The sequence below is a fragment of the Marinobacterium sp. NO-S09 genome (genome assembly GCF_059179545.1).
In genome coordinates, this window is sequence record NZ_CP168954.1 from 2,820,794 (window position 1) to 3,282,166 (window position 461,373).

The window sequence follows — 461,373 nt, forward strand, 5'->3', positions numbered from 1 at the left end:
CCTGTTCCAGAAGCGCACTTCTAGCAGAGCGTTGCGCTGCGATGGCCGCATCACGCTGAGCATCAACGATCTGGTCCCAGGTGCTGTGAACCTGCTCCTGCAGGGAGGGTGGCAGACTGGCCCAGAAACGGGCATTGATCATCGGCACATATTGAGCGAAGTACTCCATATCCTCGAAGCTGGCGTTGATGCCATTACGCCATAGTTTGGCACTGCGAATCGTCTCATGCGTTGTCAAAACACCCGTAACCTGGTTACGGGAAAGTGCATCCGGGAGGTCCGGCCAGGCCACCACAACCGGGTCAGCGCCAAAGGACTTCAACCGCCCTCTGTTGGCAATACCTCCGGGAATGCGAATTTTAACGCCTGCCAGATCGTCATGAGATTGAACATCGGACCGGGTGAAATACAGATGAGCGTGGCCTAAATCGAGCCAACGGCCGGGCACAGCAACGCCCAGATCCCTGGCAATACGCTGGCTGACAAGGGCACCGATTTCGCCATCACGAACCCGATAATTTTCTTCGGCTGTACGACCGTAAAAAAGGGGCAGCATATATAGTCCGACATCAGGCACGTACCGGTCCAGCTGCCACATGCCCGGCACAGCCATCTCGACCTTGCCGCTGGACAGCGCAGCAATTACATCCCGATCCCGAAACAGCTGGGCACTGTGATAAAACTCCACATCAATGCGCCCTTCCGTCACCCTTTCCAGTTCCTCAGCGAAACGCTCAACCGCCTGGGTCTGGACATGGGCTCGGGTATTTTCCGTAGATATACGCAACCGATACTCGGCCTGCCCCACCGCGCCAGCCGGGAGCCCGACTAGCAGTGCTACACCCAGTACAGCCTTGATCAGCGTGGCACAAACTCCTGTTCCAACTTGCATTGTCCGCTTATCTCCTTCTGCAAGCCTGATTAAAAACCCTGGCTATGTGCAGCTGGTTAATGCGCATAGTGTCGCACTCAAGTTACAGGAATTCATTGACCTGAGTAGAGGCATGAACACTGTAAACCGTTGTGTCTTCTACAGACTAGGCCAGCACCACGCAAATTGCGCCTGCCACAATCAATACCAGCCCCAGCAGGTCACGAAAGGTAAGACGCTCCTTTAACCAACCGGCTGAAATCATCAGGGTGAACAACACTTCAACCTGGCCCAGCGTTTTGACCAGCGCGGCTGTTTCCTGGCTCATGGCGGTAAACCAGCCCAATGAGCCCAAACAGCTGAACACGGAAATGGTCAAAACACGACCCTTGCGCAACTGCAACGCCTGCCATGTCTGCGGTTCACGCAAGAGCACCCAGGCACCAAAAAGGACGCCCTGACACAGCAATACCAGAAACAGTACCCAAGCAGCACTGTAGGGGAAGGGTAAGCCTAATTCCAGGCTAGCTTCACGCACCCAAAGTGTCGTCAGAGCAAATGCCAAACCACTACCAAGCCCAACCATCAGGGTGTCCCAGGACATGTCGCGCAATTTCCTCGGATTGGTCATCAGCCAAAAGGCCAATGCGCCCACCAGGACACCGAACCATGCCAGCCCTGTCAAAGGCGCACTGAAAAACAGCGCCCCCAGAATGGCGGCCAGCACGGCTTCACTTTTTACCATCCCGACACCGACGGCATAATTGCGCTTGCGAAATAATACGACCATTAAGGCTGTCGCTATCACCTGAGCCAGAGCCGCTGACAGGATATAGAGCGTAAAAGAGCCCGAAAACACCGGCAGTGCAACCGGTTCATAGGCATAAAGGGCCAACAGGTAACAGCCGGCGACCGGTGCTGCATACAGAAACCGCGCCAGGGTGACGCCCGCGGTGCTGACCTCACGGCTCAGCTGGTTTTGAAAGGCATTACGCCAGGCCTGCATAAAGGCAGCAAACAGGGTAAAAGGAATCCATAGCATGGAAACGTGAAGCTCCAAGAAGGGGTTGAACCGGTCATTCTATCAGCCTGAGCACCCCCTTCGCCTTTCAGACTTAAACAACAAAGGCAGGATGGAAACCTGAACATCAGTGGGATACTCTTGATGTCAGGGACAGTAGACCCGCAAGATCAAGGTTTGATGGGCACTCCGCGCCCACTGCCAGCTGACGTCAAAACAGGGATGGCCCAGTGACCGATATTTTACGCATCTTTTTTGCTTTTGCCTGTTGTCTGTTACTTGTCACAAGGACTGCTGCAGCAGACGTCGAGCTCACACCCGTCGAACAAGCGCTGACCGAGCAAGGCAAGGTGATCGAAGTTGCAGTCATGTATGACTTCGTTCCTTTTTCCTATGTTGAAGATGGCCAGCTTACGGGGTTCGTGGCTGATCTGTTGAAACTGATTGAAACCAAGACCGGCGCCAGACTCCAGCCCCGCATCAGTGAGTGGAGCGACAGCCTTCAGCGCTTGAAAAACAAACAGATCGACGCGGTTGCCAATATATCCTTCAAGCCTGAACGCACTTCCTACACGCTATACACCACCCCTTACTACGAAATTCCAACCGTGGTGTTCACGGATAAGCAATTTGGTAACTACGAGAGCCTGGCAGACCTCTCCGGCAAGCATGTAGGCGTCTTGAAGGATATCTTTTACCTCAAGGAGCTGAGTACCCGGGAAGATATTCGCATCAGTACCTATGATGACTACGGCAAACTGACGCGCGCCCTCGCCTTTGGGGAAATAGACGCTGCCATCCAGAACCTCACTTCCGGCTATCACTACGCAACCAAAAATGCCTACACGAATATCAAGGTTGCCGGAGAATTCACCCTGGATACCGTCGGCCGAGAAGACCTGCGTTTCGGCGTTCGCTCTGACCGACCCGCCATTCAGTCTCTGCTACAAAAGGGTCTGGATAACATCAGTGATGAGGAATGGAACCAGCTAATAAACCGCTGGGTTGGCGTCAGTTCAAGTGACTTTACCGAACGCCGCAAGACCATCGCGCTCACACCCGAAGAGCGTGAGTTCGTGAAAAATAATCCGGTAATCCGGGTTCACAACGAAAGCAATTTTGAGCCCTACAACTTTTTTGAAGATGGACTGCCCCAGGGCCACTCCATCGATTTTATGCGAATGCTGGCAAAACGTGCCGGCCTCGAGGTCAAGTTCATCAGCGGACGTAGCTGGAACGATTATCTTAAAATGATGCGCCGTGGCGAGCTGGATGTGATGACCAACATCGTTTACAGCGATGAGCGCTCTCAATACATGCTATTTACCAAGCCTTATCTACGCCTGGCGCAGGGCATTTTTCGCCGCCAGGGCACCGAAGATCTGGACTCGATTGAAAAGCTGAAGGCCAGCAGACTGGCCTTGCCGGAAGGCTTTTTCACCTACCAGAAACTGAGCCAGGAAAGCGGCTACAACCTGATTCCCGCTCGTGACCCGCTGGATGCATTGATGCGCATCAGCACAAATGAAGCCGATGCAACGATCGAGATCATGAGTGTGGCCGAGCACCTCATGCGCAAATATGCCGTTCCCGGTATCGTAGGTTCAAACCCGCACCAGGTTATGGCGTCAGAACCCCTGTCACTCAGGCTGGCTGTCACTACAGACAAGCCCATACTGCGCCATATTTTGCAGAAAGCGATGGATAGCCTGAGCGAGCAGGAGAAACGCCAGCTACAGTCCAAGTGGACCGGCAGCGGTGCTTTGGACAGTAACTACTTGCACCTGAGTGGTGCGGAGTTAGCCTGGATGGAGTCGCACGCTGCGGCCCGAATCTGCACCAGCCGATCCCGCCTGCCCTTCGAAAAGACAACAGAAAAAGGCGACCATATCGGTGCATTCGCCGATCTGCTGGATGTTATCCGTCACAATGCGGGCCTGAGTGTGCGCCTTGTGCCCGTAGATAATTTCAGCCAGGCACTTGCCTACCTTAAGGAAGGAGCCTGTGACCTGGTTTCACGTGCCCCTCCCTCACTTGAAAGCACCGGTATCAGCCTCAGCCACCCTCTCTTGCAGGAGTCTCTGGTCATTGCTACCGGGCTGGATGAGATCTATGTACATGACATGTCCCAAGTGCGTAATCAGACGCTTGCCGTCCTTGAGGGCAGCCATGTTCAGCACCACCTGGAGATCGTTCATCCTGAACTGAATCTGAGGCTTTACCCCGATTTGAGCCATGCCATGGATGCAATCGCCAGCGGACAGGTGTTCGGACTTATTGATACCCTGCCCAGCCTCAGCCGTGCCATCGTCACCGAGCACCGCTCCGACATCAAGATATCAGGCGAACTGGCAGACACCTATCCGGCCACACTTGCCACTCGCAGCTCCGATAAAACGCTGCTGCAAATCGTTAACAAGGCGATCCAATCCATCCGGCCAGAGCAATACGAAACCATCAATAACCGCTGGCTGCAGGCACCGGTCACTGCCGAGCCGCCTGATTACCGCTTGATTATTCAGGCCGCCCTTGCGACAACACTGCTGGTGCTACTGATGCTGGTCTGGAACCGTAAACTGGCGCGCCTCAATGCCAATATTCGCGATAGCCGCAACCAGCTGATGCAGGCCCACGAAGAGCTCAAAGTTAAAAACCGTATGCTTGAGCAACTCTCCACCACTGACCGACTGACCCGGCTCTACAACCGGCTCTATCTGGAGAAGGCATTCGAGGAGCAGCTAGCACGGGCTGAAAATGTCAACGGCTACAGTTTCAGCCTGTTGCTGGTCGATATCGACCACTTCAAACAGATCAATGATCGCTATGGCCATGACCGAGGGGACGCTGTCCTAACTGATTTCGCCGCAGTCCTTAAGGGAAGCTGCCGTGAACAGGACATCATTGCACGCTGGGGCGGTGAAGAGTTCATGCTGGTCTGCCCTGACACCCGTTTGGGCGATGCCATGGCACAGGCCAAAAGTCTGCTGTACTCGATCCAGCAGCATCGCTTTGCCCATGTTGGCCACTGTACTGCCAGTATTGGTGTGGCGAGCTGGCAACCGGGCGATAGCTATCAAAGCCTGTGCCGTCGTGCCGACCAGGCGCTCTACCAGGCCAAAGGACAGGGTCGAAACCGCGTATGCCGTGAAGATGAAACATCGAGTGGCCGCTGATCAGCTGAATCATGCCACCAGTTACTCTATGCAACGGGAATATGCATACTACAAACCGAATATAATTTCAGATGTATATAGGCTGTAGATACATTTTGTTTTACTCTGGCAGCAGAAGTTATGGCTGGAGACGGTTTAATGAGTAGCAAGAAGAAGGGCAAGGCTAAAAACAGCCAGCTCCTAATCCGCATCAACAAGGAGGAGCGCGACAGCTTTGTCGAGCTCTGTGATGAAATGGATACCAGTGCCGCTCGCGAGATCCGTCACTTTATCCGCCGCTTTCTGGCAGAGCACCAGCCGGACACCAATGAGAAGGAGTGAACGCCTGGCCTTTGAGGGTTAAACGGGCAGCTAGTGCTTGCGCTGCTCACGCAACAATGCCGTTATCACCCCTGCCGGTACCGGCTTGCTGAACAGGTAGCCCTGAGCCACATCGCATCCATATCCCGCCAGAATTCTCAACTGCTCTCTGGTTTCAACACCTTCGGCCACGACTTTCAAGCCCAGCCCCTGAGCCATGGCAATGGCTGCACAGACCAACTCACGATCTGCCGGATCATCGGCTATATCATTGACGAAGCTGCGGTCTATCTTGAGTACGTGAAACGGATAACGGCGCAGATAACTCAGGGAGGAGTAGCCGGTACCGAAGTCATCCATGGCGATGGTAATCCCCATGGCCGTCAAGGCAGCCAGAGTGTCATCCACCAGTGCCTGGCCACTCATGAGGACACCTTCGGTAATTTCCAACTCCAGGCTGTTGCCGCTCAGTCCGGCAATAGCTAATGCCTGTTCAACCTCTGACGCCAGAGTAGGCGACCTGAACTGGACGGGCGACAGGTTTACCGCCATCGTAAGGTCGCTCAGCCCCAAGGATTGCCACTGTTGTAGCTGCCGCAAAGATTGTTCCAGAACAAAATGACCCAGCGCCAGAATCAGGCCCGTTTGCTCCGCAACCGGAATAAACACCATCGGTGAAACCGAGCCCAGCACCGGATTATGCCAACGCAGCAGCGCTTCGACACCAGTGATGCACTCACTGGCCACATCAACCTTGGGCTGATAGAAGACTTCAAACTCGCCCCTGTCCAGCGCTCCGTGCATCTGTTCTTCCAGCTGTAAACGGCGTGTTGCCTCCTGATTCATGGAGTCGGTAAAAAACGAATAGGTATTACGCCCTCGTTTTTTGGCATGGAAAAGTGCCGAGTCAGCGTTTTTCATGAGTTCAGCAGCGCTTTCGCCATCCCCGGGGGAAAGTGCAATACCAAAACTGGCCGTAAGCCGAAACTCACGACCGGAACAATGGAACAACTCCCTGAAGCGCTCAAGTAACTGTTCAACTACGCTTTGTACATCGTTGCTGGACGTAATGCCGTCCATAAGCACAACAAACTCATCACCGCCAAAGCGACCGACGGTATCACCGCGTCGAATGCCTCCTTGCAAGCGATAAGCAGCCAAACGAAGCAACTCATCGCCCTCCTCGTGCCCAAGGGAGTCGTTAACCTTCTTGAAGTCATCCAGATCAATGAACAGCACCGCAACACGCTGCTGATTTCGCTTGGCGTCGACCAGACATTGCTCCAGTCGGTTCAATACCAACGCCCGGTTGGGAAGCCCCGTCAGCAGGTCATAAAAGGCATGCTGTTGCAGCTGTGCTTCCTGCTCCTTTTGGTAGGTGATATCCATTTGAATCGCCAGATAGTGCTCAACTTCTCCCTGCTCATCCAGCACCGGTGCAATATGGAGGTACTGCCAGTACAACGCCCCATCCTTGCGTCGATTCTGCAGTTCACCCTGCCAGGATTGCTTGCCGGTGAGCGACTGCCACATGTCGCGATACCGGCCAGCAAGCGTATTGCCTGACTGCAAAATGCTGGGGTTCTGGCCCATCACTTCGTCGGCAGTGAAGCCTGTAATCTCTTCGAATGCCGGATTAACATATTCAATGCGCGCCTTGGCATCCGTGATAATCACTGAAACAGGGCTTTGCTGAACGGCTTGAGACAGTAGCTGTATTTCGCGGCGCGCCTGGGCAGATTCCTGGCTGCGGGCATATATGTCGTTGAGGCTAAGCTGAATGCTGTCACGGAAGCGAGCGATGAGTTTACGATAGGTTTCGTTGTAACTGTTTTCCTTGCTATCCAGAACGCAGATGGTCCCAAACACATCGCCACTGGGCCAGGTTAAGGGCAAGCCACAATAGGAGATCATTCCCAACTCGATATCGGGATTCTGATCCCAATCCGGGTCTTCAAGCGCATTGGCAACCAGTAACTCACGCTGAGTGTCCATTACGGTTTCGCAGTAAAGCCCGGTATTCAAAGGCGCTCGCTCACCCGCTTCATAGACATTGTCATCATTGCTGCTTTTGACAAAGACTTCGATTTCCCCGGAATGCACACGCATGATCAAGGCAGCCGGTACCTGAATAATGTCTGCAATCAAATTGATGCTTTCCTGCCAGTTCGCCAGGATATTCGGGGAAATGGCCAGATTGTCGAGGATTGGATACTTGGAAGCCACGCTAAGCCAACCATGAAAAGGAGTTAGTGACTGTGTCAGTATAGGAATACAGAGCCGATATGTGCACTGACTCCAACGTGCTATCCAAATTGACAGCGGCCAAAAGAAAGTCTCTTTTTAACAACAATCTGTATTTTAGACACGAATTTCCCCTGCGTCAGGCTACTGGCGCTTGACCACTACCGATACGCTCGCTAGGCTATGCTTTGTATATACAATAAAGACCATCAGGAAAAGGAGTGCCACCATGGCCAAGCTGAAGAACAAAGAAGTAAAAAAACTGATCAAAGCTCGCAAAGCGAAGATTGCCAAGCACGAGAGCAAAGTTAAGAAGCTGAAGAAGCTGCTGAAAAAATCCAAGTAAGCATTTCATGTAGAAGGGCCTGGCTCTGATACGTAAAAAGCCGGACACCCTGGGGTATCCGGCTTTTTTGTATGCTCACAACGGCAAGCATGCTTTACTCCAGCGAGAGAGTTACACGCGTATATCGATATTCTGACCCAGTGAACTGGTAGGGTCAGGGGCCGCGACAGGCGCAGCACTCTGAATCAGCTGCAACGCCATTTCGCCATTTTGCTCAATCTGATCCTTCACCATACTGGTGACCTTCACGGCATGATCCGTTTGGGTCTGGTACTGGCTCATGCTGGTACCCAGTGCTGCTACATCCATCGTGGGCTCCTGTTATATCCTGGTTACTGTCAGCTTACGCCGACAGCAACCGGATGTCATATCAAATTATTCACGTACAAGAATCACGCGAATCGCATCCAGCCTCAGCTCGGCACTGGACAGAGATTCCCGCATGAGCCCGGTTTCCGCTTGAAATGCTTCGAGCTCTTCCGGTTTCACCAGCGGGTTGCGTTCCGCTAACGCCACGAGTCGCATGTACTCCTGTTCACGTTGCGCATCCAGATTGGCAATGGCCTGCTCACGCAACTGTACGAGGGTTTTATCGGCCGCAGACTGGCTAACCTTAAGCTGATCCACAATCTGTTCACGTGCCAGACGAACCATCTTCTGACCGGTTGCACGGCTGACGGTTTGCAGCAGCTTGTTCAAGGGCTCATGCCCCAGTGCCGCGCCCAGATCACGCCCTTCCGGATCCAATAGCTGACGCACGCTGCCCGATGGCAGGTAGCGTTCAAGCTGTAGATAGCGCGGTGCCGCACAACTAAGCTCATAGATCAGCTCCAGCAGCAGAGTGCCCGCCTGCAACGGCGGCAGTTTCAGGGTACAGACCGTGCAATTGCCCAGTTCGCCACGGCTGATGATATCCAGCGTATCGGTTAACAGCGGGTGCTCCCAGCTCATAAACTGTATATCTTCCCGCGACAGGGCCCGTTCGCGATTGAACGTAAGGGTAAGACCTTCTTCTGGCAACCCCGGCAACTGGCATAACATATGATCACCTGGGTGCAGCACCAGGCCATCCGGACCATGCGGCTGGGTATCTACGCCAAAACGATCAAACAGTTTCTCGGCAAATGCCTGCAGCTGCTCGCTGCTTTCTGTCGATGACACCTCTTCCAGCAATTGCTGGGCACGCTGAGGATCACAGCTGCTGATTTCCAGCAAGCGGTCACGGCCGCGCGACAGGTCCAGTTCCAGGTTCTCACGTGCCTGACGGGTTTCCGTGATCAAGGCATCCAGCGCTTCAGTATCTTCAGGTGCTTGCAGGCATTTCAGCAATTGCGGCGCAAAGCGACGGTAAAGCGCATCACCGACAGCACAGACACGCCCGAAGGCATTGAGGCCTTCGTCATACCAGCGCAGCAGCGCTTCCGCCGTGCCGCCCTCATAGACAGGCACATGAATCTGGATATCTTCGCGCTGGCCGATACGATCCAGTCGGCCAATACGCTGTTCAAGCAGGTCCGGCGTCAACGGCAGGTCAAACAACACCAGATGGTGGGCAAACTGGAAGTTACGGCCCTCGCTGCCGATTTCAGAGCAGACCAGAACCTGGGCGCCAAGCTCTTCTTCAGCGAAGTAGGCAGCCGCACGGTCTCGGTTCACCAGACTCATACCCTCATGAAAAACAGCTGAGCGCATGCCTTCACGAAGGTTCAGGTGATCTTCCAGGGCAACCGCAGTATCGGCATGGGCACAGATGACCAGAACCTTCTCGTTACGGTTCTGCTTCAGCCAGTCCACCAGCCATTCAACGCGGGTGTCGGCATCAACCCAATCTTCGCCAATGATTTTTTCCGGGTGTAGCCAGGCTTCCGGTGACACCTCTTCATCAAAGAGCGCCAGCTCAGGCGGCATGTCCAGCATCTCGGCCTGCAGCTGACGTTGCGGGAAACCGGCAACGGTATCACGGGTATTACGGAACAGGACACGACCGGTACCCTGCAGGTCGATCAGCTGGCGAATGAGGGCTTCCAGGGCTGCGGGCTGGTCGTCCTGATCCAGCTTGAGCCAGCTGGCCAGGGCCTCATCTCCCAAACGCTCAGCCAGTGCAGACTGAAGGTTTTGATCACCCCGAAGCACCTCAGCACCCTGCTCGCCCAGCAAAGGTTCGATCAGACTGTTGAGCTGGAAGTAGGCATGTTCTTCATCAAGAAACTTTTGCAGATCCGGGTAGCGGGCCGAATCCAACAGGCGCAGACGAGCAAAGTGGCCCTCAGGCCCCAACTGCTCCGGTGTAGCCGTCAACAGCAGCACACCTGGCGTTTTCTGCGCCAGCGCTTCAATGCACAGATAGGCGTGGCTGGGCGCTTCTTCACTCCAGCCCAGATGGTGGGCTTCATCCACCACCAGAATATCCCAGCCGGCCGCTTCCGCTTGCGCCTGGCGGGCTTCGGAACGGGTCAGCAGCGACAGCGGACAGATCACCAGCTGACTGCTTTCAAAGGGGTTGTCCTGACCACTGATTTCGATGTCACTGCAGCGCGCTTCGTCCAGCAGAGTAAAACGCAAATTAAAGCGGCGCAGCATCTCTACCAGCCACTGGTGAACCAGTGTATCCGGCACGACGACCATCACGCGGCTGGCACGGCCGCTGATCAGGCGCTGGTGCAGCACAAGACCGGCCTCAATCGTTTTACCCAGGCCCACTTCATCAGCCAACAGGGCACGCGGGGCCATGCGGCCACTCAGCTCACCGGCAATGTAGAACTGGTGCGGCAAAAGCTGAACACGGGCGCCCAGCAAACCATAGGCTTCAGAGGCATGCAGTCGGTGCTGATGTTCCAGCCCTGCCACACGCAGCTTGAACAGGCCGTTGCGGTCCAACTGGCCGGCGAACAAACGTTCCTGAGGCTTGCTGAAATGCACGGCACTGTCCAGTTCCAGCTCCGGCAGCACCTGCTCTTCACCTTCGTCATCGAGGCCGCGATAGATGTAGCACTGGTTGTGCTCCATGCGTTCAACCACTTCGATCTCGTCACCGAACAGGTTGCTGATTCGGTCACCGGGCTCATACGCCACCCGGCTCAACGGTGCATTATCAGCAGCATAGGTTCGGGTCTCTTCAGCCGCTGGAAAACGGATTTCGACTCGCCGATTGGCATACTCAACCACGATGCCAAGGCCAAGCTCGGCTTCACTGTTACTGATCCAACGTTGTCCGGGTACAAATGGCGCTTGTGACAAAATATGACTCCCCTTGATTCAGGGCGGCAATTTTAGGCGTTCAGCCTCTAAGACTCAAAGGCTTAGGCCGTTTATGACAAATTTTCGGCACGAAACTGTTCCACACGCTGTTGCAGGCAGGGCACCAGCTCCTTCTCAAACCAGGGATTGCGTCTCAGCCAAAGATTATTGCGTGGACTTGGGTGCGGGATGGGCACGTACTCTGGCCAGACATCACGCCAATTACTGACTCTATCGGTCAGATTCACTGCCTTGCCCAAATGCCACTCCTGCGCATAACGCCCCGCCAAAACTGTCAGTTCGATATTGGGCAGCTGTTCCAGCAACCGCTGACGCCAGGCTGGTGCACATTCTGGCCTTGGCGGGTTATCGCCTGAACGCCCTCGCCCCGGATAGCAAAACCCCATGGGTAATATAGCCACCTGCTTCGGATCGTAAAACTCCTCAGGGGTCATCCCCAGCCAGTCGCGCAGGCGCTCACCACTAGGATCATTAAAGGGGATGCCGGTTTCATGCACTTTCAGCCCCGGTGCCTGACCTACAATCAGGATACGTGCGCTGGCATCAGCCTGTACCACCGGTCGCGGCCCCAGCGGCAGCCGGGCTTCACAGATCCGGCAGGCACGTACTTCGGCAAGTAGCTCCTGCAACGCCATCAAAGCGCACCGGCATCCTGTAAGGCTTGATGAACCCCCTGTGCCAGGGCGCGATAGCCTTGCTCGTTAAGATGAACAGCATCCGATTTCATGCTCGACTCCCGCAATAGATCCGCCAGCAGGTCTTCAATAAAGACCAGATCATGACGTTCCGCCAGCTCTGAATACAAGGGTGCGGCATCCGAGAACAGTCTTTTTTCCGGCACTCCCAGCAGCACGACGGGAATATCCTTTGATTGCGCCAGAATAATCATCGCCTCAAGGTTTTGCTCCAGCGTCTGGGCAGATCCATTGCGTAAAATGTCATTGCCACCATGCAGCAAAATCAGCAGATCAGGACGTACCCGCTCCAATTCACCCGGCAGACGCTGCAGGCCCTGTGAAGACACTTCACCGGACACACCCGACGCGACTACCTGACGCCCAGTGAGCCGGGATAAAACCGTCGGATAATTGTGCTGCTCGGACGCCCCCACGCCTACTGTCAGGCTATCGCCGAACGCCAGTATGACTGCGTTGCGTCCTAGCGGATCCAGCTCATCACTGCTGCAGCCTGTCAACAGGCTCAAACTCAGCAAGACCAATGCTACGAATCGTTTCATACTGTACTCCTTTACAGAAAATCAAATACAAAGGCGGCGATAGTGAGGGCAAAAATGATAAATGAAAGGGTCTTGAAAAGGGCAGGCAGCCACATCACCCATACTGGTGGCGTCCGACGGTTCAGCTTATAACTGTCCGGGTCGGTGCGTGTTTCAATACCGATCTTGTCCCTTAGCTGTTGCAGCAACTGATCTGCTTCATGCTGTCCTTCTATTCCATCACCCAGACGCACGCGCATACCATCCTTCAGGTAGGCATCAACTGCGTACTCCAGTTCCGATTCCACGCCCTGCCCCACCCGCCCGATGACGCGTTCTGCCAGGCCCTCTATATCGTCAACCGCCAGGTGACGCTGTTTGCTGAAGCCGATGAAACGCCGGGTCGTGACCAGTTCACCAGGCCGGACTTCCAGTTGCAGACGGTTAAGACGCATATAAATGCCACCCAGCAACAACGGAGGTCCAAACAGGCTGAAGCCGAACAGAATCATCCCCTGCACCATCAGCGCAAAGTAGCTGGTATTGGCTGAACTCAACTCCTGTGCAACGTTGTAGCCCATAAACCCGGCAACGGCGGTAAATACCAGCCCCACCAGTGTCAGAATGCCTGCGGCCTTGCCGCTGCGACCCGCCGGGAATTCAATATTCAAGCCATCGCCCGGCAGCGCTTCCTGCTGCCAGGAACGTACAGGCTCTCGACCGGCTTCAGCTGCCTGTTGGCGTTCTCGTTCAGTGAAGCGGAATTCGGACGTGGTCTTCCGTGCATTTTCACTGACTGGCACAGGGAAGACCGCATCAAAGCCGCTCACCTCTTCTTCCACATGCACCGCCCACCAGACTTCCCGTTTACCCTCTTCAAATGAGGTTACCGGCTGCTGGCCAGAAAGCTCCGCAACAAACTCGATGCGTGTACCCTTAATGGAGCGCATTTGCCGCGTGACGGCGGGCGCTCGCCAAAGCAGCCTGTCCTGCACACTGGAATTCTTGCCCTTGGTCACCACACGTCGCATACAGCTAAGCGTCACGCGCACTTTGTGCTGATCAGTCAGATGCAGGGGAATCGTAATGCGGCCACCCAGTTCACCATCCGGTGAGGCTGGGACAGGGTCAATATGCAGTACCAGGCCACGTTGCCGGCGCCAGCGAACGAATTCCTTGAGCACACCGGGAATCCCGAAAAGCCCCATCAACAACAGGCCGGGCAACATCAGAATCGGATCAAGGCTTGCCAGGTTAAGTGCCTGCAACCCGTATAATGCCGGCTCAATATCATCCCACTTGGCAATATTCAGAGCCAGGAAGACGCCCAAAAAAGTCAGCGTAAAACCGGCCAGCATGTAAAAACGAAGATTGACGTACTCCTGCCGACTCTGCCCCTTCTGCCAGTCTTTATTGGTTGGCCATTCTGGCTCTAGCATTGTTTTTCAGTCTCCTTGAATAACAGCTACCCGGCAGCAACTAGCTGGCAGGCACGCATAAAAAAGCCGCTGACCCGCAGCGGCTTTAATATCGATCAACCCTTGGCCGAAGCCTCAAGCAACCCATCCTTGCGAAACATCGCCTTGATGCCCCTGACCGCCTGGCGAATTCGATCCTTGTTCTCAATCAGCGCGAAACGCACATAGTCGTCGCCGTAGTCGCCGAAACCGATGCCAGGAGATACACACACCTTGGCGTCGGCCAACAACTTCTTGGAGAACTCCAGCGAGCCCATCTCCGCGTATTCATCCGGTATTTTGGCCCAAACATACATGGAGGCCTTGGGATTATCGACCATCCAGCCCGCTTCATGCAGGCCTTTTACCAGTACATTACGGCGCTGACGATACTGCTCGGCGATGTCACGAACACATTGCTGATCCCCTTCCAGTGCCGCTATGGCAGCCACCTGCAACGGGGTGAAGGTGCCGTAGTCGTGGTAGCTCTTGATCCGCGCCAGCGCATGCACCAGTTCTTTATTACCGACCATAAAGCCGATGCGCCAGCCCGCCATGTTGTAGCTCTTGGACAGCGTGAAAAATTCCACCGCCACGTCCTTGGCACCCGGCACCTGCATGATCGAGGGCGCAGTCCAGCCGTCATAAACAATATCGGCATAGGCCAGGTCATGCACGACGATGATGTCATGCTGCTTCGCCAACGCGACCACACGCTCGAAGAAATCCAGCTCCACGCACTGGGCCGTCGGGTTGGACGGGAACCCCAGAATGATCATCTTCGGTTTGGGGATGGATTCGCGGATCGCCCGTTCCAGCTCCACAAAGAAGTCGACGCCAGGTACCAGCGGCACCGAGCGAACCTGAGCGCCGGCAATCACGGCACCATAGATATGGATCGGGTAGCTGGGGTTGGGCACCAGAACGGTATCGCCGTGATCCAGGGTTGCCAGCATCAAATGCGCCAGGCCTTCCTTGGAACCGATGGTCACGATCGCTTCATCTTCCGGGTCGATCTCGACTTCATAACGTTTCTCGTACCAGCTGGAGATGGCCCGGCGCAAACGCGGGATACCTCGTGAAGTCGAGTAACCGTGGGTGTCATCACGCTGGGCAACGGCACAGAGTTTTTCCACGATATGCGGCGGGGTCGCGCCATCCGGGTTACCCATGCTGAAATCGATGATGTCCTCGCCACGGCGGCGTGCAGCCATCTTCAGCTCAGCTGTGATGTTGAATACGTAGGGGGGAAGACGATCAATACGTGAAAAGTGGCGTACGGATTGCACACCGGATTTGTCTGTCATGCTAGCCTCGATAGTACGTCAGCGCCCGGAACCGTCCGAGCGACGCCAGCCATGTGGTCATGGCTGTACAGATCAGCCTAACGGCAATCGACTCGAATCGCCAGATCCCCAGCCTGTTTTTTATGCCAATCTCTGTTTTGTACAACAGCAGTAAAACTGCCCCAATGCCGGGCCTGCCAAACTCCGACCTCCGTCACCTCCCTTTTGCAGACCTTTATCTTGTTATCTTGCACAGCACTATACTGAGCCAATAATGGGGCCTGTCACACACCAAAAGAGCGATTGACCCTGGTGCGCCTTTATATAAATATATTCTAATATTAATGACCGCCAAGGAACGTTTCCATGAGCTTCATCCGCGTACTGGCTCTGCTATGCCTGGCATTTATATCCACCTATCTCGCTGCGGCGCAGGACAGTCCGCAAATGCTCGTTGTGCAGCGGCAAACACTGGAAGAGCACCTGTTGCTGGATGGCATCATCGAAGCCGTGCAGCAGAGCACCGTCTCGGCCCAAACCAGCGGCCGTGTCACTTCTCTGCCCTTCGACGTGGACGATTCCGTCCCCGCCGGTGCTCTCATAGTGCAACTGGATGACAGCGAACAACAGGCACGCTTCAGTCAGGCACGGGCAGGTCTGGCAGAAGCCCAAGCCGGCCTGACGGATGCGCGTCAGCAGTTAAGTCGCACTCAGTCCCTGCATGAACGTAAGTTGGTGGCCAACCAGGCACTGGATCAGGCGCGCAACCAGCTCAACGCTTCCCAGGCACGCCTGGCCCGCGCCGAAGCGGCTATGGCCGAAGCGCAGCAGCAGCTCGATTACACCCGCATCACTGCCCCCTATGGCGGTATTCTGGTCGAACGTCATGTGGAGCTGGGTGAGAGCGTCAATCCCGGCCAACCACTGCTGACCGGACTGTCGCTGGAACATCTGCGTGTAGTGGTGGATCTGCCGCAGCAGTATGCCGGACTGGCCCGTGAGCAGCGCCGAGCATTGGTCAGCCTGACTGATGGCAGCGAGCTGGAAACCGGTGAGATGACCTTCTACCCCTATGCCGATCCAGCCACTCACACCTTCCGCCTGCGCATGCCGCTGGTCGAACCGGATGGCCAGCTGTATCCGGGCATGCTGGTCAAGGTCAGTGTCCCGGTGGCAACACGCGAAGCATTGTGGATTCCAGCTGATGCCATCCTGCACCGCAGTGAGCTTCGTGCCGTCTTCGTACTGGATGATCAGGACCAGCCCCGCCTGCGCCAGATTCGTACCGGTGTGCGTAACGATGACCAGGTCGAAGTGCTTGCAGGGCTAAAGGCAGGTGAACGTATAATCGCTCACCCGCTTGATCTCAGCGGTGCCGCCGAACTGCACCCGGCTGGGGAGACCGCCCAGTGAGCCAGTCCCTGCCACCCGTCGGCCCATCCGGCGCGATTGCCCGCATCTTCCAGGATTCCAAACTCACCCCGCTGCTGACGCTGATCGCCATCCTGCTTGGCATTCTGGTGCTGATCTTCACGCCCAAGGAGGAAGAGCCGCAGATCGATGTCACCCTGGCCGACATCATCGTTGCCCTGCCCGGCGCCAGCGTCACCGAGGTAGAGAGCGTCATCGCCACGCCTGCCGAACAGGTAATGAGCGAGATTGAAGGGGTCAAGCATGTCTATTCCGTCTCCCGCCAGGGTGTGGCGGTAGTCACGGTGCAGTTCAAGGTCGGCGTCACCCGGCAGGAAGCACTGGTTCGCCTGTACAACCAGGTCTATTCCAATCAGGACTGGCTGCCCACCGACCTTGGGGCCACCCAGCCGCTGATCAAGCCGCGCAGCATCGATGATGTACCGATCATGTCGCTGACCCTGTACGACCCTCAGCAACGCTACGCCGGCACCGAACTGACCCGGATGGCGCACATGCTGGAAGTGGCACTCAAACGTATCCCTGGCACTCGAGACATCTACACCATCGGCGGCGTGCCCGACCGCGTCGATATCCGCTTCGACCCTGCTCTTTTGGCGGGCTACGGCCTGACACTGGACGACATCTCAATGGCGCTGCAGGCGGCCAACGCCAGTTCCCAGGGCCTGCGCACGACACAAGACGGACTGTCGGTACCGGTGCAAGCGGGCCAGCTGCTGGAGCAGGTCGATCAGGTGCGTAATCTGGTGGTAGGCATGCACCAGGGCGCGGCGGTATTCATGCGCGATATTGCCCAGATCAGTCGCGGCGACACGGTACCGGACCAGAGTGTCATGCTCGGTTTCGGGCCCGGCAAAGCCGATCATCGTTCCGGTGAAGTTGGCCAGATCTACCCGGCAGTTACCCTCGCAATCGCCAAGCAGCCGGGCGAAAACGCGATCAATATCACCACCGCCATCGAGGAACGGCTGGAACTACTGCGCAACCGTGCCCTGCCGGAAGGCGTGGAACTGGTGATTACCCGTAACTACGGCGAGACTGCATCAGCAAAGGCGAAAAAGCTGATCACCGACCTGATTTCTGCCACCGTCTGTGTGGTGCTGCTGGTACTGGCCGCCATGGGCTGGCGTCAGGCGACCATTGTGGGTGTTGCCGTGCTGGTCACCCTGCTGCTGACACTGGTGTTCTCCTGGGCATGGGGCTTTACCCTGAACCGGGTCTCCCTGTTCGCACTGATCTTCTCCATTGGCATTCTGGTCGATGACGGCATCGTCATCACCGAGAACATCAACCGCCGAATCCAGAACTCTACCCACCGCATCCGCGACATCATTCCCGTGGCCGTGGACGAGGTTGGCACCCCCACCATCATGGCCAGCCTGACTATCATGGCCGCCCTGTTGCCGATGGCGTTCGTCACCGGACTGATGGGGCCCTATATGAGCCCGATACCGATCAACGCGTCTGCCGGAATGGTGCTGTCGCAGATTGTGGCTTTCGTGGTGGCACCCTGGCTGGCGATGCGGTTGCTTCGCCATCGCACTGGTGAAGTAAAGGAAACCGGCAGCTCCGCCGATGGTGTCAGCCCGATATCGCTGAAAATTTTCCGTTTTGTCCTGACACCTTTCCTTGGCGACCACGGCTGGCGCCGCCGTTTGCTCAGTCTCGGCGTCATCGGCCTGATGCTACTGTCGATGGCCCTGCCGGTGTACCAGTATGTGATCCTCAAGATGCTGCCGTTCGACAACAAGTCCGAGCTGCAAGTGGTGGTCGACATGCCGGAATCGACCCCGATGGAAGAAACCCAACGCCTGCTGCTGACGCTCAGTGCCTATCTGGAGAATGTGCCGGAAGTGGCCAACTGGCAGAGCTATGCCGGCACCGCCTCGCCGATCAACTTCAACGGACTGGTACGCCAGTACTACATGCGTGGCGACCCATGGCATGGCGACCTGCAGGTCAATCTGGTGGCCGATACCGACCGTGAGCAGCAATCACACGACATTGCTTCTTCGCTGCGTGCACCGCTGCAGGCGATTGCCCAGCCCTTCGGCGCCTCGGTGAAAATCGTCGAGATTCCGCCCGGCCCGCCGGTACTCTCGCCACTGGTGGCCGAGATCTATGCTGCTGACGAGCCTCGCCGCACAGCCCTTGCAAAGCAGGTAGCTGCGCAGATGCAGCAGGTGGAAGGACTGGTCGATATCGACACCACACTGGAAGCGCCTGTTGAACAGTGGCATGTGGTGGTCGACCGCGCCCGCGCCGCCCGTTACGGCGTCGCTCAAGGCCAAGTGGTAAAGGCGCTGCAGACCGCGCTGGGCGGCAGCACCCAGAGTTACCTGCATGACGAGCATGCCAAATATCCGGTGCCAATCCGGGTGATCCTGAACGAGGGCGACAAGGCACAGGCGTCAGCTCTACTGTCATTACAGGTCCGCAACCGTGAGGGGCAGCTGGTCCCCCTGGCCAGTATCGCCCGCATCGAACCGAGCGATTGGCCCGGAGCCCGCTACCACAAGGACCTCCTGCCGGTGACCTATGTTACCGCCGATATGGCCGGTGCCATCGATTCGCCACTGTACGGCATGTTCGCTATGGTTGACCGGCTGGATCAGCTTGAAGGCGCCCCGGAACAGTTCTTCATCCAGCAACCGCCTCTGCCGGAGCTGGGCACCCTGAAATGGGATGGCGAGTGGCAGATCACCTATGAAACGTTCAGAGATATGGGCATGGCCTACAGCGTCGGTGTGTTCATGATTTTTCTGCTGCTGGTGGCCCAGTTCCGCTCCTATGTGCTGCCGCTGGTAATCATGGCCCCCATTCCACTGACATTGATCGGCATTCTGCCGGGCCACGCCCTGCTGGGACGGGAATTCACCGCCACCAGCATGATCGGCATGATCGCGCTGGCGGGGATCATCGTGCGCAACTCCATCCTGTTGGTGGTATTTATCCGCCAGCTGCTGGACGAAGGGACAGCGCTGGAAGAAGCTGTCGTACTCGCGGGCGCTGTAAGGGTGAAACCGATCGCCCTGACGGCCATCTCGGCAATGGTCGGGGCCTACTTCATTCTTAACGACCCGATTTTCAGCGGCCTGGCAATATCACTGGTGTTTGGATTGGCCATGTCCACGTTGCTGACCATCATTGTGGTGCCGCTGCTCTACTACACCCTGGCACGCTGTCGCTGGCTGTAATTAATCGCTCAGGCTTTCGGTTTAACCGCACTGCCGCAATCGTTAAGATGTTAAGACTGGAACACGCCATAACCCAACACAATAACAAGGGCACTTCATGGATACCCGCACCGAAGACAAACTTTACCTGGATGACATGGAACCCGGCATGTCGTTTACGACCGGCACACTGACCGTCAGTGCTGACGAGATCAAAACCTTTGCTGACCAGTTCGACCCTCAGCCCTTCCACCTGGACGAAGCAGCGGCTGAACAAAGCCTCTTTGGAGGGCTGGCCGCTAGCGGCTGGCACACCGCCTCCATGACGATGCGCCTGATGGTCACCAGCGGTATCCCTTTCGGTGGCGGCATGATCGGTGCCGGAGTAGAGGTCAACTGGCCCAATCCGACACGTCCCGGTGATGAAATCCATGTCGTCATGGAAGTGCAGGAAGTGATTCCTTCCCGCTCCAAGCCAGACCGGGGTATCGTGGTTGTTCGCAATGAAACACGCAATCAGAACAACCAGGTACTGCAGGTGATGACGGCCAAAATGCTCGCTTTCCGTCGCCCTTCCTGACCTATTTCACCTTATTTTATGGACTTGAAATGAGAGCTGTATTTCTCGATACCCAAAGCCTTGATGACCTTGACCTGAGCCCCATTGCCGACTGTGTCGAAGAACTGGTCTGTTATCCCACAACTGTGCCCGAGCAAGTGGCCGAGCGTATCGCCGGTTTTGACCTGGTGATCATCAACAAGGTCGTCCTGGACGCCAGTACAATCAAGGCCGCGGACAGCCTGAAACTGATCTGCGTAGTGGCCACCGGCGTCAATAATGTCGACCTGACGGCAGCATCGGCCCGCGGCATAACCGTGTGCAACTCTCAGGGCTACGGAGTGAATGCGGTTGCTCAACATGTGTTGGGCCTGATGCTGGCATTGCATACCCGCCTGCTGGACTACGACCGTGCCGTCAAGAACGGCGACTGGAACCGCTCCAGCCAGTTCTGCCTGCTTGACTTCCCCATTCTGGAATTGAACGGACGCACCCTGGGGATCATCGGCTACGGGGCCCTGGGACAGGAGGTGGCACGACTGGCCGGCTGTTTCGGCATGAAGGTGCTGGTTGCCGCTCGACCAGGCAGTGAACAGGTTCCCGCTGGCCGGATCTCTTTCGATGAGTTGCTGGAAACTGCGGATGTAATCAGCCTGCACTGCCCACTGACGGAACAAACCAGGGACCTGATCGATGCAGACGCGCTGGCAAAAATGAAGCCCCGCAGTTTTGTTATCAATGCAGCTCGTGGCGGCGTCGTTAATGAGGCTGCCCTTAAGGATGCCCTATGCTCAGGCCACCTGGGGGGTGCTGCATCCGACGTGCTTACCGAAGAGCCGCCACGCAAGGGTAACCTGCTGCTGGACGCGACCATTCCCAACCTGATTATCACCCCACACTCAGCCTGGGGCAGTATTCAGGCGCGGACCACAATCATTGCTCAAACCCGTGACAACATAAGAGGCTATCTAAACGGCCAGCCAGTACGCTGTGTAAATACCTAGGCTGTTTACGGTTTCAAAACAGCACTGACTAGCCATCAACCTTATGGCTAGTCTCCCACTTCTGATGCCAGGCTGGCATTGCTTCGGCAGGCATGGGCCGAGCAATGGCATAGCCCTGTCCCAGGTCACAACCCAGCGCCAGCAACTCGCGGAAATGGGCTTCCGTCTCAACCCCTTCAGCAATGACTTCTCGACGGAAAGCACTGGCGAGCTGAATAACCCCTTTCAGGATGGCCAGATCGTCCGGATCCACCAGCATGTCACGGACAAAACTGCGGTCAATTTTAAGTAACTGCGCAGGCAAACGCTTGAGATAGGTCAGAGATGAATACCCTGTCCCGAAGTCGTCCAGCGCAAACCCAACCCCCAGCTGGCTACACTCTTCAATAATGGTCGATACGTGCTCTACATCTTCCAGCGCCGTCGTCTCCAGAATTTCCAACTCAAGATCGCCGGCACGAATATCGGGGCGTTCAGCCAAGACAGCTCGCAGGGAGTCAACAAAGTCTGAACGCTGCAGGTGGATGGCATCGATATTCACACTGACCGGTATTTCCAGACCCTGCTCCCGCCAAGCCAGAATTTGATCCAGCGCATTTTCAAGCACCCACTGACCCACATCAACCGATAGGGGATGGTTCTCGATAGCAGGCAGGAAGCTGGCCGGAGGCAGCAGCCCCTGCTCGGGATGCTGCCAACGAATCAGCGCTTCACAGCCAACGACCTGTCCAGTGCGCATGTTGACCTTAGGCTGGTAATGCAACACCAGTTCAGACTGTTCCAGCGCCAAACGGAAACGTTCAAGGTTGTCATTCTGTGACCGTAAAGCAAGGTCCCGCTCAACATCAAACAGCTGATAACGGTTTTTACCCGCCTGTTTAGCCTGATACATGGCCTGATCCGCCTGTCGCAAAAGCTGATCGGCATCCAGGTTTTCCCGTTGCGGGTAAAACGCAACACCCACACTGGCCGACACTTTCAGCTCCAGCTCTTTGATGTGAATCGGGTCAGCCACTGAGGTCAGCAAACGCCTGATAACCGGCAGGCTATCTTCGGTTTGTTCAAGATTCATCAACACGGCAACAAATTCATCGCCACCAATACGAGCCAGGGTATCTTCATCACGCATGACTTTTTTCATGCGATTGGAAACCTGCACCAGCAGCTCATCACCAACCGAATGACTATGGGTATCATTCACGGCCTTGAAGCCATCAAGGTCGATAAACAGAATCGCAATCTGGGTGTGGTTTCGGTTAGCCAACGCGATCGCCTGCTGCATGCGATCTGCCAGCAAGGTGCGGTTGGGCAAGCCGGTCAGAGCATCGAAATGGGCAATACGTTCCAGCTGATGCTGCTGGTTTTTCAGTGTCGTGATATCCGACATCAGAGATACGTAGCCCTGAAGCTCACCTTCCTCGTCATGGAAGGCATTGATCTTCTGCAACACCGCATAGCGTTCACCTTCCCTATGGCGGTTCCAGACTTCCCCTTTCCAGGCACCATAGGCGCGTAAGCGCTGCCACATCTGTTTCATGAATCCGGGCTCCGTGTGGTGCACATTCATGAAGATGGGGTCGAGCCCTCTCACTTCCTCTTCGCTGTATCCAGTGGTGCGCGTAAAGGCTTCATTAACGCGGATAATCCTGCACTCGGTATCTGTAATCATGATGCTTTCGTCAGCGTTATCAAACACGCTGGCTGATAAGCGCAACTGCCCTTCGGCATGACGACGTTTACGAATATTGGTCAACAGGGCAGCAAAAAGCCTAAGGAGCTGTATGGTTTCCTCAGTGAACGCTTGCTTTTCATGGGAAGAAGACACCCCTACGAAGCCAATACACTCCCCGCTGTTCATCAAAGGCTCGTCTATGAAGCTTTTAATACCTCGCTGCTTGACGATATCGGCAACAAAGGTTTCCTCCATATGGTCAACATCCGGAATCGAGATGGTTTCACCTCTGCGATGACGTTCTACCCAAGAGGGCATGTTGACGATGGGCAGATTCTGTAATCGATCCCGCCAACTGCGCATGCTGCCGTTGCACCACTCATGTGTCATCGAGAAAGTACCCGCCAGAAAGTCGTACTCAAACAGGTAACAATTATCAGATCCTATGAACTCACCAATTTCCTGCAGCGCCTGGCTAATGGCCTGGTCAACTTCGGGCAAGCTCAGATTGATAAACCGGTTTGAAAAGCGCAGAACAATTTCGCGGTAAGCATCAATTTTTTCAATCTGCTGTTCAGCCAGTGAACGCTGCATCTCGGCACACACACGGTCCACAAAAACTTTCAGCAACTCCTGCGCCAGTACCTCCTGCTTAAGCGGCTTACAGCCCAGCCCCACCAGAATCCCGATGGGTTGGCCCTGTTTGTCCAAAAGAGAGCTGCCGATATAGGACTCGATCGACATATCCTGCAGCAGTGCATCCTCGGGGTAACTGGCCTGAATACCGCACGCATGCACTGAATGGGCACTTTTCATAACATTACTGCAAGGTGTGCCATTCAGGCTGTATTTGAAGCCCCGCATGTCACCCTCGGGTGTACAGCCGGTAATCACTTCTACTGCCTGCTGGTTGGGCATAAGACGGCCCACAAAGACATACTCAAGCCCCAGCGCTGCTGACAGATGCTGACAAACCGCTCGATAAAAATCCTCACCGGACAGCGGCGCATATTCAGTTGCCAATGCAGTCAATGCATGGGTAACCGCATGCTGGCGTGTCACATCCTGTACCGTCCCCATCAGCACCACATCCTCAGAGGTATCCATGCACTCCCCTCTGACATGAATATGCTTGACCAGCCCATTCTCCATCAACAACCGGTGTTCAATCTCATACTCACCCTGTTCGGCTATCGCCTTGTCCATCTGTTGGCGCACCAGCTCAACGTCATCCGGGTGAACACGTAACCAGGCCTGGTTGTAAATTCGCTGCGGATCATCCGTATCGAGTTCCAGGATATCCAACATCTGAGTTGAACAGACCATGGTCTGATGTTGCTGGCTCAATTGCCAACTGCCCACACGAGCAATACGCTGGGCCGCTTCCAGCTGAAGCCTGTTTTCTTCCAGCGCACGGTTGATTTTTCTGGTTTGCCGTTCCAGGGCTCGACGGTGACGAATATTCCGGAACAGAATCAGAATTACGGCCGCCTGTATCAGTAAGCCAATCGCCAGGTACATGAACTGCTGCTGACGAGACTGTTCTATCTCCCGCACCTGGGCATCCACCATCTGTTCCAAGCGCTCTTGATAGTGCCAGAGTTCGGCTTGCTGATAGCGTCCGGGCGTAATGTCATTAATAATGGAATACAGCAGTGGCTTGCCGCCAAAGCGATAGGGACGAGAGTGGACTTCAACGGTTTTGATATCACCATTGGCCAGGCGGTGACGGAAAATAAAGAAGTTACGCCCTTCCGATGCCGCAAGCGCACGCTCTTCCTTGACCTGTTGTGGAGTAAAGGTGTTGATCTGCTGAATGCTCATCGATTGCAGTTCACTACGACTATAACCGTAGAAACGCTCCGCAGCCGCATTCGCCTCAGCAATTGAGCCCGCTTCCGGGTCAATCAACAGCATAGGCAAGTCAGCATCATGAAAAACCTGAGAAAACTCAGGCCCTTGGCTGGAATAGTGATCTGCCAACGCCAACGAAGGCATACTCAGCAGCAGTGTAAGCAGTGCCAGGCAACTGTTCAGCAGTTTCCTCGGGGCCAGTCGCCTGCCGAGTGCGGAGAAATACAAGTCCTGAGCTCCACAACCAATGTATTATGGGTCATCAAGCTACAGAATTAGATGCCAAGACTCAAGAAATCTCGACTGTCGCACTCAGGTAACATAGTTCGCCTTGACGATTATCAGTTATCGCTCCGTTGACAGGCCATTTCCGCAGACGAAAAACCCCAGCGAATAAGGGCTTCGCCCTGATGTTCCCAGAACACCTCATTACGCCCTTCATAGCGGGCACCGCTGGCGGCTGGCGTTGCAAACATCAGCGCATAATTATTGCCATATTGCACAACGGCGGTTGACGGCTCGGTGTCGAAAAAACGAACCTCTGCAAGCTCTGAAGAATCTGGACCACAGCGATAGAGCACCGGCCCGGTGAATGACACCAGACGGTAACGTGCCTGCAGGGTTGCGATACGTCGCTGGTAGGCGTCGGCGATACAGGTACGTGCATCAGATGCCTTCCAGCACTCATCCCGCCCCTTAAGCCAGCCACGCTGCTCGGCCTTTAAAAGCGCACCAGCTGACTCGGACTTCACTCTACTCTGGGCTTCTTCATATACCTGAGCCAGTGTCAGATCCAACCGGGTCAACTCGGCATCACCACACACATGTTGCTCGGCAGATGATAATGCCTCTGCTGCGCTGCAGTTAAAAGACGGGCTTAAACCGCTTGCTTGTTGAAACGGTTCGAGCTGCTCCTCGATAAAATGACACCAGCGATCAGTACCGGCCTCAGGTACACCGCTCTGCCCCCTCAGGCCAAGACGGAACTCTACAACGGAAAACCATTCCTGACTGCCAATATCAGGCCCATGCCCCTGACCGTCACCTGTGCCCAGACGCGCCTCAACGGACTCAAACCAGTCGGTCGTACAGGCCGGATTGTTTGCGATAGGCGGTTCCGGCTGCTCTTGACGGGCACAGCCAGCGAGAGCCGAAAAAGACAGAACGATCAAAAATAGTGAACGCATGGGGGCATCCTTGAAATAAAACGGGGTGCGGTCAGTCTGACAGCACCCCGGCAAAGTTGAAATATGCGCTTGAACAACACTGGGTTGCTCCGGCCTGTTTCAAAGACTACTCAACGGCCCAGTTGTTCCTCAACCCGTTCAAGGATGTGGGCACCGATGGGAATCGCCGAGGTAGCCGCCGGTGAAGGCGCATTGCATACCACCAATGCACGCCTGGAGTTAACGAACAGGAAGTCATCCACCAGTGATCCATCCCTGGCAACCGCCTGAGCTCGAACACCCGCCGGATAGGCCTGCAGATCCTCCAGCGTCAGCTGAGGACAGTACTTTCGCACCTGCTCCAGATAGCCACTGCGAAACAGGCTGTTCTTCATCTCCATAAGACCGGGTTTGAGATTACGCGCCAGCATCTTCAGCAGCCCCGGATAGGTCAGCATTTCAGACATGTCCTTGAGGCTGAAGTCAGATTTGCGGTAGCCCTCACGCTTGAAGGCCAGTACCGCATTGGGCCCAACGGTGACCGTGCCGTCGATCATCCGCGTCAGGTGTACTCCCAGGAACGGCAGATCGGGGTCCGGTATCGGATAAATCAGGTGATTCACGATCTGATTATGCTCCGGCGGCAGCAGGAAGTACTCACCGCGAAACGGAATGATCTTGAACTCCGGCTCCTGCCCAAGCATACGAACAATACGGTCGGACATCAGGCCGGCACAGGCCACCAGAAAACCACCCTGAAAGCGGGCTTTATTTGTGGTGACTTCAACCTGATCGGTACCTTCCTGAATCTCACGCACTTCCGAGTTGAAATGGACTTCGCCACCATCAGCGACCACAAGCTCCGCCATTTTCTCGCAAATGCGGGTATAGCTCACAATCCCCGTGGAAGGCACGAAAACGCCTCCAACACCGGTGATATTAGGCTCTCGCGCTTTAAGCTGCTCGGCATTGAGCACTTCAATCGGCAGCTCGTTTTCCGCACAGCGCCCGATCAACCCCTGCATGCGCTCCAGCTCAATTTCGTTGGTTGCGACCAGCAGCTTGCCGCATTCGTCAAAGGGAATATCGTGCTCACGACAAAAGGCTTTGGTAGCCACATTGCCCTCTTTACAGAATTTGGCCTTCAGGCTACCCGGCTTATAGTAAACCCCGGCGTGAATCACGCCGGAATTGTGACCGGTCTGGTGCTGAGCCGGACTACTCTCCTTTTCAAGCACCAGTACCTTTTGACCCGGGAAGCGCTGCTGTAGCTGGCGGGCGGTGGAAAGCCCCAGTATGCCACCACCTATCACAATAAAATCAAATTGCTTGTTCATGGGTTATGCAGTCGCCTCCACAGCAGGCGCCAGGCGACGGCTGTACATGAACAGGGCAATGAACACCGCAGCAGCAATCAGATCGAATACCAGCTGACCATGCGGCCAGAGCAGACCCACGGCACAGGCACCACTGAGCACACGCAGTGCGATATTCAACGGCCCTTCCAGATAGCCTTCCATCAGGCCGACAAAAGCATAGAGGCCCAAAATACCGAACACGAAAATGGTCAGGACTTCATCGATACTGCCGCCAATAAACCCGGTGTAGGCAAACAGCAGCGGTACAATGTACAGGCCTTTGGCGATCTTCCAGGCGGTGAAACCGGTCATCATCGGCGGAGTACGCGCGATGGCCGCAGCTGCAAAGGCTGTCAGGCAGACCGGTGGCGTAACGTTGGAGTCCTGTGACAGCCAGAAGATAATCATGTGCGCAGCCAGAAGAATCATCGCCAGCTTATCGGCATTAATAGCCTGATCCAGCAACTGGCCCTTGAAGTCAGGTGGCACCTGTTCCAGCAAGGCTACGGCCTGGGCTTCACTCATGGGCGCAGCCAACGCGGTCAGGCTGTTTGGATCCACCAGCATGAAGATGGCTCTGGCGGTTTCCGGCAGGTTGCCATTCACGATCAGCTCGATCAGCTCACGCTCGGCCATCAGGCTGTACAGCGCTGGAGCAGACAGAGTCGCCAACACGATGTAAGCCGCTGTTACCGGCAAACCCATACCCAGTACCAGAGACGCCAAAGCGACCAGCACCAGAGTAATCAGCAGACTGCCACCGGCCCAATCGGTCACCATCAAGGAGAAGGTGTTACCAATACCGGTCATCGCAACCACATTGACCACCAGACCCACGGCCACCAACAGCATGGCGGTTGTTGCCATGTTGCGGGAGCCCTGTGCCAGTGCATCCAGAATGTCACGCAGGCCCATTTTCTTGGGTGAGATCCAGGATGACAGCACAACGGAGATGATGGAGATACCCGCAGCATAGGTCGGCGTGAAGCCGTAGATCAACAGCGCCACCAGTACTACCAGCGGCAGCAGGCAGTGCCAGCCCTCTTTCAAAACTTCTTTAACCGGACGCACGTCCATTTCAACGGCATTGGCGTGGCTGCGGCGCGCTTCCACACGCACATAGAAACCCACGGACAAGAAGTACAGTAGCGCCGGCAGCGCCGCGATCGCGATAATTTCCACATAGGGAATCTGGGTGTAGGACGCCATGATAAAGGCGCCAGCCCCCATTACGGGCGGCATCAGCTGACCACCGGTTGAGGCAGCCGCTTCCACGCCAGCCGCAAAGCGCGCCGGGAAGCCTGCCTTACGCATCAACGGGATGGTGATCACACCGGTAGAGACGGTGTTGGCTACGGATGAACCGGAAACCGAGCCCATTAGGCCGGAACCCAGCACGGCAACGAAACCTGGACCACCAATCATACGGCCAGCGGCACAGCGAGACAGCTCGATAATGAAGTCGCCGGCACCGGATTTCACCAGGAAGGCGCCGAACAGGATAAACATGAACACATAGGTCCAGGAGATTCGGGCAATGGAGCCGAACATCCCCTCGGACGAGAAATAGCTGCGGTAGAGCACGGTTTCCAGGCTCAGGCCCGGAAAATTGAACATGCCATCCACATACTGCCCCCACCAGAACACATAGGTCAGGGCAAATACAATCAAACAGGGAATAAACCAGCCCGTGGTTCGGCGCGTCATTTCCAGTGCCACCAGTATCGCCACCACAGCAACGATCCAGTCACTGGTTATGAAATGCACGCCACGCTCATAGAGCGCATCTTCAAACAGAATCAGGTAGAACGTCGTTCCCACCGCAATGGCACCGATCAGCAGATCCAGGCCGATCACCCATCCGGCGTTGGCCCGTTTCTTTGACAGCGGCACCATCAGTGCACAGATCAGGGCGAAACCGGAGAAGTGGATAGCGGACACCCAGAGCTCGGACAGGGTCCCCAGTGTGTTGAAATAGATATGTGCCAACGCAAAGAGTACGCCAGCCCAGTATACAAAGCGCCCGGTGGCACCCTGCTCATCACGCTGGGTCAGCTCCATGGACTTGAGCTTTTCGGCGGTTTGCGTGTCGGTGTGTGAGGAAGCAGACATCACTTCATTCCTGATTGCAGCATTCAAAAGGAGGATCGGCCAAAAATGGCCGATCCTTGTGAGCAGGCTTATTCAGCGACCAGGTGGTCCGGAATAGAGATGCCCATTTCGGTGTAGTAGCGTGCAGCACCCGGGTGCAGCGGAACCGGCAGACCGGCAATCGCTTTTTCCAGTGCCATCGCTTTGGTGGCCTTGTGAATGCTGTTCAGGAACGGCAGGTTTTCATAGATGGTTTTGGTCAGCATGTAGACATCTTCTTCGCTGATATCATCACGAACAGCCAGGAAATTCGGCTGTGCCATGGTGTTGATGTCCTGAGTCTGACCCGGGTAAGTGTTGGCCGGGATCACGTAACGGGTCCACAGCTTGTAGTTACCATTGGCTTCAGCCATCTGCTCATCGGTGAAATCCAGTACACGAATATCATCGCCCATAGCCGCGTACGCACGGGTAATTGCGGAAGCCGGAACGCCCGCCGGAATATTCATGCCGTCGATGGTGCCGTTCTGCAGCGCATCAGCAGAGGCACCGTAACCCATGTGTGCCAGGTTAAAGCCGTCAACGTTTACACCCAGGTTACCCAGGATGGTGCGGCCTGAACCTTCAGTACCGGAGTTCTTTTTACCGATGGAGAACTTCTGACCTTCCAGACCCTTGAGGTCGGTGATGGTGCCCGTCTGAGCATACTGGCTGCGCACGACGAAATGTTCAACGTTCTGCCACAGCATGCTGACAGAGCGCAGACCTTCCTGCTTGCCAGAGGTTTCCATTGCGCCTTCGCCGCTCCAGGCCCAGGCACCATACAGGCCCTGCAGGATGGCGAACTGTGCTTCATTTTCACGCAGCAGTTTGATGTTTTCACCAGAACCCGCGGAGTTGATCGCAGACATGGAGATGCCCTGAGTCGGCTCCAATTTCACCTTGGTCAGCGTTGCCAGGGCTACACCCACCGGATAGTAGGTACCGCCGGTAGAAGCCGTCGCCAGAATGTAGGAACGCGAGTCAGCCGCCTGTGCCAGCGTAGCAGTACCTGCCAGCGCGCCAACGGTGAGAGAAAGCCCCAGTGCCTTGATCAGGGTGCGTTTGCCTTGGTTCATAGTATTTTCCTTAACTGTCGTTTTCGTTGTTGTATTGACATCAACATATATAGCAGAAAACGGGCCAACTTTAGGAAAACCACAAGACACTGATTTAAAAGGACTTTATTTAGATTGATTTATTAAATAAGCAATTTTTGGCCGATAGGCAGCCCAAAGCATAAGCAAAAAATGGCCTATTCGTCGGTAAAATCACTGCGATTCAGGCCATAGCGCAGCATTTTCTGATTCAGCGTCCGCCTGGGCAAATCAAGCTCCTCCATCACAGCCTTGATATTCCCCTTGTGACGCTCCAGGGAATCCCGGATCAGACGTGATTCATAATCGGCAACCTGTACCGCCAGCGGCAAGGTTGTACTGTTCATTACCGGCTTGAACATCTGCGGCTGCTGACGCGACAGCAGATCAACAAGACTGGTGCGGGAGTCGATGGCATAACGAATCGCGATATTCTTCAATTCACGCACATTGCCAGGCCAGGCATACGCCTGGAGCGCCTGGATATCATGGTCTGACAGTTCCCGCGGTTCCCGATTATGATCCAGCGCACCCCGGTGTACATAATGCGCGAACAGGAGCGGAACATCCTCCAGCCGCTCACGCAGTGGAGGAATATGCAACTCCGACATACTGAGACGGTAGAACAGATCTTCGCGGAAACCCGGGTCATCTCGCAGATCCACCTTGGCCGCCGCGATCACCCGCAGGTCGACCGGAATCGGTGCGTTAGCCCCCAGGCGTTCGATCTGGTGTTCCTGCAGCGCACGCAGCACCTTCACCTGAAGGTTCAAAGGCATGCTTTCAATTTCATCCAGAAACAGCGTACCGCCACTGGCATATTCAAACTTGCCGATACGGCGCTTGGCGGCATGGGTAAAGGCACCCGCCTCATGGCCAAACAACTCGCTCTCAATCAGATTTTCCGGAATGGCACCGCAGTTGATCGGCACAAAATTTCGCTTGTTGCGGCTACTGTATTGATGCAGACACTGGGCTACCAGCTCCTTGCCGGTACCGGTCTCGCCATAGATGATCACGTTGGTGTCGAGCTCGGCCAGCGCCAGGATTTCGCCACGCAGGCGCTGAATGGCCGGGGATATACCGATCAAACGGGCATCAATATCACTGCGGGTATTCAGATTCTGCTGCAGGCGCAGGTTTTCCAGCGTCAGTCTGCGCTTCTCGCAGGCCCGCTGCACCCTTTCAACCAGTCGATCCGGCACGTAGGGTTTTTCAATAAAATCATAGGCACCACCGCGCATGGCTTCGGTCGCCATATCAACATCGCCATGCGCTGTGAGCAGAATCACCGGCAGATCCGGCGCTCGATTCAACGCCTCTTGCATCAATGCCAAACCATCCATGCCCGGCATACGGACATCTGTCAGCAGAACAGCATCACACTGGCTGTCGATATGCGGCAGAACATTCTCCGCCGAACTGAAGGCCTCCACATTGAACCCGGACAACTCCAGCCACTGCCCGGTGGCCTCACGCACCATCGCTTCGTCATCAACCAGCAATACGCGGCCTTGAATGTTCATGTGTCTGCCTCTTCATGTTTGCAATCGATCGGGTCCCGAAACACGGGCATGGTGACCCTGAAGCAGGCGCCTTGCTCAGTGTCCACCACTTGAATCTCACCACCCAGGTCACGCAGGATACTGCTGACGATGGCCAACCCCAGGCCAAGCCCCTGGCCGACCTCCTTGGTGGTAAAAAAGGGCTCAAAAAGTTGCGGGCGATTCTCCGGAGCGATACCCGGCCCATTATCACGCACCTCCAGAACCACCAGCTGCTCCCTGATGCCCTGGATACCGATCCAAAGCCTGTGCTCACCCGACTGGCCGGCCATCGCATCGCAGGCATTTTTAATCAGGTTGATCATCACCTGTTCATAGCGGGCATTGTCACCTGCCACTCTCAGATCGGAACCGGGCGCCTGATACTCCAGTTGCAGCTCCAGCTCGTCAAAGCGGCCACGAAACATCTGCAGCACCTGTGTCATCACCTGGTGCAGGCTCACCGGCTCAATCCGTTCAGGCTTTTTATAAGCGAAGGTTTTGAGCTGGCCGGTAATCAGCGCCATGCGGTCCAGCAACTGTTCCTGCTGTTTCAAATTTCGAGTAAGCGCCTCGGGCTGTTCCAGCAGACGTTCAGCAATGGCCAAATACGTGCGCATTGCCGTCATGGGCTGGTTCAGCTCATGCACCACGGATGCTGACATCCGCCCCAGCGCCGCCAGCTTACCGGCCTGAACCAGCTCCGCCTGCGCCTCTTCCAGCGCGCGCGTTCGCTCGACCACTTTCTGCTCCAGCGATTCATTGGCTTCACGCAGCGCCTGCTCCAGTCGCTTGCGGCGGCTGATATCGATGATGGTGACGAGGTAGCCCAATTCAGGGTGCCTTGCCATCTGGCGAATTGAAATCATCATCGGGAAGGCACTGCCATCCGCACGCTGCCCCACCACCTCAAGGCCGGTTAATGGCTGGAAACGGTCAGTCCCCAGCGCATCAAGTGCGGCCCTTAGTGGACGAGCATCAAATCCCTTTTCCAGAAACTCCACCACCGGGCGATGACGGATCAACTCTACCGACACCCCGAAAATCTGCATGCCCATGGGGTTGATCAGCTCAATGCGGCCACTTCGGTCGATGTGTATCAAACCCACCTGAGCCGTATTGATGATATCGCGCTGCTGGGCTTCACTGCGGGCACGTTCGCGCATTCGCTCCTGCTGCAGCCGTTTCTTGTGACGTGTTTCACGCAAATACAACAGCAACAGCGCCAACGCGACGCCCACCGCCAGAATCGCGCCTACAAGTGTGCGCGACTGGGTAATAGCCGGTCGGATATCCGTCAGCACAGCCACCTGCCAGCCCAGATCATCCAGTTGAACCTGCTGCATGATCCACTGCTGCTGATCCAACGAGACCAATTGCAGTTCACGACCTTCGCCAAGCTGCAGCGGTGCTTGAGGCTCCAATGGCCAATCCGGCACGGTGCCGAATATCAATTCGCTTTGCTTGGATTGAACGACCAAGGGATAGTCAATTGACAGCTGTTTGCGCAGCTGGGGCATATCCAGACGCATCACGGCAACGCCGGCCAGACGGTCGGTATAAATCGGCGCCGACATGTACAGGCTGGCGATACCGGTTTCGGCATTGAAGCGCAGCTCCAGTCCCTGCTCACCGGCCAGCGCCTGAGCAAAATAGCGCGCATTGCGCTCGGGACTGCGGGGGTGGGCAAGGGGTTCGCGCCAGTTACTGTACGCCAGCGGCTGACCCTCGCGGTCTAGTACAAACAGTGCCGTTGATCCCGCCACCAGATTCACCTGCTCCAGCACACGGTTGACCGTCGCCTGGTTTTTGGCGTCGGGCTGCAGGAGACGGTGTACATCGGTGTTCTGTGCAACCAGAAAAGGCAGGTAATTGTATTGGCTCAGGACCAGCCGCATCTGACTGATACTGGAAAGGAGACGGTCAGCACCCTGCGCATGTAGCGAAGTCAGTGCCCAGTCACGGGAGAGCTTTCCGCCCCCCCAGGCCAACAGCAACACGAGCAGTGAATACAGGGTGACCGTCAACCAAAGCGGCAATTTGAGGGGACGCGGAAAGAATATTTTCACAATGATCGTCAGGCGCTTTCAAGCACAGGGGCAGTACCCGCCGTCACTTGGGCATTCCAGTCAGCCGGTGCCAACATTTCGCCAGACACACTATATTCCGGATATGCCAATCTGCGGCGGCGGCAGAACTCGGCAACCTTGGGATAGCGGGCTTCAAACATTTTGCGTGCAATCCATTCAATCGGCATGCGCGACTGGTCATACAGCCCTGCTCGCAGGCGCTGATCGATCACCTCGGCCAGAATAATCCCGGCAGCAGTCGATACATTCAGGGAGCTGACCACGCCCTGCATGGGAATAATGACGTGAGCATCCGCGAGCTCTGCTGCCCTTGGACTGATACCCTCTTTCTCCGCACCCATAATGATGGCACAGGGCTGGGTGTAATCCACTTCACGGTAGGGAATCGCCTCATCGGAGAAGTGTGCAGCGTATATTTTCATACCCTGGGCACGCACTTTTTCCACGGCATCATCCAGCGTCTCATGCAGCGCCGTATCCACCCAACGATCAGACCCGAGCGCCGTGCCCCTGTAATTGTGGTACCCCTCTTTGGGCTTAACCACCTGCACTTCAGGCACACCCGCCGCATCACAATTACGGATCAGAGCGGAAATGTTACGGGGTTTATGGACCTGTTCAGCAATCAGGGTCAGGTCAGGCTGACGACGCTGCAACACCGCCAGCAGCTTTTGTTCACGTTCAGGGGTCATAGGGGTTCCTCCAACGGCGTGCACACTAGCAAAATTGGATATTTTTTTCAGCTGATCGCTGGCTGTGACATAATGTCAGCTCCGTTTTTTCAGCCTATGTATGGACACCATGACCCAGAACACCATCATCGCCTACCAAGGCCACCAGGGCGCCTATTCTCATCTGGCCTGCCGTCGCGTTCACCCGGAACTGACACCCAAAGCCTGCGAGTCATTTGTAGAAGCGATGTTTATGGTCGAGCGCGGAGACGCTCACCTGGCCATGATTCCGCTGGAAAACTCCACTGCCGGTCGTGTAGAAGAGATCTACCGACTGATGCCGAAAACCCGCCTGCACGTGATTGGCGAGCATTTCGAGCCGGTCAATCACTGCCTGCTGGCCCTGCCGGGCACCAAACTGGAGGATATCAAAACCGTTTCCTCCCACCCCCAGGCGCTGGCGCAGTGTGCAGAGAACCTGCGTACCCTGGGCATAGAACCTATTGCCGCGCTGGATACGGCCGGCTCGGCTGCAGAGCTGGCTGAAACCCGTCAACCCGGTCATGCGGCCATCGCTTCCAGCCTTGCTGCTGAGCTATATGGCCTGGAGATCCTGAAAGAGAATTTTCAGGACAAGACCGGCAATACCACCCGCTTCATTATTCTGTCCAAGGACCAGATGATGCCTCAGCTGGACCAGAATATCCGCTACATGACGTCAATCATGTTCCGCGTACGCAACATGCCGGCGGCCCTGTATAAAGCGCTGGGCGGCTTTGCCACCAACGGGGTCAACATGGTCAAGCTGGAGAGCTACATGGCCTCTGAAACCATGCAGGTATCCAGCTTTCACCTGGATATCGAGGGGCATCCGCATGAGCAAAGCATGAAGTTCGCCATGCAGGAGCTGAACTTCTTTGCCGAGGAAGTACGCATTATTGGCACCTACGAAGCGCACCCGTTCCGCTTCAGCCGAATGAATCTTGAGCTGTAATAGGTATTCACCCTTATTCCGCATTGCACAAAAGTAGCAATATTTTAGGCAAAAACCGTCTAAAAGAAGCATTGTGCATTGCAGCAAAATGAACGATATTGAGGGTGTCCTGTCCAGCAGGACGCGAGAGAGATGGCTCTTGCTCTTCCTCGAACTCTCTCGCATCCCTTCCAACTCTGGCCGTTTTGAGTTGTTTGCACTTTGTTTGCCCCACTTCTTCGGAAGTGGGGCTTTTTTACGCAAACTGCGTCATTGAACACTCACCCCGAAGCGGATTCCGCATTGCAGCATAAACCTCTTCAGTCCCCAGGTTGCTTGCAAGCAGATGATTGAGCTTGGTAAATGTCGCTTCAGGCGTCATATCGCCACCCGGCAGCACGCCAATGTCATTGAGGCCGTACCCCGTTGCATAGGCTCCCTGGCTGACATTACCCCGATGACACTGGCTAATATTCACCACCGTAATACCCTGCTCCCTGGCATCAGCCAATACTTGCAACAGCCTTGTGTCAGCAGGCAAGTTACCGACACCATAGGTCGACAAAACCACCCCCCGAAGGCTCTCTTGCGACAGCAACGAGGCCAGCAGCTGTGATTCCATCCCCGGATAAACGCCCAGCATCGCCACCAGACCTCCACGGTGCTCAGGCACATCAAAACAGGTGGGCCGTGGAGCCAGTAGCAGCTCCCTTCTCAGTACCAGATCAATGCCCATCTGGCCCAAATGAGAAAAATTCGGCGAGTCGAAAGCATTCAGGGCTGTGCTGTCGACCTTGCGACTGCGATTCCCTCGCAAAATCAAGCCATTGAAACATACACAAACTTCTGCCAAGTCCTTCTCGGAGGCCAATAGCAAAGCAGAGGTCAGATTATCGACCGCGTCGTTGCGCACCTGACTTAAAGGGATTTGCGATCCCGTCATTACCACCGGCTTATCCTGCTGAGGCAACATGTAGGAAAGGGCCGAAGCGGTATACGACAATGTGTCAGTCCCGTGCAGAATCACAAATCCATCGTAGTCCTGCCAATGTCGCTGTAGCAGCTTACCAAGCCGACTCCAGTCGGCTGGCACCAGGCTCGCACTATCCAGAGGCTCGTCAAGTTCAAGGACCTCATATTCAGGCAGGCGCTGGTCTGCCAGACACTTTCTCAGGCGATCTGCAAAGCCTGGTTGAGGCACATACCCTTTTGCGGAAGGCACCATACCGATGGTCCCCCCGGTGTACAGAATAAGAACCCTGCTCATGACGATACCCTGGCGGGCGCCAGCATTGCGTGCGGGCTCAGGATTCGGTCAAGCTCATACGCGTCAATCAGCTGTTCTGCCAACACCAACTCGCGAACTGTTGAGCCAGTCTGAAGCGCCTTGGCCGCAATCCTCGTAGCATTGGCATAACCAATACGGGGAACCAGTGCCGTGATAATCCCGATACTTTGATCAACATGGTAGGCACATTGCTCTCGATTGGCCTGAATACCCACAATGCACCTCACCTCCAGCATGGAACACGCTGACGTCAACATTTTGATCGAGTTTAAAAGGTTATAAACGATCAAGGGCTCCATGGCGTTCAACTGCAGCTGACCGGCTTCAGCGGCCATTGTCACAGCGAGATCAGAAGCAATCACCTGGTAGGCTGTCTGGTTCACGGCTTCAGGAATAACCGGATTGACCTTGCCGGGCATGATGGATGAGCCGGGCTGCATTGGCGGCAAATGAATCTCTGACAGGCCGGTACGTGGACCACTGGACAGGAGCCGCAAGTCATTGCACATTTTGCCCAGCTTGATGGCAAAACGTTTGAGAATCCCCGAAAACATGACAAAGGCTCCCATGTCGGAGCTTGCCTCAACCAGATTGCTGGCCGACACGATCGGTTTACCGGACAGCTCTGCAAGACGCTTCACAGCCAGCGCCTGATAACCTGCGGGCGCATTGATGCCGGTCCCGATCGCAGTACCGCCAAGGTTCACCTCACAGAGTAACTTTGAAGCCTCGTGAAGCCGTTCAATATCCTCTCGCAGATTGACAGCGAATGCCTCAAACTCCTGTCCGAGCGTCATGGGAACAGCATCCTGCATCTGGGTACGCCCCATCTTGACCACATCCGCAAACTCTTCCCCCTTCTGCTCGAGCCCATCGATAAGACTCAGAATGGCAGCCTCCAAAGGCTCGGCAGCAAACTGGATAGCCAGATTGACCGCCGTCGGATAGGCATCGTTGGTAGACTGTGAACAGTTAACATCATCATTGGGGTGCAGATGCGAGTAGGCACCCTTTTCATGACCCAACAAGTGCAATGCCAGATTAGCAATGACCTCATTGGCATTCATGTTGGTCGATGTGCCAGCCCCCCCCTGAATCAAGTCCACCACAAACTGATCATGCAGCTGTCCTTCACTGATTTTCTCGCACGCTGCAATAATGGCATCAGCCTTTTCAGGGGCGAGCACGCCCAGTTCGCGGTTAGCCCAGGCAGACGCAGACTTAACCATGACCAGCGCACGAACAAACGCCGGAAAATGACTGATTGGCACGCCCGTAATAGCAAAATTTTCCAGGGCTCGCTGGGTCTGGATGCCATACCAGGCCTCGGCTGGCACGGGCAGATCGCCCAGAAGATCATGTTCGATACGTGATTTCATCTCTTGATTGACCGCTAAAAGTGATTAAAAGGCCCGGTTGGGGAACCGGGCAAGGGTCGTACTGGTCTCAGGCCTGAGTGTCAGCAATGGCGTTCGCGCCACGAGTCTGAAGTTGCTTCAGATCTTCCGGTTCAATTTCCCATGCCTGCTTGTCAATCTCCATGTCAGGGAAACGCTTGGCATCAAATACAGGCTGATCAATGCCTTCGGCAATCTGGCTATCGAAGTCACGCATGATGCGTAACCCCGGCTTCATCAATCCGATCAAGGCAATCAGGTTGACCAACGCCAACAATCCCATGGTGACATCGGCAAAGCCGAAAACCGTACTCAAGTCAGTAGTTGCCCCCCAGCAAACCAGGCCAATAATCATCACCCGAAAGCCATTGAAGAGGTTCTGGTTCTCGTTACTGAAGAAATTGAGGCTGTTTTCACCCAGATAGTAGTTGTACAGAATGGTACTGAAGCCAAAGAGCAGCAGTGCAATACTGACAAACGCACGCCCCCATTCACCAATATGATCAGCAAGTGCAGACTGTGTTAGAGCGACCCCTTCCACCCCGGCACCGGATGCCGGATCATAGACACCACTCAGCAGGATGATGAATGCCGTAGCCGAGCAGATGATCAGAGTGTCAATAAATACGGAAAACGCCTGTACAATCCCCTGATTAGCAGGGTGAGGTACGTATGCAACGGCGGCAACATTGGGTGCGCTGCCGAGGCCCGCTTCATTTGAGAAAAGACCTCGTTTAACACCCATCAGAATCGCCGCACCGATACCGCCACCGACTGCCGGCTCCAGGCCAAATGCGCTGTTCACGATCAACATAATGACGTCAGGCACCTGCTGCAGGTTCAGGCCCAGCACCACAAAAGCAATTAACAGATAACTGCCCGCCATAACGGGAACCAGAATTTCGGCCACCCGCGCGATGCGTTTGACGCCGCCAAAGATAATCATGCCCACGATCATGGCCAGAGCGATACCGGTGTAATATACCGGCACACCAAAGGCGTCCCCGACAGAGGTTGCAACCGCATAAGACTGTAGCGCCGTAAAACCAAAACCAAAGGTAATAAGCAGCAGGATTGAATACAGGCCTGCCAGCCAAACCCAGCGCTTACCAAGGCCTCGCGAGATGTAATGTGCCGGACCACCACGGTAGGTACCATCGGGCTCTGCCTGCTTGTAAGTTTGTGCCAGCGTGCATTCCAGAAAGCTGGTTGCCATGCCCATCATGCCAACCACCCACATCCAGAAAATGGCGCCCGGCCCGCCCAGCGTTATGGCAACCGCAACCCCTGCGATATTTCCGCCTCCCACTCGGCCAGCCACCGATAGCAACAGGGCTTGAAATGAACTCAAGTGGCCATGCTTGTCTTTTTTGAACGCCTGACTGGCACTCAGGATTCTGAACATGCGCCCAAAATATCGAAACTGCACAAACCTTGAGGCCAACGTAAACCCAACGCCAACCACGATCAGCAAGGTAATCAGAACCTTGCCCCAAAGGAGGTTGCTGAGAAATTCCAACATCTGCTTTCTCCACTCTTGTTGTTGTATTCAGGCCGTACATTTAATCAACATCATTGGGCTGTTAGAATTTGGCACACTGACTACACACGGTCGCACTTTGGCGCACATAAAGCACCAGACAGCATCTGCTTCAGGTGGCGCATCTGACATCGGCATAACAAACATCGGGAGACAGTCTTTGAACGAAGATTTTGCGCACAACCTGAAATTGCTGTGCAGTTATCACAAATCCATTGCTGAAGTGTGCAGACAGCTGAATATCAATCGACCACAGTTCAATCGTTACCTGAGTGGACGCTTCAAACCGTCTTCGCACATACTCAGGCGCATCTGTGATTTCTTTGGTGTTGAGCCGCATGAAATACTGCTGCCACACAGTCAGTTCCAGCGACTGGTGCAGGTTCGCCCCCACCCCGAACGATCACTACCTGACCAGAAAGAAAGCCTGGTCCCTGAGCACGTCGAACACCTGGCCCGAACCGGGTGTTCGGGACTGGAACGCTATCTCGGCTATTACTTTGAATATTATCTATCGATGTCAAAACCGGGACAGTTGATCAGGACCCTGGTGTGCCTGGAGCGAAAAGAGGAGAAAGTGGTTTTTCAACGAACGGAGCGCATGCGTACAACCAATCGGCAGCCAGCTTGCCACAACCGCTACCAGGGCACCGCATTCCTGCTCAGTGACCGCTTATTTCTAGTCGACTATGAAACGCTGAACCGACACGAGGTGACTCAAACCATACTATTTCCCAGTTTCAGAAACCGGGTAACTCGACTGACAGGGCTGAAGATTGGTGTATCTGATAACAGCGAACGCATGCCGTGTTGCACTCGCGTTTTGTACGAATATCTGGGCACCGATGTGCACGTAAGAAAAGCCATGGCAATGTGCGGGCTGATTGCGCCCGATAACCCGGAACTGGACCCCAGTATTCTGGAAGCCGTAAGAAATGATATGGCGCCACACGAAATACATTTTCGTGCGCGCCACAATACACATGACTGAATCAGATCAGCCCAACAGTTAACTCATTTGCCGCTGCGCTGGCGCTGCGCCTCACGCTCGGCCAGTTTTTGCTGACGACGCTTTTCGATGGTGTCATTGGCATCGGCACCGATATGGATCTCGCCACGTGCCTTGGCCAACTGGGCCTGTTTTTCGCGCTGCTGAAAACGCTCACGCTGACGCTCGGTTAAACGATCATGGCAGTGCGGGCAGCTGACCCCCTGCTCATACTGGTCACTGGCTTTGTCCTCTTCCGTGATCGGCATGCGGCAGGCGTGGCACTGGTCGTACTGGCCCTTCTCCAGCTGATGATTCACGGACACACGGTTGTCGAACACGAAACACTCACCTTCCCAGAGTGACTCTTCTTCGGCCACTTCCTCCAGGTATTTGAGGATGCCGCCTTCCAGGTGATAGACCTCATCAAAGCCCTGCTCTTTCAGGTACGCCGTCGATTTTTCACAGCGGATACCACCCGTGCAGAACATGGCAACTTTCTTATGCTGCTGCGGGTCCAGCTGCTCTTTCACGTAGGCGGGAAACTCACGGAAGGTTTCGGTATCCGGGTTGAGCGCATTCTTGAAGGTGCCAATCTGCACTTCATAATCGTTACGTGTATCCACCAGCACCACGTCCGGGTCGGAGATCAACTCATTCCAGTCCTTGGGCTTCACGTAAGTGCCGACCACGCGCTTGGGGTCGATCCCCTCAACGCCCATGGTGACGATCTCTTTTTTCAGCTTCACCTTGGTGCGGTAGAAAGGATTACTCTCGTCGAAGGACTCCTTGTAATCCAGTTCAGCCAGGCGCGGGTCGGACTTGAGCCAGTTCAGCACCGCATCAATACCGGCACGGGAACCAGCGATGGTGCCATTAATCCCTTCCTTTGCCAGCAACAGCGTGCCACGCACGTCCTGCGCCAACATAAGATCCAGCAACGGCTGGCGCAGCTGCTCAAAATTATCGAGAGTTACAAACTTGTACAGAGCACAAACAACAGTGCTGTTGGACATGGTCTTTTTCCTGTCTTGCGGTCCGGAGCGTAAATCCGGAGCATGGATCGACGGGGCATTCACCCCGAGGTGAGAGGGCCGGTCAGAAACCAACCAGTCAAAGCGACTGCTCGCGGGCAGCACGCTCCAGCATTTTTTTCAGTACCCGAGACACGGCCACGAAGCCGAAGCTCGCGGTTACGGCTACTGCAGCGCCGAAACCACCGGCACAATCCAGTCGAGTACCGTTCTCCAGTGCCCCCTTCTGCTGGCAGACACTGCCATCCGGCTGAGGGTAGCGCAGCTGTTCTTCCGAGAAGACGCATTCGACCTGAAAACGACGACCACTACTGCTGAAGCGATAATGCCTGCGCAGGAAGGAACGCACCTTGGCCGCAAGGGGGTCAGTATGAGTACGGGTCAGATCCGCGACCTGAATACGAGTGGGGTCAATTTGGCCACCGGCGCCTCCGATCGTAATGACCGGCACCTTGCGCCGCTTGCACCAGGCAATAATGGCAGCCTTGTCCTTGACGCTGTCGATAGCGTCCACCACATAATCAAGGCTGTCGTGAAGAATTTCGTCCAGATTGTCACGCGAGGCAAAGGCTTCCACCTCATGCACCAGACAGTCCGGGTTGATATCGCGCAGCCGCTCGGCCATGACGGCAACCTTGGACTCGCCGATGGTACTACTGCAGGCGTGAAGCTGGCGGTTGGTGTTGGTCACACAGACATCATCCAGATCAATCAGTGTGATTTCGCCGATACCCGAGCGCACCAGTCCTTCTGCCACCCAGGAGCCCACACCACCGATGCCGATAACGGCCACCTGGGAACGCTGAAACAGCGCCAGGCCATCCTGACCATAAAGACGCGCCACACCGCCGAAGCGCTGATCAACAGCCTCACTCATCGTCAAAATCATCCTCGGTCAGTTCAGTCAGCACCGGCTCGCCACACTGGCAACAGCGGCCTTCAATAAAGATCATGCCGAACAGTTCATATTCCTCGGGCTCTCGCATGCCCAGTCCAAGCTGCTGGCAGTGGTCGCACCAGGTATCGGTCAGAAACAGCTGCTGTTCTTCTTCAGAACGTGCGAAGAAATCACGTGGCACACGCTGATTGTCTGTTTTTTGATCAGTAGTCATAGGGCGCGCATCATAATGCAGAAGTGAGACTTAAGCCAGCAAGCGGAACCAGTGCAGCCACAGGACTTACCAGTTCATCACCTGCTTGACGAAGGGGACGGTGATTCGGCGCTGGGCGCTCAATGAGGCTACATCAAGCTTATCGAGGGTAACCAGCAGATGTGCCATGTTGCGGCTGCCATGATGCATCAGGTAACGCACCACCTCATCACTGAGTTTAAGACCACGGGCCTGGGCACGTGATTTAAGGGCGATTTCCTTTGTTTCATCATCAAGCGCCTGGAGCTGGAACACCATGCCCCAGTTAAGGCGTGATTCCAGATCAGCCAGTTGAATGCCCAGCTTGGCAGGCGGTTTGTTGGCCGCAATGATCAGCACATGACCGTTGGCGCGCATTCGGTTATATAGATGGAACAGGGCTTCTTCCCAGGCGGCATCGCCGGCTACCTGTTCCAGGTTGTCGATGCAGACAAGGTCGAGCTGGTCGAAGTCTTCCAGAATGCGAGGCCCATACTCCTTGAGTTCGGCCAGCGGCAAATAGACGGCACGGCGACGCACCGGGTCGGACGCATGGCAGCAGGACTGCAACAGATGCGAACAGCCGGTGCCGGCATGTCCCCAGAGGTATAGATACTGTTCACCCGCACCACTGGTGGCCTTCTCGAGGGCATCACATACCAACCCATTGCGACCTCGCACGAAGTTCTCGAAACGAGCGTCATCTCTGAGGCCGATTCCCAACGGAAGCTGCATGGGGGCGGTTGAACTGCTTGTTTGTTTCTGAATCACTACTGCGTCTATTGGGCTCAACAATGGACCGAATGCTGTCAGACCGACAATTGAAGCGCGTAACTCTAACACAGAGCGCACGCAACCTGATAAACTAGCGCAATAATTTTTTTCTCGACTATCTACCGCTTTACAAGGTTGACTCACCCATGTCTACAGGTTCTGAAAAAACTTCCCTGAGCTACAAGGATGCCGGCGTTGATATCGATGCAGGTAACGCCCTGGTCGAACGCATCAAAGGTGTCGCCAAACGCACTGCCCGTCCTGAGGTTATGGGTGGACTGGGTGGCTTTGGTGCACTGTGCGAACTGCCGAGCGGCTATAAAAAGCCTGTTCTGGTCACCGGTACCGACGGTGTCGGCACCAAGCTGCGCCTGGCCATGGAACTGAACAAACACGATACCATCGGTATCGACCTGGTAGCCATGTGTGTCAACGACCTGGTAGTAGCGGGCGCCGAGCCCCTGCTGTTCCTGGACTACTACGCTACCGGCAGCCTGAATGTTGATATGGCCGCTGACGTAGTAACCGGTATCGGCGCAGGCTGTGAACTGGCCGGTGCGGCTCTGGTCGGCGGTGAAACCGCTGAAATGCCGGGCATGTACGAAGGTGACGATTACGACCTGGCCGGCTTCTGTGTCGGTGTTGTCGAAAAAGACGAAATCATCGACGGCAGCCAGGTTCAGGTGGGCGATACCCTGATCGGTCTGGCCGCCTCTGGTCCGCACTCCAACGGCTACTCCCTGATCCGCAAGATCATTGAAGTCTCCTATGCCGACCTGCAACAGCCCATGGGTGACAAGACCCTGGCCGACGCCCTGCTGGAGCCGACCCGCATTTACGTGAAGCCGCTGCTGAAGCTGATCAAGGAATCCCAGGTTAACGCCCTGTCCCACATCACCGGTGGCGGCTTGCTGGAAAACATCCCGCGCGTACTGCCGGAATCTGCCAAGGCGGTTATCGACGTTAACTCCTGGCAGCTGCCTGACGTCTTCAAGTGGCTGCAGGCCGAAGGCAATGTCGACGCACGTGAAATGTACCGCACCTTCAACTGCGGCGTCGGCATGGTGATCGCCGTACCGGCTGACAAAGCTGAAGCGGCCATTGCCCTGCTGCAGCAGGAAGGCGAAAACGCCTGGGTTGTTGGCCAGATCGAAGCCGCCACAGCAGGCGAAGAACAGGTTGAGCTGCGCGGCCTGGAGGCCTGAGATGTCGCCAAAACGGATTGTAGTACTGATATCCGGTAGCGGCTCCAACCTGCAGGCGATCCTTGATCAAACACTGGACGGCAGCATCAACGGTCAGATTGCGGCCGTTATCAGCAACCGTCCGGATGCTTTTGGCCTGACACGCGCCCAACGGGCGGGTGTCGAGGCTCGCCTGCTGGACCACAAGGCGTTTGAGTCCCGTGAAACCTTTGATCAGGCCATGATCGAGTTGATCGACAGCTACTCACCTGATCTGGTGGTGCTGGCGGGCTTCATGCGTATACTGACCCCGGAATTTGTGCGTCACTATCAGGGACGTCTGTTCAACATCCATCCCTCTCTGCTGCCCAAATACAAAGGGCTGCACACGCATCAGCGTGCACTGGAGGCCGGTGACAACGAGCACGGCTGCACCGTGCATTTCGTTACCGAGGAACTGGACGGCGGTCCACTGGTCGTACAGGCACGAACCGATATCAGTGCCGAGGATACCGCGGATAGTCTGCAACAGCGGGTTCATGCACTGGAACACCTGATATACCCACTGGCGGTTGAGTGGTTCTGTGCCAACCGTCTGAAACTCACTGCGGAGGGTGTGTTACTGGATGGCGAGAGCGTTGGTGCTCAAGGCTATCCGTTCACCGCACCCTGAGGGGAAGCACCATGCGTTTGGGCGTCACGACTCTGCTGGCCGGCTGGCTGCTGGCAATCTCGCCAGCCCAGGCTGATACTGGTAACGCACAACCGGGCATACCACTGAACAGTTTCAAGGCGGTCTACACCACCGCCTTTGATATGGGTGTATCCCTCAACGGCGAAGCCATTCGCGTGCTGAAGCCCCTCGACAACGGTGGCTGGAGCTTCTCTTCCGAGGCTTCAGCCCTGATGGCAGGCATCAGCGAAAAAACCCGGTTCACCTACCAGCCTTCCGAACACATCAAACCTCTTAGCTACCGCTACCATCGCAAGGTTCTTGGCAAGAGCCGCAAGGCCAGCGTCGACTTTGACTGGGACAGCAACCGCGTCACCACCGTGGTGAAAGATACGCCCTGGAAGATGAGCGTACCCGAGGCTACTCAGGACAAGCTGAGTTATCAGCTGCAACTGCGACTGGACCTTATGGCCGGCAAGACCGAAATGACCTACTCGGTGGCTGATGGTGGCAAGCTGAAAGAATACCGCTTCAAAGTGACCGGGGAAGAATCCATAGAGACCCCCTTTGGCACCTATAACGCGGTACGCGTGATGCGGGATCGGGGTGAAAACGCCGACCGTGAAACGCTGATCTGGTTTGCCCCCGAACTGGACTACCTGATTGTCCGTCTGGAACAGACCGAATCCGACGGTAAAACCTATGCCCTGCTTTTGAAAAACCTGGAGACCCCATGAGCGAAAGCCTGATCGACCTGACTGAACGCCGTTTGCTGGAGCGCGAACAGGCTGCCCTTGATAACCCGGACGAGCTTTTCTACTGCAGTTATTTGATCAGTCATCTCAATCTGGTTGCGGCGGAAGAACCTGAAAGCGACACCCTGTTCGCACAGGGCGTGGAGGACAGCCTGAATAGCGCCTTTGCGGTAGATCAGCTCAGCGATCAAGACAAATCCGGTATCCAGTCTCTGTGGCAAGCCATTACCGCGGCCTGATACAGCCCCCCCCTGCCCCATCACAATCATGGCCTGACCAGAACAGGAGCATCCGGGGCTGTCTCCCTTTAGCCCCGGATGCTCCTGTCACAGCCGTAGTTTAACCGCAGCAGACGCATAATCCCCACATTCACTGCTGGCAGATAGAGGTTCGGCATCACGACATATCCGGCATCAGGTCACTGTGAAAGGATGTCTGCGGTGAAACACCGGCATCACCGCTCATCTGGTCAACCACATCGACCACAAGCACACGGTCCTCATCCAGGGCCAGCGTGAGGGTAAAGCAGCGCTGACCACCACTGATGTCCATATAAGGTGGAGATCTCAGAATACGACGGGAATAGTCTTCGGCTGCAACCAACTGGTAGAACCAGGGGCGCCAGCTCCAGTTATGGCCAATGACACTGCTGTCAGCCAGCCACTGTCCATCAAGGTAGTCGAAGTTGGGCGAAACCTGATGACCTTCACGGTCACAGATAAAGCAGCGCAGGATGGCCAGGTCCGGGCAATACTGGCTCAGTGCATTTTCACCTTCGCCATCGTGCGCCAGCAACAGTTCACGCATGGCCAGCAACTGGCTATGCAGCCCTTCAAGGTGCCACTGGCGGCGGGCAGACTGTTCGACCATTCGCTCGAGATAGCCCTGCAACAACTGGTTCACCTCAGTTTGCTTGGCATCGACCGGCAGAAAGTCAGCCAACGCCGGCTCGAACAGATAGCCCTGGATGTAGCTGGCATTGCACTGCAGCGCCAGACGAAACTCTTCCGGCGTCTCCACGCCTTCAAAAATCAGCTTACAGCCCAAACGGGACGCCATGTCACCCAAGGTATGAAGCAATGCACTTTCCTGGTGCCCTACTGCACCATTTTGGAACATCCTCATATCCACTTTCAGCAGGTCAGGGGTGAAGGCCAAAAGCCGGTCCAACTGCTGAAAGCCGGTACCGAAATCATCCAGTGCTACACGGACGCCCGCGCTGCGATAGCGCGCAGCCAACGCTCGAATGTGCTCAATACAGCCACCGTGTTCGGTGATCTCGATAATGACGCGGGATGGGTCAACGCCCAGCTCTTCCATCATCTGCAGTGTAACCAGTGGATCCTCTTCAGTCCGCTCGCTTAGCCACTGCGGGGAAATATTGAGGCTTAGACAGGTGCCCTCCGGGGCCTGAGCCAGTGCAGTGAGCGCCTGACGGCGAACGCTTCTGTCCAGTTCAAGACGGGTCTCCCTGTCGAGGTTCGGATCGGAAAAGACACCACCGGCCGACTGAATTTCACCCGATGCATCACGCTGCCGTGCCAGGGCTTCATAGCCCAGCACCTGGCCTGTCGCAATTTCAATGATCGGCTGGAACCAGGGAAAGACTGACTGCTGCATTTCACACTCTCACGCAGATGGAACAAAATAGTGCACTTTTAATGCAAGGCTCGGGCCAAAATGGGTCACGAGCCTTACCTTTCGGCCAAGTTTCTCAGCCGTGAAAGCCATCGCGGGTCAGGTTTTCATGCCCATCGGCACGTACACAGAGGTTATCCTCAATGCGAATACCACCGTAGGGCAGCAACTGCTCTACACGCGCCCAGTTTACCGACTGGGCACCGGGCCCCGCCTTGAGTTCCTCCAGCAGCTGCGGAATAAAGTAAAGACCGGGCTCAACGGTAATCACGTAGCCAGCTTCAAGTGTACGCGTCAGGCGCAGGAAGGGATGATCCTGCGGCGGCTGTTTCAGCGTCCCCTGAGCATCCTGCTGCCAGCCGCCCACATCGTGGACCTGAAGACCCAGCAGATGGCCCAGGCCGTGTGGCAGAAAGCAGCGCGTAATACCCTGCTCCAACTGCTGCTCGGCACTGGCATTGACGATATCAAACCGCTGTAGCAGGTCGGCCAACAGCAGGTGCATATGATGCTGCAGTGAAACGAAATCAGCCCCAGCCCTGACCTGTGCACAGAGTTGCTGCTGCAGGCGGTCCATCGCTTCAAGCAACTCGGTGAACAGACCGGTGCCATCACTGTGAGTACGGGTGATATCGGCCGCATAGCCATTGAAACGGGCACCGGCATCGATCAGTAACGTACGATGCTCTGCCGGGCGCTCACGCTGCTGGAACTGGTAGTGAAGCACTGCAGCATGTTCATTCAGGCCGACGATATTGTCATAGGGCAGATCGGATTCGTTATGTTCAATCGCCTGCAGGTAGGCCTGGTGAATTTCATATTCACTGTGACCGGACTCAAAACCATGCTGAGCGGCGCAATGCCCTTTTACAGCCAGGTAGTTGGCCTGACGCAGACAGTGCTGTTCCCACTCGGTTTTCACCGCACGGTCGAAGTTGATCGCCTGGATCAAAGCATCCGGGTTTTGGCTCAGATTGTCGCCTTCAACACCCTTTTCACTGATAACCGCCGTTTTACTGTTACCCAGCTGGGCGCGAACAGCGGCAAAATCATCATAGGCTTGCCATTCAAACCCCTTCGCCCAGTCGTCTGCAGGCAGGCCGGGGGTGAGGTGCCAGAAGTCCTTGGGCGTATAGTAGAACAGCTGCGGTTTCTGGCTCGGGCGAACCAACAACCAGCAGTCCGGATGCTGTGTCAAAAAACATGCCCAATGCACAAAGTGAGGGTTGGGACGGAACGGATAGCGGGTGTCATCCAGAAAATGGGTGTGCAGCGAGCCGGAACCGATCAACAGTTGATCATAGCCTTGAGCGGCCAGCAGCGCCTCGGTCTGCGTCTGAAGCTGTGACAAATGGGAAAAATACGCTGAAGTCATGACATAAGCCTTGTACTAATGCGGTGAAAAACCGCCATGAAATCGGATGGTGAGACAGCCATCACACTTTGAGCGTGGCTGCGTGCAGCGCCTGCTCCAGCAACGACCAGAACTCTTTCAGACTGGTCTGAACATTCTGTCGGTTGCGGTACAAACGCACCTCAAGCGGGATCTGCCAATGGCGCCCACCCGCGAGGCTAAGGCTTCCGTGCTCCAGACTTTTACTGGCCAATCGCCTTGGCAACCAGCCCAGACCAAAGCCTTCTTTGATCATCGCCTTCACACTGACGGAATGGACGTTTTCATTCATGGTCACCAGTTGTGGTGACTGGGCATGCCGCTGAATAAAGTGATCCAGCACCGGGCGCATAAAAGCATTTTCGTAATAACCGATGTAGGGCAACGGCTGCCCTTTCTTGCCGGGCAAGGTATACAGTGGCTGGCCTGCATCATCATTGGCAGTGACGGGCACCAGCATTTCCTGAGCCACTACAAGGCTTTCAAAACGCTCGTCATCCAGTTCTTCAGCCACCCGCATGTGCGGATGCCAGAAGCAGAGCACCAGATCACACTCGCCCTGTGCCAACGCATTAACGAAATCAGCCCCCACCCAGGAGGTGGACTTGAGGTTGAGATCGATCGGGATGTCATGCTCTTCCGAGAATGGCAACAGGGTAGCGCGATAGAGGCTCAGGTAGAGCGTCTGGGTCGTCGCCAACGTCAGCCGGTTGCTTTGCTGCTCCCGGATCTCATTGCAGTTCGCCTTGGTTTCACGCGCAATGCGACTCATCTGCTCGGCACCAGCCAGAAACACTTCTCCCGCCGGTGTCAGCGACAGCGGCAAGCTGTTGCGGTCGATCAGGGTCGTGCCCATCTCTTCCTCCAACAGCTTGATGCGCCGGCTCAGGGTTGGCTGGGTGACATTACGCTCCTCCGCCGCCCGCGAAAAATGTCGGGTACGCGCTAACGCGATGAAGTCATCGAGCCATCTAACTTCCATAACACTCCTTCACTGGCAAAGCCTGTCGGAACATTAAACCTGCTTGCCAAGCGCCCAGTGATAGAGCGGATGCAAAAGGGACTCACCCAGCTTGATCGACCGTTCAGGCGACCAGCCACAGTCGGCATCCGGACGCAGGTCATAATCCTTGAACGGCATTTCCAGCGTCATGGATGGGCAATTGAACTCTCGCCCCACCCAGAATGCGGCAATGGTGAAGGTTTCCGGCCCGAACTTGCCGGGCGGGTAGCCGCGCTCCAGCTGGAAATCCGGGTTTGCCATCAGCAGGTCTTGTTTAAACCGGTTTTCCTGCTCCAGTATAGAGTCGGAAAGACCCGGGGCGCCTTCCTGCCCGGCAATAAAGTTACACGGCAGGGCTTCATCCCCATGCAGATCCAGGAACAGATCCACACCGGTTTGCTGCATCAGGGTTCTCACTGCAAGCACTTCAGGGCTGCGTGCCGCCGTTGGCGTTTGCCATTCGCGGTTCAGGTTGGCGCCACAGGCATTGGTACGCAGGTGCCCCCGTATGGATCCATCCGGATTCATATTTGGGACCACGAAGAAATCCGCCTGTTCCAGCAACGCCTGACTCAAGGCATCATCCTGATCCAGCAGACGACCGATCAAGCCCTCGGCACACCATTCGGCCATGGTTTCACCCGGGTGCTGACGTGCCGTGACCCAGACCTGCAGCTTTTTGTCAGCCCCTGCAGCAGAACGGATCTGCAGCAGGTTGAGGTCATGCCCATCAAGGGTGGTGCCGATATCAAATACCTGGCACAAGGGTGACTGCTGGGCCGCAGCCACCAGATCCAGATGCTGCTCCCAGCTGTAGGGGGCGAAATAGGCAAAGTAGATACTGTTCTGCGCCGGGGTGTGCTGAATCACCAGCTCTCCCTGCTCATAGCTGGTATCGACACGGAACCAGGTTTCACGATCATAGGAAGCCACGGCCCGGTAGTCGGGCCAGCCATCCAGATACGCCGCCTGATCAGCGTTTACAATGCGCAGGTTCAGAGGCTGGTTGTCGGCCCCCTGCACACGAAAGTGAAACCACTGAAAGAACTCTGACTGGTTATCCTTGCGGATGCTCAGCTGGATATCCTGAGGGTTGGCCATATCCAGCACTTCGATGTTGCCGGAATCAAACTGGCTGCTGATTTTCAGTGCTGATTGAATCTGTACGCTCATATTGACCTTAATTCGGTTAAGACACTTACAGGCGACCTTCTTCGACCCCGTGACAGGCAACCTGTCCACCTTCATCTGTGGTGATCAGTTTGGGGATCTCACTTTTGCAGCGTTCATTCGCGTACGGACAACGACCATGGAACACGCAACCTGAAGGCAAGTTAACCGGCGTCGGTACCTCACCCTGCAGTTTGATGTGCGGCGGGCGGTCATCTTCCAGACGCGGAATCGCTGACAGCAGTGCCTGAGTGTACGGGTGACGCGGCTTGTCGAACAGGGTCTTGGTCGGCGTCAGCTCACACAGAGAGCCCAGATACATGACGGCCACGCGGGTACCGAAATGTTCGACCACCGACAGGTCGTGGGTGATGAACAGATAAGTCAGATTGCGCTTTTCCTGCGCGTCCATCAGCAGGTTCAGCACCTGCGCCTGAATGGATACGTCCAGTGCCGAGATCGGCTCATCCGCTACGATAAATTCCGGGTCTACCGCCAGGGCACGGGCAATACTGATACGCTGACGCTGACCTCCGGAGAATTCGTGCGCGAAGCGCTCGCCCCAGCTGGGGTCAATCCCCACCGAGAACATCACTTCGTGTACCTTGTCACGCACCTGCTGTTGGGTCCAGTCCGGGTTGTGCAGGCGCACCGGCTCTTCCAGCGTCTGCGCAATGGTCATACGCGGATTCAATGACGCATAGGGGTTCTGGAAGATCATCTGCATCTTCTTGCGATACGGCAGCAGCGCCTTGTCATCCAGGTCGTCAATACGCTCGCCACGATAGCTGATGGAACCCTGAGAAGGTGTCAGCAGACCCATAACCGTCCGCGCGACGGTAGATTTACCGCAGCCGGACTCCCCGACTACGCAGAGGGCTTCACCCTTCTTTATATCCAGGTCGACACCATTGATGGCATGCACGAACTCCTGTTCGCGCACGATTTTGCCACCCTTGAACTTCAACTGATCAAGGAAGTCGCCGGAGATGTTGAACTTCTTGTACAGATCGCGGATCTGCACCAGTGATTCTGCCTGATTGTTTGCTTGTGCAGTCATCGCTTAAACCTCTTCTGACGCCTGTGCGTTCTTCTTCATCTCCGCCACCATATGGCAGGCAACCTGACAATTGCCGGATGCGGTGTAGCCCGGCAACTGGCGATGACAGATATCCATCACGTAGTCGCAACGCGGATTAAAGGCACAGCCCGTCGGAATTTTCTGCAAACCGGGCATGGAACCACGAATCTGGTTCAAGCGCTGGCCCGGAATGGCCATCTGCGGCAAGGCGTTCATCAACCCCTGGGTGTAGGGGTGCTGGGCGTCGTTAATGATCTCGCGTGTGGGCCCCTGCTCGATAACACGACCGGCGTACATCACGATCGCCTTCTGCGTCACCTGAGATACAACACCCAGATCATGGGTAATCAGGATCAAGGCCACATTATTGCGTTCACAGAGTTCGACCATCAGCTCCATGATTTCCGCCTGAATGGTCACATCCAGTGCGGTAGTCGGTTCATCGGCGATGATGATATCCGGATCCATCAGCAGGCCGATGGCGATAACAACACGCTGACGCATACCGCCCGAGAGCTCATGCGGGTACTGATCGATGCGGGTTTCCGGTGACGGAATCTGCACCTGTTTCAACTTCTGTACCGCGATGGTGCGAGCATTGTCTCGGCTGATTTTACGGTGCGCCATCAGACACTCGACCATCTGCTGGCCGATGGTCAGTACCGGGTTCAGCGTCATCATCGGATCCTGGAAGATCATCGAAATGCGGTTGCCACGAATGGAGCGCAGATCACGATCTGACATGGACGCAAGGTTCTGGCCCTCAAACAGAATCTCGCCGCCGGTGATTCGGCCCGGCTTGGCAATCAGGTTGAGGATGGAGAAACCCAGCACGGATTTACCGGCACCGGACTCCCCCACCAACCCCAGACGCTCGCCGCGATCCAGAGTGAAGTTGATGTTGCGCAGAGCCTTAACAGCGCCGCTGCGCAGGCCGAAACTGACTTCGAGGTTTCTAACTTCAAGCAGTGCCATGATATTACCCCTTGTACAGTTTCGGGTTGAGAACGTCGCGCAGCCAGTCACCCAGCAGGTTCATCACCAGAACCAGCACAACCAGCACCAGCCCTGGAATGACGGTAATCCACCAGGTACCGGAGAAAATATATTCAAAGCCGCTGGAGATCAGCGAGCCTAGTGACGGCTGAGACACCGGCATCCCCAGACCCAGGAACGACAGCGAAGCCTCGGAAATAATGGCGTTTGCGACCTGCACGGTGGAGATAACCAGAATCGGTGACAGCGTATTGGGCAGAATGTGACGGAACATGATGCGGATCTGTCCAAGGCCCATCACGCGGGCGGCATCCACGTATTCCTTTTTCTTCTCGGCCAAAACGGAGGCACGGATGGTACGGGCGTACTGCGGCCATTCCGCGATACCGATCACCAGCACCAGCATTAACATCGCCAGATCCTGATACAGTTCGGTGCCGAAGCTGGCCTGGAAGACAGCCAGTACCACGATGGCCACCATCATGGTGGAGAATGACAGCTGCACATCGGCAAAGCGCATCAGAATGCTGTCGACACGGCCACCACGGTAGCCAGCGATCAGGCCGATGATGATGCCAATAGTCGCCTGCAGCAGTACCGCGCAGATACCGATGGTCAGCGAGATGCGGGTGCCGTAGAGAATGGTGGACCAGAGGTCACGCCCCTGGGCATCCGTCCCCAGCCAGAACTGGTCATCACCCATATCTTCATCCCAGCTCGGCGGCAGCTCGGAGTTCATGATGTCGATCTGGGTAGGATCGTAGGGATCAAAGGGTGCAATCACCGGCGCAAACAGCGCCATGATCACGTAGCCCATGAAGATGGTCAGGCTCAGCTGGGCCACGCGGTCGCGGGTAAAGCTGTGCCACACATGGCTGTCCTTGAAACGCTCCCACAGGGAGGGTGCTTTATCCATATCCGTGGCCACAGGATTGGGTGTAGGTGTTTGATTCGTAGTGCTCATACTGATACCGCCTTATTTCTTGCCAGCCAGATTGACCGTCGGATTCACCAATCCGTACACCAGGTCAACAATGGTGTTGGTAATCACGAAAATCGCCCCTACCACAATCAGGTAGGCCACTATCAGCGGTGTGTCTACGCGGTTGATCGCTTCCAGGAACAGGAAGCCCATGCCCGGCCACTGGAACACGGTTTCGGTCAGAATGGTGTACGCCACCATGGTGCCGATCTGCACACCGCCGACGGTAATGACGGGCAGCATGGTGTTTTTGAGGGCATGCAAAAAGTAAATACGGCGCGGGTTCAAACCCTTGGCCCAGGCAAATTTCACATATTCGGACTGCAGCACTTCCATCATTTCGGCACGGATCAAACGGATGAACAGCGGCAACATGATCGACGCCAGTGACACACAGGGTAGGATCAGATGTGCCAGACCATCGGCGGTAAAGAAGCCGGACTCCCAGCCCCAGAACATCTCGACGGTCTCGCCGCGTCCATAGGACGGCATCCAGTTCAATTCAATGGCAAATAGATAGATCAGGCCGATCGCGGTCAGGAATACCGGCACAGAGATGCCGACAATACTCAACCCCATAACGGTTTTGGAAAACAGACTCTGCGGGTTGATGGCGGAGTACACCCCCAACGGCACCGAGAGGAAAATAATGATCAAGGAGGCGCCGAACACCAGCTCCAGAGTCGCCGGCAACTTGGCCAGAATCACATCCAGCGCCGGTTCCTTGAAGAAGTAGGACGTACCCAGGTCACCCTGGAGCGCATTTTTTACAAAGCGGCCGTACTGCACCAGGAAGGGATCGTTCAGGCCCAGCTCGTCACGCAGCTGCTGTCGCTCGGCTTCCGATACCGACTGACCAACCATCTCACGAAGAGGGTCGCCCAGATTATCCTGAATTGAGAAGCTGATAATGCTGATGACGAACATCACCACTATCGCTTGAGCCAGTCGTTTTATAAAAAAAGCAATCATGGTCTCTCTGCCTTATATGAGGTCGCTATCCCTGCGCCTTGGTATTTCGTGTTTCAAATCGCTTTTCACAGGCACAGCAGGCCCGCTGCCCCAACGGCATTCAGCATTTTGAAACGTGCTTGGATCAGAAAAAGCCGACCTGGACCGTTGAGGGAACAGTCACAAGCCGGCTCCTGTTTCACTGTCGGATGTGGTTATTCTTCAATAACCAGGTCACCCAGGTACGGGAAGTTCATCACGTTGACCACCGGCTCAACATTGACGCCCTTGCGAGCGGCCCATGCCAGGTTCTGCCAGTGCAGCGGGATGTAGGCAGCGTCGTCGTACAACATCTGCTCGATCTTCTGCATGATGGCTGCACGTTTGGCCGGATCAGTTTCACTGTTGGCTTCGTGCATCATCTTGTCTGCTTCCGGGTTGCAGTAGTTACCGGAGTTGTACTGACCCAGGCCGCTGTCGGTATCCGGGCAAGCAGTGAGGAATTCGAAGAAGTTGTTGGAATCTTCGGTGTCCGCATGCCAGCCGATCATCATCATGTCAGCCGCACGCTCATCAAACTCACCCCAGTACTGAGCCTTGGGCATGGTTTTCAGATCAACGGTGATGTTGATCTTGGCCAGCATGGACGCCACCGCCTGAGCGATTTTTTCATCGTTCACGTAACGGTTGTTCGGTGCCATCATGGTGATGGTGAAACCGTCGGCGTAACCCGCTTCTTCCATCAGCTGCTTGGCTTTTTTCAGGTCATAACGCGGCTTCAGAGCTTCGTTGTAACCCAGATAGCCTTCAGGGCTCATCTGAGCGGCCGGGGTAGCGAAACCGCGCATGATTTTCTTGACGATACCTTCCTGGTTGATGGCGTAGGCAACAGCCTGACGTACACGGGCATCCTTGAAGGCTTCAACACGTTCCTGGTTCATCTGGAAAGTGATGATACGGGTACCACCCATGGTCACCAGATCAACCTTGTCGTTGCTGACGATACGCTTGTGATCAGTCGGCGGAACCGGCGCGATGAAATCAACATCGCCGGACAGCAGCGCAGCAACACGGGTCGGCGCTTCCTTGATCGGTGTCAGCACGATTTCATCAACGTTGCCCGGGGAGTTGGTGTCCCAGTAGTTGTCGAAACGGGTGAAGTCAACACGTACACCCTGCTGACGCTCACTCACCACATAGGGTCCAGTACCGGACAGCTGACGAGACGCGAAGGAGTTGCCGTGCTTCACCAGCTTGTCTTTGGGTTCGCCATTGGCATCGTTACCGGTGTAGAAGGCGCTGTCCATCGGGAACAGGTAGGTCACGTTGTTCAGGACCAGCGGGAAGGGCTTGTTCGTCACCAGGTCGATGGTGTAGTCATCGATCACTTTCAGTTCAGCGAACGGGGCGAAGATACCCTTGAAGTCCGGGGAGGTGCGCAGACGGTTGAAGGTGAACAGAACGTCCTTGGCGGTAAAGTCGTTACCGGAATGGAATTTAACGCCCTTGCGCAGATGGAAGCGCATGGTCAGGTCGTCAATACGTTCCCACTTTTCGGCCAGACGCGGTTCAAAACCCAGATTGCGATCCCAGCGAACCAGCGGGTCGAAGGTCATGTGCGCCAGCTGCATGGTACCGCCGGACAGCTGCTCGTGGGGGTCAAGGGAGACAGGGTCAGCGTCATAGGCCATTTTCAGGGTTGCGGCATTCGCGCCCGCCATGAGCCCCAGGCTCATCATGGCACCCGCCAGTAGGGATACAGTTTTGTTCATATTGGCTTCCTGTTGTTATTGCCCTGCAGCATCTCAAATTGGATGCAGCCTGTTGTCGTTGGAAAATGACTTTTAATTAATCCGTCATTAAAAAAAGTCTAATGGAAGCCAGCCCCCCTACCAATTTGAATAACGAAACAGGGGATACGTTATCTGTATAGCGCTATTTTTCCTTTTAAAACAAACAAGTTAGAAAAGTCAGAAATAGATGAAGCCGGTTAGGCCACCTGTTTTACGGGTAGGTTTTGAGCCGTTTCAGGTAAGAGGACAGCGAAAACCCCAGATGCTGGCCCAGTTCACGCGCCCGTTTTTCCAATTGCCCGGAACTCAGTCCGTGGTCCTCTGCCGCTGCAAAAACCACCCAGTTGCCACTCTGGGTATGACAACCGTAAAGCACACCAAAATGCTCCAGCAACAACTCCAGTGTCCGGCCTCCCACATGGTCGCGCCAGAGGTTCAACACCAGCCATCCTCCGGGCTTCAGTCGCTCTTCACAAAGAGCCAGATAGTCTTCACCCAGCTGTTTCTCATTAAGACCATCAGCGCCATAGATATCACTGAAGATAATGTCCGCCTTGCGGGTTTTAACGGATTGCAGAAACTCCAGGGCATCCAGGGTATGGATCTGCATGCGTTTGCCACGGGGCAGTTGAAAGAAACGATAGGCAACTTCGACCACTTCGGGACGCAGCTCCACAATTTGCTGCTTACAGCCGGCAAAGCGCCCGTGCAGGCAGGTATTGAGCGCCCCGGCACCCAGCCCGAGGCTGATCACCTGCTTGGGTTCGGCAAACAGCAACACCAGCAACATGGCGCGGACATATTCATGCTCGGGAATCATCGGCTCATGCTTCAGGCAACAGCTCTGTTCGTCCACATCACCAAAAGCAAGATAGCGCTTGTCACCGTCATCGAGAACACGCACCGCCCCATAGCTGTCGTGGCCTCGGTAAATTTCTTTTCCCGGTAATGACATCTGGATTCCTTGAGCTGCCGCAAAAGGCCGCCATTATGCCTGTGCCTGCCACTAAAGTCGTGCCGCCGGCGCTGACGTTTCCCTTTTGTATGGTGCACACTAGACTCAAAGATGCGTACTGGAATCACGTCACGAGGGAAGCGCCATGCCGGAAGTACTGGTTGTCGACGACGAGCCCAACATCCTGTTGTCACTTGAGTTTCTGATGCAGCAAGCGGGATACAAGGTGGTTACCGCGCCGGATGCCGAACAGGCTGCGGAGCTGATCGCCGGACACTGCCCGGATCTGGTCCTGCTCGATATCAGCCTGCCGGGCATGAGCGGGTTTGATCTGCTGGAGCAGCTGCGCCAACATCCGGACACTCAAACATTGCCTGTCATCATGCTGACCGCACATGGCCGTGAGGTTGAAAAGGAGAAAGGCCTGGCACTGGGCGCCAATGACTACATCACCAAGCCCTTCTCCACTCGAGATCTGGTCAGCCGTGTCGATGCCTTACTGAACTCGCCAACATAATCCTGGCAGGAGACCGAGTCATGCCCAACCGCCAGAACCTGATTGGTATTTGGCTCCTGCTCACCGGAGCCGCATTCGTAATCGGTATAGGCCTCGCAATTACGCTGATCAGCCAGCTTCAGCCCCCTGTTCCCATGGCGCTGATCTGGACGTTGGGGCTGTTGCCTGGCACGCTTTTGCTGGCTTTGGGACTGGTATTGGAATGGCGTCTGTTTGCGCCGCTGCGCCAATTGCAGGTATTGCTGGCACGCCTGCTGGCAAGCCCGGATGCCAAATCTGACTTCCCTCTGGCCGGCTGGCTGAACGGATTGCAGTCTGATCTTGATCAGGTCCGCAATGGCTGGCGTCAGGACCGACAACGCCTCAAGGATGCACGCACCGAAGGCTCACAGGAAGCGGCCAGCACCCAGCAGGAACTGGAAAGCCTGGTGCAATCGCTCAGTCTGCCGCTGCTCATCTGCGATAAACATCAGCGCCTGCTGCTGTTTAATCAGGCCGCCGTCGAGTTATTGGGCGAACACAGCCCGCTTGGTCTCGGGCGTCCACTCACACAGATCCTGCCCCACAGCAGCCTCAGGGATGCCCTTAATCATTTTGACGCCGACAGTGCACCCCATCCTTTATTATTACCCGGTGAGCAGCACTGGCTCAGATGTGAAATTCGCGCCCTGGCCGGCGCCAGCCAGCACCGGCTGATCACCCTGCAGGATTCCACCGCAGCCCTGCGCGCCGACCAGCAATGGCAACATAGCCTCAGCCAACTGCTGCCACGCCTGCGTGGCCATGCCGGCAGCCTGGGCAGTGCGACTGAAGCGCTGATCCAGAGCCGCGATAACCCGGATCTTTCACACCGCCTTGAACAGGCCATAGAACAGGACAGCGAAGGCCTGGCCCATACGCTGGATAGCCTGACCCGTTTGATCGAGTCTCATCAGCTGGGGCATGCCCGCCTGGAGGACACCTGGTCCAACGACCTCTGCCATGCACTTCAAGCCAAGCTCAAGCCAGCCAGTATCCAGATCACCCCCATCGGCATTCCCGCCTGGCTCAAGGTTGACGGGCCCAGCCTGCTGGCTCTGCTGGAGCATGTGTTGCGTAACCTGAAACAGGCCCAGAATATTGATCAGTTCGAACTGGAGTTGCTGCTGGGCAACCGCCGGGTCTATCTCGACCTCTGCTGGCAGGGAGAGGCAATCACGGAAACCCGGCTGGCGAGCTGGCGGGAACAAAGCCTGTTTGATGAACCCCTGTCGCCAAGGTTCAGCGATGTATTGAGCCAGCACGGTGCCGACCTTTGGTCACTCCCCAATGAACGCCCGCAGGATCCTGTACGTCTGCGCCTGCCATTGCCCGCATCCTCGCGCGGCCTGACCCCGGTTACCAAAGTGCGCTCACGCCCTGAGTTTCATGACTTCAGCATCGCCCAGCTGGCCCCGCCCGATGAGGACCTGGCCAGCCGACCTCTGGATCAGCTGGAATTGGTGGTGTTCGACACCGAAACCACCGGCCTGGACCTGCGCGGAGGTGATCGTATTATCAGCCTGGCGGGGTGCCGTATCCTGAATGGTCGCCTGCTGGCTGACGACAGCTTCGATCAACTGGTCAATCCGGACCGCCCCATCCCGCAGGAAAGTACAGCCATCCATGGTCTGACCGACGACGATGTCGCCCAGGCACCGCCGGTCGAGGTGGTATTACCGAATTTCCATCGTTATGCCGGTAACGCGGTGCTGGTGGCACATAATGCCGCCTTTGATGTACTGGCACTGAAGCTGGCGGGGCCCTCTATCGAGTTTACCAATCCGGTACTGGATACCCTGTTCCTGTCACGCGCACTGGACCCGACTCTGGACGGACACGGGCTCGACGCTCTGGCGGAGCGCTTTGAACTGCAGTTCCCCCCCGGCACCCGCCATACCGCACTGGGCGATGCCCGTGTAACCGCCGAGCTACTGCTGTGCCTGCTGCCTCGCCTGCAGGCACGGGGCGTACGCACACTGGGTGAAGCGCTGGCGCTGCAGGCAAAGGGAGAACACAGCTAATGAAAGCGCCCCTGCAAAGCCGACTGGTCGCCCTGAGCCTGTTGGCACTGGCACTCTTTTCACCGCCTCTGCTACTGCTGTTTGACCGCCCGGCCGCCTGGGGCTTCTCCAGCCTGCCGGTCATCATTTACCTGATCTGGGCACTGGTGATTCTATTGGCGGCACTGACACTGGAGCGCCCGGATGCAGACTAACTGGGTCGTGCTCATCATCGCCTTCAGCTATCTGGCGCTGTTGTTCGTTATCGCAGCCTGGGGGGATCGTCGTGCGGAACAGGGCCGATCCCTGGTCAACTCGCCGACCATTTATGCCCTGTCGATTGCCGTTTACTGCACCGCCTGGACGTTCTATGGCAGTGTCGGGCGCGCCGCAACCACTGGCCTCAGCTTCCTGCTGATCTACCTTGGCCCCACCCTGGCCATGCTCTGTGGCTGGCTGGTGCTGCGCAAAATGGTGCGTATTGCCCGCTCACAACGCATTACCTCTATTGCCGACTTTATCAGCGCCCGTTATGGCAAAAGCAGCGGCCTGGGGATGCTGGTGGCACTGATTGCCGTGGTCGCGATCATGCCTTACATCGCTCTGCAGCTGAAAGCGATCACCGTCAGCTATGGCGTACTCACGGAATACCCCAACCTTTCACCACCCGACCTGTCCCTGAGTGACTTCTGGAATGACAAGGCATTCTGGGTCGCACTGGTGCTGGCCGTTTTCATTATCCTGTTCGGTACCCGCCATCTGGATGCCAGCGAGCGCCACGAAGGCATGGTCACGGCCATCGCCTTCGAGTCACTGGTGAAACTGTTCGCCTTTATCGCAGTGGGCGTGTTTACCTGCTTTGTACTTTATCCCGGCCCTGCGACACTGCTATCTCAGGCCGGTGCGTTATTGCCGGAGATGGAGCGCCACTTCGGCCTCGACCAGATTCCCGGTGGCCCTCTGGGCTGGTTTGGCACCCTGGTACTGGCAGCGCTGGCGTTTATTACCCTGCCACGCCAGTTTCAGGTATTAGTGGTGGAAAATGTTAACGAGCAACACCTGCGCCGTGCCTGCTGGCTGTTTCCGCTTTACCTGCTATTGATCAACCTGTTCGTCATTCCCATCGCGCTGGCCGGTCTGCTGGGACTGCCGGGCACCGGCGAGCCGGACAGTTTCGTCCTGACCCTGCCGCTGGCAGCGGGATTGGACGCCCTGCCCCTGCTGGTATTTATCGGCGGCCTTTCGGCCGCGACCAGCATGATGATCGTGGAGACCATCGCCCTCTCGACCATGGTCAGCAACCAGCTGGTAATGCCCTTGCTGCTGCGCTGGCGGCGTCTGCACCTGGAAGAATCACACGACCTGTCCGGTTGGTTACTGGGTATCCGTCGCATTGCCATCATCGCCATCCTGATTCTGGGCTATCTCTACCATGCCCTCATTGGCGAAGCCTACAGTCTGGTTACCATTGGTTTGGTCTCCTTTGCTGCGGCAGCCCAGTTCGCCCCTGCACTTCTACTGGGACTCTACTGGCGCGGTGCCAGCCGCAATGGTGCTGCAGCCGGTCTGGTGGCCGGCATTCTGGTGTGGGCCTGGACGCTATTGATTCCAGGCTTTGCTCTGTCTGGCTGGATGCAGACCGACTTTATCGAGCAGGGGCCGATGGGCCTTGAGTGGCTCAAGCCCTATGCCCTGTTTGGTTTGGAAGGCTGGGATATCTATACCCATGCGCTGTTCTGGAGCATGCTGGCCAACCTGGGCCTGTTGATCGGCGTATCCCTGTTCAGTCGCCAGAGTCATATGGAGCAGACTCAGGCCGCACTCTTTACCAACGCCCTCAAGCCCGAAGCCGAGATGGCTGCCATCTGGCAGGGCCATGCCAGCCGCTATGAGCTGTTCAGGCTGGTGCAGCGCTACCTGGGTAAAACCGCCACTCAACGCCTGCTGGGTCCGGCGCCAACCGGCGATCAGATTGATGCTGCCGCGACGCCGGCCATGCTGGCAGCTGCCGAACAGGGGCTGACCGGCGCACTCGGCAGTGCGACGGCCCGTATTCTGATCAACTCGGTGGTACGCGGCGAGGCACTGGATATGGCATCCATTCTGAGCATTCTCGACACCACCTCGCAAACACTGGAATACAACCGACGCCTGGAACAGAAGTCCGACGAACTGGCCCGCATCGGCACTGAGCTGAAAGGCGCCAATGACCGCCTGCGCGAGCTGGACCGGCTCAAGGACGAGTTTCTGGCCATGGTCAGCCATGAGCTGCGCACGCCACTGACATCCATTCGTGCCTTCGCCGAAATTCTGAACGACAGCGAGCAAATGGCCCCCGAGCAGCGCCAGCATTTTCTGACCATTATCGTGCGAGAGAGCGAGCGCCTGTCGCGCCTGATTGAAGAGATTCTGGATATGGCGCGGCTGGAATCGGGGCGCATGACACTATCGCCGCAACGCTGCGATATGGCACAGCTTGGACATCAGGCCGTGGAAGCGGTGACACAGCTGTTTGAGCAGCGGCAGGTTCAGCTTGACGTTGAGCTGCCCGTTACACCCTGCCCCGTGATTGCCGACCCGGACCGCCTGCAGCAAGTGCTGATCAACCTGCTCGACAACGCCAGCAAGTTTGCCGACCCTGAAGCACCTCAGGTTCTGCTGCGTTTACAGCAGCACAAGCATAAGTTCAGCGTCAGCGTAGAGGACAACGGCCCCGGCATTGATGCAGCCGAGCGTGAGAAAGTGTTCGAGAAATTTCATCAGATTGAACACCAGCAGCAGGGCCAACAGGTTGCCACTCAACGGCCCAAAGGTACCGGGCTTGGCCTGCCCATCAGCCGGGGCATTATCAATCAGTTGGGTGGCCGGCTCTGGGTGGACGAGCCCGAGGTGTTAGCTGGTGCGTGCCTGCGACTGTCATTGCCACAGGCACAGGAGGAAGATCAGGAAGTCAGTTCATAAGCCAGATTAGCAAGACCGGCCAGCGGACCCTGGTCGGCGTTCAATTCACGTACCATACGACGAGTTTCACAGGCACACTTGCCACACTGGGTACCCAACTCGGTTTCCCGGCGGATATCTGCTAATGAAGTCGCCCCTTCATCCACCAGGCGGCGAATTTCTCGGTCACTGACACGTTTGCAGATACAGATGATCATGGCTGTTCGTCCATCACTATCATGAGAATAGGTTTTATTTATGCTTCGAATATAAATGAAACATATTCTCATTACAACCCTAATGATAACTGATCGCATTCAATTTCGTATCTGTCGTACGCGCCGCTGAAAACGGCGGATCTGTTGCAGATCCCATTGCAGCTCTCGCCTTTCACCATCACACAGGCTGCGCGGGTCCACCCAGTTATCTGGCACTGCACCGGCATGCCATGCCTGCAGCTGCGCATCGAGAAGCTGTGCCTGCAGATGCTCAAACGCCCGACTCAGACACCAGTGTTCATCGTCACTCAGCAGATCCTGCGCATGTAGCCACTGAAGACGCTCACGGGTACCGACTTCCGGGCAACCCTTGATCAGTGCCATCAGACGCAACGCCGCCGTGAGTGACAAAAGCCCCTGGCGCTTAAGGTTAATGGCATCAGGGTGTGGCGCCTCACGGCCATCCCCCTGTAGACGATCAAAACGGTCTAGCGCCACCGGTGCTTCATCGAAGAGTTCTGCCATTTCATGCATGAACAGCCCGGCTTCGGCGCGCTGCTCCAGAATGGCATCACGCAGCGCATCTGCCAGGACTTCATCACCATAGACGGGGGCAAAGTCGAACAGGATATTGCACAACTGCACCAGCTTGACCCGCCGCGTACTCATCCAGAGCCGCATCTGCTCTCGCCACTCGCTGATCGGTTTCCGCCAGAGCGGGCGCGAAGCCATGACATCACCACGACAGAAAGGAATGCCAGCCTGATCCAGGGTCGCGGTAAAGCGTTCGGCCAGATTGAGGAACCAGGTATCAATTTCGTTGTGGTGCTCGGGTGGGTAATCTTCGAGGATCAGACCGTTATCCTGATCCGGGTGCAGCAGGCTTTCATGGCGGCCACCGGAGCCCATCACGATCACACAGAACCTGACAGGTGGCGGTCCCCAGCCCTGGGCCTGCATCTGTTCCAGCGCCTGCTCGATGGCCTGACGGTAGCAGAGGTCATTGTGGTCACTGAGCAGAGCTGAAACCAGCCAGGCCGGCAGCGAGAAGTCCAGCAACTGCTGCGCCAGCGCAGGCTGATGATCCGGGCGGTGCTCCGGCCCCTGCTCCAGTGGTGCAAGATGGGGCTGCAACGGCTCCAGCAAGCGAGTCGCATTTGCAGCAGGTCTTGGCCCTTTAAACAGTTCACGCCAGTGGGTTTGCATCCTTCCCCTCCCTGTCCGATACACTCTTCAGCATAGAGGGGTTGGCAGGCAAATCCAGCCTGAACGGCTTATTCGCAGCGGCGACAGCCCGGGCCGGCAATCTGGCTGCGACCGCCACTTAACGGCTGCACTTCGATACGGGTAGAAATGCGCTCTTTCAGGGCCTGAACATGGGAGATCACACCGATCAGCTTGCCCTCCTGCTGCAAGCCAGAGAGCGTATCCAGTGCGGTTTCCAGTGCCTCTTCATCCAGGGTGCCAAACCCTTCATCGAGGAACAGTGAATCCACGCGTACATTGCGACTGGCCATCCCGGACAGGCCCAGCGCCAGCGACAGGCTGATCAGGAAGCTCTCGCCCCCAGACAGGTTCTTGGTGGAACGCACCTCTCCGGCCTGATAGTTGTCGATCACATTCAGCTCAAGTGGTTGCGCCTCATCCCTTACCAGCAGGTAGCGGTCTGACATTTTCTGCAGCTGGCGGTTGGCATGGCTTACCATCAGCTCAAAGGTCAGGCCCTGAGCGAAGTTGCGGAACTTCTTGCCATCGGCCGAACCAATGAGCGCATGCAACTGCTCCCAGCGGTCCAGCTCTCGCTGCTGGGCTGCTATGGCCTGCTGCTGCTCACCAAACTGCTGTTTTTTCGCTTCGTTATCTTTCAGGGTCTGCTGCAAGCTGCCGCGTTGCTCCAGCTGCTGTGCCTGAGTCGCTTTCAACTGCTGCAGATTGGCCAATAACTGTTGTGCCGGCTCTTCTGTCAGCGCCTGCTCCTGCAAAACGGCCAGAGCCTGCTCAGATCGGCTTTTAAGTGCGTTCAGGTGTGATCTGCGCTCTTGCAGAGCCTGTGCCATCTGTTGCAAATCCGCCATCTGTTCACGGGGCAAAAGAGCCGACTCGAGTGCAGCCTCATTGGCAAAGGAGCTCTGTGCCAGTGATTGAGTAAAGGCTGACTGCATCTGTTCCACTTCAGCCTCCAGCGCCTGAATACGGCCGTCGGCGTCCGTAATTTGCTGACGTCGCTGATTCAGGCTCTGCTCACTGCGGTTAAGGGCTTCACGGCATTGCTCGACCTGCTGGCGCGCCTGCGCAACAGCTTTCTCCAGTCGTTTGACCCAGGCTTCGGTATCCGTTTCCGGCGACATCTCGGCCCGCTGCTGCTGCAACTTGATCAGGGCCGCTTCGGCCGCGTCCACGTCCAGGCGTTGCTGCTGACGCTGCTGTGCCTGCTGTTGCTGTTTTTGCTCGGCTTCAAGACGGTCGATGCGGTCCAGACGCGCCTTTAGCTGCTTCCACTGCTCCCCGGCAGCCTGATAGGCCTGTTCCAGCCTGTCCGTATCCGGACATTCGGCCCAATCAAGCTGTTGCAGACAGGCATTGACCGGAGCATCCAGCGCAGCCAGTTTCTGCTCAACGACCTGCCCTCGCTTTTGCCCTGTCTGTAACCGGGTATTCAATTCGGCCTGTTTAATGTCCCACTGGCGCAGTTGGGCCTGGAGTTTCTCCAGCTGCTGTTCCACCAGCTGCAGGCGTTTGCGCTCTTCGCTTAGAGCCGGTGGCTTCTCAATGCGCCAGGGATGCTGCTCGGAGCCGCAGAGTGGACAGGGTTTGCCCGGTTCCAGCTCATGGCGTTGCTGTTCCAGATCGGCGATACGGTCTGCCAGACGCTGCATGGTGTGCAGATCCTGCTGTTCACGCTGCAACAGCTCCAACTGCTGGCGCCCCTGCTCCGCTTGTGCACTGACTTCAGCCTGCTGTGCCTGCAATGGAGTCTGATCGGCGATAAGGCCCTGTTGCTCCTGCTTCAGCTCGGCCTGTTGTCGCACCAGGTCACGCAACTCGCGCAGACTCTCACCACGGATACGCACCTGCTCCTGCTGATCCTTGAGCTGATCACGGCCGCCTTCACTGATCGCATCCTGCAAGTCTGCCTCGGTCTTCGCCATGGCGGCCTGCAGCGCAGCCGGATCGGGCACAGGCCCCTGCAACAGCTCCGCCGGCAGTTGCGCCTTGAGCTGCTGCCAGGCGTCGCGCTTGAGGCTGATGGCATAGTCTTGCTCACGAAGCTGCATAATCAGTGGCTGGTGTTGCGTGAGGTTAGCCTCTGCTGCTTGCTGGCGCTCTTGGGCCTGCTGCAAGGCAGTGCTGGCCGTCTGGTGCGCCTGCTCCAGCGTGGGCAGCTCCTGATGCAATTTCTCACCATCTTCCTTGGCCTTTTTTAAATCGGTGCGACGCTGAACCAGGGGCACATATTCAGGCCTGAGGCTCTCGGCTTTTTGCGCCTGTTCCAGACGCTGCTGCTGAGGTGCAAAGGCCTGACGTTCCTGCTCAAGTGTTTGCTGATCCTGCTGCAACTGTTTGAGCTGCTCGTTTTCCTGATCCAGCTGCTGACGCCAATGCACCAGCTTTTGCTGCTGATCGACCTGTTTCTGCTGTGCCTCAACCGCTTCATTCAAGCGGGCCAGCTCACGGCTCAGGGTTTCCGCCTCGTCCTCCTCCAGCAGCTTCAGACCGGCCTGGGCCGCGCGCAGATGCTCCAGCTGCTGGCGTTCCTGCCCGCGGCGCTCATGCACAGCCACGGAGATGTCGGAGTAGATGGATGTACCGGTAATCTGCTCCAGTATAGGAGCGCGCGCATCCGGGTCCGCCTGCAGGAAAGCGGCAAAACTGCCCTGCGCCAGCAGCATGGAGCGGGTAAAGCGCTCGAAATCCATCCCGCTCAGGCGCTCAATCAGCTCAGCCACATCCTTGATCTTGGTCGCGAGCAACTTGCCATTTTCTGCATCGGACACTTCATGACGCGGCGGCTGCAGGCTGCCATCAGCCTGCTTGCGGCTGCGGTGCTGACTCCAGTGACAGCGCCAGGCACCCTGCGGGGTTTCAAAGACCACCTCGGCAAAACACTCACCGGTCTGACGCGACATCACCTCGTTTTGTGCCTGGCTGATGCGAGGCTGTCGCGGGGTGCGCCCGTACAGCGCCAGACAAACCGCATCCAGCAATGTCGACTTGCCGGCACCGGTCGGCCCCGTAATCGCGAACAGGCCATCGCTGGTATAGGCCGGCCCCGTGAGATCAATCTCCCATTCGCCAGTCAGTGAGTTGAGGTTTTTGAAACGGATCTGGAGTATGCGCATGAGGGCCCGGTTCGGTTAATTAAGGCTTCTTTGATATACTGTTCTGTTTGCCGATTAGTGCTGCGAGGGAAAATGCTGCAACGGTTGCTACATCATACCCATACCCTGTCCCCGACGGAAAAAAGTATGGGAATCATTACCTTGGCCATGTTACTTATTCCCGGCCTGGATGCCATCGCCAAGTTGCTGACAGCGGACCTGTCACCCATTCAGATCGGCTGCGTTCGCTTTGGCCTGCAGGCCTCGTTGCTCGGCATCTTGCTGGTCCGCTCAGACAAGATCCTGCCTGCCAGGCACGTACTGCTGCGCCTGCTAATGGCGGGGTTCTGGATTGCCGGTTCCGCCGGCTTCCTGTTCTGGGGCCTCAGCTATCTCCCGCTCGCCAACAACACCGCCATCTTCTTTGTCGAGCCCCTGATACTGATGCTGATATCGGCAGCGCTGCTGGGCGAAAGCATTCAGCGATATCAGTATCTGGCCGTCATTGTGGGCCTGTTGGGCGCAATGGTGGTGATACGACCCAACTGGGAAGCCTACGGCGCTGCGGCACTCTTGCCGTTATTGGCCGCCACCTGTTTTGCCTCCCATGTGGCAACGTTGCGCCACCTGTCCAGCCACATCGGCAGCCTCGCCTCCCAGTTCTGGATTGGCCTGTTTGCCTGTATGTGGATGGCGCTGACAATACTGATCGGTGAACTGTTCGAGATCGAGTTCCTGCAATGGCGTGCCATGAATATGGAACAAAGTTCGCTGATGTTGCTGATGGCCGTCGTAGCGACACTGGCCTTTGGTTTGGTCAGTATCGCCCTGAAACGTGCCCCTGCCAGTTTGCTGGCACCTTTCCAGTATCTGGAAATCATCAGTGCTACTGCGCTCGGATATCTTATTTTCGGTGATTATCCGGATGCACTGACCTGGCTGGGTACCTGCATCATTCTCGGTTCGGGACTGTACCTGTTTTATCGCGAACGCAGGAACCAGCAGCTGTTGCGCTGATTATTCAGCGCGCTGGTCCTCTTCCGCCATGGATTGCATCAGGCCATGGAACAGCCGTGTCAGTTCGGACTGCTGTTCTGCGGGCACCTGATGCGCTTCCAGGGCACGGGCAAAAACGTCCGCCGGCTGCAATTCATCCAGCGTTTCCTGCTCGGTCTGGCGTGACAGCACCCGCTCAACCACACGGTTGTTTCGCACTCTCAAAATACGCAAGGCAGTATCGGCCACCTGCTGGTCCAGCCAGTCGCGCAGATCCGCTGCAACCTGCTCACCCTCGTACTGGATTTCAAGCCAGATCGGTTCCTTCTCCTGCGCCAGCCGTGTCAGTTCTTCTTCCAGTTTATTCTGGTCACCACTGAGCCGTTCCAGACGCTGGAACCTTGGGATATCGAGCAACTCCAGCTGATGTGCCCTGCCCTCAAACTGGAGCAAACACAGACTCTTCTGCTGTTTGGCCTCGCCAAACCCCATCGGCAGGGGCGAGCCGCTATAGCGGATATGCTCACAACCAGCGACCGCCTGAGGGACATGCAGGTGACCCAGTGCCACGTAGTCAAGGCAGTCCGGAAAGGCATCCACGCCCACCTGGGCAAGCGACCCCACATAAAGGTCACGTACGCCATCCCCATCCAGGGTCTTGCCACCCGCCGCAAACAGATGACCCATACCGATCATCGGGATCTCTGCCTGCAGCTCCGTTCGCAGCTGTTCGGCCGCTGTGCAGACCCGTGCATAGTGCTCACGGATGCCGGCTACCAGTTTACGATCCTTGTCTTCCAGACTCTCGCCCGCTTCAGCCTGACGGATATCGCGGTCGCGCAGGTATGGCACTGCACAGATAATCGCTTCAGGCTCGCCCTGGCTATCGCGCAGCAACACCACCTCATCGGCAGGTTCGTCGCAGGCGGCGCCAACAACATGGACATCCAGCGCCTTGAGCAGCTGCGCCGGTGCATCGAGAAAGCTGGGCGAGTCATGGTTGCCGCCGATAATGACCACATGCCGGCAGGGGGAGGCAGCAACGCCATTGAGAAAACGGTAATACAACGCCTGGGCGCGGTTACTGGGTGTGGTGGTATCAAACAGATCCCCTGCAATCAGCAACACATCAATTTGCTGTTGCTTCACCTGTTCCAACATCCAGTCCAGAAACGCCGCAAACTCCTCATAGCGCTTCTGGCCATAGAGCAAACGCCCCAGATGCCAGTCAGAACTGTGCAGCACACGCAAAGGCCGGCATGATTTGTCAGCACCAGGCGTTTGCACGTTTTCGGTGGCTGGTACAGCGTTCTCCGTCACCGGGTCCACTTCAGGCTCCGGCAGGTCAAACAGTGAAGGTTGTTCTGCCACGCTTATTCTCCCTGCAAAGTGGCCAGAATACGGCGGCTGCCGCCATGATCGCGGTGCTCGCCCAGATAAATGCCCTGCCAGGTACCCAGATTGAGCCGGCCATTGGTGACCGGCAGCATCAGGCTTACCCCCAGAATGCTGCTTTTAAAGTGGGCAGGCAGGTCGTCGGGCCCTTCATAGGTATGCTGGTAGTAAGGTTCATTCTCAGGCACCGCGCGATTGAAAAAGGCCTCAAAGTCAGAACGTACGGTGGGGTCAGCATTTTCATTCAAGGTAAGGCTGGCCGAGGTATGCTGCAGTAACAGGTGCAACAGGCCGGTTTTCACTTTCCTGAGTTCAGGCAATGCCTGCTCGATTTCATCGGTAACCAGATGAAAGCCGCGCTGACGGGCGCGCAGCTGAATGGTGTGCTGATGCCACATATCTCTCTCCTGCCAAGTGCGGGCAGTGTAACGTAAAACCTGCCGGGGCTGCAGATGGGCGAAAGTGAAGAAGCTAACGAGAGACCAACGGGATATGAAAAAGCCCGCCGGTTTTACCCGACGGGCCTGGTACTGGGTTGAACCCCGGAAGCTGTTACTTCTGTTCGATCATGAACACATCAAAAAACTTCGCCACCTCCTCATGTGCACTGACAGGCAAGATGGCAGCGATATGCTGGTCAGGCCTTACGATCACGACACAGCCCTGGGAGCGGTCAATACCGCGCAGGTCGTAGATGTCGTTTCCTTCTTCAGCATGGAAGACTTTTTCATAGTCACGCAGGCCGTACTTGCCTTTCGCAGGCCAGAGGTAATCCGGCAGGTCCTGCATCGACAAGTCCTGCTGCTGGAAAACGGCATAGGTATCGATAACCGAATCAATATCAGCGCCCTTCGGCGTGTATTTCAGTACCGGTGAAGACGCATCCTTGGCCAGGAAATCGATGAACTTGTAAGCCTCTGATGAGGTATCCGTCGGGGTTTGCTTGTCGCCAAACAGGAAGATGCGCCAGCGACCGTCGGCTTTCACCAGATGCCCAAGGTGCTGGACTCTTCCGTCAGCCACGCGTGTCGCTTCCGCCGAATGGAAACGCTGACCAATATGGTAGCCCGTCGCCAGATGCTGGTTTTCCTGTCCCGTGCAGATATAGGACGGGAAGTACTCGATGGATGTGCCGGCAACAAAACCACTTTGCCGCTTCATAAAGGCTTCGATTTTGGCCGTGTCGACTTTGGCCTGATCGGAATCCTCACCGGCGGTCGGTCGTGTGGCTACCAGTCTGGACAGTTCGCGGTCAGCGTCGATCAACTGCTGTGCCACCTTGCGTCGTTCCGGGCCATAGGTGCTCAGCAGTTTGGGATGACATTTACCCTGAAGCACAGAGGCCAGTTTCCAGCCCAGGTTAAAGGTATCCGGCAATGATGTGTTCAAGCCCCAGCCCCCTTTGGGACTGTGCGTGTGACAGGCATCACCGGCGACAAACCCGCGAGGTATATCCTCTTCTGGGCTGTCCACGGGGCGGTTATCGAAGCGTTCGGCAATACGCTGGCCAACCTCATAAATAGACCACCAGGCCACTTCTTTTACATCCAGGGTATAGGGATGGAAAATCTTCTGCGCCTTGGCTATCAGGTCTTTCTCGGTCAGTTTCACATCCGATGCACGCTTGTCCTTGCCAAGCAGATCCAGCTCCACATAGAACCGACACAGGTAGCCGCCTTCACGGGGAATGGTCATGACAGCACCGTGATTTTTTGACTGGATAAAGCTTTTGATGCGGATATCCGGGAAGTCTGTGTTCAGCAGAATGTCCATGACGCCCCAGGCCTTGTTGGCGGAATCGCCCTGCAGCGGGATCTCCATGCTCTTGCGAACCTTGCTTCTGGCGCCATCGGTGCCAACGACGAAACGCGCTTTCACGGTTTCGGTCTTGCCGGCACCTTCATCGTCACAGCGCTTGAACGTCGCTGTGATGGGATGAGCTTCAAGATCCTGCGTCAGATTGTCATCAATGGTCATCTCCACCAGCTCACGGCTGTAATGGGGGCGCAGGTGGGTCACGGATCTTTCCATGCCGTCCAGCAGGAGTTCATGCAGGCGCGCCTGGTTAACAATGCCGTGGGTAAACTCAGACAGTCCGGCTCGGGCATCGGGGATCTTGTGCGTGCGCTTGATGTTCTCTGGGTTAGACTCGTCTGGCTCCCAGAAGGTGTTCTGTTTGAGCTGGTAGGTTTCTTTCACCACCATTTCACTGCTGTTAAAGGCTTCCATGATCTCCATGGTGCGACAGGAAATGCCGTCCGCGCGCCCAAACAGCAAGGGGCCAGGTGCCATATCAACAATGCATGTCTTTATATCCGGGAACTCGGACAGCTGGCGCGCCATCGTTAAACCTGCAGGACCGGTGCCGACGATCAGGACATCTACTTCACCAGGCAGGTCCTCTATCGGTGGGTTGGGATAAGGCTCTCGAACCTCATCAGGAACCTCGTAATTGCCGGGTTTGAAACCATTCAGATGATATTGCATTACTCAATTTCCTCGCTTATGGCCCTGCTGTTACTGTAATAATTATTAGTTAACATCTTAATAGTTATTCCAGAGAATGCGATTCAATGCAACGGTGTATTCATGCAACCATTCTTTCCCTGACATCAGATCTACCCTGACATCAGCATTCAGCCAAGCCGGGCAAGAGACAGGAAGTTACTGAAAAGAATAGACGATATGACCTGTCCCGACACCTGACCCTGCGGATATAGAATCGCGCCGGGCAGCATCTTAACAACCTGTTAAAACGCCTTTCCTACGTAACCAGCACCCACATTGGTTCTATACCAGCACGCTTGCCAAGCGACGCACCGCTTCTCTCAGCGTATCCGGCGTCTCATGGCTGAAGTTGAGCCGTATGGCTGAAACCGGTGACTCAGCATGAGGAGAGTCTGCAGCGGGAAAAAACGCATTACCCGGCACGATGGCAACCCCCTTTGCCAGGGCCTCTTTGGCAACGGCGCGTGGGTCACGGCCTGGCAGTTGGAGCCAAACAAACATGCCACCCTCTACCGGTTCAACTATGGCCTCCTGCCCAAGATAATCCGACAGGGCAGATACCAATGCCTGATAGCGCTCTCGGTAGATTCCGCAAAGCTGCTGGAGATGCGCAGGAAATGATGGATGTGCGAGAAGACCCAACAACAAAGCCTGCATCGGTATGCTGGTGTGCAGATCCGATGCCTGTTTCACCTTTAGCAACGGCGCGAGCCAGTCTTCGGGGGCGCTGAGCACACCCAGACGCATACCGGGTGTCGCGATTTTCGAGAACGACCGCAATACCATCGCACTTTCGGGGCAAAAGGATACAACCAAAGGCAGCTGCTGACCGGCAAAACGCAACTCCCGATAAGGGGCATCTTCGATCAGTGCAACCTCATATTGACGACACAACGCTGCCACCTGCTTTCTAGCATCCAATGTCCAGCTCACCCCGGTCGGGTTATGAAAGTCAGGTACGGCATAGAACAGCTTCACCTTGCCGGATGCAAACAACGACTCCAACTGGCTGAGGTTTGGCCCGGTGGGGTTTTGCTTAACCGGATGAATAGACGCACCCGCCAGTGCAAATACCTGCAAGGCTCCCGGATAACAGGGCGCCTCCATTGCAACGCCATCACCCGGATTCAGAAACGCACGTGCGATAAGGTCGAGCCCTTGCTGGGAACCGCTGCACACCAGCATCTGATGGCCGGATGCTACTGTGTAATGCTCATCCAGATAGCCAAGCAGCGCTTTGTACCCCTGCGTCTCACCATATTGGAACAAAGCGGGCGTGTCCGACAGCCTTGCGAAGCCCTCTGCCATTAAGGACAAGGGGAAATGATCTGATGCAGGCAGGCCACCGGCCAGTGAAATAACGCCTTCGGTAGTAGCCGCCGCCAATATTTCGCGAATGTAAGATGGCTGAATCTGTTGTAAATGTCTGGCTGTTTGCATGGTAAACCCTCCTTGTCCAGCCATACTACTCAGGCCCAGCCAGCCAGGATTGTCCATATATAAGGCTTTGTTTGCCTGTTTATGCTTAACTGTTTGTCTATTTATGCTTTTTAAATAACGACTCATGGCCACCAAGCAGCAAATTGCCCGCATCAATGATGTTCTTTACGAGATACACAGGGATACGTCTGCCGAACTCTCCGGCCGCAGGCTGGCAAGAGTTGCGGCCTATTCCGAACAGCATTTTCACCGTGTTTTTCAGGAAGTGGTCGGTGAGTCTGTCCATCAATATGTCAGACGCACCCGGCTGGAACAGGCAGCGAACCAACTAATGTTTGATCGTAAACGTCCTGTTCTGGAAGTGGCCGAGCAGTGCGGTTTTGCATCCCTGTCTTCATTTAGCCGGGCGTTCAAAGCCACGTTCAGCGTCACCCCGGGGCAATGGAGAGCTGAGGAGCAGAGCAGCAAATCACGGCCTTATCTGACCGACGACGAGATCGCTACCGCTTATCAACGCCTACAGTCGGTCCAGTTGTCAACACCGAACCTCGTGGAACTGCCCGCCCAACCGGTGGCTTACGTACGCCACCAGGGGTACGGCCGCAGTATCCGTCAGGCCTGGCAAACATTGCAGGTATGGGCTGCCGCAGAAGGCCGGCCCTTTGATTTGCAGCTGGGGCTGCATCACTCCAACCCAACATGGGTGCCGCTGGATCGATGCCGCTACGTTGCCTGCCTGGGAATCAACAAGCCCGTTCTAAGAAGGGGAATCGTTAACAGCATGTACATTCCAGGTGGCCTGCATGCTGCATTTGATTTGACGGGTAAGTACGGGGAGTTACTGCCGTATCTCAGCAAGATACTTGATGACTGGCTGCCTTCTTCCGGTTTCAGAGCAAAAACGACACCCGCTTTTGTGCGCTACCGAAAGAATCATTTCCTGGCAGCCGATGAGCGCTTTGATTTGACGTTCTATCTGCCCATTTCACTCTGGTAGGTCATACAGCTTCACTCTGCTGCAAACAGAGATTAAGCCAGGCGTTGATACCCGCGCTGCGGTACTTCTGCTTGTGAATGATGAGATACAGCTGGCGGCTGAAGTCCCGGTCTGGCACCTGCAGGCGTTTCAGGCTGCCGCGGTTAAACGCGTCGGTCAGGGTAATCATCGACAGGCAACCGATACCCAGCTGCGCTTCAACCGCACGTTTGATGGCTTCGGTGTGTTGCAATTCGATAGCTATGGTCAGATCCGGCAGCAGCCCTGACATGGCCCGGTCGAAAGCCTGGCGGGTACCGGAACCGGCTTCACGCAGTATCCAGCGGGCCTGGCGCAGGTCATCATCGGAGGCTGTCGGCTGCTGCGCCAGGGGGTGATCCGGGTGGCAGAATACGGCCAGCTCATCCTGTCGCCAGGGCAGGATTTCCAGATCAGGATGGTTCAGCTCCCCCTCAATCAGGCCAACATCCAATTCAAAGTTAAGCACCCGCTCAACGATATTTCGGGTATTGGCAACATCCAGCTGCAGGCTGGCTTTCGGATACCGCTCCATATACTCAGCCATCAAGCCGACGGCCAGATAGTTGCCGATGGACAGGGTGGCACCTACATTGAGCGGACCGGCTTCGGCGTGCTGTAGCAAACTTTGCTCAAAATCACGTGCCTGCGCCAGCAGAGCTTCAGCCTGCGGCCTCAGTAACCGGCCCTGCTCGTTCAGCTGCAAGCGCTTGCCGATACGGTCAAACAGCTGAAGCCCGAACTGGCTTTCCAGCTCTTTGAGCGAGCTGCTGGCCGCACTCTGGGACATCGCCAATTCATCGGCGGCACGGGTCAGATTCTGCTGGTGAGCGATGGCGACAAACACTTCAAGCTGCCGTAATGAGTAACGCATGAGGAGCCCTTTTCGAAAAAATCGAATACGGATATTGAAACAACCTGATTTATCGATATTTTGGAGGGCGTTAGTATTGTCTGCAAGGTCAATTTATACAGGAAAGCAGCAAGACGATGAGTAACCTGATCCGCGAAACCGTAACAAGTGTGCACCACTGGAATGACACCCTGTTCAGCTTCACTACCACACGGAACCAGGGTCTGCGTTTTAAGAATGGCCACTTCACCATGATTGGTCTGGAAGTGGACAACAAGCCATTGCTGCGTGCCTACAGTATCGCCAGCGCCAACTATGAAGACGAGATGGAATTCTTTTCCATCAAGGTTCAGGACGGCCCACTGACCTCACACCTGCAGAACCTCACCGTTGGTGATGAGCTGCTGGTCAGCAAAAAACCGGTGGGCACTCTGGTAACCGACAGCCTGCTGCCAGGTAAAAACCTGTACCTGCTCAGCACCGGAACGGGTTTGGCACCTTTTATGAGCATCATCAAGGATCTGGATGTATACGACGAGTACGACAACGTGATCCTCACACACGGCGTACGTTATGTATCCGAACTGGCCTACCAGGACCGCATTGAGAACGAACTGCCGAATAACGAATACTTCGGCGATATCGTGCGCGAAAAACTGATCTATTACCCGACCGTGACCCGTGAGCCCTTCCGTAACCAGGGCCGACTGACCGATGCCATTACTAGCGGAAAACTGACGCGGGATATTGGCCTGCCGGAGCTGAACCCGGAAACAGACCGCTTCATGCTGTGCGGTAGCCCGGCGATGTTGAAGGATTTGACGGAAATTCTGGATGCCAAAGGCTTTAAGGAAGCGCGTGCGGGAGAAGCCGGCCACTATGTCATTGAGCGCGCATTTGTCGAAAAGTAAGCAGTCCTGCCTGATTTGATTGATCTATGGACTGCGGCGGTGACCTAGCCAATTTCCTGACAGACCCCGGCCGGCTTGGCCGGGGTTAGGTTTTGCTGAGACTGCAGCTTGCTGTTGAAGGGAGTTTACTTTTTGCCATCCATTTGCCTCCCGTAGGCTGAAACAACCGTTATTTAATCGGCGATCAACTACGCCAGAGCTTTCTCAGGCTTCCCAGCATCTCCTGTACCACCTTGCGTCGAGCACGAATCCGATCCCGTCTCAGTTGTTCGAAGTTGATACCGTCTTTGCCATCCCGATATCTATGCGGGATGGATTCGGAGATTGAATCACCAACAGCGCTTTTCTGTCTGTCATCGCTTTTTGCGTGGATTAATGCCTCACACGACTGAGGGTGATAATTACCTCTTACGTACATCATGTCTTTGTCCTCCAATACGTTGTCCCTGAAAACAGGGGCATTTGCTATCTGATGATTTCGGGCACATGCTAGGCGTGTTCTTCATTGCAAGAAATTCCAAAAACATGAGAACTGACTTTGCAAAAACGAACAGCAAAAAAGGACGAGACCGGCACTCTTACCTCAGATAAAACGCGAGGTCATCTTGCGTGGAATGACTTTGAGACGATTCTTGCCATCGCGACCGAAGGCTCCTTGTCTGGCGCCTCTCGTGCACTGGGAGTGAGTCATGCCACCATCTTTCGACGCCTGGGTGAAATCGAAAAGTGCCTGGGCGTAACCCTTTTTAAAAGAAGCCGCACCGGGTACAGGCCGACGCCTGCAGGTGAGGAACTTGCCGAAACGGCCAAGCTAATGGACGAGGCAGCCCTCGATGCCCAGCGGAGAGTGGCCGGTCGTGACCTTGAGCCCAGTGGCGAAATCTGGGCGACCACCACAGACTCCTTGCTAATGGGCCTGCTTGCACCGCTGTTCACGCAATTCCGGCACGAATATCCCGGTATCCTGCTCGATATTGCCATCTCAAACCAGCTGTTCAACCTGACACGCAGGGAAGCGGATGTTGCCATTCGTCCTTCCAACCAGCCTCCTGAAAACCTTATCGGTCGACCGCTGACCAAGATTGGTCAAGCGATATACGGACACCGAAGCCTCGGCTTGACCCCGGGGGAGCCGATCCATGCCTACGCCAGCCAACCCTGGATTGGTGCCGGACCCAGGCTTCAGGACGCAGAGCTGGAACACTGGATGGAGAACAACGGGCTAAAATCTGCCTGTGTCCACCGTGTTGATACGCTCGTAGGCATACTCAGTGCGGCTCGCGCTTGCATGGGGCTTGCAGTACTGCCCTGCTATCTGGCGGACCGGGACCCGGACATTGTCCAACTCAGCGACCCCATTCCCGAGATGGAATACGGCCTCTGGTTTCTAACCCACCCAGACCTGCGCGGTGTGGTGAAGATTCATGTATTGATGGAGTTTCTGACGGATGCGGTCAGAGCACAAACGCAACGTCTGGCCGGGCTGCCACTGAAATAACATTCATGGACACAAGAAGGGAATCAAATGACTTATCACAAGGGCTCCTGTTTATGTGGCACGGTCAAATTTGAAGTAAGCGGAGACTTCGATAGTTTTTACCTTTGCCACTGCAAGTATTGTCAAAAAGATACGGGATCTGCCCATGCAGCAAACCTGTTCTCCAAGACCGCTCAGTTTACCTGGTTGACGGGTAAAGAGGCCGTAACCTCCTTCACCCTGCCGGGCACCCGCCACAGCAAGAGCTTTTGTAAGCTGTGTGGATCAGCATTACCCAACATTCAAGCTGAAGGCGTGCTCATCGTCCCCGCAGGATGTCTGGATACTGAATACTCTGTTGCGCCCACTGCACGCATTTTCACATCGAGGAAAGCAGCCTGGGATCGGGCACTGAATGAGGTGCCAGAGTTCGAAAACCTTCCGGAGTAGTCTCGGGACACCTGACCTGTAGCGAGATGACACTTCTTCGCACTTCCAGCGATCACGTATAATAGGCTGAAAATAGCTACAGCATCCCTGCCGACATTCCCCGGGAGTCAGGAGTTATATGACTGGTGAACATGAATCTGACTTTTCACCTGAGCCGCTGACAAGCCTTCGCTTTCATAATCTGGCTTGCCTTACGCTCTGGATTATTTGTTTTAGCACTGTAACCTGGGTATTCAAATCAGGCGCATTTGCTGCCTGGGACAGGCATGTAAACTTCGGCCCAAACCCCGATGGACTGGGATGGCTGGCAAGTATTGGTCTGGGTATAGTTGTCGGAACACTGGCCTTTGGGGCTCTGTATGCGCAGGCCATGTTGAGTTATGTACGCTGGCAGCTCAAACGTCACAAGGAAAAGAATGATTGAGCTGGTTATCAAAAATGACAGCTTGGCGCACATTGCAGACACTAGCTAGCCTTTCCTTGCACCACGGATGGCAATGCTCATTTGTAGCTGGTAACAGATGACAAAATCATTCATTATCAGGTAACAATGGACTGGCCGTTGCAGGAATTGCGTACGGCAAAGCAGCAGAACCCGCACGCTTGTTTTCATCGGAAGAGAATAGCTGTGATATCTCGATTTATCCTACCTTTTCGAAATGCTTCGAGCGGCTCTCACTCTCTTTGGCCGAGGGCAAGTGTACGCATGCGTAATGCAATACCACAGGTGACAAGATGATCTTCTCGAAGAAGCCATATCTATTGCTTTTATGGCTCTGGTTAAGCTTGAGTTTAAGCGGCTGTGGCGCCGATTCAACAGGTGGTGTTATTGGGAGTATCCAGGATTCTGTTAGAAAGCTTTCTGGTACAACTCACTACGGATATGTGGGCGGCCAGCGGTATGAAGCCACTGTTACAAGCGGTGATGTGAGCTCAGGTGCTACCCTGGTGTCTGCCATGCCTCCAGCTGAAGCTGCTAGTCTTGCTGCTGAAGCGTTGCGGGTAACAACAATACCCAGTTGGAAGTTTCGTGTATGTAGCATCAACCTGATGAGCTATAACGAGGAAAACAGCTACTACTATCTTGTGTCGTACTGCCAGAAGACCCAAAGAATGAGTGTCGGCTTTCGCGTGCCAGTACTCTTATCGGGAGAGGTAATATGGCCCAAAATTTCTGACGACTAACTAGCAGTAGGGGGACACTAAATAGTTCAGCGAAGCATGGACTGCTTCGCGCACTAAGCGGACTTTAATGGGCGATAGCTAGTCGTTTATAGCTCATATAGAGGGCTTCGAGTTCCGGCAAAGAACGAAAGCACAGGTTCATGTCTTGTCTTTAGACTCGATTCTCGGTTTGAAAGGAAAATAGCAAGACCTGACCCCATGCCTTGAAGCTGACATTAGGTGTGCCGTAGCCCAAGGGAGCTAACCGCAATATAGCCGACACTAGAATGTTACTCCGGCCCGAATATACTAGAAATAACACTTATATAGGCGGCGTCTTCAAATATGACCTAAGTACCTCATGAATCATCCAGTTGGTGTGATAGTCTTTACAGATCAAGTATCTATTGTCAGACATAAGGATGTGCCGCCATGGCCAGCATTACCGCGCCGACGGAACTCAACGCCCTGCTACTCGCTAACCTGCCAAACCCACAAGTTGACTCCGATGCCGTTGAAGCCTTTATTGATCGCTGGAAAGATGGCGGCGGCAGCGAACGGGCCAACTACCAGCTGTTCCTGAATGAACTGTGCGAGGTGCTGGGGTTGATCAAGCCGGAGCCTGCCCGTGATGACCTGCGCGACAACGCCTATGTTTTTGAACGCCGTGTAACAGAAGAATTTGCCGAAGGTGGTAACACCAAGCGCTTTATCGACCTCTACAAGCGGGACTGTTTTGTATGTGAAGCCAAACAGTCTGGGCTGACACTGGAGTCCGGGCGCTGGGACAAAGCCATGCGCAAGGCTTTTAACCAGGCCGAAGGCTATGTGCGGGCATTGCCTGCGGAAGAAGGTAGGCCGCCGTTTATCATCGTCACCGATGTGGGCCGCCATCTGGAACTGTATTCCGAATTCAGCCGCAGCGGCGGTAACTACACTGCTTACCCGGATGCCAATAGCCACAAAATCAAACTCGAAGACCTACGCAAGCCCGAGATTCAGCAGCGCCTGGTTGCGGTCTGGAACAACCCGATGGAGTTGGATCCAAGCCGGGTGTCGGCAAGGGTTACCCGCGAAATTGCCGACAAGCTGGCGAAATTGGCCAAGTCGCTGGAAGCCGATGGTCACTCGCCTGAGCAAACCTCCGGCTTTTTGATGCGCTGTCTGTTCACCATGTTTGCCGAAGACGTCGGCCTGTTACCGCTGCGCAGTTTTACTGAACTGCTGATGGAGCTGGAACAAGACGACTCCTTTAAGGAGATGCTGGAGAACCTCTGGCAAACGATGAACACAGGTGGGTTTTCGCCGATCTTGCGCACCAAATTACTGAAGTTTAACGGCGGTCTGTTTGCTGATGCCGAAGCCATCGAGCTGGACCACGAGCAGCGGTTGTTATTGATTGAAGCCGCGAAGTCCGACTGGCGCTACGTCGAACCGGCGATTTTCGGCACCTTGCTGGAACGGGCGTTAGATCCGCGTGAACGGCATAAACTCGGTGCCCACTACACCCCGCGCAGTTACGTTGAACGGCTGGTGATGCCCACCATCATCGCCCCCTTACGGGAAGAATGGGAAAACGTGCAAGCAGCCGCCGTGGCGCTGGAAAGCAAGGGCAAACACAAAGATGCCGTAGCCGAGATTCGTGCCTTCCACCATCGCCTGTGCCAGATTCGCGTACTCGACCCGGCCTGTGGCAGTGGTAACTTTTTGTACGTGACGCTGGAACACATGAAGCGTCTGGAGGGCGACGTACTGAACCTGCTTCACGAACTGGGCGAAAGCCAGGGCCTTCTGGATATGGAAGGCGTGACGGTCGACCCGCACCAGTTCCTCGGTATTGAAATCAACCCGCGCGCCGCCAAGGTGGCCGAAATGGTGCTGTGGATCGGCTACCTGCAATGGCACTTCCGCACCTATGGCAACAGCAACCCGCCACAACCCGTGCTGCGCGACTTCCACAACATCGAAAACCGCGACGCCCTGATCGACTACGACAGCTGTAGCGAACAACTCGATGAGAACGGCAAGCCGGTGACGATCTGGGACGGCCTGAGCATGAAAAACAGCCCGGTCACCGGCGAACTGATCCCCGACGAAAGCGCTCGCACTCCGGTATTCCAGTATCACAACCCCAAACAAGCTGACTGGCCACAGACTGATTTTATCATCGGCAATCCGCCGTTTATTGGGGAAAAGCGAATGCGGCAAGCCTTAGGCGATGGATACGTCGGCGCTCTGCGCGACACATACTCTTCGCTGCCCGCCTGTGATCTCGTAATGTACTGGTGGCATATCGCCGCGGAAAGAACGCTTACCGGAAGCAGCAAGCGCTTCGGTTTCATCACTACCAACAGCATCACTCAATTGAAAAACCGACAAGTAGTTGAACCGCATCTGTCAGCCAATTTGGGTATCACATTCGCTGTCCCAGACCATCCGTGGATCGATGCTGGAGATGGGGCAGCCGTCCGTATTGCCATGACCGTAGCCGCTGTAAAGGCCGAAAGCGGATCTCTACTCCTGGTGGCAGAGGAAAGTGACTCCGGGGACGACGCTAAGAATATTCACTTCAACCAACAGTCCGGACAAATTCACGCCAACCTTCGTGTAGGCGCCGCACTCTCGCAAGCTGTCGCTCTGACAAGTAATTCATCAATCGTATTTCAGGGCGTAAAGCTTGTAGGGAATGGTTTCGTCCTCGATGAGGCAAAGCGCAATAGCTGGATTTCAGCCACCCCACTCTGGGAACGTTATTTGCCCCGCCTGATTGGCGGCACCGATCTTACCAAAGGTAGGGAGGCACGCTATTGCATTGATTTCTTTGGACTGACCTGTGAACAGGCTGCGGCTGCCTGTCCTCCGGCCTATCAGCAGGTCTTGACCGAAGTTAAGCCTATGCGTGATAGCAACAACGACCGTTTCTTCCGGGAATACTGGTGGCTATTTGGTCGTGCTCGTGGGGATATGCGAGCAGCATTAACAGGGCTTGATCGCTATATCATTACCAGTGAAGTCTCCAAGCACCGTTTTTTTGCATTCGCCTCCACGCTGGGAACTATTTCCGATGGCTCGCTAGCTGTAGTTGCATCCGAAAGCGCAAGTTTCTTGGGGATACTGAGCAGCAGAGTGCACTCCCTTTGGGCATTGAATCAGGGCGGAAGAATGGGTATGGGGAATGATGCTCGCTGGCAAAACGGTCCTTGTTTTGAGAACTACCCCTTCCCCGACGCCAATCTCGAGCAACAGCAGACCATCCGCGTCCTAGCTGAGCGCCTCGACGCCCACCGCATACGCCAGCAAGCCCAACACTCCGAACTGACCCTGACCGGTATGTACAACGTACTGGAAAAGCTGCGCCGCGAAGAGACGTTGACCGCAAAGGAAAAAACCATTTACGACGACGGCCTGGTGGGCATTCTGCGGGAACTCCACGACGAGCTGGATCGTGCCGTGTTCGAGGCCTACGGCTGGAGCGACCTGGCCGACCAGCTGGTCGGCCTACCCGGTGCCACAACGCCCTACCCGGAAAAATCCGAATCTCAGGCCGAAGCGGAAGAAGAACTACTCAAACGGCTGGTAGCACTCAACCATCAACGCGCTGCCGAAGAAGCCAAAGGCCAGATCCGCTGGTTACGGCCAGATTATCAGGATCCGAATTACGGCACAGACAGCGCTTCCACTGATGAGTTGACTGCTCAAACCGAAGCCGACGTGCCCGTTGCGACAGCCGCTGCCAAAGCCAAAAAACTTACTTGGCCAAAAGCCATGCTGGAACAAATCTCCAGCGTTAAAAACGCACTGCAAAAAGGTCACAGCACCGCCGAAGCTATTACGGCTTTATATAAAAGTCCGAAAACAACCTTACCTAAAGTGCAGGAAGCTCTGGAATCTCTTGAATCCTTGGGTCTTGTGAATCACAACGGCGACCAATATCAGTTGGTTGGTTAATGAAGAGAAGTTGGGGGACAGAGCCCAAATTAATACAATCTCTCCTGAGCTTTCATATTGAACCATGCCGATTGCTGATTGCTGATTGCTGATTGCTGATTCCAGTGAGAGTCGAATGATCGTTTGGGGTCGATAGCGAATCCGCCCCGATTCCCAATCGTCGGCAATGTACCGTGGGAGGCCTGCGGTATCGACTGTCAAAGGCTCCGGGTCAGATATCGACCCTGAGCAGCTACTGACAGAAGGTCATGCTCATTAGCCATAGGTAAATTGGGGCGAGCAAGCGCTATTGACACGCCGTATATTAAAAGAAAGATGCAGGGCTAAAACAGAGAGAATGATATGTCTGATGTGAACTATCAAAAACAAGCGCAGGACTTTTACGGCAAGGCGCCTGTCATCATTTTGGGCAGTGGAGCCTCTGCTGCACACGGTATGTCTGGAATGTGGGCGCTAGCGAAGCATCTGATCGAAAATACTGATATTTCAGGGCTAAAAGACGCTGAAGTCGATGCATGGGAAAAATTCTGCCAACTGTTGAAGGATAATGTCGATCTGGAAGCCGCCCTACATCAAGTAACAGCTTCTGAAGAACTGACATCCAGAATAGTCAAATCCACTTGGGTCCTGATTAACTCTGAAGATAACGAAATCTTTCAGAAGAGCCTTCAAAATAATACGATGTTTCCATTGAGCCGCCTTCTTGAGCATATGTTCAAAAGTAGTCTTAAAACAATAAACATCGTCACTACAAACTATGATCGTCTTGCGGAGTATGCCTGCGATCACGGGCGTATCCACCATTATACCGGATTCACCCACGGCTTATTCCGACAGCTCGCAGCTCCTACAGAAGTCACATCTGGGCGCAGGGCTAATATTTGGAAGGTCCATGGATCTTTGGATTGGTTCCAGTCCCCTCTGGAAGATACTGTTGCCCTATCGAATATCCAAGACATACCGGATAACTATCAACCACAGATTGTGACCCCTGGAACACAAAAATACCAAAAGACGCATCTTGAGCCGTTCCGTTCCATTATTAATAACGCTGATCAGGCTCTCAATGAAGCCGGTTCTTACCTTTGTATTGGTTACGGCTTTAATGACGAGCATATCCAGCCGAAACTGATGGTGAAGTGCCTTCGCCAGAAAGCACCTATAACTATTATCACCTATGCTCTTTCCGACTCTGCCAAAAAGCTTATTCTTGATGGAAAAGCACAGAACTACCTGGCAATAGAACGTGGTGAAACAGACGATCAATCCATCGTCTATTCCTCTCTGGATAAGAATCCGTTGAAGGTGGAAATGAATATCTGGAGTCTTGAAGGTTACCTGTCACTCATCATGTAGGAAGAAAATATGCCAATTTTTAACTTTAAGGACGAAGAAGCACTTGGGAAAGTTACCTCCGTAGATACAACAAATGTGATCGTCGAGGTGGAGAATATCGACCAGCTCAAAAGGTTGCAGGTTAACCACCTTGCTGTCCTTCAAAGCAGCAGGCCGGGACAGCACCTCATCGGCCTGATTACGCAGGTGACCCGTAAGCGCGGTATCGAAGAGATTATAAATGACGGTATCAATGACCACTCTTCAGAGTTAAATCTGTGCCGTATTGCTCTGATTGGCACCATGATGGACCGTGATGGCGAAAAGGAGAATGTGTTCCGTCGTACTCTCGAAAGCGTTCCTGAAATTGACGCGAACTGCTTCTCGCTGGAGGGTGAAAACCTCACAGGATTCATGCGTACCCTCTCCAGCGTCTCAGCCGATGGGAATGCCCTGACTCTCGGCAAATACACGCTGGATGAACACGCCGTTGCGTACCTCAACGGCAATAAACTTTTCCAGCGCCACGCCTTTATTGGCGGCAGCACTGGTTCAGGTAAGTCCTGGACGACTGCCAAGATCATCGAGCAGATGTCGGGGCTTTCTACAGCTAACGCCATCGTCTTCGATCTCCATGGAGAATACTCGCCGCTGGTGGGACAGGGCATCCAGCACTTTAAGATTGCCGGACCAGCAGACGTTGAGGCGAAGAAAACCATCGGCGATGGTGTCCTCTACCTGCCGTATTGGCTGCTTTCATATGAAGCGCTCGTGTCCATGTTCGTCGACCGTAGCGATCAGAATGCCCCCAACCAAGCCATGATTATGGCGCGTGAAATCAACCAGGCTAAGCAAAAATACCTAGAGGAAAACGGTCAGCACGATGTATTGAAGCATTTCACCGTCGATAGCCCAGTTCCATTTGATCTCGATGTCCTTATGCAACGATTGAATGAGATCAACGTTGAGATGGTTCCTGGGGCGAGGGCTGGCAGTGAAAAACAAGGTGAGTTTTTCGGGAAACTCGCCCGCATGATTTCCCGCCTTGAGAACAAAATCTCCGATAGACGCCTTGGTTTTATGTTCAACGTTGGTGGAGACGTGCTGGATTTTACCTGGCTTGAGAAATTTACCACTGCGGTACTCGGGAGCACAGATGAAAATGGCAAGGCTGGCATTAAAATCATTAACTTCTCGGAAGTGCCTTCGGACGTTCTGCCATTGATCGTATCTTTGGTTGCACGGGTCACGTTCTCAGTCCAACACTGGACTCCAGCGGAGTTGCGCCATCCTATTGCCCTATTGTGTGATGAGGCACATCTCTACATGCCTCAACGCAGCATGGCCGATTCTGCCGATGACATCTCGCTCGATATTTTCGAGCGCATTGCGAAGGAAGGTCGGAAATACGGTGTCAGCCTAGTCGTGATAAGTCAGCGTCCGTCTGAAGTAAATAAGACGATGCTCAGTCAGTGCAGCAACTTTGTATCCATGAGGTTGACCAACGCCGAGGATCAGGGCGTTATCAAACGTTTACTTCCTGATAGCCTCGGCGGATTCAGCGACATATTGCCGACCCTCGACACAGGTGAAGCGCTTGTTGTTGGTGATGCCAGTTTGCTACCAAGTCGGATCAGAATCGACGAGCCTAAACACAAACCAAATAGCGGTACGGTCGATTTTTGGGATGAATGGCAGAAACCAGTCAAAGATATGCGTTTATCAACTGCTGTTGATAACTGGCGTAAGCAGAGTATTCAATAGGAGCAAAAAGTTACCAAGCCCATTTCGCTATAACAGGAGCGTAAACACGGATGCCCAATTACACTACGCTTTATTGGGCTCCGGTTACACTGGGCGTTAATGTCAGCTTTGGGCCAACACCGGAAGTGAGGTTCTATTCAATCAGTCCTCACTTCAAGCACCGCAGCTCACCGGTCTGTAATACAACCATTGACTAACTTCAGCTTAGAAAATCAGATAGCTTGCTCACTCATATCAGGATTAGATCCGCTCTTTCAGGGCTCTAAGAAGGCTTCGCACCCCCTCCTCCAGCACCGGATGGTAGTACGGCATGGCAAGCAGTTCATCGACGCCAAGCTTTTGTTGCATGGCCCAGGCCAGAAGGTGCGCCAGATGCTCTGCCTCCGGCCCAAGAATTTCAGCGCCAAGCAACTGACCACTGCCCTTCTCGGCCCAGATTTTCATAAGGCCAAGGTCACGCGACATTACCTTGGCGCGGGCCTGGTCGGCAAAATCAAACGAGGCAACTGCAAAGGCATTGGCGAATGCCTGCTCAATCTGATCGGGTCGCATCCCCACCGTTGCAATCTGGGGGTCGGAAAACACAACCGCCAGCGGTACCGTTCTGTCTCCTGCCGCAACATCTGGCCATAGCGCGGCATTGCGTCCAGCAATGGCCCCCTCGTCAGAGGCTTCGTGCAGCAGTGGCAGATAATTATTGGCATCCCCGGCTATAAACATGTGCTCTGCAGAGCACTGGAGTGTGTTGGGATCGAACACCGGTACACCCCGTTCGTCCAACTCAAGGCTGGTATTTTCAAGCCCCAGCTGGTCCACATTGGGACGACGCCCCGTCGCTGCCAGCAGGTATTCAAACTCTTTGGTCAGAGTCTGGCCGTTCTCTGCCTCGAAACTGACCAACACACCTGACGATGTCTCTTTCACGTCTATCACTTGTGCATCAGGATCAAGCGGGAATTCGCTGCCGAAACAGTCCTGTGCAGCCTGGCGGATTTCATCGTCACCTATGGGGCCTATTGCACCTCCGACACCAAACATGCGCACTCGCACGCCCAGGCGGTGCAGTGCCTGCCCCAGTTCAAGGCCAATCACGCCCGGTCCAAATACGACGACGGACTCAGGCAGAGTATTCAGTTCAAACAGGTCGTCATTCACTAGCAGGCGCTTGCCAGCGGCATTTAAAAAGGTGGGTATTGCCGGTCGAGAGCCCGTTGCGATCACAATGCGGCCAGCTTCTATCAGCTCTCCGTCAGGGGTTTTCAGCAGGTGGTCTGTTTTGAAACGTACGGGCTTTTGCAGGATATCCTCTTCGGGGATGGACTCCATACCCTTGAGTACCTTGCCGACAAAACGATTTCGCATGCCCCGCACGCGCTGCATCACCTTTTCGCCATCAATCTGTATACCACTGGCACTCACGCCAAAGGTATCGGCATGATGCATGTGCCAGGCAGCATCGGCCGCAGCAATCAGCAGTTTACTTGGCATACAACCCACACGTGCGCAGGTTGTTCCCAGTGGGCCCGGGTCAATCAGCAAGACTGATTGATTATGCCGACGTGCCGTACGATAGGCCGTGAGGCCCGCGCTGCCGGCACCTATTACCGCTACATCTACCTTGCGCATAAAAACTCCTTGTCAGGTTGGCTGCCCGTAACCACAGGTTCAGAGCTTCAGGTTAATCCTTGGTTTTACCTGCTTGTCGCCCCGCAAGGCGCAAAACTCCTGTTTACGGCCATCAGGATAGTTGACCTGTACGTTAAACCCCATACCGGGGGCATGGTTAAGCACCAGTGTCCGGGCCTTGCCCGGCGGGATTCGAAACGCCTGAATACTGGATTGAGTATCAGCGCTACCAAAGTCCAGACTGATCGATTCAATCATGAGATCACCGGCGTTGTAGAAGGTCACTTCCAGCCCTGTAACCGGACTGGTAAAACGGCCCACTGCCCCGCCTACAAGTAGCGCCAGCAACACAGCGAAGAACAGTACGCGCCTAACTGAGGCCATTGCCAGTGAATCTGTAATTTTCATTTAACGGCATCTATCGCTACATTAACTAAATCTAATATAATGACATTTAATATGAATTGATAGCCGGTTTTAAGTACCACGCATCTTCACATAGAGTGCTGATGTCGTTCGTGCTGGCCAAGTCTACGACTGACCTGAGGGACTTATGTGGGATCAACGTTACAACTCTGACACTTACATGTACGGCGAAGCGCCGAATGATTTTTTGGCGCAACAGGCTCACTTGATACCTGAAGGACCTGTTCTCTGCCTTGCAGAAGGTGAAGGACGCAACGCTGTATATTTGGCTAGTCAGGGATACGAAGTGCATGCCGTAGACCAATCCGTGGTCGGGCGCGAAAAGGCACTGCAGCTGGCGTCAAAATCAGGTACCCGTATTCAGTACGGCATTGGTGATTTGGCACATCTGGAAGCCGGCCAGGACCAATGGAGTGGCATCGTTTCCATCTTCGCTCACACACCTTCAGCGTTAAGACGTGAACTCCATGCCAAGGTGGTTGCAGGCCTGAAACCCGGTGGCGTGCTGATTCTGGAAGCGTTCAGCCCAGATCAATTGAGCAGCCCTGGTTTAGGCGGCCCTCGCGACCTCGATATGCTGATGGCTTTGACAGACCTGAAGCAGGAATTTGAAGCACTGGACCTGCAGATAGCCAGAGAGGTTGTCAGGACGGTTGATGAAGGTGAGCTTCATCAGGGAGAGTGTAATGTGGTTCAGCTGGTTGGGGTTAAAAGGTCATCTTAGCGTCTGGCTTCCGGGGTTATTTCATTAAGCACTGTCAGCCAGCACGCCGTGATTTGATAAAAGACACGGCGAAGGCTGACACGGCCAGCAATTGGAACAACCAGAACAAGGGAATAAACCCGAAGGGCTCGACCAGAACCCCGTTTTCATCGATGTACGAGCCGATTGCCTTATAGGCTATTAAACAAGCAAATCCGCAGATGCTGAACAGAAATGCCAGTAGGTATCGCTTGATTACGCTCATTGCTGCCTCGTGACTCAGTATTCAAATCAGGAAATTTCAAGCCCAGCCCTTCGCTCAAGTCCGCCTGCAGAAAGTGCTCGCTTCTCACGGTACATTTTATGATCAGCTATCTTGAGCAACTCTGCTGGCATTTGGCCATCTTCAGGGAAAAGCGCGTATCCAAAGCTCGCACTGCTTTTCAGGCTCTGCTGTTCGATTGCAAAAGGCGGCTCAAGTTCTGTACTGATACGATCAATGAGTGTCTCGACACCTTCACGCCCTGTCACGCTGGGCATTAAAATCACAAACTCGTCTCCACCAATACGTGCCAGAGTGTCTGCGTCACGAACTTGCTGTTTAAGACGACCCGCTACTCCTTTGAGCAGCTCATCCCCCATGTGATGGCCGTAGGTATCGTTGATCTGCTTGAACCCGTTCAGGTCAATAAACATGACAGCCAAACGCTGCCCGGAACGATGTGCCTGAACGATTGAATACTCCAGCTTTTCCATAAACTGGTGCCGGTTGGGCAGTTTGGTCAAAGTATCGTGATGTGCCAGAAAGTGGACGGCCTCTTCCGCCGCTTTGCGATCACTTATGTCAGATACCACGTTCAGCGTTGCCGGCATGCCGCCCCAGCTTATCAATACACCTGTTATTTCGATTGGGTAGCTTGTGCCATCCCGCCTCAAAAACAGACTCTCGTACCGGCTTGGAGCACCCTGGCCAGCCACACGTCGCATGTAATTTCCCAACATCGTTTCCCGCGCCTCGGGCGCGATGAGCGGCAGAAATGTATCCAGAGCGAGCAGTGCCGGCTCATCATAGCCGGTCATCTCACACATGCGCTGGTTCACATAGACCAGGCGCTTGTTTTGCACGATGGCAATCCCGTCATGTGCATTATCGACCAGATAACGATAGGACTGTTCGCTTTCCTGCAGCTCAGCGCTTTGCTTACGCAGGCGAGTGTTCAGACGTCTATTTGCCAGGACAAGCAAAATAACCACGAACAGCAGTACCAGAATCAGGCTCAACAAAAGCCATGGCGGTAATAGCTGGCTGATCTCAAAGAAAAAATCAGGTGGTTCAGAAACATTCATGGTGACATCCAATGTGTAAGCCTAAATCGTCCTGATACCATTATTACTCAGTAGACGGGGTATTCAATACTGCTGACAGATAATAGCTACCCTCATCAGGGCCCTGCCATAAAGTGGATTGTTACTGCTGCACCCTGCGCTGAAGATCTGACCAGAGGCCAATTTTTGACGAGCTGCCGGCACGCTTACCTGTGCCTCGCTCTTTTGCCAGCCAGAGGCCATCACCATTGAAGCTGTAAACCGGTATCAGGTCTTTACGCTGGTTGGCAGGCAGAATTCTGGGGTTGAGGTTGTCGAGTACGAGAGGGATTGTACGGGGCTTGGGAAAGTAGGTCAGCACCATGTGGGCTTCCCCCCAGTTGATCGCTTTTACGTACATGATACGCAGGCGGTCATCGGGGACACCCAACTCACGCAGGGTGAAATACTTGGCGATTGAGTAGTCTTCACAATCACCACCATAGGTGGTCAGTTTCTCAAAGGGCGTAGCCCAATAGTCTTTTACCCTCCAATGCTGCAAATCGGTGTAATACGGCACACGGTTGAAAAAATCATTCACTATTTTGATCTTGTCATTTTCTGACAGGGACTGGTTACTTTCGACCAATTTTTTCAGCGCCTGTAGCCGGAGTACGGCTTCCTTGCCGAATTTGGCTTCAACCCGGCCCAACAGGGCCGGACTGAACTCAACCAGTCCCTTGGCGGAGACGAGCGGTGCCGCCAGGCACATTAGCACGCTTAGCAGGAGCACACCGAGCATACGTATGTATGCGGGCTGCCGGGGACGATAGCTGGTATTCATCGGCTGGCCGCTGTCAGTCCAATTTCGCGTACGGCTTGCAGGTCATTATCTGTTTCGACCGACTCTGCAAGAATATCGACGTTCAGCAGTTCACCCAGCTCTTTCATGGCTTCAACCAGACGCCGCTTCTCGGGATCATTGCCGATGTTCTCCGTATAGATACGCGCCAGACGGATATAGTCGAGACGGAACTGCTTGAGGTTGTCCATTGGGATAAAGCGGCTCTCAAAGCGTTTGAGCATCACTTTCGCACCCAGGCGGTGGGCAAAGTCAATAAAGCTGCTAAACGCCTTCAGGTCTCGTGTGGCACCATAGGCCGTAATACTGAACGTCAGATGCTGGGCAATATCCCGGTTCGCCTCCAGCACCGGGTATAGCTGACCACGAAACTCATTACTGGCCAGCGCCGTAAAGGAGATATTCACCGCCACATTGTGGCTGACCTGCTCATTACGGATATAATCCATCACCCGCGAGACGATGTTCAGATCAAATTCGACAATTCGATCCAGTGTTTCCGCAACGGAAATGAAGGTACCAATAGGCAGCGCTTCGCCCTGCTCATCAAATACCTTGGACATGGCCTCTTCCAGAACCAGCTGGTCAGCCTGACCATCAGCAAGACTGTAGGCTTTCATGCCGTAGTTCACATCAACTCGCTGATTATCCACCACATCGCCGACAAGCTGCTTCCACTCATCCATACTGCGAGTATTGGCGCTGTATTCGGTAATGGCGAAACTGTTTTGGCCGATCAGTCGTGCTTTTTCATAGGCTTCCGTCGCCGCCGAAATCAAGGCAGCCGTGGTGCCTTGAGGATCGAAAGCAACACCACCGATATGAGCCACACTGTCTTTATTGTATTCAGAGCCAAGCGCTTCGAGCCTTTTCAGAATGGCTTTGCAAAGAGACTCGGCACTGGCCTGATTCTGACAATCGGCAATCAAAATAAACTCGGCACCAACAATACGGTATAGAAAATCACCTGCCACCTCTTCGTCCTTGAGCCCGGCACGGGTCTCATTGACGAAGGACTTGATGAAGGTATCGACCTTGTCAGAACTGAGGGTTGCCGCCAGTTTACCCAATTCATCGATGCGCAGGATAAACAGGTACCCCTGCTCTCGGGACATGAACCGTTCTTTCATTTCGGTTTCAAATGTTGCCTTGGTTTCCAGCCCGGTGAGCTCATCGACATGCAATCGTTTGCCGGTTTCTTCAAGACGGTTATTCAGGTTAGTGATGACCTTCTCGATTTTGCCCGACATGAGGTTCATGGACTTGGCGACATTGCGTATTTCGGTGGTCCAGGGCAGTTTATCGATTCTGGCAAAGTCACCTTCGCCGATACTGAGCGCAAGCTGGTTGATTTTGTTCAGCGGCCTCAGCACCAGAAGCAACATGCAGAAAAGCAAAATGACAAAAACGGCCAGTACGATAGCTGCAAACATCAGAGAATCCTGGGCCTGTTGCCAGAGCTTCAAATAGCCAATCCCCGGATGGGTGGTGACATAAACTGTGCCACCTACAACCCAGCCCGCATCAATTTCCGATTTGGCTGTGGCCGTTGTCAGGGGGAACAGCTCGGTAAACCATTCGGGAACCTGCTCGAAACGTTTGGGGTTGGTGCGGCTTAGCAACTCCTCGCCATCAATGTTTTCCAGACGAATCTCCAGATAGTAGCCACGGTCAAAGATGGAGTTGACCATGGTGGAGAGAATAGTGTCGTCCTGATCAAGAATGTATGGGCTAAGCGAGAGCCCCAGAGACGTTGCCGTATCCTGAGCATGTACCTCAGATTCTTCCTGAAGATAGTCTCGGATATTATTCAGGCTGGTATAGAAGTTTATCGAGAAGATGGCCAGAAACATGGCCGAAATCAACAGCATCAACTGCTTGGAGAGCGTCATCGAAAGACTCCTTTTTCATGCAGCCCTGTCACACCACGGATAAGGGCCAGCAGCCGACACATCAGGGCGGCACTTGTATGTCGCAATGCAAAACGATTTTAGCTTAGTCTAGAGTTGCCGAATGTAAAACAAAGATGTCTGGTTACCGAATTCTTCATACTTCAGCCTTGAGATATCGCGAGTCTGGCACCAAAGCCAATAAACAGACCACCGGTAACCCGATCAAAACGCGCGATTACACGCGGGCTCTGCATCCATCGGCTGATCCTGCCTGCAACAAGAATCAATACAGTGAACCACAGCAGCGTCAGCAGTGAATGGACGCCAGCAAGGAAGAAGGAGTACAGCGAAACGCTCACCTCAGCCGGAATAAACTGAGGCAGGAAGGAGACATAGAAGATGCCGATTTTAGGGTTGAGCAAATTAGTCACCAGCCCCTGCCTGAACGCAGCCAGGGGCTGCAAAGCAGATCGGCTTTCATCAGTATCTACGGCGCTGCGAGGCCAAAACAGCAGGCTTGCACCCAACCAGATCAGGTACGTAGCTCCTGCCAGCTTTAATGCCAGATAGAGGAACTCTGAAGCCTGAAGCACAACGCCCAGACCCAGCGAGGCAGCCCCGCCCCATGCCAGGCACCCCAAAATAACACCGAATGCAGCACAGAAGGCAACTGGCTGACGGCTACCCACGGCAGCACGCAAAACCATCGCCGTATCCACGCCCGGTGTCAGCGTAAGGAGAGTTGCAGCAACGAGAAAGGCGATAAAGAGTGTCATGGGCTTAGTACCTCCTTGTTGTCTGCTAACACGACGCCGACAGCCCTTTCGGTGCAAGCGGTTATTCCCGCGCCTGTATTCCAGTGTCTAAAAAGTCTAGCTGTGACATGGGGTTGAAGCACATGACAATAGCCCTCAAATGAGCCTGAAGCTATGCCTTGCGATAGCTTCAGGCTGTATTGGCCCTACAGGGGCTTCAACTTGACGTAAATTTCCATCTCAACGTACCCATCGACGCGGGCATCATTCAGGTAATGCTCCATCATCGGGTAGTTATCCGGCTCAAACCCGCTATCCGGAAACCACTCGGCATAAAGGCCAAGCTGGGCCTGCAAAGTCTCTTCAGGTGTCCCTTTGAAATACAGAACCGCGTATTTTCCGGCGGGGATTTCCGACTTTACAAAGGGCTCCGCAACCGGCACCGACTCCGGGACTACGATTGCGGCGGTATAGCGGCACTTGTCGATTGGTGTAACCGTCGGGTTATCGTACGCAAGTGCAAAGCGAGTCTGTTTGGAGGCTGCTATGCCATTGTTTTCCGCCCAATCAATCAATTTGTCCCAGGTCGCATAGATGGATTCAGGGGAGTATCCCCCCTTGGATGCCAGAGTGCTCACAGACATCCCGGCCAATTCCTTGATTTCAACATTCATGGTTACATCCTTTTGCGGTTTGCTTTTTATCACCTCAGCAGTGATGGCATCAGGATATAAATCGAAGGGGTTAAAGACTTTTCCATACTTGCTTTGCAGTTTTCCAATCTTGCTGTTTGTAATCCTGGCGGGATTACGTATTTCACTGGGACTGAACCCGAAATGCAGACTGACAGCTTTGGAAAAATTCGCGCTTGATGAGTATCCGCTGTCCAGCGCGATTTGCGTGATGGGAGTATCAGGTTTGAAGATCAACCGGTTAACAGCACGTTCCAGCCGACGCCTGGCGATATAATCATTAACGGTTTCGCCCAGGACGGCTGTAAAAATACGATGAAAGTGATATTCCGAGAAATGGCTAACGGCGGCCACCTCAGACAATGACAGCTTTTCCGGCAGTCGTTCTTCGATATAGGCCAGCACCCGCTCAATTCGCGCTTTGTATTTTTTATCCATAACAATAATCGGTGTCCGTTTTATCGAGGCTGATCAAGCCAAGAGAATACGCACCGGCAGCAGCCTTGCATAGCTATACCAGCGGGAGTCAGAAAAGCATCACACGAGTGTAAGGGTAGTAAGCTCACTACGCCTCTGCCTGAAGCGCAGTGAAGCCTCAATACAACGGTAAGAAGCTGAATATTTAGAACGTACCGGGGTAGGCTCCGCCATCCAGCAAAAGGTTCTGGCCGGTGATGAAACCAGCCTGGGCACCGCAGATAAAGGCACACATGGCACCAAACTCGGCAGGATCACCAAAACGCTTGGCCGGGCAGGCTTCGATCTGCTGCTGGCGTACCTGGTCAGCGGTAACACCCAGTTTTTTGGCATAAGACTCGACCGTTGAGGTCAAACGATCAGTTTCAAAGGAGCCCGGCAACAGGTTGTTGATAGTGACGTTTTTGGCAACGGTTTCACGGGACAGGCCCGCGACAAAACCGGTCAGGCCCGTACGTGCACCATTGGACAGCCCCAGAATAGAGATAGGCGCTTTAACCGCTGAAGAAGTGATATTGACGATGCGGCCAAAGCCACGTTCCAGCATGCCATCAACCACCGCCTGTATCAGGAAAATCGGTGTCAGCATGTTGGCATCTACCGCGTCATGCCAGGATTTTTCATCCCAGTCGCGGAAATCTCCGGGAGGAGGACCACCGGCGTTGGTCACCAGAATATCGGGGGCTGGGCAGGCTGCCAGTACTTGAGCACGACCAGCCTCCGTTGTGATATCAGCCGCCACTGCTTGAATGCTGACACCGGTTTGCTCGCTGATTTCCTTAGCCGTTATTTCAAGCGCTTCCGGACTGCGTGCATTGATCACCAGATCAACGCCCTCTTCGGCCAGCGCCAGTGCGCAGGCACGTCCGAGCCCCTTGGATGCACCACAAACAATCGCCTTACGGCCTTTAATATTGAGATTCATAACCAAACCTTATTGATGCTGCTTGAGCATGAGAAGACCGAGATGCGCGCAACACCCTGCCGACCACCTCACTCACAGTGTTTTTGTCGTACTTAAAGCCCTTCCACCACAACGACACGGCCGTGACTGCACTCATCGCGAATCGATTTCAGGCTTTGATACAGGTCGCTGTAGTAAAATGCTTCTGCCTTTTCCATGGAGGGAAACTCAAACAACACAATGCGACGCGGCTCCCAGTCACCTTCCAGTACCTTGTGCTCTCCACCACGGGCCAGATATTTACCACCCGCTTCTTCAATCGCAGGCTTCGCCTTCATCATGAATTCCTGGTAGCGCTCAAGGTTGAAAATATCGATATCAAAAATAACGTACGCGGCCATCTTTAGTTCCTCTTATTGTGCTGCGATTACCTGCAAGCTCCGGCAGGACTGTCAAAACATACTAAGAGAGTCTGAAGGCACCTATTTGACTTAATGCGCAAGCAGGTTGATATGTTGCGATAATGAAGCGGGTAAATAGAACACGGCAATAGCGCTGTCTGTACAGACCAGCAACTAATCCTCAAACCCCGTATCGACAAAACGTCCCTGATAGATGCCCTGAGTTTGACCGCCTGTAATGGCTGGAATCAGCGTATTCAAAAACTGGGGAAACAGCTGTAGGTCACCAAGCTTGGCAACCGGCATCCACACCACATCCACCTGGTGTTTATCGGGCGCAGGGCCATTTTTCGGCTGGAAGTCATCGGGGAGAGAACAAAGAAACAGGAATTCAACCACATGACGCCAGGTGACTGGCTCGGTGTCGCGTTGTTTGATGAAATCCGTCACGGCTACCAGGCTGCCGACCTCGGCGCTGCTGCCGATTTCCTCCTGACACTCGCGCTTCAGGGCATCAGCCAGGGATTCACCGGCATCCTGGCCACCACCGGGCAGGGCATATCGCACGCCCCCGGTTTCATAGCCATCTTTTTTCAGTAGCAGAACCTTATCATTTTGGATTATCAGTCCCCGTACCGCGTTCCTTTTTTGAGGCTCAATTCCCGTCATGATCTGGCACCTGCTCAACACAACTGTTCATTCAGATTAGCAGTATTATTGCGCCAGAAGCCACCAAATGTTGGGTAAACCCGTAGTGCCAGACGCCTATTCGACGGTTCGGTAGCGGCGATGCAGAATGGCCACGCGCTTCACATAGGCCTGGGTTTCTGCATAAGGCGGCACGCCAGAGTACTCTCCAACAGCACCAGGACCAGCATTGTAGGCCGCTGTGGCAAGTCGGGTGTTGCCATCGTAGAGCTTCAACAATTTGGCCAGGTAGCGTACCCCGCCGGAGATATTCTGTTCGGCATCCAGCGGATTGGTAACGCCCAATTCCACTGAAGTGCCCGGCATGAGCTGCATCAGGCCCTGAGCCCCCACCCGTGACAAAGCAGCGGGATTAAAAGCGGATTCGGCATGAATAATCGCCCGGACCAGCGCAGGATCTACCCCGTGGGCATCGGCAAAACGGTTCACGAGATTGCGATAGGGTTCCAGAAACAGCGGTGTGGTTTCCCAGTTAACGGTTGAATTGACCTGACAGGCATAACAGTCGAAGCGCACCACTTCGTACTCGACACCGCTGGGCTTTTCATCCGTAAACGAAAGCACCCCGTTTTCCTTGCGGTATTTGTAATAGGTGCTTACCACGCCCGCTTTTTGCTGGGGGGCAATGTTGGTGTACTCCACACGGCCATCAGGGTGCACGATACGGCGCACCTCAGCCTGAGCCAGTGGTGACGCAAGCAGTACACCTGAAAGCAGAAATGTGAAACAGGATCGGGACATTGGAAACATGGCAGCAAATCAAACATAAACCGTTGAATGCTTCATTCTAGTGCTCTGCCACAAGAAATGCTGCCATCTCTAACAGCTTTGTCTATCCGGGTTGATCCTGTTCAACATCAGGGGGCCAATTGCCCCCTGTGCGACCAGTCCGTCAGTCAAACAGATCGCGGTGAATCACCCCGGACTGCTCCCAGCGCTGCAACTCCAGAGCGGCCTCTTCTGCATTCATGCCACGTGCCTGCAGTAATCCATGCAAGAGGTCATCGACGCCACGCCCCAGGGTAGATGCACGGCCGCAGATATACAGGGCTGCACCACGGTTTATCCAGTCCATCAGCTGGTCGCTGCGCTGCTGCAGACGCTCGGTAATATAGCGTTGTGAGCCGCCGTCTCGGGAAAACACCGTATCCAGGTCGGTAATGACATTCTGTTGTGCCAATGCCTCAATCTGATCCCGGTAGAGGAAATCACCTTCCTGATACCGGTTGCCGAACAGTAACCAGATCGGCCCTTTCCGCCCCGCCGCTGCCCGTGCTTCAAGGAAGCCGATAAAGGGAGCGATACCACAGCCAGTGGCGACCAGGATCAAAGGCTGTTCGCTATCCTCGGGCGGGTTGAAGCCGGGGTGTGAGACCAGATCAAGTTCACGCGACTCACCTACCGGCCAGTTCAGGCAAAGCTCGCTGCTGCCCAATCCCAGCACCTCTTCTCCCTGCTCATTTTCATAGCGCAGCAGGCCGACCGTTAAGCGAATACGCCCTGGGCTCACATCTGATGAAGAACCCACCGAGTAAGTTCGAGGCTCGGCACCGGGTACTGGCTGAATCTGGACCAGATCCCCAGGTGCAAAACGAGTCTGCTCCGGCACTTCCAGTATCAGGCCATAGCTGCTGGGGCTATCGGCATCCCGCGCCTCATCCAGACGAACACGCTCAATCAACTTCGCCTGACACGTTTGGCGCTGGCGTTCCAGGGTTTGCGACTGAAGGTACCAGCCGTTGTGCTCGGCAAGTTGTTGCATCCAGGCAGACCAGTCATCAGAGGGATCCCCATCCACTTCATGCAGCGGCATGAGTTCAACAGCGCCCGCATTTATCAGCGCTGCCTGTAGTTGATGGCCACCGGCACAAAAGTGTCTGTAACGACGATCCCCCAATGCCAGCAGACTGAAGCTGACATCCTTGAGCTGATCGCCTTTAAGTGCCTTAACCCAGCTTTTTGCCATGTCCGGCAACTGTCCCTCACCGGTCGTGGAACACACCACCAGCACCTGGTGGTAACGCTGCCAGTCTTCAGGCTTGAACGCTGGCAGTGCGCCCTGGTCAACCTGGATGCCGGCCTGCTCAAGCGCACCCGCTGTCGCATTTGCCAGCCCCTGCCCGGTACCGGTCTGGCTGGCAAAGAGCACCAGCACTTCAGCATTTCCACTGACTTGGCTGGAGCGGGCCAGACGCTGGCGGCGCAGCCAGTTAATCGCACCAGTCAGGGTAAGCCCCAGCACCAGACTGCCGGCAAGCACGTTAAACAGGCCGGAGAACCAGCCCGCCCAGAGGCCTTCATGCAGTTGTTTGGGCAGATTGGACTCAATATCGATGGGGGTTACCTGCCCACCACTGACAACCAATGTCTGGTCCGAGGTTTGAATCAGGACTGAGCCCGCCTTGAAACGGCTGGCACTCTGAATACTCGTAAGATCATAGCGCTCAGACGCCTGCTGAATCCCCTGTGCCAAATGCGTCGCGCCTGCCCCGCGTTGCAGGCCCAGGTCAGGCCGCCCTACATGCAAGGTCATCAGTATTGCCGTCAGCGGCAGCAGCAATGCCAGCGGGAGAAGCCAGACACCCAGCCACTGGTGCCAACCGATCAAGGACTGGCTGAACTTGGGCCAGCCCAGGAACACACCCGCCACCATAATCGCCAGCATGGCATAGGTGACCCACTCAACCAGCCAGCTGGCATCAATAAGCAGATCCTTGTGGAAATCCTTTACCCAGGCAAAGAAAGCGCCCGTTGCATCCTCGGCATCCCCCACTCGCTCGAAATCGCTCAAACGGTATTCGCCAATGCCAGGGGCACGCCACTGGCCATCAACATCACTGCGCTCGATAGAGCGGATATTGCCGTCAGAAGAGGCTGTAGACACCAATTGGGTCAGCTGTGAAATCACCACTTCACCCGTATAGGCGGAGGGCGCCAGATCCTCTACTACCGGCTTGAAGGCCAGCACGATGCCGGTCAAAGTAATGAGGATAAACAGAGGGGTGAGGCACAACGCCAGCCAGCGATGCACCTGCAACAGGTAAGCTCTCATGAAACAACCATCCTTAGAATTGATTGGCTTAATTCAGCAGTTGTTCGATTTTAACTTTCCCATGCTTAAACAAGGGTTAATTTAGCGTAAAGATATGTAAATAACCTGGCCGGATGTAGGTGCTATTAAACATACAAACAGAGATGTATAGATGTTTTTCAGGCCCCGTTACGGTAAACTTAACCCTATTCCCCGTACACGTATTTGGAGCTTTAACGCGATGGTAAGACGTACCAAAGCTGAAGCTGCGGCCACCCGTGAGGCGCTCATTGATGCCGCAGAAGAGATGTTTCTGGAGCACGGTGTTGCCCGTACTTCTCTGGAACAGGTCGCACGACACGCTGGCATGACTCGGGGTGCGCTTTACTGGCACTTCAAGAACAAGGCCGATCTGGTCAAGGCCATGCTACAGCGTGTCCACCTGCCCTTCCAGGATCTGTTTGACCAGGTCGATACGGTGTGCCCCCAAGCTTCGCCACTGGAGGCCATCCGTGCGGCCTGCATCCATGGCCTGGAACAACTGGAAACGCCGCAAAAAATCCGTGTGCACACCATTCTCACCTACCGTTGCGAACTCTTTGGCGATATCGACCCTCAGGAGATGGAACGGGAAATCACTGAAGAAATCTTCGAGGTACTGCAGCACTACTTCAAAATGGCAGAAGCCCAGGGTCAGCTGAAAAACATCTCGGCTGATGTCGCGACCGAAATGCTCTATGCGGTTTTATCCGGTCTTTTCCATACCTGGATTCGCCAGCCGGAAGACTACTCCATCTCGCAGCAGGGTCGCGTATTGCTGGACACGCTGCTGAACATGATGGGCGGCACGGATAGTTCTGACTGATTCCACATTAAGCGACATTAACGAACACAAGAAAGGGCGCCGAGGCGCCCTTTTCAGTATGTTGCTTGGCAGGATGGATTAGCTGGTCACTTCTCCAACCTTACCCTGCTCGCCCGACGATGAGCGTTTGCTCTGCAGCCACTCCGATACCGAAGCGATCATGGCGTAGAACGTCGGTACAAAGCAGCTGCCGATGATGGCAACAGACGCCATACCCACGGATACCGCGGTACCGATGTGGTGGCTGCTGGTATCACTGGCACCGGTAGCCATGGCCAGCGGGATAGTGCCCAGGATAAACGCCAGCGATGTCATGACGATGGGACGGAATCGCAGTTCCGCCGCTGTAATCGCTGCTTCCTGAATACTTTTACCCAGCTCACGACGTTGCAGTTCGGCAAATTCGACGATCAAGATCGCATTCTTCGCCGCCAGGCCCACAACCACCAGCAAGCCGATCTCCACATACACACTGACCTCCAGGCTGCGCATCATGATGCCGCCCACGGCACCGAAGAAGGCAAACGGCGTTGCTGTCAGTACCGCCAACGGCAGCGACCAGCTTTCATACTGAGCCGCCAGGATCAGAAACATCATCAGAATGCCGAAGCCCACGGCCAGTGCAGCTGTGTTGCCGACAGTAGTTTCCTGATAGGCGGTACCGGTCCAGCCCATACCCCAGTTATCGCCCAGTGTTTCCTGGACCACTTCCTCCATGGCAGCCACGGCCTGACCGGAGCTGTAACCGGCCGCCGGTCCACCCTGGAACTGGGCCCCCAGGTAGACACCAAAGCGCGAGACCACGGCCGGCGCCAGCTGACGCTCCAGTGTAACCAGCTCAGACAGGGGCAGACGCTCACCACTAATGCCGCTGCGGACAAAGATGGTGTTGAGGTCATCCGGCTGCTGACGGTAGGCATCTTCGTTCTGCAGGAACACCTGGAAGTTGCGGTTCTGGTAACTGAAGTAGTTCACAAAACCATTACCCAGAGTGTTGGACAGCGTAGCGTTAAGGTCTTCCAATGCTACGCCGTAGCTCAGCGCCTTCTGGCGATCAATTTCGGCCCGGTAGGACGGTACATTGACGTTGAAGGTGGTGAAGACACGGTTCAGCGCCGGATGTTGGTTGGCTGCTTGCATCACTTTCACTGAAGCCTGATACAACTCTTCAGGTGAGGCACCGCCGTAGGACTGCAGATAACCCGTGAAACCACCTGTGGTCGACAGTCCCATAATCGGCGGCATGTTGAAGGCAATCGCACTGCCGCCCGGTGTCATGGCCCCGATCTGCATAATCTGACCGATCAGCGGATCTACCTTCAGATCTCGGTCTTCCCAGGGCACCAGGCTCACAAACATGACACCACGCGCGCTGTTTACGGCGCTGGTAAGGATGTCGTAACCGGCCACAGCGGCAACGTGATCAACACCCGGAATTTCCTGAATCTGCTTGCTGACGTTATCCATGTAGTCGTTGGTACGATCCAGCGACGCCGCATCCGGCAACTGCACACTGACCAGCACGATGCCCTGGTCGGTTTGCGGCACCAGCGTCGTGGGCGTGTTGGCAAACATCCACCAGGAGGCGTAACTGAAACCGGCAGTCAGCACCAGCGCCACCAACCAACGTCGCACCAGGAAGGTCACAATGCGGGTAAACAGCGCGGTCACCGCACTGAAGCCTCGCTCAAACCAACGCAGGGGGGCATGGAACGCATGCATGAAGCCGCTTTCCTTCTCACCCGGCTTGTGGTGTTTGATAAACACCGCCGACAGCGCCGGCGTGAAGGTCAGCGCCATCAGGGCCGAGAAACCAACTGAAATGGCGACCGTAAGGGCAAACTGCTGGTAGATCTGGCCGGTAAAACCACCCAGGAAGGCGACCGGAATAAATACCGCCGCCATGATGAACGAGGTGGCAATAACCGGCCCACCCACTTCTTTCATGGCCAATACCGTGGCCTCACGCACGCTGATGTTTTCATCTTCCGCCAGCACACGTTCCACGTTTTCCACCACCAGGATGGCATCGTCCACCACTATGCCTATCGAAAGCACCAGTGCGAACAGCGTCAGCAGGTTCAACGAGAAATCAAACAGGTAGAAACCCGCAAAAGTGGCCACCACCGATACCGGCACCACCGACATGGCGATGATGGTAAAACGCCAGTTCTGCAGGAAGACATACAGGATGACACCCACAATCAGAAAGGCTTCGATGAAGGTTTGGATCACCGTATCCACGGAAGCGGAGATGAACAGTGTGGTGTCGTACGGCACCACATATTCCAGCCCCGGCGGGAAACGCTGAGACAGTTCCTCTACCTTCGCTTTCACCGCATCAGCCGTTTCCAGCGCGTTGGCACCCGGCTGCTGGTTGATAATGATCGGCGCCATGGTGGCGCTATCAAGGCGTGCTTCTACACCGTAGAAAGACGCACCCAGTTCAACCCGTGCCACATCTTTCAGCAGCAGTGCCGAGCCATCCGCGTTGGTACGCAGATAAATATTACGGAAGTCATCTGCACTGGACAGACGCCCGCCCGCATTGACGGTATAGGTATAGGCACGCGGCTCACTCTGCGGTGTACCTGCCAGATTACCTGCTGGTACCTCGGTGTTCTGGGCACGGATGGCCGCTGCCACCTCTGTTGGTGTCAGGTCGTACTGCGCCAGTTTCTGCGGATCCATCCACACACGCATCGCAAACTCACCACCACCCAGCACCTCGGCAGCCCCCACGCCCGGAATCTGGCGCAGTTCGTCGAGAATATTGAGGGTCGCATAGTTCTGCATGTAGACTTTGTCGTAGTCGCCTTCCGGCGAGATCAATGCCAACAGCAACAGGATAGAGTTGGAGCGTTGCTCAACTTTTACGCCCTGTGCCCGCACCGAGTCCGGCAACTGGGACAAGGCCCCCTGAACACGGTTGTTGACGTTTACAGTGTTCATGTCGCCATCGGTGCCGACGTTGAAGGATACCTCCATCGACATCAAGCCGTTATCGGCACTGGTGGAGGTCATGTAGATCATGTTCTCAACACCGTTGATGGCTTCAGCCAAGGGCGCGGCTACTGTCTGGGCGACTGTTTCGGCGTTGGCACCCGGGAAGGTAGCCTCCACCGACACACTCGGCGGTACCACACTCGGGTACTGCTCGATCGGCAACACGCGCAGGCTGACCACCCCGATCACTGTCAGGATGATCGCCAGTACGGTGGCGAAGATCGGCCGTTTTATGAAGAAGTTGGCGAAGTTCATGCATCGTCACCCTGGGCAGACGCCGCTTTGATCGGTGTGCCCGGTTTGATACCGGACGGATCACCCACAACCACCTTGTCGCCGGATTCCAGGCCGCTCACAACAATCTGCATTTCACCGGCCACTTCACCCAGTTCAATGGTGCGGGCACGGGCCTTGTTCTCATCATCAACCACGAATACCTGAGGTCCCATCAGGCCCTGGGTAACCGCAATCTCCGGCACCGCCAGCACGTTGTAGCGCTTGAGACCTTCGATGCTGACACGCACGAACTGACCAGGCAGCACCTTGGCACCCGGGTTGGCAAAGCTGGCAGACGCCTGAACTGTACTGGTTTTCTGATCAACACGAACACCCAGGAAGTCCAGCGTACCCTGCAGCTCGGTATCTGCCTGACCACTGCCACCGGCCACGCTCAGGCTGGCATGGATCTGGTTGAGATCGTCCAGTTCCAGCTGGCTGCGCAGTTCCAACGCATCCTTGAGCGGCATCTGGAAACGGACTTCCAGAGGGTCCAGCGGGGTGATGGTGACCAGCTCTGTGCCGGCGTTAACCAGGTTACCCAGATTGATCTGACTCAGACCGATACGACCGGAGACTGGCGCAGTCACACGGGTATAGCCCAGATCGATATTGGCGCTGGCCAAGGCGGCTTCAGCCTGAGCCACACGTGCTCGCGCAACCTGCTGTTCAGCCAGGGCCTGATCATATTGCTGACGGCTGACAGAACTGCGCTGCAGCAGGGACTTGTAACGCTCGGCATCGCGGCCCGCACGGGCCAGTTCAGCCTTGGCACTCTGCAGATCGGCTTCATGCTGCTTCACCATCGCCTCGTACTGCTCGGGCTCGATGGTGTAAAGCAGCTGGCCTTCACTGACCTGGTCACCCTGCTCAAACTGACGGGTCTCCAAGGTGCCATTTACACGTGCAACCATTGTTACTTCATGCTCACTGGTCAGCAGAGATGAGTAGGCTTTGTTCAGGGCAATATCCTGACGCTGGATGGTCGCTACTTCAGTCGTTACCGGCGGCATACTCTGTGCACCGGCGGTAGCCTGCTTCTGTTCTTCGCCACAGGCGCTCAGCAACAGCGTCGCGCCAGCGAGCAGGAGGACTCGCCACCTGGAAACGGATGTCATCATTACGTGGATTCCGAGAGTTGGTAGATAAAGTCAAATTTTACATTCATACATGTATGAATGTAAACAATACAGACTTGCTTCCTACCACTTTAGTCAACAGCCGATGACAGCACCAAGACAGCGCCAGGGGTGATGCTCACCCCTTCACGGCAGCACTCGGCCAGCCATCGGGTACCAGGAAGCAACGCTCACGTTCCTGCCACCCCAGCTCAGTCAGTTCCAGCCGTGCCAAAAGACAGGGCCAGTCATGTTCTCTGCACTCACGGACTCTGGCCTCTACGGCACTTGGCTCAGGACAGTCTGACTGCCAATAAGGCCCCAGCCAGTCAGGCTTATGCAGCGGCACCCAAATCCCGTCTGCCGTCGAAAACGTGCTTAACCGACGCCAGTGGCCGGTATCAAGATGTGCACCGACCTGCTCAGGCAACGGCAGGGCAGGCCCTTCAGGCTGGAACAGATAACCGGGCATGAACACTTTCGGCGTTACCGGCTCATCTAGCCCCAACTGCTGCAACAACTGCTGCCCTTCCTGTCGCAGCGCCATTTTCGATTGATGGGTCAGCAGCCGATCCGTTTTGAGATCAAGCCGATCCCGGCTGTTCGGCCCATACCAGAGAGGCGCTTCCCCTGCCTGACCGGGATACCCAAGGTAGAATTTCACAGCAATTTCATGATGCTCAAGACCACCGGTGTGATGGTTGTGCACGAGAAAATCCAGCTCACCCAATGTTTGACCATCCCTGATGATCTGTTGGTTCTGAGCCTCGATAGTCCACCCCAGCAGGTCTTCGATCAGAATCTGGTAGAGAATTTCAAAATAGGCCCCCAGGCGCCGCGGGGCCGGTGTCTGTAAACGCTTTGGGGCCTGATCTGGTTGCTGCTCCCACGCCAGTAAAGTCTGTTGCCAACCACTGGGCAGCCAGTCTTGGGGCATGAAGCTTTGCTTTCCCACATAAAGCTGGGGTGCCTGACATAGCCAGGCCAGGTGGCGTAAACGGGACGCTTGTAATCCCCTTAATGCGCCCTGCCCATCACTTTGCGTTTCAGCCGTCATTACTGACCTCCCTTAAAAAGATAATGTTTATCATTTACAATAATAGGCTTTTACGCGTTATCGCCCTTACCCGGAGTCTGGACGTGAACCCGGCTGCTGCACCTGCTGATACATCTTTTACCGCCAGTGACTTTCATGCGCTGGGCCGTAAATACGATATTCGATACTGCTTTCCAGAAGCGGGTCACAGTTCCTCACGCCCCGTGTTGCGAGGCCATGTGCGCGAACAGTCCCTGGCCTCGGGCTTTCAGCTTACCCTGTCAGATGTTCAGGTGTTGAGCCCCTATGAATCCCGTTCCACCGGAGCGTCCTCTCTGTTTATCTGCTCGGTACTCGAAGGTCAGCTCGATTTCAGTGTCGGCCACCAGTCCTTCGCCCTGCAACCGGGCATGGCGCTGAGTCTTTCCTTGCATCAGGCTCAACCGGTCACCGTGTATCACCGCGCCGAGCAACACCTGCGCACGCTGACACTGGCCCACCCTCAGAAACTGCCTGAAGGCTCACCGTTCAGCCATTTGCTCAACCAGGTAAGAGCATCCGATACCCCTCAGCTCTGGCGCCTGTCACCTGCTCTGCATCAACAGTTAAATGAGCAGATCTCGCACGCCCCACTGGGCACTGCCGACACACTGATACTGGAAGGCCTGGCTTTACAGTTGCTGGGGCAACATGGGCAACATGGGCAACAGCAAGAGCAACACCCACTGAAGGGAAACAGAAAGCTATCACCTGCCGAATCATCCCGCCTCCATGCACTGCATGCGCAAATCATTGCGGCACCCGAAGCGCCTTATGAACTGGCAACCCTGGCGCAACAGACCGCCATGAGTGGCAGCAGTCTGCGCAGCAAGTTCCGCGACCTGTTCGGTGAACCTTTGTTTGATTTCATTCGTCGCCAGCGCTTAACCAAGGCGCACGCCCTGCTCGCCAGTGGTCATGCCATTGAGCACACCGCCTATATCTGCGGCTATCGTCACGCCTCCAACTTTACTACCGCGTTCAAGCGGCAGTACGGATACTCGCCCGGCAGCCTTCTACGCCAATCCTGAACAGTTCTCATAATCATTCTGTCATATCGCATAACTGCGCATAACCATTAAATGGAATCATTCTCATTTTCAGTAAACGCAAATTGAGTAGAGACTAGAATGTTCAGATACAGCAAGCTGTCCGCAGCCATCACGCTGGCCACCGCAGGTGCAGCCTTCAGCGGCTTCTCATTCGCCGCGGAGACAGATAGCACCGAGCAGGACACCCTGGTCATCACCGCCACCGAAGGTGCCACCAAACTGGAAACCCCTTTGGTCGAGACTCCCCAGGCGGTTTCTGTCATCAGCCGAGATGAGTTTGAACGCCGTGGCGCACAGAGCGTGCAGCGGGCCGCCAACTATACGCCGGGCATCTTTACCAACCAGGTGGGCGCCTCCAATCGCTACGATTACCTCGTCCTGCGTGGTTTCTCGGACGGCAGCATCGGCAACACCTACCTGAATGGCCTCAAGCTGATGGGGGATACTAACTCCTACACCGCCACCGTAATCGATCCCTGGTTCCTGGACAGCATTGAAGTCGTACGCGGCCCGGCATCGGTTCTCTACGGCCGCGCCTCACCCGGCGGCTTGGTGGCACTGAAGAGTCGCAAACCTGAATTTATCTCTGGCGGCGAAGTACGTCTCAGCGCGGGCAATAACGCACACCGCAGTCTGGCATTTGATCTCACCGGCCCGGTCAGTGAAAGCAATGACCTTGCGTTCCGGCTGGGCGGCATTGTCAGTGCACAGGACACCCAGTTCGGTCCCGTGGAAGAGGAGCGTCGAGCCCTCAACGCCGCGCTGACCTGGCGGATGACGGATGCCACCACGCTGGATGTGATGGCCTATCTGCATGATGAACCCGAGGGCGGTTACCATTCCGGCCTTCCCTATGAAGGTACGGTCGTGGACTACAACGGCCGCCGCATCAGCAACAACTTTTTCGAGGGGGAAGAAGATTACGACAAGTTCGACCGCTCCCAGCAGCTGTTTGGCTATGCCCTTGAGCACCATTTCAATGACCGCTGGACCTTCCGCCAGAAAGCACGTCACCTGAGCTCTGAGGTAGAAAACCAGCAGGTATACGCCTACGACTGGGCCAACGAAAATGAACTCACCCGTTACTATTCCGGCGGTGAAGAAGACCTTTCAGCCTGGACCATCGATAACCAGGTGGAAGGTTTCCTCGCACACGGCAACACCGAACACCGTCTGCTGGTGGGGCTGGACTACCAGTACCGTAACAATGAAGTGAGCTGGCCGTCCGGCGCCTTCTCCAACATTAATCCCTTCGATCCGGTCTATGGCACTGAGCCAACATCGATGTGGCCCGCCACGGAAGAAGAGCATCGCCTGAAACAGACTGGCTTCTACCTGCAGGACCAGATCACTCAAGGCCAATGGCGTTTTGCCGTGGGCGGCCGTTATGACCAGGTAGAAATTCGCAACAAGGGGCTGAGCAGCGGCACCACCAGAGAACTGGATGAAGGCCAGTTCAGTGGACGCCTGGCAGCGCTCTACCTGATGGAAAATGGACTGGCGCCCTATGCCAGCTACTCCACCGGTTTCACTCCGACCAGCTTTGTCGATACCAACGGTGATCTGCTGCAACCGATGGAAGGTGAACAGTATGAGGTGGGTCTGAAATACGAGCCGGTCGGTAGCAATAGCAGCTATAACGCAGCTCTGTTCCATATTACCCAGAGCAATATCGCCACCAAGGAGCAGCCCACCGACCCTTACCGTGCCATTGGCGAGATCGAATCACAGGGTCTGGAGCTTGAAGCGCGTACACAGCTGACACCGGCAGTGGCACTGAATGCCAGCTACAGCTACACCGATGCCAAATACAGCAAGAGCGACGACGGCAATCAGGGCAATGACGTGATCTACTCGCCCAAACATCAGGCCAATCTCTGGCTGGATTATCGCCTCAACGCACTGACCTCATCTCTGGGCGTACGTCATTACCGGAATATTCAGGCTGACCGTGCCAATACGCATACCCTGCCAAGCTACACACTGGTGGATATGGCGTTGCATTATGAACTGGGCCGCATGGGCTCGGGTGATGCCTATGTTCAGTTGAACGTAAACAACCTGCTGGACAAGGAATACGTAGCATCCTGTAACTCGCTGGAGTTCTGCTACTTCGGTGGCGAGCGCAGTATCAAGGCGAGCTTCGGCTACCGCTTTTGACCCCCTTCACCCCTTCAACACTGCAGTGGCCTCCCGGCCACTGCCCTTATCAGCCTTGGCGCTGACGTTCGTAAACACTCAGGCTAACCGCCGTCCCCAAATTCAGTGATTCAATCAGACCGGCCCCCTGAATGGTGAACGCCTTTGCACCCAAACGATCCAGATGGTCACGGGGTACTCCCCGCGCTTCATTTCCGAACAGATAACAGTCACATGCTTTGAAAGCTCTGGAATGCAGCGGCTCGCCCTGCATATCCAGGCAGCCGATGTGCTCATATCGATCCGCCAGGCTATCCAGACTTACATCCAGCTCCATCGGGACATGAAAAATAGCCCCCATACTGGCGCGGATAACCTTGGGGTTGAACGGATCGACACTGCCGGGGCTGAGCAAGCAACGATAGCCGCCAAACCAGGCCAGAGTACGCAGGATCGTCCCCAGATTGCCCGGGTCCTGAATCTCATGGAAGTAGAGCGCGACTTCCTGCTGGGTCGACTTTGGCTGGATGGCAGACATGGGCACGACGGCAACTATGCCCTGAGGGCTTTTGGTCGCACTGATGGCTGACATCTGCTTGCTGTTAACCGGATGGACCTCGAGGTCGGTTTCCCACCCGGCATACTGATCTGTCAGATACAACTCAGCTGTTGCGAGACTTGGCTGTTGCTCGGCAGCCTTTTGTAGCTCAAGTACCAGGTGCTCCCCTTCAACCAGACAGTACCCGGTTTCAGTGCGAAATTTTTTCTGCTGCAGCTTTTTGATCAGATCCAGTTTCATCCAGCTCACCCGTTACAAGAGAAGGCACCGAAGGGTCCGGAGCCAGGCAAACGGCGCAGTATAGTGACTCATGCCACTAAAGTCAGTGTACGATGACCGTTGACATGTTTAATGCCTGCCTCTAATTTAGGTAGCGACCATTTAGTAGTAAAGCAGCGACGCTGTTTTTGACCCGCCAGGTCTGCCCCCACCAGACCCAAGCGATCTGACCGCGTCAGATACCCGTTTTACATCTGCCTGCTGTTTTGTGGCTCTATCGCTGCTTGTTCTGGCCGCTGTGGCCCAACGCAAACACAGACGAAACTGTCCCGATGATGAAAGCAGCTCCCGCGCGACATACAGGTACTCGACAGACAACCTCTGCGGACGGACCATGATCCATCGCAAGAGAGGGGCTGGTCTCACCGCCAAAACACTGGGCATTACGCTGATGATCCTGGCGTTGATTATTGGTGCCACCCTGACCATGAGCCGCTCCTTCGAGCAACTGCAGGAGCAGACCCAAACACTTGCAACCAGTGAAATGGAGAACCTGATGATCTCCGTGCGACTGGTACAGCAATCCGAATCGCTGGGCAGCCTGGGAGCACGCCTGGCATCTGCCGACACCCACAGCGTACGGCGCCGTGCCCTGATTGAACTCACCGACCGCCTTAACTGGGTTTCCCGGCTGACTCAACAGCTGGCCAACCTGAGCCTCAACACCGAGCTCATCAACCAGATGAAGACCACTCAGGGGCACCTGCAAGACAACATCGATGAGCTGAACACCTTGGTGTCCGAACATATTGATGGCAGCACGACCGTAGGCCTGCTGCGTCAGATCTCGGCCCTGTCGCACAACAACCAGGAATTGGCTGGACAACTATCCATTCTGGCAGGATATTTTTCTGCCACCATGCGTCAACAGATCGCCAACCAAAGCGAGCGCCTGGCCGGCGATATTCAAAGCCAGCAGCAGAACCTGTTGGCCGTTTGCGTGCTGGTACTGATTTTCACCCTGTTGGCTGGCCTGTATTTTGAGCTTAGGGTGGTACGCCGCATTCTTAGCCTGCAACGGCTGGTCAGCTCTCCTGTTGTGAACGTGGACAAATTCGATGCCCGTGGCGGGGATGAGATCGCCAGCCTCGCCAGTACGGTCCGCTCTTACGTGCAGCGCATTCAGTCACATGAAGCGCAGATGCAACAAGCGCACCAGGAAATGACCTATCTTGCCGAACACGACGCCCTGACAGGCCTGGCGAACCGCCGTCACTTCCAGGCCGCCGCCCGGCGCCTGCTGCGCCAAGGTACCCAGTCGTTCTGTGTGGCGATCGGCGATATTGACCACTTCAAACAAGTCAATGACCGCTTTGGTCATGCCATGGGAGATCAGGTACTCGTCAAATTGTCTGAGCAACTTTCCGCAGGGCTTAGAGAGTCTGACACCCTGGCCAGGTTCGGCGGCGAAGAGTTCGCCATAATCCTGCCCATCAGTTCACTGGAGGACGGTCAAGCCGTTCTCGACAAATTGCGTCATCAGATTAGTTTGCAACACCTGACGCCGGATACTCACACTGACCTGACCATGAGTTTCGGGATCGCCTTGATCGACAACAGCCAAATGGCATGTGACGCAAGCGATCACCAGATTGAAACACTACTCGACGCTGCTCTGTTAGCGGCCGATCAGGCGCTCTACACCGCCAAACGCAAAGGGCGCAACCAGGTGGTTGCAGCAGCGGAGACCGTGTATGCAAAAGCCATATAAAAGTTTCGGGTTACCACTGGGCGGTTCGCTTAAAAATCTTCTGGTGTTTGTTTTCCTCATGTTTGCACTGCCTCTTCATGCCAGTGAGCACGTCCGGCTTGGCATTCAACTGGAACCCCCGTCGCTGGACCCGACCCGAACTGCAGCCGCATCGGCCGGCGAAATCACCTGGTGTAATATTTTTGAAGGGCTCACAGTCGTAAACGGGGAGGGTCTGCTCAAGCCTCGCCTGGCAAAAGAGTGGAGCCTGTCAGAGGACGGCCTGACCTACACATTCAAACTGCACAAAGGTGTCATGTTTCACGACGGCACCGATTTTAATGCTCAGGTTGCCGCGTTTTCACTGCAGCGTATTCTCAATGCGGAAAACCAGAACCCGCAGCGCAAATGGTTCGAGCAGGTCGCCAGCATCACGGCCGAAGATGATTACACTCTGAAGATTCATCTGCACCGCCCGGATTCCATGCTGCCCTTTGCCCTGTCACTGCCGGCAGCGGTGATGGTCCACCCCGAATCAGCAGCCAACAATGGCGAACGCCCTGTTGGTACCGGTCCATACCTGCTGGGCCACTGGGACAAGGGCAACGATGTTCGCCTGGAACGCAACCCCGATTACTGGGGCAAACAACCCATTCTGGACAGCGCCAGCTTCATCTTCATGAAGACATCGGTGGGCACTGAAAATGCGTTGGCCGAAGGGCTGGTAGACGGCCTGTTGAGTGTCACCCGTGTGGGCAACCGCTTCGTGATTCGCCCCGACTACCGCATGAATGCGCGCAAACTGCAGAGCAAGATGATCCTGGCCATCAACAATGCTCAGCCGCCCTTCGATGACCTGCAGGTGCGTCGTGCCCTCTCTCATGCGATCGACCGCAAACGGGTCAGTCAACTTTATGGAGCCCAGTTTCAACCCGATTTGATCGGCAGCCACTTTCCACCCTCTCACCCCGCCTATGTCAATCTGGTTGACCGCTACCCCTACAACCCTGAAAAAGCACGCATCCTGTTGGCCGAAGGCGGTGTATCAGAGGGCAAGCCGGTCAGGCTCACCATCCCGCCCACGGATTATGGGCGCTATGGCGGTCTTATAATTGCTGAAGACCTGGAAAGGGTCGGGTTTAAGGTCGAACTTGAGCAAGTAGACTGGCCGACCTGGCTGGATAAGGTTTTTACTCAAAAAGATTACGAGCTCACCCTGATCATGCATGTTGAGCCCATGGACCTGAACATCTACGCCCGCGACAACTACTACTTCAATTACGATAATCAGGGCTTCAAGAAGATCTGGGAGCAGGTGCTGAACGCACGCAGCAACGATGAATTGAACCGCCTGCTTGGCGATGCCCAACGCAAAATCACAGAAGATGCCGTCAACGTTTTCCTGTTCATGCGGCCTGAGCAAAACCTGATGGACAAGCGCCTGGCCGGCATCTGGAACAAGACGCCCATCCCCTCTTTTGTGCTGGAGGATGTGCACTGGACGGAAGCCAGGTAAACCCCGCACCCGCTAGCAGGCGGGCGCCCTGCCACGTACAATACGCGATTCAGTCACAATGATGGTTTGCGAAACACTATGGCCCGTTCCAAAAGCAGCGCCCGATGGCTCAAAGAGCATGTCAACGACCCCTTCGTTAAACAGGCCCAGAAGGATGGCTACCGCTCCCGCGCCAGCTACAAACTCCTGGCTCTGAACGAGAAGGACAAGCTGATCAAACCCGGCATGCTGGTGATCGACCTGGGCTCCGCACCTGGCGGCTGGTCACAAATTGCATCCGAGCTGGCGGGCGAGAAAGGCAAGGTCATTGCATCGGATATCCTGCCCATGGATGCACTGCCCGATGTGGACTTCATCCAGGGTGACTTCACCGAAGAAAGCGTATTTGACGAGATCATGGGCGTGATCGCCGACCGCCCGGTGGACGTGGTGATTTCCGATATGGCCCCCAACCTGAGCGGCGTAGCCTCTGCCGACCAGGCCGGCTCCATCTACCTCATTGAACTGGCGCTGGATATGGCCCAGCAGGTGCTCAAACCCAAAGGCAGCTTCGTCGCCAAGGCGTTCCAGGGCGAGGGCTATGAAGAGTTCGTCAAGGAAGTGCGCAACCATTTTGACAGCGTCGTAATCCGCAAACCCGAAGCCTCACGGGCACGTTCGCGCGAAGTCTACGTGGTCGGTCGCGGCTTCAAGGGCTAACCGACTTAATGTCAGGCACTCCTCAGGGGTGCCTGTGCTTTAATGTATATCCCTTGATCCATGCCCTTCATTGATATCCCCGTTCAGATTTAAGCTCTGTTTAATCTTGGTCTGCTCATATAGCAAAGCGCGTTTTCAGGATGAATGGGGCTATTCATGTCAAATAACAGCTGTGCCGAGAACAGGCCAAAGCCTGGGTTTCGCCTGTCTCTCTCCCTTCGTTTTCTCGTATTTGGCGTAGGTGTATTGCTCATCAACGGACTGTTACTTTCTTCGAAGACGGACCAGATCATCGAAACCGCCTTTCTCAACCAGGCTGACCAGAAGATTCATCTTTATCTCGACCAGGTAAAACGCAGTCTGGAGACTGGCAGACTAACTCCTACGGATACCGCTTTTCAGAAAGAAGTTCAGTACCTGAACCAGCACCCTCTTTTCAGCTCCCAGTTACATGTCATTTCACTTTATTTGTTCAACCGGCAGGGCGACATCATTGCGCACAGCCACGGGCAGCATGCTCGCAAAGACATGTCGGCGGGCTCACCCTATTTCGCGGTACTCAACAACCTGCAACCATCCCTGGGACAGGAGCACGAGCTTAATACCGAAACAGGTGCTGTAAAGGGGGATTACCTTTTGCCGCTGACGCTCCCTGATGGCACTCAAGCAGGTATCGAAGTGGAGGTGGACATAACCGGACTTACAGAGGCAATCAGTAATTTTGACGCCCCGTTCGAGCAATCCATGTGGCTATCCGTGAGTCTCAGCAGTCTGCTAATGCTGGTTGTGCTGGGCGGGCTCATCTACCTGCGCCTGACAAAGCCCATTGAGCAACTTCATCTACTGATTGGAAAGCTTTCGGCTGGTGATTTAGACCAGAGGGTTACCCTCAAAACCCAAGATGAAGTCGGGCAACTGGGAGCAGGCATCAACCATCTTGCGGACAGCGTTCAATCCCTGCTCAAAGAGCAGGATGAAACCTACATGGCAGCATTGAGTTCACTGGCACAGGCGTTACAGGCCAAGGACCCTTATACGGCGGCGCATTCTGGCAGAGTGTCACGCTATGCCGTTCGACTCGGGAAACAGATAGGCCTTGAAGCCTCTGAACTTTCGCTGTTGAAGAAAGGGGCGCTGATGCATGATCTTGGCAAAATCGGTATACATGACAACATCCTTAATAAGCCTTCTGCCCTGACGGATGAAGAATATCAGGAGATGCAGAAACACCCGGCCATGACGGCCGACATCATGAAACCGCTCAAACGCTTTAAAGCGTTTGCCGAGATAGCGGCCTGGCATCATGAACGCTGGGATGGCAATGGCTATCCGGATGGACTCAAGGGAGAAGCAATCCCCCTGCTGGCACGGATTGTAGCGATTGCCGATACTTGGGATGCCATGACAGGCGACCGTGTTTATCGACCCGGTATGCCCACACAAAAAGCACTTTCCATTCTGGAAGCTGAGCAGGATTCCGGGCAGTTCGACCCGGAGTTGATTCGAACCTTCATTGCCATGGTTAAAGCTGAGCTGCCCGACGCACCGCAGGAGCAGGCGTCGGACGTATCATCGTTGGTTAACTGATACACACCCGTCAATCAAAGGGCTGCGGCTTGGGTGTTGCATCCACTGAAGGCGACAGAGGCCTTCCATCCCCGGCACATTCGCATCTTGCTCTCTACTTATGACTTGTACCTATCTCTAGGGACAGACAGCTTCAACGTCCGTTTCTAGTATGGATGGCCATGAACAATAACAACTGACGGAGAGCACAATGGCCCATCTAAGACCGCTGGAAAACCATGAAGTCGATCAGGAACTGCGTGAGATGTTTAAGCACTACGAGAACACCCGCGGCTTCTGTCCCAACAGTGTAAAAACCATGGCACGTCGCCCTAATATCTCGAAGACGTTCGGCAAACTGAATCAGGTAATCCTCTATGAAGGCACGGTACCCGAAGAGCTGAAGATGCTGGTTGCACTGGCCTCCAGTCTGGCGTCCGGCTGCCACTATTGCCAATCCCACATGACCAACCTTTCCAGTATCTATAAAGCATCCGACGAAAAAATTGCCGCCATCTGGGAGTTCGAAACCAGCGACCTGTTCAGTGCTGCCGAACGTGCTGCCATCAAGATCGGGCTGAAAGCCGGCACCCTGCCCAATGATGTTACTTCTGAAGATTTTGATGAGCTGAAACAGCATTTCGACGAGGGGCAAATCGTGGAAATTGTGGCCACCATCGCGCTGTTTGGCTACCTCAACCGCTGGAACGATACGATGGCAACACAGCTTGAAGCCGTGCCGGCACAGGTCACCGAACGTGCGGTTGGGCACACCAGCTGGGAAGTGGGCAAGCACAATTAAAGGAGACCTTTGATGGTTATTCAACAGGTTACAGACACGGATTTTGATTCCACCTTGGCATCTGCTGACCGCCCAGTTCTTCTGGATGTATGGGCGCCCTGGTGCGGGCCCTGCAAAATGGTAGGGCCTGCTATTGAGCGTCTGGCAGCCAAACAACCTGAGCGCTTTCAGGCGGCCATGGCCAATATGGAAACATTTGAGCAAACGGCCGCAGAACTGGAGATCAAGAGCACACCGACATTGGTGTTATTCAAGGACGGTGAAGAGATCGCACGTCGCACGGGAGCATTGATGGAAAGCCAGATAGCCAATTGGCTGGATCAATATATTTAACGCGAGAAAGCCCGGCTGATGATGCACCTGCCTGTACAGCCGGGCGGCCTTACACAACCGTGAGGCAAAGCCCAAACAGCTCATTCTGACTGGAGATACTCAAGCGGCTATAAGCACGCTTACGGTAGGTCAGTACACTCTGCAACTTGATCCCCAGATCCAGTGCAATACCATCGGAACTCATCCCCAGCAGCACACGGGCACAAACTTCTTTCTCTCGCTGACTTAATGAAGCATCGACTTTATTCAGGCGCATGATCAACATTTCAGTCTGGGCATCTCGTGTCATAAAACTGGATAAGGCTCCCGCCAGCCGCGCATGTTTAACCACCAGACTGGCCAGTAAGTGAGCCATCGCATCGAAGGTTTCAATACTCTCATCAGGGAAGGGCGTTTGATTGCGAAACAGGTTAAGGCAGTACAGCCCTTTATCAGCACGAACCAAAATCGAAAACCGGTCCACAATGCCCATTTTGTCATACCAGAGGCGGCGATAGCCCTGGTCGCTGATATCCTGCTGACGCAACCGGCGCGAGATGACCTGACCGTCATGGTCGAAAGCCTGCAGAAACTCTTTATTCGGATCCAGTCGATAGTAGATCGTCAGATAGAGCTGCTGCATTTCAGGCGTGATGTTGAGGGTTTCGTCATTGGCAGACAGAATGTAAGTCACCCTGTCCTGATCTTCCAGGTGAACGACCGACAGGTGATTCACTTCGCAGAGATCACCCAGTACCTGCAGCAGACTATCCGAGAAATGAGGTGCGCCCAGATCGAGGACCAACCGAGCAATCGCATCAGGACCAAGCAACCCAAGCACCCCTTGCTCTCACACCCTGCCTTCCAATCATGAGCCGCATGGCCAAGGTGAAATTCGCCACGTTAATACATCCGAATCAGTACAACGCCCGAGATTAGAAAGAGTACACCCAGAATGCGGCCCCAGTTAATGTCATGCTGCGGGAAAGTGGCCCAGCCGAAGTGGTCAAGAATCACAGACATGATCAACTGCCCTGCTACCAAAAGCGCAACCATTGTGGCAGCCCCGATGCGCGGGGCGAGAAAAGCGCCCGTCGCTACAAACAGGGCCCCCATAAAACCTCCGGTCCAGGCCCACCAGGGTGCCCTTTTCAATTCGGACGCCAATGGGAAGTCGTAGCGCATCGCCAGTACCACACACAGCAGTACGGCTGTCCCCACCGCAAAGGAAATAAGGGAAGCCCAAAGCGCACCGTTACTTTGCAGCGCCAAGGTGCTGTTTACTCCCGCCTGCATCGGCATCATCATGCCGGCAACAAACGCCAGCGACAGCCAGAAATAGAGCATCCTGCCTCCCTTCATGGTCAGTGGGTTCAACGACGGGTCAGGTAAACCCCACACTCCAGATGGTGTGTGTAAGGGAACTGGTCAAAGATCGCGAACCGTTCCAGTTTATGTGTTTTGCTGATCTGCTTGAGATTGTCCTGCAGCGTATCCGGATTACAGGAAATGTACAGGATATGCTCGTATTCGCAGATCTGTTCTACCGTGTGCTCATCCAGACCACAGCGCGGTGGATCGACCAGTACAGTGGTAAAGTTGCACTCTTCCAGCGCAAGCCCTTTCACCTTGCGGCTGGTTTTCTCACCTTTCAGGATCAGTGACAGATCTTCCGACGGCATGCGCAGCACATCGATATTGTCGATGCCGTTTTCCTGAATATTCCACTCGGCTGAACGGACCGATACCTTGGAGATCTCGGTCGCCACCGCACGGCGGAAGTTCTGCGCCAGCGGCAGCGTAAAGTTACCATTACCACAATAGAACTCGACCAGATCACCACCAGCATGCGATGAGGCATCGATAGCCCACTCGATCATTTTTTCGCAGACATGGCCATTGGGCTGGGTAAAGCCGTTTTCGGTCTGCTGGTAACGGTAGGTCTTGCCTTTGATATTGAGCTCTTCCACGACGAAATCACGGTCCAGCAGGATTTTCTGCTTACGGGCGCGGCCGATGATGTCGATGTTGAACTGTTCGCGCAGCGGCTTCACACGCTCCACCCATTCGTCATCCAGCTGACGGTGATACAACAGGCTCACCAGCAGCTCGCCGGACAGGGTGCTGAGAAAGTCTACCTGGAACAGTTTGAAGCGCAGCACGGGATCAGGGCGGATCACATCCAGCAGCTTGAACATCACATCATGGATGCGCTCGGACACCATGGGGCAGCTGTCGAGGCGGACCGGCGTGCGCTTGTCGCCATCGAACATTACATAGTACAGGTCATCTCCATCATGCCAGGTACGAAACTCCGCACGCAGGCGATAATGCTCGGGCTGCGAGGTAAACACCTCCACCTCGGGCAGATCGAATTCGGCAAACTGTGCCTCGATGCGAGCCTGTTTCTCGGCCAGCAGGGCGTCATACTGTTCAGGCTCCACACGGGGAAGGGGCATCGGCGACCTCTATACTTGATGTCATCTAACGGGAATGGGATTCAGGGCGGCGAATTCTAGCATAGCCTCCGTCAGCCTTCATTCGGGGATCAATCACGCGTAGAATGATCCCCTTTATTTTTCGTTCTTAACCGACTCAGAGCCAACGATGTCCGACAGCAAGCGCAAGATTCTCGTTACCAGTGCCCTGCCCTATGCCAATGGCCCCATTCACCTGGGCCATCTGGTCGAGTATATCCAGACCGATATCTGGGTTCGTTTTCAGAAACAGCGTGGTCATCAGTGCACCTACGTCTGTGCCGATGACGCCCATGGTACGCCGATCATGCTCAAGGCCGATCAGATGGGCAAAAGCCCGCAAGAACTGATCGACCAGGTCAGCGCCGAGCACCAGCGGGATTTTGCCGGCTTCATGGTCAACTTCGACAACTACTACTCCACGCACTCCGAGGAGAACCGTCAGTTCTCGGCGTTAATCTACGAACGTCTGCGTGATGCCGGCCATATCAACCGCCGCACCATCACCCAGGCCTACGACCCGGTTAAGAACATGTTCCTGCCGGACCGCTTCATCAAGGGCGACTGCCCTAAATGTGGCGCCAAGGACCAGTACGGCGACTCCTGTGAAGCCTGTGGTGCAACCTACCAGCCCACCGAGCTGAAAAACGCCTACTCCGCCATCTCCGGTGCTACCCCGATCGAGAAGGAGTCCGAGCACTACTTCTTCAAGCTGGGTGACTTCGAAGAGTTCCTGCGCAACTGGGTGAACGAGCACGTACAGAGCCAGATGATCCACAAACTCAACGAGTGGTTCGAATCCGGCCTGCAGGAGTGGGATATCTCCCGTGACGCACCTTACTGGGGTTTTGAGATCCCCGATGCACCTGGCAAATACTTCTACGTCTGGATGGACGCCCCGATCGGTTACATGGCCAGCTTCAAAAACTGGTGTGACAAGAACGGCGTCGACTTCGACGAATACTGGAAAGAAGGCTCCGATGCCGAGCTGTACCACTTCATCGGCAAGGATATCGCCTACTTCCACACCCTGTTCTGGCCCGCCGAGCTGAAAGGCGCAGGCTTCCGCACGCCCACCGGCGTGTTCTGCCACGGCTTCCTGACGGTCAATGGACAGAAGATGTCCAAGTCTCGCGGCACCTTCATCATGGCCGAGACTTACCTCAAGCACCTGCGTCCGGAATACCTGCGTTACTACTTCGCGGCCAAGCTGGGCTCCGGTATCGACGATATCGACCTGAGCCTGGAAGACTTCCGCTACCGTGTAAACGCCGACCTGGTGAACAAGGTCGTCAACATCGCCAGCCGTTGCGCCGGCTTCATCAAGAAGAAGTTTGATGGCCAGCTGGACAGCACCCTTGCCAACCCGGCCCTGTACCAGGAAGCGATTGAGTTGGCAGACGTCATCGCCGACGCGTACGAGAAACGCGAATACGGCCGCGCCATGCGTGAAATCATGCACCTGGCAGACAAGGCCAACCAGTACATCGATGCCGCCGAGCCCTGGGTACTGGCAAAACAGGAAGGCAAGGAAGCAGAGGTTCAGGCCTGCTGCAGCCTGGGCATCAACCTGTTCCGCGTCATCATAAGCTACCTGGCACCGGTACTGCCGGAAGTGGCCGAGAAAGCCTGCGAATTCCTCAACATCGACACCCTCGCCTGGGATGCAATCAAGGAACCGCTGCTTGACCACCAGATCAACAAGTTCAAGCCGCTGATGCAGCGCGTGGACGAAAAAGTGATCGAAGAGCTGATCGAAGACTCCAAGCAGAGCCTGGCGGCCCAGCCTCAGGTGCAGGCCGTTAAACCGGCGGCTGAAGAAACCGAGCTGAGCAAGGAACCGGTGGCCGACACCATCGAATTCCCCGACTTTGCCAAGGTAGACCTGCGCGTGGCCAAGATTGCCAAGGCCGAACACGTAGAAGGTGCTGACAAGCTGCTGCGCCTGACACTGGACCTGGGCGGTGAAACCCGCAACGTCTTCGCCGGCATCAAGTCCGCTTACAAGCCTGAAGACCTGGAAGGCAAGCTGACCGTCATGGTCGCCAACCTGGCACCGCGCAAGATGAAGTTCGGTGTTTCTGAAGGCATGGTACTGGCCGCAGGCCCGGGTGGTGAGGATCTGTGGATTCTGGAACCGCACGCTGGCGCCCAGCCGGGTATGCGTATTAAGTAAGCTGGTAACAGCTTATAGGAGGGTGGATTAGAAGATATGCCCTCTTCTCCCAATAGCCGGCCTTGTGCCGGCTATTTTGTTTTGAGACGGAGCGGGCCTTCATTTTTGGATAACTACACCCTGAATTGATCTTCAAGCCGTTAAAGGCTTTAGCTGGGCTCATAGAACTTCCGGTGTTGGCACAAAGCAGACTTTATGTACCAACCAACTTCATCCACTAGTGTAGTCTGGTCAAACCAGAAAGTACTGCCTTATACGCACGTGCAGTTATTGAACCGGAAACCACGGTGACGGATTACTTCTCAGATTTAAGAAAAGAACACCCTTTGGTGGTGAGCACAATGCTATAGAAGGTACGGAGTGTTAATACATCAACCTGAGCTTTTATCTCAATCAGCCCTTCCAGCTGCAAGGCTTTTAAATTATTAGTCAAATCGGAAACTCGAGTGCAGTGTTCAGCTGAGAACTTCTCTAGCTCTCGTCTTAGGCTATCATCCATTTGAACCCCCTCCATGAGGCTTAAGGTATAACGGCTCGATGAAGCGATAACCAATACCCGGCTCTGTCTCAATATAGGTAGGCCGGGCCGGGTCGTCCCCCAGTTTGCTGCGGATCTGGCGAATGAAAATGCGCAGATAGTGACTGTCTTCCAGATGGGATGGCCCCCAGAATTTTTTCAGCAGGTACTGTTGCGTCAATATCTGACCCGGATGCTGTACCAGCTCCAGCAGCAGGTCATATTCCCGTGGCGAGAAGTGCACCCGCTCACCGGCCAGCACCACCGTCCGCAAGTGGTAATCGATCCGCAGGCGGCCATCATCATAGGTCTTGGGCAGCACATCCTTGCCAGAGGCTGAGCGCAGCACAGCCCTGATCCGGGCCAGCAGTTCCTTGACGCCAAAGGGCTTCTCAACATAATCGTTGGCCCCGCTGTCCAGCGCCTGTACCTTTTCCTTTTCGCTGTTGCGGACCGATAGAACAATAACCGGCACGTCACTGAACCTGCGAAGATCCATCAGTACCTGCTGTCCGTCCACATCTGGCAATCCCAGATCCAGTATCACCAGTTCCGGTTGCTCCAGCGCCAGTTGTTCAAGCCCTCTGCGACCGGACTCCGCCTCGATAATCTGATACCCCTGCGACTCCAAACTGATGGTCAAAAGGCGCCGAATTTGTGGCTCGTCATCAATGATCAGGATACGCGTCATGCGGATAGCTCCTTGTGCGTCAGCTCAAGCGGTAGACGCAACCGAATACAACTGCCACGGTCCGGTGCGCTGGACAGAACATAGGCCTCCCCGCCATGCGCACCCAGTACACTCTGACAGATCGCCAAGCCAAGCCCGGTTCCACCGGTTTGTTGATCCCCTCGGGAAAGGGTAAAAAACATGTCAAAAATGCGCGGCCAGTGTTCAGCCGGAATACCGGGACCCGAATCGGTGATATCAATATTAATGTTGTCTCCGTCCACGGAAACATCGATGCGGATCGGCTCGCCAGACGGCGTAAAACGAACTGCATTTTCCAGCACATTGAAAATAGCCTGTTCAATCAAAGCCCCATGCAGATTGAAAAGTGGCAAGTCTGGCGGGCAGCAGATCTCTACGTGCTGCCCGCTTAGAAGGGGCTGCAAACGTCTCAGCGCCACGCTCAGTATTTCATCCACCCCGACCCAATCACGCTCCAGTTTCAATTCGTCCTGTCCGATCTTGGTCATGTCGAGCAGCTTCTGGATATAGCGATCAAGCCGCCTTGCTTCTGTCAGGGTGTTGTTTAGCAGTTCTTCCTTCTGCTCACGGGACAGGCTTCCTGGTAGGTCAATCAGCGTGCTGACCGAGCCAATCATGGTTGCCAAGGGTGTGCGCAAATCATGCGATATTGACGACAGCAACGCTGATCTGAGCTGCTCACGTTCCTTCTCCAGCGTTTCGCGCTGCAGCCTCTGAGCCAAGTGAATACGACTCCACGCCAGTTTGAACAGCTCAAGCGCTGAGTTGAGATGAAGCTTCAGTTCCGGCACTCGAGCAGCATCAAACAGAAACGCCAGCCCCTGCATGTGCGTATCCTGATCGCGAAGATAAAGACGGTACCCATTTTCCCGCTCTGTCAGCAGCAGTGACTCAGTATGCCCGTCAAACGCCCGCTGCACTTCAGTCTCGGTCAGCACCTTGATATGACAACGAGGGCTGAACCAGTCATCCAGGCGTTTGGTAAATTCTGACACCAGTGCAGACGGGGTCATGCAATCAGACAATGCCTGTGCCAACTCCATCTGATCACGATTCCAGCGGATACTGGCCTCAAGTGCATCCACTTTTTCACGCAACCGTGCCGCCAACTGTCCAGTCAGGAGTGCCACCAGCACCAGTACCAGCGCGGTGATAATATCTTCACGATGCAGAATGAACAGGGTAAAGTGGGGTTCGGTAAAGAAGAAGTTGTAGGTCAGGAATGACAACAGCGCTGACCAGAGCGCAGGACGGGTTGAGGTACCAATAGCCACGATTAACACACTGGCCAGATACAGCAGCGACAGGCTGGCACTGGGCAGCAGGCCCGCCAGGGGCCAACAAAGCAGCGTAGTCAAAAACGGTGCCGCCGATGCCAACAGCCACTGCTGCTGCGTACTGCCAGCCTTGTGTTCGAGCACGATTTAACCCCTCCAGAAAACGGGTGTCAGCAATACCATCACGGTCAGTAACTCAAGCCGCCCCAATATCATGGCAAAGCCCAGAATCCACTTCCCGCTGTCCGGCACCGCTGCAAAGTTGCCGGCCGGTCCGATTATATCACCGAGGCCCGGGCCCACGTTGGTCAATGCTGTCGCTGCCCCCGTAAGGGCCGTAATAAAATCCAGCCCCGTTTCCGCCAACGCGAGCGTCGTCATCGCCAGCACCAGAAAGAACAGGAATGAAAAGGCCACAGCCGATACCATAATATCGTCAGACACGGCCTTGCCGTTGTAGCGGATTGAAAATATACCCCGCGGGTGTACCAGCTTGTTCATCTGATCCCGCAAAAAGAGCCACGACAGCTGGAAGCGGAAAATCTTCATGCCTCCGCTGGTTGAGCCCGAGCAGCCACCGATAAACGTCACAATAAAGAAAAAGACGATACTGAAATAACCCCACTGGGTGTAATCGGACGACGCGTATCCAGTGGTCGTTATCACCGACACGATGTTAAACGCCGCATGGGTCAGAACTTCAAACGGCTCTCGATCAGAGGTGAGGAGTTGCTGCAGTGTCAACAGGCTGATCAAGCCAAATACCACCAGCAGAAATCCCTGTGCCTGCTGATCTCTGAACACATTCAGGTTGCGCTGACTCAAAAAACGGATATAGAGCATGAACGGCATGCCGCCAATCAGCATAAACAGCACCGCAATCCATAAAATGGTATCGCTGAAACGCCCCATGGAACTGTCGTCGGTGGCGTAGCCCCCCGTGGAAACAGTCGTCATGGCATGGTTGATGGCATCAAACAGGGTCATGCCTGCCGCCAGATACGACAGCGCACAGGCCAGGGTAATACCCAGATAGACCAGCAAAAGAGCACGGGCCATCTCATGAAAGCGTGGCAAGGATTTTTCAGACCAGTCGGAAGATTCAGTCTGGAACAGTCGCATGCCACCCACCTGCAGGAATGGCAGAATCGACACTGCCATACCGATCACTCCAAGCCCTCCGACCCACTGCAACATGGAACGCCACAGCAGTATGGAGTGCGGCAGGGCAGCAAGCTCGGACATCACGGTTGAGCCGGTGGTGGTAATGCCTGACACCGCTTCAAACACCGCATCGGTCAACGAAAGCGGGTGGTGGCTGAGCATCAGTGGCAAGGCGCCGTAAAAAGACAGGGACAACCAGCTCAGGCTGGTCAAAAGATACAGCTGTCGTGCCGTAAGCGTGAAGCGGTGGCCAAGGCCTGGCAGCATCAACAGTAACCCTGCCAGTGCAGCGAGACCGGATGACAGGAAGAAGGTACTGTACTCCTCGTCATCAGTCAGCAGTGCAAAAATCGCAGGTGCCAGCAACAGCCCCGCCATGATGAAGGCCAGCATACCGCACACATACAGGACCGGGCGAAAGAGTTTCATCCTGTTACCCCTTCAAAAGTAGCCAAGTCCGACCTGCAGCAGTTTTTCAATCTGCTTAAGGCTCTGCTTGCTAGTCATAAAGAAAATGAGATGGTCTTCACTTTCGATGCGCGTGTCTGCATGGCTCATGATGACCCGGTTGCCACGCACAATGGCACCGATACGTGTATCGGCCGGCAGTTTCAACTCACCCACCTGACGCCCCACGATACGAGAGGTCTTGCGATCACCGTGTACGACCGTTTCCAGTGCTTCTGCCTGTCCCTTGCGCAAGGCATGTACCCGCATCACATCTCCCTTGCGTATATAGGCCAGCAGACTGCCGATGGTAATCTGCTCGGGCGAAATGGCGTGGTCGATAATACTGCCATCCACCAGATCCACATACGCCGGGTTATTGATGATGGTCAGCACCCGACGCGCTCCGGCGCGTTTGGCCAGCATGGAGGACATCACATTGGCTTCATCATCATTGGTGAGGGCACAGAACAGATCCACTTCATCGATCCCCTCCCCGGTCAGAATATCCAGCTCCGACACACTGCCGTTAATCACCACCGCGGCGTCGAGCATATTCGCAATCTCTCGACAACGCTCGGGACGGGTTTCGATCACTTTGACATGAAAGCGAGCTTCAAGCCTTGCCGCTAGTGATGCACCGATATTACCGCCCCCGGCAATCATGATCTGGCGATAGCGTTGCCGGTTGCCTACAAACAGCTGAGTCACGGCTTCAAGATGGGCCGGGGTCGCGATCATGTAGACCTCATCCTCAGCAAGAAACTGAAGGTCGCCATGCAAAGGCACGTGAGAGTCATCCCGATAAAGGGCCACAATGCGCACTTCGACGCCAGGTAGCAGGCTGTCAAGTTCGGCAACGGAATGCCCGCGCAGGCCGGAACCGCCCCCCACGCGAAATACCGCCAGCTTGACCAGCCCATCCATGAAATCATGTACCTGCAGCGCACCGGGCCAGCGGGTCAACTGTTCGATATGCGCGGTCACCAGCTGCTCCGGACTGATCAGCACATCGACGGGTATCGCACCTGCTCTGAATAACCGCTCAGCACAACCGAGATAGCTGCTGCCTCGGATGCGCGCCACCTTACGCGGAATATTGAACAGCGACTGCGCCAGCTGACAGGCCACCATATTGACCTCGTCACTGTTGGTGACGGCCACCAGCATATCGGCGTCCGCACACCCTGCCTGAGCCAGCACCGAAGGAAACGACGCGCGCCCTTCTACCGTGCGAATATCAAGCCGGTCCTGCAGCGTGCGTAAACGGCCGGCATTGGCATCGACTACTGTGATGTCGTTGGACTCACCGGAAAGCTGTTCAGCCAGGGTGGCACCGACCTGACCGGCACCCAATATGACAATTCGCATCGTTTCGCCTGAGGCTCTTGTGTGGATGACAAGCAAATTGTCAGGCAGCGGAGCGTAAAGGTTCGAGAGAGGAAAACGACGGATGCTGTAAAAATTTCGTAAAGATAATTCGGCTGCTTCCGTTATCATCTTCACATGAATTGGCCCAAAGCGGACGTTAGCTATGATGTGCCCTAAATGTGACACTGGCACAATTTACAGGCTCACTTCTTGCGGAAAACCCCACGACAACTGGCTCGTGTTGGTATCTATTGTAACGCTGATAGTATCTTCCGCGGCGATTATTAGAATTGCCGGCAGCCCCTCACTATGCATCAGGTCCTTTAAGTACACGACCTGTTCTTGATCGGCAACACTAGGAGTTGCACTAAAGCCGTTTGGATGAGAGTGCCATTCGCCAATATGCCTTACTATTCGACCAGTTCTCCTTTCGCACTCGGTTAATATGTCTTCAACATTAGCTGTGCCACGACTGAAGCCTGTCTCCGATGCATCGCTATCCTTGGGGGCTGGTAAAGCCAACACCACGGATAGCGTTTTTAATTTTTGATCAACCATTCCGAGCACAACTCCACCGGTTTCATTAGGCAAGCCAGCTACTCTCATTTCTTGGAGTGACTGCTCTATTTGGGCATCCCACTCAACTTTCCAGTCGCCAACCGCTACCGAAACGGTCTGAGCGACTGGAACTGTGTGTGCGCTAACTCCACCACTGGTACTGTCGTATTCCCAAATGCATATCTTAGCTTGCTCTTGGGTTACAGATTTCCTTACCTGACGAGCAAGAATGCCAGCATGAAGGGTGATCAATTCATAAGAGATAGCAACTGAAATATCCCGGCACCCTGCGCCGACTAAATACCGGCTTTGGTTTTCGTTGAGGTGGTTAGCCCCCCACTCTGAGTTCATAATGATGGCACGGTAGTACTGAGCTTCAAGTGACAGGTATCTGATATTTCTCTCACTATCTTCCAACAACATCACCGAGGAAATGCCAGATGGGGTTAGGAAAATACTTGCTACTCGCGGGCTATCATCTAGCACAGAGAGATCACGTGGTACGCTGAGGGTAGTAGTTGCATCAACTACTAGGTCTTTATCTTGAATAAGTGATAGCGTCCATTCTCGATTTGCGCACATTTTCGTTTCATGGGCCGGTGGAGTCTTTTCTGGCTCTACGCTGAGATGTGACGCCGACCGGACACTCAATATCTGGGCCTTTGGAAAGCCTATATCTTGTGCATACGCTATATGGCGCGCTAGATTGTGCGGTTGTATATGATCATCATCGACGAATTCCCACTCCCCCCAACACTCGCGTGCCCAGAGGCTCCCCACAGCGCTGCCAAGCGCCCCTGCGCCAGCTAATACACCTTTAATCAATGCCCCTGCTTCACCTACTCCTGAGTAACCTCGCATATTCTGACGGGATGGCATAAATTTAACTTCTACTGGCACAATACTAATGTCTTCCAGCCGTTCTGGGTCAACATCAGGCAACGCCAATGGGTTTCTATACCATTCATCACTCTCTGGTAGATTACAAAGTGTATTTAGAGTTTCTCCAAAATGGCCAAAGTGGGTTGAGGTGACAAATCCATGCATTTGCGTCTTTTCGACTTGACCATCCCGTGCAAGTTGTACACAAACAAGCAATAGAACCATTTGCTCAGTTCCAGAGGGAATTCGTAGGCCTGTCGATGAAACGAAATCATTAATGGATTCCCGAAGAGGCCCGATCAACTCAGCACCTCTAGCTTCAACCTTGCTGACTAAATCGGCCAAAGTACGAGGGGTAGTTTCAATTATTCCATGTTCAATTGGCTGAAGGACAATTGGTAGAGTTATAACTAGCGGAAGTTCCTGATTATTTGCCTCTGCTGCACTGATGTAATGTGCAATGTAGGTTTTTCGGTTTCTAGACTGCCCCCCCGATGTAAAAACAAGACTCAGTTCATTATCCTGAATCTTGTCCATGTAATCCTCGGGTAACACAAAGGACTCATTGCAATTGAAAAAGAGTTGCTCAAGTGGTTGATCAACTCTATGCAGTGTTCCTTGAGCTGTTTCTCGTAACCACCAAAACATCTTTTGTAAGAGATCCTGCGGTGTCCAAGTACGCTCCACCGCCGCCCATTCTTCAGCATACAAACAAAGAGACGCTGGCTCTCCCGGATAGACCAAGTTTTGATGCATTGTCCGCGGAAAATCAGACCTTAACGCCCTGACTTCCCATGGAATGAGCCTATTTGGGTTATACCCGATTGCCAGACGCTCTACCCGCCGAATTCCAGCCTTATTGACACTGTCAAAGGTCCCATCAGCAGCATTGATAATAATCGCATGATGATTTTCCTCGATAACGCGTACTTCAATCAGATCGCAGTGAGGGTCCTCTTCGCATGCCTCAAGCATGCTTAAAAACGCACCTGGTAATGATTTCAGTTGCGATTGATCTATAACCTCTCCCCAAAATAAAAAATTAGAGGGCATAGCCCGCCCTCGGCGGTGTTGCTGAAGTAACAACTGTAGTGGTAGCTACAACTTTAAATCCAGATTGTGTTGTTTCAAAAACCATAGGTTTTGGGCTTTTGGTGTTCGGCACTTCTCCCGTGCACTTAAATATGCCACTCGAGCCTAAAATATCCTGGTATTCACGTTTCGCACGGGTACAAGGCGGATCACTATCGTTTGCTTTTACTGGCTTACTACTGGATACAATAAAGGCATCAGAATTGGCTTGAGCTAAGGCCGACCGTGCATTCTCAGAAACCTCTGCATCCTCCCCACAGTCTGACCAGCTGTCATGAGATAATGATCGCCACGAACAGTGATGTGGAGCCTGAAGTAGATCATATTGAAGCTGGTCATCTGAGTAATTATCCCGTATACGTTCCCAGATAGAGACGCCTGCATCACCACCTGTCAGGAATCGGCTTCTCTGTGTTGTATTTTCCTGAGAAGCGGCCATATCAAAGTTTATGATGACACTGGAGTCATTCCTTGAAAGCTCTTCTTCCTTCTCATCATCTTGTGGTGCCATTGGTGCCAACAAGTGACTGGTTAGAAAATCACTGCTCTGACCATTAATACCGTTGAAGGATTCACCCTCTTTGATAAGTATTGGGCCAAGACTATCGGTTTTGCCATCCTGGTCCTCACCTAAAATCAGAATCCGATCACCATCGAGAGCAGAACAGCCATTCTCCTGGTTCACTCTGACGCGCCTCCTGGCTTCTGCTTTAAAGACCTTTGCATCACTGCAAAGTGGCTCTTTCCTATTTGCCCGCCGAAAAACCATTGGTGAAGACCATATCTGGCGAATAATAATACGTTTTTCAGCTTGCTCCTTATCGTCATCGGCATAGTCAGATAAAGGCCCTACCCAAAAGTGCCTTTCAAATCCGGAGCAATGGTCTTTGTCAGGGTGACTCAAAAGCATTACATCAACATATGGGCGGCCATCACCGTCGACTTTCAGTCGCTCTCGAAGAGCTTTGGCAACATCGGGAGTGGAATCACTCTTATTGTCAGCAGCAACCCGGATATTACAGTCAATCAGGATGGTCGATCTTAACGGGTTACAGATCTGAATTAGTGTCATGTCGCCGTTGTCTACGGGAAAGAAGGTGATCTTTGAGGACATAAGGTTACTTCCTTGTATTTAGAGGGCTGCAGCGACAGCATTGACGACAAAACGGTTACCCATGTTACGAGCAGCAATCAGCACGATCAGAGAACATCCAGCAAGTGCTCCGTATACGAGTGGTTTGATTTCTCCTAGTAGAGAAGTGTTCCCCAAAGCGTCCCATAGGCCAATCAATAAAGTGATAGAAATTAGCCCTGACAATGTATCTCGGTAGAGCAGAAACCACCGATGAGATTGAAGTACAGAATCTACATCCTGCACAGGTTTATATATGTTTCTGTACCACATCGCATTACGCGCATCGGGCGGTGCGTCATCACTGAAGATCTCAGGCCATCTAGCAACTAAGTCGCTATAAACCAAACGAGAATCTTTGCGGCATAACCGATCGACCCTTGAACCAGGCATTTCATCCACCAAGCGTGTAAAGACAACCTTGTGTTTGGCGCTAGCGGGCAGAAGGTTAGTCAGAACCAAGGCGCAAGCAGCTATAACAGGGCTAAGAGTCCCAGTAATAAGCAGATCAGTCCACATCGTTAGAGTGTCCAATCCGGATTGGATCAAACCGCATACTATAATCACGGCCGATAGCAGCAAGAATATGCTTTTTTTATTGTCTTGTTTCAAATCAGTCGCCATAAGCTCCTCGCTGAAACATCACGCAGCCGTGCTAGCTTACGTGCTTTTGGATGGGGGCTAGCCGCCAAGCGGCAATGAAATAATCCAGAGCATAGGCCTGTAACTTCGATACCTGATCCTCAAGCATAAAGATCATATTGGGGTGATGGCACAAATTTACAACAGCAAAACATGCTTTTCTGTAAGGTTAATCAAAAATTGCCCCTGAGCTGCCCCAAACACAATCTAACGTCCGCTTTGTGCGCTAAGCAGCCGCTGAGTACATTGGCCTGTGAAACGGCTGATCGCTACTTGCCCCTCTCTCACCAGGATCATCCATTCAAACAAGGCTCAATCCAGCTCATGGCACGAGCAACATACGCTTCTTTCTCACCCACCGGAGCGACGTAGTGCAGAGCCTGTTCAGCCGCCTCGATACCATCCAAACGTGCGATCACCCAGGCCGCAAGGTATTGAGAGGCCATACAGCCGCCTGCGCTGGCTACGTTCTTATCGGCATAGATGGGTTGATCCAACACGTCTATCCCTTTATCCAACAACCAAGGCCTGGTCGTCAGGTCGCTGCATACCGGAGAAGATTCAAGCAGCCCCAATTGCGCCAGCAGCAATGAGCCTGAGCACTGGGCTCCCAGTAACTGGCGATTGGGGTCAACGGTTAGCTGCGACATGATAGATACGTCTTGAATGACCTCGCGGGTTTTGATTCCACTGCCGATCAGGATCGCGTCTGTTTGGCAGGCTTCCTGCAACGAGAGATGGGACTCTATAGCCACGCCATTCATCGACGTTACCTGCTTTGTGGGCGAAGCGATTGAAATGCGCCAGCCTTTGTCTTTCATACGATTGAGAATACCCAGGGCAATAAACGAGTCGAGTTCGTTAAAGCCTTCAAAGGTCAGAATTGAAACATGCATGTAGCTCAGCCTCTGTATCGGTTGTGAGGAGCTCAGCCTAAGGCCTAAAATCATGACAATAAAATTATTGTCATGGATACAATCCTCATGCCCCGTGTCCGTTACAAAAGCCTTGTTGATCGCTTTGCAGAGGAGATACGCTCCGGGGCCTTAGCACCCGGCACCCGGTTACCAACCCATCGTAAACTTTCTCAGCAATACGGTTTGGCGCTGGTCACCGCTTCAAGAGTTTATGCCGAGCTGGAGGCCATGGGACTGGTCAGTGGCGAAAAAGGACGCGGTACCTTTGTCAGAGAAACCAGCGTTCCAAGGGGCCATGGTATAGATCAAGCCCCTAACCCGGCAGGCACTCAGGATTTGAACTTCAACTCGCCTGCCCTGCCGGGCCAAGCCGACATACTAAGGGAAGGATTGCGTAACCTGGCAGCATCCGGTGATTTTGAAGCCTTATTGCATTATCAACCACACGCAGGGCGCCATCATGAGCGTGCGCTGGTAGCACAGTATCTGGAGTCGAGAGGGCTAAGCCCAGAAGCCGAACAGGTTGTCATTACATGCGGGGCTCAACAAGGATTAGCCACCAGCATCCTGGCACTGCTGAACCCCGGTGATGCAGTTCTGGCCGACGCGCTGATATATCCGGGCTTCAAGGCTGTCGCCGAGATGCACAAGCTGGAAATTCTTCCGGTTTCGCTGACAGAGTCGGGTCCCAATCTGGATGAAATGGAAGCTCTGTGTCAGCAGCGCAAGGTCCGAGCACTCTATGCCATGCCAACGCTGCATAACCCTTTGGGCTGGGTGCTGAGTCTTGAGCAGCGTCGCCGACTGGTGGATATTGCACGGAAGCATGAACTCATCATCATTGAAGATGCGGCCTATGCCTTTCATGCAGCAGAGCCACCGCCGCCTTTGGCTGCAATCGCGCCAGAGCGCACCCTGTATGTTTCTGGATTTTCAAAGAATATAGCGACAGGCTTGAGGGTTGGCTACATCCTGTCTCCAAAGCACTGGATTCCCAAGCTTGAACGTATTATCCGTGCAACAACCTGGAATACCCCTGCATTGATGACGGCACTTGTGTGCCGCTGGATTGAAGACGGAACCCTTGCCGAGCTGGAACAGGCCAAGCGACAAGACGCCTTCGCCAGGCAAACCCTTGCAAGAAGCATCTTTCATGATTGGCACTGCATCAGCCATGAAGCCTCGTCCTTCCTTTGGCTTCAGTTGCCTGAAGACGTGCGAGCAGAACAAGTCGTTTCCGCCTTGCTGAGCCGTCAGGTCGCCGTTGCGACCGCAGAGCCCTTTGCCACGACTACGCATCTTCCCAATGCCATTCGTATGGCGTTAGGCTCCATCGATTTTGAGCAACTCGACCCAACCCTTAAAACCGTAAGACAGGTCATCGATGACCTATCCGTGGGTGTTGTATAGGCTCACAAGCCCCGCTGAAGAACAGAGGAAGCCTTAAACGGAGGAGCTTTTCCTGTTCAGCAAACCGAACAATACCGGCAGTGCAAAGCACATGATCAACACCCGTAATAGCTGGTGTGTTGCGACAAACAGCGGGTCCACATCTGTGCTGAACGCAATGGCGATCATGACCTCCAGCCCGCCCGGCATATACGCTAAAACAGCCTGTAGCAGTGGCACATCAAAGCCGAAATGAAGCAACGCGGAAAAAGCTCCGCAAATCAGCAGCGATAGGGCCAGACCACCGGTCGCCCCCTTAAGGGTTTTCTTCAATAACGCCAGATCCAGCTTGGTCATACGTACCGCAATAGCGGTTCCCAATATGACCAGCACTACTCGGAACCAGTCCGGCGGGATGCTCAGTGCAAAGCCAAATCCCAGTTTCATCACCAGTGCAGCCAGCATACCGCCCACCAGCATACCGGCGGGTACTTTCAGCCGGCTTGCGCCCCAGCCGGCCATCGCGGCCAACAGGAACACGATGAGCAGGTCCAGGTAAGCGACGTCTGCCGTCATATCCGTTTCGGGGCGGTCCACAATGGGGAATAGCAGCGGCAAGGCCGAGACCAGGAAAAACAGGCGGACGCTGTGCACCAGCGCAATACGCTTGGGGTCCAGCCCGGCTTCGGAGGCGAAAATCAGCACCACGGCCAGGTTGCCGGGTACCGAGCAGAGCAAGGCATCGCTGCGACTCCAGCCACAGCGGTGGTGATAGAACAGGTATAACAGCCCCAACAACAGCGCCAGCATCGCACAGAGCAGCAATACCGCCGGGCGCCATTCAACCAGGTGATCAAAGAAATCGGGCTCGATACTGGAGGCGATGGAGACGCCCATAAACAGCGCTATCAGGGAGGTGGTTTTGCCCGGCATGTGCACGGGCAGGCGCAGCCCATGTGTGGCAAGCACACTCAGCATGGCGCCCAGCAGCCAGGGTGAAGGCAAGCCGATCATGCTGGCCAGTACCCCACCAGCAGCACCAACGGCTAACGTCCAGGGGATGGTTTTCAACATGGGATCAGTGCGCAGAGCCCGGTCGCAGTGTCAGCCAGCGCCCGACTTTGCGGCAATAGGCCGGATAAGTATCCGGGAACAGCTGTGCGAGGTGGCGCTCTTCAGAACGTATCTGTCGATGCAAAAACACCTGACCAATACACAGGCACAGCAATGAAAACAGCGATGGCAGGGCAAGAAAGAAGCCCAGCTGGGCCAGCGACACGCCCAGGAACATGGGATTGCGGGAATACTTGTAAAAACCGCCGGTCATGAGTGTGGCTGGGCCACCCGGATCGATACCGGAGCGCCAGCTCATATGCATGCTGAAGTGAACAACGAGCACATAGGCAAAACTCAGACTGAGCAGCACCACACCCGTGCCGATAACCACGGCAGACTGCAGGCCCGGCAACATCACCAAGGCCGTATCAAGGCCTGGAAACGGCACACGAAAGACGCAGACACCCCAAATCAGCACCCGAAACACGCGAAACGCCAGATGATTCCACCAGGTGTCGCTGCAGACGTTACCGGGGAACACAAAGTTGCGCTGTTCACGTTGCTTCAGGAACAGAATGCGGGCGGTATAAAACGCCGCCACGAAGGTGAAAAACAGTGCCAAATACACCCGCGTACACTCCAGGGCCTGGCTATCTGCATCGATCAAAGACATAGGAGTCCTGGTTAAGGGCCAGGCAGCAGGTGCTGAATGGCTCGAAAAAAGACCTGTTTTCGTCAAGCGAACAACTGATTAACCTGTTAATTATGCAGGCTTTTAGCAGATTTCACCATGACAAAACCGCCAGACAGATGTTTAGAGGGCTGATGCCCTGCACCCCGTTGCGCATAATTGTGTAATCGGTATTATCGTTCGTTCGAATAACGATAGAGCAATTGTGTACAAGCCGATACCGCTTTACAGCGTTTAAGCTTCCGCATCACTCACCCATGGAGACCAGCATGGCCAGCCCCCGCCCAGAGCTGCATCAGTTCGACCGCCAACTTGTCTGGGACGGTTTCAAGCAACTGGTGCCCATCTCCCTGTTTGTTGTCGCCTTTGGTATCGCCTTCGGACTGGCGGCCACCCAAACCGGACTGAGCGAACCCCTTACGGTAGCCATGAGCACGCTGGTGTTTGCCGGTGCATCCCAGTTTGCCGCCCTCGAACTCTGGGGCGCTCAGGTTCCGCTGTTAACGGTATTGCTGACGGTATTTGCCATCAATGCCCGCCACCTGCTGATGGGGGCTACCCTTTATCCCTGGCTGCAGCACCTTTCGACGGGTAAGCGATACGCCGTGATGATGGTCGCATCCGATGCCAATTGGGCCATGTCCATGCAGGCGTTCAGCCGTGGCAAACCGGGCCTGGGTTTGTTGTTTGGCGGCGGCCTGGCGCTCTGGTCGTTCTGGATACTGGGCACCTGGCTGGGTATCTACTTCGGCAGCGCCATTCAAGACCCGAAAAGCCTGGGCCTGGATATGGTGATGGGTTGTTTCCTGCTGGCCATGGTAGTGGGCGGCGAAAAGAACCTGCGCATGCTGGTGATCTGGGCTGTTGCCGCAGGCTCATCCCTGTTTGCTTACTGGTACCTGCCAGAGAACAGCCACGTTATTGTGGGTGCGCTGGCCGGCGGCATTCTGGGCGCATTCTGGATGGAGTCTGGCGATGAGCATTGAAACAGCAGGACTGGGCTCCGTTGCCATCGTGATTGCGATGGCACTGGTAACCATGGCAACACGCTGGGGCGGTGTGTTCGTGATGTCATACGTGCCGATCAGCTATCGAGTAAAGCAATTCATCAATGCCATGTCCGGCTCGGTGCTGGTCGCATTGATCACGCCCATGGCCGTGGCGGGCGATAACGGTGCCCGCTTGGCGCTGCTGACCTCGGCAATCATGATGCTGGTGGTGAAGAAACCCTTGCCGGCGATTGCCGCCGGCGTGCTGGCTGCCGCTTTATTCCGGCAGCTCTAGCACAACGAAGGCTCAGGAATAATCATCGTCCGGGTTGGCGAGCTTCACCTGCAGCGGCTCAGGCTTTTCACCTGACGGCATGCCGATCATCTCGTTGTAGGGGCTTTCGTGCACCAGCACCGTGTTCTGAATACCCAGGCCCTTGAAGGGCAGCTTGGCATCCAGCTGGCTGTGAAAACGCAGGATATCGCCCTTGTCATCGCAGACATTGAGCAGTTCTGTGCCCTGCTTCATCTGCACCTGAACCAGATACATGCTGCTTTCGAAGGCCCGTAGAAACAGCTTCTCGATCAGGCCGTACTGCTTTTTGACATCACTCAACAGGATTTTCATGTCGTATCCATCCATCGCTTCCTGATTGCATTAATGGATATACGCACGCCCACCCTGCCCGGTTTAATTTTCGCCGGATTTGAGTTAAAAACAGCTTCCTGCTGAATGGAGATACAGGATGAAGTTTCTCATTATCGGAGCCGGTGGCATCGGCTGTTACTACGGCGCCCAGCTGATTGAAGCCGGCCATCAGGTGACCTTTGTCGCTCGCGGTGCTCACCTGGAAGCGATGCAATCCAAAGGGCTGAAGGTCGAGCACGAAGCCCTCGAATTTAACGCTGCTGTCGACGCTCGCGCCATGCAAGCGGTGATGTCCGAACACGCCTGCAGTGAGTATGACCTGATCATGCTGGCGCTGAAATCCGGCGCAACCCGTGACTGGCTGGAAACGGCTGCGCCCTGGCTCAAAGAAGCCGAGACGCCTGTACTCTCATTGCAGAACGGTGTCGATAATGAACCTCTGATCGCTGACACCCTCGGCACCAGCCGCACTCTGGGCGGGCTGGCCGTTCGCATTGGCGGCCATATCATTGCCCCTGGCCATATTGAAGCCAAAGGCCCGGCGCAGGTGGTTATGGGGCGCTGGCCCAATGAAACCGAGACGGACCCGGCTCTGGAACAACTGGCCAAGGTGCTGAATGACGCCCAGATACCGACCCGCCTGACGGACAATATCCGTTATGAATTATGGAAGAAGCTGCTGATCAACAATGGCGTGAACCCGCTCAGCGCCCTCACCGGCCTGGATACCCGCAGCCTTACTGCCGACCCGACACTGGGCCAAACCGTCTATGCAATGATGCAGGAAACAGCTCTCGCCGCCCGTGCCGATGAGGTGGAGCTGACCCAGGCCGACGTGGACGAGATGTTTGCACTTATCAGTAACTTTGATGCCATCAAGACATCCATGCTGGTTGATCGTGAGAAAGGCCGCCCACTGGAGCTGGACGACATCAGCGGCGCGGTGATTCGTCGCTGCAAGGCATTGGGGGAAACAGCTCCCAACAGCGAATTGGTCCAGCGCCTGCTGCAGCTGGATATCAAACCCGAGCAGTGGCGTCTTTTGGGCTCTGAATAGGGCCCAAAGGACTTGATTGACCGTTCAGTAGCGTACTACTTGGTAACCTGCCCACCGCGCAGCTCAACAACCTCAATGGGCTGGGTGCAAGCTGATGCGGCATCCGACTTTACCTGGCAACTCCCTTTCTTGTTACTGCAAGAAGAGCAGGCCCCCTTGTTGCGCCAGAGTTTGCGGTACAGGTAGTAAACGGCCACGGCCACAACGACCAGTACCACGCCCACATCCACCATGGAAAAGGGCTGGTCTGCGCTCACGACCATGCCGGTATCAACGCTCAGCTGTTCTGTATTGGACTCATTCATCCTTTTAACTCCCTTGCCGCCAACGCCGGATCAAAGCCCGCCTGTTTCTCCCCGTCCCTGATGCCGATCAACAGCAACAATGCCAGTGCACCGATATACACGGTGCTCATTGCCTGGATGCCTGTGGCGCCCACTGCCGTGCCGATACTGAACACCAGGCTGGATACGCCAAGCCCCAGGAATGTCGGGAATACGATGGAGAACAGCATCCATTTGTAGGAGCCTGTCTGTACCTTCACCATCACCGTGGTAGCCAGGCATGGCGGGTAGAGTGCAAAAAACAGAATCATGGACACCGCCAGCAGCGAGGTGGCACCTCCTGCCATGGTTTCTGCGCCCATGCGTGTTTCCAGGGTGGCATTCTGGTCATCATCCTGCTGAAACAGCACACCCAGTGTGGCCACACTGCTTTCACGTGCGGCGAAAGAGGACAGCAAGGCCACATTGATCTTCCAGTCAAACCCGGCGAACTGGGTGACCGGCTCAAGGCTGCGCCCTATTCCACCCAGCAGCGAATTGGTGATGCGTTCCTCTTTCATTTCACGACGCAATGACTTGCTGGCCAATGCCAGTTTCTTCAGCGCTCGACCAGCATTGCGCGCGTCACGGTCACCCTTGGGTGCACGCACAAAAGGATAAAAATCCGCGTTGCGCTGCTGGAAATCCACATTCACCGCACTGGAGGCCTCGGCTCCGGTCGCATTCAACTTGGCTCGTTTGAAGTCATTGAAATAGTTCAACAGAGGAACAAGGTTCTCGCTGCGGGCAACCGATGCATAAGGGTTGCCGGCAATATCTTGCTGGAAGGCTTTCACCGCCTCCTGACCACCGGCCTCATAGTAGGCCTTGCGCTCATCCGGCAGCCCCGGGAACTGCAGCAGGGTAAACACCACCACGGCAACGGCCACAACAATGGACCCCACCTTCTTGATGTACACCCAGGTACGCTCGAACGAACGCTGGGCCACGCCGGTTACCGTGGGCATATGATATGCCGGCAGTTCCATGACAAAAGGAGCGGTCTCCTGTTTGCGCAGGATGGTTTTGGTGAGAAGTTTGGACACCAGCAGCGCAAAAATGATGGTCATGGTGGCGATGTAGAGCATCATCAAGGATTTGTGCTCAACAAAGAAAATTCCCAGCAACAGGGTATACAGCGGCACCTTGGCCAGGCAGTTCATGAACGGCACCGTCAGAATCGTGGCCATGCGGGCACGGTTATCCGGTATCCCCTTGGTCGCCATAACACCGGGAACGGCGCAACCACCGGCAAACACGCCGCCCAGTATCAGCGGCAGGGTGCTCTGACCGTGCATGCCGAAGCGATGCAGGATTTTGTCGAGAATGAATGCAATCCTGGCCATATAGCCGGAATCTTCAAGAATGGCGATCAGGGCAAACAGAATGATAAAGATCGGCACATAGTTAAGTAGCGTGTTGGCCGAATCCACCAGCCAAAGGCCGAGCGAGCGGGTGTAAGGGTCAACCAGAAACCCTGCCTCGGGCAGTAGCCCGGCAACCACCTCGCGAAAGCCCGCCAAAAATGGCCAGGTATAGGCCGTGAGCTCGTACCCCCAGACAATGGCGATCTGGTAGATAAGAAATACGGTGGCAATAAGAAACAGCGGTGCGCCCCAGCGGTTCAATACGACCCTGTCGATGCGATCCGTCAGTGTCGGGCGCTCGGAGTCATGGCCACTGATAACACCTTGCAGCAGCGAGCGCACCTTGCGTTCACGACAGGCCACCACATGGTCGGTTACATCCAGCTGCTGCGCTGCTTGAAATGCCCGGGCACGTTGTCGCGCCTGGGCAATCAGCGCCTCAGCCTGCTCGGCCCCAAGCTTTTGCTGCACCAGTACCTCTGCAGCACTGTCCTGTTCCAGCAATTTCAACGCCAGCCAACGAGCAGGTATCTGTTTGAGGGCTTCCAACGGCTCTAGTACCGACGCAAGCGCATCCAGATCCGCTTCCAGCTCGGCATAATCCAGCAGCCTGTGCGGCAGCTTGCCCCCTACAGAGCCCCGTATTGCCCGGCGCAACTCAGCCTTGCCCTCTCCTTTGCGCCCCACAGTCGCCACGGCGGGAAAACCAAGACGCAGACCGAGCTGCTCAACATCAATGTTCAGGCCCCGCCCTCTGGCGATATCCATCATATTGACCGCCAGCACCGTGGACAGCTCCATCTCCATGAGCTGAAGCGTGAGATGCAATGATCGACGCAGGTTGGAAGCATCCACCACGTTGACGACCACATCCGGTTTATCCGTCAGCAGGTAATCACGCGCCACACGCTCTTCCAATGAAAACGACGTGAGGCTATAGGTGCCTGGCAGGTCGATGGTCTCCACACTGCCCTGTTCATCCCGGTAGGCGCCGTATTTTTTATCGACAGTCACCCCGGGGTAATTGGCCACATGCTGACGTGCACCGGTCAGCATATTGAACAGCGTGGACTTGCCGGCATTCTGCTGTCCGGCCAGTGCAACCGAGATATTGGCTTTACTCATCATGATGGACCTCGATCGTACCGGCTTCTTTTCTGCGCAATGAGATGCTGCTGGCTTCCACCTTGAGTTCAACCGGATCATTGAGCGGGGCACTGCGCACCAGAGTTACCTCGACGCCAGGCATCAGCCCCAGGTCAAGCAGGCGCTGCCTTACGCCTCCCTCAGAACGATGCCGGCGAATACAGGCACGCTGGCCCGGTTTGAGATCATTAAGCGTGCGAAAGAGCTGTTCCATAGGGCTGCCTTCTGAGAGGTGTTCCGTAGAGGTCTACTAGATGAGATTGATACGCAAATAATAGTGATGCTATATTGTTTAATCAAGGATATAACGATATTCATTCTCATATTTATCACATAGCTTTCAATACCCTGCGACAACCGATCATAAGGACTGGAAACATGCGGCGAATCAAATACGGCCTGACAGCACTAACCCTGACAGCAATCATGGGCAGCAGCCAAGCCCTGGCTCACACCCCACTCTGCGCCTGTTATGACAACGGCGACGGTACGGTTTTGTGCGAAGGTGGCTTTTCGGATGGCTCCTCAGCGTCAGGCATTGAAGTCAGTGTGCTGGACGCCAATGGCAACGCGCTAATGGAAGGCAGCATGAATGAATACAGCGAATTCGAGTTCGACAAGCCCAAGGGGGAATACAGCGTGATGTTTAATGCCGGCCCGGGGCATGAAGTGGAAATCAGCAGCGCCGATATCGTCGAGTAACTGCTGGGGACTGACTCTGTGCAAAGCGATCCGGTGACGGCATAATGCCCCGCTTTGCAGATTGCCACATCAGATCGTTCAGAGGATACAGCGATGACACCAGAAGAATTTGCCAGCCGCATCGGCCAGGATGACAGCCTGGATTTTGAAGATACCCAGGCCGTAATCAGTGAATATTTCGATTACACCCCCTGCGCGTTCAGCAACGGTGAAGTCGCCAATGACGCCGGTCAGAACGAGGGTTCCTGCAAAATTTTTGCACTGGGCCAGCTACTTGAGCTTGACCAGGCTAAGACTCTGGCATGCTTTGGCCGCTTCTATCAGGACGTACTGAATACACCGGAAGGCACTGACCACGGCAACATCCGCAACTTTATGATCAGCGGCTGGGACGGTATCAAGTTCGAAGGTCAACCGCTGCAGCGCAAGGCCTGATCAAAACAGCGGGAGCTGCTCGGCTTCCGCGTTTTCTTCCTTCGCTCCCAGACGATAGCCCACCCCGATCAAACGCACGGCGCTGCGCTTTCGCATCCAGGCCTCTTCCAGCAAGCTGGCAAATATAGCCAGATCAGGCCCATCCACACGGCACTCTGCCGTGGTCTGCGTGAAATCGTTGAACTTCACCTTTACCACCGCGCCCAGAATTTGCCGTGAGTCGCGATGGCGCTCATATCGCCCTTCCAGGTCATCCATCAGCTTTTCCAGCTGATCCATGCAGCGTTCCAGATCCGGCAGGTCCTGGCTGAAGGTGTGCTCCACACTCACCGACTTGCGTTCACGGTGGGTTCTGACTTCGCGTTCATCTTCACCCCGCGCCAACTGCCAGAGCCGTTCGCCAAATTTGCCAAAGTGGTTCTTCAGCTCGATCAGTGACAATGACTGCAACTCGGCACAGGTTCCTACACCCAGCCCCATCAGTTTTTCCTGCGTACGCGGCCCCACACCCGGTATCTTCTTGACCGGCAGTTGCGACACAAACTCGGCCTGCTGCGCAGGTGCAATCACGCAAAGTCCATCCGGCTTGTTCCAGTCACTGGCCACCTTGGCCAAAAACTTGTTCTGCGCCACGCCGGCGGAAACGGTGATACCGGTTTCCTGCTTCACCTGGGTTCGAATCTCTTCAGCAATGCGCGTTGCACTGCCCCCAAGGGCGTCCGTATCGCTGACATCAAGGTAGGCTTCGTCAATCGACACCGGCTCGATAAGACCGGTGAAACGCCGGTAGATGGCAAAGATCTGCTCAGCCACTTCGCGGTAGCGTGCCATATTGCCGGATACCAGCTTGAGCTGCGGACACAGCTGCAGCGCACGGGCACTGGGCATGGCGGAATGAATGCCAAACTCGCGGGCAGGATAGTTGCAGGTGGAGATCACACCTCGGCGACTGGCGGAACCGCCAACAGCAAGGGGGATATCACGCCACTCAGGGTGCTCCAGCATTTCGACAGCGGCAAAAAAACAGTCGCAGTCCAGGTGGATAATTTTGCGCAGGGTCGGGGCTGTAAAAGCGGGGTCTTCTGATTTCATTGGTTTACACTGTACGTCTGAGCCCGCTATTCACGCATGAATCACGCGCAGGAGCAAGCCGATGTCAGAACAAGAACAATGGACAGGGCGCGAACGACGCAAAAATCCGGACCGCCGCCAGACACCCGACCGCCGCGAAGACATTCGTTTTGAGCCCGGCAAAAGCGACCGCAGGCAGAACCGTGGCCGGCGCAAGGATGAACAGGATCCCTGGATGAAAAACAGAGACAGTTAATCCCGCTGTCACAGAGCAGTCACCTGCCAGTCACCTCGGTGTCACCTGTTCGCCATAGTGTAGAGCGGCAAGTGAAAGAGGTGACTGAACATGCAGATCAATGTAGAACAGGTACTGGTCAACAAATACCCCGCCTTCGCACAAAAGCCTGCTCCCGTTAAACGCTCGACACTGTTTTGCCTTCGCCGTCTGGTTCGCGAAGACGAGATCAACCGTTTTCTGGATACTCATCAGGGTATTCAGGGCTTCGAGTTCATCGATGCCGTTCTCGACTACTTCAATTTCAGCTATTCCATCAGCCACAAGGAACAGATGAACATCCCCTCCAGCGGGCGTGTGGTGATCATCGCCAACCACCCTCTGGGTGCACTGGACGGCCTGGCCTTGCTGAAGCTGGTGGGTGAGGTGCGACGGGATGTACGCATTGTCGCCAATGATCTGCTGATGAACTTCGATGCCCTGCAGAACCTGTTTCTGCCGGTCGACAACCTGGGCAAAAGCACGCGCAAGCAAAACATCGCCCGTATCGTAGATGCCCTGCAAAATGACGAGGCGGTGGTGGTATTCCCTGCCGGGGAAGTGTCCCGCGCGGGCCTCACAGGCATTCGTGACGGCAAGTGGAACAGTGGTTTCCTGCATTTTGCGCGCAAGGCCAATGCGCCGATCCTGCCGGTCTACCTGGGCGGCCGCAACTCCTCTCTGTTCTATGGCCTGTCCTACCTGAACAAGTCTGCATCAACACTGATGCTGGCACACGAGATGTTCAACAAACGTTCCGTCACCCTACCCGTGCGTGTCGGTGAACCCATCGCGTTCAGCCAGCTGGATGCCCTGCCGGTCTCCAACCGTGACAAGGCAAAGTTGCTGAAAAAGCATCTGTATCGTATTGCCCGCAACAAGCAGCCGCTGTTTATCACCGAAAAAACCATCGCTCACCCGCAGGACCGCAAGGCCCTGAAAAAAGAGCTGAAACAGGCAGAGCTGCTGGGCGAAACCAATGACGGCAAGAAGATCTATCTGTTCGACTACCGCTCAGACTCCGTGGTCATGCGTGAAATTGGCCGTCTGCGTGAAGAAGCCTTCCGCACCGTAGGCGAAGGCACCGGTGAGAAACGTGACCTGGATCGCTACGACCAGTATTACCGCCACCTGATTTTATGGGATGAAGAAGATCTGGAAATTGCCGGTGCCTACCGTATCGGTGAGGGCCATGTCCGTGTCAAAACACCGGATCAACCGCTCTACAGTGAATCCCTGTTCAACTATAACGACTCAATGCAAGACGTCTTTGCTCAGGGCATAGAGCTGGGCCGCAGCTTTGTACAACCACGCTACTGGGGCAAGCGCTCACTGGATTACCTTTGGTACGGGATCGGTGCCTACCTGCGTCGTCACCCGGATGTGCGCTACATGTTTGGCCCCGTCAGCCTGAGTCACAGCTACCCGAAACGTGCCCGCGACCTGCTGGTCTGGTTTTACCGCCACTACTTCCCTGACCATGAAGCGCGTGCGCGTTCGTTCAGCCCCTACCAGCTCGATGCCGATGCTGAAGCCGTGGTAGAGTCGGTTTTTATAGGCAACGACTACCGTGAAGACTTCAGCCGCCTGCGCCAGCAGCTCGATTTTCTGGGGGTATCAGTCCCCACGCTGTACAAGCAGTACAGTGAACTCTGTGAGCCCGGCGGAGTCTCATTCCTCGACTTCGGTGTGGATGCCGACTTCAATTATTGTATCGACGGACTGGTTCTGGTGGACACCCACAAGGTGAAGCCCCGCAAGCGCGAGCGCTATATCGGCACGGATGGCTAAACACAGGGTGTTCCTGAACCGCTAATGCCGCGGCGACGGGAGACATGATGCACCCTTTGGGATTGGTACTTTTTGCAGTCATTGCGCTGGGCAGTTGGTACTGGTGGCAGAAGCAGCCACCGGAGCAGCGCCGTAGCGCCAGCTGGAAACTCGTGCTGCTGTTTCTGGTGATTGGCCTGCTGGCACTGGCCATCACCGGTCGAATGCACTGGCTGGGCGCACTTATTGCTTTGACCCTGCCCTTCCTTAAGCAGTTGCTGCCGCTGTTGTTACGCTTTCTGCCGGGCCTGGCCCGCTGGTGGCAGTCACAACAAAAAAAGAGACCGCAAGGCCAGCAGCGTTCTGGCAAGCATTCCGGCAAAAACACCTCTAGCGCGAACCGCATGAGCCGCGAGGAAGCGCTGGACGTGCTTGGCTTGAAGCCCGGTGCCAACCGGGAGGAGATACTGGCCGCCCACCGGCGTTTGATGCAGAAGGTACACCCTGACCGAGAAGGCAGCGCTTATCTGGCCGCCCAGATTAATGCTGCTCGGGACAGTCTTCTGGACTGATGCCTATTGCCACCAGTCCAGCTCACCGGAATTAAATCTCAACAGGCCCGCACTGGATTCAAACTCCAGATCCCGCCCGTAGGCCGGATGAAAGCCCTCAAGCTTGAGGGCTCCATCGTCTGCAACCCTGAATACCATGCCAGCGTCCGGCGCTTCCTGACCGTCCAACACCACCTGTATCAGACTGGGTGACAACCGGCGCCATCGCCCTTCATGCTCCAGTAACGGCTGGTCGTTCATGTAATCCTCACGCCAATGCAGCTGACCATCAGCCATCAGGCTCAAGTCAATGCGACGGGTCTGCACACTGTCGGGCGTTTGATAACGCTGGCGCAGGGGCCAGTGCACAAAGTCACCCAAACGCGCACAACCGCTGAAATAGCGGTTATTCAACTCGGCCTCCATGCTCAGGCCATACCAGTCGCCACGTTTACCCGTACAGGCTTCAGGGCGCACTTCAAGCAGTAAGGTATTCTGGCTTTCACCACTGCCTTGCATTGACTGCTCCCAACGACGGACCTCGCCCTCGACTTGCACTTCGGGGCGCTCAAATGCCAGCATTAGCAAGCGATCTATAAACTGTACGCGAATATACCGCTCGGTCAGATCGAAGATAACCTGCTCATCGGCCGAGACTGCACGCAGCTCCACATCAGGCAAATTGAAACGACAGGCACGCTGAGTACCGCCCGCCAGGAAACCCTGGGTCAACATGACGCCCTCTGCTTCCTGACGCCCCAGGCTTTCAACATAGACCGGCCACTCATCGCCAAGGCTTTGACTCTCATGACTGGCCTTAAGCGCGTCCGTCATTGCCAGAACCGGCCGGCGCTCACCACCCAGACAGCTTTCAAACCAGTATTTTTCTTCAGTTGCAATCAACGTCCCGCGCAGCATTTGATCCTGTGCACCGGGTTTCAGCATTGTCGTCTGACACCCACTCAACATCATGAGTGGAGCCGCCAATGCCGCTACAACCCAATTTCGACCTATCATGCTCGCTACCCTGCAGTTCCATCAGTCTTTTTATTATGTCTCCCCTTTTGCCTGGCAGCCAAACATTCAGACATAAAAACCTGTTCTACACTGAATGCAACCATTGAGAAGGAGCAAGCCATGTCTGACCACGTATACAAACTGATTGAGATTGCGGGCTCTTCCACCGAAAGTCATGACGACGCCATTCGCAAAGCCGTTGCAAAGGCTGCCGAGACCATTGAACATATCAACTGGTACGAGGTGAAGGAGATGCGCGGGCATATTGAAAATGGACATATTGCCCATTTTCAGGTGGTTTTGCGGATCGGCTTCAGGCTTGAGTAAAACAAGCTGACTCCCTGATATTCAAAGACTTGGCAGGGTTCAGTCTCGGTTCATCTGGTATTCATCCACCCAGATCTACAGTACTGTCCCTTGATGCTGACGCCTTCGCGCCAGCCGGTAACCGGAATACCACTCGCGGCACATGTTTTCCCTGCCCTGGCACACACATTCATTGAAGCAGCTGACCCTGTTTGCCTTTGTGCTGGCAGTTGTGCCCCTGGCTGTGCTCATGTACCAGTCAGGCAACGCCCTGGTTGACCAGTCCGAACGCGCCCGCACCCTCGCGCGCGAAATGCAGCAAAGCCGTCGCCAGACCGAGCAGCTGCTGACACAGGCTGAAGATATTGTCCGTTCCGCCCGCCAGTACGACATTGTCAACCGTGTTGAGCTGCGTGAGCGCCTGCTGAGTCAGGTCGATACCTTCGAGACCCTGCTGAACGGCAGTGCCCTGCCGGGCTTGCCGCAACAGCAGTCGGCCACTCTGAGCGACCACCTGAAGACTCTGAGCCAGCGCTCTTTGGAAGAAGAACCACCGCGGTTCGACCCCGCACTGCTGGAGCAGTTGATTACCGAAACCCAGCAGCTCAGCGTACAGCTCGATCAACACTTCGATGCCCGCCTGACTGAACTGGAAGCCCAAACCCTGGAAGAACAGCGCAAAAGCGGCTGGCAGGCGATGGCACTGGTATTGGCAACCGCCATTCTGATTCTCTTTTTCAGCGGTCGCATCAACCGCCCTGTACAGCAATTGATCCGTCGTATTCGCAGCCTGGGTGAAGGAGAGCGCAACCCAAAGCCCCTACTTAAGGGACCTGAAGAGCTGGTGGAAGTAAATCGTCAGCTCAACTGGCTGGCCGAGCGCCTTCAAGCACTGGAAGAGGACAAGGTACGCTTTCTGCGTCATATCTCTCATGAGCTGAAAACACCCCTGACGACCTTGCGCGAAGGCGCCGACCTGTTGTCTGAAGAGCTGGCAGGCCCGCTCAATGCAAAACAACACGAAATCGTCAGCCTTTTGCAACAAAACAGTATTAGCCTGCAGTCACTGATTGAGCAGCTACTGGATTACAACCGCCTGCAACAACCCAGCAGCCTGCAGCGCGACAAGATCTCCCTGCAGCCGATGCTGGAACGTCTGCTGGCACCGCACAGGCTGCAAATTGAACAAAAACAGTTACAGGTGAGCATTGGCCTTAATAATGTTGACCACTGGTTTACGGATTCTCAGATGTTGCAACGCATTCTCAGCAATCTGATATCCAACGCGGTACACTATGCGGACGAAGAAGGACGCATCGAGATTAAAGGCAGCCTGGATGAAGGTAAGCTGAAACTGGCTGTCGGCAACACCGGGCCTCTCATCCCGGAACAGGATTTATCGCGACTGTTCGAACCCTTTTATCAGGGCCAGAACAAACGCAAGGGACCGCTCAAGGGGTCAGGTATCGGACTGAGCATTGCTGCTCAAGCCTGCCAGACACTCAACGCCAACCTGGAAATCAGCCAGAATCATGATCGTTGGGTCGTCTTCACTATGGAACTGCCGAGCCTGGAGCCCTGAGCAATGCAACGCTTGCCCCTGTTATTCATTCCGTTAGTACTGTTGGCTGGCTGCCAGAGCCCGTTGTTGCCGATCAAAAGCACCAGCGAGCCTGTTAAAACACCAGCACCCAGCCATTGCCGTTTTGATACCGGTCAGTTGAGTGAATGGATAAAATATGAACATCGTTTTATTTCGTCTACAATTAGTGACAGGCAGGCGCTTTTGGGAGACGCTGAAAGACGACAGCATAGCGCACTTCATGCGCTACTTCTGAGTAGTCCCGGACAGTCGCAGGCACAACTGGAGCGTGCCGCCAAGCTGCTGGCCAGCATTTCATCTGATCCCAGTGATTTGTGCGCCGCCGAGCAGTACCTGGCTAACCGCCAGCACCAGCTCAATCTGCAGTTGGAGTCACTGCAACAGATCCACGATCTGGAGCAGCAGAAAATGGAACTTGAACGTCAGGTCGATGCCCTGACAGATTTGGAACGACAGATAACGCAACAGCGTGAGGAGCACTGACAGATGACATCAACCCCCCACATTCTTCTGGTTGATGATGATACCGCTCTGCTGAAGTTGCTGGAGATGCGCCTTGAGGCCTCCGGCTACACGGTCGATTGCGCCGAAAGCGGTGAAGAGGCTATTGGCCAGGTACGCCAGCAGCATTACGACCTGGTGTTGACCGACCTGAAAATGGACGGCATGGATGGTCTCACTCTTTTCACTCGCATCCAGCAGGAACAGCCTGATTTGCCGGTGATCATCATTACCGCACATGGTTCTATTCCCGAGGCCGTCGAAGCGACCCAGAAGGGTGTATTCGGCTTCCTGTCCAAGCCGATCGACAAGCAGCACCTGCTGGATACCGTCCGGGCAGCTCTGAACAGCTCTCAGCGCAGTCTGGATCACAGCTGGCGAGAGGGCATCATCAGCCACAGCGGCCCGATGGAGCAGGTTCTCGACCAGGCCCACCGTGTAGCAGCATCTGATGTCAGCGTACTGATTACCGGCCCCAGCGGCAGCGGTAAAGAACTGGTAGCGCGAGCCATTCATAAGGCAAGTGCGCGTGCCGACCAGCCGTTCGTAGCGATCAACTGCGGCGCCCTGCCCGAGCAGCTGCTGGAATCCGAACTTTTCGGTCATACCAAAGGTGCGTTCACCGGTGCCATCAACCAGCACTCCGGCCTGTTCCGTGCGGCCCAGGGCGGCACCCTGTTCCTGGACGAAATCGGCGACATGCCGCTGGCCCTGCAGGTAAAACTGCTGCGTGCACTGCAGGAGCGCGTTATTCGTCCGGTCGGTTCTACCGAATCGGTTGCGATTGATGTGCGCGTCATCTCGGCAACACACCGTGACCTGGAAACCGCCATGCTGAGCCAGGAGTTCCGCGAGGATCTCTACTACCGCCTCAACGTGGTTAATCTGGAACTGCCGCCGCTGCGCGAACGTCCCGAAGACATTCCACTGCTGGCACGTCACTTCCTGACACTGGCCTCGCAGAAGCATAACCGCAAGGTGAAAGGCATTTCTCCGGGCGCACTGCACCTGCTGGCTCAGGCCGCCTGGCCGGGTAACGTCCGCCAGCTGGAAAACGTGATGGAGCAGGTGGTCGCACTCAGCCCCTCACCGATCATTCCGGAAGGCCTGGTATCCAAAGCGCTGGCCAACCAGGAAAGGGTTATCCCCTCGTTCAATGAGGCCCGTGCCGACTTTGAACGTCGTTACCTGATCAAGGTGCTGCAGATCACTGAAGGGAACGTGACTCACGCCTCCCGCATCGCCCAGCGCAACCGTACCGACTTCTACAAGCTGCTGAACAAGCACCAGCTGGAAGCCGCTCAGTTCAAGGCCAATGCCAAAGCTGCCGTGGCAGCACAGAAAGAAGCGCTGAAGAAAACCCGCAAGACGCGTAAAGCCAGCTAAGGCTGAACCATACTTGCCAAACTGCCTGACCCGGAGTGACAGCTCACCGGGATCAGGCAGTTTTTCGTTACCCGCTCAACCACCCCACTCCTGCGCCAATACCTGCGCTAATACCTGCCAAGCACCCAGCACCCAAATTCGCTTTCAGGCTTGGACTTTTGCCACTGCTTTAATACCATGCGCCTGTTTTCCTGATTGAACGGATGGCTGCTCCATGTCTGCTCCCTCACTGAACGAAGCCCTGGCTTTAATGAACCAACAGGCTTTTCCGGCGGCTGCCGCCATCTGCCGTCAACATTTGGCTGTGCGTGCTGACGATTTCAACGCCCGTCACCTGCTCGGCCTGATCGAATTCAAGGCCGGTCAGCTACTCGCCGCCACCAAGGACTTGCATAAGGCCAGCCGCCTGCCTGTTGCCGCCCGCTTCAAAGCCCAGGCATTGAGCAATCTGGCACTGGTCCTTCAGGCGCGGGGCCGACTGGAGAGCGCCTGCGAGGCACTGCAACAGGCAATCGAATACCAGCCCAAGGAGCTGGCCTTTCACTTGAACCTACTGGGTGCACTGGAAAAGCGTAGTGACTGGTCCGCTATCATCGCGCACCTGAATAGCTTCACCAGCTTGCAGCAGCACCCCGAAGCCCGCCTGTCACTGGCTGTCGCACTTCGGCACACTGAACAGAATCAACAGGCGCTGGCGCTGCTCGAGCCAGCTCTGAACAGTCTTGATGCCGAGGCTGAATGGGCATTAAACGCGGCCATCCTCAACCAGATAAAGCCCGTTATCGAATACGGTCAACAGACGAACCAGGCCGCATACTGGCTGACACAGGTCGCAGACTATATGGCTGAAGAGGGGTTCGCCACTTTGGCCACACCTGTTTACCAGGCCGCACTGGAGCTGGACCCGAGCAATGTCAGCGTACGCCATATGCTCAGCGCTGCAGCGGGCGAGTGCACCGCCCAGGCCCCCGATGCTTACGTGGAAGGTCTCTATGATCAGCATGCTGATGCGTTCGAGGAACGTCTGACCGGGCGACTGGGCTATCAAGCACCCACCCTGCTGGCCGAGCGTCTTCCAGACCTCACCCACGGAGCAATCAACACCCTGCTGGACCTTGGCTGCGGCACAGGACTATGCGGGCAGGCATTGCAGCCCGTTCTTCAGCCTCGAAACCTGATTGGTTGCGACCTGTCCCAGCAGATGCTGTCACATGCGGCTGAAAAGTCCGTCTATACCGAGCTTTTGCATGCCGACCTCATGAGCACTCTTGGCAAGCCCTGGCAGGCGGACCTCATTACCGCGACAGATGTGCTTATCTATACCGGCGAGCTGTCTCCTGTGCTGCAAGCAGCCTTTAATGCGCTCACGCCAGGAGGATTATTTGCCTTCACACTGGAAACCTGCAGTCACCCCGAGGGGGTCATGCTGGATGCATCAGGCCGTTTCCGTCACGATGCCCAGAAACTGCTGACAAAAGCACAAGAGCAGGGCTATGAAGTCTGTGTTGCTGAGGCGTTTCCGCTGCGTCGCGAGCAGGGCAACATGCTGGAAGGGGCTCTGATTATTCTGCGTCGACCGTCTTAAGCAACACTTCACACAACTGACGCAATCGCTCCAACTGAGGCTTCTTACCGACTGGCTGAAGCTGTGCGGACTGCGCCTGCTGACGCAGAATACGCTGACACAGCAGTTGCTGGTCGGCAGTGGACAGTTCCAGCTGATGCCACAGAGGCAAACTTGCGTGCACCAGCCGGGTTAACGGCATCAGGCTGGACTCCAGCGTTCTGTTCGCTCGGGCGAAACCCAGCAAACGCTCACGTGCTGAAGCGTCCAGAGGCTCAGAATCCAGCCCTCGCATTAAGGCCGGCAGATAGACCGCTTCCAGATCAGCCAGCTGCCCAGTCAGGCGCAGCAATAGGCTTTGTCGATACCACTCACGCGCCTCGGCAAACCAGGCTGAGACGCTATCACTGAGCGGTTTCACCACCAGCAAGGCATGGCTGCCCGCCACCGGGTCGCGCTGCTCGCCCAGTCGCACAGGCCAATAATCCGATTGTTGCCAGAAGCTCAGCAATCCGGGCTCAGAGGCAAAGCTGGCCCCCATGTAATCAGCCCCTTCCGCCTTTGCGCTTCGCTCGATCGCCTGCAACAGCCTTTGGCCAAGTCCCTTTTGCTGGGCGGAGGGGTGTACAGCAATGCGCACCACGCGCCAGCCTTGCCATTGAGCCGCTTCGCGCCATCCTTCTTGTGCTACCAGTGTTTGCGGCAGCAAATGCCCCCGGGGTCGGCGACGACCCTCCCAGATCGCTTCGGTAAGCTCTGGAGCCAAAGGTCCTTCCCGTGCCACCAGTGCGCATGCGACTGGCTGCCCTTCCAGGCTCAAGGCAAAAACATCAATATTGGGACTGTCCAGAAGGATACGCAGATCACCCGGCGTGGTGCGGTAGTGCGCCAGCACCAGCAAACCGAAAATGGCACTCAAACGCTCAGAATCAGCAGCCAATTCAGCTCGGTCCACCTGTTCAAAAACGGTAGTGCCTGAAAGGCTCGGAGTGGGCGCATCGGCATCGAGCAATAACAGTCGATTACACAGTGCTTCCAGAGGATCTGGTGCCTGCCAGCGAACGGGGGCTTTGAGATGCAATTCCGTGAACCCCTGCCCCGTCTCACGCAGCCTTTTCAGGAACCTGAGAGCAAACCCCTGGCCGTTGCCTTCATATCCGTGCAGCGTGGTCGCAAACACCACGTGCGCGTACCGCCGCAGCAGCGCGGTCAGAACGGGGACAGGAATCGTAGCGGCTTCATCCACCAGCAGCACCTCAGCCACCGGCGCCTGGCGTAATATCTCATCCGGGCGCAGAAACACTAGCGCCTGCGAGCTCTCTGGTGCCGCCAACTCGACCTGAGTCATAAGCGACGCAATAGCGGCTTTATCCGGCGCCGTTACAAGAACACTTCGCCCCTGCTGCAACAATTCAGCCGCGGCAATGCCCAAAGCCGCACTCTTGCCGCGCCCACGATCAGCCGTGAGCACCAGCGGGTGGCGACGGCGCTGGCATGTTTGCAGAATCGCCTGCACGGCACCTGCCTGATCGCCGGTAAGACAAGGCCCCTCAGGCAGTGCCTCACTCTCAGGTTCTGGCCAGTGCTCTGGCAACACCAGGGTTTCGGGTGTCAGTTGAACCAGGTGGGCAGAAGCCTGCAGGCAACCCACCAGGTATTTAAGGAAGTGCCCCCGAATCAGCTCTGGCTGATAAGGTTCGACACAGAGCGAATGGTACTCGGGATCTGCGAATTCGCCCCACTCATTTGGTTCTGGCGTTATCAACACCAGAACGCCACCGCCCCGCAGGGTGCCACAGAGCTGACCAAAGGCGTTCGGGTTAAACCCGTCAAAGGCATCAAACAGCAGGTAATCAAGTGTCTGACCCAGAAAGCCCTGAGCCTGACGGGCCTCAATGGGATGAAGGAAGGACAGTGGCTGGCCGGATACCAGCAGTCCCTCGCCTTGAAGGAGTGGCAGCAGATCACGCTCAAGCCGATCACGCACCAGCTGACGCGGCCCCTGAGCCCAAATCAAAACGCGTTGTCGGGAGTGCTGCAGGCGCCGTAAAAAAGACGCCAGACTCATCCCTCGGAATACATCATATTATCGTCAGGGCTGGTGACATGCTCAGCTTCATAATAGACACCAGGCTCCTGCTCGCTCTGCATTCGGTTGCCCAGATATTCCAATACACGGGCAAGGTTCAGGCTGCCACGCGGCTGAAATGTTTGCGACACTAGCCAGAGATCAGAAGACTCTATGTCGGTGTGCTCAAGAATCTGCTCGTAACAGCGCTGAGCAAGCGCGCCCGCGTGCTCATTGGTGGCGGGAAGCACGGCGCCAACCTCATGCTCACCATCCCAGCCAATCAAGTCACCCGGGCGTGACAACTCTTCACTGAGCACTCGGATCAACTGCAACAGGTGTTCGCGCTTTACATTTTCACCCATGCTAATGCGCATAACCGTGAGCGGGCTGAATTCACGTACGGCACGCCGGCATTCAAGCGCCAGCATGTGGCGGTACCAGTGCTCGGTGGCGATACCGGTGTTTGGGTCAACCGCCAACATTGGCTCGTTGGCTTGGGTCACGGCACGGCTCATGCTTCTGTTGCGCAGCACCATGAACAGGACCAGGCTCACCACCAGTGCAAGCCCGGCCAGCAGCTTCAGCCCCATCGATGTCTCGCCACCTGCTGTCAGCGCCAGTACTAACGCATTGAGCACCATCAACAGGGTGACCAGATAACGACTGCGCTTTAGCTGTTCCACAAAAACCGAGTCCATGCCGGCATCCTCACCTTTATCCCTGTTCAGTAAAGCGGCTTTAACCGCTGAATTCAATACGCGACACTTGGGAAGCTATAGACTTATTCATAGCGTCCCTAACCACGCTTCTGGTGTTTTTCCCAGTTATGCTGGCGTGCCTGAGCATTCTTTCGCAGCATCAAATAGACCGCTGCCAACCCGCCCTGATGCGGTTGGGCCGAGTGAAAGGCCATCACCAGATCAAGCTGCTTGAGCCACTGGTCCAAATAGCTCTTGAGCTTATTGGCCGGGTCTTCAACGCTGCGTGCACGCCCAATCTGGACCAGCACCGTTCTGATACCCAACTCATGGCTTTGACGCACAAAGCTCACCAGTTCGTCACGGGCCTGAGCGGGTTCAAAATGCTGCAGGTTCAAGCTCGCATCACAACTGTAACGGCCAAGGCGCAGATTTCTGAAGACGCCTTCCTGCACACCATCACGCTTCCAGCTGATGGGATCAGCCGGGTGCAGCCATTCAACCTGGTCCAGCGACAACCCTTCAGGGGAGCCTTGAGCCAAACGACGTCGAATACTCTTGCCGGGGTCTGCTCTGAGTGAACGTGCAGCCGGTACCGCAGGGCCTGAGCCTGTGCCTTGCCGGATACGCTGCACACCTTCTGCCTGCATCAGTTCGGAAAAACTGTCATCGTGCCGAGATTGCATGGGCCTCTCCTCGTATCCGTATAGTACGTACTGTATTGTGACAGCAGTCTGTACGGAATTGAACGTTTTGCAGCGGTGGCATTCTCTATTAGAGTGTAAGCAAGCAACGGCAGAGGTAATCAACAGTCATGCAGCGCCTGATCATCGTCTTTACCCTCATTGTGTTTGTGGCCGCCGGCTACTTGTTCCTGCAACCCGCCTCCGAGCAAGCAGTTACCACCGACGACACTCCGCCTCCTGTCTCTGAACAGGCCAAACGCGATGCTCAGGAACATATTTCCAGCCTGACTCAGCAGGCAGCCGAGCAAACCCTGTCCATGAATGAAGCCGATCACTTTGTAAGGGGAGACCAGCTGCTGCAACTGCCCGCCAAGGCCCAGAACTCTGATAGCGCTATTTCACTGAATGAGACTGATACCAACAGCACGGCGGTGGCCTTTGCCGTTGATCGAGCCAGGGTAGGTACTAATAACACCGCAGGCAGCAATGCCGCTGTATTGGCGTCAATGGATAAACTGCGCCTGCAGGAACTGCTGAATAACCCGGACCAGGCACGCAGCGAAGTGTTCTATATTCACTCGGTTGATGGTGCCGATCGCCAGGGACTTTGGGGCATTATTCATCAGGGACTGATCGAAACCTTTACCCGAGGCATTCGCATTGATGACCGTTCCCGCTTGCTCAGCGTGACTATTCCCGAGGATGCAGACGAACCGCTCTCCGACCAGCGCAGTTCCTGGCTGGGGACTTTGCTGAAAAACAAGGTGGAGACTACCTGGGTCTATAACTACGAGCACGGTTTGCTGGGTCAAAACCCTGATGTCATCCATCCTGGTCAACAATTGATCATTGTTCGCTTTGATGAAGATGAGCTGATCAATATCTATAACCACTTCATCCAGCAACGCTAAATTGCCGGGCTTCAGAGCGAAGCCCGCGCCTCTCGCGCATTTCAGTGGACCTTATCGGGGCATTCGAGTATAATTTGCGCCTTATTCAAGGCAGCACCGCGCTTTTATCAAATCAGACACGCGCATCCCTGTTGCCTCCTCTAAAAAAGACCCAGGTGTAACTCACAGCATGTCCGACACTGATACCAGCCCCGCCAACTTTGGCGATTTGGGACTGTCTACTCCTATTCTTAACGCACTGGCCGATGTTGGCTACGAAACGCCTTCACCGATTCAGGCGCGGAGTATTCCGCCTCTGCTCGAGGGCCAGGATCTACTTGGCATGGCGCAAACCGGTACCGGTAAAACCGCTGCCTTTGCCCTGCCCCTGCTACAACGTATTGATACTACCGCTACTCACCCGCAACTGCTGGTATTGGCGCCGACTCGTGAACTGGCGCTCCAGGTTGCAACTGCCTGTGAAAAGTACTCCAAGCACCTCCCGGGCCTGCGCACTCTGTCTATTTACGGTGGCCAGGGCTATGACAGCCAGATCCGCGGCCTGCGCCGTGGCGCTCAGGTAATCATCGGTACACCGGGACGCGTCATGGACCATATCCGTCGTGGCACCCTTCAGCTGGACCGCCTGCAGGCACTGGTACTGGATGAAGCTGACGAAATGCTGCGCATGGGCTTCATCGACGACGTCGAATGGATCCTTCAGCATACTCCGGCCCAGCGTCAGATCGCCCTGTTCTCCGCCACCATGCCACAGGCGATCCGCCACATTGCAGACAATTACCTGCAGGAGCCGGCGGTCATCAAGATCAAGGCCCAGACCGCCACGGCCAGCACCATCCGTCAGCGTACCTGGACAGTTCGCGGCATGAGCAAGACTCAGGCCCTGACCCGTATTCTGGAGCTGCACGAGCATGAAGCTGCGCTGGTGTTCGTTCGTACCAAGACGGCTACCGAATCTCTGGCTGAAGAACTGAATCAGGCAGGCTTCCCGGCAGCAGCCCTGCACGGTGATATCGCTCAGGCACAGCGTGAGCGCATCGTCAGCAAGCTAAAGAAAGGCGAGCTGGACGTCGTAATCGCCACCGACGTTGTGGCACGCGGCCTGGACGTTGAGCGTATCAGTCACGTTATCAACTATGACATCCCCTACGACACCGAGTCGTATATCCACCGTATCGGCCGTACTGGCCGTGCCGGACGTGAAGGTGATGCCATCCTGTTCGTGACCAACCGCGAGCAGCGCCTGCTGAAGCAGATCGAGCGCGCCACTCGCCAGCCACTGGACAAACTGGAGCTGCCGACCGCCAAGCAGATCAACGCTCTGCGCGCCGAGCGCCTGCAGCAGAAGATTCTGGCTGCTGCCGAAAGCGCCAAGCTGGACGAATACATGCCGGTTATCAGCGCCCTGCAGGAGCAGTCCGAGCTGACCGCAGAGCAGCTTGTTGCGGCTACGCTGGCGTATATGCACAAGGATAAGCCCTTGTGGATGAACGAAAACGAACCTGATCCCAACCGTCCTGCGCCGCGTGAGCGTATGGACCGCGGTGATCGTGGTGATCGCGGCGACCGTCCGCGCCGCAACCAGCGCAACGAGCCGGTAGCTGACGGCATGGAGCGCTACTGGATTGGCGTTGGCCATCAGCACGGCGTGAAGCCGGGCAATATTGTCGGTGCCATCGCCAACGAAGCCGGTATCGAAAGCCGCCAGATCGGCCGCATCAACATCGCTGAAGAGTTCAGCTGCGTTGACCTGCCGTCAGGACTGGACAACCAGCAGATGCAGACACTGAAACGTGCCCGCGTGTGCGGCCAGCGCCTGGAAATCCGCCCCTGGCAGGATAAAGGCGGTGCGCCTCGCCGTCCGCGCAAAGGCGCTCCACGCCGCCCGGCTCGCGACTAAGCATGCCTGACGCTGCCACATCTCAGGATCTGAATGATCCGGGATGTGGCAGCATCTTCTTCCCCCTCCCTTCCTGACACGTTTCAGTCCGGATGCGTCAACTGCGCATGCTGGTCAAATGAATCCAGCTGTTTTTCCGCTTCAAAGACGACTGCGTCAGTCAGCGCTCGAATCAATCGAGACCCCAGATTCCACACATGCCAATACAATGGCACGGCCAGATAGCGCCCCGGCGTCATATCAACGGCCAGACCCTGCTCGATAAGCGGCTGCCCCTGCTGATCCGGCACCATGCCGCAGGCTAGACCACGCTCGATGACACCGCAGAACATCTGTGACGACGGAATACGGTGACGAGGATATTCATGCGCCCCCAGGCCAAAGTACTGCTGCAGGTACCGATTCTGCAGTTGATCCTTATGACTGAACTCCGCCACCGGGGCACGACGAAACCCCTCCGCCACAACACCATCCGGGAAGTAGCGCTGCAGATACTCCGGGCTTGCCAACGAACGATAGGGCATCACGCCCAAGGGCACACACTGACAGCCCGGTATCGCCTTGTCAGACGCCGTGATGCAGCCGACCACCTCACCATCCTTCAACAACTGCTGGGTCACATCCTGATCATCTACCTTGAGGTCCAGAAGCAGATGCTGCTCGTGCACCAGCTGAGCCACGGCATCGGGAAACCAGGTTTCCAGGCTGTCGGCATTAAGCCCGATCGAGAGAGTGGTAAAACCCTGCGCGTCCTGTTGGGACAAGTCCTGTAACAACTCATCTTCCAACAGACTGAGCTGGCGATAGTACCTTAGAATTTTTTGCCCTGTCTCTGTGGCCTGGACCGGAACCGTTCGTTTAACCAACACCTGGCCCAGACGCTGCTCCAGCTGCTTTATACGTTGCGAAACAGCCGACTGAGTGACATAAAGCCGCTGAGCAGCGCGCTCGAAACTCTGCTCCTCCACTACCGCGGCCAGAGCTGCCAATTGACGCATATCGAACATTATTAGCCACACTAATCATTAATTAAAAAGATTAGTTTTACTTACAATCGTTTCGCACGCAACATGGCCCGCCTGAACGCCAAACATGATTTTATGGACGAGAGATACACCGCCATGACCCCACTACTGACTGTTGAAATACTTGCCTGGAGCAAGGGCCTGGCCACAACGGCCGGATTAATCATGGCGATCGGTGCCCAAAATGCTTTTGTGCTTACACAGAGCCTGCGCCGTGAATTTCACTGGCCCATCGCCCTGACGTGCATGCTGTTTGATGTCATTCTGATTTCCGCGGGAGTAGTTGGTCTTGGCGTGCTGTTCAACCAATCGCCGCTGCTGCTGGAAGTTGCCCGCTGGGGAGGCGCCCTGTTCCTGTTCTGGTTTGGCCTGCAGGCAGCACGACGTGCTCTGGACAGCAAGAGCCTCACCACCGGAGGTGGCAATGTACGCAGTCTGCGCAGCGCCCTGCTGACGACAGCTGCCGTTACCCTGCTGAACCCGCACGCCTATATCGATACCATCGTTTTGATTGGCGGTATTGGCGGGCAATATGAACCTGAACTGCGCATCTGGTTTACCACCGGCGCCATCAGCTTCTCTGTCATCTGGTTCAGCAGTCTGTGCATTGGCGCTCGCTGGCTGGCCCCCCTGTTCCGCAAACCGGCTGCCTGGCGCGTACTGGATGGACTGATCTGTCTAATGATGTGGAGTATTGCGGTCAGCCTGCTGATCGTACTCTAAGCGGTAGCCCTATATCCTGACATAAAGCGGGCTGCCCAATACGGGCAGCCCGAGCAGGCCGCAAGTTTCCGGCCAAGGACCATACCTGGGGGTATGAGTCTTAAACCTGAGCACTAACCTTAAAACGACCTAAGTATAGTCGTCAGCGTTGGCCTTACGGCTGGTACGCGCCCTATAATGCGTGAAACTTTTTCAACAGGGAGCAGCGCATTCATGACCACTTTGGGCACACCATTATCAAGCACGGCCACACGTGTCCTCATGTGCGGAGGCGGTGAACTGGGCAAGGAAGTCGTTATCGAATTGCAACGCCTGGGCGTTGAAGTCATTGTGGTCGACCGCTATGCCAACAGCCCTGCCATGCAGGTTGCTCACCGCGCTCATGTGATCTCAATGCTGGATGGCGAAGCACTGCGCCAGGTCGTCGAGCAGGAGCAGCCTCACTATATCGTGCCGGAAATCGAAGCCATTGCCACTGACACTCTGGCCGAGCTGGAACAGGAAGGCTTCACGGTTATTCCAACCGCGCGTGCCACCCAGCTCACCATGAACCGTGAAGGCATTCGTCGACTGGCAGCAGAAGAGTTGGAGCTGACCACATCCGCCTATCAGTTTGCCGGTGATGAAGCCGAGTTTCGCCAGGCCGTCGCCGCTATTGGTTACCCCTGTATTGTTAAACCGATCATGAGCTCCTCTGGCAAAGGCCAAAGCACTTTGCGCAGCGATGACGATCTGGAGAAAGCCTGGCAGTATGCCCAGGAAGGCGGACGTGCCGGTGGCGGACGCGTCATCATCGAAGGCTTTGTCGATTTTGACTACGAAATCACACTGCTCACGGTTCGCCATATTGGCGGCACCAGCTTCTGTGATCCCATAGGCCATATTCAGGTTGATGGTGACTATCGCGAGTCCTGGCAACCTCAGGCCATGACTCCCAAGGCGCTGGAAAATGCGCGCCGCGTCGCCGAGAAAGTGACAACAGCTCTGGGTGGTCACGGCATCTTTGGCGTGGAGCTGTTTATCAAAGGGGATGAGGTGCTGTTCAGCGAAGTATCACCCCGCCCACATGATACCGGCCTGGTGACACTGATTTCCCAGAACCTGTCAGAATTTGCCCTGCATGCCCGCGCCATATTGAATCTGCCGATTCCGACGCTGCGTCAGTATGGCCCTTCTGCCTCTGCCGTTATTTTGCCGACCGGCGAATCAAGCCAGACCCGCTTTGGCAACCTGCAACAGGCCCTGGCCACACCCGACACGGAACTGCGCCTGTTCGGCAAACCCGAAATACATGGTCGCCGCCGCATGGGCGTTGCCTTGGCTCTGGGTGAAGATATTGATGACGCGCGCCAGAAAGCACGCGCCTGCGCACAGAATATAGACGTTAAGTTCTAATCAGCGGCGCGATTCGAACCAGGGAACCCGGCTGGTGCCGGCCGGGTGCCCATAGCCGGGATAAATCTTGTCTTCACGTTTCACAAACCAGGGAGCACCCGTAACACTGCTTTGAGCATGGCCGTTCAGCGGAATCAACTTATCCTGCTGTACAACAAATTCGGCGTCGGATGACTTGCCCTCGGGATGGCCGTAGCTGCGGTATACCTTACGCCCGACACGTTCGTACCAGGGCTGAAACCCCTTACCGTCGGGGTGGGTATGAGTAGGAAAATATTGCTCTTTATCCTCTGCGAACATAACGCGACATCACCGGATTAATGAATATGTCGCAATTATACCACATCGTCTTCAATGAGAGACACGTTTACCCTTGATGCAAAGCAAACGTTTCTCATTTCGACTTAACTGTTTCAGCTGATATTCTCGTTTGAGCGCACTGCTGCGATCATGACCAGCTTCATGCCACACCAACTCGACGGGGCGTCGCGCGCGAGTATAACGCGCTCCCTTTCCGGCACGTTCGCCATTATGTTCAGCCAGACGCCTGTCCAGATCGGTGGTGACGCCGGTATAAAAGCTGCTATCCGCACACTTCAGCATGTAGACCCACCATTGTTGCAATACTGACTTGGTACTGTGTTCCATTTTACTCTGTTTAACCTACCCTGACCGGCGTAAAATCCTGCCTCCACATAATTTTGGGGGCTCGGTTCTACCGATGCAAATACTATTACTGACGATTGCAGGGCTCGCCTTCCTGATGATCGTTCTGGAAGATGTGTTCCACATCAACAAGGCGAAAACCACCTTATTCCTCGGCACCCTAGCCTGGTTATTACTTTTTCTCTTCCCTCAACACGGCCTCAACAGCCAGGACATTCAAGAGCAACTCAACGAGAACATCCTCGAAATTGCCAGTTTATGGCTATTCTTGATGGCCGCCATGACGTTCGTTGCCTTTCTCAACCATCAGGGCCTGATCGAAACCATGATCTACAAGGTGTTGCCGCAACGTCTGAGTGAGCGCAAGCTCATGTTTCTTGTGGCCGGCTTCGCCTTTTTCTTCTCCTCCCTGTCTGACAACATCACCGCCACCCTGATCTCGATTGCGCTGGTATTGTCGCTGAAGCTGGATGCCCGCAAAACAAGGCGCTTCGCGGTACTGGTGGTATTTGCGGTTAACTCCGGAGGGGTTGCACTGATCACAGGCGATGTGACCACCCTGATGATATTCATGCAGGAAAAAGTCGCCATTGATGACCTGCTGTGGCTCAGTCTGCCTTCGCTGGTGAGCGTACTGCTGCTGGCCGGCATGCTGTCGATGCCACTGAAAGGAGAAGTGGTGATTCATCCGACGCCCAGACGGGATGACAAGGTCGGTATGGTGATCGGTCTTATCTTTTTGCTCACCATTTTGTCGACGATTGTGCTTAACGTGATTGCCGGTGTGCCGCCGCTGCTGACCTTCCTGTTTGGTCTTTCGATCATGTTCCTGGTGGGACGCCTGTGCTACAAGGATGACGAACGCGAAAACCTGTTGGATTATATCCGCGTCATCGAGTTCGACACCTTGCTGTTCTTCCTGGGCATTCTGCTGCTGGTAGGCATGCTGAAAGAGATCGGCGTATTGAATTCACTGGTACAAATTTACGAAGTCCTGCCCACGACCGGTGCCAATTTCGTCATGGGCCTGCTCTCGTCTCTGGTCGATAACGTGCCGCTGACAGCAGCACTGTTGAAGTCCAATATCGCTATGGATACAGCCAGCTGGCTGACACTGACTTACGCCGTTGGCGTGGGCGGCTCTCTGTTGGTGGTTGGCTCTGCAGCGGGCATCGTCGCCATGAGCAAGGTGAAGGAAATCACCTTCATCAGCTTCATGCGCTACTCACTGTACATTCTGATAGCCTACACTGTTGGCTTTGCCGGCAGCTATCTGGTGGGCCACACCCTTCACTAAGAAGACTGGCCCCCTGGTATCACACCAGAGGGGCCTTCTCACCAAACCAGGACAGATCCGACTGCAGGCTGACCACTTCACCCACAATCACAAGTGCAGGCGCCGGTAACTGGGCTTCATCCTGCAAATCCGGCAGTGTTGCCAGTGTTCCCACCAGCACCTGCTGATCCTCAGCCGTTCCCCTGGACACAATCGCAGCAGGCGTATCAGCCGGCTTACCATGAGCAATGAGACCCGCACAATTTTGCCGCAGGGTATGCAGCCCCATGTAAAAGACGATGGTCTGGTTGGGATGTACCAGTTCTGCGTAATTCAGTTCAGTGGTTCTGTGCTTGAGCTGACCGGTAATGAACTTGACTGACTGGGCATAGTCACGGTGCGTAAGCGGAATACCCGCGTAGGTCGAACAGGCACTGGCCGCCGTGATACCCGGTACCACCTGGAAAGGAACACCCGCCTTCTTAAGTTCGGCAATTTCCTCGCCACCACGGCCGAAAATAAAGGGATCACCACCCTTCAAACGAACAACCCGCTTGCCCTGCAAGGCATGATCCACCAGCAGCTTATTTATTCCTTCCTGAGGGACAGCGTGATTATCGCGCTGCTTGCCCACAAAAACCAGATCGGCATCGCGCCGGCACAGATCCAGAACCTCGGGCGAGACCAGACGGTCGTACAACACCACGTCTGCCTGCTGCATCAGGCGGAGTGCCTTGAACGTCAACAACTCAGGATCACCTGGGCCTGCACCTACCAGATAGACTTCACCCACCTGATGGCGGGCATTACCCTCTTCAATCTGGCGCTCCAACAAGGCTTCGGCAGACTCATCCTGGCCGGCAAATACGCGCTCGGCCACTTGCCCCTGCAGCACGGATTCCCAGAACACACGGCGCTCGTTCACACTGCCAAAACGGGCCTTCACCTTGTCACGGAAGCGGCCAACCAACTGCCCCAGACGGCTGTAGCCGGTAGGAATCCAGGTTTCCAGCTTGGCACGCAACAGGCGCGCCAGAACCGGCGATTGACCGCCAGAACTGATACCGATCACAATGGGGGAGCGATCTACAATCGCTGGAAATACGAAGGTACAGAGCGCCGGGCTGTCCACCACATTGACCGGCACATTGCGTGCTACGGCGTCATGGTGGATACGCTCATTGAGACCATCATCATCTGTTGCTGCCAGCACCAGCACTTTGCCGTCGATCAGCGCCGCGTGGTATTCACCGATAATCACCTGCCCCTGATGCAGATCCAGCATCTCATGCAGTTCCGGCAATACAGCATGGGCAACACAGGTCACCTGTGCACCGGCACGGGTCAGTAGACGCGCCTTGCGCAAGGCAACGTCACCGCCCCCGACCAGCAGCACGGGGCGTTGTTTCAGATCGAAAAAAAGCGGCAGATAATCCATGACTGAGGCTCCAGTACAGCATGTAGGATGCTCACACTATAGCCTCAAATAAGGTAATAAAAAATAATTTTTTTATAACTTATTTAGAATTTACCGCTCAGTGCGCGTCATCCAGCGGGAACCGCTTGTTCAGGAACGCCACGATATCGTCGGATTCATACATCCATTCCGTATGGCCATCCTGATGATCGATGCGCAGACAAGGCACTTTCATGCGGCCACCACCTTCGATCAGGTCCTGACGATGGCGGGCATCTCCTCGCACATCACGCAGCTCAAGCGGCAGGTTAAGGCGGCGCAGGGAGCGGCGCACCTTGACGCAGAAAGGACAGGTTGGCAGCTGGTACAGTGCGAAGCCTTGCAATGCTTCTTCCAACTGCTGCAGCTGTTGCGGCGAGCGCTTGCCGCGACGAGGAAGGGTTAAACCATGCAGGGCCATGACAATCAGGCCCAATACCCAGCGAACGACTTTCATTATGCTTTCAGCTTCCGTTAAAACGCGATGGCGCAGTGTACTACAATGACCGGGGTCAAAAAACCGTATCGACAGGGCCCTGCGCTGTCAGCCAACCCGGTATCCATGCTAAGGTAGAGCGCTTCTCTTTTAGCGAAAACTCACGCATTCACAGGCGTTTAGCGAGAATAGAACACCATGGCCGATGCCAAACACCAGGTAGCCACCGATAACGAATTCCAGTTCAAGAGCACCCGTGCGTCATTGAATGAGTTGATCCTGACCTGTGACGATATCCAGCGTCTGGAGCCCCAGCTTGAAGCGCACGCGGCCCGTGTACCCATGCTGTTCAGTCACATGCCGGTAATCCTGAACCTGCAGGCACTGGAAGAAACACCTGCTTTGGAGCAGGTTAAAGCCCTGCTGGACTTGTGCCGACGCCTGTCACTGGTGCCCGTCGGCCTCAAAGCTGATCAGAACAGTGCCCCGGAACTGTGCCGTGCCTTGCAGCTGGCCGACTTCAGTCAACAGCGCAGCCGACCTCAGGCACCGGATGTTCCGGCAGCAGATGCTGAACCCAAGGCCAAACCAGAGCCTCAGCCTGAACAAGAGCCTCAGCCTGAAGCGGCTGCCCAGCCGTCAGAACCCGTTGCCGCTCGTGTCGTCACGACCCCGGTGCGCTCCGGCCAGCAGATTTATGCCCGGGGCACAGATTTGATTGTGTTGTCTGCCGTCAGCGCCGGTGCCGAGATCATCGCCGATGGCCATATTCATGTCTACGGCCCCCTTCGAGGCCGTGCCATGGCAGGTGTAAACGGCAACACGGATGCCCGTATTTTCTGCCAGAGCATGGAAGCCGAACTGGTTTCCATTGCCGGCTATTTCAAAACCAGTGAAGACCTGCACAGCGAATGCTGGCAACAGCCCACACAGGCGTTGCTCAGAGGGTCTCGACTGGATACAGTTTCACTTTAATGAACCGCTTTTTCATCTTGATGGATATGCATGCATGGCTGAAATAATCGTAGTTACCTCAGGCAAGGGGGGCGTTGGCAAAACGACCAGTAGCGCCGCCATCGGCACCGGACTGGCCCTGCGCGGCTTCAAGACCGTTCTGATCGACTTTGACGTGGGCCTGCGTAACCTGGACCTGATCATGGGCTGTGAACGTCGCGTCGTGTACGACTTCGTCAACGTGATCAACCAGGAAGCCACGCTGAATCAGGCACTGATCAAGGACAAGCGTACAGACAACCTGTTCATCCTCCCGGCGTCACAGACTCGTGACAAGGATGCTCTCAGCGTTGAAGGCGTAGAGGCGGTCCTGAACGAACTCTCAGAGAGCTTTGACTATATTGTCTGCGACTCTCCGGCTGGCATTGAGAAAGGCGCCCACCTGGCCCTCTACTTTGCTGATACGGCAATTGTCGTTACCAACCCCGAGGTCAGCTCCGTACGTGACTCTGACCGTATTCTCGGTGTTTTGCAGAGCAAATCACGCAAGGCTGAACAGGGTGAAACCGTCAAGGAGCATCTGCTGCTGACCCGCTACAACCCCAGCCGTGTTGAAGCCGGTGAAATGTTGGGTGTGGAAGATGTCAAAGATATCCTGGCCATCCCTCTGCTGGGCGTGATCCCTGAGTCCCAGGCGGTTCTCAAGGCCTCCAACCAGGGTATTCCGGTCATCATGGATGACGACAGTGATGCCGGTCAGGCCTATGACGATGCCATCGCTCGCTTCCTGGGTGAAGATCGCGACCATCGCTTCCTGAACGTGGAACGCAAAGGGTTCCTCAGCCGAGTATTTGGACGGAAGGGCTAATGGGTATTCTGAGTTATTTCCGACAAAAAAAGCCGACCTCGGCCAGTGTCGCCAAGGAACGCTTGCAGGTGCTGGTTGCCTACGAGCGTAACCAGCGCACTCAACCTGAGTACCTGCCACAGATGCAGAAGGAAATTCTGGCTGTTATCGCCAAATACGTGGATGTATCCACGGATGATGTGCAGATCAACCTGGATGAAGACTGCTCCATTCTGGAGCTGAATGTCACCCTTCCAGAAAAAAACTGACACTCGCATAACGGGAGCCTACAGGCTCCCGTTTTCATTTCCCTTTGGTCAACCTCAGTTCCCCCCGATGCCTTTTTACCGGTTGTTCCCGCTGGTTAAACGGCCATTTACCGCCCCTCTCACCCCATCAAAGTTCCAAACTAGTCCAAATGGACCATGCGCCTTTATCCATGCAGCTCTACTGTCTTGATCAAGAGCCCTGAGGCTCAACCCTGACCGATAAAAATAAAAGGGGCTGCACATGAACATCAACCGACACATTCCGGCGGTGGCTGCCATGGCCATAGCCCTTGGAGTATTCCTGCTGTCTGGCCTGAACAACCAGGGACAGATCTCTCACAACTGCACAAACTGCTCCACGCCTCTACAGGAACAGGGCCAAGGGGACAGCCAGAGCGCATTTGATATGGCATATCAGCTGACCGAGCATGAAGCTCAGGCTCTGGCCCGACTGGGCTGGATCAACGCCACCTACTAAGTGCCAACTACGGCGCTGATAATCGAAGCCCCTACGATCACTCCTGAATGGTCGCAGGGGTCTGTCTGTGCTGAAACTGCAGGCCAATACACAGTAAATGAACTCACTTAATTTCCCTTCCTGAAGACGACTTCATTCAATTTACAGCCCATTCCCGTGCGACTGATTATCAACAGCGCTGCATCTTCAGGGTAAGTTGCAACTGTCCGCTAATAGCAGCATTACGGACGGCTCGACAAGAGACCCATAATTCCCTATAACTTGTGGTGATAGCGGTTGAATATGGATTATTCGGCCCAACTAGCCCGAGTGCGACTCTAATTTCACGCTGGAATGCCTGATTTTCTTCGCTTCCCCGACCAGGAACGGACGATGAAAAACCTGTCCATCCGCTTCAAACTGTTACTTGGTTCCGCCGTTGCCATTTTGGCTTCACTGGGCATCGTCATTGCCCTCGCCTTGAGCTCCTACCAGTCATCAATCGACACTGCTGTTGATGACACGACTGATTTGATCAGTAGCAGCGTGCTCCAAAAGCTCGAACTGACCAGTGATCAAATTGCCGTCAGTATCCGTCAACGTCTTGAAAGCGGTTTTGACTCATCCTCGGCGATCGCCGGATTTCTGGGCTCAACCGCCAAAACCGATACACTGATATCACGCTCGGCCGTAAAAGAGCTTGTCAGATCCAACCTGGAAGCCAATGGGAATGTGAGCTCGATGTATGCTCAATTTGAGCCCAATGGCTATGACAAGTTTGACAGCATCTACAAAGGGGAACTCGCCCACAGTTCCAATGAAGGCACCCTGGATATCTACTGGGTGCGAGAAAACGGCGGTCTTACTTTCTACGCGACGGAGTCTACAGAAAGTAAATACGATGAGACTATTAACGAGAGCGGCATTAGAGCATCAGAGTGGTACCTCTGCCCTCTTGAGACTGCTCAGAACTGTATGGTCGAGCCTTACCTGTATGAAATCAGTGAAGGCAACTCTATCCTGATGACCTCATTAACAGTCCCCATTATCAGCAATGGTAAGGTCGTTGGGGTTGCCGGTACAGATGTAAACCTGCCGGTGCTGCAAAAGATGACAGAAGCCATGGCTCAGGAGCTCTATCAGGGTCAGGCCAGCATCACACTGCTTAGTGAAAAAAACCGCGTGATTGCGTCCAGCCGTTTCAAGGATGCTGCTGGCCAACCGGTCGAATCCGTTTCGCGGGGCTTTCTAAACCGGGTCAACAGCCAGTCAGCAGACTCCGATAATTTTCTTCTCAACCAGGGCCTGTCCATCGCCAACGCCAACTGGCGCATCGTCATTGAAGTACCCAAGACCGTGGCTCTGGCTGAGCTACATCAGCTACAGACCAAAATGGAAGATAATCGCAGCAGTACTACCTGGGAACTGCTGACCATTGCCAGCGCGATTCTGCTGATCACGCTGATTGTAGTGAACCTGTTCATCTCCGGTATCACCAAGCCCCTGGCCAAACTGGGTGAGCGCATGCAGGCTCTGGGCGGTGCAGAAGGTGACCTGACACAGGAGCTGGAATCGTTCAGTCATAAAGAGTTGAATGCTGTTGCCGATGGCTTCAACAGCTTTACCCGCAAGATTCGTGATGTGATTCATGAGCTGATCTCATTGTCCGCGCAAATGCAGCAAAGTGCCGCATCACTCTCGGCCAATGCCCAGCAGACCCGCTCTTCCACCGAAGAGCAGCAACAACAGCTACAGAGTGTGGCGACTGCCGCCAACGAAATGTCGGCTACCGCGACCGAGGTCGCCAACCTGGCAGGCCAAACAGCTCAGGATGCCGGTGACTCTGACAATGAAGTCAATGAAACGCGCTCAACGTTGCGAGAAACCGTAAATGAAATCGGCAATATGTCCCAGGCACTGGATGGCGCCTCCGACAGCATCGGCAATGTAGCCAAACGCAGCGATGACATCTACACCATCATCGAAACCATTCGTAATATTGCTGACCAGACCAACCTGCTGGCACTGAACGCAGCGATTGAAGCCGCACGTGCCGGCGATCAGGGGCGTGGTTTTGCTGTCGTCGCCGATGAGGTTCGCAGCCTGGCCAGCCGTACTCAGGAGGCCACCGGTGAGATCGATAACCTGATTTCAGCCCTGAAACGGGACGTGGATGACAGTGTTGATCGCATGCAGCACTGCCGGGATCGTGCCTCCATGACGGTTGAAGAAAGCCGCGCCAGCTATGACCGGCTGGAAAGCGTATCTACCCGCATCAGCTCGATCTCTGAAAACACCACACAGGTCGCCACCGCAGCCGAAGAACAGAGCATGGTGAACGAAGAGATCAACCGCAACATCACTATGATTGGTGATGCCGCAGACATGCTTGCGCAAACCGCCGGCCAGGTGTCGGTACTGGGTGAAGAGGTATCCGACAGCGCAGCACGCCTGGATCAGCAACTGGGGCGTTTCAAGGTCTAGCCGGTAACAACACCGAGACTCAAGGGGCTGAATCAGCCCCTTTTTTCGTCAGGGCTGTACCGAATGAGCAGGTTTTCACAAGAAAGATGGGAAAAAGACGGAAAAAGCTTTGACTCCGGCCCCAATTCGTATACTCTGGAGAGGCTTAAGAGTAACACAAGCATTTATGCACCATTTCGACGTCCTACCTTGTAGTAAGTACCTCGTTCTGAACCATAAGTACCAACATTACCTAAGCACGACCCAACCCTGACGGCATTTTGCCAAGGGTTAAAATTTTTACTCAGATCGAGAGATTTATTATGTCTACTACTACTGGCACAGTTAAATGGTTCAACGAAACTAAAGGTTTTGGTTTCATCGCTCAGGAAAACGGTCCTGACGTATTCGCTCACTTCAGTGCCATCCAGGGCAGCGGTTTCAAAACTCTGGAAGAAGGCCAGAAGGTTGAGTTCACAGTGACTCAGGGCCAGAAAGGTCCTCAGGCTGAGAACATCGTCGCTATCTGATTCTGATCAGAAGCTGACAAGAAGACGACCCCTCGGGGTCGTTTTTTTTTGCGTATAATCTGCCTTCTACAGTCACCGATCACCTCCCCTCCCCTTCCTGATTGACAGGAATCATTGCTTTTTCAGGCATGACGGAATTTGAAACGGATCCGACTTTCGTCTATAAATGTCGCTTAATATATTCATTAACTTCCAGCACGTACTGCCCAACCATTTCTGCTAACCCAACACTACAGGTCCCCTGAATGAATTCGCTCTCAATCCGGTTCAAGCTGCTGCTTGGCTCAGCGGTTACCGTGATTCTGTCACTGGGTGTCATCATCTTCATGGCACTGCAATCCTATAAAACCTCCATCGATCATGTGATGGATGACACCCAGGCTCTGATCGAGAAACAGGTAAAGCAACAGCTTTACCTGACAGTCGACAACATCGCCCTGGCAGTCGAGATGCGTCTTAATCGCGGCTTTGATTCGGCACGAGCAGTGGCAGGTTACCTGGGCAACACGGCACAGGGCTCACTGAATATTTCTCGCGACTCCGCCAGCGAACTGGTCCGTTCAGCCCTGTCCATGAACACACAGATCGACACGCTCTATGCCATGTTCGAGCCTAACGCCTATGATGCGCTCGACTACATGTTCAATGACAGCCAGGGTCACAGCACTCAAACCGGCAACATTGCTATTTACTGGTTCTGGAATGAGGGCAATCTGGAGACGGCAGCAGTGCCCGACAATGCCGTAATGTACTCAGAAAGCCTCACCGATACCGGTATTCGTGAGTCCGAATGGTATTTGTGCCCGCTGGAATCCGGTCAGGAATGCCTGATCGAGCCCTACCTGTTCGAGGTCACCCCCGGCAATGAAGTGCTGATGACTTCACTGACCGTTCCGGTCGTGCACAACAACAAAACCATCGGCGTCGCCGGCGCAGACCTCAGCCTGCCCGCCATGCAAACACTGGTACGCTCACTCTCTGCAGAGCTTTACGATGGTCAGTCATCGATCAGCATTCTAAGTAGTCAGAACCGTATCATCGCGTCCAGCGAGTACACAGATGCACTGGGTAAAAGCGCCAGAAGTGCTGCGCCTTCACTGTTACAGCCGGTAGACCAGACTCATGCCATTCGCGTTGAACACAGACTGAAGATTGCCAACTCCAGCTGGCGTATTATGGTGGAAGTACCCTATTCGGCGGCACTGGCGGAACTGGAACAGCTCGGCAGCAAGGTAGACAAGAATCGCCAGTCCACCACCTGGGAACTCATCATCACCAGCCTGATTATTCTGGCCGTGACACTGGTCATCGTGAACCTGTTCATCCACGGAATTACCAAACCGATTCGTGTATTGGCCGAGCGCATGAAAGCACTGGGCGGCACCGATGGCGATTTGACGCATGAATTGGAAGCCTCCAGCCATGCCGAGCTGAATGACGTAGCCGACGGGTTCAACAGCTTTACCCGCAAAATACGGGGCCTTATCAGTGAATTGATGCAGCTATCAGCCGGCCTGCAGCACAGCGCAACCAGTCTGGCAGCCGCCGCCCAGCAGACGCGTGCATCCACTCATGACCAGCAACAACAACTGCAGAGCGTAGCGACGGCCGCCAACGAAATGTCGGCCACCGCAACCGAAGTCGCCAACCTGGCTGGCAGGACTGCGCAGGACTCAGCCGAAGCGGACTCGGAGGTAACCGGCACTCGCCAGACACTTGGCCAGACCGTGGACGAAGTTGGCAGCATGGCAGAGCAGCTGACCGAAACCTCACAGAGTATCGGCAGCGTCGCCAAACGCAGTGATGAGATCTATTCCATCATCGAAACCATTCGCGGTATCGCGGATCAGACCAACCTGCTGGCACTCAATGCTGCTATTGAAGCTGCGCGGGCTGGTGACCACGGACGTGGCTTCTCGGTCGTCGCTGATGAGGTTCGCACTCTGGCAGGGCGCACACAGGAAGCCACCGGCGATATCGACAACCTGATTTCCGCGCTCAAGCGTGATGTAGACAGTAGCGTTGAACAGATGCAAGCCTGTCGAGACCTGGCCTACCGCTCAGTCGACGACTGCCGCGGCAGCTTTGAACGACTCGATGGCACATCACAACGCATCTCTTCCATCTCGGAAAACACCACTCAAGTCGCGACTGCGGCCGAAGAGCAAAGCATGGTGAATGAAGAGATCAACCGTAACATCACCCAGATCGGTGATGCCGCCGATGCATTGGCGCAAGCTGCCAGTCAGGTGACATCATTGGGTGAAGAGGTCTCTGATAGCGCGGCCCGACTCGACCAGCAATTGGGTCGATTCAAAGTCTGAACAGACATATGAAAAAGCGGCCACCTGGGCCGCTTTTTTTACGTTCGGCAATTAGACAATCTGGCAGCGGTCGCGGCCGGCGTCAGTAAATACGGCAACCAGCGAATAGTTCATAAACGCTGTCGAGGTAGAGAGGTAATCCTTGATCCAGAACTGCAGTTTGCCAATAAAATCCTGGTAGGCATTTTCGCCGCCTTTCTGCAGCTGTTCATTCAAAGCCGCCAGGCGACAGGTCACCAGGTCCGGCGCATCCTTTGCCTTGTCCGCGTCGGTCACACTCAGGGTCAGCGCCCCCTCCCGCGGACTCCAGGTCACCATAAAAAACAGTGACGCGTTGGTAACGTTCCTGTCCAATAGTGTTTCAGCCTGCGCCAAAGCGGCTTCAACGACGTCCTTAACAGCTGATTCTTCTGTCGCGGATGACTCCGCCGCGTGATAGCGGTGCTCAGCCACTGTTTCGTTACTTGCAAATGGGTGTTGGTCTTCGTGTATCTGCCAGCTAAGCGTCATGAGGTCTTTACCTGCCCGTGAATAGAGGGGCCTGATTGTACCCAGAGCAGCGTCCGTACCCCAGCCCCTGTTCGTTGATTCAGACTCAGAGCATGATCAATTGGCTGTATGTAATATCAACCGCCACATACACCAGCAGCAACGCCATCAGAGCGTTCAGAGCACGAAAGAAAACAGCTGATTTGATCAAGCGCCCCATTCGGGCCCCCATGAGCACGTAACTGCCAGGTGCACCAAAGGCCAACACACCCAACAACAGGGACCACAACAGTATGCCAAAGCCCTCAATACCGGCTGCCGGGAACTGAACCGTTGTAATCGGCAGAACCGCCAACGGCGCTTTGGGGTTACACAGCTGCATGATAAGGCCTGATTTAAATGTGAACGTCGAACCGACATCTGTCTGTTTCGCCAGTGGTGTATCCATACTGGCCGACCGCCTTGCGAAACGGCCCACCTTCCAGGCCAGCCAAAGAATATACAGCGCTCCCAGCAGACTGATCACCCGTTGATATTCTGGCACTACCAGCCAGGCACCGGTGTAGCCAAACAGAGTAAACAAGATCAGCATTGCCAGCCCTACACCGGCGCAGAACCCTAACGTGCGCGGAGCTGAGCCATTCAGCCCTGCTCCCAAACTCAACAGGTTGACGGGGCCAGGCGTATACATGACCCCTACGGCATACAACAAAATTTCAAACATTGGAAAACTCCGGCAAGTGGTGAACAAACCTCAGCCGTTCAGTACCACCTGTTGATACTGGTGAGGCGTCATGCCGAAGACCGGCTTGAAGCGCCGGTTAAGATGACTCAGGTCGGAAAAGCCCGTCTCGTAGACTACATCCTGAAGCGGCCTGCCCGCTGCCAGCGCCTCACGGGCCCGGTTAAGCCGGTTATTGAGCACGTACTGATGAGGCGTCATGCCAAAATGCTGGCGAAACAGACGCAGAAAATGGTATTTGGACATGGCCGCCTGTTCGCTGATCTGCTCCAGAGATAACTCCTGGCGTACATTGTCGTGAATAAACTCCCGTGCCCTCAACAGCAGCCTGTCCACATGCCGGTTCCGACGTGCAGGCTCAAAACTACCCTGTAACTGCGCCAGCCTCTCCGCCACTGAATACAGCCCCTGCTCATGCTCCAGGCTGCCAGATGCGCCCTGTTCAATCAGGCCCGCCAACTGCAGAATCGCGCCCCTGAGATGCGCATCGTTCAATAAAGTCTCGGTGCTGCGGAAAAGTCCCGCATTACGCATGCCAGCCGCTTGCAGCATGGGTACGATTTGCTCGGGGTGGATATACACCATACGGTAGTAGAGGGAATCATCCGTACCCGGATGGCCATCATGTACTGCCCCCGGGTTGAACAGGATGATATTTCCCGGTGCACTGCTGTAAAAGCCGCCTTCAGACCAGAAATCCTGCCGACCCGCCAATGTCACACCAAGCGAAAACTCTTCGTGGGCATGGCGCCTGTAGGCGAAGTCGTGCATGCGGGCATGAAGCAGGGTGACACCGTCCAGGTGCTGGCTTTTACAGTACTGAAAGAGATTGTCCTGCATGGTCCTTACCTTCCCGCTCACGATTATCTGTCTCTACATGGGCACCAGAATACGGACCTTGGACTGAAACCGCTTGGACATTATTGCGAATTAACCCACAGCTCTGTCCTGATAACAATTGAGCCCTTAACCTCATGGCAGATCAAGGGCATATAACAGACGAGATCTAAAAGACAGGCAGGCATTTACACTTGAAACCGCAATTCAAGACTCACAAGCCTTTCGCGCCATTACTGATACCCTATTGCGACCCGCTTGCTTGGCGTAATAAAGATGCTGATCAGCCTCTTCCAGTAGAGATTTGGCACTGCTGTTGCGGCAACACTGGGCAATACCTGTGCTGAAGGTAACCTTGACCTGGTTTCCGGATACCTCGAAAGGATCAGCAGCGATGCGCGCTCTAAGATTATCCAGTACATGATGAGCGCTAACTGCATCTGTTTCGGGCAGCAACAGCAGAAATTCTTCGCCTCCAAGCCTTCCCATCACATCGGCGCTTCGTGTCATCCTGTCGATACGCTTACTAAACTCAATCAACACTGCATCACCGGCAGCATGGCCATAGGTGTCATTTATGCGCTTGAAGTGATCAATGTCCAGCATAGCAATACTGAAACAGCCATTGGCACGATGGAAACGCTCAACTTCATGCTGCAACAGAGACATCAATACAATGCGATTGGGCAACCCCGTCAAAGGATCGTGACTGGCACGGGTCTGCCACTCCTGACGCAGGCCCGACTCATGCCGCAGCATGCGCTGCTGAACACTAAGGACAATAACAGCAAAAGACACCGATATTGAAAAGGCCAGGACCTCCATCCATTCAGAACTGACAACCTCAAGATCATAGAACTTAACCGCCAAGGCGTTATACATCAGCAGCGCCAGCCCCATCGAGCAATAGGTATAAAGTGACTTGGAGCCAAATACGATAAAGACCAGTGCAGGTATGATCAGGAACAACAGCCAATGAGCTATAAAAAAGGACGCCAGAATTAGCCCAAAAGCTAGCAACGTAGCAATGACCCAGCCTGGCGAGAGCCCACCTGCCTCCTCCTTACGGCGGTCAAAAGCAACAAGTACAGGAATAACCAGCAGCACCCCGAGCATATCGGCAAGCCAAATAGACACGGCCGTAGACTGCGCACTGCCTGCCGTGAGGTAACCGCCCCACCAAAGCTGCCAGCCTATTATCGACCCCGTAAGCCCCGTTGGCAGCAGGCAACCCAACAAAAACGCCATAAACAATTGTCGCGGACGGTTGATCCCCTGGTTTAAATAATGGCGAGCAACCGCACCAGCCATAAATACAAACAGGGTATCCGCACTCGCACTGATACAGGTGTGAAGCAGATGCAACAACACCGAGCCCTGTACCAGACCACTATAGTTGGCGGTCAGACTGGCCAGAAAAACGGGTGCAAGCACCCCTGCACCATAACGATAGAAAAGATACGGTCCTAACCCGGCTGGCAACCACAGAAGCGCGATATTCGTGGGCTCGGCCGAAAATAGCAGCATGCTGACCTTGGCCAGAAGGAAATAGCTCCCGCCCCAGGCAATCCAACTCCTTGCTTTCTTCAGCCAAAGCATGCCGACAATCTCCAAAGGCGGGGGCGGCCTGTCCGTTACGTTCCTGACAAGTATAGGTTGCCATTCGGCAACAGGTGAATAGAGTAAACCACCTTATTGCTTTCCAGAGTCAGTCATGGCAATAAAGCCCGGCAACTGCGTGATGCGATGCAACCAGGCTTGAATGGAAGGATAGGTATTCAGGTCAAAGCCACCCTCATGAGCAACCTGCGTATAGGCATACAAGGATAAATCAGCCGTGGTGCATTGATTATCCGTCAGAAACAAGGTTTTGCTGAGCTGGTTCTCCATCACACGCAATGCCTTGTGGCCCCCTTCCTGCTTGGCAAGATATTCTTCGCGGCGCTCATCCGGCAACCCCAGGTACTTGTTGATGAAACGCGCTACCGCGATATAAGGCTCATGACTGTACTGCTCAAAAAACTGCCACTGCTGAATCCTGGCTTGCTGCAGGGCATCACCGGGATACAACTCCGTCCCCTGCGCCAGGTAATTGATAATGGCATTGGATTCGGCCAACTGCTCACCCTGCTCAAATTCAAGCAGAGGAATCTTGCCATTGGGGTTCATGCCGAGAAAAGCTGCCGTCTGGGTGTCACCGGCAAGAATATCAACATCGACCCAAATATGGTCGATGTTCAATAGTGCACAGGTCAACTGCACCTTGTAGCAGTTACCGGACTGCCTATCACCGTAAATTTTCATGCCACGCCCTCAACACGCAATCAATCAGATAGTGCAGTTAAGCAAATTCTGCCCGGGGCGTCATATTCAAAATAAAAGACGGTCATCTCTGATGACCGCCTTTATAGATTGTCTTAAGTCGTGTTAACAGGTTGGGCCTGCAGTACCGGCAAGGGTTTATTCAGGCCAAACCGCTTTCCATTGGGTAATACCCGGCACACCCGAGCTGGTGCCACCACCAATGTCAGCATCACCTAGTGCTTCGTCGTAATGCATACCGCCATTACCCGTCACATCAACCGTCCTTCCTCTGACAGAGCCGAACAATTCACCACTACCTGTAATATCAACATCTGATTTTGGCGCATACACTACAGACGTCATATCATCATTCGCACCAATTCTCACACCGGCCTTGCTGTTTTTATTGGCTTGGGATTGGTCATAGTTTGAATACAAGGAAAAGCGTGGATTCCCATTTGTATTCAGCGTTGAGCCATTCGCCACATCTACACTACCACCAAGATCAAAGGTGCCGGTTGTAATCACAGTCAAACTACTATCGTCATCAATTTTGATTTCATTACTGCCGCCGAGGTTGAAATCCCCATCGACAAAGATGACCACATCACCACCACTGATATGAAGCTCACCCTGGCCGTTTTTTAATGACATATCATCGACAACGAGTACAGGTCTCTCGGTACCCATTACATCCATATTAACCAGTGGCTTACTATCGTCGTTTACCCACTCTTTAACATCCCAGGTCTCGTCATAATAAGAGACTCCATCAGGCGTCAGCCTCCAGTCATTTTTGGGGTATGAGCCAACAGTGAAATCACCGGTGCTGGTCATGCCACTAAAGCTATCAACGATGCTGTCGACATCCAACGGGTCACAGGGTATGCCCGCAACTGAAGGATTCCCCGGACTCATACCGGGATTAACAGAACCTCCAACGTAATCTTCTACGGGTTTATTTTTGTTTTTACCTGCAATCGTCCCGCCCGCCTGAGCATTTCCACCAACGGAAGCACTGTAGTTATTGAACTCAATATCGCCATTAGCGTAAACATCCGCATGTGCGGTAGCACTACTTTCAAAAATCAGGTCATTACCACTATAAATGTCACCATAGAAGTTAACACCACCACCCTTGAGGCGTATGTCATTATCAGCACGGGTCTCACCATAGATCGGCGCGGACCCCTGGGAGTAAATATCTCCGGTAGAGAAAACGTCACCATATATCGGAGCATTACCTATCAGTTCAACATCAGCCCCCGGCTCAGTCGTGATAACGTCAGCATTACTTCCCGGTTTGGTAGAATCATATGGGGCAACGCGCGAATCAAAGCTGTCAATCTGGCCACTACCTTGAGTGCTAACACCCTCACAGCCGATAACTGCGTTCTCGAACGGCTTCACGGTTCCGGGAGACGCCGTAAGCTGAAGCCTGACATGGTAACGGGACAAGACAGTCAAAGGCGTTGTATTGGCTGTTGCCAAACCGGTGACGGTGGCTTCGACCACGGCTCCTGTCGTCAGTTGATCAAGATAATAATACCCATCACCCGAGCCCACTTGTTCCGCATTGGCAAGATCCTTGTGACCAAACTTGGTTTTCATCTGGTCCGCGGAGTCATCCGGGTCATAATTGGCCGCTAGCCAGACTGCAAAATCCGCAGCGCCGGCCTCTGCCGCCATCATTGCCGTGACATGGTTATTGGTGTTGGAGGTCATCATCTCCTGAATATTGCTGCTTTTAAGAGCACTAACGACCAAAGCCGTCACCAGAACCAGCATCACCATGCTTACAATTAAAACGGCACCCTCTTCCTTCTTCCTGTACATGCCTAAAAACCTCAAATCTGTGGTTTTACATAAATATCGAAGTGCCGTTCTTAACTGCCTGAACCGGCTTGCTCGACCACTTTTTCACGTATGGCCGTCGTAAAATGCGTACTCAAGCCCGTTTCCGTCTCGACGCTTACCTGTACGCTGGTAATATCGGACCAGTCCGATACATCGGCTGCTGCCTTGTATGATTCCACCCATTTATTGCTGCTGGGCGTGCCATAGGCGAAGGTGATGCTGCTGAGATTACGCACAAGCTCCACATTTCCATCGCCGTTGTCACACATGAGTTTGCCGCCTGCCAGGCTGAACGTATTGTTCACGGTGGCAGCACCTTTGTCGCCCTGACAGTCCGGGCGCTCGCTACCTCTGGACATCACAATTGTCAGGGAGTCGTCCGTGCTGGCAGCATCCACCGTTTCTGCGTTGCGAATAATCCGACCCAGGGTATTAGAGAGATAACGGAACGAGTCCTGAGCATCGTCAAGTTGGTTCTTGGTATTAACCGCCTGAATACTTGAGATGGTGACGGTGTAAACGCCTCCCATAATGATCAGCCCGACCACCAATGCAATCATCAACTCAACAAGCGATAGACCCTGCTGCTTCCGAATAGCATGCATACGGGCAGCCCTGTTCTTACCGGTTATAGTCAGCTGCATGGGAACTCCGGGATTGATATAACGTAACTGAAATTATAAGCATCGGCGCCGGTCCTCTCGAATCGATCATCCTCCCACTTGATATCAATCGTGTACCTGACCGGCGTAACTGAGGTATCGGGTGTCACACTGGCATCCCACTGGGCCATGCCCTCGGTCGTCTGATGTGATGTTTTCCATGCACTCACAATGGAGTTGAGCGAGGTATCCAGAGCACAGGCCCCAGCCCACATTCGTTCTGACAAGTCCACCGCCTGGCTGACTGCAACGCTGCGTTGATAGCTTGAGTGAGAATACTGGAGTGAACGAGTCAGCAGAGTTGCCACCGCCAACAACCCAACAGTCGTGACAACCAATGCAATAAGAGCCTCTACAAGACCAAAGCCAGCAGAGTATTTTGGAGCTTTTATTTCCGGCATTTTGTCACCTCAACAATCAGCTGCTTTGGTTACAGTAAATGACTTGCCACTGACCAGGGTGCAGACAAAGCGTGAACGGCCAGAAGACGTCAGGGTAAACAGGTTTTTCACACCAGCCTCCAGAGCACCCACCGAGTTGAAATCAAACGTCTTCACCGGCGTCGAGAGCCCAACACTGATGCTGTCGTTAAAATCCCCTTCAATTCGGATCACTTCTCCATCAGCATCTACAACCAGCCATCCCTGTGACCAGTCGGTAGAATCTGCACAGGTTGCAGAGCTGTCACGCCCTGACGAAGGACACAAGGAGACTGTTTTGGCGCGCTTGACGGCTTCACTTCGGGTCAACTGCAACATCGAGTGCAGATTTGTGCTTGCCCCCGATACCCGGTTGTTGTGAATGATGTTATTGAATTGAGGCACACCTATGCCGAGTACGATTGATAGCACCACCACAGTGACAAGTACTTCAACCAGCGTAAATCCAGAGTTATATGCACGAGTGTTCATACGTTAGTCCCAACAGTCGGCAGGAGACTGTATACCCAGATGATTAACAGTCATTGTCCCGCAGTGATCTGTGTTCTGGCCACCTTTAGCCTGGGGAACTGCCGTGAGGGTGTAGCCAGTTGCCGTTGCAGATATTGATATATTATAACGTTCAGTATTCTGAACACTCGATGTGCAGTCGCTGTGGTTATAAACGTTCTTTTCAGTGAAACAACGTTCCACTTTTTGCGATATATCGACCAAACGTGCCTGGGCATCAGAGCGATGCGATGACTGAACAACCTTGAGGTAGGAGGGATAAGCAATGCTGGCCAAAATGCCGACAATGACAACGACCACCATTATTTCGATAAGGGTAAATCCACGTGCGTGTCGCGACAGCATTTTTTCGATCCTTCATTGTGCTGAAATGACATTCAGATCTGCGATTCATCAATTTATGACAATAGTGTTGATGCGTTGTCAAAATGATACCAAAGTATAGTCTTAATTATCACTCGCGTATCATGACCTCGATCAAAGACCGCGTTATGCATATGGTTATTACAGAACAGCATTTTTACTACTGATCTTTTGACAATCCAGATAGCACAACATACCAAGACTACTTCATAATGCGAATCGATTTCAACACCATTTGACATTCTTGAATGGTAAAAATGATTCTTTCTTGCGACTTTTTTATTTACCGAAATGGGGTGTATTGCTTTGCGATGGCCTCAAACGCCTTCACATGCTGCCCAATCCTGCCAGCATCACAATTTTGACACAGCGAAGGCTTGCCCTTCCCTGTCAGCAGCATCATCGTTTGCTGACCACACTTCTTGCAGCGTATGTAACCAAGCGGGCCATCAGCCGGTATAAAAAGGTCACATTCGATATCCGGCCTACTACCCGCCAAGGCTGCCACATCTTCCATCTCGTACTTGTTGCTAAGAAACAGATACTTGAGTGCTCTTAACTGAGCCAGGGGCGCCACCCCACCCTGCTTAACTCTGACAACATTCAATGACAACCAGTACAGGTTTTGTAAGCTCAGAAGCGGTTCCAGGCTCTCTACATTAAGGTACTTTGGGCTATGGCCATCACCAGCCACCCTAAGCCCCTTCAGGCCGGTCAACCCAGACACGAATGAAAGGTCAGCAGAGGCACGTATATTTTCGAGCTCCAGCCATTCAAGCAAAGGGAGTTCAGCCAGTGGTGCCAGTGGCGTGATTGAGGGAGAACTGCCAATCGACAGGTATTTCAGTGTCTTTGCTTGCGCGACAGCCTCTATGGACTTGATCCCGCTCCACTTGATGCTCAACCCCTTAATCGACTTCATTTGGCACACAGCATCAAACAGCTGCTGGTTGGCCCTGGATGAAAACCAGATATATTTCACCTCATCCAGACTTGGCAGTGCCTCACACCAGGCCTGCACCAGCTTTTTCTGCTCGCCGGGTTTCAGCTCAGTCTGTGTACAGACGATATTGATGCGGTCGCCACCATCATATTCTTCCGGGTAACGAATGGACTTTGGCGGAAAATCACGTGTTGGGCGGTGATACCAAAAACTGTGCCAGGGTTGAATGTTTTCGCTTCGCTGCTCCATATCCTGGCGAAGCGTCTCCTTAAAATTATCCATCACCACCCTGGAAGACTTTGCCAAAGCCTTATCTCTGAAGCGCGTGAACTCATCCCGGTTATCCGACATCCCTACTTTCTCCATGCATTTCAGGCGCTCGCCACGGTGATCGGCTTGTTCACTTTCAGATTACGTCGTCCAAAAAACCAGTACACGCCCCGTAAGCGCCACAAGGGCAAGCTAGTGACATATTCAACCTGATACAGCATGGATTTCTCTATTTCAGCCATCAGGTCCTGCTTTGGCAAGGGCGAAATCCTCTCAGCCGCTTCAACACGGGAACAGGCTTCTTGGTGGCGGGCATAGAGTTCATCATTATCGAGCAGGGTAAAGGCTTGAGTGTAAGCAGTTGTCCGATTTGGCAACGTCATGGCGTCTTTTGTTGATGCCGTTGTAACGCCCAGAGTGTCGGAATAGCGAGTAACAAAATCGATGTTCACCAAACCGTTTGCGTAATACACCAGCGCCCAGGTGTTCTGGCTGTCCGACCACCAGGCGGCACATTTGATGGCATTGCCATCATTCAGGGTATGGGACAGGAAATTACACTCGAAGATAAACCCACTTGGCTCAGCCCAGGCAGTGAAAGCATCGCGAGCAGTCTGAAAGCCGGCATCATCAATCTCACTGACGACTTCCAACACCTCACTGGGCCGACGCATGGTTTCAATGGAGCCGACAACTGCGCGATTAATCAAAAACGCAATAGCCAAACCGGCCAAAACAATAAAGGTCAAACTGATAACCATAAGAATCCCTTCTGATTGTCATTTCATAATTCAACTTCAGTCAGAGGTATTGCAGATTTCCCGCTGACATTGAGGCTGAATCATACTGCCGCTGATCAGAGTTAACATACCGTTCAACAGCCACCTCAAAACACGCCCGAGGCAGGACTGAAAAATCCTCGACTAACAAGCATTATCCTGCGTTGCGCACACACGCCCTGTGCTCATTGGGACTGATTCCGCGCACGCGTTTGAAGGCTGCGCTGAATGCGTATGGGGAAGCATAACCTACCCTTTCAGCGACAGCACTCAGCGTTACATCGGGCTGGCATAACAGGTCGGCCGCCAATGCCATGCGCCAGTTCTTCAAAAACGTCATGGGGGCCTCTCCTACCAACTCCTGGAAGCGCCTTGCCAAAGAAGCTCGGGAAGCTCCAGCCTCTTGTGCCAACTGCTCAAGCGTCCAGGAGTGCTCAGGCTTGTCGTGCATTAACCTCAAAGCTTCGTCAACAACTCTATCACCCTGATAGCGCCACCAATCGGGACGACTCGCATCCTGCCGTGCAAACCAGGCCTTCAGAACTGCAGTCACCAGCAAATCAAGCAAACGATCAAGCACTGCAGCCTGTCCAGGCTCATCCTTTACCACCTCTTCACAAAGTAAGGTAACCAGTGGTGATTGCCAGTCAGCATGTAACAAGGACAAAACGGGCGGCAACGCCCTCAGCAACCGGTCGCTGATATCACTCAGATGCTCATATGCCCCGACCAGAAAAACCACTTCTCCCTCTGCCGAGTTACCCCAGGTTCTTACCCCGTGCGTCATTTCATGCAAAAGTGAACGCCCGTTGGCATCACAGCATTTCTGGCCGGGATGGACAAAAACCTGTGGTGGCGTGCAGGGGGAATCCGACACCGTGTAGTGAACCGGCGCACGTGTGATTGCAATATCCCCAGGCCCAATTTTGACAGGCTCACCGTCATCAGGCATCAGCCAAAGCGTCCCGGCCACCCCGATCATCAACGTCAATGGCGATTCCGCCAATATCCGTAACGACCAGGGCTCACGCATCACCGCGCGAAGCGCAAAGGCACCACGGGCGCGCGGTGCATCGAGTAATCCACCCAGAGTATCCATAGACTGATTATATACGCATTCATATGAATCTGATTCGTTTACGCATGGCTCGCTGGTGGCGCTCTGTTTACGCTTAAAACCTCACAAACCGGGCCAGCAAGAGGCCTATACACATCGAGGATTTCAAGATGCATAGCCACCAGACAGCACCCACAAGCCAAGGTACAACGCTCGTTTTGGGCGGCACGGGCAAAACCGGCCGCCGAATCGCTGAGCGCTTACACACCCTGGGTGTCGATACGCGCATCGGTTCACGCTCCGCAATCCCTTCCTTTGATTGGGGAGATGAAGAAAACTGGTACCAGCTGCTTGATGGCGTGACGCAAGCCTACATCAGTTTCGCACCCGATCTGGCTATACCCGGAGCGACAGAAACCATTCGACGTTTCGTCAACCAGGCAGTGCAACAGGGCGTGAAACGGCTGGTACTACTGTCCGGGCGTGGAGAAGCGGAAGCCCAGGCCTGTGAGCAGATTGTACAGGCGACGGACATTGAGTGGACGATCGTGCGCGCCAGCTGGTTTATGCAGAACTTTTCAGAAGGTGAATTTCTCGACATGATAAGGAACGGTGCCATAACGCTCCCGGCCGCTGACATTCCCGAACCTTTTGTCGATGTAAATGACATTGCCGACGTTGCTGTCGCCGCCCTGACCGAAGAAGGACACGCTTATGAAGTATACGAAGTCACTGGCCCACGACTGCTGACATTTACGCAGGTAGCCGACGAGATTTCAGGCTGCATAGGCCGAGAGATTCAGTACATCCAGGTACCTCAAGAAGCATTCAATCAAGCAATAAAGGCCTCAGGTGCACCTGAAGAGATCGCATGGTTACTCAATTACCTGTTCGAAACCGTGCTGGATGGCCGCAACGCCAGTCTGGGTGACGGGGTGCAGAAAGCTCTGGGGCGTGAGCCTGCAGACTTCAGAGACTTTGCCCAGCGTACTGCCACTCAGGGTTGCTGGCACCCTGCAAATACAGAGCAGGTTAGCTGAAGTCTTAAGCCGGCGCCTCGCACACCTCTCGGGACTGCTAACAGGTTGTTGAAAAACGTTATCGAGGCAGTCGAAGCCAGGCAAAAACAGGCGAAAAAGCGCAGTTTAGCGGACTAAATGAGCATTTTGAGACTGTTTTTAACGCAGTATTCGGCAACGCAGATAGATTTTCGACAGCCTGCTAAGCTTTGGACGAGTATCTAATCCTAACCAGGAGAAAAACCATGAACTATGAACATGTCCTGGTCACCGTGGACTTGTCTGAAACAAGCAAGGCACTGATCGATAAAGCCATCGAGCAAGCCAGGCCCGGCAACAGCAAGTTGTCGATCATGCATGTCGATGTAAACCACCTGAGGGATGACCCCAAGGAGACGCAACGTCTTGAAGCACAATTGAAAAGCCTCGCTGACGGGTGCGGATACCCTGTTACGGATACTGCGGTCGTTATTGGTGACCTGCATATGAAAGTGGCAGGGCTAGTTGAAACAAGTGATGTCGACCTGGTGATATGCGGTCATCACCATAGCCTGGTCAGCCGCATGTTCAGCTCGGTGCCTAAACTGGTAAACAATGTGAAAGCCGACCTGCTGGTGGTTTATCTTGATCAATAAAATACCATGAATGGTGGCCTGATCCAGTAGATCAGCTCCCAGCATCTTCAAGGCACAAAAAAGCCCGCAACCGCGGGCTTTGAACGACAACGAAGGGGTTTGTTACAACTGCGTGTGCAGACCGCACTCGCGGGTTTCGATTGCCTTGGTGGGATCGAAGTAGTCGTGTTCGTTGGGCAGGTTATGTTCCGCCAGGTAGGCGTCCATATCCGCTTCGGTCCAGTTGAACAGAGGCGCGACCTTGATGATGCCGTCCTTGCTCGCCGATACAATTTCCAGCGACTGACGGAACTCGGTCTGGTCCTTGCGGATGGCGTTCAGCCAGAGGTCAGGCTTCATCTCTGCCAATGCACGCTGGAACGGCTCCAGTTTGACCTGACGGGTGAACTCTTCGTGCTGAGGATCATCTACGTCCGGGATCCCCCCCATCAGAACGTTGCGACGTGCCGCGCTCATCTCGGGGATGAAGGTGCGGATATTCAGGTTCAGATCCTTGATCAGCTTTTCTGCAAAGCGGTAGGTCGCTGAGGTGTTGTAGCCTGAATCCACCCACAGTACTTCAATGTCAGGCTTGGCCTGTACCGCCATGTGCAGGATCACCGACTCGTAAGGACGGAAGTTGGTGGTTACCAGCGGCTTGTCGCTGTTGGCGATCGCCCAGGCGATAATTTCCTGCGGTGTTTTTCCTTCCAGTGCCGCGTTGGCAGCTGCCAGATCGATGCTCATTCCTGTTCTCCTTGTCAGCTCTGCGGGTAGGCCGGGCGGGTTACGGATGCACCGCCCTGGTAACGCACACTTACTTCATCAAAGGCGTTCAACACTTCATCTTTAAAGCGCTCTTCCGGTACGTCCAGTGCATCAAAGCCACAGCGTTCCAGATAGGCCAGGCGGTCACGGGTCACATCACCCACGGCACGCAACTGGCCCTGGTAGCCGGCACGACGCAGCAGACGCGCGATGCTTAAGCCTCGGCCATCAGTGAAGGCCGGGAATTCCACGGCGATCAGCTCCACCTGGCCATTCAGAGCCAGCACCTGCTCCAGATCATGTTCACCGTTCACCAGCACGCCAATTTCACGGCCAGCCAGAGCATCACGGTTTTCCAGCCACTGGGCCAGCGGCAGGATAACAGCCCCTTCGGCAGGGATTGCCTGCTCGTCTTCAAGAGTGATCCACGGGTCGTTTTCGACCGGGGTGCGATTAATTAGCAGCGGCATAAACGGCCTCCTTGAAGGGCTGTACTCCGACGCGACGAACCACTTCCAGGAAGCTTTCCGCTTCCGAGTCGCGCTGGTCAATGTAGGTCAGCAGAATTTTTTCGATGGTGTTGGCAACCTCATCAGCGGCAACCGCTTTGCCCAGCACCTTGCCCAGAGCCGCATCCGCTTCGGAGGAGCCGCCCAGGGTGAACTGGTACCAGTCTTCACCTTTTTTATCCACGCCGAGGATACCGATGTGACCCACGTGGTGGTGCGCACAGGCGTTGATGCAGCCGGACATGTTGAGACGGATCTCACCGATGTCGTGCATGTAGTCGACGTTTTCGAACTTTTCGTTGATCTGTTCGGCGATGTTCAGGGTCTTGGCGTTGGCCAGCCCACAGAAATCGAAACCGGGGCAGACGATCATATCGGTCAGGGTGCCGATGTTCGGGCGCGCCAGGTTGTTGGCGTTCAGAATCTTCCAGACTTCCAGCAGATCGCCCTGCTTCACATCCGCCAGCACCAGGTTCTGATGATGGGTGGCGCGCGCTTCGCCGAAGGAGAAGCGATCAGCCAGGTCAGCCACGGTTTCCAGCTGAATATCAGTGATATCGCCTGGCGCCTGCAGGTAAGGCTTCAGGGATACGACAACGATGCGGTAACCGGCCACTTTGTGCTGCACGGTGTTACGCTCGAACCAGACACGGAACTCTTCATTCTCGGTAAGCTGCGCGTGCAGGTCATTGTTGGCAGCATCCGCTTCATAGGCTGGCGGCGCAAACTGGACTTTAACCTTGTCGATCTCTTCCTGCGTCAGGCGCAGGTCGGATTCACGAATTTCAGCCCACTCGGCGTCAACCAATTCACGGAAAGCATCGATGCCCATGGCGTTTACCAGGATCTTGATACGTGCCTTGTACTTGTTGTCGCGACGACCATTAAGGTTGTACACACGGATGATCGCTTCCAGGTAGGACAGCAGATCTTTGGGCTCCAGGAAGTCGCGAATCTGCTTGCCGATGACCGGGGTACGACCCAGACCACCACCAACCAGCACTTCAAAGCCGACTTCACCCGCATCGTTTTTGACCAGGTGCAGACCGATATCGTGCACCTGAGACGCGGCACGGTCTTCAGGACCACCGGTGACGGCGATCTTGAATTTACGTGGCAGGTAAGCGAATTCCGGGTGCAGCGTTGACCACTGACGGATAATTTCACACCAGGGGCGTGGATCTTCCAGTTCGCTGGCAATTACGCCGGCGTAAGGGTCAGTAGTGGTGTTACGAATACAGTTACCTGACGTCTGAATGGCGTGCATCTGCACTTCAGCCAGCTCGGCCAGGATATCCGGTACTTCTTCCAGCTTGGGCCAGTTGTACTGAATATTGGTACGCGTAGTGAAATGGCCATAGCCCTTATCATAGGTACGGGCGATATGAGCCATCTTGCGCAGCTGGGTAGAGGACATCAGACCGTAAGGAATTGCGACGCGCAACATCGGCGCCTGACGCTGTATGTAGAGGCCGTTCATCAGGCGCAGGGCACGAAACTCCTCATCAGGCAGTTCGCCGGCCAGGAAACGTCGAGTCTGATCGCGGTATTGCGCTACCCGTTCGTCAACCAGTTTCTGGTCCACTTCGGTGTACTGGTACATGTCAGGTCAACCTTAGTTAATATAAGCGTCATTGAAACAGGCGGCCATGGTACCGAGGGCCCTTTATAACGTAAAATACTAATTGATAATTTTGTTATTTCATTTATGAATATGAAGCACCTATGCTCACCCCTGTCACTCTTAGACCTCTCTTGAATGACTCATATTCATTTAGAGCATATAAAAATTCATATTTATTCTTTTTTATTTTATAAACAGTTCGACATAATGCGCTCCAGTTATGAGCCCAATGTGCTCTCTGTGCGTTAATCAACCGAAAGAGTCATACGATGAATCAGTTGCCGGAACACCGCCTGACCCATTTGAAGCAGCTCGAAGCTGAAAGCATTCACATCATCCGCGAGGTGGCTGCCGAGTTCGATAATCCGGTCATGCTCTACTCCATAGGCAAGGACTCTTCCGTCATGCTGCACCTTGCCCGTAAAGCATTCTACCCGGGCAAACCACCCTTCCCGCTGCTGCACGTGGACACCACCTGGAAGTTCAAGGAGATGATCCAGTTCCGTGATCAGATGGCCAAGGAAGCCGGCATGGACCTGATCGTGCATATCAACCCCGAGGGCGTTGAGATGGGTATCAGCCCGTTCGAGCACGGTTCAGCCAAGCACACCGATATCATGAAAACCCAGGGCCTGAAGCAGGCACTGAACAAGTACCAGTTCGATGCGGCCTTTGGTGGCGCCCGTCGTGATGAAGAGAAGTCCCGCGCCAAGGAACGCGTATTCTCCTTCCGTGACAAGCACCACCGCTGGGACCCGAAAAACCAGCGTCCCGAACTGTGGAACACCTTCAACACCCGTGTCGACAAGGGTGAAAGCATTCGTGTTTTCCCGTTGTCGAACTGGACCGAGCTGGATATCTGGCAGTACATCCACCTGGAGCAGATCCCGCTGGTACCGCTGTACTTCTCGGCTGTTCGCCCGGTCGTAGAGCGCGACGGCATGCTGATCATGGTCGACGACGAGCGCCTGCCGCTGGCCGACGGTGAAGTCCCGATGATGAAGCCGATCCGCTTCCGTACTCTTGGCTGCTACCCGCTGACCGGTGCCGTGGAGTCCGAAGCCGATACCCTGCCTGAAATCATTCAGGAGATGCTGCTGACCACTACATCTGAGCGCCAGGGCCGTGCCATCGACCACGACAGCGCCGGCTCCATGGAGCAGAAGAAGATGGAAGGTTACTTCTGATCTGCAGCTTCGCAGGCCAACTGAAAAGACAGCATAGATGTGAGAGCTCACTCCGTGAGCGAATGGGAAACCATCTTGGGTATTCGCGCGCGGAGCGCGCGCTCACAACAGCAAGCATTTGGATATGTGGAAGCTCACTCTGTGAGCGATATGGGAAAGATGCCTTGGGAATTCGCGCACAGAGTGCGCCCCACAGTGCTCTCCCACAGAACCAGGCCTCAGGCGGCTTCCACATACAGACAGAACACGGGAAGAGATAACGATGTCACACCAATCAGATCTGATCGCAACTGATATTGATGCCTACCTGGATCAGCACGAGAACAAGGAACTGCTGCGCTTTCTGACCTGCGGCAGCGTAGACGATGGCAAATCCACTCTGATAGGCCGCCTGCTGCACGATTCCAAGATGATCTATGAAGATCAGTTGGCTGCGATCCAGAGCGACAGCAAGAAAGTCGGCACCACCGGTGAAGAACTGGACCTGGCCCTGCTGGTTGATGGCCTGCAGGCCGAACGTGAACAGGGCATCACCATCGATGTCGCTTACCGTTATTTCTCCACCGCCAAGCGCAAGTTCATCATTGCCGATACCCCGGGGCACGAGCAGTACACTCGCAACATGGCCACAGGTGCCTCCACCTGTGACCTGGCGATCATCCTGATCGATGCACGTCACGGCGTACAGGTACAGACCCGTCGTCACAGCTTCATCGTGTCTCTGCTGGGCATCAAGCACACCCTGGTCGCGGTTAACAAGATGGACCTGGTGGACTTCAGCGAAGAGCGATTCGAGCAGATCAAGAAAGACTACCTGGAATTTGCCAGCGGTCTGGGCCTGAAGGACATTCACTTCGCGCCGATCTCCGCTCTCAAGGGCGACAACGTGGTGAATCCGTCCGAGAGCATGCCCTGGTACAAGGGCGAGTCTCTGATGGAAACGCTGGAGAGCGTCGAGATTGCCGGCGATGCCAACTTTGACGAGTTGCGCTTCCCGGTCCAGTACGTTAACCGCCCCAACCTCAACTTCCGTGGTTACTGCGGTACCCTGAGCTCAGGCGTTGTACGCCCGGGTGACGAAGTTACCGTGCTGCCGTCCGGCAAGTCCAGCAAGGTCAAATCCATCGTTACCTTCGACGGTGAACTGGAGCAGGCGTTCGCGCCCATGGCCGTGACCCTGACCCTGGAAGACGAAATTGATATCTCCCGTGGTGATGTGATCGTTCACAGCAATCAGGTGCCGGAAACCTACAGCCGCTTCAATGCCAACCTGGTATGGATGTCCGAGCAGCCGCTGCAGGCGGGTCGCAACTATGAGATCAAGCTGTCCACGACACGCACCGCGGGCCGTGTCAGCGCCATCCATCACGCGATCGACGTCAACACCCTGCAGCAGTCACCGACCGCATCCCTGAACCTGAACGAAATTGCTCAGGTCGAGATCCAGATGGAAACCCCGGTGATTGCGGACGACTACAGCCGTCACAAGGGCACAGGTTCATTCATCATCGTTGACCGTCTTACCAATGCCACTGTTGCCGCCGGCATGGTGATCGGCGAGAACGCTGAAGGTGACTCCATCGAGCTGCACAACAGCTCTGCGCTGACCACCGAACTGCGCGCCCGTCGCTTCGGTCAGCAGGCTGCATTGGTCAGCCTGACCGGTACCGACAGCGCCACAGCCGACACGCTGCTCTATACGCTTGAGCAGCAGCTGTTTGCTCAAGGCCGTATGCCGCTGGTTGTGCGCGGTGAAACCCTGGCCCAGGCCAATACGCTGAAAGCGGCTGGTCTGCTGCTGCTCACCGATGCTGACGCCGCCAACGCCGATCTCAAGGTCAACCTGAGCGAACTGTCCGGCACGCCGACGGAACAAGTGCAGGCGCTGCTGGTCAAGATCAAGCAGGCTGAATTGATCTAACCGGCCCGTCACGACGGGGCTGTCACGCCAAACCAGCTGACCAGCCCCACCTCAGGGTTGCCCGGTATCAACACCTGGCCTATACCCTGAGGTTATTAATCCGGTAAAATTAAGCAGCATCTAATACTGCCCCGCACTTTGTGGGGCTCTGGCAGCGACAGGGGCTATGACCGATTTTCTGCTCATACTGATCAGCACCGTACTGGTAAACAACTTCGTCCTGGTTCAGTTTCTGGGACTTTGTCCGTTTATGGGCGTCTCCAATAAGCTGGAAACGGCCATGGGTATGTCGTTGGCCACCACATTTGTGCTGACGCTGTCATCGGTATGCAGTTATCTGGTCTATTCCACTCTGCTGAAACCTTTCGGGCTGGAATACCTGCAGACCATCGCCTTCATCCTGGTGATTGCCGTTGTTGTGCAGTTCACCGAAATGGTGGTGCACAAAACCAGCCCGCTGCTCTATAAGTTGCTGGGTATCTTCCTGCCACTGATCACCACCAACTGCGCCGTGCTGGGTGTGGCTCTGCTGAATATCAAAAAGCAGAACGGCTTTGTGGAGTCCATCGCCTATGGTTTTGGTGCAGCGGTCGGTTTTTCACTGGCGCTGGTGCTGTTTTCGGCCATTCGCGAGCGTATCGCGGTTGCCGATGTTCCCGTTCCTTTCCGTGGCGCCGCCATTGGCATGGTCACGGCGGGTCTGATGTCGCTGGCGTTCATGGGTTTTGCCGGCCTCGTGCAGTTCTGAGGCGGAGTAAGCAATGACCACTGTAATTAGCGCAATCCTTATTCTATTTGGTCTGGCTGTCGTATTCGGCATCATTCTGGGCTATGCCTCCGTGCGTTTCCGCGTTGAAGGCAACCCCATCGTCGACCAGATCGACGGTCTGCTGCCACAGACCCAGTGTGGCCAGTGTGGCTACCCGGGCTGCCGCCCCTACGCGGAAGCGATCGCCAATGGCGATGCCATCAACAAATGCCCGCCTGGTGGCCAGAGCACTATCGAAGCACTGGCGGACCTGCTGGACGTGGAAGCCATTCCGCTGGATGACGAACACGGCCAGGAACAGGCCAAAATGGTCGCCTACATCCGTGAAGACGAGTGCATCGGCTGCACCAAGTGCATCCAGGCCTGCCCGGTAGATGCCATCTTGGGCGCCGCCAAGCAGATGCATACCGTCATTACCGACGAGTGCACCGGCTGTGATCTCTGTGTTGAACCCTGCCCCGTGGACTGCATTGACATGATTCCGGTGGAAACCACTATCGCCAACTGGAAATGGCCCTCCCCGACCGAATCCCCCAGTCTGATTGCCACTGACCGCGGTCGTGGCCAGGTACAGCAGCAGGAGGCCGTCTGATGGGCAAGGTATTCGCATTCCACGGCGGCATTCATCCGCCGGAGAACAAGAAGCAATCTACGCGCCAGCCCATCGGCCGCGTGCCTCTGCCGCGTATGCTGTATGTCCCCCTGCAGCAACATATCGGTATGGCTGCAAGCCCGTTGGTTGAAGTGGGTGAAAAGGTCCTCAAGGGACAGCTGATCGCAGAGCCTGTAGGCCGCATCAGCGCGGCCCTGCATGCGCCCACATCCGGCACCATTCGTTCGATCGGTCCGCACCCGGTACCCCATGCATCCGGCCTGGATTCCGACTGCATCTGCATCGAAACCGATGGTGAGGATCACTGGGTTGAACACCAGGGTCTGGGTGACTACACCCAACTGGAACGCTCTCAGGTGATCGAGCATATCCGCCAATGCGGCATTGCCGGCATGGGCGGCGCAGGCTTCCCTACCGATGTGAAGCTGCATTTGGGTGACGACCATATCGTTAACACCCTGATCATCAACGCAGCCGAGTGTGAGCCCTACATCACCGCCGATGACATGCTGATGCGCGAACGCGCTGAAGAGATTCTGGGCGGTATCCGCGTGCTGAACTATCTGCTCAAGCCGAGCCACATCATGATTGGCATTGAGGACAATAAAGCGCACGCCATTCATACGCTGGAGAAGGTTCTCAAGGGCTGCGAGCTGAACCTGGATATTCGCGTCGTGCCGACCAAGTATCCGTCTGGCGGCGAGCGTCAGCTCATCAAGCTACTGACCGATATTGAAGTACCCAGCGGCAAGATCCCGGCGGATATCGGTATCGTGTGTCAAAACGTCGGAACCATGTCGGCTGTTTATCGCGCCGTCCATAGTGGCGAGCCGCTAATTTCACGTGTCGTTACAGTGACCGGCGATGCCGTAGCTCAACCGCAGAACTTTGACACCCTCATCGGTACTCCTTTCGCTGACCTGCTTGATGCAGCCCATGTGTACGAGAACAAGCTGTATCGTCTGGTCATGGGCGGCCCCATGATGGGTGTCACGGTGGAGCATGATCAGATACCGGTGATCAAAACCACCAACTGCATCATTGCCGCCAGCCAGGACGAGATGCCACCGGCCCAACAGGAACAACCCTGCATTCGCTGTGGCATGTGCGAACAGGTTTGCCCGGCAGAGCTGCTGCCGCAGCAGCTGTACTGGTTTGCCAAGGGCAAGGAGTTCGACAAGGCCAAGCATCACAACCTGTTTGATTGCATAGAGTGCGGTGCCTGCGCTTACGTCTGCCCCAGCAGCATCCCGCTGGTGCAGTATTACCGCTTTGCCAAGTCCGAAATTCGTACCGAAGAAGCGGAACAGCGCAAGGCCGACCACGCGCGCCAGCGTTTTGAAGCACGTCAGGCACGCCTGGAGCGCGAGAAAGAAGAGAAGGAAGCACGCCGCAAGGCGCGTGCCGAGGAAGCTGCCAAGGCGCAGAAGGCTCGCAAGACACCTGAAGCCGAAGCGACCGCGCAGGCCCCCGACCTGGCAAGCCTTAAAACCGCAGCGGCCGTTGCCCGTACCAAGCTGAAGAAAGCGCAGAAAGCCCTGGATGCCGCTCGTGAATCAGGCGAAGGCGATATCAGCGAATTGGAAGCTGCCGTTGCCACTGCACAAGCCAATGCAAATAAGGCACAGCAAGCACTGGAACAGGCAGATACCGCTGCAGGCAAACCGGCTGCCACAGAAGTGGATACCAAGCAGCTTAAAACTGCCGCTGCCGTAGCGCGCACCAAGCTGAAAAAGGCACAGAAAGCGCTGGATGCAGCTCGTGAATCCGGCGAAGGTGACCTTGCAACACTTGAAGCCGAGGTTAACAGGGCACAAGCCGCCGCCGACAAGGCTCAACAGACCCTGGATCAGGCTCAATCCGGCGCAGCACCCGCCGGTGGCGCAGACGTAAAACAGCTCAAAACCGCAGCTGCAGTGGCACGCACCAAGCTCAAGAAGGCCCGTGATGCCCTCAAAAACGCTGAATCCAAAGGCCTGGACGGACTGGATAAGCTGCGTGCAACCGTGGAAGCACTGGAAACCAAGGCCGATGCGGCTGACAAGACTTACCAGGATGCCGAGAAAGCGGCTGGAGGCAGTGCACCCGAAGAGCCCAAGGCAGCGCCCGTAGACATGAAAGCCCTGAAGCAGCAGGTTTCCATCATGCGAACCAAGCTGAAAAAAGCAGAAGCTGCACTCGAGGGACTGGAAGGTGAAGAATACACCCAGGCCGAACAGGCTCTTCAGGAACTGCGCCAGCGCCACGAAGAAGCTGACAAGGCTTTCAAGGCTGCCGAGCAGGCCCTGATTGATGCCGCTGCCGCCAAGGGCGTTGACCTCAAGCAGCTGAAAATTGATGCTGCCATGGCGCGTGCGGCTGTCACCAAGCTGGAGCGCTCGCTGAGCAAAACCGAAGAAGACGACGCCCGCGCCTCACTGGAAAGCGAACTGGTCGCTGCCAAGCGCAAGGCGGACGCACTGAACGAAACCCTGAAGCAGCACGAACCCGCCTGAGCCTTGGCTCGGCGGCCTGCTTAACCTAATGCCAACAGGATCGAATCCAAGATGTCCCTGATCCGGATGAGTTCACCTCATGTTTACAAGGCCAACAGCACGGCCAATGTGATGCGCCTGGTGATGCTGGCGATGCTGCCCGGCATTCTGGCCATGACCCTGTTTTTCGGCTGGGGCACGCTGATCCAGATCGCCTGGGCGGCGTTGCTCGCGCTGGGTTTTGAAGCCGCCATGCTCAAGCTGCGCAAGCGCCCGCTTGGCTTCTACCTGAGTGACTACAGCGCCATCGTCACCGCCATGCTGATTGCGGTTGCCTTGCCGCCTCTGGCGCCCTGGTGGCTCACCGGAGTCGGTGTCTTTGTTGCCATTGTGATCGCCAAACATTTATACGGCGGCCTTGGGCAGAACCCGTTCAACCCGGCCATGGTGGCCTATGCCCTGCTGCTGATCTCGTTCCCGGTGGAGATGACCCGCTGGAACCTGCCGTTTGTACTGACCGGTGAAGGCTGGTCCATTGCGCCCTTCTTCGACACCCTGGGAGTCATCTTTGGCGGTGCCGAGCCGGTCTTCTTTGACCAGTTTACCGGCGCCACGCCGCTGGATGAGATTCGCCATCGCGGCGGCCTGACAACAGAGGAAGCCTGGCGTCAGTCTGAAGTACTGGCACAGGGCATTGGCGCCTGGCATGCCGTGAGCGCCGCCTGGCTGATGGGCGGTATCTTCCTGCTCTATCGCAAGGTGATCACCTGGCATGCGCCGGTTGCCATGCTGGTTACTCTGGGCCTGATCAGCAGCATGTTCTTCGGCTTCGATCCGGACAACTATGCTGATCCGCTGTTCCACCTGACGACGGGTGCCACCATGCTGGCAGCCTTCTTTATCATCACCGACCCGGTTTCCAGCGCGACCAGCAACCGCGGCCGCCTGGTGTTCGGCGCCTGTATCGGCCTGCTGGTCTTTATTATTCGTACCTGGGGCAACTATCCAGACGGCTTTGCCTTTGCCGTACTGCTGATGAACCTGGCAGCACCCTTTATTGACTTGTATACCCAGCCACGCAGCTACGGCCACAGTCGAGCCAACAAGGGACGTGGAGGCAACTCATGAACGAACTGATCCAGGCAATCCGTGGCAACGCCATCGCCATCGGCCTGTTTGCCATTGTCACCTCTGCCGTCATCGCACTCACCCAGGTCGCTACCCGCGATGCCATAGTGCACAACAAGGAAGCCTTCCAGGCCCGCGCGCTCTATGAGATTGTGCCGCGCGAGTTGGACCCAGACCTGCTTGACCATACCCTGAGTATCAATGCACCTGAGCTCGGCCTCGATGAAGATGCCCTCATGTACCAGGCCATTCAGGATGGACAGGTGCGCGCTGTACTTATGCCCGTCATTGCCCCGGACGGCTACAGTGGTGATATCGAACTGCTGGTAGGCATTAATGCCGACAGCTCGGTGGCAGGCGTGCGCGTGCTCAGCCACAAGGAAACACCGGGACTGGGCGATAAAATCGAGCTAAGCAAATCAGACTGGATCCTCGACTTTACCGGCGCTGAAAAAACTATTGGCCGTGATGACAGCTGGGCCGTCCAAAAGGATGGCGGTCGCTTCGACCAGTTCACCGGTGCGACCATCACACCCCGCGCCATTGTCGGCGCGACTGCTCGAGCGATTGAGTTCTTCCGCGCCCATCGCGACCACCTGCTGACGCCGGTGACGAACACCACGCAGCCCCAAACTGCAGGAGTGACAGAATGAGTGTCGACTACCGCAAGATCACCATTGATGGCCTCTGGCACAACAACCCGGCTTTGGTACAGCTGCTTGGCCTCTGTCCGTTGCTGGCCGTGACCGCATCGGTCGTGAACGCACTGGGCCTCGGCCTGGCCAGTACCATTGTACTGGTCTGCTCCAACCTGACGGTTTCCATTTTTCGTAAACTGGTGCCAGAGACGGTTCGCCTGCCCATCTTCGTGATGATCATTGCCTCATTCGTAACCGCTATCGAATTGCTGATGCAGGCCTTTACCTATGAGCTGTATCTGATTCTCGGCATCTTCATTCCCCTGATCGTCACCAACTGCGCCATCATGGGCCGCGCCGATGCATTCGCGGTGAAAAACCCGGTGCGCGCTTCGGTCGTCGACGGCCTTATGATGGGTATCGGCTTCAGCGTTGTTCTGGTCCTGCTTGGCGGCATGCGTGAGCTACTGGGCACCGGCGCGCTCTTTGCCAACATGCACCTGCTGTTCGGTGAAGCCGCACGCAGCTGGCAACTGGTCATTTTCGATGACTATCGCGGCTTCCTGTTCGCACTTCTGCCGCCGGGTGCGTTTGTTGGCCTGGGCCTGATGATCGCGCTTAAAAACGTGATCGATGCGCGCCTGGAAGAAAAGCGCAAAGCGTCTGCACCCAAACCCGAGGATGCCCCACCCAGTAAACGGGTCCGTGTCACCGGCTAAACAGCCGGGAGGCTATAGACTTATTGATAGCCTCCCTTTAACCGAAATCATTGTGTCAAGTTGCTTCTCTAGGCTAGCATGTTCCTATTCACATGGACCTAGTGGGATGATTTGTGGGCAGCTCGATACCCGTTGTTATTTGTGACGATTCACGTCTTGCACGTCGCCAGATGGCACGCGCCTTGACACTCTGGAACGTTGATATCACCGAAACAACCAATGGCCTTGAAGCCCTCGAAGCGATTCGAGCCGGCAAGGGCGAGCTGTTGTTTCTTGACCTGAACATGCCGCTCATGGACGGCTACGAAGTTCTCTCCCGCATCCGCAGCAATGACCTGCCCACACTGACCATTGTCGTGTCCGGCGATATTCAGCCCGAAGCACGTGAGCGTGTCATGCAACAGGGCGCGCTGGACTTTATTCGCAAGCCCATCGATTTTCAGCAATTGAGTCAAACCCTGAAAAGCTTTGGCCTGCTGGAAGCACTTAATCAGTCAGAGCCACCTCCCCCCCCTTCCCCCGAGGAGACGCAGCCCTCACCAGCCGAACAGACGGATACTCAAACCGCGCTTGCGCTGCGTGACAGCTATCAGGAGCTTTCTAACGTTGCCATGGGTGAAGCTGCCAACCTGCTGGCCAAGCTGCTCGACACCTTCATTGAACTGCCGATTCCCCGTATTCAGCTGGTCGAACCCTGTGAGCTGGAAGCCACACTGGCGCAGGCATTTCAGGCCGACAGCCTGACCACTGTCTGCCAGGGCTTTATTGCACCAGGCATTTCAGGGGAAGCCTTGCTGACCATGTCCACGCGCAACGCCGATAACCTGGCCCAGCTGCTCAATCATGACGGCAAGCTGACCGAGCAGGTTGAACGCGAGCTGGTGATGGATATTGCCAATGTTCTGATTGGCGCCTTCCTCAACGGCCTGGGGACCCAGCTGGACCTGCGTTTCAGCCAGGGCTCTCCCCTGATGCTGCGCAAGGAGAACCTGGCGCAAACGGAGTGCTGCCACGGTTCCCGACAAACAACCCTGAGTATCGATATCGGTTATCGCATTGAAGGCCAGGAGATCAATTGCGACCTTCTCTTGCTGTTCACTGAAGACTCACTGGCCAAACTGAATGAACTCGTGAGGCACCTCTGATGATGAATCACCCCAACACTGCACTCAACATGGAAGAGCTGCACTGGCAACTGGGGCTGCTGCAGAACCTGGATGTGGGCCTTATCGTGCTGGATGCCGACTACCGCGTACATCTGTGGAACAGCTTTATGGCAAACCACTCCGGCATTCGCGACGCTGCTGCTCAGGGCAAACGCCTGGACGAGCTGTTCAAAGGGTTCCCGGCACGCTGGTTTCAACGCAAGCTGGAGAGTGTATTCCTGCTGCGCAGCCAGGCATTCATCACCTGGGAAGAACGTCCCTACCTGTTCAAGTTCAAGCCCTACCACCCGATTACAGGGCTGGCCGAGTTCATGTACCAGAATGTGACGCTGATTCCACTGACCTCACCCAGCGGCACCGTAACCCATGTCGGCATTATGGTATATGACATGACCAGTGCCGCCATGAGTCAGAAAGGGCTACACCAGGCCAATGAGGCACTTGCGCGCCTGAGCCGCACAGACCGCCTCAGCGGTCTTGCCAACCGTGGTCATTGGGAAAGTTGCCTGGAACAGGAATTCGAGCGCTTCATCCGCACACAGCGCCCCTCAAGCCTTGTCATGATGGACGTTGACCATTTCAAGCGCATCAATGACACCTACGGCCATCAGGCTGGCGATGAGGTCATCAAGGCGCTCTCCGCCATGCTGATGTCCCATGCCCGTACCACTGACTTGCCCGGCCGCTATGGTGGCGAAGAGTTTGGGGTTCTGTTGGTGGATACTACAAGCCAGAACGCTCTCAACTTTGCCGAGCGCTTGCGCCAAGCTGTTGAAGCCATGATCGTGCGCCACAACGGCAACACCATTCAATTTACGGTGAGCATCGGTGTTGAGGAGACGCGCAATGAACACCAGTCCCATGAGGGTTGGATGCGCGCCACCGACAGTGCGCTTTACCACTCCAAGGAGAGTGGCCGCAACCGTACCACCCTGGCCGAGGATCTGGAATAATGGCTGCTTTGTTTGCCCAATAGCGACCGTTTTTCCATGAATGCCGACAAGCGTTACCAGATCTTCAGCCGCCTGCAGGCGGAAAACCCCAATCCCGAAACCGAGCTGGAATATAACTCCCCGTTCGAACTGTTGATTGCCGTTCTGCTCTCGGCTCAGGCCACAGATGTCAGCGTCAACAAGGCCACCCGCAAGCTCTTCCCGGTTGCCAATACACCTAAAGCCATGCTGGCGCTGGGTGTCGATGGCGTGAAAGAACACATCAAAACCATCGGGCTGTTCAACACCAAGGCCGAAAATGTGATCAAGACCTGCCGCATGCTGGTTGAGCTGCACGACAGCGAAGTCCCCCAGGACCGCACTGCTCTGGAAAAGCTGCCCGGCGTAGGCCGCAAGACCGCCAACGTGGTCTTGAATACCGCTTTTGGTCAACCGACCATGGCCGTAGACACCCACATCTTCCGCGTCTCCAACCGCACCGGCATTGCCCCTGGTAAAACGGTACTGGACGTGGAAAAGAAGCTCCTGCGCCATGTTCCCAAACCCTTTCTCGTGGATGCTCACCACTGGCTCATTTTACATGGCCGTTATGTGTGTACGGCACGCAAACCCAAGTGCGGTTCTTGCCTGATTGAGGACCTCTGCGACTACAAGGAAAAGACCGAATTCTAGCCCTTCCGTTACTCACATTTTCTGTGGATAAAATAGTGGATAATGTTTGGAATAGCGGCCCCAGCCCAGCAATTTTAGGGCCTTCAGCGAATTGGTAATTTTTTGTTCAATTCGAAATAAAAACCAATAAAAACAATTAGTTATATATTACAAGACCGTTTCATATTTTTTTTTCGACGGTTATGCACCGGCTTCGTGCAAGGCCCGCCCTGCATGTGCACAATCCAAAAAATGCGCCCTGTCAAGGCGCATTTTTCTAAAATCACGGTGAATCATTGACCCACTTCAAGGTGTCCGGTTTCGCCTGTAAAAGGCTCAACTCAGTCCTCCGGCAACTCCAGCTCAATGTGGCTCACCGGCCGGCAGCTGCAGGTCAGAATTTCATCATCCTGAAGATCAACCAGGCTATCCTGAACATACTCGACTTCACCATCCAGCAGCCGTGCCTTGCAACAACCACAGTAGCCACCGCGACAACTGTAGGCTGCCGGAATGCTCTGGGCCTCCAGTGCATCCAGCAACGAGAACTCATACTGATAGAAGAAGGTATGGTAATTATTAACCTTGATCCTTGGTATGCCTGACATAACCCGCCCTATTACAGATCGAAGCCGTCAAAGTCGCCAGTATCGACATCGTTGTCGATCTGACCCACCAGATAAGAGCTGATCTCCGCTTCCTGCGGCGCAACCTGGACGTTGTCGCTGACCAGCCAGCCGTTCATCCAGGGCAGCGGGTTCTGGCGCGCCGGGAACAGCTCATTCAACCCCAGAGCTTTCATACGCACATTAGTGATGTACTCGACGTAGTCACCCAGAATGCGCGCATTCAGACCGATCATGGAGCCTTCGCTGAACAGGTATTCAGCCCAGTCCTTTTCCTGCTCGGCCGCTTCACGGAAGATGGCATACACCTGATCTTCACATTCAACGGCAATCTGTTTGAAGTCAGGATCATCAGCGCCTGAGGCCATCAGGTTCAGCATGTGCTGGGTACCGGTCAGGTGCAGCGCTTCATCACGTGCAATAAGCTTGATGATCTTGGCATTGCCTTCCATCAGGGCGCGCTCGGCAAAGGCAAAGGAGCAGGCAAAGCTGACATAGAAGCGAATGGCTTCCAGTACGTTGACCGACACGAGAGTCAGGTACAACTTCTTCTTCAGGTTGTAGAGGCTGACATCATAGGTCTCGCCCTCAATGCGATGGGTACCCTCACCGTGTACGCTGAAGACATTTACCAGCTGAATGAATTCGTCATACAGGCGCGTTACCGCTTCCGCACGCTTGATGATCTCCGGGTTAGTGACGATCTGGTCGAACACTTCCGAAGGCTCGGTGATGATGTTGCGGATAATGTGCGTGTACGAACGGCTGTGAATCGTCTCACTGAACGCCCAGGTCTCGAACCAGGTTTCCAGCTCGGGCAGAGATACAACTGGCAGGAAGGCCACGTTGGGCGAGCGGCCCTGCACAGAATCCAGCAGCGTCTGATATTTCAGGTTGCTGAGGAAGATGTGCTTCTCATGATCCGGCATGCCCATGAAGTCTTTGCGGTCGTTGGTCAGATCGACCTCTTCCGGGCGCCAGAAAAAGGACAGCTGCTTTTCGATCAGCTTTTCGAAGATCGGGTATTTCTGCTTGTCATAACGCGCCACGTTAACGGGACGGCCGAAGAACATGGGTTCACGGGTGGCATCGTGATTACTGGGACTGAACGTAGAATATGACATGAATGCCTTGTCCTGAAAAAACACTACTACCCCGGGCAGAACGCCCGGGGCAAAACGCGAATCGCTTGAGAAGGTGCTGCTTTACAGCTTGCAGGCGCCGCCTTCACAGCCATCATCGGCTTTATCGGAAGCACCGGCACCATCACGGGTGTTGTGATAGTAAAGCGTCTTCACACCAAACTTGTACGCAGTCAGCAGATCCTGGAGCAGCTGCTTCATGGGTACTTTTTCGCCGGTAAACTTGGTCGGGTCATAGTTGGTGTTGGCCGAGATGGACTGGTCAACAAACTTCTGCATGATACCGACCAACTGAAGATAGCCGGTATTGCTGGGGATATCCCACAGCAGCTCGTACTGGTCTTTCAGCTCCAGGTATTCCGGCACCACCTGCTTCATGATGCCGTCCTTGCTCGCCTTCACGGAGACAAAACCACGCGGCGGCTCGATACCGTTAGTGGAGTTGGTGATCTGTGAAGAGGTTTCACAGGGCATCAGCGCTGTCAGAGTACTGTTGCGCAGGCCAAACTCGCGGATATCTTCGCGCAGGGTTTCCCAGAAGTAGTGCAGCGGCTCTTCGCAGTAGCTGTCTATATCACGCTTGTAGGTATCGATCGGCAACAGGCCCTTGGCGTAGGTGGTCTCGTCAAATTTCGGACAAGAACCAAACTCCTTGGCCAGCTGGTTGGACGCCTTCAACAGGTAGTACTGAACGGCTTCGAATGTACGATGCACCAGGCCGTTGGCACTGCCGTCGGAGTAACGGACGCCATTCTTGGCCAGGTAGTAGGCAAAGTTGGTGACACCCACACCCAGGGTACGGCGCGCCATGGTAGCGTTGCGTGCCGCCGGGATCGGGTAGTCCTGGTAATCCAGCAGGCTGTCCAGTGCACGCACGATCAGATCGGCCAGACCTTCCAGCTCATCCAGATTCTCGAGCGCCCCCAGGTTAAAGGCCGACAGCGTACAGAGCGCAATCTCGCCTTCCGGATCGTTGACGTCGTTCAGCGGCTTGGTCGGCAGCGCAATTTCCAGACAAAGGTTGGACTGCTTGACCGGTGCGACCTGAGGGTCAAACGGGCTGTGCGTGTTGCAGTGGTCTACGTTCTGAATATAGATACGTCCCGTCGACGCACGCTCGGACATCATCAGACCGAACAACTCGACGGCCTTGATGCTCTTCTTGCGGATGCTCTCGTCCTGCTCATACTTCAGGTACAGGCGCTCAAACTCATCCTGATCGGCAAAGAAGGCGTCGTACAGACCCGGTACTTCGTGCGGGCTGAATAGAGTGATGCTTTCGCCCTTGATCAGGCGCTGATACATCAGCTTGTTGATCTGCACGCCGTAGTCGATATGACGTACGCGGTTTTCTTCAACACCACGGTTGTTCTTCAGAACCAGCAGGGATTCCACTTCCAGATGCCACATCGGGTAGAACAGGGTCGCTGCCCCGCCACGTACGCCGCCCTGCGAGCAGGACTTAACAGCAGTCTGGAAATGCTTGTAGAACGGGATACAACCTGTGTGAAAGGCCTCACCGTTACGAATCGGACTACCGATTGCACGGATACCACCGGCATTGATGCCGATACCCGCACGCTGGGATACATATTTAACAATCGCAGCAGCCGTCGCATTGATGGAATCCAGGCTGTCACCGGTCTCGATCAGCACACAGGAGCTGAACTGGCGTGTCGGCGTTCGCACACCGGCCATAATCGGCGTCGGCAGCGACAGCTTGAACTGGGACGTCGCATCGTAGAAGCGCTTCACGTAGTCCAGGCGCGTCTCACGAGGATAGTTGGCAAACAGGCAAGCTGCCACCAGCATATAGAGCTGCTGCGGACTTTCATAAATTTCACCGGTCACGCGGTTCTGGACCAGGTACTTGCCTTCGAGCTGTTTGACAGCCGCATAGCTGAAGTTCATATCACGGCTGTGATCGAGGTAAGCGTTCAGCTCATCAAAGTCTTCACGGCTGTAGTCGCTCAGCAGGTGCTGATCGTAACGTTTCTGCTCCACCATGCTGACAACATGGTCGTACAGGTGCGGCGGCTCAAAATCGTTAAAGGCACGCTTGCGCAGGTGGAATACGGCCAGGCGCGCCGCCAGATACTGGTAGTCTGGAGCGTCTTCGGAGATCAGGTCTGCGGCGGACTTGATCAGCGTCTCGTGGATATCCGAGGTTTTGATTCCCTCGTAGAACTGCAGATGGGCACTTAACTCAACCTGGGATACCGACACATTTTCGAGCCCCTCAGCGGCCCAGATAATGACACGATGGATCTTTTCAAGGTCAATCAGTTCACGCCGACCATCGCGTTTGGTAACCATCAGATCTTGCTGCATTCTGCACGCTCTTCCAGTTCAAATGTTTCTGATACACATGCCTCAGCGAGGCACCTTCCCTGCAACCGTCTCACCACATCCATGTTGAAGCATCACAGGCAACGGGAGGCTTAGTACAGCAAACACCCGAACCGGCCAGTTTCAGAGCAGAAACACAAGATGTAGTACAGCACCGCTTACAGGGCACTAAATATAGATTCTGACGCGAGGATTTCAATATTGATTTATCGGCCTATCACGTGTAACCGGACCGACCCCATGCGTCTGAAAGGCGCGGATTATGCGGCCTTAGCGAAGCTTTTTCCATGGCATTTTGAATAAGATTTTTTTTCATACCAACCACAGAAAACACGAAAACAGCGAATACAAAAATCAGGTCATTTTTCCCTTCAAGAGGGCTTTACAAAAGACGTTCGGATCAATAGAATGCGCTTCCGCTGGTGGGGTTCCCGAGTGGCCAAAGGGATCAGACTGTAAATCTGACGCGCAAGCTTCGGTGGTTCGAATCCACCTCCCACCACCATCGAATTTAACGAAAGAGCCTCGTCGATTGACGGGGCTTTTTTGTATCTGAGAAATCTGCAGGTGGATGAGAACCAGCGAAGGTGGTTCGAGCCGAGGCACTCTGTGCCGAGACGACGTTGCGGCGAAGACGCAACGGCCCGAAGGGGAACAATCCACCTCCCACCACCACTGATTTGAAACGAAAAAGCCTCGCCCACTGACGGGGCTTTTTTGTGCCTGGCGCTCGTTATTATTTCCGGGCTGCTTTCACCAGCCAGCGAAACAGACGCAGATGCGAAGGCATATACCAGAGATACTCCGGGTGCCACTGAACACCGATGATTGCATCCTTTTCAGACTCAAACCCCTGCACGATCTGGTCCAGATCCCGTCCAACAATACGAAGCCCTCGCCCGGCTGAACGCACAGCCTGGTGATGCAGGCTATTCACCCGCAGATGCTCTTTCTTGCAAATACAGGCCATGCGGCTGGGTGATTCCAGCTGTACCTGCTTGGTCGGCAATAGCCCTGGCCGGTTATAGGTGCGTTTACGCAAATCGCGCAGGTCCTGATGTAACTGACCACCGAGCATCACATTAATCAGCTGGGCACCACGACAGATCCCCAGCATCGGCAAGCCTGATTCCAGCGCATAGCCGATCCAGCGCATCTCCAGCTCATCGCGCTCAGGATCGGTACGTACAGGCGCTTCCAGATCACCGCCATAATGCTCAGGACTGATGTCATCGCCACCGCCAATGATCAGTGCATCAACAGAATGCTCCGGCACCTGATGACGCACACTGACCCGCACCGCCTCTGCACCGACCAGTGACAGTGCCAGGCGCGTACACCACCAGGATGGCGACCAGCGCCGACCGTTGCCGGTTACAGCCACCCTCGTTCGCGCAACCATAAACCCATATCCTTCACCCAATCTGAACGATTCACACCCAATAGTGGGCGCGACCTCTCCTGCCAACGTGCCGCCAGGCGCTTAATCGCCTCATCATCCGCAGCCAACTGCTCCACCATCCACCAGGTATTCCACTCCCTGGCAAGGTCCCAGCCGTCGCGTTCGATTTCACAATTGGGCAAACGATAGTGCAGCGCAGGACGCGCCTGGATACGGTCATCATCTACGGCCTCGCGTACACGGTCTGCATCGAGGTGCATCAGCAGCGGTAACAGGTCCAATGCCCTGTTGCGCGTGGCGTTATAGGTCAGATAAAGATCAAACAGCGCATCCTCATCATCCACCTCCTGACGCAGCAGCCTATCGATATATTCCTCCGGATAGAGATCAACATAGGGCGACATCTTGCGCGTCAGATTGACGTCGTGGGCATCCACCAGCCACCACTGCAGCAGACTGTAAGCCCGCAGATAGGACAAAATGGTGCGAGGCTCCAGATCCGGCATCTCGGCATTGATATGAACGCCCAACGCCGCAACCAGTGAGTCATCGGTGCCTTGAGCCCCGGCCTTGCGCAGGGTTTCAACCAGATCATCCAGGGAGTCCAGCTGGTCCAGCGGGATGGGCGGGCATACCAGCTCCACAGGCACCACCAGCGCAGCGGCACGACTGAGTCCATCCAGCCAGTCCGGCGTCACCTTTTCCTCGGCATATTCCTTGGCGACCTGCTTCAGCAGAGCCCAATCCAGCTCAAGCTGAAAACCTCCCTGCTCGGTCGCGATCGTCGTTTCAACGGGTGAGTGGACCTGCTCCTCACCTTGCAGCACATCACGAATGGCTGCGCGAGCCTGAGCAAATGTCAGCCCGGTGAATTCCAGCTCAAACCCCACACGTCGTGGGCGCCCGTCCGAGAGGGTCGCCCAGGTGGGCTGCCGGTAACTTTTCCTCATGCCCTACTCCTTAAGTTGCAGGTGTTCGAGTACATCCGAACCCCGCCAGGGTGAATCCGCATATTGCATCAAGGTCGTATGTCGTTACTATGCTCTAACCCGATAAAGCATGTTAGTCTTGCTTGAGAACACCTGTTCGACAGCCTTGTATGCATGAATAACGATAATAACGAATTGAAAATTGACCTGACACCTTACGGGTCCGGAACAGCCTCGGCCTCGAGCCTCCTTAATGAGCATCAGATCATTCTGGACAATGCCGGCGTAGGCATCTGTTTCGTTCTGGACCGTCGTATCCAACGCTGCAACCACCAGTTTGCACAGATTCACGGCTATGCATCAGCCGATGACATGCGCGGCATGACCAGTATCAGCCTCTACCCCGACGCTGCCAGCCACAAGGCCCTGGGCCAGGCGGCCTACCCCATACTGGCCCGCGGAGAGCGTTACCAGACGGAACGCCTGATGCGCCGTCAGGACGGCTCCCTGTTCTGGTGCCGCCTGACCGGAAAGATGGTGGAGCCCTCACAGCCTAAACAAGGCTCCATCTGGATCGTTGAAGATATCGACGAACAGCGCAAAGCCTCGGAAGAACTCAAAACCCTCAGCCACTACCAGCAGCTGATTCTCGATCACGCCATGGTCGGTATCGTGTTTCTGCAAAACCGTCATGTAACCAGCTGCAACCGGCGCTTTGCCGAAATGCTCGGTTACACCCCTCAGGAGCTGCAAGGTGTCAGCAGCCGGACCTGGTATCCCAACAAGGACCGTTGGGAAGAGATGGGCCAGTATTACGGCACGTTTCTCGCCAAGGGGCTCTCGTTTCGAACCGAGATCGAGCTGGTACGCAAGAACGGCAAACATATCTGGTGCGATGTCTGCAGCAAGGCTATTGAGCCGGAAGACCCCAGCCAGGGGTCCATCTGGATCATGCTGGATGTCACCGACCGTCATGCCAGTGAACAGGCTCTGCTGGACGCACACCAGGCACTGGAGCAGCGCGTCGAAGAGCGCACACAGAAGCTGGAGCAGGTTGTGTCAGACCTGCATCACGAAATTGAAGAACGCATCCTGGCTGAGGAGCGCATCCGCCACCTGGCCCAACATGACGGCCTCACCGGCCTGCCTAACCGGGACCTGTTCCAACAGCGCCTGGAAGACCACCTTGATCAGGCTCGCGCGCGTGGCGAACAACTTGCCGTCCTGTTTATCGACCTGGACCGCTTCAAGCACATCAATGACTCCCTTGGTCACCATGAAGGCGACATCCTGCTCAAGAGCATTGCCGAGCGCCTGCGCCAAGCCATAGATGGTGACAATACTGTCGCCCGCATCGGGGGTGACGAATTTGTGGTCATGTTGCCGAATATACGCTCGGACCGGGAGATCGAAAGCGCGGTCACCGCCTTGCAACTAGCCCTGCAGCCCACCCTGAATATCGGTCTGCATGAGTTGCGCATCTCCTGCAGTACCGGGATTGCAGTATTCCCTGCCGACGGAGCCACGCCACAAACCCTGATCCAGCATGCCGATACCGCCATGTACCGTGCCAAGGCCCAGGGACGCAACCGCTTCCAGTTTTACAACCACCAACTGGACCGCGAACAGCTGGAAAGGGTTGAGCTGGAAAACGCCCTGTTCCACGCCCTCAAACATGAAGAGTTCGAACTGTACTACCAGCCCCAGGTCGATATCAAAACCGGCCTGATCGATGGCGTTGAAGCCCTTATTCGATGGAACCGGCCCGGCCATGGCATGGTCTCACCCGGCAGTTTCATCCCGCTGGCGGAAGAGTGTGGCCTGATTAGCGATATTGGCGACTGGGTGCTTGAGCAGGCCTGCGCCCAGATGCACCACTGGCAGCAAAGTGGCATTCATCTTCAGGTCTCGGTCAACCTGTCCGCGTTACAGCTGGAAGACCCTGACTTTTGCGAAAATGTGGCCGACTGCCTGCAGCGCCATGGGCTGGAACCGGACCAACTGGAACTGGAACTGACCGAAAGCATTCTGATGAAACACGTGGACCAAACCACCAGCCTGCTGTCCCAACTGGATGCCATGGGCGTACATTTAAGCATTGATGATTTCGGCACCGGCTATTCAAGCCTCAGTTACCTGAAGCGATTCCCGCTGGACAAGCTCAAGATAGACCAGTCTTTCGTGCGAGAAATTTCCGTGGACCAGGATGATGCCGTCATCTGCCGCACCATCATCTCGATGGCCGAGAACCTGAATCTCAAAGTGACGGCTGAAGGAGTTGAAGAAGCGCAGCAACTGGCGTTGCTGGCCGAGTTCGGTTGCCACCAGTATCAGGGCTACCTGTTCAGCAAACCCTTGCCGGCCTCCGAGCTGCTGGCACTGTACCAGCAACAGCAGCGGGAAGCCGAACAGGTCTACGTGATCTGATTACTTGCTGAAGCCGCCCATGATGCCGCGGACAGCGGCCGGAATATCGCCCGGCAGCAACACCACCTTGGCATTATCGGCCTGCGCCATATCCTTGATGGAGTCGACATACTTGTCGCCCAGCAAGTACATGACCGGCAGCTCATTACCTTCAATGGCTGAAGTAACCTTCTCGATCGCAGACTGGGACGCTTCTGCCAGAACCACCTTGGCTTCGGCATCACGACGGGATGCTTCCAGTCGACCTTCTGCCTCAAGAATCGCGGCAGCTTTTTCACCGTCCGCACGGGTCACGGTTGCACGACGCTGACGCTCGGCAGCGGCCTGCTCCTCCATCGCCATCTGCATGGTCTGAGAGGGATTGATATCCTGAATTTCGACCGTCTTGAGCGTAATCCCCCAGTCGGCGATATCGTCGGAAATAGCCCCTTTCAGTTTCGCCTTGATCTGGTCACGGTTGGACAGGGCCTCATCCAGTTTCATCTCACCGATAATGGAACGCAGAGAGGTCTGCACCAGGTTCTGAATGGCCAGACTGTAATCCTCAACCCCGTACACCGCTTTTTCCGGTGAAACAATATTGATGTAGGCTACCGCATTGGCGATGATCACCGCATTATCCAGCGTGATCACTTCCTGAGAAGGGATATCAAGTACGATATCCTTGGTTGTTACCTTGTAGGCCACGGTGTCGATATAGGGGATAATCACATTCAGACCCGGCCCCAGGGTTTTGTGATACTTGCCCAGTCGCTGCACAACGTGTTTGCTGCCCTGCGGTACCGTACGTACCCCCAGGAACAGGGTAACGATGACCAGCACCAAAAAAACACCCGCCATCACCAATCCATCGATGGAAACCATATCCTTATCCTCCCGTTTGAGTTAATCGCTGCACATGCGTGCAGGTTAGGCTCGTTTTTTGACAATCAATGTATTACCGGAAATATCGACGATCATGACGCGATCGCCCGTTTCCACCTCTTCATTACAGATGAATTCCCACTCATCCGCACCCAGTACCGGGGTTGAAAAGCGTACCTGTCCGCGACGTGGCGACTGCGGAGCCAGAATCACCTGACCGGTTTCGCCCATGACGGCTTCACGCGCCACCCCTGCCTTGGTCCGGTCCACCATGCGCGGGCGCAGAAACTTGAACCAGGCCAGCGCAAAAGCACAGGAAACCAGTGCCCAGGCCACCATTTGAATGCTCAGACTCAAGTCCGGCAGAACCGCCAGCAAGGCCGCCAGTACCATGGCCCCCAGGCCAAACCAGAAGATAGTAAAACTGGGCACGACTATCTCGGCCATCATCAGCAGCATGCCGAACACGACCCAGTGCCAGTATTCAATTTGGAAAGTCATTGTGTGTCCCTGTGTCATTGTCACAGGCTTGATTATGGAGCAGTTCCACCCTGCGGTCGACTGCAGCTCACCCGACCTAAGACCCCCTACCAAAGAGCGGGTCAGATTGATACGCAGGTGCAGCATTTATTAATGGAATACCCGTACAAGCCTGTGATAAAGTTTTGCCCGTTCCGATACGGGCTGCAGGTTGATCGGCGCATGCTTTCCGATCGCGCCTGTTTCACCGCTTCACCTAGCCGCCTTGAGTTTTGGAAAGCTTCCAGCTCAGCGCCTCCCTCCGCCTGTATACGGAAATTCTTTTCTGTTGGCTGCTCCCTGCGTGGTCGCAGCAGTCATGGACACCGGTTTTGTTTAACCCGGCTGCTCCGGCGGTCAAACCGAGAAATCATAATGCCAACAACACAACTCGGTGCCTTTGCGCACAACTTCCTGGGGAATGCCCCCGGGTGGTACAAGCAGACCATCCTCATGTTCCTCCTGGTGAACCCCATCGCCCTCTGGATTCTTGGCCCCCAGGCCACCGGCTGGCTGCTGATTGGGGAGTTCATCTTTACCCTGGCCATGGCCCTCAAATGCTACCCGCTGCTTCCCGGCGGCCTGCTCGCCATTGAGGCACTGCTATTGGGTATGACCAGCCCCGAATCGCTCTACCATGAGGTAGAAGCCAACCTCCCGGTAATCCTGCTGCTGATGTTCATGGTGGCCGGCATCTATTTCATGAAAAGCCTGCTGCTGGTGACATTCACCAACATCTTGCTCAACGTGCGCTCCAAATACCTGCTGGCCCTGCTGTTCAGCATGACCGCCGCCCTGCTCTCAGCCTTCCTGGATGCACTGACGGTAACGGCTGTGATTATCAGCGTGACGGTCGGCTTTTACTCGGTATATCACAAAGTGGCATCCGGTAAGGGCCACCAGCACAAGGACCACAACCATGTTTCCGACCATGAAGTTGTTGACCTGCACCGTGAAGACCTGGAAGGTTTCCGTGCCTTTCTGCGCAGCCTGCTGATGCACAGCGCCGTGGGTACGGCACTGGGTGGCGTGTGCACACTGGTGGGCGAGCCACAGAACCTGCTGATTGCCAAGACGGCCGGCTGGAACTTCGGTGAGTTCTTCATGCTGATGGCCCCCGTTTCCATGCCGGTTCTGGCCGCTGGCCTGTTTACCTGCGTACTGCTTGAGAAGCTGCAGCTGTTCGGTTATGGCGCCAAGCTGCCACGCCCGGTACTGCGCGTACTGAATGAGTTTGCCGAAGCCGAGCGCGCCAAACGTACCCCCGCACAGAAATCCGCCCTGATTATTCAGGCGATCGCTGCCGTCGTACTGGTATTGGGCCTAGCATTCCACGTGGCTGAAGTGGGCTTGATCGGCCTGCTGGTAATCATCCTGATCACCTCCTTTAACGGCGTCACCGACGAGCACCAGATTGGCAAGGCGTTTGAAGAGGCCCTGCCCTTTACCGCGCTGCTGGTGGTGTTTTTTGCCATCGTTGCCGTGATCCACGAGCAACACCTGTTCAGCCCGATCATCAACTGGGTTCTGGCACTGCCGCCGGAACAGCAGCCAGGCATGTTCTTCCTCGCCAACGGCGTGTTGTCGATGATTTCAGATAACGTGTTTGTGGCAACGGTATATATCAGTGAGGTGAAGCAGGCGCTGGATGCCGGTGAGATTACCCGTGCACACTTCGATCAGCTGGCAATTGCCATTAACACCGGCACCAACCTGCCCAGCGTGGCCACCCCCAATGGTCAGGCGGCTTTCCTGTTCCTGCTGACCTCCGCCATCGCCCCACTGGTACGCCTGTCCTATGGTCGCATGGTGATCATGGCACTGCCGTACACACTGGTACTGGGTGGTGTGGGCCTGACCTCGGTAATTCTGTTTACCTGAGACGCTTACCTACCAGACAAGCATCCAACCGCTGCCAGCAACCCGGGTCTCCGGGTTACTGGCTCAGCGGCCAGCCCAGCAACAGCGTCGTCAGGGTCACCACTGCAACCAGCAGGTTCATCGGCACTCCTACCTTCAGAAAGTCAGTAAAGCGATAGCCACCCGGACCGTAGACCATCAGGTTGGTCTGATAACCCAGCGGTGTCGCAAAACTGGCGGATGCCGCAATCATGATGGCAAAAATGAAAGGCTCATGGCTTAGTTGCGCTTTCTCGGTAATCTCCAACACAATCGGCAGCATCAGCACGGCGGCAGCGTTGTTGGTAATGATTTCAGTGAGCACAGACACCGCAAGATAGGTCAAAATCAGCAGTAGCCAGGGCGTGCCGCTACTGAGCTCAACGATCCCTCCAGCCAGCCAGGTGGCAACCCCCGTTTTCTGCAAGGCTGCCCCCAATGCAAATGACGCAGCGATGGTCAGAATCACCGTCAGATCCAGGCTTTTTTCTGCCTGCATCACAGTGCAACAGCCGGTCATCACCATCAAACCGGCACCGATCAGGGCCGCATTGAGCATGCTGGTCAAGCCTGTGCCCGCAGCCAGTACCAGCGCAGCCAGAATTCCCCAAGCCAGCCAGGCACGCTCATGGCGCGGTTGAGTCTTGTCCAGATCGTTAATGAGGAGAAAATCCTTGTTGTAGCGCTGACGGCTGACGAAGGCGGGACGCGCCTCCAGTAGCAGGGTATCACCGGCCTCCAGGCGAATGCTGCCAAGGTTGCCCTGAATACGCTCGCCACTGCGCGCGACCGCCAGCACTACTGCACCATAACGGTCGCGGAAACGGGCATCACGGATGGCATGCCCTACCGCATCACAGTGCGGCGAGACCACTGCCTCTACCAGGCATCGCTCGGCTCGGTCTTGGTTCAGGGTATCGGAGTGACCATTTTCAGGTGACGGCACCACGCCATTAATGCGCAGCAAGTCGGAGATGGCCTCGGTATCACCGGCAAACACCAGGCGGTCACCACCTTGGAGCTTCTCTTCCGATGAAACCGCGGTCACGATATTGCCTCGGCGGTCGATTTCAACCAGGTACACACGGTCCAGACTACGCAGTCCCGCCTGCTCGACGGTCTGACCGACCAGCGGCCCGTCGGAGGCCACTGCGACTTCGAGGGTAAATTCACGCAGGTTGCCAAAGGCGCGCTTGTCGCTGCGGTCCGGCAGCAATCGAGGGAATACAACCCAGATGAACAACACACCGACGATAACAACCGGCAGAGCCACAGTGGTAATGGAGAACAGTGAAAAGCCTTCACCACCGGTCAGTTCCTGATACTGGCCGTTCACAACCAGGTTGGTGCTGGTCCCGATCAATGTCAGCGTACCGCCAAGAATTGCGCTGTAACTGAGGGGAATCATCAGCTTGGATGCAGGCACATTGATCTTGCGTGACCAGGCGTGAATCGCCGGAATCATGGTGGCGACCACCGGCGTATTATTGAGGAAGCCACTGAGCAGTACCACCGGCGCAAAGATACGCCCCATGGCACCGCGAACACCCTCAGGCCGGCCTAACACCTTGTTGACCAGCATATCTACGCCGCCCGAAGAATGGATGCCAGCCGCGATCACAAACATGCAGGCGACGGTGACCAAACCGGAGTTGGCAAACCCGGCCAGGGCCTCACTGGGCGTGAGCACACCACTGATGCTGAGCATTGCCAATACCGCCATCATAACGATATGCGGCCCTGTCCTGGTCAGGATCAGAGCCGCCAATGCAGCAACCATTAAACTCAGCGCGAACCAGCCTTGCCACTCCACAGCGTAAACCCATATCCGGTGAAAAGGCCCTAAGATACAGGGTTATTTTGATTCCATAAAAGAATAAATATTAACAAATTTATACTTTAATGAAATATAAGACCTATTCAGCCGACGCGGTTCTCACTTTATTGCTGGCCAGTGTGGGCAGCCCCAGGGAGATCAGAACAGTTAACACCAGCATCACTGCACTGATCCAGAGGCAGGCTTGTAAACCTGCACTACCCTGCCCCGCAATCTGAAACACCCAACCGGAAAGCAGCGTGCCGATCAAACGCCCCATGGCATTCGCCATGTAATAGAAACCCACATCCAGAGACACACCATCCTGACCGGCATAGCTGACAATCAGATAGCTGTGCAGCGAAGAGTTCACGGCAAACACAGCACCAAACGCCAACAAACCGCCTATCAAGGCCCAGGCAGGATCCATCCCCCACATCAGCCCAAGCGCGATCAATGCCGGCAAACCTGCCAACATTGCCGCCCAACCAGTCGCTGCTCGCCCATCGGGCACCTTCCCGGACGCCTTGCCAGTGATACGTGGCGCGACGGCCTGCACCATGCCATAACCGATCACCCAAAGGGCGAGAAAGCCGCCGGTCTGGCTATGATTCCAGCCCAGCGTTTGTGACAGAAACACGGGCAGCGCCACCACGAACCAGACATCCCGGGCACCGAACAGAAACATGCGCGCGGCGGACAGGATATTGATTGCGCGGCTCTTGGAGAAAATATCGCGGAACTTGGGTTTGCTCTTGGCCTTGCCCAGATCCTTTTTCAGCAGCACCAGACTGAGCAGCCACACCATTGCCAATGCAATCGCCATGGCAGCCACAGCACCGGCAAAGCCAAGCCACATCAGCAACGCGCCGCCCAGGAAGAAACCGGCACCCTTAAGGGCATTCTTGGAACCGGTCAGAATGGCCACCCATTTGTACAAGGTCCCCTGCGCATCTTCAGGGACCAGCAACTTGATTGAGCTTTTCGCGCTCATTTTGTTCAGATCCTTGGCGATACCAGACAGCGCCTGCGCCGCCATCACCCAGGGCACCGTAAGCCAGGCCGCAGGCACCAGCAGCATCGCCAATGCCACCACCTGCAGGCCCAGGCCGATGTTCATGGTGCTATTCAACCCCAAATGAGCACCGAGCCAACCGCCCACCAGGTTGGTGATGACCCCGAAGATCTCGTAGAACAGGAACAGCAGTGCGATCTCCAGCGGCGAGTACCCCAAGCCATGAAAATGCAGCACCACCAGCATACGCAAGGCACCGTCGGTCAGGGTGAACGCCCAGTAATTACCTGTCACCACCAGATACTGGCGAATAGCGGGAGAAAGCTGGCTCAGCATGGTTATTTCTCGTTTATTGATCCAGTCGCCCGACTTTCACCGCCAGTTCCGCCGTGCGGTTGGCATAGCCCCATTCGTTGTCGTACCAAAGGTACAACTTCACCTGAGTACCATTGACCACCATCGTGGACAGGGCATCGACCACGCTGGAGCGCGGGTCAGTACGGTAGTCGATGGACACCAGCGGGCGCTCTTCAAAACCGAGCACGCCGTCCAGCTCTCCCTCTGCAGCCTGCTTGAGTAGCGCATTGACCTCGTCAACAGAGGTTTCACGCTCAACCTCAAATACACAGTCGGTAATCGAGGCATTGGCCAGAGGCACGCGAATCGCGTGGCCGTTCAGCTTGCCCTTCAGCTCCGGGAAAATATGCGTAATCGCGGTTGCCGAGCCGGTAGTAGTCGGAATCAAACTCATGCCACAGGCACGGGCACGGCGCAGATCCTTGTGCGGCGCATCCAGGATAGTCTGGGTGTTGGTGATGTCGTGAATGGTGGTCATGGAGCCATGCTTGATGCCCAGCTGTTCGTGAACCACCTTCACCACCGGTGCCAGACAGTTGGTGGTGCAAGAAGCGGCAGTTACGATCGGGTATTGCTCAGGGTCGTAAAGGTCATCATTCACACCCATCACGATGTTCAAAACACCCTCTTCCTTCACCGGTGCCGTCACCACAACGCGTTTTACCCCCTGATCCAGATAAGCCTGCAGCAGCGCCTTGGTCTTCATCTTGCCAGAGGCTTCAATGACCAAATCACAACCGGACCAGTCGGTATCAGCAATAGCCTTGTTGGCCGTCACGGTAATAGACCGATCACCAACCTTCATGCCCTCGGCATTCGCTACCGCTTCGTGACACCAGCGCCCATGGACCGAATCAAAGTTGATCAGGTGCGCCAGCGTTGCCGCATCGCCGGCCGGGTCGTTGATCTGAACTATTTCAACATCAGGCTGATCGAAAATTGCCCGCATGGTCAGACGCCCCATACGCCCAAAGCCATTGATACCCACCTTGATTTTGGCCATAACCTCACTACTCGTATCCGATTAGGTTGTTCAAAATAACCAGCCGGCAAAAACCGACGTGTAAAAGAGACGACCGCAGCGACTTAACTCAGCCAGCCTCGAATAGCATCCTGCGCAGGGATGCTGCCGCTGTGCACGACCTGCTCATCAACCACCACTGCCGGCGTGCTCATCACGCCATAATTCATGATCGCTTCCGCATCCGTCTCTTTGATGACATTGACCTCAATACCCAGGTCGGATGCCACCTTGGCGATGATTTCGGCTGTTTTGACGCACTTGCTGCAGCCACTGCCCAATACCTTGACCTGTTTCATACCTACCCCTCTTGCCTTACATAAAAGGCGTCAGAAAATTGAAAATCCAGCCCACCAGCGTGAACGCTGCCAGAAGCACCGCAAACAGAATCGCCAACAGGCGCCACTGCATCACCTGTTTGAGCAGAATAAATTCGGGAAAGCTTGCTGCCACCGTACTCATGCAGAATGCCAGTGTAGTGCCGATGGGCAGGCCGTTTACGATCAGGCTCTCCATCACCGGAATCACCCCGGTGGCATTGGAGTAAAGAGGAATACCCAAGGCGACAGCCGCCGGTACCGACCACCACTGGCCATCACCCAGGTGCGCCTCAATCCAGCCATCCGGCACAAAGCCATGCAGAGCAGCCCCAAGGCCAACCCCGATGATGACCCACTTCCAGACCCGACCGAAGATTTCCCAGGTTTCACCTTTGGCAAATTGATGACGCTCGCTGAAACTCAATTTGGCCACAGGACCACTTTGCACACTCTGTTGCTGACGCCCGCGTTCCAGCGCCTTTTGCGCGAAAGACTGCAGCCAGCGCTCGGCACGAATCTGATCCAGAAACACACCGCCCAGAATGCCAACCGCCATGCCCACCAGCACATACAGCAGGGTGAACTTCCAGCCAAGCAAACTCATCAGCAATAACACCGCTACTTCGTTGATCAACGGTGAGGTGAGCAGAAATGACATGGTGATCCCCACCGGAATGCCGGCCGAGGTAAAGCCCAGAAAAACGGGAATACTGGAACAGGAACAGAAGGGGGTGATGGCGCCAAAACCTGAGCCCAGCACATAACCGACACCACGGTGTCGTCCCGCCAGGAAGTCACGCACCCGCTCCACGTTCAAGGATGCCCGCGCCAGGGCGATCACATAGATCATCACCACCAGCAGCACATAGATCTTGCTGACATCTTCGACAAAAAAGTGAACTGCATCACCCAGCTTGGTGTCAGGGGACAACCCCATCAGCTCATATACCAGCCAGTCGGCAAAACGTGTGAAGATCTCAAACATTGGCTCAGCTCCCGAACCAGTGGCGTGTACGGTTGGCAAAGGCCACCAGCGACAACATAACCGGCACTTCAACCAGCACACCGACAACGGTTGCCAGGGCAGCACCGGAGTGAAGGCCAAACAGCGAAATGGCAACCGCAACGGCCAGCTCGAAAAAGTTTGATGTGCCAATCATGCACGCCGGTGCAGCCACATTGTGCGGCAGACGCAACCAGTAGGCGCACATATAAGCAATGATAAAAATACCGTAGGTTTGAATCAGCAAGGGAATGGCGATCAGACCAATAGTCTGTGGCTGAGCAATAATGGTTTCGGCCTGAAAGCCGAACAGCAGCACCACGGTTGCCAGGAGTCCCAGGATAGACCAAGGCTTGAGCGTTTGCAGAAAACGCTCAAGACGCTGCCCGTCTTGTTCACGTTCCAGCTTATGCCGGGTCCAGGCGCCCGCCAACAGCGGCAATACAACATAGAGCACCACTGACAGCAGCAAGGTTTCCCAGGGCACATGAATATCACTGACACCCAGCAGGAAAGCCGCAATCGGGGCAAAGGCAAACACCATGATGATATCGTTCACCGATACCTGCACCAGCGTATAGTTGGGGTCGCCTTTAGTCAGCTGACTCCACACAAACACCATCGCCGTACAGGGCGCGACACCCAGCAGAATCATGCCGGCAATGTACTCGCCGGCACTTTGAGGATCCACCCAATCGGCGAAGAGTACCCGGAAGAACAACCAGCCAAGCGCCGCCATGGTGAACGGCTTGATCAGCCAGTTGACAACCAGCGTCAGCACCAGCCCTTTGGGCTTCTTGCCCACGTCTTTAATGGCGCTGAAATCGATCTGCACCATCATCGGATAGATCATCACCCAGATAAACAGCGCCACCACCAGATTGACGTGTGCCACTTCCAGCTGTGCAATGCCGGCAAAAGCACCGGGAATCATATTCCCCAGCAACACCCCGGCGAGAATGCACAGACCAACCCAGAGCGTCATGTAGCGTTCAAAAACTCCCATGCAAACCCCTTAATACCCTGTCAGCAACCAGAACCGCAGACATCACTGCCTGCCGATGGTCGAGAGTCCATTGCCTTGAGCCGTGAAAGCGGCACTTCCAGCTGGGCATCTGCATTAGCAGCAGCATGCGCCACCATGTCATTCATCCACTCAGGCAGTTCTGGATGAAGGCGATAAAACACCCACTGCCCCTGACGCCTGTCAGCCAGCAGCCCGAGGGAGCGCAGTTTGGCCAGATGCCGGGAAACCTTGGGCTGAGATTCCTGCAGGGCCTCCATCAGTTCACAGACACACAGCTCCCCTTCACGCTGGATTAGCAGCGTACTGACCAGCCGTGTTTCATCGGCCAGGGCCTTGAACAGCTCCAGAGGTGTCATGGAGATCTCCCGATCAAATATATATGAAAAATCATATATCTTTTTTTTCATATATTCAATCATGCTCAACTTACATTTTTGTTTCAGGCTGCATGAACAAGGCCTTTTCTGTATAATTTTGCGCCTTTATCGCTCCAGACACCCACGGGCGTCTGATCGCCGTGCATGATCCTGTCACCTGACAGCGATAGACTCTTTTCCGGCTCCGCCGCGTGCGAGCAGCCTCCGAACAATGTACAACTCAAGCAAGAGACTGTAGATGCTGCAACGAATGAAACAGGAGTGGTTCTCCAACGTCCGCAACGACCTGTTGTCCGGCACGGTGGTCGCCCTCGCCCTGATCCCCGAAGCAATCGCCTTCTCAATTATTGCAGGCGTGGACCCCAAAGTCGGTCTGTACGCCTCTTTCTGTATTGCCGTCATTATCGCGTTTGTCGGTGGCCGCCCGGGTATGATCTCCGCTGCGACCGGTGCGATGGCACTGTTGATGGTCACACTAGTCAAAGAGCACGGCCTCGAGTACCTATTGGCCGCAACGCTGCTGACCGGTGTGTTCCAGATAATCGCCGGTTTCCTCAAACTCGGGGATTTGATGCGTTTCGTGTCGCGCTCGGTGGTGACCGGCTTCGTCAACGCGCTGGCGATCCTGATCTTCATGGCCCAGCTGCCGGAGCTGACCAACGTCACCTGGCATGTCTACGCCATGACAGCCGCAGGCCTTGGCATCATCTACCTGTTCCCCTATATCCCGGTAGTTGGCAAAAGCCTGCCCTCGCCGCTGGTGTGCATCATCCTGCTCACCGCCGTGGCCATGGTAATGGGACTGGATATCCGCACCGTCGGCGATATGGGTGAACTGCCGGATACCCTGCCGGTCTTCCTGTGGCCGGATGTGCCGCTGAACCTGGAAACCCTGTTGATCATCCTGCCCTACTCTCTGGGTCTGGCTGTCGTAGGCCTGTTGGAATCCATGATGACAGCGTCCATCGTGGATGAGCTGACTGACACCACCAGCAACCGCAACCAGGAGTGCAAGGGCCAGGGTATTGCCAACATTGGTGCAGGCCTGCTGGGCGGCATGGCCGGTTGCGCCATGATCGGCCAGTCGGTGATCAACGTGAAATCCGGTGGCCGTGGTCGTCTGTCCGCTTTTGTGGCCGGCCTGTTCCTGATCATCCTGGTGGTATTCCTGGATGAGTGGATCAGCCAGATTCCGATGGCTGCACTGGTTGCTGTCATGATCATGGTATCCATTGGTACCTTCTCCTGGGAATCCATCCGCGACCTGCGCAAACACCCGCTGTCCACCAATATTGTCATGCTGGCAACGGTGGCCGTTGTGGTGATGACCCACAACCTGGCACTGGGTGTCTTCGTCGGCGTGCTGCTGGCTGCACTGTTCTTCGCCAACAAGGTGGGTCAGTACATGCGCATCAGCAGCACAAAAGACAGCGCCAGCGAGACCCGTACCTACACCATCACCGGGCAGGTGTTCTTCGCCTCCTGTGAAAAATTCAATGCTGCCTTTGATTTCAAGGAAGTGCTTGATAAGGTCGTAATTGACCTGAGTCAGGCCCATTTCTGGGATATCAGCGCGGTTTCGGCACTGGATAAGGTTGTAATCAAGTTCCGCCGCGAAGGGGTCGAGGTTGAAGTGATCGGCCTCAACGAAGCCAGCCGCACCATCGTCGACAAGCTGGCCGTGCATGACAAGCCGGAACAGGTCGACAAGATCATGGCCGGGCACTAAGGAGCGAAAAGATGAGCAAAATCGTCGCCTGTATCGATGGATCTCCCGCAGCACTGGCAGTCTGCGATGCCGCTGCCTGGGCCCAGCAACAGCTGAGCGCCCCGCTGCAGCTGCTGCACGTACTGGAAAAGACCGATTACCCGAGCGAAAGCGACATGAGCGGTAATATCGGCCTGGGCACTCGCGAGCACCTGCTGGAAGAGCTGGCCGAACTGGATAACCAGCGCAGCCGCCTGATGCTGGAGCAGGGTCGTTTCATGTTGCAGGAAGCACAAAAGCAGATCGAAGCCCGTGGGGTTGCCTCCGAGCAGATCGATCGCCTGCAGCGCCATGACAACCTGGTCGACAGCCTGCAGGACAATCAGGCCGATATCCGCCTGCTGATCATGGGTCGTCAGGGCGAGGCTCACGCCCGCGCAGCCAACGCCGTTGGCAGCCACCTGGAAAACGTGACCCGCACACTGCAGCAGCCGATCCTGATGGCGCTGGATGGCTTCACCGCCCCCAAGCGCTTTCTGATCGCCTATGACGGCAGCACTACAGCAAACAAGGCACTGAACATGGTGGCGCAAAGCCCGCTGCTTAAAGGCGTACCCTGCCACCTGGTCATGGCCGGCAAGCGTGTGGAGCGTCAACGCGAGCAACTGGCCAACGCCGAGAAAATGCTGCAGGGCAACGGCTTTGATGTCACCACTGCGACGCTCGAGCAGGACGAAGTCCGCCCAGCACTGCTGAACTACATCAAGGAAAACGAGATCGAGCTGATGGTCATGGGTGCCTGGGGCCATTCCCGCATCCGACAGCTGCTGGTAGGCAGCATGACCAACTGGATGCTGCATAACAGCCCGGTTCCTTTGCTGCTGCTGCGGTAACGCCTTACCGACCTGTACACGCAAGCAAGAGCCCGGCCCTTTGCCGGGCTCTTTCGTATACAATACCAAAATTCAAGTAAGCGCCTTTTTGCGCCAGAATACAGATTCGACTCTGGGCCGGCCCCGTCATTGATTCAAGTGGCCGGCAAGGGTGCCTGTATCATGGATGAGAGTAACGAGGGCCTAGATGCTCAGATTTAACGGTATCCCCCTGTTCAGTAGCGTTCATTCGCTCACCGAGCAGTTGGAACAACTCCACGATAACATCCTGGAAAGAGTACGCGGTATCGCGCGGATTGCCTGTGCACTGTATGACCCGGATACCGACCTGTTGAAAACCTTTATCAACAGCACCCACCAGGGACATGCCATCGTCAATTACGAATATCCTCTGTCTGACAGCACATCGCTTCTGACAATGTCACAGCAGCGCACCTGCCGTGTCATCGATGATATCCGTCGCGACATTCCACCTGGCAACCCCCACTCCGACTGGCTTATCGAGCAGGGCTATACCTCATCGTTTACAATGCCGATGTTCAACGGCCAGAATTTTCTCGGTTTTATATTCATCGACAGTACTCGCTCCAGCGTGTTTACCGACACTGTACAACGTGACCTGTTGATGCTGTGCAACAACATCAACCTGACCATTGCCGCCGAAGTAACCGCCGTTAATGCCTTGCTGGCGACCGCCCAGGCGGCACGTGATTTTGCCGATCTGCGCGATTTTGAAACCGGCAAGCATCTTACCCGCATGGCACAGTTTGCACGTCTGATCGCCAAGGGCGTTGCAGCACAATATGGGTTGAGTGATGAAAAAATCGAGCACATACACCTGTTCGCATCCCTGCACGATATCGGAAAAATCGGCATTCCGGACAAAATTCTGCTCAAACCCGCGCGCCTGAATGCGCAGGAACGCTCCGTGATGCAGGGCCATGTCGCCAAGGGTGTTCAGATCATCGAGAAGGTGCTGAAAGACTACCAGGTAGGCCACCTGGCTGATGCACAGGTTATGCTCAACATCGTTGCCTGCCACCATGAGTTTCTGGATGGCAGCGGTTACCCCAACGGCCTGACCGCCGAGGACATTCCGATTGAAGCCCGTATCGTCACCGTCGCCGACATCTTCGATGCCCTGACCAGTGAGCGTCCCTATAAAACGCCCTGGCCGGTGACTGACGCTCTTATAGAGCTGGAACGCATGGTGGAAGCGGGCAAGCTGGATGCAAATTGCGTGGCTTCACTGCGAAACCAGCAAACGGAAGCAAGCGAAATTGTCGCCCGCTTCCGTGACGATCAGCTCTAAAACACTCACAGCAGCGGTACCTTGCGCCCCGCTGCTGTAACTCGCCTCAGTTGGCCAGTTCTATCTTGCCAAAATCCAACTCATTATCACGCGGTGAGCCCTGGATGGCAGCAACTTCGGCACGCTTTTTCAGCAGGATATAGGCAAAGCAGCCGAAGTAGAGCGCGATGACCAGCGCCCCTACCCACTGAATGCGCAGGAAGTCCAGCTGGAACAGCAGTGTCAGACCACACATGGCAACCAGGTTACCCAGCAGGTAAGGCCACTGACCCAGTCGCTTTACGGTCAGATTAAGGTTGTCCGTGTACAGACGTATCAATGAATCCAGCGAGTTTACAACCATCAATACCCCTACCAGGATCATCGCCAGGTTAATAAAGCCCGCGATACTCAAACCTTCCGCATGGTAGTGATAAAGAATGGTAAACCAGACGCCGATTGCCAGCGAAGGAATCACCAGCATTGCCAGCAGCAGCTGCCAGGTGCGAATGCCACTGACGAAGCGTGCCGTGAACTGGCCGATCATGATGCTCCAGGAGAACCACCAGAACAGATAAAACGCGTGATAATCATTCAGCGGCAACATGAACTGGTGCAAATTGGTGAAGTACTCACCGATCAGCCCGGCTGTACCAAGGAAATCGGCCGGTGAACCATTATCCAGCATGAAGGCACGGAACCACATTACCGCGATCAGGGCGATAAACAACACGCTGGACCCTACGCTCAGCAGGCGCAGATATTTGATCTTGCTGCTGGAATACACCGCCAGACCGATTGACGCCAATACAATCAGGTAGAAGGTGGGGACCACCGACTCACCATCGCCAATCTGTGGCATGTACCAGGGCAGGTTCACCAACAACAGGTACGCCGTAAAGGCACAGGTACCGATGATCACGATATTGTTGACCCACTTGACCAGCGGAATATCAAAGAAGCCCACGCGCGGCTCAATGATGCAGAAATAAAAACAGGTCAGGAAATAGAAGCCCCAGATCAGAAAGGCCCAGTATCCGAACTCAATGGCCAGCGGGTTGGCAAAGCTGTATTCGGGGTTATCGGTCAGATTGCCGTAGCCGCCGAACTCGGTCAGCGGAAACATGATCAGACCCACATCGAGTCCCGAGGTAAACAGAATGGCGGTAAATGTCAGGGTACGCACGGGCGTAACACCGATACATTTGATATCCCACCACTTGTACAAAACGTACACCAGTGCGGCGAACGTAAAGATCAAGCCGGATGACAACCAGAGGTTCATGTGGCCTCCCGGTTAATCAGATTATTGCTGGCAAACAGCATGGGTGTTCCTCCTCTACTTTGAAGTTTAGTTGCAGCTCGGCCTCAGGCCGTGACTGAACACCTGATCATTCGAATCGGATACAAACCCCCGCGTTAGGATGTAGACGGGCCAGGACTTGCCTATCGGGCGCACAAAGACAGGGTCAAGAAGACCAGGCGTTGATAGGGAAATCCTGATGGTTTGCGACCCCGGCGCCTTGCGCGCCGGGGCGGAAGATGGCTACGCGGTGCTAGTGAAACACGCGCTTGGCCTCTCCCTGACGCTGACGCGCCTGCCAGTGCTCGTCCATGATGACAGGCGCATCAGAAGGCGGCAGGGGCTCCTTGCCCCGGATAAGATCAGCAGCACGCTCCGCGACCATAATGGTGGGCGCATTGAGGTTGCCATTGGGTATGATCGGGAAGATGGACGAGTCCACCACCCGCAACTTGTTGATGCCATGGACCCGCGTTTCCGGATCAACCACGGCAAGGGCGTCCGTACCCATCTTGCAGGAGCAGGATGGATGGTAGGCGCTCTCTACAGCCTGACGCACAAAGGCATCAATCTGCTCGTCGTCTTTGACAGCTTCACCGGGCTGGATCTCGGCGCCACGGTAGGCATCCATCGCCGGCTGATTAATGATTTCCCGCGTCAGGCGTACACAATCCCGGAAGCCTTCGCGATCAGCTTCATGCTCCAGGTAGTTGAAGCGAATACGCGGCGCCTGCTTCGGATCAGCGGAGGTTACATGAACAAAACCTCGGCTTTTCGGTTTGTTATGGCCGATATGCAGCTGGAAGCCATCACCGGAAAAGGCCTCGCGACCGTCATAACGCATGGCCGCCGGCAGGAAGTGGTACTGCAGATCCGGCCACTCCACTCCAGCCTTGGAGCGAATAAACCCACAGGACTCAAAATGGTTGGTGGCACCCAGACCATCTTTCTTCAGAATCCAGCGCACACCAATCTTGAGCTTGTTCCACCAGTCCAGTTTACGGTTGAGTGATACCGGTTTGTTACAGCGGAACTGGAAATAAAACTCCAGGTGGTCCTGCAGGTTTTCACCTACACCCGGCAGCGCATGCTTCACCTCGATGCCAGCCTGTTCCAGTACCTCAGGGTTACCAATGCCGGAGAGCTGCAACAAGTGAGGTGAGCCGATTGAGCCGGCGGACAGAACCACTTCCTGTGAAGCCTTGACCTCGTGTACCTTGCCCCCCTGCTCAAACCGGACACCGGTTGCGGTTTTTCCATCCAGCAGCACCTGGTGCACCAGTGCATGGGTTACCACTTTCAGGTTCGGGCGCTCCATGGCCGGGCGCAGATAGGCATTCGCGGTCGACCAGCGTCGACCATGTTTGACGGTCATATGCATGGGGCCGAAGCCTTCCTGCTGAGCGCCGTTGTAGTCAGCCGTTGTATAATAACCGGCATCCTGCCCCGCATCGATAAACGCCTGATACAGGGGGTTCTGCATGTTGTTACCGTTATTGACACCCAGAGGGCCGTCTTCGCCACGGTAAGCATCACCGCCAAAGGCCCAGGCTTCCGCCTTTTTGAAGTACGGCAGCACATTGGAATATTGCCAACCGGTGGCGCCTTCGCTGTCCCATTCATCAAAATCACGGGCATGGCCACGTACATACACCATGCCGTTGATGGATGAAGAACCACCCAACACCTTGCCCCGCGGGCAATGCATGCGACGGTTATCCAGGAAAGGCTCGGGCTCGGTTTCAAACTGCCACGCGTATTTTTCAGTATTCATCGGAATCGACAGTGCGGTCGGCATCTGGATAAAGATGCTTTTGTCACTGCCCCCGGTCTCCAGCAAAAGCACGCTGAAGCGGCCGTCTTCCGTTAAACGATTGGCCAGCACGCAACCTGCGGAACCAGCGCCCACAATGATGTAATCGTATTGTGTTTCTTTCATCTGGGGTCTCCGCTTTGAGTTGCTGGCTTAAAAGGGTGCGTCAATATCCTGCATGCCCACATACACCGCCTTGATCTGGGTGTAGTGGTCCAGGGTTACGCGTCCATTTTCACGGCCAATACCGGACAGCTTGTAGCCACCCACCGGCATTTCAGCGGGCGAGGCACCATAGCTGTTGATCCAGCAGATTCCTGCCTGGATACGATGAATAATACGATGCGCACGGCGCAGGTCATTGGTGAACACGGCTGCTGCCAGCCCGGTGTCCGTATCATTTGCGCGGGCAATCACTTCCTCTTCGTCATCGAAAGTCAGCACCGACATCACCGGGCCAAAGATCTCTTCCTTCACGATAGTCATGTCGTCAGAGCAGTCGGTGAAAATGGTAGGCTGCACGAAGTAGCCGCCTTTGCATGAGTCCGGCGAGAAGGCCTCACCACCACAGGCCAGGGTTGCCCCCTCTTCCAGGCCCTTGGCGATATAGTTCATCACCAGGTCACGGTGTTTTGCCGAAATCAGCGCGCCAAAGTTGGTGTCAGGGTCCATGGGGTCACCCGCCTTGATGTTGTTGGCGGTCCGCTCCAGTAGACGCTCCATGAACTGCGGGTAAATGGCCTTATGCACGAACACACGGGTACCGTTGGTGCAGATTTCGCCCTGGGTGTAGAAGTTGCCCACCATCGCGGCCGAAACGGCATTTTCCAGATCGGCATCATCAAACACGATCAGCGGGGATTTGCCGCCCAGCTCCATGGTGACATCTTTCAGGGAGGAAGCCGCCGCCGCCATCACTTTCTGACCGGTGCCCACTTCGCCCGTGAACGAAACCTTGGCAATCGCCGGCTCATGTGTCAGCCAGCTACCAACCTCGGCCGCGCCCTGCACGACGTTAAACACGCCTGCAGGCACACCCGCTTCAATGAAAATCTCCGCCAGTTTGACGGCACCCAGCGGCGTTTCTTCCGAGGGTTTGAAGATCATGGCATTACCGCAGGCCAGCGCCGGGGCCGATTTCCAGCAAGCAATCTGCAGCGGGTAGTTCCAGGCACCGATACCGGCACAAATACCCAGAGGCTCGCGGCGGGTGTAATAAAAATCGCCGCCCAGATCCTGCTGATTGCCTTCGATGGAGGGCGCCAGCCCGGCAAAAAACTCAATCGCATCCGCGCCGGTCACCACATCGACCGCTTCCGCTTCCTGCATCGGCTTGCCGGTATCACGCACTTCAATAGCCGCCAGCTCATCATTGCGCTCACGCAGCAGGGCCACCGCTTTCAATAGAATCCGACTGCGCTCCATGCCACTCATGGCAGACCACTGGGCAAAGCCTTCGCGAGCACTCTCAATCGCGGCCTGCTGAATTGATTCGCAGGCCACTTCGACTTCATAGATCACTTCAGCCGTTGCAGGGTTAACCACCGGGAAGGTCTGGCCGCTGGTGTTGGCCAGGAAACGGCCGTGAACAAAGTTCTGAATGCGTGGAAGCGTGTGGGACATAAAAAACCGTCAAACCTCAGATTAAGAATTTGTCTTGCTTGCCTGCGCCCGCGCCTGGGCCAGACTTTCCTGCACAAAGCGCTTACACAGGCGCTCACCTGCTTCAAAGTTTTCCTGCGGATCCAGGCTCAAGGCACTGCGCAGCCAGAAGCCGTCAATCATCGCAGCCGTTTGCCGCGCTGCAGCCGTTGCTTCATCAGGCGCCATCACCTGGGCAAATGAATAACGCAAATTGCTGTACAGACGCGCGTTGTTGATCTGCTGCAGCCGTTTCAAGCCCGGCTCATGCATTGCCCTGGCCCAGAAACTGAGCCAGGTTTTGGCCGCCAGCGCCGAACGCTGAAATTCGGAGAAATTGGACTCGATAATGCAGTTGAGTCGCTGCTCAGGCGTACCATCGTTGTTGGCCATGCGAACACGCAGCTCCTTGCCCAACTGATCCAGCAGGTGACGCAAGGCCGCTTCAATCAAACCCTGCTTGCCACCGAAGTAATGGCTAATTATGCCGGAGGACAGACCCGCCCTTTTGCTGATGCTGACGATGGTCGTGTTCTGCATTCCCAGCTCGGCAATCGATTCCATGGCGGCATCGATCAGTTGCTGTTTACGCGTATCCTTAACTCCGATTTTTGGCATGGCGAGGGCACCAATTTTTATTGATTGAACGTTCAATTAATAAAAATACTAACCAATCCCCGATCGGGTTTCAACACCTGACCCGAAAAGCGAGATGAGAGAAAAGAGTATAATTGGAGGGAAATCGCGATTTTTAGCCGCTAATTAGCGATTTATTATTTGCTGGAAAGATTCTTGCTCATCAGGCATCGCGGCAGACTTTGCCCACGTACCTGAACGACTTCACGCTTCACCACCTCAAAACCGAACCGTTTGAAAAAAGGTTCGGCTGTAAGGCTGACATGTGCATGCAGAGCGTTCAGTCCCAGGCGTTGCGCCTGGACTTCGATATGGGCCATCAAGCGCGTGCCCACACCCTTTCCCTGAGCCTGCCAATGGCAAAAGAAGTGATCAATGAGACCATCGGGCTGCAAATCTGCATACCCCAGGATGCGGCCCGACTGCGCGACGATGAAAGGACGGTTATGATCGAGAAGCGCCTGCCAATCCAGCGGATCTATTGCCTCGGGTGCCCAGGCTTCAACCTGAGCAGCCGAGTAGTCTCGCCGGTTCACCCAACGCACCGTATCAAAGAACAGTCGCCACAGGGCTGGTGCATCCTCGGGTTGGTAATCCCTGAGATGCACCTCCTCCTCAGTGAAAATCGACGTCACCATCAACGCTCGAATGTGTAGAGGATATCGCCACCGCTGCCCAGCTCGCTGCTTTGCGCTTCAACACGCCAGGTATCGGTCAGCGTATACTTGAGACTCAGAGTATTCACCGCATCCATAACGCCGATGCCATAGCGCAGGTAAAGTCGCGGCGACAGATATTTGCCGATGAAGAAGGACGAGCCATCCTCCTGGTCGTTACTGTCGAAGCCCAGTTCATCAAGGGTTAGTGACTCTCGCAAGTTTTCGGTAATGCGATTGCCACCGGCCATGCTCATCGACAAGGCCATGCGCGTCAGCATCTCCTGTTCGGAAGATGAGCTTTCGCCGGGCGCCTTACCCAACAACAGGTAAGACAGCACGCTGCTGTCAGGCATGGCCGGCTCGCCATAGAGCTCCATGCGCGGTTCTCTCAGCGTGCCATTTACATTGGCACCTACAATCACATTTTCAACTTCCCGGCCGATACGCAAATCCAGCCCCGGGTTATCGACAGGGCCACCGGTGAATACCAGGCTGCCGCGACGGATCTCCAGGTCCTGCGCATAGAGGCGGTACTGGCCACTTTCAACCTGGATACTGCCACTGGCTCGTGTCGCCTTGCCCGGCGACTCCAGCAGTTTCAGCTTACCCAGCAAGCGACCTTCAAAACCCAGGGCATCGACACGCACATCATCACCGAGAATCACATCCAGCTCAGCGTAAACGGGCACTACCGGTTCCGAAGTCAAAGGTTCGCCACCTTCGACAATCACTACATCCTTGTTTGGCGTAACTGCGCTTTCCCTGGATTCAGGGGTCGCAATCAACGCATGCGGGATCGTCAGCGAGCCCCCCAGACGAATAGCCTGAGGTGTCAGGCTGAGATTCAGATCAGGACTGATCTCAACCTTGGCCACATTGGTATTCATCGCTTCAAACTTATCACCGGCAAGAGTCAGCAGGCCTTCCTTTTGCGCCAGGTTGTAGCTGCCATCAAGCTTCAAATTTCCCTCACCGGAACCGAACAGGCCTGAAAATTCCAGCACTTCGCCGTTATTGACCGGGCGCACACTCAGTTCCAGCGGGCTCAGCAACAGCCCAGCGGCCGGCACCTCCACGTTGCCATCGGTAAAGGCCAGCTCACCGTTAACCACCGGAGCGGACAGGCTGCCAGACAGACCAAAATCGGCATTCAGCTGCCCTTGCATGTTTTGCACATCGGGCACGACCACTTCGACAAGGCTCAAATCCGTCGCCGACAGTGAGAGCTGCCCTTTCAGGGTCTGAGCACCACTGAGCCCGGTCACATCCACATTCAGTCCCAACTCGCCTTTCACCAGTGAGAGTTCGGTATTGGCTTCTACCCTGAGACGATCTTCGGCCAGTCGCGCCTGTACATGTATCGGCTCCAGCGGCAGAGACTGCTCACTGGCCGCCGGGGTCAGCTTGCCGGCAGTCGTAGTAAGTTCCGCATCCAGTTCCGGCTGGCCACCCGGAGACTGGTTGAAAGCGATCTGTGCAGATAAACGAGGTGTCAGCTCGGCCCCCTGCAAAAAGGGTTCAAGCAGGGACAGCGCCAACTCATCCAAACGGATATTGGCCTGGGTTTGTCCGGCAAAGGTACCGGCCGCATCGACACAGAGCCCGCCCCCCTCGGTTTGTTCATCAAGGCACAGGCGCTCCAGCTTGAAATCCTGCGCAGACAGAGACAAAGGTGCCGAGCCTGTTGAGCGCCAGTGGCTCAAAGACTCAGGCTTGGCATCCAGCAAACTGATCTGTCCCTGCCAGGATTGTTGCTCGGCCTGCCAGCCACCATCAAGCGCCAGTTCCAACTGGCCGGCGCTGGCATCCACATCCAGTCTGAGCTGATGCTGCTCCGGCTGCCCGGTCAGTTTGAGATTCAGGCTGGACACCAGTTGCCCGGCCGCTTCCAGCTGCTGCAAACGCAGATCGGCGCGCCAGTCCTTTTGCCCTGACAGGTCGATCTCAACCGGTCCCTGCAGTTGTTGCAGACTGAGTTGATCAGCATAGCGGACGCCCTGAACCTGTACCCTGGCACTGACAGACGGCGTTGTCAGCGGCCCGCTGACCTGTCCCTCCAGCTTGACGCTACCGGCAGCATCGGGCAGCAGCGCCGCCAGGTCCGGCGCATTGACACGCCAACCGAGATCGAGTGTCTGCAGACTAACCTGACCATCCGCTTCGGCATCAGCACCGGCATAATTCAGCTTGATGGCATCCAGCTGCCAGGACTCAAGATCGCCACTGACTTTGCCGCTCAGGCTCACCGGCTCATTGCGCAGCTGGCCATCAAGGCGCGCTATATCCAACACCAAATCAGTCGTGTCAGCCAGACTGACCTCACCGCTCAACGCCAGCCCCAACTGCCCGGGCCACTCGGGGTGTACCAGTGAAGGGTCGATACCACTGGCATCCAGTTGATACTGGACTTGCAAAACCTCAGCCAGACCCAGCTGGGCCGCAAGGTTGAGCCGAGTATCGGCTTGTTGCAGGCTCACATCCGCTGACGCAGTTCGCTCTGCGCCGACAAAATCTGCATTCAGATCCAGCTGGAAGGGTTTGCTTTCCTGCCAGTGACCAGGTGTCCACCAGTCCTCTATCTGACCGCTGACGCGCCCCTGCAGCTGACTGAGAAACTGTTGTGACGGATCGGTCCAACCCGACAGGGTAATTCGGCTCTCGGCCTGGTTGGCCTCAAGGCTGTCCAGCACAACACGATTGGCTTCCGAGTGAGCCTGCAGCGACAGGCTGACAGGTGCAGTCACCAATGAGCCATCCTGCAAAACAGCCACTTCCTCCAGCCTGAGCTGCTCAAGACGGAACTGCAGTGGCAACTCAAAACTGGGCAGTTCAGGCAGAACGGGGCCAGCACTAGATTCGGGCTGCGGTTGCTCACCGGCAGGTGCAGGCAGGTCCAGTTGAACGCGGCCAAGGCTGATTTCATCGACCTGAAGCTGTTTGTCCAGCAACGACCAGGGCTGCCAGGTAAACCTGAGCTGCTCCAGGGCAAGTGTCTGGCCCGGAAGCGTCAGATCAATCTGATCAATTTCCAGGCTATCGGTCAGCGTCCCCTCTATTCCCTGCAAGGATACCTGAGGCACAAAATCGTCCACCAGCCCAAGCGCAAAACGTGTTCCCGAGGGCAGGAACAAGATGGCGGCCACCATGAGTAGAACGGATAAAATTACAAACAGCATGCAGCCCAGGCCCCAGCGTATGATCGGTCGAATCATAGGTCAGGCCCCAGGGTGAAATGAAGACGCACACCCGAATCTTCCAGCGGTACGGCCAGATCCAAACGAATAGGTCCAATGGGCGACAACCAGCGCGCGCCTACACCAGCACCGGTTTTCAAGTCCACCTCCTTGTCATCAAAGGCATTACCGGCATCAAAAAATACAGCCACGCGCCATTTATCCTTCACCAGATAGTCAACTTCGACGCTGGCGGCAGCCAGGTAGCGGCCACCAATCACATCGCCGTCCTTCCCCTCAGGCCCGAGAGACTGATAATCATAACCCCGCACGCTGGAGTCACCGCCGGCATAGAAGCGCAGAGAAGCCGGCAAGTCATCAACGGCATCCACCAGAGTGATGCCCAGCTCGGCACGGGTCAGCAAGCGCCAGCGTTCGGCAAAGCTGTCAACCCGTTTGGTTCGCATATCGAACTGAATCAGGTCTGTATCCGACAGCAAGGCTTCGGATGCGGCCTGAACACCGAATTCCAGAGAGTACCCCTTGGACGTGTTCAGCAGATTATCGGCCCTGGTGCGACTGAAACGGGCACTTGGCAAAAGCAAGGTAGAGTCTCGCTGCTCGCCTTCAAAATCCCAATCTTCCTGCTGCCATTCCAGCCCCAACACGCGCTCCCAATTTGCGAACTGTTTTTGCCAACTGCCGCCAATGCCGACCGTGCGAGCATCGATGGTATCCGAGCTCTCATCTTCCAGTCTTAATGTCAGGGCAAAACGGTCGGTTACCGGGTTACTGCCTGGAATCAGGTAGGTGGTGTAAAACTCCTGCTTGATTTGGGACATGCGCAAACGGGTATCCAGGGAGTGTCCACGCGAGTTGAGCCAGCGACGATTCACCCCCAACTGAATCCGTGCCCCCGTATCGGTGCCATAACCTGCACCACCGCCGTAGAGCGTTTGCTTGCGTGGCCCCAGACCAATGTGGATGGGCACCATGCCGCCCTCACGCTGGTCCAGCAAGGGCCGAACTTCCACATCGCCGAAGTAATTACTGTCGATCAGATTGCGCTGTAGTGTGACCAGCTGGGCGGTATCGACCGGGTCACCCGACTCAAACGGCAAATAGCGGCGCAACAGCTTTTCAGACACCGGAGCTTCATCAAAGCGGATATCACCAATGCTGGCACGGCTGCCGGTGTGATAGACCAGCTCAATTTCGGCACGGTTGGTTTCGGGGGACACCTGAACACTGGAGGTTGTGAAATCCGCATCATAGTAGCCCCTCTCAGATGCGCGGGACTGTAACTGGGATTTGAGGGCACTGTAGTCCTGATGCAGGAAGGGGGCGCCTTCCTTAAGCGCACTGTCAGCCAACACGCGCTGCAACTCTTCATCACCCTGCCCGACGCCGTCCAGGGCAAGATGAAGCTTGCCAATGACCGTGCGGGGACCCGGGTTGACCTCATAGGCGGCGAACCAGCTTTCTTCCGGCCCTGTGACAGACAATTCAAGGTTCAGCTCAGGATTGTAGTAACCGAAGGGTTGCAGGGCCTGGCGAATTTCCGCTTCTGACTGCCGATGCAGATAGTTAAGCCGGCCAGGGCGTGGCAGGTTTTCTCTTTCCAGGGCATCGTCAATCGTGAGCATGGCACGCACGTTGGATGCCAGTGGGTCTTCAAGACCACTGAGGCGAAATTCAGCGGCTGATAATGCCGAGCTTCCCAGCAGTACAACCAACCCCGCGAGCAGCTCTTTTCCTTTGTGTTTCACGTACTCTTGTCCACTCCATTGCTGAAACCGCCAAAACACGGCCAGTGTAACCGATTGCAGGACCGGGTGTCCGTCCCGGGGGTTTCAATATTGCTGTTATAGAGTAACATTCAGAAAATTCTCCAGCTTGAGGCTTTACCATGAACGCTTTGCTGAAATCGCTTCCTTTGTTGCTTGCCACCAGCACTGCTCTGGCTGCGCCACACCAGCACGGCCAAGCTTATCTCGACATGGTACTGGAACCTCCGACGCTGCTCATCTCAATCAGTTCCCCACTGGCCAACCTCACAGGGTTTGAGTACCAGCCAGTGACAAAAGAGGAACAATCCCTCTGGGAGCAGGTCAAGCAGGATATGCAAACGCCTGATTCACTTATACGCTTGCCAGAGGCAGCAGATTGCTCACTGAGCAGAGTTTTACTGCAAAGCCCCTTTGCCACGGCCGAGCCCAATGACCATCACCACGGTGACCACCAGCATGCTGATCTGATGGCCGAATATCAGTATGTCTGTGCACGTGCCGAAGCCCTGCGCCAGCTGGAACTGCCCATCATGCAAAAATTTCCTGATATTGAACGCCTGAGGCTTCAATTCATCGCCCCGGATCGACTGCACCGCATCGACATCAATGCCGGCCAGGATCACGTGGAACTGCCATGAACTCGGTGCTGAGCCTTACCGATGTCCGCTTCGCCTGGCCAGAGGGCCCCCAATTAATAAACATAGATGCTCTGGAGCTCACAGCCGGCGAACACCTGTTTATACAAGGGCCTTCCGGCAGCGGTAAAAGCACCCTGCTCAACCTGCTCGGTGGCTTCCTGGCCGGGTATCAGGGCCAGATCCAGGTTGCCGGGCAGGTGATGGATGAGCTGTCGCGGCGCCAGCTTGACCAGCTAAGAGCAGATTGCTTGGGCATATTATTCCAACAGTTTAACCTGCTGCCCTATCTCGACCTGATCGAAAATGTCAGCCTGCCCTGTCGCTTTTCCAAAGCCCGCAGCCAGAGCGCCAAAACACGCAGTGGCTCGGTGCATCAAGAGGCAGAGCGGTTGTTGGAAAGACTGGGTCTGGATGTATTGGCGCTGAAGAAACGCCCAATCACCCAGCTATCCATTGGCCAGCAGCAGCGTGTGGCCGCAGCCCGTGCCCTGATTGGCTCACCGGCTCTAATCATAGCCGATGAACCCACCTCGGCACTGGACCCGCACAACCGTGATCTGTTTATCGAACTGCTGCTGGAGGAAAGCGCCCAGTGCGGCAGCTCCTTGGTATTGGTGAGTCACGACCCGGCCCTGGCTCCCTTCTTCAGCCATCATCTCAGCCTTAAGGCCCAGCCCTGATGCTTTTTTCACTGGCACTGAAAAGCCTGCTTAGCCGTCGCACCAGCCTGATTCTGACTCTACTCACTATTGCACTCAGTACCGCCCTGCTATTGGGCGTTCAGCAGGTACGCGAACAGAGTCGCGAAGCGTTTTTCAGCAGTGTTTCAGGTACTGACCTGATCGTAGGTGCTCGCTCGGGACCGGTTCAGCTGCTGTTGTACTCTGTATTCCATATTGGCAATGCTACCAGCAACATCCGCTGGTCCAGTCAGCAACAGCTGGCCGATGACCCGCGTGTTGCCTGGACCATTCCCCTGTCGCTGGGCGACTCCCACCGTGGCTACCGTGTTGTCGGCACCAGCAACGCCATGTTTGAGCATTTCCGCTATGGTCAGGCTCAACCTCTGGCGTTTGCAAAAGGCCAGGCGTTTACCGATCTGTTCGATGTAGTGGTCGGTGCCGAAGTGGCTGCGCGACTTGGCTACACCATCGACGATAAGATCGTAATCGCCCATGGCAGTGGCAATACCAGCTTTATGAAACATGACAACCTGCCTTTCTCGGTCAGCGGTGTCCTGACCCCCACGGGCACACCGCTGGACCGGGCCGTACTGGTTTCTCTGGAAGGCCTGGAAGCAGTGCACCTGGGCTGGCGTGCAGGTGTTCCCTTGCCCGGGCTGAAAATCACACCGGAGCAGGCACGACAACAGGAATTAACACCCAAAGAGGTCACTGCCGTTCTGGTCGGCCTCAAATCCAGACTGCAAACATTTCATCTCCAGCGCGCCCTGAACACGCGCAGTGAAGAGCCCTTGACGGCCGTGCTGCCGGGCATGGCACTGCAGGAGCTATGGCAGATCATCGGCGTCGCCGAAAAATCCCTGTTGGTGGTCGCCTCGGCCGCTTTGCTGACCGGCCTGATAGGGATGCTTGCATTGCTTCTGGTTGGCATGCAGCAAAGGCAACACGAGATTGCAGTGCTCCGGGCACTTGGCTGCCCCCCCTGGCGTGTAGCACTGCTGCTGGTTCTCGAGTCGACACTGCTAACAGCCGCCGGCACACTACTGGGTATTCTTTTGCTGCAGGTGATGCTGATGGCGATACGCGGCCCACTGCTGGATACCTTCGGCATCTATCTGCCACTGGCACCCCTGTCATCACAACAGTGGCTACAGTGCCTTGCCATCCTGATATTGGGTACACTGGCAGGTCTGGTTCCCGCACTTAAAGGCTGGCGCCAGGCGCGAGCCAACCACCTGATACGACACTATTGAGGAAACTGGATGAAACGCCTGCTGGCACTGCTATTTTGTCTGTACATACCACTCGGCTGGACCGAAGACAGCATTGTGATCAATGGTGAAACGGCCACTGAAATCGAGTGGGAGAGCCTGATGCCGCCCAGTTACATAGTCACCCTTGAAGACATGTACAGCAATCCGGACTACATCGACCTGGATGATTACAGTGACAAGGCGCAGCGCATGTTTGATGAGATGATGCAAACGCTGGCTTCGGCACCTGTGGTAGAGGACATGGACGGGCGCATGGTCAGTATTCCCGGGTTTGTGGTGCCACTGGAAGGCGTCGGCGATGTGGTGGATCGTTTCTTTCTGGTTCCCTATTTTGGCGCTTGCATTCACGTTCCTCCGCCACCTTCAAACCAGATTATCGATGTGCATTACGAGCCCGGCACCCGGGTGGAAAGCCTGTACGATGCAGTGCTTATCAGCGGTAGGCTGACCACCGAGGTTTACAGTCACGAGATGGGCACAGCCGGCTACCGGTTGGAAGCCTTCCGCATTCAGCCATACGAACTGCCGGACCCGCCGCCGCCCGAATAAGCAGCTTCAGGCCGTTTCACTCTCCAGGCAACCAACACACTGGTTACCAGCAGCGCCAACACTACCGTTGCGCCTGCTGGCCAGTCCAACTGCCAGGCCAACAGCAAACCAGCAAGATATCCGCATACGGCTCCCGCCAGTGCCCATCTCCTGCTTTGACTTAACTGAGCCACTAATGCAGGTGCGATCAGGGTAACAAATACCAGGTAAATCCCCAGCAATGGCACAGACAGACTAACCAGTAAAGCAAAAGCCGGATAGAAAACGGCATCTTTCTGGCCACCACCTCGCCACCAAAGCAACAGGAACACCGGGGTGATCAACGCCAGTGGCAGCATTTCCGACCAACTGACCCAGAGAATGTCGCCATTTAAGCTACTGGCCAGACGCTGGCCGCCATGAGGGTCGGCCGTCAGCACCAACAGGCATACAGAAGCCGCTGCCACATAGAGTAGTCCGATCAACGCTTCCCGATATTGCGAAAAACACTGCGCCAGTCGCCCCACGAGCAAAGCCCCCAATATGGCCAGCAGCATGCCGCAGAAAATCGACAGCATACTGCCTGCTCCCATCTGCTGCGCCAGCAGGCTTCCCAGTGCGGCGAGCTGGGCAATGGCCAGATCGATAAACAGAATGCCACGCGCCAGCACTTGCATGCCAAGCGGCAGATGGGTGCAGAGCACCAGAAGCCCCACAACCAGAGGAGGCAGAAGAAGTTCCAGTTCAACCAGCACGTTCAAGCTCCAGCAATTGCTGCAGCAGATGCTCAAACAGGTCCGCCGGTGTCACTAATCCCTCGTCGGGCGCCGTGGTTGATGGCAGCGACAGCACCGGCACACCGGTTCGCTCTGACAACCAGTTTGCACTCTGTGGGTCCTGATACCAACTGTGCACGATTGCCAGTGGCCTGTCCTGCTCCACCTGTTTGACCAGTGTAGACAAGTGTCCGGGTGTTGGCGGTACGCCCGGTTTAGGCTCCAGGTCGGCAACCACGTCCATACCCAGCCAGCGCCAGAGATAGTCAAAGGTCGTGTGCTGCACCACCAGCTTTTTACCTCGCAGCGGTTCGGCACGCTTCTTCCAATCAGCCAGTTTTTGGTCCCACTGCATGGACCAGCGCAAATAGCCTACCTTATAGGCATCTCGGCGCTCGGGATCCAACTGGGCCAAACGTTGACTAAGCACAGCGCCGGCCTGACGCATGCGTTCGGGGTCCAAATGCAGGTGCGGGTTGCCCTCGGGGTGCACATGCCCTGCCCCAAAGGACACAGATTCGAATTTATCGATGGTTTCCACCCAGTGGGCTACATAGAGCATGCCCGGTTGGCCAGGCTGTACATCCGGGTTGGCCGCACGTTGCTGCAGGGCCGGCAGCCAGCCGGCTTCCAGAGCCGCACCACTGCATACCGCAAGGTCTGCGCGACGCAAACGGGCAATCAGGCTGGGGCGCGCTTCTATGTAGTGCGGATCCTGGTACACATGGGTGGCACTGCTGATCTTTGCTTCGGGCGCTAGCACGCCTGCCAGCGAGGCCCATTCAGGCTCGCAGGCAAACAGATTCAACGCCTGTGCCGGCAGCGGCAATGCCGCCACCAGCGCCAGAGCACTCAGCTTAGAACGAATGTGCATCGTGGGCGCCAAAGCTGATGATGTACTGCAGGGTAACGGCATTATCCGCACCGGCGAAGGTTTCATCCCAGTCCTGTACTGCGTCCTGATGGGTATACTGCAAACGCAGGGTCTGGGTATGGGTCGGATTCCAGGCCAACATTGCAGTTGTTTCCTCAAGCTCGCCATCATGGAAATGATCACCATGTCCAAGCTTCAGCTTCACACGCCCCTGGCGCACGCCCACACTCCATTCCGGCGCAAAGCGGTAAACAGCTGAGCCATACCAGCCCTCATGGTAATCATCACTGGACGCGTATTCGTTGAGATCAGTGACACGCATATACTCGGCAGACAGTGTCAGCTGCTGGTCCCGGTTATTGCCACGGGGCGCCCACTTCCACACCAGATCCGCCATATAGAGGTGTTCGCCGGCATATTCGGCGCCATGACTGTGTCCGTGATGATCATCTTCATGGTGGTCATGATGATCGTGGTCATCATGCTCCTCTTCTGCGTGACCCAGCATGCGGTTACGCAAGTAGCTGACCCCGGCCTGCCAACTCTGGGAGTCGGAGATATCGCCCCCCAAAGTAGTAGAAAGCGCCCAGGTGCCTATGGTCGAATCACTTTCAAATTCGCCAAGCTCTTCACCATCAAAGGCTTCTGCACTGACACGCCAGTATAGATCAGTCGGCATGACCACACTGAGCCCTACGCCGTCATCGTAGTAATGTCCGCCCAGAAAGGCGCGGTACATCAGAGGCCGCTCGGTGAAGCTGTCTGCATGGGGATGCTGGCCGTTCAAATAGCCAACATCCGACAGGAAACGACCGCCACGCAGAGTCAGCCCCGCCGGCAGTGCCAATGTCTGCAGATAGGCCTCCTCGATCGAGAAATCCGTCTCTTCCTTATTGGATTCCGCCACAGCGGTGAGTTTACCCATCGCCAGGCTGCCAAACTGCTGACGCAGTGCCAATTCAGTGTGGCTCAGCCCCAGGTCCTCTACACGACCGCCCAGCGCTGTGTTGTCGGATTTGTGATAAGCGTCGACGGTGAGGCTGATGTCTGGCGCCTGCAGTTCCGCATGTGCCTGCGAACCGGCAATAAACGTGAGGGGGATCAGCCAGCGTGCCTTGTGAGAAAACATAATGCGATTACACCTTTAATGTTACAACGTAACAATAACGATACATTTGTTATAACATAACATCAACTAAATGATGATCACTATGAACCAGAAAACTGGCTATTTCCGCTTTAAATACAGGGATATAAAGGAGATACTCGGCAGATCAGCCAAGCTTTTTAAAGGCACCCTGGGAGATAACTTCCGGCGGTACCGGCTTGCCAAAAAGGTACCCCTGCGCCGAGTTACACTGGTGTTGGCGCAAAAAATCACATTGGGCGGCGGTTTCCACACCTTCAGCCAATACTTCAACACCAAGGCTGCGCCCCAGGGCAATAGCACTGATGATAACCGCTTCATCCTTCGGATTACGGCCAATATCACGGGTGAAGCTCTTGTCGATCTTGATTCGGTGCAGAGGAAGATATTTGATTCTGTCCAGCGAAGAGTAGCCTGTGCCAAAATCATCCAATGCCAGATGGTAGCCGGACAAACGCAACCGCTGTAACTGCTGAATGACAAAATCCGGGTCTTTCAGAATCATCGACTCGGTTATCTCCAGCTCCAGCAAGTGTCGCGGCAGACCATACTGATCCACCACCCCGTTGAGGCGCTGGATGAAGTCTGCCTGCAGCAGTTGCTGCGGCGAGATATTGATTGCGACCATGGGCACATCAATGCCGTCGCGCAGCCAGCGTTCTACTCGGCGGCACACGCTATCGATAATCTGCCAGCCCAACGGCACGATCAGCTGGGTTTCTTCCGCAACCGGGATGAACTTGTCCGGTCCCAGAAGGCCAAGCTCTGGGTGCTGCCAACGCACCAGCGCCTCATAACCACAGAGCTGTTCATCTTCCAGATTGAACTGCGGCTGATAGTGCAGTACAAACTGGTTCGACTTCAGCGCCTGCCGCAAGTCCTGCTCCACTTCCAGGTGATAACGTGCATCCGTGGTCAGTTCTTCGCTATACAGCTCATAGCGATTTTTCCCCAGCGATTTGGCGCGATACATGGCCGTATCCGCATGCTGGATGAGGCTTTCAAGATCATGGCCATGACTCGGAAACAGGCTGATACCGATACTGGCAGTCAGCTGAAGGCGATGTTCATCCACCGCATAGGTGCGCGCCGCTATCTCCAGCAAGGTTTCGGCCTCTGCCGTTGCCGCTTCTGCATCCCCCGGAACCAGCAAAATAAACTCATCACCGCCCATGCGGTATATTTCAGATTTCGGCCCAATACTCTGCAGAAAAACGGCTGACAGCCGCTGCAACAAATGATCACCGACCTGATGCCCCAGAGAGTCGTTTATCAGCTTGAAACGATCCAGATCCAGAAACAGCAGGCCAAACGGACTGGCATCCTCCACTCTGTTTACCAGAGATTCATGCAGCCCCTTTCGATTCTGCAGGCGCGTCAGATCATCATGGCGGGCCTGCCAGGACAGTTCCTGGGTTTTCTGCCGCACCCGTGCCTCCAGCAACTGCTCACGCGTGTGCATGGACAGCACCAGCAACGCTCCCAAACAGCTGATACCGACCAGCAGCACTTGCAGGTACATGGCCTGACTGATGGGATGTGCGGCCAGATAGTCGGCACCCGCAAAAGCTTCAAGCTCCCAGGTTTGCTGAGCCAACTGGATGCTGAAGTCGGCATTCAGATCCATGTTGGGCAAATTGATGCCTGCTTTCTGCGACTGGAAAAAAGGTGCCGCGCCGGGTTCAGACGCCCGGAGGTAAACGTTTTGCACACCGGAGTGCTGCATCGCGGCTTCCAGCAACTGGGATACTGTAAAGACGCCGACAATAAAGCCCTTGAGCTCGCGGCTACTGGCCAGCAAATCATTGCCGCCAACAAAACGATACACCGGCTGCAATAACAGCAGTCCGGGCTCATCCGGCGCCTGAGTCAGGTTAAGAATACCGGTGGCAACCGCTTGCCCCTGAGCTTGCGCCAGATGTACCCAGCGGCGCCTGTCTTCCCGAGAGTATAGATTGAAGCCCAATGCCGTCCGGTTGGCACGCAGGGGCTCAACGAACTGTACCGGAATCAGCATATCCTGCTGCTGTATCGGGCCACCGTAGATGGCGTACTCCGGCATTTCCAATAGTTGTGCCGTTTCCCGCTCAAATGCAGCGCGGTCTTCACCTTTTACCAGTGGATCCCAGGAATAGGCGCGCAACCCCGGGCTATTCTCAAGCGCCGGCCTGACCAGCTTGGCAAACTGTTGAGGGGTCAGGTCAGTGGTTTTGGTCAGCTCCTGACCCAGCTGCATCAGCGCACCAAGATTCTTTTGCACCAACGACTGGATACGCGCTTCTATCAGCTGCGCATCCTGTCGAAAGCTGGTTTGCAACAAGCCTGACAGGTGCACCAGATAGATCTGGTTGACGACCAAAGCTGCCAGCAGGATGCCGCTCAGTCTCAAGGGCAGCAGTCGTGCGCCTCTGCCCTGCTTCCTGTTGGCAAGGGAGAACAACGACAGAAACAGCGGCGTTCCCAGAATCACTCCGAAGCTGTCTCCAAGCCACCAGCTAAGCCAGTCGAGCAACAGGCCCAGGCTGCCGCTGGAGTCATTGATAAAGGTGACGGACAGTGTGCCCACGGTCGCATTGATTGTGCATGTCAGCAGACCGCCGTAGAGCAGGTAAAGCAGCATCCAACGCTCACGCTTTGGTGCCAATGGATTAACTTCAAAGCGGTTGATCAGATGAGCAGCCAGCGCCGTCTGCAACACGGCACCCGATGCAATCAGGGCGGCTGTTATTACATGAGGAAGTTCGGGAGTCGTGGATAGCGCGGGGATGAGAACATTGGCCGTTAGACTGCCCAGGCCAACGCCGGGCAAATAACGCAAACCGCCTTTCAGCACAGCTGCCAACCCCAACCCGGCCGGAAGCCAAAGGGGAACGATTTGCTCATGCAGCCCTGTGTTTAGCAAGGCAACGCCCAGCGCAGCATAGCCAAGGGCCAGAAGCAGATTCAATATCAGGGTGCGCAAGGTCGCACCATGGGCTACGGACAGGGTCACATTAATACTCGGATGCCACCAAATTCGGCTCGGTTATCCGATGCTACACAAATTGACGCTAACACACCACACTTACTCGACACGATAGCGACCGTTCGTACTACTTTTGTCGCAAATCAACACTTGTTCGAGATCAAAAAATCTTCAAGTTTATTGACTGGCAGGGGCTTACTGCGCAAATACCCCTGGAATTGATGACATCCAAGGCGCTCAAGCTCCTCTAGCTGATCACGGGTCTCGACCCCTTCAGCCAGCACTGTCAGGCCCAGTTTATGGCCCAGTACAATAATGGTTTCGACCACCGCACTGGCCTCACGACTGGTGAGCAGATCATCAGTGAAGGACTTGTCGATTTTAAGAACATCGATGGGGAAGCGCTTGAGGTAAGCCAGTGATGAGTAGCCGGTGCCAAAGTCATCAATGGCCATGCGTACACCCAGTTGCCGCAGCTCATGCAACATTTTCTCCGGGCTAACCGCCGCCGACATGAGCACGCCCTCGGTCAACTCAACCTCCAATAGCCTCGGAGGTATACCGGTTTCATCCAGAGCACCCGCAACAATCTCGACCAGGTCATGGTAGAGCAGCTGCTGGGCCGATACGTTGATGGCAACACGCGGCGTCATAATCCCCCGTCCACGCCAGTCGGCCAACTGGCGGCAGGCCTCAAGCACAACCCAGCGGCCAATACTGCCGATCAAATTGCTCTGTTCTGCGACGGGTATGAAGTCCGCAGGCGAAATGAGTCCTTCTTCCGGATCCTGCCAACGAATCAGGGCCTCCAACCCGGTCATGGCACCGGTTTCAATATCCCACTGTGGCTGGTAATAGAGGCTCAGCTCGCCATGCTCAAGGGCGTAGCGAAGACGGCGCTCCATATCGAGTCGGCGCCGGGCACTGCTGGTCAGATCGTCGCTGAAGAAACTCAGGCTGCCACGCTGCTCCTTGGCCTTGAACAGGGCCGCATCAGCCTGTTGCAGAACCTCTGCCGGACTGTCAGCGCTGCCATCAACCATGCTGATGCCAATACTCACACTGCTTCTGACTTCAACGCCATCCCCCAGTACAAACCCCGTATCCAGCTGACGCATCAAATCATCGGCCACCGCCGCAGCCTGCTCACTGGCACCAACATCCTCAAGCAGCACGGCAAATTCATCGCCGCCAAGCCGGAACAGGCTGTCCTCTTCCCTGATTCGTGTCTTGAAACGCTGAACCACCTGCACCAACAGCTTATCTCCTTCCAGGTGGCCCAGGCTGTCATTAATATCCTTGAAGTTGTCCAGGTCAGCCATCAACAGTGCAGAGCGGCGCTTGTGTCGACGGTTATACTGAATGCAGTTTCCCAAGCGGCTGAACAGCAAGTGGCGGTTGGGCAACTCGGTGAGACTGTCATAGTTACTCAGAAACTCGATCTGCGACTCGTTTTTCTTCAGCCGTGTCAGGTCTGTGTAGACGCCGACATAGTGGGTGATATCACCCTGGCTGTCTTTTACCAGGCTGATACTCAAAAGCGCCGGAAACGAATCCCCACCTTTGCGTCTCGAAATAATTTCGCCCTGCCAATGCCCTTCAACCTCGATCGTGCGCATAATTTCAGCATAGAAACTCGGTGCATGCAGGCCCGACCTGAGCACGCTGGGCGTCTGATTCAGAAGATCATCCTCAGTCCAGTCGAACATTTCCGTGAAAGCGGGGTTCACCTGAACAATTCTCTGATGCTCGTCCGTGATAATCACCCCTTCTCGGGTGCTGTTCACCACAGCCGCCGCCTGACGCAGGCGGCTCTCTTGCATCTGCCGCTCGGTCACATCAACCAGCACACCTTCAAACCCCACTACATCACCCTCTTCGTTGGTGATGATATGGGTATGATCATCTACCCAATGGACCTGCTGGTCAGGCAGAACCATACGATACAGTTGCGAGTACTCAAGCGCGCCATGCTCAAGGTGGTTTGCCACTTCGGCGGCGATACGTTCGCGATCTTCAGGGTGTATCAACTCTTCAAACACATTACTATCGTGAAGAATGTCCTCAGGATTGACACCCCAGCGACGGATATTGTCGGAGACGAACCTGATCGGCCAGCCTGGCGCATTATCCCAACGCACAAGAACAAAGGGACTGGAGTTGATCACCTGGTTGGCCACTTCCAGCGCTTTGTCACGCTGAATGGAATCCAGTGCAAACCCGATATCACTGACCATTTCTTCCAGAGTTTGCACCAAGCGCTCACCAAAGAACGCCGTTTCGCCGGAATAAAGCGTTAGATTGGCGAAAATCCTGCCATTTTTTCGAATCGGCAGCGCAATAGCTGACCGGCACTGAAAACGCTTGGTGAAATCCAGCCAGGGCGCATAATCAGGGCTGTTCAGGCTATCGTTCTCAACTACCGTTCGCTCTTCGACCAGCGCCTTCTCGCTGAGCCCCCGGCCAGGGTGACGCTGAAAGAGAGCGAACAGGTCATCAAATCCCTGATCAACATTACTTTTGCCGGCATGCGCCAGAACTGTTTGCAGATGACGCTGTTCATTACAGCTACCTACCCAGGCAAACGTAAGCGAATCCAGCGTGACCGCTATATCACAGGCGGACTGGAGCACCTCCTGCTCAGAACGGCTGTACAGTATCAACTGATTAATCTGTGACAGCATGTTGTACAGGCTGGTCTCACGACGTAGCAAACGCTGCTGATGATGCTCCTGCGTCAAATCCTGCACCATGCCGATAATAAACTCGGGAACACCCTCGCGGGAATTGATCAGCCGCACCGATATTCGAACAGGAATTGCATCCCCCGAGGCACTCATAAAGCGCTTTTCCAGCTGGTAGCTATCGATTTCGCCGTTCATGAGCTGTGCAAAAATGCCTTCATCATCGGCAAGGTCATCCGGATGGGTCAGTTCCTGCCAGCTAAGGGCATACAGCTGATCGGCGCTATACCCCAGCATGTGCAGCAATTGCTCGTTGACTCGAATCCAGCGGCCGGTGTTGGGGTCTGCCAACGCCATGCCCACAAACGGCAGCTCAAAGAAGTGCATCATCAAGTCTTCGCGTCGAGATACCTCCTGACTCAGGTGCTCATCGAAACGGGATGCGAGCTTTTGCCGGTAGACCGCCAGCAGAAATAAAACGATCCCTGCAGCTACAACACCTGCCAGAAGGAGTCCAACCCAATGAGGAACTAACAGTTTGTCAGCAAGAAAATGACTGAAGGGGCCGCCGAGCAATGGTGCTGAAAGGACCAGCAATAATCCTGACAGCAAAATGGGAAGGTCAAAACGACCGGTTTCCGAACTTGCCTGACCTGCTTTGCTTATCCGCAACAGCGCAAAATAGAAAAACAACGCCGTCACGACAATAAACAGGCTGCCCTTGATTCGGCTGATAGTCGCGAACAGATCAGCATTACTTCCGGTCAGATAGACAACCAGTGAATCTGATCCGTGAATCCAGAGCAGACCAAAGGCCACGTACAAGGCGACATACTCAAGCAATTTATACGGGCGCTGGCGCACTGTACTCCTTCACTTTGCACTCAGGGGGGACACCACTTGTCCTGTCGCGTTCAAGGCGGATTACCAGGGAATTTCTGCTCCTTGATAATCAAGAAAATTACCACTTTGGGCAGGCTGCAAATCGGCCAGCACCTCCCTCATACCACTGACGCTTTCTTCAACTGTAATCAACGCATTGGGCCCACCCATGTCAGTTTGCACCCAACCCGGATGCAATGCCACCACGTTGATGCCGGCACCCTCCAGGTCGATCGACAGACTTTTCACCGCCTGATTCAGCGCCGTCTTGGAACTGCGATAATAGTAACCGCCACCCGAGCCATTATCGGTAATGCTACCCACCTTACTGCTCAAGAAAGCGATCGTCTTATGCTTGCTGGCGGCAACACGTGGGTACAGGGCTTGCGCCAGCATCAAAGGGCTGAGGGTGTTGGTTTCCAGAACCTGACGCCAAAGCTCTCGCTCCAGGTTGCCAAAGGTAACGCCCTTGGGTCCGTAATACCCTGCATTGTTAATCAGCACATCCAGCGTGGTATCCCCCAAGACACGGTCAAGCGCTTTTATCTGACCATCTTTGGTGACGTCCAGCGTATGCAGGTCGACCTGTTCAGGAAAACGTGCCTCAAGTGCCAGCAAGTCTTCAGCGTGAGCCAGGTCACGACAACAGGCATGCACATGCCAACCATCCCGGGCGTACTGGTAGGCAAACTCAAGACCCAAACCACGGCCACAGCCGGTAATCAGCACTGTTCCAGACATCAACAGCCCTCCTCCATAGATACAGTCTTAGTCAAGCAGTGGATTACCCTTCTGACAAGTGGCATCCGCTTCTGGCACAATCCCTCACCCACCCGACACAGAGACTTCTGCATGCGCATCCTGTTGCTCTCGGCCTACGACGCAATGAGCCATCGTTACTGGCGTCAGGGGCTGGTACAAGCCTTTCCTGAACACCAGTGGACCGTTCTCAGCCTGCCGCCTCGTTACTTTGCCTGGCGCATCCGAGGCAACAGCCTAAGCTGGGCATTCAACGAGCGTGCAACGCTGGAGCAGCCCTATGATCTTATCGTTGCGACCTCCATGGTGGACCTGACCGGGCTCAAGGGTTTGGTGCCAGCCCTGGCAAATACCCCAACGCTGGTGTATTTCCACGAAAACCAGTTTGCCTACCCGGAGTCGGATCATGCTGTTAAAAGCGTAGAGCCACGGGTTCTGAATCTCTATAACGCCCTGGCCGCCGACCGGGTGGTGTTCAACTCGACATTCAATCGCCGGACTCTGCTTGAGGGTGCCCGCCAACTGCTACATAAGCTGCCAGACCAGGTGCCGCCCAACCTGGTGGCGTTAATCGAGCAAAAGACAGAGGTCATTCCTGTCCCCTTGCCTGCAGAGGTATTTTGCCCCTCCAAACCTTCAACAGGTCCTTTGCAGCTGGTGTGGAACCATCGTTGGGAATACGACAAAGGTCCGGAGCTTCTCAAGGCTGCCGTGGAACAAATGCTGTCGAACAATCTGGATTTCAAACTGCACCTGGTTGGTCAACAGTTCCGCCATACTCCAAAGGTTTTCGAGGACATAAAGCAACTGCTTGAACAGCACCAGAAGTTGGGTCGCTGGGGACATATTGAGTCCGTACAGGAGTACCGAGCCCTGCTACAAGGCAGCGATGCAGTGCTGTCCACGGCCCTGCACGATTTCCAGGGTATCGCCGTACTGGAAGGTGTGGCAGCAGGCTGTACGCCTGTAGTACCTGACCGTCTGGCCTACCGGGAGCTTTTCGCGGCAGAGTATCGATACCAGGAACAGGATGAAGCTTCGAGCCTGATGCACAAGCTTCAGCAACTTGAGGCATTGAAACAGGCAGGCCAGTCACTACCTTGCCCAAATATTGAGCACCTGAGCTGGGACGCACTGCGCCCCCAATATGCCAAAGCACTCAGCAAGAGCATCAGACAACCCGATGGTTAGAAAATATTCAGATCCACACTCTCGGTAAAGGGGGTAATATTCGTCAAGTGGTTACTCCGTTTCAACAGTTGAACCAGATGAGAACACCCTTGTAAGGACCGGAGGTCCGACCTGCCCCCCGTGCTGCCCCCTGCTATTGGCCCTAGAGGCGCGCTGAATCCTGCGCCCGAGGAGTGGTCGTTTCACTGTCTCCATCGAGGACATCCTCCGCCACAGCCCAGGGCTCGGCAGGCGACAATTTGATATCGCCCGGACGGGCTGCATAGCGCTCCGAGCGCAATCCCTTCATCAGCCCGGCGATCATGCCCAACACCACAATTGAGAAAGGAAGTGCGGCGGTAATAACGGCCGCCTGCAAGGTCTCCAGCCCCCCGGCAAGAAGCAACACTGCGGTCAGCAGGGCCAATAGAACTCCCCAGAGTATACGGTGCGTCGGTGGAGTATCTGTATCACCGCCGGACAGAATCGTGGTAATCACCAAGGTGCCAGCGTTGGCGGACGTGATCAGATAGGTGCCGATCAGCACGATCAGCAGCGTCGACACGACCGGGGTCATCTGTCCCAGTGACATACCCTCGATAGTCACGAACAGGGCCGATGAAATATCACGGTAGACAGCTTCGATGACACCGCCGTTCTGGAACAGCTCCTGGTATAGGGCTGTGCCGCCGAACAGACCGATCCACACGATGGTAATCAGCGTGGGTACCAGCAGGACCCCCATCACGAATTCACGAAAGGTGCGGCCACGGGAGATGCGCGCGATGAACATGCCGACAAAGGGACTCCAGGCCAGCCACCAGCCCCAGAAGAATACGGTCCAGGTGGCCTGCCACTCGCCACGATGGGTCGCATTGGTATGGAAGCTCATGCGCAGCAGGTTCTGGATATAGTCGCCAGTGGCCTCAACGGTGATAGCGACCAGATATTGAGTGGGGCCCAGCAATAGCATGAACAGGACCGCCGCAATACTGAGCCAGAAGTTGACTTCCGACAGCAGGCGCACACCCCTTGAAACGCCTGAAATGACGGATAGGGTAGCGATCAGCATGATGGTGCCAATGACGATTAATTGCAGTTGGGCGGACGCGGCAATGCCGAACACGCGCTCGAGCCCGGCGTTCATCTGCTGGACCCCCAGCCCCAGTGTGGTAGCAATGCCGAACACCGTGCCGAACACGGCCAGCAGGTCGACCAGGTGGCCCAGGGGGCCATACACACGGTCACCCAGCAGCGGACGCAGGGCAAAGCGGATAGTCAGTGGTTGCTGCTGGCGGAAGCTGAAATAGGCCAGTACCAGGCCAACAAAGGAGAAAATGGCCCAGCCGTTAATGCCCCAATGGAAGAATGAAAGGCGCATGGCGATGATGGCCGCGTCTGCATCGGCGCTGCCGAACTCGACAAAAGGGTTGTCTTGAAACTGCAAAATCGGCTGCGCGACCGACCAGAAAATGATACCCACCCCTGTGCCGGCTGCAAACAGCATGCTAACCCAGGAGAAAAAGGTGAATTCGGGCACTTCATCATCCGCACCCAGACGCACGTTCTTGTAGCGTCCCATGCCCAGCCAGATCATCAGGAAAAGCAGAAAGCCCACCAACAGCACATAGTACCATTCAAGAAACGGCGTCAGCCATTCACGGGTATGGTCCAATGCTGCAGAGGTTGCATCGGTATAAAGGCTGCCGGTGACAAGTGCCGCTGCCAGCATCACAATGGCGATACAGCTCATCCCCGTGTTCATGCCTTTGAAAAAGCCCGATTCAGCCTGCTTCAGCATGGAATCCTCCTTGTGTCCCGTGTATTGGCTGTTGCTGTCTGGCAACCATCATACAAAACCTGGGCACGGATAAAAGAGGACAGCACTAATGCCTGCTAATAATGGCGACCGGCGAAAATCCTGTTGACCAGATGAGTGATCCCGTCATCCGATATTCGCTAACACTCATCATCTTTACCATCCCGGGAACGGGCTGATGCCAGGTCGTGCAACACCTTGAACTGGGTGTTGCACTTGCGGCAATGCCGGCACATGAACAGATGCATGCGCAGGCTCATTTTCTCGCTGGCCGAAAGCTCTCTATCCAACTGTTGTGACATCAGTTCAGTGGCGCGCTTACAGGACTGCATTGTTATCCTCCTTACTGAACCAGCCGTTTTCCAGGCAGGCTCTAAGCTTCAGACGTGCACGATGCAGAATGACCCAGCAGTTCTGCTCGCTAATCGCCAGCGCGTCACAGATTTCACTGGTCTCAAGCCCCATCAGCTCACGCATGGAGAATACCCGCGCCGTGCTTTCCGGCAGGTGCAACACGCAAAAATCGAACACCTGCCAGAAACCATCCTGCATACAGGCCTGCTCGGGCTCGCTCCAGGCCTTGGGCCGTGCCGCTGGCAGCCAGTGCGCGCGCGGGTTGAACAAACCATCCACCTCGGGCATGTCATCCGGATCAAAACCGGTGGTTTGCTCACGGCTGCGATGGCGAATCTCATCGATCAACTTATGCTTGAGAATGCCAAATACCCAGGTTTCCAGTTGTGCCGAGCCGGTAAACCGGTCCAACCCTTCCCAGGCGGCAACCAGAGATTCCTGCACCAGGTCTTCCGCTTGCGCCTGATCGCCCAATTGCAGACGGGCAAACGCCAGTAAACGTGGACGCACCTCGGTCAGCCGGCGCTGGACCTCTTCTGTCTGTGACTCACTTACAGGTTCGGACCCCTTCCCCACTCTCCTGCCTCCAGCCATTTACTCTCGATAACAGGCAACAACAGCCTGACGTTTCACTCAAGTGTACCAACTCTTGCCCTCTATGCCTGCAACAGCGGGCCTTGCGGCAAGAGTCCGAGGCATGGCTCCAGAACCCTGTTACTGTCTGTCGCAGTAACTGCAAAATCCTTACAGGGTTTGCCCCCTTCACGCACACCTTTTAAGATGCCGCCTTGTTTGAGTATCAGGATTCCGGCATGCCAGCGCAAAGACCGCCAGCTTTCACATTGCGTGACTATCAGCAGGATGCGGTTACCGCCACTTTGAAGCACTTTCGCGCCAGTGATGACCCCGCCGTCATTGTGCTGCCAACCGGCGCCGGCAAAAGCCTGGTCATCGCTGAACTGGCACGGCTGGCACGACGCCGTATTCTGGTGATCACCCACGTCCGCGAACTGGTGGAACAGAACCACGCCAAATACGCGGCACTGGGACTGGAAGCCGGTATATTTTCTGCCGGGCTTGGCCGTAAGGAGTTCGGCCATCAGGTGACCTTTGCCAGCGTACAATCCATTTCACGCAACCTGACACACTTTGCCGATCAATTCTCGCTGCTGATCATCGATGAGTGCCACCGTGTCAGCGAGGATGAAAACAGCCAGTATCAGCAGGTTATTGCGCACCTGCGCGAGCACACCCCCGGACTCAAGGTACTGGGGTTAACGGCAACTCCTTACCGCCTCGGCTACGGCTGGATCTATCGCAGCCATTACCGCGGTTTTGTGCGCAGCGAAGACCCCCGCGTGTTCGACCAGTGCATCTTCGAACTGCCTCTGAGCCATATGATCCGCAACGGCTACCTGACACCACCTGAAGTGGTTGATGCCGCTATCGCCCATTATGATTTTTCTTCGCTCACACCATCTGACAGTGGCCACTACCCGGAGCGTGAGCTGAACAGCCTGCTGGCCAAGCACCCTCGCGTCACCCGCGCCATCTGCGAGCAGATCGAAGAACTGTCGCAAAACCGACAGGGTGTCATGGTGTTCGCAGCTACGGTCGAACATGCCCACGAGATCGGCAGCTACCTGCCCCCCGGGCAAACAGCCGTCATTACTGGCGAGACACCGGGGGATGAGCGTGAGCAGCTGATCAACCGGTTCAAGGCCCGCGAACTCAAGTTTCTGGTGAACGTGGCGGTACTCACCACCGGGTTTGATGCCCCGCACGTGGATCTGATTGCCATTCTGAGGCCCACTGCTTCAGTCAGTCTCTACCAGCAAATTGTCGGGCGCGGCCTGCGTCTGAGCGAAGGCAAGGAGAACTGCCTGGTCATCGACTATGCCGGCAACGGCTTTAACCTGCACCACCCCGAAGTAGGCACACCCAAGCCCTCTGCCGATTCCGAGCCGGTCCAGGTATTCTGCCCCGGCTGTGGTTTTGCCAATATTTTCTGGGGCAAAACCGATGACAACGGCCAGGTGATCGAACACTTCGGCCGCCGCTGTCAGGGCCTGCTGGAAATGGAGGGGGAAAAACCACAGCAGTGTGACTACCGTTTTCGCTTCAAGGAGTGCCCTCACTGCGGCGCGGAGAATGATATTGCCGCACGTTACTGCCAAACCTGTAACGAAGCGATTATTGACCCGGACGACCTGCTTAAGCGAGCACTCCAGCTCAAGGATGCGCGAGTGATCCGTTGTGCCGGCATCAGCGTCAGCGCCTCAGGTGAGTGCCTGACGCTGACGTACCACGAAGAACAGGGTGAAGAGCTGCGAGAGCGCTTCCACCTGGACCGACCCGCCCAGCGCGCCTTGTTCAACAAGCTCTTTGGTCGTCGCTGCGGCAACGGCGAGTCGCCTCGTCAGTTCAAAACCGCGCAGGAAGCCGTGAATGCCGAAGCACTGTTGCCCTCGCCGGACTTTGTTATTGCCCGGCAAGCAGGCAAGAAAGGCCGCCTGGGCGGCTATTGGCAAGTGCGTGAGCGCCTGTTTGATTACCAGGGCGCGTACCGCAAGGCCAATCAGATGTGAGTCAGTTTTTCCTTTGTGTTTTCAGACGCTCACTGAAACTGACAGAAGGCCCCAGCAAAATCGGCAGATAGCGCCAGGCGAAACACCCGAATGCAAACAGCCATAGCAAGCCGGATATTACAATCAGCGGCATCATGGCTGCCGGCACAACTGCTGCCCCAACCCTTACCAGTGCCGCCAGGTGCAAGGTTAGAAACGCCAGCGTCAACAGTGGACCGGCCTTGAGTTCCCGACCGGTATGACCCAAGGACGCGCGTGCTGCCACCGCCATAATCATCCCGCCCATGGCCCCGACCGTCAGCGCATGCACACCGGCACTGGCCAGCCAGAGCCCGGCACTGCTACCCGCCAGCAGTAAAAGACCCACTGCCAGCCAGCCGTAACCGAGGTGGAGTACCAGAAGCAGTGGCTCGGAACGGGTCAGCCAACCCCGCCAGCGAATCAGCCTGGTCAGCTGAGCCAGACCTGCACCAAGCAGCAACAATGCGGTCGGCCATTGCTGTGGCCAATATACCCAGACCACCCCGGCCAGCGGTGTCAAAACGGCCGCAGTGATATCCACTGGGCCAAACATCGTAGGCATGGGGCTTTCATCCCCGGATGTCCGCTTCAACCAGTTGCGGGTAAAGGCCGGCGTGATGCGCCCGCCAATCAGGGTGAGCAATATCAGGACAAGCACCAGTGACAGGTGCAGCACATCCAGTCCCGGCAGCCAGTGCAGATGAAAAGCCAGGCTCAATAGGGCAAACGCCCCGATAATCACCAGAACTTTCAGGTTCCGCAGGTTGTTGGCCAGTATCAGCTCCCGCCCGAACAGGAATGCCAACAGCAGCCAGTAGGCAACGGCTCCCAGAGCATTGACTGCTGGCGGCCAGCCACCTCCCCAAAACGCTACTACCCGAGCCAACAACCAGCATAGCGCCAACAAAACCAGGGGCACCCCGGATACAGGCTTCCGTCCCGTCCAGTTAGCCACGGCAGCCAAAAGAAACCCGCCAATCGCCGCTCCGACAAATCCGAATAGCATTTCATGGCCATGCCACAACAGGGGCTGCAACATCTGCTCAGGAATTGGCAACCAACCAGCCCAGAACCCCAGCCAGGCGCCCAAAGTCAGCAGCGCCTGAAGGCTGACAAGCACGAACATGGGCCGAAATCCGTTGCTGAAAATCCACTCAAAGCGACTCTCAGGCAACCGTTCCAGATTGATCACCATGGCTCGCCCCTATAAGATGTATTTAATATGCATTAATAAATCATCCCAAAGTCGGTGATCAAAATCTATAAAAATTAAAAAAAACAGCTCGATACAGGTTAAAATCTGGATATCGGTCGTCCAATCGATACACTTCACCCTATGAACTTGGTTATAGCCCTTACATGCAGGCCTGAATGAAACGCCTTTCAGCACGTGCGCTCAAACTGATGCTGGTACTCACCGGTTGTAACCTGGTGATTTTGCTGGTGTCCTTTACCAACTTGCTCGGAACTTCAGATAACAGCAACGCATCTGTTATAGAGTCCCGCGCCGTCGGCGTGACCATCATTTTTGTTCTCTTGTTGTTTGTCCTGCTGATGGGCGACCTGCTCAGACGCTTCATCCTGCTGCGTCAACAGTCCGAGTCTGCACGCGAACGCATGCATGACGCCGTCGAAAGCTTGCCTGAAGCCTTTGCGCTCTTTGCGCCGGGGGGCCGCATGCTGCTGTGTAACAGCCGCTGGCGTGAAGTGTACCCCTGGATGGACAACCTTGAAGTTGAGCGCTGGGATGCGTTTCAGGAACAACTGGCACCGCACATTCTTAAGCGAGAGTCGGTCGACAGCAACCGCCCCGGCTCCGAAACCAGCATTGAACACCTGGATAGCGGCCACGCGATCCTGGCCAACAACAGTCAGACCCGCGAAGGTGGCATGGCCTGCGTGCGTACCGATATCACCCACACCCAGCGAATCGAGCAGAAGTTGCGCAGCCTGGGCCGGGCCATGGAACAAAGCCCCGCTTCCGTGATGATCACGGATATCCGCGGCAACATTGAGTATGTAAACCCCAAATTCTGTCAGGTATCCGGTTACAGTCGTGATGAGGCTCTGGGCCAGAAGGCCGATCTGCTGCGCTCCGGCGAGATGCCCGAACAGGTCTATCGAGAGCTTTGGGCCACCCTTGAACGAGGCGAGGAGTGGCATGGCCAACTGTTGAACCGACGCAAGGATGGCTCCCTGTTCTGGGAATCCGCTTCCATTTCTGCTGTTCGGGATGAGCAAGGCTTTTGCCACAGCTATATCGCCGTAAAGGAAGACATCACCCAGCAGAAGGAAACCGAAGAACAGCTGAAGATGATCGAAGCGGTGTTCAACACCAGTAACGAAGCGATCATGGTAGCGGACGGTAATGGCCTGATTAAAACCATCAACCCGGCCTTTACCCGCATCACCGGCTACGAGCTGGACGATGTAAAGGGACAAAATCCCAGCATCCTCAGCTCCGGCCGACACGACGCCCATTTCTATGATGACATGTGGCAGGAGATCATTCGCCAGGGCTCCTGGAGCGGCGAGATCTGGAACCGTCGCAAGAACGGCAGTATATACCCGGAATGGCTATCCGTATCCGTGGTTCGCGACAGCGACGGCGAAATTCTCGAGTATGTTGCCGTTTTCTCAGATATCACCAAACGCAAGAACGACGAAGCTCAGATTGTCCGCCAAGCCTACTATGACGAACTCACTGAGCTGCCTAACCGTACACTGATGTCGGATCGACTCAACCTGGCGATTCTTACGGCCGACCGCGATGAGCAGTTGATCGCACTGTTGTTTATCGACCTTGACCGATTCAAATACGTTAATGACTCTCTGGGCCACGAATATGGTGACGACCTGCTGAAGCAGGTGTCTGCCCGCCTCAACGACTGTGTCCGGGATACCGATACCGTGGCCCGTTTCGGTGGTGATGAGTTCGTAGTGCTGCTGCATAACATCAAGTCCGAAGGCGATGCTGCACACGTTGCACAAAAGTTGATTGACCAGATAAGCACGCCATTCAACCTGTCCGGCCGTGAGATCATCATTGGCGCCAGTATCGGTATTGCCATGCACCCTGGCGATGCCGACACAGCCGAAGAACTGATTCGCAATGCTGACCTGGCCATGTACAAGGCGAAGCAGTCCGGTCGCAACCAGGCCCACTTCTTCACAGCCACCATGCAGGAGCATGCCAACCAGCGCATGACGCTGGAGCAGGATCTTCGCCATGCCCTGAGCCGGGATCAACTGGAAGTGCACTACCAGCCGATCATGGACGGACACAGCCGTCGTACTCAGGGCGTTGAAGCCCTGTTGCGCTGGCGCCACCCCGAGCGCGGCCTGATTCCTCCGGACCAGTTTATCCCGCTGGCCGAAGAGACCGGACTCATCGGAGAAATCGGGCGCTGGGTGCTGCAAACAGCCTGCGCCCAACTGACCGAATGGCGCAGCCAGGGCCATGCCCTTTATCTGTCGGTCAATATTTCCGAACGTCAGCGTGAACTGAGCCTGGATGCCCGGCAGGTTGAGCAGGTGCTACAGCAGCACAACCTGACCCCAGGCGATCTGATGCTGGAAATAACCGAAGGACTGCTATTGCAGGACAGCGAAGAAACCCTGCGCTGGCTGCAGGGCTTCAAAAAGCTGGGCGTGAGCCTGGCCATTGATGACTTCGGTACCGGCTACTCGTCTCTGAGTTATCTCAAGCGCTTCCCGGTGGATACGCTCAAGATCGACCGGGAATTCATTAACGACCTGGATTCTGATCGCTATGCCCAGTCACTGGTCAAGGCGATCATCTCGATGGCGGCCAGCCTGGACCTGCGCCTGGTCGCCGAAGGTGTGGAAACAGAACAGCAGTGCCAGATGTTGCTCGACCAGCAATGTGAATTGATGCAAGGCTTCCTGTTCTGCCGCCCGCTGCCGGCTGAAGCCCTCAGTGACTGGCTGCAGCAGGCGGAACCAGAGACTCCAGCGCTGCCGCCAGTGTCGGACTGAAGGTCAACACACCCTCTTTCGGTTGCACCCCGGCACGGCTCAAGGCCCTCAGGGGCTGGAACTGCAGGTCAGCGACGATGACGCAGGTCCCTCGCGCCTGACACTGGGCAACAAACTGCTCCAGCGCATTGAGCCCGCCGGCGTCCAGCAGGGGAACAGCATCCATATAGAGCACCACACCACGGGCCTCTGCACAGGCATCCGTCAGCTCCTCCAGCACCCTTTCAGCAGCGGCAAAAAACAGCGGCCCGCTCACCTTGAATACCTGCCAGCCTTGCGGCAACGCCTGGGGTACATGCTTGCGCTGCTCACTGATATCCGTGAAACGCGTCATTCCGGCCAAATCCCGCATGAACAGCAGTGACGCCAGCAAGATGCCGGCAAAAATGGCGATCACCATGTCGAATAGCACAGTAAGCAACAGGCAGGTCAGCAGCACCAGCACATCCCCGCGCGGTGCCCGCTTCAACAGATGCACTACTTTCGGAGCTTCACTCATATTCCAGGCCACCATCAGCAGCAGCGCAGCCATACTGGGCATCGGCAGCCAGGCCAGCATGGGCGCCAACACCAACAAGCCGGCCAGCACCACCAAAGCATGCACAGCACTGGCCAAAGGCGAACAGGCGCCCGCCCGATAGTTGGCCGCCGAGCGTGCCAGCGCAGCAGTTGCGGTAAACCCGCCAAAGAAAGGCGCCACCAGGTTACCCACTCCCTGCCCAAGCAGCTCGCCGTTGGCGTGGTGGCGTTTGCCAGTCATGCCATCCAGCACCACCGCACATAACAGGGACTCAATCGCGCCCAGCATGGCAATGGAAAACGCCGCCGGCAGCAGCTCTCTTACCAGCGACCAGGACCAGTCCAGAGGCACACCCTCAGGCCCCGGCTGCTGCCAGGGCCAGGTAAATTCGGGGAAGAAAGGCGGAATACCCTGCCCTTCAGTGCCATCCGGCAGCAGGTAGGAGAAACGGCTGCCGATGGTATCGACCTCCATACCGAAGGGTTGCAGCACCAGCATCAGCCCCACGCCCGCCAGCAGTGCCGGCAAATGACCAGGCATCGGCAGCCTCAAACGCGGCCAGAATACCAGCACGGCAAAGGTCACCGCCGCCACCGCAAATGCCGCGATATCCATGCTCGGCAAGCCCTGTAGCAACGCCCATACACGTGGCAACCAGGTTTCAGGCAGGGTCAGCGACAGTCCGAACAGATCCGGTACCTGCAGCGTCGCAATGACGATGGCAATACCCGAGGTAAACCCCAGTGTGACTGGCTCGGGAATATACTCGATCAGCCGCCCCAGCCGAGCAAAGGCCAATACCAGCAGAATCAGCGATGACATCAGCGTCGCCACCAGCAGCCCCGATAAACCGTACTGCTGAGCCACTGGGTAGAGGATCACCACAAAAGCGGCAGTAGGACCCGATACGCTGTAACGCGAACCGCCGGTCAGTGCAATCAAAAAGCCGGCAATAATGGCGGTGTATAGCCCATATTCAGGCCTTACGCCGCTGGCAATCGCCAGCGCCATGGACAGCGGTATGGCAATCACGCCAACACTCAGGCCGGCCATCACATCACGCCAAAGTTTGCCGCTGTCATAGCCCTCACGCCACACCTCACGCAGGGCACTGGACAACGACAGGGCATGAAGGCGTGTATGGCGTGACATCCGCGAGACCTCGAACATGAAATTGATTCAGTTACATTACATTTTGCTCAAATACTATTCAATGTTAATATGATTAACATACTTTCAAATTGAGCTGTCTGGATTGCTTCATGGAAAAACGTACTGCCCGCCTTACCCTTCTGATCGACCCGCAAAAAAAAGCCGTATTCGAACGCCTATGTAATGAGCAGGATGTGACGCCATCACAGATGGTGCGCAAATTCATCCGCGATTACATCGAAACGGAGCTGGGCCCGGAGTGGCAGGAGCAGGTGTTCGGCCCTGAATACCCCTGAGGTCCAATCTATCTCGTATCTGCCTGCAACAATCGTCTGCAAAGTTAGCGCTTATGTCGGGCGCCGCTATCCGGTATAATTTTTGCCCAAATTTTCGGGAGGTTCGCAATGCGTCTTGAGGAAATCGAAGCCATCATGCTCAATGTCGGACTGGTTGTATTTGCCGGTGCGATCTTCTTCATCATTTACGATCTGGCCAAGAAGTCCAATGCAGGGCGCTTTGGCACCATCATTCTGTTCTTCGCTCTGGGCCTTGGTCTGGCGGCATTTCTGGTCAAAACCATCGTCGTCGAACTGATGGAAGGCGGCGGCATCTAACGCAGCCGCGCCACGCCTTTCCCCCAAGTTCTGCCTGGTTTATAGTGATCCAAGGATTACTCAGGCAGGACTGCAAATGGATACTTCGCTGATCATTTTTCTCGCCATTATTGGCGTCGCCGCTTTCTACTTCATCTCCATCTACAACCATCTGGTTCGACTGAAACACGCCGTGTCCAAGGCCTGGGCCAATATCGATGTGTTGCTGAAACAGCGTCATGACGAGCTGCCAAAGCTGGTTGAAACCTGTAAGCAGCATATGGGTTATGAGCAGAAAACTCTCACCGCCGTCATGGAAGCACGCTCTGCAGTTGCCAGCGCCCGTGAACGCGAGGATGTTGGTGCGCTTGGGCAGGCCGAAACCCAGCTGCGACTCGGTCTGGGCAATCTCTTTGCCGTCGCCGAGGACTACCCAGAGCTGCGTGCCAGCGACAGCTTCATGCACCTGCACAGCCGCATCACAGGCCTTGAGTCCGGCATCGCCGACCGCCGAGAATACTACAACGACTCGGTCAACCACCTGAATGTGCGCATTGAACAGTTCCCGGATGTAGTCGTCGCGCGCAAGTTCGGCTTCAAAGCGGCTGAGCTACTGGAGTTCGACGAGGCCGAAAAGGCCGACGTAAACATGAAAAACCTGTTTGGTTAAGCCATGTTTCTGGATATTAGCCCGCTCGAACCCCTGGAAAAGACCATTTTCCTGTGCATTTTGGGTGTGCTCTGCCTGGGCGCACTCTGGTTTGTCTTCAGCCGCATGCAGCGCTATCGCATCATTGCAGATACGCCCACGGCACGCATCCGCTCGGCGCCCCAGGGGTATGTGGAAATCATCGGCCATGTCATTGCCGGTGAAGATGGCATGCTCAGCGCCCCGCTCTCCGGTAGGCCCTGTGTCTGGTACCAGTACAAGGTGGAAGAGCTGGATGATGTGAACGATAAAAAGCGCTGGCGCACGATTCGCAGCGGCATCTCAGAGCACTGGTTCCAAATCAATGACGGCACCGGAACCTGCCTGATCGACCCCGAAGGCGCGGAAGTCAGCACCAACCACAAACATACCTGGCAAGCCAGCGGCTCCTTTCCCGGCCTCGCATCCGGCCTTGGTTCTGAAGGCATCGCCTCGGTGATGACCTCAGTACTGGGAGGCGAACGCTACCGCTATACCGAACGCCTCATCTTTGAACACGAGCCCATTTATGCACTGGGTCGCTTCAACACGGTGGGCGGTGGCCGCGATCAGCTTGACCAGGCCAGTACGGCACGGGATCTGCTGCGCAGCTGGAAGCAGGACCCCGAAGGCCTTAAGGCACGCTTTGATGCCGACGGGGACGGCAACATCAGCATGGATGAATGGAAGGAAGCGCAAAAAGCGGCACGGCGGGAAGCGCGTGAGCAACAGGCCGACTTGCATGCCCTGCCCGACATGAATGTGTTGAACGATCCAGAAGACGGCAAACACCCGTACCTCTTATCAACACTGGATGAAGAACAACTGATAAAACGTTATCGCTGGATATCATTGGGATGTTTTGCGGGCAGCCTTACTACTTTCTGGCTGTTTTTGGAGGTTTTGCTGGCAAACTGAGCAAAAAGTGCTCAAGCTGCACTACAGGACGCCGACATTCATCCTATATTCATCTTATACGTGCGTTGTTCGAGGTCGATATAATGAGATGCCCAGAGCATTATCTGCAACACCCCGACCGGATCAAACTTGAACTGCTCCCGATCATACCCGCTCCGCAATGGAGTGACGCCTCACTGCCCCTGGGACTGTCACTCCTGAGTTTTCGTCTTTACACGCCCGGCAAGTGGCTCAGGATTACCGCACCCGGCGTCGATCCTGATCTGGGCATTAATGCCCTGGTTGTTGAATGCCTGCCTGTACCTGGCCAAGAAAGCCAGTATCGCCTTAAGCTGGCATTCCCTGACCAGGAACAGCTGTTCCGGGCCCGCATGCTGGAGCAACTTTGCCAGATCTGTATATCGCAGGAAGACGCCCCTGACGATGACGCCGAAAAGCTGGCACTGGAATGGATCGAGTCAGAGGCGGCACATTTTCCATCGGATGGCTTATAATCCCTCTTTTACGCGCCAGTAATGAGAGGAATCTATGCAACAGAAGGTTGTTACCGCAGGAGCCATCGAGATCAGCAACGAAAAGCCCATGGTGCTTTTCGGCGGCATGAACGTGCTGGAATCGCGGGATCTGGCGCTGCGCATTGCCGAACACTATGTCGAGGTCACCCAGAAGCTCGACATCCCTTACGTCTTCAAGGCCTCTTTCGATAAGGCGAACCGTTCCTCTCTCACCTCCTTCCGTGGTCCGGGTCTGGATGAAGGCCTCAAGATTCTTGAAGAGGTCAAGAAGACCTTCAATGTGCCCCTGATCACCGATGTGCATGAGCCCTACCAGGCCGCACCGGCTGCCGAAGTCTGCGATATCATCCAGTTGCCGGCCTTCCTGTCTCGCCAGACCGATCTGGTCAGTGCCATGGCCGCAACCGGTGCCGTGATCAATATCAAAAAGGCCCAGTTCCTGGCGCCCCAGGAAATGAAGCACATTCTGCACAAGTGCGAAGAAGCCGGTAACGACCGCCTCATTCTGTGTGAGCGCGGCAGCAGCTTTGGCTACAACAACCTGGTGGTTGATATGCTGGGCTTCAGCGTCATGAAAGAGTTTGGCTATCCGGTCATGTTTGATGCCACCCATGCACTGCAGATGCCGGGCGGTCGTGCCGACTCTGCTGATGGCCGCCGCGCACTGGTTGCGCAGCTGTCACGTGCAGGTCTGTCTCAGGGTATCGCCGGTCTCTTCCTTGAGTCTCACCCGAACCCCAATGAAGCCAAGTGTGACGGCCCCTGTGCACTGCCGCTGGACAAACTGGAACCCTATCTGCAGCAGATGAAAGCAGTCGACGAACTGGTTAAATCCTTCCCGCCTCTGGATACCAGCGCCTGATACCCGGCGGACACGGGGCTGACATTGGCCCCCTGTCCTGTTGTACTCTTGCTGTTGTTCTAAGGAAGGCTACAGCCGATGGCAAATACCCATGAAAAAGTGTTCAACGCGCTCAAGGAAGAGCTGGTCGTAGGACCTGATCACCACCGTTTTCAACTCACACGCAAGCAGCGTGATCATTTTGCAGGGCAAATCTGGGAAGCCGAGGATATCTCAACGGCAGCCCGGACTCAGGTCAGCCTGCTGTTTCTCTGGCCGGTTCTGGCTGCGCAGGCCAATGTCACCAAGAAAGTCCACCGCCTGGCCCAGCAGAACCGCTCTCTGACACACCCTCATATCCTGCGCACCTATGGCTATTTCAGTTGGCGCGGACTTGAGTTCCTGTCGCTGGAGCACCTGAACGGGCAAACTCTGTCCGACCTGTTGCAGAAAAAACAGGCAGCAAAACTGTCCGCAAAACAGAAGCAGGGGCTGCTGACCCAACTGACCAAGGCACTGGAGCGCTCACCCTCCCCCCATGACCTGCTGGCACCGGACTGCGTGTTTCTGAACACCGGCGGCGGCGTCAAACTCTTTGGTTTTGGCTGGCGCCCCGTCATTGCTCCACTGGCAGACAGCCTGCCGACAAAGCCGCACTACCATCGCTACCAGGCGCCTGAAGCCTTTCATGCTCACACACCAGCGCCGCAGAATGATGTCTACGCTCTGGCGGTCATGGCCTGGGAGCTCTACTCCGGTAAAACAGCGTTTCAAGACAAGGACGGCGAAAACACCCGTTACCAGCGTGAGTTCAAGCAACCCTCCGGGCTCGACAAGTCCCAGTCGCAGACACTTAACCAGGCACTTTTACCTGAAGCAGAACAACGCCCCGAGAGCGCCCTGACCCTTATAAAGGCCTTGTTTGCTGAGCCGGAAAAGGCTGAAGAGCCTGAACTGGATGCACAGGCCCTTGAAGCCGAAGAGGGTGAAAACAAACCGACTGAAGAAACAGATAGCGCACCCGAGCCTGAAGCTGTCGAAAGCACTACTGAACCTGAATTGACAGATACCAGCGATACAGACAATGCACCTGCCGCAGACGCTCCAGCCGAGGGTGTTGATGCGGAGCACGCGGAACCGCGTAAAAGGCCGAGTTTTGCCTTTCTGAAACCAGGGCCGGCAGCCCGGCGTTGGCTGGGGCTGGGCGCCGCCTACCTGTTCGGCATACTGACCGGCAGCTGGCTGGCCCTGATGTTCTTCGGCGGACAGCTGGATAACGTAGGCTCTCAAGCCGTTGCCATGATGAAGGACAACCGTGAGCTCAGAGCCGCGTTTGAATCCTCCGAACAGGAACGCCAACGCCTGCAGCAGGCATTGGCCGCCGCACAGGCCGAGTCCGCCGAGGCTGCCGCAGCCCCGGTAGAAAATGAAGACATCTTGCCTGCCGATGAAGTACGCGAATCCGGCCAGCCAACACCTCACCTGACCCTGTTTCAGGATGAACTCATGGACGGCAGTCGCGGCCCGCAGATGGTCGTGATTCCGGGAGGCCAATTCCGCATGGGCGACCTGCACGGCCAGGGCGATGACAATGAGTACCCGGTGCATGATGTTCAGATTCCGGTCAGCTTTGCACTGGCACGCTATGAAGTCACCTTTGAAGATTATGATCGCTTTGCCCAAGCGACCGGGCGTGATCTGCCTGAGGATGAAGACTGGGGACGAGGCAAGCGCCCGGTTGTCAATGTGAGCTGGCAGGATGCCGCAGCCTACGCACGCTGGCTGGCCGAACAGACCGGACAGCCCTATCGCCTGCCGACAGAAGCTGAATGGGAATACAGTGCCCGCGCAGGCACCCAAAGCGTCTACTGGTGGGGCGATGAGATGCTGGATGGCTATGCCGTCTGTGATGGTTGTGACACCCAGTGGGGTGGCAAACAAACCGCTCCCGTCGGCAGCGCAAAAGCGAACCCCTGGGGGTTGCATGATATGAGCGGCAACGTGGATGAGTGGGTATTGGACTGCTATCAGCCTGACTACAGCAACGCTCCGAGCGACGGCAACGCGGCCCAGATCACCGGCTGCAACCAGCGTGTGATGCGCGGTGGTTCCTGGTTCGATATTCCGCGCCTGACCCGCCCCGCCAGCCGCTACCGCCACCCGGCCAATACCTCCCGCAACAGCTGGGGTTTCCGGGTGGCACTGGATTTGAATGAAGCGAACAGTCAATAAACCGGAGCCCCCAATGACACCGAACCGACTTTTGCAGGCCATGGCACTGACCCTCTGCCTCCAGCCCCTGGCCGGACTCAGTGCAGCACCATTGCAACTGACCGAGGAAAGCCGTGAAAGCCTAAGCCTGACGCTGTATCAGCGTAACCTGGCACTGGTAGAAGAAACACGCACCACACCGGCTTTGCCCAGCGCCAGCCCGATCACCTTGACCGGTGTAAGCTCGCAAATGCTGCCGGAAACCCTGCAGGTCATCGGTGCCGGTACCATTCTTGAGCAGAACCTGGAAAGCAATACTCTGGACCTGAACCGCCTGCTGCAACAACAGATCGGCCAGGAGATCCGTCTGATGCGCTTTAACTCGGCGACCGGTGATGAACAGGCACGTAGCGTTCGACTGCTGCGCGCACAAGGCAATATGTTGATGGTGGAGAATGGCGAAGGCCGTATCGAAACTCTTACTCTTCACGACGGCCAGTGGCGCCTGTTGCTCGACAGCCCCGGGCAGTTCCAGCTCAAACCCAGCCTCTCTTTCCAGACCCAGGGCACTGATAAGCCTGGCCAGGCACAGCTGCGCTACCTGACCCGCGGCATCAGTTGGAGTATGGATTATGTGCTGAACCTGGAAGCCGACAGCCAGCACCTGAACCTGCAGGGCCTGGCCACGTTGAGCAACGACAGTGATATTGACTGGCCCGATGCCCGCATCAAACTGCTGGCCGGTGAGGTTAACGAGCCGCAACAGGCGTTCCGCATGGAAAGCAAGGCACTGGCTATGTCACCACGTGCGGACTCATCTGGCGGCGCAAGCCCCTCAAGCGTGCAGGACTACCACCTGTATAGTCTCGAACGCAGCCTGAGCCTGCAGGCCCAGCAGCAAAAACAGATCCCGCTGATCAGCCAGCAACAGCTACCCACGCAGATCGAATATCATCAGCAGATCCAGGTCGCGACCCATCAGCAACAGCCGGTAGAGGGCCTTAAACCGGACATCAAGCTGAGCTTCGAAGCACCCGCAGTTACTCAAGGGCGTACACCTCTACCAGCCGGCCAGGTACGTGTTTTCCGCCCGGATGAACAGGGGCAGCAGCAGTTTATTGGCGGCAGCCACATGCCCGCCACCGCACCAGGCGACCGCGCCGAAATCACCTTGGGTAAGGCCTTTGATCTGGAATCAGAATATCGCCAGACCAGCTTCACCAAGCTGTTTGACGGCTATGAGACGAGCTACACCCTCACGCTGAGCAACCGCTCTGAAGAGAGCAAACCCTTTGTAGTGACGGCACTGATGCCACGCCCGTTTGAACTGATCAAGGCAGATGCGGCGCCGGCAGAAACAGACGCCAGCAACCTGAAATGGACACTGAACCTGAAAGCCGGTGAAACCCGCGAACTGAGCTTCAGCGTCAAACTGCTTAGAATTTAAGCACCACTTCCTGCGAGTGGATGCTGACGCTTGCGCCAGCATTCCGCTCGCGCGGGGTCGATAGCGGCCCCTAGCACCCCCTCTTCATAGACCTCGACCATACGCCGCACAGCCAGCGGATGACGCTGCTCTCCCGCCATGCGGTAATAGGCCAGAGCCTTGGCCGGGTCGGGCCGAAAATAATGCTCAAACCCCTGCTCGTAGATACGCCCCATCTGGTACTGCGCCTTGGCATCACCCATATAAGCAGCACGTTCCAGATAAATACCACCCTGCACCCGGCTCGCCACATCCTCGCCCCGAAAATGCAGCAGATGCCCATAGGTCGACAGCGCCGCCCGACTGCCACTTTCAGCAGCGATACGGTAAAGCTTCATGGCAACTCGGTGCCGTCGTTTGGACCCCTTGAGCACCGGCAGATGAAACAGTCGTGCTGCCAACCAGTGAACCAAAGGCGCCATCGAGCGTCTTAACACACGCATCCTTATATCCTTGTGCACTTAAAGCAATTATTTTTATAACGATATGATAAAAATATCTGACATTCAGCCACATAGACCGTTACACTGAACTATACCTGTTGTCAGCCGACAGGCAGAAGCCTGTTTTGACACTAGACCGTTTCCGGATACGCCTGAAGCGTCACAACTGGTTTTTCAGGCGCAGCCAACCTAATCGAGCAGCAAGGGAGTTGATTCGCGAATGAACATCTACGAAGACAATGCATTGACGATCGGGAATACCCCACTGGTACGCCTCAAGCATCTGTGGCCGCAGGGCAACCTGCTGGCCAAGATTGAGTCGCGTAACCCGGCCGGCTCCGTCAAGTGCCGTATCGGCGCCAACATGATCTGGGCCGCCGAGCAGGAAGGCCGCCTCAAGCCCGGTATGACCCTGATTGAGCCGACCAGTGGCAATACCGGTATCGCGCTTGCCTTTGTTGCTGCCGCCAAGGGCTACAAGCTGGTGCTCACCATGCCCTCCTCCATGTCACTTGAGCGTCGCAAGCTGATGAAGGCGCTGGGCGCTGAAATCGAGTTGACAGAACCGGCCAAGGGCATGAAAGGCGCCATTGAAAAGGCACAGCAGCTGGTCGACGAAAATCCCGAGCAGTACCTGATGCTGCAGCAGTTCGAGAACCCGGCCAACCCGGCTATCCATGAGCAGACCACAGGCCCGGAAATCTGGCGTGATACCGATGGCCAGGTGGACATCTTCGTGGCAGGCGTGGGCACCGGCGGCACTCTGACAGGCGTATCCCGCTACATCAAGAATACCCAGGGCAAGGCGATCCGCAGTGTCGCGGTAGAACCGCTGGATTCTCCGGTGATCAGCCAGACACTGGCGGGTGATGAAGTTAAGCCTTCACCGCACAAGATTCAGGGTATCGGTGCCGGTTTCGTGCCCAAGAACCTGGATCTGGACCTGGTCGATCATGTGGAGCAGGTCAGCAACGAAGATGCCATGGCGACCGCCCGTGACCTGATGCAGAAGGAAGGTATTCTGTGCGGCATCTCCTGTGGCGCGGCCCTGACAGCGGCTCTGCGTGAAGCAGCCAAGCCGGAAAACGAAGACAAGCAGGTTGTGGTGATTCTGCCGGATTCTGGTGAGCGTTACCTCAGCTCTGCCCTGTTTGAAGGCATGTTCACTGATAACGAGAACGTACAGTAACCTTGTAGTAACAATACAACTTGTACAGCATGTAACCAAAAACAGCCGCATTAGCGGCTGTTTTCGTATGTGGTTGCAGCGATAATCCGATACAGGATTATCTCAGCAGCGGGTTCAGCTCATCAGGTCACGAACCTGCTGATGGCTGGGGAAGCTGCTCAAATCACGCACGCTGACGGTATCACCGCTGGTGCGTGTCAGGATGTAGGAGCTGGGCTTGCGCGCGCTGCCTTGATATACACCGCTGACTTCAAAGTTTTCACCATCAACACCCAGAATCGCAATGGTACGTTCTTGAGTGTTTGCATTCATGTCTACGCTTTTCATCTTTTCTCTGCCCCGATGCTTATTATGTAGTTTTATTACATAAAGCATAGCCTATTTTTCAAATTTAACAAGCAGATGACGGTTTTAAGGTCTTTCAATGACAACCTGCTAGGACCGTTTTATCGCGCCCAAACACGTTTCTGCCTTCTGGTATCCGAGGCTGATCATCTCGGCAGCACGGTTGAATTCAAGCATCTGACAGGCATTACGGGGCACTTCAATAATCTCGTCTGGCGGGTAGGCAGCCAACTTCTGGCGGGCGATGCTGCTCTGCATGCTATCGAATGCCTGGATCGCTACGCCATAGGCGCCCCAATCCCGTGGACGCGCTTCCGTCTTGTTTTGCTGTAGCCGCTGGATGAAACGGCCTATACGATCATGTATTAAAGGAGCGTCTTCCGTGTCGGTCTCGTCAGGATCTGCCACTGGGGCCGTCTGCTCAACCATCTGTCCGTTAAGGTTTACCGCTACAGTAATGTCGGTGTCATCATGAAAGGTGGGCGCAATGGGTACCGGGTTCAGTACACCGCCATCCACCAGCGTGAGGCCACGGTAGCGGAACGGGGTAAACAGCAGCGGAATGGCTATGGATGCCCGAATGGCATCAAACAGATTGCCACTGTTGATCCAGACCTCTTTCTGCCGTTCCAGATCGGTGGCCACCGCAGTAAAGGGCAGTTCCAGATCTTCGATGAGCACATTACCGACCAGGTTGGTCAGGGTGTCGATCAATCGATCCCCGCGTACCAGGCCACCCCTGTCCCAGGTCAGGTCCAGCAGCGCCATTATATCCATGCGGGTAATCGAGCGTACCCAGTGTTCATATTCGCTTAACTTGCCAGCCGCGTAGATGCCGCCAATCAGCGCCCCCATGGAGCAACCGGCAATAGAACGGATCTGATATCCATGCTCTTCAAGCCAGCGAATAACGCCGATATGAGCCAATCCGCGTGCACCACCACTGCCCAGCACCAGCGAGACGGTTGTACCGCTTCCGTGTTCCGTCATAGCCCCCACTCCTCTACAACCGGAAATCCGTATCCACATCGACACCCCCGGTGCCAATGTTCCTGTTTAAACCATAGACCCATATCCTGCCCACGGCAGGCCCGTAAATAAAAAGGTAAGTAAAATCAGAAAGGTAGAGCCGGAGTGACAATGCCACTCCGGCTGCAGGATCAGCTCAGCTGAGTGAGCCAATGACGGGTAGGAACGAAGAAAGCAGAGCCCGTCACGGCGCGGGTAAAGTCGAGAATACGGTCGGCATGGCCGCTGTCATCGCCTTCCACCATGCTCTTGAGAATGAGCTCGAAATGCTCGGGCGTGCGGCAGGTGCTGACAAACATCAGACCTTTTCGCTGGCTATCGCCGTAAGGCATGCTGTGTCGCAGGATCTCCATGGAGCTGCCGTCTTCACGCTTCAGCGAGGTACGCTTGGTGTGCGCGTGCGGTGACTTCTTGTCGCCCGGATACTCAATGTTCTCGTCCTTGGTGCGGCCATAGGCATCTTCCTGCTGTTTGACGCTTAGACGCTCCCAGGCACCCAGGTCGTGCTCATAGCGCTGCAGGTGCAGGTAACTGCCACCGGCAAACTCGGGGTCTTCATCACCCACAAGCGCAACGTCCAGGCGGTCATCACCTTCCGGGTTCTCGGTACCATCGACAAAACCGGTCAGGTCACGCATATCGCGATAACGGAAGCCATGGATCTCTTCCACCAGCTCGGCGGCATCGTCCAGGCTGCGGCTGATTGCGGCACCGAGTTCAAACACCGCATCGTGCTGATCCGCACGCACGATGAACAGCAAGTCCACCGGGGTAGAAGGCGCCACGCGCCCGCCCTGCTCCAGCGCCGGGAAGGCACGCAGCAAAGCTGGACGTTCTTCCGGGTTAAACTGGTCCCAGTAGCCGGAACCTACACCAACCGTCAGGTGAAGATCCGCTTCCGGATAACGGTTGCGAAAATCATCCAGCAGCGCCGGCATTGATGCCAGAGACGCACGCACCAACTCACGGGCGCCCTCCACATGGCTCTGGTTAAAGGTCAAAAACAGGGCATCCTTGCTGGATTCAGCAATCAGGCCCGACTGGTACGTGTCTCGCATTGCTCTCTCCCCTTACCGCCCGGCTTACAGCAGAGCGGACAACTCTTCAGTCAGCAGGTCCAGTTCATTCTGGGCTTTCTGACGGGCTTTCTTCTTGAGTGTTTCCACTTCAGCCGTTTTCTCTGCAACCAGTGCCTTGGCAGCTTCTGCCTTGTCTTCAGCCTGTTCCACGCGCTCCAGCAGCGGACGGATCTGCATCAGAATGGCACGACGGCGACCTTCTTCTGCACGTGCGATCTCTTCAGCTGACTTCTCCTTGTCCTTCACCTCTGCCTTCTTCTGCGCACTGCTGGTGTCGGTCAGGGAACGGATGCCCACAGCGTGGCGCACCTTATCGAGGAAAGGCGCGGAGTACTCACGGGCACGTTCGGCCCCCTTATGCAGTACCGCTTCCACTTCACCCAAATCATTCATCAGTTCATTGTAACGGGCACGCGGGGCAGACAGCTGGGCGTCCAGGTACTCGAACAGCTCTTTCTTGGCATCACCCCAGCCAATACCCTCAACAAAACGCTGACGCATGGCTTCGCTTTCTGCTTCGGTGGCGAAGCAGCGGTACAGATGCATCAAGGTATTGTCTGGATCTTTCGGCTCACCCGGCTCACGGGTATCGGTGACAATCTGGTTGATCAGCTTGCGCAGATCATCGGAAGAGCTGAACAACGGAATGGTGTTGTTATAGCTCTTGGACATCTTGCGACCATCCAGACCCGGAATCAGCTGGGTTTCTTCATCCACCTGGGCTTCCGGCAGCGTGAACAGGGACTCGAAGTTGTGGTTGAAACGGCCGGCAATATCACGCGCCATTTCAATATGCTGGATCTGGTCCTTGCCCACCGGAATGATGTCGGCGTTGAACATCAGGATGTCCGCAGCCATCAGGATGGGGTAGTTGAACAGGCCCATGGTGATGCCATCATCCAGATCTTCCTTGCCCGCATCGCGGTTGGCATCCACGGCCGCCTTGTAGGCGTGGGCACGGTTCATCAGGCCCTTGGAGGTCTGACAGGTCAGAATCCAGGTCAGCTCGGTGATTTCAGGAATGTCGGTTTGACGGTAGAAAGTCGCCTTGTCCGTATCCAGCCCCAACGCCAGCCAGGTTGCAGCAATCTCGCGGGTGGAACGGGCTACACGTTCCGGCTCCTGACACTTGATCAGTGCGTGGAAGTCGGCCAGAAAGAAGTAGCTGTTAAACGCGGGATTCTCGCTCGCGTCGATGGCTGGTTTAATGGCGCCGAGATAGTTGCCGATATGGGGGGTACCGGTGGTTGTAATACCGGTCAGAACGGTTTTCTTAGTCATCATTTACTCGTCAGTCGATTCATCCTGCCCGGGTCTGGGATGACCCTGCACTTCGCAAAAGGCTATGATACACAAGTTGCTGGTCATACGCCCCGTGTAATGGCCAACTGATACGGAGATATTCTGATTTATGGATGACTTGCTACCCTCGTTTATCACACTGGGCGGATTTGCACTGCCCGCGGCCTTTCTGCTTTATGTAACCCGCCCACTCAGCCCACCCACTATTGCCTATTTGTTGGTAGTGGCAGGCCTCTGCCTGCTCGGTGGACTGCTGTTTGCCGCCGGCACCATCACGGTGCTGAGCCTGAAAGCGCCACCGCTGGCCAACTCGCTATTGGTACTGGCCGGCGCCATGATAAGCCTGGTAATACGTCAACTTTGGCACCTGAGGCTAAAGACCCACTAATTTAGTCAACTTTTGACAAACGGCATGACTCAGCCATAATAGAAGCGGTCTAATCAGCCGACTGAATGAATCGGAGGCACGCATGGATACATCGACACATACCTTTTCAGCCCTGTTCGAGCAACTGGGCCTGGCAAGCGACACGGATTCCATTGAAAAATTTATCCGCACTCACCAGCTCACCAGCGATGAGTTACCACTGCATGAGGCATCCTTCTGGAACAGCTCACAAGCTTCTTTCCTGCGTGAGGCAATCGGCAGCGACTCCGATTGGGCCGAGGTCGTGGATGAGCTGAACGCCAGCCTGCACGCCTGATTTAGTCTTTTAACGGAGCGGGTGCCCTTGCCCGCTCCCTGTCTTTTATTTCCATTGAGGACATCGCCCAGATGCTGACACTGGTCTCTCCAGCCAAAACCCTGGATTACGACTCGCCCCTGGCCACCGAAACCCACACCCAGCCCCGCTTCACCGAACACTCGCAGATGCTGATCGAGACACTGCGCAAGCTGTCGGTGCAGGATGTGGCCGACCTGATGAAGCTCAGCGATAAGCTGGCCAGCCTGAACGTGGCCCGCTATGAAAGCTGGCAGCCCAAGCATACACAGGACAATGCACGCCAGGCGGTCCTCGCGTTTAAAGGCGATGTTTACACTGGCCTTGATGCTGCCAGCTTCAGCGAAGATGATTTCAGCTTTGCCCAGGATCACTTGCGCATTCTGTCAGGCCTCTATGGCGTACTGCGCCCGCTGGACCTGCTGGAGCCCTACCGACTGGAAATGGGCACTAAACTGACCAATGCCCGTGGCGATAATCTCTACCACTTCTGGGGCGACATCATCACCGAATCCCTCAACGATGAGCTGGCCGAAAGCAGCAGTGAAGTGGTGGTCAATCTGGCATCAAACGAGTACTTCAAGGCGGTCAAACCCAAGGCACTGCGCGCCCGTTTGATTACCCCGGTATTCAAGGATCTGAAAAACGGCCAGTACAAGATCATCAGCTTTTACGCCAAAAAGGCACGCGGACTGATGACCCGCTACATGATTCAGAACCGTATCGAAGAGCCGGAAACCCTGAAGAAATTCGACCTGGAAGGCTATTACTTCAGTGCCGAAGAGAGCAAAGGCGATACCTGGGTATTCCTGCGCGACGAGCCGCCGGCGAAGTAAAATAGCACGCCACAAGGTGACACAGCAGAGGGGCTTAAGGCCCCTTTTCTATTTTGGCGATAAATGCGCTCTGCACGATACTGAAACGGGCAAAGAGCACGGCTAAGCATGACTTCGACCCACTTGTAGGGAACTGGCATTCAGCCGAAATAGCTGAGCACACCTGGATTCATGTCAGTTAAGGCGGAAAATCCCCACTCCAAGCCTACCGGCGACACTTTATCTCTGTATGATCAATGGAGTCAGCAGATGGCGCTGCCTACTCCAGCAGACGGCACATCCGAAAGCAGACACTATAGTGATAAAAACGTTGGTTGTTGCGCATTAGCAAATGCGCTGTCACCTGCCGTTTAAACCTGGTTTCTGAGTGAACATGAAAAAAAGCCTGTTACTCCTGCCCCTGCCCTTCCTGTTAGCCTCATGTGCGACCACGCCACCTTCCAATGTGGAAAATGCCTGCCGCATATTCAGAGAGAAACCCGACTGGTTTGAAGCCTCACTGGATGTTGAGCGCAAATATGGATTACCCATACAGGTACAGCTGGCGATTATGCGGCAGGAGTCCAGCTTCAAGCATAATGCCGCCCCACCACGGGATACCCTCTTGGGCATTCCCATGTGGTGGCGCGTATCCAGCGCCTATGGCTATGCGCAGGTAAAAGACGGCACCTGGGACTGGTACAAGGACAAGACCGGTAACTGGGGCGCAGACCGCGATGAATATGACGATGCCGTTGATTTCATGGGCTGGTACGCCAGCGTCTCGCAACGCACACTCGGCATCTCGAAATGGGACGCCTACAACCAGTACCTCGCCTACCACGAAGGCCATACCGGCTGGCAGAGAAAGACCTTCAACAGCAAGGGCTGGCTGGTGCAGGTCGCCAGAAAAGTTGCTGCCAACGCGCGGATGTACGGCGAGCAGCTAAGAGGCTGCAGGGACAGTCTTGCTTCCTCATCCTGGTGGTGGCCGTTTTGAGAGTTTGATAGGAATTCAGATAAGGGCTTTGGGCGAGCGTTATGCATGTGCGTGGGTGGACTGTCTAGCTCACATAGCGGATGCTACAGGGCTCTGCCTCGGCCGTTGTTTCCGGCCCAAAGCGGTTTGTCACGTTAGAAATGTTACTCTGAACCCGATATCTCGACTTCCATCACCTGCGATATCAGAAGCCAGGCTTCTACCGAGGCCATGGTCGAAGAGGTCAAGAGCAGGTTCGGACGACTTGATGGTGTTTTCGCCAATACGGGTGTGCTGGATGGCTTCTCGCAGCTTGTCAATACTGACGTGTCCAGTTTGGAAGATTTGCTGCAAACAAACTTGATTGGTACTCCCCATGATACACACGCTGGCTTTGGAATTAGGGCCTCGAAACATTCGCGTGAACGCTATAAATCCCGGCATCATGCTGACACCGATGGTAGAGGACGCTTTGCCTGACGACCTGACAAAGCGCCTGGCAGCTCATACGCCACTGCGCCGAAATGGCACACCTGAAGATGTTTCAGGCCCCGTCGCCTGGTTACTGTCTGATGAAGCAGCATTTGTTACCGGCCTGCCTGCAGCCATCAATGCTCTAAAACACAGCTCTGGATTTATTCAGGTCGCTCGATCCAAATGAGAGCGAACATGCTAGCGGAGAACATCGAGCCGATATAAATGAAGTACTTTCTAACCACGAAATTACAGACAATCGTTAACTTCACTCAGTCACTTGGTTAAGCTAATCCAACAACAGCCAACAAGTGATACCCGGTACTCATGCAAGTCCGAGACATCAACCAGCAATTTTGGCGGCACGATGAACTGCCCTTTTTTGAGCTACGAAGCACGTTTTTAAGTTCACAACCGTACAAAGCTCATACTCACTCAGGACTATCCATTGGAGCCGTTGTTTCCGGTCAGACTCGACTGTCCATTAGCGGACAGGAGCAACGGGTAGAAACAGGCGATGTCGTTATTATTGAACCTGAAAAGGTTCATGCCTGTAACCCTGTCGATGGCATTCCTCGAAGCTATCACATGCTGTATGTCAATTCTCAGTGGTGCTTGAGCACGCTGTCGCGCCTCTATTCCAGTCCCATCACCCGCCTGTACTCTGATCAAGTACTGATTAAGGATTCTGGTTTATTTGAACAGTTCCTGAAATTTGTTAAGCAATTGGAGGAAGATAACCTGCCCCGTATACATTTGGCGTTTGAGCAGTTGGCATTTCAGGTGCTGTGTCACTGGTGTTCACCCTGCGATGAAGAATATGAGGAAGACGGTGTCGCACAGCACATAAGACGGCGATTGCTGAAGGACTTGACCCACCCTCCGTCACTGGCTGTGCTTGCGCAGGAATTGGGCCGTTCTCAGGAAGGTATCATCCGCCTGTTCAGCAAACAGTTTGGCATTACTCCCAAAGCCTTTGTAAATAATGCGCGCGTTGAAAAGGCGAAGCTTTACTTAAGACAAGGCCTACCCATTGTTGACGTGTCAGCAGCTGTCGGATTTTCAGACCAGAGCCAGTTTCACCGAGCGTTTGTGACCCACACGGCCTCGACTCCACGCCAATATCAGCAAACAGAGTCAATTTTCGACAATATTTAGCCATATTTTTGACCTAACGTGGAAGTCACTTTTATCCACGTAGGTAATCCACGGTGTCTTTGGAGACTTTCATTCCAGCTGCTTTTCCTGCCCTTGCCTTGGCACACTTCCTCGCCCTTGTAAGCCCTGGACAAGACTTCTTCCTGATCACAGGCCATGCGATTCGCTACAACCTGCACGGTAGTCGGTTTATCTGTCTGGGCGTCGCCTTGGGCAATGCCATTTACATTTCCATTACCATTATTGGCTGGACGGGTATTCGTGATATGCCACTCCTGTTCTCGATCATCGAATTAGCCGGAGCCTGTTACCTGCTATGGATAGGGTTTCAGCTACTTAAAAGCAAACCCGCTGATGTCATTATTGAAGCGACCAGAGGTTCTGCCCCCAGTCCTTTGCGACAACTCATGTTAGGACTTAACTCGGCGCTTCTGAACCCGAAAAACGCTTTGTTCTATATGAGTTTGATGGCGGTGATTCTGGGAAATAATGTAACGGTGGCTCAGCAGATCTTTTGTGGGTTTTGGATGGTCATGGCTGTACTCTGCTGGGATCTGTTCGTAGCCTCTGCCATTGGGCATAAAAGGCTACAGTCATTTCTTCATCGCAAGATTCACCTGATTGAGCGAGGGGCGGGCGCGATTTTACTAAGCTTCGGAATAGGCTTGATCTTCCAGGTGAGCAGCAAGCCGTGATCAGCGCCTGCTTTGGGCTATCTCCATAAGCCTCACTCAGAAAACAAAGAGGCCCAACCAGGGCCTCTTAAACGCTCACCATCTATACAATATTTGCCGCGTTACTTGCTAACCGAGCTCACCTCAAAAGCCCCCACCAACTGCTGCAGCTTGGCCGCGGTGCCTTTTACCTGATCAGAGCTCATCTGCAGCTCGCTGAAGGCAGTGTTCATACGGGTTGTGATATCCGCCACCGAGCGGGCGTGGCCGCCGTGTTGCTGGCTGTGTTCGTCGATGTGTTTGATGATATCGAACATCTGCGCCACGCTATCGTGCAGCTCGGAATTGTCTGAGGTGGACTGCTCGGCCAGAGTCAGGCTGCGGTCTACATCTTCTACGCCGGACTCCATGAAGCGGACAGCTTCGCTGCTCTCGGTCTGGATACGCTCGACACGGGTGCCTATTTCACGCGCAGCTTCATCGGTGCGTGCCGCCAGGCCGCGTACCTCGTCAGCGACTACCGAGAAGCCTCGGCCGTGTTCACCGGCACGGGCCGCTTCGATGGCCGCATTCAGAGCCAGCAGATTGGTCTGCGCGGTGATATCGGTGATCAGGGTGACGATCTCATCGATTTCGGTGGTACGGGCATTCAGGGCCTGTACGCGCTGGGCAGAGGTCTGGACAATGTCACGGATCGCCTGAGTTCCCGAACGTACGGATTCAAACTGCTCGCGGGCCTGGCGGACGACTTTTTCCATCGCATCCTTCATTACCTCAGCCGTTGAAGAAGCGCGGCTGATTTCAGCGAGCTGGGACTCAACCAGCGCCAGCATCTGTTCTGCCGCCTCATCGACGGAGCCTGCAGCTTCCAGTGCTACCTGGTTACGGGCCTGCATCTGTTCGCTGTTATCGCCTACATCGCCAGAGGCACGAATCACCTGGCCGACAATGCTGTCCAGGTTATCGACAAAACTGTTTACCCAGCGCGCCAGGTCTCCGGTTTCATCGGCAACGATGCCGTCACTGTCCAGACGCTGGCGCAGGTTGCCCTGCCCTTCAGCCAGGTTACGGATTACGGCGGTCATATCATCCAGACGCCGCGATACGGGCTTCAGCCCCAGGCGCCAGAACGTCAGTACCGAAAGCATGACAAAGGCAAAGTTACAGACCATGCCGGTCAGGTGCCCCAGATCCAGCCAGTATTGCACGCCATAGCTGGCCCCAAGGCCCAGCGCCAGCGATCCGGTCAGGTTGGCAAACATGCGCGTGCTGATGGAGCGACGACGGTAGACCTCTTCCAGGTCGGACTCGCACATCATGCCCCAGCGGTCACGGGAACCGGGCAAGGAGAAAGTCACACCCTTACCGATCACCGGAATATGGCGGTAGTCGGAATAGCCGGGATAGGTTACGAACAGGTTACTGCCCTTGCGAATGGTTTCGCGCACACCGGGGTGCAGCTTGCCGGTGGCCGGATCGGTAAAGCGTATTTCGAACTCGGTATGCTCACTGACTTTGACAGTGCCCCACTTGGTGTGAATCCCGCTTTTCAGGTTCTCACCGTGGGAGAAGGTATCGTCCTCAAAACGCGAGCGCGAGAGTGCTATGCCCTGCTCGATGCTGGGGTCAAAGCGCGATTCAACCATAAACAGGTAGTTGTCACCGGACTCCGGGTAGATATGCCCGGCTTCACGCTGGATCAGATCCCCCAGAACATCATTGGGGACACGGGCACAGAGCAGCCCCACCACCTGACCATTACGTGTCACCGGCTGATAGAACATCAGGGTAACGGCATCGTGGAAACGGGAGGAGCTGGGGCCAATCTGCCTGGTCACCGAATCACGATACGGTCCGTGCAGGAAGGGAGATTTGAGCCCTTCGCTGACTGCTGCCCGGTTAAGGTCTGTCGCGCCGATACGGCTGCTGACGCTGGAATACTGTACACGCCCATCGGTGCTGACCAGTGCCAGCTCGGACCAGTCCAGCGCCTGCTTCATTTTCAGACCGAACAACTGCTGGTTCTGCTGCGGCTGTTCCAAATCCACCTGATCGGCCAGCGCTGCCAACAGATCCCATTGCGCCTGTGTCCATTCAGTGAGCAGGCGAACCCTGATTTCAGCCACACTTTCAAAGGTCTGCTCAACCACGGGCAAGGTGCGCCGGTTCAGCCAACAGGACCAGCGCATCTTCAACTTGCCGGTACCCCCAAACCAGGGAAGCCAATGGCGTTCGGCGTTGGACAGTTGCATCTGGGCGCTTTTCAGTGGGGTCATACGGGGTTCTCCATGGGGGTATTACTCCCTAGGAGGTAGCAATTATTGCGCCAAATCAGTGCAAGCAACAAAAATGGTTATTTTAAGCGACAGATGCGTGGGAGAAGCGCCCCACAAAGAAGCACCAGAATGGCGCCCCGAAAGGATTTTGCACTAAAAAAGGGCAGCCAAATGAGGCTGCCCTTCCTGTTTTACGCCTGCTCGATACCGACAATTTTCCAGTCGGCATTGGTCTGCTGCATGTCGCGGTTCAGGTGCCAGATTTCGCTGAACTCGCTGGTAGGCTGGCCGGATTCGGCAATCCAGCCATAGAAGTGGATGCTGGCCACTACGTGATCGCCTTCATCGATGAAGTTGATCAGCTCTGCCATGACGGATTCCACATCGGTATGCAGCTCACCCGGCAGCTTGGCGCGTTCCTGCTGCAGCGCGGTGAACATCTCGTCAGACATGTAGTCGCGGATATCGCTCCAGTCCTGAGTATCCCAGGCTTTCTGCAGATGGATAAAGTGCTGCTTGGCTCCCTCTACAAACTGCTTTTCATTGAACCAGTCTGGCAGGTTCAGAGCAGCCGGTGCAGGGCTGGAGTTCAGTCCACCGAAGCGGGATGGGGCCGGTGCGGGCTGCGGCTGCGCCTGCTCACGGGCCATGGAGCCATCCGGCATGGCGTAGGCCGGCTGCTGTCGTTGCACTTTGCGCCCGGCAAAGAGCTTGAACAGGACAAAGCCGATCACGGCAATCAGCAGGATATCCATGAACTGGATACCTTCAAATGCGCCTCCCATGAACAGGGCCGCCAGCAGACCACCGGCCAGCAGGCCGCCCATCAGGCCGCCAAAACCTCTGGATTTGGTCGCGGCCGCACCCGTGGTATTGGTGGTACTTTTGGCTGCTGTCTGGTCCTTGCTTGGAGCCGGCGCCACTTTCTTGGGTGTGGTGTAAGACTTGCCAAAGCTTGAGCCGCCGCCCAGACGCTTGGCTTCTGCCACGTCCGGCACCATCATCAGGCTCAACACCAGCGCAAAGCAGGTTGTTATCAGGGTTCGCATTTCTTCTCCTCAGGTTGTTTCGCTATCCGGCGCAGTGCTTGCGCCAGAACCGCAATATAAAGACCGGTAAAGATCAGTATGATCCCGACCAGGTGGTAAAGCCCCAGGCGTTCGCCCAGAAAAACAGTTGCCAGCAGTAGTCCGAACATGGGCATCAGGTGAATAAACAACCCGGCCGTCGGTGCACCCAGCTTTTCGACCCCGAGGTTCCAGAACAGGAATGCCAGGATCGATGCAAAAACTGCCATATAGAGCACAGTGAGCAGGAAAGGTTCCCCACCGGGAATCGAAAATTGACCACCCTGCTCCCACAGCATCAATGGCAGCAACACAACCACGCCGACCAGCACGGTAATACCGAAGAAACTGAGCCCGTCCATGGCGGCGGGACGCCAGCGCAAGGTGATGGTGTAGAAGGACCAGCTTAGCATGGCCATGAAGATCCACAGATCGCCCTGATTGAAGGCAAAGCCGGTAATGGTCTCCAGCTGACCACGACTCACCAGCACAACAACACCGGCCAGTGACAGCATGACCCCCAGCCACTGGCGCCCGGAAGCACGCTCACCAAAGAACAGCGCACCCAGCAGCAGAATCATCAGGGGGACGGCGGACTGCATCAGCATGGCATTGGTTGCCTGGGTATATTGCACACCCATATAGACCAGGGTGTTAAAGCAGGCCACGCCCAAAAACCCCTGCAGACAGAGCATGGGCAGGTTGGCACGCACGGTGTCACGCAGGCGCCAGATACGCGGCAGCCACCAGGGCAGAATCAGAACAAGGGCAACGCCCCAGCGCAGGAAGGCCAGGGTGAACGGTTGCATATCCAGATGGATGGCACGCGCCAAAACGAAGTTTCCGGCCCAGAACAGGGTCGTCATGATTAACAGCAGGTAAGGCATCAGGCTTTCTCTTGGTCGTGTCGACGCAGCATCCGCGCCAGCAGACTATAGGGGGGATCTTCACCAGTCAGCAGGTAATAGAGCACGTTGTAATTATTGATACTCCATTCCATATCGCGCTTGGCGCTGACCAGGCCGCAGAACAGAATTTCATCACCCTGTTGAAGCTCCTGCAGCTCGCCGGGCAACAACTTCACGTCATCACCCCGCTTGAACAAAAGCGGGAAGCAGGCCAGCTGACGGCCACGCTCACCCGGGTCTTTATTGAGATGGCGCAGACTGACACTGCGCTCTTCCAGCATGGTCAGGATGGCCGGCGCTTCGGTTTCGGTCACCGAGATGGACCAACTATCCAGCTCTCGATCACCCACCACACTACTCATGCGATTTACCAGCGTATGCGCCCAGACATCATCACAACTCTGCAACTGCTGCAGGAACAGTGGCAGCAGCGGCGTTTTCAGCTGGGCCAGAATCCGGTTGGCGATGATACGCCCCGGCTCCATGATGAAGTCACAGCGACTGTTGCGGAACACCAGCTTGTTCTGATGCAGGTTCTGGCGCACCACGGTGGTTAGCTTCGGGTTCAGTTCTCGTGCCGTCATGATGATGGACAGGTTGTCAGCATCGTTATCAGTGCCGGCAATTACCCCCACGGCAGTTTCCACGCCCGCTTCACGCAGGGTATGCGCTTCAGTCCCCACACCCACTACGGCATGGCGAACGGCAGCCAGATTGCCGGGGCTGGGATCAATGACGGTGATATCGGTTTCCTCAACGGAGAAGGCATTGGACAGCGCGCGGCCAAAACGGCCAAAGCCACAGATAATCCAGCGGCCCGGCGCATGCTTGTAGGCGCTGGACAGGGTGCGGTGATGCGGGTTCATCAGCCAGTCATAGGCCAGTAGTTTGTGCGGCGAACGCGCGGCCAGTGCCATGTAATCGGCGTAGGCACGGAAAGGGTCGACAATCATGTCGGTGCCGAAAGACGCCATATTGGCTGTGGTCACTTCGGCATTGGTGCGAGTAATGACCTGTCGTTTGGGGGCCAGCAGCTTGCTGGCAATGGCGATCGACAGGTTGACGTTGTCATTGTTGGTCAGCGCCAGCACACCGATACACTGGGGATGCTGCAGGCCGGCATGATCCAGCACATCCGGCAGGGAGGCATCACCACAGAGCGAGGGCACCGGAATCACCAGATTATCCAGCTCCAGGGCATCGATACGGTCCTGATCGATATCCACCACCACGGCACGCACGCCACGGCTGATCAAACGTCGCACCACGATACTGCCGGTAACACCATAGCCACAGACAAGGAAGAAAGGCTCTCTCAGGTTGCGGACATGGTTGCGAAAGCCACGCAGGCGCATGAGGCGGCCAAACATGGGCTCCTGCAGCACCGCCAGCGTCTGCCCTATGCCGTACAGCCAACTGATGACGGTGGCATAAATGGACAGCGTCACCCACATGCGCTGGGCATCGGTGAATTCATAGGGGACTTCACCAAAACCGATGGTCGTCCCCATAAAGGAGACGAAATAAAAGGCATGGAAGAAGTCCATGTACCAGATATTGCCATCGGCATCGCGCCCCGGAATCAGCGTCATGCCAAATACGGAAATGGCATAGACGGTAATCAGGGTAATAAGCGGCGCGCGCAGGCGCCGCATGAACAGGAACACCAGGTTATTCATGGTGTTAACGCCGTATCAGAGCGGTTTCTACCACCAGAAGAATCACGGAGATCAGGTTGGCCACCAGCGCACCGGCAGCAAAGGACACCACACTGGCCATCATTTTGGCGGTCATGCCGGTGGCCGCCACCTGCTCGCCATAGCCCCAGAACACGGCCGCCAGAATCAGCTGCAGGTCTGCCACCAGACTGGTGGCCAGCATCAGCGCGCCCAGATGAGTACGATCCCCGAACTTCAGCACGGTACAGATCAGGCTGACCACAAGGGCTGCAAACAGCTCAAATACATCGTGATGTTCAGTGTTGTCGATCTCGCCCAGCACGAACCCGAAGTTCAGCGTCAGTGCCAGCACGATGAAAAACGCAAAGATCACCTTTTCCCGGTTCATTGTCCCCTTCCCTATCCTGTAGACTTGGAACGATTGTATAGACTGTCCGACCAGTTCGCACCCACCGCAAGTGGGGAACTCAAGCCTTATCCATCTGTCTTTTGTAGTTCCGTGACAGTGCCTGCCCAAGTGAGGAAAGATGTTCCAGCTACAACGTGCCCTTTTCATGACCAGCCTGCTGCTTCTGGCCCTGCTGTCGCTGCCGGCCCGAGCAGAAATTATCACCAGTCCTCTGGATACCCGCGAGTTCAAGCCCGTTACGCTGGATAATGGCCTGCGCGCCGTCGTGGTATCAGACCCGCGCAGCGATAAGGCCGCAGTGTCCCTCAATGTGGATGTTGGGTCCAACGCCAACCCGGATGATCGTCCCGGTCTGGCTCATTTCCTTGAGCACATGCTGTTCCTGGGTACCGAAAAGTACCCGGAAGCCGACAGCTATCAGCAGTTCATCAGCTCCCACGGCGGCAGCCACAACGCCTTTACCGCCTACGAGAACACCAACTATTTCTTTGATGTGGATGCCCAGGCGCTGCCCGAAGCACTGGATCGATTCTCCCAGTTCTTCATCGCCCCCCTCTTTACGCCGGCGTATGTGGACCGTGAACGCCATGCCGTGCATTCGGAGTATCAGGCCAAACTGCGTGATGACGGCCGCCGTCTACACGAAGTCGCCAAGCAGGTGATGAATCCTGAGCATCACTACAGCCGTTTTATGGTCGGCAGCCTGGACACCCTGTCCAACGGTGACGACAGCCAGATCCGTGACGAACTGATCAAGTTTTACGAGCGTTATTACTCCGCCAACCTGATGACGCTGGCCGTGGTTGGCCCGCAGCCGGTGGACGAACTGGAAGCGCTGGTACGGGAGCGTTTCAGCGCCGTGGAAAACCGCGATGCCGAGCCATACGTGGACACCGCTGTTCTCTACCCCGAAGAGCAGCTGCCGGCTCAGCTCAATATCCAGACATTGCGCGAAACCCGCAGCCTGAGCCTGAGTTTCCCGGTAGACGCGACCCGTGACCATTGGCAGCAGAAGCCGCTGTACTACATCGCCAGCCTGATCGGCTATGAAGGCGAAGGCAGCCTGCTCGCGTTCCTGAAAGACAAGGGACTGGCCCGTGCACTGGGCGCCTATCCGACGCTGGACCTGCCGGGGCAGGCCATGTTCCGTATCGATATCGAGCTGACCGAAGCCGGCTGGCAAGAGATCAATGCCATCACCGCCTGGACCTTCGGTTTCATCAAAAACCTGCGTGAACAGGGTGTCGACCCGGAGCTCTACGAAGAAGAGCGCAAACTGGCCGAAATCCAGTTCCGTTTCGCCCAGCCCGGCCAGGCAACCCATCTGGCCATGCGCCTGTCTCAGGCACTGAACCGCTATGATGAGGCTTATCTGCTGAAAGCGGATTACCATTTGGGCGAGTTTGATGCCAATTTGATTCAGCACTATCTGGACCAGCTGACGCCGGACAACCTGCTGCTGACGCTGGCAGGCCAGGATGTGGCCACTGACCAGATCGAGCCCCGCTACGAAACGCCTTACAGCGTCGCGGCCATTGCGCCCGAACGTCTCTATTTCTGGCAGTACCCGCCACTGGAGAGCGCGCTGCACATCCGCAGCAGCAATCCCTTTATTCCCGAACAACTGGAGCTGGTCGAAGCTGAGCCTCAGGATGCGCCTATCGCGGCCTGGTCAAAGCCCGGCGCGGTTCTCTGGTATCTCTCCGATACCGAGTTCAAACGGCCCAAGGCTGATTTCTACTTCACCCTGTTGTCACCCACCGCCAACCAGTCAGCTCGCCATTCTCTGCTGGCCGAGCTGTATACACGCATGGTGAACGATCAGCTTAACGCCACCCTGTACGATGCCGGGCTGGCAAGCCTGTCGGTGGATCTGTACACCCACCTGCGCGGCATCAGCCTGAAGCTCTCCGGTTTCAGTGACAAGCAGCCGGCGCTACTGAACACGGTTCTCGAAAGCCTGAATAATCCGGCTCTGGACGAGGCTCGTTTCCAGCGCATCAAGACACAGCTGCGCGAGCAGATTGAAAACAGCTTCCAGGAGAGACCGTCCAACCGTGCCTTTGCCCATCTGTATCAGCACCTGCTGGGTGTCTGGTCACCGGAGCAGAAACTGGCCGCACTGGAGACACTGACGCTGGAAGACCTGGCCAATACCTATCAGGAATTCTTGCAGCCGGCTGAACTGCGCCTCTTTGCGCACGGTAATCTGGAGCGGGAAACGGCTATCAGCATGGCGGCCCAGGTACGCGAGACACTGCAGCCTACCGCGCTGGGCTGGCAAGCGGAGGAGCCTCATGTACTGCGCCTGCCCGCTGATGAGCCCATGATCGACAGCTTCGCAACGGACCACAGCGATGCTTCTGTCTTGCTGTATCTGCAGGGCTCAAGCGATAGCCTGCGCACCCGCGCTGCGGTCGCCCTGTTGAGCGAAATTGCCTCCACTCCGTTTTACTCGCAGCTGCGCACCGAGAAACAGTTCGGCTATATCGTCTTCGCCCAGTTCCTGCCGGTACGTGAGCGTCCGGGCATGGTGATGGTGGTGCAATCCCCCAACACTGACCCATTCACCCTGGCCGGCGAGTACAGCCGCTTCCTGGAGGATTTCCGCGCCCAGGTAGCCACCATGGACGAAGAAACGCTGAACCGCTTCAAACAGAGCCTGCTGGCCCGTATCAACGAACGTGATACCAGCCTGAGTGATCGCACCGGGCGCTTCTGGCGTGAACTGGATCGGGGTAATTTCGACTTCGATACGCGCGAACGCCTGAGCCAGCATACGCTCGCATTCGACTCCGAGGATCTGGTACAGCAGCTGGACCTGCTGCTGTCCCGTCAGCTGTTGATTCGCAACTTCGGCAACACGGTTGAAGCCGAGGTAAAACAGCAGGCGCTGAGTGATGACGACAGTCGTCTTGAGTTGTTGAAACAGGACCAGCTGGGCATTCCCTCCAGCTGATCCCGATAGTCACTGATCAGGGCGTCGGGGCGGGCTCTTCCACAAAGACGCGTCCCGGCCGCTGCGGGTTGTCACTCGACGGAGCAGAAGGCTGGGTATCCTGGGTGCTGGCGGGCCCTTCCGTAAGTACTTCCAAGCCGCTATCCGCACCGCCCTGCTGCCAGGTGTCATCTCCTTCCTGCTCATCACCGAAATAGACACCGGGAATTTTCTTCACTTCTTCGCTACAGACATTGCGCAGAATGCACTTGGCGATTTCCACGTCGATACGGATTTGTTCAAAAATCTTGTGTTCACCGAACAGCTCGGGCTCAGGGTCGGGACGGACCACCACTTCGTGCACCGGCGGCGGATCTGAATAGGCGACCACCTGAACCGGTGGCAATGAGGCGTTGTGATCACGGGGCGCCACTTCCCGCATGGGCTCGAAGTCGATATCGCCCCGCTCCATACCCTCATAGGCGGTACGGCCGTGCTTGAGCCCGGATGAGAACTGGCCTACGGCTGTAACATCGTAGGGGTTAAGCTCCTGCGCCGCTGCCGGCAGTGCCAGCAGACAGCACAGGCTCAAGGCAGCAGGATTAGAAATACTCACCCGGATAGATCGACTCGGCATAGAGTGCCAGTTCCTCCAGAATGTGACGGTCCCGATCCGACAAATCAGGCTTCTGCGCCATCTCGTTCAGCTCCTGCGATAATTGCGGGAAGCTATAGCACCCCGCCTCTCCCTGTAACAGCTTACGGCTGCGATATTCTTCCCAGCGCTGAATCTCATCTTCACTCAGCGTATGAGGGAAGTTACGCGCCTTGTATCTGAGTAACATTTCTTCCAGACGCGGGTCCTGAAATGCCAGCTCCAGCTCGAACAACCCCTCGGGTTCAGTGTTGCGCACCTGTTCAATCAAGGCACGATCATGGTCCGAGAAAAAGCCGCCGCTGTAGAGCATATGATCAGGGTCGCCATCGGATTCAAAACCCTTATCACTGAAGATATCGGCCACTTTGGCCGCCAGTCCAGTCTCATTTCGCAATAACTGCAAATGCTGGCGACAGATATCACCGTCAATCTTAAGTCGGTCCGCTTCAACCTTGGTCAGCATGCCAGCCGGCGCAATGATGGGGCACTTATTGGCCAGCACCTGTTTCAGCGGGATACGCGGCGCATCGGCTGGCAGCTGGTCGTGGCGGGTAAAGATCAGCTCACGCAGCTGTTCGACACTGAGTTCAAACAACGGTGCCGGGTCTTCCCTCAAGTCCCAGACCAGGGTGCTGTTACGATTGGTCGGATGGCTGGCAACCGGCGCGACAATAGCCGCATTGCCCCACTCGGCCGGGTATTTTGATGACACGTGCAGCACCGGCTTCATGCGGGCCACATCCAGCTGCGCCTGAACGGCACGCTTGCCTCGGTTATTCACCACGTAATCAAACAACTTGGGCTGACGCTCTTTTACCAGCCGTGCCATGGCGATGGTGGCATAGACATCGGACAAGGCATCGTGGGCATTGCCGTGGTCAACGCCGTTTGCCTGGGTCAGGTCTTCCAGACGCATGCTCGGCGTGCCGTCTTCATATTCAGGCCAGGTAATGCCGTCGGGACGCAACGCACGGGTAAGGCGCATCATGTCGATGATGTCCCAACGCGAGCAACCGTTCTGCCACTCACGGGCATAGGGATCGTAAAAGTTACGGTACAGGGTGTAACGGGTGACCTCATCATCGAAACGGATGCTGTTATAGCCCACGCCACAGGTTCCCGGTGCAGCCAGCTCCGCATGAATGCGGGCAATGAATTCGGCCTCGCAGACACCTTCGGTCATCGCCGTTTGCGGCGTAATGCCCGTCACCAGGCAGGCCTGGGGGTGTGGCAGCACATCCTCTGAGGGACGGCAGTAGAGCATCAGTGGCTCACCGATGATATTCAGCTCGGCATCGGTGCGCACACCGGCAAACTGCAGGGGACGATCGCGTGCCGGATCCGTTCCGGTGGTCTCATAATCGTGCCAGAAATAGGTGAGATTGCGCTCGTCTGCCATGTACTCGTGTCTCGACTTTTCAGTTGGGGAGTGCTTAGATCAGGTCAAACCGCCAGACTACCATTTCAGCCCTGAGGGATCATCCAATGCTGACCGATAACAAGGACCTGGAAACCCGTTGCCCCTGCGGTTCAGGTAAACCCTTTGCCTTCTGTTGCGAACCTGCACTGAGCGGACGCAAGCCTGCCAAAACGGCTGAAGCCCTGATGCGCTCTCGCTATACCGCCTTTGCACTGGGTGCCATTGATTACCTGATCAGCACCACTGCCAGCCGCAAACGTTCGCCTCAGGATGCCGAGTTGCTGTCAGAGCAGACCCAGGTCACCACCTGGACCGGGCTGGAGATTATCGACACCGTGAAAGGCCAGGCTGATGACACAACCGGCATCGTCGAATTCAAGGCCGCCTTCGACAGCCCGGAAGGAAGTGCTGTATTGCATGAGCGTTCCAACTTCGAACGGGAAAATGGACGCTGGGTGTATACCGATGGTGAGGTGGAACTGATCGAAGCCTGATTTTTGTCTAATCCTTGACCAGAACCGGCCGATAAGCACTCCTTAACAGGGAGTGCGTCATGCAGATTCAACATCACAATCTCAGTGCAAAATCAGAGCATCACTACAGCCGTGAAGAACAGCAGGTTGAACGCTTGCGTGTGGCTGAAGTGAGCCGGGACGCAGCCGGTAACCGGCGTGTAGACACCCTGGTTGAGATTGAAGGGCGCAAACTTGAACAAAGCGACACCTATAGCCGCTGGCAATCACGCCTCGGCTCCGACGCCTCTGGAACCGCCTCAACCGCCAAAGCCACTCATGACCCTGATATGAAACAGCTGGATAGCTCTGCTCTGCAACCGCGTGACCGTCTGAAACTGGAACTCATCAGCCGCCTGCACAAGATGATCACCGGCCAGGAACTCAGGATAAAACTGTTCGACCCTTCGGTACTGGAAGCAAAACAGCCGGCGAGCGACCTGCCTCAAGCCATGACAGGAGCACCCACTGGGCCGGACTTCAGACCTCAGCAGCCCGCAATCGGTATGGAGTTTGAACGCGTCTCTCGTATCAGCGAGAAGGAAAGCAGCTCGTACGAGGTACAAGGAGAGGTCCGCACTAAAGACGGTAAAACCATCAATATCGACCTGTCACTGCAAATGGCACGCTCTGTCACCCAACAGGAAAGCAGCACCCTGCGCCTGGGTGCCCGATTGTCCGACCCTCTGGTGATTAATTTTGACGGCAAAGCGGCCGAACTGAGCCAGACCCGATTCAGTTTCGACCTTGACCTGGATGGGCAGAAGGATGAGATTCCCACATTAGCCGGTAACCGTGCCTTCCTGGCGCTGGACCGTAATGGTGATGGCGAAATCAATGATGGCCGCGAACTCTTTGGCGCCCGCACCGGCGATGGCTTTGCCGAACTGGCCCGTTACGATGACGATGGCAACGGGTTTATCGATGAAGGCGATGAAATATTCTCACGCTTGCGCCTTTGGTCCCCCGGGGCTGAGGGTGAAAGCAGCCTCGTAAGCCTGGCCAGCAAAGGCGTAGGCGCTATCTGGCTGGAGTCCGCCGATACAGAATTCTCCCTCACACCCAATCTGACAGAAAATCGTCTGGGTGTGATCCGTTCCACCAGTTTTTTCCTATCTGAATCATGGGGATCGGGTACAGTCCAACATGTTGATCTGAGTATTTGAAACGCCCACCAGCCGGCTTTCTTTAGCTTTTTCAACCTGATTCAGCCGCTGTCAAGACTTCCCCTTGCAACGGCCGGACCGTTAGAATAGCGGCCCGCCCGTTCGTCTACTGTAAATGGACTCGGGACTCTCCTGTGGTAGTGGTGACTGATGTTTGCAAACCTGTTTAAACCCAAGTGGCGTCATTCTGACCCGGACGTACGTGCAAGTGCTGTTGCGAAACTGAGCCCGGACCAACCGGATCAGCTGTCCATCTTGCGCGAACTTGCCTTGTCCGACAGCAGCCCCAGGGTTCGCATCAGTGCCGTTCAGCGCCTCAGTGATACCGATTCGCTGCTGCAGGTCCTCAGTTCTTCGTCCGACCCGGAGGTGCGTGAGCAGGCCGGACAGCGTGTCGGCGAATGCCTGGACGAGAGTGCCAATGAAGACTCCATTTGCCAGCTGCTCAAACAGGTGCACGACGACTCCGCCCGCACGCAAATCATCCTGAACGCCAACAGCCTCAAGCCCGACAATCTCAATCAGATTGATGATGAAGGCCTGCTGATGCAGCTTGCACTGCATGCACGCGTAGCGGATACCCGTAAAGCCGCCGTGACCCGACTGCAGGACACCGACCTGCTGGAAGAGGTGCAGCGCGCCAGCCGTGGCCGCGACAAAACCGTTCACCGCATCTGTCGGGACAAGCTCAACAGCCTGCGTGAACAGGCACGTCTTGAAGCCGAAAACGAACAACGCCGTCAGCAACTGATCCATCAGCTGCATCAACTGCTGCTGACCGACGATACCCAGTTCCTGCAGGCCCGTGCCCAGGCCGCTTATCAGGAGTGGCAGGCGCTGAGTCAGCGCGATGATGAACTTCAGGCCCGTTTCCGCGAACTGAGCCAGCAGCTGGATGAACGCCTGCAGCGTCAGGCTGCATCCGAGGCCGCTGAGGCCGAAGCTCGCGCCCGTCGTGAGCAGCAGCTGGAAACGGCCCAGGGGCTGGTCAGCAGATTGGAGAACCAGTCTCTGTCAGCCGATGACACCCGACAGCTGCTCGACGAAGTCGATAGCGCCTGGCAAGCACTGGACGCAGAGCTGCTGCCCACACAGCTCAAGCAACAAAAAGACACCCTCGTTCTGCAGCTGAACGCCAGTCTGGAAGCCAATGAGCGCCTTCAGGCGCACGCCGATGAGCTCGATTCCCTGCTGAATGAATCCCAGAACAACCCCAAACCTATGCTGGATAAAGCCCAGGCGCTGCAAGCAAAAATCAACTGGCCGGGCGACCTGCCGCTGCCCGAAACACTGCAGCAGCTGAAAAGCCGTATCGCCGAGCTGCGCCAGGCCCTTTCCCAGATTAAACAGGATGTACGCCAGCAGGGCGACGAGATCAATGCGCAGCTGGAACAGCTGGAACAGCTGATCGAGCAAGGCAACGTGGTCGATGCCGACAAGCTCAACAATAAGCTGCGCGACAGCCTGGGCACTCTGTCCTCTGCCCTGCCCGACAGCATCGAAAATCGTCAGCGCCAACTGAATGCCCGCCTGGCAGAACTGCGCGACTGGCAGGGCTTTGCCGCAGCCGGCAAGAAAGAAGCCTTGTGCGAGCAGATGGAAGCCCTGATTGGCGCCGAGATGGACCCGCAAGCTCTGGCAGACCGTATCCGCGGCCTGCAGCAGGAGTGGAAACAGGTCGACGGCACAGACCCTGTGCATTCGCAGAAACTGTGGAAGCGCTTTCATGAAGCCGGCGAAAAAGCCTACGAGCCTTGCCAGGCCTGGTTTGGCGCCCAGCGCAAAAAGCGTGAATACAACCTGGAACAGCGTCGCCAGATCTGTGACCAACTGTCACTGTATATCGAGCAGATGGACTGGGATCAGGCCGACTGGCACGCCGTTGAGGCTGTGAGCCGCACGGCACGCGATGAGTGGCGCCAGTACTCTCCGGTCGACCGCGCCCCCGGCAAGCCATTGCAGCAGACGTTTAACACCCTGCTGCGCGACCTGGACAACCGCATTAAAAGTTTCCGCCAGCATTGCGGCGAAACCAAGGAAGCCCTGATCGCTCGGGCAGCGGAGCTGGCTGAACTGGACGATGTACAGGCGGCTGCCGAGGGTGCCAAGCAGCTGCAGCGCGAATGGAAAGCCAGCGGCCCAACCTTCCGCAGCCGCGAACGTGCGCTCTGGCAGGCGTTCCGTGGCCACTGCGATACCATATTCAACCGCCTCAAGAACGAGCGTCAGGCGTCAGCCAAGGCCGAACAGGCCGCCAAGGCTCAGCGCAGCCAGGCACCGCTGAATAACCATGCCGTTGAAGCCCTGCAGCAGCTGGACAAACTGGCCAGCCAGACGGAAGAAGAGCTGGCTACCGATGGCACCAGTGACACACTCGCCAGCCTGCTGACACAGGCGATTACCGGCAATTCACCGGGTAGCCACTGGCGTGAGCGCATGGGGCAGCGTCTGGAAGCGATCCGCCTGATCAGTGCCGGCTCACGCAGCATTGAAGAGCAGCTGGTGCTCACCGACCGCCAGGCACGCGAGCTATGCATCCGACTGGAAATCCTGCTGGGCCTGCCGTCGCCGGAAAGCGATGAAGCCCTGCGCATGGAATACCAGATGGAACGACTCAGTCAGGCGCTTGAGCAGCATGACATCGAGCCGACGCCGGCCGCCCTGCAGGCACTGGAGCTGGAGTGGTTCACCCTGCCCTATTACTGGCACTTCACTGAATTGCGCCAGCGCTTCGAAGCCCTGCTGGATCAGGCGTAAAAAAAACCGGATGGCTAACACCATCCGGTTTTTTTTATATCTACTGGCAAGTGATCAAGCCGCCTGGTGATGCACCAGCTTGGGCTCGGGACCGGACTCGGTCTGTCGCTCGGTCTCTACCCGGAACAGGTGATAAGCCTCGGGACCAAAGGGGTCCAGCGCCGTATCCAGGTATTCGTAGCTCATGGCCACCGGCTTGCCGGTCATTGCTACCCTGAATGAGGCCTCACACTTGGGAACATCTGCACGCAGTGGCTCTTCCACCCACATGAAGAGTCCTTTCTCGGCGACCAGATACTCGAATCGCACTACACGATAGCCTTCTTTCAACTGCAGGGTATTGGTACTGTCAGATACTTCAAGACGGTATTTGTGAATCGCTTTCATGGCCGGACTCCTCGTCTCGTTTGATTACGATTCAATAATGGACACTGAAACCCAAAGAAAAAAGCAGATTTATTCGTCTCTTTTATCAGGTTTTATCGATGTATCTTCCACCCGTCGCTCACAAATGGCCTGCACACCCGGATGCCGGGAGTGCACATTGCGGGTCACGGCGTATAGCCTGTCTTCAACCGATTCCACCAGGCCGATACTCTCCACCTGATACTGACGGCACACCTCATCGGCAATCACATCCGGTGCAGCGAAAAACCCCATGCCATGGTGGCCCAGCACCTTGATCAGTGCACTGTCATCCACCTGCGCGCGAATGGATACACTTACACCCTTATCGGCAAACCACTGCATCAACTCATTCACATAGGGTGCATCCACCGCGTTGGCAAGGAAGGGTTGTGCATTGAGGCTGTGCGGAAAACCGTCTTTCAGTTGATGCGCCAGCTCCGCTGTTGCGAACAGCCGCATGGGCGAACTGCCCAGTTCATGCAGATGAAAGCGGGCATCTGGCTCAAGCACCGGAGGGCGATCGGTCAGTACCAGATCCAGGTCACGCCGCTTGAGGTCGTTGAGCAGATTGGGAGTACGGCCGGTTTCACAGCGCAGATTGACGTCACGATCCAGCACCAGCGCCGGTTCGATCAGACGCCAGGCGATCAACTTGTGGATGGAGGCGGAGATACCCACGGCAAGGCGAAGTGGACGTTCATCAGAAGGGGTCTGCAACAGTTGCTGCAGGGCTTCGGCAGCCTCGAAAATGTCATCGGCATGGGCCTGAACACTCAGCCCCAGATCGGTGAGTTTCAAACCTCTGCCTTCACGGCGAAAGAGCAAACCACCCACTTCGCTTTCCAAAGCCGCCACCTGGCTGCTCAGGGTTTGGGGTGTCAGATCCAGCACCTGGCTCGCCCGAGCCATACTGCCTTCACGGGCCACCACCCAGAAATGGTACAAGTGGCGGAAATTGAGTCTGTTCAGCATCCGGTGCTCTCCTTCTACGGATGCTGAACAGTCTAACTCAGCCGAGCGTGATAGTTAGCAACAGGTATGATGCTGTTAGTTGAAGTGCAAAATGCAACACCTGCTAAAGCCATCTCAAGATTCAGATGCGGGCGTTACACTACCCGCCCCGGGCGGTGAAAATGTATCGTTGCTTATGACTGTTGATGTACTACCGGATGATGCCCATTTTCTGCCCGTCGCAAAAATTTCTGTACCAGCGAACTCCATCGCACTTTCAAACTCGGAGTTCATAAAAATTCTGCCTGTATTCATATCAATTGACGCTTCTACCCTGCCATCAGCTTCGCCACCCAGTCGGTCGTGCAAAACTTTGGTGGATGTCTCGTTTATTGCGTAATAGGAGGGTACCGTAGTTTTTTCGACTGCAGCCATTATGGCTGCCGGAGCATCTGAAACCACCGGGTTGTTTTGAAACCCTCGCAGGCTGAACATCTGACCGGGATTGACAGTATATTTCTTACCTGTGGCTGCGTGGGTAATGACCAACTGCCCTGAAGTGCAAATCATGTTGCCTGCCGTATCAATCGCCCAAGAGGTACCGTGAACATTTAATTTGGCAACGTCTGTACCAAAACTAAACTCAGCCCCTTCTGTTAACCTTGACAATGACATTGTAAAGAAGCCTTCGACACCTTCAAAATGCCCACCCAGCATTTCTCCTGATTCAGCCACTCGGTAAGCACTCATTTTCAGCCATGCATTCTTGCCTAGGTTAACATTGTTGGTTTCATCACCGGTCAAGGCAATCTTGGCAAAAGACTCATTACCAGTCTTTAGCTCATCCCCTTCATACACTGTGTCTCCAAGTTTCAACTCAATGGTTTCGCCATTACGAATAGCATGCAATTTCCCACCAAGTATCTCAACCTTGCCAATCGCTTCTGTCGAAGAATCAGCATGAACCAAGGGGTTGAAGAAAAAGCTCGTAAGCATCAAAAGACTGAGAAACAGGTTTCGCATTTTTATTACTTCCCATGGATGATTCATAGTCAACTGCACTCTTGGCCATAAGAATGCAACATCATAAATGTAGAACTGATCTTATGTCCTGGAGCCCATACAAACAAGCAGACTGTTACCTAATGCCAAAACATCGACCTGCCTTGGCCATACTGCCTTCACGGGCCACCACCCAGAAATGGTACAAGTGGCGGAAATTTAGTCTGTTCAGCATCCGGCACTCCTCCCTTGCGGATGCTGAACAGCATGCCTCAGCTGACTATCAGGCAGCGACCATTGCCACACCGGTCAGCGCAATCGCCCCACCGGTCACACGGCTGAACAGGTTGGCTTTGGCTTCAGTACCCAGCTTGCCAAACACAACGCCTGCCAGATGCAGCCCCAGCGTTGCCAGTACGAAACCGGCCGCATAGCTGAAACCACTGGCGTTCAGCGGCATTTCAGCACCATGTGCCAGGCCGTGGAACAGAGCAAAACCACCTGCAACCGCCATGCAGATCGGGGTAGCAAAGCGTGCTGCCAGCGCCAGCAACAGACCCAGCGCGACCACTGACAGGCCAATTCCCTGCTCTGTAAAGCCAATGGATACACCGGACAGCGCCAGCGCATTACCCAGCACCATGGTAGCGACAAACGCCAGCGGCACCAGCCAGAGTGCACGTCCGCCCAGACGTGCCGCCCAAAGGCCCACCGCCAGCATGGCCAACAGGTGATCGGCACCACCGACCGGATGTGCCAGACCGCTGATAAAACCGGATACTTCGTGACCGCTGTGGGCCATGGCTGCGCCCGGCAACAGAGCCGCAGCTGCAATCAGTGATTTTTTCATGATGTTCTCCTTGATAGACAAACTTGTAATCAGACCACGGCTTTTGCAGGCGGCAGCTGTTTGGTTTCCAGCATCCCTTCGCTGATGATGAAACCGATGATATCATCCAGCCCCTGGGCTGCTTTCAGGTTGGCAAAGATAAAGGGACGCTCACCACGCATTTTGCGGGCATCACGGTCCATCACCTCAAGTGAAGCACCTACCAGCGGTGCCAGGTCGGTCTTGTTGATGATCAGCAGGTCGGATTTGGTAATACCGGGGCCGCCCTTACGCGGAATTTTGTCCCCGGCAGACACGTCGATCACATAGATGGTCAGGTCAGACAGCTCAGGGCTGAACGTGGCGCTGAGGTTGTCGCCACCACTTTCAACAAAGACCACATCCAGCTCGCCATGACGCTCAACCAGCTGGTCGATGGCGGCCAGGTTCATGGACGCATCTTCACGAATAGCGGTATGCGGGCAGCCGCCGGTTTCAACGCCGAGAATACGATCTGCGCTCAGCGCCTCATGTTCGGTGAGGAATTTGGCATCTTCCTGGGTATAGATATCATTGGTGACAACGGCGATATCGTAGTAGTCACGCATGGCGGCACAGAGTGAGCGCAGCAGCGCCGTCTTGCCGGAACCAACGGGGCCACCGACCCCTACCCTCAGTGTCTGCTTGGGTTTACTCATCTTCATTTCCTTGTTTAACCGGACTGTTACGCCTCAGGAGCGGAACAATCGTGAATACTGTGTTTCGTGAAGGCTGCTGGCGATTGCCAAAGCGGGCAGGCCAACACCGATAAACTCTTCATCTACGCCCTTGGCGATCTCGATCGCCTGGGGCAGCAGGGGCTGCAAATCATTGAGCAGTTGCTGTGCCTGCGTCTGTCCCAGGGGGACCAGTTTGGTGGCTGCAGCGACCTGATTTTCCAGCCATGACCAGCCCAGGCCGAGGGCCGCTGCGTCTGCATCGATCTGCCAGTGGCGCGCAGCAAAGGCGAACAGCACGATAAAGCTCACTTCCTGCTTTAACGCCTCAGGGACCTCTATGCCGAGATTTTTCAGCACCCGGCGCAAAGCCTCACCCATGGCGCTGTCGGTCAGACGCAGCTCCCGTGTTTCACGGCAGGCCAGTGACAGGTCGTTCAATTCCTGCCAGCGCTGCTCGCTGTCCGCCTGCATGGCCAGTCGCAGCAGCGGCAAGTCGGTATGGGCCTGTGCATGCAGCAGCTGCAGCTCCAGCCATTCCTCCACCTGATCGGCCTTGCGCACCCAACCGCTGTCGATGGCATACTCCAGCCCCTGTGAAAAGGCATAACCACCCACCGGCAGGCTGACGCTGCTCAGCTGCAGCAGTCGCAGCAGCGCCAGATCAGTGGTCGTGATGGTGGTGGTGGCCATGGGCATAGGCTCCGGATTCCGGCATGAATACGGCTTCGCACTGACGCGTCTCCAACCCCAAGAGCTGAAGCATCTCTTCCAGTACGTGGTCAGGCTTGATGCGCAGCCAGCGATCACCCACTTCAATGCGCACATGGCGGTTGCCCAGGTGGTAGCAGGCGCGCGCGAAGGTACGCCAGTCGTCACAGCCCGCTTCCAGTACCTCTTCTTTGGCACCTTCTACCTGAAGATGGCGACCACAGACCGATTTGAGGTACTCCCCCACCAGCAACGGCTTGCCGCGCTCAAGAAAAACGCGCACTTCTTCACCGGTATCGCTGGTCAGCTTGAGTCGACCACGATCACGCTGATCATGGGTCAGGGTCACCTTGGCAACCACAGGCTCATGGCAATGGGTCCCCAGACGTTCATGCACTTCAAACATCCTGCTTACTCCTTAAAACCGTGCTGCTTCATCAGCACTCTTAAAACAACGTGTATCGCTGACCCAAAGGCAGCACATCGGCCGGCTCACAGGTGAGCAGCTCACCATCAGCCCGCACTTCATAGGTCTGAGGGTCGACCTGAATATCCGGCTGCCAGTCGTTCAAAATCATGTCGGACTTGCTGATGTTGCGGGTGTTACCGCAGGCCACCAGTTGGCGCTGCAGCCCCAGCTGTTCACGCAGGCCCGACTCCAGTGCCTTCTGGCTGACAAAGGTGAGCGATGTCTCGGCAGCGGCACGTCCCAGAGCCCCGAACATGGGGCGGTAGTGCACCGGCTGGGGGGTAGGAATAGACGCGTTGGGATCGCCCATGGGGGCTGCTGCGATCATGCCGCCCTTGATAATGGTGGCCGGCTTAACACCGAAAAATGCCGGTTTCCACAACACCAGGTCAGCCAGCTTGCCCGGTTCGATGGAGCCCACTTCATGGGCAACACCATGGGTAATGGCCGGGTTGATGGTGTACTTGGCGATGTAGCGACGGGCACGGAAGTTATCAGCACCGCGTTCTTCATCTTCCGGCAACAGACCAAACTGCACTTTCATCTTGTGCGCGGTCTGCCATGTACGTGTCACCACCTCGCCCACACGGCCCATGGCCTGGGAGTCGGACGAGATCATGCTGAAGGCACCGCGGTCATGGAAAATGTCCTCGGCGGCGATGGTTTCCTTGCGGATACGCGAGTCGGCAAAGGCCACATCTTCAGGGATATTGCTGTCCAGATGGTGACACACCATCAGCATATCCAGATGCTCATCCACGGTGTTCACCGTGTAAGGGCGCGTGGGGTTGGTGGACGACGGCAACACATTGGAATAGCCCGCAGCCCGGATGATATCCGGCGCGTGGCCACCACCGGCCCCCTCGGTGTGATAGGTATGGATGACACGGTTTTTGAACGCACCCAGGGTGTCGTCGACAAAGCCGGACTCGTTGAGGGTATCGGTGTGGATCGCCACCTGCACATCGTATTCTTCAGCCACGCTGAGGCAGCAGTCGATGGATGCAGGCGTGGTGCCCCAGTCCTCATGCAGTTTCAAACCGCAGGCACCGGCATCCAGCTGCTCACGCAGTGCCTCAGGGCGACTGGCGTTGCCTTTGCCCAGAAAACCCAGGTTCATCGGCAACTGATCAGTGGATTGCAGCATCTTGCCCAGATACCAGGGCCCCGGCGTACAGGTGGTCGCCTTGGTGCCGGTAGCAGGGCCGGTGCCGCCACCGATCATGGTGGTAACACCGGACATCAGCGCCTCTTCCACCTGCTGCGGACAGATAAAGTGGATATGGGCATCAATGCCGCCGGCGGTCAGAATGGCGCCCTCACCGGCAATGATTTCGGTACCCGGACCGATCACGATATCCACGCCATCCTGGGTATCCGGGTTGCCGGCTTTACCGATGGTGTGGATACGACCATCCTTGACGCCGACATCGGCTTTGACAATGCCCCAGTGATCCAGGATCAATGCATTGGTGATCACCAGGTCCATGGCGACTTCGTTGGTTTCCTGGCTTTGGCCCATGCCATCACGCACGACCTTGCCACCACCGAACTTCACTTCGTCACCGTAAGTGGTGTAATCCTTTTCGACTTCGATCCAAAGCTCGGTATCGCCCAGACGAACACGGTCCCCGACGGTGGGGCCAAACATCTGTGCGTAGCTGCTGCGGTCCATTTTGGCCATCAGTTCTGCCCTCCATCGTTACTGCCAGCATCTGCCTGATCCAGCGGCCCCATGACATCGCCACGGAAGCCATAAATGGTGCGACTGCCGGCATATTCCACCAGCTCGACTTCACGCCCTTGCCCCGGCTCGAAGCGGACAGCCGTGCCGGATGCGATATTGAGGCGATAGCCGCGGGCAGCTTCACGATCGAACACCAGTGCCGGGTTCACTTCATAAAAGTGATAGTGGGAGCCCACCTGTACCGGTCGGTCACCGTGGTTTTCCACCCGTACGCGTGTGGTCTTGCGACCGACGTTGAGTTCGATCTCGCCGGTGGCACTCTGAATTTCTCCGGGAATCATCTGATTCTCCTTTCTCAGTATTCTGGCCGGACAGAGGAGGCTGCCGAGAGCCCCGTCATCACCCTCTGTCCTGCTTGGGTATCACTTGGGCTACACAATCGGCTGATGCACGGTGACCAGCTTGGTACCGTCAGGGAAGGTCGCTTCAACCTGCACTTCATCGACCATTTCCGGCACCCCTTCCATCACCTGGTCGGCACTGAGCAGGGTCTTGCCATAGCCCATCAGGTCCGCCACGGTGCGACCGTCGCGAGCGCCCTCCATGATCTCCATGGTGATATAGGCCACCGCTTCCGGGTAATTCAGCTTGAGGCCACGGTTCAGGCGGCGCTCTGCAAGCAGGGCCGCAGTAAAGATCAGTAGCTTGTCTTTCTCTCTTGGCAGCAGTTCCATCGTTTTCTCCTTCGGCCTGCATGAGACACATGCATCAGCCCATTACTCTCAGGTCGCCCAGATTCGCGGCGCGCAGGCATCGCGCCCCAGCAGTTCCGGCCGAATCAATTGCCAGCACTGCTCCAGAAACAAACGTGTGCGCTCGGAGCACTCTCCCAGCGTTCGTATCAGCAGGAATTCGCCACTCAGGCTCACGCCGGCCAGAAAATCCAATGCCTCGGCACATTCGCGCAGCGGTTCCAGCAAAGGCTCTGCCTGCTCCGGCGCAAAGGGGCCAGCCACCATCAACCCGGTCACCGGCTTGTTCTGAAGACCGGCCTTAGCGGTCAATACCGACTGGCTGCGCTCATCCAGCAGCAGTTGTTCACGCAACAGCAGGCGGCCTTCCTGACGAATTTGCAGACGCTGTTGCAGCTCACCCTGGCCAAAGCCTTCGCCCTGGGCCGGCAATCCCAGACTGGTCACTTCCCAGCCGATAAAGCGGGCATCTGCCGCCAGCTCCACGTCCACATCCAACCGGGTGCGGGCATTGGGATAGAGGATGGTTTCCAGCGGCAGCCACTCCATGGAGCTGCCCTCTCCCACCTCCAGCCGGACGCGCTGATGCTGCAGCGTGCGGTCGGGACGGGCACGATAGACGCGACCCGCGCCGGGTGTGGTGATCAGTGCGGCTGTTTCAGGCGCCAGCCGGGCTTCAATTTCCAGCAGATCGCCCGACACCATGCCGCCGGGCGGGTGCAACAGGTAGATATGCGCCAGATCCGGCCCTTCCGGATAAAAGGGCTTTTGCAGGTGCAGGGGCCCGAAACGCTCGGCGCTGGCGACACGGCTGCCGCGCGGCGTGCGCTTGATGCCCAGCGACAAGCGGGCATGCCAACGGGACGGCTCGTGTTGGGCACTGGCAGGCAGGCTGTCAGGCACGGACATATTCATGCGGTAGCAACACCCTTGGTTGTTCATTTTTGAGTCACACATTTGCACCATTTGCGTGCAAACCTGATGACCCGACACCTGATTGCGCACTACTTAAGTGCGAATCATGATCGAGAAGTTGTTTCCCCTCTTCTTATGCACCAATGTGGCAAAAAGCATGCCCATTTTGGTGCTGACACAAAAAAGCCGCGGAGTTCGCCGCGGCTTTTGCCTGCCTCAGACCGCCAGATACTGGCGAATCAGGTCATCATTGAGGTTGTCCATACGATCTGCCGCGACGATGCGGCCCTTCTCCATCAGCCGGAACTCCTTGCCGACACGGCGAGCGAAGCCAAGCTTCTGCTCTACCAGGATCACGGTCAGTCCCTCCTCCTCATTGAGTTTGAGGATGACATCGCCAATCTGCTTGACGATATTGGGTTGGATACCTTCGTTGGGCTCATCCAGGATCAGCACTTTCGGATCGAGCACCAGTGCACGACCAATCGCCAGCTGCTGTTGCTGACCACCGGACAAGTCACCGCCACGGCGGTGCATCATGTCGCCCAGCACCGGAAACAGCTCGAAGATCTTCTCGGGGATCTCCTTCGCCTTGTCCTTGCGGATCGGCAGACCGATGCGAAGATTTTCCTCGACCGTGAGCAGCGGAAAGATGTCGCGTCCCTGAGGGACATAACCGATGCCGGCCTTGGCGCGATACTCCGCCGGACGGGTATGCAGCGGCTGACCCTGCATCTGGATCTGGCCGCTCTCCACCGGCAGCAGCCCCATCAGACACTTCAGCAAGGTGGTTTTGCCGACACCGTTACGCCCCATGATGCAGGTACAGGAGCCCTCTTCGATCTCCAGATCCAGGTCCCAGAGAATGCGGGTGCCACCGTAGAGCTGGTTAACATTTTGAATGGAGATCATGCTTCTTCCCCCAGATACACTTCGATCACGTCACGGTTGTTCTGCACCTGCTCCATGGTGCCTTCCGCCAACACACTGCCCTGATGCAGCACCGTTACAGTGCGTGCAATGCTGCGGACAAACTCCATGTCGTGCTCAACGACAACCACGGTATGGTCACCGGCCAGCGAGGTGAGCAGTTCAGCGGTTTTTTCGGTTTCCTCCGCCGTCATGCCGGCAACAGGTTCATCCACCAGCAGCAGACGCGGCTCAGCCACCAGCAACATGCCAATTTCCAGCCACTGCTTCTGACCGTGGGACAAGGCGCCGGCCAGCATGAAGCGGTGCTCCTTGAGACCGATAATCTCCAACACACGGTCGATGTGATCGATTTCGGTGGGTGACAGACGCGCCATCAGCGTTTGCCAGATGCCCTTCGCGGTTTTCAGCGACATTTCGAGGTTGTCGAACACCGTATGCGCTTCAAACACCGTGGGCTTCTGGAACTTGCGGCCAATGCCCAGCTGGGCAATTTCCGGTTCCGACTTTTCCAGCAAGTTGATGGTCTGGCCGAAATAGACACTGCCTTCGTCACACTGGGTCTTGCCGGTAATCACATCCATCATGGTGGTCTTGCCGGCACCGTTGGCACCGATCAAACAGCGCAACTCACCATCATTGATGTAAAGATTAAGATCATTGAGTGCCTTGAAGCCGTCGAAGCTGACGCTGACCCCTTCCACATAGAGCAGCACGTTCTTTGATACGTCGACCGGTGCTGCCGGCGGCACCAGGAAGGGCCATACACGGTCAGGGCGCATCAGTTCGCGGGCATTATCGATTGCGGTCATGAGTGCGCCTCCTGCTGTGCGGCTTTTCCTGCTTTACGTTCACGGCGTGCGGCCAACTGACCACTGAGCCCTACCAGGCCTTTGGGCAGATACAGGGTGACCAGTACAAAGAGTGCACCCAGCGCAAACAGCCAGCCTTCCGGCATGATTGCGGTAAAGCGGGTCTTGGCATAGTTGACCAGCAGTGCACCGATGACGGCACCATAGAGGGTTCCACGACCACCCACGGCGACCCAAACCACCACTTCGATGGAGTTCAGCGGCGAGAACTCGCCCGGGTTGATGATGCCCACCTGAGGTACGTAGAGCGCACCGGCCATGGCTGCAATAAGAGCAGAGAAGACAAACAGCCATACCTTATACAGGTCGGTACGGTAGCCGAGGAAACGCGCACGGGCTTCGCCGTCACGAATCGCCACAATCACCTTGCCCATGCGGGACTTGAGGATCAGGTGGCTGAGGATATACACCACGCCCAGCATCAGTGCCGTAGTGGCAAAAAGCGCCACACGGGTGGTGTCGGACTGCAGATCAAAGCCGAGGATATCCTTGAAATCGGTCAGACCGTTGTTGCCGCCGAAGCCCATTTCGTTACGGAAGAAGGCCAGCATCAGCGCGTAGGTCAGCGCCTGGGTCATGATCGACAGGTAAACACCGGTTACGCGGGAGCGGAACGCCAGCCAGCCGAACACGAAGGCCAGCAGACCCGGCACCGCCAGTGCCATCAGCATGGCGAACCAGAACTGATCCATGCCCATCCAGTACCAGGGCAGGCTGTCCCAGTTGAGGAATACCATGAAGTCAGGCAGGTCCGGGTTACCGTAAACGCCGCGATCACCGATCTGGCGCATCAGGTACATGCCCATGCCGTAGCCGCCCAGGGCGAAGAAGGCACCATGGCCCAGACTGAGGATACCGCAGTAGCCCCAGATCACATCCACCGCCAGCGCCAGCATCGCATAGGAGAGATACTTGCCCAGCAGGGTAATGGTGTAGGTGCTGACGTGCAGCGGTGAGCTTTCCGGCAGCATCAGATTGGCCATGGAGGCCAGCGTGGTGACAAGAAACAGTACGGTTACGAACGGCAGTACCCGATGACCGGGGGTACGACCGGCGGCAAATAGCTGAGTCAGCCAGTTCATTCAGCCGCCCTCCCTTTCTGCGGGAAGAGTCCTTTGGGACGCTTCTGGATAAACAGGATGATGAAGACCAGAACCAGGATGCTGGCAAGCACCGCACCGGTGACCGGCTCCAGGAACTTGTTGGCAATACCGAGCGAGAAGGCTGCAACCAGGGTGCCCCAGAGGTTACCCACGCCACCAAACACCACCACCATGAAGGAGTCGATGATGTAGGACTGGCCCAGGTTCGGCCCCACGTTGGTCAGCTGGCTCAGTGCAACCCCGGCGATACCGGCGATACCGGAACCAAGGCCGAAGGTCAGCGCGTCCACGCGACCGGTGGGAATACCCATGGATTTGGCCATATCACGGTTCTGCGACACGGCACGCACGTTAAGACCCAGCGAGCTTTTCTTCAGCAGCAACATCAGCGCGAAGAACACCAGCAGTGCAAAGGCCAGTATGTAGAGACGGTTCAGCGTCAACGACAGCACCGGGTTGATCTCCCAGGCACCGGACATCCACTCGGGTGAGGCCACCTGACGGTTCAGCGGTGAGAACACCGTACGCACCAGCTGCTGCAGCACCAGGCTGACACCAAAGGTCGCCAACAGGGTTTCCAGCGGACGGCCATGCAGGTGACGAATCACCAGACGCTCCAGCAGTACACCGGCCATGCCGGATACAACAAAGGCCGCCGGAATGGCCACCCACAGCGAGTACTCGATATGGTTGGGCATCAGCAGCTGTACCACATAGGTGGTGTAGGCACCCAGCATGATCATCTCGCCGTGAGCCATATTGATCACGCCCATCACACCGAAGGTGATGGCCAGACCAATGGCAGCAAGCAGCAGCACCGAGCCCAGGCTCAGGCCAAAGAAAAGCTGATCGATGAACGCATAAAATTCCACCCTCTGCTCAATGCCGACCAGCGCTTTCTGCGCTGCTTGCTGCACCTGAGGAGAAGGGTCGTTGTCCGCAATACGGTTCAGTGCATTGCGCACATCCCCTTCCAGGCTGCCTTCCAGCTGTGCGATCGCCTCGATACGATCAGACGCTTCAGCGGCTGATTCCAGGCGGTAAAGCGCCAGCGCCATGTCCATGACGTCTTTCACGTTGCCCGCACTTTCATTCAGACGCGCTTCGCGAATGGACGCTAGGGTGTTTTCATCCAGGTCAGACAACAACGAACGCACCGCACTTTCTCGCACGGCAGCGCTTTCCGAGCCCAGCTGCAAACGCGCAATGGCATCACGCAGGTGCCCGCGCAGGCGGTTGTTGACGCGGATTTTCTTGATTTCACGACTGGATAGCGGCTCGATTTCGGCGCCGCTGAGCATGTCGATAAAGGTTTCCTGACCGGCCGCTTCGCTGACCGCGATGACCTGTCGAGAGGATTTAATGTAGTAGAGGTCGCCTTCCAGCATATAGCTGAACAGCGGTTGCAGGGCTTCACCACCCTCGGCTTCCAGTGCATCAAGGACCGGAATCGCCTTACTCAGGCTGGATTCGGTCAACTCCTGCAGCAGGGGTTCAAGCTCGGACGGGAGAGGCTTCTCGGCGGCCGTTGCCGACAGCGACAACATCAGGCCGAGGCAGTAACAGCAGATCGCCAGTAATCGTTTCACGGTGAGACTCCAGAGAAAAGAGAAGGCGGCCCCGCCGTGACAGGGCCGCAAGGGAAACGCTCAAATCAGTTGGCTTGGCCGCCGCAGGATTTGGTTTCCACGTTGTAGTTGCCGCACTTGACCGGAGCGGTCCAGTCAGCAAGCAGGTCCTTGGAACCCGGCAGGAAGTCGGACCAGGCATCACCGGCGACGACGCCATCGGTTTCCCAGACCACTTCAAACTGACCATCATCCTGGATCTCACCGATCAACACCGGCTTGCTCAGGTGGTGGTTCTTGTTCATGACGGCAGTGCCACCGGTCAGGTTCGGTACTTCCTGGCCGATCATCGCCTGCTCAACTTCATCAACATCGGTCGTACCGGCATCGGTCACCGCCTGAGCCCACATGTTGAAGCCGATATAGGTCGCTTCCATCGGGTCATTGGTTACGCGGTTTTCATCACCGGTGAAGGCATGCCATTTCTGGATAAATTCGCTGTTGAGGTCAGTATCCACGCTCTGGAAGTAGTTCCAGGCGGCCATGTGGCCGACCAACGGGCCGGTGTCGATACCGGACAGCTCTTCTTCACCCACGGAGAAGGCCACCACCGGGATGTCTTCAGAGGAAACGCCCTGGTTACCCAGCTCCTTGTAGAAAGGCACGTTGGCATCACCGTTGATGGTGGAGACCACCGCGGTTTTCTTGCCTTCGCCACCAAATTTCTTGATGTCAGATACGATGGACTGCCAGTCGGAGTGACCAAATGGGGTGTAGTTGATCATGATGTCTTCGGCAGCCACCCCTTTGCCTTTCAGGTAGGCTTCGAGGATCTTGTTGGTGGTACGCGGATACACGTAGTCGGTGCCCGCCAGCACCCAACGCTCCACTTCCAGCTCGTTCATCAGGTAATCCACGGCCGGGATCGCCTGCTGGTTGGGTGCCGCACCGGTGTAGAAGACGTTTTTGGAGGACTCTTCACCTTCATACTGGACCGGGTAGAACATCAGGCCGTTCAGCTCTTCCAGTACCGGCAGTACGGATTTGCGGGACACAGAAGTCCAGCAGCCGAAGATCACGTCGACTTCTTCCTGAGTCAGCAGCTCTCGGGTCTTCTCGGCAAACAGCGGCCAGTTGGATGCCGGGTCAACAACGACCGGCTCCAGCTGTTTGCCCAGCAGACCGCCCTTCTTGTTCTGTTCTTCGATCATCATCAGCACGGTGTCTTTCAGCGTGGTTTCGCTGATCGCCATGGTGCCGGACAGCGAGTGCAGCACGCCGACCTTGATGGTATCGGCAGCCAGAACGCTGAATGAGAGAGTGGATGCGCCTACAGCCATGGCAACGCCGGCGGCCAGTGATTTGATCTTCATTGCAGTACCCCCTTCGGTTCCGAATCGCTCAGTGCGGGTGGAACCCTCGTTATCGATCGGGCCTCAGTCGTGCCCAGGAAAACAACTCAATGCCTGATCGATTATTCAGAAGGGGTGCAACGGGGGGTATGCGCGTAATGACGCAGTGGGATACGTCAAATGACGTATCCCACCGAGGGAAGGCGTTATTGCAGGAGGAGTTCGACCATTGCTCGGCGGGCCTCGGGGATCTGCTCCATAGGAGTCACCAGCCCCTGTTTCAGTGCCTGATGGGCCTGGGACTCGGGCGCGTGCCGGTTAATCAGTTCGATCGCGGTGCGCGCGATCCGCTTGGCGTTGTCCGCATTATGCATCAGGTTGGCAATGGCCAGTTCGGCCGTCACATGGTCCTCTTTGGGGTTCCAGCTATCGTAGTCCGTCACCATCGCCAAAGAGGCATAGGCCATCTGCGCTTCCCGGGCCAGGCGGGCTTCCGGCATGTTCGTCATGCCAATCACACTCGCCCCCATCTGGCGATACCACTGTGACTCGGCGCGGGTGGAGAACTGCGGCCCCTCCATGCAAACGTAAGTGCCGCCGGTGTGCAGGTTGGGCGCGTTTTCCTGAGCGGCAACGGCTTCCGCCAGCAGCTTCGAGAGCGCGGCGCACACCGGGTCGGCAAGCGCCACATGGGCCACTACCCCCTCGCCAAAGAAGGTGTTCACGCGGTGCCGTGTCAGGTCGATGTACTGGTCAGGAATCAGCATGTCGCGCGGCGCCACCTCGGCCTGCAGGGAGCCGACGGCCGAAAAGGACAGCAGATAACGCACTCCCATCTGCTTCATGGCATGGATATTGGCGCGGTAGGGCACTTCCGTGGGCAGGAAGCGATGATCGCGACCGTGCCGGGCCAGAAACACCACCGGCACACCGTCCATGTTGCCCGTGACCAGCGGGTCCGAGGGCGCTCCGAAGGGGGTATCGATGCTGTGCTCCTGTACGTCGGTCAGCCCTGGCATCTGGTACAGGCCACTGCCCCCAATGATGCCGATACGTGCTTGACTCATCTGTGTCTCCCTGTCGCCTGATTGTGAGCCTTTGATACTCCACGCTTTTCAGTATCAGATCAATCCATGCGCGGCTTACGCCGGCTGATCAAAGCCTTCCACGAAGCGTCGATCAATCCAGTCCTTGAGCCGCCAGACCCATCGTCCTGAAAACGCCAGAGGGCCATAGCTTCCAATGGCGCTGCCCTGACCACAGGACAGCAGATAGAGCGCATAAGGGCGAGGGTTGAACGGCTTCAGCGGGCGCTGATCGAGGGCCGCCTTCAGATTATGGGTCAGAATGGGCCCGGCCCTGACCGCATGCACACCGGAACGGCTAAGCCGGCCATCCTGCCGACTGCACACATCGCCGGCGGCAAATACCTCGGGGTGGGACAGACTCTGGTGACAGGGCGTCACGCTGACAAAGCCTTCCGTATCCAGCGTCAGCCCGCTGCCCTCAAGCCAGGACGCGGCTTTGGCCCCTGTTGCGACCAGCACGAGATCGGCCTCAATCACCTGCCCGGCCGACGTCATCAGTCGTCCCTGCCGCACATCGGCCCGCGCATCCATCCGCGTGATACCGGCCTGCGCCAACTGCTTGCGTACCCTGCGCCGAACGCCGGCATGGAACTCCGGCAGCACGCCCTTATCGCCCGCCACCAGTGAAACCCTGAAGTTTTTGCCGTCTGCAGGCGTGGTTTTTAGCGACTGTCGGATCGCCATGGCCAGCTCGACACCGCCCGCACCACCACCCACCACGGCAATATGTCCCCCCGGTGCCGATATCAACCGGGGTTGTACCTGCTGCCACTGCTCGCAAAAGGCCTCGATCGGTTTTACGGGCACCTGCTCACCCTCAAACGCTGTCAGTGTGCCCATCCGGGTTGAGGAGCCGGTATCAATCGACAGGTAGTCATAGCCCTCCACCACGCCGCTGTGCAGCTCAACAGTGCGGTCCGAAGCCTGCAGGCGAACGGCCCGATCCAGACACAGGCGACCGCCAGCAGCCGCCACCAGCGGCGCCACATTGATACGGCATTGATCAAGCGCATATAGCCCGGCCACCCAGCCGGGGACCATGCCGGAGTAGTACTGCCAGACCGAGGGCGTAATCACCACCAGCTCGATATCCGAACGGGGCGAACGGGCCAGCTCACGCAGCACCAGCAGGTGTGCATGCCCCGCTCCCAACAGTACCAGCCGCTTCATGCCATATCCCTGTCGTTGATGTTCAAGGTGAGATCCTTGCAAGGCAGCTTATGCCCGATTTTGCCTCGGCGTCCAGCCTCAGCCTCGCCCTGCAAAAGACCACCCAATCGCCAACACACTCTTTTGACACGAAAAAAACAGAAATCAGTTGTAAGGAAAGGCGCACTTGGCTTGACTAACGGGTAAGCCAAACTGATTTTTTGATCGGGAGCCCGAGATGCTGTCCACCATAGAACTGCTTGAAGTCACCGACTTTCCCAGCCTTCAGCGTGCGCAAACGCAAACCTTGCAGGTCAACCTGGGCTATCGCTGCAACCAGACCTGCGTGCATTGTCACGTGAACGCCGGCCCCAACCGCACCGAAATGATGGACGACGCCCTGATCGACCTGATCCCGCACGTGCTGAAAGCGCGCAATATCGGCACGCTTGATCTGACCGGCGGCGCGCCGGAACTGCACCCCCGTTTCCGTGATCTGGTCAGGGAGGCACGGGCACTCGGGGTCAACGTGATTGACCGCTGTAACCTGACCATTCTGTTCGAAGATGATCAGAATGGGCTGGCCGAATTTCTGGCCGAACAGCAGGTTGAAGTGGTCGCCTCCCTGCCCTGCTATTCGGTTGAGAACGTCGACAAGCAGCGCGGCAAGGGCGTCTTTGACCTCAGCATTGAGGGGCTTCAGAAACTGAACGCACTGGGCTATGGCCAGCCAGACTCAAATCTGCTGCTGAATCTGGTCTACAACCCGCAGGGCCCTTTTTTGCCACCGCCACAGCAGGCGCTGGAAGCGGATTACCGGCGTGAGCTGGAAGAGCATTTCGGGATTCAGTTCAGCCAGCTTTTCACCATCACCAACATGCCGATCAAGCGCTTCGGCTCCATGCTGGTGTCCAAGGGACAGTTCGCGCCCTACATGCAACTCCTGAAGGACAACTTCAGCGAGGCCAATCTGGATAACCTGATGTGCCGCTCCACCATCAGCGTGGACTGGCAGGGCCGCCTGTATGACTGCGACTTCAACCAGCAGCTCGAGCTGGCCGTTCCGGGCCAGACCCGCACACTGAAGGACCTGCTGGAAGCCGATCTCGACGGCCACTCGATCTGCACCGCCGACCACTGTTATGGCTGCACGGCCGGACAGGGCAGCAGTTGTGGCGGCGCACTGGGAGATTAAGCATGAAAAAGCTGCTCATACTGGCGGCCATTGCGGCTGTCGCCGTCGCCTTCTTCATGCTGGACCTGCACCAGTGGCTTACACTGGAGGGCCTCAAGTCCGGTTTGGGCCGGTTTGAGAGCTGGCGCAGCGAAGCACCTCTGCTGACGGCAGGCGGGTTCTTCCTGCTCTACGTTATTGTTACCGCGCTCTCCCTGCCGGGTGCAGCCGTAATGACGCTGGCCGGTGGTGCGCTGTTCGGGCTTTGGCAGGGCCTGCTACTGGTCTCCTTTGCCTCTACCATCGGAGCGACGCTGGCCTTTCTGGTTTCCCGTTACCTGCTTCAGAGCTGGGTGCAGTCCCGGTTTGGCAACCGGTTGAGTGCCATCAACCGCGGCATCGAGCGAGACGGCGCCTTCTATCTGTTTACCCTGCGCCTGGTGCCCGCGTTTCCCTTCTTCCTGATCAACCTGCTGATGGGGCTGACGCCGATCAAGGCCTGGACCTTCTACTGGGTGAGTCAGGTCGGCATGCTGGCCGGCACGCTGGTGTACGTGAATGCCGGTACCCAGATCGCGCAACTGGAAAGCCTGTCCGGCATCCTCTCACCGGACCTGCTGATCTCCTTCGCGCTGCTGGGCCTGTTCCCGCTGTTGGCCAAGAAACTGATCGGCTGGATTCAGCGCCGCCGGGTGTATGGCCGCTGGCAGAAACCGGCCCGGTTTGACCGCAACCTGATCGTGATCGGCGCCGGTGCCGGCGGGCTGGTATCCGCCTATATTGGCGCGGCCGTCAAAGCGAAAGTGACCCTGATCGAAGCGCACAAGATGGGCGGCGACTGCCTGAACTATGGCTGCGTGCCTAGCAAGGCATTAATCAAAAGCGCCCGGGTAGCCCACCAGATGCGGCAGGCGGAGCGGTATGGGCTGGAGGCCTCCTCACCCCGGTTCTCGTTCCGTGCCGTTATGGCCCGCATCCACGCGGTCATTCGTCAGGTGGAGCCCCATGACAGCGTCGAACGCTACACCAATCTGGGCGTTGAAGTACTGCAGGGCCATGCACAACTGGTTGACCCCTGGACTGTGGAGATCCGCCTGCACGAAGGCGAGACCCTGCGCCTGACAGCCCGCAGCATCATTCTGGCAACAGGTGCCAGCCCGGCTGTGCCGCCCCTGCCCGGACTGGACGACACCGGCTACGTCACCAGCGATACGCTCTGGGACCGGTTTGCCGAGCGGGATACGCCCCCCGAACGTCTGGTGGTGCTGGGCGGCGGCCCCATCGGCTGCGAGCTGTCACAAAGCTTTGCGCGGCTGGGTTCAAAGGTGACCCAGGTCGAGCGCGGACAGCGCCTGATGGCACGGGAAGATCCCGAGGTTGCCGAGCTGGTGCAGACATCGCTGCAGGATGATGGCGTGCAGATCCTGACGGAGCATGGTGCGCTGCGAACGGAGCGGCGCGACGGATGCAACTACCTGATCTGTGATCATCAGGGCCAGGAAGTGGTGCTGCCGTTCGATGAACTGCTGATCGCGGTGGGCCGACAGCCGCGCCTGACCGGCTACGGCCTGGAAACGCTCGGCATCGAAACGCAGCGCACCCTGACCACCAATGCTTATCTGGAAACCCTCTACCCCAACATCTACGCGGTCGGGGATGTGGCCGGCCCCTATCAGTTCACCCATACCGCGGCCCATCAGGCATGGTACGCCGCCGTCAACGCGCTATTTGGGCAGTTCAAGCGTTTCCGTGCCGACTACCGCGTGATCCCCTGGACCACCTTCACCGACCCGGAAGTGGCCCGTGTCGGACTCAGCGAGCAGGAAGCAATCGAGCGAAGCATCCCGCACGAAGTCACTCGCTATGGGCTGGACGATCTGGACCGCGCCATTGCAGAAAGCGAGCGCAAGGGCTTCATCAAAGTCCTGACCGAACCGGGCAAGGACCGCATTCTGGGGGCCTGCATCGTCGGTGAGCATGCCGGCGAGCTGCTGGCAGAGTTCGTCCTCGCCATGAAGCACGGGCTGGGGTTCAACAAGATACTGGGCACCATTCACACCTACCCGACCTGGGCCGAAGCCAACAAGTATGCTGCGGGTGAATGGAAAAAGGCCCACGCCCCAGACGCGGTCCTGAAATGGCTGGAACGCTATCACGCATGGAGGCGGGGCTAGCATGAGCAACACGAGCTTCGATTGGGCCATTGTGGTGCCGGTGTTGAACGAGATCGACACCCTGCCCGACCTGCTCGACCACCTGCAGATCTGGCAACAGCACGGTGCAGAGGTGCTGCTGGTGGATGGCGGCAGCCGGGATGGAACGACAACGGCCGCCCATGAGCGCGGCTTCCGGGTGATTTCCGCCCCGCCGGGGCGCGCCAGCCAGATGAACGCCGGTGCCCATCACACCCGGGCCGCGCATCTGGTGTTTCTGCATGCAGATACCCGTCTGCCCGAGCACGCGGACCAGCGGATTCAGTCCGCGCTCGCCCACTCTGCCCTTGCCTGGGGGCGCTTCGATGTGCGCATTGAAGGCCGGTCTCGCCTGCTGCCGGTCGTCGCCTTCCTGATGAACCTGCGCTCCCGCCTGAGCGGCATAGCCACAGGAGATCAGGCGCTGTTCATCACGCGGGCGCTGTTCGAGCAGGTGGGCGGTTTTCCCGCTCAGCCACTGATGGAGGATATTGAAATCAGCAAGCGGCTGAAACGCATCAGCACCCCTGTCTGCTTACGCGCCAGGGTACGCACCTCCGGTCGACGCTGGGACCAGCGCGGCAGTTGGCGCACCATTGTGCTGATGTGGCAACTGCGCTGGGCCTACTGGCGCGGAACCCCTGCCCAGCAGCTGGCGGAGCGTTATCGATGAACACCACGCGCATTATTGTGATCGCCAAGGAACCCATTCCCGGCTTTGCCAAGACACGCCTTATACCGGCCCTGGGCGCGGACGCGGCGGCAGCATTGGCAGACCGCCTGTTACAGCATGCCCTGAGCCAGGCACTGGCCGCGGATCTGGGCCCGGTCGAGCTCTGTGTTGCCCCTCACCGGGACGCGGCCTACTGGCAACAATACCTGCAGAACGGCAACGTGACGCTGACCCAGCAAGCGGAGGGCGATCTGGGCGTGCGCATGATGCGCGCCGCCGAACAGGGCCTTCGACACGGCTGTCCTGTCATGCTGATCGGCACCGATTGCCCGGGGCTGAACGCCCGGCGACTGCGCGCCCTTGCCGAGGCGCTGTCACGGCATGATGCCTGCCTCTGCCCGGTCAGCGACGGAGGCTACGCCCTGCTGGGGCTGCATCAGGCGCACCCTTTGCTGTTTACCGATATGCCCTGGAGCACGCCGGACGTGGCCCGCCTGACGCGGGAGCGGCTACAGCAACTGAACTGGCGCTGGGCCGAATGCGAGCCGCTTTGGGATGTGGATGAGCCCAACGACCTCATCAGGCTCAGAGCTGGCTATCCAGAACTGGCAGAGTACCCGGAACTGGCAGGAGAGCCGTCATGAAGCAGATCGGATGGGCCGCAGCACTGCTGATCGCCCCTGTGTGCAGCGCCGCTGAGGGTGTAATTGAGGTGGGCAATTTCAGCCAGTACAGACAGATGCCCGCGCCACCCTGGCAACTGGTCCGTTTTGATGACGACATTCCACCCACCCGATACGCACTGCAGCAGCATGAGAGCGTGCACGCCGTCGAGGCCCGGGCCGAAGCCAGCATGGCCCTGCTGGCTCGCCCGCTGACGATCAACCTGCAGCAGACGCCGGTCCTCTGCTGGCGCTGGTGGGTAGACGCCCCCATCGAACAGGCCGATATGACCCGCAAGTCCGGCGATGACTATGCCGCCCGTGTGTACGTCACCTTTGATCTGCCGGACAGCGCCCTGAGTCTGGGCACCCGCATCAAGCTGGGGCTGGCGCGTGCCGTGCACGGCGATGATCTGCCCGCCGCCGCCATCAACTATGTGTGGGACAACCGCCACCCCGTTGGCACCACTCAGCCCAACGCCTACACCGACCGTGCCCAGATGCTGGTGCTGCAGAGCGGAGCCGACAACAGCGGACGCTGGATTGAACAGCGGCGCAACCTGCTGACTGACCTGCAGCAGCTATTCGAGGCCGATACCGGCGTAACGCGGCAACTGGCTGTCGCCTCGGACACGGACAACACCGGCGCCACCGCCCGTGCCCGTTTTGCGGACCTTCACCTGGTACCCGCCGACCAGCCCTGCCAATTCCCGCCTCAGCGCTGAGCCCGTTCAATTGGCCGCTTACCAGAGATCGCCATACCGCTCGCGGTGACAGAGGTACAGCCGTAACTCAAACTCGAGCTGATGGTAATCCGACTCCATGTAGCAGCAGATGGACTGACCGTTGCAGGATACTGCGCAGGGCAAAGCGGCAAAACGCGCAAGCTCGTTTTCACCGGAAGAGAATGGCTGTGATATCTCGATTTATCCCTCAGTGGTATACGTCAAATGACGAAGTGGATGGGTCACAGGGGGTGCAACACCGCAGGCAGAGGCCCTGTATACCCGGCTTATGGACCAGCGCTATAATCACGGCCTCACTCGATACCACTCACCGGTTGAAGCCTGAACTTCGGATATACTGCCGTGCGCCCACGTCGTCCTACAAAAAAAAGCCCTGCCCAATCTGATCGCAAAGGCCTGCACCCCAGAAATCTGCACAAGCAAGGCTATGACTTTCCAGCGCTGCTCAACAGCTACCCTCCGCTGGCCCAATATGTCAGCAAGAATGCGTATGGCAACCTGTCTATCGACTTCGCCGACCCGCTGGCGGTAAAAGCCCTGAATGCCGCGCTGTTAAAGCTGCATTACAGCATTGATGACTGGGATATTCCTGAAGGCGCGTTGTGCCCGCCCATTCCCGGACGAGCCGACTACATCCATTACATTGCAGACCTGCTTGAGCTTGGCGCGCCTGATGCCAATCAAGCTGATACTTCGCCCGGCATCACCCTGCTGGACATCGGCACGGGGGCCAATGGCATCTACCCGCTACTCGCCTGCCAGCTATACGGCTGGCAGTGCGTGGGCTCTGATATCAACCCGCAATCACTGGACAACGTCGCCGCGATTATCGCCAAAAACCCCGGTCTGCGCTTCACCCTGCGTACGCAACACGACAAACATCACATCTTTGACGGGATTATTCAGGACGGCGAGTTTTTTGATGTGAGCGTGTGCAACCCGCCCTTCCACGCTTCCCAGGAGGAAGCGCTCAAAGGCACCCGGCGTAAACTCAACAACCTGGCACGTAACCGTGGTGATAAAACGGCCACTTCGGCCAAGCTGAACTTCGGCGGCAAGGCAGCGGAACTCTGGTGCAAGGGCGGCGAACAGACTTTCCTTAAAAAGATGATTAAAGAAAGCCTCGCCTTTTCAACACAATGCCGCTGGTTTACCAGCCTGGTATCGAAAGCCGAAAACCTCAAGCCTGCCACCAAGCTGATCCGCAAACTTGGCGCCGTTGAAGTGCGAGAAATCGAGATGAAACAGGGTAATAAAATCACCCGCATACTGGCATGGACATTTATCTGACTGATCCTGTACGTGCCGCCATCCCATTAAATTTCACCAGAGATCGCCAAAGCGATCGCGATGACAGAGGTACAGGCGTAACTCAAACTCCAGCTGATGGTAGTCCGGCTCCATATGGCAGCAGAGTTTATAGAACGCCTTGCCGTGATCTTTTTCCCTCAGGTGCGCCAGCTCATGCACTAGGATCATGCGCAGAAAAGGCTCGGGCACCTTGCGAAACAGGGATGAAACCCGGATCTCGTTTTTGGATTTCAGCTTCTTGCCCTGTACCCGTGAAGCATAGGTATGCAGGCCCAGCGCATTATTGATGATGTGAATCTTGTCGTCGTAGATCACCTTGCTGATCGGCGATGAACTGCGCATATATTCATTCTTGATCGCCTGGGCATAGTCATACAACGCACGCTCAGAGCCGAGACTGTGCGCCTGCGGGTACTTCCTCAACAGCCAATCGCCGGAACGCTGGTTGTCCAGCAGCGCCTGCACCTGTTGCTGAACGTCCGGGCTGTAGCCGCCGAGATATTTGGATACCATGGGTTTACTCATTCAATACTCAGACACGCAAACGCTCACACTCAGCGGGATGACACAGAGATCAATCATGAGCTTCATAAGCGCCCCTGTTGGAAAGGGTTATTGACTGGCATTTTACCTGTGTGGCCGGCAAACGGAACAAGGGGCTGAAATCACTTGTGACTGGCAACAGACTCAAAAATCGTTCACTATCAGGAACACTATGGATCGGCCGTTGCAGGAGACTGCGCACGGCTAAGCTGCAAAACGCGCAAGCTCGTTTTCACCGGAAGAGAATGGCTGTGATATCTCGATTTATCTTTTCTCTTCAGGTAGTTACGAAAGCTTTCATAGTCATAGGCTGAGAGCAAATATGCGCATGCGCAGTATTATATTGTTATATTTCGGGAGTTTATCTATGGCTCAGGTAAACCAGGTTGAGAGAGCCTCTCGCGCATGGCCTGTTCTCGTTGCGGTAGCGAGAGACAAGAAAACTATTACATATGGCGAGTTAGCAAGGGCGCTCGGAATACATCACAGGCCGATTCGCTACGTTCTCGGGATAATTCAAGATTTTTGTCTATCCGAGAAACTTCCGCCACTTACCATATTGGTAGTGAGTCAGTCTGGTGAGCCCGGAACCGGATTCATCGCTCACAGTTTCGACGATCTTGCTACGGGCTATGAAACTGTTTGGGAGTACAACTGGGACAACATAGAAAATCCGTTTCTGTTCTCGGCGGATGGCACATCGTTTGATGATCTAACCAAACGTTTAGTTCAAGATCCAGCTGATTCAGAGGAAGTATATGCAAAGGTCAAGTCGCGTGGAATCAAACAATTGCTCTTTCGAAGTGCGGTTCTTCGTGCGTATAGGTATAAGTGTGCTTTTACGGAAATTAGTTTTCCAGAAACGCTTGAAGCCTGTCATATTATTCCCTGGTCTCAAGCTACCAATGCGCAGCGTCTAGATGTTCGTAATGGCATCCTCCTAAACAGCTTTCACCACAAGCTCTTTGATAGAGGACTGATTACCCTAACCGAGGATCATGAGATACACTATTTCGATCCGAGAAATGAGGAAGGCGAATACTCAAAATTGGATAAACTCCTTACGTCTCGACTTCACGGCAATAAAATACATTTACCATTTCAGAAAAAACAACGGCCATTAGTAGAGTATGTAAAAAGGCATCATGCTATTCAGGGTTGGAATATTTAGGTCCTAAATATAACTACCGGCTGTACAGCGACCGATTTTCCGCCGCTTCGCGGCTCCAAACCGGCGCATGAGCCGGGCGTTACAAATCGAAGGGAATATCGTGCAAGTATTCGCTAATCTACATGATTGTAAGCACTGTTCTGGTACGGGAACGTGTACTAATGGAAAGGATGGAGCCTCCTGCCTGGCATGTGCTAAGAGAAATGAACTCTGGTTCTGGCAGCTCAGAAATCAACATGGCCTAATGTGTGGTTCCTGCGGTGGTATAGGCAAAGCCGAACCTATGACAGAACGGCTTAATAAGCGAGCAGCACCTGTCCTAGCTATTCTGTTCACATTTGGAATATTGACACTAATCACTTTTGCTACTCTTACAAAGAGTCCCTACTTCTCGGAAATTTTAGCATTTGGTAGTGCCATCATTGGTTCTGTCGCAGGCTATTATTTCTCAAGGTCGAGAAGTGATTTATAACTAGGCACAGCAGTCGCTCCTTTGGTCGCTGGGAGCAGCAAAACGCAGCGCCTATTTTCCGGCTCCTGTGTGCGTCGTTATAAAAACCAAGAATTGTAAGTCGAACGAGAACCAAAAGAGAGTAGTCATGGAATTTGGTGAATTCTACAAGCGACTAGGACTAAACGAATATCCGTTTTCAACATACACTTCAGAGAACGAAGTTGATAAGCTTGATGACTTATTCGTGATTCCGCCAAGCTACGATCCGCTTTTGGAGAGCTATAAGCGGAAGTCAACACTGGTGTTAAGTGGTGAGCGGGGAACAGGAAAAACTTTTTTAGTTAATAGGCTTTCTAGTAGCCCATCGAAAGATGAACTATTAATCTCTTTAGCTGATTATTCAGAGCTAAAAATCAAGCCATCAACTAAAGAAATTCATATATTTCTTATAAGGAATATAGCAGAAGAACTATTCTCTAAATTGACCACTGATAGAAAACGCATTGAAAAATCAAGTGAAGAGCAAAAGCTACTACTCTCATACTTGTTGAGTCGCTACGTTTCAAATATATCTAAAGCAAAACTACGAAGCGATATCGAAAAAATACAAATTGGTAAAACTAAAAGAGCAGCAAAATGGATTTATAACAAATTCAGAGGGGTTTTGAACTGGGGTGCAACCGCTACGACATCTATAGTGTCAGACCTAGTGTCTAAACATTTTTCCTCACTTCCACCTATTGATGAAGGAAAGGTTAAGGACTTCTTCCCAGAAATTAACGTTGGAGCGAAAACGGACTTTGTTGACCAGAAAGAATCGTTTGTCTTTTTTGACCGACTTCTTTCGTTGGTTCACTCTCTTGGGTATACACGGTTAACAATCATTCTGGACAAGCTAGACGAAGATGACAGATTTAATAATGACGCACAAAAGGTATCTGATTTCATAGAACCAATATTAAAAGACAGCAAATTGCTTTTGCATGATAAACTTCAAATCGTCATTTCCGTCTGGTCAGTGCCTTATCGTTTCCTAAAGGATAAATTTCGAACTCAAAAGCATGATACTCACACAATCGAATGGACAGATGAAAAGCTGATCCTAGTGCTTAATAGCAGGCTTGATGCATACTCAGACGGCAAAATCGTTAGTATTGAAAAGATACTTAATAATAACGAAAACAGACTCTTATACAAGATTATCCCGCTTGCAAACAAAAATCCTCGTGACCTTTGGCATATCATGGATTCGATATTAAAATCACAATATGAATTGGATGAAAATTCAAAAGTAACAGAGCAAGCGGTTGATGTTGGTGTAGATCGGTTTGTTAAAAATTTTAATTACTACGAATACTACCCAAGAAAAGCTAATGCAAGGGCAAACACCATGGATATTTACTCATATGTACAGCACTTGCAGAAACTCGACTCCCCCATTTTTTCAAAGAACAAACTCAACGAAAAAGCAAAAACTGGTGGATCTACAGACAACTATGTCACTAACATGGAAAAAATTGGTTTAATCAAGAAGACAGGGCAAAAAACAGCTGGAGGTGGAGTTGAATATATTATAGCCGATCCTAAAGTTGTTTATGCAATGGAGAAAGGCATTAAAATTCAACCATAGATTTATAAGAAACTATTCAACGAACGCCAGCAAGCTGCCTCGGACCTCCTAAATGCTTCGCATTTCTCTGGCTCGTTATTGCGGCGCTATGAAATTAGGAATAGTTTTCGAGGGCTGGCGAATAGGGATCAGAAGGTACGGTAAATGAGTATAAAAATTGAATCTAGTGATCTGAAAGATCGGCAAAAGGCTTTGCATGAAGCAATAGAAAGTCTGATGACAAAGCTGCCAGATGAAAGCGCAACACGAAAACAGTTAGCTAACCATCGGGAGCTTTTTGATGATGCCGTTAATTATCTCTCAAATTCAGAACAAAGGCTGGCATTTATCGGAAACATCGGTACCGGAAAGACAACCGCCATATGCCACCTACTTGGTTTGCTGGATGGAGAAGAACCAATTCTAAGTACAGGCAGCGGTCGAACCACACTTTGCGAAGTCGAAATCTCCGCTGGTTCCCAACTGGAGATCGAAGTAACTCCGCATTCCGAAGCCGAGGTAAAGAGCTACCTCACAGACTTTGCTCAGTACTTACATGTATCAGATATTGTAGAATCTGATAATTCAGAGTCATTTAAACTAAGTGCCGAAGTTGAAAGAGCGCTCCGTAACATGCTCGACCTCCGGATATCACGAACGAAAAACCCCGAAGGCAAGCGAATCACTACAGATAACGCTAAAAAATTTGCTGCCGATTACCAATCTGTCGAATCGTTAGCTGAGGGATTGTTGGAACGTATTAATTTACCCGCTCGTCATCAGACGCGATTCATTAATGATGTTGGGATAGAGCAAAATGAGTGGCTGCATAAAACTTTCAAAGCCATCAATAGCTGCACTCATCCAAGCGTTGGTTTATCTAAGCGTATACGTGTATTAGTCCCGGTAGGATTCTTCGAAAATATCAATTACGCTCTGTCAGTAATTGATACAAAGGGTGTCGATCAGACGGTTAACCGTGCCGACCTTGATCGCTGCCTTACCGACAATCGTACCGTCAGTGTACTGTGCTGCCGATTTAATGAAGCACCCGATAAAACAATGTCAGGGTTACTAAAGCTTGCCAAGGACGCAGGCCTAAACCAACGAGTTGCCAAAGAAACAGTTCTGTTAATTCTGGATAGGGATAGTGAAGCTGAAAAAGTTATCGATATTGATGAACCTATTGGTGACAAAACTGAGGGACGCGAAATCCGTGCTGAGCAGGTGGTTAATGATCTAAAACACACGCTACAATTGGACAATCTGGATGTACAATTTTTCGATGTGAAGTCTGATGACCCTAAGAAAGTCATCAAACTATTGGTCGAAAAAGTTTCTGTGCTACGTGACCAGTATGCCGAGGAAATTGTCGATATCGAGAAGGCTATTAGCGACATCGAAACTGAATTCGTCTCTCAATCAGCTAAAGCGGCGAAGAATCAGGTCAAGAATACGCTGGACCCATGGATAAAAAAGGCTCAAGGCTGTTCTCCTTCGCTAAAAGAATATTTTTTACCATTGATTAATGACATCAAGAACAAGGGTACTTATGCCGCGAGTGTTCGAGCTAGTGTTAACCGTCGAGGAGAGTGGCACAACCTTGATTACTATCAGCTTTTAGCCAGCGGTGCTCGTGAGCAAGTTGTTGATCAAATCGGCACCCTAAAAGATGAATTTATTGTACTAATCGATAACATGCTTTCCCAAAATGAGCTTCAACCTGCCTATGCGCTGCTTAAACAGTTAAAACAAACAACTGAAAAACGACTTGGTGATATTTACCAAAAAGCGTTTGCTAAGGGGCGCGCTGTTTATGAAGAAAAGCTTTCATCAGATAATCTGCTCTGGAATGTTTTGTTTAAAGAGTGGGGGATGGGGCCTGGATACAAGGATAGAGTCTCCGCTAACTCTGAGAACTGGTTTCACACACTAAAATATCCAGAGTTTGAATCCAGCGTTACTCGGCAGGTAGTTGAGGAGTGGCAGCTTTATGTAAATGAAGTGCGAGATTTGTTGGGATCTGAATAGATATGCATAACAATCGCAGGCACGTGCGGCTGGGGTTAGGCTGCAATGGGCCAATTTCCATATAAACTGCCTATTCAGAGTCAACTCTCAATCCGATAGGACCTCCTCAAATCAAGACTTATTAAAGGCACAAAAAACGGGCCACAAGGGCCCGTTTTTATCGCTTACTGAACTTTAGGTTCAGATCGCGGAGATGTTCTCAGCCTGAGGACCTTTCTGGCCCTGAGTAACAGTAAACTGTACTTCTTGGCCTTCAGTCAGGTTTTTAAAACCGGAGCCAGTAATCGCACTGAAATGGGCGAAAACATCCGGACCACCGCCCTTCTGCTCGATGAAGCCAAAGCCTTTAGTTTCGTTGAACCATTTAACGGTGCCAGTAGTAATAGACATAATAATATTCTCGTTCAAATAATTTTTTGAACGCTTCAGCCAAAATACTGAAGCTGTTCGATTAATGCTTTAAATAATACAAGTACTTATGAAAAAAGAACGAGGAACATACTGTTTAGGCAGGACATCGAAAATGTGCATAAATGCAGGTCTTACTCTCAAGCAAAATCATCCTACGCTTATTTTCGTCCCGGTGATAGCTTTATTTAATTTATTTTAAAATAATACCGGAATTACAAATAAAACGCCTACTTTTCAACATGTTAGGTATTCTACCAAAAAGCACGTCTTCAGCGCAGTCCACAATGGAGAACCCATTTTCCTTTGCAGCCTGTGCTGTCGCCCGCAAAAGGCGTCCATCCAAGAAGGCCTCCTTGTACGGCTTCACATCAGAAGGCGTGCCTACTACAGAGTTTCCAACGCATCCGGATAGTGCTGCTCAAGCAACTCGTTAACAACCGCCAGGTTTTGACGGAGCATTTTAAGTCCAAGCAGGCGTGTTCGACTGAACTTGGCGTCCTTGGGTACGAGGCGCAGAATATAGGCCGAGCGTTTACCCTGGTGCACATTCTCGGACTTGTGAAAGAAGGCATTGCAGAAAAGCAGCGCATCACCGGCATCGAGTAAAGGCGTTACTTTCGTCCGCTCCAGGTAGTCGTATCCCTGCAAATAAGGGTGCTGGACTTGCTCACGAACTCCATCCTTAAGCCATGGCCTGGGAGCCGGCAGCTTCCTGTCGCTGCACATGCCAGGCCCCAATCAACAGAACACAACCAGTGCTGATCACTCCGAGCGTTATCAACAGGCCACTGAAATAGTGCCCCTGGGACTCAGCAAGATAGCCGACGACCATGGGAGCCAGCATCTGGGCGATACCATAGCCGAAGGTCAGACGCCCCATGGGGCGGGAAGGATTATCCGGGTAGAGGCGCCCCACCATGGCCAGAGTCATACTGACGATACCGATAAAACTGGCCCCGTATATCACCGCACTCAGCAGCACACCCGCCAGGCCTTCCATCAGCAACAGCAGGAGTACGCTCAACGCATTCAACAGGTAAGCCAATAGCAGCGCCAGCCAATCGCCCTGCCGTCTGACCATAAGATCCCACAACCAGCACCCCGGTGCAGCCGCAATGCCCGCGACCAGCCAGATCATCCACCCCTGCCCGGCCAGCAGCGGCGAGGCCTCAGCGATGGCCACCAGAAACGTCGCCGTCACAACATAACCAACACCGGCGCAGAAATAGGCCAGCTGTAGTAACAGCATAAACAGGCTAAGAGACGAAGAACCCTGGGTCTTGGGCACAGCAGAAGACACTGAGAGCCGATAATCCGGGCTCCAGCGCCATACAGGAAGCAGCAGCACACAGGCAGCTCCCGCATACAGGACCCATTGCTGATCCCAACTGAAGCGGGATCTGATCAGCTCCGCCAGAATTGCAGTCAGGACAATGCCAATCCCCAGCCCCGAAAAGAAAATACCCAGTTCGGGCTTGTGCCCCTGCCGCAGCAGCCAGCTCATCAACAGCCCTGCGCCGATCAGGACACCGGCCGAACTGCATAGACCCGACACAAACCTCAGCAGATACCAGGCCCAGGTCTGCTCGGTATAGCCCATCAACCCCGTTGTCAGTACAGCCCCCAGTAACCCCAATTGGTAAAGCCGAATTTTCAGCAGTGATGCCTGCAGGAAAGAGATCAACAATGCGCCACTCAGGTATCCCGCATAGTTGGCCGTTGCCAGCAGTCCAGCCAGGGTGTTATTCATCCCGGCGCCAGCCATCATTTCCGGAATCATGGGTGTGTAGGCAAAACGCGCAATGCCCACTGTGATCACCACCGCTGAAACACTGGCAATCAGTACACGCACCTTCTCAGTCAGCATTGTTCATCCTCCCCTTTTCCTGACAGGTATCAGACTAGGGTGTTAGCTGACCAAGTTCTGTATATATAATGACAATATATATATGAAAGACGACAAGCATTCACGACACTCCAGGCCCGCTTATGCAAGACGCTGTCGCCACACTCACCCCGCCCCAGATGCACGCCTTACCGCGACAGGTTTTTGTGCGCCAGCAAGAGATGCCCCCAAGGCACCTGTTTGCCTCACATAATCACCCCTGGCATCAATTGCTCTATGCCACCTCAGGCACGCTGGTGGCCAGCCTGAATGATCAGCGGCTGTTTGTCCCCTCTGGCTCTGCCGTCTGGCTTCCGGCAGGCGTTGAACACAGTACCTATACGGAGTTCGGAGCCGAGCTCAAAAGCCTCTACATCGACAGCGCATTTGATACCTTGGAAAACAGGCGCCCACTGGTGTTATCGGTTTCACCCTTGATGCGTGAGCTGATTCTGACCGCTGCCAACTTTGACAGCGAATACCCAGTGCACGGATATGAAAACGACCTGGTTCAGGTATTGCTGCAAACACTGGAGCGGCTGCCACAGCGAGGTCACACGCTGCCCTGGCCCAGTGAGCCGAGGCTGGCTGACCTCTGTAACGAGCTCTTTGCCAACCCGTCTCACCGGCCGGTACTGAATGAGGCGGCCCAGGCACTGGCCATGTCTGCACGTACCCTGGAACGGCATTTCCGGCAACAAACCGGCATAACACTCCAGGCCTGGTATTCGCGCATGCGTTTGATGAAAGCGATAGAGATGTTGAGCACGCCCATGAGCGTGACTCAAATAGCGCTGGAACTGGGCTACAGTGCGCCCGCGCCTTTCATTCAGATGTTTCGGGAAAAGATGGGAGTAAGCCCCAACCAATACCGTTCCAGAGGACCGCTTGGCTGAGGCATTGAAGACAAGAGGTGAGCCAGGAGTGGCACACCTGCACGGGATGCCTGATTAACCCGCAACACCGCACAAACGCTGGCCTGCCAAACGGGCCGCATCATGCAGATCATCACAGCCGTGCTGAATCAGCTCATGCAGCTGTTCCTTCATGCGGCGCGACCAGAATTTCTGCACATGCCCTTCAATCACCTGGGCGACGGTATGTTCATCACCGACGCTGGCGTTGTTGATGGCGATGTGATTCAGCATTTTGATCAGGGAAGCTTTCTCATGCGACATGGCTGTTCTCTTTATTCTTAAGGGGGTGGGGATCGGTTTCAGTGTAGATCACATGGCGACAGGGACGGGCAAAGCCCACCAATTGCATACCGGCCTTGTTGGCCTGCTCGATTGCCAATGCGGTGGGCGCCGAGACGGCAACCAGTGCCCCCAAATTGGCGGCGGCACACTTATGTACCATCTCGAAACTGGCGCGACTGGTGATCAGTACAAAAACAGCTGCTTGCTGAAGGGAAGATTCGACATCGGCGATGGCGCCGATCAGCTTATCCAGGGCGTTATGACGGCCCACGTCTTCACGCACAAGCAACACGTCACCCTCGGCATCACAAAGGGCCGCACCATGCACCGCCCCCGTGCTGACCTGCAGCTGCTGATGCTGTCGCAGTTGTGTGAGTGCATGCTCTATGGCCTCGGCTGAAGGCATGGGAGCCGGAACAACTTTTTGCGGAGTCCCTATGGCCTGCGCCAGTGATTCCGCACCACACAGACCGCAGCCGGTCCGCCCTGCCAGGTTGCGACGACGGTGCTTGAGGCTTTCAAAGCACTCCGTTGCCAGCTCTATCTGAACTTCCAGCCCCAGTGGGTGCTGAACGACATCCATGCCATACACCTGTTGCGGCCGCTCGATAATGCCTTCGCTCAGGCTGAAGCCCAGCGCGAAGTCCTCAAGATTATCGGGCGTCGCCATCATCACCACATGGGACAGACCGTTATAGACCAGCGCGACGGCCACTTCGTCCGCCACTTGGTCTTCGGCAGGTTCAAGCCCTGCACCCTGACGGCGCAGCACCTGAACCTGCTGTTCTCCCTTCAGCCCGGCCATCAGGACACTTCCGTGCGCGCCTCGCGCAGGAAACCCTGCTGACGATGGTGGTTGTCGTGGAAGTTCTTCTGCCACTCGGACGGCTGAGTCACCTTCTCCACCTGTACCGCGGTCACCTTATACTCGGGGCAGTTGGTTGCCCAATCCGAGTTATCGGTAGTGATGACGTTGGCGCCACTGTGCGGATGGTGGAAGGTGGTGTACACCACACCCGGCTGCATGCGTTCGCTGATACGGGCACGCAGCACGGTATGACCGGCACGACTGCTGATACCCAGCCAGTCGCCATCATTAATGCCGCGTTCCTCGGCATCATGCGGATGCACTTCCAGCACATCTTCGTTATGCCACACCTGGTTCTCGGTACGGCGGGTCTGGGCACCTACGTTGTACTGACTGAGGATACGACCGGTGGTCAGCAGCAGCGGGAAGCGACGGTTGGCGCGCTCGGTGGTCGGTACAAACTCGGTGATGGCAAACTTGGCCTTGCCAATCGGGAAGTCGTCAACGTGCATGATGGGCGAACCTTCCGGATGCACATCATTACAGGGCCACTGCAGGCTGCCATACTGCTCCAGCTTGTCGTAGTTCACACCCGCAAAGCTTGGCGTCAGGCTGGCGATCTCGTCCATGATTTCAGACGGATGGCTGTAGTTCATCGGGTAACCCAGAGCGTTGGACAGCTCCTGCGTCACTTCCCAGTCTTCCTTGCCTGCCAGCGCCGGCATCACCTTGCGTACGCGGTTGATACGACGTTCGGCATTGGTAAAGGTGCCGTTTTTCTCCAGGAAGGTGGAGCCCGGCAGCAGGACATGGGCGAATTTGGCGGTTTCGTTGAGGAAGATATCCTGCACGATCAGGCAGTCCAGCGAGCGCAAAGCCTGCTCAACATGCTGGGTGTTGGGGTCTGACTGGGCAATATCCTCACCCTGCACATACATGGCGCGGAAGGCACCTGCGATGGCCGCATCGAACATGTTGGGAATACGCAGACCCGGTTCCGGATCGATCTCGACACCCCAGGCCGCTTCGAAGTGACCACGGGCAACAGAATCGGACACATGCTGGTAGCCCGGCAGTTCATGGGGGAAGGATCCCATGTCACAGGAGCCCTGGACATTGTTCTGACCACGCAGCGGGTTCACACCCACGCCTTCTCGACCGATGTTGCCGGTCGCCAGCGCCAGGTTGGCGATACCCATCACGGTGGTGGAGCCCTGGCTATGTTCGGTTACACCCAGTCCGTAATAAATCGCCGCGTTGGGTGCCTTGGCAAAGGCACGCGCCGCTGCACGGACCTTATCGCCCGGCACGCCGGTGATCTCTTCCACGTTTTCCGGTGCATGGCGCTCATCAGCAATAAAGTCACGCCACTGGTTGTAGCCGTCGGTATCACAGCGGCTGGCAATAAAGTCGCTGTCTTCCAGCCCTTCGTTGATCACCACGTGCGCCAATGCATTGACCAGGGCTACGTTAGAGCCCGGACGCAGCGGCAAATGCATGGAATCATTCAGGTGCGGTGTATCCAGCAGATCGATATGACGCGGGTCCGCCACGAGCAGGCTGGCACCTTCACGCAGACGACGTCGCAGCAGTGAGCCGAACACCGGGTGCGCATCCGTGGGGTTGGCACCAATCACCAGCACACAGTCGGCCTTCAATACGGAGTCAAAGGTCTGGGTACCGGCAGACTCGCCCAGCGTTTGTTTCAAGCCATAACCGGTCGGGCTGTGGCAGACACGGGCACAGGTATCGGTATTGTTGTTCCCGAAGGCGGTACGGATCAGCTTCTGCACCAGATAAGCTTCTTCATTGGTGCAGCGTGAAGACGTGATACCACCGACACTTTCACGGCCATGCTCGGCCTGAATCGCTTTCAAACGACCGGCAGCGAAGCCGATCGCTTCTTCCCAGCTCACTTCGCGCCAGGGCTGATCGATGCTGTCACGAATCATCGGCGCACGGATACGATCCTTGTGGGTGGCGTAACCGAAGGCAAAACGGCCTTTGACACAGGAGTGACCATGGTTCGCTTCACCCCCCTTATAAGGCAGCATGCGTACCAGCTTGTCGCCTTTCATCTCGGCCTCGAACGAACAACCCACACCACAGTAGGCACAGGTGGTCACCACCGAGTGTTCCGGCTGGCCCATCTCGATGACGGAGTTTTCCGTCAGCGTAGCGGTCGGGCAGGCCTGCACACAGGCACCACAGGAGACACATTCGGAGTCGAGGAAGCTCTCATCCTGACCGGCCGCGACGCGGGAGTCGAAGCCACGACCATCAATCGTCAGGGCAAAGGTACCCTGAACTTCGGAGCAGGCGCGGACACAGCGTGAACAGACGATGCACTTGCTGGGGTCATAGGTAAAATAGGGGTTGGAAGTATCCTTTTCCGCTTGCAGATGGTTCTCGCCATCAAAGCCATAACGGACTTCGCGCAGCCCCACGGCACCGGCCATATCCTGCAGTTCGCAATTGCCGTTGGTGGGACACGTCAGGCAGTCCAGCGGATGGTCCGAGATGTACAGCTCCATGATATTCCGGCGCAGCTTGGCCAGCTTGTCGGTCTGGGTGGAGACCTTCATGCCCTCTTCTGCCGGCGTGGTGCAGGAGGCCGGCATGCCGCGACGGCCTTCGATCTGTACCGCACAGAGGCGGCAGGACCCAAAGGCCTCCAGGTTATCGCTGGCACAGAGCTTGGGAATGTTGATATCGGCCAATGCCGCCGCACGCATGACGGAGGTGCCTTCAGGGACACGGATTTCGACGCCATCAACTTCAAGCGTGATCTGCTTCTCGCTCAGGGATGCCGGCGTGCCGTAGTCACGGTTATAGTCCAGCTTGGGATCAAAATGCTGCAACATGTCAGGCCACCTCCATCTCGGTTTTGGCGGGTTGAGCGAAATCTTCGCCAAAGTGCTTCATGGCACTTTGTACCGGGAACGGCGTCATGCCGCCCATGGCACAGAGCGAACCATCCACCATGGTTTCACAAAGATCACTCAACAATTCCAGATTAGCCTCTCTGTTGTCACCTGCACGAATACGGTCGATCACTTCGACACCGCGCGTGGAACCGATACGACAGGGGGTGCACTTGCCACAGGATTCAGCGACACAGAACTCCATTGAGAAGCGGGCCTGCTCACTCATGTCGACGCTATCGTCAAACATCACCACACCACCATGGCCCAGTACGGCACCTTCACCGGCAAAGGCTTCATAATCCAGCTCGGTATCCCACTGGCTTTCCGGCAGATAAGCCCCCAACGGGCCGCCCACCTGGACTGCACGCAGCGGTCGGCCATTGCGCGTTCCACCACCGAAATCAAACATCAGCTCACGCAGGCTGGGGCCAAAGGCCAGTTCAACCAGACCGCCCTGCTTCACGTTGCCGGCCAGCTGGAACGGCAGCGTGCCACGGGAACGCCCCATGCCACAGTCGGCATAGGCCTGAGCGCCCTGGTCGAGAATGAAAGGCACCGCCGCCAACGAGAGCACGTTGTTGACCACGGTCGGCTTACCGAACAGACCGACAATCGCAGGCAGCGGCGGTTTGGCACGCACCAGACCGCGTTTGCCTTCAAGACTTTCCAGCAGGGAGGTTTCTTCACCGCAGATGTAGGCACCCGCGCCCATGCGCACTTCCAGGTCAAAACGGCGCCCGCTGCCCAGAATATTCTCGCCCAGCAGGTTGTTGTCATAGGCGGTAGCAATGGCGTTGTTCAGCGTCTCAAACGCCAGCGGATATTCGGAGCGCAGGTAGATATACCCCTGGGTTGCCCCAACGCCGAGACCGGAGATGGTCATGCCTTCAATCAGCATGAAGGGGTCACACTCCATCACCAGGCGGTCGGCGAAGGTGCCGGAGTCACCCTCGTCCGCATTGCAGACGATGTATTTCTGCTCGGCAGGCGCATCCAGCACGGTCTGCCATTTGATACCGGTCGGGAAGGCAGCACCACCACGGCCACGCAGGCCCGATGCTTTGACTTCATCGATAATGCCTTGAGCGCTCAATTCCAGCGCCTTGGTCAGCCCTTGATAACCGGAATGGGCGCGATAATCGTCCAGCGACAGCGGATCAATGACACCGGCACGGGAGAAGGTCAGGCGCTGCTGACGCTTGAGGTAGGGAATTTCTTCAACCAGCCCCAGTGCCAACGGGTGCTCCTGTTTGCCCTGCCAGAACTCGGCATCAAACAGGGTATCCAGATCTTTCGACTTGACCGGGCCAAAGCCGATACGTCCCTCAGAGGTGTCCACCTCGATCAGGGGTTCCAGCCAGTAGAGGCCGCGCGTACCGTTACGTACGATTTCAATATCCACACCGCGTTCGGCAGCGACTGCTGCCATCTGCCTGGCCAGGCTATCGGCGCCCAGTGACTTGGCGGTGGTGTCGGACGGAATATAAATTCGGGTGCTCATCACTTCAGCTCCAGTTGTTCAGTCTTGAGGTCATCGATCAACTCATCGAATGACTCAGGGGTGACGAACGCGTGGATGTCATCGCCGACACGCACTGAAGGGCCGCAGGCACAGTTGCCAAGGCAATACACCGGCTCAAGGGTAACTGTTCGGTCATCGCTGGTTTGGGCGTAATCGATGCCCAACGCTGACTTGGCATGAGCCTCCAGCGCACGTGAACCCTGGGCCTGGCAGGCTTCTGCCCGGCAGATTTCCACCACATGACGCCCCGGTTGCTCGGTGCGGAAGTGATGGTAGAAACTGATCACACCATGCACTTCGGCACGGGTGGTTTGCAGCGCGCGCGCGATCAGCGCCACTGCATCTGAATGGATATGGCCGAAGCGATCCTGCAACGCATGCAGAATCGGCAAAAGTGCGCCCGGTTTGGTTTTCAGTTCATCGATGATCGCGCTTGCGATCTCCGGGTGCCAGGGTGTGGTGCCGGTAGTGCTCATTGTCTGACCTCCTTGCCATCAGCATATGAAGTAAAGTTCATATCTGAATGGAGTATTGCTCTTATTATCCGGGCCAAACTACCATTAGGCATCCAACTACAAAATATGAAAAAAAGTGCCTATTCATAAAATCAACATCGTCCCGACCTGGTCTTTCCGCGATGACAGCGGCCGCGAACTGGACCCTCAGCTGTTCTCGCTGCTGCGCCATATCGAAACGGATGGCAAGCTGACGACCGCCGCCAAAGCAGTGGGGATTTCCTACCGCCACGCCTGGAACCAGCTCAACAAGTGGGCCGAATTCTTCGGCACCCCGCTGGCAGAGTTGCAAAAAGGCCGGGGCGCGCGATTAACGGAGCTAGGTGCCAAGCTGGTGTGGGCAGAAAAACGTGTGATCGCCAGGCTGGAACCCCAGCTGGATAACATCACCTCGGACCTGAACCTTGAACTGTCACGTCTGCTGGAAGGCACCCGGCCACGCCTGCGCCTACAGGCCAGCCACGGTTATGCGGTAGAACTTTTGCCCCGCTTTGCCCAGGCGTTCGAGCTGGACCTGCAGTACCGCAACGCCCGCGAAGCTCTGGCATCGCTGAGCCGCGAACAATGTGACCTGGCCGGCTTCCACCTGCCGGTCAGTATGCTCAGTGAGGAAATGAAATCCCTGCCCACACGCCTGCTGAAGCCCCGCGCCCATCGCATTATCCGCTTTATCATCCGCCAGCAGGGGTTGATGATCGCCGCCGGCAACCCGCTCGGTATTGAGGGATTGGCAGATCTGTGTCGCGAGGATATCCGGTTTATCAACCGCGAGAAGGACTCAGGCACCCGCCTGCTGCTGGATGAAATGCTCCAGCGCAGCGGCCGTGGCAGAAGCGATGTCCTGCCCAGTGCCGGTACCGAGTTTACCCACTCGGCCATTGCTGCACATGTGGCCGCAGGGATGGCCGATGTGGGCTTTGGCGTTCAGGCGGCTGCGGCACAGTTCGGGCTGGATTTTATTCCGCTGGCCAAGGAGCAGTATCTGATGGCCTGCCACCAGCGCACGCTGGAGCAACCAGCCTGCCAGCTTCTGCTGCAACAGCTGCGCGGTGATGCCTTCCGTAAAGCCGTTTCCGGGCTACCGGGCTATGATGCTCGACTGAGTGGCGAGGTGCTGGCACCGGATGAGCTCTTTGCCGAGATGGAAAGTTAACAAGTGATCAGAACTGTCTCGCTGCCGCCTGCACCAGCTCTTCGTGGCTGTTCAGATTGGCAAAAGCGGCGGCCTGGTCACTGAAGTCGGCCTGGGCAACATCCAGCGACGATAGCCAGCCCTTGATACTGCGAATATCACCGGCCAGGGCTTCAGCAACGCCGGACTGCAGGTCCTTGTGCACCAGACAGCTGAGCCACTGCATGCGTTCGCCATCATGAGCCACGGCAATCCCGTCACGGCTGCTGCTAACCGCCTCTCCAAGACGCTCGGCCAGGTCCACCGGAATCCAGGGGGTATCACAGGCACTGAACAACACCCACTCCGTGGAGGCAGAACTCAACCCCGTCAGGATACCCGCCAGGGGACCTTCAAACCCTTCGACCAGATCAGAAACCACCTCGAACCCCAGTTCGGAATAGGCCTGGATCGAACGGTTGGCGTTGAGTAAAAGTGACCCGACCTGAGGCGCAAGTCGGTCGCGCACATGCACGGCCAGAGGCTTGCCCTGCAGTGACACCAGCCCCTTGTCCTGTCCTCCCATTCTCAAACCCCGGCCACCAGCCAGAATTACGCCGGTCAGCTGTTCCCTGCCAAGCTCCCCCGTTTCAATTGCCTTTTGCTTCAATGCTTTCTCCTGAGTTTTATACACTTGGCCTGGTCGATCTCATCCTGCTCCTATGCCTTGAAAACAGGCACTTCACGCAGGTTTAACAACACGTTAAAACCGACATTTTCGGTACTGAATACAGCTATCAAATCCTGAATTCAGGTTTAGATTACGCTGGACTTCAAACCGTAACCTCGGCACAGTGCGCAAATGTCTCGCCCGAGTGAGGCAAGGAAAATACCGCTTATTCCGGGAATCAACCAGCGGATTTTCGGTCCATTGGTAACCAACGAAATAACTAGAAACCGGGGAGATTACGATGCCCTCCCAGCTTATCGACGGCTTTGGTCGACGCATCAATTACGTGCGCTTGTCAGTCACCGACCGCTGCGATTTTCGTTGCGTTTACTGCATGGCTGAAAACATGCAGTTCCTGCCTCACAGCCAGGTACTGACGCTGGAAGAGATCCATGACGTGGCCGCAGCGTTTACTGAACTGGGTGTGGAGCGTATCCGACTCACCGGTGGAGAGCCTCTGGTTCGGCGTAATGTCCTGAGTCTGATTGAGCGACTTGGACAGCTTCCGGCAGAATTGAGCCTGACGACAAACGGCTCACAACTGCACAAAATGGCAGGCGATCTTGCAGCCTTTGGCGTCGATCGTCTGAATATCAGCCTGGACTCACTGCAGCAGGATCGCTTCCGGGAACTCACCCGAACCGACCGTTTGCAGCAGGTACTGGATGGGATTGAAGCGGCACGCTCAGCCGGCTTTAAGCGAATTAAATTGAATACAGTTGTGCTCAAGGGGCGCAATGATGACGAGGTCATCGACCTGATTGAATTTGCCCGTCGCTCAGAACTGGATATCAGTTTTATCGAGGAGATGCCGCTGGGCCAGATTACCGAACATGGCCGTGCGGAAAGCTTCTGCTCCAGTGATGAACTGCGTGAGCGCATCAGCGATCATTTTGAACTCAGCCCCTCAACCGAGCGTACCGGTGGCCCCTCGCGCTATTACCGCCTCGCCGACAGCCAAACCCGAGTCGGCTTTATATCACCGCACAGTCATAACTTCTGCGGTGACTGCAACCGTGTCCGTGTAACCGTTGAAGGCCGCTTGCTGCTGTGCCTGGGCAACGAACACTCGGTCGACCTGCGCGAGGTCATTCGCACTTATCCGGATGACCCCGAGCGTTTGCAGCAGGCTATTATTGACTCCATGGCGATCAAGCCCGAGAAACACGAATTCAACCTTGAAGAAGAACCGCAAATTCTGCGCTTCATGAATATGACAGGTGGTTAACACCGCCATTCTGCAGGAACTCAATATGTCACATACCCCCGAAAAAGCCTTTGTCCCTCTTAATATTGCCGTTCTTACAGTTTCCGATACGCGCACACCCGAAACGGACACCTCCGGCGACACTCTGGTGGAACGTCTGACCGAAGCCGGCCACACACTGGCGGACCGGGCTATCGTCCGTGACGATATCTATGCACTGCGCGCCCGTGTATCCCAGTGGATTGCCGATGTTGATACCCAGGTGGTTATCCTGACCGGCGGCACCGGCTTTTCCCATCGTGACTCCACACCGGAAGCCATTGCACCGCTGCTGGACAAGCAAATCGAAGGCTTTGGCGAGCTGTTCCGCCAGATTTCATATGAGGAAATTGGCACCTCCACTATCCAGTCCCGCGCACTTGGCGGCCTGGCGAATGGCGCCCTGATTTTCTGTCTGCCCGGCTCAACCGGCGCCTGCCGTACCGGCTGGGACCGCATCATCAAAGAGCAGCTGGACGCACGTCATCGCCCCTGTAATTTTGTTGGTACGCTGCAGCGTGCACTGGAAGTCCGTCAGGCAGAACAGGGATAAGCACCGTGACAGCAAGCAAAGACCCCTGCTCTCAGCCTGGTCTGATTCCCCTGCAACAGGCACGTGAGCACCTGCTTGAGCAGGTAAGCTGCCGCCTGGAATCCGAATCCTGTGACCTGCTGAACGCCAATAACCGCATTTTGGCCAGTGACCATATCGCCGCTGTCAACGTGCCGCCCACGGACAACAGCGCCATGGATGGCTACGCCCTGCGTACCGCTGATACTGCTGCCGACGCACCCACCGAGATGCCGGTCAGCCAGCGTATTCCGGCTGGACAGGCACCAGCGCCCCTACAGCCGGGCACCGCTGCACGCATTTTCACCGGCGCGTCCATTCCGCCGGGCGCTGATGCAGTCGTGATGCAGGAGCAGGTAGAGCTCAAAGGTGACAATGTCGAACTGCCCGCTGGTATCAAACCGGGCCAGAATATCCGTGCCTGTGGCCAGGACATCACCCAGGGTGAAGCCCTGCTGAGCGCAGGTGTTCGCCTGGACCCGCGCTCTATTGGAGTGTTGGCGTCTGTCGGTGCAGAATCCGTCAACATCTACCGCCCGCTGCGCGTCGGTGTAATGTCGACAGGTGATGAACTGGTCGAGCCCGGCACACCGCTGCAACCGGGACAAATTTACAACTCCAACCGCTTCCTGCTGCTGACATTGATTCGTCAGCTGGGCATGGAACCGGTTGACCTTGGCACCATTCCGGACGAGCCCGCCGCCACGCATGCTGCCTTGAAACAGGCTTCCGAAACTGCCGACGTTATTCTCACCACCGGTGGGGTTTCGGTGGGTGAAGAGGATCATGTGAAGGATGCCATCGATGCGCTCGGACATCTGGATATGTGGCGTTTGAACCTGAAGCCCGGCAAACCCTTTGCGGCCGGTCAGGTGCAATCCACACCGCTGTATGGTCTACCCGGTAACCCGGGTGCCGTAGTGGTAACCTTTGCCCTGCTGGTTCGCCCCTGCCTGATGAAAGCTCAGGGCGCGGCCGAGTATGAAGTCAAAACACGTAAAGTGCGTGCCGGATTCGACCGTACACGAACGAACAGTCGCGAAGAATATCTGCGTGTATCGGTGGGCGACAATGGCGATGTACTGCTGAGTGAAAACCAGAGTTCAGGCGTGTTGTCAGCCTTCATGCGTACCGACGGTCTGCTGCGTGTCCCGTCCAACACAGACATTTCACAGGGCGACCTGATGGAATTTATCGACTTCAAGGACGTGATCTATTAAGTAGATCCGACACTAAATTAGTGCCGGCTCAGATGAGCCTGTCAGGAGGCCAATTCCTGCAGGCTTGCCTGATCCAGGGCCATGCGGCAGATGATGCCGACACGTGGAGGGAGTACTGCTCTGAGGCTTTGATTAATCCCCGGAAGGGCTCGAGCGCCGACTCTCAGCCAACACCATGAAACCATAACTGAGCCCCACGGCCAGCACTACAGCGGCTAGCGAGAACACTTCTGAGGCATCCAGCTTGCCAAAGTCCAGTACGATCACTTTTCGCGCCACCGCCATCAAAGCCGTTGCGAGCACCAATTTGACCGGTATTTCTGCGCTGCTGAGATATATTCGGATGTTGACGAAGATCTCAATCGCCACCAGTACGGCGAGAAAAGCTGCAAAGGTCTCAAAAATATCGCTGATGTTGAGCAGAAACACAGGCGGCGCAGTCAGGCGCTGGTAAAGCACATACAACACATCCCCTATCCCAAGAAAAATCACGATCACCATCAAAATGGCCAGCAGCTTTACCGCAAAGCGAATCGCATAATGACTGGCTCGAATGATCGGATCCGGCTCGTTCAGTGGCAGCTCGATATGTGAATGTGAGTCCCGCTTCATACATCATCCCTCAGGTTAAGTACCGAGTAGCCAATCCAACGTCTGAATTTGCTGTTGGCACCTGTAAGTGAAAGAGCCGTTCCAACACGCTCTGATTAACTAAAGCACAAATATGGAAAATATGTTCTGAGCACCTGCCAGCGGTTGAATACATAGACTGCCAAGGTGTCAAAAGGTGGTTACATATTCTGTGTACGTGAGAGATGAATGAGCAGACCGATCAATACCTCTGCCTTTCCTCCCGTTAGCCTGTTCCTGAAAAGAAAAGACCCGCAAACTGCGGGCCTTGGATGGTTGCGTATTGCAGAAACCTGCCGGGGTTACACCACACCCTGCTCCAGCATGGCGTCCGCCACACGGCGGAAGCCCGCTACATTGGCACCCAACACCAGGTTGTAAGGCTGATCGAACTCTTTCGCGGTTTCGCTGCAGCGGGTATGGATATCGGCCATGATTGCCTGCAGCTGCTGATCGACCTGCTCAAAAGTCCAGCGCTGCATGCTGGCATTCTGGCTCATTTCCAGCTGACTGGTGGCAACACCGCCGGCATTGGCCGCTTTGCCCGGCCCATACAGAATGCGGTTGCTGATAAACAGTTCAACCGCTTCAGGTGTAGACGGCATGTTGGCCCCTTCACTCACACAACGACAATCGTTGTTCAGCAAGGCACGTGCGTCGGCTTCGGTCAGTTCATTTTGTGTGGCACAGGGGAAAGCCGCATCCGCTTTGAAACGCCAGACCGCATGGCCATCCTCCGGGTACGCGTCTACCGGAATGAACTCGGCCTGCGGGAATTCATTCAGATACTCGCGCAGGGAAACACGTCGCGTTTCCTTGAGCATTTTCAGGGTTGCCAGATCAATGCCTTCGCTGTGATACAGGGTACCGCTCGAGTCAGAGCATGTAACCGGACGAGCGCCCAACTGATACAGTTTTTCAATGGTGTAGGTGGCAACATTTCCGGCACCCGAGACCAGACAGGTTTTGCCATCCAGGTTGTCGCCCTGTGCCTTGAGCATGTTCTGGGCGAAGTAGACGCAGCCATAGCCGGTTGCTTCCTTACGCACCAAAGAGCCGCCCCACAGGAGCCCCTTTCCGGTAAGCACACCCTCGTAGCGGCCCGTCAGTCGCTTGTACTGGCCAAACATGTAGCCGATTTCGCGAGCGCCAACGCCGATATCACCCGCCGGAACATCAGTATTCGGCCCGATATGACGGTACAGCTCATTCATGTAGGACTGGCAAAACCGCATGATTTCCTGGTCAGAGCGCCCCTTGGGATCAAAGTTGGCGCCGCCCTTGCCACCGCCAATCGGCAGACCGGTCAGTGCGTTTTTGAAAATCTGTTCAAAGCCCAGAAACTTGATAATGCCGGCATTCACCGAGGGGTGGAAACGCAAGCCGCCCTTGTAAGGGCCCAGTGTGGAATTGAACTCAACGCGATACCCTTTGTTGACCCGTACCCTGCCCTGGTCATCAACCCAGGGCACGCGGAACATGATTTGGCGCTCAGGCTCAACCATGCGTTCAATGATGGAATTGTCACTATAGTGGGGGTTCTGATCCAGCACCGGCTCCAGTGACTCCAGAACCTCTTCAACCGCTTGATAGAACTCGGTCTGCGCAGGACTGGAGGCCATCAGGCCAGTGATGGTGTCATGAATATAGGACATCAAGTACCTCGGAAACTGTGGGGGGATGTTAGCCAGAGCACTAGAGTGCAGGCGGATCTGAGCCGCTGCATTCAGGTTGGAGCCAGTAGGAGGCTAGCGAGAGTTGGTAACTCTGGGGTGCTCTGACGGGATAAAGCGGCGGTAATAATAAAGCACTAAATTAGTGCACACAATGCGGCCAAAGGCATAAATATTTGCGACTGATGCCTATCAAAGCGCAATTGAGGCTCCTCGTAACCCTCGTATCAGGCTGAAAAACACGGTTTCCTCTGTCCTGTTTGCCCGGAGATACAGGGCATGACAGCCCTGTATCCAGTGCAACTCAGGCACATTAGCCCAGATTTATGTCTTCAAGACCAAACAAGGCATCCAATGCCCCCGGAGTAGTTCTGAACGCAACATTGGCCCGATTCCAGGCATTGATGCTCATGATGTGGAACGTCAGAGCCGCCAATTCCTGTTCAGCGAATTGCTCCCGCACTTCATGATAAACCGCATCCGGCACGCCTTCCGGGGCAAGGCAGGTCAACGCCTCCGTCCAGGCCAGTGCAGCACGCTCCTGTGCCGAGAACAGCTGTGATTCTCGCCAGCCCGCCAGATGGTGGAGGCGTAATTCCCTTTCACCTCTAAGCCGGGCCTGCTTTACATGCATATCGATACAGAAGGTACAGCCGTTCAGCTGGGAAGCGCGCAGATCCACAAGAACCGCCAATGCAGGCCGAATATGATGGCTGTCGGATACCGCCAGACTGAATGCCATTAACTTCTCGGTCAGTGCCGGTAGCTGATCCATAAAATTCAGTCGAGGTTGTGTGTGTGACATTTTTCTTCCTTTAGACAGGTTTGATAAAAGTACCTGCCTAAAGGACGAATCGACTGAGCGGTGTGTGACATGAGATACGCATATTCAAAATATGCGGAGGTACTCGGTATGTTTCACTCTCCTGAAAGGTGTCTGAGTTTTTCAGGATTGCGTTGAATATAGAGCGCACCTATGCGGCCTGGATCGACTGGAGAAGGCATTAGTATGATCGTCTGAATCAGCTCGCCACCCGGGCCATCAAATACGAGACAGCCGGGTAGCCCATTGATACTTGCCTGCTGCAAATGCCAGTTTTGACTGCTCGGCAATCGCACAAACCCCATAAAGGTTCGGGCAATTTTGCCTCCTCCCTGCAGCGGGCGCGGTATGGTGGTGACCTTGCCTCCGCCGTCAGCCACAAGCACCGCATCTTCGCTCAACAGCCTCGCCAGCGCATCGGTATCCTGGCTCTGCACGGCCCGATTGAATGCATTAAACAGCCGCTCATGTTCATCGGCCTCAACCTCGCAACGCACATACTCGGCTTTTACATGCGTTCGTGCCCGGCTGGCCAACTGACGACAGGCCGCAGGCGAGCGCTCAAGCCGGGTAGCCACCTCGTCAAACTCAAGATCAAAGACATCGTGTAATAGAAAACTGGCACGCTCCAAAGGGGTTAAGCGTTCCAGTGCCAGCATGAAAGCAACTGATACATCCTGCGCGAACTCTGTTTGATGCTCAGGCCCATGACACATGGCGTCGTCATCCTCCAGCAGCGGCTCAGGTAACCAGATCCCCACATACTGCTCACGCTTAACGGCTGCGGACCTGAGGCGGTCCAGACAAAGATTGGTCGCAAGGCGAGACAGGTATGCCCTGGGGTTATCAATGCTGCTTTCATCGGTTTCTGCCCAGCGCAGCCATACCTCTTGCACCACATCCTCGGCATCACTGCGCGAACCCAGCATGCGATAGGCGAGTGCTCGCAGATGCCGGACGTGATCAGATTCATATCGATGAGCGCGTTGGGAAAGTGCTGTCATTGTTCATTCTCTTGAAGCCTGGGGTCCTGAACAGGACGGAACAACAAGATGAAGTGTGACATGGAACGGCAAAAAAGTGCTTTTACTAACGGCACCGAGTCCTTCCGTCAGCAGAACTGGAGCAGCGCGTCACCTTGCCGTCCTGATCTCGCCAGGTCGTATTCCCGAACCTGTCACGGCTGCCATGAGCGCTTTTCCCGTCTACCCCGCGAAGGGTCGTATTGCCGAATTGGTCGGTAACACTTCTACAGAGCAGTCCATCGAGGCTCCTGTAGACTCGGTTGCCGAAAGCATCGGTTGTAACCCTCAACAGGTTGCCGTGCATATCGCGCCAGACAGTATTGCCCGCTGCATCCGTCCGGCTTCTGAACATGTTGCCCTGACTGTCACGACAGATGGCATTACCAAATGTACCGGTGTTGCAATGCGTTTGAGATAAAACCGATGTCGACAACGCGCAAAGCAACAGCGCGGAGAGCAAACTGGTGAATTTCATATCTCACTCCTTGAGAATATTTAGAAGGCGACAAGGCTCATCAGCCTGTCGTCAAAGCTTAAGCTTTTTGCAACTGAAAGTGGACCAGTGCCATTCACCCCTCGCTATAGTCAACTCGCTGCTCTAATGCACCAGGTTGAATGCAACCCTGATCCTCACTCTCTTACCAGGATCCTCAGCGCGACTCCTGCCGCGGCGGTGCGGTTTTCTACGCCCAGCGCCGGGTAAACCTGCTCCAGGTGCTTGTTGACTGTGCGCGGGCTCATACTCAGGATTTCGCCAATCTCCTTGTTGGTTTTACCGTTGGCTACCCAATAGAGCACTTCAGCGGCACGGGTGGTCAGATCCAGCTGATTTTGCAGCAGGACCGGGCCTGTACCCCGCTGCTCATCAACCAGTTTAAACAGGAAGTCGCCGTTACTTTGGTGGCTGAGCAAGCGCACGGACAGCGCGTAGTCCAGTCCTTTAAGTGCCAGCTGATCGTTAACCGCCGGGCTGCGCCTTAGCCAATCAGCCAGCTGCGGGCGCAGGGATGTTTCTATCCAGAGTTCGCTGACGTTGGCTCTAGCCAGAAGCGCATGGGCCTGGGGTGTAGCCCAGTGGACAAGGCCATCCGGTGAGACGGTCATCAAGTGCTGGCCGGTGGTATCCAGCGCCGACTGGGCACTTTGGGTCAGGCGCGCATTATTAAGATGTACGCGCATGCGCGCCAGCAGCTCGTCCGGGTTAATCGGTTTGGTCAGATAGTCCACGCCCCCTAAGTCCAGACCACGCACAACATTTTCGGTTTCTGTCAGACCAGTCATGAAGATGACGGGAATGGCACAGAGTGCCGGATCCTGCTTCAGCGCTTCACAGGTCGCAAAGCCATCCAGGTGAGGCATCACGGCGTCCAGCAGGATTATGTCAGGCTGCATGCGCGCGGCGATATTCAGTGCCTGCCGCCCTTCCAGGGCAACCAGTACATCCATGCCCGCCGCTTCCAGCGCATCATTGATCAGGCTGAGCGCATCCGGTGAATCATCCGCCACCAGCACCAGGTCTCGCTTAACTGCATCCTGTTTCATTGTTTTTGCTCCAGATAGTCCGCCAGCTGGCTGAACTGCATGCTGTCCGTGAGTTGATGTATATGGGCCATCACCTCGGCTCCCAGCAGGTCGGTATTTTCCAACTGCTCCAGTACGCTGCGTACCCCGCTGCGATAGCCGATTTCAGCGCAGCCTTTCAGCTCTCGCAGCAACGGATGATCAGGCAGCGTTTGTACCGGGGCTTGAGCAGGAGCTACTGCGGACTTAGTCACAGATGTACCGCCTGTGTTTGCCGTGTTATCGGCGATGGCTGCAACCTCACTGGTGCTTTCCCGCGTCCATTCCAGCTTCAGGTAGTAGCCGACTCGCTCAAGCAGCAGCTGGTTGCTGATCGGTTTCACCAGATAGTCGTCGTAAACGGCTTCACCCGCAGGCTGACGCCGTTGTTCCTGCACATCGGCTGACAGCATCAGAATCGGTACCTGGTGGCCGGTGCGGCGCAATTCAGACGCCAGCGTCAGACCATCCATACCAGGCATGGAGATATCCAGCAGGAAGAGGTCCGGCTGCGCCTGCTCCACCAATGCCAGACAGGACTCGCCATCATGAGCCTCCAGCACCCGAAACCCCAGGGGCATTAGCAAATCGGACAAGAGCCCGCGCAGTACCGGATCATCATCTACGATGCAGATCTGACGCTGCGCTCCACAATAGCCACTGATGGGCTGTTGCTGCTCGACCCGTTCCTGTACACCATCAACCCAGGGCAGCATCAGCGATACGCGAAAACGACTGCCCTGCCCCGGTGTACTTTCAACCTGAAGGTCGCCCCCCATGATATCGGTCAGCAGCTTGACGATGGTCAGCCCCAACCCGGTGCCCGGCAGGTTGGGAGTATCGGCATTACGCACCCGCTCGAAGGGGTCGAAGATGCGCTCCAGATGACGGGCATCGATGCCAATACCGGTATCTTCAATACAGAATTCTGCTACCTGGTTACGGTAGCGAATACGAAAATGCACCTCGCCCTCAGGCGTATATTTGACCGCATTTGAGAGCAGGTTAATCAGAATCTGGCGCAGCCGTTTTTCATCGGTCATCACGATTGCAGGCAGGCGTTCCGGTAGCTCACAAACGAAACGTACCCGCTTTTGCGCTGCCTGGAAGCTGAACATCTGCTCCAGCTGACTGATCAATTCCGGCAGTGCTACTGCACTGCGGTGCAGCTCCAGCCTGCCTGCTTCGATGCGGGAAATGTCCAGCAGCCCTTCGATCAAATCAGCCAGGTACTGACCGCTGCGGTGAATAATTTTGACCCCTTCCCGATCACTTCGCGCCAGGGTATCGCGCCCCTGCATCAACTGGGCGTAGCCGATAATGGATTGCAGTGGCGTGCGCAGTTCGTGACTGATACCGGTCATGTAACGGCTTTTGGCTTCACTGGCGCGCTCGGCCAGCTCCTTCGCTGCCTGAAGCTCGCGGTCGGTCTCCTCGTGGGCTTCAATTTCCTGCAATAGTTTTCGGGTCTGACGATTGGATTCCTGCTGCGCCACCACACGGCTTTCATGGGCCAGCAGGAACAGCCAGGCCACCACGCCCGACACGATCAGGAGAATGAAAAACAGTGCCCACAACGCCTGTCCCAGCAAGGCAGAACCTTCGGGCGTGCCCGGATCCATCTGCCGATACACCACCGCCAGCAGTCCTGCCAGCAACAGGTTGATACTGAGCAACAAGCCAATAAAACGACCCAGGCGCGAATTGACACTGCTTACCAAACGCTGAGGCAGAAACAGGTAGAGGAAATCCACCACCTGCTGGGAGAAGCGCGCATGGGGCTTACAGCTATCCAGACAACGAGCATCCAGCGAACAGCACAACGAACAGATCGGCAGGTCGTATGCGGGACAGTAACTCAGATCTTCATGCTCAAAATGGTTTTCACATACGCCGCAACGCTGCTGCTCCTGCTGTGAGCCGACTTCCAGCAGCTTCAATTCATCACTTTCACGCGCCAGATAGAAACGGCCGCCCGTGAGCCAGGCCAGCAAGGGCACCATCACAAAACAGCACCCCAGACTGATGAAATGACTCAGTGTACGCGCCTCCTCACCAAATACGCCCAGATAGGCCAGCAACCCAGCCAGCACAGCGACCGCCATGGAGCCAATGCCCACGGGGTTAACATCGTAAAGGTGGGCACGCTTGAATTCGATCCCCGGTGGGCTCAGGCCAAGCGGTTTATTGATCATCAACTCTGCTGACAATGACCCAAGCCAGCTCACCGCCACGATGGCGAAAACACCCAGAATCGCTTCCAGTGCTTCATAGATGCCCAACTCCATCAGGATCAGCGCAATGGTAACGTTAAACACCAGCCAGACCACGCGCCCCGGATGGCTGTGTGTGAGTCGAGAGAAAAAATTGGACCAGGCAATAGAGCCGGCGTAGGCATTGGTCACGTTGATCTTCATCTGCGAGATGATCACCATCACCCCCGCCAGCAGCAGTGCCAGGCCCTCCGAATGGGTCAGATAGCCGAATACCCGCTGGTACATCAGCGTAGGGTCAGTGGCAACAGCGAACGCGGCCCCCTCGGTAATGGCGATATACGCAAGGAAAGAGCCCAGCAGCATTTTGATCAGGCCGATGAACACCCAACCGGGACCTGCCAGCACCAGCCAGAACCACCAGCGCCGACGGTTTTGAGGTGTTTTTCCCGGCATGAAGCGCAGATAGTCTACCTGCTCGCCAATCTGGGCCACCATGGCGAAGAGCACCGATGCGGCAGCACCAAACAGCATCAGATCAAACTGTCCCGCTCCTGCCATGCCTTCCGGGCTGAAACCGGTCCAGCCTTCATATTGTTCGGCTTCGTGCACAATCACCACGCCCAGCGCGCTCACCTGAAGCAGCAGCCAGAGCGGTTGTGTACCCAGCTGAAAACGACTGATGGCGGTAATGCCGTGGGTCACTATCGGAATAACCGCCAGGGCACTGATCAGATAACCCAGTGCCAGGGGGATACTGAACAGTGCGCGTAATGCCGCTGCCAGAATCGCGGCCTCAATGGCAAAGAAGATAAAGGTAAAGCTGGCGTAGATAAGCGAGGTGATGGTGGAGCCCAGATAGCCGAAACCGGCACCACGTGTGAGCAGATCGATATCCAGACCATTGCGCGCCGCGTGATACACGATTGGCAGCCCCGTCACGAAGAACAGCGCGCAAACTACCAGCATGGCAATCAGGGTATTGGTAAAGCCATAAGTGAGGGTAACAGCAGCCGCAATGCTCTCCAGCGCCAGAAACGCGGTAGCCCCCAGCGCGGTCATGGCCACACGCTCTATACTCATCCGCCGCCCCTGACGGGCGGTGAACCTCAGCGCATAATCTTCCAGTGTCTGGTCAGCGACCCACTTGTTGTAGCGACGACGGACCTTATAGATCCGTTGCGATGCCCCCATAATGACGTTCCTGCCAGCCGCAACGCACCACTTTCGTGCGCGCAGGATAAATTCCGAAGCAATCGCACCATCCAGGTGCAGCCTCGTCCCTCAATTTGACCCTTTTCAGGTCATGGGCTGGTTGTCTGCAGAATATATGCCAAAAGGTTGTGCACCGATGGGTGGCACCGGTGGCGGCCGGATCAACCGTGCTGATTGACCGGACAGCTGGAAAAAACGATCGGGCGATGCGCGGTCACATGTACCGCCACCTGCTCCCCTTTGGGATAACGGCGCAGGCCTTGTTCCAGCACTTCGACTTCACGTCCATTGTTCAGGCGGACCCGATAGGCGGTCAGGTTGCCCTGAAATTCGGAGCTGACGACTTCACCTGAAACACCACCTTCATGGCTCAGGTAAAGATCACCCGGACGCAGGAAGAGTTGCGCATCACACCCCGGCTCAACACCCAGGGGCTCGGCAAACTCCAGCAGACCCAATTCGGTATCCACGGCGCAGGTTTCAGTGATCCGGCCCAGAAACAGTTCGCCCTTGCCTACAAAAGCCGCTACTTCGGGCGAAGCGGGACGGTAGTAGAGATCTTCAGGTGTACCCCACTGCTGTACACGGCCAGCGGACAGAATGCCGATGCTGTCACTGATTGTGAAGGCTTCCTGCTGGTCATGGGTCACCATGATGGCGGCAATACCACGACGCTTGAGGATCTCGCGCACCTCTTGGGACAACTGTCGACGCAGATCGGTATCCAGGTTGGAAAAAGGCTCGTCCATCAACAGCAGCCGGGGGTTCGGAGCCAGTGCACGCGCCAGGGCAACACGCTGCTGCTGACCACCGGACAGCTCATGCGGGTAACGATCACTGAGGTCAGGCAGTTCAACCAGATCGAGCACCTCTTGCACCCGATGTCGCTTTTCGGCACGGCTGAGCCCATTGAGACCAAAGGCAATATTGTCGGCAATGCTCAAATGCGGAAACAGGGCATAGTCCTGAAACACCATGCCAATCCCCCGTTTTTCAGGCGGTACCACCTGATCAGGACTGCTCACAACCTGGTCACCCAGGCAGACCTGGCCAGCCTGAGGCGTAATAAAACCGGCTATGGCACGCAGCACGGTGGTCTTGCCGCAACCACTGGGGCCTAACAGGCAGGCAATCTCGCCCTCGGCAATGCTCAGGCCTACGCCTGACAGAACCGTCTGGGATTGATAAGCACACTGTAGACCTTCAATGCTGAGCAAAGCTGACATGCTGTCCTCGGGACGAAAGAAATGCGGAGACGTATGATAATTGAAAACGATTATCAGATCATCCCAGGGATGCCCGATAGCGTAACCAGTCGAAGGCAGGCCCCGGATCGGTCTTGCGACCGGGCGCGATATCACTATGCCCGGTTATACGCTCAGGCGTCACCTCAGGATATTCGCTAAGCAGTGCACGGGTCACCGCAGCCAACTGGCTGTATTGAGCATCCGTGTAAGGCTGCTCGTCGGTACCTTCAAGCTCAATACCGATGGCGAAGTCATTACAGGCTTCGCGCCCGTCAAAGCAGGATTGGCCGGCATGCCAGGCTCGACGATCAAAGGGCACAAATTGAGTCATGCCGCCATCGCGCTCGATCAGCATATGCGCTGACACTTCCAGCCCTTCAATCTCCTTGAAGAAAGGATGCGCTGACGGGTCCAGCCGATTCGTGAACAACTCGGCAACATGGCCACCACCAAACTGCCCCGGCGGCAGACTGATGTTATGGATAACCAGCAACGAGATTTCGCCATCCGGCCGCTCATTGGCGTTGGGCGAAGGCAGATACTCGGCTTCACAAATAAGGTGCTGTTCGATGTGCAGGGACTGTTCGGGCGGCATACTATCCAGGGGCAATTTCCGTTAAAATGCGCGCTCCATAGTACACCATAGGGATAGACCCGCCATCATGCTGACGCTGACCGAGCTCAAACCTGTCGTCGAAGAAAACGTGCGCACCGCTCTCCTTGAAGATGTGGGACAGGGTGATATCACTGCTGAACTGATCCCGGCCAGTGACCACAAGCGCGCCCGAGTCATCTCCCGCCAAACCGCAGTTGTCTGCGGCCGTGCCTGGGTCGATGAAGTGTTCCGTCAGGTGGACCCCGAGGTGAAAGTAGAATGGCTGGTCGAAGACGGTGAACGGGTTGAACGTGATCAGGTGCTATTCCGTCTGGAAGGCTCGGCCCGCTCCCTGTTGACCGGCGAACGTGCGGCGTTGAACTTCCTGCAGACCCTATCTGGTACCGCCACCCTCAGCTACGAATACGCCCAGCGCGTGGCTGATACCCCGGTTACCCTGCTGGATACCCGCAAGACCATTCCCGGCCTGCGCATGGGACAGAAATACGCGGTGAGCTGTGGCGGCTGCTCCAACCACCGTATTGGCCTGTACGATGCCTTCCTGATCAAGGAAAACCATATCATGGCCTGCGGCGGCATCGAGCAGGCGATCCAGACAGCTCGCACCAACCACCCCGGCAAGCCGGTGGAAATCGAGGTGGAAACCGAAGAGCAGCTTGAGCGCGCGCTGGTGGCAGGTGCCGACATCGTCATGCTCGATAACTTCAGTCCGGAACGCATGATCGCCGCTGTCGCCCAGACGGCTGGCCGCGCCAAGCTGGAAGCCTCCGGGAACATTACCGATGAAACCCTGCTCGACTATGCCAGCACCGGGGTGGATTACATCTCCATCGGCGCGCTGACCAAGCACTGCCGCGCGGTGGATCTGTCCATGCGCATCATCGAAGACTGAGCCTGTATTCGGCTAACGCCAAAACCAAAAAGGCCGGCACCTGAAATTCAGGGCCGGCCTTTTTAATGTTCGCCTGGCTGGATCGCTACCACCAGGCAGAGATAGCCGCGATACCCTGGGCACCACATTCTCGCGCCCGCTTAACATCAGCGTCCGTCATGCCGCCCAGCGCATATACCGGCAGCACCGACTCGGCAACAAGATCTGTAAATGCATCCCAGCCCAACACTGGCTCACCGGGGTGCGAGGCCGTGGGGTTGACCGGCGAGAGGGTAATAAAATCCAGACCTTTCTGTTCGGCCACCCGAATCTGCTCGGCATTATGACAGGATGCACTCAACCAGCGCCCCTTGAACTCGCTGCGCGCCTCAAGTTGTTCAAGGCGCTCCGAGGTCAGGTGCAGGTGTTCGGCTCCCAGTGCGTTCGCCTGCTTCACAGACGCATTCACGCCCAGTGTCGCCCTCGACTGATCACACAGCGGCTTGAGCTTAGCGTAGACAGCCGCAAACTCCTCTTCGCTCAACGTCTTGGCTCGCAATATTGCCTGAGGAATGCCCTTGGACAGTGCAGAAGCCAGGTGTTGAGCGTAGTCTTCAGTGGAGTCGGCATCGCCGGTGATGAGAAGGCGCTCGGGCAGACGTGCTGCATTCAAAATGGGCACGTTGGCTGCCGGAAACTCGAAATCATCCAGCGCTTCAGGACTCACCCACTCAATCGGCTGACCTTCGGCACCATGAGCTTCTCCTTCAAAGCCGTCCACATCCCATACATCCAGCAACACGGATTTATCAGGATAGTGGTGCGGGATCAGAATCAGAGGACGGGCTGATGTCACCCGAATGCCCAACTCCTCTTCCAGCTCACGGGACAAGGCATCGGCTACGGGTTCACCGGGCTCCACCTTACCACCGGGAAACTCCCAGAGGCCTCCCTGATGCTTATCATCAGGGCGACGGGCGATAAGAATACGACCGCCGCGGTCACGAATGACGGCCGCGGCAACATGGATCAGTTTGGACATGGATCAGCTGCGGTAATCGGCGTTGATACTGACGTAATCGTGGGACAGGTCAGTGGTCCAGACACGCTCGGTTACCTGACCGCGGTTCAGTACGACACGGATCAGGATCTCTTCACCGTCCATCACCGCCTGACCGGCTTCTTCGGTGTAGCTTGCAGCACGACCTCCGTTCTCAACGATGCAAACGTCATTGAGATAGATCTGCAGGGCATCCAGATCCAGATTGTCGATGCCGGCACGACCAACGCAGGCCAGGATTCGACCCCAGTTGGGATCGCTGGCAAACAACGCGGTTTTCACCAGCGGCGAGTGGGCAATGGTGTAGGCTACGTCCAGCGCTTCAGGACTGGTACCTGCAGACTCGACGCAGATTTCAACGAACTTGGTGGCACCCTCACCATCACGGACGATCGCATGTGCCAATTCCAGCATCACGCGCTCCAGCGCTTCGGTAAACAGCGCCGCCAGCTCGTAGTCAGAGCCATCGATGCGAACGCCGCTGGCGCCGGTTGCTGCCAACATGCAGGAGTCGTTGGTGGAGGTATCACCATCCACGGTAATGCGGTTAAAGGAGCGGTCTGCCACATTAGTCAGCCATTGCTGCAGCAGCTCTTGCGGTACTTCGGCATCAGTGGCCACATACCCCAGCATGGTCGCCATGTTGGGCATGATCATGCCGGAGCCTTTGGAGATGCCAGTCAGGGTAATGGTCTTGCCCTGGTACTGGATCTGCTCGCTGGCAGCCTTGGGACGGGTATCCGTGGTCATGATGCCACTGGCAGCCGCTTCCCAATTATCTTCTGACAGATCAGCCTTGGCGGCATCCAGAGCGGCAATGATCTTGTCGACCGGCAGCGGCTCACCAATAACACCCGTGGAGTACGGCAGCACCGCTTCCACCGGGACAGCACAACGTTCGGCTACCGCCTCACAACAGGCCATGGCATCTGCCATGCCCTGCTCACCGGTACCGGCGTTGGCATTACCGGTGTTCACCAGCATGTAGCGCGAAGGCGAAGCCGCCTGGTGCTGTTTGCAGATGCGAACAGGCGCGGCACAAAAAGCGTTAAGCGTGTACACCCCTGCCAGGGTGCTGCCCTCGGCCAGCTCCATCAGCACCACATCACGTCGGCCCGGTTTCTTGATCCCCGCCGATGCAATACCAAGCCGAAAACCTGAAACCGGATGTAACTGGGGTAAAGTACCCGGACCTACTGCCATGATGCTGTTTTCCTTCGTTCTAGTGGCTAATCGAAATTAGCTCAGTTTACCGTGACACTGCTTGTATTTCTTACCTGAACCACAGGGGCAAGGATCGTTACGACCGACCTTGGGTGCCTGACGCTTGAACGGTTCGGCATTCTCGCCCGCCTGTTCGCCCTGTTCAGCTTCGCCCTGCTCTTCACCCAGACCACTGCTCTGCGCGTGTTCGAAGTTCATCTGCTGGCGTTCTGCCTGAGCACGACGCTCTTCTTCCATACGCTCAACTTCTTCCGGCTGGCGTACCTGAACATGGCTCAGAATACGTACCACGTCACGTTTGATATTTTCCAGCAGATCCTGGAACAGCGCGAAGGCTTCACGCTTGTACTCCTGCTTCGGGTTCTTCTGCGCATAACCGCGCAGGTGGATACCCTGACGCAGCAGGTCCATGGTCTGCAGGTGTTCTTTCCACAATGTATCCAGCACCTGAAGCATGACCTGCTTCTCGAAGGTGCGCAGAGTCTGGGAGCCGGCTGCATCTTCCTTAGCCTGGTAGGCCGCCAGGATTTCACCGCGGATCTTCTCGCGCAGTGTTTCTTCATGCAGGCTATCGTCTTCATCCAGCCACTGCTGAATCGGCAACTGCAGCGCAAATTCGCTTTCCAGAGCCTTTTCCAGACCCGGGATATCCCACATCTCTTCCAGGCTCTGCGGCGGAATGTGCTCGCTGATGCTGTTTTCGATCACTTCATCACGCACGGAGGCAATGGTTTCGGAGATATCATCAGACGCCATCACTTCGTTACGCTGATCATAGATCACGCTACGCTGGTCGTTGGCAACGTCATCATATTCCAGCAACGTCTTACGAATATCGAAGTTGCGGCCTTCGACCTTGCGCTGAGCCTTCTCGATGGCATTGGTGACCATCTTGTGCTCGATCGCCTCGCCCTTCTCCATGCCCAGCGCCTGCATGAACTGACGCACACGCTCGGAGGCAAAGATACGCATGAGGTCGTCTTCCAGTGACAGGAAGAAACGGGAAGAACCCGGGTCGCCCTGACGACCGGCACGACCACGCAGCTGGTTATCGATTCGACGGGACTCGTGACGCTCAGTGCCGATAATGTGCAGACCGCCTGCTTCCAGCACGGTTTCATGGCGCACACGCCACTCTTCACGCCCCTGCTCAAGCTGAGCTTCACTGGCGCCTTCGCCCAGGTCTGCCAGTTCCGCTTCCAGCTTGCCACCCAGCATGATGTCGGTACCACGACCGGCCATGTTGGTGGCAATGGTCACGGCACCCGGGCGACCGGCCTCGGCAATCACGCCCGCCTCACCCTTGTGGTTTTTGGCGTTCAGCACGTTGTGCTGGATCTTTTCCTTATTCAGCAACGCGGACAGCAGCTCGGACGACTCAACAGAAGCCGTACCCACCAGTACCGGACGGTTATGCTCGCGGCAGTAGCGAATCTCTTTGACGATCGCCTGATATTTCTCTTCCATGGTGAGGAAGACGATATCGTTGTAATCCTTACGCTGGATCGGACGGTTGGTGGGAATAACCACCACATCCAGACCATAGATCTGGCGCAGCTCGAAGGCTTCGGTATCGGCGGTACCGGTCATGCCGGACAGCTTTTCGTACAGACGGAAGTAGTTCTGGAAAGTCGTGGATGCCAGGGTCTGGCTTTCCATCTGGATATCCACGCCTTCTTTGGCTTCAACCGCCTGATGCAGACCTTCTGACCAGCGACGGCCCGGCATGATACGGCCGGTATGTTCGTCAACAATCACCACCTGGCCATTTTGCAGAATGTAGTCGCGGTCACGCTGGAACAGGTAGTGCGCGCGCAGACCGGCCAGCACATGGTGCAGCAGGTTCAGGTTCTGCGGTGCATAGAGGCTCTCGCCTTCCTGCAGCATTTCATGCTCGATCAGCAGGTCTTCCACCAGCTGGTGGCCGGATTCGGTCAATTCAACGGTGCGGTTCTTTTCGTCAACGACAAAGTGCTCGTCGATCACCTGCTCGGTATCCTTGGGATCAATCTCGCCATGGAACTGCTGCAGGCTCGGAATCAGCTGGTTAATCTTGTGATAGGTCGCGGAGCTGTCTTCAGCCGGACCAGAGATGATCAGCGGTGTACGCGCCTCATCGATCAGGATGGAGTCCACTTCGTCGACCACGGCAAAGTGGAAATCACGCTGCACTTTCTCCGCAACACTGAATGCCATGTTGTCGCGCAGGTAGTCAAAGCCGAATTCGTTATTGGTGCCGTAGGTGATGTCACTGGCGTAAGCAGCACGCTTGGACTCCGGATCCTGCCCGGAGAACACCACACCGACACTCAGGCCCAGTGATTCATACAGGGGACGCATCCAGTTGGCATCACGCTGAGCCAGGTAATCGTTCACGGTAACAACGTGGACGCCCTTGGCCGGCAGCGCATTCAGGTATACCGCCAGTGTCGCCACCAGGGTTTTACCCTCACCGGTCTTCATCTCGGCAACCTTGCCGTCGTTCAGGACCATGCCGCCAATCAGCTGCACATCGAAATGACGCATGCCCATGACACGCTTGGACGCCTCACGAACCGCAGCAAAGGCTTCCGGCATCAGCTTGTCCAGTGACTCGCCCTGCTCAAGCCGTTCACGGAAAGCAACCGTCTGACCTTTGAGCTCTTCATCGGAGAGAGCCTCAAAATTCGCTTCCAGCTCGTTGATCTGCTTGACGACTTTGCTCAGTCGCTTCAGCTCACGATCGTTTTTACTTCCCAGTATCTTCTTGAACAGTGACAGCATAATTCGACTTTTAACCGTTTGAATGCAAAGACCTGTATCTGCAACGCAGCGGCCCTTGCCAGAAAAATGGATACGACATTCTACCTGTATTGGGGCGAATAGTTGAATGTCAACGCGGCAGAAATTTGATCTGTGCAGACCAAAGGAGGATAGAGGCCCAAATAACGTAAAAAGCCAGCTAAAAAGCTGGCTTTTCGGAGCATTTCGACTCAAACAGCCGCAAGGGGCTGATAGTAGGAAATCGGCGAAGTTTGCACCTGGTCTTCAAATGTCACCACTTCCCAGGCATCCGTTTCCTGCATCAACTGGCGGACCAGTCGGTTGTTGAGGTAATGACCGGACTTGTAACCGTAGTATTCACCGATCAGGCTGTTGCCCATGAGGTAAAGGTCACCCACGGCATCCAAAATCTTGTGCTTCACGAATTCATCGTCGTAACGCAAGCCATCATCGTTGAGGATCTTGTAGTCATCCACCACGATAGCGTTCTCGAAACTGCCACCCAAGGCCAGGTTCTGCGAACGCAGGTATTCGATATCTCGCATGAAACCGAAGGTACGGGCACGGCTTACTTCACGCACGAATGACGTGGTGGAGAAATCCAGTTCGGCTTCCATGTTACGGCCATCAAAGGCCGGGTGATCAAACTCGATGCAAAAGCCTACCTTGAAACCGTTGAACGGCTTGAAAGAGGCGGTTTTGCCTTCGTGTGTCACCGAGACTTCACGCTTGATACGGATGAACTTCTTGGGCGCGTCCTGCTCGGCAATACCGGCAGACTGAACCAGAAATACGAATGGCGCAGCGCTGCCATCCATGATCGGCACTTCTTCAGAGCTCAGCTCAACGTAAGCGTTGTCGATGCCCAGACCCGCCAGGGCCGACATCAGGTGCTCAACGGTGGCTACGCGTACGCCATCGACTGTCAGGTTAGTCGACAAGGTCGTATCCGATACCAGATCAGCGCGGCCCTGGATTTCCACTACCGGATCAAGATCCACACGTCGGAACACAATACCGGTATCCACCGGTGCAGGCTTGAGCGTCAGGTACACCTTCTGACCGGTGTGCAGGCCGATGCCCGTTGCCTTGATGCTGTTCTTGAGTGTGCGCTGTTTGATCATCCGCTGTGCCAACCTGAATCGTGCAAAATAATTTGATATTGTAACAATGTTTTGATAACTGCTTCAATCTGAGGCAGGGAGCACCTGCCTCCGAGGGTTAATCAGCCTGACGGCGCAGGAACGTCGGGATATCCAGGCTGCCGTAATCGTCGCCCTTCTTGCCCTGTTCACCACTGTTGTCCTGCTGCGGCTTGTCGACCAGCGCTTCTTCACGCTGACGACGCAGGATGGTCGGCAGTTCAATATCATCCAGATCCAGTCGGCCATTGGCTTTTTGAGCCTCTGCAGAGGTTCCCTTACCCTGCACGACAGACATCTGGTTACGCGCACGGTCCAGACCGGTCGCGACAACGGTGACTTTCAACTCTTCACCCAGTGACGGATCAATAACGGTACCCACAACGATGGTGGCATCTTCATCGGCATACTGCTCGACGATGTTACCCACTTCGGAGAACTCACCCAGGCTCAGGTCTTCACCGGCTGCGATATTCACCAGAATACCGCTGGCACCACGCAGATCGATATCTTCCAGCAGCGGACTCTTGATGGCCGCTTCAGCCGCTTCTTCAGCACGGTTGTCACCCTTGGCCAGCGCGCTGCCCATCATCGCCATGCCCATTTCGGACATCACGGTACGCACATCAGCAAAGTCGACGTTGATCATGCCCGGACGGGTAATCAAGTCAGCAATGCCCTGCACTGCGCCCTTGAGTACATCGTTCGCTGCACTGAAGGCGTTGACCAGCGTGCAGTTCTTGCCCAGCACCTGCATCAGTTTTTCGTTCGGAATGATAATCAGCGAATCAACCGCATCACGCAGCTCGGCAATGCCTTCCTCGGCGATTTTCATGCGTTTGCGTCCCTCGAACGGGAACGGACGGGTCACGACAGCCACGGTCAGGATGCCCAGCTCACGTGCCACTTCTGCCACGATCGGGGCGGCACCGGTACCGGTACCACCACCCATGCCTGCGGTGATGAACACCATGTCGGCACCGGTCAGGCTTTCAGCGATGCGCTCCCGGTCTTCAATCGCCGCCTGACGACCGATGGACGGGTTGGCACCTGCACCCAGGCCTTTGGTGAGATCACCGCCGATATGCAGCGCCGTACGCGCGGCATTCCGACTCAGGGCCTGAGCGTCGGTGTTGGCACAGATAAACTCTACACCTTCCACTTCACGATCAACCATATACTGCACGGCATTGCCACCGCCGCCGCCAACACCGATCACTTTGATCAATGCGCTTTGAGTTACGCTTTCTACCAGTTCAAACATAGTTTCCTCCTCTCCGGACGCCTGCCATTACCTTCCGGCGTACCGGCGACTTGCGGTCATTAAAAGTGTGTCAAAAGTTGCCTTGCAACCATTCTTTAAATCGTTTCAGGTATTCAGCCGGGCCAACGCGCTCGCGACGGGGCTCATCCAGCACCACCAGTTCATTGCTCTTGTTGCCTCCTGTCCCCTCGGTGGCAATGGGTGCCATGGGAACTTCGTGATCCTGACGTGCGTAATGCAACAGGCCTATGCTGGTGGCATAGATCGGGTTGCTCAGCTGGGCTTCCAGGCCGCGAATACCCTGAGGCTTGGCGAGGCGCACCGGCATATGGAAAATTTCTTCCGCCAGCTCCACTGCACCTTCCATCTTGGATGTGCCACCGGTCAGGACGATACCGGCAGCCACCAGGTCCTCAAATCCGCTTCGGCGCAGTTCAGACTGCACCAGGGTAAACAGTTCTTCGTAACGCGGCTCCACCACTTCCGCCAGAGCCTGGCGGGAAAGGTCACGCGCGGGCCGGTCGCCCACACTGGGCACCTTAATCATTTCATTGGCCTGCGCAAGCTGGGCCAGTGCACAGGCGTATTTGATCTTGATCTGCTCGGCATGCTGACTCGGTGTACGCAGCGCCATGGCGATATCATTGGTCACCTGATCACCGGCAATAGGGATAACCGCGGTATGACGGATGGACCCTGCAGTGAACACGGCAATATCCGTGGTGCCGCCACCGATGTCGACAATGCAGACCCCAAGGTCTTTTTCATCGTCGGTCAGTACCGAGTAGCTGGACGCCAGCTGTTCCAGCACCACCGCATCCACTTCCAGGCCGCAGCGGCGAATACACTTCTCGATATTCTGGATCGCATTGGTAGCACCGGTGACCAGATGAACCTTGGCTTCCAGGCGCACACCGGACATGCCCAGCGGCTCCTTGATGCCTTCCTGGTTATCGATCAGGTATTCCTGCGGCAGAATATGCAGGATTTTCTGATCCGCCGGGATCGCCACAGCACGCGCGGCATCAATCACCCGTTCCAGGTCATACTCCGAGACCTCACGGTCACGTACCGCCACAATTCCGTGGGAGTTAAGGCTGCTGATATGGCTACCCGCGATGCCCACAGTGACACCGTGCACCTTGCACCCGGCCATCAGCTCGGCTTCCTCCACCGCGCGCTGAATCGAGCTCACCGTCGACTCAATATTGACCACCACGCCTCGCTTGAGGCCCCGTGACGGGTGTGATCCCACGCCTACGATCTCGATAGTGCCCTGCGGTGTCAGTTCACCGACGAGGCACACAACCTTGGAGGTACCGATATCGAGCGCAACAATCATGTTGCCTGCCATATCGTCATTAACCTGCATTTTCTTGTCCTGTTTCTGCGCGCCAGCTAACGGCTACGCCATTGGTATATCGAATATCCACTTGTTGAATCCGGGCAGCATCCGCCACCAGGCGTTCACGGTAAATCTGTAAAAAGCGCTTCAGACGCGGTACCAGCTCTTCACGACCGGCGACCACTCGAATGCCATTGTCCAGCTCGAGCGTCCAGGCACCACGGGTTTCCAGCATCAACCCGGTCAGGCGCAGGCCTGCAGCGGAGAACATGCGGTTCAAATCATGGTATTGCTGCATGATCCGCACGGTCTCATGGGCCGGGCCACTCAGGCGCGGCAGACTGGCATACTCGGGCTTGAGGCTGGGCCAGAAAATATCGCCCTGGTGGTTCAGCAGCCCCTTGTCACCCCAACGCGCAACGGGTACTTCCTCTTCCAGTACCACCTCCAGCGCGGGCGGCCATTCTCGCTTCAGCCGCGCACTGTGAATCCAGGGGTCTTCCACCAGACGCTGTTGCAGAACCGTCAAATCGAGCTGCAAAAGGGGCTTGTCCAGACCGGCTGCCAGGCGCTCGGCCACGGCCACCTTGTCCAGATGTCGTGTCGGCCCTGCCACCCTGACCTCTTCCACCGGGCGGTTCAGCCAGCGCCAGAACTCGCCAGCTACAGAGCTTCCGATACCCAGAAACACAACCAGCAGCGTCAACACCACCACCGTGCTCCAGTATCGATCCAACCCTTGCATTTCGGCTGTCTGGCTCTGACTCATGCTCAGCCCTCTACCGTATCCAGAATCTGCAGTACCAGTGCCTCAAATGAGAGGCCAGCTTCACGCGCCGCCATAGGCACCAGGCTGTGATCGGTCATGCCCGGCGCTGTATTCACTTCCAGCAGCTGGAACTGACCGTCCGCATCCATCATCGCATCAACACGGCCCCAGCCACGGCAGCCCGCCGTTTCAAAAGCCGTCAACGCCAATGCCTGCAATGCGGTCGCCTTGCCGGCATCCAGCCCTGTATCAAAGTGGTAATGCGTATCGCCCGCCTGATATTTGGCATCGAAGTCATAGAAATCGTGCGGCGTTTCCAGACGAATCACCGGCAGTGCCTGATTCGCCAACAGCGCAATGGTGAACTCGGGGCCGTTGACCCATTGTTCAGCCAGTACGCAGCGATCGTATTCTCGGGCGGAGGCATAGGCCGCCTTGAGTTCATCCAGATTACGCACCTTGCTCATACCGATACTGGAGCCCTCGTGCGCCGGCTTCACCATCATCGGGTAGCCAAGACGCTGCTCGACTTCAGTAAGCTCAACTGCATCATCCAGAATGGCGAAAGCCGGTGTCGGCAAACCTGCGCCCTGCCACAACTGCTTGCTGCGCAGTTTGTCCATGCCCAGAGCCGAAGCCGCCACACCACTGCCGGTGTAGGGTTTGCCCATCATTTCCAGCACACCCTGGATGGTGCCATCTTCGCCACCACGACCATGCAGAATGAGAAAGGCACGATCAAAGCGGGCTTCCAGCAGCTGTGCGATGGGCTCCTGCCCATCCCCTCCCAGGTCGATGGCAAAGGCATCAACACCGGCATTAAGCAGCCCTTGCAGCACCTGGGCACCGCTGCGCAGGGAGATCTCGCGTTCAGCAGAGGTACCGCCGAGAATCACGGCGACACGGCCAAAACGGGCCGGATCGATCTGGCGCTCAGCTAGGCTCATCACTGTTCTCCTTGGCTGCTCGCAGCAGGGATGTATTCTTCAGCGTGTGCGCCAGGCTGGTGATATTACCTGCCCCCTGGGTGAGCAGCAGATCACCCGGCTGCAGCACATTGCGCAGTATTTCAGCCACCTTTTCAGGCCCTTCAACAAACACCGGCTCCACTCCACGCTGACGGATGCTGCGGCACATGCTGCGCGCATCAGCTCCGGGGATGGGTTCTTCACCCGCCGGATAGACCTCCATCAACAGCAGCAGGTCCACATCAGACAAGACCTGAACAAAGTCCTCGTATAGATCACGGGTACGGGTATAACGATGCGGCTGATGAATCATCACCAGACGTCGTTCGGGCCAGCCCTCGCGGATCGCCTTGATGACTGCCTGCACTTCCGTGGGGTGGTGACCGTAGTCATCAACCAGTGTGACGCTGCCACCGTCGACGGGCAGTTCACCCAGTACCTGGAAGCGGCGCCCTACACCTTCGAACTTCTCCAGAGCACGCTCGATGGCACCATCATCAATGCCCTCATCGGAGGCAACGGCAATGCATGCCAGCGCATTCAAAACGTTATGGCGGCCCGGCATGTTCAGACAGACCTGCAGCGGCTTAAGGCTTCCCGGGCGCAGCACTTTAAAACGTGTCTGCATGCCGGCCTGTTCCAGCTCTACCGCCTGGTAATCCGCGCCCTCATGGAAGCCGTAGGTCAGTACCGGGCGGCTTACTTCAGGCAGAATTTCGCGCACTACCGGGTCATCGGTACAGAGCACGGCCAGGCCATAGAACGGCAGGTTGTGCAGGAAGCTGACAAAGGTCTGTTTCAGCTTGCCGAAATCGCCCCCGTAGGTATCCATGTGGTCGGCATCGATGTTGGTCACGATGGCCACCATCGGCTGCAGATGCAGGAAGGAGGCATCACTTTCGTCCGCTTCTGCCACCAGGTAACGACTGCCACCCAGCTGGGCATTGGTGCCGGCGCTATTCAGGCGGCCACCTATCACGAAGGTTGGGTCCAGTTCCGCTTCAGCCATGATGGAAGCCATCAGGCTGGTAGTCGTCGTTTTGCCATGGGTACCGGCCACGGCAATGCCATGACGGTAACGCATTAGTTCCGCCAGCATTTCGGCGCGACGCACAACCGGAATGCGACGTTCACGAGCCGACGCCACTTCCGGGTTATCCTCTTTAACCGCAGTAGAGGTCACCACAACATCGGCTTCAGCAATGTTGCCTTCGGCATGGCCGATAAAAATTCCTGCACCCAGCGCTTCCAGTCGATCGGTAGTGGCCGAAGGACGAATATCGGAGCCGGTGATGTCATAGCCCTGGTTCAACAATACCTCGGCAATGCCGCACATGCCGACGCCGCCAATACCGACAAAGTGGATACGACGAATACGGCGCATCTCGGGCACTTCATATACATTTACGCTGCGGTTGACCGCTTTCACTTCATTACCTCCAGGCAGACCTGCGCCACCCTGTCACCAGCATCCGGCCGTGCCTGCTCGCGGGCACGCTCAGCCATGCTCAATAATTCCTGTCGATCGCTCAACTCAGCCAGCAACTTGGCCAGCGAGGGCGCATCCAATTCTTTCTGCTGTACCAGACGAGCAGCACCCTGCTGCTCCAGATGACGCGCATTCGCCGTCTGGTGGTCGTCTACCGCGTGGGGAAAAGGCACGAAAATTGCCGCCAGGCCCGCGATCTCAATCTCACTGACCGTCAATGCTCCGGCACGGCACAGGACAAGATCTGCCCACTCATAGGCACGATCCATGCGATCAATAAAGGGCACCACACTGGCCTCGACACCGGCACTGGTATAGGCCTTTTGAGTCACGTCCAGATGTTTTTTCCCTGTCTGGTGCCACACCTGAGGCCGCGCTTCTGCAGGCAAACGCGCGAGGGCTTCAGGCAGAATCTTGTTAATTGCCAGAGCGCCCAGGCTGCCACCAACCACCAGCAGACGTATCGGGCCTTCACGTGCCTGCAAACGCTCAGCCGGTGCCGGCAAGTCCAGAATCGGGCCGCGTACAGGGTTACCCGTGGTTTCCACCTTGCTTCCCTTGAAGGCCTGAGGAAACGCCTGCAATACGCGTTTCGCAAGTTTGGCCAGGGTGCGGTTCGTCATGCCGGGTATGGCATTCTGTTCATGTACCACTACCGGTACACGGCACAGCCAGGCTGCGAGCCCGCCCGGGCCGGAAGCGAACCCGCCCATGCCCAGCACAGCATCGGGCTTGGCCCGGTGAATAACACCCAACGCCTGCCCCACGGCACGAGCGATACGGAAGGGTGCCAGCAACAGGCTTAACCGCCCCTTGCCACGCAGGCCGGTAACGGAAATTCGGTATAAAGCTATGCCGTTTTTAGGCACGACTTCATTCTCGATACCCTTGAGGCTACCCAGCCATTCAACATCCACACCCTGCTGCTGCAGCTTCTCAGCTGTTGCCAGCGCAGGAAAAACATGCCCGCCGGTACCACCTGCCATGATCAGTACTTTGCGCTTGCGATCCGTCATGCGGCTTTCTCCTCCAGTCTGAGCAGGCGTCTAAGCCAGGGGATTTCCCGTGGCGGTTGTTTGAGCTGCAGGCACTTGAGTTCATAGTCCACACGCAGAACAATGGCGATCATGCAGGCACAGACCAACAGGCTGGAGCCACCGTAGCTCAACAGCGGCAAGGTCAGACCTTTGGTCGGCAGTGCGCCAACATTAACGCCGATATTGATCAGCGCCTGCCCGGCGATGATGAAACCGAAGCCGTAGGTCAGGTAGCCCATAAAGAACTGACGCGCCTTTTCCGCCTTGCGGCCAATAATGAAAATACGTGCTACCAGAAGCACATAAAGCGCCACCACCAGCAACGCACCAATCAAACCCAACTCTTCGGCCAATACCGAGTAGACGAAGTCGGTATGGGCCTCGGGCAGATAAAACAGCTTTTGCACACTGTTACCCAGCCCGGTTCCCAGCCAGTCACCGCGGCCAAACGCGATCTGCGCCTGCGACAACTGGTAGCCGGCACCATAGGGGTCGGCCCAGGGGTCGGTGAAGCTTTTCAAACGTTCCATTCGATAGGGCTGGGCAAATGCCAACAGGCCGATGAGGCCACCTCCGCCCAGCACTACAACAACCAGCTGGGCAAAGCGCATGCCGCCCAGGAACACCATGCCGGCGACGGTGCCAACCATGACGACCAGCGCACCGTAGTCAGGTTCGAACAGCAGCAGCACGCCATAGGCGCCCATCGGCAGAATCGGCTTGATCACCCCCCACCAGCTGTTGCGCACCTCATCCAGACGACGCACCAGATAACCGCTGATAAAGATCACCATGCAGGCCTTGGCAATCTCCGAAGCCTGCAGGTTAACTGGCCCCAGCCCGATCCAGCGACGGGAGCCATTCACTTCACGCCCGATTCCCGGCACCAGAACCAGCGCCAGCAGCACCACACCGAAAATCAGCAAGGGAACGCTGTACTTTTCCCAGGCCCTAATCGGGATCATCACCGACAGAGTGCCCGCGATCATGGCCAATACAAAAAAGCTGCCATGGCGCACGATGAAGTGCACCGGCGAGCCAAAGTCCCGCGCCGCCACATCCATGGACGCCGAAGTAATCATCACCAGACCGGTCAGCATCAGCGCGAACGCACTGACCAGCAGCAGAGGATCAACCGGCGCCGTGCCCTGCGGCGCTTGCAACGCCGGGGGCAGGCTGGGTGTGGGCAATCGCAGGGCCAGCTTCATGACAGGGCCTCCACCGCCGAGACGAAGGCACGACCGCGCTCCGGGTAACCGGAGAACATGTCGAAGCTGGCACAGGCCGGAGACAGCAACACCAGATCACCCGGCTGCGCCAGCTGAGCCGCTGCTTTCACGGCGGTTTCCAGGCTGTCGGCAAAGTGGGTTTCAATACCGCTGGCTTCTGCCGCGATCTGCTGAGCATCGCGACCGAACAGTACCAGAGCACGCCCATAGCGCTGCAGAGGGGCGGACAGGTCACCAAAGGCCTGGTCTTTGCCAACGCCGCCGGCCAGCAAAATCAGGCGATTTCCTTCGCCCAGAGTGGCACCCAGCCCTTCCAGAGCCGCCAGTGTCGCCCCGACGTTGGTGCCTTTGGAGTCATTGAAGTAACCAACACCCCGGTGTTCCGCGACCCACTGACAACGATGCTCCAGCCCGGCAAATTCACGTAGCGCACTCAAGGCTGGTTCACGCGGAATATCGACCGCATCGGCAAGTGCCAGCGCTGCCAACGCATTGGCGTAGTTATGCTGCCCCCGGATTTTCATGGCCGAAACCGGCAACAGCGGCGTCAGCCCCTGGCACAGCCAGGTTTCGCCTTCATGCTCGCAGAGGCCATAATCCTTGAGATCGGGCGTACCCAAACCGAAACGCTTGAGCTCAACCCCCTGTGCCATCAACGGCTGAGTCAGCTGATCGTCGCGATTCGCCAGTACTTTTGCGGCGCCTCGGTAAATACGCTGTTTGGTCAGCACGTAATCCTGCATGCCGTTGTAGCGATCCAGATGGTCAGGGCTAATATTCAGCACCGTGGCTACTGCCGCTTTCAGTTCATTAGCCGTTTCCAGCTGGAAGCTGGACAGTTCCAGTACATAGAGATCACAGGTCTGCTCCAGCAGGTCCAGCATGGGCGTACCGATGTTGCCGCCGACGCCGACAGCGAGCCCCGCCTGCTCAGCCATTTGGCCAACCAGCGTGGTCACAGTGCTTTTGGCATTGGAGCCGGTGATGGCCACGATCGGCGCTGTTGCTTCACGGCAGAACAGGTCGACGTCTCCCAGCAGTGGAACCCCACCAGCGACAGCCTGCTGGATTACCGGGTGACGCTTGTCCACACCAGGGCTGATAATCAGTTCATCCGCCTGGCCTAACCAAGCCAGGTCCAGCTCGCCCAGGCGCAGCTCCACTTCCGGAAATTCAGCTCTGAAGGCATCCGCAGACGAAGGCGCCTCACGTGTATCGCAGACTGCAAAAGCCTGCCCGCGCCGTTTGAGATAACGGGCACAGGAGAGCCCGGTCTGTCCCAGACCGATGATAATGCGCCGCTTGTCAGTGGCTATCAGGCTCACAGCTGTCTCCTATCGAATCTTCAATGAGGCCAGGCCAATCAGCACCAGCACCACGGTGATGATCCAGAAACGCACAATCACGCGCGGCTCCGGCCAGCCCTTGAGCTCAAAGTGGTGATGAATCGGTGCCATGCGGAAAATACGGCGGCCGGTCAGTTTAAAAGATGCCACCTGCAGAATGACCGACACGGTTTCCATCACGAAAACGCCACCCATAATCACCAGCACCAGCTCCTGGCGCACGATTACGGCAATCACCCCAAGGGCTGCACCCAACGAGAGCGCACCCACGTCGCCCATGAAAACCTGAGCCGGGTAGGTGTTGAACCAGAGGAAACCAAGGCCGGCACCTACAATGGCACCACAGAAGATGATCAACTCGCCGGAACCGGCGACATAAGGAATATGCAGGTAGTTGGCAAATTCAACGTGGCCGCTCAGATAGGCAAACACGGCCAGCGCAGCCGATACCATCACCGTTGGCATGATGGCCAGACCATCAAGACCATCGGTCAGGTTGACCGCATTGGAGCTGCCTACGATCACGAAGTAGGTAAAGACAATGAAGAAGATACCCATATCAATCGCCACGTCCTTGAAGAACGGCAGGATCAACTGGGTTTCAATCGGGGACTGGGCGGTCATGTAAAGCACAACAGCCGCGCCAATGCCGCCGATGGATTGCCAGAAATATTTCCAGCGTGCAGGCAGACCGCGCGGGTTTTTCTCGACAACCTTGCGCCAGTCATCGACCCAGCCTACGGCACCAAAAATCAGGGTAACAATCAGCGTAACCCAGACATAACGGCTACTCAGGTCACTCCACAACAGGGTACTGATGGCGATCGACAGCAAAATCAAGGCGCCGCCCATGGTTGGCGTACCGGCCTTGCTCAGGTGAGACTGAGGACCATCATCCCGAACGGCCTGGCCGATCTGCTTCTCTTTCAGGCGCGTAATGAGCCATGGCCCCAAAAACAGTGACAGGCCAAGCGCCGTCAGGATACCCATAATCCCCCGCAGGGTTATGTAGCGAAATACCCCGAAGCCACTGTTAAATTGAGCCAGATAATCGGCCAGCAACAAAAGCATGGTGTCAGTCTTCCCCTTTCAACAGAGCGTTTACCACTCCGTCCATCGCCGCACTTCGCGAGCCTTTCACCAGAATGCGGGTCTCCGGTGTCAGCATCGGACGCAGGCGTTCGATCAATTGTGTCTGCGCAGCAAAATGCTCCGCCCCCGTTTTCACGGCATTAAATGCCTTAACTGCTTCCTGCATTTGTGGCCCTGTTGCCAACAGGTGCTCCAGACCGCGTTCAGCCGCATAGCGTCCCACATCAGCGTGCAGCTGCAGGGACTCGTCCCCCAGCTCGGCCATATCCCCCAACACCAGAATGCGCTGGCCCGGCAGTTGAGCCAGCAGGTCAGTTGCGGCCATGATCGCATCGGCATTGGCGTTATAACTGTCATCAATGACCAGTGCACCCTGCTCCAGAGCATGTGGACTCAGGCGCCCCGGCACCGGCGTAAACTGATCCAGCACGCCGGCAATATCCGTCAATGGCTGGCCAGCCGCGACCCAGGCCGCAGCGGCTGCCGCAGCGTTCGACACATTGTGCCGACCCAGAATCTGCAGCGAGACAGGCAAGCGGTTGGTGCCATCATCCAGAACGAAGCGCCAGCTGCCATCCGCATTCATCTCCAGCTCGTGCGCACTGAGGTCAGCGGCGCCATTTTCCACACCGAAGCTGAATATCCGACGTTTAAGCCGTGTCAGCGTATCCATCCAAACCGATGCATGCGGCGAATCCAGGTTCACGACACCCACGCCACCCTCTTTCAAACCGCCAAAGATCTCGGCTTTGGCCTTAACAACCCCTTCAATACCACCGAATCCCTCAAGGTGAGCTCCCATGGCATTATTCAGAATGGCCACATCCGGGCGTGTGTAAGACACCGTGCGCGCAATTTCACCGCGCGCATTGGCACCCAGCTCAATCACGGCTGCGCGATGCTCCGGAGCCATCCGCAGTAGCGTCAACGGGGCGCCAACCTCATTATTGAGGTTGCCCTGTGTCGCCAGTACCTCACCACGAGTAGCCAGCAGCCCGGCCAGCATCTCCTTGACCGTGGTTTTGCCGCCACTGCCAGTGACGGCAAACACGGGCGCACGGAACAGCGAGCGGTTATAGCCGCCCAGCTGCCCCAGCGCTGTTAAGGTGTCGGTGACAACCAACTGCGGCAGCCTGGTCTCGACCTGATGGTCGACCAGAACCGCGGCAGCCCCCTTCAACTCGGCAGCACCGACAAAATCGTGCCCGTCAAAATTCGGGCCTTTCAGAGCAACAAACAGATCACCCTCTGTCAGCTGACGGCTATCCGTCACTACGCGGGTGATCTGGCAATCAGCACCCAGCCGTTGCGCGTCCAGTGGACCTTCAAGCTCACTCAATTCGAGGGCGCGCATCATACATCAGCTCCTTCATTCAATACATGCCAGGCGTAATCAAAATCACTGAAAGGATGCCGCACTCCGGCGACTTCCTGATATTGCTCATGCCCCTTGCCGGCCAACAGCACCAGGTCGCCAGCAGCGGCCATTTCGATGGCCTGCCGTATCGCCTGATCCCGTTCAACACAGACAATGACATTTTCCGGCTTTTCAAAGCCGGCCAACACGTCCTCCACAATGGCACGCGGGTCTTCCGAGCGCGGGTTATCGCTGGTCACAACCACCCGGTCAGCATGACGCTCGGCCACAGCGGCCATTTCAGCGCGTTTGCCACGATCCCGGTCGCCACCGCAACCAAACACACAAATCAACTCACCCTGACTGCCACTGTGAAGCCTCAACGCCTGCAGCGCCTGGGCCAGAGCATCCGGCGTATGGGCAAAATCCACCACCACGGAAGGTTTGCTGGTATCGGCAGGCAGCGGCTGCATGCGCCCCGGGACGGGCTCCAGGTTAGACAGCACCTTGCCAATAGCCGGCAGATCAAACCCAAGCGCCTCCAGTAAACCGGTACAAAGCAACAGGTTGCTGGCATTGAAGCTGCCCATCATAGGTGCTTCGACCTGAACTTCACCCTGCGCTCCCACATAGCGGAACCCCTGGCCTGCAGGTGTGAAGGTCAAATCGGCAAGCGTCAGATCAGCATTCGGGTCAGACAGCGCGAAGCCCAGCACACGGCCTGGCGCCGGTTCCAGCCGCTCCCAAAGCGTGCGGCCGAACACATCATCAAGATTAAGCAGCTGGATAGCCGGCTGATAATCGGCAAACAGACGAGCCTTGGCATCGCCATAGGCTTCCATATCACCGTGGTAGTCAAGGTGATCACGGGTCAGATTGGTAAAGGCCCCGGCCTCGAACCGCACGCCGGCAACACGCTGCTGGTCAAGCGCATGACTGGAGACTTCCATAACGATGTATTCAGCGCCGGCCTCGACCAACTCAGCCATGAGCGCCTGCAGTGAAATGGGATCGGGAGTTGTGTGACTGGCCGTATCCAGCTGTCCCCAGAAACCATTTCCGAGGGTGCCAATCAGAGCTGCCTTATGGCCCAATTGATTCAGCGCCTGCACCACAAAGCTGGCACAGGACGTTTTGCCATTCGTGCCGGTAATGCCGATGACTTTGCAGCGCTGGCTCGGCTCGTCATAAAAACGGCTGGCGACCTCTCCAATGCAACGGTCAAGGTCATCCACCTCAATGATCGGCAATGTTAGCCCCTGGCGCTCGCCATCGCTCAACTCCCCCTTGGGCACCAGCGCTGCACAAGCACCCTTGGCTTGCGCATCTGGCAGGAAGTCCGCGCCCCTCAGTTGAGCGCCGTTGCGGGCAAAAAACAGATCGCCAGCTTGTACGCGGCGGCTATCCAGAGCCAACCCGCTGACGTTAATATTCGCCAGATGTGCCAGTGCCGCAGATGCTTCAAACACCTGCGGCAGCAGTTTCATGAGTGAGTGGGTGAGAGTGCTCATTGCATTGCCACCTGATCTTTTGCCGGCTCGGGCCACTTATCCGGCGGAACGTTTAACAAGCGCAGCGCCCCAGCGGCGATACGGGAGAAAATGGGCGCAGCAACCAAACCACCGCCGTACTCCTGCCCTTTGGGGTTATCGATCATGATCGCTATCGCCAAACGCGGGTTACTGACCGGCGCGATGCCGGAAAACACCGCCACATACCGGTCTTCCGCATAACCACCACCACTGGCCTTGTGCACAGTACCGGTTTTACCAGCCACGCGATAACCATCAACGGCGGCACGACGGCCGGTACCACGCGGCCCGATCACGGTTTCCATCATTTCCAGTACCTGAGGCGCAATGCCGGGCGGCATCACACGCTTGCCGGTAGGCGGCTGCTCCTGCTTCAGTAGTGTGGCCTGATGCATGATGCCATCCGAAGCCAGCGGCACATAAGCCTGCGCCAGCTGCAGTAAAGTTGTGGAGAGGCCGTAGCCGTAGGACATGGTGGCTCTTTCCACGCGCTGACGTTCATTCAAAAACGGCAGGACACCGGTACGCTCACCCGGGAATCCGGTTCCGGTATCGCGCCCCAGCCCCACGTTTTGCAGCAGATTACGGACAGCATCGGGCTCCATGGACAGGGCCAGCTTGGTCACACCCACGTTACTGGATTTGGTAATAATAGTGGTCAAATCCAGCTCGCCGTAGTTCCGAAAATCCTTGATTGTGGCACCGGATACCCGGATATAACCAGGCGAGGTATCCACGATGGAGTCACGGGTGTACTGCCCACTCATCATGGCTGCCGCTACAGTGAAGGGCTTGATCGTGGAGCCGGGCTCAAAGAGGTCAGTCATGGCGCGGTTGCGCAATGCAGAGGTGTTCAAGTTGGAGCGGTCATTGGGGTTGTAGGACAGCTGATTGACCAGCGCGAGCACCTCTCCGGTACGTGTATCCAGGACCACCACCGAGCCGGAGTCAGCCTGATGCACTTCTACCGCTGCCTTGAGCTCACGGTAGGCCATATATTGTACGCGCAGATCGATACTCAGCTGCAGATCCTCACCCGGATCTGCCGCCTGGATAGAGCGGATGTGTTTGATGGTACGGCCGACGCGATCCTTGAGCACCAGCTTGCGCCCCGGTTCGCCACGAAGGCTTTGGTTATAGGCCAGCTCCAGCCCTTCCTGCCCCTCACCGTCCACATTGGTAAAACCAACCAGATGAGTAGTGACCTCACCGGCCGGATAATAACGTTTGTACTCACGATCCACGTGAATACCGGGGATATCGAGCTCATCCACCGCCTCGGCAAGCTCGGGAGTAACCTGGCGTTTGAGATACATGAAACGGCGCTCGCGATTATCCCTCAAATCCGCCATCAGAGACTGGCTGGGAATTTCGAGCAGATGAGACAACCGGCTCAAGCCGGTATGCTGCAGATCTGTGCGCAGAGGATCAGCCCAGATGGTGGCCACCGGGGCGCTCACTGCCAAAGGCTCACCGTTACGATCCGTAATCAGGCCACGGTGGGCCGGGATCAGCATGGTTCTGACGGTACGCGCATCACCCTGGCTGCGCAGAAAAGCCTGATCATCGCCATAGAGCGACAACAGCTTTGATGTAATGCCCGCGACAATCAGCACCAACAAGACCACAACCAGCCAGATGCGCCAGCTGCGTGCGGCATGCGTCTGTACTGTCGGATCTTCAGCGTTGCTCATGGCGTACGATCTCGATGGTTTCGGTATCTGGCACAACCATTTCCAGCTGGTCGGCGGCCAGGGTTTCTACACGGTTATGGGACGACCAGACACTCTGCTCCAGCAGGTACTGCCCCCACTCCACCTGTAATTCATCCCATTGACTGACCAGCACCTGATGCTGGTTAAACAGTCGACGGTATTCATAGGCTGAGAAGATCACCATCATGGCACTGATCATCACCAGCAACGTCAGCCCCGACACGACCGACACCGGCAGCAGCAGCTCACCTCCCGACAACATGGGCGCGGGCTGAAATTCATCTTTAACCGCCGGTTTGGGTGACCACTTTTCACTCAGCGCCGCCCAACGCTCCACAAGTGGACGAAACATCACCCCGGGAGCCAGACGCGCCTTGAGCGCATCCAGTTTTTTCATGCCAGCTTGATAGCGGCGCGCATCACAGCACTGCGCGCTCTGGGGTTGCGGTTCAACTCATCCTTACCTGCACGCATGGCCTTCCCGACCGATTTCAAACGACGCTTGAGCATGTCATCAGTGAACGGCACACCCGGCGGCAGGTGCTCATCACCTTTGACATGACGACGAATGAAGCGTTTTACCAAGCGATCTTCCAGCGAGTGGAAACTGATGACCACCAGACGACCGCCCGGCTCCAGCACTTCCAGCGCCTGATCCAGACAAGCTTCAACATCAGCCAGCTCGCGGTTGATATGAATGCGAATACCCTGGAAGGCCCGCGTAGCGGGATGTTTCCCCTTCTCCCAGCGCGGATTGGCTTCAGAGATGATTTTGGCCAGGCGCGCCGTGGTCGTGATCGGCTCTTCAGCGCGCTGCTCAACAATTGCACGCGCCATGCGGCGGGAGAAACGCTCCTCACCGTACTGGTACATGACATCGGCAATTTCGGTCTCGGAGGCACGATTGATCCAGTCCGCAGCACTTTCACCGCTGCTGGTATCCATGCGCATATCGAGAGAACCGTCATTGATAAAGCTGAAGCCGCGATCAGGATCATCCAGCTGGGGAGAGCTGACCCCCAGATCCAGCAGTACGCCGCTGACTTTGCCCATCAGGCCGCGTTTTTCTACAAAGGACTGAAGCTCGGCAAAGGAGCCATGCTCAATACTGAAGCGCTCGTCATCCGCAAAGCGCTGGTGAGCATGGGCAATCGCTTCAGGGTCCTTGTCGATTGCCATCAGCTGCCCCTGCTCGGAGAGCTGTTCCAGCACCAGCGCACTGTGCCCGCCGCGGCCAAAGGTGCCGTCGATATAAAATCCATCCGGGTCGTGCACCAACTCGCGCACAGCCTCGTCCAACAGCACTGTTATGTGGCTGAATGTCTGACTCATCGTGTCCCCAGTCCGTCAGTTAAAGCGACAGAGCCTGCAATTCAGCCGGAATTTCTTCGTCGTTTTCCGCCTGCAGATACTCGTCCCGAGTGCTGTTCCAGAGCGTCTCGCTCCAGATTTCAAACTTGTTACCTTGCCCAAGCAGGATGATTTTTTTATCCAGTTCGGCATAATCGCGCAGCGGCGCCGGCAGCAGCATGCGCCCGTTGGCGTCCAGCTCCAGATCCGTTGCATGACCGATCAGCAAACGCTGAATACGTCGCACTGACTTGTTAAACCCTGACAGCGCGATGATCTTGGCCTGAATCTCATCCCATTCGGGCTGTGGATAGAGCAATAAACATGAGTCTTCAGGGTCAATCGTGACCACCATTCGGCCCTCGCAATGGCTTTTCACCGTCTCGCGATAGCGAGCCGGAAGCGCCATACGACCCTTGGCATCAAGATTGATCGGATTCACTCCGCGGAACATTATTTCCACCGCAGCACCCAAAATTCCCCACATTCATCCACAATTTCCCACTAGGCGACACTATAGGTAGTAAGCACAGCGGATGCAAGGTGACATATACAGTTCTGGAGACTTAAAGAGGGCATAAGAACGCACGCTCAAATCCGAAACAAAGCTTTACATATCAAACAGTTGTGAACCATTCACAAAACACACACCTCTTTTGCTGCGCAAAGTGGTGGACAGTGGGAGGCTCTTGATTTTCTTGATGGAAATAGTGGTTTTTCATGAATGAAACAGAATTGGCCAAATGATTCTGCTTTGGAACACCGTCCAACTGGTGCGGGGCAACTAAAGGGCTTTTTTTAATCAACGCTCCCCCGTTTTTAAATGCAAACACGAGCAAAAAAACGGAAAACCAAGCTGACGTCACTAAAAACCAACATTTTCACCTTAAAAAGATGAACTGGCGGTTCAGGTTCGCTATAAATAAAGCAAACAGGTGACGTGATCTTTGTAATGCCGAACGACAATACCTCATCTGCCCCCACCAGTGTCGCAGGCAAACTCAGCCTGCGCTTCCTGCTGTCTGGACAAAACAGAACCGGACGATGGCTGATTCTGCTGCTCTGGGCCGCGAGCACTGCACTATCCATTGCACTGGGTGTGGTCGCAGTGGAGTTAGATTGGAGCGCACTCCCTGTTAGCCTCGGTGAACACAACTTCCACGTTACCTTTTACCCACCGCTGATTATCGCCATGTTCTGGCTGTTCTGGTTTGGTTTCTGGTGGGCCTGTATTCCGACCTGGATAACCACATTTATTCTGGCCACCTATTACGGCATGGCGCCGGGCTGGGCCTTCCTGTTTGCGTTCTCCGACCCCTTGGGCCTGGCACTTATCGCCATGATCTACCGAGCCATCCCCGGCGCCATAGCTATTCATCGCTCTGTTAACAGCTTGCTGTTCATTCTGGTGAGTTTTGCCGGTGCCGTTATCAGCTCAGTGGGTGCGTTCATCTGGAGCCATGCCACTCAATCACCCATCACCGGGCTATTCCCGATATGGGAAGGCTGGTGGCTCGGTTTCTGGTTACAGAACGTTGTATTTGTACTGCCACTGCTGTTGCTGTTTGACCCGGCCGTCAGGCACTGGCAGAGAAAAACCCGGCTTTGGCAACGAAAGCATCCGGGGCGTCGTACGTTACAGCAGACCCTGCTGGTTGCACTGACACTGATCTGTACCGCACTGGTGTATACCTGGCTCAGCGCCTACCTGACTCAGGAAGCACTAAGCATCGCCGCGTTCAGCCGTGATGCCCACGTCTGGCAGCCTGTTGCGCTGATGGCCAAGGATTCACTTAAGGCCCAGGTCGTGGTGTTGGGTATTCTGATGACCGCCATGGCGCTATTCGGGGTTTACCTGTTCCGGGACTGGTCGGCACGACTGACCCAGTCCCATCAGCAGATCATGCGCACCAACCGCCGCCTTAACGCCGAAGTCCATGAGCGTGAAAAGATACAGGCCGAACTTCAGCAGGGTTACCAGATGCTCAGCCTGATGGCGCAACTCGATTCCCGCTTGCATGCCGCCGACAACGCATCCGACGTTATTGCCGTATTGGAAGAATACCTGCCGCGCCTATTGCCACAAATGGAAGGCGTTCTATGCCGTATCACGCCCGATCATCACATAGAGATTCTTCTGCACTGGGGCCGCTATGCCCTGATAGGCAAGGAGCACGCCAGGTATCTTGAGCTACCCGATATCACCGACAACTGGCACAACCCCCACCTCTATGATCCCGATGGCAAACTGGGGATACAACATGTCATCCCCCTGCTCTCGGACCAGCATCTGGCAGGTGTGATCCTGTTAGGCCACACTCCCAAGCAGGACCGGGTAGTGAAGCAGGTACTGCAAACACTGGGAGAACATCTGTCGCTGGCACTGACCAACCTGCGCCTGCGTGAACGCCTGCTGGACGAGGCCACTCACGACCCACTCACAGGCCTCTACAATCGCCGTTTTCTGTATACCTGGCTACAAAATGAGTTCGCACGCTGCCGACGCCATGAACGTCAGCTCAGCCTGCTGCTGATCGACATCGATCACTTTAAAGCCCTGAATGACTCACTCGGGCACGACGCTGGTGACAAAGCCCTGCAAGGGCTTTGCGACCATCTGAGTAGCATGATCCGTCATAACGATATTGCCTGTCGCCTGGGTGGCGAGGAGATTCTGCTGGCACTGGCCGAGACCGACCAGCGTAACGCTGCAGCCAAGGCACAGCGTCTGTGTGAAAGCGTGCGCAGCCTGCAGCTGTTCACTGAAAACGGTCACCCAATCCCGCCACTCACCATCTCGATTGGCATTTCGGTTTTCCCGAACCAGGCGCAAACCCCCAGCGACCTTATACGTGCAGCAGACAGAGCCATGTATGAAGCCAAGGCCCGGGGCCGTAACCGCGTTTGCCTCGCCAGCTGATCTTGTATTCTATCGTCTGCCTGCCTAACGTAGAAACAGGACGATTAGTGGATAGCCGCCATGCCAGCCTGTGTTTACCTGCCCCGCCGTGATCTGCAATACCTGCTCGACCTGATCGTCAGCCAGGGCTATACCCTGCTGGGCCCTCAGGTGATCGATGGCGCCATACTCATGCGTCCACTGAACAGCACATCACAGCTGCCCAAGGGACTGGAACAGACACAGACACCAGGAGAATACCGCCTGCAGCAGACCCAAGGGCTGCGCCATTTCAGCTGGGCCAACGGCCCTCAGGCCCTTAAGCCTCTTACCTTTGTGCCGCGCGAAACCCTCTGGCGCTCCGAGCTACAACCGGACGGCACTCTCAAATTTCACGAAAGTATCGACCCTCCCGAACCCACTGCCGTATTGGGTGTACGTGGCTGCGACCTGGCGGCCCTGGCACTGCAGGATCAGCACTTCGCCGGAGACCCCTATTACCAGCAGCGTCGCCAATCACTGTTGTTAATTGCCATCGACTGCTCACACCCTGCCGATACCTGCTTTTGCGCCAGTACCCGGGATGGCCCTGACGCCAAAGATGGTTTTGACCTGGCCCTAAGCGAACTGGAAGAGGGTTTTCTGATTCGTGCCGGCAGCCAACAAGGCACTGCCTTGATGGAGCAGTTGCAAGTTTCAGAGCCAACGCTGGCACAGCATCAGGAAGCCCAGTCGCAACTGGAGCAGGCCCGCCAGCAACAGCGGCACCTGCCTGACTTTGAACCTGCCGAGCTGATTCAACTGAATCAGCATGCAGCCTGGGACGAGGTGGCTGATGCCTGCCTTAGCTGTGGCAATTGCACCTCGGTCTGCCCCAGCTGCTTCTGCTTCAGTGAAAGCGAAGCCCCCGAACTGAACGGTACCGAATCCAGTCATCAGCGCCAGTGGGATTCCTGTTTCAGCGAAGGGCACAGCTACATTCATGGCCACCGCTTCCGCCCCGACACCAAAGGGCGCTATCGCCAATGGCTGACACACAAGTTCGGCAGCTGGGTGGAGCAATATGGGCGAAGCGGCTGTACCGGCTGCGGGCGCTGCATCAGCTGGTGCCCGGTCGGTATCGACCCGCTTCAGGTGCTCGCTCAGCTGGGCGAGACCCAGTCCTGAGCACTGGACAATACTGACCTCTGTCATGCAACACTATGATTCCGTTAACTTTACGGCTCTTCCCTCATATACCTGTGCAACCATCAGCGTAACCTGAAGTCGAATGTGCAACCGGACTCGGCGCACCCCGCACCGACCGAATACAAGGAAGAGATCAATGGCTATCGAAGCGTTTTTCGTCCCCACCGTATCCCTGATGGGTGAAGGCTGCCTCGCCTCTCTGGCTGAACGCGTAAAAATGCTGGAGGGCAAGAAGCCACTGCTGGTCGCCGATGGCGGCATGACAGAACTCGGTTATACCCAGCGTATCGTCAAGATGCTGGAAGACGCCGACATTCCCTGTGCTGTTTACGACGGTACCGTCCCCAACCCCACCGACCACAATGTAGATGAGGGTACAGCCCTGTATCGCTCAGAAGGCTGCGACATGCTGATCTCATTGGGTGGCGGCAGCGCCCACGATTGCTGCAAGGGCATCGGTATTCTCGCCACCAACGGCGGCTCCATTCAGGACTATGAGGGCCTGGATCAGCTGTCCCAGACTCTGCCACCTTACATCGCCATCAACACCACCGCCGGCACCGCCAGCGAAATGACCCGTTTCACCATCATCACCAATAGCTCCAACCACGTGAAAATGGCGCTGGTGGACTGGCGCCTAACCCCGGACGTAGCCATCAACGATCCGGCTCTGATGGTGGATATGCCGCCCTCACTGACTGCAGCGACCGGCATGGACGCACTGACCCATGCCATCGAGGCCTATGTTTCCACCGCTGCCACCCCGATCACCGATGCCTGCGCCCTGCAGGCGATCCGCCTGATCGGGCAGTACCTGCGCAAGGCGGTCGCTCGCGGTGAAGATATGGAAGCCCGCGACAAAATGGCTTATGCCGAGTATCTGGCAGGCATGGCCTTCAATAACGCCAGCCTGGGCTACGTGCATGCCATGTCGCACCAGCTGGGCGGCTTCTACAACCTGCCCCACGGTGTTTGCAATGCGCTGCTGCTACCCCATGTGTGCCGCGTCAACCTGATGGCTTGCAGTGAACGTTTTGCGGATATTGCCGATGCGCTGGGTGAAGTAACCGAAGGCCTGTCCGAACGCGATGCTGCCTACCTGGCAATTGATGCCATCGAAGCGCTGTCTCAGGACGTCGGCATTCCGCGCACCCTGAGTGAGCTGGGTGTTAAGGATGAAGATATTCCCACCATGGTGGGTAATGCGCAAAAGGATGTCTGCGCGCTGACCAACCCACGTAAACTCACCGACGAAGAAGTGGCTGCCATCTATCGTTCGGCGCTCTAATTCGACCTGTTGATCCACACGACCAGGTTCGGCTCCTTCCTGAGCCTGGTCAGCTCACCTTGCTTTAGTCCGCAATTGCACTTGTTCCCCGGCCAGACCCGACCTAACGTATAAGAAGTCACTTGTCAGGGAACTGCCTATGCCTGAACAGCCCAAGGAGTGCTCAGCCGTTATCCTGAGCAACTTGCCATGAGCGGACACGCCAGCTTGCAACGCCAGGCCCCAGCCAACCCGGCACTGCCCACTGAAGCCGTTATTCTCGGTCGCATTCAGGAAACCGAGGATATCTTCACCCTGCAGCTGCGCCTGACAGACCCGGAGCAGCAATGGCGCCTGGGCATACAACCTGGCCAATTCAACATGCTCTATCGTTTTGGTGTGGGCGAAATTCCTATCTCGTTCAAAGCGCTTGGCGAAGACGACAAGGGACAACCTGTACTGGAACATACCATCCGGGCTGTCGGGCGAGTCAGCCGAGCACTGGGCGCACTGAAGCCTGGGGAACGCATTGGTCTACGTGGTCCTTTTGGGCAAGGTTGGCCTCTGCACCAGGCCGAAAACATGGATCTGTGTGTTGTCACGGGTGGTCTTGGCTGTGCGCCAGCCGTGTCCATCATCGAACATGCTTTTGCTCATCGCGCTTTATACGGGCACATCCATATCATTCAGGGGGTGAAACATTCCGCCGACCTGCTCTGGCGCAGCCGTTATGAGTACTGGGCACAGCAACCGGAAACGACAGTCATGATGGCTGCTGATGTAGCAGCACCAGGCTGGCCCTGGTACAGCGGACGGGTAACAGAACTGATCAGGCGCCTGCCCCTCAAGCCTGTGCAAACACTGGTTTGCTGCTGCGGCCCTGAACCCATGATGCAGGCCAGTGCCGAACAACTGATACGACAGCAGGTTCCGGCTGAGGCCATCTGGCTCAGCATGGAGCGCAATATGCAGTGCGCGACCGGTCATTGTGGCCATTGCCAGTTCGGCGCCGACTTCATTTGCCGCGACGGTCCGGTTATGCCCTACCCACGGCTGCGCGACCGTTTGGGCCTGGAGGGCGTGTAATGAACAAGCCACGCATCGCCGTTCACAAATTCAGCTCCTGTGATGGCTGTCAGCTCGCTTTTCTGAACCTGGGTGAAGCCCTGCTGCAATTGAACGAACAGGTCGAGATTCTGCATTTCCTGGAAGCCGGCATGAGCGACGCAGAAACAGAAGTGGATATCGCCTTTGTTGAGGGCAGCCTGTCGACCCCGGACGAACTGGCACGCATCCAGCAGGTACGTGCCAACTGCCGCTACCTGGTTAGCATCGGCGCCTGCGCAACCAGCGGAGGCTTGCAGGCACTGCGTAACCTGGAGGGTCAACACGACAACTGGCGCGATGCCATCTACGCCCGCCCGGAGTTCATTGAGACACTCAAGGAGGTACAGCCCATCGCCGCAGCCGTCCAGGTAGACCTCGAACTCTGGGGCTGTCCGGTCAGCAGCGCTCAGGTACTCGCCGCGATACGAGCACTCCTGTTTGATGTCGCTCCGGTCGACGACCGCGACCGGGTTTGTCTGGAGTGCAAACGCCAACAAGCCGTGTGTGTACTGGTCACCGGAGCCGCCCCCTGCATGGGCCCGGTGACCCGCACTGGGTGTGGCGCCCTGTGCCCGCGCTTTGGCCGTGCCTGCTATGGTTGCTACGGGCCCAGTGAAACTCCGCAGACGGATACCCTGGCTCAGCGCTTTGCCGGTTTTGGCCTGCTGCCCGATGCCATTGCTCGCCGCTTCCTGCTGATTAATTCCCAGGCCCCGGCCTTCCTGCACACCGGCCAGGTTTTTTATCACTCAGGCACAGGAGATCAGGATGACTAGCCGCCGCATTCGCATCGATGTGCCTGCACTCACCCGCGTCGAGGGCGAAGGCTCGCTGCGACTTGAGGTACGCGATGGTCAGCTGCATGAGCTTGGGCTATCGATCTTTGAGCCCCCACGTTACTTCGAAAAATTTCTGGAAGGTCGGGAAGCCGAGGAAGTGGTCGATATTGTGGCCCGTATCTGCGGCATCTGCCCGGTGGCCTACCAGATGAGCGCACTGAATGCGCTGGAATCCCTCTCGAACGATTCACCAGCTCCCTGGGTTCAACAGATGCGCCGCGTGTTCTATTGCGGTGAATGGCTGCAAAGCCATGCTCTCCATATCCACCTGCTGGCACTGCCGGATTTTCTCGGCTTTGATAACGCCATAGCCATGGCTGAGCAGCATCCGAATGAAGTGAAGCGAGGCCTGCAACTGCAGGGGCTGGGCAACTCTCTGATCCGCCTGTTTGGCGGGCGCTCGGTCCACCCTGTCGGCGCACGCCTGGGGGGCTTCCATCATGCACCGGAAGCTGAAGAGGTTGGTGCACTGATAGCATCTCTGCAACAGGCTCAAAGCGATGCTGCGGACCTTACACGCTTTTGTGCCCGCCTGCCTTTGCCTGAAGACCCTCAACCCTTTATCTCAGTTGCGCTGCACCATCCTGATTTCTACGCGATTGAAAGCGGCACACTCCGAACCAGCACCGGGCTGAAGCTGACGGCCGACCAGTTCGAGCAGCACTTTCACGAGACTCACAAGCCGGATTCCACCGCACTTTGGTCAGACTTCAATGGCGAACCCTATCTCACCGGGCCTCTGGCTCGCTTGAACCTGAACTACAGCGAATTACCGCCATTTTTGCAGCAGCGCCTCAATGAGATCGGACTAAACCCACCCTGCAACAACATGTTCATGAGCCTGGTCGCACGAGCACTGGAGATTGAGCTGGTGATCGATGAAGCGATACGGCTTTTGCAGGATTATGCGCGTCCAGCTTCACCGTTCACGCCACTGAAGCTGCAGGCCGGAGCGGGGTACGGCATGAGCGAAGCCCCCAGAGGGCTGCTTTGGCACCGCTATGAGCTGGATGATAAGGGCCTGATACAGGCAGCACGCATTGTACCGCCCACCAGTCAAAATCAGGCGCGCATTGAGGCCGATCTGCACCGCTCACTAACCGCGTTTGGACTGGATAATGATGAAGATGCACTCAGGCTCAGGGCCGAGCAGGTGATCCGCAATTACGACCCCTGCATCTCCTGCGCCACCCACTTTCTGACTCTGGAAAAGCAGGAAATAGAATGACCGCTCCCGAGCAGATCATTGGCATCGGCTCGCCCTTTGGCGATGACCGCGCCGGTTGGGCTGTTATTGAATGTCTGGAGGCAGCCTCGCCACCCGGCACCCTGAAGCTCTTGAGCCTGGACCGCCCCGGCCCTGAATTGATTGAACTGATGCAGAGCCAAGGCCGCGTCACGCTGATTGATGCCCTGCTGACAGAAGATTACCCGCCCGGCCAGTGTATGGCGCTCACACCGGCTCAACTGGCGCAAGCCGACTCAACATCCAGCCATGGTTTTGGCCTGGCGCAAACCCTGTCATTGGCCCACGCGCTGCACCAGCTACCGGAAGACCTTCAGCTGCTGGCCATAACGATCAAGGAAACGTCGCCAGATACAGCGATGAGCCCTGAAGTTGCCAGCGCTGCCGAAGCGCTGGCCCGGCAACTTCTTAAAGCCCATCAAACCGCAATGGGCAGCGGTGGTGTAGGATCCTTGGGGTCGTCATCATCATCGCCATCATGATCATTAGCCGCTTTCAGGTGCTGAAACATCGCATCAGATACCTGCTGACTTAACTCCGGCAACCCTCGATTCCCGAACAGACGGTTAAACTCAATCAGGTACGGGTAGCCTTCCACCATAGCCACATCGAAACCGGCATGATCCAGATCCAGCGCCCGAGCAACCCGTTCAACCAAATCAACAGCAGCTGGAGGCAGAGGCGTTTGCTTATCTACGTAACCGCCCTGGGACAGGTTATTGTGAAAACCATTGTCCCCCTGGCAACGCCAGAACCCGTTTACCAGCTTTCCACCTACAACGATAAGACGAAGATCACGATCAATCGGCAACAATTCCTGCGCATATATGACCGGTGTCTTTGCCAGATACTGCTGCCAATCATCACGACTCTCGATCAGAAAGACGCCCTGCCCCATGCTGCTTTTGGGAATTTTGGCGACGAAGGGGGTATGCATTTTGTGCCACACCCGCTCCGCACTCTGTGCATCATTCGGCTCAATCAACGTCCATGGCACATGAGCGGGAAACAGCATCTGAAATGCTCGCGTCATCTGCACTTTATCGTGACCGATAAGGTAGGAAGACAGGCTGGGGAAAATACGTTTTTTCAAGCCGAACACCAGCGCATTAATCTGCCAATATTCAGGGAAGAGCACCCAGTCCGCCGCTTCAATACGGGCGCGTTCGGCAAACATGTGCTCGGGTTTGATATAGCTGACACCGGGAAGGTGAAGGGTTCGGAACGCATCGAAGGATACGCATTTCATACAGGCGCTACCTGAACGGTTAAAGCGCGGATTTTAGTTCCGATTCAAAGTGGCACAAAGCAAAATTTCATACCTGAGAGTACTTTTTGTGCAGCGATACTGCATTCATCACGAATAAAATGTAACCTACGTTACTTTTTAGCCATTCAACAGCTCGGAGGTCCCCATGACAGGCACACGTCGACACCTAGATTTCTTTGCCGTCAGCGTGCTGATGGTGCTCTGCCTAGGCTGGGGTTTTCAGCAAATCGCTATCAAACTGGCTGCCGGGGATATCGCGCCAACGCTCCAGATTGGCCTGCGCTCTGCGTTCGCGGCTTTCGTGTTGCTATTACTGCTGCTGCGCAGCGAAGGGCTGAAGCTGTTCAGTGATGGCACGCTAATATCCGGCCTGGTCGCCGGTTTCATGTTTGCACTGGAGTTCCTGTTCGTTGGTGAGGGTCTGGCCCATACCAGCGCTTCACACATGGTGGTATTCCTCTACACCTCCCCCATTTTTACCGCACTGGGCATGCACTTCGTCCACCCTGACGAGCGCCTCAGTCGCTTGCAGTGGGCCGGTATAGCACTGGCGTTTGCGGGCGTCTGCATCGCCTTCCTGGACCCAAGCAACAGCGAAGGCACCAGCCTTTATGGTGACGCCCTCGCCCTTGCTGCAGGCGCTATCTGGGGCTTCACCACTGTCGTGATTCGAGGCTCCAGGCTGTCGGAAGCGCCGGCCGTTAAAACACTGTTTTACCAGATGGCTGCTGCCGCCATCATGCTCATAGTCGCAGCTTTTATGATGGGCAATGGCAATATGAATTGGACGCCAGAAACCACGGCTAACATGGCTTTCCAGGCCGTTTTCATCGCCCTGGCCAGTTATCTGACCTGGTTCTGGCTACTCAAACGCTACCTGGCATCGCGCATGGCGACCTTTGTCTTCATTACGCCCCTGCTGGGCGTGATCTTTGGCGTACTGATTCTGGATGAAGTACTGAGCCCTAGCTTTGTAACCGGAGGCCTGCTGGTAGTGGCCGGCATTTTCCTGGTCAGCGCCAAAGACCTGCTTAACAGACGCAAAAGCAGGCGAGTGAGTGAGGCAGTCGATTCTTGATGGCGTTTAAAGGCTCAGCGCCGGCATTTAGCCCCCGCGCGGAGCAAACATGATGATGGCCATACCAGTCAGGGCTATGGTTGCGCCCAGCAGGTCCCAGCCTGTGGGGCGTATGCCATCTACTCCCCATAACCAAAGAATGGCGACAAAGATATAGACACCGCCGTAAGCTGCATAAACACGCCCCGCTGCAGTGGGGTGCAGCGAGAGCAGCCAGGCAAAAACCACCAGACTGGTGATTCCCGGTAGCAGCAGCCAAACTGTTTTGCCTTCACGTAGCCACAGGTATGGCAGGTAGCAGCCAACAATTTCGGCAATGGCCGTCACCAGGAACAGGCCCAGCGTTTTTAATTCAGGCACAACGTCAGACTCCAGTCAGTAACACCAGGCAACCGCAGGTTTTGGCAGGTGTGAACTAGTTCACTAAATCCGGTGACCAGATAAGGTAGCGATTCTTGCCCGCTTTCTTCGCTTCATACATTGCACGGTCTGCTCGCTGCTGGAGCAAAATGAAATCCCGGCAATCGCTGCCGGAAAGGGCTACACCGATACTGGCCGATACGTATCTGACCTGCTCATGGCTCTCTGCATACGCACGAATACTATTCGCCAGCCGCTGCAGTGCTACGGTCACGTCATTAAGGGATTTGAGCTGAGGCATCAGCAATACAAACTCATCGCCGCCGATACGGGCAGCAATATCACTGCTCCTTAGGGTTTGCTGAAACAGCTCAGCCAACTCCATCAGCAGGATATCTCCCTGCTGGTGCCCCAGACTGTCATTCACTTTCTTGAAGTTATCGAGGTCAACCACACACACCGCACTGAACCCTTCGCCACGGGTTTCAAGGGCCAGCACTTCATGCGCCAGCTCCTCAATACTCCTGCGGTTGGCCAACCCCGTCAGTGGGTCCCTGTTCGCCAGCAAGGATAACTTGTTATTAGCGACCAGCAGCGCAGAAGACTGCCGCAGACTGCGTGTCAGCGCAAACATCACGACCAGCGTGAGCAGAATAATCAGGCCTGCAATAGCAGCCGGTGCATGACTGACCCTGACAGGCTCTTCAAAGGCAATATCAACCTGCCACTCACGGCTACCCAGCGTTAAAGGAAAGCTGTACTCAGGCCCTGCTGCAAAATCAGCATTGCTACGTGGGTAAATCTGCTTAGGGACAGGGCTGCTGATATCACTTAGACGCACCTGATAAGGCTGCCCCTTTATGGGTTCAAGTCTCTCCGTGAGCAGGATTTCCGGCCTGAGCAGCAATAGCAGAAAACCTCGCAGCTGCTGCATGGACCAGCTATCCGTGCCGTACACATGAACAGGCTGAAAAATCGCGACAGCCAAGGGCCCGCCTTCATCCTGAACAATGGGGAAAGCACCCGTTGTATAGGGAAGCCCCTGCAGCGCCATTTCAATCGGGCCACCTGCAGGCTGGCTGAACCTCAGAGCGGCATCCAGCCCCACTGCTCTGCGGTTCTGCTCCAGCGGCTCTGTAAAGGTAATCGGGAAATATTGGGGACGGGGCAAAGCTGGAACCGGCGACAGTGAGGGTAACGCCAACTCAAAAATCCCCTTTGGCGCCAAGCCTCTCGATTGTAAAGCCGCTTCATGGGCCTTGCGCTCTGCAGACAACACCTTGGGTGCCCAGTGCACTGCGTACACATCATTACGACCCGGGAGCAATACGCTGGCGAATCGACGAAACTCCTCCTCGGTTACCTGCTCAGATGACTGGAAATAGGCCGTAAAGGCTTCCAGCACTCGCTCGGCATCACTGAGAAGGTCCTGGGCCCGGAAAGCCTGGATCTGGGCCAGTTCGCGAAGATTGTCATCGACTCGTTTCTCTTCCAGCAACCGCGATACGCTATATGCCTTCCATGCACCAAAGGCACCTGCAGCAGCTATCAGTAACAACAGTGCTAGATAGTAGATTGAGTAGCGGTTTCGCACCTGGCTTACCTGACCTTGCTGCGCTTATGAAAGGGTTGGGCGACCATTTTCAAGTCAATACAGTCATTAGAGACGTAAACACCGGGAATTGCAAAACCTGTACAGAGTACTGCTCAGCCAAGCCCCACACGCCGCTTGGCACGACGGGACACGCCGTTACGAAGTGCCCATCGCAAAGTCATAACCAGCACATGCATACCGGCATGAACCATGTTCCGCTGAGCCAGGCTCAATCCTATACCCGCCATTTCGCGCCCCCATTCCGGCAGCAAGTCTATACCGGCACGCGCCATCAAGTAGCCTGCAGGACGGGTCAACAGGTTGGGAGCAGGTGCCGTAAGCAGCAGCTGTAATACTTCAGCGGTTCTCTCATCAAAGCACAGCTGCGGGCGCATGTGTTCAAGGTAGGCATCAATTTGCTGACGGGTGCGGGGAACCTCTGCTGCTCCCAGAGACTCTGCAATCAGGGCAACTTCAGCGAAATAACGATCCTGATCTTCAAGGCTCAGGTTTGGATCACCATAGCGCAGATAGCCCGCCATAAAGCTTCGCACCTCAGCCACGTGTACCCAGGTCAGCAAATCAGGATCGGTCGCAGCATAGGGCCTGCCGTCAGGGGCAACACCTTTTACTCGGCGATGAATTTCGCACACCTGATCGATCAGCCGATGAGCATCCGCCGTGGCTGCAAAGGTGGTACCGGCAACAAACTGACTGGTTCTGCGCAAGCGGCCGATCATATCCTGTCGGAAGCTGGAGTGGTCCCAAACGCCCGCAAGCGCCAGCGGATGCAGCATTTGCAGCATCAGCGCGCCAATCCCGCCACATAACATGGAGGGAAAGTCTGCATGCACCTTCCAGCAGATACTCTCAGGACCAAACAGCCCCGGATCCCCTTTCGGGTTTTCATAATCGATCTGATTCAGTGATAGCCCGGTCAGGCTGAATACCTGCTGCTCGATGCGGCGCCTGATAAATTCCATCTAATTGCCCTGGGTTCCTTTAATGCCTGAATCCGGCTTCAGGTGCCGCTATCCAGTTCAAGGCGTGCCTTGTCGACAAGCTCGCTGGGCAATTCCTTTTGTACCGAGACACCCAGATCCTTGAACTCGGCCGCCTGTTTGATCAGGTTGCCACGCCCCGAGTAGAGCTGGCCAAAAGCGCGGTCGTAACTGGCACGAGCCCCATCAAGCTTCTTGCCCACATCCTGCATGCTGGTCAGAAAGCTGTTGAGCTTGGTGTAGAACTTTTCCGCACGGTCTGCCAATTCAGCGGTATGACGACTTTGATCCTCGAACCGCCAAAGCTGACGCACAATGTTCAGGCTGGTCAGCAAAGTAGTCGGTGTGGCAACCAGCACATTCTGCTCCAAAGCACGCTGGTAAAGTGTTTCATCTGCTTTCAGTGCTTCAACGTAGGCAGACTCGACCGGGATAAACATGATCACAATCTCGGGTGAGTTCAGCCCCGGCAAGCGGTCATAACGCCGGTCGGCCAGTTCCTTAATACGGTCAGACACGGCACGGGCATGCTCTCGCAACGCCTGCTGCCGCTCCGTCTCCTGCTCCGCGTTAACATATCGGGTGTAAGCCGCCAGCGAGGTTTTGGCGTCGATGATCAAGTGCTTGTCGCCAGGCAAATAGACAATGGCATCGGGACGCTGACGCCCCTCTTCAGTATTGATACTGACTTCGCGTTTGTAATCCTGGCCCAGTCTCAGGCCCGCATTATCCAATACATTTTCCAGCATCAACTCACCCCAGTTGCCCTGGACTTTTTTCTGTCCCTGCAGAGCGGTGGTGAGCTTCTCGGCCTGATCAGTAATCGCCTGGTTAAGCTGCTGCAGATTTTGCAGTTCGGTGCGCAGCTGAACGCGCTGCTCGGTTTCACGCAGGTGTATATTTTCAACCTTCTCGCGGAACCCTTTCATTTCATTCTGAATAGGGTTCAGCAAATGGTTCAGGCTCTGCTGGCTCATTTCACTGAACGCCTTGCCCTTACGCTCCAGTATTTCACTGGCCAGCTGTTCAAACTCCGTCTTCAGCAGCTCCCGGCTCTGTTCAAGTTGCTGCAGCTGTTCCTGAAAGTGTTTTTCCTGCTGCTCACGGCGCGACACCAGAGCGCTATGATCTGATTGCAGCTGCTGGTATTCGCTTTGCAGCTCCTGATAGCGCTGCTGTTCCTGCTGCCACCAGCCCTGATATTGGCGTAACGCCTGATCACGTTCATCCGCGCGTGTTTGCAGCCGTCCCAGTTCAACCTGAAGCTGCCCCTTCTCTTCCTGTAACGAAAGGGTCTGGTCGCGCAACATGTCAGCCTCATCCTGAAGTTGTTCGGCCTGTAAGCCGAGCTGCTCGATACGGGCTTGCGCCTGTTGTAAGGGAATGGAGGCTTGCCAGCGGGTGAGTGCCCACACACTGATAGCAACCAGAGTAGAAGCAAGCGCGGCAGGCAGCAGAATATCCGAGGTCATCAAAATCCAGTTCGCAGCTGAGTGGCCAGAGTTAATACTGGCATGTTAGCAGACCCTCACCAGTTGTCTCACCTGCAATCATTTGATTTCAAGGCAAAAACCTGAAGATAGCAGGCTTCACAACAGAACCGGGTTAGCCTGTTCATCAAGACCCAGCCCCTGGCTTTGCAGGAAGTCACGGTCCAGCGACTCACTATCCACGCCTGCCGCTTCGAGTATCCAGGCCAGGTGCAGGGCAGCCAGCGCCTTATCCGGATCTGTCGACGCACTCGGAAAACGCATGTGTTGCACCAGCTCGACCTGTTCAGCCTTGAAGCCCCAGAGCGTCAGCAAGTAGGCCCCCAGCATGGCCTCCTGATGGTTATCATCGTGGATAGAGTCCAGTTCCAGCTCAACGAGTGCGCCCAAATTATGCAGCAGGCCCGCAATAAAAACGCGATCACGCTCTTTGCGTCCAAGTCCGAGTTCCTTGGCCAGCAGCAGTGCACGCTCAGCTACGCTTCGTGCCAAACTGAAGTTGTTGGACTGAAAGCTGTCACTGCTTGAGCTACGCCCTGGATGGAAGAGTTCCAATGCCAAAACGATGGCACGAATCAACTCGCTGCCAAGCCGAATGACGGCGTCACGAATACTCACAGCCTCGGTGGTGAAACCAAAGAAAGCGGAATTGGCCAATTGCAGCAGGCGCGCGGTCAACGCCTGGTCTTCACTGACAAGGTCGACGACACGATCCATCGACACCTCATCTTTGGACAGTTCCAGCGACAAACGGGTAAACGTCGACGACACAACCGGCAGCTGCTTGAGCCGCCCGAGTACCAACTTTACGTCGAGTGGTATCGGTAATTGATGAATTCGGGCAGCACGGTCCAGCACCGATACAATTGCCTCAGGATCATAGGGTTTGGCAAACGTCAGGTGAGCTGACGCTGTACCTTCCAACCAGGCTTGAGGTGAAGCATCACCCGTCAACATGACTCTGAGCACCAACGGATGGGAGTCTTCAATACTGGCCAGCAGCCCGGCACCGCCCTCTCCGGGCATCTGCTTGTCTGCAATCACCACCCAGGGTGACTGCTCGTTCAGCAGTTCATGGGCAGCCTCAACCGACTGTGCCTGAAGCACATCCCACTCGGGGTGGTAACGCCGGATCAATCGCCGCGCTGCATGCAAGACCGCTTTTTCATCATCGACAACAAGTACCGAAGGCTGCTCGGGGAGTTTAACGCGAGCAGCCATTATCTGTTTAGACAATAGCTTGTTTCTCAAAAGGTTGTTCAACGAGCATTTCGCGCAGCGTATTGGGCGCGACCGGAGCACTATAGAGGTATCCCTGTACTATATCGCAGCCAAACTCGCGTAGCACCTCCAGCTGATCGGGACTTTCCACCCCTTCCGCAATGACTTCATACCCCATGTCATGTGCCATGTTAATGATGTGCTTAACCAGTCGCCCACGGCCACTGTCAGGGCTGATTTCGTCAATAAAACACTTGTCGATTTTGAGTACATCGATAGGCAGACGATGCAGATAACTAAGAGATGAGTAGCCAGTACCGAAATCATCCAGCGCAATGCCAACCCCCAGCGTTCTCAGCTCTTCGATACGCTCTGCACTGCTTTCGATATCCTGGATCAGAGAGGTCTCGGTCAGCTCAATCTTCAAATCCTCTGGTGAAGAACCGGACTCATTAATGATCCCGGTTACCTTGCTGACCAGCGAATCATTGCGCAGTTGCGGCGCCGCCAGGTTGACGGAGATAGGGACCGTTGCCACCTCTTGCAGGCGCCAGACGCGAACCTGTGCACAGGCGGCTGCCAATACCCAGTCACCTATAATGTTGATCAGTCCGTTCTCTTCAGCCATGGGAATAAAAATGGCCGGGCTGATACTACCCAGCTCATTATTTTTCCAGCGTAGAAGTGCCTCGGCTCCTACAATCGTGCCGGTTTCCAGCTGCACCTTAGGCTGATACACCAGGCTGAATTCGTTGCGTTCCAGCGCACCAAACAAGGCATTTTCAATACGGTCGCGATTGGCTACATCCTCATCCAGCAGCGGGTCGTATCGGCGCGGCTCACTCACCACGCCGGCACAGGCTTGCGAGTGTACGGCTGATGCCGCCTGCTGCAGCAAAGACTCGGCATCACTGGCGCCATGCTCAGGTTCCGCCAAAGAATATCCAGCATACAGAGGCACCATAACCGAGCGCCCCATCAATGCCTGTGGCTCAGAAAAATGCTGCAACAGGGAGGTAAGTTGCTCGACACCTTCAGCTTCAGGCGCCGGAATCAGCAATGCAAATTGTTCAGCACCCAACATCCCGAACGACACCTCCGCCGGCAAGTGCTTATGGATGCATTGGCCCAGCAGGCTTAATAGAGACGAGGATGCCATGAACCCCAACTGACGGTTCAACTCCCGAAAACGCGCTACCTCCATACAGGCAACCATACAGGGAGAGTCGGGCTCATCAAGATGGCTGCGAATACGCTCAAGTATTTGTGATTGCCCAAGCGCACGGTTTTGCTGTTCGATGACAACTTCGGCAGCAGGCCCGCTAAGGCTGGTGAGAAGGACCTCATACTCACCGAAAGCTTCAACCCTTGAACAAAGACTGAACCGGCCTGAGCCATATTCCTGCCCAAGGGTGATGGTGCTGCCAGGGTGATGCAACAGATAATCACACTTTGCCGCGGTCATGCCGGGAAGAAGCTTTTCGAGGCGGGCACCGGCGACAAAAAACTGTTGTTCCTGCAACATCACATCGGCCTCAGGGCTCGCCTGCAAGAGGGTACCGTCGGCTCCCAGCTTCAGCACACACTGGCCCGGACCTGGTACGAAGGGAGGCAGCACCTGGGACTCAAAGAGGTTGAATGCCCGTTCCACCTGATTAAGTAGATCCTGATCATCCCAGGGCTTGGTGATGAACTTGAAAACCTGTCCACTGTTCAGGGCGTCCAGTACCAGGTTCAATTCAGCCTGCCCGCTGAGCAATATGCCCACGGGCGGGGGAACAAGCGTTGAAGTTTTCTGCAGCAGTTCGCTACCGTTCATGCCCGGCAGCATAAAGTCGGAGAGGATCACTTGGGGTGATTCCTGCGCGCAGAGGGCCAGGCCTTCTTCAGCCGTTTCCGCCATAAGCAGCTCATAGCCAGAGCGACGGAAGAGACGCTTCAAGGCCCGCAGTATCGCCGATTCATCATCCACTAATAATAGTTTTTTCTTCATCGTCCCAACTGCCTCCTGATGAGGTTTGGGCGCGTGCTACCCCGTCTGGGCAGAATCCTTGAGCAACCGATCAACCACCTCGGTGAGCTCCTGATTCTGGAAGGGCTTTTGCAACACGGCGTCCGCACCTGCTTCCAATGCTCGGTTCAAGTCTGCTGTGCTGAGTGCCGAAACCACAACAACTTTGGTATTTTTGATCTCGCTGGTAGAGCGGATGAAGTCCAACACCTGAAAACCATCCAGCCCGGGCATACTCAGGTCCAGGGTAATCAGCGCGGGACGATCCTGCAGCAGCTTGGCCCCCCCCTGGAAACCGTCCGTGGCCACCTCGACCTCGTAACCGCCTGAGCGCAGAATTCGGCTAATCAAGCGCGTAATGGCAGGCTCATCATCCAACACCAGCACACGACGGTTGTTTTTAGGCGCAAATTCTGGCGGAATCGGCATGCCATGCTGTTCAAGAAAGCTGACAAAGTCCTCGACCAGAACTCGGTTGTTGCCACGCCCGGGCAGTTTAAAGCCCTTCAGCTCGCCACGCTCGATCCATCGTATCACCGTGCGAAGATTCACATCACAGATTTTGGCGATTTCACCGGTGGTCAGTGTTTTCATGTGTCAGCCTTGAATTGGAATTGATCTAGTCAGGCACTTTATAGCACAAAAGCCATCTGAAGCAAATGTGACAATTGAGACAATCAGCATTTTATCAAGCATGGCTCATGCTCCTATCCTCGGACCAATAACGCGTCCAATGATCGAAACTTGTTCATAGCCTGCCTAGCAACTAGCCTGAACCTGACGCTCACCAGCAAAGGGAAGATAGACTATGCAGGATAGATGGCAGACGATTCTTCATCAGGCAATCCAGTTCAGGCATCAATTACACCGCCAGCCCGAGCTAACCTGGGAAGAAGAAAACACCAGCAGCAGCATTCGCGCCCAGCTGGATGCCCTGGACATTTCCTGGCGCAGCTGTGCCCGTTACGGCACCCTGGCTACACTGGCCGCTGACGCCAAGGGCCCTCATATTGCTCTGCGCGGCGACATAGACGCCCTGCCGATCCACGAATTGACCGACCTGCCCTATAAATCCGAAGTTGCCGGCAAGATGCATGCGTGCGGCCACGACGGTCATACTGCTGCGCTCTGGGCCACCGCCGCCTGGCTGAAGGCGCATGAAGCCGACCTGCCCGGGCCTGTAACCCTGGTCTTTCAACCGGCTGAAGAAGGCGGCCATGGTGCACGCAGCATGATTGAAGAAGGTGCACTGGAAGGCATCGACCGCATTTACGGCTGGCACAACTGGCCTGCAATCCCCTATGGTCAAGCCGTTTGCCCCGACGGACCGGTCATGTCCGGTAACGGGACGTTCGAAATCGAACTCAAGGGCAAAGGCGGTCATGCCAGCCAACCGGAAATCTGCCGTGATCCCGTACTGGCTGCTGCCGCCATTACGCTTAACCTGCAGCAGATTGTCAGCCGTCGCTTACCGCCTCAGTCGGCCAGCGTGGTCAGTGTCACCTCCATCGATGCCATAAACGCACCAACAGTCATTCCCGACCGCGTTCGTATCGGCGGCAGCATCCGCCTGGCCCAGCCGGAGTTGAGGGATACCATCGACCGCCTGATCACCGAGATCAGCGAAGATACCGCGCGCACCTACGGTGTCAGTGCCCAGGTCACTACCGTTAAGCGCTATGAAGCCACCGTCAACAATGCTCAGGCTGCAGAGGCCTATCGCAATGCCCTTGGCGAGACCCTCGGGCCTGATTGGCAATACAAAGACATGCACCTGCCCATCATGGCATCGGAGGATTTCAGCTACTACCTTAATCAGGTTCCAGGTGCCTTTGCGTTGATCGGCATGTCGAAAACCGATGCCTATCAGGCACCCTGCCACAGTCCTGAGTACGCATTCAATGATGATTTGATCGGCTCTGTAGTCAAAGTTTTTTCACGCCTGGTTGGCGCTCCATTACCGGATAACACGCCGCTCTGAAGCCCGGGCAACAGCATCCACTCCCCCTGATAGGAAATTTTTTTTCCTATCAGGCTTGATGAGTGGGATTTTCTCTCCTAGCTTGAAATGGACCACTTCAGGTCGCGGCCTTCAAGGCCTTGAGTTTCTCTCTGAACACCTCCGGGTAAAACAACCGGTTACAACATCACTCACGCCACAGGCAGAACACACTTGTGAACTGCCTGCAGTGGCTCTTTCGCACAAGGAGATCAGCATGGAACTGTTCGAAAAGTGGGAATCCGACATTCGCGGTTACTCCCGAGCCTATCCGACAGTTTTTGCTTCGGCGTCTAATGCTCGTCAGGTGGATGAACAGGGACGAAGTTATATCGACTTCTTTGCCGGGGCCGGGGTGCTCAACTTCGGGCACAACAATCCACGCATGAAAGAGGCGCTGATTCGATTTATCGAATCTGACGGCGTCGCACATAGCCTGGATATGGCAACCACTGCCAAACGTGAGTTTATGCAGGCCTTTATCGATACCGTGCTCAAGCCACGCAACATGAACTACAAGATGCAGTTCATGGGTCCGACCGGCACCAACGCCGTCGAAGCGGCTCTGAAACTGGCGCGCCGGGTAACAGGGCGCTCACAGGTTATCGCTTTCAGCCAGGGCTTCCACGGCATGACACTGGGGGCGCTGGCCTGTACTGCCAACCAGTACTTCCGTAACGCCTCGGGCGTACCCTTGAACCACGTCAACCACGCGCCGTTTGAAACCACATCCGGGTGCGGCATGGGCTGCCTCAACACCCTGCGCGAATCGCTGGAAAACAGCTCCAGCGGCTATGAACCGCCTGCTGCCTTTATTATTGAAACCATTCAGGCCGAGGGCGGTGTCAACATCGCCAGCAAGGAATGGCTGCAGGAGCTGCAGAAACTGGCCCGTGATGTCGGTGCCCTGCTGATCATTGATGACATCCAGGTCGGCTGTGGCCGCACCGGCAGCTACTTCAGTTTCGACGATATGGGGCTGGACCCGGATATCGTCTGCCTGGCCAAAGGCATCGGCGGCTTTGGTACACCGTTGGCCATGAACCTGGTGAAACCCGAGCACGATGCGCACTGGCAACCCGGCGAACATACCGGTACCTTCCGTGGCCAGGGCTTCTCCTTTGTCGCAGGCCGCGAGGCGCTGCGTTACTTCGAAGATGACAGCCTGATGCAACAGACCCGCGAACGCGGCGAAATGATCAATGCCCGCTTGCAGTCCATCGCCGAGAAGTACAAGACCCAGGGTGTCGAAGTCCGTGGCAAGGGCATGATTCAGGCCCTGGATATCATGGATGGCGCCAAGGCCAAGGAGATCGCCAAGACCTGCTTTGAAAGCGGACTGCTGGTAGGCCCTTGCGGCGTAGGTGGCCGCGTTATCAAGTTGATCCCGCCACTGACCACTCCGGATGAAGACCTCGAACAGGGGCTGAGCATTCTGGAACAGGCCGTGGACAGCGTACTTGGAGGTGCCTGATGCGCGAACGCGATGATATGACCTTCCCGTTTGAGGAATACCAGCGGCGAATTGGCGACCTGCGCCAGCGCATGGCAAAACGCCTCCTGGATGTGGTGATCATCACCGATCCGGAGAACCTGATGTATCTGACCGATTATCAGACATCAGGCTACTCCTTCTTCCAGGCACTGGTCGTGCCCATCGACGACGAGCCCTACATGATTACGCGCATGATGGAGGAGTCAAATGTGCACGCCCGTACCTGGGTGGAAAAAACACGTCCCTACTCGGATACCGGTGACGCGATTCAGATGCTGATCGAATCTCTGCGTGAATTCGGCCTTTCCGAAAAAGTCCTGGGGTATGAGCGCAACAGCTATTTCTTTCCAGCCTATCATCAGGATTACCTGAAGACGGCATTTAAGGGCAGCCGCCTGATGGACTGTTTCGGCATCGTTGAAGAGGGCCGCAAGTGCAAATCCAGTTATGAACTGGATGCCATGCGCAAATCAGCAGAAGCGGCTCGCGCGGGCCTGTTTGCAGGTGTTGAAGCCTGTCAGGCCGGCGTCACCGAGAATGAAATCGGTGGCGCCATCAGCCAGGCCATGTTCGCCGCCGGCGGTGACTTCCCGGCCGTGATGCCCTATGTCACCTCTGGCCCGCGCACCATGATCGGTCACGCCACCTGGGAAGGACGCACCGTGCAACCCGGTGAGCATGTTTTTCTGGAAATCGGCGGCTGCTATCGTCGCTACCACACGGCGCTAATGCGCACCGTCATTTGCGGCGAACTCACGGATTCAATGTACCGCGCCCAGGAAACCATGAAGCTGGCCCTGCGCCAGATACGTGCTGAGATGCGCCCGGGATTGACCGTGTCGGATGCCGATCACATTGTTCGCTCCATCATTACCGATAACGACGTGGGCGCTCGCCTGATTACCCGCTCTGGTTACTCCATCGGGATCGCCTTTCCTCCCAGCTGGGATGAGGGCTATATCGTCAGCCTCAAGGGCGGCGACAGCTCAGTGCTGGAGCCCGGCATGACTTTCCATGTTATCCCCTGGATGTGGGGTGTGGACGGTGACAAGACCTGTGGTATTTCCGACACCTTCTATATAACCGACAAGGGGTGCGGCTCTTTCTTCGAAGATGTACCCCAGGATTTCTTCATCCGCCCAGGCAGCAGCACCAAGCCTGCCGCCAAGCCTGAAAAAGGCCCGGAGCTGGTGAAAGTACCGGCAAGCGAAGACAAGCAATCCGAGAAAAAACAGAAAGTCGCCGAGAAGCGCTAAGGAGGGATCTATGCTGACGGTTATTAACCCGACCAACGGACAGACCTTGCACTCCGTTCCGGCGCTGGATCGTGCCGGTATGGAGGCACGTATCGACACAGCCTTGCAGGGCTTCGGCCAATGGCGCAAGACCTCATTCAGCGAACGCGCCCAGTTATTACAACGCGTCGCCAACCTGATGCGCGCTCAGGAAGAGCGCCTGGCTCGCCTGATGACCGATGAGATGGGCAAGCCTATCAAGGAAGCCCGCGGGGAAGTGCAAAAAGCAGCCTGGTGCGCCGAGCACTATGCAGAGCATGGTGAAGCCTACCTTAAAACATATGACCTGGCGTCCGATGCCAGCCACAGCTACATTCAGCACCTGCCGTTAGGGCCGGTTATGGGCATTCTGCCCTGGAACGCGCCTTTCTGGCTGGCGTTTCGCTTCTGCGCACCCGCATTAATGGCAGGCAATACCTGTCTGATCAAGCATGACCCCCATGTGCCGGCGTGCGCTGAAGCCATCGCCGACCTGTTTGTACAGGCAGAAGCCCCTGAAGGCGTGGTGCAGAACCTGCCGCTGCAGACCCCGGATGTTGAAGCGGCCATTCGGCATAAGGCCGTACGTGCGATCTCATTTACAGGCTCCAGTGGCGGTGGCAGCAAAGTCGCTTCCATGGCCGCATCGGAACTGAAGCCAGCTGTACTGGAGCTGGGGGGCTCGGACCCGGCCATCGTACTGGCCGATGCCGACCTGGAACAGGCCGCCGATCTGATAGGTTTTTCCCGCATCATCAATGCAGGCCAGTCCTGCATTGCAGCCAAGCGCATCATTGTTGAAGCGCCCGTCTATGACCGTTTTGTTGAGTTGCTGGAAGCGCGACTGGCTCCCTTGAAAGTGGGTGACCCGGCCAATGAAGATACGGATATCGGCCCGATTGCACGTGAGGACTTGCGTGCCGAGTTGGCACGTCAGGTTGAGCAGACCAAGGCCGCCGGGGCCCGTTGTCTGCTGGGTGGCGAACCCCTGGATGGGCCGGGTTACTTTTATCCTGTCACCCTGCTGGCTGACGTGACCAACGACATGCCGGCCTGTCGAGAGGAAACCTTTGGCCCTGTGGCCGTGGTGTTGAAAGCTGAAAATGCCGAGCAGGCACTGGCTATCGCCAATGACAGCGAATACGGTCTGGCTGGCTCAATCTGGACAGACCGGGCACGTGGCGAAGCCATGGCTGCAGACCTGGAAACCGGTCAGGTGGTGGTAAATGGCCTCGTCAAAACCGACCCACGACTGCCCAGCGGGGGGATCAAGCGCTCCGGTTACGGTCGCGAGCTTGGACCTCACGGCATTATGGAGTTCGTCAATATCCAGCAAGTCTGGGTAGGCCCCAAGCAGGGCTGACCCTTAGCCTCCCTACCTGCAGGGCCTTGTCAGGCCCTGCACTTGTTTCGTCAGCTGCTTCAACATCCCTCCCTCTCCTGTCAAAACCCGCTGCTTTCCATCCAAGCATGAGCAAAAGTGCGTTTATAACGATTTGGTCTTTCCCTGGCCAAGCTTTCGATATTAGAATAAATTAAATCGTTATAAGTATATAACTATAAGCACTTAAGGATCGGAGGCGTTATGCAACCCAAAGTGACGGCATTTTTTGACGAGCCGACTTTCACCTACAGCTATGTGGTGCAAGACCCCACATCCCACCACTGTGCCATTGTCGACTCAGTGCTGGATTTCGATTATGCCGCGGGCAAAACCGATACGCGTTCCGCCGACGAGATCCTCGCATTCATCAAGGCAGAAGGCCTGAGTGTCGACTGGATTCTGGAAACCCATGTCCACGCCGACCACCTCTCGGCAGCCCCTTACCTGCAGGAAAAGACCGGTGCCAAACTGGCCATTGGTTCACACATCACGACTGTGCAGGATACGTTCGGCAAGGCTTTTAATGCCGGCACCGAGTTTGCCCGCGACGGCAGCCAGTTTGATGCCCTGCTCAAGGATGGGGATGAAATCCGTATCGGCGAGCTGACCGGTCAGGCCATGCACACACCGGGCCACACCCCTGCCTGTATGACCTATGTGTTCGGCGATGCCGCCTTTGTCGGCGATACCCTGTTCATGCCCGATTACGGCACTGCACGCTGTGACTTCCCGGGTGGCGATGCCCGCACCCTGTACCAGTCCATCCAGCGTGTTTTCTCCCTGCCCTCGGAGACCCGGCTGTTCATGTGCCATGACTACAAGGCACCAGGCCGCGACGAATATGCCAATGAAACCACCGTTGCCGACGAGCGCCAGAACAATATTCACGTCAAGGAAGGCATCAGCGAGGAGGACTTCGTCCGCATGCGCACCGAACGCGATGCGACGCTGGCCATGCCACGTCTGATCCTGCCCTCGGTTCAGGTCAACATGCGTGCCGGACAGATGCCGCCCGCCGAAGATAACGATCAGGTCTATCTGAAAGTACCGATCAACCTGTTCTGAGCCGTTTTGAAACGACAATAACTATAAGTGCCTCGGAGACAAACATGGATTTACATCAACTCACGCCCTTTCTCAGTGTCAGCCCCCAGATTACCGCTGCGGATGTGGGCCTGGCCGCTGCCAAAGGCTTCAAATCGATCATCTGTAATCGCCCTGAAAACGAGAGCGAAGATCAGCCGGACATGGCTGAAATCCGCGCGGCAGCAGAGCGTCATGGCCTGGCCTGGCATTATCAGCCGGTTATTTCGGGCCAGATTACCGATGCGGATATCAGCCGTTTTCGTGAGTTGATGGACAGCCTTCAAGGACCGGTCCTGGCGTTTTGTCGCACCGGTACCCGCTGCTGCACTCTCTGGGCACTATCCGAGGCCCATCACTTGGATGCTGATGCCATTCTCAATGCCGCACAAGATGCCGGCTATGACCTCAGCGCCCAGCGTGAACGTCTGCAGACAATGGCGACACCCGAGTCAGAGAGCCCGGTCAAAGCAACCGGGCGGCGCCATGAAGTATTGATTGTCGGTGGCGGTGCGGCCGGCCAGTCCGTTGCTGGCAGTCTGCTGCAGCGAAATCCGGACCTTGATATCGCCATTATTGAGCCACGTCAGGAGCATTACTATCAGCCCGGCTGGACGCTGGTCGGCGGGGGTGTATTCGAGCGCCGTGAAACCGTGCGCAACATGTCGGATGTAATGCCCCATCAGGTGAAGTGGTATCAGGCTGCTGCTCACGCTTTCGAGCCGGAACAGCGCCAGGTTGTACTGGAAGACGGTGAACGACTGGGGTACAGCATTCTTGTGGTTGCCCCCGGCCTGGCACTGGACTGGGAAGCCATACCCGGCCTGAAAGATACCCTTGGGCAGAATGGCGTCACGTCCAACTACCTGTTTGACTTGGCTCCCTACACCTGGGAGCTGGTACAAAGCACCCGCAAGGGCAAGGCCCTGTTTACCCAGCCGCCCATGCCGATCAAATGTGCTGGTGCGCCTCAGAAAGCCATGTACCTGGCCTGTGATCACTGGTCTCGCCAGTCGCGGCTCCAGGACCTCCAGGTCGAGTTTTGCACCGCCGGTGCAGCCCTGTTCGGCGTTGCCGACTATGTGCCGGCCTTGATGAAATACGTGGAAAAATACGGCATCCAGCTCAACTTCCAGCATAATCTGGTATCTGTCGACGGCTCGGGGAAAACGGCTGTCTTTAACGTCACCGACCCCGAGGGCAACACAACACAGATCGAAAAGGCCTTCGACATGATGCACGTCTGCCCTCCTCAGCGTGCACCGAAATTTATCAGCGAAAGCCCCCTGGCTGACGCCGCAGGCTGGATCGAGCTGAACCCGGAAACCCTGCAACACAGCCGCTATGGCGACATCTTCGGACTGGGCGATGCCGGCAACACACCCAACGCCAAGACAGCAGCAGCCGTTCGCAAGCAAGCACCCGTGGTCGCAGAAAATATCCTGCGTGCACTCAAGGGCGAAGCCCCAAGGGCTATCTACGACGGCTATGGTTCCTGCCCGTTAACGGTAGAACGCGGCAAGATCGTCCTGGCGGAGTTCGGCTACGGCGGCAAGCTGCTGCCCAGCTTCCCCGAGTGGCTGGTGGATGGCAAACAGCCCAGCCGTTTCTCCTGGATGCTGAAGGAAAAGATGCTGCCCTGGATTTACTGGAACGCCATGCTCAAAGGCCATGAGTGGCTGGCCAAACCGGAAGTATTGCTACACCGGCCAACGGAGCAGGAGGCCCAGGAAGCCTGCAACTTCGCCGACAAGAAATAAGCTCGCTTAATCGGCTCACCAATAAGCCGTAAGGATACTCGCATGCTAGAACGCTACCTCCCCATACTGCAGTGGCTCCGGATATATAACCGGAGCACATTTACCAGTGACCTGGTGGCAGCCTTGATCGTAACGATCATGCTGATCCCGCAGTCGCTGGCCTATGCACTGCTGGCCGGCTTGCCGGCGGAGGTCGGACTCTATGCCAGTATCCTGCCACTGGTGGCCTATGCCATTTTCGGAACCAGCCGCACCCTGGCGGTTGGGCCGGTGGCCGTGGTGTCGCTCATGACCGCCGCAGCAGTTGGCAACCTGGCACTTCAAGGCACTGCGGAGTACCTCGCGGCCGCCACAGCGCTGGCCTTTATTTCCGGCGGCATCCTGATTCTGATGGGGCTGATGCGACTGGGCATCCTGGCCAATTTTCTCAGCCATCCGGTTATTTCAGGTTTCATTACTGCTTCCGGCATTATCATTGCCGCCAGCCAGCTCAAACATATCCTGGGGGTCGACGCCTCAGGTCATAATTTGCTCGACATTTTGTTGGCTCTGGGTTCCAAACTGAACCAGATCAACCTGCCGACACTGGTGATCGGTGTTACCGCAACCGCGTTCCTGTTCTGGGTGCGTAAACAGCTCAAGCCGATGTTGATCAACTTCGGCATGGGCGAGCGTCTGGCAGATATTGTTGCCAAGGCTGGGCCTGTACTGGCGGTTGTCGCCACCACAGTCGCAACCTGGGGACTCAGTCTTGATGAACAAGGCGTTAAAGTCGTAGGCGAAGTCCCCACCGGCCTGCCCGGCCTGCATCTGCCCAGCTTTGACGCCGATCTCTGGCAGCAACTGTTTGTCTCTGCACTGTTGATCAGCGTAGTGGGCTTTGTCGAATCCGTGTCTGTGGCACAAACCCTGGCCGCCAAGCGCCGCCAGCGTATCTCTCCGGACCAGGAATTGATCGGCCTGGGGGCTTCCAACGTGGCTTCAGCAGCCTCCGGCGGCTTCCCGGTGACCGGCGGCTTTTCCCGCTCGGTGGTCAATTTCGATGCCGGTGCGGAAACCCCAGCGGCCGGTGCCTTCACGGCGGTGGGTATTGCCATCGCGACCCTGGTACTGACACCGCTGATCTTTTTCCTGCCCAAGGCAACACTGGCGGCCACCATTATTGTTGCTGTGCTGTCACTGGTGGATCTGAGCGCGTTAAAACGCACCTGGAACTATTCCCGCAGTGACTTTGCCGCCATGCTGGCGACCATCGTGTTAACCCTGGTTGAAGGCGTGGAGCTTGGCATAATCGCCGGCGTCGGCCTCTCCGTGCTTTTGTATCTCTACCGCACCAGCAAACCCCACAGCGCCATTGTCGGCCGTGTGCCGGGCACTCAGCATTTCCGCAACGTGGACCGGTTCGATGTGGAAACCTGCAAGCGTGTACTCACCTTGCGTGTGGATGAGAGCCTCTATTTTGCCAACGCACGTTATCTGGAGGATCGTATCTACGATCTGGTCGCCAATCAGCCTGAACTGGAACATCTTGTCTTGATGTGTCCGGCAGTCAACCTGATTGATGCCTCGGCGCTGGAAAGCCTGGAGGCGATCAACCAGCGGCTGCAGGACAGCGGAGTGCGCTTCCACCTGTCTGAAGTCAAAGGGCCGGTTATGGACAAACTCAAGCTGACCCACTTCCTGGATGAACTCACCGGTGAAGTATTCCTGAGCCAGTACGATGCCTGGCAAACCCTGAGTAAGGCTGAACAGGTGAAAGCCGTCGCAGCAACCAGCTAACACCTGTCGCAAAACAGCTGCACCACTCAGGTGCAGCTGCACGCGCTTGGCGCCCTCCTGAATACCCTCACCTTTATCACAGGCCGCAAATACGCCGAAGCCTTTACTGGAACGAAATTTGCTTTACCCGCAATAAAGATATTGTGGAGCCTCCATCATGCTATTTCGTCGCCATCGCCGTCCCGGCCCTTCCAGTCAAACACTGGTGGAACTGCTGTCACATTTGCAAACAGCCCAACTGGATGAACGCAGCCTGCCAGACCCCGCCCTGCGCCAGTGTCTGGTCGAACTTCAAGGGCAACTAAGGACTCAGGAAAGCTCACATCAGGGCGGTGCTCTGCACACCCTGACCCAGTCCATCGCCGGCCTGCTGCAACGTGTGCAGCTGTTCACGGGTCACGCCAACCGCGCCCTGGCGCAACAGGAGGGATTGATTCAACAGATGGACCAGCGTTCACAACAGCTGGAGCAGGAACTGAACGCAGCCGCTGACAAGGTGGGCCAGTCCTGGGATGAAGTGCGTCAGCTGCAACATACGCTCCGTGAAACGGTGGGCGATACCAGCAATGCCGTTATTGACGCGATGGAAGGCATCGCCGGCAAGCTGGAAGCCAAGGCTGACAGTGCCCACGCCGTGCTGGAAAACATCACCCGCATCGGTGCGCAAATCAACCTGCTGGCATTGAATGCTGCCATCGAAGCCGCACGCGCAGGCGAACACGGACGAGGCTTCGCAGTTGTAGCCAACGAAGTGCGCAATCTGGCCGAAGTCACCGTAAAGCATGTGGAGGAAGCCCGGGAGCAGCTCAACTTCTCGGCCATAGAAGAAGATCTGTCCAGCCTGCGCCAACACAGCATGGATAAACTGGAAGCCTCCGATGAGGCTGTTAATTTTTCCAGCGAACGACTGGGCAAGCTGTTCAGTCATATCAATGACGATATTGGCCAGGTGCGTGAGAATACCGATATCCTGTTTGAAACCCTGCACCTGCTGCAAGACGTGATGGGGCGTGTACAGGACAAGCAAACCTGGATCAGTGAGCTCGCGGCTCAAGTCGGCCAGGGGCTGGAGCACCTGCCTGCGGATATGGAGAACCTCTCCTCTGCCCAGATGCCGGTCGAGCGCATGAACCGACAGCTTGGGCTCAGTCGGGGGCAAGATCGCCTCAACCTGATCCGGCAGCGTGGCAGCCTGCGCGTTGCCGTGGAACCCCAGTTTGTCGGCCTGTCGTTCCGACAGAAACAGGGTAGCGCTCTGAGAGGCCTTGATATCAGTTACGCCGAAGCTCTGGCACGTCACTTGGGCATACGCTGTGAGTTTGTCGAAACACCCTGGGACCTGTGCACCGAGCGCCTGTTCAGCAGCGACAAACCCGGCGGTGCACCGGCGGATATCGTGATCAGCGCCCTGCCGCCTGACGAAGACTACGCCCACGTCGCCTATTCCGAGCCCTACACCTACCTGCACTGTGTACTGGCGCGTCGCAAAGGCGACAGCCGAATCAGCCAGATCAAAGACCTTCAGGGTAAGACTTTAGGCATCATAAACGACCCTGCTGCCTTTGCCGTGCTGGAGAGCCTGGGTGTCGGTACTGAAGCCGGCAATAAAACCCAGCTTTCCAACCTGCTGGCGTACTCCGACCAGAGCCGCATCCACGACTGCCTGGCTAACGGCATTGTCGATGCCTTCATGGTCGATTTGCCGATCTACTACTGGGCCTGTAACAACCCTGAAAGTCCCTGGTACGACAAGATAGAGATCCTGCCCGGCAACCTGGCTGAACAATCCTACTTCTATTCCATGGCCGTAGCCGCAGATCCGGAAAATGCGAACCTGTTAAGCGAGGTGAATCAGTTTATTGCCCAGTTCAAATCCACACCGGAGCGCAACCGCCTTGAGCAGGAATGGCAGGGTCAGGTCATTACTGACACCCTGAGCCACCGGGATTTGCCCGGCAATCTGAAGGGAATGGAGGAGCTGCAATCCATGTTCAACGCAGCGTGAAGGCTCTCGAATACTGTCAAAGCCAGCGCCTGACGCGCTGGCAGTAAGCCCGGTATTCATCTTCAAACAGGCGCGTGAGCGTGCGTTCTTCAGGCAGAATTTGAAACCGGGTAATCCAGAATACAAACAGCGCCCACCCCAGCGGAGCCAACAGCCAGCCCAAGTACACAGACCAGGCGACCAGCATCAAGAGAAGAGCCAGGTACATGGGGTTGCGGCTGTAGCGATAGATCCCGTGAGCGACCAGACAGCTGCTTTTCTCGGGGCAGTGCGGATGCACGGTAGTGCCGGCCCGAAAGAAATGCGCGACGGCCATTACCGCGAGCAGCAAGGAAACTCCCAAGGGCAGCAGCGCCCAGCAAGGTGCAATCGAAACGCTCAGGCTTGAGGGTGTAATTCGCTGCCCGCCATAGATCAGCAAGGCAACCAGTACAGTCACCAGCGGTGGCGGCAGTTTTAACTCAAGGGCTGACATCTGCCTCGGCTCCATCGGTAGAAACACAGTGCAGCTACCAGAGCACTTTCATCACCTCTGGCAGCTATCTATGGTTATACCTCATGCATCAGCGATGTCCAAACCCTGTGCTTTGCCCACACTCAGCAGCTTTCGATAAGTACTGCTATACCTTGGCCCCCTCCAATGCAGGCGGCGGCCACACCTAATTTTTTGCCTTCACGCTTGAGGTTATGCGCCAACGTACCTGCCAGACGAATGCCGGTTGCGCCAAGCGGATGACCCAGAGCCAAAGCACCACCATGAATATTGACCTTTTCAGGGTCCAGATTCAGAGTCTGAATAGCATAGAGCGGCACCACGCTGAAGGCTTCATTGATCTCCCAAAGGTCAATTTGCTCAGGCTTGAAGTCAAACTGAGCCAAGAGCCGCTGCACAGCCGGCACAACACCTGCGCCCATCAGCTCTGGCTTCACGCCCCGATCAACACACCCCAGCACCCGAGCCAAGGGCTCCTGGCTATGGGTTTTCAGCGCTGCTTCTGACATTAGCGTTGCAAGCGCGGCACCGCTGGTCAGGGGTGAACTGTTACCAGCTGTTACCTGCCCCTGTTCGGCAAATACCGGGTTCAGTGTTGCCAAAACGTCCAGTCGGGTATCCGCACGGATGTTGGCGTCCTGCTGAAAAACCTCCTCGTTCGCAAGCTGGACCGGCATGATCTCGTCAGCCCAGACACCTGCCTGCTGTGCACGTGCCGCCAACGAATGAGAGCGAACAGCGAATGTATCCATCTGCTCACGGGAGATGCCCGCCTGAGTCGCCAGTCGCTCCGCAGTTAGCCCCATATTCATCACCACTGACATTTCATAGGATTTGCCAGTGTCAGTCGGCAACTCGGGTATCGTAAGCACACCGCCCTGAAACAGGGCCGGGCCCATCGGAACACGCGTCATGTGCTCATAGCCACCAGCCAGAGCGATATCCGCCGAGCCAGAAGCAATACTCAATGCCGAGAAGCGAAGTGCTGCCAGGCCCGAGCCACACTGCTGGTCAATCTGACGGCTGGCACACTGGTCTCCCAACCGGCTCTCAAACAGGGGATAGCGCCCGCCAAAACTCCATTGCTCTTTTACCGCCAGGGCACAGCCCAGATTAAAGTCATCGATCTGTGTCGGGTCTACTCGACGACGTTCCAGCGAATAGTCAATCAACGCTGCCAAAAGCCTGTCAGCGGGCTGCTCCACCAAGGCATCGACTTCCGTTTTTTTCGGGTGCGCGCGGCTGAATGCAGTGCGCGCATAATCGGTAATAAAAACAGGTTTCATGCGGGCTCCAGTTTGCACCAGCGACTGATAAACAGGGCGTAGGTTTTCAGAACATGACGGATGGACTCGATATCAACGCTCTCGTCGATGCCATGAATATTGCGCGCGACTGGCCCGTAGCAGGTACCGGCCGTACGGCTATAAAAATGGAAGGCACGCAGGTCTGTGGTACAGGTCGACAGGTATTCTTTGGGCCGCTCCTGAGTCAGCGACTCATGACAGCCACTTAACAGGTTGATGCCCGGGTCAGCCATATCAACCAGATGCCCTTCGGAACGAAAGCCGTGAAAGCGCAACACAGGCTTTTCCGTGACAAAGGCCTTCTCCGTGCGCGCAGCCTGCTCGATACAGTCATTTACCCGTTGCATGATCTCGTTGGCACACATGCCGGGAGGAAAGCCGATTCGACCTTCCATCTGCGCATGCGAAGGCACACTGGATGCCCAGTTACCGCCCTGAATAGTGCCTATGTTCAAGTTGAAGGGCCGCTCAATCGCATCATAAGGAGGTGCACGGAAGTTGGAGTTCAACTCGTCTTCCAGTGACTTGAGCCAGGGGATCAGTAGTTGCAGTTTTTCGATAGCACTCTGCCCCGCAGAGGTATCCAGCACGTGCGCGGGCTTGCCCTTTACGACTACCTTGAACCAGAGCACGCCGACCTGACCTGAGTAGATTTGCGGACCGAAAGGCTCAGGGATCAAGACAAAATCGCCACCAAAACCCTGCTGCAGACACGCCAGTGCACCATTACCGGAGCACTCCTCTTCTACAACTGCCTGTATCGTCAGTGGCGATTTGATCTCAAAACCGGCATGACGCACTGCATGCACGGCGTAGATCATGGCGGCCACACCGGACTGCATATCACCGGCACCACGGCCATAGAGCCAGCCATCTTTTTCCCAAGGTTCATTCGGCAGGTGCGTCCACATATCCGGCGGATCGGCACTGACCACATCCAGGTGGCCATTCAGCACCAGCGTCTTGCCTTCAGCACCCCGATTCAACTGGGAGACCAGGTTGTATTTGTTCTCGTGATCCCATTCAACTGGCGCATAGAGCGAATGACCGCACATGGCTTCATGCTTCATCTCTACGCGCTGTACCGGCAATCCAAGGTCATTCAACTGGCCTTCAACCACATTGAGTACACCCTGTTCCTGATTCAACACGGCATACTGACTCACCATATCCTTGGTGAATGCGATAGTGTCATCAAAGACCTGATCACAGCTTTTCAGTATCTGCTGTTCATGCTCGGCAAGACTCATGATGCCTCCAGTTCCTGGGGGAAGATCAGCTCGGCTTCCGTTATTGCCTGCAGCGCTTCGTTGCTGATGGGTTCCAGCTTCTCTCGCACCACCAACCCTTCCGGCGTCACATCAATCACGGCTTTCTCGGTAATGATGCGCGAGACACAAGACTCGGCGGTGAGCGGCAAGCGACACTGTTTGAGAACCTTAGGTGCCCCCTTCTTATCGCAGTGAGTCGTCAACACCACAATACGCGGCGTTTTTTGCGCCAGCTCCATAGCTCCGCCGATACCGGGGGAGAACTTGCCCGGAATCTTCCAGTTGGCCAGGTTGCCCTGTTGATCAACCTCGAAAGCACCGATCATTGTCAGATCCAGCTTGCCGCGCCGTATCATGGCAAAGGACACGGCACTGTCGAAGAAAGCGCTGCCGGGGCGCGTCGCGATATAGGCGCCTGCGGAATCGATCAGAAACGGGTCCATCTGCTCCCGTTGCGCCTGCTTCCAGGCCCCCAACACACCGTTTTCGGTATGAATAAGAACATCCATATCCTCCGGCAGGTGATGAATCACCTGGGTCGGCAGTCCGATCCCCAGGTTCACGATGTTGCCCGGCTGAATTTCCCGAGCAGCACGACTGATGATGCGCTTAATGTCGGACATGATGTTCCATAATCCCGTAGTCATTCGTCAGGGCGGGTAACACCACCAGACTGCTTACAAAAGCACTGGGAGTGTGGATGCAGGCAGGCTCAAGCTCACCCGGCGCACGACAGTGGGCGGTTTCAACAATCACCTGATTCGCCGCCATGGCCATCAGCGGGCTGAAATTAATGGCACTGCCCTGATAGACCAGGTTGCCAAAGGTGTCGGCCTGGGCCGCATGAATCAGGGCAAAGTCGGCCCCCAATGCCATTTCAACCTTGTATCGCGAACCTTTCCAGTCAAGCAGATCCTCAGGCCTGGTAATCTCGGACTCCAGGCCGATATCGGAGAGAAAACCAAAGCTGCCAGCACCGGCCGTGCGAATCTTTTCCGCGAAGATGCCCTGGGGGTGAAACTCCACTTCCAGCACACCTTCATTCATCAATTCAATGACACGGCGGTTCAGCCCGATATGGGTCGAGACCAGTTTGTCGACCTGACCGTTTTCGATCAGCTTACTGATACCGATGCCCATTTCATTGGCATCGTTCTTGATCAGGGTAAGGTGCTTCTGTCCTTGCTTCAGCAGTTCATCGATCAGCGCAAAGGGCGTGCCCGGGCTGCCGAAGCCTCCGACCATGATGCTTGCCCCATCCGGGATCTGGGCAATGGCCTGCTCAATTGTTTGCTGCTTGTTCATGAGTGAATACTGGCCAAAAATTGTTGGGTACGTTGATGCTGAGGATTGCCGAAGACCTGATCAGGTGTCCCCTGCTCCACAATGAAGCCGCCATCCATAAAAATGACGCGGTCGGCCACCTTGCGGGCAAACTCCATCTCATGGGTCACGATCAACATGGTCATGCCCTCTTTGGCCAGGCCTTCCATCACCGACAGCACTTCCCCGACCAACTCCGGGTCCAGTGCTGAGGTAGGCTCATCAAACAGCATGACGCTCGGGTTCATGGCCAGCGCACGCACAATCGCCACGCGCTGTTTCTGGCCGCCGGACAGCATGTCGGGATAGGCATCACGCTTGTCTGCCAAACCGACACTGGTCAGCAGCTGCATCGCCTTCTCCTCAGCCTCGGCCTTGTTCTGTTTGAGCACCTGCACAGGTCCTTCAATGACGTTTTGCAGGATGCTCATGTGGGGGAACAGGTGAAAGTGCTGGAACACCATGCCCAGGTTGGTCCGCACCTCGCACAGATGCTTATCAAACGCTTTGCCCTTCAGGGAGGTATCGTTGATAAACATGCCATTGACATGGATCTCCCCGGCAGTGGGGACTTCCAGGTGGTTAATGGTGCGCAACAGCGTACTTTTGCCAGACCCGCTGGGCCCGATGATGCAAATGACTTCCCCGGCTTCAACCTGCAGATCCACCGACCGCAGCACTTCCAGGTCGCCGTAACACTTTCTCAGCGCCTCGACTCTGACGATAGCGTCACTCATGGTTAACTCCTTTGGGTCTTCAGGTGCATCCGTTTTTCGACGGCTCGCAGCGCCAGTGCGGTTGCGGACGTCAGGATGGCATAGAGGATGGTGGCCGCCAGATACAGCTCGAAGGGTTTATAGGTTGTACCCACCAGCTGCTGGGTTTTCATGGTGAGCTCCACCAGAGTGATGGTCGACACCAGAGAGGTATCCTTGATCAGGATGATAAAGTTATTCCCCAAGGGCGGAATGATGTTACGTACCGCCTGCGGGAGAATGATCCTGCGCATGGCTTGCGCATGGGTCATGCCGATTGAAAGCGCCGCCTCGGTCTGACCATGGCTGATGGATTGAATGCCGGCACGAATGGTTTCGGCGTTGTAGGCCCCCACATTGAGTGCCAGCCCCAATACCCCTGATACAAATGGAGACAACTCCAATCCGAACTGAGGCAACCCGTAGTAGATCAGGAACAGCTGTACCAGCAGCGGAGTGGAACGGATCAGCCAGATGTAGAAACTGGCGATACCAAAAAGCACGCGATTACTGGATAGCCGTGCCAGCGCAGCCGCCAAACCGAATATAAGCCCCAGTACCAGAGAGATAACCGAGATATACAGTGTCAGCAGTGCTGCTTCCGAAAGAATCGGAAAATACTTAACGATGATTGCCCAGTCGAACATTGCCGCGCCCCTTATCGGATATCAGTACCGAACCACTTTTCACTGATCTGCTGATAGGTCCCGTCAGCCTGCATATCAGCAAGTGCCTTGTTGATGGCGCTGAGCAGCTCAGGGTTATCTTTCTGCATGGCAATGCCAATCAGCTCCGGATACAGCAGGTCACCCGCCATCTGAATCGGCATATCCCGTTCCTGAATGGCCATCAGCCCGGTGAGACGGTCAGTGACAAAGCCAGACAAACGCCCGGACTGGGTTTCCATCATCATCTGGGGAACACCCTTGTAGGTGCGTACTTCTACATCCGGTGCATTTTCACGCAGCCAGCCTTCAAAGGTGGTCCCCAGGGTGACGCCGATTTTGGCGCCTTTCAGCTCTGCCAGGCTGGTCGATTCGGCGCCTTTCTTAACAAAAAGCTGAGCGCCTGAGCGGTAGTAAGGGTTGGAGAAATCGATGGTTTTGAGACGCTCATCGGTAATGGCCATGGAGCCAATAATCGTGTCGTAACGGTTAGCCAGAAGGCCAGCGATGATGCCATCCCAGGCCGTTGCGATCGGCTCGCCTTCAACGCCGATGCGTTTGGCAATTTCACGGCCGATCTCAACATCGAACCCCGCCAGATCACCCTGTTCATCTACAAAGTTGAACGGAGGGTAGGCACCGGACATGGCAAAAGTCAGTTCATTTTCGCTTTTAACCGTCTCCAGGCCACCGGCAGCCTGAGCGTTTGATGCAAGTGCCAGCCCGAAACAGGCTGTCATTATCATTTTTTTCAACATTGCATTTCCCCTTTCGTTTTTGGAGTATTACCGGCCACTCAGATCAGCCAGTGACTGATCGAACAGGCGCAGAATTTCGTCGATTTCCTCTCGTGTTACCGTCAGCGGTGGAGTGATCAGCACATGATCACCTCGTACACCGTCCAAGGTTCGTCTTGGATACACCAGCAAGCCACGTGCTTTGGCCAGGCGAGTGATCTCATTGAAAATGTTGTCTTCAGCGGGATATGGGGTTTTGCTGTCACGATCAGCGACAAACTCGACGCCCTGAAGCAGACCTACGCCACGCACCTGACCGATACAGGCATGCTTTTCTGCCAACTTATCCAGGCCTTCTCTAAGATAGGCTCCCTGACGGGCAGCATTGGCAACCAGCTCCTGCTCCTTGGTTGCTCTGACAACGGCCAGAGCCGTAGCACAGGCCAGAGGATTGCCGGCATAGGTGTGGCCATGCATGAAACCGCCCGTCTCCAACACCTGGTCAACCAGTTCCTGCCTGGCCATCATGGCGGCCACCGGGTAATAGCCGGCCCCCATGCCCTTGGCCAACGCGATCAGATCGGGTTTGACGCCCCAGTGTTGGTAGGCAAACCATTCGCCTGTTCGGCCCATGCCCGAGAGCACTTCGTCCAGAATCAGCAGGCAGCCATGACGGTCACAGATCTCGCGAATGCCTTCCATGTACTGACGGTTGAGCATGCGTGCTCCGGTGCTGGCCCCGCCAACAGGCTCGATTGCAATCGCGATGATGTGTTCACCGCCCACCTCGGCAATGGCCTCATCGGTTTCAGCCAATACGGACGCAACATGCTCTTCCAGGGTGTTTTCTTGATAGCGGTAGAAATCAGGAGAAGGAACCTTGATCGACCCCAGTGTGATATCCGTGAAAGGTGCTTCCAGGGGTTGGTAGCCGGTTAAACTCAGCGCGCCGAGGGTACTGCCGTGGTAGGAGGGTCGCAGGGAGACAAAGTGGGTACGCTGTGATTGACCAATACTGACAAAATATTGCCGTGCCAGCTTCATGGCACTTTCAACCGCTTCCGATCCGCTGCCGACAAAGAAAACCTTATCCAGATCCCCTTGCGTCAGCTCGACGAGTTCTTCTGCCAGGTCGATCGCAACCTGGCTTTCGAACTGGGTGCGATAACTGAATGCAACGCGGCCCAGTTGCTCAGCCATTGCCGCTTTAACAGCCGGATGGTTGTGACCGAGATTGCAGGTAATGGCACCCGAACAGGCATCAATATAACGCTTGCCATCGACATCCCAGATGTAGATGCCGTCTGCGTGTGAGACCAGCGGCAACTGGCCACTGGCTTGATAAAAGAGAGCGTTCCCGGTCATGGAATCAAATACTCCGTTGTCAAAATTCTGTTGTTTTTAGTATGGAAATGATTATAGGGAGATATTTTTTATTATTTCAACGCATAATGTTTTTTCATTAAAATATGATTTTTAGTCATCAACTATAATGACAACTTGATCACGTCTAATCCGGTTAAAACCGAATAGAAAACAACAAGATGGGCACTGGTAATGGCTGACATTAATCTGAATTCGCTGAAATCCCTGATTATTTTCAAGACGCTTTATGAGCAGGGAACAGCCACACGGACGGCCAAGGAGCTGGGCATAACCCAGTCCGGGGTCAGCCGTTCGCTGGCTCAACTGGAAGAAAATATCAATATGGCGCTGTTCATCCGGCATAAGAAACGGCTGGTTCCCATGCCGGAGGCGGATGAGCTCTATGGTGAAATTCTCAGGTTGATGGACAACCTTGAGGAGATGAAGCACAGCATTGTTGCTCTCAGAGAATTTGGTGCCTCACGCATGCGTTTGGCATCGGCACCCGCGCTGGGCTTCGCCTTTGTCCCCAGGCTGATTGCCAACATTCTCAGGATCAACCCGAAATACAGCATTTACTTCGACATCATGCCCAGCCCCGAAGTGGTGCGCTCCATCGAGGCAGGACACTTTGATGCAGGCTTTGTAACCTTGCCGGTCAACTCACAGGCGCTGGTTGTAGAAGAACTCTTCAGTGTAAAAGCCGTCTGCCTGGTCCCCAAAGACCACCCATTGGCAGACTTGGAAACCATTCATGTAAAAGACCTGCGCGGCCAGCATCTGGTAATACCCAACCAGCCAAACCTGGCTGCTGATCAGCTTCTGGCACTCATCAATGAAAACAACATCAGAATTGCCGGTAAAACCGAGGCCAATATTGCTGCGATCTGTTCACTGGTTGCCAACGGCGTGGGGATAAGCCTGATCAACCCGATTACCGCTTTCGATAACCTGGCCGCCAGCCGGGACTTTGTCATCAAACCCTTTGAGCCCAGTTTTCATTACAGTTTTGGTCTGGCCTATCGGCAGAGCTGGTCCGGCAATCAGCTGATTCAACACCTGCGGGAAAGTCTGCCCAATCAGCCTGAATTTTGACGCGCCCGGGATGACAAAGCGATGCCAATGGGGAGAGAGAGTTTGGCGGTATCAGAAACTTTGAGTAGAGGGTGACCCCAGCCACCCGGTCGGGGCCGGATGACAGGGGTCGGGTGAGGCAGGGATCAGGCGAAGGCGAAGCCCAGCACCAGGAAGGCGATAAAGGCGAACACTGAACCCAGCAGAGCATAAGGAATCTGGGTCCAGGCATGCTGCATGGAGGTACAGCCGGAGCCTTGCGCCGAGAGCACAGTGGAGTCACTGAAGAAGCAGGCGTGGCTGCCAAATGCGGACGCTGAGAGCAATGCACCCACGGTCAGCGGCATGGACATATCGATGGTCTGGGCAATGGGGATCACGATCGGCAGAGACACCACGAACACGCCCCAGCTGGAACCGGTGGCGAATACCACCGCCGCCATGACAGCGAACACCAGCGCCGGCAGCAGCTCTTTTGACAGATACGGTGTGATGGACTCGATGATGTACGGGGTCATACCCAGCTGATCGTTCACGTCCTTGAGCATGAAGCCGGCACAGACCACGGCGATCGGATGCAGCATCACCTTGAAGCCATCCAGCATGGAGTCGACCATCTGGCCAAAGTTCAGCAGGCTCTGCCAGTAGTACAGCACCATGGTGAACAGGGATGCAGTCAGGGCACCCAGCAGCAGGTCGATTTCATAGTAAACACTGGCACCGACCAGTACGGCCATCGGCAGCAGGAAGTTGATCAGGCCAACCATGGGCGACACTTTTTTGATCTTCGAGGTATCGAAGCCGTCCTGCGCCACGCCCGGGGGTACGGTTTCACCTTTCTGCGCACGGGCTTCGGCCTGTTTCATGGCACCCAGGTTGCCAATCACGCCTGCAGCGACCAGGAAAACCACCAGCAGCGCCACCCAGCCGTAGGCCATGAAAGGGATGGATTCGATGTAGAGCGACATACCCTTGCCAGATTCGGTCGCGCCGTTCTCTTCCAGCAGCGCGGCAAAGTAGACCGCCCAGGTAGAGATCGGAACCAGAATACACACGGGGGCTGCCGTGGAGTCGACCAGGTAGGCCAGTTTCTCGCGGGAGATTTTGTACTTGTCGGTCAGCGTCTTCATCGATGCCGACACCGCAAGGGAGTTGAGGTAGTCGTCGATGAACACCATGATGCCCAGCGAACAGGTGGTCAGCATGGTGCCGCGCTTGGTTTTGATGCGACGGGCCAGAATCTCACCGAAGCTGACGACACTGCCGCCCCGCTCCAGAATATTGATCAAACCGCCCATCATGCCGCACACCAGTACGATCCAGGCGATGGTCTCATTCATCACCACGTTGATGGAGAGATCCCCGAGACCGGTAACGACTTCCATCGGGTTGAGCAGAATCAAGCCGGCGATAATCCCGGCGAAGATAGCCTCCAGCGAGCGCTTGCTGTAGACCGCGACACAGAGTGTCAGAATAGCGGGCATGATGCTGATAAAGCCGAAGTTGCCGGAGTCAGCATATTGCGTGGAAAGGTACCCAAAGCCCGCCATAATGGCACTGTAGAACAGAATCCAGCGGGTTTTCTGGGACAGGTTTTGACGATGATTCTGCGTCAGGGGGCCTGCAGAAACGGTCGGGTTACTATTCATAAAATGACCTGTTGTTTGATTTATTATGCTTATTTCAAGGTCGGTTGATGATCTGGCGCTTCAGATCACCAACCACCAGGGTTTACCGGAATTAGATACCCAGCTTGTCGCGCAGGTTGTAATAGAAGGCGCCCATCGCGGTATAGGGGATGCGCATCATGCGGCCGCCGGGGAAGGGGTATTGCGGCAGGGATGCAAAAATGTCGTAGCGTTCGGCCTGGCCCTGAATGGCATCCGACAGCACCTTGCCCGCCAGATGTGAACAGGTCACACCATGGCCGCTGTAGCCCTGGGCGTAGTAGATGTTGGCATTGGCACCGACACGACCAAACTGGGGCAGGCGCATCAGGGTCAGCAGAAAGTTACCGGTCCAGGCGAAGTCCACTTTGGTCTCTTTCAGATGCGGGAAGGTTTTCAGCATCTTCGGCACGATCAGGGATTCAATTTTACCTGGCTCGCGAGCGCCATAGGTCACGCCGCCGCCGTAGATCAGACGACCATCGCCGGACAGGCGGTAGTAATCAAGCAGGTAGTTACAGTCTTCCACGCACTGATCCTGCGGCAGCAGGTCACGCTGCTGGGCTTCACTCAGAGGTTCAGTGGTGATCACCTGAGTGCCACAGGGCATCGCCTGGGCCTGCAGTTTGGGAATAAGGTCACCGAGGTAAGCATTGCCAGCCACCACGATAAAGTTGGCGGTTACACAGCCTTTGGGCGTGTGAACCTTAACCTTCTCACCCTCTTCCACTTTCACCGCGGGTGAGCCTTCGTAGATGACACCGCCCATGGACTCAACGGCCTGGGCTTCACCCAGTACCAGGTTCAACGGATGGAAATGACCGCCAGATTTATCCAGCAGCGCCCCTTCGTAACGGCTGGTGCCGATGTAAGAACGCACTTCGGACTCGCTCAGCAATTCCAGATCCGGATGGCCATGCTTCTCCCAAAGCGCCTTTTTCTCCTGCAGCTCCTTGAACTGTTTGCCGTTACAGGCTGCGAAAATACCGCCGTCTTTCAGATCACACTGAATGCCGTAATCTTTCACCAGGCGGCGAATGATCTTGCCACCCTCAAACGCCATGGCCCCCATCGCCTTGCCGGTTTCCTGGCCATAGTGGCGTTCGATGAAATCGATGTCTCGACTGTAACTGTGAACAATCTGCCCACCGTTACGGCCTGATGCGCCAAAGCCGATACGCGTGGCTTCCAGTACAACAACCTTGAAGCCCTGTTCAGACAGATGCAGCGCGGTGGACAGCCCGGTAAAACCAGCGCCGATGATGCATACATCCGCCTGCACCTGACCTTCCAGAGCCGGGCGAATGCGCTTATCGTTTGCAGAGGCTGCATAATACGATGTGGTATGTGAAAGTGCAGACATGTTGTTTCTCGTATTTAGATGAACCGGTCTTGGCGCCGGCATGTAAACCCAGTGGGAAATGATCTCCGCAGAGACGTTTGCCCTTGTGTAAACACCTTACGTTTCAGCCCGCTTGCAGATATATACCCACCAGGGGATATATTTACGTTTTCAGAAGATCCTCGAATGTAAGACAAACACCCGACAAATCACCTGCAAAAGCAACGAACGTCCAAACCAAGCAAAACCATGCCCTGCAATCGAACAGCTCGCACCAATTCAGTGCAAAAAGAATAACGAGGGCTATAAAGAACGGCTGTATTTCGATAAAAAAAACCGGGTCGGTTTATTTTGGACACAAAAAAAGGACACCCATCGCCGCAAGATTTATACCTGCGACAACGGGTATCCCCTTTTATAAAACCCGGCCTGTTAAGCCTTAATACTTACTCGGCCGTCATCATCAAGCGGGCCAGCCAGTGACCGACCCGGTCCGAGTCTGTGCCGCTGGCTGACAAATCCAGGCTAGCCAGCGCCTTGTCGGCATCCGCATCGGAAAACACAGCGCCCTTGCGCAACTGCAGCAGCGCCTGCTCAAAATCACTCTGGAACTCGGGATGCGCTTGCAGCGTGACAATCCTGTCGCCATACACCAGGCCGGCATAACGGCAGAAATCAGAAGTGGCAAACACCTCGGCAGACTCCGGTTTCTCAACCACCTGATACTGGTGAATGGCATTGATGCTGAAGCTTGATGCTTCACCGGTGTCGAGCAACCCGGTATCCAGCAAGGCATACTCCTGCAACCCCAGACCCCAGCCACCGTCAAACCGCTCAACCTTGCCGCCCAATGCCTGAGCAATAATCTGATGTCCAAAGCAGATGCCCGCTAGTGGTTTTCTCGCCGCAACAATCTCCAGCACCAGGCTTTCCAGACGCGCAATCCAGGGCGTACCCTCGTCCACATTGTGCTTGGAGCCTGTGATCACCCAGGCATCACAGGCATCGGCTCCGGCGGGAAATTCATCCAGCCTCACCTCATAGCGGCAGAACTCGGCGTCGACACCTGAGCGCTGCAGCAGGTCCTGCACCATATCGGCGTAACTGCCATGCTGGCTGACCAGCTCATCCGGCGAGGTTCCCGCCGCCAGGATTCCGACTTTCATACTCTTTACCCCAATTCCTCAGCAGCTCGTATTAAAGAAAGCCCAGGTAGGACTCGTACTCAATATCGGAAATCTGCGCGTGCAACTTCTGCAGCTCCTGGCGCTTGGCAGCGGTAAAGACGTGGACGAACTCCTCACCCATGTACGCCTTCAGGATCTTGCTGCGGCTGAACAGTTTGATGGCATCATCCCACTTGTTCGGCAGCGCCAGTTCAGGGTCCACATCTTCAGAGTAGGCATCGCCTTCTACGGATTCCGGCGGCATCAACTTGTTTTCAATACCGTACAGAGCCCCCGCCAGAATGGTCGCCAGCACCAGGTATGGGTTGGCGTCCGCACCGGAAACACGGTGTTCAATACGGCGTGCAACGGGTGGGCTTTCCGGAATACGGATCGCCACGGTGCGGTTCTCATAGCCCCAGCTGGCACAGGTCGGCGCATGCGCTCCCACCATGAAACGGCGATAGGAGTTCAAGTGCGGGGCAAAGGCCAGCATGCTTTCCGGCATGGTCTGCATCAAACCGGCCACCGCATGCATGAGTACATCCGTACCCTCTTCACCGCCATTGTCGAACACGTTCTCACCCTGTTCATTCAGCAGGCTGAAATGAACATGGAAACCGTTGCCACTCTTGTCGGCATAGGGCTTGGCCATAAAGGTGGCAGAATAGTTGTGCTTACGGGCAATACCACGCACCAGGCGCTTGAACATGATGGCCTGGTCACCGGCCAGCATGGGGTCGTCAACGTGGTTGAGGTTGATCTCGAACTGGCCCGGGCCCAACTCGGAGATAATCGTATCGGCCGGTACTCCCTGAAGCTCACAGGTAGCACGGACCTCGGCGAAGAAAGAGGCCAGGCCATCCATTTCATCAATCGAGTAACAGTCCGTCTCCGCCAGTCGGCGACCATGACCTTCAACCAGTACCGGCGGCTTGGGACGCTGAGTCTCTTCAGACTCGGCATCCATAAGGTAAAACTCAAGCTCGGTGGCCACTACCGGCGTCAGTCCCAGTGCCTTGAAGCGGTCGACTACCGATGCCAGCACTTGGCGAGGATCCGCCAGGAAACGAGAACCATCAGGGTTAAACATGGTTGCCATCAGCTGGCTGCGTGGAGATTCCGCCCAAGGCACGGATACCGGCTCTTTCTGCACCGGCATGCAAACACCATCACTGTCACCCGTTTCAAATACCAGCCCGTTATCCAGGACATCATCACCCCAGAAATCGACCCCGACCACGGAACGCGGCAGTTTAACGCCCTCTTCCATGATTTTATTCAGCGCCGACGCTGGCATGCGTTTGCCTCGCAGATTACCGTTCAGATCGGTAATAAAAAGGTCCAATTCTTTTTCATTATCAACAGACATAGAAGATTCTCTCTGGATATCATTCCGCGCCCCGCTCACCCATCGGCCCGGATATCGGGCCAGACCTGGCAGGCTGCGGTCGTTTCGCGTGCAAGGTATCGCAGTTGCTTTACAGCCCGGTGCTGAAAGAAAACATTCACCGGCATCCGTGATCACATTACACTGTGGGCAACACTTCCAGGCCGGAACCGACATGGATAAAACGTCCCCAATACAAATCACCTTAACCGAGCGCTCTGACGCTGTAACTATCACCCAATGGGTATATAAGACACTTCGCAACGCCGTGATGTGTGGAGAAATACTGCCCGGACGTGCCCTGACCATTCGCGAGTTGGCCGGTGTTCTGGATGTCAGCAATATGCCGGTTCGCGAGGCACTACGGCAGCTGGCGGCAGAAAACGCCCTGGAGATCGGGGACAATCGTCGTATCCAGGTGCCGGGCATGACTGCGCCCAAATTCAGGGAACTGTGCGAAGCCCGCATCTGTATCGAAACCCATGCAGCGGCACGCGCACTCCCCTATATTACGCCAGCTACCCTCAATGAGCTTAGACAAATTGATGCCCAGATCGATCAATTGCAGGCGCAAGGCCAACTGGAGCAATCCGGCATTCTCAATCAGGCTTTTCATCGCACGCTCTATGCTGCCAACCCCAACCAGGTGACCCTGCCCATGGTGGAAAGTCTGTGGCTTCAGCTTGGCCCCTTTATGCGCCTGGCACTGGATGAACTGGACCTGGACCAGCTGATCGACCGTCACAGTGAAGCCCTCAGCGCCATTGAAGCCCAGGACGAAGCCGCCTTGTGCAAGGCCATTGAAGCGGATATCCGTGAAGGCGTGAGCCTGGCCGACAGCCCGGAGTTTCGCTATTACCTGACCGCCCAGACACACTGAGAACCACCTCTTTCGCGATCATTCAACACTCCACCAAACAACATGCCGCCTGGACATATTTTGAACAATCTATTGACTTGCTAAAAATGTGATCACAAAATCATGGTTTGTGATCACATTCGTGATCCAGCCCCCACACCAACAATAAGACCGGAGGTCAGTATGCCGATCCAGCAAGAGAGCATGTTCACAACCCGCGATATTCAGGCCACCGACGCCGCCCACCACCTGCACCCTTTCACCAATACCGGTGCTCTGAATGCCAAGGGCGCGCGCGTGATCAGCAAGGGCGAGGGTGTCTGGCTCTGGGACACGGAAGGCAATAAAATTCTCGACGGCATGGCCGGCCTCTGGTGCGTCAACATGGGCTATGGCCGTCAGGAACTGGTGGATGCGGCCGCTCAGCAAATGCAGCAGCTGCCCTACTACAACACCTTTTTCCAGACCACTCATGCCCCGGCAACCGCCCTGGCGCAGGAAATCGCCTCGGTGACACCCGGAGATCTGAACCGTATTTTCTTTGCCGGTTCCGGTTCTGAAGCCGTGGATACCATGATCCGCCTGGTACGCCATTACTGGAGCGTGGTCGGCAAGCCCTACCGTAATATCATCATCTCACGGGAAAACGGCTACCACGGCAGTACCATCGGCGGTGCCAGCCTGGGCGGGATGAAGGGTATGCACGCTCAGGGCGGCCCAATGGTGCCGAATATCGAACACATCCGTCAGCCCTACTGGTATGGCGAAGCCGGCGATATGAACGAGGAAGCGTTCGGTAAGGCCTGTGCACAGGCACTGGAAGAGCGCATTCTGCAGGTCGGCCCTGATAATGTTGCCGCCTTCGTTGGCGAGCCAGTGCAGGGCGCTGGCGGGGTCATCGTACCGCCCGCCAATTACTGGCGTGAAATCCAGGCCATCTGTCGCAAGTACGGCATTCTGCTGGTGGCCGACGAGGTGATCTGTGGTTTTGGCCGCACCGGCAGCTGGTTCGGCAGCCAGACACTGGGTATCGAACCCGACCTGATCACCATGGCCAAGGGGCTGTCTTCCGGCTACCTGCCCATTGCCGCGGTCGCCATGAGTGATCGTGTGGCAGATGCTCTGATTGCTCATGACGAGGATTTCAACCACGGCTTCACCTACTCCGGTCACCCGACGGCTGCCGCCGTGGCGCTGGAGAATATCCGCCTGATGAAAGCGGAAAACATTGTCGACTACGTTGGCACGGATATCGGCCCCTACTTCCAGCAGCAGCTGCGCGCCACCCTGGCGGAGCACCCGCTGGTGGGCCATATTGAAGGAGTGGGTTTGATGGCCGGTATGGCGCTGGTGCAGGATAAAGCCAGCCGCACCCCCTTCCCTGAAGACGCCAACGCCGGGCTGGTCTGCCGAGATCACTGTTTTGAAAACGGCCTGATCATGCGCGCTGTGGGTGACCGCATGGTACTGGCGCCCCCACTCGTAATCAGCCGCAGCGAAGTGGATGAGCTGTGCGAAAAAGCACGCCACTGCTTTGACCTGACCCTGGCGTCACTCAAGCAGAGCGAATAACAGCCCACCTGACTCAGGCAGTAGAAAATGATCAAAAGCAATCATTTAGAAAGCCCCTCAGCCCAGTTCAATCGCAGTCTGGCTACACTGATTGACCACTCGCGGCTGAAGAGCTTTCCCAATTCGCTGGTTGAGTTTCTATCGGAGCTGTGTCATTTCGACACGGCTCTGATGGTCACTTATAAAAAGTCATTCAAGCCGATTATTATTTACCCCACTGACCCGGGCGACATCAGCATCACCCTGCACAACTACATCAACAAGTACTTTGTGCTCGACCCGCTGTTCAACGCCATACAAACGCAAGAGATTGCCACCATCAGCCGGCTCTCCGAGATCGCGCCGGATTCCTTCGAGTCCACGGAGTACTATCAGAGCTGCTACAAGAACTTTGACCTGACCGAAGAGATCAGTCTCGTGACCCAGCTGAACCAGCAGGTGACCTGCGCCCTTACACTGGGCCGGAAATCCACACTGGGGCCGGTGACTCGCGCCGAACTGCAGCGCCTGCAAAGCATCGCGCCAGTGATCAGCTCTCTGATTCGACAGTTCTGGCTGTCGCAGTCGCAGGAGTATGTGAAGTACGAGAAATCGGACAGTGCCATGAAAGAAGCCCTGAAAACCTTCGCCTCAGGGGTTCTGACACGTCGCGAACAGGAGATAACGGCGTTGATTCTGCAGGGCCACTCCTCCAAGGCGATTGCCGGCATGCTCAATATCAGCCCCGGCACCGTGAAGGTTCACCGCAAGAACATCCATACCCGGCTGAACACCTCGACTCAATCGGAGATCTTCAACCTGTTCCTGACCCACCTGAACGAGCTGGAAAACCAGGGCGCTCAGTAAACCCGGCCACCGAGCAGTCAGCGGCCGGGCTAACCTGGTTATAGTCGAATGAAGACGTTCTTGATATCGACGTACTTTTCCAGCGCATGCAGGGATTTGTCGCGGCCATTGCCGGACCCCTTCACACCGCCGAAGGGCACGGTTGAATCGCCTTCGCCCCAGGTGTTCACCCAGACCATGCCGCTTTCAATCTTGCGGCTGACACGATGGGCGCGGGAGATATCACGAGTCCAGAGGGCGGCACCCAGGCCATAGCGGGAGTCGTTGGCCAAAGCCAGCGCTTCTTCTTCGGTGTCGAAACCACTGACGGCCAGCACCGGGCCAAAGATCTCTTCCTGCACCACTTTCATGCCGTTGTGGGTGTTATCGATGATGGTCGGCTTCACAAAGAAGCCCTTGCCCCGCTGGTACTCTGGCTGACCGCCGAGCACAACCTGACCACCCTCTTCGATGGCACTGCCAATGTAGCGCTCGACCGTTTGCAGCTGAGTCTGATCGACAACCGGCCCCATGGTCGTGGCAGGGTCCAGCGGATCACCGGCACGGTAACGCTCGGACGCTTTCAGCAGTGCGGCCATGAACTCATCCTTGATACTGTTCTCCACGTACAGGCGCGAACAGGCGATACACACCTCGCCCTGGTTGGAGAAAATCGCTGCCGCCGCGCCCGCCGCCGCTTTTTCGATATCGGCGTCGGCAAAGACAATGTTGGGCGACTTACCGCCGGCTTCCAGCCAGACACGCTTCATGTTGGACTCACCGGCGTACCCCATCAGCATGCCCGCCACGCGGGTGGAGCCGGTAAACGCCAGCACATTGACGTCCATATGCAGCGCAAGTGCCTTGCCGGCGGTATGGCCAAAGCCCGGCACTACGTTCAGCACGCCATCCGGCAGTCCTGCTTCGCTGGCCAGCTCGGCCAGACGCAGAGCACTCAGCATCGCCTTCTCGGAGGGCTTGAGCACCACGGAGTTGCCCGCCGCCAGCGCCGGCGCAATCTTCCAGCACACCATCATCAACGGATAGTTCCAGGGGGTGATGGCACCGACGACACCGGCCGGCTCATGATGAATCATCGCCAGCGTACCGGCAGCTGTGGGCGCGATTTCACCGTATACCTTGTCGATGCACTCCGCGGTCCAGCGGATACAGTCGATGGCATCTGGCACATCGATGCTCAGCATCTCACTGATCGGCTTGCCCATTTCCAGAGTATCCAGCAGCGCAAACTCGTCGCGGTGCGCCTCCATCAGGTCGGCCCACTTCAGCATGATGCGTTTACGCTGCCCCGGGTCCAGCTCCGCCCAGGTACGGGCACGGAAGGCTACACGCGCCGCGTCAACAGCCAGATCAATATCTGGAGCATCACACTCGGCGACCTCGGTCAGTACGGCTTCGGTAGCGGGGTTTTGCGTCGGGAAGACACGGCCACTGACGGCGGCACGAAACGCACCGTTAATGTACGCCTGGTTTCTGAACTCCAGCGTTTGGCTCAGCGCCAGCCATTCATCACGTGTTTTCATGTTGGCTCCTTATACTTTGACTGACACCCAGCATATCGAAGCGCAAAAATGATCCATATATGCCCGGGTGGGTAGCTCCAGACACGAAAAAGGGCCCCGAAGGGCCCTTGATGAAGCGGCTGTACAAAAGCGCAGAATTACTTCTGGATGCCGCCCATGCAGATGTATTTCAGCTCCAGATAGTCATCGATACCATGACGCGAGCCCTCACGACCGATACCGGACTCTTTCACTCCGCCAAAGGGTGCAACTTCGTTGGAGATGATGCCTTCATTGACGCCGACCATGCCGTACTCCAGCCCTTCGGCGACACGCCAGCAGCGGCCGATATCACGGGAGTAGAAATACGCGGCCAGACCAAACGGCGTGGCATTGGCGCGGGCGATGACGTCATCTTCATCGTCAAACACAAACAGCGTGGACACCGGACCAAACAGCTCCTGGTTGGCGATATCCATGCTTTCATTCACATTGCCCAACAGGGTCGGCTGATAGAACAGTTCACCTGCTTCGTGGCGACTGCCGCCCAGCAGCAGTTCGGCACCTTCGCCAATAGCCTGCTCCACAACACCTTCCACCCGCTCAACGGCGCGGCGGTTAATCAGCGGACCGATTTCGGTACCGGCGTCTTCACCCTTGCCCACCTTAAGTTCGGCAACGGCAGCACGGAAGCGCTCGACAAAGGCATCCTTGACCCCGCTCTGCACATAGATGCGGTTGGTGCAGACACAGGTCTGGCCGGCGTTACGGTATTTGGACACCAGAACACCTTTCACCGCTTCATCCAGGTCCGCATCATCAAAGATAATGAAAGGTGCATTGCCGCCCAATTCCATGGACGCTTTCTTCACCGTGTTGGCGGCCTGCTTGAGGATATGCTTGCCCACCGGAGTCGAGCCGGTGAAGGACACCTTGCGCACCAGCGGGTGAGACGTCAGGCAATCACCGACCGAGACCGGGTCAGCCGTGGTGACAATGTTAATCACGCCCTCAGGGAAGCCGGCCTGTTCAGCCAGCTGCGCCAGCGCCAGTGCACACAAGGGGGTATCTTCCGCGGGCTTGAGCACCACGGTACAGCCAGCAGCCAGTGCCGGCGCAATCTTACGGGTGATCATCGCCACCGGGAAGTTCCAGGGTGTGACTGCCGCGACAACGCCTACGGGCTGGAGAATGGTGATCAGACGACTGTTCGGTGCTGGTGACGGGATATGGTCGCCGTAGGTGCGCTTGGCTTCTTCAGCAAACCACTCGGCAAAGGAGGCGCCATACGCCACTTCGCCGCGAGACTCGGCCAGCGGTTTGCCCTGCTCGGCAGTCAGCAACTGTGCCAGCGCTTCCTGATTTTCCATGATCAGTTCGAACCAGCGACGCAGCAGCGCACCACGGGATTTGGCCGTGGTTTTCTTCCAGCTGGCAAAGGCACGATCAGCCGCCTCAACCGCTTGGCTCGCTTCCGCTGCGCTCAGATCTGGCACCTCGCCCACCTTCTCGCCAGTCGCCGGGTTCAGAACCTCCAGGGTGTTACCGGATGCCGCGCTGATCCAGCGCCCATCAACATACGCCTGGCTTTTGACAAGTTCACTGCTCTGCATATTGATTCTCTGATACTGGGACAGGCCGCACAAAGCAGGCTGTCGGTTACTGGAATACCCCGATACTAACACCCCTGCTACCAAGGTCAGCGAGGTCGATTTAAACGTAAAGTTTTATCGCAGCCAAACAACTCAGGCCGCGACCGGCTCAAGTCGAAACTGCTGGCATGCCTCGGCAATAATATAGCGACCAATTGGCAGGGCCGAGGTCGCCGCCGGTGAAGGGGCGTTGCAGACATTGATGGTACGCCGGGTGCGCACGAACAGGAAGTCATCCACCAGTTTGCCATCCTTCGATACGGCCTGGGCGCGCACACCGGCCGGATAGGGCCTGAGATCCGCCTTGGTGATGGCAGGACAGTACTTCTGCACCTCTTTCAGAAATCCCCCTCACCCGAATGAGAAGTTCCTGAGAAGAATGGGCAAGCTGATCCCATTGTTCATCTCGAAGCTGTCATCGCCCCTCACTATCCAAAGGTCTGTAATGATCTTCGCCCGTGCCATACAATCCACCATGCTTCGCATTCACCGCATGCAGCAGTGGTATAACCTCAGTTAACCCCCATGGAATATACGCTTTATGAAGTTGTTTCCATGCGTTTGTTTTCTTCGTTATCACTCGACAAAGCTATCCCCGTTCACACCATCACCCAGAACCTCCGTCATCTTTTGGAGCGCCACGGACTGACTCGAGAGTTTTTGGAAGAGGTTAACCAGTAGCCGGTGTACTGCTGAAAGAAAGCTCACTGATCGATGCCACCATCATCGAAGCTCCCACCTCCACTAAGAATTAAACTGGCGAGCGCGATTCGGAAGCGCATCAGACCAAAAAAGGCAATCAATGGCATTTCGGCTTCGTGTAAGCCCGTTACCGCGGCCTGAAGAAAAACGACAGCAATTTGGCCATGTTGTTCGCATTGGCCAATGTTGTGCTTGTGGATCAGATGTTGAGGGCATAGGGTTAGTCCGTCGGCCAGGCCTGAGAAGGCAATTTCAGCCGGTTAAAACGGAAAAAAATGCTCAGTCTACGATCCCGGTTCTGAGGAAATGGAGGCTGAGGGAGTTGGAAGGGGCTTATTCATACCTTCCTTAGTTGCATGATTAGGGCATATTCGGTTTTGACACCCTAATCATGCGTGTTAGCGTTATTTCATTAAGCTGAATCAGGTTTCGCTTTTTAAGTAAAAAGCATATCAATTTATATACTGAAAATTTATATGTATAATATTATTTTTAACGAAAATCGAACCAGATAGCTTTGAGCACTGTATATTCATCAAATGCATGCATTGATTTATCACGCCCATTCCCAGTCTGACGGAATCCACCAAACGGCAGACCAATCTGATTATCCGCACCGAAATATGAATTTACATTTACATTTCCCGTGCGCATCTCATATGCCACCCTATGGGCGGTATTTAGATCACGGGTCCAAACCGCACCTGAGAGGCCATAAATACAATCGTTAGCCTGATTTATGACCTCATCGACTGATTGGAACTTAATGACACACAGCACAGGTCCAAATATTTCCTCCTGCGCCACACGCATATCATTTGTAACATTCAGGAGAATAGTTGGTTTGTAGTATTGCTCACAATCATTAATAGTGATCTGGCTACCACCACAAGCAACGGTAGCTCCTTCCTTTATAGCCAAATCGACATAACTCTGTACTGTATCCAATTGTGATTGACTTATCATTGGACCCATAACAGTGTTTGGATCCATAGGGTCGTTGGGTTGCCAGTTCGACTCTGCTACTTCGACTAGGCGACTTACTACTTCATCATGGATATCTTCATGCACAAATAAACGAGATCCCGCACTACAGGTTTGCCCGCTGTTAAAGAAAATCGCCGCAGCTGAGGATAGTATGGCCTTATCAAGGTTTGCATCAGGGAAAATAATGTTAGCACTTTTCCCGCCTAGCTCGTTAAAAATCAATTTATGGTTAGATTCACCAGAGTATTTCAAAAGCTCTTTTCCTATCGGGGTGGATCCCGTAAAACCTATACAATCCACATCCATATGCATTCCCAATGCTTTACCCAACCGTGCACCAGGACCTGTTATAACATTCAAGACACCAGCGGGCACCCCTGCCTCAAAGGCCAGAATTGCTATTTTAATGGCCGTTAAGGGTGTTAAAGACGCGGGTTTTAGCACTAAGGAGTTTCCAGCTCCAAGTGCAGGTGCAAGCTTCCACATAGTTGTAGCTAGTGGATAGTTCCAAGGCATAATGGCAGCTACAACACCAACTGGTTCGCGAGTTACGACTCCAAGTGTACCCTCTTCATATGGGGTTGTTTCACCATAAATTTTGTCTATGCATTCGGCAGTCCAGCGAAGCGTTCGGATACTGGAGTGTACATCACCACCATCGTCATCCATGGTACAAGAAATTGGTTTCCCGGTATCTATCGATTCTAGTAACGCTAGTTCTTCCCAGTGACGTTCAATGAGATCTGCCCACCGGAGTAGTATTTCTTTTCGCTTCGAAGGTGCAAGTTTACGCCACTGGCCTTTTTCAAAGCTTTCTTTAGCGCAGGCTACAGCCCGGTCAACATCCTGCTCGTCACAGTACGCAACTTTAGCGGTAACAGCTCCATTTGCAGGGTTTATATTGTTAGTGACACCTCCGGAGATAGCATCAACACATTCACCGTCTATAAAAGCACGGCCCTCGATAGATAGAGAATCAGCAAAAGCCTGCCAATCTGCACGGGTACGCTTAGTCAAAATCACGCTCCTATGATATTTAGGCCATTGATTTATCAGGCTTTCTAGCCTGCGTTGCTTATGGCACATGTAAGACAAACATATTAAAGCATATGTTATATTTATTTTTCTACCAAACTCTTACTGAAATGATGCATTTATAGCCAACCTATCGAAACATAGTATGAGTAGGCTCTTGATGTTGAAAAAAACCCCGCTCATGGCGGGGTTAATACGGAGAAATCAGAAGTCAAGGTGCCGCATTAGCATCTGCCAGTGCAGCAGTGACCGCTTCGTGCCGTTCTTTGGCATGGGCAATTGGAATCATTACAGCAGCTAAAGTGAGACCTACTGCGACAGCTATACCCCAGGCAGTAGCGGTATAGCCCCCCCATGAAATTAGAGTTCCTGAAATTGACGGCCCTACAGCAATCCCCAATGTAAGGAACGCACCACAAGCAGCTGCGAGTCGTCCCTCACTATCAAGAAAAGCTGCCAAAGAAGTGAGATAAGCGAGCGTGTAGAAATAAGTTGCGGCAATCGCCATGACACCCATTGTGTACATCAACTTAGAAGTCTCTCCAAGAACATAAAAGAGACTAGAAGTCCCTGTAAGCAGTATGCCCAGGATGACAGGAGTACCAACACCAAGGCGCTTACCAATTACAGCAACTGCAAGCGGTCCAATAAGTCCAACTAATGCTTGAAGGGAGAAAAGAAAGCCAAGTGTTTCACCATCATAACCAACACGAACTCCAACCTGTTCAACAAAGGCCCAGCCCATTGTGTCTCGCATCGAGAAAAGAAAAGTCGCAGCCATTATCGCAATCGCCGCACCGGACATAAGCTTCTTATTTGACCCTATGCTGTGGTGAGGGTGAACATCCGTGCTTGCTTTTTGCTTCATCAAAAATACTGGCAACATCATTATTGCCTGCGTGATCGCTAGAGCATAATAGACGCCAGCTAAGCCGCCCTCAGCCATAGCGCTGGCAAATGTCACCATGACTACGGTCATCATCGCTACGAAAAACAAATTCATGTAACCAGCAACATTATCTGGATCTCGGGCACTTGATACTGTTGCGTTACCACAGGCAAAGGCCAAGCCACAGCCAATACCTACTAAACACCGCATTAAGGTTAATGTGGTGATATCTACAAGGTGCGCGGATACAAGGTTGCCAAATATGGCTATTACTGCGCCCAGAAGGGCAATTGTTTTTCGGGGTGCCTTACCCATTAGGGGTGCAACCACCAAGGATGCCAACATCATGCATAGAAATTCTGCAGAAAGAAGGTAGCCTGCCTGTGCCTCATCTAGACCTAGGTCATTGATTACGGCACTGATCATGTACGGCAATGCTAGTAAGGCTAGCAGGCCAATGCCATAAGCGGCAGCAAAAGCAGAAAGGACCAGAGACCAGCTTTCCGGTAAATGTTTACGGATCGCTTCCATTTTTTTGTTCCTCTGAAGTTGAACGATTCCAGTCAAAAAATTGTAATTTTTGTTCTCAACCGCATGGCAATTCAGTGCTCCTCAGCCAGTCGAAGTCCTGATGTGCCATGTTGTTCAACTTAATAGAAGCATGTTGCGTGCCAAAACATATAATATAATATCTTTTATGTTTTTGCGGTCAGTAATGCACTGTTAGAGCTTAAACGGGCTTTGATTAGGGAAAATCATGGTGCATCTACCTCAATTACGCACCGTAATTGTGCGCAATTGAGGCAAATCCTAAGGTAATTTATGGTTACATTTGGTAACAGAGGTAATGTGATTGTGGCTTATGCTACTCAAGGTAACATCAATCTGCTGTGTTGCTTGTACAAAAAAACAGGCATTAAACCTACTCATACAACCATGTGATGATGACTTGAAGGGGAAGATGGCTGCAGCAATGACCAATGAAATCCGTCATCACCCAAGTCCAATGGTAAGCACTGATTCTGTGGCAAGCTAAGCTCACGCCGTGCGAGTTCACCCGCTATATATCTAGAGTTATTTGCAGCTATTACACGACCTTGGTCTGACACTATCATCGCATCATGTTCAATCTGCATAAGTGCACGTACTAACACAGATTCAAAACGACTTAGAGCAATATCAGCACCTGCAATACCAGCAAACTGTCCCTTGATGCTTATGGGCAAAGAGAAAGTGAGGATGTACATATCTTGACCATATAGATCAACGTATGGCCCTGCTATCATACGGCCTCCCATGGAGCGGGGCCTGGAAAACCAAGGCATTTCAGTGTAGTTATAAAAGTAGTCACTACTTTTATTAAAATTAGGACTAAGAGGGACTATGCGGTCATTCGTACTAAATTGACGCCATTCTATGTGCATTTCGGTATCTTTAAGCAAACCTGGCTCAAGCACGATCCCGGTTCCCTGAAGAGCGGTTCTGGTGGAGTTTAAATGCTCATCGAGTAGCGGTCGAAGTGCCCTGAAATCCTTGGCAACTAAGGTTTCGAAACCTTCGTTTTTACTTTCAATAATTTCATGAGTCGCTTGCCTGATAAGCTCCAAACGTTCAAAAACCTCTTGTACGGCTCTTACGATGCCATCGAGACAGGACTGCTGAACATGTTCAGTTGACATGACATTTCCCCTACAGTTGAGGACCTCTACGGGACCAAAACCAATAAACAATAGCTCTATATGTATAGAGATACTGTTTTAATAAGCAATATCCATGCCGATCAGGAGTCATCCTCAGACGCCATCAATTCCAACTTGGCACTAATCACTCGCTTGATACCATTGCAAACATGTGCTTCAGCTAGTGCACCTGCCAAGTTAGTATCACCATTGATAATGGCGTCAAGAATCATCTGGTGTGAAGATTGGATTTGTTGGACGCTTGGTGTTGAAGCTAATGGCAACCACAGTAATTCCCCCAATTCACCCTGAAGTCTAATTTCGGCATGAGTAAGACGAATCGACTGCGTAGCTGCTGCTATTTCAATATGGAAACGCGCGTCAGCACGACGCTTTTCTCGACGTGTGTTAGCTTGACCTAGCGCTTCTATGTACCTTCGAATTTGATGATGGTGCTCTTCAGTACTACGTTGAGCCGCTAACCTTGCTGCAGCCCCAGAGATAGCCATATGTTCATCGCTCAAATCACGAAGTTCTATAGTGCTAAGTTCGCGTAGACGAGAAAACAGTAATTCTTGTGGCGTTTCTGCAGAGGAACAAATAAAACTCCCTCCATTACGCCCTCTTCGTGTTTCAATGACGCCTCGTTGCCGAAGGTAAACAAGAGCCTCCCGCAAGGTCACTGTTGATACACCGAACTGTGCTGAAAGTTCACTCTCACTCGGTAGTTGCTGCCCTTCAACAAAAAGTCCTAAATCAATAGCTTCTATCAGGCGACGAACAACTTCATCAGTACGCCCTTCCTGCCGCAAGCGGATAAAGGAGCCAGCATTCGGTGAAATTTTGTTTAGCATTTTTGCAGAGCTTACATTCCGATATTTTGTAGCGAGTCTATCAGAGTTGCATTCCAATGGATTGCCTGAAACGAAAAAAGAGAGCTCTAGAAGCTCCTGATAAGAAAGGTACGAAGTGGTGGAGTTTTCTGGGGATCTACACGAGAAACTTAGAGCGAGCTGCCATCTCTAGTGTCTAGTCTTTAAAAAGACCGCCCCTAGGACGGGGCGGGAAAGTTGTTCAGAATGGATATTTCAGTGTTGGCATCCATTGCTGCCACAAAATTTTGAGGCTGCCATCCTGTTTAGCCTCTACTAGTGCTTTGTCCACTGAGGCCAACCAGCCGGCATCAGACTGCTTGCTGACGGCAATGCCCCAGGCGTTCTGCGTCTTCACTACGAAGGCAATGGCAAGGTCTGCTTCATCGGCCAGGGGTACCAGTGCGACATCATCGTCGACAAAAGCATCCACCTCTCCTGCACGGAGCGCTTTTACCATGTCGCCCATCACATCGTCGGTGTCGCCACTGAAAGGTACTGTAATGCACCCTTCGAAGGTTTCCGCCAGAGCCATGTTCAAGCTATCGGCAATTGCGCCGACCCGCTTACCGACCAGGTCCTGCGGTGATTGAATGTCGCTGCCAGCCATGACCATTACGGCCTCGTCGAAGACCGCATAGGGCTCGGTAAAATCTCCCAAGGTCTTGCGATACTCCGAAATCCCCTGACCGCACAACAGCATGTCACCATCATTCGCATCCAGAGCAGGATAGAAATCCGCCCAGTTGCGGTAGACGAACTCACATTCACGTCCAAGCTTGTCAGCCAACAGGCGCGCCACGTCGGCCTCGTAACCATGGCGGATTCCCTGGTCGTCACGCCAAAACAATGGCGGCGCCGGCAGGTCGGCACATACGACGCGCAGCGTCTTGTCTTGGGTCTGGCTCACGGCAGGTACTCCGTATACATTTTCTGCTCCCAGTCGGTCACGCTGGCACAGAAACGGGCCCATTCATCACGCTTAAGAGCACGGTACAGCTCGGCCATCTCCTTCGGCATAGCAGCCTGAACCACGGCATCTTCATCGAATGCCTGAATCGCATCGCCCAGCGTTTTCGGCAGAATACGAGCATCATCAATGTCCTGAGGCACGCTGTTGCTGCCATCCGGCTCGCCCGGATCAATCCGATTCTCGATGCCATCCTTCATAGCCGCCAGCAGCAGCGTATGTGACAGGTAGGGGTTCACACTGGCATCCGGAATCTTGTATTCCAGACGACCATTGGCCGACAGGCGCACGGTACAAGTCTTGTTATCCATTCCCCAGTTCACCCGGCTGGGTGCAAACAGTCCAGTGTCCCAGTAGCGCTTGTAGGAGTTGACAGTAGAGCCCATCACGATCATGGAGCCCGGCGCATGTTTCAGCACACCACCCAGGGCATGCTGTCCGACTTCGGTAAGGTGCAGTTCGCGGCGTCCCTTCTCTTCCAGCATGTTCTGGCCGTCACTCCACAGGCTGAAGTTGTGGTGACAACCATTACCCATGCTGCCAGTGGTCGGTTTGGGCATAAAGCTGGCCTTGACACCGCATTCCTGTGCAACCTGCCGACAGATCAGACGGTAGGTCATCATGCGGTCGGCCGTCAGATGACAGTCATCAAACATCCAGTTCAGTTCCAGCTGACCCGGGTCCTCATAGTCACCCTCGATCATATCCAGACCCATTTCGGTCGCGTAGCTCATCACTTTCTTCAGGATCGGGCGCATCAGCTCCAGATTACCCAGGTGGTACGCAGGACTGGCACCCGGACGAACATGAACTTCCAAGCCGTCACCGATCCAGGACATTTCCGGCTCGAGACCGGTTTTGAGTACCATGCCGGTCTGCTCTACAAACACCTTGTGCGTATCCAGCAACAGACCGCGCGCATCGGTGGCCAGCGGGCTGCCACCAATTTCAGGGATGTGCTCCGGCTCATACACACGGCAGAAGAAGGATGCGATGGTTCTATCCCAGGGCAGGATATTGAAAGTTGAGATGTCGGGCATTGCAGTGAATTCAGCTGCCTGAGCTCCCCCCCCGAGCAGAACGCCATCACGGGTTGATTGCAGGTCGCAAATCGCCGTGCGGTGGAACTGCACACCCTTTTCCAGGTTACGCAGCAAGTGACGTGCAGGCACCACTTTGGCGATTACACGCCCGGTCAGGGTTACCACCTGATAGTAGATCAGTTCAACACCAGCCTCGCGGATGCGCTGTCCCAGCTCATCGGTTACGGAGGAGCGTGTGTTCATTTCTCTATGAAGATCCAGTGCTGTCATTGAGAGACTCTCCTTTGTGCGGCCCAGATTGGGGAAACCGCTTGTTATTTTTTGATCTGTATCCGCGTCTGGCTGACCGTGGAAACAAATATAAAATAAGATATGGTTTTATATGTTTCAACTAAAATTTAACCCGTATTCATCACTACACTGCTGATCAACGGGTATCGGGGTACATCACCGGCAGAATTGTCGGAAAAAACCTGCGACCCAGCTCGCAATGCGCTTATTGTCCACAAGCTGGGTGTTTATCGAGTCCATTGCCGCCTGAGCCAGGTCCTCACTGATGCTTGAGCCACCATAGAGTTCGGCCAATGCGCGCACATAGTCGGGCGTAAACTCGGGATGATACTGAACAGACAGCGCAGGAAACTCATACTCCAGCGCTCCGAAAGGGCAATGATCCGACCCGCCGGCAACTTTCGCTCCGGGAGGTAACTGCACGACTTGATCCTGATGGAATACCAAGGCCGAGCCATCAGATACATCCGCCACCGAATACCTGTAGGGCTGGGCGCCAACTCCCCAGCCCTGCTCGGCTCTGGCGGTTTTTCCGCCAAAGGCTTCGGCCATTAACTGATGCCCGAAACAAATGCCAAAAACCGGACGCCCCTGTTGCCCCAAAGCATGTACGAATGCTCGTAGACGGTGAATCCAGTCAATGTCCTCGTAGACGCTGAATTTGGAGCCCGTCAGGACATAACCATCGAAGGCATCAGGTGGTGGCAGACTGTCTCCTTGAACAGCGCTAACATTGCTGAACCGTGCTTCCGAAAGGGCCTCACCGAGCCATCGCGCTACCATCTGCGGGTAACTCTCGTATTGATCGGCCAGTACATCTGGCACCAGGCCGTTTTCGATCACGCAGATCCGTAGCGGCTTCGTTTTTTGTGGTGTCATAGGTGCCTCTCCTGTCATCAGCTTAGGCAAGCTCAGCAACTACGCCACCGAGCCATTCCAGTGCCACATCGGTCGGCATCTCGCCACTGGAGGCATCATGTACACCACGCTCACCCACTTCGCTAGCCCCCAATTCAATCAACACATCCGCCATGATGGCGCTACCCTTGTTAAAGGTTTCGTAGAAGCTGTCGCCCAGACCGAAGGCCGCGAACTTCACTCCACTGAGATCAGGACGTGTTTCCTGCAGCTTGCTGAAAAAGGGCTGCGCCGAGTTCGGCAGCTCACCATCGCCATAGGTGGAACACACCAGAATCAGCCTGTCGCCTTCGCTCAGCGCTGTCGGATCAACCGAGGCCATGTCTTCGCAGCTGACGTCAAAGTCCGCAGCCAGCTGTTCCTGAATATCATCGGCAACCAGTTCCGCGTTACCGGTTTCGGTGCCGTATACGACCAATATTTTCATCAGATTTGTTCTCCTGAATCGCACTGCCGCGCGACGTTTACCATGTGTGAAAGATCCGTCAGTTTGCGACGCAGGCGATCCTGCGGTGCACTGTCGGTCTCGCAAGCATCGATACGCTGCCAGCCTGCAAAATCAGTGGCCTCAACCAGCTTGTCTGCCACGGCCGAGTAACCAGGGCGACTTTCGCCATGCTCGGAAAAATCAGCAATGATGTACTCTGCAACCCGTTTCGAGTCCATGCGATTTTCCGGTATCGTGCCGCGGGGGCCGCGTTTGAACCATCCGGTACAGTACAGCCCCTCATCTAGTTTGCCCGCGGCGACATCCGCATCCGGACCGGCCAAGGCGTCACGGTTGAAGTCCCGCTCAGAGTCGGCGGCAAAGCCTATTGCAGTGACCACGCTGTCGGCTTCGAGCACCAGGTTGACGGACTCATGACCGGTAGCCCTGAAGTGAATGCGCTCGACTGACGTTACGCCCTCCAGCTGTACCGGTGCCCAGCCGAAGTGAAAATGGATTTCCAGACGACTGTCCTGATTCGGTTCGATTTCAGCCAGCCGCTGCAGCACTTCACCACGTGGCCCCTGCTCGGCCAATGCCTGCGGCTTCTGATTCACGATGAAATTGACACCCGACAACTCGGCCAGCTCCCTCACCATGACGGTATCGAACTTAGCATCGAACAGCGGGGAGCGACCCACTATATCGATCCGGCTCAACGCTTCACGCTGCACCTGTGCCAAACCGCACTCCGACACCTCGGAGCCGACGAATTCCTCACTGGACTTGCTAAGTAAACGCAGGACATCAATCGCCACATTGCCGTTGCCGACAATGACACAGCGCTGGCCAAGCCGATACTCGCTGCCCTGCTCATCCGGATGATCGTTCAACAGCCGCGTCAGCGGACCGGAACGATAGACACCGGCCAGGGTTTCGCCGGGGATATTCATCGCCCGATCGCCGTAGAGCCCGGTCGCCAGCACCACAATATCGTAGGCGTCTCGCAGCTCATCCAGCGTAATATCGCGTCCGACTTGGACGTTACCGTAGAAATTGACGCTATCACGCGAGAACAGTCGCTCAAACTGACGGGCAATCGCCTTGGTCCCCGGGTGATCCGGTGCTACTCCGTAACGGACCAACCCGTAGGGCACCGGCAACCGGTCGTAAAGGCTAATTTCACTCTCACTCCACTGCTTGCGCAGTGCCTGAGCCAGATAGCAACCGGACGGACCACTGCCGACAATAGCTACGCTTGGAGTAGTCATGCGACAGCACTCTTGTTAAAGCGAATCGGCATTGTGCTAGCACCGGTATTGCCGCTGTCCGGCAGCCAAGTCGGCTCACCCTGATAGGCGATGTTCTTCAGCCGCTGAGACAACAACGCCAGTGCTTCTGTCATATCGCCACGGGCAATAAAATGACCAATGCAGTGATGGGCTCCGGCGCCAAAACCAAAATGCGGACAACGCTTGGCGGTAATGTCGAACTCTGGATTTTCGAACGCTCGCGGATCCGAGCCGGCGGCCTGGCTGAACAGATGGACAGTTGTACCCTGCTTGATCTCCAGCCCCTGATAGATGAAATCTTCAACGGCTTCACGGGTCACCCAGGTGACGGTGGGGCGCACCCGCATCACCTCTTCTACCGCCGCGCGAGCCAACTCCGGTTGTTTACCCAACAAGGTCCACTGGTCAGGATTCTGCAGGAAGGTGTCCATCGCGAGTGATATCTGGTTGCGCGTGGTATCGATACCCCCGAAGATCGCCAGCACGATCATGTCATACAGTTCTTCCTCACTGAGCGCGTTCTCATCTTCCAGGTTGGCTTTGACAAGATAGCTGAGGAAGTCTTCACCCAAGCCATTGCGTTTTACCAGCGCAACCGCCTCACGGGCATAGTCAAACATTTTGTCGGTCGCATCGTTGACCAGCGCCTCATCCTGCTTGTAGGTCACGCTGAGTGCCTGGCCCATGTCAACCGCGATACGCGCCAAACGCTCCCACTCATCCAGCGGCAACCCCAGCAGCGAACAGATCACCATGGTGGCGTAAGGTTCTGAAAATTCGGATACGAATTCGCACTCGCCGCGTTCGATGAAGCTGTCGATCAAGCCGTTCGCCATGTTCTGGAACTCCAGCGTCATCTTCTTTACCAGCTTCGGCGAAAAGGCCGGGTTGGCCAAACGACGCAACCGGGAGTGATCCGCACCTTCCTTACTCAACAACATGCGCATCCACCATTCGGCAAAGCTGCCAATAGCGTTGTTGTGAGCCGGCCAGGCATAGCTGCCCTGGCGCAGACGCTGATCACGGATCAGCTTGTTGATCTCGTCATAGCGCAGTACCGCAATGCCATAGGGCGTGCGGGCAAACCAGCTCTTTTCACGCGCGGCCAAGACAGCCTCCGAGCGAATGGAAAAATTCGGGTCTGCCACATCCAGAAACGGTGCTTTATTCAGATCTGTGATCGGTGTTTCATTCATATTGCGCTCTCCAGCTTATATCGCTGTGTCTTTATTATCCGGTTTGCCGCCGGCTGATAACCACATCTCATCCCACCAAAGAACTTGTTCTATGTGAGGGGTGGTTTTGAGCCTGTCAAATTAATATAAAATATGGTTTCATATGTTTCAATGCGTTTTTAGCAAAAACTTATCTGATGCAGAAACCTGTCTCAGCGGCCAAGCGCCTCACTTCAAATGCGAATGCACAAAAACTTCCGTGCCACGAAAAAGGACTCAAGCATGAACATCAAAACAGCAATCGCGATCGTACATGACCGGAATGACGTTCTGGGCTGCCTACCTGACTTACTGAAAGAACTGAACATCAGCCTGACCGTTATTCCAGTCACCGATAATTTGCCGGCTTCACAAGAAGCAGACATGTTCTTCGTCATGGGTAGTCCTGAGTCCGCCCATGACGATTCACTACCCTGGATTGAAAAAGAACTGGGTTGGCTAAGGACGATTTTAGCTAGTGATAAACCCCTTTTCGGCATATGCTTCGGCAGTCAAATTATTGCCCGTGCAATGGGCGGCGAAGCCTTGACTCTACCTAAACCAGAGATTGGGTTTGTTGAGGTCCTGGCCTGTGATGATAAATGGCACTACCCCGGCCCCTGGCTCGACTTCCACTTTGATACCTTCACACTGCCTGAAGACACCTGTCTAATGGGTACCACCGAACTAGCCCCACAAAGCTATCGTCGAGGTAACTGCTGGGCGGTGCAATTCCACCCTGAGATCAACGTGGAGATGTTCGATAACTGGGTGGCATACTGGAAAAAAACACCGACCGGGCAGAATTTTTTGAACACGGAAGCTGAGCTGGTGACAGAGATGCGTATTGAAATCAAAAACAATGAAGCTTATTGCAGAGACAATTTCAGGGACCTGTTACAGGATTTTTTAAATGCTGTAACTGCATAAAACTGATAACTTACAAGCTGAAAAGGGGTGGAGATAGCTGTCAATGTACCTAATTTGGGGCTTTTGCTTTCAGCAAAACACCTACCTCCCCTCAAGCTAAAAAATGCTTTTGCAGCTGCCCTTCCAGTTCGCGGTTGAAATGTTCAGCAGACTGCATGTGCTCTCTCATCAATTCACGTGCGAGATCAGCATCGCGCTTGCGAAAAGCATCCATCAGCTGCTTGTGATAGTTCAGGTTGGCGCAGGAAAACTCCTGCTGCTCTGGTAGCTGTGCTTTTTTGAATATCACCAGGTCGCGAATCATGTCGTTCAGGAAACGGCCAATGAACGCAAGCATGGCATTGTCGCAGCACCCTGCCAGCACAACGTGAAATTCCAGTTCAGCTATACGCTGTTGCATTCGCTCATCAAAGTTGCTTGCAGGTGTCTCGCAACAGGCAACCAGTGACTCCAGTCGAGCAAAATCCTCATCCTGCAGTCGCGGCGTCGCCAAAGCCGCTATCTCCGGCTCTACCAGAGTTCGCAAGGCATAAATTTCAGGCCCTGTCGGTTGGTCGAAGTGCAAAAAATTTCGCAACAACTGACTGGCTTTTTCATAGGGAACTCTCTCCAACACTGCTCCGCCGTTGGGTCCTGTCTTGATTCTGACCAACCCTTGCACTTCCAGCGACTTGAGAGCCTCACGCACTGTTCCTTTGGAGCATTCAAACTGCTCCATCAACTCGCGCTCATTGGGTAAACGGTCACCAGGCTGCTTGCCGTTAACAACAACCCACTGCTTTACGGATTCAACTATCTGATCAGCACGCTTGATACGTTGCGGGGCTTCAAAGTCTTGTTTTTGCATGTTTTCGAGTGCCTTTGGAGGGATGACCATCCTGCCACAAACTTGATGATTTTTCGATCTTGGTTGTTTAATTATATTTATTAGTATAAATAGTATAGTTAAGACTTGGCCTGACAGCCGAGCTGCATGCTGGATCTGATATAAAAACAAACCAACAGAGACAACGACTATGCAAACCAAAGGATTGATACGAACTCTGGGCGCCGCAACTCTGACGGCAGCTCTTTCCATGTCTGCACAGGCATCCGACTACATCAACGTGCTTACCGGTGGTACGTCTGGCGTTTACTACCCAATGGGCGTTGCACTATCCAAGATCTACAACGATGAAATAGATGGGGCAAAGGCCTCCGTACAGTCCACCAAAGCCAGCGTGGAAAACCTCAACCTGATTCAAATTGGCCGAGGCGAATTGGGGTTTGCGCTGGGGGATTCTGTGAACTCCGCCTGGAATGGCGACAAGGAAGCCGGTTTTCCCAATAAACTAGATAAGCTGCGTGGCTTGACCGCCATATACCCCAACTACATTCAAATCGTGGCGAGCAAAGCCTCAGGGATTAAATCTCTGGCGGATTTGAAAGGTAAGCGCGTTTCGGTTGGCGCGCCCCGCTCTGGTACAGAACTGAATGCCCGCCGGGTATTTGGTGCAGCCGGCCTGAGCTACGACGACTTCAGCCGAGTGGAATACCTCCCCTTCGGCCAATCAGTGGAGTTGATCAAGAACCGTCAGATCGATGCAACGCTGCAGTCGGCTGGGCTTGGGGTAGCCTCTATTCGCGACCTGAGTACTGCGCTGGATATCACGATCGTTCCGGTTGGCGCTGATGTTGCGAAAGCGCTCAACAACCCAGCCTATATTTCTACCACTATTCCTGCCGGAACCTACGATGGCCAGGACACCGATGTCTCCACCGTGGCGGTGGTTAACTTCCTGGTTACTTCCACAAATGTTGCAGATGACACTGCCTACAAGATGGCTCGCGAGCTGTTTGATAACCGCGATCGCCTTGAAGCCGCTCATGCAGCGGGACGCCAGATCAAGCTGGAAAATGCACTGAACGGCATGCCCATTCCTCTGCACCCCGGTGCCGAGCGGTATTACCGTGAAGTTGGTTTGATCAAGTAATAATGCCAGGGGCCTCTCGGGGCCCCATGATCTGCGGATATTAATATGACGGATGCAAGCACTCATCCGGTGCCGGATACGGCGCCGGAGGTCGAGACACGCGCAGCCATGCTCATTCGACCGCTTTACTGTATCGCCATTGCCTTCTCCCTGTTCCAGCTGTACACCGCCGTGTTCACACCGCTGTCGAGTCTGGTGGTGCGCTCTGTTCACGTGGGTTTCCTGATATTGCTGGCTCTAACGCTCTACCGGGCAAACGGGTCAGGTCAGAACAAGGTTCCCTGGTATGACTGGGCTCTGGGTTTAACCGGGTTTGCGCTCGGTTTCTATCACTGGATTTTTGAAGCGGACATCATGCAGCGCTTCTTGCCAGAAACCCAGGACCTGATCGTGGGCACGCTGATGGTTGCACTGGTGTTCGAGGGTGCTCGACGTTGTATGGGCATTGGTCTGGCAGTGGTCTGCGGTCTATTCCTGCTCTGGGGATTGTTCGGCCAGTACCTGCCCGAACCATTGGGGCATCGAGGTTATGCGCCTGACCAGGTATTGCAGCAACTTTTCCTTGGCACCGAGGGAATTTTCGGTATTCCCACCTTCGTGTCATCGACCTATCTGTTTCTGTTTATTCTGTTCGGCAGTTTTCTGCAGCAGGCCGGAATGGTTGGCCTGTTTAATGATTTGTCGTTAGGCACTGTCGGCCACACCAAAGGCGGCCCGGCCAAGGTTGCAGTGGTTTCCTCCGGCATCATGGGCACCATTTCCGGCTCAGGCATCGCCAATGTAGTAACGACCGGGTTGTTTACTATTCCGCTCATGAAGCGTTTTGGCTATCGTCCCGCGTTTGCCGGTGCTGTTGAAGCAACCGCTTCCATGGGGGGGCAGATCATGCCACCGGTGATGGGTGCCGTTGCCTTCATCATGGCGGAAACCATTGGCGCCCCCTATGTAGATGTGGTCAAGGCTGCCGCCATCCCAGCTGTGCTCTACTTTGCGACCGTCCTCTGGATGGTCCACCTGGAAGCCGGCCGCTGCAACCTGAAGGGCTTACCCAAAGCGGAATGCCCCCGGCCTTTGCTGGCACTGAAAGAGCGCTGGTATCTGCTACTCCCATTGATGACGCTGGTCTGGTTGCTATTTGGCGGCTATACCCCTCTGTTTGCCGGTACCATTGGCCTGCTGCTTACGGTTGTGCTGATCCTCGGCAGTGCCTTATCCGGTCCGTTGCGCCAAACCTATATGAAGGTAGCCTTCTGGATTATGGTCGGTTTGGCATGCTCGGCATTCTTCAAGTACGGCGCCGGTGCCATCTTCGCCCTGATTGGGATACTTATCCTGCCGCAACTTATTCTCAAGGGAGGCCGCGACACTCTTAAGCTCTGTCTCGACAGCCTTGCCCAAGGCGCCGTCAGTGCAACCGGTGTCGGTATTGCCTGTGCCGTGGTCGGTGTAATCATCGCGATTCTGACCCTGACAGGCCTGCCCATTACGATCGGCTCAGCTATCGTCGACATTGGTCAATCAAGCCTGTTTCTGAGCCTGGTGCTAACAATGCTGACCTGCATTGTATTGGGCATGGGTATTCCGTCGATTCCCAATTACATCATTACCAGCTCTATTGCCGGGCCGGTGCTGGTTCAGCTCGGTGTGCCGGTGATCGTCGCTCATATGTTCGTGTTCTATTTCGGCATCATGGCCAACCTTACACCGCCGGTTGCACTCGCCGCCTTTGCCGCCGCGCCCATCGCCAATGCCCCAGCCATGCGCATTTCGATGATCTGTCTGCGCATCGCCATTGCCGGTTTCCTGTTGCCATTCATGGCGGTATACGCCCCGGCGCTAATGCTCCAGGGCGACAGCCTCTTGATGAGCGCCTGGGTAACATTCAAAGCAGTCTTTGCAATCGCACTCTGGGGCGCGGCAGCCATCGGTTATCTGTATGCGCCTCTAAACTGGCCGGAAAGACTCTGGGCCACTGCTGCAGCAGGTTGCATGGTTGTCGCCATGCCGATTACGGACGAGATCGGACTTGCACTTGGGGCAGCCTTCCTGGCCTGGCACTGGTTCCAGGTTCGACGCGGCAAAAGCCTTTCTACGGAGCCCGTTTGATATGAGCCTGCTGTGTATCGGATTACTAACCGCAGCAATGGAAGTTCGATGTATTGAGACCGATAGCTTCACCCTGCGGTGGCAGCACTCCGTAGAACATAGCGGTTGGTATGAACAATACCGCCTCAGTGGCCAGCAATTTTTGCTGGTGGAATCAGCAGTGCAGCAAAGTGGTGCGGGCATGGAGCCCGCATCTGATGCCCGCCTGGTCGATGGCTGGTGGATCAGCCGCCCCGCTGCCTCCTTGGGTATACCTGAGCTGATCCTGCCGGACTCAGCATTCACAAGCCCTATGCAACTTTGCCTGCAGAGCGACTGCCAGCCTCTGCGCAGCTGGTTAACGGGCAATAAAGACTCAACAACTCCGGTGCGGCTGTTCGCCGGAACACAAACACCAGTAGATAACGAGCATTAAATAAATCGGGAGTACACAGATGTCCAACTTTGCAAGCTTCAATTGGGATGACCCCTTGCTGCTGGAGCAGCAATTAACTGAAGAAGAGCGCCAGATCCGTGATGCGGCCCATGCTTACTGCCAGCAGTCGCTGCAGCCTCGAGTTCTCAGTGCTTACCGCGAGGAGCGTTTTGACCGGGAGATCATGAGGGAGATGGGCGAAATGGGCCTTCTCGGACCAACCGTCGCTGAAGAGTACGGCGGCGCCGGTATTGGCCATGTCGCTTATGGACTCATCGCCCGTGAGGTTGAGCGTGTCGACTCTGGTTATCGTTCAGCCATGAGCGTTCAGTCATCGCTGGTTATGTATCCCATAGAAACCTATGGTTCCGAAGAGCAGAAACGCAAATACCTGCCCAAGCTCGCCAGTGGCGAATGGGTCGGTTGTTTCGGCCTGACCGAGCCAGACCACGGTTCTGACCCGGGCTCCATGATCACGCGCGCCAAAAAAGTAGATGGCGGCTACCGCCTAACCGGCCAGAAAATGTGGATTACCAACAGTCCCATCGCAGACCTGGCCGTTGTGTGGGCCAAATCGGAAGCCCATGACGGCAAGATCAAAGGCTTCATCGTCGAGCGCGGCACCGAAGGATTCTCGACACCCAAAATTGAAGGCAAGCTAAGCCTGCGTGCCAGTATTACCGGTGAAATTGTGCTGGATGAAGCCTTCGTACCCGAAGAAAATCTTCTTCCCAATGCAAGCGGTCTGGCAGGCCCCTTTGGCTGCCTCAACAAGGCCCGCTTCGGTATTGCCTGGGGCGCCATGGGCGCCGCCGAGTTCTGCTGGCACGCAGCACGCCAGTACACACTTGACCGCAAGCAGTTCAACAGACCGCTGGCCGCTAACCAGCTGGTCCAGTTGAAACTGGCCAACATGCAGACCGAAATTTCACTGGGCTTGCAGGGTGCACTGCAGATCGGGCGTTTAATGGATAGTGGCAATTGGGCACCCGAGATGGTCTCGCTGATCAAACGCAACAACTGCGGCAAGGCACTTGATGTGGCACGCATGTCTCGCGACATGCACGGAGGCAACGGAATTTCCGACGAGTTCGGCGTTATGCGCCATATGGTCAACCTGGAAACCGTCAACACCTACGAAGGTACCCACGATGTGCATGCACTGATTCTGGGTCGAGCCCAAACAGGTATTCAAGCATTCTTCTAACGCCTGGCGGCGGCTTCCGAGCCGCCTGCTTTGGAGGTGTATTATGGATAAACCCCTGGCAGGTGTCAGAGTGCTGGACTTGTCCCGTATTCTGGCAGGCCCCTGGTGCAGCCAACACTTGGCTGATCTGGGTGCTGAAGTGATCAAGGTGGAACACCCTAAGCGTGGCGACGATACCCGCAGCTGGGGTCCACCCTATTTGAAAGATACCCGAGAAGCGGCCTACTTTCTGAGTGCCAATCGTGGCAAGGAATCGGTTGCCATCGACATTGCTCACCCCGAGGGCCAACAACTGATCCGGGAACTGGCCTCTCAGGTAGACGTGGTTCTTGAAAACTTCAAAGTAGGAGGACTTTCCCGCTACGGGCTTGATTACGAGAGTCTTAAAGCCGTCAAACCCGACCTGATTTACTGCTCTATTACAGGGTTTGGCCAGGATGGCCCCTATGCAGAGCGAGCAGGCTATGACTTCCTGCTTCAAGGCATGGGTGGTTTGATGAGTTTGACCGGACAACCCGAAAGCGTCCCCGGCAACGAACCGGTCAAGGTCGGCGTAGCCATTACCGATCTGTTTACAGGCATGTACGCGGCTACAGCCATACTGTCCGCGCTGCTGCAGCGTGACAGAACCGGCGAAGGAGCCTGGATTGATTTATCGTTACTGGATGTACAAGTCGGCGTTCTTGCCAACCAGGCGATGAACTACCTGACGACCGGAATTTCCCCGGAGCGGATGGGAAATGCACACCCCAATATTGTGCCCTACCAGGTGTTTCCCAGCGCCGATGGACACATCATTCTGGCCGTGGGCAATGACAGGCAATTCCAGCGTTTCTGTGAGGTTGCCGGCATACCCGAGCTGGCTGGTGATTCTGACTACGCTACCAATAATAGCCGTGTTGAAAACCGCGAGCAGCTCATTCCACAGCTGAGTGCCTGCATCGCAAAACACCCTTCTGCCTTCTGGCTGGATGAGCTGGAAAAAGTTGGCGTACCCTGCGGCCCTATCAACAACCTGGCTCAGGTGTTCGTAGACCCTCAAATATGTCACAGAGGCATGCGCATTGAGCGCCAACACCCTGAAGCAGGGTCAGTGCCATTGGTCAGTAACCCTATCCGTTTCAATGGACATGCTCTAAATGCCGAAACAGCCCCCCCGGCATTGGGCGAGCACACATTAGAGGTTCTGCAACGACTGCTGCCGAATCAAGACTCCAGGCTCGATCAGCTTAAGGCCGAAGGCGTAATTAGATAAGAGTACCTTCTATCACTTTTGCAGCTTAATGATTAATGGGGCAAGGACTGTAAAACCTATATAACAGCCTGCCCCTAGAATCATTTTTTTCCGTTAGTAAATGCCTCGATGAATGCACTTTGATTACTCACGGCCTTACTAAGCTGAGTGACTAGTATTTACAGCTAGGAATTACGATGCACTTTTACAAGTAGACCTGAATACTTAAAGATCTGCTTCTCTGCATGAAAGATCAGGCCGCGACCGGCTCAAGTCCAAACTGCTGGCAGGCTTCGGCAATAATATGGCGCCCGATCGGCAATGCCGAGGTCGCCGCTGGTGACGGTGCATTACAGACATTGATGGTACGTTGGGTGCGCACGAACAGGAAGTCATCCACCAGTTTGCCATCCCGTGATACCGCCTGGGCGCGTACGCCGGCCGGATAGGGCTTGAGATCTGCCTTGATAATGGAAGGACAGTATTTCTGCACCTCTTTCAGATAGCCCCCCTTGAACACTGAGTTCTTGAGCTCGATCAGACCCGGTTTCAGGTTGGCCCTGAGCACCTTGCGGATACCGGCATAGCCCAGGGTTTCCAGGCTGTCTTTCAGGGAAATATCGCTCTTGCGATAGCCCTCCCGTTTCCACGCCAGTACCGCATTAGGCCCCACGGTTACGGTGCCATCGATCATGCGGGTCAGGTGCACGCCGAGAAACGGCATGTTCGGATCGGGAATCGGGTAGATAAGATGTTTGACGATCTGATTATGCTGCTCGGGAAGCAGGTAGTACTCGCCACGGAAGGGGCAGATCTGGAAACCGGGCTCCATACCCAGCATACGCACCACACGGTCGGCCATCAGCCCGGAACAGGTAATCAGGTATCGACCGTTAAAGTCCCCCTGTGTCGTCGATACTACAACCTCATTCGACGCCTCCTGCAACGCAGTCACTTCCGTGTCGTAACGAATCTCACCGCCCTGGGCTTCCACCTGGCGCGCCATGGCTTCGGTGACCTGTGCATAATTCACAATACCGCTGGAGGGCACCAGAATACCGCCCACGCCGGTAATATTGGGCTCAAGCTCCCGAAGCTGTTCCGCGCTGAGCCAGTGGCGCTCCAGCCCATTGGCAGCCGTTCGCTCCCATAAAGCCTGCATGCGCTCCATCTCCAGCGCATTGGTTGCCACCAGCAATTTGCCGCATTCATCATAGGCAATGCCGTTTTCATCACAGAAGCGCTTGGTATCCACATTACCCTGCAGACAGAATTTGGCCTTGAGACTGCCCGGCGTGTAATACACACCGGCATGAATCACACCCGAGTTGTGGCCGGTCTGGTGACGGGCCGGGCCGCTTTCCTTCTCCACCACCAGCAGTTTCTTGTCGGGAAAGCGCTGCAGCAGCTGCATGGCCGTGGACATGCCGACGATACCGCCGCCCAGAATAATAAAATCGTACATGGTTGTTCCTGCCTGAATCGCGAAAGGCCACTCTGCACAAGAGTGGCCCGGGTAAGGGTTCTATGGGTGAATTGAGTTACTGCCTTGGGTTGCGCAGCGTTTTGGCATGCGTGAAGTAACCGCGCTGGCGCATCAGCTCACGGCGAAGGCCCTGATGGGCAACAAACTTGTCGCGGCCATGGAGCCAGAAATGGTTATTGATCAGCAGAAAGCTTCCAACCGGTACGCGCACGGACAGTCGCGCATCGCTGCTCTCCAGGGACTCGGACAGGTCGGTTAACCAGTTGCCTTCCTCAAAGTTGGCAGGCTGCACAAATTGATCGATATAGGACAGAATCGGGCGGCCCCTGCGGTCCGTGTCGAACACGGGGTGGAATACATCTTTGGCCGTTTTTTTGCTCGGCGGTGCCGTCCAACGCATGGCACGGTGTGCCATGGGGTCCGTATAGAAGCGCTCCAGGTCTGCCCAGTCATCCAGGTGCAGCAGCAGAGAATCGCCCCCCTCCATGCTCTGCTCATCAATTTTCAGCATCAAGACATAGTCCGTGTCCTGTTCCACAAAGGTGCCGTCATTGTGCAGCTCCATCACACGATGGGCTTGGCGCAGGTAGCTGTCGGAGTCGTCGTCGTTCTGTACCACGAACCGAGCGTAATACTGACCACTCATGGCATCGTAGTTAGAGCGCCCGAACAGGTGCGCCACCGCCGTGGTGAACTTCACCATGTCTTCAGCCTGCTCCACGCAGTCCAGTCCTTCCGGCGTGATCAGCAATCCGCCGGTGGCCCTGTCTGCCAGCGTACTGACCAGCAGCGGCTGGAGCTCATCATCGCAAAGCTCATTGAGGATCGCTGCCACCCGGAAACGCAGCATGGATTTGTACTCCAGTGCCTGCACCGGCCAGTGCTCAACGCGCTGCAGAAACGCTTGTACCGTTTCCTGAGTGAATGTTAGCTCCAGCAACCGCTCACTTTGCTTACTTGGCTGCAGGCTGAAACTTTGGCTGGTCAGAGGGGCTGCGCTCAGCGGTTGAGTGATCGCGTTCATGGTTACCTCGATTCTTTATTCGTTTTATTAATTCCAAAAACAAGGCTCGCCAGAGTGTAGATACAAGTTACGCCACACCAGAACCTTGAGTACATGTGTAAACAATAAACAATAAATAAAATATTTTCAAAAAATATCTACATTTTTTTATTTTGAATAAATTATGGTTTTTTGCTGTCAGTTGTAACCTGCCGATATAATCAGACCCCGACTTTAAGAGTGCAGGACGCCATGACCGAGAAAACCAACCTTGCTGACATTGCCTATGACCAGCTCAAGCGCGACATCACCTGCGGCGCCTTCAAACCCGGCGACAAGCTGTTGATGAGTCATCTGCGTGAACGCTATGAGATAGGTACAGGCCCCATGCGTGAGGCTCTGTCACGCCTAGTCGCCGAGCACCTGGTAACGGCCGCCAGCCAACGTGGTTTTCGGGTGGCCGCCATGTCGACCGAAGAGCTGCATGACATCTATTTTGCCCGCGCCAGCCTGGAAGCCATGATCGCCGAACTGGCAGTCCAGAAAGGCGACGACAGCTGGGAAGCCTCAGTCATTGCCAGCGCGCATACGCTGTCACGGGTAGAGGAGGTGGAAAACGCCGATCAGATGCTGTCGCTTTGGGATAGCCGTCACAAAGCGTTTCATAACGCCATTGCCAGCGGTTGCGGTTCCAATAAACTGATGGAGCTGCGCACCACCATGCTGGATCAGGCCGAGCGTTATCGCCAGCTTTGGCTGCGCCGCACGGTCTTTTCACCGGCCGCACTGGAAGGCAAACGTGAAGAGCACAAGGCATTGATGGAAGCCCTGCTCTCGCGAGACTCCGTTAAAGTGCGAACCATGATGTTCGAGCACATGATGAACCCCATTCCGATCATCGAGCAAATTTTGCAGGAACAGGGATTGGCCGGCTGATAGTTCAGCCATGCCAACGCAAAAAACCGGGCACCCAAAGGGTACCCGGAAGGGTCGACCTTCACGGTCATATCCAAGGCAAGATGGACTTGCCAGGGGAGAGATAGGAGTTACTGTGCCTGGAACATCTCGCGGGAGATCTGAGTAAAGATATCAACGATTTGATCGATGTGTTCCTTCTCGATGATCACCGGCGGTGACAGCGCAATGGTGTTGCCCACCGCACGGATGGACATGCCCAACTCGTAGCAGCGCTGCATGATCTTCGGTCCGACAATGGAACCATCGTCGGTTTCAAACTGCACTGCACCGATCAGGCCACAGTTACGCACATCAATAATGCCCGGCATGCCCTTCAGCGAGTGCAGCGCCTGTTCCCAGTAGTCACCGATTTCACCGGAGCCGCGCTCCAGCAGGCCTTCCTCTTCATAGATATCCAGCGTCGCCAGACCCGCTGCACAGGCAACCGGGTGTGCCGAATAGGTGTAGCCGTGGAAGAACTCCACCTGACCTTCGGGCGCGGAATTCACGACAGTGTCGTGGATCTCGTCTTTGACGAACACGGCCCCCAGCGGCAATACGCCGTTGGTAATGCCCTTGGCCGAGGTGATCATGTCCGGCTGCACATCAAATTTTACCGCACCGAAGGACGCACCCAAACGGCCCCAGCCACAGATAACTTCATCAAAAATCAGCAGCACGTCGTGACGGGTACAGATTTCACGCAGTTTTTTCAGATAGCCCATCGGCGGCAGGATCACACCACCGGCACCGCTGATCGGCTCCACAATCACCGCGGCAATGCTGTCGGCACCGTGGAATTCCAGCAGGTTTTCCAGCGCTTCAGCACGCTCGATACCGAACTCCGGCAGCCCCTTGGAGAAGGCATTGCGCTCGACATCCAGAGTGTGTGGCAGGTGGTCCACCGGCAGCAACGGGCCAAAGCCCTTGCGGTTCGGTGTCAGGCCACCGACGGAGATGCCGCCGAAGTTCACACCGTGGTAGGCTTTTTCGCGGCCGATAAAGCGGTACTTGCCGCCCTTGCCACGGGCATTTTGGTACGCCAGTGCGATTTTCAGCGCACTTTCCACCGCTTCGGAACCGGAGCAGGTGAAGAAGACACGGTCCAGACCCGCCGGGCTGTGTTTCACCAGACGCTCGGCAAATTCAAAACCGATATCGTGGCCCAGGTTGAACGGGGAACTGTAATCCAGCGTCTGGATCTGTTTTGACACGGCTTCGGCGATCTGCTTCCGACCATGACCGGCATTGACACACCAGAGACCAGCGGTGGCATCTAGAACCTGGCGACCCTGGTCATTGTGCAGCCACATGCCCTCGGCGCGTTCAATAATACGCGGGGCTTCTTTGAAGGCGCGGTTCGCCGTAAACGGCATCCAGAAATGATCCATGCTTTGATAATTCTTCATAGTGCAAACCTACCAAGCGGGTGTGTTAACAAGTGATGCTCAGTGTAGGCCCGCGCGTTCTCAGCAAACAGCAGCAAGATTAAAAGCAGGGTTTTATCACCATCAAACTAAGATCATCTTTGCGGCTTCCTGTCCCCCTCAGTGCAATTTGATTAAACTAGGGGTTAGTTGAGGTTCAACCTCCCCACAGGCTCAGGGGCGGCGGCCCGAGTAACCTTCATGCTGTTGATGGAACCCATATGGCAACGCGCAAATTCTGGCTTGGCCAGGTCGGTGATTACGAAATCAAGCAACTGAAGGTGTTTACCACCGTTGCCGAGTGCGGCGGTTTCTCCGCCGCCGAAACCGAACTCAACATCACCCGCTCCACCATCAGCATCCATATTGCCAACCTAGAATCACGTCTGAACCTGGTGCTCTGCCACCGTGGACGAGGCGGTTTTGCCCTGACCGAAGAAGGCAAGATCATCTACGATCAGGCCAAGAACCTGTTTGCCGCTCTGGAAGAGTTTCGCGCCACCGTCAATAACCTCAACTCCAGCCTGTCAGGCGACCTGCGCCTGCTGTTTTCCGACACGGTCAGCGGTGATGCCCGCCTGCAGCTGCCCAAGTTGATCAACCAGCTGCACGAGCAGGCGCCGGATGTGTATATCACCGTGGATGTGGCAGCCATGAGCACCATCGAGCAAAAGGTGATTAACGAGGAAGCCGAGATCGGCTTTGTCCCCCTGCACCGCGAACTGGAAGGGCTGGACTACATTCACCTGTTTTCCGATACCTGCCAGCTCTACTGTCATCGCCTGCATCCACTCTACGCGGCAGCAGATGACGCGATCACGGATGAGGTTGTAGATGCCCAGGCCTTGATTCAGGCCGGTCTCAAGCCGCACAAGGATGCCAGCCACATGATCGAGCAGATGGACCCGCGTGCCACCGCCTATTACTACGAGACCCGGCTGGCGATGATTCGCTCCGGCAAGTATGTGGGTTTTCTGCCCGAGCACTATGTTCAGCAATATGCCAAACCCGATGAGCTGCGTGCCTTACAACCGGGTAAACGCGCCTATCCTCTGGATCTGGTAGCCATCGTGAAAAAGTCGGCCCGTCCCAACAAGGCTCGCAACCTGTTTCTGGAACTGATTCGCGCACACTTGTCTGCGTAAACTGGCAAACTTTACCAACAGCTATGGCTTTCCGTGGGCAGGATGGCATCATTAGCTGATTACCGTCTGTCACCCTGACAGTTTGCCCCCACACTGGCTTGTTTGCTCGTACTCCCCCATGCTTGTCACCAACAAGCATGGTGTAGAGTGACGAGGTTCAGCCGGAGCCGTTCAGGAGTCGTACGCGCGTGTTCGCCAAGAATTTTCTTCAGTTCAACCTGAAGCATCTGATTCTGTTGTTGGCTTTTTCCTCCGCTGCCATCACCTTGCTCAACAGCCTGAGTGCCAGCTATCAGGTACAGCGTAAGCTGCTGATACAGCAGAGCCTGGATAGTAACCAGGTATACGCCCGCAAGCTGGCCACATCCACCGAAAACTTTCTGCAGGCGTCCCAGCAACAACTGGCTGTGACAGCCGAAGAGCTGGTGCCAGAACTGCATAACCAGGATAAGGTGCAAGCCATCGCCAACCGCTTGCGCCGACTGACCGAAAGCTTCAACTCGGTCGTAATTGTGAGTGCAGAGGGGGAAGTTCTGGCCACCTCACCCGAGGCGTTACGGATCGTTGGCCATCACCTACAGTCTCCCGGTGCACTTGAAGCCCTGAAAAAGCGCAAGCCTTTGATCAGCGAGGCATATTTGTCTGCTGCCAATAACCTGCTGGTCTTTATCTCTCACCCGCTGTTTGCAGAAACCGGCGAATACCTGGGTTATATCGGTGGCTCCATCTATCTCAAGGAGCGCAGCATCCTTAACTCTCTGCTCGGTACACACTATTACAAGGATGGCTCCTATCTGTACGTGGTGGACCAAAACCGCCGCCTGCTTTACCACCCACAGGCCGAGCGCGTGGGTGAGCGTGTTCATGACAATGCCGTGATCGAACAGGTGATCAGCGGTAACGAAGGCTCGGCCCAGGTGCAAAACAGCCAGGGCATTGAGATGCTGGCAGGCTTTGCCCCTGTCGGCAGCGCCAACTGGGGGATCGTCGCTCAGCGGCCATTGGAGGCGACACTGGCACCCTTGAACAGCCAGATGCATGCAGTCATTTACCATACCCTGCCGCTGGCACTGGTCACCCTACTGCTGATCTGGTGGTTGGCGCGTCTGGTATCCAAACCGCTCTGGCAGCTGGCTGACAACGCCCAGTCACTGGATAAACCCTGCACACCCGATCGTATTAAACGCGTGCGCTCCTGGTACTTCGAGAGTGCGGAGCTTAAACGCGCCATGCTGCTGGGCATTAATCTGCTGCATACACGCATCGGTGAGCTGAAAAACGATGCCGAAACCGATCCCTTGACCGGTTTGAGCAACCGCCGCGGCAGTGAACTGACGCTGACCCTCCTGCAGGAGAAGCAGGTGCCTTTCAGTGTTCTGGCCATCGATATTGACCATTTCAAGCAGGTCAATGACACCTATGGCCACGACTGTGGCGATGAGGTCCTGAAGTCCCTGGCCGAGATATTGAAGTCCTGCACCCGTCAGGAAGATCTGGCGTGCCGCACGGGGGGCGAAGAGTTCATGATTCTGCTGCCCAACGCCCACCTGCAATCGGCGCACGAGCTGGCAGAGCGCCTGCGCAAAGCGGTAGCAGCAAACATATTCGCAGAGGTGGGTTCACTTACGGTATCAATCGGTGTGGCAGAGTGGCCCGAACAGGCCGATGAGCCTGGCAAGGTGCTGAAGTATGCGGATCATGCGCTGTATCGCGCCAAGAAGCAGGGCCGTAACCGGACCGAGGTGTATCAGAAATAAGGTGGGAAGATGCCGGGGCATGAAGCCCCGGCAGTGTTCAGCGACTGCTTAACAGCAGTGCTTAGTAGTTGTACTTCTGCGCGGTGTACAGGGTCTGGGCTTTTTCCCATACCGGACCGACTTCACCCGTACCCACAGGCTTGCCATCCAGCTCAGTAACCGGGGCAATTTCCTTGCTGGAGCTGGTCAGCCAGAGCTCGTCCGCATTGCGCACTTCATCCATGGTGACGATACGCTCTTCCACCTTGATGCTGCCATCCTTGCGCAGGATGTCGAGCAACATCAGACGGGTGATACCCGGCAGAATCTGGTTGTCCAGCGGCGGCGTGATTACAACACCATCCTTGACGATGTAGGCGTTGCAGGCACTGCCTTCGGTCATTTCGTTATTGGCGTTGAACAGGATGATCTCGTTGTGACCCGCAGCATGGCCCTGCTGGAAGTGCATAACGTTACCCAGCAGCGCAGTGGATTTGATGTTGCAACGCTGCCAGCGCAGGTCTTCGGTAGATGACACCTTGTACGGCTTCACCTTTTCGCGATCCGCCACCGGTGCAGCCGGGATTTCGAAGGCAAACGCATATACGGTCGGTTCAACGTTTTCCGGGTATGCATGGTGACGACGGCTGTCGGTACCACGACTCACGTGCAGGTAGATACCCAGGTTGCCGGCACCATTCTTCTCGATCAGTGCTTCACAGACTTGACGCCAATCGGCTTCGGAGTAGCCGAAGTTAATACCGATCAGGTCCATGCCCTGATTCATGCGCTCGATGTGCGGACCAAAGCCAACCAGCTTGCCGTCGTAGGACGGGATGACTTCATAGATGCCGTCACCAAACAGAAAGCCGCGGTCCATCGGTGAGATGCGGGCTTCGCCCATCGGCATGAATTCGCCATTCAGGTAAACAGTGCTCATTGTATGTTCTCCACTAATCTTTAAAAACGCTTGCTCAGATAGCCTCAGGCTACCTCAGGCAAATTCAGTTAAGCGGCGCAGGGCCAGCAGCAATTCCTGACCATCGCTGGCCGGCAGGCTGTCTTCGGTCAGCTCATTCAGGCGTGTCACGCCATCCACGCTGCCCCGCTCCGACAGGTAAGTCAGTACCGCGGTGTTATCAAATTCAGCCAGCAGATCCTGGCCATTGAGCCAGCCCATCAAGGCCACCAGCGCATGGCCGCCCCAATTGGAGACATCAGCCACCACCAGCTCGTTACAGCGAGTCACCGCCGCCTTGATATCCAGGCTCTTCAAAGCCGGACGTACGTTGCCCATACCGATCTCGTTGCCGCCATCACCGATGGCAATGGTCGGGCAGCCGGCCTGATGCATGATTTCGTCGAAGCTGGCGGTGTGCTGGCCGATGGATTCGCCACGCATGTTGTAATAGTCGGTGTCATCGGACTGACCTGGGCGCTCGATCGAGATCACCAGCGAAGGCTGATGCTTGGCGAGGATGTCATCCGCCTGCTGCAGGCGGACCTTGGCGTCACGCTCATTCAGCGGCAGACGCTCTACGCGATAGTCTTTCTCCAGCACGCTGGCGAGCGGGTCACCACAGACCAGCACCGGGTTACGGCCGGTAGCGTCCAGTGCCTGGTAAAGCGAGATGGCGCCAACGGGGCCATCGGTCTCGAAGGTGCCGGCAACGGGGAAGCCGGTGCCGATCAGAACGGTGTCTGAAGCCTGCTGCAGCATCAGGGCTGCCCGCAGGCAATAACCCGGCAGCATGCAGTCGCGAACATGGGCCATGCCGCGCAGATTGCGCTGCACCAGCAGGGACTCAATCTGGTGGCTCAGGGCGACGGCGTCGCGCACACTGTTTTGTGTCAGGGGTTGGTTCATCGGTTTGAAACTCCGTTTGCGCTCAGCAAGGCACCAGTTCAGTGCGTTCACGGCGTACCCGCGCCAGCCACAGCTGGTTGTGGGCATCATCAATGGTAATGGGCTCAAAATGTACCTGGGCGCCTTGGGTCAATTGCGCCAGGCGTGCCAGATCCGGTGTGAATACCGAGCCCAGCTTGGGGTAGCCGCCGATGGTTTGGCGGTCGTGCAGCAGGATGATCGGCTGGCCATCGGCAGGGACCTGAATGGCACCCAGACAGATACCTTCCGAAAGGATGCCGTCGATATCGGCGTGAATCTCCTGCCCTTCCAAACGGTACCCCATGCGGTCACTGCGCTCGGTGGTGCTGTACTCGCTGCTGAAGAACAGTGCCTGCTGAACGGCATCGAAATGGTCCTGCTGATAACCCAGGATCACCCGCAAGGGTTTGTCGGTGCCATAGTCGGGTCTACCGGACTCAGGCAGGCTCAAGGTCGGTGCCGAGGTGCCAGTGTCGCAGCAGAGGAAGTCGCCCGGCGCCAGCTTACTGCCCTCAAGGCCACCTATGCGCTCTCGAACAACGGTTGCAGCACTGCCAAACTGAGGTGCTACCTTGAGCCCGCCCGCTACTGCCAGATAGGCGCGACAACCGGAGGTGGCATAGCCCAGCTCAATCAGGTCACCTTTGGCAACGGCATGGCTGCGCCAGCTATCCTGTTCGGTGCCATTGATCTTCATGATCATCTCGGCACCTGTCAGGGCGATCAGCGTGTCGGCTTCCGCCTCCAGCACCAAACCACCAAAACTGACCTCAAGCGCAGCTGCACTCGGCTCGTTGCTGCACAGGCGGTTGGCCCAGTAGAAGGCTTCCGCATCCAGAGGCCCGCCCGTAGTGAGCCCCAAATGATGCTGGCCAAAACGACCGGCATCCTGGATCAACGTCATCAGGCCCGGCTGGCGAACGCGCAGACCGGACAGGCCCTGTTCATTCATCATCCAGACTGCCTCCCAAAGCGAAGAACTCATCACGGGAAATCGATTCAAAGCGAACCCGGTCACCCACCTGAACCGGCATGGTCGGTTCAGCATTTGGGTCGAACATGCGCTTCGGGCAGCGCCCGATCAGGTTCCAGCCACCCGGAGACACGGCGGGGTAGATCGCGGTCTGGCGGTCGGCAATACCCACGGCACCACGAGGTACACGTTGACGCGGTGTGGCCAGTCGCGGGCAGGCAATGCGCTCATCTACATCACCCAGATAGGCAAAGCCCGGTGCAAAGCCGATGGCATAGACGCGGTACTCACCGGCCTGATGCAGGGCAACAACTTCTTCCACGCTGAGGCCGACACGCTCGGCCAGTGAGTCCAGATCCAGCCCGGCATCTGTGCCGTAGTACACCGGCAAAGTGACCAGACGCCCTTCAGTCTCGTCTCCACCATCGATGCGCTGCAATACACGGTCGATCAGCTGACGCACTTCCAGGTGGTCGGTACGGAAAGGATCATAGAGCACCAACAGGGACGCATAAGAGGGCACCAGATCGATCAAGCGGTAGCCCAGCTCTTCGCGCAGCTGCTCGGCAGCACTGGCCACAGCCGCAGCAACACCGGGCTGGCCATGCTCGCCAAAGTAGATGATCAGGGCGCTTTCGCCGGCGACTTCCACTCTCATCCCTGCAGAACCTCCCGGATCTCGCGAATTGCATTCACGCCCTCCTCGTTGTCCCCGTGAACGCAGAGCGTATCCACTTCCAGCTCCAGCGTATGGCCGCCGAAGGTGCTGATGGTGCCTTCAGCGCGCAGCTGTTCAACCTGTTTCAACATCTGCTCACGGTTGAGTACGGCGCCAGCCTTGGTGCGGGAACGCAGACGGCCGTCATCTTCATAACAGCGATCGGCAAAGGCTTCAAAGATCAGATCCAGGCCCCACTCTTTGGCTTCTTCGCGGTGCTGCTTGTACGCCGGTGTTGCCTGCAACATCAGCGCCATGGGACGGTGAAACTCTGCCAGGGACTGCATCACGGCGCGGCGAACGTCGGCGTTGGCCATCATGTCGTTGTAGAGCGCACCGTGGGGCTTCACGTAGCTCACATCCAGCCCCTGCACACGCGCCATGCCATCCAGTGCTGATACCTGGTAGTGCATCAGCGCTACCACTTCTTCCGGATGGCAGTTCAGTGAGCGGCGACCAAAACCGACCAGGTCGGGATAAGCGGGATGGGCGCCGACGGTTACCTGATGCTCTCGTGCCAAATTCAGCGTTTTGCGCATCACCTGCGGATCGCCGGCATGAAAACCACAGGCCACGTTGGCCTGATCGATGTGCGGCATCACGGCTGTATCCAGCCCCATGCGCCAGGCACCGAAGCTTTCACCAAGATCACAGTTCAGTTTTATTGTCATTGTCACTCCTGAAGCCGGGGGTGATCCCCAGACGGTCAAGCACGCAGCTCAACCGCCTTTAAAACATTTAACAGACTGTTAGAAAACCGAGAGTTTGCTGTTGGGCAGATCGGTCACCAGCATGTGCCCCGGGCTATGAGTAATACAGAACGGCGGGCGCGCCTGCTCAAGTACTACCTGCGGGGTTACGCCACAAGCCCAGAACACCGGCACTTCGCCTTCGCGAATGCTGACGGCATCACCAAAATCCGGTGCGTGAATATCATCAATACCGATTGCGGCCGGGTCACCAAAGTGGACGGGGGCACCGTGCACCGAAGGGAAGCGGCTGCAGATCTGAATGGCACGGATCGCATCTGCCGGCTTCATCGGGCGCATGGAGACCACCATGTTGCCACTGAAGCGCCCTGCCGGTTTGCAGGCCAGATTGGTGCGGAACATGGGCACGTTCACGCCTTCGGTCACATTGCGGATTTCCAGACCGTCGGCCAGCAAGGCTTCTTCAAAGGAGAAGGAACAGCCCAGTGCGAAGGTCACCAAATCATCACGCCAGTAATCGCGGATATCTTCCACTTCGTTGACCAGCTGACCTTCTTCAAAAATACGGTACTTGGGCACATCGGTACGGATATCCATGCCGGCTGCCAGACCTTCAATGGCAATATCACCCGGATTGGCAGCAACCCCCACCAGAGGACAGGGCTTGGGATTCAACTGACAGAACAGCAGGAACTCGGCCGCCCAGTCTGCCGGCAAAATCGCCAGGTTGGCCTGCACAAACCCACCAGCCAGACCGGAGGTATTGGTGTTGTGGGCACCATTGCGGATCGCCAGGCGAGTCTCTTTCGGTGACTGCATCTTATTCTTCTCCTGTAACGTCAGGGCGGAAGCGTTCATTGCGCTCGCCGGTCACGGCGCCGCCCTGCTTGTAAATTCGGGGCACACGGTCGGAAATGGAGCAGACGATCTCATACCCGATCGTGTCCAGATCACGCGCGGCATCTTCAACCGTCAGGTTGTCGTTGATCAGATCGACCTGGTCACCAATTTGCACCCGGTCATCAATCTGCACCATGCATTGGTCCATGCAGATGCGTCCTACGATGGGATACTGCACACCGTTGATTTCAACCTGGCGACCCTGGTGATAACGCAACCAGCCATCGGCATAGCCAATCGGCAGAGTGCCCAATCTTACTTTCACGCCCGCCACATAGGTCGCACCGTAACTGACGGCACTGCCGGCATCGATTTCCTTGATCTGGGTGATACGGCTATGCAGAGAAAACGCCTGTTTCAGCTCAAACGGCAGTTCAAATTCATGACTCGGCGGCAGGCCATACATGGAGATGCCGAGGCGCCCGGTGTTGGCAACCGACTGACGGCCGAAGCGAAGCAAGGCAGCACTGTTGGACAGGTGGACATAGCGGAAATCGGTCAGATCGACCTGCGCAGTCAAGGTATCAAGCTGCTGCATCTGAGCGTCATAACCTGCGCGCGTCTGGGCATCGGCCGTGGCAAAGTGGGTGAAGAGACCGACCCGCTTTAGTTGCGGATTGGTATCAATCAGCTGACAGGCCTTATGCACGCTGCCGGCATCCTTGAGTCCGATACGGTTCATGCCGGTATCAATTTTGAGGTGCAGGTTGGCAGGTACGCCATCGTAAGCCAGAATCGACTCAATCCAGTGCAAGTCATGCGCGGTGACATCGATGTTGGCCGCCGCCGCAACCGCCAGATCTTCTGGACGGATGGCCCCCATTACCAGGATAGGCACATCCTTGATGGCACGCCGCAGGTGCAGCGCTTCATCCAGAAAGGCAACACTGAGCATATCCGCACCTGCATCCAGCGCCGCCCGGGCGACATTGATATCGCCATGACCATAGGCATTGGCCTTCACCACCGCATAGAGGTGATCGAAGCCGGAATGCTGTTTGATTCTGCTGACGTTTTGCTGAATTCGATCGAGATCAACCTCGACCCAGGTATCACGGTAATACATCGTGCCGCACTCAAATTTTGTTTATACCAATTTTACCTTCAGGGGACCGCCCATACAGATTTAAATTCATGAATATAAATCGATGATCAGCCATAATTTCTGTTTTAGTAAGAAAAACAGAAATAAAGCCCAAACCTTTGAAAATGGCATATTTTTCGGCTTGCGGCGCAAGTCAGCCACTGCTGCTCACATGGATTAGCCTAACCGCCTCGCCAATCGGTTCTTGATAAGCCATTGTCTGACCTAGTTTAGCCACAAAACCTTAACCGCTCCGTCATCTGACTGTTGCCCCGCTGTAACCCGGCACACAGAAAATCTTCGCTCGAATACAAACCGCAACCTTGCGAAACACATTGAGCGCGCGAACGAAATCCGATGACACTATCCGAGCGACAAAACCATATTCTTGCACTGCTGGATAAAGCCGCAGGCAACCTGACCAGCACCGAGCTGACCCAGGCCTTCGGCGTATCCGTGCAAACCATTCGCAAGGATCTGAACGAACTGAGTAACCTGGGCCTGGTGCAGCGAGTGCATGGCGGCATTACCCGCCCCCGTCAGAACCGCAACCTGTCCTTCACCAACCGTCAGGTCATCAACCTGGAAGCCAAGCAGGCCATCGCCAGAGCCGTTGCCGAGCGCTTGCCTGAAGGCGCCTCCATATTTCTGGGAAATGGCACCACGCCCCAGCAGGTAGCTCAGGCATTATTGGACCACCCTGGCCTTCAGGTGATCACCAACAACCTGGATGCCGCTCTGACCCTGTGTCAGAACCCCAATATCGAAACCTTGCTGGCCGGCGGACGCATTCGCCCATCCGATCAGGACTTGATGGGTGAAGACACCACCCGTTTCATGCGCCGTTTTCAGGTCAATTTCGGCATCTTCGGCATCGGCGGCCTCAGCGCCAAAGGCGAGTTGATCGACTTCTCACCGGAAGAGTCGCACCTGACCCGCGCCATTATCGATTGCAGCGATCAGCGCATTCTGGTCACCGACAGCAGCAAGTATCTGCGCAGCGCCCCCGTCCGCACCGGCCACCTCAGTGAAATAGACCTGTTTATCACCGAAATGTTGCCCGAGCCGGTACAGGCTCTTCTTGCCGCTACCGACGCGGAAGTCGTGTGCGCATCCCCCCAGCAACAGGAGCCCGCAAAATGAGCCAGCTTGAAGTTAAAGGATTGAATAAACACTGGGGCGACACCCGTGCCGTGAATGACGTCAGTTTCACCATTAAACCCGGTGAATTCGTCGCCCTGCTGGGTCCGTCCGGCTGCGGCAAATCCACAACACTGAAAATGATTGCTGGACTGGAAGACCCCACATCAGGCTCCATCCACCTGAATGGACGTGACCTTACTCACCTGCCTCCAGGCAAACGTGGCCTGGCCATGGTGTTCCAGTCCTACGCCCTCTTCCCGCACCTGAGTGTGGCCGAAAACATTGTGTTCGGGCTCAAGGCACGTCGCGTTGCCATCGAAGAGCAAAACCGCCGGCTGCGTCAGGTCACCGAGCTGGTCGACCTGGGTGCACAACTGCACAAGAAACCGGGCCAGCTTTCCGGTGGTCAGTGCCAGCGTGTGGCACTGGCGCGCGCCGTTGTCGCTGAAGCACCGCTTTGCCTGATGGATGAACCTCTTTCCAACCTGGATGCCAAGCTTCGCAACGAGATGCGCGCGGAGCTGCGGTCGCTGCAACAGCGCCTGGGTATGACCGTGCTCTATGTCACCCACGATCAGGTGGAAGCGATGAGCATGGCCGACCGTATTTTGCTGCTTAATGAGGGCAAAGTCGTCCAGAACGGCACGCCCGAAACACTGTATGGCGCACCGGAGAGTACTTTCGTCGCCCGCTTCATCGGCAACCCGCCCATGAATCTCATGCAGAAGGATGCGCAGCATCTTGGCGTGCGCCCGGAACATGTCAGGGTCGACCCAAAAGGCGTCCCGGCTCAGGTCATGCACTGTGATTACCATGGCGCCGATACCATTATTGATGCGGTGCTGCCGCACCTGAATCAGCAAACCATCAAATTGCGTTTGCCCGGTCACCAGCAGCT

The 461,373-nt window shown here is 55.6% G+C and carries 399 protein-coding genes, 1 tRNA gene, 1 other RNA gene and 4 pseudogenes (2 of these 405 only partly in view); 159 read left to right on the top strand and 246 right to left on the bottom strand.

Features of this window, described 5'->3' with window-relative positions; translation table 11 throughout:
- On the bottom strand, positions 1-892 hold the 5' portion of the coding sequence (gene dctP, locus O3C79_RS13100; protein WP_494383444.1) for a TRAP transporter substrate-binding protein DctP. It extends 140 nt beyond the left edge of the window; only the first 892 of its 1,032 coding nucleotides appear in the window; its start codon is at positions 890-892; the stop codon falls past the left edge of the window.
- Between the two features lie 145 nt (positions 893-1,037).
- The gene (locus O3C79_RS13105) at positions 1,038-1,913 is read right to left on the bottom strand and encodes an EamA family transporter (RefSeq protein WP_494383445.1); all 876 of its coding nucleotides are present in this window, start codon (positions 1,911-1,913) and stop codon (positions 1,038-1,040) included.
- A 209-nt stretch (positions 1,914-2,122) separates the two neighbouring features.
- Between O3C79_RS13105 and O3C79_RS13110 the strand changes: the two genes are divergently transcribed.
- Together O3C79_RS13110 and O3C79_RS13115 are read left to right on the top strand one after the other, a co-directional pair.
- Positions 2,123-5,065: a transporter substrate-binding domain-containing protein gene (locus O3C79_RS13110; RefSeq protein ID WP_494383446.1), complete on the top strand. Its 2,943-nt coding sequence runs from the start codon at positions 2,123-2,125 to the stop codon at positions 5,063-5,065.
- Between the two features lie 138 nt (positions 5,066-5,203).
- Positions 5,204-5,386 carry a hypothetical protein gene (locus O3C79_RS13115; RefSeq protein WP_076463868.1) on the top strand — a complete coding sequence of 61 codons (183 nt, stop codon included), beginning with the start codon at positions 5,204-5,206 and terminating at the stop codon, positions 5,384-5,386.
- Between the two features lie 30 nt (positions 5,387-5,416).
- On the opposite strand, the gene O3C79_RS13120 is transcribed toward O3C79_RS13115, so the two are convergent.
- The 7 genes from O3C79_RS13120 to alaC all read right to left on the bottom strand — a co-directional run bounded on the left by O3C79_RS13120 (position 5,417) and on the right by alaC (position 15,193).
- The gene (locus O3C79_RS13120; RefSeq protein WP_494383447.1) at positions 5,417-7,591 is read right to left on the bottom strand and encodes a bifunctional diguanylate cyclase/phosphodiesterase; all 2,175 of its coding nucleotides are present in this window, start codon (positions 7,589-7,591) and stop codon (positions 5,417-5,419) included.
- A gap of 475 nt (positions 7,592-8,066) precedes the next feature.
- Complete coding sequence (locus O3C79_RS13125; protein ID WP_010322782.1) at positions 8,067-8,264, bottom strand: YjfB family protein; 198 nt, start codon at positions 8,262-8,264, stop codon at positions 8,067-8,069.
- A 66-nt stretch (positions 8,265-8,330) separates the two neighbouring features.
- A complete protein-coding gene (gene rapA / locus O3C79_RS13130; protein WP_494383448.1) occupies positions 8,331-11,192 on the bottom strand; it encodes an RNA polymerase-associated protein RapA in 2,862 nt (953 codons plus the stop codon).
- A gap of 71 nt (positions 11,193-11,263) precedes the next feature.
- Positions 11,264-11,848 carry a uracil-DNA glycosylase family protein gene (locus O3C79_RS13135; protein WP_494383449.1) on the bottom strand — a complete coding sequence of 195 codons (585 nt, stop codon included), beginning with the start codon at positions 11,846-11,848 and terminating at the stop codon, positions 11,264-11,266.
- On the bottom strand, positions 11,848-12,450 hold the full coding sequence (locus O3C79_RS13140) for a GDSL-type esterase/lipase family protein (RefSeq protein ID WP_494383450.1): 603 nt from the start codon (positions 12,448-12,450) through the stop codon (positions 11,848-11,850). The genes O3C79_RS13135 and O3C79_RS13140 overlap by 1 nt, the downstream gene beginning before the upstream one ends.
- An 11-nt stretch (positions 12,451-12,461) precedes the next feature.
- A complete protein-coding gene (locus O3C79_RS13145) occupies positions 12,462-13,868 on the bottom strand; it encodes a hypothetical protein (protein WP_494383451.1) in 1,407 nt (468 codons plus the stop codon).
- Positions 13,869-13,963: 95 nt separating this feature from the next.
- Positions 13,964-15,193: an alanine transaminase gene (gene alaC, locus O3C79_RS13150; protein WP_494383452.1), complete on the bottom strand. Its 1,230-nt coding sequence runs from the start codon at positions 15,191-15,193 to the stop codon at positions 13,964-13,966.
- 345 nt (positions 15,194-15,538) lie between these two features.
- On the opposite strand from alaC, the gene O3C79_RS13155 reads away from it, so the two are divergent.
- The 4 genes from O3C79_RS13155 (at position 15,539) to O3C79_RS13170 (ending at position 21,342) form a co-directional block, all read left to right on the top strand.
- Complete coding sequence (locus tag O3C79_RS13155; RefSeq protein ID WP_494383453.1) at positions 15,539-16,585, top strand: efflux RND transporter periplasmic adaptor subunit; 1,047 nt, start codon at positions 15,539-15,541, stop codon at positions 16,583-16,585.
- Positions 16,582-19,800, top strand: a complete 3,219-nt coding sequence (locus tag O3C79_RS13160) for an efflux RND transporter permease subunit (RefSeq protein ID WP_494383454.1) — start codon at positions 16,582-16,584, stop codon at positions 19,798-19,800. The genes O3C79_RS13155 and O3C79_RS13160 overlap by 4 nt, the downstream gene beginning before the upstream one ends.
- A gap of 97 nt (positions 19,801-19,897) precedes the next feature.
- Entirely contained in the window at positions 19,898-20,359 is a 462-nt protein-coding gene (locus tag O3C79_RS13165; RefSeq protein ID WP_494383455.1) for a MaoC family dehydratase, read from the top strand.
- Between the two features lie 29 nt (positions 20,360-20,388).
- Positions 20,389-21,342, top strand: coding sequence for a 2-hydroxyacid dehydrogenase (locus O3C79_RS13170; protein WP_494383456.1), 954 nt, complete (start codon positions 20,389-20,391; stop codon positions 21,340-21,342).
- 28 nt (positions 21,343-21,370) lie between these two features.
- Here O3C79_RS13170 and O3C79_RS13175 read toward each other — a convergent pair whose 3' ends face one another.
- From O3C79_RS13175 to trmH, 8 genes are all read right to left on the bottom strand, one after another.
- The gene (locus O3C79_RS13175) at positions 21,371-25,096 is read right to left on the bottom strand and encodes a bifunctional diguanylate cyclase/phosphodiesterase (RefSeq protein WP_494383457.1); all 3,726 of its coding nucleotides are present in this window, start codon (positions 25,094-25,096) and stop codon (positions 21,371-21,373) included.
- A gap of 113 nt (positions 25,097-25,209) precedes the next feature.
- Positions 25,210-26,055, bottom strand: a complete 846-nt coding sequence (locus O3C79_RS13180; RefSeq protein ID WP_494383458.1) for an MliC family protein — start codon at positions 26,053-26,055, stop codon at positions 25,210-25,212.
- Positions 26,056-26,165: 110 nt separating this feature from the next.
- Complete coding sequence (lhgO, locus tag O3C79_RS13185; RefSeq protein ID WP_494383459.1) at positions 26,166-27,371, bottom strand: L-2-hydroxyglutarate oxidase; 1,206 nt, start codon at positions 27,369-27,371, stop codon at positions 26,166-26,168.
- A 3-nt stretch (positions 27,372-27,374) separates the two neighbouring features.
- The gene (locus O3C79_RS13190; protein WP_494383460.1) at positions 27,375-29,504 is read right to left on the bottom strand and encodes a TRAP transporter permease; all 2,130 of its coding nucleotides are present in this window, start codon (positions 29,502-29,504) and stop codon (positions 27,375-27,377) included.
- 68 nt (positions 29,505-29,572) lie between these two features.
- Entirely contained in the window at positions 29,573-30,601 is a 1,029-nt protein-coding gene (locus O3C79_RS13195) for a TAXI family TRAP transporter solute-binding subunit (RefSeq protein WP_494383461.1), read from the bottom strand.
- A gap of 176 nt (positions 30,602-30,777) precedes the next feature.
- On the bottom strand, positions 30,778-32,145 hold the full coding sequence (locus O3C79_RS13200) for a sigma-54-dependent transcriptional regulator (RefSeq protein WP_494383462.1): 1,368 nt from the start codon (positions 32,143-32,145) through the stop codon (positions 30,778-30,780).
- Entirely contained in the window at positions 32,142-34,232 is a 2,091-nt protein-coding gene (locus tag O3C79_RS13205; RefSeq protein ID WP_494383463.1) for a sensor histidine kinase, read from the bottom strand. Before O3C79_RS13205 ends, O3C79_RS13200 begins: the two co-directional genes overlap by 4 nt.
- Before the next feature lie 8 nt (positions 34,233-34,240).
- Complete coding sequence (gene trmH, locus O3C79_RS13210) at positions 34,241-34,945, bottom strand: tRNA (guanosine(18)-2'-O)-methyltransferase TrmH (RefSeq protein ID WP_494383464.1); 705 nt, start codon at positions 34,943-34,945, stop codon at positions 34,241-34,243.
- A gap of 109 nt (positions 34,946-35,054) precedes the next feature.
- Between trmH and O3C79_RS13215 the strand changes: the two genes are divergently transcribed.
- Positions 35,055-35,918, top strand: coding sequence for a prephenate dehydratase (locus tag O3C79_RS13215; protein ID WP_494383465.1), 864 nt, complete (start codon positions 35,055-35,057; stop codon positions 35,916-35,918).
- Positions 35,919-36,153: 235 nt separating this feature from the next.
- Here O3C79_RS13215 and O3C79_RS13220 read toward each other — a convergent pair whose 3' ends face one another.
- From O3C79_RS13220 to O3C79_RS13230, 3 genes are all read right to left on the bottom strand, one after another.
- Positions 36,154-37,164, bottom strand: a complete 1,011-nt coding sequence (locus tag O3C79_RS13220; RefSeq protein WP_494383466.1) for an asparaginase — start codon at positions 37,162-37,164, stop codon at positions 36,154-36,156.
- Complete coding sequence (locus O3C79_RS13225; protein WP_494383467.1) at positions 37,161-38,564, bottom strand: aspartate ammonia-lyase; 1,404 nt, start codon at positions 38,562-38,564, stop codon at positions 37,161-37,163. The genes O3C79_RS13220 and O3C79_RS13225 overlap by 4 nt, the downstream gene beginning before the upstream one ends.
- A 67-nt stretch (positions 38,565-38,631) precedes the next feature.
- Complete coding sequence (locus O3C79_RS13230) at positions 38,632-40,104, bottom strand: alanine/glycine:cation symporter family protein (RefSeq protein ID WP_494383468.1); 1,473 nt, start codon at positions 40,102-40,104, stop codon at positions 38,632-38,634.
- A gap of 178 nt (positions 40,105-40,282) precedes the next feature.
- Here O3C79_RS13230 and O3C79_RS13235 point away from each other — a divergent pair, with 178 nt between their 5' ends.
- On the top strand, positions 40,283-41,113 hold the full coding sequence (locus O3C79_RS13235; protein WP_494383469.1) for a helix-turn-helix transcriptional regulator: 831 nt from the start codon (positions 40,283-40,285) through the stop codon (positions 41,111-41,113).
- A gap of 23 nt (positions 41,114-41,136) precedes the next feature.
- Here the strand turns inward: O3C79_RS13235 and trhO are convergent, their stop codons facing one another.
- The 4 genes from trhO to hda form a co-directional block, all read right to left on the bottom strand.
- Entirely contained in the window at positions 41,137-42,126 is a 990-nt protein-coding gene (gene trhO, locus O3C79_RS13240) for an oxygen-dependent tRNA uridine(34) hydroxylase TrhO (protein ID WP_494383470.1), read from the bottom strand.
- Positions 42,127-42,223: 97 nt separating this feature from the next.
- Positions 42,224-43,021 (bottom strand): tRNA cyclic N6-threonylcarbamoyladenosine(37) synthase TcdA, encoded by a 798-nt coding sequence (tcdA, locus tag O3C79_RS13245; protein ID WP_494383471.1) that lies wholly within the window; start codon positions 43,019-43,021, stop codon positions 42,224-42,226.
- Positions 43,014-43,256 carry a hypothetical protein gene (locus O3C79_RS13250; protein ID WP_010322761.1) on the bottom strand — a complete coding sequence of 81 codons (243 nt, stop codon included), beginning with the start codon at positions 43,254-43,256 and terminating at the stop codon, positions 43,014-43,016. The genes tcdA and O3C79_RS13250 overlap by 8 nt, the downstream gene beginning before the upstream one ends.
- Positions 43,257-43,322: 66 nt before the next feature.
- Positions 43,323-44,009, bottom strand: coding sequence for a DnaA regulatory inactivator Hda (hda, locus tag O3C79_RS13255; RefSeq protein ID WP_010322760.1), 687 nt, complete (start codon positions 44,007-44,009; stop codon positions 43,323-43,325).
- Positions 44,010-44,194: 185 nt separating this feature from the next.
- On the opposite strand from hda, the gene purM reads away from it, so the two are divergent.
- The 4 genes from purM to O3C79_RS13275 are packed head-to-tail and all read left to right on the top strand — an operon-like array spanning position 44,195 to position 46,899.
- On the top strand, positions 44,195-45,253 hold the full coding sequence (gene purM / locus O3C79_RS13260) for a phosphoribosylformylglycinamidine cyclo-ligase (protein WP_494383472.1): 1,059 nt from the start codon (positions 44,195-44,197) through the stop codon (positions 45,251-45,253).
- Between the two features lies 1 nt (position 45,254).
- Positions 45,255-45,905 carry a phosphoribosylglycinamide formyltransferase gene (gene purN, locus O3C79_RS13265; RefSeq protein WP_494383473.1) on the top strand — a complete coding sequence of 217 codons (651 nt, stop codon included), beginning with the start codon at positions 45,255-45,257 and terminating at the stop codon, positions 45,903-45,905.
- Positions 45,906-45,916: 11 nt separating this feature from the next.
- Complete coding sequence (locus O3C79_RS13270; protein WP_494383474.1) at positions 45,917-46,642, top strand: DUF3108 domain-containing protein; 726 nt, start codon at positions 45,917-45,919, stop codon at positions 46,640-46,642.
- Positions 46,639-46,899, top strand: a complete 261-nt coding sequence (locus O3C79_RS13275) for a YfcL family protein (RefSeq protein ID WP_494383475.1) — start codon at positions 46,639-46,641, stop codon at positions 46,897-46,899. Before O3C79_RS13270 ends, O3C79_RS13275 begins: the two co-directional genes overlap by 4 nt.
- 157 nt (positions 46,900-47,056) lie before the next feature.
- Here the strand turns inward: O3C79_RS13275 and O3C79_RS13280 are convergent, their stop codons facing one another.
- From O3C79_RS13280 to O3C79_RS13325, 10 genes are all read right to left on the bottom strand, one after another.
- On the bottom strand, positions 47,057-48,280 hold the full coding sequence (locus O3C79_RS13280; RefSeq protein WP_494383476.1) for an EAL domain-containing protein: 1,224 nt from the start codon (positions 48,278-48,280) through the stop codon (positions 47,057-47,059).
- A 94-nt stretch (positions 48,281-48,374) separates the two neighbouring features.
- A complete protein-coding gene (pepQ, locus tag O3C79_RS13285; protein ID WP_494383477.1) occupies positions 48,375-49,673 on the bottom strand; it encodes a Xaa-Pro dipeptidase in 1,299 nt (432 codons plus the stop codon).
- Positions 49,674-49,734: 61 nt separating this feature from the next.
- Complete coding sequence (locus O3C79_RS13290; protein WP_494383478.1) at positions 49,735-50,673, bottom strand: LysR family transcriptional regulator; 939 nt, start codon at positions 50,671-50,673, stop codon at positions 49,735-49,737.
- Positions 50,674-50,706: 33 nt separating this feature from the next.
- Positions 50,707-51,867 (bottom strand): M14 family metallopeptidase, encoded by a 1,161-nt coding sequence (locus O3C79_RS13295; RefSeq protein ID WP_494383479.1) that lies wholly within the window; start codon positions 51,865-51,867, stop codon positions 50,707-50,709.
- Between the two features lie 25 nt (positions 51,868-51,892).
- Positions 51,893-52,924, bottom strand: coding sequence for an ABC transporter ATP-binding protein (locus tag O3C79_RS13300; protein WP_494383480.1), 1,032 nt, complete (start codon positions 52,922-52,924; stop codon positions 51,893-51,895).
- Between the two features lie 3 nt (positions 52,925-52,927).
- Positions 52,928-53,920: an ABC transporter ATP-binding protein gene (locus tag O3C79_RS13305; RefSeq protein WP_494383481.1), complete on the bottom strand. Its 993-nt coding sequence runs from the start codon at positions 53,918-53,920 to the stop codon at positions 52,928-52,930.
- Between the two features lie 4 nt (positions 53,921-53,924).
- On the bottom strand, positions 53,925-54,905 hold the full coding sequence (locus O3C79_RS13310; protein ID WP_010322748.1) for an ABC transporter permease: 981 nt from the start codon (positions 54,903-54,905) through the stop codon (positions 53,925-53,927).
- 12 nt (positions 54,906-54,917) lie between these two features.
- Entirely contained in the window at positions 54,918-55,895 is a 978-nt protein-coding gene (locus tag O3C79_RS13315) for an ABC transporter permease (protein ID WP_494383482.1), read from the bottom strand.
- A 194-nt stretch (positions 55,896-56,089) separates the two neighbouring features.
- A complete protein-coding gene (locus O3C79_RS13320) occupies positions 56,090-57,646 on the bottom strand; it encodes an ABC transporter substrate-binding protein (RefSeq protein ID WP_010322746.1) in 1,557 nt (518 codons plus the stop codon).
- A 232-nt stretch (positions 57,647-57,878) separates the two neighbouring features.
- Entirely contained in the window at positions 57,879-58,622 is a 744-nt protein-coding gene (locus tag O3C79_RS13325) for a spermidine synthase (RefSeq protein WP_494383483.1), read from the bottom strand.
- A gap of 145 nt (positions 58,623-58,767) precedes the next feature.
- Here O3C79_RS13325 and O3C79_RS13330 point away from each other — a divergent pair, with 145 nt between their 5' ends.
- From O3C79_RS13330 to O3C79_RS13345, 4 genes are read left to right on the top strand one after another with little or no spacing between them, the layout of a single operon-like run.
- A complete protein-coding gene (locus O3C79_RS13330; protein ID WP_494383484.1) occupies positions 58,768-59,139 on the top strand; it encodes a response regulator transcription factor in 372 nt (123 codons plus the stop codon).
- A 20-nt stretch (positions 59,140-59,159) separates the two neighbouring features.
- On the top strand, positions 59,160-61,181 hold the full coding sequence (locus O3C79_RS13335; RefSeq protein ID WP_494383485.1) for a 3'-5' exonuclease: 2,022 nt from the start codon (positions 59,160-59,162) through the stop codon (positions 61,179-61,181).
- Positions 61,181-61,375 carry a hypothetical protein gene (locus tag O3C79_RS13340; protein WP_010322742.1) on the top strand — a complete coding sequence of 65 codons (195 nt, stop codon included), beginning with the start codon at positions 61,181-61,183 and terminating at the stop codon, positions 61,373-61,375. Before O3C79_RS13335 ends, O3C79_RS13340 begins: the two co-directional genes overlap by 1 nt.
- Positions 61,365-64,121: a sodium:solute symporter family transporter gene (locus O3C79_RS13345; RefSeq protein WP_494383486.1), complete on the top strand. Its 2,757-nt coding sequence runs from the start codon at positions 61,365-61,367 to the stop codon at positions 64,119-64,121. Before O3C79_RS13340 ends, O3C79_RS13345 begins: the two co-directional genes overlap by 11 nt.
- On the opposite strand, the gene O3C79_RS13350 is transcribed toward O3C79_RS13345, so the two are convergent.
- The 3 genes from O3C79_RS13350 to O3C79_RS13360 form a co-directional block, all read right to left on the bottom strand.
- Positions 64,103-64,318 (bottom strand): (2Fe-2S)-binding protein, encoded by a 216-nt coding sequence (locus O3C79_RS13350; protein ID WP_010322740.1) that lies wholly within the window; start codon positions 64,316-64,318, stop codon positions 64,103-64,105. The two genes, O3C79_RS13345 and O3C79_RS13350, sit on opposite strands and share 19 nt — an antisense overlap.
- Before the next feature lie 99 nt (positions 64,319-64,417).
- On the bottom strand, positions 64,418-65,524 hold the full coding sequence (locus tag O3C79_RS13355; RefSeq protein ID WP_494383487.1) for a DUF294 nucleotidyltransferase-like domain-containing protein: 1,107 nt from the start codon (positions 65,522-65,524) through the stop codon (positions 64,418-64,420).
- 68 nt (positions 65,525-65,592) lie between these two features.
- A complete protein-coding gene (locus O3C79_RS13360; RefSeq protein WP_494383488.1) occupies positions 65,593-68,658 on the bottom strand; it encodes an AAA family ATPase in 3,066 nt (1,021 codons plus the stop codon).
- A 126-nt stretch (positions 68,659-68,784) separates the two neighbouring features.
- Between O3C79_RS13360 and O3C79_RS13365 the strand changes: the two genes are divergently transcribed.
- Positions 68,785-69,654, top strand: a complete 870-nt coding sequence (locus tag O3C79_RS13365) for a DMT family transporter (RefSeq protein WP_494383489.1) — start codon at positions 68,785-68,787, stop codon at positions 69,652-69,654.
- Here the strand turns inward: O3C79_RS13365 and O3C79_RS13370 are convergent, their stop codons facing one another.
- From O3C79_RS13370 to O3C79_RS13385, 4 genes are all read right to left on the bottom strand, one after another.
- Complete coding sequence (locus tag O3C79_RS13370; protein ID WP_494383490.1) at positions 69,655-71,004, bottom strand: exonuclease SbcCD subunit D C-terminal domain-containing protein; 1,350 nt, start codon at positions 71,002-71,004, stop codon at positions 69,655-69,657.
- Positions 71,005-71,006: 2 nt separating this feature from the next.
- Entirely contained in the window at positions 71,007-71,426 is a 420-nt protein-coding gene (locus O3C79_RS13375) for a secondary thiamine-phosphate synthase enzyme YjbQ (protein WP_417532843.1), read from the bottom strand.
- Positions 71,427-71,580: 154 nt separating this feature from the next.
- Complete coding sequence (locus O3C79_RS13380) at positions 71,581-73,515, bottom strand: FAD-dependent monooxygenase (protein WP_494383491.1); 1,935 nt, start codon at positions 73,513-73,515, stop codon at positions 71,581-71,583.
- A 303-nt stretch (positions 73,516-73,818) separates the two neighbouring features.
- Positions 73,819-74,976: an aminotransferase-like domain-containing protein gene (locus O3C79_RS13385; RefSeq protein WP_494383492.1), complete on the bottom strand. Its 1,158-nt coding sequence runs from the start codon at positions 74,974-74,976 to the stop codon at positions 73,819-73,821.
- A 124-nt stretch (positions 74,977-75,100) separates the two neighbouring features.
- Between O3C79_RS13385 and O3C79_RS13390 the strand changes: the two genes are divergently transcribed.
- The gene (locus O3C79_RS13390; protein ID WP_494383493.1) at positions 75,101-75,973 is read left to right on the top strand and encodes an AraC family transcriptional regulator; all 873 of its coding nucleotides are present in this window, start codon (positions 75,101-75,103) and stop codon (positions 75,971-75,973) included.
- Position 75,974: 1 nt separating this feature from the next.
- Here O3C79_RS13390 and O3C79_RS13395 read toward each other — a convergent pair whose 3' ends face one another.
- Positions 75,975-76,865, bottom strand: coding sequence for a LysR family transcriptional regulator (locus O3C79_RS13395; RefSeq protein ID WP_494383494.1), 891 nt, complete (start codon positions 76,863-76,865; stop codon positions 75,975-75,977).
- Between the two features lie 116 nt (positions 76,866-76,981).
- On the opposite strand from O3C79_RS13395, the gene O3C79_RS13400 reads away from it, so the two are divergent.
- The 8 genes from O3C79_RS13400 (at position 76,982) to O3C79_RS13435 (ending at position 87,893) form a co-directional block, all read left to right on the top strand.
- On the top strand, positions 76,982-77,755 hold the full coding sequence (locus O3C79_RS13400) for a ferredoxin--NADP reductase (RefSeq protein WP_494383495.1): 774 nt from the start codon (positions 76,982-76,984) through the stop codon (positions 77,753-77,755).
- A 538-nt stretch (positions 77,756-78,293) separates the two neighbouring features.
- Positions 78,294-79,253 (top strand): LysR family transcriptional regulator, encoded by a 960-nt coding sequence (locus O3C79_RS13405; RefSeq protein WP_494383496.1) that lies wholly within the window; start codon positions 78,294-78,296, stop codon positions 79,251-79,253.
- A gap of 27 nt (positions 79,254-79,280) precedes the next feature.
- Positions 79,281-79,682, top strand: a complete 402-nt coding sequence (locus tag O3C79_RS13410) for a GFA family protein (protein WP_494383497.1) — start codon at positions 79,281-79,283, stop codon at positions 79,680-79,682.
- A 118-nt stretch (positions 79,683-79,800) separates the two neighbouring features.
- Entirely contained in the window at positions 79,801-80,106 is a 306-nt protein-coding gene (locus tag O3C79_RS13415; protein ID WP_494383498.1) for a hypothetical protein, read from the top strand.
- Positions 80,107-80,417: 311 nt separating this feature from the next.
- A complete protein-coding gene (locus tag O3C79_RS13420; RefSeq protein ID WP_494383499.1) occupies positions 80,418-80,867 on the top strand; it encodes a hypothetical protein in 450 nt (149 codons plus the stop codon).
- Positions 80,868-81,278: 411 nt separating this feature from the next.
- Entirely contained in the window at positions 81,279-84,794 is a 3,516-nt protein-coding gene (locus O3C79_RS13425; protein WP_494383500.1) for a DNA methyltransferase, read from the top strand.
- Positions 84,795-85,136: 342 nt separating this feature from the next.
- On the top strand, positions 85,137-86,150 hold the full coding sequence (locus O3C79_RS13430) for an SIR2 family protein (protein ID WP_494383501.1): 1,014 nt from the start codon (positions 85,137-85,139) through the stop codon (positions 86,148-86,150).
- Positions 86,151-86,159: 9 nt separating this feature from the next.
- Complete coding sequence (locus tag O3C79_RS13435) at positions 86,160-87,893, top strand: ATP-binding protein (RefSeq protein ID WP_494383502.1); 1,734 nt, start codon at positions 86,160-86,162, stop codon at positions 87,891-87,893.
- A gap of 240 nt (positions 87,894-88,133) precedes the next feature.
- Here O3C79_RS13435 and O3C79_RS13440 read toward each other — a convergent pair whose 3' ends face one another.
- Together O3C79_RS13440 and O3C79_RS13445 are read right to left on the bottom strand one after the other, a co-directional pair.
- Positions 88,134-89,519 carry a dihydrolipoyl dehydrogenase gene (locus O3C79_RS13440; protein ID WP_494383503.1) on the bottom strand — a complete coding sequence of 462 codons (1,386 nt, stop codon included), beginning with the start codon at positions 89,517-89,519 and terminating at the stop codon, positions 88,134-88,136.
- Between the two features lie 39 nt (positions 89,520-89,558).
- Complete coding sequence (locus O3C79_RS13445) at positions 89,559-89,927, bottom strand: hypothetical protein (protein WP_494383504.1); 369 nt, start codon at positions 89,925-89,927, stop codon at positions 89,559-89,561.
- Positions 89,928-90,072: 145 nt separating this feature from the next.
- Here O3C79_RS13445 and O3C79_RS13450 point away from each other — a divergent pair, with 145 nt between their 5' ends.
- Complete coding sequence (locus tag O3C79_RS13450; protein ID WP_494383505.1) at positions 90,073-90,669, top strand: SAM-dependent methyltransferase; 597 nt, start codon at positions 90,073-90,075, stop codon at positions 90,667-90,669.
- A 34-nt stretch (positions 90,670-90,703) separates the two neighbouring features.
- On the opposite strand, the gene O3C79_RS13455 is transcribed toward O3C79_RS13450, so the two are convergent.
- The 11 genes from O3C79_RS13455 to O3C79_RS13505 form a co-directional block, all read right to left on the bottom strand.
- Positions 90,704-90,913, bottom strand: coding sequence for a DUF3955 domain-containing protein (locus O3C79_RS13455; RefSeq protein WP_494383506.1), 210 nt, complete (start codon positions 90,911-90,913; stop codon positions 90,704-90,706).
- 26 nt (positions 90,914-90,939) lie between these two features.
- Entirely contained in the window at positions 90,940-91,995 is a 1,056-nt protein-coding gene (locus O3C79_RS13460; RefSeq protein ID WP_494383507.1) for a diguanylate cyclase domain-containing protein, read from the bottom strand.
- Positions 91,996-92,116: 121 nt separating this feature from the next.
- Complete coding sequence (locus O3C79_RS13465) at positions 92,117-92,797, bottom strand: transglutaminase-like cysteine peptidase (RefSeq protein WP_494383508.1); 681 nt, start codon at positions 92,795-92,797, stop codon at positions 92,117-92,119.
- Positions 92,794-94,707 (bottom strand): bifunctional diguanylate cyclase/phosphodiesterase, encoded by a 1,914-nt coding sequence (locus O3C79_RS13470; protein ID WP_494383509.1) that lies wholly within the window; start codon positions 94,705-94,707, stop codon positions 92,794-92,796. The genes O3C79_RS13465 and O3C79_RS13470 overlap by 4 nt, the downstream gene beginning before the upstream one ends.
- Positions 94,708-94,868: 161 nt before the next feature.
- Positions 94,869-95,483: a LysE family translocator gene (locus tag O3C79_RS13475; protein ID WP_494383510.1), complete on the bottom strand. Its 615-nt coding sequence runs from the start codon at positions 95,481-95,483 to the stop codon at positions 94,869-94,871.
- Positions 95,484-95,668: 185 nt separating this feature from the next.
- Positions 95,669-96,592 (bottom strand): AraC family transcriptional regulator, encoded by a 924-nt coding sequence (locus O3C79_RS13480; protein WP_494383511.1) that lies wholly within the window; start codon positions 96,590-96,592, stop codon positions 95,669-95,671.
- Positions 96,593-96,776: 184 nt separating this feature from the next.
- Positions 96,777-97,556, bottom strand: coding sequence for an SDR family oxidoreductase (locus tag O3C79_RS13485; protein WP_494383512.1), 780 nt, complete (start codon positions 97,554-97,556; stop codon positions 96,777-96,779).
- Positions 97,557-97,648: 92 nt separating this feature from the next.
- Complete coding sequence (locus tag O3C79_RS13490) at positions 97,649-97,936, bottom strand: DUF1330 domain-containing protein (RefSeq protein ID WP_076464022.1); 288 nt, start codon at positions 97,934-97,936, stop codon at positions 97,649-97,651.
- 174 nt (positions 97,937-98,110) lie between these two features.
- Positions 98,111-98,605, bottom strand: coding sequence for an NUDIX domain-containing protein (locus O3C79_RS13495; RefSeq protein WP_494383513.1), 495 nt, complete (start codon positions 98,603-98,605; stop codon positions 98,111-98,113).
- Positions 98,606-98,701: 96 nt separating this feature from the next.
- On the bottom strand, positions 98,702-99,385 hold the full coding sequence (locus O3C79_RS13500) for a lytic transglycosylase domain-containing protein (protein ID WP_494383514.1): 684 nt from the start codon (positions 99,383-99,385) through the stop codon (positions 98,702-98,704).
- Positions 99,386-99,536: 151 nt separating this feature from the next.
- Positions 99,537-101,696: a PepSY domain-containing protein gene (locus O3C79_RS13505; protein WP_494383515.1), complete on the bottom strand. Its 2,160-nt coding sequence runs from the start codon at positions 101,694-101,696 to the stop codon at positions 99,537-99,539.
- Between the two features lie 220 nt (positions 101,697-101,916).
- Between O3C79_RS13505 and O3C79_RS13510 the strand changes: the two genes are divergently transcribed.
- Entirely contained in the window at positions 101,917-102,540 is a 624-nt protein-coding gene (locus O3C79_RS13510) for a TetR family transcriptional regulator (protein ID WP_494383516.1), read from the top strand.
- Positions 102,541-102,618: 78 nt separating this feature from the next.
- Here O3C79_RS13510 and O3C79_RS13515 read toward each other — a convergent pair whose 3' ends face one another.
- The 3 genes from O3C79_RS13515 to O3C79_RS13525 all read right to left on the bottom strand — a co-directional run bounded on the left by O3C79_RS13515 (position 102,619) and on the right by O3C79_RS13525 (position 107,997).
- Entirely contained in the window at positions 102,619-105,801 is a 3,183-nt protein-coding gene (locus tag O3C79_RS13515; RefSeq protein ID WP_494383517.1) for an efflux RND transporter permease subunit, read from the bottom strand.
- Positions 105,798-106,943, bottom strand: coding sequence for an efflux RND transporter periplasmic adaptor subunit (locus tag O3C79_RS13520; RefSeq protein ID WP_494383518.1), 1,146 nt, complete (start codon positions 106,941-106,943; stop codon positions 105,798-105,800). Before O3C79_RS13520 ends, O3C79_RS13515 begins: the two co-directional genes overlap by 4 nt.
- 136 nt (positions 106,944-107,079) lie before the next feature.
- Positions 107,080-107,997 (bottom strand): DUF1853 family protein, encoded by a 918-nt coding sequence (locus O3C79_RS13525; RefSeq protein WP_494383519.1) that lies wholly within the window; start codon positions 107,995-107,997, stop codon positions 107,080-107,082.
- Between the two features lie 83 nt (positions 107,998-108,080).
- Between O3C79_RS13525 and O3C79_RS13530 the strand changes: the two genes are divergently transcribed.
- Both O3C79_RS13530 and O3C79_RS13535 read left to right on the top strand, forming a co-directional pair.
- A complete protein-coding gene (locus O3C79_RS13530) occupies positions 108,081-109,046 on the top strand; it encodes a helix-turn-helix transcriptional regulator (protein WP_494383520.1) in 966 nt (321 codons plus the stop codon).
- 99 nt (positions 109,047-109,145) lie between these two features.
- A complete protein-coding gene (locus tag O3C79_RS13535; protein WP_494383521.1) occupies positions 109,146-111,227 on the top strand; it encodes a TonB-dependent siderophore receptor in 2,082 nt (693 codons plus the stop codon).
- 49 nt (positions 111,228-111,276) lie between these two features.
- Here O3C79_RS13535 and O3C79_RS13540 read toward each other — a convergent pair whose 3' ends face one another.
- Positions 111,277-112,005, bottom strand: coding sequence for a TrmH family RNA methyltransferase (locus tag O3C79_RS13540; RefSeq protein WP_494383522.1), 729 nt, complete (start codon positions 112,003-112,005; stop codon positions 111,277-111,279).
- Between the two features lie 373 nt (positions 112,006-112,378).
- On the opposite strand from O3C79_RS13540, the gene O3C79_RS13545 reads away from it, so the two are divergent.
- The 6 genes from O3C79_RS13545 to trxA all read left to right on the top strand — a co-directional run bounded on the left by O3C79_RS13545 (position 112,379) and on the right by trxA (position 118,650).
- Entirely contained in the window at positions 112,379-113,755 is a 1,377-nt protein-coding gene (locus O3C79_RS13545) for a GGDEF domain-containing protein (RefSeq protein ID WP_494383523.1), read from the top strand.
- Positions 113,739-115,250: an ABC transporter substrate-binding protein gene (locus tag O3C79_RS13550; protein ID WP_494383524.1), complete on the top strand. Its 1,512-nt coding sequence runs from the start codon at positions 113,739-113,741 to the stop codon at positions 115,248-115,250. Before O3C79_RS13545 ends, O3C79_RS13550 begins: the two co-directional genes overlap by 17 nt.
- Positions 115,251-115,328: 78 nt before the next feature.
- Positions 115,329-115,949, top strand: a complete 621-nt coding sequence (gene rlmE, locus O3C79_RS13555) for a 23S rRNA (uridine(2552)-2'-O)-methyltransferase RlmE (protein ID WP_494383525.1) — start codon at positions 115,329-115,331, stop codon at positions 115,947-115,949.
- 156 nt (positions 115,950-116,105) lie between these two features.
- On the top strand, positions 116,106-117,536 hold the full coding sequence (locus O3C79_RS13560) for an HD domain-containing phosphohydrolase (RefSeq protein ID WP_494383526.1): 1,431 nt from the start codon (positions 116,106-116,108) through the stop codon (positions 117,534-117,536).
- A 190-nt stretch (positions 117,537-117,726) separates the two neighbouring features.
- Complete coding sequence (locus O3C79_RS13565) at positions 117,727-118,317, top strand: carboxymuconolactone decarboxylase family protein (RefSeq protein ID WP_494383527.1); 591 nt, start codon at positions 117,727-117,729, stop codon at positions 118,315-118,317.
- Between the two features lie 12 nt (positions 118,318-118,329).
- On the top strand, positions 118,330-118,650 hold the full coding sequence (gene trxA / locus O3C79_RS13570; RefSeq protein ID WP_494383528.1) for a thioredoxin: 321 nt from the start codon (positions 118,330-118,332) through the stop codon (positions 118,648-118,650).
- A 49-nt stretch (positions 118,651-118,699) separates the two neighbouring features.
- On the opposite strand, the gene O3C79_RS13575 is transcribed toward trxA, so the two are convergent.
- The 3 genes from O3C79_RS13575 to trmA all read right to left on the bottom strand — a co-directional run bounded on the left by O3C79_RS13575 (position 118,700) and on the right by trmA (position 121,088).
- Positions 118,700-119,470 (bottom strand): helix-turn-helix transcriptional regulator, encoded by a 771-nt coding sequence (locus tag O3C79_RS13575; protein ID WP_494383529.1) that lies wholly within the window; start codon positions 119,468-119,470, stop codon positions 118,700-118,702.
- Positions 119,471-119,532: 62 nt separating this feature from the next.
- The gene (locus O3C79_RS13580; protein ID WP_494383530.1) at positions 119,533-119,976 is read right to left on the bottom strand and encodes a DMT family transporter; all 444 of its coding nucleotides are present in this window, start codon (positions 119,974-119,976) and stop codon (positions 119,533-119,535) included.
- A 26-nt stretch (positions 119,977-120,002) separates the two neighbouring features.
- On the bottom strand, positions 120,003-121,088 hold the full coding sequence (gene trmA / locus O3C79_RS13585; RefSeq protein ID WP_076464061.1) for a tRNA (uridine(54)-C5)-methyltransferase TrmA: 1,086 nt from the start codon (positions 121,086-121,088) through the stop codon (positions 120,003-120,005).
- Between the two features lie 148 nt (positions 121,089-121,236).
- On the opposite strand from trmA, the gene metG reads away from it, so the two are divergent.
- Positions 121,237-123,282 (top strand): methionine--tRNA ligase, encoded by a 2,046-nt coding sequence (metG, locus tag O3C79_RS13590; RefSeq protein ID WP_494383531.1) that lies wholly within the window; start codon positions 121,237-121,239, stop codon positions 123,280-123,282.
- Positions 123,283-123,773: 491 nt separating this feature from the next.
- Here metG and O3C79_RS13595 read toward each other — a convergent pair whose 3' ends face one another.
- The 8 genes from O3C79_RS13595 to O3C79_RS13630 form a co-directional block, all read right to left on the bottom strand.
- Entirely contained in the window at positions 123,774-124,490 is a 717-nt protein-coding gene (locus O3C79_RS13595) for a response regulator (RefSeq protein ID WP_494383532.1), read from the bottom strand.
- Positions 124,487-125,932 carry a sensor histidine kinase gene (locus O3C79_RS13600; RefSeq protein WP_494383533.1) on the bottom strand — a complete coding sequence of 482 codons (1,446 nt, stop codon included), beginning with the start codon at positions 125,930-125,932 and terminating at the stop codon, positions 124,487-124,489. Before O3C79_RS13600 ends, O3C79_RS13595 begins: the two co-directional genes overlap by 4 nt.
- A 3-nt stretch (positions 125,933-125,935) precedes the next feature.
- Positions 125,936-127,381, bottom strand: a complete 1,446-nt coding sequence (locus O3C79_RS13605) for a TrkH family potassium uptake protein (protein ID WP_494383534.1) — start codon at positions 127,379-127,381, stop codon at positions 125,936-125,938.
- 12 nt (positions 127,382-127,393) lie between these two features.
- Positions 127,394-128,770, bottom strand: a complete 1,377-nt coding sequence (gene trkA / locus O3C79_RS13610; protein WP_494383535.1) for a Trk system potassium transporter TrkA — start codon at positions 128,768-128,770, stop codon at positions 127,394-127,396.
- 195 nt (positions 128,771-128,965) lie between these two features.
- Positions 128,966-131,263, bottom strand: coding sequence for an anti-phage 6A-MBL system cap2_3 protein (cap2-3, locus tag O3C79_RS13615; protein WP_494383536.1), 2,298 nt, complete (start codon positions 131,261-131,263; stop codon positions 128,966-128,968).
- Positions 131,253-132,416 carry an anti-phage 6A-MBL system MBL-fold protein gene (mblB, locus tag O3C79_RS13620; RefSeq protein ID WP_494383537.1) on the bottom strand — a complete coding sequence of 388 codons (1,164 nt, stop codon included), beginning with the start codon at positions 132,414-132,416 and terminating at the stop codon, positions 131,253-131,255. The genes cap2-3 and mblB overlap by 11 nt, the downstream gene beginning before the upstream one ends.
- An 18-nt stretch (positions 132,417-132,434) precedes the next feature.
- Positions 132,435-133,058 (bottom strand): hypothetical protein, encoded by a 624-nt coding sequence (locus O3C79_RS13625; RefSeq protein WP_494383538.1) that lies wholly within the window; start codon positions 133,056-133,058, stop codon positions 132,435-132,437.
- A 311-nt stretch (positions 133,059-133,369) separates the two neighbouring features.
- The gene (locus O3C79_RS13630; RefSeq protein ID WP_494383539.1) at positions 133,370-133,972 is read right to left on the bottom strand and encodes a DJ-1/PfpI family protein; all 603 of its coding nucleotides are present in this window, start codon (positions 133,970-133,972) and stop codon (positions 133,370-133,372) included.
- Positions 133,973-134,044: 72 nt separating this feature from the next.
- On the opposite strand from O3C79_RS13630, the gene O3C79_RS13635 reads away from it, so the two are divergent.
- Positions 134,045-135,403 (top strand): aminotransferase-like domain-containing protein, encoded by a 1,359-nt coding sequence (locus O3C79_RS13635; RefSeq protein ID WP_494383540.1) that lies wholly within the window; start codon positions 134,045-134,047, stop codon positions 135,401-135,403.
- A gap of 33 nt (positions 135,404-135,436) precedes the next feature.
- On the opposite strand, the gene O3C79_RS13640 is transcribed toward O3C79_RS13635, so the two are convergent.
- Positions 135,437-136,456: an AbrB family transcriptional regulator gene (locus O3C79_RS13640; RefSeq protein ID WP_494383541.1), complete on the bottom strand. Its 1,020-nt coding sequence runs from the start codon at positions 136,454-136,456 to the stop codon at positions 135,437-135,439.
- Positions 136,457-136,460: 4 nt separating this feature from the next.
- The gene (locus O3C79_RS13645; RefSeq protein ID WP_494383542.1) at positions 136,461-137,111 is read right to left on the bottom strand and encodes a methyltransferase family protein; all 651 of its coding nucleotides are present in this window, start codon (positions 137,109-137,111) and stop codon (positions 136,461-136,463) included.
- Between the two features lie 287 nt (positions 137,112-137,398).
- On the opposite strand from O3C79_RS13645, the gene O3C79_RS13650 reads away from it, so the two are divergent.
- Both O3C79_RS13650 and O3C79_RS13655 read left to right on the top strand, forming a co-directional pair.
- Positions 137,399-138,115 (top strand): AzlC family ABC transporter permease, encoded by a 717-nt coding sequence (locus O3C79_RS13650; RefSeq protein ID WP_494383543.1) that lies wholly within the window; start codon positions 137,399-137,401, stop codon positions 138,113-138,115.
- Positions 138,105-138,413, top strand: a complete 309-nt coding sequence (locus O3C79_RS13655) for an AzlD family protein (RefSeq protein WP_494383544.1) — start codon at positions 138,105-138,107, stop codon at positions 138,411-138,413. Before O3C79_RS13650 ends, O3C79_RS13655 begins: the two co-directional genes overlap by 11 nt.
- Positions 138,414-138,425: 12 nt before the next feature.
- On the opposite strand, the gene O3C79_RS13660 is transcribed toward O3C79_RS13655, so the two are convergent.
- The gene (locus O3C79_RS13660) at positions 138,426-138,746 is read right to left on the bottom strand and encodes a DUF6482 family protein (RefSeq protein WP_494383545.1); all 321 of its coding nucleotides are present in this window, start codon (positions 138,744-138,746) and stop codon (positions 138,426-138,428) included.
- 118 nt (positions 138,747-138,864) lie between these two features.
- Between O3C79_RS13660 and O3C79_RS13665 the strand changes: the two genes are divergently transcribed.
- Positions 138,865-139,824, top strand: coding sequence for a ketopantoate reductase family protein (locus O3C79_RS13665; protein WP_494383546.1), 960 nt, complete (start codon positions 138,865-138,867; stop codon positions 139,822-139,824).
- A 35-nt stretch (positions 139,825-139,859) separates the two neighbouring features.
- Here O3C79_RS13665 and O3C79_RS13670 read toward each other — a convergent pair whose 3' ends face one another.
- From O3C79_RS13670 to O3C79_RS13680, 3 genes are read right to left on the bottom strand one after another with little or no spacing between them, the layout of a single operon-like run.
- Positions 139,860-140,129, bottom strand: coding sequence for a FeoB-associated Cys-rich membrane protein (locus O3C79_RS13670; protein ID WP_417533114.1), 270 nt, complete (start codon positions 140,127-140,129; stop codon positions 139,860-139,862).
- Positions 140,126-142,639 carry a ferrous iron transport protein B gene (gene feoB, locus O3C79_RS13675; protein ID WP_494383547.1) on the bottom strand — a complete coding sequence of 838 codons (2,514 nt, stop codon included), beginning with the start codon at positions 142,637-142,639 and terminating at the stop codon, positions 140,126-140,128. The genes O3C79_RS13670 and feoB overlap by 4 nt, the downstream gene beginning before the upstream one ends.
- On the bottom strand, positions 142,632-142,874 hold the full coding sequence (locus O3C79_RS13680; protein WP_494383548.1) for a FeoA family protein: 243 nt from the start codon (positions 142,872-142,874) through the stop codon (positions 142,632-142,634). The genes feoB and O3C79_RS13680 overlap by 8 nt, the downstream gene beginning before the upstream one ends.
- Before the next feature lie 164 nt (positions 142,875-143,038).
- Here O3C79_RS13680 and O3C79_RS13685 point away from each other — a divergent pair, with 164 nt between their 5' ends.
- Together O3C79_RS13685 and O3C79_RS13690 are read left to right on the top strand one after the other, a co-directional pair.
- Entirely contained in the window at positions 143,039-143,362 is a 324-nt protein-coding gene (locus O3C79_RS13685; RefSeq protein ID WP_010322435.1) for a hypothetical protein, read from the top strand.
- Between the two features lie 93 nt (positions 143,363-143,455).
- Positions 143,456-143,797 (top strand): HopJ type III effector protein, encoded by a 342-nt coding sequence (locus O3C79_RS13690; RefSeq protein WP_494383549.1) that lies wholly within the window; start codon positions 143,456-143,458, stop codon positions 143,795-143,797.
- Here O3C79_RS13690 and dinB read toward each other — a convergent pair whose 3' ends face one another.
- Complete coding sequence (dinB, locus tag O3C79_RS13695; RefSeq protein ID WP_494383550.1) at positions 143,798-144,889, bottom strand: DNA polymerase IV; 1,092 nt, start codon at positions 144,887-144,889, stop codon at positions 143,798-143,800.
- 61 nt (positions 144,890-144,950) lie between these two features.
- Between dinB and O3C79_RS13700 the strand changes: the two genes are divergently transcribed.
- From O3C79_RS13700 to O3C79_RS13710, 3 genes are all read left to right on the top strand, one after another.
- A complete protein-coding gene (locus O3C79_RS13700) occupies positions 144,951-145,124 on the top strand; it encodes a hypothetical protein (RefSeq protein ID WP_175612031.1) in 174 nt (57 codons plus the stop codon).
- Positions 145,125-145,214: 90 nt separating this feature from the next.
- Entirely contained in the window at positions 145,215-146,933 is a 1,719-nt protein-coding gene (gene olsF, locus O3C79_RS13705) for a bifunctional ornithine lipid synthase OlsF (RefSeq protein WP_494383551.1), read from the top strand.
- A gap of 47 nt (positions 146,934-146,980) precedes the next feature.
- Positions 146,981-147,484 carry a DnaJ domain-containing protein gene (locus O3C79_RS13710; protein ID WP_494383552.1) on the top strand — a complete coding sequence of 168 codons (504 nt, stop codon included), beginning with the start codon at positions 146,981-146,983 and terminating at the stop codon, positions 147,482-147,484.
- A gap of 3 nt (positions 147,485-147,487) precedes the next feature.
- On the opposite strand, the gene O3C79_RS13715 is transcribed toward O3C79_RS13710, so the two are convergent.
- Positions 147,488-148,408 carry a hypothetical protein gene (locus O3C79_RS13715; RefSeq protein WP_494383553.1) on the bottom strand — a complete coding sequence of 307 codons (921 nt, stop codon included), beginning with the start codon at positions 148,406-148,408 and terminating at the stop codon, positions 147,488-147,490.
- Between the two features lie 192 nt (positions 148,409-148,600).
- On the opposite strand from O3C79_RS13715, the gene O3C79_RS13720 reads away from it, so the two are divergent.
- The 5 genes from O3C79_RS13720 (at position 148,601) to O3C79_RS13740 (ending at position 153,861) form a co-directional block, all read left to right on the top strand.
- Complete coding sequence (locus O3C79_RS13720; protein WP_494383554.1) at positions 148,601-148,807, top strand: dodecin; 207 nt, start codon at positions 148,601-148,603, stop codon at positions 148,805-148,807.
- 142 nt (positions 148,808-148,949) lie between these two features.
- Entirely contained in the window at positions 148,950-150,368 is a 1,419-nt protein-coding gene (locus O3C79_RS13725) for a sensor histidine kinase (protein WP_494383555.1), read from the top strand.
- 3 nt (positions 150,369-150,371) lie between these two features.
- On the top strand, positions 150,372-150,872 hold the full coding sequence (locus O3C79_RS13730; RefSeq protein WP_494383556.1) for a hypothetical protein: 501 nt from the start codon (positions 150,372-150,374) through the stop codon (positions 150,870-150,872).
- A gap of 3 nt (positions 150,873-150,875) precedes the next feature.
- The gene (locus tag O3C79_RS13735) at positions 150,876-152,276 is read left to right on the top strand and encodes a sigma 54-interacting transcriptional regulator (protein WP_010322444.1); all 1,401 of its coding nucleotides are present in this window, start codon (positions 150,876-150,878) and stop codon (positions 152,274-152,276) included.
- A 214-nt stretch (positions 152,277-152,490) separates the two neighbouring features.
- On the top strand, positions 152,491-153,861 hold the full coding sequence (locus tag O3C79_RS13740) for a class I SAM-dependent DNA methyltransferase (protein ID WP_494383557.1): 1,371 nt from the start codon (positions 152,491-152,493) through the stop codon (positions 153,859-153,861).
- On the opposite strand, the gene O3C79_RS13745 is transcribed toward O3C79_RS13740, so the two are convergent.
- The 3 genes from O3C79_RS13745 to smrA all read right to left on the bottom strand — a co-directional run bounded on the left by O3C79_RS13745 (position 153,839) and on the right by smrA (position 157,295).
- Positions 153,839-155,908, bottom strand: a complete 2,070-nt coding sequence (locus O3C79_RS13745) for a tRNA(Met) cytidine acetyltransferase TmcA (RefSeq protein WP_494383558.1) — start codon at positions 155,906-155,908, stop codon at positions 153,839-153,841. The two genes, O3C79_RS13740 and O3C79_RS13745, sit on opposite strands and share 23 nt — an antisense overlap.
- Entirely contained in the window at positions 155,905-156,609 is a 705-nt protein-coding gene (locus O3C79_RS13750; protein WP_494383559.1) for a hypothetical protein, read from the bottom strand. Before O3C79_RS13750 ends, O3C79_RS13745 begins: the two co-directional genes overlap by 4 nt.
- Positions 156,610-156,707: 98 nt before the next feature.
- A complete protein-coding gene (gene smrA, locus O3C79_RS13755) occupies positions 156,708-157,295 on the bottom strand; it encodes a DNA endonuclease SmrA (RefSeq protein ID WP_494383560.1) in 588 nt (195 codons plus the stop codon).
- Between the two features lie 128 nt (positions 157,296-157,423).
- Here smrA and O3C79_RS13760 point away from each other — a divergent pair, with 128 nt between their 5' ends.
- Together O3C79_RS13760 and O3C79_RS13765 are read left to right on the top strand one after the other, a co-directional pair.
- Positions 157,424-158,206, top strand: a complete 783-nt coding sequence (locus O3C79_RS13760) for a hypothetical protein (protein ID WP_494383561.1) — start codon at positions 157,424-157,426, stop codon at positions 158,204-158,206.
- A 169-nt stretch (positions 158,207-158,375) separates the two neighbouring features.
- Entirely contained in the window at positions 158,376-160,106 is a 1,731-nt protein-coding gene (locus O3C79_RS13765; RefSeq protein WP_494383562.1) for a DEAD/DEAH box helicase, read from the top strand.
- A gap of 83 nt (positions 160,107-160,189) precedes the next feature.
- On the opposite strand, the gene O3C79_RS13770 is transcribed toward O3C79_RS13765, so the two are convergent.
- The gene (locus O3C79_RS13770; RefSeq protein WP_494383563.1) at positions 160,190-161,113 is read right to left on the bottom strand and encodes a LysR family transcriptional regulator ArgP; all 924 of its coding nucleotides are present in this window, start codon (positions 161,111-161,113) and stop codon (positions 160,190-160,192) included.
- Positions 161,114-161,227: 114 nt separating this feature from the next.
- Between O3C79_RS13770 and O3C79_RS13775 the strand changes: the two genes are divergently transcribed.
- Together O3C79_RS13775 and purT are read left to right on the top strand one after the other, a co-directional pair.
- Positions 161,228-161,854 carry a LysE/ArgO family amino acid transporter gene (locus O3C79_RS13775; RefSeq protein ID WP_494383564.1) on the top strand — a complete coding sequence of 209 codons (627 nt, stop codon included), beginning with the start codon at positions 161,228-161,230 and terminating at the stop codon, positions 161,852-161,854.
- A 213-nt stretch (positions 161,855-162,067) separates the two neighbouring features.
- Positions 162,068-163,249, top strand: coding sequence for a formate-dependent phosphoribosylglycinamide formyltransferase (purT, locus tag O3C79_RS13780; protein ID WP_494383565.1), 1,182 nt, complete (start codon positions 162,068-162,070; stop codon positions 163,247-163,249).
- Here the strand turns inward: purT and O3C79_RS13785 are convergent, their stop codons facing one another.
- Both O3C79_RS13785 and O3C79_RS13790 read right to left on the bottom strand, forming a co-directional pair.
- Positions 163,250-163,549 (bottom strand): hypothetical protein, encoded by a 300-nt coding sequence (locus O3C79_RS13785; protein ID WP_010322454.1) that lies wholly within the window; start codon positions 163,547-163,549, stop codon positions 163,250-163,252.
- Positions 163,550-163,600: 51 nt separating this feature from the next.
- Positions 163,601-163,897, bottom strand: a complete 297-nt coding sequence (locus O3C79_RS13790) for a GIY-YIG nuclease family protein (protein WP_494383566.1) — start codon at positions 163,895-163,897, stop codon at positions 163,601-163,603.
- A gap of 73 nt (positions 163,898-163,970) precedes the next feature.
- Here O3C79_RS13790 and nhaD point away from each other — a divergent pair, with 73 nt between their 5' ends.
- The gene (gene nhaD, locus O3C79_RS13795; RefSeq protein ID WP_494383567.1) at positions 163,971-165,212 is read left to right on the top strand and encodes a sodium:proton antiporter NhaD; all 1,242 of its coding nucleotides are present in this window, start codon (positions 163,971-163,973) and stop codon (positions 165,210-165,212) included.
- 19 nt (positions 165,213-165,231) lie between these two features.
- On the opposite strand, the gene cysG is transcribed toward nhaD, so the two are convergent.
- Positions 165,232-166,629: a siroheme synthase CysG gene (gene cysG, locus O3C79_RS13800; protein ID WP_494383568.1), complete on the bottom strand. Its 1,398-nt coding sequence runs from the start codon at positions 166,627-166,629 to the stop codon at positions 165,232-165,234.
- 97 nt (positions 166,630-166,726) lie between these two features.
- A complete protein-coding gene (locus tag O3C79_RS13805; RefSeq protein WP_010322458.1) occupies positions 166,727-167,104 on the bottom strand; it encodes a glutaredoxin family protein in 378 nt (125 codons plus the stop codon).
- A gap of 177 nt (positions 167,105-167,281) precedes the next feature.
- On the opposite strand from O3C79_RS13805, the gene minC reads away from it, so the two are divergent.
- The 7 genes from minC to O3C79_RS13840 all read left to right on the top strand — a co-directional run bounded on the left by minC (position 167,282) and on the right by O3C79_RS13840 (position 174,927).
- Positions 167,282-168,058 carry a septum site-determining protein MinC gene (minC, locus tag O3C79_RS13810; RefSeq protein WP_494383569.1) on the top strand — a complete coding sequence of 259 codons (777 nt, stop codon included), beginning with the start codon at positions 167,282-167,284 and terminating at the stop codon, positions 168,056-168,058.
- A 34-nt stretch (positions 168,059-168,092) separates the two neighbouring features.
- Positions 168,093-168,905, top strand: a complete 813-nt coding sequence (gene minD / locus O3C79_RS13815; RefSeq protein ID WP_010322460.1) for a septum site-determining protein MinD — start codon at positions 168,093-168,095, stop codon at positions 168,903-168,905.
- Positions 168,905-169,153, top strand: a complete 249-nt coding sequence (minE, locus tag O3C79_RS13820) for a cell division topological specificity factor MinE (protein ID WP_010322461.1) — start codon at positions 168,905-168,907, stop codon at positions 169,151-169,153. Before minD ends, minE begins: the two co-directional genes overlap by 1 nt.
- A 241-nt stretch (positions 169,154-169,394) precedes the next feature.
- Entirely contained in the window at positions 169,395-169,631 is a 237-nt protein-coding gene (locus O3C79_RS13825) for a hypothetical protein (RefSeq protein ID WP_494383570.1), read from the top strand.
- A 372-nt stretch (positions 169,632-170,003) separates the two neighbouring features.
- Positions 170,004-172,094 carry a methyl-accepting chemotaxis protein gene (locus O3C79_RS13830; protein ID WP_494383571.1) on the top strand — a complete coding sequence of 697 codons (2,091 nt, stop codon included), beginning with the start codon at positions 170,004-170,006 and terminating at the stop codon, positions 172,092-172,094.
- A gap of 302 nt (positions 172,095-172,396) precedes the next feature.
- Entirely contained in the window at positions 172,397-172,603 is a 207-nt protein-coding gene (gene cspE, locus O3C79_RS13835) for a transcription antiterminator/RNA stability regulator CspE (protein WP_010322464.1), read from the top strand.
- Positions 172,604-172,848: 245 nt separating this feature from the next.
- A complete protein-coding gene (locus tag O3C79_RS13840; RefSeq protein ID WP_494383572.1) occupies positions 172,849-174,927 on the top strand; it encodes a methyl-accepting chemotaxis protein in 2,079 nt (692 codons plus the stop codon).
- 51 nt (positions 174,928-174,978) lie between these two features.
- Here O3C79_RS13840 and O3C79_RS13845 read toward each other — a convergent pair whose 3' ends face one another.
- The 13 genes from O3C79_RS13845 to O3C79_RS13905 form a co-directional block, all read right to left on the bottom strand.
- A complete protein-coding gene (locus O3C79_RS13845) occupies positions 174,979-175,437 on the bottom strand; it encodes a hypothetical protein (RefSeq protein ID WP_494383573.1) in 459 nt (152 codons plus the stop codon).
- Between the two features lie 85 nt (positions 175,438-175,522).
- Positions 175,523-176,140, bottom strand: a complete 618-nt coding sequence (locus O3C79_RS13850) for a LysE family translocator (protein WP_494383574.1) — start codon at positions 176,138-176,140, stop codon at positions 175,523-175,525.
- A gap of 30 nt (positions 176,141-176,170) precedes the next feature.
- On the bottom strand, positions 176,171-176,998 hold the full coding sequence (locus O3C79_RS13855; RefSeq protein ID WP_494383575.1) for a helix-turn-helix domain-containing protein: 828 nt from the start codon (positions 176,996-176,998) through the stop codon (positions 176,171-176,173).
- Positions 176,999-177,202: 204 nt separating this feature from the next.
- Positions 177,203-178,594: a sensor domain-containing diguanylate cyclase gene (locus O3C79_RS13860; RefSeq protein WP_494383576.1), complete on the bottom strand. Its 1,392-nt coding sequence runs from the start codon at positions 178,592-178,594 to the stop codon at positions 177,203-177,205.
- A 93-nt stretch (positions 178,595-178,687) separates the two neighbouring features.
- Positions 178,688-179,299: a glutathione S-transferase family protein gene (locus O3C79_RS13865; RefSeq protein WP_494383577.1), complete on the bottom strand. Its 612-nt coding sequence runs from the start codon at positions 179,297-179,299 to the stop codon at positions 178,688-178,690.
- A gap of 156 nt (positions 179,300-179,455) precedes the next feature.
- The gene (locus O3C79_RS13870; protein ID WP_494383578.1) at positions 179,456-181,135 is read right to left on the bottom strand and encodes a pilus assembly PilX family protein; all 1,680 of its coding nucleotides are present in this window, start codon (positions 181,133-181,135) and stop codon (positions 179,456-179,458) included.
- A gap of 50 nt (positions 181,136-181,185) precedes the next feature.
- Positions 181,186-181,800 (bottom strand): PilW family protein, encoded by a 615-nt coding sequence (locus O3C79_RS13875; RefSeq protein ID WP_494383579.1) that lies wholly within the window; start codon positions 181,798-181,800, stop codon positions 181,186-181,188.
- Positions 181,791-182,219, bottom strand: coding sequence for a type IV pilus modification protein PilV (gene pilV, locus O3C79_RS13880; protein ID WP_494383580.1), 429 nt, complete (start codon positions 182,217-182,219; stop codon positions 181,791-181,793). Before pilV ends, O3C79_RS13875 begins: the two co-directional genes overlap by 10 nt.
- 9 nt (positions 182,220-182,228) lie before the next feature.
- A complete protein-coding gene (locus O3C79_RS13885) occupies positions 182,229-182,729 on the bottom strand; it encodes a GspH/FimT family pseudopilin (protein WP_494383581.1) in 501 nt (166 codons plus the stop codon).
- Between the two features lie 3 nt (positions 182,730-182,732).
- Positions 182,733-183,113, bottom strand: coding sequence for a type IV pilin protein (locus tag O3C79_RS13890; protein WP_494383582.1), 381 nt, complete (start codon positions 183,111-183,113; stop codon positions 182,733-182,735).
- Between the two features lie 301 nt (positions 183,114-183,414).
- A complete protein-coding gene (locus tag O3C79_RS13895; RefSeq protein WP_494383583.1) occupies positions 183,415-184,425 on the bottom strand; it encodes a hypothetical protein in 1,011 nt (336 codons plus the stop codon).
- A gap of 20 nt (positions 184,426-184,445) precedes the next feature.
- Positions 184,446-185,105: a hypothetical protein gene (locus O3C79_RS13900; protein WP_494383584.1), complete on the bottom strand. Its 660-nt coding sequence runs from the start codon at positions 185,103-185,105 to the stop codon at positions 184,446-184,448.
- 172 nt (positions 185,106-185,277) lie between these two features.
- Entirely contained in the window at positions 185,278-186,222 is a 945-nt protein-coding gene (locus O3C79_RS13905) for an AraC family transcriptional regulator (RefSeq protein WP_494383585.1), read from the bottom strand.
- Positions 186,223-186,350: 128 nt separating this feature from the next.
- On the opposite strand from O3C79_RS13905, the gene O3C79_RS13910 reads away from it, so the two are divergent.
- Positions 186,351-187,220 (top strand): NmrA family NAD(P)-binding protein, encoded by an 870-nt coding sequence (locus O3C79_RS13910; RefSeq protein WP_494383586.1) that lies wholly within the window; start codon positions 186,351-186,353, stop codon positions 187,218-187,220.
- Between the two features lie 224 nt (positions 187,221-187,444).
- Positions 187,445-187,834 (top strand): universal stress protein, encoded by a 390-nt coding sequence (locus tag O3C79_RS13915; protein ID WP_494383587.1) that lies wholly within the window; start codon positions 187,445-187,447, stop codon positions 187,832-187,834.
- Between the two features lie 102 nt (positions 187,835-187,936).
- Here the strand turns inward: O3C79_RS13915 and O3C79_RS13920 are convergent, their stop codons facing one another.
- Genes O3C79_RS13920 through O3C79_RS13930 form a run of 3 tightly spaced genes read right to left on the bottom strand, consistent with a single transcriptional unit; the run spans position 187,937 to position 190,693 of the window.
- Positions 187,937-188,560, bottom strand: a complete 624-nt coding sequence (locus tag O3C79_RS13920; protein WP_010322287.1) for a phosphoadenosine phosphosulfate reductase domain-containing protein — start codon at positions 188,558-188,560, stop codon at positions 187,937-187,939.
- Between the two features lie 14 nt (positions 188,561-188,574).
- Positions 188,575-189,051 carry a DUF934 domain-containing protein gene (locus O3C79_RS13925; protein WP_494383588.1) on the bottom strand — a complete coding sequence of 159 codons (477 nt, stop codon included), beginning with the start codon at positions 189,049-189,051 and terminating at the stop codon, positions 188,575-188,577.
- Complete coding sequence (locus O3C79_RS13930) at positions 189,035-190,693, bottom strand: nitrite/sulfite reductase (protein ID WP_494383589.1); 1,659 nt, start codon at positions 190,691-190,693, stop codon at positions 189,035-189,037. Before O3C79_RS13930 ends, O3C79_RS13925 begins: the two co-directional genes overlap by 17 nt.
- 290 nt (positions 190,694-190,983) lie before the next feature.
- Here O3C79_RS13930 and cysD point away from each other — a divergent pair, with 290 nt between their 5' ends.
- The 11 genes from cysD to nth all read left to right on the top strand — a co-directional run bounded on the left by cysD (position 190,984) and on the right by nth (position 202,954).
- Positions 190,984-191,901, top strand: coding sequence for a sulfate adenylyltransferase subunit CysD (cysD, locus tag O3C79_RS13935; RefSeq protein ID WP_494383590.1), 918 nt, complete (start codon positions 190,984-190,986; stop codon positions 191,899-191,901).
- Between the two features lie 262 nt (positions 191,902-192,163).
- A complete protein-coding gene (cysN, locus tag O3C79_RS13940; protein WP_494383591.1) occupies positions 192,164-193,822 on the top strand; it encodes a sulfate adenylyltransferase subunit CysN in 1,659 nt (552 codons plus the stop codon).
- Positions 193,823-193,988: 166 nt separating this feature from the next.
- Complete coding sequence (gene rsxA, locus O3C79_RS13945; protein ID WP_010322282.1) at positions 193,989-194,570, top strand: electron transport complex subunit RsxA; 582 nt, start codon at positions 193,989-193,991, stop codon at positions 194,568-194,570.
- 13 nt (positions 194,571-194,583) lie between these two features.
- Entirely contained in the window at positions 194,584-195,183 is a 600-nt protein-coding gene (gene rsxB / locus O3C79_RS13950) for an electron transport complex subunit RsxB (RefSeq protein WP_076459892.1), read from the top strand.
- On the top strand, positions 195,183-197,699 hold the full coding sequence (rsxC, locus tag O3C79_RS13955; RefSeq protein ID WP_494383592.1) for an electron transport complex subunit RsxC: 2,517 nt from the start codon (positions 195,183-195,185) through the stop codon (positions 197,697-197,699). The genes rsxB and rsxC overlap by 1 nt, the downstream gene beginning before the upstream one ends.
- A gap of 51 nt (positions 197,700-197,750) precedes the next feature.
- Positions 197,751-198,806, top strand: a complete 1,056-nt coding sequence (gene rsxD / locus O3C79_RS13960; protein WP_494383593.1) for an electron transport complex subunit RsxD — start codon at positions 197,751-197,753, stop codon at positions 198,804-198,806.
- Entirely contained in the window at positions 198,803-199,459 is a 657-nt protein-coding gene (gene rsxG, locus O3C79_RS13965; protein WP_494383594.1) for an electron transport complex subunit RsxG, read from the top strand. Before rsxD ends, rsxG begins: the two co-directional genes overlap by 4 nt.
- Entirely contained in the window at positions 199,456-200,163 is a 708-nt protein-coding gene (locus O3C79_RS13970) for an electron transport complex subunit E (RefSeq protein WP_494383595.1), read from the top strand. Before rsxG ends, O3C79_RS13970 begins: the two co-directional genes overlap by 4 nt.
- A 113-nt stretch (positions 200,164-200,276) precedes the next feature.
- The gene (locus O3C79_RS13975; RefSeq protein ID WP_494383596.1) at positions 200,277-201,308 is read left to right on the top strand and encodes a response regulator; all 1,032 of its coding nucleotides are present in this window, start codon (positions 200,277-200,279) and stop codon (positions 201,306-201,308) included.
- The gene (locus O3C79_RS13980) at positions 201,308-202,282 is read left to right on the top strand and encodes a sensor domain-containing diguanylate cyclase (protein WP_494383597.1); all 975 of its coding nucleotides are present in this window, start codon (positions 201,308-201,310) and stop codon (positions 202,280-202,282) included. Before O3C79_RS13975 ends, O3C79_RS13980 begins: the two co-directional genes overlap by 1 nt.
- A 36-nt stretch (positions 202,283-202,318) precedes the next feature.
- Complete coding sequence (nth, locus tag O3C79_RS13985) at positions 202,319-202,954, top strand: endonuclease III (RefSeq protein WP_494385795.1); 636 nt, start codon at positions 202,319-202,321, stop codon at positions 202,952-202,954.
- 320 nt (positions 202,955-203,274) lie between these two features.
- Here nth and yfaE read toward each other — a convergent pair whose 3' ends face one another.
- The 3 genes from yfaE to nrdA all read right to left on the bottom strand — a co-directional run bounded on the left by yfaE (position 203,275) and on the right by nrdA (position 207,032).
- Complete coding sequence (gene yfaE / locus O3C79_RS13990) at positions 203,275-203,541, bottom strand: class I ribonucleotide reductase maintenance protein YfaE (protein ID WP_010322273.1); 267 nt, start codon at positions 203,539-203,541, stop codon at positions 203,275-203,277.
- 11 nt (positions 203,542-203,552) lie between these two features.
- Complete coding sequence (gene nrdB, locus O3C79_RS13995; protein WP_494383598.1) at positions 203,553-204,683, bottom strand: class Ia ribonucleoside-diphosphate reductase subunit beta; 1,131 nt, start codon at positions 204,681-204,683, stop codon at positions 203,553-203,555.
- 81 nt (positions 204,684-204,764) lie between these two features.
- Positions 204,765-207,032, bottom strand: coding sequence for a class 1a ribonucleoside-diphosphate reductase subunit alpha (gene nrdA / locus O3C79_RS14000; protein WP_494383599.1), 2,268 nt, complete (start codon positions 207,030-207,032; stop codon positions 204,765-204,767).
- A 439-nt stretch (positions 207,033-207,471) separates the two neighbouring features.
- Between nrdA and O3C79_RS14005 the strand changes: the two genes are divergently transcribed.
- Both O3C79_RS14005 and O3C79_RS14010 read left to right on the top strand, forming a co-directional pair.
- Positions 207,472-207,555, top strand: a tRNA-Tyr gene (locus tag O3C79_RS14005).
- Positions 207,556-207,600: 45 nt separating this feature from the next.
- Positions 207,601-207,725: non-coding RNA, RtT sRNA (locus O3C79_RS14010), on the top strand.
- A gap of 61 nt (positions 207,726-207,786) precedes the next feature.
- On the opposite strand, the gene O3C79_RS14015 is transcribed toward O3C79_RS14010, so the two are convergent.
- Both O3C79_RS14015 and O3C79_RS14020 read right to left on the bottom strand, forming a co-directional pair.
- Positions 207,787-208,452, bottom strand: a complete 666-nt coding sequence (locus tag O3C79_RS14015; RefSeq protein WP_494383600.1) for a gamma-glutamyl-gamma-aminobutyrate hydrolase family protein — start codon at positions 208,450-208,452, stop codon at positions 207,787-207,789.
- Positions 208,425-209,402 carry an amidoligase family protein gene (locus tag O3C79_RS14020; protein ID WP_494383601.1) on the bottom strand — a complete coding sequence of 326 codons (978 nt, stop codon included), beginning with the start codon at positions 209,400-209,402 and terminating at the stop codon, positions 208,425-208,427. The genes O3C79_RS14015 and O3C79_RS14020 overlap by 28 nt, the downstream gene beginning before the upstream one ends.
- Positions 209,403-209,555: 153 nt before the next feature.
- On the opposite strand from O3C79_RS14020, the gene O3C79_RS14025 reads away from it, so the two are divergent.
- Positions 209,556-211,808 (top strand): sensor domain-containing protein, encoded by a 2,253-nt coding sequence (locus tag O3C79_RS14025; protein WP_494383602.1) that lies wholly within the window; start codon positions 209,556-209,558, stop codon positions 211,806-211,808.
- Here O3C79_RS14025 and O3C79_RS14030 read toward each other — a convergent pair whose 3' ends face one another.
- A complete protein-coding gene (locus O3C79_RS14030; RefSeq protein ID WP_010322267.1) occupies positions 211,809-212,672 on the bottom strand; it encodes an SPFH domain-containing protein in 864 nt (287 codons plus the stop codon).
- Positions 212,673-212,717: 45 nt separating this feature from the next.
- Positions 212,718-213,173, bottom strand: coding sequence for an NfeD family protein (locus O3C79_RS14035; protein ID WP_494383603.1), 456 nt, complete (start codon positions 213,171-213,173; stop codon positions 212,718-212,720).
- Positions 213,174-213,566: 393 nt separating this feature from the next.
- Between O3C79_RS14035 and nhaB the strand changes: the two genes are divergently transcribed.
- On the top strand, positions 213,567-215,072 hold the full coding sequence (nhaB, locus tag O3C79_RS14040; protein ID WP_494383604.1) for a sodium/proton antiporter NhaB: 1,506 nt from the start codon (positions 213,567-213,569) through the stop codon (positions 215,070-215,072).
- A gap of 55 nt (positions 215,073-215,127) precedes the next feature.
- Here the strand turns inward: nhaB and O3C79_RS14045 are convergent, their stop codons facing one another.
- The 7 genes from O3C79_RS14045 to O3C79_RS14075 form a co-directional block, all read right to left on the bottom strand.
- Complete coding sequence (locus O3C79_RS14045; protein WP_494383605.1) at positions 215,128-216,870, bottom strand: SLC13 family permease; 1,743 nt, start codon at positions 216,868-216,870, stop codon at positions 215,128-215,130.
- Between the two features lie 136 nt (positions 216,871-217,006).
- Entirely contained in the window at positions 217,007-218,257 is a 1,251-nt protein-coding gene (arsJ, locus tag O3C79_RS14050; RefSeq protein ID WP_494383606.1) for an organoarsenical effux MFS transporter ArsJ, read from the bottom strand.
- Between the two features lie 13 nt (positions 218,258-218,270).
- Positions 218,271-219,281 (bottom strand): ArsJ-associated glyceraldehyde-3-phosphate dehydrogenase, encoded by a 1,011-nt coding sequence (locus tag O3C79_RS14055; protein WP_494383607.1) that lies wholly within the window; start codon positions 219,279-219,281, stop codon positions 218,271-218,273.
- An 83-nt stretch (positions 219,282-219,364) separates the two neighbouring features.
- On the bottom strand, positions 219,365-219,598 hold the full coding sequence (locus O3C79_RS14060; RefSeq protein WP_494383608.1) for a thioredoxin family protein: 234 nt from the start codon (positions 219,596-219,598) through the stop codon (positions 219,365-219,367).
- Between the two features lie 16 nt (positions 219,599-219,614).
- A complete protein-coding gene (locus O3C79_RS14065) occupies positions 219,615-220,604 on the bottom strand; it encodes a permease (protein WP_494383609.1) in 990 nt (329 codons plus the stop codon).
- Between the two features lie 4 nt (positions 220,605-220,608).
- A complete protein-coding gene (gene arsB, locus O3C79_RS14070; protein WP_494383610.1) occupies positions 220,609-221,628 on the bottom strand; it encodes an ACR3 family arsenite efflux transporter in 1,020 nt (339 codons plus the stop codon).
- A 20-nt stretch (positions 221,629-221,648) separates the two neighbouring features.
- Positions 221,649-222,005, bottom strand: a complete 357-nt coding sequence (locus O3C79_RS14075; protein ID WP_494383611.1) for a metalloregulator ArsR/SmtB family transcription factor — start codon at positions 222,003-222,005, stop codon at positions 221,649-221,651.
- Positions 222,006-222,264: 259 nt separating this feature from the next.
- On the opposite strand from O3C79_RS14075, the gene O3C79_RS14080 reads away from it, so the two are divergent.
- From O3C79_RS14080 to O3C79_RS14090, 3 genes are all read left to right on the top strand, one after another.
- Positions 222,265-223,755: a SulP family inorganic anion transporter gene (locus O3C79_RS14080; RefSeq protein WP_494383612.1), complete on the top strand. Its 1,491-nt coding sequence runs from the start codon at positions 222,265-222,267 to the stop codon at positions 223,753-223,755.
- An 11-nt stretch (positions 223,756-223,766) separates the two neighbouring features.
- Positions 223,767-224,627, top strand: coding sequence for a universal stress protein (locus O3C79_RS14085; RefSeq protein WP_494383613.1), 861 nt, complete (start codon positions 223,767-223,769; stop codon positions 224,625-224,627).
- Between the two features lie 187 nt (positions 224,628-224,814).
- On the top strand, positions 224,815-225,939 hold the full coding sequence (locus tag O3C79_RS14090) for an HD domain-containing phosphohydrolase (protein WP_494383614.1): 1,125 nt from the start codon (positions 224,815-224,817) through the stop codon (positions 225,937-225,939).
- Between the two features lie 46 nt (positions 225,940-225,985).
- On the opposite strand, the gene O3C79_RS14095 is transcribed toward O3C79_RS14090, so the two are convergent.
- The 7 genes from O3C79_RS14095 to O3C79_RS14125 form a co-directional block, all read right to left on the bottom strand.
- On the bottom strand, positions 225,986-227,203 hold the full coding sequence (locus O3C79_RS14095; protein WP_494383615.1) for a BCCT family transporter: 1,218 nt from the start codon (positions 227,201-227,203) through the stop codon (positions 225,986-225,988).
- 271 nt (positions 227,204-227,474) lie between these two features.
- Positions 227,475-229,160: a choline dehydrogenase gene (gene betA, locus O3C79_RS14100; protein ID WP_494383616.1), complete on the bottom strand. Its 1,686-nt coding sequence runs from the start codon at positions 229,158-229,160 to the stop codon at positions 227,475-227,477.
- 27 nt (positions 229,161-229,187) lie between these two features.
- The gene (betB, locus tag O3C79_RS14105; protein WP_494383617.1) at positions 229,188-230,657 is read right to left on the bottom strand and encodes a betaine-aldehyde dehydrogenase; all 1,470 of its coding nucleotides are present in this window, start codon (positions 230,655-230,657) and stop codon (positions 229,188-229,190) included.
- A 21-nt stretch (positions 230,658-230,678) separates the two neighbouring features.
- On the bottom strand, positions 230,679-231,293 hold the full coding sequence (gene betI / locus O3C79_RS14110) for a transcriptional regulator BetI (protein ID WP_076459936.1): 615 nt from the start codon (positions 231,291-231,293) through the stop codon (positions 230,679-230,681).
- Positions 231,294-231,448: 155 nt separating this feature from the next.
- On the bottom strand, positions 231,449-231,949 hold the full coding sequence (locus O3C79_RS14115; protein WP_494383618.1) for a GNAT family N-acetyltransferase: 501 nt from the start codon (positions 231,947-231,949) through the stop codon (positions 231,449-231,451).
- The gene (locus tag O3C79_RS14120; RefSeq protein ID WP_494383619.1) at positions 231,949-235,182 is read right to left on the bottom strand and encodes a translocation/assembly module TamB domain-containing protein; all 3,234 of its coding nucleotides are present in this window, start codon (positions 235,180-235,182) and stop codon (positions 231,949-231,951) included. The genes O3C79_RS14115 and O3C79_RS14120 overlap by 1 nt, the downstream gene beginning before the upstream one ends.
- Positions 235,179-236,912: an autotransporter assembly complex protein TamA gene (locus O3C79_RS14125; protein WP_494383620.1), complete on the bottom strand. Its 1,734-nt coding sequence runs from the start codon at positions 236,910-236,912 to the stop codon at positions 235,179-235,181. Before O3C79_RS14125 ends, O3C79_RS14120 begins: the two co-directional genes overlap by 4 nt.
- Positions 236,913-237,052: 140 nt before the next feature.
- Between O3C79_RS14125 and O3C79_RS14130 the strand changes: the two genes are divergently transcribed.
- Genes O3C79_RS14130 through O3C79_RS14145 form a run of 4 tightly spaced genes read left to right on the top strand, consistent with a single transcriptional unit; the run spans position 237,053 to position 240,077 of the window.
- Positions 237,053-237,571, top strand: coding sequence for a ZrgA family zinc uptake protein (locus O3C79_RS14130; RefSeq protein WP_494383621.1), 519 nt, complete (start codon positions 237,053-237,055; stop codon positions 237,569-237,571).
- Complete coding sequence (locus tag O3C79_RS14135; RefSeq protein ID WP_494383622.1) at positions 237,568-238,251, top strand: ABC transporter ATP-binding protein; 684 nt, start codon at positions 237,568-237,570, stop codon at positions 238,249-238,251. Before O3C79_RS14130 ends, O3C79_RS14135 begins: the two co-directional genes overlap by 4 nt.
- Positions 238,251-239,507 (top strand): ABC transporter permease, encoded by a 1,257-nt coding sequence (locus O3C79_RS14140; protein WP_494383623.1) that lies wholly within the window; start codon positions 238,251-238,253, stop codon positions 239,505-239,507. Before O3C79_RS14135 ends, O3C79_RS14140 begins: the two co-directional genes overlap by 1 nt.
- 9 nt (positions 239,508-239,516) lie before the next feature.
- A complete protein-coding gene (locus tag O3C79_RS14145; RefSeq protein ID WP_076459946.1) occupies positions 239,517-240,077 on the top strand; it encodes a DUF3299 domain-containing protein in 561 nt (186 codons plus the stop codon).
- On the opposite strand, the gene O3C79_RS14150 is transcribed toward O3C79_RS14145, so the two are convergent.
- From O3C79_RS14150 to O3C79_RS14175, 6 genes are all read right to left on the bottom strand, one after another.
- Entirely contained in the window at positions 240,038-240,811 is a 774-nt protein-coding gene (locus O3C79_RS14150) for a metal ABC transporter permease (RefSeq protein ID WP_494383624.1), read from the bottom strand. The genes O3C79_RS14145 and O3C79_RS14150 overlap by 40 nt on opposite strands.
- Positions 240,801-241,706, bottom strand: a complete 906-nt coding sequence (locus O3C79_RS14155; RefSeq protein ID WP_494383625.1) for a metal ABC transporter substrate-binding protein — start codon at positions 241,704-241,706, stop codon at positions 240,801-240,803. The genes O3C79_RS14150 and O3C79_RS14155 overlap by 11 nt, the downstream gene beginning before the upstream one ends.
- A complete protein-coding gene (locus tag O3C79_RS14160) occupies positions 241,690-242,835 on the bottom strand; it encodes a porin family protein (RefSeq protein ID WP_494383626.1) in 1,146 nt (381 codons plus the stop codon). Before O3C79_RS14160 ends, O3C79_RS14155 begins: the two co-directional genes overlap by 17 nt.
- 145 nt (positions 242,836-242,980) lie before the next feature.
- The gene (locus O3C79_RS14165; protein ID WP_494383627.1) at positions 242,981-245,845 is read right to left on the bottom strand and encodes a putative bifunctional diguanylate cyclase/phosphodiesterase; all 2,865 of its coding nucleotides are present in this window, start codon (positions 245,843-245,845) and stop codon (positions 242,981-242,983) included.
- A gap of 116 nt (positions 245,846-245,961) precedes the next feature.
- Positions 245,962-249,366, bottom strand: coding sequence for an EAL domain-containing protein (locus tag O3C79_RS14170; RefSeq protein ID WP_494383628.1), 3,405 nt, complete (start codon positions 249,364-249,366; stop codon positions 245,962-245,964).
- Positions 249,367-249,426: 60 nt separating this feature from the next.
- Positions 249,427-250,125 (bottom strand): SDR family oxidoreductase, encoded by a 699-nt coding sequence (locus O3C79_RS14175; RefSeq protein ID WP_494383629.1) that lies wholly within the window; start codon positions 250,123-250,125, stop codon positions 249,427-249,429.
- Positions 250,126-250,236: 111 nt separating this feature from the next.
- On the opposite strand from O3C79_RS14175, the gene O3C79_RS14180 reads away from it, so the two are divergent.
- Complete coding sequence (locus O3C79_RS14180) at positions 250,237-251,334, top strand: tRNA-queuosine alpha-mannosyltransferase domain-containing protein (protein WP_494383630.1); 1,098 nt, start codon at positions 250,237-250,239, stop codon at positions 251,332-251,334.
- A 142-nt stretch (positions 251,335-251,476) separates the two neighbouring features.
- Here O3C79_RS14180 and O3C79_RS14185 read toward each other — a convergent pair whose 3' ends face one another.
- The 3 genes from O3C79_RS14185 to O3C79_RS14195 all read right to left on the bottom strand — a co-directional run bounded on the left by O3C79_RS14185 (position 251,477) and on the right by O3C79_RS14195 (position 254,062).
- The gene (locus O3C79_RS14185) at positions 251,477-253,114 is read right to left on the bottom strand and encodes a BCCT family transporter (protein WP_494383631.1); all 1,638 of its coding nucleotides are present in this window, start codon (positions 253,112-253,114) and stop codon (positions 251,477-251,479) included.
- 158 nt (positions 253,115-253,272) lie between these two features.
- Positions 253,273-253,464 (bottom strand): zf-HC2 domain-containing protein, encoded by a 192-nt coding sequence (locus O3C79_RS14190; protein ID WP_494383632.1) that lies wholly within the window; start codon positions 253,462-253,464, stop codon positions 253,273-253,275.
- On the bottom strand, positions 253,451-254,062 hold the full coding sequence (locus O3C79_RS14195) for a sigma-70 family RNA polymerase sigma factor (protein WP_494383633.1): 612 nt from the start codon (positions 254,060-254,062) through the stop codon (positions 253,451-253,453). The genes O3C79_RS14190 and O3C79_RS14195 overlap by 14 nt, the downstream gene beginning before the upstream one ends.
- Before the next feature lie 236 nt (positions 254,063-254,298).
- On the opposite strand from O3C79_RS14195, the gene radD reads away from it, so the two are divergent.
- Entirely contained in the window at positions 254,299-256,074 is a 1,776-nt protein-coding gene (gene radD, locus O3C79_RS14200) for a DNA repair helicase RadD (RefSeq protein ID WP_494383634.1), read from the top strand.
- 1 nt (position 256,075) lies between these two features.
- On the opposite strand, the gene O3C79_RS14205 is transcribed toward radD, so the two are convergent.
- Positions 256,076-257,290, bottom strand: coding sequence for an NnrS family protein (locus tag O3C79_RS14205; protein WP_494383635.1), 1,215 nt, complete (start codon positions 257,288-257,290; stop codon positions 256,076-256,078).
- A gap of 176 nt (positions 257,291-257,466) precedes the next feature.
- On the opposite strand from O3C79_RS14205, the gene O3C79_RS14210 reads away from it, so the two are divergent.
- Positions 257,467-260,094 (top strand): EAL domain-containing protein, encoded by a 2,628-nt coding sequence (locus tag O3C79_RS14210; protein WP_494383636.1) that lies wholly within the window; start codon positions 257,467-257,469, stop codon positions 260,092-260,094.
- On the opposite strand, the gene dauA is transcribed toward O3C79_RS14210, so the two are convergent.
- Positions 260,033-261,766: a C4-dicarboxylic acid transporter DauA gene (gene dauA / locus O3C79_RS14215; RefSeq protein WP_494383637.1), complete on the bottom strand. Its 1,734-nt coding sequence runs from the start codon at positions 261,764-261,766 to the stop codon at positions 260,033-260,035. The two genes, O3C79_RS14210 and dauA, sit on opposite strands and share 62 nt — an antisense overlap.
- Positions 261,767-261,876: 110 nt before the next feature.
- Between dauA and O3C79_RS14220 the strand changes: the two genes are divergently transcribed.
- The 8 genes from O3C79_RS14220 (at position 261,877) to O3C79_RS14255 (ending at position 268,979) form a co-directional block, all read left to right on the top strand.
- Positions 261,877-262,062, top strand: coding sequence for a CopG family transcriptional regulator (locus tag O3C79_RS14220; RefSeq protein WP_494383638.1), 186 nt, complete (start codon positions 261,877-261,879; stop codon positions 262,060-262,062).
- 108 nt (positions 262,063-262,170) lie between these two features.
- The gene (locus O3C79_RS14225; RefSeq protein ID WP_010322228.1) at positions 262,171-262,380 is read left to right on the top strand and encodes a DUF2788 domain-containing protein; all 210 of its coding nucleotides are present in this window, start codon (positions 262,171-262,173) and stop codon (positions 262,378-262,380) included.
- 76 nt (positions 262,381-262,456) lie between these two features.
- Positions 262,457-263,029 carry a LemA family protein gene (locus tag O3C79_RS14230; RefSeq protein WP_494383639.1) on the top strand — a complete coding sequence of 191 codons (573 nt, stop codon included), beginning with the start codon at positions 262,457-262,459 and terminating at the stop codon, positions 263,027-263,029.
- Positions 263,030-263,032: 3 nt separating this feature from the next.
- Positions 263,033-263,965, top strand: coding sequence for a GIDE domain-containing protein (locus O3C79_RS14235; RefSeq protein ID WP_494383640.1), 933 nt, complete (start codon positions 263,033-263,035; stop codon positions 263,963-263,965).
- A gap of 83 nt (positions 263,966-264,048) precedes the next feature.
- Positions 264,049-264,459 carry a hypothetical protein gene (locus O3C79_RS14240; protein WP_494383641.1) on the top strand — a complete coding sequence of 137 codons (411 nt, stop codon included), beginning with the start codon at positions 264,049-264,051 and terminating at the stop codon, positions 264,457-264,459.
- Between the two features lie 34 nt (positions 264,460-264,493).
- Positions 264,494-265,342, top strand: coding sequence for a 3-deoxy-8-phosphooctulonate synthase (kdsA, locus tag O3C79_RS14245; RefSeq protein WP_494383642.1), 849 nt, complete (start codon positions 264,494-264,496; stop codon positions 265,340-265,342).
- A gap of 78 nt (positions 265,343-265,420) precedes the next feature.
- On the top strand, positions 265,421-267,553 hold the full coding sequence (locus O3C79_RS14250) for an SUMF1/EgtB/PvdO family nonheme iron enzyme (RefSeq protein ID WP_494383643.1): 2,133 nt from the start codon (positions 265,421-265,423) through the stop codon (positions 267,551-267,553).
- Positions 267,554-267,566: 13 nt separating this feature from the next.
- Positions 267,567-268,979: a DUF4139 domain-containing protein gene (locus O3C79_RS14255; RefSeq protein WP_494383644.1), complete on the top strand. Its 1,413-nt coding sequence runs from the start codon at positions 267,567-267,569 to the stop codon at positions 268,977-268,979.
- Here O3C79_RS14255 and O3C79_RS14260 read toward each other — a convergent pair.
- A complete protein-coding gene (locus tag O3C79_RS14260) occupies positions 268,976-269,461 on the bottom strand; it encodes a tetratricopeptide repeat protein (RefSeq protein WP_494383645.1) in 486 nt (161 codons plus the stop codon). The genes O3C79_RS14255 and O3C79_RS14260 overlap by 4 nt on opposite strands.
- A gap of 220 nt (positions 269,462-269,681) precedes the next feature.
- On the opposite strand from O3C79_RS14260, the gene cysK reads away from it, so the two are divergent.
- Positions 269,682-270,650 carry a cysteine synthase A gene (cysK, locus tag O3C79_RS14265; RefSeq protein ID WP_494383646.1) on the top strand — a complete coding sequence of 323 codons (969 nt, stop codon included), beginning with the start codon at positions 269,682-269,684 and terminating at the stop codon, positions 270,648-270,650.
- 114 nt (positions 270,651-270,764) lie between these two features.
- Here the strand turns inward: cysK and O3C79_RS14270 are convergent, their stop codons facing one another.
- The 4 genes from O3C79_RS14270 to O3C79_RS14285 form a co-directional block, all read right to left on the bottom strand.
- Positions 270,765-270,977 carry a hypothetical protein gene (locus O3C79_RS14270; RefSeq protein ID WP_494383647.1) on the bottom strand — a complete coding sequence of 71 codons (213 nt, stop codon included), beginning with the start codon at positions 270,975-270,977 and terminating at the stop codon, positions 270,765-270,767.
- Positions 270,978-271,085: 108 nt separating this feature from the next.
- A complete protein-coding gene (locus O3C79_RS14275) occupies positions 271,086-271,985 on the bottom strand; it encodes a patatin-like phospholipase family protein (RefSeq protein ID WP_494383648.1) in 900 nt (299 codons plus the stop codon).
- A gap of 170 nt (positions 271,986-272,155) precedes the next feature.
- Positions 272,156-273,082 (bottom strand): Dyp-type peroxidase, encoded by a 927-nt coding sequence (locus tag O3C79_RS14280; protein ID WP_494383649.1) that lies wholly within the window; start codon positions 273,080-273,082, stop codon positions 272,156-272,158.
- Between the two features lie 24 nt (positions 273,083-273,106).
- Positions 273,107-274,384 (bottom strand): tryptophan--tRNA ligase, encoded by a 1,278-nt coding sequence (locus O3C79_RS14285; RefSeq protein ID WP_040886082.1) that lies wholly within the window; start codon positions 274,382-274,384, stop codon positions 273,107-273,109.
- A 130-nt stretch (positions 274,385-274,514) separates the two neighbouring features.
- On the opposite strand from O3C79_RS14285, the gene O3C79_RS14290 reads away from it, so the two are divergent.
- From O3C79_RS14290 to O3C79_RS14320, 7 genes and pseudogenes are all read left to right on the top strand, one after another.
- Positions 274,515-274,793, top strand: a complete 279-nt coding sequence (locus O3C79_RS14290) for a hypothetical protein (protein WP_494383650.1) — start codon at positions 274,515-274,517, stop codon at positions 274,791-274,793.
- A gap of 82 nt (positions 274,794-274,875) precedes the next feature.
- Entirely contained in the window at positions 274,876-275,109 is a 234-nt protein-coding gene (locus tag O3C79_RS14295) for a DUF2789 domain-containing protein (RefSeq protein WP_494383651.1), read from the top strand.
- A gap of 71 nt (positions 275,110-275,180) precedes the next feature.
- On the top strand, positions 275,181-275,963 hold the full coding sequence (gene yaaA / locus O3C79_RS14300; protein ID WP_494383652.1) for a peroxide stress protein YaaA: 783 nt from the start codon (positions 275,181-275,183) through the stop codon (positions 275,961-275,963).
- Positions 275,964-276,336: 373 nt separating this feature from the next.
- The gene (locus O3C79_RS14305) at positions 276,337-276,942 is read left to right on the top strand and encodes a transglycosylase SLT domain-containing protein (protein WP_494383653.1); all 606 of its coding nucleotides are present in this window, start codon (positions 276,337-276,339) and stop codon (positions 276,940-276,942) included.
- Between the two features lie 210 nt (positions 276,943-277,152).
- Positions 277,153-277,582 (top strand): annotated as a pseudogene (locus O3C79_RS14310) (SDR family oxidoreductase).
- 140 nt (positions 277,583-277,722) lie between these two features.
- Positions 277,723-278,553 carry an AraC family transcriptional regulator gene (locus tag O3C79_RS14315; protein ID WP_494383654.1) on the top strand — a complete coding sequence of 277 codons (831 nt, stop codon included), beginning with the start codon at positions 277,723-277,725 and terminating at the stop codon, positions 278,551-278,553.
- A gap of 53 nt (positions 278,554-278,606) precedes the next feature.
- Positions 278,607-279,248, top strand: coding sequence for a LysE family translocator (locus tag O3C79_RS14320; protein WP_494383655.1), 642 nt, complete (start codon positions 278,607-278,609; stop codon positions 279,246-279,248).
- Positions 279,249-279,349: 101 nt separating this feature from the next.
- Here O3C79_RS14320 and O3C79_RS14325 read toward each other — a convergent pair whose 3' ends face one another.
- From O3C79_RS14325 to O3C79_RS14345, 5 genes are all read right to left on the bottom strand, one after another.
- Positions 279,350-281,503 (bottom strand): methyl-accepting chemotaxis protein, encoded by a 2,154-nt coding sequence (locus O3C79_RS14325; protein WP_494383656.1) that lies wholly within the window; start codon positions 281,501-281,503, stop codon positions 279,350-279,352.
- Positions 281,504-281,694: 191 nt separating this feature from the next.
- Positions 281,695-282,552 (bottom strand): Tim44 domain-containing protein, encoded by an 858-nt coding sequence (locus tag O3C79_RS14330; RefSeq protein WP_494383657.1) that lies wholly within the window; start codon positions 282,550-282,552, stop codon positions 281,695-281,697.
- On the bottom strand, positions 282,540-283,457 hold the full coding sequence (locus O3C79_RS14335; RefSeq protein WP_494383658.1) for a DMT family transporter: 918 nt from the start codon (positions 283,455-283,457) through the stop codon (positions 282,540-282,542). The genes O3C79_RS14330 and O3C79_RS14335 overlap by 13 nt, the downstream gene beginning before the upstream one ends.
- Positions 283,457-285,157 (bottom strand): potassium channel family protein, encoded by a 1,701-nt coding sequence (locus O3C79_RS14340; RefSeq protein WP_494383659.1) that lies wholly within the window; start codon positions 285,155-285,157, stop codon positions 283,457-283,459. Before O3C79_RS14340 ends, O3C79_RS14335 begins: the two co-directional genes overlap by 1 nt.
- A gap of 4 nt (positions 285,158-285,161) precedes the next feature.
- A complete protein-coding gene (locus O3C79_RS14345) occupies positions 285,162-285,545 on the bottom strand; it encodes a DUF6394 family protein (RefSeq protein WP_494383660.1) in 384 nt (127 codons plus the stop codon).
- Positions 285,546-285,684: 139 nt separating this feature from the next.
- Here O3C79_RS14345 and O3C79_RS14350 point away from each other — a divergent pair, with 139 nt between their 5' ends.
- Complete coding sequence (locus tag O3C79_RS14350) at positions 285,685-288,525, top strand: insulinase family protein (RefSeq protein ID WP_494383661.1); 2,841 nt, start codon at positions 285,685-285,687, stop codon at positions 288,523-288,525.
- 16 nt (positions 288,526-288,541) lie between these two features.
- On the opposite strand, the gene O3C79_RS14355 is transcribed toward O3C79_RS14350, so the two are convergent.
- Entirely contained in the window at positions 288,542-289,120 is a 579-nt protein-coding gene (locus O3C79_RS14355; protein ID WP_494383662.1) for a hypothetical protein, read from the bottom strand.
- Positions 289,107-290,561, bottom strand: coding sequence for an exodeoxyribonuclease I (gene sbcB / locus O3C79_RS14360; protein ID WP_494383663.1), 1,455 nt, complete (start codon positions 290,559-290,561; stop codon positions 289,107-289,109). Before sbcB ends, O3C79_RS14355 begins: the two co-directional genes overlap by 14 nt.
- Before the next feature lie 86 nt (positions 290,562-290,647).
- Between sbcB and O3C79_RS14365 the strand changes: the two genes are divergently transcribed.
- The 3 genes from O3C79_RS14365 to O3C79_RS14375 all read left to right on the top strand — a co-directional run bounded on the left by O3C79_RS14365 (position 290,648) and on the right by O3C79_RS14375 (position 295,017).
- Positions 290,648-291,076, top strand: coding sequence for a YchJ family protein (locus O3C79_RS14365; protein WP_010321974.1), 429 nt, complete (start codon positions 290,648-290,650; stop codon positions 291,074-291,076).
- Between the two features lie 59 nt (positions 291,077-291,135).
- Positions 291,136-292,260, top strand: a complete 1,125-nt coding sequence (locus tag O3C79_RS14370; protein ID WP_494383664.1) for an SPM autocatalytic domain-containing protein — start codon at positions 291,136-291,138, stop codon at positions 292,258-292,260.
- A 150-nt stretch (positions 292,261-292,410) separates the two neighbouring features.
- Entirely contained in the window at positions 292,411-295,017 is a 2,607-nt protein-coding gene (locus tag O3C79_RS14375; protein ID WP_494383665.1) for a DUF349 domain-containing protein, read from the top strand.
- Between the two features lie 54 nt (positions 295,018-295,071).
- Here the strand turns inward: O3C79_RS14375 and O3C79_RS14380 are convergent, their stop codons facing one another.
- From O3C79_RS14380 to O3C79_RS14465, 18 genes are all read right to left on the bottom strand, one after another.
- The gene (locus O3C79_RS14380; RefSeq protein WP_494383666.1) at positions 295,072-295,404 is read right to left on the bottom strand and encodes a DUF7352 domain-containing protein; all 333 of its coding nucleotides are present in this window, start codon (positions 295,402-295,404) and stop codon (positions 295,072-295,074) included.
- Between the two features lie 69 nt (positions 295,405-295,473).
- Complete coding sequence (locus O3C79_RS14385) at positions 295,474-296,397, bottom strand: LysR family transcriptional regulator (protein ID WP_494383667.1); 924 nt, start codon at positions 296,395-296,397, stop codon at positions 295,474-295,476.
- A gap of 114 nt (positions 296,398-296,511) precedes the next feature.
- A complete protein-coding gene (locus O3C79_RS14390; protein WP_494383668.1) occupies positions 296,512-297,426 on the bottom strand; it encodes a FecR family protein in 915 nt (304 codons plus the stop codon).
- 235 nt (positions 297,427-297,661) lie between these two features.
- A complete protein-coding gene (locus tag O3C79_RS14395; RefSeq protein ID WP_494383669.1) occupies positions 297,662-298,228 on the bottom strand; it encodes a HupE/UreJ family protein in 567 nt (188 codons plus the stop codon).
- 29 nt (positions 298,229-298,257) lie between these two features.
- Positions 298,258-298,905, bottom strand: a complete 648-nt coding sequence (ureG, locus tag O3C79_RS14400) for an urease accessory protein UreG (protein WP_494383670.1) — start codon at positions 298,903-298,905, stop codon at positions 298,258-298,260.
- A gap of 33 nt (positions 298,906-298,938) precedes the next feature.
- Positions 298,939-299,622 (bottom strand): urease accessory protein UreF, encoded by a 684-nt coding sequence (locus O3C79_RS14405; RefSeq protein WP_494383671.1) that lies wholly within the window; start codon positions 299,620-299,622, stop codon positions 298,939-298,941.
- Positions 299,588-300,040: an urease accessory protein UreE gene (gene ureE / locus O3C79_RS14410; RefSeq protein WP_417533017.1), complete on the bottom strand. Its 453-nt coding sequence runs from the start codon at positions 300,038-300,040 to the stop codon at positions 299,588-299,590. Before ureE ends, O3C79_RS14405 begins: the two co-directional genes overlap by 35 nt.
- A 40-nt stretch (positions 300,041-300,080) precedes the next feature.
- Positions 300,081-301,787 carry an urease subunit alpha gene (ureC, locus tag O3C79_RS14415; RefSeq protein WP_417533016.1) on the bottom strand — a complete coding sequence of 569 codons (1,707 nt, stop codon included), beginning with the start codon at positions 301,785-301,787 and terminating at the stop codon, positions 300,081-300,083.
- Positions 301,787-302,131 carry an urease subunit beta gene (locus O3C79_RS14420; RefSeq protein WP_494383672.1) on the bottom strand — a complete coding sequence of 115 codons (345 nt, stop codon included), beginning with the start codon at positions 302,129-302,131 and terminating at the stop codon, positions 301,787-301,789. Before O3C79_RS14420 ends, ureC begins: the two co-directional genes overlap by 1 nt.
- 90 nt (positions 302,132-302,221) lie before the next feature.
- Complete coding sequence (locus tag O3C79_RS14425) at positions 302,222-302,524, bottom strand: urease subunit gamma (RefSeq protein ID WP_010321963.1); 303 nt, start codon at positions 302,522-302,524, stop codon at positions 302,222-302,224.
- Positions 302,525-302,572: 48 nt separating this feature from the next.
- On the bottom strand, positions 302,573-303,457 hold the full coding sequence (locus O3C79_RS14430; RefSeq protein ID WP_494383673.1) for an urease accessory protein UreD: 885 nt from the start codon (positions 303,455-303,457) through the stop codon (positions 302,573-302,575).
- Positions 303,458-303,673: 216 nt separating this feature from the next.
- A complete protein-coding gene (gene urtE, locus O3C79_RS14435) occupies positions 303,674-304,369 on the bottom strand; it encodes an urea ABC transporter ATP-binding subunit UrtE (RefSeq protein WP_010321961.1) in 696 nt (231 codons plus the stop codon).
- Positions 304,366-305,199 carry an urea ABC transporter ATP-binding protein UrtD gene (gene urtD / locus O3C79_RS14440; RefSeq protein ID WP_010321960.1) on the bottom strand — a complete coding sequence of 278 codons (834 nt, stop codon included), beginning with the start codon at positions 305,197-305,199 and terminating at the stop codon, positions 304,366-304,368. The genes urtE and urtD overlap by 4 nt, the downstream gene beginning before the upstream one ends.
- Entirely contained in the window at positions 305,196-306,341 is a 1,146-nt protein-coding gene (gene urtC, locus O3C79_RS14445) for an urea ABC transporter permease subunit UrtC (protein ID WP_010321959.1), read from the bottom strand. The genes urtD and urtC overlap by 4 nt, the downstream gene beginning before the upstream one ends.
- A complete protein-coding gene (urtB, locus tag O3C79_RS14450; RefSeq protein WP_494383674.1) occupies positions 306,338-307,951 on the bottom strand; it encodes an urea ABC transporter permease subunit UrtB in 1,614 nt (537 codons plus the stop codon). The genes urtC and urtB overlap by 4 nt, the downstream gene beginning before the upstream one ends.
- Positions 307,952-308,016: 65 nt before the next feature.
- On the bottom strand, positions 308,017-309,303 hold the full coding sequence (urtA, locus tag O3C79_RS14455) for an urea ABC transporter substrate-binding protein (protein ID WP_494383675.1): 1,287 nt from the start codon (positions 309,301-309,303) through the stop codon (positions 308,017-308,019).
- A gap of 185 nt (positions 309,304-309,488) precedes the next feature.
- Positions 309,489-310,349 carry an S-methyl-5'-thioadenosine phosphorylase gene (gene mtnP, locus O3C79_RS14460; RefSeq protein ID WP_494383676.1) on the bottom strand — a complete coding sequence of 287 codons (861 nt, stop codon included), beginning with the start codon at positions 310,347-310,349 and terminating at the stop codon, positions 309,489-309,491.
- A 75-nt stretch (positions 310,350-310,424) separates the two neighbouring features.
- Positions 310,425-311,540, bottom strand: a complete 1,116-nt coding sequence (locus tag O3C79_RS14465; RefSeq protein ID WP_010321956.1) for an FAD-dependent oxidoreductase — start codon at positions 311,538-311,540, stop codon at positions 310,425-310,427.
- Positions 311,541-311,757: 217 nt separating this feature from the next.
- Here O3C79_RS14465 and arsS point away from each other — a divergent pair, with 217 nt between their 5' ends.
- From arsS to rlmF, 6 genes are all read left to right on the top strand, one after another.
- Positions 311,758-312,714: an arsenosugar biosynthesis radical SAM (seleno)protein ArsS gene (gene arsS, locus O3C79_RS14470; protein ID WP_494383677.1), complete on the top strand. Its 957-nt coding sequence runs from the start codon at positions 311,758-311,760 to the stop codon at positions 312,712-312,714.
- Positions 312,715-312,716: 2 nt separating this feature from the next.
- Positions 312,717-314,867: a dihydrolipoyl dehydrogenase family protein gene (locus O3C79_RS14475; protein WP_494383678.1), complete on the top strand. Its 2,151-nt coding sequence runs from the start codon at positions 312,717-312,719 to the stop codon at positions 314,865-314,867.
- Between the two features lies 1 nt (position 314,868).
- Positions 314,869-315,558 (top strand): TIGR04283 family arsenosugar biosynthesis glycosyltransferase, encoded by a 690-nt coding sequence (locus O3C79_RS14480; RefSeq protein ID WP_494383679.1) that lies wholly within the window; start codon positions 314,869-314,871, stop codon positions 315,556-315,558.
- Positions 315,555-316,202: a TIGR04282 family arsenosugar biosynthesis glycosyltransferase gene (locus O3C79_RS14485; RefSeq protein ID WP_010321952.1), complete on the top strand. Its 648-nt coding sequence runs from the start codon at positions 315,555-315,557 to the stop codon at positions 316,200-316,202. The genes O3C79_RS14480 and O3C79_RS14485 overlap by 4 nt, the downstream gene beginning before the upstream one ends.
- Entirely contained in the window at positions 316,199-316,945 is a 747-nt protein-coding gene (locus O3C79_RS14490) for a DUF3047 domain-containing protein (protein ID WP_494383680.1), read from the top strand. Before O3C79_RS14485 ends, O3C79_RS14490 begins: the two co-directional genes overlap by 4 nt.
- A gap of 363 nt (positions 316,946-317,308) precedes the next feature.
- Positions 317,309-318,256, top strand: a complete 948-nt coding sequence (gene rlmF / locus O3C79_RS14495; RefSeq protein ID WP_494383681.1) for a 23S rRNA (adenine(1618)-N(6))-methyltransferase RlmF — start codon at positions 317,309-317,311, stop codon at positions 318,254-318,256.
- A 33-nt stretch (positions 318,257-318,289) separates the two neighbouring features.
- Here the strand turns inward: rlmF and O3C79_RS14500 are convergent, their stop codons facing one another.
- Positions 318,290-318,802 carry a M48 metallopeptidase family protein gene (locus O3C79_RS14500; protein WP_494383682.1) on the bottom strand — a complete coding sequence of 171 codons (513 nt, stop codon included), beginning with the start codon at positions 318,800-318,802 and terminating at the stop codon, positions 318,290-318,292.
- Positions 318,803-319,187: 385 nt separating this feature from the next.
- Here O3C79_RS14500 and O3C79_RS14505 point away from each other — a divergent pair, with 385 nt between their 5' ends.
- From O3C79_RS14505 to O3C79_RS14515, 3 genes are all read left to right on the top strand, one after another.
- Positions 319,188-319,991, top strand: coding sequence for an HNH endonuclease (locus O3C79_RS14505; RefSeq protein WP_494383683.1), 804 nt, complete (start codon positions 319,188-319,190; stop codon positions 319,989-319,991).
- Between the two features lie 599 nt (positions 319,992-320,590).
- The gene (locus tag O3C79_RS14510; RefSeq protein WP_494383684.1) at positions 320,591-322,075 is read left to right on the top strand and encodes an anti-phage protein; all 1,485 of its coding nucleotides are present in this window, start codon (positions 320,591-320,593) and stop codon (positions 322,073-322,075) included.
- Between the two features lie 144 nt (positions 322,076-322,219).
- Positions 322,220-324,085: a P-loop NTPase family protein gene (locus O3C79_RS14515; protein ID WP_494383685.1), complete on the top strand. Its 1,866-nt coding sequence runs from the start codon at positions 322,220-322,222 to the stop codon at positions 324,083-324,085.
- A gap of 180 nt (positions 324,086-324,265) precedes the next feature.
- Here the strand turns inward: O3C79_RS14515 and O3C79_RS14520 are convergent, their stop codons facing one another.
- From O3C79_RS14520 to O3C79_RS14530, 3 genes are all read right to left on the bottom strand, one after another.
- Complete coding sequence (locus O3C79_RS14520; protein ID WP_494383686.1) at positions 324,266-324,475, bottom strand: cold-shock protein; 210 nt, start codon at positions 324,473-324,475, stop codon at positions 324,266-324,268.
- Between the two features lie 405 nt (positions 324,476-324,880).
- Entirely contained in the window at positions 324,881-325,144 is a 264-nt protein-coding gene (locus O3C79_RS14525; RefSeq protein WP_494383687.1) for a hypothetical protein, read from the bottom strand.
- A gap of 34 nt (positions 325,145-325,178) precedes the next feature.
- Positions 325,179-326,363 carry a YbfB/YjiJ family MFS transporter gene (locus tag O3C79_RS14530; protein WP_494383688.1) on the bottom strand — a complete coding sequence of 395 codons (1,185 nt, stop codon included), beginning with the start codon at positions 326,361-326,363 and terminating at the stop codon, positions 325,179-325,181.
- A 122-nt stretch (positions 326,364-326,485) separates the two neighbouring features.
- Here O3C79_RS14530 and O3C79_RS14535 point away from each other — a divergent pair, with 122 nt between their 5' ends.
- The gene (locus O3C79_RS14535) at positions 326,486-327,277 is read left to right on the top strand and encodes an AraC family transcriptional regulator (protein WP_494383689.1); all 792 of its coding nucleotides are present in this window, start codon (positions 326,486-326,488) and stop codon (positions 327,275-327,277) included.
- A 54-nt stretch (positions 327,278-327,331) separates the two neighbouring features.
- Here the strand turns inward: O3C79_RS14535 and O3C79_RS14540 are convergent, their stop codons facing one another.
- The 5 genes from O3C79_RS14540 to O3C79_RS14560 are packed head-to-tail and all read right to left on the bottom strand — an operon-like array spanning position 327,332 to position 333,313.
- Positions 327,332-327,559: a formate dehydrogenase subunit delta gene (locus tag O3C79_RS14540; protein ID WP_010321942.1), complete on the bottom strand. Its 228-nt coding sequence runs from the start codon at positions 327,557-327,559 to the stop codon at positions 327,332-327,334.
- Positions 327,549-328,385 (bottom strand): formate dehydrogenase accessory sulfurtransferase FdhD, encoded by an 837-nt coding sequence (fdhD, locus tag O3C79_RS14545; RefSeq protein WP_494383690.1) that lies wholly within the window; start codon positions 328,383-328,385, stop codon positions 327,549-327,551. The genes O3C79_RS14540 and fdhD overlap by 11 nt, the downstream gene beginning before the upstream one ends.
- Positions 328,385-331,252: a formate dehydrogenase subunit alpha gene (gene fdhF, locus O3C79_RS14550; protein ID WP_494383691.1), complete on the bottom strand. Its 2,868-nt coding sequence runs from the start codon at positions 331,250-331,252 to the stop codon at positions 328,385-328,387. The genes fdhD and fdhF overlap by 1 nt, the downstream gene beginning before the upstream one ends.
- 1 nt (position 331,253) lies before the next feature.
- Entirely contained in the window at positions 331,254-332,816 is a 1,563-nt protein-coding gene (locus O3C79_RS14555) for a formate dehydrogenase beta subunit (protein ID WP_494383692.1), read from the bottom strand.
- The gene (locus tag O3C79_RS14560) at positions 332,816-333,313 is read right to left on the bottom strand and encodes a formate dehydrogenase subunit gamma (RefSeq protein ID WP_010321938.1); all 498 of its coding nucleotides are present in this window, start codon (positions 333,311-333,313) and stop codon (positions 332,816-332,818) included. Before O3C79_RS14560 ends, O3C79_RS14555 begins: the two co-directional genes overlap by 1 nt.
- 115 nt (positions 333,314-333,428) lie before the next feature.
- Between O3C79_RS14560 and O3C79_RS14565 the strand changes: the two genes are divergently transcribed.
- On the top strand, positions 333,429-334,505 hold the full coding sequence (locus O3C79_RS14565) for a substrate-binding domain-containing protein (protein ID WP_494383693.1): 1,077 nt from the start codon (positions 333,429-333,431) through the stop codon (positions 334,503-334,505).
- A gap of 7 nt (positions 334,506-334,512) precedes the next feature.
- Here O3C79_RS14565 and mobA read toward each other — a convergent pair whose 3' ends face one another.
- Entirely contained in the window at positions 334,513-335,133 is a 621-nt protein-coding gene (mobA, locus tag O3C79_RS14570) for a molybdenum cofactor guanylyltransferase MobA (protein WP_494383694.1), read from the bottom strand.
- A gap of 301 nt (positions 335,134-335,434) precedes the next feature.
- On the opposite strand from mobA, the gene moaA reads away from it, so the two are divergent.
- From moaA to O3C79_RS14585, 3 genes are read left to right on the top strand one after another with little or no spacing between them, the layout of a single operon-like run.
- Complete coding sequence (gene moaA, locus O3C79_RS14575) at positions 335,435-336,421, top strand: GTP 3',8-cyclase MoaA (protein ID WP_494383695.1); 987 nt, start codon at positions 335,435-335,437, stop codon at positions 336,419-336,421.
- A 25-nt stretch (positions 336,422-336,446) separates the two neighbouring features.
- Complete coding sequence (gene moaB, locus O3C79_RS14580) at positions 336,447-336,992, top strand: molybdenum cofactor biosynthesis protein B (protein ID WP_494383696.1); 546 nt, start codon at positions 336,447-336,449, stop codon at positions 336,990-336,992.
- Positions 336,993-336,997: 5 nt separating this feature from the next.
- Positions 336,998-338,230 carry a molybdopterin molybdotransferase MoeA gene (locus O3C79_RS14585; RefSeq protein WP_494383697.1) on the top strand — a complete coding sequence of 411 codons (1,233 nt, stop codon included), beginning with the start codon at positions 336,998-337,000 and terminating at the stop codon, positions 338,228-338,230.
- 132 nt (positions 338,231-338,362) lie between these two features.
- Here O3C79_RS14585 and O3C79_RS14590 read toward each other — a convergent pair whose 3' ends face one another.
- The 4 genes from O3C79_RS14590 to sigJ form a co-directional block, all read right to left on the bottom strand.
- On the bottom strand, positions 338,363-338,842 hold the full coding sequence (locus O3C79_RS14590) for a phosphate-starvation-inducible PsiE family protein (RefSeq protein ID WP_494383698.1): 480 nt from the start codon (positions 338,840-338,842) through the stop codon (positions 338,363-338,365).
- 320 nt (positions 338,843-339,162) lie between these two features.
- On the bottom strand, positions 339,163-340,515 hold the full coding sequence (gene gdhA, locus O3C79_RS14595) for an NADP-specific glutamate dehydrogenase (protein WP_494383699.1): 1,353 nt from the start codon (positions 340,513-340,515) through the stop codon (positions 339,163-339,165).
- A gap of 331 nt (positions 340,516-340,846) precedes the next feature.
- Positions 340,847-341,338 (bottom strand): carboxymuconolactone decarboxylase family protein, encoded by a 492-nt coding sequence (locus tag O3C79_RS14600; protein ID WP_494383700.1) that lies wholly within the window; start codon positions 341,336-341,338, stop codon positions 340,847-340,849.
- Positions 341,339-341,451: 113 nt separating this feature from the next.
- Positions 341,452-342,360 (bottom strand): RNA polymerase sigma factor SigJ, encoded by a 909-nt coding sequence (gene sigJ / locus O3C79_RS14605; RefSeq protein WP_494383701.1) that lies wholly within the window; start codon positions 342,358-342,360, stop codon positions 341,452-341,454.
- A gap of 184 nt (positions 342,361-342,544) precedes the next feature.
- On the opposite strand from sigJ, the gene O3C79_RS14610 reads away from it, so the two are divergent.
- Positions 342,545-342,799 carry a hypothetical protein gene (locus O3C79_RS14610; protein WP_494383702.1) on the top strand — a complete coding sequence of 85 codons (255 nt, stop codon included), beginning with the start codon at positions 342,545-342,547 and terminating at the stop codon, positions 342,797-342,799.
- Between the two features lie 212 nt (positions 342,800-343,011).
- Here the strand turns inward: O3C79_RS14610 and O3C79_RS14615 are convergent, their stop codons facing one another.
- From O3C79_RS14615 to ampD, 4 genes are all read right to left on the bottom strand, one after another.
- Entirely contained in the window at positions 343,012-343,923 is a 912-nt protein-coding gene (locus O3C79_RS14615; RefSeq protein ID WP_494383703.1) for a response regulator, read from the bottom strand.
- Positions 343,920-347,348, bottom strand: coding sequence for an ATP-binding protein (locus O3C79_RS14620; RefSeq protein ID WP_494383704.1), 3,429 nt, complete (start codon positions 347,346-347,348; stop codon positions 343,920-343,922). Before O3C79_RS14620 ends, O3C79_RS14615 begins: the two co-directional genes overlap by 4 nt.
- 182 nt (positions 347,349-347,530) lie before the next feature.
- Positions 347,531-348,595 carry an ABC transporter ATP-binding protein gene (locus tag O3C79_RS14625; protein WP_494383705.1) on the bottom strand — a complete coding sequence of 355 codons (1,065 nt, stop codon included), beginning with the start codon at positions 348,593-348,595 and terminating at the stop codon, positions 347,531-347,533.
- 58 nt (positions 348,596-348,653) lie between these two features.
- Positions 348,654-349,211: a 1,6-anhydro-N-acetylmuramyl-L-alanine amidase AmpD gene (gene ampD, locus O3C79_RS14630; protein ID WP_494383706.1), complete on the bottom strand. Its 558-nt coding sequence runs from the start codon at positions 349,209-349,211 to the stop codon at positions 348,654-348,656.
- A gap of 67 nt (positions 349,212-349,278) precedes the next feature.
- Here ampD and nadC point away from each other — a divergent pair, with 67 nt between their 5' ends.
- Positions 349,279-350,124: a carboxylating nicotinate-nucleotide diphosphorylase gene (gene nadC, locus O3C79_RS14635; RefSeq protein WP_494383707.1), complete on the top strand. Its 846-nt coding sequence runs from the start codon at positions 349,279-349,281 to the stop codon at positions 350,122-350,124.
- Between the two features lie 85 nt (positions 350,125-350,209).
- Here nadC and O3C79_RS14640 read toward each other — a convergent pair whose 3' ends face one another.
- The 19 genes from O3C79_RS14640 to mraZ all read right to left on the bottom strand — a co-directional run bounded on the left by O3C79_RS14640 (position 350,210) and on the right by mraZ (position 373,239).
- Entirely contained in the window at positions 350,210-351,145 is a 936-nt protein-coding gene (locus tag O3C79_RS14640) for a Nudix family hydrolase (RefSeq protein WP_494383708.1), read from the bottom strand.
- Between the two features lie 3 nt (positions 351,146-351,148).
- A complete protein-coding gene (gene argJ / locus O3C79_RS14645; protein ID WP_010321703.1) occupies positions 351,149-352,366 on the bottom strand; it encodes a bifunctional glutamate N-acetyltransferase/amino-acid acetyltransferase ArgJ in 1,218 nt (405 codons plus the stop codon).
- Between the two features lie 36 nt (positions 352,367-352,402).
- Positions 352,403-355,153 carry a preprotein translocase subunit SecA gene (gene secA / locus O3C79_RS14650; protein ID WP_494385796.1) on the bottom strand — a complete coding sequence of 917 codons (2,751 nt, stop codon included), beginning with the start codon at positions 355,151-355,153 and terminating at the stop codon, positions 352,403-352,405.
- A gap of 206 nt (positions 355,154-355,359) precedes the next feature.
- Positions 355,360-356,274, bottom strand: a complete 915-nt coding sequence (gene lpxC, locus O3C79_RS14655) for a UDP-3-O-acyl-N-acetylglucosamine deacetylase (RefSeq protein WP_010321705.1) — start codon at positions 356,272-356,274, stop codon at positions 355,360-355,362.
- A gap of 97 nt (positions 356,275-356,371) precedes the next feature.
- Positions 356,372-357,556: a cell division protein FtsZ gene (gene ftsZ, locus O3C79_RS14660; RefSeq protein WP_494383709.1), complete on the bottom strand. Its 1,185-nt coding sequence runs from the start codon at positions 357,554-357,556 to the stop codon at positions 356,372-356,374.
- Positions 357,557-357,626: 70 nt separating this feature from the next.
- Positions 357,627-358,928: a cell division protein FtsA gene (ftsA, locus tag O3C79_RS14665; RefSeq protein ID WP_494383710.1), complete on the bottom strand. Its 1,302-nt coding sequence runs from the start codon at positions 358,926-358,928 to the stop codon at positions 357,627-357,629.
- Entirely contained in the window at positions 358,918-359,670 is a 753-nt protein-coding gene (locus O3C79_RS14670) for a cell division protein FtsQ/DivIB (protein ID WP_494383711.1), read from the bottom strand. The genes ftsA and O3C79_RS14670 overlap by 11 nt, the downstream gene beginning before the upstream one ends.
- 2 nt (positions 359,671-359,672) lie before the next feature.
- On the bottom strand, positions 359,673-360,617 hold the full coding sequence (locus O3C79_RS14675) for a D-alanine--D-alanine ligase (RefSeq protein WP_494383712.1): 945 nt from the start codon (positions 360,615-360,617) through the stop codon (positions 359,673-359,675).
- Positions 360,604-362,022, bottom strand: coding sequence for a UDP-N-acetylmuramate--L-alanine ligase (gene murC, locus O3C79_RS14680; RefSeq protein ID WP_494385797.1), 1,419 nt, complete (start codon positions 362,020-362,022; stop codon positions 360,604-360,606). Before murC ends, O3C79_RS14675 begins: the two co-directional genes overlap by 14 nt.
- A 41-nt stretch (positions 362,023-362,063) precedes the next feature.
- On the bottom strand, positions 362,064-363,143 hold the full coding sequence (gene murG / locus O3C79_RS14685) for an undecaprenyldiphospho-muramoylpentapeptide beta-N-acetylglucosaminyltransferase (RefSeq protein ID WP_494383713.1): 1,080 nt from the start codon (positions 363,141-363,143) through the stop codon (positions 362,064-362,066).
- Positions 363,140-364,372 carry a putative lipid II flippase FtsW gene (ftsW, locus tag O3C79_RS14690; protein ID WP_010321712.1) on the bottom strand — a complete coding sequence of 411 codons (1,233 nt, stop codon included), beginning with the start codon at positions 364,370-364,372 and terminating at the stop codon, positions 363,140-363,142. The genes murG and ftsW overlap by 4 nt, the downstream gene beginning before the upstream one ends.
- Positions 364,369-365,718: a UDP-N-acetylmuramoyl-L-alanine--D-glutamate ligase gene (gene murD / locus O3C79_RS14695; RefSeq protein ID WP_494383714.1), complete on the bottom strand. Its 1,350-nt coding sequence runs from the start codon at positions 365,716-365,718 to the stop codon at positions 364,369-364,371. Before murD ends, ftsW begins: the two co-directional genes overlap by 4 nt.
- A gap of 9 nt (positions 365,719-365,727) precedes the next feature.
- On the bottom strand, positions 365,728-366,810 hold the full coding sequence (mraY, locus tag O3C79_RS14700; RefSeq protein ID WP_010321714.1) for a phospho-N-acetylmuramoyl-pentapeptide-transferase: 1,083 nt from the start codon (positions 366,808-366,810) through the stop codon (positions 365,728-365,730).
- Positions 366,811-366,814: 4 nt separating this feature from the next.
- Positions 366,815-368,188, bottom strand: a complete 1,374-nt coding sequence (locus O3C79_RS14705) for a UDP-N-acetylmuramoyl-tripeptide--D-alanyl-D-alanine ligase (protein WP_494383715.1) — start codon at positions 368,186-368,188, stop codon at positions 366,815-366,817.
- On the bottom strand, positions 368,185-369,699 hold the full coding sequence (locus O3C79_RS14710) for a UDP-N-acetylmuramoyl-L-alanyl-D-glutamate--2,6-diaminopimelate ligase (RefSeq protein WP_494383716.1): 1,515 nt from the start codon (positions 369,697-369,699) through the stop codon (positions 368,185-368,187). The genes O3C79_RS14705 and O3C79_RS14710 overlap by 4 nt, the downstream gene beginning before the upstream one ends.
- Entirely contained in the window at positions 369,696-371,414 is a 1,719-nt protein-coding gene (locus O3C79_RS14715; protein ID WP_494383717.1) for a peptidoglycan D,D-transpeptidase FtsI family protein, read from the bottom strand. Before O3C79_RS14715 ends, O3C79_RS14710 begins: the two co-directional genes overlap by 4 nt.
- Positions 371,401-371,832, bottom strand: a complete 432-nt coding sequence (gene ftsL / locus O3C79_RS14720) for a cell division protein FtsL (protein ID WP_494383718.1) — start codon at positions 371,830-371,832, stop codon at positions 371,401-371,403. Before ftsL ends, O3C79_RS14715 begins: the two co-directional genes overlap by 14 nt.
- Positions 371,829-372,767 carry a 16S rRNA (cytosine(1402)-N(4))-methyltransferase RsmH gene (rsmH, locus tag O3C79_RS14725; RefSeq protein ID WP_494383719.1) on the bottom strand — a complete coding sequence of 313 codons (939 nt, stop codon included), beginning with the start codon at positions 372,765-372,767 and terminating at the stop codon, positions 371,829-371,831. The genes ftsL and rsmH overlap by 4 nt, the downstream gene beginning before the upstream one ends.
- Positions 372,768-372,786: 19 nt before the next feature.
- Complete coding sequence (gene mraZ / locus O3C79_RS14730) at positions 372,787-373,239, bottom strand: division/cell wall cluster transcriptional repressor MraZ (RefSeq protein ID WP_029510924.1); 453 nt, start codon at positions 373,237-373,239, stop codon at positions 372,787-372,789.
- 498 nt (positions 373,240-373,737) lie between these two features.
- Here mraZ and O3C79_RS14735 point away from each other — a divergent pair, with 498 nt between their 5' ends.
- The 7 genes from O3C79_RS14735 (at position 373,738) to O3C79_RS14765 (ending at position 381,813) form a co-directional block, all read left to right on the top strand.
- A complete protein-coding gene (locus O3C79_RS14735) occupies positions 373,738-375,705 on the top strand; it encodes a GGDEF domain-containing protein (protein ID WP_494383720.1) in 1,968 nt (655 codons plus the stop codon).
- A gap of 60 nt (positions 375,706-375,765) precedes the next feature.
- Positions 375,766-376,851 carry a 4Fe-4S dicluster domain-containing protein gene (locus O3C79_RS14740; protein ID WP_494383721.1) on the top strand — a complete coding sequence of 362 codons (1,086 nt, stop codon included), beginning with the start codon at positions 375,766-375,768 and terminating at the stop codon, positions 376,849-376,851.
- Between the two features lie 157 nt (positions 376,852-377,008).
- Complete coding sequence (locus O3C79_RS14745) at positions 377,009-378,160, top strand: iron-containing alcohol dehydrogenase (RefSeq protein ID WP_494383722.1); 1,152 nt, start codon at positions 377,009-377,011, stop codon at positions 378,158-378,160.
- 189 nt (positions 378,161-378,349) lie between these two features.
- Positions 378,350-379,225, top strand: a complete 876-nt coding sequence (locus O3C79_RS14750) for an FAD/NAD(P)-binding protein (protein WP_494383723.1) — start codon at positions 378,350-378,352, stop codon at positions 379,223-379,225.
- Positions 379,225-380,022 carry an NADH-quinone oxidoreductase subunit B family protein gene (locus tag O3C79_RS14755; protein WP_494383724.1) on the top strand — a complete coding sequence of 266 codons (798 nt, stop codon included), beginning with the start codon at positions 379,225-379,227 and terminating at the stop codon, positions 380,020-380,022. Before O3C79_RS14750 ends, O3C79_RS14755 begins: the two co-directional genes overlap by 1 nt.
- Positions 380,015-381,313: a Ni/Fe hydrogenase subunit alpha gene (locus O3C79_RS14760; protein ID WP_494383725.1), complete on the top strand. Its 1,299-nt coding sequence runs from the start codon at positions 380,015-380,017 to the stop codon at positions 381,311-381,313. The genes O3C79_RS14755 and O3C79_RS14760 overlap by 8 nt, the downstream gene beginning before the upstream one ends.
- Positions 381,310-381,813: a hydrogenase maturation protease gene (locus O3C79_RS14765; RefSeq protein WP_494383726.1), complete on the top strand. Its 504-nt coding sequence runs from the start codon at positions 381,310-381,312 to the stop codon at positions 381,811-381,813. The genes O3C79_RS14760 and O3C79_RS14765 overlap by 4 nt, the downstream gene beginning before the upstream one ends.
- Here O3C79_RS14765 and O3C79_RS14770 read toward each other — a convergent pair.
- Positions 381,750-382,580 carry an ATP-grasp domain-containing protein gene (locus O3C79_RS14770; protein ID WP_494383727.1) on the bottom strand — a complete coding sequence of 277 codons (831 nt, stop codon included), beginning with the start codon at positions 382,578-382,580 and terminating at the stop codon, positions 381,750-381,752. The two genes, O3C79_RS14765 and O3C79_RS14770, sit on opposite strands and share 64 nt — an antisense overlap.
- A 166-nt stretch (positions 382,581-382,746) precedes the next feature.
- On the opposite strand from O3C79_RS14770, the gene O3C79_RS14775 reads away from it, so the two are divergent.
- The gene (locus O3C79_RS14775; RefSeq protein ID WP_494383728.1) at positions 382,747-383,679 is read left to right on the top strand and encodes a DMT family transporter; all 933 of its coding nucleotides are present in this window, start codon (positions 382,747-382,749) and stop codon (positions 383,677-383,679) included.
- Positions 383,680-383,706: 27 nt separating this feature from the next.
- Here the strand turns inward: O3C79_RS14775 and O3C79_RS14780 are convergent, their stop codons facing one another.
- The 7 genes from O3C79_RS14780 to O3C79_RS14810 form a co-directional block, all read right to left on the bottom strand.
- Entirely contained in the window at positions 383,707-384,039 is a 333-nt protein-coding gene (locus tag O3C79_RS14780) for a YnfA family protein (protein ID WP_494383729.1), read from the bottom strand.
- A gap of 55 nt (positions 384,040-384,094) precedes the next feature.
- Entirely contained in the window at positions 384,095-385,633 is a 1,539-nt protein-coding gene (locus O3C79_RS14785; protein WP_494383730.1) for a diguanylate cyclase, read from the bottom strand.
- A 113-nt stretch (positions 385,634-385,746) separates the two neighbouring features.
- Positions 385,747-386,616, bottom strand: a complete 870-nt coding sequence (locus tag O3C79_RS14790; RefSeq protein WP_494383731.1) for an oxygenase MpaB family protein — start codon at positions 386,614-386,616, stop codon at positions 385,747-385,749.
- Between the two features lie 38 nt (positions 386,617-386,654).
- On the bottom strand, positions 386,655-388,106 hold the full coding sequence (locus tag O3C79_RS14795; RefSeq protein ID WP_494383732.1) for a DNA recombination protein RmuC: 1,452 nt from the start codon (positions 388,104-388,106) through the stop codon (positions 386,655-386,657).
- Positions 388,107-388,223: 117 nt separating this feature from the next.
- Entirely contained in the window at positions 388,224-389,360 is a 1,137-nt protein-coding gene (locus O3C79_RS14800) for an HDOD domain-containing protein (protein WP_494383733.1), read from the bottom strand.
- The gene (locus O3C79_RS14805) at positions 389,353-391,338 is read right to left on the bottom strand and encodes an EAL domain-containing response regulator (protein ID WP_494383734.1); all 1,986 of its coding nucleotides are present in this window, start codon (positions 391,336-391,338) and stop codon (positions 389,353-389,355) included. The genes O3C79_RS14800 and O3C79_RS14805 overlap by 8 nt, the downstream gene beginning before the upstream one ends.
- Before the next feature lie 36 nt (positions 391,339-391,374).
- The gene (locus tag O3C79_RS14810) at positions 391,375-391,950 is read right to left on the bottom strand and encodes a response regulator (RefSeq protein WP_494383735.1); all 576 of its coding nucleotides are present in this window, start codon (positions 391,948-391,950) and stop codon (positions 391,375-391,377) included.
- A gap of 214 nt (positions 391,951-392,164) precedes the next feature.
- Between O3C79_RS14810 and doeB2 the strand changes: the two genes are divergently transcribed.
- The 9 genes and pseudogenes from doeB2 to O3C79_RS14855 all read left to right on the top strand — a co-directional run bounded on the left by doeB2 (position 392,165) and on the right by O3C79_RS14855 (position 404,135).
- Positions 392,165-393,337 carry a N(2)-acetyl-L-2,4-diaminobutanoate deacetylase DoeB2 gene (doeB2, locus tag O3C79_RS14815; RefSeq protein ID WP_010321738.1) on the top strand — a complete coding sequence of 391 codons (1,173 nt, stop codon included), beginning with the start codon at positions 392,165-392,167 and terminating at the stop codon, positions 393,335-393,337.
- Positions 393,338-393,572: 235 nt separating this feature from the next.
- The gene (gene ectB, locus O3C79_RS14820; protein WP_494383736.1) at positions 393,573-394,829 is read left to right on the top strand and encodes a diaminobutyrate--2-oxoglutarate transaminase; all 1,257 of its coding nucleotides are present in this window, start codon (positions 393,573-393,575) and stop codon (positions 394,827-394,829) included.
- Positions 394,829-396,106: an ectoine hydrolase gene (gene doeA / locus O3C79_RS14825; protein ID WP_494383737.1), complete on the top strand. Its 1,278-nt coding sequence runs from the start codon at positions 394,829-394,831 to the stop codon at positions 396,104-396,106. The genes ectB and doeA overlap by 1 nt, the downstream gene beginning before the upstream one ends.
- 10 nt (positions 396,107-396,116) lie before the next feature.
- Positions 396,117-397,487 (top strand): NAD-dependent succinate-semialdehyde dehydrogenase, encoded by a 1,371-nt coding sequence (locus tag O3C79_RS14830; RefSeq protein WP_494383738.1) that lies wholly within the window; start codon positions 396,117-396,119, stop codon positions 397,485-397,487.
- Positions 397,488-397,709: 222 nt separating this feature from the next.
- A complete protein-coding gene (locus tag O3C79_RS14835) occupies positions 397,710-398,573 on the top strand; it encodes an MBL fold metallo-hydrolase (protein WP_494383739.1) in 864 nt (287 codons plus the stop codon).
- 44 nt (positions 398,574-398,617) lie between these two features.
- Positions 398,618-400,351, top strand: coding sequence for a bifunctional protein tyrosine phosphatase family protein/NAD(P)/FAD-dependent oxidoreductase (locus O3C79_RS14840; RefSeq protein ID WP_494383740.1), 1,734 nt, complete (start codon positions 398,618-398,620; stop codon positions 400,349-400,351).
- A gap of 42 nt (positions 400,352-400,393) precedes the next feature.
- Positions 400,394-402,130: a SulP family inorganic anion transporter gene (locus O3C79_RS14845; protein ID WP_494383741.1), complete on the top strand. Its 1,737-nt coding sequence runs from the start codon at positions 400,394-400,396 to the stop codon at positions 402,128-402,130.
- 583 nt (positions 402,131-402,713) lie between these two features.
- Positions 402,714-403,025 (top strand): annotated as a pseudogene (locus O3C79_RS14850) (methyl-accepting chemotaxis protein); the annotation flags it as partial.
- A gap of 108 nt (positions 403,026-403,133) precedes the next feature.
- Positions 403,134-404,135: a substrate-binding periplasmic protein gene (locus tag O3C79_RS14855; protein ID WP_494385798.1), complete on the top strand. Its 1,002-nt coding sequence runs from the start codon at positions 403,134-403,136 to the stop codon at positions 404,133-404,135.
- A gap of 16 nt (positions 404,136-404,151) precedes the next feature.
- Here the strand turns inward: O3C79_RS14855 and O3C79_RS14860 are convergent, their stop codons facing one another.
- The 9 genes from O3C79_RS14860 to O3C79_RS14900 all read right to left on the bottom strand — a co-directional run bounded on the left by O3C79_RS14860 (position 404,152) and on the right by O3C79_RS14900 (position 412,051).
- Complete coding sequence (locus O3C79_RS14860; RefSeq protein ID WP_494383742.1) at positions 404,152-404,610, bottom strand: methyltransferase family protein; 459 nt, start codon at positions 404,608-404,610, stop codon at positions 404,152-404,154.
- A gap of 122 nt (positions 404,611-404,732) precedes the next feature.
- Complete coding sequence (locus O3C79_RS14865; protein WP_494383743.1) at positions 404,733-405,914, bottom strand: acetyl-CoA C-acyltransferase; 1,182 nt, start codon at positions 405,912-405,914, stop codon at positions 404,733-404,735.
- Entirely contained in the window at positions 405,911-407,185 is a 1,275-nt protein-coding gene (locus O3C79_RS14870) for an ArgE/DapE family deacylase (RefSeq protein WP_494383744.1), read from the bottom strand. The genes O3C79_RS14865 and O3C79_RS14870 overlap by 4 nt, the downstream gene beginning before the upstream one ends.
- Positions 407,182-407,829, bottom strand: a complete 648-nt coding sequence (locus tag O3C79_RS14875) for a 3-oxoacid CoA-transferase subunit B (protein WP_494383745.1) — start codon at positions 407,827-407,829, stop codon at positions 407,182-407,184. The genes O3C79_RS14870 and O3C79_RS14875 overlap by 4 nt, the downstream gene beginning before the upstream one ends.
- A complete protein-coding gene (locus O3C79_RS14880; RefSeq protein ID WP_494383746.1) occupies positions 407,816-408,511 on the bottom strand; it encodes a CoA transferase subunit A in 696 nt (231 codons plus the stop codon). Before O3C79_RS14880 ends, O3C79_RS14875 begins: the two co-directional genes overlap by 14 nt.
- Positions 408,508-409,266: an amino acid ABC transporter ATP-binding protein gene (locus O3C79_RS14885; protein WP_076460139.1), complete on the bottom strand. Its 759-nt coding sequence runs from the start codon at positions 409,264-409,266 to the stop codon at positions 408,508-408,510. The genes O3C79_RS14880 and O3C79_RS14885 overlap by 4 nt, the downstream gene beginning before the upstream one ends.
- A gap of 2 nt (positions 409,267-409,268) precedes the next feature.
- Positions 409,269-409,931 carry an amino acid ABC transporter permease gene (locus tag O3C79_RS14890; protein ID WP_076460141.1) on the bottom strand — a complete coding sequence of 221 codons (663 nt, stop codon included), beginning with the start codon at positions 409,929-409,931 and terminating at the stop codon, positions 409,269-409,271.
- An 11-nt stretch (positions 409,932-409,942) separates the two neighbouring features.
- Positions 409,943-410,707, bottom strand: a complete 765-nt coding sequence (locus tag O3C79_RS14895) for an ABC transporter substrate-binding protein (protein WP_217695076.1) — start codon at positions 410,705-410,707, stop codon at positions 409,943-409,945.
- A 27-nt stretch (positions 410,708-410,734) separates the two neighbouring features.
- A complete protein-coding gene (locus O3C79_RS14900; protein ID WP_494383747.1) occupies positions 410,735-412,051 on the bottom strand; it encodes an aminotransferase family protein in 1,317 nt (438 codons plus the stop codon).
- A gap of 192 nt (positions 412,052-412,243) precedes the next feature.
- Between O3C79_RS14900 and O3C79_RS14905 the strand changes: the two genes are divergently transcribed.
- Positions 412,244-413,146 carry a LysR family transcriptional regulator gene (locus tag O3C79_RS14905; RefSeq protein WP_494383748.1) on the top strand — a complete coding sequence of 301 codons (903 nt, stop codon included), beginning with the start codon at positions 412,244-412,246 and terminating at the stop codon, positions 413,144-413,146.
- Between the two features lie 125 nt (positions 413,147-413,271).
- Here O3C79_RS14905 and O3C79_RS14910 read toward each other — a convergent pair whose 3' ends face one another.
- From O3C79_RS14910 to O3C79_RS14925, 4 genes are all read right to left on the bottom strand, one after another.
- A complete protein-coding gene (locus O3C79_RS14910; protein WP_010321747.1) occupies positions 413,272-414,774 on the bottom strand; it encodes a Na+/H+ antiporter NhaC family protein in 1,503 nt (500 codons plus the stop codon).
- 91 nt (positions 414,775-414,865) lie between these two features.
- A complete protein-coding gene (locus tag O3C79_RS14915; RefSeq protein WP_010321748.1) occupies positions 414,866-416,155 on the bottom strand; it encodes an NAD(P)/FAD-dependent oxidoreductase in 1,290 nt (429 codons plus the stop codon).
- Between the two features lie 425 nt (positions 416,156-416,580).
- On the bottom strand, positions 416,581-417,300 hold the full coding sequence (locus O3C79_RS14920; protein ID WP_417532944.1) for a glutamine amidotransferase-related protein: 720 nt from the start codon (positions 417,298-417,300) through the stop codon (positions 416,581-416,583).
- Positions 417,301-417,331: 31 nt separating this feature from the next.
- On the bottom strand, positions 417,332-418,672 hold the full coding sequence (locus tag O3C79_RS14925) for a glutamine synthetase family protein (RefSeq protein ID WP_010321750.1): 1,341 nt from the start codon (positions 418,670-418,672) through the stop codon (positions 417,332-417,334).
- 193 nt (positions 418,673-418,865) lie between these two features.
- Between O3C79_RS14925 and O3C79_RS14930 the strand changes: the two genes are divergently transcribed.
- From O3C79_RS14930 to O3C79_RS14940, 3 genes are all read left to right on the top strand, one after another.
- Positions 418,866-419,570 carry a GntR family transcriptional regulator gene (locus O3C79_RS14930; protein ID WP_010321751.1) on the top strand — a complete coding sequence of 235 codons (705 nt, stop codon included), beginning with the start codon at positions 418,866-418,868 and terminating at the stop codon, positions 419,568-419,570.
- Between the two features lie 162 nt (positions 419,571-419,732).
- A complete protein-coding gene (locus O3C79_RS14935; protein ID WP_010321752.1) occupies positions 419,733-421,121 on the top strand; it encodes an aspartate aminotransferase family protein in 1,389 nt (462 codons plus the stop codon).
- A 27-nt stretch (positions 421,122-421,148) separates the two neighbouring features.
- On the top strand, positions 421,149-421,967 hold the full coding sequence (locus O3C79_RS14940; RefSeq protein ID WP_494383749.1) for a LuxR C-terminal-related transcriptional regulator: 819 nt from the start codon (positions 421,149-421,151) through the stop codon (positions 421,965-421,967).
- Between the two features lie 38 nt (positions 421,968-422,005).
- On the opposite strand, the gene O3C79_RS14945 is transcribed toward O3C79_RS14940, so the two are convergent.
- From O3C79_RS14945 to O3C79_RS14955, 3 genes and pseudogenes are all read right to left on the bottom strand, one after another.
- Positions 422,006-423,490: an aldehyde dehydrogenase gene (locus O3C79_RS14945; RefSeq protein WP_494383750.1), complete on the bottom strand. Its 1,485-nt coding sequence runs from the start codon at positions 423,488-423,490 to the stop codon at positions 422,006-422,008.
- Between the two features lie 137 nt (positions 423,491-423,627).
- Entirely contained in the window at positions 423,628-425,082 is a 1,455-nt protein-coding gene (locus tag O3C79_RS14950) for an NAD-dependent succinate-semialdehyde dehydrogenase (protein ID WP_494383751.1), read from the bottom strand.
- Positions 425,083-425,214: 132 nt separating this feature from the next.
- Positions 425,215-425,469 (bottom strand): annotated as a pseudogene (locus O3C79_RS14955) (L-2-hydroxyglutarate oxidase); the annotation flags it as partial.
- Positions 425,470-425,482: 13 nt separating this feature from the next.
- Here O3C79_RS14955 and O3C79_RS14960 point away from each other — a divergent pair.
- Positions 425,483-425,936 (top strand): annotated as a pseudogene (locus O3C79_RS14960) (transposase); the annotation flags it as partial.
- Positions 425,937-426,315: 379 nt separating this feature from the next.
- On the opposite strand, the gene O3C79_RS14965 reads toward O3C79_RS14960, so the two are convergent.
- From O3C79_RS14965 to O3C79_RS15010, 10 genes are all read right to left on the bottom strand, one after another.
- Positions 426,316-427,896: an aldehyde dehydrogenase gene (locus tag O3C79_RS14965; protein WP_494383752.1), complete on the bottom strand. Its 1,581-nt coding sequence runs from the start codon at positions 427,894-427,896 to the stop codon at positions 426,316-426,318.
- Positions 427,897-428,056: 160 nt separating this feature from the next.
- Complete coding sequence (locus O3C79_RS14970) at positions 428,057-429,265, bottom strand: MFS transporter (protein ID WP_494383753.1); 1,209 nt, start codon at positions 429,263-429,265, stop codon at positions 428,057-428,059.
- Between the two features lie 395 nt (positions 429,266-429,660).
- Positions 429,661-430,413 (bottom strand): cache domain-containing protein, encoded by a 753-nt coding sequence (locus O3C79_RS14975; protein WP_494383754.1) that lies wholly within the window; start codon positions 430,411-430,413, stop codon positions 429,661-429,663.
- Positions 430,414-430,514: 101 nt separating this feature from the next.
- On the bottom strand, positions 430,515-431,267 hold the full coding sequence (locus tag O3C79_RS14980) for a FadR/GntR family transcriptional regulator (RefSeq protein ID WP_494383755.1): 753 nt from the start codon (positions 431,265-431,267) through the stop codon (positions 430,515-430,517).
- A gap of 220 nt (positions 431,268-431,487) precedes the next feature.
- Positions 431,488-432,195: a substrate-binding periplasmic protein gene (locus O3C79_RS14985; RefSeq protein ID WP_494383756.1), complete on the bottom strand. Its 708-nt coding sequence runs from the start codon at positions 432,193-432,195 to the stop codon at positions 431,488-431,490.
- Positions 432,192-433,568, bottom strand: a complete 1,377-nt coding sequence (locus O3C79_RS14990) for a glutamine synthetase family protein (protein WP_494383757.1) — start codon at positions 433,566-433,568, stop codon at positions 432,192-432,194. Before O3C79_RS14990 ends, O3C79_RS14985 begins: the two co-directional genes overlap by 4 nt.
- Before the next feature lie 177 nt (positions 433,569-433,745).
- The gene (locus O3C79_RS14995) at positions 433,746-434,468 is read right to left on the bottom strand and encodes a type 1 glutamine amidotransferase (protein ID WP_494383758.1); all 723 of its coding nucleotides are present in this window, start codon (positions 434,466-434,468) and stop codon (positions 433,746-433,748) included.
- A 22-nt stretch (positions 434,469-434,490) separates the two neighbouring features.
- Positions 434,491-434,934, bottom strand: coding sequence for a flavodoxin domain-containing protein (locus tag O3C79_RS15000; protein WP_494383759.1), 444 nt, complete (start codon positions 434,932-434,934; stop codon positions 434,491-434,493).
- Positions 434,934-436,205, bottom strand: coding sequence for an FAD-dependent oxidoreductase (locus O3C79_RS15005; protein WP_494383760.1), 1,272 nt, complete (start codon positions 436,203-436,205; stop codon positions 434,934-434,936). The genes O3C79_RS15000 and O3C79_RS15005 overlap by 1 nt, the downstream gene beginning before the upstream one ends.
- Complete coding sequence (locus tag O3C79_RS15010; protein WP_494383761.1) at positions 436,202-437,422, bottom strand: cytochrome P450; 1,221 nt, start codon at positions 437,420-437,422, stop codon at positions 436,202-436,204. Before O3C79_RS15010 ends, O3C79_RS15005 begins: the two co-directional genes overlap by 4 nt.
- 261 nt (positions 437,423-437,683) lie before the next feature.
- Between O3C79_RS15010 and O3C79_RS15015 the strand changes: the two genes are divergently transcribed.
- Positions 437,684-438,370, top strand: a complete 687-nt coding sequence (locus O3C79_RS15015) for a type 1 glutamine amidotransferase (protein WP_494383762.1) — start codon at positions 437,684-437,686, stop codon at positions 438,368-438,370.
- A gap of 91 nt (positions 438,371-438,461) precedes the next feature.
- On the opposite strand, the gene O3C79_RS15020 is transcribed toward O3C79_RS15015, so the two are convergent.
- A complete protein-coding gene (locus tag O3C79_RS15020) occupies positions 438,462-439,448 on the bottom strand; it encodes a FadR/GntR family transcriptional regulator (protein WP_494383763.1) in 987 nt (328 codons plus the stop codon).
- Here O3C79_RS15020 and O3C79_RS15025 point away from each other — a divergent pair.
- The 5 genes from O3C79_RS15025 to O3C79_RS15045 are packed head-to-tail and all read left to right on the top strand — an operon-like array spanning position 439,447 to position 445,326.
- Positions 439,447-440,343: a TAXI family TRAP transporter solute-binding subunit gene (locus O3C79_RS15025; protein ID WP_494383764.1), complete on the top strand. Its 897-nt coding sequence runs from the start codon at positions 439,447-439,449 to the stop codon at positions 440,341-440,343. The genes O3C79_RS15020 and O3C79_RS15025 overlap by 2 nt on opposite strands.
- Before the next feature lie 45 nt (positions 440,344-440,388).
- Entirely contained in the window at positions 440,389-442,449 is a 2,061-nt protein-coding gene (locus O3C79_RS15030; RefSeq protein WP_494383765.1) for a TRAP transporter permease, read from the top strand.
- Between the two features lies 1 nt (position 442,450).
- Positions 442,451-442,864, top strand: coding sequence for a DUF1850 domain-containing protein (locus O3C79_RS15035; RefSeq protein WP_494383766.1), 414 nt, complete (start codon positions 442,451-442,453; stop codon positions 442,862-442,864).
- A gap of 19 nt (positions 442,865-442,883) precedes the next feature.
- On the top strand, positions 442,884-444,071 hold the full coding sequence (locus O3C79_RS15040; protein WP_076462657.1) for an acyl-CoA dehydrogenase: 1,188 nt from the start codon (positions 442,884-442,886) through the stop codon (positions 444,069-444,071).
- A gap of 43 nt (positions 444,072-444,114) precedes the next feature.
- Positions 444,115-445,326 carry a CaiB/BaiF CoA transferase family protein gene (locus O3C79_RS15045; RefSeq protein ID WP_494383767.1) on the top strand — a complete coding sequence of 404 codons (1,212 nt, stop codon included), beginning with the start codon at positions 444,115-444,117 and terminating at the stop codon, positions 445,324-445,326.
- A gap of 232 nt (positions 445,327-445,558) precedes the next feature.
- Here the strand turns inward: O3C79_RS15045 and lhgO (O3C79_RS15050) are convergent, their stop codons facing one another.
- Complete coding sequence (gene lhgO, locus O3C79_RS15050) at positions 445,559-446,770, bottom strand: L-2-hydroxyglutarate oxidase (protein WP_494383768.1); 1,212 nt, start codon at positions 446,768-446,770, stop codon at positions 445,559-445,561.
- A 76-nt stretch (positions 446,771-446,846) separates the two neighbouring features.
- Positions 446,847-447,815: a glutarate dioxygenase GlaH gene (glaH, locus tag O3C79_RS15055; protein ID WP_494383769.1), complete on the bottom strand. Its 969-nt coding sequence runs from the start codon at positions 447,813-447,815 to the stop codon at positions 446,847-446,849.
- 231 nt (positions 447,816-448,046) lie between these two features.
- On the opposite strand from glaH, the gene csiR reads away from it, so the two are divergent.
- Positions 448,047-448,730 carry a DNA-binding transcriptional regulator CsiR gene (csiR, locus tag O3C79_RS15060; protein WP_494383770.1) on the top strand — a complete coding sequence of 228 codons (684 nt, stop codon included), beginning with the start codon at positions 448,047-448,049 and terminating at the stop codon, positions 448,728-448,730.
- A 110-nt stretch (positions 448,731-448,840) separates the two neighbouring features.
- On the opposite strand, the gene aptA is transcribed toward csiR, so the two are convergent.
- A complete protein-coding gene (gene aptA / locus O3C79_RS15065; protein ID WP_494383771.1) occupies positions 448,841-450,160 on the bottom strand; it encodes an omega-aminotransferase AptA in 1,320 nt (439 codons plus the stop codon).
- Positions 450,161-450,399: 239 nt separating this feature from the next.
- On the opposite strand from aptA, the gene O3C79_RS15070 reads away from it, so the two are divergent.
- Both O3C79_RS15070 and O3C79_RS15075 read left to right on the top strand, forming a co-directional pair.
- Positions 450,400-451,323 carry a LysR family transcriptional regulator gene (locus O3C79_RS15070; RefSeq protein WP_494383772.1) on the top strand — a complete coding sequence of 308 codons (924 nt, stop codon included), beginning with the start codon at positions 450,400-450,402 and terminating at the stop codon, positions 451,321-451,323.
- Between the two features lie 188 nt (positions 451,324-451,511).
- The gene (locus O3C79_RS15075) at positions 451,512-453,080 is read left to right on the top strand and encodes a sensor domain-containing diguanylate cyclase (RefSeq protein WP_494383773.1); all 1,569 of its coding nucleotides are present in this window, start codon (positions 451,512-451,514) and stop codon (positions 453,078-453,080) included.
- 61 nt (positions 453,081-453,141) lie between these two features.
- On the opposite strand, the gene O3C79_RS15080 is transcribed toward O3C79_RS15075, so the two are convergent.
- The 7 genes from O3C79_RS15080 to alr all read right to left on the bottom strand — a co-directional run bounded on the left by O3C79_RS15080 (position 453,142) and on the right by alr (position 459,314).
- The gene (locus O3C79_RS15080) at positions 453,142-453,999 is read right to left on the bottom strand and encodes a D-amino acid aminotransferase (RefSeq protein ID WP_494383774.1); all 858 of its coding nucleotides are present in this window, start codon (positions 453,997-453,999) and stop codon (positions 453,142-453,144) included.
- Between the two features lie 54 nt (positions 454,000-454,053).
- Positions 454,054-454,926: a DUF4392 domain-containing protein gene (locus tag O3C79_RS15085; RefSeq protein WP_417534555.1), complete on the bottom strand. Its 873-nt coding sequence runs from the start codon at positions 454,924-454,926 to the stop codon at positions 454,054-454,056.
- Positions 454,927-454,948: 22 nt separating this feature from the next.
- Complete coding sequence (locus O3C79_RS15090) at positions 454,949-455,902, bottom strand: 5-oxoprolinase subunit C family protein (RefSeq protein ID WP_494383775.1); 954 nt, start codon at positions 455,900-455,902, stop codon at positions 454,949-454,951.
- Positions 455,892-456,578, bottom strand: a complete 687-nt coding sequence (gene pxpB / locus O3C79_RS15095; protein ID WP_494383776.1) for a 5-oxoprolinase subunit PxpB — start codon at positions 456,576-456,578, stop codon at positions 455,892-455,894. Before pxpB ends, O3C79_RS15090 begins: the two co-directional genes overlap by 11 nt.
- A complete protein-coding gene (locus tag O3C79_RS15100; RefSeq protein ID WP_494383777.1) occupies positions 456,575-457,309 on the bottom strand; it encodes a 5-oxoprolinase subunit PxpA in 735 nt (244 codons plus the stop codon). Before O3C79_RS15100 ends, pxpB begins: the two co-directional genes overlap by 4 nt.
- Before the next feature lie 78 nt (positions 457,310-457,387).
- Entirely contained in the window at positions 457,388-458,167 is a 780-nt protein-coding gene (locus tag O3C79_RS15105; protein WP_494383778.1) for a putative hydro-lyase, read from the bottom strand.
- A gap of 1 nt (position 458,168) precedes the next feature.
- Positions 458,169-459,314, bottom strand: a complete 1,146-nt coding sequence (gene alr, locus O3C79_RS15110; RefSeq protein ID WP_494383779.1) for an alanine racemase — start codon at positions 459,312-459,314, stop codon at positions 458,169-458,171.
- Positions 459,315-459,689: 375 nt separating this feature from the next.
- On the opposite strand from alr, the gene O3C79_RS15115 reads away from it, so the two are divergent.
- Together O3C79_RS15115 and O3C79_RS15120 are read left to right on the top strand one after the other, a co-directional pair.
- A complete protein-coding gene (locus tag O3C79_RS15115) occupies positions 459,690-460,475 on the top strand; it encodes a DeoR/GlpR family DNA-binding transcription regulator (RefSeq protein WP_494383780.1) in 786 nt (261 codons plus the stop codon).
- Positions 460,472-461,373, top strand: partial view of an ABC transporter ATP-binding protein gene (locus tag O3C79_RS15120; protein WP_494383781.1) — the 5' portion only. Its footprint extends 142 nt past the window's final position; 902 of the gene's 1,044 nt are visible here — the first part of the coding sequence; it begins with the start codon at positions 460,472-460,474; its stop codon lies off the right edge, out of view. Before O3C79_RS15115 ends, O3C79_RS15120 begins: the two co-directional genes overlap by 4 nt.

Excerpts from the sequence above, each read along its gene's own strand:
- O3C79_RS14370 (WP_494383664.1), top strand. The coding sequence starts at position 291,136 with ATGCAGATTCAACATCACAATCTCAGTGCAAAATCAGAGCATCACTAC.
- O3C79_RS14670 (WP_494383711.1), bottom strand. The coding sequence starts at position 359,670 with ATGAGTCAGAGCCAGACAGCCGAAATGCAAGGGTTGGATCGATACTGG.
- O3C79_RS14240 (WP_494383641.1), top strand. The coding sequence starts at position 264,049 with ATGAGATGCCCAGAGCATTATCTGCAACACCCCGACCGGATCAAACTT.
- O3C79_RS13685 (WP_010322435.1), top strand. The coding sequence starts at position 143,039 with ATGCGGCGAATCAAATACGGCCTGACAGCACTAACCCTGACAGCAATC.
- O3C79_RS14905 (WP_494383748.1), top strand. The coding sequence starts at position 412,244 with ATGGCTGACATTAATCTGAATTCGCTGAAATCCCTGATTATTTTCAAG.
- O3C79_RS14080 (WP_494383612.1), top strand. The coding sequence starts at position 222,265 with ATGCTGCAACGAATGAAACAGGAGTGGTTCTCCAACGTCCGCAACGAC.
- O3C79_RS14485 (WP_010321952.1), top strand. The coding sequence starts at position 315,555 with ATGAACACCACGCGCATTATTGTGATCGCCAAGGAACCCATTCCCGGC.
- ftsZ (WP_494383709.1), bottom strand. The coding sequence starts at position 357,556 with ATGTTTGAACTGGTAGAAAGCGTAACTCAAAGCGCATTGATCAAAGTG.
- O3C79_RS13105 (WP_494383445.1), bottom strand. The coding sequence starts at position 1,913 with ATGCTATGGATTCCTTTTACCCTGTTTGCTGCCTTTATGCAGGCCTGG.
- O3C79_RS13850 (WP_494383574.1), bottom strand. The coding sequence starts at position 176,140 with ATGTTTGAAATTTTGTTGTATGCCGTAGGGGTCATGTATACGCCTGGC.
- dauA (WP_494383637.1), bottom strand. The coding sequence starts at position 261,766 with ATGTCACGCCATACACGCCTTCATGCCCTGTCGTTGTCCAGTGCCCTG.
- nrdA (WP_494383599.1), bottom strand. The coding sequence starts at position 207,032 with ATGCAGCAAGATCTGATGGTTACCAAACGCGATGGTCGGCGTGAACTG.
- O3C79_RS13840 (WP_494383572.1), top strand. The coding sequence starts at position 172,849 with ATGAATTCGCTCTCAATCCGGTTCAAGCTGCTGCTTGGCTCAGCGGTT.
- O3C79_RS15005 (WP_494383760.1), bottom strand. The coding sequence starts at position 436,205 with ATGACTACTCCAAGCGTAGCTATTGTCGGCAGTGGTCCGTCCGGTTGC.
- O3C79_RS13345 (WP_494383486.1), top strand. The coding sequence starts at position 61,365 with ATGCAGACTAACTGGGTCGTGCTCATCATCGCCTTCAGCTATCTGGCG.
- minD (WP_010322460.1), top strand. The coding sequence starts at position 168,093 with ATGGCTGAAATAATCGTAGTTACCTCAGGCAAGGGGGGCGTTGGCAAA.
- O3C79_RS13500 (WP_494383514.1), bottom strand. The coding sequence starts at position 99,385 with ATGTCCCGATCCTGTTTCACATTTCTGCTTTCAGGTGTACTGCTTGCG.
- O3C79_RS14130 (WP_494383621.1), top strand. The coding sequence starts at position 237,053 with ATGAACGCTTTGCTGAAATCGCTTCCTTTGTTGCTTGCCACCAGCACT.
- O3C79_RS14775 (WP_494383728.1), top strand. The coding sequence starts at position 382,747 with ATGACAGGCACACGTCGACACCTAGATTTCTTTGCCGTCAGCGTGCTG.
- O3C79_RS14980 (WP_494383755.1), bottom strand. The coding sequence starts at position 431,267 with ATGCTAAACAAAATTTCACCGAATGCTGGCTCCTTTATCCGCTTGCGG.
- trxA (WP_494383528.1), top strand. The coding sequence starts at position 118,330 with ATGGTTATTCAACAGGTTACAGACACGGATTTTGATTCCACCTTGGCA.
- O3C79_RS13790 (WP_494383566.1), bottom strand. The coding sequence starts at position 163,897 with ATGGAACACAGTACCAAGTCAGTATTGCAACAATGGTGGGTCTACATG.
- O3C79_RS14500 (WP_494383682.1), bottom strand. The coding sequence starts at position 318,802 with ATGAGTAAACCCATGGTATCCAAATATCTCGGCGGCTACAGCCCGGAC.
- O3C79_RS14090 (WP_494383614.1), top strand. The coding sequence starts at position 224,815 with ATGCTCAGATTTAACGGTATCCCCCTGTTCAGTAGCGTTCATTCGCTC.
- O3C79_RS14830 (WP_494383738.1), top strand. The coding sequence starts at position 396,117 with ATGCTGACGGTTATTAACCCGACCAACGGACAGACCTTGCACTCCGTT.
- O3C79_RS14890 (WP_076460141.1), bottom strand. The coding sequence starts at position 409,931 with ATGTTCGACTGGGCAATCATCGTTAAGTATTTTCCGATTCTTTCGGAA.
- O3C79_RS14030 (WP_010322267.1), bottom strand. The coding sequence starts at position 212,672 with ATGGTTTCCATCGATGGATTGGTGATGGCGGGTGTTTTTTTGGTGCTG.
- O3C79_RS13920 (WP_010322287.1), bottom strand. The coding sequence starts at position 188,560 with ATGAGCATCGATCTGGCAGCTGCCAACGCGGCACTGGAAGGAAAAACA.
- O3C79_RS14625 (WP_494383705.1), bottom strand. The coding sequence starts at position 348,595 with ATGTCAGCTTTGCTCAGCATTGAAGGTCTACAGTGTGCTTATCAATCC.
- O3C79_RS14910 (WP_010321747.1), bottom strand. The coding sequence starts at position 414,774 with ATGAATAGTAACCCGACCGTTTCTGCAGGCCCCCTGACGCAGAATCAT.
- csiR (WP_494383770.1), top strand. The coding sequence starts at position 448,047 with ATGACCGAGAAAACCAACCTTGCTGACATTGCCTATGACCAGCTCAAG.
- O3C79_RS14220 (WP_494383638.1), top strand. The coding sequence starts at position 261,877 with ATGGAAAAACGTACTGCCCGCCTTACCCTTCTGATCGACCCGCAAAAA.
- O3C79_RS13910 (WP_494383586.1), top strand. The coding sequence starts at position 186,351 with ATGCATAGCCACCAGACAGCACCCACAAGCCAAGGTACAACGCTCGTT.
- olsF (WP_494383551.1), top strand. The coding sequence starts at position 145,215 with ATGCAGATCAATGTAGAACAGGTACTGGTCAACAAATACCCCGCCTTC.
- nhaD (WP_494383567.1), top strand. The coding sequence starts at position 163,971 with ATGCAAATACTATTACTGACGATTGCAGGGCTCGCCTTCCTGATGATC.
- O3C79_RS14425 (WP_010321963.1), bottom strand. The coding sequence starts at position 302,524 with ATGGAACTGCTGCCAAGAGAGAAAGACAAGCTACTGATCTTTACTGCG.
- urtD (WP_010321960.1), bottom strand. The coding sequence starts at position 305,199 with ATGACCGCAATCGATAATGCCCGCGAACTGATGCGCCCTGACCGTGTA.
- O3C79_RS13190 (WP_494383460.1), bottom strand. The coding sequence starts at position 29,504 with ATGTCTGCTTCCTCACACACCGACACGCAAACCGCCGAAAAGCTCAAG.
- O3C79_RS13440 (WP_494383503.1), bottom strand. The coding sequence starts at position 89,519 with ATGCGCAAGGTAGATGTAGCGGTAATAGGTGCCGGCAGCGCGGGCCTC.
- O3C79_RS14995 (WP_494383758.1), bottom strand. The coding sequence starts at position 434,468 with ATGACACCACAAAAAACGAAGCCGCTACGGATCTGCGTGATCGAAAAC.
- O3C79_RS13650 (WP_494383543.1), top strand. The coding sequence starts at position 137,399 with ATGGCCAGCCCCCGCCCAGAGCTGCATCAGTTCGACCGCCAACTTGTC.
- feoB (WP_494383547.1), bottom strand. The coding sequence starts at position 142,639 with ATGAGTAAAGCCAATATCTCGGTTGCACTGGCCGGACAGCAGAATGCC.
- O3C79_RS14385 (WP_494383667.1), bottom strand. The coding sequence starts at position 296,397 with ATGCTGAACAGACTCAATTTCCGCCACTTGTACCATTTCTGGGTGGTG.
- lhgO (WP_494383459.1), bottom strand. The coding sequence starts at position 27,371 with ATGAACAAGCAATTTGATTTTATTGTGATAGGTGGTGGCATACTGGGG.
- O3C79_RS13580 (WP_494383530.1), bottom strand. The coding sequence starts at position 119,976 with ATGCTCTATTTCTGGCTGTCGCTGGCGTTTGTTGCCGGCATGATGATG.
- O3C79_RS13655 (WP_494383544.1), top strand. The coding sequence starts at position 138,105 with ATGAGCATTGAAACAGCAGGACTGGGCTCCGTTGCCATCGTGATTGCG.
- cysG (WP_494383568.1), bottom strand. The coding sequence starts at position 166,629 with ATGGATTATCTGCCGCTTTTTTTCGATCTGAAACAACGCCCCGTGCTG.
- O3C79_RS14710 (WP_494383716.1), bottom strand. The coding sequence starts at position 369,699 with ATGAGCACTCTCACCCACTCACTCATGAAACTGCTGCCGCAGGTGTTT.
- O3C79_RS13140 (WP_494383450.1), bottom strand. The coding sequence starts at position 12,450 with ATGAAACGATTCGTAGCATTGGTCTTGCTGAGTTTGAGCCTGTTGACA.
- O3C79_RS13165 (WP_494383455.1), top strand. The coding sequence starts at position 19,898 with ATGGATACCCGCACCGAAGACAAACTTTACCTGGATGACATGGAACCC.
- O3C79_RS13270 (WP_494383474.1), top strand. The coding sequence starts at position 45,917 with ATGCGTTTGGGCGTCACGACTCTGCTGGCCGGCTGGCTGCTGGCAATC.
- radD (WP_494383634.1), top strand. The coding sequence starts at position 254,299 with ATGCCAGCGCAAAGACCGCCAGCTTTCACATTGCGTGACTATCAGCAG.
- O3C79_RS14915 (WP_010321748.1), bottom strand. The coding sequence starts at position 416,155 with ATGTCTGCACTTTCACATACCACATCGTATTATGCAGCCTCTGCAAAC.
- cysD (WP_494383590.1), top strand. The coding sequence starts at position 190,984 with ATGAATCAGTTGCCGGAACACCGCCTGACCCATTTGAAGCAGCTCGAA.
- hda (WP_010322760.1), bottom strand. The coding sequence starts at position 44,009 with ATGCAGCTTCCGTTGGGAATCGGCCTCAGAGATGACGCTCGTTTCGAG.
- O3C79_RS13865 (WP_494383577.1), bottom strand. The coding sequence starts at position 179,299 with ATGAAAATTTACGGTGATAGGCAGTCCGGTAACTGCTACAAGGTGCAG.
- O3C79_RS14235 (WP_494383640.1), top strand. The coding sequence starts at position 263,033 with ATGTTTCTGGATATTAGCCCGCTCGAACCCCTGGAAAAGACCATTTTC.
- O3C79_RS13320 (WP_010322746.1), bottom strand. The coding sequence starts at position 57,646 with ATGAACAAAACTGTATCCCTACTGGCGGGTGCCATGATGAGCCTGGGG.
- O3C79_RS13475 (WP_494383510.1), bottom strand. The coding sequence starts at position 95,483 with ATGACACTCTTTATCGCCTTTCTCGTTGCTGCAACTCTCCTTACGCTG.
- O3C79_RS14375 (WP_494383665.1), top strand. The coding sequence starts at position 292,411 with ATGTTTGCAAACCTGTTTAAACCCAAGTGGCGTCATTCTGACCCGGAC.
- minE (WP_010322461.1), top strand. The coding sequence starts at position 168,905 with ATGGGTATTCTGAGTTATTTCCGACAAAAAAAGCCGACCTCGGCCAGT.
- O3C79_RS14885 (WP_076460139.1), bottom strand. The coding sequence starts at position 409,266 with ATGAGTGACGCTATCGTCAGAGTCGAGGCGCTGAGAAAGTGTTACGGC.
- O3C79_RS14600 (WP_494383700.1), bottom strand. The coding sequence starts at position 341,338 with ATGTCACACACACAACCTCGACTGAATTTTATGGATCAGCTACCGGCA.
- O3C79_RS14520 (WP_494383686.1), bottom strand. The coding sequence starts at position 324,475 with ATGTCTATTACTACTGGCACCGTTAAATGGTTCAACGAAACTAAAGGC.
- O3C79_RS14280 (WP_494383649.1), bottom strand. The coding sequence starts at position 273,082 with ATGCGAGACACGTACCAGTCGGGCCTGATTGCTGAATCCAGCAAGGAT.
- O3C79_RS13660 (WP_494383545.1), bottom strand. The coding sequence starts at position 138,746 with ATGAAAATCCTGTTGAGTGATGTCAAAAAGCAGTACGGCCTGATCGAG.
- O3C79_RS14475 (WP_494383678.1), top strand. The coding sequence starts at position 312,717 with ATGAAAAAGCTGCTCATACTGGCGGCCATTGCGGCTGTCGCCGTCGCC.
- O3C79_RS13730 (WP_494383556.1), top strand. The coding sequence starts at position 150,372 with ATGCAACGCTTGCCCCTGTTATTCATTCCGTTAGTACTGTTGGCTGGC.
- O3C79_RS14990 (WP_494383757.1), bottom strand. The coding sequence starts at position 433,568 with ATGACAGCACTGGATCTTCATAGAGAAATGAACACACGCTCCTCCGTA.
- O3C79_RS14740 (WP_494383721.1), top strand. The coding sequence starts at position 375,766 with ATGCCAGCCTGTGTTTACCTGCCCCGCCGTGATCTGCAATACCTGCTC.
- O3C79_RS13980 (WP_494383597.1), top strand. The coding sequence starts at position 201,308 with ATGATGAATCACCCCAACACTGCACTCAACATGGAAGAGCTGCACTGG.
- rsxC (WP_494383592.1), top strand. The coding sequence starts at position 195,183 with ATGGGCAAGGTATTCGCATTCCACGGCGGCATTCATCCGCCGGAGAAC.
- O3C79_RS13325 (WP_494383483.1), bottom strand. The coding sequence starts at position 58,622 with ATGTCATTACCGGGAAAAGAAATTTACCGAGGCCACGACAGCTATGGG.
- O3C79_RS13750 (WP_494383559.1), bottom strand. The coding sequence starts at position 156,609 with ATGGACTCGGTTTTTGTGGAACAGCTAAAGCGCAGTCGTTATCTGGTC.
- O3C79_RS13595 (WP_494383532.1), bottom strand. The coding sequence starts at position 124,490 with ATGACGCGTATCCTGATCATTGATGACGAGCCACAAATTCGGCGCCTT.
- O3C79_RS14590 (WP_494383698.1), bottom strand. The coding sequence starts at position 338,842 with ATGAAGCGGGACTCACATTCACATATCGAGCTGCCACTGAACGAGCCG.
- O3C79_RS14735 (WP_494383720.1), top strand. The coding sequence starts at position 373,738 with ATGCCGAACGACAATACCTCATCTGCCCCCACCAGTGTCGCAGGCAAA.
- O3C79_RS13545 (WP_494383523.1), top strand. The coding sequence starts at position 112,379 with ATGATCCATCGCAAGAGAGGGGCTGGTCTCACCGCCAAAACACTGGGC.
- rsmH (WP_494383719.1), bottom strand. The coding sequence starts at position 372,767 with ATGAGTCAGACATTCAGCCACATAACAGTGCTGTTGGACGAGGCTGTG.
- nhaB (WP_494383604.1), top strand. The coding sequence starts at position 213,567 with ATGCCAACAACACAACTCGGTGCCTTTGCGCACAACTTCCTGGGGAAT.
- betA (WP_494383616.1), bottom strand. The coding sequence starts at position 229,160 with ATGAAAGAAACACAATACGATTACATCATTGTGGGCGCTGGTTCCGCA.
- O3C79_RS13745 (WP_494383558.1), bottom strand. The coding sequence starts at position 155,908 with ATGAGTCTGGCGTCTTTTTTACGGCGCCTGCAGCACTCCCGACAACGC.
- minC (WP_494383569.1), top strand. The coding sequence starts at position 167,282 with ATGGCCGATGCCAAACACCAGGTAGCCACCGATAACGAATTCCAGTTC.
- cap2-3 (WP_494383536.1), bottom strand. The coding sequence starts at position 131,263 with ATGCCCTCTAATTTTTTATTTTGGGGAGAGGTTATAGATCAATCGCAA.
- sbcB (WP_494383663.1), bottom strand. The coding sequence starts at position 290,561 with ATGGCAGACGAGCGCAATCTCACCTATTTCTGGCACGATTATGAGACC.
- O3C79_RS15045 (WP_494383767.1), top strand. The coding sequence starts at position 444,115 with ATGGATAAACCCCTGGCAGGTGTCAGAGTGCTGGACTTGTCCCGTATT.
- O3C79_RS13735 (WP_010322444.1), top strand. The coding sequence starts at position 150,876 with ATGACATCAACCCCCCACATTCTTCTGGTTGATGATGATACCGCTCTG.
- O3C79_RS13725 (WP_494383555.1), top strand. The coding sequence starts at position 148,950 with ATGTTTTCCCTGCCCTGGCACACACATTCATTGAAGCAGCTGACCCTG.
- urtC (WP_010321959.1), bottom strand. The coding sequence starts at position 306,341 with ATGAACTGGCTGACTCAGCTATTTGCCGCCGGTCGTACCCCCGGTCAT.
- O3C79_RS14845 (WP_494383741.1), top strand. The coding sequence starts at position 400,394 with ATGCTAGAACGCTACCTCCCCATACTGCAGTGGCTCCGGATATATAAC.
- O3C79_RS13295 (WP_494383479.1), bottom strand. The coding sequence starts at position 51,867 with ATGAGCGTACAGATTCAATCAGCACTGAAAATCAGCAGCCAGTTTGAT.
- O3C79_RS14835 (WP_494383739.1), top strand. The coding sequence starts at position 397,710 with ATGCAACCCAAAGTGACGGCATTTTTTGACGAGCCGACTTTCACCTAC.
- O3C79_RS13550 (WP_494383524.1), top strand. The coding sequence starts at position 113,739 with ATGCAAAAGCCATATAAAAGTTTCGGGTTACCACTGGGCGGTTCGCTT.
- mblB (WP_494383537.1), bottom strand. The coding sequence starts at position 132,416 with ATGTCCTCAAAGATCACCTTCTTTCCCGTAGACAACGGCGACATGACA.
- O3C79_RS13385 (WP_494383492.1), bottom strand. The coding sequence starts at position 74,976 with ATGCAAACAGCCAGACATTTACAACAGATTCAGCCATCTTACATTCGC.
- O3C79_RS14095 (WP_494383615.1), bottom strand. The coding sequence starts at position 227,203 with ATGAACCTCTGGTTGTCATCCGGCTTGATCTTTACGTTCGCCGCACTG.
- O3C79_RS14750 (WP_494383723.1), top strand. The coding sequence starts at position 378,350 with ATGAGCGGACACGCCAGCTTGCAACGCCAGGCCCCAGCCAACCCGGCA.
- O3C79_RS14860 (WP_494383742.1), bottom strand. The coding sequence starts at position 404,610 with ATGTCAGCCCTTGAGTTAAAACTGCCGCCACCGCTGGTGACTGTACTG.
- O3C79_RS14250 (WP_494383643.1), top strand. The coding sequence starts at position 265,421 with ATGGCAAATACCCATGAAAAAGTGTTCAACGCGCTCAAGGAAGAGCTG.
- O3C79_RS14315 (WP_494383654.1), top strand. The coding sequence starts at position 277,723 with ATGCAAGTCCGAGACATCAACCAGCAATTTTGGCGGCACGATGAACTG.
- doeA (WP_494383737.1), top strand. The coding sequence starts at position 394,829 with ATGCGCGAACGCGATGATATGACCTTCCCGTTTGAGGAATACCAGCGG.
- kdsA (WP_494383642.1), top strand. The coding sequence starts at position 264,494 with ATGCAACAGAAGGTTGTTACCGCAGGAGCCATCGAGATCAGCAACGAA.
- O3C79_RS14610 (WP_494383702.1), top strand. The coding sequence starts at position 342,545 with ATGAGCGCTTTTCCCGTCTACCCCGCGAAGGGTCGTATTGCCGAATTG.
- O3C79_RS13145 (WP_494383451.1), bottom strand. The coding sequence starts at position 13,868 with ATGCTAGAGCCAGAATGGCCAACCAATAAAGACTGGCAGAAGGGGCAG.
- O3C79_RS13560 (WP_494383526.1), top strand. The coding sequence starts at position 116,106 with ATGTCAAATAACAGCTGTGCCGAGAACAGGCCAAAGCCTGGGTTTCGC.
- O3C79_RS14350 (WP_494383661.1), top strand. The coding sequence starts at position 285,685 with ATGTTCCAGCTACAACGTGCCCTTTTCATGACCAGCCTGCTGCTTCTG.
- O3C79_RS15115 (WP_494383780.1), top strand. The coding sequence starts at position 459,690 with ATGACACTATCCGAGCGACAAAACCATATTCTTGCACTGCTGGATAAA.
- cysK (WP_494383646.1), top strand. The coding sequence starts at position 269,682 with ATGAACATCTACGAAGACAATGCATTGACGATCGGGAATACCCCACTG.
- O3C79_RS13900 (WP_494383584.1), bottom strand. The coding sequence starts at position 185,105 with ATGGTTATCAGTTTGACCTTTATTGTTTTGGCCGGTTTGGCTATTGCG.
- O3C79_RS14430 (WP_494383673.1), bottom strand. The coding sequence starts at position 303,457 with ATGAATATGTCCGTGCCTGACAGCCTGCCTGCCAGTGCCCAACACGAG.
- O3C79_RS14340 (WP_494383659.1), bottom strand. The coding sequence starts at position 285,157 with ATGAATAACCTGGTGTTCCTGTTCATGCGGCGCCTGCGCGCGCCGCTT.
- fdhD (WP_494383690.1), bottom strand. The coding sequence starts at position 328,385 with ATGGCCGGGCTGAAGGGAGAACAGCAGGTTCAGGTGCTGCGCCGTCAG.
- O3C79_RS13665 (WP_494383546.1), top strand. The coding sequence starts at position 138,865 with ATGAAGTTTCTCATTATCGGAGCCGGTGGCATCGGCTGTTACTACGGC.
- O3C79_RS13630 (WP_494383539.1), bottom strand. The coding sequence starts at position 133,972 with ATGCATGTTTCAATTCTGACCTTTGAAGGCTTTAACGAACTCGACTCG.
- O3C79_RS13215 (WP_494383465.1), top strand. The coding sequence starts at position 35,055 with ATGACCCAGAACACCATCATCGCCTACCAAGGCCACCAGGGCGCCTAT.
- O3C79_RS13330 (WP_494383484.1), top strand. The coding sequence starts at position 58,768 with ATGCCGGAAGTACTGGTTGTCGACGACGAGCCCAACATCCTGTTGTCA.
- O3C79_RS13180 (WP_494383458.1), bottom strand. The coding sequence starts at position 26,055 with ATGCGTTCACTATTTTTGATCGTTCTGTCTTTTTCGGCTCTCGCTGGC.
- nadC (WP_494383707.1), top strand. The coding sequence starts at position 349,279 with ATGCTGACGCTGACCGAGCTCAAACCTGTCGTCGAAGAAAACGTGCGC.
- O3C79_RS13515 (WP_494383517.1), bottom strand. The coding sequence starts at position 105,801 with ATGAACTTCGCCAACTTCTTCATAAAACGGCCGATCTTCGCCACCGTA.
- O3C79_RS13565 (WP_494383527.1), top strand. The coding sequence starts at position 117,727 with ATGGCCCATCTAAGACCGCTGGAAAACCATGAAGTCGATCAGGAACTG.
- O3C79_RS13700 (WP_175612031.1), top strand. The coding sequence starts at position 144,951 with ATGTCAGAACAAGAACAATGGACAGGGCGCGAACGACGCAAAAATCCG.
- O3C79_RS15020 (WP_494383763.1), bottom strand. The coding sequence starts at position 439,448 with ATGGAAAGAGCTGCCGTCAGAGTTGCGGCGCCCAGAGTTCGTATCAAT.
- O3C79_RS14840 (WP_494383740.1), top strand. The coding sequence starts at position 398,618 with ATGGATTTACATCAACTCACGCCCTTTCTCAGTGTCAGCCCCCAGATT.
- O3C79_RS13170 (WP_494383456.1), top strand. The coding sequence starts at position 20,389 with ATGAGAGCTGTATTTCTCGATACCCAAAGCCTTGATGACCTTGACCTG.
- O3C79_RS14180 (WP_494383630.1), top strand. The coding sequence starts at position 250,237 with ATGCGCATCCTGTTGCTCTCGGCCTACGACGCAATGAGCCATCGTTAC.
- O3C79_RS13775 (WP_494383564.1), top strand. The coding sequence starts at position 161,228 with ATGACCCCACTACTGACTGTTGAAATACTTGCCTGGAGCAAGGGCCTG.
- O3C79_RS13520 (WP_494383518.1), bottom strand. The coding sequence starts at position 106,943 with ATGATGACATCCGTTTCCAGGTGGCGAGTCCTCCTGCTCGCTGGCGCG.
- O3C79_RS14855 (WP_494385798.1), top strand. The coding sequence starts at position 403,134 with ATGGGGCGTGTACAGGACAAGCAAACCTGGATCAGTGAGCTCGCGGCT.
- O3C79_RS13460 (WP_494383507.1), bottom strand. The coding sequence starts at position 91,995 with ATGAATGTTTCTGAACCACCTGATTTTTTCTTTGAGATCAGCCAGCTA.
- trkA (WP_494383535.1), bottom strand. The coding sequence starts at position 128,770 with ATGCGAATTGTCATATTGGGTGCCGGTCAGGTCGGTGCCACCCTGGCT.
- O3C79_RS13505 (WP_494383515.1), bottom strand. The coding sequence starts at position 101,696 with ATGAGAGCTTACCTGTTGCAGGTGCATCGCTGGCTGGCGTTGTGCCTC.
- O3C79_RS14465 (WP_010321956.1), bottom strand. The coding sequence starts at position 311,540 with ATGAAGCGGCTGGTACTGTTGGGAGCGGGGCATGCACACCTGCTGGTG.
- O3C79_RS14480 (WP_494383679.1), top strand. The coding sequence starts at position 314,869 with ATGAGCAACACGAGCTTCGATTGGGCCATTGTGGTGCCGGTGTTGAAC.
- O3C79_RS13905 (WP_494383585.1), bottom strand. The coding sequence starts at position 186,222 with ATGGATACTCTGGGTGGATTACTCGATGCACCGCGCGCCCGTGGTGCC.
- rsxA (WP_010322282.1), top strand. The coding sequence starts at position 193,989 with ATGACCGATTTTCTGCTCATACTGATCAGCACCGTACTGGTAAACAAC.
- O3C79_RS14760 (WP_494383725.1), top strand. The coding sequence starts at position 380,015 with ATGACTAGCCGCCGCATTCGCATCGATGTGCCTGCACTCACCCGCGTC.
- O3C79_RS13380 (WP_494383491.1), bottom strand. The coding sequence starts at position 73,515 with ATGCAATATCATCTGAATGGTTTCAAACCCGGCAATTACGAGGTTCCT.
- O3C79_RS14035 (WP_494383603.1), bottom strand. The coding sequence starts at position 213,173 with ATGACTTTCCAAATTGAATACTGGCACTGGGTCGTGTTCGGCATGCTG.
- O3C79_RS13305 (WP_494383481.1), bottom strand. The coding sequence starts at position 53,920 with ATGGCACTGCTTGAAGTTAGAAACCTCGAAGTCAGTTTCGGCCTGCGC.
- O3C79_RS13640 (WP_494383541.1), bottom strand. The coding sequence starts at position 136,456 with ATGTTGAAAACCATCCCCTGGACGTTAGCCGTTGGTGCTGCTGGTGGG.
- O3C79_RS13125 (WP_010322782.1), bottom strand. The coding sequence starts at position 8,264 with ATGGATGTAGCAGCACTGGGTACCAGCATGAGCCAGTACCAGACCCAA.
- O3C79_RS14330 (WP_494383657.1), bottom strand. The coding sequence starts at position 282,552 with ATGCGAACCCTGATAACAACCTGCTTTGCGCTGGTGTTGAGCCTGATG.
- O3C79_RS14420 (WP_494383672.1), bottom strand. The coding sequence starts at position 302,131 with ATGATTCCCGGAGAAATTCAGAGTGCCACCGGCGAGATCGAACTCAAC.
- O3C79_RS14270 (WP_494383647.1), bottom strand. The coding sequence starts at position 270,977 with ATGAAAAGCGTAGACATGAATGCAAACACTCAAGAACGTACCATTGCG.
- O3C79_RS13715 (WP_494383553.1), bottom strand. The coding sequence starts at position 148,408 with ATGCTGAAACCCGGTGCACAGGATCAAATGCTGCGCGGGACGTTGATT.
- O3C79_RS13885 (WP_494383581.1), bottom strand. The coding sequence starts at position 182,729 with ATGAACACTCGTGCATATAACTCTGGATTTACGCTGGTTGAAGTACTT.
- ureC (WP_417533016.1), bottom strand. The coding sequence starts at position 301,787 with ATGGCCAAAATGGACCGCAGCAGCTACGCACAGATGTTTGGCCCCACC.
- ureE (WP_417533017.1), bottom strand. The coding sequence starts at position 300,040 with ATGTTTGAAGTGCATGAACGTCTGGGGACCCATTGCCATGAGCCTGTG.
- O3C79_RS13525 (WP_494383519.1), bottom strand. The coding sequence starts at position 107,997 with ATGACGGCTGAAACGCAAAGTGATGGGCAGGGCGCATTAAGGGGATTA.
- O3C79_RS14390 (WP_494383668.1), bottom strand. The coding sequence starts at position 297,426 with ATGAATCATCCATGGGAAGTAATAAAAATGCGAAACCTGTTTCTCAGT.
- O3C79_RS14020 (WP_494383601.1), bottom strand. The coding sequence starts at position 209,402 with ATGAGGAAAAGTTACCGGCAGCCCACCTGGGCGACCCTCTCGGACGGG.
- yfaE (WP_010322273.1), bottom strand. The coding sequence starts at position 203,541 with ATGTCAGGCATACCAAGGATCAAGGTTAATAATTACCATACCTTCTTC.
- nrdB (WP_494383598.1), bottom strand. The coding sequence starts at position 204,683 with ATGTCATATTCTACGTTCAGTCCCAGTAATCACGATGCCACCCGTGAA.
- fdhF (WP_494383691.1), bottom strand. The coding sequence starts at position 331,252 with ATGTTGCAGCATTTTGATCCCAAGCTGGACTATAACCGTGACTACGGC.
- yaaA (WP_494383652.1), top strand. The coding sequence starts at position 275,181 with ATGCTGACACTGGTCTCTCCAGCCAAAACCCTGGATTACGACTCGCCC.
- O3C79_RS13335 (WP_494383485.1), top strand. The coding sequence starts at position 59,160 with ATGCCCAACCGCCAGAACCTGATTGGTATTTGGCTCCTGCTCACCGGA.
- aptA (WP_494383771.1), bottom strand. The coding sequence starts at position 450,160 with ATGAAGAATTATCAAAGCATGGATCATTTCTGGATGCCGTTTACGGCG.
- mtnP (WP_494383676.1), bottom strand. The coding sequence starts at position 310,349 with ATGAGTCAAGCACGTATCGGCATCATTGGGGGCAGTGGCCTGTACCAG.
- trhO (WP_494383470.1), bottom strand. The coding sequence starts at position 42,126 with ATGTCCAACAGCACTGTTGTTTGTGCTCTGTACAAGTTTGTAACTCTC.
- O3C79_RS13870 (WP_494383578.1), bottom strand. The coding sequence starts at position 181,135 with ATGTACAGGAAGAAGGAAGAGGGTGCCGTTTTAATTGTAAGCATGGTG.
- O3C79_RS13895 (WP_494383583.1), bottom strand. The coding sequence starts at position 184,425 with ATGTCGGATAACCGGGATGAGTTCACGCGCTTCAGAGATAAGGCTTTG.
- O3C79_RS15000 (WP_494383759.1), bottom strand. The coding sequence starts at position 434,934 with ATGAAAATATTGGTCGTATACGGCACCGAAACCGGTAACGCGGAACTG.
- lhgO (WP_494383768.1), bottom strand. The coding sequence starts at position 446,770 with ATGTACGATTTTATTATTCTGGGCGGCGGTATCGTCGGCATGTCCACG.
- O3C79_RS14705 (WP_494383715.1), bottom strand. The coding sequence starts at position 368,188 with ATGATGCGCGCCCTCGAATTGAGTGAGCTTGAAGGTCCACTGGACGCG.
- O3C79_RS14120 (WP_494383619.1), bottom strand. The coding sequence starts at position 235,182 with ATGATTCGACCGATCATACGCTGGGGCCTGGGCTGCATGCTGTTTGTA.
- O3C79_RS14345 (WP_494383660.1), bottom strand. The coding sequence starts at position 285,545 with ATGAACCGGGAAAAGGTGATCTTTGCGTTTTTCATCGTGCTGGCACTG.
- O3C79_RS14530 (WP_494383688.1), bottom strand. The coding sequence starts at position 326,363 with ATGCTGACTGAGAAGGTGCGTGTACTGATTGCCAGTGTTTCAGCGGTG.
- O3C79_RS13455 (WP_494383506.1), bottom strand. The coding sequence starts at position 90,913 with ATGAGCGTAATCAAGCGATACCTACTGGCATTTCTGTTCAGCATCTGC.
- O3C79_RS14975 (WP_494383754.1), bottom strand. The coding sequence starts at position 430,413 with ATGTCAACTGAACATGTTCAGCAGTCCTGTCTCGATGGCATCGTAAGA.
- O3C79_RS14055 (WP_494383607.1), bottom strand. The coding sequence starts at position 219,281 with ATGGCCAAAATCAAGGTGGGTATCAATGGCTTTGGGCGTATGGGGCGT.
- O3C79_RS14560 (WP_010321938.1), bottom strand. The coding sequence starts at position 333,313 with ATGAGCACTACCGGCACCACACCCTGGCACCCGGAGATCGCAAGCGCG.
- O3C79_RS14930 (WP_010321751.1), top strand. The coding sequence starts at position 418,866 with ATGGATAAAACGTCCCCAATACAAATCACCTTAACCGAGCGCTCTGAC.
- O3C79_RS14940 (WP_494383749.1), top strand. The coding sequence starts at position 421,149 with ATGATCAAAAGCAATCATTTAGAAAGCCCCTCAGCCCAGTTCAATCGC.
- O3C79_RS13220 (WP_494383466.1), bottom strand. The coding sequence starts at position 37,164 with ATGAGCAGGGTTCTTATTCTGTACACCGGGGGGACCATCGGTATGGTG.
- O3C79_RS14230 (WP_494383639.1), top strand. The coding sequence starts at position 262,457 with ATGGATACTTCGCTGATCATTTTTCTCGCCATTATTGGCGTCGCCGCT.
- O3C79_RS14380 (WP_494383666.1), bottom strand. The coding sequence starts at position 295,404 with ATGAAAGCGATTCACAAATACCGTCTTGAAGTATCTGACAGTACCAAT.
- sigJ (WP_494383701.1), bottom strand. The coding sequence starts at position 342,360 with ATGACAGCACTTTCCCAACGCGCTCATCGATATGAATCTGATCACGTC.
- O3C79_RS14535 (WP_494383689.1), top strand. The coding sequence starts at position 326,486 with ATGCAAGACGCTGTCGCCACACTCACCCCGCCCCAGATGCACGCCTTA.
- trmH (WP_494383464.1), bottom strand. The coding sequence starts at position 34,945 with ATGACCCCTGAACGTGAACAAAAGCTGCTGGCGGTGTTGCAGCGTCGT.
- pxpB (WP_494383776.1), bottom strand. The coding sequence starts at position 456,578 with ATGAGAGTGGAAGTCGCCGGCGAAAGCGCCCTGATCATCTACTTTGGC.
- O3C79_RS13200 (WP_494383462.1), bottom strand. The coding sequence starts at position 32,145 with ATGAACATTCAAGGCCGCGTATTGCTGGTTGATGACGAAGCGATGGTG.
- O3C79_RS13890 (WP_494383582.1), bottom strand. The coding sequence starts at position 183,113 with ATGCTGTCGCGACACGCACGTGGATTTACCCTTATCGAAATAATGGTG.
- O3C79_RS13915 (WP_494383587.1), top strand. The coding sequence starts at position 187,445 with ATGAACTATGAACATGTCCTGGTCACCGTGGACTTGTCTGAAACAAGC.
- O3C79_RS14965 (WP_494383752.1), bottom strand. The coding sequence starts at position 427,896 with ATGTGCCATAAGCAACGCAGGCTAGAAAGCCTGATAAATCAATGGCCT.
- tcdA (WP_494383471.1), bottom strand. The coding sequence starts at position 43,021 with ATGAGTGAGGCTGTTGATCAGCGCTTCGGCGGTGTGGCGCGTCTTTAT.
- murG (WP_494383713.1), bottom strand. The coding sequence starts at position 363,143 with ATGACGGATCGCAAGCGCAAAGTACTGATCATGGCAGGTGGTACCGGC.
- O3C79_RS13490 (WP_076464022.1), bottom strand. The coding sequence starts at position 97,936 with ATGGCCGCGTACGTTATTTTTGATATCGATATTTTCAACCTTGAGCGC.
- O3C79_RS13225 (WP_494383467.1), bottom strand. The coding sequence starts at position 38,564 with ATGAAATCACGTATCGAACATGATCTTCTGGGCGATCTGCCCGTGCCA.
- O3C79_RS13710 (WP_494383552.1), top strand. The coding sequence starts at position 146,981 with ATGCACCCTTTGGGATTGGTACTTTTTGCAGTCATTGCGCTGGGCAGT.
- O3C79_RS14175 (WP_494383629.1), bottom strand. The coding sequence starts at position 250,125 with ATGTCTGGAACAGTGCTGATTACCGGCTGTGGCCGTGGTTTGGGTCTT.
- O3C79_RS13300 (WP_494383480.1), bottom strand. The coding sequence starts at position 52,924 with ATGACTGCACAAGCAAACAATCAGGCAGAATCACTGGTGCAGATCCGC.
- O3C79_RS14395 (WP_494383669.1), bottom strand. The coding sequence starts at position 298,228 with ATGAAAAAATCACTGATTGCAGCTGCGGCTCTGTTGCCGGGCGCAGCC.
- O3C79_RS14295 (WP_494383651.1), top strand. The coding sequence starts at position 274,876 with ATGGATACATCGACACATACCTTTTCAGCCCTGTTCGAGCAACTGGGC.
- O3C79_RS14015 (WP_494383600.1), bottom strand. The coding sequence starts at position 208,452 with ATGGTTGCGCGAACGAGGGTGGCTGTAACCGGCAACGGTCGGCGCTGG.
- O3C79_RS15035 (WP_494383766.1), top strand. The coding sequence starts at position 442,451 with ATGAGCCTGCTGTGTATCGGATTACTAACCGCAGCAATGGAAGTTCGA.
- moaA (WP_494383695.1), top strand. The coding sequence starts at position 335,435 with ATGCCCTCCCAGCTTATCGACGGCTTTGGTCGACGCATCAATTACGTG.
- O3C79_RS13770 (WP_494383563.1), bottom strand. The coding sequence starts at position 161,113 with ATGTTCGATATGCGTCAATTGGCAGCTCTGGCCGCGGTAGTGGAGGAG.
- O3C79_RS13605 (WP_494383534.1), bottom strand. The coding sequence starts at position 127,381 with ATGAAACTCTTTCGCCCGGTCCTGTATGTGTGCGGTATGCTGGCCTTC.
- O3C79_RS13360 (WP_494383488.1), bottom strand. The coding sequence starts at position 68,658 with ATGCGCATACTCCAGATCCGTTTCAAAAACCTCAACTCACTGACTGGC.
- purM (WP_494383472.1), top strand. The coding sequence starts at position 44,195 with ATGTCTACAGGTTCTGAAAAAACTTCCCTGAGCTACAAGGATGCCGGC.
- O3C79_RS14970 (WP_494383753.1), bottom strand. The coding sequence starts at position 429,265 with ATGGAAGCGATCCGTAAACATTTACCGGAAAGCTGGTCTCTGGTCCTT.
- O3C79_RS13510 (WP_494383516.1), top strand. The coding sequence starts at position 101,917 with ATGGTAAGACGTACCAAAGCTGAAGCTGCGGCCACCCGTGAGGCGCTC.
- O3C79_RS13930 (WP_494383589.1), bottom strand. The coding sequence starts at position 190,693 with ATGTACCAGTACACCGAAGTGGACCAGAAACTGGTTGACGAACGGGTA.
- O3C79_RS13760 (WP_494383561.1), top strand. The coding sequence starts at position 157,424 with ATGCAGCGCCTGATCATCGTCTTTACCCTCATTGTGTTTGTGGCCGCC.
- O3C79_RS15025 (WP_494383764.1), top strand. The coding sequence starts at position 439,447 with ATGTCTGCACAGGCATCCGACTACATCAACGTGCTTACCGGTGGTACG.
- O3C79_RS13970 (WP_494383595.1), top strand. The coding sequence starts at position 199,456 with ATGAGTGTCGACTACCGCAAGATCACCATTGATGGCCTCTGGCACAAC.
- mraY (WP_010321714.1), bottom strand. The coding sequence starts at position 366,810 with ATGCTTTTGTTGCTGGCCGATTATCTGGCTCAATTTAACAGTGGCTTC.
- arsS (WP_494383677.1), top strand. The coding sequence starts at position 311,758 with ATGCTGTCCACCATAGAACTGCTTGAAGTCACCGACTTTCCCAGCCTT.
- O3C79_RS14510 (WP_494383684.1), top strand. The coding sequence starts at position 320,591 with ATGGAATTTGGTGAATTCTACAAGCGACTAGGACTAAACGAATATCCG.
- O3C79_RS14405 (WP_494383671.1), bottom strand. The coding sequence starts at position 299,622 with ATGCCCATGGCCACCACCACCATCACGACCACTGATCTGGCGCTGCTG.
- alr (WP_494383779.1), bottom strand. The coding sequence starts at position 459,314 with ATGTATTACCGTGATACCTGGGTCGAGGTTGATCTCGATCGAATTCAG.
- O3C79_RS14950 (WP_494383751.1), bottom strand. The coding sequence starts at position 425,082 with ATGCAGAGCAGTGAACTTGTCAAAAGCCAGGCGTATGTTGATGGGCGC.
- O3C79_RS14945 (WP_494383750.1), bottom strand. The coding sequence starts at position 423,490 with ATGAAAACACGTGATGAATGGCTGGCGCTGAGCCAAACGCTGGAGTTC.
- O3C79_RS14065 (WP_494383609.1), bottom strand. The coding sequence starts at position 220,604 with ATGTTTGAGATCTTCACACGTTTTGCCGACTGGCTGGTATATGAGCTG.
- O3C79_RS14505 (WP_494383683.1), top strand. The coding sequence starts at position 319,188 with ATGGCTCAGGTAAACCAGGTTGAGAGAGCCTCTCGCGCATGGCCTGTT.
- O3C79_RS14135 (WP_494383622.1), top strand. The coding sequence starts at position 237,568 with ATGAACTCGGTGCTGAGCCTTACCGATGTCCGCTTCGCCTGGCCAGAG.
- metG (WP_494383531.1), top strand. The coding sequence starts at position 121,237 with ATGTCCGACAGCAAGCGCAAGATTCTCGTTACCAGTGCCCTGCCCTAT.
- O3C79_RS14335 (WP_494383658.1), bottom strand. The coding sequence starts at position 283,457 with ATGCCTTACCTGCTGTTAATCATGACGACCCTGTTCTGGGCCGGAAAC.
- ftsA (WP_494383710.1), bottom strand. The coding sequence starts at position 358,928 with ATGCAGGTTAATGACGATATGGCAGGCAACATGATTGTTGCGCTCGAT.
- O3C79_RS14185 (WP_494383631.1), bottom strand. The coding sequence starts at position 253,114 with ATGCTGAAGCAGGCTGAATCGGGCTTTTTCAAAGGCATGAACACGGGG.
- O3C79_RS15090 (WP_494383775.1), bottom strand. The coding sequence starts at position 455,902 with ATGATGAATGAACAGGGCCTGTCCGGTCTGCGCGTTCGCCAGCCGGGC.
- moaB (WP_494383696.1), top strand. The coding sequence starts at position 336,447 with ATGTCACATACCCCCGAAAAAGCCTTTGTCCCTCTTAATATTGCCGTT.
- O3C79_RS14085 (WP_494383613.1), top strand. The coding sequence starts at position 223,767 with ATGAGCAAAATCGTCGCCTGTATCGATGGATCTCCCGCAGCACTGGCA.
- O3C79_RS13400 (WP_494383495.1), top strand. The coding sequence starts at position 76,982 with ATGAGTAACCTGATCCGCGAAACCGTAACAAGTGTGCACCACTGGAAT.
- ampD (WP_494383706.1), bottom strand. The coding sequence starts at position 349,211 with ATGCCGCCCGAACAGTCCCTGCACATCGAACAGCACCTTATTTGTGAA.
- O3C79_RS14875 (WP_494383745.1), bottom strand. The coding sequence starts at position 407,829 with ATGTCCGACATTAAGCGCATCATCAGTCGTGCTGCTCGGGAAATTCAG.
- O3C79_RS14790 (WP_494383731.1), bottom strand. The coding sequence starts at position 386,616 with ATGGAATTTATCAGGCGCCGCATCGAGCAGCAGGTATTCAGCCTGACC.
- betB (WP_494383617.1), bottom strand. The coding sequence starts at position 230,657 with ATGTCCCACACGCTTCCACGCATTCAGAACTTTGTTCACGGCCGTTTC.
- O3C79_RS15040 (WP_076462657.1), top strand. The coding sequence starts at position 442,884 with ATGTCCAACTTTGCAAGCTTCAATTGGGATGACCCCTTGCTGCTGGAG.
- O3C79_RS13430 (WP_494383501.1), top strand. The coding sequence starts at position 85,137 with ATGTCTGATGTGAACTATCAAAAACAAGCGCAGGACTTTTACGGCAAG.
- O3C79_RS13825 (WP_494383570.1), top strand. The coding sequence starts at position 169,395 with ATGAACATCAACCGACACATTCCGGCGGTGGCTGCCATGGCCATAGCC.
- O3C79_RS13115 (WP_076463868.1), top strand. The coding sequence starts at position 5,204 with ATGAGTAGCAAGAAGAAGGGCAAGGCTAAAAACAGCCAGCTCCTAATC.
- O3C79_RS13230 (WP_494383468.1), bottom strand. The coding sequence starts at position 40,104 with ATGTTGGAATTTCTCAGCAACCTCCTTTGGGGCAAGGTTCTGATTACC.
- ftsL (WP_494383718.1), bottom strand. The coding sequence starts at position 371,832 with ATGAAAAAACTGGATGCGCTCAAGGCGCGTCTGGCTCCCGGGGTGATG.
- urtA (WP_494383675.1), bottom strand. The coding sequence starts at position 309,303 with ATGAAGATCAAATCACTGGCCGCCGGCGTTGCCATGGCTGTAGGCGCA.
- O3C79_RS13860 (WP_494383576.1), bottom strand. The coding sequence starts at position 178,594 with ATGCTTTGGCTGAAGAAAGCAAGGAGTTGGATTGCCTGGGGCGGGAGC.
- O3C79_RS14870 (WP_494383744.1), bottom strand. The coding sequence starts at position 407,185 with ATGAGTCTTGCCGAGCATGAACAGCAGATACTGAAAAGCTGTGATCAG.
- O3C79_RS13535 (WP_494383521.1), top strand. The coding sequence starts at position 109,146 with ATGTTCAGATACAGCAAGCTGTCCGCAGCCATCACGCTGGCCACCGCA.
- doeB2 (WP_010321738.1), top strand. The coding sequence starts at position 392,165 with ATGCAGGATAGATGGCAGACGATTCTTCATCAGGCAATCCAGTTCAGG.
- O3C79_RS14305 (WP_494383653.1), top strand. The coding sequence starts at position 276,337 with ATGAAAAAAAGCCTGTTACTCCTGCCCCTGCCCTTCCTGTTAGCCTCA.
- alaC (WP_494383452.1), bottom strand. The coding sequence starts at position 15,193 with ATGACAGACAAATCCGGTGTGCAATCCGTACGCCACTTTTCACGTATT.
- O3C79_RS13315 (WP_494383482.1), bottom strand. The coding sequence starts at position 55,895 with ATGATTGCTTTTTTTATAAAACGACTGGCTCAAGCGATAGTGGTGATG.
- O3C79_RS14045 (WP_494383605.1), bottom strand. The coding sequence starts at position 216,870 with ATGGTTGCTGCATTGGCGGCTCTGATCCTGACCAGGACAGGGCCGCAT.
- O3C79_RS14715 (WP_494383717.1), bottom strand. The coding sequence starts at position 371,414 with ATGAGCAACGCTGAAGATCCGACAGTACAGACGCATGCCGCACGCAGC.
- O3C79_RS13310 (WP_010322748.1), bottom strand. The coding sequence starts at position 54,905 with ATGAGCACTACGAATCAAACACCTACACCCAATCCTGTGGCCACGGAT.
- O3C79_RS14255 (WP_494383644.1), top strand. The coding sequence starts at position 267,567 with ATGACACCGAACCGACTTTTGCAGGCCATGGCACTGACCCTCTGCCTC.
- O3C79_RS13785 (WP_010322454.1), bottom strand. The coding sequence starts at position 163,549 with ATGTTCGCAGAGGATAAAGAGCAATATTTTCCTACTCATACCCACCCC.
- O3C79_RS13805 (WP_010322458.1), bottom strand. The coding sequence starts at position 167,104 with ATGAAAGTCGTTCGCTGGGTATTGGGCCTGATTGTCATGGCCCTGCAT.
- O3C79_RS13680 (WP_494383548.1), bottom strand. The coding sequence starts at position 142,874 with ATGGAACAGCTCTTTCGCACGCTTAATGATCTCAAACCGGGCCAGCGT.
- O3C79_RS14325 (WP_494383656.1), bottom strand. The coding sequence starts at position 281,503 with ATGACCCCACTGAAAAGCGCCCAGATGCAACTGTCCAACGCCGAACGC.
- O3C79_RS14155 (WP_494383625.1), bottom strand. The coding sequence starts at position 241,706 with ATGCACATTCGTTCTAAGCTGAGTGCTCTGGCGCTGGTGGCGGCATTG.
- O3C79_RS13340 (WP_010322742.1), top strand. The coding sequence starts at position 61,181 with ATGAAAGCGCCCCTGCAAAGCCGACTGGTCGCCCTGAGCCTGTTGGCA.
- pilV (WP_494383580.1), bottom strand. The coding sequence starts at position 182,219 with ATGCCGGAAATAAAAGCTCCAAAATACTCTGCTGGCTTTGGTCTTGTA.
- O3C79_RS14620 (WP_494383704.1), bottom strand. The coding sequence starts at position 347,348 with ATGGGGGCATCGCAACGGATCTATAAGGTCCGTCGTCGCTACAACAAG.
- O3C79_RS15070 (WP_494383772.1), top strand. The coding sequence starts at position 450,400 with ATGGCAACGCGCAAATTCTGGCTTGGCCAGGTCGGTGATTACGAAATC.
- O3C79_RS14490 (WP_494383680.1), top strand. The coding sequence starts at position 316,199 with ATGAAGCAGATCGGATGGGCCGCAGCACTGCTGATCGCCCCTGTGTGC.
- O3C79_RS13875 (WP_494383579.1), bottom strand. The coding sequence starts at position 181,800 with ATGCAGCTGACTATAACCGGTAAGAACAGGGCTGCCCGTATGCATGCT.
- O3C79_RS14810 (WP_494383735.1), bottom strand. The coding sequence starts at position 391,950 with ATGAAAACACTGACCACCGGTGAAATCGCCAAAATCTGTGATGTGAAT.
- O3C79_RS14935 (WP_010321752.1), top strand. The coding sequence starts at position 419,733 with ATGCCGATCCAGCAAGAGAGCATGTTCACAACCCGCGATATTCAGGCC.
- O3C79_RS14275 (WP_494383648.1), bottom strand. The coding sequence starts at position 271,985 with ATGACGGAACACGGAAGCGGTACAACCGTCTCGCTGGTGCTGGGCAGT.
- O3C79_RS14060 (WP_494383608.1), bottom strand. The coding sequence starts at position 219,598 with ATGAAACAGGTCAAGGTATTGGGCAGTGGCTGCAGCAAGTGCGTCAAA.
- O3C79_RS14805 (WP_494383734.1), bottom strand. The coding sequence starts at position 391,338 with ATGAAGAAAAAACTATTATTAGTGGATGATGAATCGGCGATACTGCGG.
- O3C79_RS13275 (WP_494383475.1), top strand. The coding sequence starts at position 46,639 with ATGAGCGAAAGCCTGATCGACCTGACTGAACGCCGTTTGCTGGAGCGC.
- O3C79_RS13445 (WP_494383504.1), bottom strand. The coding sequence starts at position 89,927 with ATGAAAATTACAGATTCACTGGCAATGGCCTCAGTTAGGCGCGTACTG.
- O3C79_RS13670 (WP_417533114.1), bottom strand. The coding sequence starts at position 140,129 with ATGAATGAGTCCAATACAGAACAGCTGAGCGTTGATACCGGCATGGTC.
- O3C79_RS15080 (WP_494383774.1), bottom strand. The coding sequence starts at position 453,999 with ATGAGCACTGTTTACCTGAATGGCGAATTCATGCCGATGGGCGAAGCC.
- O3C79_RS13135 (WP_494383449.1), bottom strand. The coding sequence starts at position 11,848 with ATGGCGTTGCAGGAGCTACTTGCCGAAGTACGTGCCTGCCGGATCTGT.
- O3C79_RS13250 (WP_010322761.1), bottom strand. The coding sequence starts at position 43,256 with ATGACTACTGATCAAAAAACAGACAATCAGCGTGTGCCACGTGATTTC.
- O3C79_RS13765 (WP_494383562.1), top strand. The coding sequence starts at position 158,376 with ATGTCCGACACTGATACCAGCCCCGCCAACTTTGGCGATTTGGGACTG.
- O3C79_RS13485 (WP_494383512.1), bottom strand. The coding sequence starts at position 97,556 with ATGAATCTCAATATTAAAGGCCGTAAGGCGATTGTTTGTGGTGCATCC.
- ftsW (WP_010321712.1), bottom strand. The coding sequence starts at position 364,372 with ATGAAGCTGGCCCTGCGATTGCCCACACCCAGCCTGCCCCCGGCGTTG.
- O3C79_RS14765 (WP_494383726.1), top strand. The coding sequence starts at position 381,310 with ATGACCGCTCCCGAGCAGATCATTGGCATCGGCTCGCCCTTTGGCGAT.
- O3C79_RS13690 (WP_494383549.1), top strand. The coding sequence starts at position 143,456 with ATGACACCAGAAGAATTTGCCAGCCGCATCGGCCAGGATGACAGCCTG.
- rsxG (WP_494383594.1), top strand. The coding sequence starts at position 198,803 with ATGAACGAACTGATCCAGGCAATCCGTGGCAACGCCATCGCCATCGGC.
- O3C79_RS13855 (WP_494383575.1), bottom strand. The coding sequence starts at position 176,998 with ATGCAGGACAATCTCTTTCAGTACTGTAAAAGCCAGCACCTGGACGGT.
- O3C79_RS14555 (WP_494383692.1), bottom strand. The coding sequence starts at position 332,816 with ATGAGCACCCGAATTTATATTCCGTCCGACACCACCGCCAAGTCACTG.
- O3C79_RS14675 (WP_494383712.1), bottom strand. The coding sequence starts at position 360,617 with ATGAGCCTAGCTGAGCGCCAGATCGATCCGGCCCGTTTTGGCCGTGTC.
- betI (WP_076459936.1), bottom strand. The coding sequence starts at position 231,293 with ATGCCAAAAATCGGAGTTAAGGATACGCGTAAACAGCAACTGATCGAT.
- O3C79_RS13635 (WP_494383540.1), top strand. The coding sequence starts at position 134,045 with ATGGATACAATCCTCATGCCCCGTGTCCGTTACAAAAGCCTTGTTGAT.
- O3C79_RS14615 (WP_494383703.1), bottom strand. The coding sequence starts at position 343,923 with ATGAAACAGGATGCAGTTAAGCGAGACCTGGTGCTGGTGGCGGATGAT.
- O3C79_RS13290 (WP_494383478.1), bottom strand. The coding sequence starts at position 50,673 with ATGGAAGTTAGATGGCTCGATGACTTCATCGCGTTAGCGCGTACCCGA.
- O3C79_RS14900 (WP_494383747.1), bottom strand. The coding sequence starts at position 412,051 with ATGACCGGGAACGCTCTCTTTTATCAAGCCAGTGGCCAGTTGCCGCTG.
- O3C79_RS14160 (WP_494383626.1), bottom strand. The coding sequence starts at position 242,835 with ATGTTTTCTCACAAGGCACGCTGGCTGATCCCCCTCACGTTTATTGCC.
- O3C79_RS14795 (WP_494383732.1), bottom strand. The coding sequence starts at position 388,106 with ATGACCTCGGATATTCTGCTGCCTGCCGCGCTTGCTTCTACTCTGGTT.
- O3C79_RS14755 (WP_494383724.1), top strand. The coding sequence starts at position 379,225 with ATGAACAAGCCACGCATCGCCGTTCACAAATTCAGCTCCTGTGATGGC.
- O3C79_RS13420 (WP_494383499.1), top strand. The coding sequence starts at position 80,418 with ATGATCTTCTCGAAGAAGCCATATCTATTGCTTTTATGGCTCTGGTTA.
- nth (WP_494385795.1), top strand. The coding sequence starts at position 202,319 with ATGAATGCCGACAAGCGTTACCAGATCTTCAGCCGCCTGCAGGCGGAA.
- O3C79_RS13450 (WP_494383505.1), top strand. The coding sequence starts at position 90,073 with ATGTGGGATCAACGTTACAACTCTGACACTTACATGTACGGCGAAGCG.
- O3C79_RS14865 (WP_494383743.1), bottom strand. The coding sequence starts at position 405,914 with ATGAAACCTGTTTTTATTACCGATTATGCGCGCACTGCATTCAGCCGC.
- argJ (WP_010321703.1), bottom strand. The coding sequence starts at position 352,366 with ATGGCAGTAGGTCCGGGTACTTTACCCCAGTTACATCCGGTTTCAGGT.
- O3C79_RS13845 (WP_494383573.1), bottom strand. The coding sequence starts at position 175,437 with ATGACGCTTAGCTGGCAGATACACGAAGACCAACACCCATTTGCAAGT.
- O3C79_RS14205 (WP_494383635.1), bottom strand. The coding sequence starts at position 257,290 with ATGGTGATCAATCTGGAACGGTTGCCTGAGAGTCGCTTTGAGTGGATT.
- O3C79_RS14540 (WP_010321942.1), bottom strand. The coding sequence starts at position 327,559 with ATGTCGCATGAGAAAGCTTCCCTGATCAAAATGCTGAATCACATCGCC.
- O3C79_RS13435 (WP_494383502.1), top strand. The coding sequence starts at position 86,160 with ATGCCAATTTTTAACTTTAAGGACGAAGAAGCACTTGGGAAAGTTACC.
- O3C79_RS13410 (WP_494383497.1), top strand. The coding sequence starts at position 79,281 with ATGACTTATCACAAGGGCTCCTGTTTATGTGGCACGGTCAAATTTGAA.
- O3C79_RS14365 (WP_010321974.1), top strand. The coding sequence starts at position 290,648 with ATGCTGACCGATAACAAGGACCTGGAAACCCGTTGCCCCTGCGGTTCA.
- O3C79_RS14025 (WP_494383602.1), top strand. The coding sequence starts at position 209,556 with ATGAATAACGATAATAACGAATTGAAAATTGACCTGACACCTTACGGG.
- lpxC (WP_010321705.1), bottom strand. The coding sequence starts at position 356,274 with ATGATCAAACAGCGCACACTCAAGAACAGCATCAAGGCAACGGGCATC.
- O3C79_RS14140 (WP_494383623.1), top strand. The coding sequence starts at position 238,251 with ATGCTTTTTTCACTGGCACTGAAAAGCCTGCTTAGCCGTCGCACCAGC.
- O3C79_RS14145 (WP_076459946.1), top strand. The coding sequence starts at position 239,517 with ATGAAACGCCTGCTGGCACTGCTATTTTGTCTGTACATACCACTCGGC.
- O3C79_RS14640 (WP_494383708.1), bottom strand. The coding sequence starts at position 351,145 with ATGTCCAAACTGATCCATGTTGCCGCGGCCGTCATTCGTGACCGCGGC.
- rlmE (WP_494383525.1), top strand. The coding sequence starts at position 115,329 with ATGGCCCGTTCCAAAAGCAGCGCCCGATGGCTCAAAGAGCATGTCAAC.
- urtE (WP_010321961.1), bottom strand. The coding sequence starts at position 304,369 with ATGATCTCCATTCAAAATGTTAACCAGCTCTACGGTGGCACCCGCATT.
- O3C79_RS13375 (WP_417532843.1), bottom strand. The coding sequence starts at position 71,426 with ATGTGGCATCAGCACACCATTCAGCTGCGCGCCCGTCAGCGCGGCTTT.
- ureG (WP_494383670.1), bottom strand. The coding sequence starts at position 298,905 with ATGAGTAAACCCAAGCAGACACTGAGGGTAGGGGTCGGTGGCCCCGTT.
- O3C79_RS13740 (WP_494383557.1), top strand. The coding sequence starts at position 152,491 with ATGTCTGCTCCCTCACTGAACGAAGCCCTGGCTTTAATGAACCAACAG.
- O3C79_RS13195 (WP_494383461.1), bottom strand. The coding sequence starts at position 30,601 with ATGAACCAAGGCAAACGCACCCTGATCAAGGCACTGGGGCTTTCTCTC.
- O3C79_RS14290 (WP_494383650.1), top strand. The coding sequence starts at position 274,515 with ATGGATGACTTGCTACCCTCGTTTATCACACTGGGCGGATTTGCACTG.
- O3C79_RS13540 (WP_494383522.1), bottom strand. The coding sequence starts at position 112,005 with ATGAAACTGGATCTGATCAAAAAGCTGCAGCAGAAAAAATTTCGCACT.
- O3C79_RS15085 (WP_417534555.1), bottom strand. The coding sequence starts at position 454,926 with ATGAACCAACCCCTGACACAAAACAGTGTGCGCGACGCCGTCGCCCTG.
- purN (WP_494383473.1), top strand. The coding sequence starts at position 45,255 with ATGTCGCCAAAACGGATTGTAGTACTGATATCCGGTAGCGGCTCCAAC.
- cspE (WP_010322464.1), top strand. The coding sequence starts at position 172,397 with ATGTCTACTACTACTGGCACAGTTAAATGGTTCAACGAAACTAAAGGT.
- O3C79_RS15015 (WP_494383762.1), top strand. The coding sequence starts at position 437,684 with ATGAACATCAAAACAGCAATCGCGATCGTACATGACCGGAATGACGTT.
- O3C79_RS14260 (WP_494383645.1), bottom strand. The coding sequence starts at position 269,461 with ATGCGTGTGTTAAGACGCTCGATGGCGCCTTTGGTTCACTGGTTGGCA.
- glaH (WP_494383769.1), bottom strand. The coding sequence starts at position 447,815 with ATGAACGCGATCACTCAACCGCTGAGCGCAGCCCCTCTGACCAGCCAA.
- O3C79_RS14745 (WP_494383722.1), top strand. The coding sequence starts at position 377,009 with ATGGCTATCGAAGCGTTTTTCGTCCCCACCGTATCCCTGATGGGTGAA.
- O3C79_RS13465 (WP_494383508.1), bottom strand. The coding sequence starts at position 92,797 with ATGAATACCAGCTATCGTCCCCGGCAGCCCGCATACATACGTATGCTC.
- O3C79_RS15100 (WP_494383777.1), bottom strand. The coding sequence starts at position 457,309 with ATGACAATAAAACTGAACTGTGATCTTGGTGAAAGCTTCGGTGCCTGG.
- O3C79_RS14925 (WP_010321750.1), bottom strand. The coding sequence starts at position 418,672 with ATGTCTGTTGATAATGAAAAAGAATTGGACCTTTTTATTACCGATCTG.
- murC (WP_494385797.1), bottom strand. The coding sequence starts at position 362,022 with ATGCGCCGTATTCGTCGTATCCACTTTGTCGGTATTGGCGGCGTCGGC.
- O3C79_RS14075 (WP_494383611.1), bottom strand. The coding sequence starts at position 222,005 with ATGACACCTCTGGAGCTGTTCAAGGCCCTGGCCGATGAAACACGGCTG.
- O3C79_RS15105 (WP_494383778.1), bottom strand. The coding sequence starts at position 458,167 with ATGCAGTCACCGAAAGAGACTCGCCTGGCGATCCGCAATGGTGCCCAC.
- O3C79_RS14895 (WP_217695076.1), bottom strand. The coding sequence starts at position 410,707 with ATGTTGAAAAAAATGATAATGACAGCCTGTTTCGGGCTGGCACTTGCA.
- O3C79_RS13495 (WP_494383513.1), bottom strand. The coding sequence starts at position 98,605 with ATGACGGGAATTGAGCCTCAAAAAAGGAACGCGGTACGGGGACTGATA.
- O3C79_RS14920 (WP_417532944.1), bottom strand. The coding sequence starts at position 417,300 with ATGAAAGTCGGAATCCTGGCGGCGGGAACCTCGCCGGATGAGCTGGTC.
- O3C79_RS13625 (WP_494383538.1), bottom strand. The coding sequence starts at position 133,058 with ATGGCGACTGATTTGAAACAAGACAATAAAAAAAGCATATTCTTGCTG.
- O3C79_RS13355 (WP_494383487.1), bottom strand. The coding sequence starts at position 65,524 with ATGCAAACCCACTGGCGTGAACTGTTTAAAGGGCCAAGACCTGCTGCA.
- gdhA (WP_494383699.1), bottom strand. The coding sequence starts at position 340,515 with ATGTCCTATATTCATGACACCATCACTGGCCTGATGGCCTCCAGTCCT.
- ectB (WP_494383736.1), top strand. The coding sequence starts at position 393,573 with ATGGAACTGTTCGAAAAGTGGGAATCCGACATTCGCGGTTACTCCCGA.
- O3C79_RS14115 (WP_494383618.1), bottom strand. The coding sequence starts at position 231,949 with ATGGTGACGTCGATTTTCACTGAGGAGGAGGTGCATCTCAGGGATTAC.
- O3C79_RS13645 (WP_494383542.1), bottom strand. The coding sequence starts at position 137,111 with ATGTCTTTGATCGATGCAGATAGCCAGGCCCTGGAGTGTACGCGGGTG.
- O3C79_RS13480 (WP_494383511.1), bottom strand. The coding sequence starts at position 96,592 with ATGGATAAAAAATACAAAGCGCGAATTGAGCGGGTGCTGGCCTATATC.
- O3C79_RS14880 (WP_494383746.1), bottom strand. The coding sequence starts at position 408,511 with ATGAACAAGCAGCAAACAATTGAGCAGGCCATTGCCCAGATCCCGGAT.
- O3C79_RS13830 (WP_494383571.1), top strand. The coding sequence starts at position 170,004 with ATGAAAAACCTGTCCATCCGCTTCAAACTGTTACTTGGTTCCGCCGTT.
- O3C79_RS13155 (WP_494383453.1), top strand. The coding sequence starts at position 15,539 with ATGAGCTTCATCCGCGTACTGGCTCTGCTATGCCTGGCATTTATATCC.
- O3C79_RS14225 (WP_010322228.1), top strand. The coding sequence starts at position 262,171 with ATGCGTCTTGAGGAAATCGAAGCCATCATGCTCAATGTCGGACTGGTT.
- O3C79_RS13350 (WP_010322740.1), bottom strand. The coding sequence starts at position 64,318 with ATGATCATCTGTATCTGCAAACGTGTCAGTGACCGAGAAATTCGCCGC.
- O3C79_RS13425 (WP_494383500.1), top strand. The coding sequence starts at position 81,279 with ATGGCCAGCATTACCGCGCCGACGGAACTCAACGCCCTGCTACTCGCT.
- O3C79_RS14190 (WP_494383632.1), bottom strand. The coding sequence starts at position 253,464 with ATGCAGTCCTGTAAGCGCGCCACTGAACTGATGTCACAACAGTTGGAT.
- O3C79_RS14770 (WP_494383727.1), bottom strand. The coding sequence starts at position 382,580 with ATGAAATGCGTATCCTTCGATGCGTTCCGAACCCTTCACCTTCCCGGT.
- O3C79_RS13720 (WP_494383554.1), top strand. The coding sequence starts at position 148,601 with ATGTCTGACCACGTATACAAACTGATTGAGATTGCGGGCTCTTCCACC.
- pepQ (WP_494383477.1), bottom strand. The coding sequence starts at position 49,673 with ATGACTTCAGCGTATTTTTCCCATTTGTCACAGCTTCAGACGCAGACC.
- cysN (WP_494383591.1), top strand. The coding sequence starts at position 192,164 with ATGTCACACCAATCAGATCTGATCGCAACTGATATTGATGCCTACCTG.
- O3C79_RS15010 (WP_494383761.1), bottom strand. The coding sequence starts at position 437,422 with ATGAATGAAACACCGATCACAGATCTGAATAAAGCACCGTTTCTGGAT.
- O3C79_RS14515 (WP_494383685.1), top strand. The coding sequence starts at position 322,220 with ATGAGTATAAAAATTGAATCTAGTGATCTGAAAGATCGGCAAAAGGCT.
- O3C79_RS13390 (WP_494383493.1), top strand. The coding sequence starts at position 75,101 with ATGGCCACCAAGCAGCAAATTGCCCGCATCAATGATGTTCTTTACGAG.
- O3C79_RS15030 (WP_494383765.1), top strand. The coding sequence starts at position 440,389 with ATGACGGATGCAAGCACTCATCCGGTGCCGGATACGGCGCCGGAGGTC.
- arsJ (WP_494383606.1), bottom strand. The coding sequence starts at position 218,257 with ATGCTGAGCCAGCTTTCTCCCGCTATTCGCCAGTATCTGGTGGTGACA.
- O3C79_RS13280 (WP_494383476.1), bottom strand. The coding sequence starts at position 48,280 with ATGCAGCAGTCAGTCTTTCCCTGGTTCCAGCCGATCATTGAAATTGCG.
- O3C79_RS14285 (WP_040886082.1), bottom strand. The coding sequence starts at position 274,384 with ATGACTAAGAAAACCGTTCTGACCGGTATTACAACCACCGGTACCCCC.
- O3C79_RS13395 (WP_494383494.1), bottom strand. The coding sequence starts at position 76,865 with ATGCGTTACTCATTACGGCAGCTTGAAGTGTTTGTCGCCATCGCTCAC.
- purT (WP_494383565.1), top strand. The coding sequence starts at position 162,068 with ATGACCACTTTGGGCACACCATTATCAAGCACGGCCACACGTGTCCTC.
- O3C79_RS13415 (WP_494383498.1), top strand. The coding sequence starts at position 79,801 with ATGACTGGTGAACATGAATCTGACTTTTCACCTGAGCCGCTGACAAGC.
- smrA (WP_494383560.1), bottom strand. The coding sequence starts at position 157,295 with ATGCAATCTCGGCACGATGACAGTTTTTCCGAACTGATGCAGGCAGAA.
- O3C79_RS13470 (WP_494383509.1), bottom strand. The coding sequence starts at position 94,707 with ATGACGCTCTCCAAGCAGTTGATGCTGTTGATTTCGGCCATGTTTCTG.
- O3C79_RS13365 (WP_494383489.1), top strand. The coding sequence starts at position 68,785 with ATGGGAATCATTACCTTGGCCATGTTACTTATTCCCGGCCTGGATGCC.
- arsB (WP_494383610.1), bottom strand. The coding sequence starts at position 221,628 with ATGGGAGTTTTTGAACGCTACATGACGCTCTGGGTTGGTCTGTGCATT.
- rsxD (WP_494383593.1), top strand. The coding sequence starts at position 197,751 with ATGTCCCTGATCCGGATGAGTTCACCTCATGTTTACAAGGCCAACAGC.
- dinB (WP_494383550.1), bottom strand. The coding sequence starts at position 144,889 with ATGAAATCAGAAGACCCCGCTTTTACAGCCCCGACCCTGCGCAAAATT.
- mraZ (WP_029510924.1), bottom strand. The coding sequence starts at position 373,239 with ATGTTCCGCGGAGTGAATCCGATCAATCTTGATGCCAAGGGTCGTATG.
- O3C79_RS13925 (WP_494383588.1), bottom strand. The coding sequence starts at position 189,051 with ATGCCGCTGCTAATTAATCGCACCCCGGTCGAAAACGACCCGTGGATC.
- rsxB (WP_076459892.1), top strand. The coding sequence starts at position 194,584 with ATGACCACTGTAATTAGCGCAATCCTTATTCTATTTGGTCTGGCTGTC.
- trmA (WP_076464061.1), bottom strand. The coding sequence starts at position 121,088 with ATGCCCCTTCCCCGTGTGGAGCCTGAACAGTATGACGCCCTGCTGGCC.
- O3C79_RS14210 (WP_494383636.1), top strand. The coding sequence starts at position 257,467 with ATGAAACGCCTTTCAGCACGTGCGCTCAAACTGATGCTGGTACTCACC.